Source organism: Flavobacterium chuncheonense (assembly GCF_042686145.1).
Classification (GTDB): domain Bacteria; phylum Bacteroidota; class Bacteroidia; order Flavobacteriales; family Flavobacteriaceae; genus Flavobacterium; species Flavobacterium chuncheonense.
The window spans coordinates 403700-795648 of the sequence record NZ_JBHUPC010000013.1 but is presented as its reverse complement, the minus strand read 5'-3'; the positions used below and the strand labels follow the sequence as shown (position 1 = coordinate 795648).

The window sequence follows — 391949 nt, the reverse complement described above, 5'->3', positions numbered from 1 at the left end:
TATGTAATAGTTGCTGTTCCAGCAGAAACTCCTGTAACAATTCCTGTTGCTGTATCAACTGTTGCAATAGCTGTATTACTTGAACTCCAAGTTCCTCCAGCATCTCCATCTGAAGTTATTCCCGTAACATCTCCAACACATATTGCTTGAACACCTGATAATGTTCCTGCATTTAAAGCCGCTGTAACCACTATTGTTCCTTGCTGAGATATATCAGCCGTACAACCTGAAGTTGTAACTGTATAATTAAAAGTACCTGCTTCTGTAGGTATACCACTAATTGTTAAAGTAAAATCTGTAGGATTAAAAACGCTTGTTAAACCTAAAGGCAACCCTGTAACTGTTACTCCTGTAGCTTCTCCTCCTGCTGTATATACAATATCTACGATAGCATCAGTCAAACAAATAATTTGATTGTCTGTACCAACAGCAGATGTCAAATCTAATTCACAAGGCGGTGGACAATCTTCAATTAAATTAAGAAAATCAAAATTACTACAAACCGTACCTGACAACGAAACATCTACTGCTACCATAGTATCACCCGACCAAACAAAACTAGTTGGATCTGCTATAGTAAATCCATTTGCATCTGTATACACGAAATCATACAACGTTGGATCATTTGGCGCAACGATAGCTGCTTCATATTGCGTTAAATCAAAAGGATTTGTTGTTGTACCACAATATGTTATATCGGGTTGTGGATTCCAAGGAACAGAAGCTCCAAAATTTACCTCGACAGTATCTTCAGTAGATGGATTTGTACACCCTGGAAAAAATACCTTTACTACCCATATTCCACTTTGACAAACATTCAACAAAGGAACTGTAGTAGTGGTTTGATAAACACCATCTAAAAACCATTCATAAATAAGTCCAAGTGAAGGATCAATTGGAGTATCAAATGATGGAATTAAATCTACACAGTTCGCATTATAACAAAAAAATCGATCATCACCTAAATCAACTTCAGGCACACCAAAACTACCTCCTTTTAAAAACACTCCAGAATCCAAAGCATTATCACTAACGTTTGCAATTGCAAGTTTAATATGATACGTTTGACCACACTGCACATTAGATTCTGCAATAAATGTAGTGGTCATACCATCATACTGAATGGTATTTGGATTTAACAATCCTGTATTGGGATCAATAAAAGTATCGTTACTCACGTAATATTGAGGATGTAGCGAACACGCTCCAGGGTTAACATTTCTAATTGACACTGGCAATGTTGTTCCAGGAATTAATGCAATATTTTTCGCATTATTCGTATAAGGGCCGGTTATACCAGGACCCGATAAGAAAAATCCAAAAACATCATTAAATGAAGAGCAGCTAAACTCAGGATATTCCTCCGAAGCAAAAACATACTCAAACTTAACAATACTACTGTTTGGCACAAAGTCAAACTCCAAAACCGCACAATTCCTTACGGTTTGTGTAACAAGAATATCCAAATCTGGATCATTCTGATATGGTGTCGTAGGAGTTGAAGACCTACTTCCTCCTTGAGTAAAAGGCGGTGTCCCAGAAGCATTAGTACCAATTTCCGCAACAAGACTTTTTCCTGTTGTTAACAAAACTCCTGTTTCAATACCCATTGGCGTAGATGCACCATTTGTGAATTTAGCTGCTTGCTCATTAGGAACTAAAGCAGCTACTGCGTTGTTATTAAACTTAACGTTCGAAATAACAACACCAGAACCCACAAGTTCATTAACAACCAATTGTTGAGGCGAAATTGACTGATTTGTCATTAATTGCGAAAATGCAATTACTGGCACAATCAAAAAAAGAAAATGAAGTATCTTTTTCATCATTTATGTAAATTTATAGTTGTTTTTATGATAATTTTAACTCCAAATATAATAAACGAAAACAAACTTTGTTTCGTATATTTGCACAAAACATAATAAAATGCTTAAAATTACAATAAAAAACACAAATAACCCTTCAATTGTTAAATTTGAGTTAAATGAATTCTTTTCGAAAAACCAAAATTTTGAATTCAAAAATATTGATGAAACCAAGAATTCTCCGTTAGCTAAAAAGCTTTTTTACCTCCCATTTGTTAAGACGGTCTATATGTCTGGGAATTTTGTTGCTATCGAGAAATTTTCAATTGTAGAATGGGAAGACGTACAAGAAGAGGTTGCAAAACAAATAGAAGATTTTATTAATTCAGGTCAAGAAATAGTAATCTTGGAAGAACAAAATAAAAAACAACCAATAACGGTTTATGCAGAAACCACTCCAAATCCTGCTGTATTAAAATTTGTATGCAATAAACTTTTAACCAAAACATTAATTGAATGTAAAAATATTGACCAAACACAAGCTTCACCTTTAGCCAAAGAGTTATTTAAATTCCCTTTTATAAAAGAAGTTTTCATTGATGAAAATTACATTTCGATTACCAAATTTGATATTGCTGAATGGGATGAAGTAACATTAGAAACTAGAACTTTCATTAAAGAATTCATTGAAAACGGTAACACTGTTGTAGATGAATCTTTAATTGTAAAAACAGAAACTCACCAAAAGCAACAAGACGAATATTTTGACAAACTTGATGTTACTTCACAACAAATCATCAACATCCTTGAAGAATATGTAAAACCAGCTGTACAAAGTGATGGAGGAAACATTATGTTTGATTCTTATAACGAAAACGAAAAACGCGTTAAAGTAATACTACAAGGTGCTTGTAGCGGATGCCCTTCTTCTACATTCACTCTTAAAAATGGCATCGAAAACATGTTAAAAGACATGTTAAAAGACAACGAAATAAAAGTCGAAGCTATCAACGCTTAATCTTTAAAAAATACAACAAAAAAAAGAGTGTCAATTATTTTGACACTCTTTTTTGTTTTAAACAATAGTATTATTTCTTACTTTCAACGTGTTTATTAAACTCTTGAAACATTTCTAACAAATTCATTGTAGCTTTAATCAAATCATTTGTTTCTAATAAGATCCCAAAATACAACTTACTATTTTTTGGACTGTTCTCTGTCGTTCTAATGCGAGTAATTTGCGCTTGAACTAAATCTGAAATGGTATGTAAAACTTTAGTTTTCTCAATCAACGCCTTGTTGATATTCTCGAATTTCTTACTATTAAAAATATCTTCAATATCTTTAAACAAAATTGAAATTTCTAACTCAATCGTTTTTAACTCACGCAATTGGTTAAACTTTAATTGCTTGTGATTGTTATTAATATGAGAATAACTGTTTTGTGCAATATAACTTGTCGATTGTACAATATCCTGAATATAACCTAAGATCAAAATATAGAATTTACTTGCCTCAACTGAAGTTTCATCTAAATTCTTGATAAAGTAATACACATTACTCTTCAACTCATCAACTTGTTTCTCCAGTTTCTTTACAGATTTTCTGTTCTCTTTTAAAGAAGGTAAATCTTGCAAGCTTAATCCAGCAACAATCTCGCTGTAAATTTTGTTTGTTTTACCAACAATTTTCGCAACTTGATCCGAACTCTCGTTAATTACCTCGTGAATTGTAACAATATCCTCACGGTTAAGCGTTTTCATCTCTTCTTTCTCTTGCATTTTTACTTTATGATGTTGGTTACTTCTGTAAAACAACACCGCAACTAAAATCATCAAACCAAAGAATGCATAAACTTCACCTATATATAAGGTATACGCTACCAAAGCTGATGCAATAAACGCAGCAATAGCTGTAAAGAACCACCCTCCAATTACATTTAAAACTCCTGCAATACGATATACTGCACTTTCTCTGTCCCAAGCTCTATCTGCAAAAGAAGACCCCATCGCTACCATGAAAGTAACATAAGTAGTTGAAAGAGGCAATTTCATAGAAGTCGCAATCGAAATTAAAACAGCAGCTACAACAAGGTTAACTGAAGCACGAACCATATCAAACATTGGCTGCTCACTTCTTTTTCCTTTGTATTCTATCGCCTCAAAACGTTTATCAATTTTCTCTTGTAATTGTTTTGGCATTAAAAAGCTAACACCATGTCCTAAATACATTGCACCTCTAACAATCAAACGAGAAAAAACATTTGAAGAATATTTCTCAGAACCTTCTGATTGACGTGATAAGTTTTGTTCTGTTTCCAAAACATTCATTGACTTCTTAGAAAACCAAAGTGTCGCCACCATAATTCCTCCTGCAATAATCAACAATAATGTTGGTGTAGAGACTTTTTCTGCTAACACGGACATTGCAAATCCAGATGCTGGAGCCCCAGAAGCAACCCATGCTTCGTATGATTGCCATGCCGCAATAGGCACACCAATAAAGTTAACTAAGTCATTACCCGCAAAAGCTAAAGCTAAAGCAAAAGTACCAACAATAATAATAATTTTATAAATGTCTTTCTTTAATCCTTTAACAATAACAAAAGAAACCATTGACCAAAAAACAAAACTGATTAATAAAATCAACGCTGTTTGATCTTTAAAAGATTTAACTGCCTTTTCTAAAGCGGTACCTTTTAATCCTTTGATAATAATGAAATACGTAATAGCAGCTAATGCAAATCCCCCAAATAACGCTCCTACCCACTTCGCTTTTTTCTCAAAGTTAAAGGTTAACAACATTCTTGAGAAATATTGTACAATTGCTCCTACAGTAAATGAAATTACTACCGAAAGTAGAATTCCAACTATAATTTCAGTTGCCTTTTCTGTATTGATATAATTAACAACTGTTGACAATGCATCTCCTTTAGACACAACTTTAACAACAGCCATTACCACAGCAGCACCTAATAATTCAAAAACTACCGAAACAGTTGTAGATGTAGGCATCCCTAGCGTGTTAAAGAAATCTAATAATAAAATATCGGTTATCATTACCGCCATGAATATTATCATGATTTCATCGAAATAAAACTCACTCGGTACAAATATACCTTTCCTCGCCACTTCCATCATCCCACTCGAAAACACTGCTCCAACAGCAACACCTAAACTAGCCACTATCAATATAGTACGCAAAGAAACTGCCTTAGAACCTATTGCAGAGTTCAAAAAATTTACTGCATCGTTACTTACTCCAACCATTAAGTCGATGGCTGCTAAAACAGCCAAAGCAACAAGCATAATGATATAAATCTGTTCCATTCTTTTTATTTATTTAAAACGGCGCAAAATTGTTACTTTTAAACAAGTCCTGCGTTAAGTTAATGTTATGATTTTAAAAATGTACATCTAATTGTAAACGCCACGTTACTTTGTCTGATCTATAAGTATCAGCCAAATAACTCACGTCTGTTTGAACTTTTAATTTGTGCCCAACGATAAACTTAGACAACCCTAAAGTATATTGTTCTTGTATTCCTTTATTTATAATATTTTTATCGAGCTCTAAATTAGTATATCTAAAAGCAACTTCATAATTATTTTTAAACAAATACCCTCCTTGTAGATTAAGTGCGTCCCCTATCTGAACAATATCACCTGTTAAAGTACCATCTGAGTTCTTTGCGATTGGATCATCAGCATCTCTATTTGCATATTCGCCCATAAATGAAAACCCTTTATACTTAAATACCGCATCAACAAATAAAGTAGTAATATCTGTTTCGTGATACCCAATATCATTCACCATATAAGTCCCTTGATTTGAACGTGTTCTTACAGCTTTATTATTGAAATCATAGGTAGAAGCAAGAGACAATTTCGGTTTTGGTTCTCTTACTAAATCCGAACCTGAATAATCTCCATCTTTAGTAAAAGATCCAAAAGGCAATACTTCAATTCGAGCAGTATACATATTCCCTCCTAAGTTCCCCGTAACAACGTTACGCCCTTCTCCTTGAGAGAAAGCTACTTTTTCTCGAATTAAAAAATTAGTTCCTAATGTAAAATGGTGACGCAATTGCACTCCCATATCGCGATCGATATTAAACACCCCATTTAATAACGAACGATCTACCAACTGAAGGTTAGCCGAAGAAATTACACGTTCCACATTTCCAGGCAATTTGGTTTGACCTGCCCATAATGTAAGATTTTTATAAAAATTCCACATTACAACAGCATCCATTATATAACGTGGAGTATTTGCCGTATAAACCGAAGTTCCAGACATGTCAGAGTTTGAAAGACCAAGTTCAACCTTATACTCAAACTGAGGATCATAAACAAATCCATCCAATTTGATACGAGAACGACGAACCATAAAACCGTGTGTACCGTTCTGTATATGATTGATTTGATCATTAGAAGCATCCCAATTCGCTGCAGAAAGTAATTGCATACGAAACGCCATCTTCATACTCCAAGTACTGTCTTTACCAACAATATTGAAGATTCCTTTTCCAAATTTAGGTGCTTTCACCTCTCCTTCTTGAGAAAAGATCATAGTGGTAAACAACAAGAATAACCCTGCTGCTTTTAACTTAATGTTCATGTATTATTCTTTTAGTTTTTTGTCGGTGCAAAGAAATAAACACTATGTTAAGCTAATGTTAACCAAACATAAAGATACAATTAAAAAAAACTGCCTGGCCAAGGCAGTTTAAATTCAGGAATCCATTGACAAAAAACTAAATACAGATTACATGAATGTTCATTTTAAAATGTTTTACAAAAAAACAATTCTATTTTTAAGTTATCGTAAACCCGGTGTTACTAAAAGTTTATATAAAAGAAACCGCAATATTATCAATATTATCAAACTGTAACACATAAAAACATAACGCACAGATTTGAAACTCGTTAATAAATTTTTAACACTTATACACTTTATAAAAAATTCAGCTAATTTTTATTTTTATAGATTAATAGTAGCTTTGTAATGAATTAAAAAAACAAAAATATGGATATTGAAAAATGGACCTCTAAAGGAATTGAACTAGCAACAGATTATGGTTTACGTGTAATAGGCGCAATTGCAATTTACTTAATTGGTAGCTGGTTCTTTAAAAAGTTAATAATCGCCGCGAAAAAAATAATGGTAAAAAGAGAAGTTGAAGAGAGTCTTCAAAAATTTCTTCTTAACCTATTAAATTGGTCGCTTAAAATATTATTAATCATTGCTATTTTAGCAAAACTTGGAGTTGAAACAACTTCTTTTGCAGCTATATTAGCCGCGGCTGGTTTGGCGGTTGGTATGGCATTACAAGGTTCGTTAGGTAATTTCGCTGGCGGAGTATTAATTATGCTTTTTAAACCATTCAAAATAGGCGACTTGATTGAAGCACAAGGCGAAACTGGAGTTGTTAAAGAGATTGAAATTTTCACAACCAAACTTATCGGTCTTTCAAATAAAGAAATTATTCTTCCAAACGGTTCTTTATCAAATGGGACTATCATTAACTATTCAACACAAGGAACACGCCGCGTTGACTTAGTTTTTGGCGTTAGTTATGACACCGACATCAAACATGCAAAAGAAGTATTGACACAGGTATTAACTTTGAATCCTAAAGTTTTAAAAGATCCAGCACCATCTGTGAATGTTTTAGAACTAGCTGATAGCTCTGTTAATTTCGCTGTTAGGCCATGGGTTAAATCAGAGGACTATTGGGAAGTATATTTTGGAATAACTGAAAATGTAAAACAAGCGCTTGATGCAGCAGGTATTGAAATTCCTTATCCACATCAAGTTGAAATTCAAAAATAAAATTATTTATTCAAGACAAAATCTTTCAAATAATAAGGTTCAAAATAAGCGACATCTACAAAGTCGCTTTTTTTGTACTTATTAAAAGACAAAACGCCCATTTCTTGCGCAGAAGGGAAAACCGCTTCGTCATGATATACAAAGTTATCTGCGGTCAAAATTGTTTTAAATTTTGATGCCCCATCACCTAATAAATGAATCGTTTCATTAAGATCATTGTACGATTCTTCATTTATAATTTCTGCTTGAATAGCCCTTATCTTATTAAAATCTTTATCAAAAATAGCTGTATAGACTTCCATACGTCTGGCATCAATCATAGGAATGACAACTCCATTTTCTATTGAAATTTTACGTGCTAATACTTCTAATGTATCGACTGCAATTAATGGTATATTTAAGGCATAACATAATCCTTTTGCCGAAGAAACTCCAATTCTTAAACCAGTATATGATCCAGGTCCTTGACTAACAGCTACAGCATCTACATCTTGAAATGTTATTTTATTTTCCTCTAAAAGAGCAACTATAAACACGTGAAGCTTTTCAGCATGTGAAAAATTTTCTTCTGCAATTTCTTTTATTGCAATCACTTCTCCTTCTCTTGCCAAAGCAACAGAACAGTTCTTAGTTGCTGTCTCAATATTTAAAATAAAACCCATTTCCTATAAATTAATACGCAAAAATACAAAGTTTAAAGATAGGGTTATAACAAAAAAGCACGAATAAAATCCGTGCCCTTTCTTCCCAAAACTAAATAAATCTCTATTTTTTATTCTTAGAATCACCTTCTACTTTCACTTTATCATTTGACGACAACTCTTTTGAAACCATTGTATAAGGCCCTGTAATAATCTCCTCTCCTTTCTTCAAGCCAGAAACAATTTCAATATTTGTATCGTCTTGAATACCAGTTTTAACAACACGAAGTTTTGCCATACCACCTTCTTTTACAAAAACACATTCAAATTTTTGATCCAATGCGTAAGTTCCTTTACTTTTCTTTTCTTCATCTTCCAATTCTACCAAAATGTCTTTTTTAGCCGAAACAGTATCTTCTTTAATGACTACTGCACTAATAGGCACACCTATAATATTCTCTTTACGCTTAGTAATTATATCAACAGTTGCAGTCATACCTGGACGGAATGGAGAATAGTTTACTGGTTTCCCTTCTAATAAATCCATGTAAGATTCTTTTAAAATTCGAACCTTAACTTTAAAATTAGTCACCTGATCCGCTGTTAAAGCTGTACTAGCCGAATTTGATATACTGGTTACAATACCTTTGAATTCTTTTTTCAAATATGCATCAACCTCAATAGTTGCAGAGTCTCCAATACTTACTTTCACTATATCATTTTCGTTAACATCTACTTCAACTTCCATGTTATTTAAGTTGGCTACGCGTAAAATTTCAGTACCTGCCATTTGTTGCGTCCCCAAAACACGTTCTCCTAACTCAACAGAAAGCAAAGAAATTGTTCCATCAGCAGGCGCATAAATAGTTGTACGACCTAAATTGTCTTTTGCTTCTGTTAAAGTAGCTGATGCACTTTGTACGTTGTAATATGCCGATTGTTTACTCGCAATTGCAACTTCATAACTTGAAACTACTTTATCCCACTCCGATTTTGAAATAATACCTTTATCAAAAAGTACTTTATTTCTATCGTAATTAGCTTTTGCTTCTTTCACTTGAGCTTCTGCCTGATTTAAGCCCGCTTTAGTAGTTGACAAAGTTGCTGCCGTTCTATTTACTCCCGAAACATAGATGTCGGGATTGATGCGTACCAATAAATCGCCCTTTTTAACTTGCTGCCCTTCTTTTATAGGCAAATCAATAATTTCTCCCGAAACTTCCGAAGAAATTTTAACTTCTATTTCGGGTTGAATTTTACCAGTTGCAGAAACCGTTTCTACAATTTTCATAGTTTCAGCTTTTTTAACTTCAACTATTTTCTGATTCTCATTATTACCAATAACACCAGCCTTTTTAAGCCCTATAAGTGCTACAATCAAAATAATTACAGCTCCTGAAATTATATAAATATTTTTTTTAGACATAGTATATTAATTGTTTTGTATTAATGGTATTCCGAAATAGAATTCTAAAATTTTAGTCTTAAAAATGTACTCGTATTTATTACGCAAAGCATCAATCTGAGCGTTTTGCAAAGCTAATGTTGATTGAGAAAAATCGAAAGCATTCATCAATCCAACATCATAACGCTCTTTGGAAAAATTGTACGCTTGTTGACGAGCTTCAACGGTTTTTTGAGCCGCTTCAAAAGTTTTGCGTGCATTAATAACATCATTGTATGCTTGATATACATTACGTTCTAAATCCAGTTCTGCTTGCGATAATTGTATTTCAGCTTTCTCCTGATTGATCTTTGCTCTTTGAACGCGCCCACGAGTTGAGAAACCATTTAAAATAGGCACATTTAGCTGCAATCCAATTGCAGTACCATCAAAAAGTGATAACTGATCCGCAAAATTAAAAGGTGTACTTTCCGACCATCTGGTATTATAACCCAAAAATCCGGATAGGGTAGGCAAATATGACGAACGCGAGATAGAAACATCTTTTTTAGCAACTTCTACATTGGAAAGCGCTACTTTTAAATCATATACTGACTCTTTAGCTTTTACCAAAATACTCTCCGGCGTCTCACTTTCCAAACCAAAAGTCTCTGGCACATCCATTTCCTCGTCAACAATATCAAAAGTGCTATAATTTTCAAGCATCAAGGTTTGACAAAGTGAAATTTTAGAAATTAATAAAGTATTCTGTGTTGCGATAATTTGCTGTTCTTCACCAGCATTAGTGGCTTCTAATTCATAAATATCACCTGCTGGTAGAACTCCTGCTGCAATTAACTCTTTGGTACGCTGAATGTTTTCTTTAGTAATGCTATTTTGATTTTCCAATACTTTCAATTGCTGCTTGTTGAATACTATTTGCAAATACGAATTAGCAACTGAAAGCGCAATATCATCTTTCATTTTATCCAAACGATAAGTATTCGCAATTTTATTCATTTTAGAACGTTGCAAGTTTTTCCAATTTGCAAGACCTCTAAAAATTGCAATACTAGAATTGGCAGATGCTGAAAACGATTTAAACGTTTGATTTTCGAACTGATTGGTTGCAGGGTTAATATTTGCTCCAGTATTGATACTGTAATTTGCATTCGCATTTAAGGTTGGTAAAAAACCACCTATTGCTTCCAGTTTCTCAACTTCAGAGACACTTAAATCCAGTTCAGATGACTGAATTGAAATATTATGTTGCACTGCATAATCAACACATTCTTGAAGGGTCCATTTTTTATCTTGAGCCGAAAGTTGAAGGCTCAAAAAAAATAGCAAAAAGAATACTTTTCTGATTATCATTTGTGACAATTTACTTATGTTTTTACTATAAGACCAAAAACGCAAGATTTTGTTACAACTAATGTTTAAAATTTTATTTTTACTTAAATTTTAAACTTATGAAGTGGATTTTAATCATTTTAATAATTTTTGGGATTGTTCTATTCTTCACTAGTTGTAGTACAACACAAAAAATAGCAACCCTAAAACCTGAAGCGACTAGTAACAGTCCTATTCTATATAAAACCAAAACTTCCTTTGTTGCACTCCCCGTTGAAATCACGTTAAAGGATATCGAAAAGCAACTAAACCAAAGCATAAAGGGACTTATCTACAACGATTCGATATTGAAAGATGACAATTCCGAAATGAAAATCTGGAAAACTGAAAACATTACACTTACAGAAAAAGAAGGCAATATAATTTCTAAAATTCCGCTAAAAATTTGGTTAAAAGTCAAATATGGAACTGATTTTTTAGGCTTAAATGACACCAAGGAACTTTATCTGGATGGAGTCGTATCACTTAAAAGTAAGGCACATTTAACCAATTGGAAACTTACCACCACATCTTCCATTACAGAATTAAAATGGAATGAAAGTCCAAGCGTTGTAATTGCTGGAAAAACCGTACCTATAACCTATTTGGTAAACCCAACTATTTCATTATTTAAAACACGTCTAGCAAAAGAAATAGATACTATCATTGACAAAAATTGCGACTTTAAACCTCATGTTATGGATGCTATCGAAAAGATAAGCACTCCTTTCCAGGCAAACAAAGAATACAGCGTTTGGTTCAAGATAATTCCGAAAGAACTATATGTTACCGAAGCTGTGCTAGAACAACAAAAAATAGCACTACAAATGGGCCTCAAATGCAACATTCAAACCGTTGTGGGGCAAGAACCCAAAAACATTTTTCAAAGAGATGATCTTGTCTTAAAACCAGTAAGCAAAATGCCTGACAACAGCAACATTGCAATAGCTGCGATTTCAACATTTAAAAGTGCATCCAAAATTATTACCACAAACTTTAAAGGTATGGAATTTGGTTCAGGTGGTAAAAAAATAAAAATCGAAAAAGTAAACATTTGGCAAAAAGACAATAAAGTAATTGTTGCACTTGATGTCTCTGGTTCAATAACAGGAGCCATTTACTTATCCGGCTACCCAAGTTACAACACAATAACCAAAGAGATTTTCTTCGATCAATTAGACTATGTATTAGACACCAAAAATGTACTAATTAAATCAGCTAGTTGGTTTGCTCAAGGAACCATTTTAAAGAAAATTCAAGAATCTTGTCGCTATTCAATAGCAGAAAATTTAGAAAATGCTAAGAAAAACATGGAATACTATTTAAACAATTATTCCCCTGTAAAAGGAGTATATATAAAGGGTAATATGAATCAGTTTGAGTTTGAAAAAATTGAATTAAACGATAATGCCATCATTGCATTTTTAAGCACTTCCGGAAAAATCAAAATAGCGATAGATGGTATGGATTAAACCTCCAAAGTTTCTTTCTTAGCGTATTTTATACGATAAATTGCATAACCTGCAGCTCCAACTAAAATATATGGTATTACCATCAAGTAAACAATCCCATCGTTTATAGCTTCTGCCTTCACTCCTCCCTCTTCACTTTCAAGTGCTGCACGACACATCGCGCACTGTGCTTGCGAAAAGAATGTAGACAAGAAAAAAACCACAGCTAAAAAAGCTTTAGTTTTCAACTTGTCCAACAAAATATAGATTGTATTAGTAACCATAATAAGGAGAAATCATCAAATAAACTATTACTCCTGTAACCGCCACGTATAACCAAATTGGAAACGTTATTTTTCCAATCCTTTTGTGTTTGTCAAAACGAGTAGCAAGTGCCTTTACATACGTAATTAAAACCAAAGGAATAATAGCAATTGACAAAACTATGTGAGTAATTAAAATAAAGTAGTATAACAATTTATAGTCACCTAAATAAGCTGTAGCATCAGCCGACATATGATAGGCCACATACATCAATAAAAAAGCAACGGAACAACCAATTGCCGACTTCATTAATATTTCATGCAAATTACGATTCCCTCTTTTTATTGCAATAATTGCAACAACTAGAAAAACAGCTGTCATTCCATTCATTGTTGCATAAATTGGCGGTAAAAAATAAAAAGGGGCAACATCTATACCCAAACGCTTGAAACTAACTCCAAATAAAGCTGCAACCGCCAAGGGAATTACAACAGATAATACCGTTATTAATTTATTATACTTGGTTTCAATATTATTCTCCATCTTATTCTTGTAATAATTTTTTAATATCTTCTTTTAATGCTAAAATACCCGATTCTTCAAGTCCGTCATAATACAAAATTGGGTTACCAAAATCGTCTTTACGACAACGAATATTCCCTTTTTTATCAACTAAAGCAAACAAACCAGAATGCTCGAAGCCTCCATTGACTTGTCCATTTTCTCCGGCATACATATTAAATCCTTTATTGGCTAGTGAAAATATATATGATTTATCCCCTGTCAAAAAACTCCAGTTTTTATGCGTAACACCTAAAAATTCCGCATGTTGTTTAAGCACTTTAGGAGAATCAAACTCCGGATTAATTGTTATAGATACAATACCAAAATCATCATGTGATTGGAATTCTTTCTCTAAAATCAACATATTCTGATTCATTTTAGGACATATCGTAGGACAAGTCGAAAAGAAAAATTCTATTACATGTACTTTCCCTAAATAGTCTTTATCTGTAACCTTTACACTATCTTGATTTATTAACTCAAAACTTGGTGCTGAACCTATTTCAAATAAATCAGATTCTTTACCCGAAATTTTATTCAAACGATTTCCATCCAAAACTCCTCCATGCGATAAACGATCAATAATTTTAGGAATTACCAAAATTCCAAAAATAAGTACTATGAATGATACCCCTATAAATGATTTACTCTTCATCTAATTATTACTTTAGTCTGTAACAGTTTGTTCTACTTCATTTGTAATTTTATCTCTAAACTCGTCTTTACGCTTATTGTTCTTTTTTAAAGCCAAACGATATTCTCTTAAAATGATTTTCACATCATCAGACATATCATTGTGTAAAGCAGCTGCAGAAATTGTATTATAGCTTTCCATATACTCTTCAATACCTGCTTTATTTTTACCCTTACGACCTCTATGATTGATTTCTTTATCTAAAATAATAACGGAAGGTGTAGCAGTTTGCTTATCCAAATTACCTACCAAGTGAAAGGTTTTGTAATAGTCCTGAATAGCTTCAGGAGATGCGAAAACAAACTTCCAACCACTTAAATCTTTAGAAAGAGGTTCCATTTTTTTCATCACTTCAGCAATTGCATCTTGCTGTCCATCACAAACCACCATAACCATTTGGAAATCTTTAAACCCGAAGTATTTATTATAAATCTTCTGATTCAAGTTAAACATTCCTCCTTTTGCCTTTTCTACATCTGAACCTAAAAATCCAAGAATAGTAATTTTGTCTTGTAATTTAACTGTATCACCCGACAATGACTTCCAATCTTGAGGCAACTCTTGATTCGCTTTGGAAATATAAGGCAAAAACATTGCATTATGTTTCGCCGATGCAAATATGAGATAGGTTACAATCGGAAAAACCAATAACAAGATCAAAACAACTTTATTTTTCATCAGATAAAAATTAATGGTGCAAAAATAAAAAAAATCCCGCTAAAAGCGGGATTAATTATATATAAGCTGATGTTAAAATATCCATTTTAAATGTCCTGTTTTGAAAACTTCAAAAACATAATCTCCTTCAACAAGAACTATAAAACATAAATACAAAATCAAAAATACTAATGGACCTACAATTGACCATCTAAAACCTCCTTTTTCACCTTCTAAGTGCATAAAAGCCCACATAATGTAATAAGCCTTAACTAATGTAAGAATAATGAAAATCCAGTTCAATAAACTAGTACTTAAAAAATGAACTCTGAATAAAGAGTCTGGTTTCACAATACCTAAAGCTACTTCAACTGTTGTGATTACAGATAGGATTCCAAAAACAACCCAAATTCTTTTTGTATTTGATTCGTGTGCGTGTGCCATGATACTATACTTTTATTAATTATACTAAGTAGAAGAATGTAAATACAAACACCCATACTAAATCTACAAAGTGCCAATACAATCCTACTTTTTCAACCATTTCATAACTCTTTCTCTTCTCATAAGTACCTAACAATACATTAAAGAAAATGATTATGTTAATTAATACTCCTGAAAATACGTGGAATCCGTGGAAACCTGTAATAAAGAAGAAGAAATTTCCAAACAATTTATGACCGTATTCATTTCGAACTAAGTTTGCCCCTTCTACTACATATTTAGCTTCTTCAATACGTTTTAAAGATTCTTCTCTAGACAAAACAACTTTTTGCTTATCTTTAATAAATTCAGAACGGATTAAAATATCTGGATTCGCTTTAAACCCTTCAACCACTTCATTCACAGAAAACGATGGTAAAGAAGATTCCGACATAAACCAAACTCCTTTGTCTCTTGACAAATGTTCTCTTTCTTCAGGTAAAACTTTTGCAAAATCTGCTAATGCAACTCTCTTACCTTCTTTATCCACAAACTGAAGCATTGAACCTCCTGTTGTTTCTAAAGCACCAAATTCACCTTTAATAAAGTTTTTCCACTCCCAAGCTTGTGAACCAAGGAAAATAAAACCACCAATAATGGTTAAAAACATATAAAAAGCTACTGCACTTTTCTTCATTTGATGACCAGCATCAACAGCCAAAACCATAGTTACAGAAGAAAAAATCAGAATAAAAGTCATTAACGCTACATAATACATAGGCGCATCAACACCATGTAAAAAAGGAAAGTGTGTAAAAACTTCGTCTGCAATAGGCCAAGTTTCGATAAATTTAAATCTTGAAAAACCGTATGCCGCAAGAAACCCAGAAAATGTCAAGGCATCTGATAAAATGAAATACCACATCATCATTTTACCATAAGTTGCACCTAATGGTCCTGGTCCTCCATCTAATAAAGCGTGATCGTCATGTGTAGTAACTGTCGCTCCCATAAAAATTTAATTGTTAAAAAGTTCCCAAATTTATTACTTTTTTTCTATTTGAAAAAATAGAAAAATAAAAACAAATATACCCAAATAAAATCCATAAAGTGCCAATACATTGCACTTAGTTCAATACCAAGGGTTTGAACTGAATTGTATTTTTGTTTATAATGATTATAAATTACAACCAAAAGCGAAATAAACCCTCCTAACAAGTGTAATAAATGTACCAAAACGACAATATATAAAAACGAAGTCGTCACATTACTCTCACTACCTGTAAAGAAATATCCATTTGCAATTACTTGTCCAAATCCTTTAAACTGCAAAACAACAAATAAAGCACCCAACACCAAAGTCACCCACAACATAACTGTTGCCATACTTCTATTATTGTTTCTTACTGAACGTAATGCCATATAAAATGTTGCACTACTCATAATCATCGCTAAGGTACTAAATAAAAAAGCACTTGGCAATACAAAATCACTCAACCAATCTGGTCTTGATTTACTTACAACATAAGCACTTGTCAATCCAGCAAAGATCATAAGTATACTGATCATTCCAAATACCAACATCATCTTATAAGCACGCCCTTTACGGCTTTCGTGCTCTTCAATCGTCATTTTTTGTTCCATAGTCTTATCTTAAAAATTTATCTAAAATAAATATAATTTGTAAAAGAGAAATATAAGAAACACTTACTATCATTAGCTTCCTAGCAGCTTTAGCATCCATTTCTTTATATAATTTCACTGCGTAAAACAACATCCAACACCCTAACAATACAACTAATGCTGCTGAAATCTTTGTCAAATACAATTTACCCGTCATACCTAAAGCTGGAATCAGAGAAGCTAACATCATCCAAACGGTATATAATATGGTTTGCAACGCTGTTTTCTTATCACGCTGACCTGTTGGCAACATAAAAAAACCAGCTTTCTTATAATCATCATACAAAAACCATCCAATAGCCCAAAAATGAGGAAATTGCCAAAAAAACTGAATAATAAACAATGTTCCTGCTTCAATTCCGAAATTCCCAGTAGCCGCTACCCAACCTAACATATATGGTATTGCCCCGGGAAATGCTCCAACAAAAACCGATAATGGTGTAACTGTTTTTAAAGGCGTATACAAACACACATACATAAAAATAGAAATAGCACCAAACATGGCCGTCTTAGGATTTACAGCATATAAAATCACCAATCCTAATATCGTAAGTATAAAACCTAAAATTAAAGCATTATTTTTTGAGATAAGACCCGCAGGAAGGGGACGTGATTTGGTACGATCCATCAAAGCATCCAAATCTTTTTCTAAAACTTGATTAAAAACATTAGAAGCACCCACCATGCAATAACCTCCAATTGCTAAAAGAAGCAAAACAACAAGGTTATCACTCCCCCATGAATCAACACCCAAAACATAACCTGCAATGGTTGAAAATACAACACTAATTGCCAAGCGTGCCTTTGTAATAGCCGCAAAACTTGAAAATAATGTTGGAGCTGATATGGGTTGATTTTGTGAATCCAAAATTGACTAAATCCTTGTTTTTATTGGGCGCAAAGATACAAAGAAGATTTTTGATTTTCGCCGCTATTTTTAAAGAAAAAAACGAAAAACTATTAATAATCGAAATACCAATTAAACAAATCACTTCTTATCCCAACAGAAAGCCAAGTAGTATTATTCTTAAAAGCAGATACCGTTTCCGCTTGTGGATCAAAATTACGGTAGAAGAAACTACCGAAAACTTTTAAATTTGAAGCTGGATTTACCAAATAACCCAGTTGTAAATCAGTCATAAATACTGACGTCTTATTACCTTGCCCCACAACAACTCCTGTATCATATGGACGATTATCATCGTAACTCAAAAAGATGTTACCTCCGTAATTAAAATTATCAATGCCATTATTAAAATCAAAACCACGCTGTCCATAAGTCAACTTAACTTCCCCAAAGTAGCGTCCTTTAAAATATCGAGCAATCCCAACAAGTTCTTTAAAATTTCCTCCCCATGCGTGCCCCATACTAATATTATTATGCGCATAGTTGGTCAATGGTTGGCTATGCGAATACACATAAGGCCTTACATGATTGTATTCCAATTGCAGTGTTAAATTTTTAAGCTTAAAAGCATCATAATACTTAGCCCCTATTTGATAACCAAACTTATTTCGCCAACTTTTGTTACCCGCTTTAACATCACCAACAGCAAACTCATCCAACAAAAATTGCGAATAAAAATTCAATTGATTGTTCAACTTGTATTTCGCCGTAGCTCCCAATACCGCATTACCACTCTTAGAAGAAGAAGAAAATTCAACAGCTCGGTAAAAAATTATCGGATTAACAAAATTCACATCAAAGCCTCTATCGTTTGTATTAGCCCAAACTACATTTTCAAATAATCCTATATTCAAACGTTTCGAAACATTATAACTTAAATAATGACTTGCCATATATTTCGTCGCATAAGTACCGTCAACAGTCACTTCAGGACGTACATCTTTTAACCACATATAAGTGTTGGTATACTTTATTTTCCAAAAAGTAGTATTGATTTTGAAATATGGATATGGACTTACCGCATCACTTTGCAATAACGAACGATAACCATCTCCAATAAAGTTTCTCCCATACCCTAAATTTAAATCAAAAAATTTACTCGGCGTAAACTTTAAATTCGCCTCAGCCATAGGAAAATCATACGCATCCTCTTTGAATCGCTTTGCAATACCAACTCCTGGAATAATGGCAGGATTTCCTCCTGATGGTGCCAATGTTTCCGCATAAGCATTATAATAATCTGCAAAACGCCCTTGACTTTCATAAACAGAAGTTGAAAATGTAATTTGATTACCTAATCCTCCCTGAAATTGAATCCCTCTTGTATTCACAAACGTATTAGAAATTTGACTGTCAAAATCCTTACCCAATCTCAAATCCAAAATAGGATCCAACGTAAACCAATAATCTTCTCCTTGAATGGCTACAAAATTCTCATTCCAAAATTTCCTACCCAACCAAGTTTCCTTATTTTTCATCAATGATTGGCTTACCGCTTCAAAATCGTAATATTTTTGAACATCAGCATAAGAGTATGGTTTAGCCGCTGTATGATTATTTGTACCCACTTGATTCATCAAAGCATCAAAATACGCATAATTAGCATGTGAAAAAGCCAAATTCAAATCACTTTTAAATTGAGGATTGTCAAACTTTTTATAAGATTTAGCAACGTCATCAAACTCCGAAAGTTCTCTTGAATTATCAATTAAAACACTATTAGTTCTATCTTGCTCATTTAATACTTCATCTTCAACTAAAGCATCAGGTTGAACTAATGGAATAGCAATCTTGACGGTATACTTGGAATATGTTTTCCTGCCAGAATAAGTTGCAGGTTTAACTTTAGGCAACTTACCAAAAACCAATTTTGTTTCTGTTTTTAAATTTTCTGAAACAGCGTCAACATGCAACACTTTAAAAACACCCAAAGTATCCACCTCAAACAACGCAATTACACTACCTCTATACTTACTTTCCGAAACTTCACTAGGCACTTTAAAATTATCATAAATATAATTTTGAAGTGTATTATAAAAACACTCTTCTTGTTTTGTACTTACAAGCGAATCACATTCCGGAAAAACAGGCATTTGTTCAAAAGACGGATTTTGGCCATGAACTAAAAAAAAGTGAAATGTAAAAAGTAATCCGAGTAGTATTTTTTTCATATTCTAAATTCAATAATCTGTATTTGTTGGCGCTGCATCTGCAATAGCTTTAGCAACCGAAGTTCCGATTCTTTTTACACCTAACACCAAAAGAGTTACAACGTCTTCATAAGAACGAACTCCTCCCGCAGCCTTAACAGGCAATGGAAAAGCATTTTCCAATATTAATTTGATATCATCTATAGTCGCCACTCCTATAGAACCGTCATTTTTAGTAAAAAAACCTGTAGAGGATTTTACAAAAACACTATCGTAAACATCTTCTTTAAAATTAGCGATTATCACATTCTTGATAAGTGTAGTAATTTGAATTATTTGAGTTGCATTTAACGCAGCCACCTCAATAATCCATTTTATAGTTCTATTATTTTGCAACACCAAACGACTACATTCTAAAACTTGTTGCTTAACTATATTCAAATCGCCTTTCAAAAAAGATTTGTAGTCTATTACAAAATCCAATTCATCAGCACCAGCTGCAATCGCAGATTGTGCTTCTTGCAATTTAAAATTTAAAGAATGATCACCACTTGGAAAATCTATTACCGTTCCTACTAAAACCCTCGAATTGGATTGCATTATTATTTCTTTTGCAATTGCAACAAATTCAGGTCGTATCATAACCAACTTAAATTGTTCCTCAATTGCCTCACGAACACAATACTCTACTATGTTTATATTGTCCATATCAGAAATACCAGCCTGCAAAGCGGTCTTCAAATAAGTGGAATCTAAATAGCATCTAACATTCATACTAAAAAAATTAATGCAGGGTAAAAATAAAAAAATCCCATCGATATGGGATTTTTTTATTGACTTATTTCTTTTTATTGCAATTTAAAACGAATTGGTAAAGAGTATTTAATTTTCACATTATTACCACCTTGTTTAGCAGGGATTAACTGTGGAATCCTCTTAATTGCTTTTTCCGCAGCCTTTTGCATTTCCGGAGTAGCTCTTTTATTATCAAGAGACTTCACATTAACAACTTTCCCATTTTCATCAATAGTGAATTCCACTAAAGCTATGCCTTGCTTCCCATTTTCATAATCAGATTCTGGATAAACCAAATGACGTGAAACTACTTTTGCCAACTCAGCATCAAAACAAGCCTTTTGCTCTGCACGACTTAAACCTTTGCAAGCTTTAAACATCGGCAATTGTTCTACAGAAATAATAGTAGGCTCCTCAATTTTACCAGAAATCCCAGTCTCAGAAGGAACTTCAGTCGTTGTTTCTTCAACTGCATTATTTACTTCAGAAGGATTTTCATTAGCTAATTTCTCTTCCTCTGCAATTATTTCATCATTCTCCTTAACCTCAATCCTATCAACAATTTTAGGCAATTTAACCGACGGTTTAGCAACCACAGGTTTTGCCACGTCAGGTCTAAGCACTACAGGATTATAAACAAACACATCCTCAGTATGCAAAGACACATCATAAACAGCCTTTGCTCTATTAACATTTAAAAATTGAAATTCTAATACAAACAACACTACAACCATAGTCGCAATAAGTCCCAACTGAAAATAGATTAAACTATTTTTTGTACGCTTTTTAAAATTCACTTTAGCTCTCATAGAATCCTGATTTAATTATTAATACTTTTTTAACAATTAAACCAATACAATACACATGCCAAAAACAAAATTTTAAAAATCTATTCGTTTCGAAAAGTAATTGGTAAAACATATTTTACCTTAACATTTCTGTTACCTTGACGGGCAGGAATTAATTTAGGAATTCGACTTACCGCTTTCTCAGCAGCCATTTGCATTTCAGGCGTAGCCTTTCTATTCCCAACAGTCCTCACATTAACAACATCTCCATTTTCATCAATAACAAACTCAACCATAACCGCTCCTTCTCTTCCATTTTCAAAATCATCTTCTGGATAAACGAGATAACGCGAAATCGCACGCTTTAATTCTTTATCAAAACATGCTTTTTGTGCCGACTTAACCAGACCTTTACAGGCCTTAAACATAGGCAATTGCTCTACAGCAAAAATATTATGCACATCAGAATTACCCGAAACAACACCGTTATTGGCAACACCATTTTGAACTCCACCAGGTAAACCTTGAGAATCTTTATCACCTACACCTACTTCTTGACCTACATTATCTTGAGTCGGAATATCCGTTTTAGGCAATTCTATTTCATTTTGCTCAATTTTAATTTCTACAACATCTGAAGAAGCTTTAACAGCAGGAGCTGCAACTGAAGTTACAGCAGAAACATCAATTTTAACCTCTTCAGGTATCTCAATTATTGGATTATAAATATAAGGTTCATCGATAAAAACAGGACCTTTATATAATGGCAATACTATTGGCACTACTTTTGACTTATACTCTAAAGCCAAATAGCAAAACAACATTGTAAAGACAAGACCAAGCTGAAAATAAATAAAACTATTTTTTGCTTTCTTATCAAAATCCATTCCGGTTTTCATAATGCTCTAATATAGTGAAAACCAATCAACTAAACTAAAACATTAACTTAATATAAAAGCAAAAAAAATCCCAATCAAATGATTGGGATTTTTTATATTATTTTTATTGTAATCTAAATGTAATTGGCAAACCATATTTAACCTTTACTGGTTTTCCTCTTTGCTTACCTGGTGTAAATTGTGGCAACTTAGAAACGATTCTTTCTGCTTCTGCCTCTAATAGCTCACCACCTTTAGGACCTCTCATCTGAATGTTAGTTACATTACCTTGTTTATCGATAACGAACTGAACAGAAACTCTACCCTGAATGTTATCTTCAGCAGCTCGCTCTGGATATCTAAAATGTTTCTTGATGTGAGCTGCCATCTTTTCGTTAAAACAATCTAAACGTTTTGTTTTAGCCACTCCTTCACATCCTGGAAACACAGGAATATCTTCGATAACTGCGAATGGCAATTCATCTGGAATATCATCTAAATCCCCACTACCTCCTACTTCGGAAGCTTTAACAACCACAACAGGTTTGTTTTCTTCTACTTCAGTAGTTTCGATTTTTTTCTCTTCTAATTTTATTTCATCCTTCACCACTTCAATAACTTCTGGAGCTGGTGGTGGTGGTGGTGGTAATTGCTGAACTGGTGGCATTGTAATAATTGCCTCTTCATCATCAGCCAACAAATTATCCGTTACAAATTCAGTAGAAATTTCTTCTCTTGGATCTTCCGATTTTAACTCTATACCCAAATATGACAATAACAAAATTGCCACTAAACCAATCTGAAAATAAAGTGCACTATTTCGCTTTGGATCTACATTAGGATTTTTCTTTAGTTCCATAATTTTAATTTTGAGGTGCTAATATAGTTATTAATAGATTTTTTTAAAAGTTTTTAAAGATTTTTATTTATCACCTTTAAAACCAACATTGCTAAAAAAGCCCCTAAAGAATTTGCCAATACATCATAAAAATCAGCTTCTCTAGTTGCTGTAATCGTCGTCTGTAAAACCTCAATAACTATGCCATAAAGAACTGCTAAAAGCATAATTAAGATTACTTTTTTGTTTTTACAAGCTCTTGACCAAAAAAAAGTAAAGAAAAAATAGAACAATGCATGTACTACTTTATCGGTATTCTTAAAAGCCAACGAAGGTGTTCTACCCTCTAAACTTATCAAACTTAAAGCTGTTATGGACAACGTCCAAATAATTGCTATTAAAAAATACTTACGCTCCAATAAGTGCTGCGTAGTCTTCACTTGACAACAACTCTTCAACTTCAGCCGGATTTGAGATCTTAACTTTAATCATCCATCCACTTCCATAAGCATCAGAATTTACACTCTCAGGTGTTGTTTCTAACTCCTCATTGAATTCGATAATTTCTCCAGATAAAGGCAAAAACAAATCAGAAACTGTTTTTACTGCCTCTACTGTTCCAAAAACTTCATCTTTATCTAAAGTTTGATCTAAAGTTTCAACCTCTACATAAACAATATCACCTAATTCTTTTTGAGCAAAATCAGTAATACCTACTGTTGCAACATCACCTTCAATTGAAACCCACTCGTGGTCTTTTGTATACTTTAAATTAGTTGGAATATTCATAATATTTCTTATATTAATTTGATGCAACAAATGTAGTTGTATTAATTTAAATCCAAAAATTCTTTTTTGTTATTTTTTAAAAATAACAAAGTCTGCATGCATGCAGACTTTGTTATTTTAATTTCCAAAATTATAACGCAGTGTAAATCCTGCTCTAATATTAGTTATCGGGAACGAAGTTGAAATTACAGCTTGCGAGAACTGGTGATCATAATATAAAATAGCCGTTAAGTTTTTACTAAACGAATAATCAGCAGTAAATTTAACCGACCACATATCTTGACCGCCTGCCAATTCATTATTATTATAATCCAAATAACGTACAATTGTATTGTTTTTACGCAATGTAAAATCGGCTTTTAAATTGACATCACTCTTAATTACACCAGAAGGATTATCTGCTAATGATGAATTGATAATCACATCTTTTATGCGGTATCCCAATCCTAAAGTATACTCATTACCACTCACCTCCGTCAATAAATTGTTATCAAAACTCATGTTCAATGTTCGATCTTTTTTCATTTCTGCTAATAAGCGAATTGAATTTTTCATCTCAAAGTCAACACGCATCAACGGATTAAACTGTTCAGCTAAATTGATGTTTGAAATAATCGTATTGGCATAGAAATTACCATTAGCATCGATTGGTTCTGTATTCAAATTAGTTCTAAAAGCATTGATATTATAATTAGATCTATAACCATGTTGCAAAGAAAAACGCTTAAAACGATCTTTGAACCATTTGTAACGCATTAATCCCGTATACTTGACATTCCAGTTTGGAAGTGGAGTATTTCTGAAAACTCCAGTAGAAACTTTTGATGCATCTTGACCAGAATATGCCGCTATAAATGATGGCAATAAAACCTGCTGGCTGTTTTTACCAAAACCAACCGGATACCCTTCCGCATCACGAAGATAAGTTGAATTTCCATAATAAGCTGCTGCCAAACGATCTGCAATCACTAATCTATTAGTTCTAAATTCATCAAAAGCAGCTGATACATTTTCATCACTCTGGCTAAAAGCTGTTTTAATTAAAATTGTTGAAATATTAAAGTTACCAAACTCATATGGTGAACGAGAATTATATTGTCCATCAAAAACATCATACTGTTCTGAGTAATTGGTTGTCAACATACGTTCTGCAGTCAAGTCGATTTTAAAATCTGGAAAAACTTCCATCTGAGCCGTAAAATTCAATTGCTTGGTTTCAATCTCCGTATAATTCTGGTTGAATTCTGGATAATTTGTCAACCAGCCGTTTTTAGCCGCTTCATAACGCACATCTGATTGACTACCAAAAACGAATCCTAAAGTTGGTTTTGAAGACCCAAAGAAACCTAAACCTGGTAAGTAACCTGGTAAAACTGTACCGTTTCGCTCATCGTATTTAACCTGAATATTTTTCACACTTGTCAAGACTCCAATTAAACCATCTACAAAAACATCCCCATCTTTTCCAGAAACATCTTTAGTAGCTGTAATTTTTTGACCTGGCACAGGCGCAACTGGTTTAGGTGTATTTTTATTACTTGCTTTCTTTTTCTTCTTACCAGTAAGCCCAATATATTTATAAAACAAATCCATATTCATATTGGTAACCAACACATGCGAATTTGCATTTTGAACCGTATTTCCTAATTGATATGGAATCCCATTATCAATTATAGTTGAAAAAGCATCTGATGAACGTTGCCAATTATAATCACCTGTATAACTATAGGTTGATTTCAAGAAACTTAATACTGGAATTTTATTCAAAGGCAGGTCATAGTTAACAACCAACTGTTGGTTATGTTGATTCGCTTCACCAGTATCCCAGTATCCATCCCAAATATTCAAACCATCAATTGGAACATTTTGATCATCAAGATAATTTCTAACTATATTGTTGCTCGATGCAGTATAATTTACTCGCAATGCCTTGGTAAGGTTATAATTGAAACCGTATTGATAATTAAAAAAATAATTTCTTCTGTAAAAAGGATCAATCCCAACACCCTGAACATCAACTAAACGAAATTCCTGACGGTTAAATTGTCTTATAATATTAGAACTAAAAGACACATTTGTTGGTAAGAAATTAAAATTGAAATCGGTTAGCATTTTATAGTAACCACTCTTTTTAAGCGATTTTGAGTTTTTAAAAGGCTCAACACTTTTCGGTTTAAAACTATAAGCATAATCTACCGAAGAACGTTGTTGTTGATCTACTAAATCTTTTATCTCATAATCATGATGCTCCATCTCGTTGAAAGAATATGCCAACGTTAAATTTTCTACATCATAGAAATGTTGCTTTTGCTCTGGAGCCCTATCCTTTTTAACACCAATAAAATTCAAACTAGTTCGCTTGGTATAATCAATCGCTCTATTTTTTATATTGTCCTTCTCAGCTGCATCTTCTGTAATATCAAGCAATTGATTCAATTCAATGTCTTGATAGAATGGATCAAACTTAGGTGTAATTGTAGCTTCACCTACACCGTAATTAAATGGCACTTTAATCCCCCATTTTTTTGGTAATAATTGTCCTAAATTAACATTCGTCACAAAATCATATTGGAATACATCCTCTCTACTTCTTTCATTAGGCCCTTCTTCTATTCCTCCAAAACCAATTGTACTCACTCTAGTTGTCGCACTCACATTTGCAAAATCGGCAACATTTGCATCTAAATTACCCACTGCAGCATATCCGCCTTTGTTGTCCATCTCAGACATACGCAACTCATTGAACCAAACTTCTCCACGAACAATTTGTCCCGAACGGTTTTTCAATCCAATCATTAACGTACGAACCAAACCAAAGTTTGGATTACCCTTAATCCCCAAAGTTAACCTATCCGAAGAAGAACCAATTAATGCATTCTCTTCTTCAATATAGCGAATACCATTTGCATCCTGAATAAGATCAGGGTTGTTATTTAACGCTAATATTTTTAAAGCTGTTAAATGTGACAATTGTAATTCAATCTCATTTTCAGACGGCCAAATTTCCTCAGGCGTAGTTGCTGTTTGAGGAGTAATCTTTAATGGCATTTCAACTTGATAGAAGTTCTCTGAAAAGTCGTTACCAAATCGAATAAAAGCCACCAACTGATCATCTCCTAATGGCTGCGATTCTGGCATTGGCAATGCTTCAGCATGTAAAAACATTCTCAGCTTTTTAAACTGACGCATATCCACATTCACATTTTTGAAAACTGCTCTAGAATCATTAGGCTCCAAACCATTAACATAACCACCTAACTTATCGTATACACGAAGTGACAACGATTGCTCATTTTGATTAATAACTGTATTGTTGTTATACAATTGCTCTCTCTCAACCCCTGGAGGTGTCACATAACGAATTGGCGTTCTATTATTATTTTCTTGAATGTTAACTGCTACAACATCAAAACCAGTATTATCATCTTCAACATTTGGATCGTTGAAATCAAGTGAATTTACATAACGTCTCCATTCTCCACGAACTAAATCTAAAGCTCCAAAACGCAACGTAACTTGTTCTTTAAAGCCAGTCATATACATTCTGATGAAACGAATGGAACGTAAATCTTCAATGTTTCCAATTTTCTCTGCATTGGCAATGTCTTGAATTGGAATTTTATATAAAATCCAACGTACTTTACCCGTTTGACCATTTGGAAGCTGAACGTTATCATCAATTCTCGTATCGGCCACAAAGTTTTGACCAATTGTTACTCCATCCTGTGTATTTGGATAAGCTAAAATTGGCACATCAAACTTAAAGTAAGCATTAATCGTGTTCATGGTATTGTCACGATTGATATCTTCGACATCAGGAAAAGTAGTATTACCTCTATTAGTATCTGTTACATTTACAGGCGAATTGCCTTCGAAACCATTATAATTTCGATATCTATTGATAACATCACCTGTACTGTTTAAATAAAATTCATAATCATCACCCGAAGGATCGGCATAACTCGCATAAGCAGGAAACTTTATTGCTTCTTGATCATTCGTAAGCCCATCAAAACCTGCATCTTGAACCGCTCTGTTTCCTTCATTAGTATCAAACGCATAAATCAATGACTGCGTTGTAGGGGTTTGCCCCCATTGTGTTTGAATAGTCGACTGTGTCGAACCTGGTTCTGGCAGACCATTCTCATACATTTTTCTACCATCTTTAAGAATATCTTCTGAAATTTCCCCAAGATTGAATACTAATTTTCCAACGTTAGTAGGATCTACAAAATCATCTGGATTACCACTATCATAATAAGGGTCCATCATCCAAAATTGAATATATTCTACGTTTGCTTGCTCAAAGTTGGTAGAATTAATTGCTCGCATAATACCTGCCCAATTATCTGGTGCTTCAATATCAGGGAACTGACCTGTAGAAACAATATTAGGGTTAAAATTATAAGGTCCTCTATCTTTCGGGAAATACGTTAAATCTAAAGTATTAACTACAGTCGATTGACCTTGTGCAATATCCGTATTCGGATAAAGTTCTCGACTGAATACACGACGCGTTCTATTTAAAGACAAGTCATTATCACTAACCCCTGTAGGCGTTTGCGTATAAAATACTGGATCGATAGCATACCAAGACAATTTTGCTCGTTTGTTCCCAATTGAAAGATCATCCGAAGGCGGATCTGTATCTGTTGGAATACCATCAAAATTATCTTCCAATGGTACACTTGCCAGTGTCCATGATGAAGGTGCTCGTAAATCGATAGTAGATTGCGAACCTTCAAAGTCATCCACATAAGTAGTTGCTTCACCATTAAACTGATCCGCTTTTGAAGCACCTGGCATCAAATAAGCCACTTCTCCTCTAAAGGAAACATTAGATGGAACATCGGTATCAATATTTGGCAACTTGTTCACCAATCGCGTTAAGAAAGGAACTTCGGTAGAATAATTCGTATTAACACCAAAAATCGTATTATTAACGGATTCTTGTCCATAATTTGATTTATTGGTAAATGGACGTTCTGTTAAACGCAACAAAGTTGCACCTAACATAAAATTCTTATTGAATTGATGCTCTACATTAACCCCCCAAAAACGTCTTGTTTGCTGACCAAAAACCGCATTGTTTTCAACCGACACTTCAATTGGCGTATTCGAAGCCTGTAAAGAAGGATCTACAATATACACTTTACCCAATTGATAGTTTACGGTATAATCAATTCCTTCAATTAAAACACGTCCACCAGCAGTTACTACCACCGAACCTTGAGGCACGTTAAAAGCTCCTATCGAAATACCATCGCCCCCTGAAGACTTAAAACGTCCTTTTAATTGAAATTTATTCTTCTCACTTTCTTGAAGTGCTGCAGCCTGAGTAGATTTATATAAATTCCTAAAAACGTATTTGCTTTGATTTTCGTTGTATGTATTGACATCGTTATAATTTTCACCAACACCATTTGTCAATTTACTAAACAAAAGCTCCCCAAAAGGTTCTTTGTTTGTAAAAACAATTCGTCCGTATTTTTGATCAACCGTAATTCCAGGATAAAAGTCAAAAAAACCATCTCCCCCTTCTTGTGGGTCATTGGTATAATTCAATCGGTCTACATTTAACACTCTTAAAAGCGCAGTATCTTCCACATCAGCAGGTAAGTCTGGTGCTGTAGGCGATGCCTTAGTAATATAATTTAATGGAGACGGATCGGTATATAAAATATTGAATCTGAAATCTTCTTGCTCTAATTGGTATCCTCCAGGAATTTGATAAATATTTTTCATCATCAAGTTCCAAATCGGCATAGTATACTGAACCCCTGCAATAGAATTATTGACCAATGTCAAATTACTCTTCAACATTTTCACAATCAAGGCTTGAGTTGTAGGTACTCCAGAAGGATCAACGTTTGTAGCATCAACACCATCAGTTCCGAATTCCCCTACTTGGTACACTTCGTCTCCTATTGTATATTGAAACGCTACTGCTAATACTTCGTCATTAGAAAGCTTTTGGTTCAATGAAATATATCCTAATTGCGAATTGTAACTATACTCCGAAGCCGATAACTTTCTGGCATTTTCCAATTTAGAATAATCAATCCCCTCATCCATTCCTGGTATATTGAATCCATTATTGGCAGTCGCAACTTCACGAATATTATTATTCAAATAGTTACTTCCAATATTGTTCGGGTTGAATTGGTTATTTTTATTGTCGGTAGGTGTATTTGGTTGTGTATTCCCAAAGAAACCAGCATTTGCTCCTAGATCAATTGCGACAACTTCTTGCGGTTGAAGATTCAACAGAGGACCTTCCCCTAAATCTTGAATCGCAATAATATTTCTAAGGTTATTTTCGTTAGAATTAATTCTGTTTTGTTTGTTTGTCACCCAAACTTCCAATCGTGTAATTTGCACACGACTATTTATAACCGGATAATTAACCAATGAATTATCATATTGGTTACGGAAATATTGCGATAAGAAGAAGTGACGATCTGCATCATATTCTAAAGCAAACAATTCAAAATCTTGAAGTGTTCCACCTCCTTGTGCTGTAACTTTTTTGGTTTGTGATTTTTGTTCAGAAAAAACCCCAGTTACTGTTGTTTTACCAAATTGCAATTGTGCTTTAACCCCAAATAAACTTTGTGCTCCGCGAATCAAGGAATTAGACAGCGGAAAACTCACATTACCTACCTCTAATTTTTGTAGAATATCATCTTCATTAGAACCGTATTCTAGTTTAATTAAGTTTTGAAAAGCAAAGGTAGATTCGGTATCGTAGTTTACATTAACACTTAAACGTGTTCCAACTTTTCCTTGTAAACCAACACTTATACGTTGATCAAAATCAAAAGTGGTGGTCTTACGATTTCGCGGTGAAAACGAAGGATTATCTTGCTTGGTAAAACGCACCCCTAAATCAAGCTCTACAGAACCTGTTGGTTTTATATCAATAGTATTACTACCAAAAATCGTTTCAAAAAAACGTGAGTTTACATAGTAACGGGGCAATAAATCTTTTTTAGCTTCTTCAGAACCCGCTTTATTACCATCAATTGCTGCCGATTTTTGCTGGTAATATTTACGCATTTCCTCACGTAGTACCAACTCCTGATATTGTTCTGGCGTTAAAACAATCGGGTAATTGATGTTAAACCCATCAAATGTACTGGTATAAATATAGCGATCCGTTGCCGGATCATAAGTATAAGCTTCAACAATACTTTGAGGTTTAGGCGCTTTAAGCGTACCTAAATCCACCCCGTTTTTAATAGAATCTTGCTGTTGTTCATTCTCCACTTGTGAAAACACAAAAAAAGGAGAAAATAAAAAAACAACCTTTAGCGTTTTTAAAATTGAATTAAAAGTAATTATGGTTGAATCTTTCAAATTATAAATTTTTTAATGCTTGCTTTATTAAATCTTCTACCGTTGCATTTGGCACTTCTCTTACAATTTTATCAATAACCTTTTCCGCTGCCTTTTTAGCAAAACCTAAAACTTCTAAAGCAGATAACGCTTCATCTTTATTTGTATTGCGTGGCATTTCCGAAACATTTTCAATACTGTATACTTTTAACACTTTGTCTTTTAAATCCAAGATTACACGCTGTGCTGTTTTGGCTCCAATCCCTTTTATCCCTTGAATTGTAGCCACATCATTTGAAGCTATTGCTTGAATAATTTCGGTAGGTGCTAAAGACGATAACATGGTTCGTGCTGTATTAGCTCCTATTCCAGAAACCGTCAACAATAACTTAAACAACTCACGCTCTTGCTTTTCAACAAACCCGTATAAAGTATGTGAATCTTCTTTAACTTGTAAAAAAGTATACAGTTTTAAATGCTCACCATCAGGTATTAGCGAAAAAGTATGAAGCGAAATATTAACTTGATATCCTACCCCATTACAATCAATCACAACTTCTGTTGGATTCTTTTCTACCAATCTCCCCTGTAAATGCGCTATCATACTAGATTTATTTGTTAAAAATAATAAATTACTTATTTCCTTGCTTCTTTTTTTCTTTTTCTTGAGCATCCACCACAGCAACTGCAGCCATATTCACCATTTCTTCAACACTTGCTCCTAACTGAAAAATATGAACCGGCTTATCCAAACCTAACATAATAGGCCCGATAGAATCTGATTTATTCAATTCTTTCATCATTTTGTAAGTAATATTTGCCGAATCAAGATTTGGAAAAATTAAAGTATTTACTTTTTTATTTACCAATTTAGAGAATGGGAATTTACTTTTCAAAAGATCGGGATTCAAAGCAAAATCCGTTTGCACTTCACCATCCACAATTAAATCGGGATAATATTTATGCAGATAAGCAACTGCTTGTCTTATTTTCTTCGGACTTACATTTTCTGAAGAACCAAAGTTAGAAAAAGACACCATAGCCATTACAGGTTCCATACCGAACATACGAACTGTTTTAGCTGTCATAAGTGCAATTTTTGCCAAATCTTCTGCTGAAGGATCAGGATTAATTGCAGTATCTGATAAGAAAATAGGACCTCTGCTTGTCATCATCATATTGGTAGTTGCTATACGACTAACACCAGGTGCCTTATCAATCATTTCCATTACTGGTTTTACAACCGTAGGATAACTTCTTGAATATCCAGTAACCAAAGCATCTGCCTCGCCCAAGTTCACCATCATTAACGCAAAATAATTACGTTCACGCATCCATTTTTGAGCGTCTAACAAAGTCGTTCCTCTACGTTGTCTTGACTTCCAAAAAACCTCCCCATAATAGTTTCTTCTCTCGGTTTCCTTTTTCGATTTTGGATCAATAATAACTACGTCATCATCAAAACCAATCTCTTTCATCAACTCGTGGATAATTTCTTTATTTCCTAATAAAATTGGCTCTCCAATACCTTCTTCTAATACTATTTGTGCCGCTTTTAAAACATCTAAATGATCTGCTTCAGCAAACACAACTTTCTTTGGATCCGTTTTAGCACGGTTAACCAACATACGAATCATTTTATTATCAGAACCTAATCGTTCTAATAATTCCATTTCGTATTTATCCCAATCGGTGATTTCATTTTTTGCCACACCCGATTCCATAGCTGCTTTAGCAACTGCAGGGGCAACAACAGCAATCAAACGTGGATCAAAAGGTTTGGGAATAATATAATCGCGACCAAAGTTTAATTTGGTTTCACCATAAGCAATATTTACTTGTTCAGGCACTGGTGTTTTAGCTAATTGCGCCAAAGCACGTACAGCAGCCATCTTCATTTCTTCATTAATTTTAGTTGCGCGAACATCTAACGCACCTCTAAAAATATATGGAAAACCAAGAACATTATTTACTTGATTAGGATGATCTGAACGACCCGTAGCCATGATAATATCTTTACGCGTATCAATCGCTACGTTATAATCTATTTCCGGTACCGGATTTGCCATTGCAAAAACGATAGGATTATCATTCATAGTCAATAGCATTTCTGACGTAAGTACATTCCCAACAGATAATCCTAAAAACACGTCTGCATCAACAATTGCCTCTTTCAGCGTTAATGGACTAATAGCTTTAGCATATTTTAATTGAAGTTCTGATAAATCTTCACGGCAATTTGTTAACATCCCATCTTTATCAAACATGAAGATATTCTCTACTCTAACACCTAACAACAAATACAAATTAGCACAAGCTAATGCCGCAGAACCTGCTCCAGAAACCACTATTTTTACATCTTCAGCTTTTTTACCTGCAAGTTCCAATGCATTTAAAAGTGCTGCAGAAGAAATAATGGCCGTACCGTGTTGATCATCATGCATGACAGGGATATCAAGCTCCTCTACTAAACGTCTTTCAATTTCAAAAGATTCAGGCGCTTTAATATCTTCAAGGTTAATCCCTCCAAAAGTTGGAGCTATATTTTTAACCGTTGCAATAAATTCTTCAACATTTTTGGTTCCCACCTCAATATCAAAAACATCTATATCGGAAAAAATTTTGAACAACAACCCCTTCCCTTCCATAACTGGCTTTGAAGCTTCTGCTCCAATATCACCAAGTCCTAAAACGGCAGTTCCATTTGAAATTACTGCAACAAGGTTTCCTTTTGCTGTATATTTATAAACATTATTTACATCTTTGGCTATTTCCAAACATGGCTCTGCAACTCCTGGTGAGTATGCAAGCGACAAATCACGCTGTGTCGCATATTTTTTTGTAGGTACTACCTGAATCTTTCCAGGTGTAGGTTTTGCATGATATAATAAGGCTTCTCTTCTCTTCGTATCTTTATGCATATAATCATTTTTATATGAACTTACAAAGTTAAAATAAGCTAGGAAAGAAAAAAATTTTAAGACTACTCTTTTAAAAAATCTATATTACGCTTCAAACCATTGAATTTAGTGCGCTTAACCGCAGATTTATTGAACATTTTGGCAAAAACATCTTCAGTCAATTCTTCCCAATCTCGTTTTGAAAAGGACAATAATTCAGGAGAAGGATTGAATGCAGGTTCATTATGTGATTTTGAAAAACGATTCCAAGGGCAAACGTCTTGACAAACATCACATCCAAAAAACCAATCCTCAAATTTACCTTTCATTTCAGAAGGTAAATTCTCCTTCAGTTCAATGGTAAAATAAGAAATACATTTACTGCCATCCACAACATATGGTGCTACTATAGCTTGCGTAGGACAAGCATCAATACATGCAGTACAACTTCCACAATGATCGGTTGTAGGAGCGTCATAATCGAGTTCAAGATCAATAATTAACTCTGCAATGAAATAAAAAGAGCCAACTTTTTGAGTCAGTAGATTACTATTCTTTCCAATCCATCCTAAACCACTTTTAGCAGCCCATGCTTTATCCAAAACAGGTGCAGAATCAACAAACACACGTCCTGAAACTTCACCAATCTCATCCTGAATATAATGAAGCAAATCTTTTAGTTTGTCTTTAATTACAAAGTGATAATCTTGCCCATATGCATATTTTGAGATCTTATACGTTGAATCTTGCTGAAGATCACTTGGATAATAATTTAATAAAAGGGAAATCACACTTTTAGCACCATCGACTAAAAGCGTTGGATCTAATCGTTTGTCAAAATGATTCTCCATATAAGACATCTGACCATGACGATTCTGATTAAGCCAGTTTTCCAATCGTGGTGCTTCAGCTTCTAAAAATCCTGCTTCCGAAATACCACAAGCTAAAAAACCGAGGCGCTTAGCTTCGGTCTTTATCATTTGCGTATATTTTGTTTTATTTTGAATCATTATTCAAATAATCCTCCTTGAATATTGTGTTTTACCTTACCAAGGTGTTTATAAGCTTTCTCCGTAACTTCTCTACCTCTAGGCGTACGAATTAAAAATCCCTCTTGTATCAAAAAAGGTTCGTATACTTCTTCAATCGTTTCACTACTCTCAGAAACTGCAGTTGCAATAGTACTTAAACCTACAGGACCTCCTTTAAATTTATCAATAATAGTAAGCAATATTTTATTGTCCATTTCATCCAATCCATTCGTATCAACATGTAAGGCTTTCAGGGCAAACTTAGCAATTTCAATATCAATACTTCCATTCCCTTTAATTTGAGCAAAATCACGAACACGACGCAGTAAAGCATTAGCAATACGAGGTGTTCCTCGACTTCTACCGGCAATTTCAATAGCCGCTTCCATAGAAATAGGTGTATTTAAAATAGAAGCACTACGTTGAACAATAGTAGTAAGTAATTCGGTTTTATAATACTGTAATCTACTTTGGATACCAAAACGTGCACGCATAGGTGCTGTCAATAAACCCGATCGTGTAGTAGCTCCAACTAAAGTAAAAGGATTCAGATTGATTTGTACCGTACGAGCATTAGGGCCCGATTCAATCATAATATCAATTTTGAAATCCTCCATAGCTGAATACAGATACTCTTCTACAATAGGGCTCAAACGATGGATTTCATCAATAAAAAGAATGTCTCTGTCGTCCAAATTCGTCAACAAACCTGCTAGGTCTCCAGGTTTATCCAAAACAGGACCAGAAGTAATTTTTATACCCACACCCAATTCATTCGCTAAAATATTAGCCAAAGTCGTTTTACCTAAACCAGGAGGTCCATGAAACAGCGTATGATCTAAAGCTTCTCCGCGAAGATTCGCCGCTTGCACAAAAACTTCCAAATTTTCTAAAACTTGATCTTGACCAGTAAAATCTTCAAATGAAAGTGGACGCAACGCCTTTTCAACATCAATTTCTTGAGGCGTGAAACGCTCTTTATTAGGATTTAAATTCTCATTCATAAAGCAAAGATAAACAAAGTTAAAACAAAAATACCTTTCACATATGGAAAGGTATTTTGTATTATCTTAAAGAAAGAATCTTAATGGTGTAATTGCTCTTCACCTTCTTTCATTGGAACCGTTTGTGGCACGAAATCATCATCATGACCTGGCTTGCTGTAATCGTAAGCCCATCTGTGTACTTCAGGGATTTCACCTGGCCAGTTACCGTGAATGTGCTCAACTGGAGTAGTCCACTCTAATGTGTTAGATTTCCATGGGTTTTGAGTAGCTTTTTTACCGTAGAAAATGCTGTAGAAGAAGTTCCAGAAGAATACTACTTGGAAAGCAGCTCCTATAATAGCAAATACAGTAATTAAAACGTTTACATCTGTTAACTCATCAAATAATGGGAAAGCTGAGTTTGTATAGTAACGTCTTGGTAAACCAGCCATACCTACAAAGTGCATTGGGAAGAAAACCCCATAAGCACATACTGCAGTTACCCAGAAGTGAACATAACCTAAAGTTTTATTCATCATTCTTCCGAACATTTTAGGAAACCAGTGGTATACACCAGCGAAGAATCCGTATAAAGCAGAGATACCCATTACTAAGTGGAAGTGCGCTACAACGAAATACGTATCGTGAACGTTAATATCCAAAGTACTGTCTCCAAGGATGATTCCTGTAAGACCTCCAGAGATGAAAGTTGATACTAATCCGATAGAGAACAACATCGCAGGGTTCAATTGTAAATTACCTTTCCATAAAGTTGTAATGTAGTTAAACGCTTTTACAGCTGATGGAATAGCAATTAATAAAGTTGTGAACGTAAATACAGAACCTAAGAAAGGATTCATACCAGATACGAACATATGGTGACCCCATACAATTGTAGATAAGAAAGCAATTGCAAGAATCGAAGCAACCATGGCTCTGTAACCAAATATTGGTTTTCTAGAGTTTGTTGCAATAATTTCAGATGTAATACCTAATGCAGGTAATAATACGATATATACTTCAGGGTGACCTAAGAACCAGAATAAGTGCTCAAACAATACTGGAGAACCACCTTGGTAATGTAAAACTTCACCTGAAATAAAGATATCAGAAAGATAAAATGACGTTCCGAAACTTCTATCGAAAATTAATAAAAGGGCAGCAGAAAATAATACTGGGAAAGAAACAATACCAATAATAGCTGTAACAAAAAACGCCCAAATAGTTAATGGTAATCTTGTCATTGTCATCCCCTTAGTTCTCATGTTAATAACAGTAACAACATAGTTCAAAGACCCCATTAAAGAAGATGCAATGAAAATTGCCATAGACACTAACCATAAAGTCATACCTAAACCTGAACCAGGTATTGCTTGTGGCAAAGCACTCAATGGAGGGTAAATTGTCCATCCTGCAGAAGCTGGTCCCGACTCAATAAACAATGATGAAACCATTATTACAGATGACAAGAAGAACAACCAGTATGAAAGCATGTTCATAAATCCAGAAGCCATATCTCTTGCACCAATTTGTAATGGAATTAACAAATTACTAAACGTTCCACTTAATCCTGCAGTCAATACAAAGAATACCATGATTGTACCGTGTATTGTAACTAATGCTAAATAAATATCATTACGCATTACACCATCTGGAGCAAATTTTTCACCTAATAAAAATTTAAAAATTCCAAATGATTCTCCTGGCCAAGCAATTTGCATACGGAAAAGTATTGACATCATTACTCCGATAACTCCCATTATCAAACCAGTAATTAAATATTGCTTAGCAATCATCTTATGGTCAAGACTAAATATATATTTAGTAATGAACGTTTCTTTGTGATGACCGTGTTCGTGTGCTGACATAATCTTACTCTATTATTTTATATCTATCTTATAAACTATTTTACTACTTGAGCTAAAACTTGTGTTGAATCAACTACTACAGTTTCGATAACCTCTTCAGTCATAACTGGAGCCGCTGGTGCTTCTACAGGATTAGCATCTGCCCATTGCTTAGCAAGTGTAGGTTGTTCGCTTAACCATTTTTTGTAATCTTCAGGTGTATCGACAACTATCTTCATTTGCATGTTGTAATGAGAAGCTCCACAAATTTTGTTACATAATAATAAGTAATCAAAGGTATATGGATCTAAAGCTTCTTCACCTTTAGCTACTAACTCTTTACTTTTTTCAGCTCTGATTTTGTTAATTTTAGCCACTTTAGCTACAATTCCTTCATCTTCTCTCATTTGAGCAGTTGTCATAGTAGGAACAAAAGCAAACTGAGTAATCATACCTGGAACACAGTTCATTTGCGCTCTAAAGTGAGGCATGTAAGCAGAGTGCAGTACATCTTGTGAACGCATTTTGAACACTACTTTTTTACCCACTGGAATGTGTAATTCAGTAACAACTTTATCATCTTGTGCAGCAGCATCAGATAAATCAACTCCTAAAGTATTAATACCTTCGATGAAACGAACGTTAGCTTTACCTAAAGTGTTATCTTCACCAGCATAACGTGCTTCCCAACTAAATTGTTTAGCATATAATTCTACATACATTACATCTTCGTCTTCATCATAGTACATGATTTCATTCCAAGTGTACAATCCGTATAAAATTAAACCAGCTAATACAATTACTGGAATAATTGTCCAAATAGCTTCTAATTTGTTGTTATCTGCAAAGTATAAAGCTTTTTGACCAGCTCTACCTCTGTATTTAAATGCAAAATAGTGTAATAAAAACTGTGTTAAACCTTGAACGATGAAAATGATAGCAAACGAAATATACATTAAGTTATCATAATCTGGTCCATGTTCTGATGCAGGGGTTCCTAAAACTAAATCACCCCACGCAAACAATCCGTAGATTGTAAAGATATAAATGAAGGCTACAAAAGCAAACATTAAATATCCATTAGTACTATTATCTTTATCATTAGCAACTTCAGAATTTTCATCTGCAGAGCCAATTTGAGTCAAATCGAAAATTTTAGTTAATTGCCAAACAGCAATTCCAATTAAAACTAAAACTAAGAATATCAATAAACTTGTCATTTGTTTATTTCTTTTTAAATATTAATAATGAAAATGTTTGCTTTCCTCAATTAATGGATTTCCTTTTGGCTCTAGTGGCGCTTTAGTTAATGTTGTGAACACAACAAAAATAAACAATCCTAAGAAAAATGCAATTGAACTTATTTCTGGCAAACCTATGAACCATTGGTCACCAACTGTTGCAGGCATAATCATGTTGAAGAAATCAATATAATGACCACATAAGATTACGATACCAGCCATAACAATAATCCATGATAAACGTTTGAAATCTGTGTTAACTAAAATTAGTAATGGGAAAACAAAGTTCATAACTAACATACCAAAGAATGGTAATTTATAGTGCTCAATTCTAGTTACAAAGTAAGTAACCTCTTCTGGTATATCAGAATACCAAATTAACATGAATTGAGAGAACCATAAATACGTCCAGAAAATACTGATACCAAACATGAATTTAGCTAAATCATGCAAGTGGCTTGTATTTACATTTGGTAAATATCCTTTTGATTTAAGGTAAATAGTAATCAATGCAATTGTAGTAATACCACATACAAAGAAACTTGCAAATACATACCATGCAAATAATGTACTGTACCAGTGAGGGTCAACAGACATAATCCAATCCCAAGACATTAACGATTCTGTAACAATAAAGATTACTAAGAATGTAGCTGCTAACTTGAAATTTTTCTTGTAAGGAATGAAACTTGTAGCTGTATCTTGATCAATAGAATATTTACGCATTTTCATACGGAAGAAGTTCCATAATAACAAGAATACAACCGCTCTACCTAAGAAAAATGGTACGTTTAAGTATCCTGATTTACCTTGAATTAAGTGATCGTGTGCAACTACTTCCGGATCCATCCATACAAATAAATGGTTCATGTGCATACCTGCAGCAACTAAAACTAAGATAAAAATAATCGATCCTGGCAACAAATAACCTGTTATACCTTCCATCACTCTGAAAAGTATAGGAGACCATCCTGCTTGTGCTGCATACTGAATAGCGTAGAATGCTAAAACTCCAACACTAAGCAACATGAAGAAAATACAAGCAACGTAGAATGCCGCCCAAGGTTTATTTTGCTGTTGGTGTAAAACGTGCTCTAAGTGTGCTTTGTGTTCAGCATCAGCATGTTTAACATCTGTATTATGAGCTCCATGTGCATCTGCAACAGCATGAGTTGCATGAGCGTCATGAGAAGTAGCTTCTGCATGATGTCCATGGCTTTCTGATAACATTTGTTCAACTTCTTCTGTACTACTTGGAGCCGACATAAACCCAATAGCAATACCAACTACTCCTAAAAGCATTAAGGCAATTGAAAAAGTTTTTAATTTACTTGAAAACGTATACATATCAATTATTTTCAAAAAAGTTTTTAAATTATAATTCTGATCTTAGTTTTAAAACGTAATCCGCTACTTGCCAACGCTCTTCTTGCGTCAATTGATTAGCGTGAGAACCCATAGAGTTTAATCCATAAGTTTCTACGTGATAAATACTACCTGCGGTAATTTCTCTGTCTTTATAGCTAGGAACTCCCAAAAATTTCTCTCTCTTTACTAAATTCCCTTTTCCATCACCTTTTTCACCGTGGCAAATTGCACAATAAACATCGAACAATTGCTTTCCTCTCTCGTGATCAATTTGATCAGCCGCTAATGGCGATACTAAACTAGCTTTTGCCAATTCATATCCTTCGGTAGTATTTGGAATTTCATAAGGAACAAACCCTCTCTTGATAGAACCTTCTGCAGGTAACTGACCTTCTTTTCCATTTGCAAATACTCCATGTTCTGAATACGTTTCGTAAGGAACAGCTTCGTACATGTTTGGAAAAAACTGATAGTTAGGTTTTGATTCATTGAAACAAGATGTCGCCATGAAAGATAAACCAACTACTGTTACTATTTTATATAAGCTTTTCATATCTCGGTATTAATGCTTTTCAATTACTTTAACTTCAACAGCTCCTGTATTTTTGAAGAAAGAAATCATTTCTTCTTCGTTACCATGAACTCCTACTTCCATTAAGAAATGGTCATCAGTTGTTCTTACATCAGGATTTTCAGCTTGTTTGAATGGCCATAATTTACTTCTCATATAGAAAGTAATTACCATTAAGTGAGCTGCAAAGAAAACAGTTCCTTCAAACATTACTGGCACAAACGCTGGTAAGTTTTGATAAAATGCGAAACTTGGCTTTCCTCCAATATCTTGTGGCCAATCATTAATCATAATATAATTCAACAATGTTGTATATAATGAAAGACCTACTAATCCGTAAAGAAAAGCACAAATTGCTAATCTTGTTGGTGCTAATCCCATAGCTTTATCTAGACCATGGACTGGAAAAGGTGTGTAAACCTCTTCAATATGATGATGTGCTGCTCTTGTTTGCTTAACAGCATCCATTAATATATCATCATCATTATATATAGCGTGTATAACTTTATTACTCATGATATTAATGATTATCTGAATGATTATGACCGTTTAACTCTCTTTCTCTTTTATAATTATCTCCAGATGATTTTAAGATAGTCTTAACCTCTGCTTGAGCAATTACTGGGAAACTTCTAGAGTATAATAAGAATAATACGAAGAAGAATCCAATTGTTCCGATGAAAATACCAGCATCTACAAATGTAGGTTGGAACATTGTCCATGAAGATGGTAAGTAATCACGGTGTAATGAGGTAACGATAATTACGAAACGCTCAAACCACATACCTACGTTTACCACGATAGAAATAAGGAACGACCAGAAAATACTTGTTCTAATCTTTTTTAACCACATTACTTGAGGAGAGATTACGTTACAAGTCATCATCAACCAATATGACCACCAGTAAGGTCCTGTAGCTCTATTTAAGAAAGCATACTGCTCATACTCCACTCCAGAATACCATGCAATGAACAACTCCGTAATATATGCTGTACCTACAATAGATCCAGTAATCATGATTACAATGTTCATCAACTCAATGTGCTGGATTGTAATATAATCTTCTAAGTTTGATACTTTTCTCATGATGATCAACAATGTGTTTACCATCGCAAATCCAGAGAAGATTGCACCCGCAACGAAATACGGAGGTAAGATTGTTGTATGCCATCCTGGAATAACAGAAGTAGCGAAGTCAAAAGATACAATCGTGTGTACCGAAAGTACAAGAGGTGTAGCTAAACCAGCTAATACTAAAGATACCTCTTCAAAACGTTGCCAGTCTTTTGCTCTACCACTCCATCCGAAAGATAAAGTAGAATAGATTCTTTTTGTAAATGGTGTAATTGCTCTATCTCTTAACATTGCGAAGTCAGGCAATAAACCAGTCCACCAGAAAACTAATGATACCGATAAATAAGTTGAAATCGCGAATACGTCCCATAATAATGGCGAGTTAAAGTTAACCCATAAAGATCCAAATTGATTTGGAATTGGAAGTACCCAGTATCCTAACCATGGTCGACCCATGTGGATGATTGGGAACAATCCTGCTTGCATTACCGAGAAAATCGTCATCGCTTCTGCAGAACGGTTAATAGCCATTCTCCACTTCTGACGGAATAATAATAATACAGCTGAAATTAAGGTTCCTGCGTGACCGATACCTACCCACCAAACAAAGTTTGTGATATCCCACGCCCAACCTACAGTTTTATTTAATCCCCATGTACCAATACCTGTAGATATCGTGTAAATCATACAACCTAATCCGTAAAGGAAAGCTGTTAAGGCAATTGAAAATACAATCCACCATTGTTTATTTGCTCTTCCTTCAACAGGCTTAGCAACATCTACAGTAACATCGTGGTAGGATTTATTTCCTACTACTAAAGGTTTTCTAATGGGTGCTTCGTAATGAGACGACATAATCCTTTATATTGTTTCTATTAATTAATACTTATTTATCGTTTCTAACTTTAACGTGATAGAATACATTTGGTTTAGTACCAATATGCTCTAATAAATGATACATTCTTTCGTCTTTCGCTAAAGCAGCTACTTTACTTTCTGTATCATTCACGTCTCCAAATACCATCGCTCCACTAGAACAAGCTGCAGAACATGCTGTTTGGAATTCTCCATCTTTTACTAATCTACCCTCACGTTTTGCTTGTAACTTAGTAGCTTGAGTTTTTTGGATACACATTGAACATTTCTCCATAACCCCACGTGAACGTACATTAACATCTGGGTTCAACACCATACGACCTAAATCATCATTCATATGATAATCAAACTCGCTGTTTTTGTTATATAAGAACCAGTTGAAACGTCTTACTTTATAAGGACAGTTATTCGCACAGTAACGAGTACCCACACAACGGTTGTAAGCCATATGGTTTTGCCCTTCACGACCATGAGAAGTTGCCGCTACCGGACATACTGTTTCACAAGGTGCATGGTTACAGTGCTGACACATTACTGGTTGGAAAGCAACCTGAGGATTTTCAGATGGATCTTCCATACTTGTTAAAGTGTCAATAGAATTAAACAATCCAGAAGTACTTCCTTTTAATTCAACATCACCTTCAAAAGTATCTTGAGATGAGTAGTATCTATCAATACGCAACCAGTGCATATCCCTACTTCTTCTAATTTCAGATTTACCAACTACCGGTACGTTGTTTTCAGCGTGACATGCAATTACACAAGCTCCACAACCAGTACAAGCATTCAAGTCGATTGATAAATTAAAATGATGTGCAACACTTCTATCAAAAGAATTCCATAAATCAACTTCTGTAGCAGGAGTTTCTTTGTGGTCTAATGATACCATTGGAACTGGATTCCAAATTGCAGCATCTTTAGTATTGAATATTTCAAGAGTCGTCTCTTTTATGATATCACCACGACCCATTAATGTTTTTTGTAACTGAACACAAGCAAATTCATGAACTCCTTCAGCCTTTTCAATAGTTACATTTTGAACACTATTAAAATCTTTGTATAAAGTATAGGCGTTAACACCTGTTTGCATTTCTTGTTTCAATGCTGCAGTTTTACCATAACCAAATGCTAAACCTACAGTACCTACAGCTTGACCTGGCTGAATAATAACAGGAACTGTAAGACTACTTCCATTTACATTTACTTTAGCATAATAACCATTTAATCCTCCATTCGCATCGTGCAAAGTTCTTTCTGTTAAAGAACTCATCGGCATAGCCAAACCTAAAGTCTCAGCATCTTTCTTAGAAACAGTTAAATAATTGTCCCAAGATATTCTCGTAATTGGATCTGGGAACTCTTGTAACCATGGGTTGTTCGCTTGTTGACCATCACCCATTCCCGTTTTAGTATACAAAACCAAATCTAGACCTGCAGACTTAGCTTGTCCTAATTTAGAAGCTGAAGACGTTACATCAATAGTATTTGCAGTTAAAGCCGAAGTTTCAACAGTTGCAAAACCATCGTGTACTACTTGATTCCATGATTTTCCAACAATTTTAGTTGAAGCAAAACCTTTTAAATAATCGTAGTAAGCAACATTATTTCCTGTCCAAGACAATAAAGCTTCTTGGAATTGTTTTGTATCGAATAACGGACGGATTGTTGGTTGCATTACACTGTAATGACCTCTAGACATTGTAACATCAGCCCAAGACTCTAAGTAGTGAGGAGCAGCAGCAGCAATTGTAGCTAAACTAGCCGTCTCATCTTCTTTCATAGAGAAAGCAACTGATAATTTCACTTTCTTCAATCCATCAACAAAATCTTTTGAATTTGGCAATGTATAAACTGGATTAACACCACTCATAATAAGCGTATGAACATTACCAGCTTTCATATCTGCTACTAATTGCGCAACAGCTTTTGCATTACCTTGTCTTGTTAATTTAGCAGCATTCGGATTGAATGCATTTGACATCAACGCATTGTTAATCGCAAGAACTAATAATTGCGCATCAACATCATCTAAACCAGAAACTAAAACTCCGTTAGCTCCAGCAGCTTTTAATTGTTGTGCCGCTTTCATTACTTCTGCATCTTTAGCTAACTTTCCAGTAGCAACAGAAGCACCTGTGATAACATTGTATATTTTTACTAACGCTTGCTTTTGATCCGCAATCGTTAATGGAATTCTTTTGTCTGCATTAGCTCCAGCTAAAGACATGTTAGCCTCAATTTGGATATGCTTAGACATTTTTCCATTTTTAGGAATACGTCCTTGTGCATAACCAGCATCATATCCTCCACCTTGCCAATCTCCTAAAATATCAGCACCAACAGAAACAATAACATCAGCTTTTGAAAAATCGTATCCTGCTAAAGCTCTTACTCCGTAAACAGCCTCAAACGCATCTAAAGCATTTGACTCTGAAACAGCATCATAAACCACATGCTTAACAGTTGGATATTTAACTTGCAAATCAGCAATTAAAGCATCAGTTGATGGACTAGCTGTAGTATTCGTTAAAAGTACTACATTACCACCATTAGAAGCCGTATCATTCAAGCTCGCTTGAACCTTAGCATTCACCTCATTCCAAGTCGCATCTTTACCAGCAATTTTTGGTTGCTTTAAACGCATACTATCATAAAGTGACAATACCGATGCATGCACTCTTGCATTAGCTCCAGTAATTGATCCTTCTAAATTATTGTTCTCAACTTTAATTGGACGACCTTCACGTGTCTTGATTAGAATGTTTGCAAAGTCAAAACCATCTGCGATTGTTGTAGCATAAAAATCTGCAACACCTGGAATGATTTCCTCAGGTTGAACAACATAAGGAATTGATTTTACAACTGGACCTTCACACGCAGCCAATGATGCAGCTGCAGTACTAAATCCTACATATTTCAAAAAGTCACGACGAGATGTTGACGAAGATGATAAAGTTTCTTTATCCCCTAAAAACTCATCCACAGGGATTTGCTCAACAAACTCATTGTTTCTTAGCGTCTCAACAATAGAGCTATTTTCGTTTAGCTCTTCAACACTTTTCCAGTATTTTTTGTTTGATGCCATATTGTATATTGATATTAGCTTCTAAAATTATTTATTAATAGTGGCACTTACCACATTCTAAACCTCCCATTTGCGCAGCAGTCAATTGCTCAACTCCATATTTCTTAGAAAGTTCTTCGTGTATTTTCTTGTAATACTCATTATCCTCAACTTTCACATTTGTCTCTCTGTGACAGTTTATACACCATCCCATTGTCAAAGATGAATGTTGCTCCATAATTTCCATTTCCTCAACCGGACCGTGACAAGTTTGACATTCAACACCAGCAACAGTTACGTGTTGAGAGTGGTTAAAATAAACAAAGTCTGGTAAATTATGAATTCTAACCCATTTTACAGGCTCAGTTTTTCCAGTATAAGCTTGTTTCGATGCATCCCATCCCACAGCTTTATACAACTTTTGAATTTCATCGTTATAGTTAACCCCGAATCCTTCACCTTCAGCTAAAGTTTCTGGAGCAACCTCAGAAATATTTTTATGACAGTTCATACAAACATTCAACGAAGGAATATTTGAATGCTTACCAACTCTTGCAGCAGAGTGACAGTATTTACAATCAATACCATTATCCCCAGCGTGGATTCTGTGCGAGTAATGAATTGGCTGAACCGGCTTATACCCCTGATCCACACCTACTTGCATTAAAAACCCATAAGCAAAATAAGCAGCAAACAACAAGAAGAAAATTGTTGAAACCAAAACTAAAAATTGATTTTTAGCAAAAGCTTTCCATAATGGCAACGATTTTTCTCTTTGAGAAACATCTATTCCGTTTGCTTTAGTAAATTTCGTTAAAGCAGTATTCACCATGAACAACATCACAATCAACACCCCTAAAACCATCACTAAGAATCCTAAAATAACATTATTAGAGATTCCAGATTCACTTGAAGCAACCTCAGTTCCAGGACCCCCAGTAGGAATCTTAACTTCAGCCTTAGGCTCCATGGCATACGCCAAAATATTATCGATATCAGCATTTGACAATTGAGGGAAGATTGTCATTGCCTTTTTATCATTCTCATTGAAGATTTTTACCGCCGTAGCGTCACCTGACTTAATAAGTTCAGTATTGTTTCTGATCCATTTATAAAGAAATTCCTTATCATATTTATCAGCCACACCTCTTAACGCTGGCCCTGTCATCGTCTTATCCAAATGGTGACAAGCAGCACAATTAGCATTAAACAACTCTTTACCTTTTGCCGTGTCACCACCCGCAGTTTCTGGAGCAGCATCTTGAGCAAATACAGACAAAGAAAAAGATAGCGATAGCGCTAAACTGAAGAAAATCTTTGAAAACGATTTATGGTTACCCACCTTTTTCATATTTATTAAATGATTATCGTGTCAATTTTGGTATGATTTTAGTAGTACAAATACATACTAATAGCACACTTTATTTTAAACTCCGACAAAAATACGATATTCGGCCAATTATAAAAACCTTAATATTATCTTAAAACGCAATTTATACTTATTCTAAATAACCACATCTGTTTTGTATAACCCCAGAAATTGTATTTTTGTATATATAAATATTCATAATGAGAAATTTAGCATTCAAATCAACCTTAATTATTAGCTTAACCACTTTATTTTTTTCAACCAAAAGTATTGCTCAAGAGGAGAAAACCAAAGTAATTCAAGACCCTAAATTTGAACAATTACTTAAGGAGAAACAAAAAATCAATGCAAGCATTGCAATAAACAATAGTTATAAAATTCAAATCTTTTACGGAAACGGTTCAGAAGCTGAAAAAAAGCGAGCAGAATTTGTAAAAACCTACAAAGATATTGAAGCAACAATTGTTTATGCAAACCCCACCTTTAAAGTTTATGTAGGTAGTTATAAATCTAGGCTACATGCTGAAAAAGCCTTAACTCGCATAAAAGAAAAATATCCGACTGCTTTATTAATTAAACCCGGAAAATAAAACTTTATCAGTAGTAAGACTACTATAAAACAATAAGAATGAGAGTACCACTCCTTATAATAATAGGCGCTATTTATAGCGCCTCTTTTTGTCAAACACCTAAAGACAGCCTATCATCCACTCCACTAGATGAAGTAATCGTAAGCTCTAAAAAAACTCTAAATACTGCAACAAATAACCCCGTTCAAATTACCACAATTTCAACAGTGGAGATAGAATTCCAAAACTTTCAAAACACAGCAGATGCATTACAAAATTCTGGAAGTTTACACGTTCAAAAATCACAACAAGGTGGCGGCAGTCCAGTAATTAGAGGATTTGAAGCGAACAGAATACTATTACTTGTCGATGGAGTTAGAATGAACAATTTAATCTTTCGCGCAGGTCATTTACAAAATGTAATTACAGTCGATGAAAACTTACTCGATAACATCGAAATATTTTACGGACCATCCTCTACGCTTTTTGGGAGTGATGCACTAGGTGGTGCAGTAAACATGAATACCAAAAACACCCCATTTTCAGATACAAAAAATGGCGCTATTAACAGCAATATTGCATCGCGATATAGCTCTGCCAACCAAGAAAAATCAACCTACTTTGACTTGAGTTTTTCTAGAAAAAAAATTAGCACATTAACCGCATTCTCGTATAACAACTTTGGAGATTTACGAATGGGAAAACAAAAAAATCATAATGGTGATTACTTTGGTGAACGTCCTTTTTACGTTAGTACTAACAATGACGGTATAGATTACATAGTTGCTAACGATAAACCTCTCATACAAAAACAATCAGGTTACGAACAATATAATTTGATGCAAAAAATAAATTACAAAACATCAAAAAACTATATTCATGGTTTAAACTTTCAATATTCCACAACTTCAGATGTACCACGTTACGACCGACTAACCGATCCTTCTTCAACAACAGTATTGAAAAATGCAGAGTGGTATTACGGACCACAAAAAAGACTATTAGCCATTTACAGTTTAAATAAATCAAATAGCATATTAAATAGTGATTTGCACTTCAACACCGCCTACCAAAAGGTAAAAGAAAGTAGAAATACTAGAAAATTTGGCAATTTAAATTTAGAACACAACTTAGAAGATGTCAACATGTTTTCACAAGCATTGAACTTACATAGGAAATTCGAAGCAGGTGAAATTTTTTACGGTATTGAATCATACTATGAAACTTTGAACTCAACAGCGTATTCAGAAAACATAATAACAGGAGTACGATCTTCCATCGCTACACGCTACCCTAATGGAAACAACTATATGTCACGAAATGAAATCTACATTTCCTATAATGGATGGAATACTACCAAATTGTTTTGGAATGCAGGAACAAGAATTGGATATACCACATTAAAAAGCTCAATTGACGATAATAGTATATTTACTTTACCTTTCAACACTGTCAATCAAAATAATTTCACCTATAGCGGAACCGTAAGCCTCACCCATAAAACCACCAAAAACATCACACTCAAAACCAATTTAAGTTCCGGTTTTAGGGCACCTAATATTGATGATTTAGCAAAAGTATTTGACTCAGGAAATGGTATTTTAATAGTTCCAAATACAGATTTAAAACCTGAAAAAACAATTACAGCAGATTTAGGAATTATTCTAAAATCAACAAACCGTCGTTTTGAAACTAACAATACATTTTATTACACTAGAATGTTTGATGCAATAATAACCGATACTTTCACTTTTAACAACCAAAACACAATATTATTCAATGATGAAGAAAGTACAATATATGCCAATCAAAATAAAGGTAAGGCTTTTGTAACAGGATTTTCGACACAGCTACGATTTGACATTACTAAGACATTTCGAGTAACAAACAACTTCAATTATACTTTTGGACGAATCATAGATTCCGATGATTCAAAAGCGCCATTGGATCACATCCCTCCTTATTATGGAAAAGTTGGATTGATGTATCATAAAAATTTGGCAACATTAGAAGCATACGTGTTATATAATGGTAAAAAGGATATTAAAGATTACTATCTAAATGGAGAAGACAACGAGCGTTATGCTCCAGAAGGGGGGATGCCCGCTTGGGAAACCTACAACTTGAAAACAAGTTTCATTGTATATAAAGCGATAACACTATTTGCAGGTATAGAAAACATTCTAGATACTCAATATCGAGTTTTTGCTTCTGGTATAAATGCTCCAGGAAGAAACATCTTCGGAGGATTAAAATGTAGTTTTTAAAAGCTCCTCAAAAAACAACTTCAATAAAACAAAAAATCCCAAGCTGACACTTGGGATTTTTCTATTAATAAACTGATTTATTATTTCAATTTTTTCTTTACTTCAACCTCTTGGAAACATTCAATTACATCATACTCTTTCAAGTCATTGTAATTCTTAATCTGCATACCACAGTCGTAACCTTTTGAAACTTCTTTTACGTCGTCTTTGAAACGTTTTAATGCAACCAATTCTCCAGTGTAAATAACAACACCTTCTCTGATTAAACGAATTTGACCGTTACGTAATATCTTACCATCAGTAACCATACATCCAGCAATTGTTCCAACTTTAGAAATTTTAAATAACTCTCTAACTTCAGCAGTACCTGTAATCTCCTCTTTTAATTCTGGAGACAACATTCCTTCCATTGCATCTTTAACATCATCGATCGCAGCATAAATAATAGAATAGTTACGGATATCAATTTCTTCTTTTTCAGCTAAAGTTTTTGCATTTCCTTGCGGACGTACATTAAATCCAATAATAATTGCATCTGAAGCAGAGGCTAACAATACATCAGATTCGGTAATTGCTCCAACCCCCTTATGGATAATATTGATTTGAATTTCTTCCGTTGATAATTTTGAGAACGAGTCTGATAATGCTTCTACAGAACCGTCAACATCCCCTTTAAGGATAATGTTTAATTCTTTAAACTGTCCTAATGCAATACGACGACCAATCTCTGCAAGAGTAATGTGTTTTTGCGTACGAACCGATTGCTCACGTTGTAATTGTGTACGTTTAGCCGCAATTTGTTTTGCTTCTCTTTCGTCTTCGTATACATTAAATTTATCCCCTGCTGTTGGAGCGCCATCTAATCCTAATACCGATACTGGAGTTGATGGCCCTGCTTCTTTCACATTGTTACCACGCTCATCAAACATGGCTCTAATTTTACCGTGATTTTTACCTGCTAATACATAGTCTCCCACTCTTAAAGTACCAGCTTGTACTAAAATTGTAGAAACATATCCACGTCCTTTATCCAACTGTGCTTCAACCACAGTACCTAAAGCTGGTCTATCTGGGTTTGCTGTAAGCTCTAAAATTTCAGCTTCAAGCAATACTTTTTCTAATAATTCCTTAACACCTAAACCTGTTTTAGCCGAGATGTCATGCGATTGGTATTTACCACCCCACTCTTCAACTAACAAGTTCATAGCTGCTAACCTTTCTTTAATCTTTTCTGGATTGGCTGTAGGTTTATCCACTTTATTGATAGCGAAAATCATTGGCACACCCGCTGCTTGAGCATGACTGATAGCCTCTTTTGTTTGTGGCATGATATCATCATCAGCTGCAATCACAATAATAGCAATGTCCGTAACTTGAGCTCCACGAGCACGCATCGCTGTAAAGGCCTCGTGACCTGGCGTATCCAAGAAAGCGATTTTTTGACCATCTTCCAATTCTACACCGTATGCACCGATGTGTTGTGTAATACCTCCTGACTCACCTGCAATAACATTTTCTTTACGGATATAATCCAATAAAGATGTTTTACCGTGATCCACGTGACCCATTACTGTAACAATAGGCGCTCTATGTTTTAAATCTTCTGGTTTGTCTTCAATAACTTCAGCAGCCTCTTCAATATCAGTTGTTATAAATTCAACTTCATAACCAAACTCATCAGCAACGATTGATAATGTTTCTGCATCTAAACGTTGGTTCATGGTAACCATGATTCCTAATGACATACAAGTTCCGATTACTTTTGTAATTGGCACATCCATCATAGTAGCGATTTCACCTACCGTAACAAACTCAGTAACTTTTAAAATTTTATTTTCAAGTTCTGCTTGTTGTTGTTCGTCATCTAAACGTTGACGGTGTGTATCTCTTTTATCTTTACGATATTTAGCTGCTTTTGAACCTTTCTTACCTTTACCTTGAAGTCTCTCAAGTGTTTCTTTAATCTGGTTTTTAACCTCTTCCTCAGTAGGCTCAGTTTTTTGAACGACTACTTTTTTGCCTTTATTAAAACGGTCTTTTGAGAAGTCTTTTTTAGCACCCGGTGCACCACCTCCTTGTTGATTTGGAGTTGATCCTCCTGGAGTAGGCTTCGTAATACGCTTACGTTTATTTTTGTTTGCAGCATTACCAGCACCTGGAGCTCCAGGTTTTGCATCACCAGGCTTTTTAACATCCTTGCGAGGCTCAATTTTCTTTTTCGGCTTATCAAACTGCGTTAAGTCAATTTTTTGACCTGTAAAAGTTGCTCCAGAAAGTTTTTGATAATTCGTTTTAATAATATCTTCTTCTGTTGAAGTTTCTGGCTGTTTCTCTTCCTTCACCACCTCTTTAACCTCTGGTTTCTCTACCTTAGGTGTTTCTACTTTAGGAGCTTCCTTTTTAGGTTGCTCTTCTGTAACAACTTTTTCTTCTTTTACAATTGCTGGCTCAACCTTTTCAATTTTCTCTGCTTTAGGAGTTTCAGGCTCAACAACAGGTTGCGTTTCCTTAACAGGTTCAACTGTTTTTTCAACTACAACCGGAGGAGTCACAGGCGCCTCTTGTTTTGGCTCTGGAGCTTTAGTAGGATTTAAATCAATCTTACCAACTGCTTTAGGTCCAGACAAAACAGCTCTTGCCTTTATAACTTCTTGTCTTTGCTTTTCTTCCTGCTGACGCTTAAGCTCTTGCTCTCTTTCAAGTTCACGCTTAAGTGCTTCTTTTTCCTTCTTCTTTTCTTCACTTACCTCTAAAGAAGCTTCTTTTTTCCCTTTATCTGCAGAAAACTGATTGCATAAGACATCATACTCCTCTTGTGAGATTTTTGCATTAGGACTTGATTCAATTTCATGATTCTTTTCCTTTAAAAAGTCCACAGCTCTCTCAAGAGAAATGTTTAACTCCCTTAAAACTTTGTTGATTCTTATTACTCTTTTATCAGACATATAATCTTTTTAATAATTCTTGTTTTTTTTGTGTTGCTAGTAGTTTAGTAAAAATTAGTCTTCTAATTCTTCTTTTAAAATGCGTACTACATCTAAAATAGTTTCTTCCTCTAAGTCTGTTCTTCTTACTAAATCTTCAACATCTTGATTTAAAATACTACGCGCTGTATCCAAACCAATTTTTTCAAATTCTTCGATAATCCAACTTTCAATTTCGTCTGAGAACTCTCTCAACTCAACGTCATCGATTTCTTGAACTCCTTCACGTATAACATCTAATTCATAACCTGTTAACAAGCTTGCCAATTTAATGTTATGTCCTCCTCTACCGATTGCTTTCGACACTTCTTCAATTTTCAAGAAAACTTCTGCTTTTTTGTTTTCTTCGTCGATTTTAACCGTAGACACCTTTGCTGGACTCAACGCTCTGGTAATATACAATTGAACGTTATTAGTATAGTTAATAACATCAATATTCTCATTCCCTAATTCACGAACAATACCATGAATACGAGAACCTTTCATACCAACACATGCTCCAACAGGATCAATTCTATCATCATAAGAATCAACGGCTACTTTTGCCTTTTCACCAGGAATTCTTACAACTTTTTTAACCGTAATTAAACCATCAAATACTTCCGGAATTTCTTGTTCGAATAACTTCTCTAAGAATTCAGGAGCAGTTCTTGACATTATAATTTGAGGCTTATTACCTTTTAATTCAACATTTTCAATGATACCTCTTACGTTATCACCTTTTTTGAAGTAATCATTAGGAATTTGTTTTTCTTTTGGCAAAACAATTTCATTTCCTTCATCATCCATCAAAATTACAGCTTTTGGACGAACATGATGCACCTCTGCTGTATAAATATCACCAATTAAATCTTTAAATTGTTTATAAAGATTTGTATTGTCATGCTCATGAATTTTAGAAATCAAGTTTTGACGCAATGCTAAGATAGCTCTTCTTCCAAGTTGAAACAACTTCACCTCTTCTGACACTTCTTCTCCTACTTCGAAATCTGGTTCAATTTTTCTAGCATCAGACAATGAGATCTCAGAGTTTTCATCTTCTACTTCACCATCTTCAACCACTGTACGATTTCTCCAAATTTCCATATCTCCTTTATCAGGATTTATAATAATATCGAAATTATCGTCTGAACCATATTTCTTTTTCAATGCATTACGAAATACATCTTCTAAAATTGCCATTAAGGTAACTCTATCAATGAGTTTATCGTCTTTAAACTCTGAAAACGATTCAATTAACGCAATATTCTCCATGTCAACTCTTTATTTAAAATGATATTATAACTGTTGCTTCTTTTATATCCGTATACGGTAAAACCAATTTTTTTTCTACCGTTTCTTTTCCTTTACCTACTTTCTTCGGTTCTCTAGCTTTCCACTCTAATGTAACCGCTTCTTCTGTAGCAGCAGTAATTTCAGCCTCTATAACATCAGCTGTTGTTGTAACAACTTTCAATTTTCGACCTATGTTCTTTTTATACTGACGCACCATCTGCAAAGGTCTTGAAACACCTGCAGAAGCAACTTCAAGAGAAAAATCAAATTCTTCTCTATCCATATTATTCTCAATCGCTCTACTTATATCGATACAATCTTGCAAATTAACCCCATTATCACCATCTATAATGACATTTACTTTACTATCTTCACTTATCTTCAAATCGATCAAAAACAAGGACGGACGCTCTAATAAAGCATCTTGCAACAACTGATTAATTTTCTCTTTAAACATCATATGGTATAAAAAGAGGCACGCAGTGCGTGCCTCATTATCTAACTGCTAATAAATAATTGATGCAAATATACATATATTTTTTAAACTAAAAAAAAATTGTCAATATGATATTATTTTAGTAATTTTATAATGTAAAAAATTTACTACCAAAACTTTTTTAATACTGACTTATGAAAAAAATTCTTGTACCAACAGATTTCTCAAAACACGCGGAATACGCCCTAAAAGTTGCTGCTCAAATTGCCAAACAAAATGACGGAGAAATATTTTTAATCCACATGCTAGAGCTACCGACTTCTGGAAATGATGCATTGTCTAGCGCACATGAAATTCCAGAATTAATGCTTTTCAAAAATGCAGCCATTGCAAAACTTGACGAGATAATGGAAGCTGACTACTTAAAAGGAATCAATGTATCTAAAATCATTCAGTTCGAAATGGCTTTTGAAGGCATCATCAAAAATGGCGAAGCTCACAATATTGACTTGATTGTTATGGGGTCTCATGGCGCAAAAGGCTTCCAAGAAATGTTCATCGGATCCAATACAGAAAAAGTAGTTCGTAATTCAAACGTTCCTGTTTTAGTAATCAAAAACGAGCACGAAAGCTTTAGCGCCAATAAATTTGTTTTCGCATCAGATTTTTCAAGTGAAATTGCTAAACCATTTGAAAAAGCAATTGAATTTGCTAAAAAATTCAATTCACATATTCACCTAGTAAACATCAACACTCCGAATAATTTCAAATCAACTCGAGTTGCACAAAAAGCAATGGATGAATTTATCGAGCAATTTGATTTCAAAAACGTAAGCACACACATCTACAATGATATCAACGTTGAAAAAGGAATTTTACATTTCGCCAAAAGCATTGAAGCCGACATTATTGGCATGAGTACACACGGCAGAAAAGGAATTTCACACTTCTTCAATGGTAGCATCAGCGAAGATTTAGTAAACCACGCAAAACGACCTGTAATTACTTTCAAAATATAATCACTAAAAAACCAGTTTTAAAACTGGTTTTTTAAATTCACCTACACTTTTAAACAAAGCATAAATCAACCAACTATAAAACTAAAAAACTCCGACATTTCTATCGGAGTTTTTTTGTTGGCCCACAAGGACTCGAACCTTGAATGACGGTACCAAAAACCGGAGTGTTACCATTACACCATGGGCCAATTATCAATCAACAATTTCTTTACTTATATAGCAACTTTGTCAATTCGAGTGCAAATGTAATACATATTTTTAAACTTGCAAATTTTCACCAACTCTATCACCATTTTTTTTTAATCAAAAAACAACCATTAAAAAAGCCAGTTGATTTAACTGGCTTTTTTATTTTCCGCCCAATGTAACATTGAACAAATCAAACAACTATAAAACTAAAAAACTCCGACATTTCTATCGGAGTTTTTTGTTGGCCCACAAGGACTCGAACCTTGAATGACGGTACCAAAAACCGGAGTGTTACCATTACACCATGGGCCAATTATTGACAATGATTTTGTTACAAGTGAAGTAATTTCGTCATTGCGAGTGCAAATGTAGTACATATTTTTAAACCCGCAAACTTTTTATAAAAAAATATTAAAATTATTTTTTTACACCTTCAATGTCCAAAAAAATAGTTTCTTTGTAATACTAAAAGTTATCAATAAATCATACAATTATATGACGCCAATAAACTTTAAAAAGTGGAACACCATTTTAGGTTGGATAGTTTTTGCTTTTGCTCTGATTACTTACTCTTTAACTGTAGAACCAACAATTAGTTTTTGGGATTGTAGCGAATATATTGCAACATCAGCCAAATTAGAAATCGGACACCCTCCTGGAGCACCTCTATTTCAAATGCTAGGGGCCTTTTTTGCTATGTTTGCTACTAGCGCCGATAAAATTGCACTAATGGTAAACATGATGTCGGTATTCTCAAGCGCCTTTACTATACTATTTATGTTTTGGTCGTTAACTTTACTCATGAAACGCCTTTTCATTAAAAACAATACAGATAATAATACTTTAAAAATGGTATTAGGCAGTTCTTTCATTGCATCCTTAGCCTTTACATTTACCGATAGCTTTTGGTTCAATGCAGTAGAAGCAGAAGTATATGCAATGGCCTCATTATTAATCGCTGTCCTTTTATGGTTAGGATTAAGATGGGAGCAAGATATGGACAAACCTAAAGGAAACAAATGGCTGCTGATAATTTCATTAGTTGTCGGATTGTCCTTCGGTGTTCACTTTATGGCCTTGTTGACAATACCTTCAATTGGCTTTTTATATTATTTTAAAAAATATAAAAACATCACTCCAAAAAGTTTTATACTAGCAAACATTGTAATTATTGCAGTATTACTTTTCATCTTTAAATTATTACTCCCGTACACTTTAGCCTTTTTTGGTAAAACAGAAATTTTTATGGTTAACAGCTTAGGCTTACCTTTTAATTCGGGAACCATCTTTGCTTTTGTAGTGATAATCGCCCTTTTTTACTTTGGATTAAACTATACTCGCAAAAAAGGACATGTTTTTTACAACACTATAATTTTATCAATTCTTTTTGTTTTAATTGGTTTCTCTACTTGGTTCATGCTACCAATTAGAGCAAATGCTAACCCTCCAATCAACGAAAACAAACCTTCGGATGCAGCAGAGGTATTGGCATATTATAATAGAGAACAATATGGAGAACAAAAATTATTTTTCGGTCCTCAATTTTCACATGCATATTCTGGTTTAGACGAAAACAATCCGTATTTAGATGAAAAACCTAACTACGAAAGGGATTATAATACAGGTAAATATATCATTACCAACAACTTTAAAAACGCTAAACAAAACACAGACGACAATCATAAAGGATTCCTTCCAAGAATGTGGAGTGACGACCACAGTGTTAATTACATGAGCTTCACTGAACCATTGGATTTTAGAATTAAATCCGAATACTCAGATGCTCAAGAATTAGTAGATATTGTTGCACAATTCAGAACTGCATTTAACAGCGGTCGTCTCGACTTAGAGGATTACGATAGCTTCTTAAAAAGCTATGGAGAGTACTTGGTGGTTGAAAAACCGTCATTTGCCAACAATATGAAATTCATGTTTGAATATCAATTTGGATACATGTATTGGCGCTATTTAATGTGGAACTTTGTTGGTAGGCAAAGTGATATCCAATGGAAAGGTGATCACTTAAATGGAAATTGGATAAGCGGAATTGAACCTCTAGACGCAATACGACTAGGCAATCAAAGTCAGTTAACATCGGACATGAAAAACAACAAAGGACGTAATACTTATTTCTTCCTTCCTTTCATCTTGGGGGTTATCGGAATGATTTTCCACGCTCGTAAAGACTTAAAAAGCTTCTATGTATTACTTGTATTATTCTTATTTACTGGTATTGCATTAAAAATATACTTAAACGAAAGACCATTTGAACCTAGAGAAAGAGATTACGCCTTAGTAGGATCATTCTATGTTTTTGCAATGTGGATCGGATTTGGAATATACGGCATTTACGAAGGTTTAAAGAAATATTTACAACCTAAAGTTGCTGTTCCGGTTGTTTTAACCATTTCTATGCTAGCAGCACCGGTGTTGATGGCTAAAGAAAACTGGGACGATCACAATCGTTCTAAAAAATATACTGCTCTTGCAATGGCAAAAGCTTATTTGGATTCATGCGAAGAAAATGCAATACTTTTCACAATTGGCGACAACGACACCTTCCCACTTTGGTATGCGCAAGAAGTAGAGCATTACAGAACAGATGTAAGAATTGTAAATACTAGTTTATTCATGACCGATTGGTATATCGATCAAATGAAGAGAAAAGCTTACGAATCTGACCCCGTTCCAATTTCGTTCACCCATGAACAATATAGAGGTAGTAATAGAGATTACAGTTTCTTAATTGAAAAGACAAAAGACTCTATTACTTTGGATAATTTAATCCAATTCATGTCTTTGGATGATGAAAGAGCAAAAATTGAATTGAGAAGTGGTCAATCGGTTAACTATTTCCCAACGGATAAAATAGTTATTCCTATTGACAAGGAGCGTATTATTAAAAACAAAGTTGTAGCACCGAAATACTACGACTCAATCGTTCCGATGATACAGTTTAAAATCAAGAAAGACGCATTATACAAAAACCGTTTAATGATGCTTGATATCATCAACCAAAACAACTGGAAACGCCCTGTGTACTTTACAGGAGGAAGTTTTGGAGAAGAAGACTACTTATGGATGAAAGACTATCTTGAACTTGACGGTTTATGCTTTAAACTAGTTCCTATCAAAACGGCTCAAAAAGGAAGACCTAACCCAATGGAAATGGGATTCATTGATTCTGATAAAAATTATGCAATTTTCAAAAATCTTGATTGGGGTAATAGTGGTAGTCCTGAAATCTATCACGATCCTGAAACGAGAAGAAACGGAATTACCTACAGAACCAATTTAGCCCGATTAATGGAAACATTAATCAATGAGGGTAAAAATGAAAAAGCCAAAGAAATTATTGAAATAGCAATGGAAAAGATGCCAATTGACTATTTTGAATATTACACTTTAGTGGAACCTTTTGCAGAAGGTTCATATGAAATAGGTAAAAAAGATGAAGCGCGAAGCATTTTATCACATTTGATACGCAAGTACCAAGAAGAGTTAACCTATTACAACTCACTTTCAAATCGTGATCAAAACGAATATGTTTACGAAATCAGTTCGAGTATTGAACGCTACCGAAGCCTTCTTGAAATTATGAAAAAACAAGGCGATCTTGATTTTTACAACCAAGAAAAAGTAAAATTCAACAATTACAACAAAATGTTCCTTCGCTTTGGAAGAGACATGGAATAAGAAAAAAAGCAAGTCAGTTATTCACTGACTTGCTTTTTTTAAACCCAAATACAATGAAATTTGTCAAAACAAGTAAATGGCTCAAACTACTCTTTCCAAATTACATTTGGTCTATTTCTAATACTTCTAAAAAAGTCTATCTCACTTTTGACGATGGACCTATTCCGCATGTAACCGAATGGGTTTTGGATATTTTAAAACAAGAAAATATAAAAGCTACTTTCTTCTGTATTGGTGAAAATATTAAAAAAAATCCCGATATCTTTAAACGTATTTTGTCAGAAGGACATAGTATTGGCAACCACACCTACAACCATTTGAATGGATGGAACACTCAAACGGGAACTTACTATAAAAACGCAATGCTTTGGGAAACCACAACAAGTGAAGTTAGTCACTCCTTACCTAAGCGAAAACTTTTCCGTCCACCTTATGGAAAAATCAAAAACAAGCAAGCAAAAATGCTGCAAAAAATGGGTTATGAAATTATAATGTGGGAAGTATTGAGCTATGATTTTGATACTAAAACCACAAAAGAAAAGTGTTTGGAAAATGTATTAAAAAACACAACACAAGGCAGTGTCATTGTTTTTCATGACAGCTTAAAGGCAAAATCAAATCTTGAATTTGCTTTACCTAAAACCATTGCAGCTTTAAAATTAAAAGGATTTCAGTTTGACCGAATCCGTTAAACTTGCTCTTGAACCAATGTTATCAAAGTGTTTGCATCTAGCTCTCCACTTTGCCTCCACACCATTTGTCCCGATTTATAAATCATCAGCGTAGGAAGCCCTTTAACCCTTAAAGCATCAGCGAGTTCTTTATTTTTATCAACATCAATTTTAATAACTTTTGCTTTATCCCCTAGTGCCGCAGCCACATCGCGAATAACTTCATTCATCATCATTGATGGCTCATTCCATTCTGTAAAAAAATCAATCAATACAGGCACTTGAGCATCGATAAGTTCTCCAAATTTTGACATAAAAGATGATTTTTGTTCTCAAATAAATTAATTCTATCAAAGAAAGCAATATACAAATGTAGCATTTTTACCGGATTACGCTAATTTTTCGCCCTTTTTTAGTTCTAATACTGTAATTTCCGGCATAATTCCTACCCTACCAGGATACGCATGAAACCCAAATCCACGGTTTACATAAATATGACGCCCATTGTTTTCATACATCCCAGCCCATTGCTTATACACATACTGAACAGGACTCCACTTTATCCATCCTGGCACTTCTATTCCAAATTGAAATCCATGTGTATGGCCAGAAAGTGTTAAATGATAATGATCTTCATGATGTTGCACTTCTGCATCCCAATGACTCGGATCATGACTCATCAAAATTTTAAAATCCTCTTTTGATAAGCCTTCAGAAGCTTTTTTCAAATCACCTGCTTTCTTAAAATGTAATCCCCAATTTTCTACTCCCACTAATTTAATACTATCATTCTCATTTTGAATGGTCACATTCTCATTTAACAATAACTTAAAATCTATCTGACGGTGTAAATCTTTTATCGCTTCAAAATTTGCTGCTTTGTCTGCTTCAGAATCCCAATCAAAATACTCACCATAATCATGATTCCCTAAAACCGAATATTTACCGTATTTTGGGTTATAAATTCCTTTAAAAGTCTCAATCCAAGGATGCATTTCACTCGCAACCGTATTCACAATATCACCAGTAAATAAAACCAAATCTGATTGCTGACCGTTTATCAAATCGATTGCATATTGAATTTTCTCGGAATCATCAAAACTTCCACTGTGAATATCTGAAATATGTGTAATAGTTAAACCGTCAAAACTATCTGGTAAATCAGGAAAAAAAACTTTTTTACGAATTACTTTAAAATTATATTTCCCAACTGTCATACCATACAATAAAGAACTAAATGGGATTGCTGCTAAACCAAGCGCAATTTGACTCACAAACCTTCTTCTGTTTGGTAAGAATGTATCCATATCGGTTGTTCCTAAGAAGTGAATTAAAACTCCAGCCAAAAAACGATAGATATCTTCTCCCAGCAAAACAATGGTAATTACTACCTTGGGTAAAATGGTAATTAAAAACAACCCAATTGTATACATCGATTGGCGATTCTGTCCACTACCTCTATCATGAGCATATACAAACAAAGCAATATAAGTTATAATTGCAAGCGATACTAAAACATAAATACCCAGAACCCATTTTGATTTAAAAACGGTTTTTACTGCTTGAAAAGAGTACAATTCGACCAACAAAACTAATATTATAGGGATAATCCAACGCATTTTATTTTTTTATACAAAAGTAACCAACTCCTTGAACAATAGCCTCCTGTATTAATTCAATTTTAACAAACATTTTTTAATTAAGAATTGTATTTTTACCTTTTGAATAAAATTCCACTTCATGTCACAAAAACGCTTATTTCTACTCGATGCCTACGCTTTAATTTTTAGAGGATATTATGCCTTTATCAAAAACCCTAGAATCAACTCAAAAGGAATGGATACTTCTGCCATAATGGGCTTTATGAATTCCCTTATGGATGTTATTAAACGTGAAAAACCAGACCATCTTGCTGTTGCATTTGATAAAGGCGGTAGTGATTATCGATTAGAAATGTATGAAGCTTACAAAGCCAATCGTGACGAAACACCGGAAGCCATAAAAATAGCCGTTCCATACATTCAGGAATTATTAAAGGCCATGCACATTCCGATTATGGAAAAAGCGGGTTATGAAGCAGATGATTTAATCGGGACTTTGGCAAAACAAGCTGAAAAAGAAGGTTTCCAAGTGTTCATGGTAACTCCGGATAAGGATTTTGCGCAATTGGTTTCAGAAAACATTTTCATGTACCGACCAGCTCGTATGGGTAACGGTATTGAAATTTGGGGAATCCCTGAAGTTCAAGAAAAATTTGAAGTAGAACGCCCTGATCAAGTTATCGACTTTTTAGGAATGATGGGTGATGCAGTCGACAACATTCCGGGATTACCAGGTGTAGGCGAAAAAACAGCTAAGAAATTCTTAGCTCAATACGGTACCATGGAAAATCTTTTAGCAAACACACACGAGCTAAAAGGCAAAATGAAAGAAAACATCGAAGCCAATAAAGAAAAAGGAATCTTATCCAAAAAACTAGCCACTATCCTACTCGATTGTCCGGTTCAATTTGACGAAAAAGATTTTGAACTTTCAAAACCAGATGTTGAAAAAACAGATGAAATTTTTCAAGAGCTTGAATTCCGTCAAATGAAAGCATTGTTTGACAAATTATTCTCTTCAGGTAAGGATTATGATGAAATAGAAACAAACGGAACAACTGAAGGAACTCTTAAAAAAGCAACAACTAAAAAATCAGCGGAAAACCAAATGGATTTATTTGGTTTTAGTGATGAAGAAAAAAGTCCAACTTCACATTCGTTTTATGCTACTTTGGATACAACAGAACATTTTTACCAAATCATTCAAGGTGATTTGGGCTTAAAATTATTCCTTCAAAACTTAGAACAACAAACTTCGGTTTGTTTTGATACCGAAACTACAGGAATCGATGCATTAAATGCCGAACTTGTAGGAATTGCCTTTTCATGGGAAAAAGGAAAGGGTTTTTACATCCCGTTTCCAGAAAATCAAGAAGACGCTAAAGCTTTAGCCGAGAAATTAGTTCCGTTCTTTTCAAATGAAAATATTGAAAAAATTGGCCAAAATTTAAAATACGACATCAAAGTATTAGCCAACTACGGAATTGAAGTAAAAGGTCATTTATTTGATACCATGATTGCACATTATCTGATTAATCCAGATATGCGTCATAACATGGATGTACTATCTGAAACGTATTTGAAATATTCTCCAAAACCAATCGAAAGTTTAATTGGGAAAAAAGGGAAAAATCAAAAATCCATGCGTGATGTGGCTTTTGAAGACATCAAAGAATATGCTGCTGAAGATGCCGATATTACTTATCAATTAAAAGAACACTTTCAACCGATTTTAGAAAGAGTTGGTACTAAAAAATTATTTGATGAAATCGAAATTCCACTAGTAGCCGTTTTAGCCGCAATGGAATGCGAAGGAATTCGTTTAGATGTTGATTTCTTGAAAGCAATGTCTATCGAAATGCAAAAAGAGATTGACACATTCGAAACTAAAATTTACGAAATTGCTGGTGAATCCTTCAACTTAGCATCACCAAAACAATTGGGTGATATTTTATTCGAAAAATTAAAAATTGGCGGACCAAAACAAAAGAGAACCAAAACAGGTCAGTATGCAACAGGAGAAGAAATCTTAAGTTATCTAGCCAAAGACAACGAAATCGTTCGTCACATTTTAGAATGGCGTCAATTGGTAAAATTAAAAAGCACCTATGTAGATGCTTTACCAAACCAAGTAGATCCAAAAACAAATCGCGTGCATACCGATTATATGCAAACAGTTGCCGCAACAGGCCGCTTGAGTTCCAACAATCCAAACCTTCAAAACATCCCGATACGTACCGAAAGAGGAAGACAAATCCGTAAAGCTTTTATTGCTAGAGACGAAAACTATACTTTGTTAGCTGCCGATTACTCGCAAATTGAATTGCGTATCATAGCAGCACTATCTGGTGAAGAGAACATGATAAAAGCATTCCAACACGGCGAGGACATTCATAAATCAACTGCATCAAAAGTTTTCAATGTTGCCCTTGAAGAAGTGACACGCGAACAACGTAGTAATGCTAAAACGGTAAACTTTGGTATAATTTATGGAGTATCTGCTTTTGGATTGAGCAATCAAACCGATTTGAGCCGTAGTGAAAGTGCCGCTTTAATTGAAGCGTATTACAACACCTATCCAAAATTAAAAGCTTACATTCAAGATCAAATTGAATTTGCACGCGAAAATGGCTATGTACAAACTGTTTTAGGCAGACGTCGTTATTTAAAAGACATCAATTCGGCAAATGCTGTAGTACGTGGAGCGGCTGAGCGAAATGCTGTAAATGCTCCTATACAAGGTAGCGCTGCTGACATTATTAAAATTGCTATGATTAACATTCACAAGCGATTAAAAGCAGAGAATTGGAAATCAAAAATGTTATTACAAGTGCACGATGAATTGGTTTTTGACGTTCATAATGAGGAGTTAGAAAAAATTCAACCTATGATTCAATCGGAAATGGAAAATGCTTTCAAATTAGAAGTTCCATTAGTAGTTGATTTAGGTTTAGGTAAAGATTGGCTAGAAGCACATTAATTTTAAAGTTTGATTTATTGTATGAAAAAGTATCTATTCGTTTTTTCAATTTTATTTTCAACACTCGTATTCTCTCAAGATCGTTTTGAGAAAATCGACAATTACTTAAAATTATTAAATGAAAACAACAAGTTCATGGGATCATTAACCATACGTGAAGGTGAAAATGTTGTTTTCAATAAAGCGTATGGTTTTGCAGATGTTGACCAAAATATTAAAGCAAATAGATTAACCAAATACAAAATCGGATCGATTACCAAAACATTTACCGCGGTAATGATTATGCAATTAATAGAAGAGAAAAAACTTCGAATGGAAACAAAATTGCATAAGTTTTTCCCTAAAGTAGCGAAATCAGATAGCATTTCAATATACGATTTACTGTACCAACGTTCTGGCATCCCCGATTATATCAATCACGACAGTTTAACAACTGAAGAAGAAAATGCAGCTAATATCAAATCAGCTATTTACAATAAAATAGAAAATTACAAATCACGCTTTACTCCTGGGAGTAAATTCGAGTATAGCGATTCCAATTATTATCTTCTTGGTGGAATATTGGAAAAAATTACTAAAAAAACATACCAAGAAAATTTAAACGAGCGCATCGTTCAAAAAGCGGGTCTTGGGAATTCCAATGAAAAATTGGAAATGACAGACAAAGGAGCCGTTAAAAAACAAGTTTTCGAGGCTACTACCTATTACAAAACAGAAAACACAGATCCAAACAACAAAGAAAGTTATTCTTATAGTTTTAACGGTAAAAAATGGGAACAATTCCCAGAATGGAAAAACGAAACCGCTTTTTCAGCAGGAGGAATTATTTCAACCTCTGCTGATTTAACACGATTCTATTTCAACCTTTTTGAAGGAAAATTGGTGAATAAAAAAACACTAAGCCAAATGACTGAGGTGAAAGAAGGTTATGGAGCAGCCTTAATACAGATGCCTTTCGGCGAACGCAATTTTTTCGGGCACTCTGGCGCTATAGAAAACTTCAAATCAGTAGTAGGATATTATCCAACAGAACAAACTGGTATAGCCTTAACGATGAATGGAGACAACTACAACCAAAACGACATCATGATTGGTATTTTAAGTATTTACTACAAATTACCATTCCCAATGCCAACCTTTAAAACAGTAACACCTGAATTAATTGCTCAATATTCAGGCGATTACACATCAAAGGACATTCCATTAAAATTAAAAGTTTTCGAAAAAAGTGGTGAACTCATGGCTCAAGCAACTGGCCAAGGTGCTTTCCCTTTAACAATTCAAGACGACAAAACATTTGTTTTCCCTGCAGCAGGCATTGAGATTAGTTTTAATACCGATTCACTAGTACTGAAACAAGGTGGAATGAAATTTAATTTTGTCAAAGAAAAATAGATTTTTAAAACCTTTTAAAAAAATAAATAATTCCTCATCGTGTTTGGATAATCAATAAATAATTGTACTTTTGCACTCCCTTAATTGGGAATGGAATGTTTAATTTAAATTAATTATTGTGAACACATTAAGTTACAAAACCGTGTCAGCAAATAAAGCAACCGTTCAAAAAGAATGGATTATTGTTGACGCTGAAGGACATAACTTGGGACGTTTTGCTTCTAAAGTAGCAATGCTTTTAAGAGGTAAATACAAGCCTAATTATACGCCTCACGTAGACTGTGGTGACAACGTAATCGTTATCAACGCAGAGAAAATCAACCTAACTGGAAACAAACTTGCTGATAAGACGTATATCCGTCACACAGGTTACCCAGGTGGACAAAGAAGCTTAACTGCTAAAGTAATGCAAGAGAAAAATCCTGCTTTATTAGTAGAAAAAGCTGTAAAAGGAATGTTACCTAAAAACAAATTAGGAGCTGAACTATTCAGAAATTTAAATGTATATGTAGGTGCAGAGCACAAGCAAGAAGCTCAAAAGCCTAGAACTGTAAACCTAAACGATCTTAAGTAATGGGAGTTATTCACAAAATAGGCAGAAGAAAATGCGCTGTAGCTCGTGTATATGTTACAGAAGGAACAGGAAAAATCACAGTTAACAAAAAAGACTTAGCTACTTATTTCCCAACAGCTACTTTACAATACAAAGTTATGCAACCTTTAGCAATGACTGAAAATGCAGAAAACTTTGACGTAAAAGTAAACGTTTATGGTGGTGGTACTACAGGACAAGCTGAGGCTGTACGTATGGCTTTAGCACGTGTAATGTGTGAAGTTGAAACTGAGAACAGAGCTATTTTAAAACCAGAAGGATTATTAACAAGAGATCCAAGAATGGTTGAACGTAAGAAATTTGGTCAGAAGAAAGCACGTAAGAAATTCCAATTCTCTAAACGTTAATCAATTTCTCGTTCATTTATTATTGAAATTAAAAACACAGTTGTCGTTATTTCTTTTAAAAAGGAAATTAGTTTAGCATCTAAATGTTTAAGACCAGAGAAATCGCTACTTATTCATTGCTAATCAACGGAACGTAAACTATTACAAAAATGGCAAACAATATAGAAGTCAAAGAATTATTAGAAGCAGGTGTTCACTTTGGACACATGACTCGTAAGTGGGATCCAAACATGGCTCCTTACATTTATATGGAGCGTAATGGTATTCATATCATTAACCTATATAAAACAGCAGCTAAAATCGAAGAAGCTAACGAAGCTTTAAAGAAAATCGCTGCATCTGGTAGAAAAGTACTTTTCGTAGCTACTAAAAAACAAGCTAAAGACATCGTTGCTGAGAAAGCAACTGCATGTAACATGCCATACATCACTGAAAGATGGCCAGGTGGTATGTTAACTAACTTCGTAACTATCCGTAAAGCTGTTAAGAAAATGGCTTCTATCGATAGAATGAAGAAAGATGGAACTTTCATGACATTATCTAAAAAAGAGCGTTTACAAGTAGATCGTTTACGTGCTAAATTAGAGAAAAACTTAGGTTCTATTGCAGACATGACAAGATTGCCAGCGGCTTTATTTGTTGTGGATGTTAAAGCTGAACATATTGCAATTAAAGAAGCTCAAAAATTAAACATTCCAGTTTTTGCAATGGTTGATACAAACTCGGACCCACGTCCTATTGATTTTGTTATCCCTGCAAATGATGATGCTTCTAAATCAATTGAAAAAGTTCTTAGCTTAGTTTCTGGTGCTATTGTTGATGGTCTTTCTGACAGAAAAGCTGAAAAAGACGAGCAACCAGCTAAAGAAGTAGATACAACTACTGCTGAAGCTACAACTTCAAACGAATAACAATAGAATAGTAATTCCAAAATACAAATTCCAAATTCCTGTTCTATTAGAAACCAAAAGTTGATAATAATTTAAAATAGGAATTTGGTTTTTGAATTTTGGAATTTTTACATTTAAAAAATAAAAAATAAAGTTATGGCAAATATCACTGCTGCAGACGTAAATAAATTAAGAACAGCTACCGGTGCTGGTATGATGGACTGTAAAAAAGCTTTAGTTGAAGCTGAAGGAGATTTTGACAAAGCAATTGAAATCCTACGTAAAAAAGGACAAAAAGTTGCTGCTAACCGTTCAGACAGAGAGTCTACAGAAGGTGCAGCTATCGCTGTTATCAATGCAGACAATACTGCTGGTGTAGCTATCACATTAAACTGTGAGACTGACTTCGTTGGTAAAAACGAATCTTTCGTAAAATTAGCTACAGATTTAGCAAACCAAGCTTTAAACTTTGCTACTAAAGAAGAATTATTAGCTTCAGATTTCAACGGAATTACAGTTGCTGAGAAATTAATCGAGCAAACTGGAGTTATCGGTGAGAAAATTGAAATCGGTGCTTTTGAGCGTTTAGAAGGTGCTTTTGTTGGTTCTTACGTACACGCTGGTAAAATCGCTACTTTAGTTTCTTTATCTGCTAATGTAGAAGGTGCTGAAGAGGCTGCTAAAAACGTTGCAATGCAAGCTGCAGCTATGAACCCAATTGCTTTAAACGAAGCTGGTGTTGACGCTGCAATCATTGAAAAAGAAATCGAAATTGCTAAAGAGCAATTAAGAGCTGAAGGAAAACCAGAAGCTATGTTAGACAACATTTCTAAAGGTAAAATCCAACGTTTCTACAAAGACAATACTTTAGTAAACCAAGATTATATCAAAGATGGTTCTATGAGTGTTGCTGCTTACATCAAATCTGTTGATGGAAACTTAACAATTACAGGATTCCAAAGAGTTGCTTTAGGATAATTTATTCTAAACCCAAAATAGAAAAAACCGCAATCTAACCATTGCGGTTTTTTTATTACTTTTACTTTATGCAACACAACGACCCTCTTCACGGAATTACATTAAAAGTTATGGTAGAACAATTAGTATCATTCTATGGCTTTGACACCTTAGGCGAACTCATCAACATCAAATGCTTTAATGAAAATCCATCTGTAAATTCAAGTCTAAAATTTCTTAGAAAAACGGATTGGGCACGAAATAAAGTAGAAGAATTATACATCAGAACCTTACCAAAATTCAATCAGTAATGGAAGCGAAAAACAGATGTGCTTGGTGTGAAAAAGACGATTTATATCGTAATTACCACGATTTAGAATGGGGCATTCCTATCTATGACGATGCAACCATATTTGAATTTTTAATACTTGAAACTTTCCAAGCTGGATTAAGTTGGTATACCGTTTTAGCAAAAAGAGAAAATTTTAGAAAAGCTTTTGACAATTTCGATGTAGAAAAAATTGCTACATATTCACAAGAGAAACTCGACAGCCTTGCAGAAGACACAGGTATTATACGCAACAAACTCAAAATAAAAGCTACTGTTACTAATGCTCAAGCCTTTTTAGCAACACAAAAAGAATACGGAACCTTTTCAAAATACATTTGGAATTTTGTTGATGGAAAACCAATAGACAACAAACCCAAGGACTTAACCGAAGTTCCCGCTACAACAGCAATTTCAGACAAACTAAGCAAAGACCTTAAAAAAAGAGGCTTTAAATTTGTGGGCTCTACAGTAGTTTATGCACATATGCAAGCTACAGGTATGGTAAACGACCACGTTTTGGATTGCTGGACAAGAAAAAAATAATATTCCGCTTTTATTACAATAAATACTTATATTTGTCATGCTTTAGGGGTGTCTGTATCAATTACAGGCTGAGAATTACCCTTTGAACCTGATCTAGTTAATACTAGCGTAGGGAAAAGTAAAATGCCTTCATTACTTTATACTTAAGTAATATAGCCATTCCTAAAGCCCAAAATACAATTAGGAATGGAACTAAAAATCAACAACAACATCAAACAATTCGATTGTAATCAAATTACAATCCAAGAACTATTGGATTTAGAATTACCTTCTAAACAAAATGGAATTGCTGTAGCTATAAACCAAAAAATTATAGCTAGGAATAATTGGGATTCATTTCTTCTTAATCAAAACGATGAAATACTAATCATAACTGCAACGCAAGGCGGTTAAAAAATTCCAATTATGAATAAAAACGAGCAAATTTCAAGAGAGCCCTTTCCAAATTCAAGGAAAGTTTACATTAATGGCGAAATTCACCCGATTAAAGTAGCCATGCGCGAAATTCAGTTATCCGATACAAAACTAGCCAAAGGAGGAGTTGAAAAAAATCCACCAGTAACTGTATACGATACATCAGGTCCTTACACAGATCCTAATATTGATATTAACGTCCGCAGAGGATTACCCCGTTTACGTGAAGAATGGATTTTAGAACGTAATGATGTGGAAGAGCTTACTGAAATCTCATCCGATTATGGAAAAGAACGTCTAGCTGACAAAACATTAAATAATCTGCGTTTCGAATACCTTCACAAACCAATGCGTGCCAAAAAAGGAAGCAATGTAACACAATTACATTACGCAAAAAAGGGTATTATTACCCCTGAAATGGAGTACATTGCTATTCGAGAAAACCAACGCATTGAACAACTCGAAACAGCTCAAAAAGCAATGCAATGTCAACATGCTGGGCATAGTTTTGGAGCCAATACACCCAAAAACAAAATCACTCCAGAATTTGTACGTTCAGAAGTAGCAGCGGGTCGCGCTATCATCCCAAATAACATTAACCATCCAGAAAGTGAGCCCATGATTGTTGGTCGTAACTTTTTGGTAAAAATCAATGCGAATATTGGCAATAGTGCGGTAACTTCCTCTATCGAAGAAGAAGTAGAAAAAGCAGTTTGGGCATGTCGCTGGGGAGCCGATACTATTATGGATTTATCAACGGGTAAAAACATACACGAAACCAGAGAATGGATTATCCGTAATTCTCCAGTACCAATTGGAACTGTACCCATTTATCAAGCCTTAGAAAAAGTAAAAGGAGTTGCAGAAAACCTAACGTGGGAAATATTCAGGGATACACTTATTGAACAAGCAGAACAAGGAGTTTCTTATTTTACCATCCATGCAGGTGTACTCTTACGATACATTCATTTAACAGCAAATCGTGTAACGGGTATCGTTTCACGCGGTGGCTCTATTATGGCAAAATGGTGTTTGTTCCACCATAAAGAAAATTTCTTATATACCCATTTTGAAGAGATTTGCGAAATCATGAAACAATACGACGTGGCTTTCTCATTGGGAGATGGATTACGCCCTGGCTCTATTGCCGATGCAAATGATGCTGCACAATTTGCAGAATTGGAAACTTTAGGTGAATTGACCAAAATTGCATGGAAGCACGATGTTCAAGTATTCATAGAAGGTCCAGGACATGTACCTATGCACATGATTAAAGAAAACATGGACAAACAATTAGAACATTGTTCAGAAGCTCCATTTTACACACTTGGCCCTTTAACAACTGATATCGCTCCAGGTTACGATCATATTACTTCAGCCATTGGTGCTGCAATGATTGGTTGGTATGGCTGTGCTATGTTGTGTTATGTAACTCCAAAAGAACACTTAGGACTCCCTAATAAAAAAGATGTTAAGGATGGTGTAATAACTTATAAAATTGCTGCTCATGCTGCCGACTTAGCAAAAGGACATCCGGGAGCACAATACAGAGATAATGCTTTAAGCAAAGCCCGATTTGAATTCCGATGGGAAGACCAATTTAATCTAGCTTTAGATCCGGATACTGCAAGAGAATTTCACGATGAAACACTTCCTGCAGACGGAGCAAAAGTAGCGCATTTTTGCTCGATGTGTGGACCTAAATTCTGCTCAATGAAAATATCTCAAGAAATCCGTGATGTAGCAGAAGCAGAGAAAGGTATGGTTGCCAAATCGGAAGAGTTTATTGAACAAGGAAAAGAAATCTATAGCTAACAACTTAATGATTATAATTTCAAATCCTATTAAGAAATCAGATGAAATCAACACCATCCATTCTCTTTTCGAGAATGGAATGGAGTTGTTTCATATTCGAAAACCGAATTTTAGTGAATCGGAGATGAAAGTTTATATAAACGGAATAGACCAAAAATATCGTGACAATTTAGTCTTGCATAGTCACCATTGTTTAGCTGAAAACGAAGGAATAAAAAATCTGCATTATCCTGAAAAAAAAAGATTGGAAATTAGCAAAGAAGAAATTGTAAATCATACAAAAAAAGGGATTCAACTCTCAACATCTGTACATTCAATTGAAGTCTTTAATCAACTCCCTTTTGGTTTTAATTATGCTTTTCTAAGTCCTGTTTACACTAGCATTTCAAAACCAGAATATAGTAGTAAAATTAACCTTAGTGAGAGCTTAACAAAACGAAGCAATTTCAACACTAAGCTTGTCGCTTTGGGAGGGATTACAACCGAAAATATTTTACTTACACTTGAAAATGGCTTTGATGATGTGGCTTTATTAGGAACTATTTGGAACACCGCAAAACCTACAGAAAACTTTATAGCATGTCGACAAATCGCCCTTTCACACTAAGTATTGCTGGATTTGACCCATCTGCTGGAGCGGGAGTTTTGGCAGACATCAAAACCTTTGAACAACATCAGGTTTATGGATTAGCCATCAATACCGCTAACACCATACAAACCGAAAATAATTTTCTAGCTATTGATTGGACTCGTATAGATTTTATTTTACAATCTATTGAAACCTTATTTAGAACTTATAACATAAAAGCAGTTAAAATAGGTGTTGTTTCGTCATTAGAAAACTTGACACAAATTGTTTCGCTCATCAAAAATATATCCCCTGAAACAAAAATTGTATGGGATACCGTTTTAAAATCAACGACAGAATTTGATTTTTTATCCATTAAAAATCAAAAGGTTTTGATTGCAATATTGGATAAAATAGAAGTGATAACGCCAAACTACAATGAAATTTTAAAATTAAACACTTCTGAAAATTCTGCAGAAAAAATAGCAAAAAAGCTATCGCAGCATTGTAATGTATTTTTAAAAGGCGGTCACCACCCAACTGAAAAAGGAACTGATTACTTATACTTAAAAAACGAAATTATCAATCTGACTCCGAAAAACACAACTATTTTTCCAAAACATGGCTCGGGTTGTGTGCTATCGGCTGCCATAACAGCCAATTTAAGTTTGGATCAAGACCTCTTATTAGCCTGTCAAAATGCTAAAAAATATACCGAAAATTTTTTATCCTCAACTCCATCACAATTAGGACATCACTATGTATAATCGTTTACAATATATTTCCGACGGGAATACCGTTGAAGAACAAACACAAAACATCCAAAAGGCTTTGCAGAATGGATGCAAATGGATACAGTTACGCTTTAAAAAAAGTACTCCTGAAGATTTGTTCACTTTAGCAAAATCCATAAAAGAACTTTGCGCAAATTACAATGCCACTTTCATCATCAATGACAATGTACAACTAGCCAAAGACATTGATGCTGATGGCGTCCATTTGGGTTTAACCGATATGAAAATTGATTACGCTAGAGGTATATTAGGTAATTCGAAAATAATTGGTGGAACAGCAAACACTTTAGAAGATGTTCTTCAAAGAGTTGAGGAAAAATGTGATTATATTGGATTAGGACCTTTTCAATTTACATCAACCAAAGCCAATTTAAGTCCAATTTTAGGATTAGAAGGTTATCACAACATAATAGAAAAATTAATTTCCAAGCATATCGAAATCCCAATTTATGCCATTGGCGGAATTACTCTGGAAAACATTGAACCTTTAATGCAGACAGGAATTTACGGAATTGCGCTTTCTGGATTAATCAATAAAAGCGAGAAAACAAGCGAATTAATAAACCAACTAAACGAAAAATTACATGACAACATTTAACATAGGAGACAAAACTTTTAACTCCCGCCTCTTTTTAGGTACAGGTAAATTTGGATCCAATATCCAAATGGAAGAAGCGATTTTGGCTTCTGAAAGCGAATTGGTAACTGTTGCTTTAAAACGAGTTGATCTTGAAACTGAAACCGATGCTATTTTATCACATTTAAAACATCCAAGAATTAATTTACTACCCAATACGTCGGGTGCACGAAATGCTAAAGAAGCTGTTTTTGCAGCACAACTAGCTCGTGAAGCATTGGAAACCAACTGGCTAAAATTAGAAATACACCCTGATCCAAAATACTTAATGCCTGATGCTATTGAAACTTTAAAAGCAACGGAAGAATTGGCTAAATTGGGCTTTATTGTTTTACCGTACATACATGCTGATCCTGTTTTATGCAAACGATTAGAAGATGCTGGAACTGCTGCTGTAATGCCTTTAGGTTCTCCTATTGGAAGTAACAAAGGATTAAAAACTATCGATTTCTTAGAAATCATCATCGAACAAAGTAATGTCCCTGTAATTGTCGATGCTGGAATTGGTGCCCCTTCAGATGCTGCAAAAGCCATGGAAATTGGAGCTGACGCCGTTCTAGTGAATACAGCAATTGCTGTAGCAGGAAATCCAAAACTTATGGCAGAAGCGTTTAAAGAAGCCGTGACATCGGGGCGTAAAGCTTTTGAAGCTCAATTAGGACAACAGTATAAAAATGCTGTAGCTTCAAGTCCATTAACCGCTTTTCTGTACGAATAAAAACTTCTAAGGTTAACCAATTTATGAAAACATTTAAAACCGTTTTTGAGCAATACAATTGGGACGATATTACCCAAAAAATTTATGCTACTACTGCAAAGGATGTTGAACTTGCATTGTCAAAAAAGAAAAAAAATCTAGATGATTTTATTGCTTTAATTTCTCCGGCGGCACAACCTCATTTGGAACGAATGGCACAAGAAAGTCATCAATTGACACAAAAGCGCTTTGGGAAAACCATACAAATGTACACCCCGATGTATTTAAGTAATGAGTGTCAAAACATTTGTACGTATTGTGGATTCAGCCTAAACAATAAAATAAAACGTAAAACACTAAACCCAAATGAAATCGCTATTGAAGTTGAGGCGATTAAAAAGTTAGGATTTAATCATGTGTTATTGGTTACAGGTGAAGCCAACTACACGGTAAATATTCATTACTTTTTAAAGGCAATCGACCAAATAAAAAAAGACTTCTCTATTATTTCTATTGAAGTACAACCACTTTCTCAAGATGAGTACGAAAAGTTGCATCAAGCGGGTGTGTATTCTGTTTTGGTTTATCAAGAGACGTATCATAAAGAAGTTTACAAACAGTACCATACCAAAGGAAAAAAATCAAACTTCGATTTCCGATTGGACACGCCAGACCGCATTGGAAAAGCAGGTATTCATAAAATTGGTTTAGGTGTTTTACTTGGCCTTGAAGATTGGCGAACAGACAGCTTCTTCAATGCTCTGCATTTGGACTATTTGCAAAAAACATATTGGCAAACCAAATATGCTGTTTCATTTCCAAGATTGCGTCCAGCGGAAGGTATTATTGAGCCAAATTTCATTATGGATGACAAAGATTTAACACAACTTATCTGTGCCTATCGATTGTGGAATGAAGATTTGGAAATTTCCATTTCAACGCGTGAAAATGAAAAATTCAGAGACAATATTATTCCAATAGGCACCACAAGTATGAGTGCAGGCTCAAAAACCAATCCTGGTGGCTATGTTGTTGATCCGCAATCTTTAGAACAATTTGAGATTAGCGACGAACGTTCTGTTGCAGAAATTGCCTCTATTATTACAAGTAAAGGCTACGAACCCGTTTGGAAAGATTGGGAAAAAAGTTTTAGTCCAAAAATTGAACAATTCGAAAAGTAAAATGAGTATAATCCAAGATTTTTTACGTTACAACCGTCAAGTAATGTTGCCCGAAATAGGTTTTGAAGGACAAGAAAAACTAAAAAAAGCAAAAGTTTTAGTCATTGGTGCAGGCGGTTTAGGTTGCCCTATTTTACAGTATATAGCAACAGCTGGTGTGGGCACTATAGGAATAGTTGATTTTGATAAAATTGAACTTCATAATTTACACCGCCAAATTTTGTATACCGAACCACAAATTGGAGAGTCAAAAGCTACAATTGCAAAGGCAACAATAGAAAAGCTGAATCCCTTGATTCAAGTACTCGCTTTTGAAGAGAAATTAGCCGACCACAATGTTTCAAATATTTTAAAAGATTTTGATGTTATAGTAGATGGTTCTGATAATTTTGAAACGCGTTACTTAGTCAACGATACTTGTGTCGCACTGGACAAACCTTTAGTTTATGGAAGCATTTTAGGCTTTGAAGGACAACTTGCCATTTTCAATCATAAAAATAGTAAAAACCTCAGAGATATATTCCCAGAACCACCAAACCCTGAAGACGTTCCCAATTGCAGTTTAAATGGAGTACTCGGCACTTTACCTGGAATGATTGGAACCATGATGGCACATGAAACGCTGAAGTTAATAATTGGACTACCAACGCTTCAAAACGAATTGGTCTTGTTCAGTACTTTAGAACATAACTTTGTCAAATTAAAATATTAATTCAAATAGTATCTTAAAATGATTAGGCTTGTAGGATGGTAATGAAATCTTCACGCTCAATTTCTACGCAACCTAATGTAGCCAAATGATCATTATACACTTGGCAGTCGAGTAAGCGATATTGCTTTTGTTCAAGATATTGTGCCAAATAAATAAAAGCAACCTTACTCGCATTTGAAACGTGAGAAAACATGCTTTCCCCACAAAAAATGTTTCCTAAATCGACACCATATAATCCACCGACTAATTTCCCTTCTTGCCAAACCTCAACACTTTTTGCAATTCCCATTCTGTTTAAGTTGCAATACGCTTCCACCATATCATCGGTTATCCAAGTTCCCGGTTGGTCTTTGCGTGCAATCTTTTTACAATTGGTAATTACTTCTCGAAAAGCAACATTAAAAGTTATTGTAAACTTTTTTTGATTGAGTACATTGCGCATACTCTTCGAAATCTTTAAATCTTCAAAAAACAAAACCATCCTTTCTGGAGGACTCCACCACATTATAGGCTCATCGTCTTCAAACCAAGGAAAAATTCCACTCCTGTAGGCTAATAAAAGGCGCTCTGGAGACAGATCACCTCCTATGGCAACAATGCCATCAACAGTAGCCGATTCAACTGGAGGAAAATACAATTCTTTCGATATAAAATGCATATTCAGAAAAAAGTAAAAGACTGTTTCATTAAAAAAACCATTCTTAATTATTACATTATGAATGGTTTTTGTATTTATAATTTTAACTATTTACGATTAAAATGGTAAATCGTCGTGTTCGTCTTCATTAAAGTTAGTTGCTGGTTCAAAAGCATCAGCAGCTGGCATTGGAGGCATTTGAGATGGAGCAGCCATTTCTTGTTGCATTTTCTCAATTCTCCAACCTTGAATAGTATTAAAATATTTTGTTTCTCCTTGTGGATTAACCCATTCTCTACCTCTTAAATTGATAGATACTTTAACTTGTTCTCCTGGCGCATAATTATTCAACAAATCGGTTTTATCTTGTGTAAACTCAATCATGATGTGTTGAGGATATTGCTCTTCAGTCGTTACGACAATCTCTCTTTTTTTGAAAGATGCACTAATTTGTTGTACTGGGTTAATTACTTTTACTCTTCCTGTTACTTCCATCTCTTATAAAATATTTATTATTTTGCCAATAGCACTTTCCAAGCGCTAATTGTTTCATTTTTCTCTAATAGGTCTTTTACTAATTGTAACTTCTTTTGTTCATCATCACTGCTTAAAACAGCTTTCACTTCAAAGTTGTCTTTTACAAATATAGCAATTTCTTCATCAGTTGGTACTGCTTCTATATTCCCTAATTTACCCAAATCGTTACCGTCAAAAATAGCACTTTCTTTCACTACAGCTGGGACAGCATCTACACCTATTCCTAGTGTTGTCAAAGGTTTTTCTACTTCAAACATACCAACATTTGAACGTGAATACCAGTTACCTCCCATGCGGGCTACCAAATCGATTTTATGCTGATCAATAGTACCATTTTCATCTAAAATAGCTTCATTGATATGGATTTTAACCACTTCACAAATAACCAAATTACCCGCTCCTCCTTGATCTCCTAAAGCTACAACATCGTTTACTTTACACTCAAATTGCACCGGACTCTCAGCTACTCTAAAAGGCTTTACCACATCTGATGGCACCATCGTTAATCCTGATTTTTCAAATTCATTTACTCCATCTGGATATTCCGTACTCGATAACGACATTTGTTGTACAATGTCATAATTTACAACATTAATAACAACTTCTTTTGAATATTCTGCGTTAATTAAAGTATGCTTAACCGTATTATTCCTAACTCTACGCGCTGGCGAAAAAATTAAAATTGGAGGATTTGAACTGAAAACATTGAAAAAGCTGAAAGGCGATAAATTTGGCACACCGTTTTCATCTAAAGTACTAGCAAATGCAATAGGACGAGGCGCTACAGCACTTTGTAAATACCCTTGCAATTTTGCTGGAGCAATTTCTTTTGGATCAATTGATAACATATAAATATAGATTTTTACAAAGATACTTTTTTGAACCCTTTTATTCAAAGAGTAAGTTCATACATTTTTATTATTTTTACTAACAAATACAACTTATGAAATTTTCAAAAAAACGTGATATTATACGTTGGCTCATTATAACTGCATCTTTTTTTATCGTATCCCTTATACTTTGGAATACCTATAATTTTTTTCAAATCTTTAAAAATGATGAAAAGACAAAAGTAGAATTATGGATTTTAGCTCAAAAAAAACTTGCCAATGCTAATGAACATACTGATGCAGAGCTTCTCTTTGAAATTATTAAATCTAATACTTCAATACCAATGATTCTTACTAATGACAGTGGGATGATTATCAATAATAATAACATTGCAGAAGAAATAACCAAAGACAGTATCGCTTTATATGATTTATTAAATAAAATCGAGACGGAAAATGAACCCATTAAAATAGAGTTTTCGGAGAATAGTTACCAATTAGTATATTACGGAAACTCACCACTACTAAATAAATTAAAGTACTACCCGATGGCGTTGGTACTAATCATTGTCCTCTTTGGCGCTGTAGTTTATAATTTCTATAGAGCGTCAAAAATGGCTACTCAAAATAAATTATGGGCAGGTATGGCAAAAGAAACAGCCCATCAGATAGGTACCCCACTCTCCTCTTTAATAGGATGGTTGGAGTTATTAAAATTAGAAGACATTGAGGAAAGTACTATAGCAGAAATTGAAAAAGATATTAATCGATTACAAACCATTACGGAACGTTTTTCAAAAATTGGAAGTGAACCCGTCTTAGAACCTTTAGACATTATTGAAGAAACTAAAAACTCGTTTGAATATTTAAAATCAAGAGTTTCTAAACAAGTTTCTTTTTCCTTTTCCGCACCAGAGCATCCTATTTATGTAAAAAACAATCCCGCACTTCACAGTTGGACAATTGAAAATTTGGTTAAAAATGCCATTGATGCTATGAAAGGTAGAGGAGATTTAAGCATCGCAATTGAAGAAACTGCTCATGTGGTGAAAATAAAAATTTCAGATACCGGAAAAGGTATTCCAAAAAATCAATTCTCTAAAATTTTCGAACCTGGTTTTACAACCAAGAAAAGAGGATGGGGTCTTGGACTTTCATTGACTAAAAGAATTGTTGAAGATTACCATAAAGGAAGGATTAGAGTTACTCACTCTGAAATAGGAAAAGGAACAACCATTCAGATAAGCTATAAAAAACAAGCATAAAAAAATCCCGATAGTCGGGATTTTTCACTTCTATAAATTAGCCGCTACATCATGCGCTATTTTTTCAAACTCTTCTTTTTCTAAAGTAACTTTACGTTGGAAACGCATATCATCCATATCGTGTAATGGAATTAAATGCACGTGTACATGCGGTACTTCTAAGCCCACAACAGCTACTCCAATACGTTTACAAGCAATAGTCTTTTCTAGTGCTTTTGCTACTTTACGTGAAAAAGCCATTAATCCCATGTACAACTCCTCGTCCATATCAAAAATCTTATTGATTTCTTGTTTTGGAATACATAAGGTATGTCCTGCAGTATTTGGATTTACATCTAAAAAGGCTAAAAAATTTTCATCTTCAGCTATTTTATAACATGGTATTTCACCATTAACAATTTTTGTAAAAATTGATGCCATGATTAGTCTCTTGTAATTTCTAAAATCTCAAAATTCATAGTTCCATTAGGCACTTTTACCTCAGCAATTTCACCCACTTTTTTCCCTAACAAACCTTTACCAATAGGCGAGGTTACTGAAATTTTTCCAGTTTTCAAATCAGCTTCACTTTCCGCTACCAATGTATATTTCATTTCCATACCATTGGTTTGGTTTTTAATTCTTACAGTTGATAAAACCAATACTTTAGAAACATCCAATTGTGATTCATCTATTAATCTTGCATTTGCCAAAAGCTCTTCCATTTTAGAAATTTTCATTTCCAATAATCCTTGTGCTTCTTTTGCTGCATCATATTCTGCATTCTCAGACAAATCTCCTTTATCTCTAGCTTCTGCAATAGCCTGTGATGCTTTTGGACGCTCTACACTTTTTAAGTGCTCTACTTCTTCTCTTAATTTCTTTAATCCTTCTGCTGTGTAATACGATACTGCGCTCATAATTGCTCCTCCTTTATCTTTTGATAGCCTTTGATGGCTTATACTTTTTTTATTAAATAATCGTTTATATAAATAGAAAAAATCCCACAGGAACGGGGATTCTTCAAAACAAATATACTAAATATTTTTAAATATATATTTTAGTTTTTAATTTTAGAAGATAATAATTTTTAATATTGTCGCTTACAATTTATGCTATGAAAAAAATCCTATTTTTAAGTTTTTGCTTTATTTTCATCCTTGGATGTTCAAAAGATTCTGTTAACAATAACAATCCATATTTACCGACATATCGTTTTAGTTCATCTACTATCAATTTGAATTTTCCGTCATACAGCCAATTATTATATGCTGGCAATGCAATAGAATATTATGAAGTAGGTGTTGGAATAAGCAGTAAAATTTTCGTTTTAAACACCGGTTCAGGTTACTTAGCATTTGATGCTACTTGTCCCAACCAAGCCATAACCAGCTGTTCAACTATGGAACTTAATGGTATAAAAGCAGTTTGTCCTTGTGATGAAGTTGAATATAGCCTGTATTCGGGTCAAGCCCCAAACCAGCAATATCCAATGTTACAATATCGCGTTCAAATTATTGATGATACACATATAAAAGTCTACAATTAACCAAAAAGCTCCTTTGAAGGAGCTTTTTGGTTAAATATATATTGATGATTAAGCGACTAAAATTTGATAGTAGCACCCAACATAAAGTTTGAACCTGCTTGCGGATAATAATATACATATCCCCAACCATAATCTGCCGCATTTGAAGCATATTTTCTATTCAATATGTTGTTTACATTTAAAGTTAGCACAACTTCTTTAGCAAACTTATTTAAAGGTAAATTGTAAATTGCATTAAAATCATTTACAAAATAATCGGGTAACATCCCTCTATCATCTTCCACGTTATTCAGATATTGCTCTCCTACAAATTTTGACAATAAGCCCAATTGCAATTGCTCAATCGGTTTAAATACCAAACGATTTCCAACAATAATTTCAGGTGAATACGCAATTTTAGTATCTCCAATATTTTCTAAATCTCCCGAAGCATCCGAATAGAAATCAATATTCTCATTTCTACTTATGGCAATATTTGGAGCTAAAAACCATTTTTGGGTTAACGCTAAATTTGCCTCAACTTCCAAGCCCAATCGGTAACTATCACCACTATTTCTACGTATTGGTGCTCCTACATTATCCAGCTCTCCTGTTAAAACCAATTGGTCTTTATACAACATATAATAACCGTTTACACTTAAAGTACTTCTTGATGTATTCCATCTCCAACCCAATTCAAAATCGTCCAACTGCTCTGGTTTTGGCGTTCCGTTTTCATAATCGGTTCTATTAGGCTCTCTGTGTGCACGTGCATAAGACAAATAAAGATTACTATTATTTGAAAACTTATACGTTATTCCTCCTTTTGGATTAAAAAAGTTGAAATTATCATTTACTAAATACGCTTGAACACCATTCGCTTTATAATTTACGTTACGGTATTGCATATCTGCATATAAACCTAAACCATTTGAAAAAGTATAAGTTGCTTTTGCAAAAATATTTCCATCGGTTTTAATTCCGTAATCATCATAATATTTATCTCCCAGTTCACTTGTAGAAGCATATCTAGCCCAAATAACTTTTCCAAAGTGATCCCCCTCATATTTATTCCAAGCTCCACCCAGAATAAAATCAAAATTATTGCGCGTGTAATTTGCAGAGAATGTAGTCCCATAAAAATCGTTATCCAACCATTTTTGACGAATTAAATCTGTTGTAGTTTGATCAGCAACGGCTGTCATTCCATAATCTTCAAATAACTCATCCTCTTTATAATTTTCATAATACCCTTTCCCTTTGGTATAGTGAACTGCTAAATTGGTAGTCCAATTAACGCCCCATTTTTCATTCCAATGCAATTGATAATGGTCTTGTTGGTAATTATCCGTTTCATTATCATAATATTGTGTATTTCCAAACTCATCAGTATACATCCCCGCAGAGTTGAAAGTAGGATCTGAATTATAAGTATCCAAATCTACTCCGTTCCAAGATTGATACGTTTTTTCTGTTCCACCAAAAGCTAAAGCCTTAATCAAAGTTGACTTCCCAAGAAAAGCACCTTGTAAGAAATACGATTTTAAATCTGAAGAAGCGCGATCCACATAACCATCTGAATGGATATTAGAAACCCTTCCTGAAAGCTCAAAACCCTTGTCCATTTTACCGGTACTAAACTTAACAGTATGTTTTCGAGTATTAAAACTTCCAAATGAATTGGCTATTTCTCCACTTGCCTTTTCTGAAGCTAAATCGGTAAGCATATTCAAACTAGCACCAAAAGCACCCGAACCATTGGTTGAAGTACCAACGCCTCTTTGCAATTGAATACTTTCCAAAGACGAAGCAAAATCAGGCATGTTAACCCAATAGGTACCATGAGATTCTGAATCGTTATACGGAATACCATTAATGGTGATGTTAACACGAGTTGCATCACTACCTCTTACACGAATCCCTGTATATCCTACACCATTACCTGCATCAGTAGTCGTTACTACAGAAGGCAAATAATTCAACAAAATAGGAATATCTTGTCCAAGATTACGCTCTTGCAGTTCCCCTTTCGACACATTAGTAAAACTCACTGGGTCTTTTGAAGTGGCACGCACTGCAGACACTAAAACCTCATCAAGTTGGGTTGTTTTAATAGAATCTTGAGGTTGCACTACCTGTGCATTAGCCATAAACGGCAGAACTCCTAATGTAAAAAGTAATGCATACTTTGTTACTGCTTTTTTGAATAAAGTTTTCATTCGTAATGTTATACGAATAAAAGGGGTAATTATTCATTTTTAAAATTTATTGAAATATTTCAGACACAATTCCCATATAAGACTGTATCGTATTCCTTGGCAGCATTACCTGCCCAGGTTCCATGGGTATAATCTCAGCTCGTTATTTGGAGCACCCCTTTGAGACGCTGCAAAGATATGACGCTTTAATTTAATCTTCCAAGTAAAAACTAAAGTTTTGGATTTCTTCTGTTTTGTTTCAAAACACTCATCACCTTTTTGGCATGTAGTCGTTTCTCTTTAACAGCCTTTGGAATTTTGGTTTCCTTTCTAACTTTAGATTTGTGAAGACCCTTTTCTAAAATTGAAAAAAAGCGTTTCACAACAATCTTCTTGTTTTTAACTTGGCTTCGATCTTCATCGCAACTCAAAATCAACACATAGTCTTGTGTCAATTTTGAAGCTAATTTTTCTTTCAACAAACTACGCTCTGATTCGGAAAGGCCAAGTGATTTGTCAACCTCAAAATTCAAAACTACTTTTGAGGCCACTTTGTTTACATTTTGTCCCCCTGCACCACTACTTCGAACAGCTTTAAATTGCAATTCGGACAATAAAACTTCTTTATTCATCCTCAGGCTGATGTGCTGGTTTTAATAAATCGTTTACCGTTTTTACAGGATTAAATGTAATCAAATCAACTTCTACAAAAATAGTATTCCAAAAAGCCATTGCACCGTTCCATAAACCGGGTAATTCAAACGACTTTAAAGGCTTTCCATTTTTACTTTTCGAAACGATGAATCCTGAATTTTCATCTACAAATTCTTTCAAATTAAACTTCTCTCCTTTGTAGTTTTTCACTCCGCAAACAATATCAACTGGATTAAAGTGTGTTGCTTTTTGTATAATTCTTTCTTGCATTTCATTGGTCGTATCCATTTGAGATCCTTCAACAATTTGTAGAGAAATATTACCTTCTGAATCTTTAATCCAAAAAGGACCTCCACCTGGCTCTCCTTCATTTTTAACCATTCCGCAAACACGGATTGGACGGTTTAAAACCTCCATCAGAAATTCAATTTTATACTCTTTTTTAAACTTTTCAAAATCTAAAGGAAATACAACATTTATAGTTTTTGAAGCGAAAGCAATAATTTCATTCATAATATCAGCGTCCACTTTTTGTCCTTCTAAAATTTTTAAATATTCAAAAACTTTATTTTGAATTTCAAAAAGCAAACCTCCAATCATTTTTTTGTTGGCAATAATATCTTTCATATGATTCTGAGAGACATTATCAATGTTTTTTACAAAAATTAAATCTGCTTCTAATGCGTTTAAATTTTCAATTAAAGCACCATGTCCACCGGGTCTAAAGAACAATTGATTATCATCGAGTCTAAAAGGTGTATTATCAGGTTGCACTGCTATTGTATCTGTAGCTTCATGTTGGTACGAAAAAGTAACTACAAAATCATCAAACTGATTGGCTATCGTATCAAAAGACTCCTGATGTTCCTTTGAAATGGTAAAATGGACATGTGGCGCTACATTTCCAGACTTATAATAAATCGCCTCTTTAAGATGGTCCTCAATTGGCGTAACTTGCTTACCTGATTTTACGTGAAAGGGTAAAATAGCTTTAGGCTTATTGGAAAAATCAAATCCTGCTGGCGATAAAAGTGTCTCTATCAATATATAATACTTCTCATCAGGATTCAAACTATCAAATCCATCATATAATGCTTTAGTTACTTTTAATAAATCATTGTAAAATGGAAACTTCTTAATCCCTACTAAGAATACCGAAAGTTCTTTATTATTGGTTCTGTTAATATAAGCATTAATAGACTCTTCTCCCTTTTTAAAATCGTTTAAGAACTCTAACAAAAACTTAAACATTCGGGTTGCAGCGCCTGAGGCAGGAACAAATTTTATAATTGAAGTACTTGCTTTATGAGTATCAAAAACTTCTTGATATTTTTCAGACTCTTCGCTGGAGAGTTTTATAATTCCATCTCCTATTAAAGCTGGTTTAACCAATACAATCTTTTCAATTCCATTTGCATAATAATGAAATTGTTTTTCCAATTGTTGTATTGATATACCTTTATTTTGAATTAAAGCGAGATCGCTTTTTGTAAATTTCTCTTCCATTCTATATAACCTAAAACGGCAATAAATGTAAATATTATAAACTGAAAGCTAGAAAAAGTAAATCCTTTATAGAAGTACAATGGCACCGAAATAGCATCACCCACAATCCAAAACAACCAGTTTTCAATTTTTCGTTTTGCCATAAGCCACATCCCTACGAAAAATATTCCTGTGGTAAATGTGTCTACATAAGCTGTCCAGTCATTAAATTTTTCAAACCAATGATAAACCAATATTACAAAAAGAATTGTTATGGAAAAAATTACAGCTGCAATTCTTCCTTCTTTTTTTGTAGTCCACGAAATAGGATATTCAACCGCACCTTCCTTTTTTCTGGTCCACATGTACCATCCGTATACGCTCATTATAGTATAATACCCATTAATAAGCATGTCTCCTATCAACCCCCATTTTAGCAACAAATAGACATATATGATGGTACTAATCAAGCCTGTAGGATATACCCAAATATTATTTTTCTTAGCACACAAAACGCTTATTAAGCCAAAAACTACAGCTATTATTTCTAATACAATGTCAATTGTTTCATACCCTTTATATTGCGCAAATAAAAATTCTAACATGATTCAAAAAAAGTATTGTCATTCTCAAAAGCTGTTCCTATAACTACCATATCGGCTCCCGCATTAAACGCATCATCAATACCTTTTTTAGATCGAATTCCTCCTCCTACAATTAAAGGAATTGTCAATTTTTGCGATACGGCTTGAATCATTTCATAAGGTACTGCTTGTTGCGCACCACTTCCTGCTTCTAAATAAACCAATTGTTGTCCTAAATATTCGCCCGCTTTAGCTGTTTGACATACCAATTCAACATCAGTACGTGCTATTGGACGGGTTTTGCTTACTCGTTCTACTGTGGTTTCAGCACCGCTTTCTATTAACAAATAAGCCGTAGGCATGATTTCTAATCTTGATTTTTCCAAAAATGGAACAGCCTTAATTTGGTGTTCAACTAAATAATCGGGATTACGTCCTGACATTAAACTTAAAAAAAGAATTCCATCCGCTTCATTTGAAATTTGCTTATAATTTCCTGGAAATAAAAACACTGGTAAATTTGTATTGGCTTTTAAATTCAAAACAAATACATCTAGCGAATTACCACAATACGTACTTCCACCAACCAAAATATGTGTTGCGGGTGACGTATTAATCTTTTCAATTATTTTATCTAATGAAGTCTCATCCAATTTATCTGGATCTAACAAAACTGCTAATAATCTCTTATTTTCAATTTTAGCTTGTAAAATTGCTCCGTAAAAATTCATTTTAAAGCTTATAATTTTGGTAAAAATAGAGTTTTATTACTGAAACAGACTTGATTGAAACAAAATTCATATTGAAATTGTTGTACTTCTAAGAGCAGCTTTTAAATCAGCTCTTAATTTTCTAATGCATACACCAAAGTGAAATTTTCAAACTCTTCAAAAGAAAACATAAAACTTTTCTCAAAGTCATTTTGTTTTATGAATGCAGTCCCTTTAGAATCATTTAATTGAAAAGCTATTACTTTCATGTTATCCTTAAAACTCAAACTTTTCGAATTACACATCTTGTATTTAGCTTCTTTTATTGCCCAAATCACAGTAAGTTTTCGAATATACTCTGCAGCTTCTTTATCCAAGTATTCAAATTCGTAATCGATAAATTTATCAGCAATGCGAACAATTTTATCTCGTTGCAATTCCAAGTCAATACCAACGTTTTCTTTTGAAACGATAATAGCTGAAAAATTATGAGAATGGGTTATGGAAATATGACAACCATCTTTCAAATTGGGTTTCCCATTCTCGTCATAAAACAAATCAAAATCGGTATATCCTGCTTCATGCAACAAATGCCGCACACTCAAAAAACCTCTTTGGTGACTTTCCGACTTCATTTTTTCCAATCGCGCTAGTGAAACATCTCTTAATTCCACATGGCGGAATAGCCAATTAAAATCTTCTTCAATTTTCCACACAAAAACGGTAGTCGAATTGTTTACTTGTATTTTTTTATATAGAGGCATTAATTATGATACTGAATTTCAAAGCATTATACTATTAAACATTTCACAAAATAAGTGAATTAATTTACGAATTAAAAAGGAATTACCTAACTTTGCACTCTTTAAATTAAAAAACACAAATATATACTATAGATGAGTACAAACACTATTCCTTATGTACCTTACAAAGTTAAAGATATCACTTTAGCTGACTGGGGAAGAAAAGAAATTGAATTAGCAGAAGCTGAAATGCCAGGTTTAATGGCTTTAAGAGCTGAATTTGGTGCTAGCCAACCTTTAAAAGGTGCTCGTATTGCAGGATGTTTACACATGACCATTCAAACTGCAGTTTTAATTGAAACTTTAGTAGCTCTTGGTGCAGATGTAACTTGGAGTTCTTGTAATATTTTCTCTACCCAAGATCACGCTGCTGCTGCTATTGCTGCTGCAGGTATTCCAGTTTATGCTTGGAAAGGTATGAACGAAGAAGAATTTGACTGGTGTATTGAACAAACTTTATTCTTTGGAGAAGATCGTCAACCGTTAAACATGATTTTGGATGATGGTGGTGATTTAACCAATATGGTTTTTGACCGTTACCCAGAATTAATCAAAGGAATTAAAGGTTTATCGGAAGAAACTACAACTGGAGTTCACCGTTTATATGAAAGAATGGAAAACGGAACGTTACACATTCCTGCTATCAACGTGAATGATTCGGTTACAAAATCAAAATTTGACAACAAATACGGATGTAAAGAATCAGCTGTTGACGCTATTCGTCGTGCTACTGACGTTATGTTAGCTGGTAAAAGAGTGGTTGTTTGTGGATACGGTGACGTAGGTAAAGGTACTGCTGCATCTTTCCGTGGAGCTGGTTCAATTGTAACAGTTACCGAAATTGATCCTATCTGTGCTTTACAAGCAGCAATGGACGGATTTGAAGTTAAAAAATTAGACACTGTTGTTGGTAACGCTGATATCGTAATTACAACTACAGGAAATAAAGATATCGTGGTAGGTCGCCATTTTGAAAAAATGAAAGACAAAACTATCGTTTGTAATATCGGACACTTTGATAACGAAATTGATATGGCGTGGTTAAACAAAAACCATGGTGCTTCAAAAGTAGAAATCAAACCTCAAGTTGATAAATACAATGTAAACGGTAATGACATCATTATTTTAGCTGAAGGACGTTTGGTAAACTTAGGTTGTGCAACAGGACACCCTAGTTTTGTAATGAGTAATTCCTTTACTAACCAAACATTGGCACAGTTAGAATTATGGACTAACACTGAAGCTTACGAAAACAAAGTATATATGTTACCAAAACACTTAGATGAAAAAGTAGCAGCATTACACTTGGCTAAAATTGGGGTTGAATTAGAAACTTTATCAGAAGACCAAGCAAAATATATTGGGGTTACTGTTGAAGGTCCTTACAAACCGGAATATTACAGATATTAATCTGATAAAATTTAGATTTAAAGCCTCACGATATGTGAGGCTTTTTTATTTTCAATAAACTTATTTTCAATATTTTAGCAACAATTTTAAACAATTAGCGTTAAATTTGTACTTAATCAATCATCACCCGAGGCGGAGCCAAATTGTTTGGAGCGCAGTTGGGAAAATCAAAAATCAATCATCATGTTAAAAAATTTTTTCATCCTATGTTCTGGAGCCGATAAGAACCTCATCAACTCTTGCTCCAACGCCGAGCAAAACAAATATGCGGGTATTGGCGCAACCGTTTTCTTCACTGCTATCATGGCATTCATTGCAGCTAGTTATGCCCTATTTTCAGTTTTTGATAATGTTTATATGGCGATAGGCTTCGGATTCGTTTGGGGGCTATTGATTTTCAACTTGGATCGTTACATTGTATCTACCATTAAAAAAAGGGATCAATTTAAGATGGAACTACTTCAAGCTTTCCCTAGAATAATGCTTGCGATAATTATTGCGATTGTCATTTCAAAACCTTTAGAAATCAAAATCTTTGAGAAAGAAATCAATACCGTTTTATTAAAAGAAAAAAATGATTTGGCAATTCAAAACAAAAGTCAAGTAACCGATTTTTTCAAAAAAGATCTAGAACAAAATCAAGCAAAAATTGATAGTTTAAAATCGGATATTCTGAAAAAAGAAAGTGAAGTCAATAGTTTGTATAACACTTACATTACTGAAGCAGAAGGAACTTCTGGCACTAAGAAACTTGGCAAAGGACCTGTTTACAAGGAAAAAAGAGAAAAGCACGATATGGCTTTAAAGGAGTTGGACACGTTGAAAGCCATCAATATGCAAAAAATTAAAAGCTTAGAAGCTGAAGCTAAAACCATTCAATCCAATTTGGATAAAAAAATTCAAGATACCCAACCTATTATTGACAACTTTGGAGGGCTAATGGCACGAATAAACGCTCTTAATAAATTACCGCTTATACCCTCTTTGTTTATCATGTTATTATTTTTTGCCATCGAAACTGCTCCAATTATAGCTAAATTATTGGCTCCAAAAGGGGAATACGATTTCAAAATTGAAGATTATGAACTTGTTGCTGTAAATGTATTGGCACAAAACAAATATCAAAGTGAGTTACAACGTAAAACAGATGCTGAAATTTATGACACAATTTACGCTGATATCAAAAATAATCAAGAGTTGTACCATTATAAAAAGCAAAAAGCCACTGAATTATTAAAATTGCAAGCCGATGGTTTTGTGGCAAAACAGAAAAAGCAATTATAAAAAAAGAAGCCATTTAGGCTTCTTTTTTTATGACTTCTTGTGTTTTTTGGGTTAAACTATCAAAAACCAAATCGTAAGAATGATTAATGAGTTCTATTAAGAGTTTAGAAGATACATCTGAGTGAACTGAAACGGTGTTCCAATGCACTTTGCTCATATGATAACCCGGCTTTACAGCTTCATATTGTTCTCGTAGTGCAATAGCACGCTCGGGATTACACTTTAAATTCAACGATGGTGTACCATTTTCCCATTCGCGCAAAGACGTTAAACAAAACATTTTACCCCCAACTTTAAAAACTAAAGTGTCTTCATCAAACGGAAAATGTTCGGTTACCCCCTTTTTACTCAAGCAAAATTCATACAACTGTTGAATATCCATAGTTTAGTTCATGATTTTATACAAAACAGGCTTACTTGGTGATGCATCGTTTTCAAAAGAAGCAATTTGCAGATTTAGCATATAACTACCATCTGTAATGTCATCTGCTACATAAATCATTTCTGTAATCGTACAATCCAATCTTGCATCATCGTTTAATTGGTTTACGTCTTTTACATTCCAGAATGCTTTATGTGCCAATAGCTTTCCTTCATCATGTTCTTTATCTACACTTGGCAAATCAATCAGCAAATGTTTGATTCCTTTTTCACGAATTAAAACAGCCGCTTCTTCCGCTAAATAAGGTGGATTGGTATTCGAATAATTCAAATGCTTTTTACTCTCTGAATTAGGCATTGTACGAATCACAATAGCCTCTAAATTTTTCCCTTCAAGTGCCTTTTCAATTTGTGTTTTGGAAATAACTAAATCCTCATCAATACGCTCTGGAACAATTGAAATTACTTCTGCTTTAAAAAAGAATTGCTTTAAACATTGATTAACACTATAAAATTCACGCGTAATATGACCCAAACATTCTGTATGCGTTCCATGTGCGTGAGGATTGAAAAATATATTATTGAAATTGGTTGAAGACTTCCCTTCCGAAACTTTACCAATCCAGTCGCCCATGGTTACAGGTTTAATCTCCGGAGCATTTTGATACCATGCTATAGGGTTATCTGCATTGTTAGTTAAAGGTAACGAAATATCAAGTGGTTTCGACAAATCTAATTCGTACGAATTATGCTGATGTAAGATTGTAGTTTTCAAAAAAATAATTAAATTTACTGTAACATTAAGGTTCTAAAGATACTACAAATGAAGAAATTATTGATTGCATCGTTACTTATTTCAAATGTTTGCTTGTTTGCACAACATACGCAGGAGGATGTTGTTACATTTCAGCCTCAACAATATACTTCTACAATTATGAAATCTTTTAATTTCAACAAGCCAACTTATACATTCACTCAGTTGCAATTTTACAACAAAAATGATTTCTCTATCTACAACAGAACCACTATGATGAATGATAATTTTACGGTTTACAACAATAAAATAGAATATAAAAATTCTTCTATAATTCCAGAAAATTTAATCGCTACTGTAAAAATGGATTCGTTCAACCCAAATGCAACTGATTCCTTCGAAGGTGCATTGTTAACTGGCGCAATAAATTTATTAGCAGGGCTTTTTAATAGTAAGTAAAGTTTTCTTAACCCACTTTAAACAAATCACTCGCAATACCATCGCACAGGAACTTGCCTTTTGAAGTGGTTTTCAAAATTCCTTGTTCCACAATAAGCAACTCGTCCTTGATAAATTTCTTGCTAGTTGTATTGAGATAGTCTAAAAAATCTTTCCCGAATTCCTGTTCAATACGAATCATAGAAACACCCCAAATGGTGCGCAATCCGGTCATAATATATTCGTTATAACGATCTATTTTAGTCAACTTTTCTATTTCAATCGGCAGAATATTACTTTGAATTGATTTTAAATACAGCGTATTATTTGAAACGTTCCATCCTCGATTGGTCCCATCATAACTATGAGCCGATGGTCCTATCCCAATATACTTTTTACCCAACCAATACGCCGAATTGTTTTTGGAAAAATAATCGGGTTTACCAAAATTTGATAATTCATAATGTACAAATCCGTTCTTGTGTAAGGTATCTACCAAAATATAAAACTGTTCAGAAGCCAATTCATCACTAGGTGCTTTTATAATTCCCTTTTGAATAAATTTATCCAAAGCCGTTTTGGGTTCAACCGTTAAGGCATAACTGGAAATATGAGGTATCCCAAACGATAAAGCAGTCTCAATATTTTGTTGCCACTTTTCATTACTTGCATCCGGTATACCGTAAATTAAATCCAATGAAATATTATCAAAATATTGCGTTGCAATTTCCAAACATTTTTTAGCTTCATCTGCATTATGCGCCCGATTCATCATTTTTAAATCGTCTTCAAAAAACGACTGAATTCCAATTGACAATCGGTTTATTGGTGTTTTAGAAAATGCTATTATACGTTCTGCTGACAAATCATCAGGATTGGCTTCTAGCGTAATTTCAGGATGATCAACAACTTTGTAATTCTTATAAACGGAATCAATTAATAGCTGAATTTCTTCAACCGATAGCAAGCTTGGAGTACCGCCACCAAAATAAATCGTTGCAACAGCCTCGTTCTGAAACTCACTTTTTCGCAGTTCCAATTCTTTTACCAAAGTTAAAACCATTTCGTCTTTCTTCTTCAAATTAGTCGAAAAATGAAAATCACAATAATGACAGGCTTGCTTGCAAAATGGAATATGGATATAGATACCGCTCATTTCTTATTCAATTGAAATATAATGGACTTTAAATTTATTTTTTTATACGTGATTCATTCTGTTTCACAAAAGCATCCCACCCAGAATAACTTTTCCCTAGTTCTACCCTACCAGAATTAAAAAAATGACAAACCGCTGCGGCTAATCCATCCGTAGAATCTAGATTTTTAGGTAACGTTTTCAATCCCAATAATTGCTGGAGCATTTTGGCTACTTGCTCTTTACTGGCATTTCCATTACCTGTAATGGCCATTTTTATTTTTTTAGGCTCATATTCGGTGATGGGTATCTGACGTGATAAACCAGCTGCCATAGCGACCCCTTGGGCTCTCCCTAACTTTAACATTGATTGCACGTTTTTACCAAAGAAAGGAGCCTCAATAGCAATTTCATCGGGATGATGCGTTTCAATCAACTCTATGGTACGCTCAAAAATCACTTTCAGCTTGGTGTAATGATCATCATATTTATTCAAAATCAATTCATTCAACTGAAGAAATTCCATCTTCTTATTCACCACCTTTATAAGTCCAAAACCCATAATAGTGGTTCCTGGGTCAATTCCTAATATGATACGTTCGTTTGCCAAAATTATAGTATTAAAAATATACGGGTATAGGCTAAAGTTTGTTTCTTTGCCTTATGCTTGCAATTCCTCACAAAGCTAAACAATTCCTGATACTTACCGTCAAACTTTTGATTGTAAGTGCTGCTTTGTACTATTGCTTCAACCATTTTCAAAACAACAGTAATTTGGTTTGGAAAAGTACCATGTCATTTTTAACAGTAAAAACTGTTGTAATTCTATTGGGTTTTTCTGCTCTAAATTGGATTTTAGAAATTCTAAAATGGCAAAATTTAGTTTCTTATTTTAAAACTATAACTTTTTACGAAGCAGCTCAACAAAGTTTAGGTTCGTTAACCGCTTCCATATTTACACCCAATCGCATTGGGGAATATGGCGCAAAAATGCTCTACTTTCCGAAACAAAACGCCAAAATCATAGTTTTACTCAATTTTATCAGCAATACTACTCAATTGATAGTAACTAGCCTTTTTGGAATTATAGGACTGTTAAACATTACTACAGTATTTCATTCTGAGATTTATCTATCGCTATTTATTGCTTTTGCTATTATAATGCTACTTATATCTTTAAAAAACATAGAACTTTTTGGCTTTTCCATTCAAAGACTCTTATTAAAAATCAAACAAATACCCCAGACGATTCTAAAAAAAAATGGAATCTATTCTGTAGTAAGGTATCTTGTTTTCTCACATCAGTTTTATTTTCTGCTTTTCATTTTTGATTGTAATTTAGAGTACTCTACCGCATTGTTTTACATTTTTTCAATGTATTTACTTGCCTCTATTATTCCAACCATTCATTTTATGGACGTTGCCATCAAAGGGAGTGTTGCGCTTTTTTTATTTTCAAAATTAGGCATTGAAAATTGGAAAATTGTAACCATAACTTCCGTAATGTGGTTGTTCAATTTGGTGATTCCCGTTAGTATTGGAAGTTATTTCGTATTACGTTTTAAACCCGTTAAAGCATGATTGCTGTTGTATTTATCATTCTGACCATTTATTGTATTTGCATTGGAAGTCTAATTTTTGGCTTTACCAAAATGAAACGATTTTCTCATGATGACAATACAGAAAATAAAACAAGCTTTTCAATAGTAGTTCCGTTTCGTAATGAAGTCGAAAACTTACCCAAAATACTTCATACCATTTCATTACTCAATTATCCAAAAGAATTGTTTGAAGTAATTCTAGTTGATGATGCATCAGATGACAATTATAAAATTACTCATTACGATTTTTCCATTACCCTCCTCAACAATCAAAGAAAGTCAGGTTCCCCAAAAAAAGATGCCATTGAAGCTGCCATACAAATTGCAAAACACAACTGGATTATTACCACTGATGCCGATTGCTTGGTGCAAAAAAATTGGTTGAGCGCAATTGACCAATACATACAGCAAGGAAACAAAAAAATGGTAGCCGCAGGTGTATGCTATTTACCACAGAGAGGATTGCTACACGCCTTTCAAAATCTCGACTTCATGAGTTTACAAGGCACAACCATTGGAAGCTTTGGTATCGATAAACCGTTTATGTGTAATGGCGCAAACTTTGCCTATGAAAAGTCTTTTTTTGAGCAACTAAATGGTTTTGAAGGCAACGAAACTATTGCGAGTGGTGATGATGTTTTTTTACTGCAAAAAGCAATACTACAAAATAAAAAATCTGTTGGTTATTGCATGAATCCGGAAAGTATTGTTGCTACCAAATCGGAAGATTCATGGGTTAAGTTGTTTCAACAAAGAATCCGTTGGGCCGCAAAAAGCACTAGCTATTCCTCTACTTTTGGCAAAATACTCGCGTTGATAGTTTTTACTAGTAATTTAGCATGGATTTGCGTTTTTCTGTTCTGGTTAATAGGGCAATTCGACCAAAACTATTTTATGTTATTCACAGGGAGTAAATTTTTAATCGATTATATTTTACTCCATCAAACCGCTAGTTATTTTAAAACCAAATTGCATTGGGTGTTTATCAGTTCACTATTGTATCCCTTTTTCAATACATTAGTCGCTTTGAATGCACTTTTAGGAAATTACACTTGGAAAGGCAGAAAATTCAAACGATAATTACTGTACCGATAGGGAATCTACTTTAATGATTACTGGTAAAACAAATTGTGATTTTACCTTTATCCCTCTTTTAATTGCAGGCTCAACTCTTGGGAAATCAGCGAGTCGATTTTGTAAAATACTATCAATTACTTTGATGTCATAGGTAATACTGTCGGTAGGGATTTGCGTTTCAAATTGCAACGAAGCATCTGGGTTCACCGTAACTTTTACACTAATTGTATCTACTTCAGGATACATAATTTGTATCGTGTCGATTCCCAATCGCTCTTGAATAACTTGAATTAAATAATCAAAAAAACATTGCTTTTGCGCTTCTTTATCCGAAAGTGTTTCACAATCAGTTACCGTAGGAAATTGGTCCACTTGTGTCCAATCTATTTTTTTAAGTTCTTCTTGCAAAAGCTGCTCTTCGTCAGGCACTTTTTTATCAAAAAGTTGACAAGAAAACATTAAAACAACAGAGAATAAAACAATTACTTTTTTCAAATCGGTGTATTTGATGTAAAAATAATAAGATTTTTTATTCCATGTGCAGTTTTCGTTTCAATTGTTTGATTCGATTTTCAATGTAAAAGCGTTTTTCTTCTGGTAAATTTTTAAATTGAGCCAAATAATTCTCGTAATCCTTGATTATTTTTTCCGGATTATCGCCTTTGTAATCACTTATTGCAATTACTTGATAATTGGCCTCAATATGATTCTTATCTTGCTTTATTGCCTTTTTATAATAATACAAAGCACGATCTAAATTGTGTTCCTTTTGATAAAAGTATCCCAAATAAAAATACTCATTTTCAAAAGTAAAGGTTTTCAATTCAATTGCCTTTTTAATGTCTGCCTCTGCCGCTTTTGTTTTTTCTAAAAAGCCATATGCCTTCCCTCTATTATAAAAATAATTTGCATTTTCTTCCGTTGCATTTTCAATTAAAGAATTATAAATGGTAATAGCTTCTTTATACTCTTTGTTTCCATAATAGGAATTCGCAAGCTTTTCCAAAATAAACGTATCCGTTTGATTTAAGGATAATAGCTTATTAAAATCTATAATTGCATTTTGAAAATCACTTTGAAAATAATATACTTGAGCACGTAATTTCAACATCTCAATATTACTTGCATTCTTTACTAAAAAGCGATTGGTTATCTTTAAAGCTTCTTTGTAATTCTTACCATTAGTATGATAAACCGCTAGTTTATAATTACTCTTAAAATACAAGGAATCTATTTTAGCGGAATGCAAGAAATTAACAACAGAATTCATTACATCGTTTTCTTTTTCAAAAGCCAATCCTAAATAGTAATAATACAATTCATTAGGATTTGATTGAACTAATTTTTGAAATACGCGTTGCGCTTCTTTATTTTTGGATAACTCTAGAAGAAGTAGTCCATAATTATAATTTACTTGTAAGTTTAAAGTATCGTTTTTTAGATAGTTATTATAATTTTTAAGTGCTTCGGCACTATTCCCTTTAGCTTCGTAAGCTTTAGCAATATTGAAATACTTTGAATAATGCCCCTCCTTTTCATAAACTACAATAGCTTTTGAAAACTGACCAATACTCATAAGACTATCGGCCAATTTCATATTTTGTGCTTTGATACAAATACTATATAAAAATATTAATAGTAATATTTTTCGCATGATATTTTTATATAAAAACGCATATCTTTAAATTTATTGTTGTTTAAAATAAACTTGAAATGGAATACTTATTACTCATTTTAGGATTTTTATGCCTTATAATAGGCTTTATTGGTAGTTTTTTACCAGCATTACCCGGCACACCTATAAGTTGGTTGGGATTATTACTCTTATATTTAATTCCTGAAATTGAAACCAACTATTGGGTTTTAAGCATCACCTTTGTGATAATGGCGGTAATATTTGTGTTGGATTACATTATTCCTGCGAAAGGCACGAAAAAGTTTGGCGGAAGTAAATATGGGGTATGGGGAACCAATATCGGATTAGTTACCGGATTATTCTTCCCTCCATTTGGATTTATTATAGGCCCTTTTGTTGGCGCGTTTATCGGCGAACTAATCTACAACTACAGAGACGGTAAAAGAGCCTTAAAAGCAGCTTTCGGATCATTCCTAGGCTTCTTAGCCTCTACATTCATACAAGTGATATATTGTATTATACTATTAGGGGTATTTCTGGGAATATTCTTTAGGAATTTAGAAGTATGGTTTTAAAAACTTCATTAAAATAAAAAAGCACTTCAATTGAAGTGCTTTTTTATTTGGCGGTCTGGACGGGACTCGAACCCGCGACCCCATGCGTGACAGGCATGTATTCTAACCAACTGAACTACCAAACCATTGCTGTATTGCGGTGCAAATGTACTGCTTTTTTTTATATATCAAAATAAAATTTCACTTTTTATTAAAAAAGCCATCCAAATTCTGTTTATCAGAATATATGGAAAGCTTTTCATTGGTCTAACTACTAAACCAACCCGATTCTAACGGGCTTAAACAACACAACTTTCTTAAATACTTTTGAGGGAAAAAAAAGCACTCCATTTCTGAAGTGCTTTCCCAATCTAGCGGTCTGGACGGGACTCGAACCCGCGACCCCATGCGTGACAGGCATGTATTCTAACCAACTGAACTACCAAACCATTGCTGTATTGCGGTGCAAATATACAACGCTTTTCGAGTTCTCCAAATCTTTTTTGAAAAAAAATAAAGATTTTTTAACCCGAATTACCCAAACTTTTGTTTCTCAATTAAATAGGTAATTAAAATTTTTTCAAAATTTTTCCCTACTGCAACAGGCACATATTGAATTTTATACTGCATACACGTATTTGCAATTTTTTTGAAATACTCCGACACTTGTTTTTCGTATAATTCTTTTACATTTTCAGCAAATAAATTGATCACTTCACCCGTTTCAAGGTCAATAAATTTCTTAGGAGCGTTGTCAAAATCAAATTGTAACTCCGTTTTTTCATCGTAAACATGAAAAACAACCACCTTGTGTTTGTTGTGTTTTAAATGTTGCAATGCCTTGAAAATTTTTTCCTCATTTTCATTTTGAAACATATCCGTAAACAAAACCACCATGGAACGTCTGTGAATATTTTCGGCTATTTGATGCAAATACGTAACAGTATCTGTTGTTTTTGTAGCACTATCTTCTTGTAAAACATGTTCCAACTTATCCAAAAGCATACGATGATGACGTTCACTTCCCTTTTCTGGAGCATAATATTCATAGCTATCGGAATACACACTCATTCCCACTGCATCGCGTTGCTTTTTTAGCAAATTCATTAAAACAGCCGAAGCTAGTACCGAAAAACCTATTTTAGTTTCATAAAAATGTCCTACAGTTTTAACACTTGGATAATGCATTGAAGAAGAATTGTCCAAAATAATATGACAACGCATATTGGTTTCTTCTTCATACCGCTTGGTATACAAACGATCTGTTTTGGCAAATAACTTCCAATCGATGTGTTTCGTACTTTCTCCTGGGTTGTAAATCTTATGTTCTGCAAATTCTGCAGAAAAACCATGAAATGGTGATTTGTGCATGCCCGAAATAAAACCTTCCACAACTTGGTTTGCTAAAAGCTCCAAATGCTTAAAACTGGATATTTTTTCTAATTGATTTTCTAGCTTCATCTCTCAAAGATAATCTGAAAATTGAAATAAAAAAAGCCTAACTCACGTTAGGCTTCAGTTTTCTTTTTCATAAGATTATATTACAATAATGCATCAATTGCATCCGTGTAAGTCTTTTTAGGTGCAACACCAACTTGACGTCCTACTACTTCTCCATTTTGGAAAACTAATACTGTTGGGATGTTACGAACACCATATTTTGCAGCAAATTCTTGGTTTGCATCTACATCAACTTTTCCTACAACTGCTTTACCTTCATATTCTGATGCAACCTCATCGATAACTGGCCCAACCATTCTACATGGTCCACACCAAGCTGCCCAAAAATCTACTACTACTGGTTTATCTGATTTTAATACTACTTCTTCAAAAGTAGCATCTGTAATTGCTAATGCCATATCTTAATTCTTTTAATTGTATTAATTTGAGGTAACAAAAATAGTTATTTATTTTTAAGTCAGACAAAATATTATATTGCTTTTACTTATACCTGTATTTCTAAAAATGATACTTAAAGCGACTTTAAAACCGCAAGCAATACTTTACCATCCAATCGTTTAGTATAATTAGGATTGATATATAAGAACTGAATTTCACTATTTGAATCCAATATATATACTGTAGGCACCGGTAAAAATCCAGGATTTTGTCCTTCAGAATATTTATCCAACTTACCCTTTGATTTTGCAAATGCTATCCCAACTGCTTGTGAAAAATCGCCCTTACTGTCGGAATACAAAGTATAATTCAACTTTTCATCTTCTACCGTTTGTTGTAAAAAACGAGGCGCATCAGGACTAATAGCTACAATTTGATATCCTAAAGCCAAGATATCACTTTCCAATTCCTGTAAATCTGCTAATTGCGCATTACAATATGGACACCATCCACCGCGGTACACTACTAAAACCGTTTTCTTATCGAAAATTGTTTTCGTTTGAATCGGTTTACCCAAAACATCGTAAACTACAATATTTGGAATTTGCTCTCCTATTAATAGAGGACTAATATTTTCTGCTTTATCTGCAATTTGACTATAAGTCAATAACGATAATACTAAAAATAATGCTGTTAATATTTTTTTCATAATTTCGATTGCTTTTGAACAAAGTTCTGCAATTCAGAGAAAACGATTTGTTAGCCAACTTACATTAATTCAATTTAAAGCTTATTTGTCGCATTTCAAGTTCTTGTAACAGCTCGTTTGAAATTTTAATTTTCATCTTACGACTAGGCATACTTAACTTCGTCACTACTTTTATCTCTTCAACTTCCGTAACGGTTGGCTCTATTACTACATTTTCAATTTCAGCATCCGCATCGGCTTCATCACTAACATCTATGGCTTCTTCTTCAATATTTTCGACTATCTGACGCTTTACTTTTTCCAATTCCATCACTTCAATCGTCAACGGGTTATCACCTTTTTCTCTTGTAAACAATTCGTAAAGACCATTAATCATATTTTCACTCAAATCAGCAATACTAAATTGTAAAATCAATTTTTTTGCATACGTTGTCAAAACATCTTGCAGCATTTTCACATCTACAAATTGCATTCTTGGGTCTCCCTTTTTACCTTCTGCATTGGTCCAGCCTTCTTTTACAATCAGTTTAATAAACGTAAAATTGTTTTGAATCAAGAAATGTCTAAACTTCAGGTATTCTTCACCAAAAATTCTGAACTCATAACTTTCATCATAGCCCTCAAGCGTAAACATCGCCCAACCTTTTCCATTCTTAGCCGTTCGGTGCTCCACTTTGGTAATGATTCCTCCGATACTAATATTTTTACCCACAAAAGCATTCAAATCTTTCAAAGGTTCCAATTTGGTATTACAGAAATATTTCATTTCGTATTTGTAATCATCAAGTGGGTGACCTGAAATGTAAATCCCTACTACTTCTTTTTCTTTGGCCAATTTCTCCATAGTACTCCACTCTTCACAAGGCGGAACCACTGGTTCTGGAATTTGAACATCTGAAGCATCACCAAACAAACTTACTTGCGAAGAATTTTCGTTTTCTTGAAATTTAGCCCCATATTTCATTGCTTTTTCCAAAAAGGTAATTCCATCCCCTTCTTCGTGAAAATATTGAGCACGATGCGTATCACCAAAACCATCAAAACCACCTGCCAATGCTAAATTCTCAAATGCTTTTTTGTTGGCAGCTCTTAAATCAATTCGTTTGGCTAAATCAAAAATCGACTTGTATTTTCCATCTTTTCTGTTTTCAACAATTGTATTTACAGCACCTTCCCCAACACCTTTAATTGCTCCCATACCGAAGCGGATGGCGTAATTTTCATTTACCGTAAATTTATAGTACGATTCATTCACATCCGGCCCCAATACATCCAATCCCATTCGTTTACATTCCTCCATAAAGAACGAAACTTGTTTGATATCGTTCATATTATTCGAAAGTACCGCCGCCATATATTCTGCAGGGTAATGCGCTTTCAAATAAGCTGTTTGATACGCTATCCAAGCATAACAGGTAGAGTGTGACTTGTTGAATGCGTAACTCGCAAAAGCTTCCCAGTCTTTCCAGATTTTCTCCAAAACTGTTGCATCATGGCCTTTTGCAGAAGCCTGTTCCACGAACTTAGGCTTCATTTTGTCCAGGACATCCTTTTGCTTTTTACCCATCGCCTTACGCAAAACGTCGGCTTCACCTTTTGTAAAATCAGCTAAAGACTGCGACAAAAGCATCACCTGCTCTTGGTAAACTGTAATTCCATATGTTTCCGCTAAATACTCTGCACAAGCTTCTAAATCGTATTTGATTTCTTCTTCACCGTTTTTTCTACGAACGAAAGAAGGAATGTACTCCAATGGTCCTGGACGATACAATGCGTTCATCGCAATTAAATCTCCAAAAACTGTTGGTTTTAAATCCTTCATGTATTTCTGCATTCCAGGTGACTCGTATTGGAAAATCCCAACTGTTTCACCTCTTTGAAACAACTCATACGTTTCCTTATCGTCAATTGGAAAAGTATCGGGATCAAGTTGAATTCCCGTTCTATACTTAACTAATTTAACAGTATCTTTAATAAGGGTTAAAGTCTTTAACCCCAAGAAGTCCATTTTTAATAATCCCGCACTTTCTGCAACCGAGTTATCAAACTGTGTTACATATAAATCGGAATCCTTTGCAGTGGTTACCGGAACGTAATTGGTAATATCTGATGGCGTAATGATAACTCCACAAGCATGAATACCCGTATTACGCATAGAACCTTCCAAAACTTTAGCTTGCTGGATGGTCTCCCCCGCTAAATCTTCAGAATTGGCAATTTCAATCAGCTCTTTTACTTTATCAAACTCTTCCGAACGCAATGCTTTTTTAACTTCACTCTCATCTTCTGCTAAGAAACGTGCTAAATTCCATTTAGAGGGCATCATTCCTGGTATCAACTTCGCAATTCTATCGGCCTCAAAAAGTGGCAAATCCAATACACGAGCCGTATCACGTATCGCCGATTTGGTAGCCATTTTACCATAAGTAATAATCTGCGCTACCTGATTAGCACCATATTTCTTAATTACATAATCCATTACACGACCACGACCTTCATCATCGAAGTCGATATCGATATCGGGCATGGATACACGATCTGGATTTAAGAAACGCTCAAAAAGTAAGTCGTATTTAATAGGGTCAATATTGGTTATTCCCAAACAATACGCAACCGCAGATCCCGCAGCGGAACCACGACCAGGCCCTACCGAAACGTCCATTTTTCTAGCTTCAGCAATGAAATCTTGTACAATTAAGAAATAACCTGGGTAACCTGAATTGGAAATTGTCAATAACTCAAAATCCAAACGTTCTTGAATATCGGGAGTAATTTCTCCATAACGTCTTTTAGCCCCTTCCATGGTCAAATGACGCAAATAAGCATTTTCGCCACGTACTCCACCATCTACTTCATCTTCTGGTACAATAAATTCTTGTGGAATATCATACTTTGGAAGTAATACATCACGATATAATGAATAGGTCTCAACCTTATCCACTATTTCTTGAATATTAATTATCGCTTCAGGCAAATCTGAAAAAAGCTTTTTCATTTCTTCTTCCGATTTGAAATAGTATTCCTGATTTGGCAATCCGTAACGATAACCACGTCCGCGACCTATAGGCGTTGCCTGCTTTTCACCATCCTTAACACACAATAAAATATCGTGCGCATTGGCATCTTCTTTATTTACGTAAAAAGTATTGTTAGTCGCAATTAATTTAACCTTATGTTTCTGTGCAAAAGCAATTAAGGTTTGGTTGACACGATTTTCATCTTCTTGATTATGACGCATCACTTCAAGATAAAAATCATCGCCAAACTGATCTTTCCACCAAATTAATGCTTCTTCGGCTTGGTTTTCACCAATATTTAAGATTTTACTCGGAATTTCTCCGTATAAATTCCCAGATAAAACCATTATATCTTCTTTGTACTTCTCAACAATCGTTTTATCGATACGTGGCACATAATAAAAACCATCGGTATACGCTATAGAAGCCATTTTGGCTAAATTGTGATACCCTTTTTTATTCTTTGCCAACAAAACCACTTGATAACCATTATCTTTTTTGGTCTTATCCAAATGATTGTCACAAATGTTAAACTCACAACCTACAATCGGCTTGATTTCTAAATCTGTTGGTTCTTCACCAGCCTCAATAGCCGCTTCGATTTTTGCTTTTGCTCCTTTGTTGTGATTCATTACAGCACTTACAAAATGGAAGGCTCCCATCATGTTTCCTGTATCGGTCATTGCCACAGCTGGCATTTTATTCTTAGCTGTAGCCGCAACTAAAGCATTAATTGCAATAGTTGATTGAAGAACTGAAAATTGCGTATGATTGTGCAGGTGTGCAAACTTTGCTTCTCTTAAATCGTTTTTATCCGATTCCGAAATGGTAGTTTGCGTATTTTCTTGTTCAATTTTTTGCAGCTGTTTCCTGATTTCATCGGAAGCCGCTTTTAAATTGATATGTTTTAACCCAATGAGTTGGATTTGTTGAGGATTATTCTCTTTAAAACGCGTAAAATAATCTGGCGTTACATCAAGCTCTTCTTTGGTAAAAACTTCACGCTTGATTAATTCTAGAAAACATCGCGTTGTCGCTTCAACGTCGGCTGTTGCATTATGAGCTTCAGCAAAAGGCTTATCAAACAAATATTGATGCAACTCTGTTAAAGTAGGCAACTTAAACTTCCCTCCTCTACCTCCAGGTAATTTTAACAAATTAGCTGTTACCTCGGTACAGGTATCTAAAATAGGCATCGAACTCATATCTGAACCAACATTCATTCTATGAAATTCACACCCCATAATATTGACGTCGAAACCAACATTTTGCCCGACAATGAATTTTGCTTTTGATAATGCGATGTTGAATTTCTCCAATACTTCAATCAAAGGCACACCTTGGGCTTGTGCTAGTTCGGTTGAAATTCCGTGAATTCTTTCAGCATCATAGGGAATGTTAAACCCTTCTGGATTTACTAAATAATCTTGATGCTCGACAAGGTTTCCCATTTCATCGTGCAATTGCCATGCAATTTGAATACATCTTGGCCAGTTATCGGTATCGGTTATCGGCGCCGACCAACTTCTTGGCAAACCTGTTGTTTCGGTATCAAAGATTAAATACATTTATCTAGAAATTAAATACATAGGCACAAACCTACAAGTTAAAGAGAATAAAGACAAAAGTACATTTTATGAAGTGTAAATTCAACATTAGTTATCAACAAGACATAAAAAAACCACTTCATACTGAAGTGGTTTTTTTGTTTATTCTTAAAAAATACTTTACTAATACTATTGTAATGGTGCTTTATAGAAAACGCCTTGAGAAAAAGTAACAACTTCTCCTAACTCATCAACAGCAGAAAATTTAAATGTTCCTGTATAAGTTCCGTTTTCAATTTTTTCGATTACAATTTCACCATTACTTTGTTGAACGTTTAATACTCTGATTGTAGCATTATTATCACCTCCTACAATTGTAACAATATCACCTGCTTTGTAACCATCACCTCTAGTAATAACATTTACATCTGTAATTGTACCAGCAGTACCTGTAACAGTAGCTACTTTTAAACCAGATCCTGAACCACCTGTTGTTAAAGCATTATTAGATTGAATATAGTTTGAACCTGGATTTACAACACCAGCAATTTTATAAACTGGACCTTCATAAATTGAAGTTTCATAATCGCCAGAATCACTATCCGTTCCAAACGAATAAGTTGCAAAGTCATCTGCATTAGTACTACCAAAGTAATAAGTTCCAGCATTTGCAGAAGATGTATTCAAGGTAATTTGCTCATAATTGGTTAAAGCCGTAATGGTAATCCCTCCGTTTTCATTAGGAGTTACTCTTACCGTTTTAGCACGCCAAACCTCTTCCCCGAATTGCGCTTGAAAAGCAGGCGTATTGGTTTTAATCTCTTCAGTACATGAAGACATCATAAGTACTACTGATAATAATGCAACTATTTTTTTCATTTTTTGTCTTTAATTTTTTCTTGTATGGAAACAAAAATAATTTTTTTAATCTAAAAAGCGATTAAAAATAAAAAAAATATTTCGCAACCCATATTTTATTGTAAGACAAACTTTTGTATATTTGCACCCTTAATTAACAGAGGTCGGGTACCTCAAAATTTAATCATTACAGATTATGCCAGTAAAAATTAGATTACAAAGACATGGTAAAAAAGGGAAACCTTTTTACTGGATCGTAGCAGCTGATGCTCGTTCAAAAAGAGATGGTAAATTCCTAGAAAAAATCGGAACTTACAATCCAAACACTAACCCTGCAACAATCGATCTTAACTTAGATGGAGCTGTTCAATGGTTACACAATGGTGCACAACCAACTGATACTGCAAGAGCTATCTTATCGTACAAAGGTGCTTTATTAAAACACCACTTAGATGGAGGTGTCCGTAAAGGTGCTTTAACTCAAGAGCAAGCTGACGCTAAATTAGCTACTTGGTTAGAAGAGAAAACTGGAAAAGTTGATGCTAAAAAAGATGGTTTAAGCAAAGCGCAAGCTTATGCTAGAGCTAAAGCTTTACAAGCTGAAAAAGAAGCAAACGAAAAACGTATTGCTGCACAAGCTGAAGCTGCTAAAGCGGCAGAAGCTACTGAAGAAGCTGCTACTGAAGAGGCACCAGCTACTGAAGAAAACAACGAAGAAACAGAAGCTTAATTATAAATTTTCGAAAGACATGCATAAAAAAGACTGTTTCTATTTAGGCAAAGTTTCGAAAAAATTTAGTTTCAAGGGTGAAGTGTTGATTTATCTTGACACAGATGAACCCGAATTGTATGAAAATATGGAATCAGTTTTTGTTGAACTTAACAAAAGTCTGGTTCCATTTTTTATTGAAAAAAGTCAACTTCATAAAGGTGACTTCTTAAGAGTTCGTTTTGAAGATTTTACATCAGAAGAAGATGCCGATCAAGTAGTGGGATGTGACGTTTACCTACCACTATCCATGTTGCCAAAGCTTGAAGGTAACAAATTTTACTATCACGAAATCATTGGTTTTGAAGTTGAAGACTTGCGTCTTGGCTCTATTGGAACCGTTGAAGGCGTAAACGATAGTAACGCACAACCGCTATTCGAAATCACAAACAACGGCACTCAAATTTTAGTACCCATGATTGATGATTTCATTGTAAAAGTAGACCGTGCAAACAAAAAACTTATCCTTGATACTCCTGAAGGATTGGTAGATTTATACTTAAGTTAATCACATTGTTTCAATTCAAACAATTTACCATAGCACAAGACCGCTGCGCCATGAAGGTAGGTACCGATGGTGTTTTATTAGGTGCCTGGACTCCATTAATCAATAACCCTTATTCTATTTTAGATATAGGAGCTGGAACTGGATTAATTGCTTTAATGTTAGCACAACGCAGTCATGCGGAGCAAATTGACGCATTGGAAATTGACGAAGATGCTTACGAGCAAGCTACCGATAATTTTGAAAATTCACCTTGGAACGATAGGCTCTTCTGTTTTCACGCTGGTTTAGACGAATTCATGGATGAACCTGAAGACGAATACGATCTTATTGTATCCAATCCTCCTTTTTATACTGACACTTACAAATCTGATAACACGCAACGCGACATGGCACGTTTTGAAGACGCACTGCCTTTTGAAGATTTGGTAGAAGCTGCTGATTTATTACTTTCAGAAAATGGTGTTTTTGCAGTTATCATCCCTTTTAAAGAAGAAGAAAGATTTGTGCAATTAGCAAATGATTTTGAATTATATCCTTTAAAAATTACTCGTGTAAAAGGAACCCCTACCAGTGAAATAAAAAGAAGTTTATTGGCTTTTACCAGAATTCAACAATCTCCTTTGGTTGACGAAATCGTTATTGAAACTGCTCGTCATCAATACACCCCAGAATATACAGCACTTACAAAAGACTTTTTCTTAAAGCTATAAAAAAACCAGGCAAGCCTGGTTTAAAACTATCTGATATCTAAAATTTTTTTTAACTCATCGTCTGTATCCCTAAGAAGTGATTTTGCTCTTCTCACTTTATATTCAGCTTCATCTATTTTTCTTTCCGCTCTTAAAATTCGCTCTAAACCTTCATTATCCAAATCGCCTCTTTTTCTCTCTTTATCAAGCTGCTTACGCAAATCTCTTAATCGCAACTCATTATCATCTAGTTCTTTCATTTTCCCTTTAAGTTTTTCTCTCGATTCTTCAGCTCGTCTTTGACCAAACTCTTTACCTGATAAATTCCCCTTATCTTTTCCATATGCATTTCCCTTTCCTTCATTGTCATTCTTTTTCATTTCATGCTTAAAATCATCGTGCTTTTTATCTGCTTTATCATGATGATCATTCACATCCTTATCAATCTTTTTTATTTCTTTCTCAACATTATCAATCTGCTTTCCAGCACTTTTCCCCTTCTGAGCAAAAACACCATTTGAAAAAACTAACACTCCAAATAGCAGCAACACACTTAAAAATTTATTACTTTTCATAACCTAATAAGTTTAATTTATCCTAAATATAATAATTTCTTTGTGACAAAACAAAAAAACGAATCATTCTTAAATCAATTTATCACACCTGGTAATTGATTTGTTAAAAATCTTTACTTACTTTTGTGTACCAAAATTATACAAAATGAAACCTGATTTATTTCAAGCTCCAGATTATTATCAACTTGATGACTTATTGTCAGAAGAACATAAACTAGTACGTGATGCTGCCCGTGCATGGGTAAAAAAAGAAGTATCCCCTATTATAGAAGAATATGCACAACGTGCGGAATTCCCAAAACAAATTGTAAAAGGCTTAGGCGAAATCGGTGGATTTGGACCATATATTCCTGTTGAATATGGCGGTGCTGGATTGGACCAAATTTCGTATGGTTTAATCATGCAAGAAATTGAACGCGGTGATTCAGGTGTACGTTCCACATCATCTGTTCAATCCTCTTTGGTAATGTATCCAATTTGGAAATACGGTAACGAAGAACAACGTATGAAATATCTGCCAAAATTAGCTACTGGTGAGTTCATTGGTTGTTTTGGGTTAACTGAACCAGACTTTGGATCAAATCCTGGCGGAATGGTTACCAATTTCAAAGACATGGGCGACCACTACCTATTAAATGGTGCTAAAATGTGGATTTCGAATGCTCCATTTGCAGATATTGCAGTAGTATGGGCAAAAAACGAAGAAGGCCGCATACACGGTTTAATTGTAGAACGTGGAATGAAAGGCTTTTCGACTCCTGAAACACACAATAAATGGTCATTGCGTGCTTCTGCAACTGGTGAACTTATTTTTGATAACGTAAAAGTTCCCAAAGAAAATTTATTACCTAATAAATCTGGATTAGGCGCACCACTAGGCTGTTTGGATTCTGCTCGTTATGGAATCGCTTGGGGAGCAATTGGAGCAGCAATGGATTGCTATGATACTGCATTACGTTATGCTAAAGAAAGAATCCAATTTGACAAACCAATTGGTGCGACTCAGTTACAACAAAAGAAATTGGCCGAAATGATTACCGAGATCACTAAAGCACAATTATTGACTTGGAGACTGGGTGTACTTCGAAATGAAGGAAGAGCAACTACTGCACAAATTTCTATGGCAAAACGTAATAACGTAGAAATGGCTATTAATATCGCACGTGAAGCACGTCAAATTTTAGGCGGAATGGGTATTACAGGAGAATATTCAATCATGAGACATATGATGAACTTAGAATCAGTGATCACTTATGAAGGAACACATGACATTCATCTTTTAATCACAGGAATGGATGTAACTGGTTTTCCTGCTTTTAAATAATTCAACTATAGATAAAATTGATACAAAATGCTTCGTATATTCGCGAAGCATTTTTACTTTTGGAATAGTATTTGCAAAACCACTATTATAAGTATTTCGTAAGTACTAAAAAACAAATTGCCATGAATACTACTGTAATTAATCAAAAAATACAACCTTACAAGGATCAATTATTACAACATCCTTTATACAATGACATTAAAAACATTGAAGATTTACATTGTTTTCTAGAAAACCATGTCTTTGCTGTATGGGATTTTATGTCATTGCTTAAAGCTTTACAAAATAAACTTACGTGTACTACTACACCGTGGATACCTATTGGCAATCCCGAAATAAGATATCTAATTAATGAGATTGTTCTAGCAGAAGAAACAGATATTGATCAAGAAGGACATCGTAAAAGCCACTATGAATTATACCTAGATGCCATGCAAGCTTGCGGCGCAGATACAAGCTATGTAACTACTTTTCTAACCGATGTAGAAGCTACAAAGAACATTTTTGTTTCCATCAAAAAAAGTGAATTACATCCAAAAGTAAAAGCCTTCCTTGACTTTACCTTTAGAGTTGTTGAAGAGGGACAACCACATCAAATTGCTGCTGCATTCACTTTTGGTAGAGAAGATTTAATTCCAGATATGTTTACTTCAATACTTAAAGAATTTCAAAACAATTTCCCAAATAATGATTTGTCAAAATTGATTTATTATTTTGAAAGACACATAGAATTAGATGCGGACGAGCATGGTCCGATGGCAATGAAAATGATTGAAGAACTTTGCGGAAACGATGATAAAAAATGGCAGGAAACTGAAGACATCTCAATTCTGGCTCTTGAAAAAAGAATAGAACTTTGGGACGCAATTCAAGAGCAAATTGCTCATAAAAAGGAGTTCGTTTAATGAGTTTAGTGATTATTTTTCCAAATAAAGCCATCTAACAAATAATGAGTAAATTGCGGAACTGTTAACAGAGGAACTACCAAAAACTGCCATTCTATTGTAATCAATTTAGAATTAAAGTTTTCTTTCCAAATTAATATTTCCCATAAAAACTCCTCAAAAAAAGCAATTACTGTAACTATAAAAAGGAAAAAGAAAATCCCTTTTAAATTCTTAAAATGGAACAAAATTCCTAATTCTTGATTAGACTTCATATTAATTTCTTTTAAGTAGATTAAGGCAATATAAGGTATACCATGAGATACAACATTCAAAAGTGTAAAAACTAAGTCATTATTATAATAAACAATACCCAAAAACCATGACAACAAAGTACCAATTATAATTAAGTTTTTGGGTATATTAAAATAGTCCGTTTTAAAATAGCAGTATAAAGTCCTAAAAACATAATAAAGAACTATTAAGACATACACTAATGTTATAATTTGTATTAAAAACCCACTTTCATATCTATAGAATTCATTTTCTACAAACCAGTTGTATTCTCTAGGTGAAGAAAAAAACCAGTATAGCATCGGGTAAATTGTAGCAGCGTAAATTATTAAAGCATCTGAATACCTATTTATTTTTGTTTTATCTTCTCTTCGGGCATATAATCTCAGAAATCCATATTGCTGTCTAATAAAATGAAAAACGGCAATATAAGCCAATACTGACCAGAAAACATTGCTACCTAATCCATATAAAATTAATCCAACTAGGAAACAAAATACAGGTAATCCAACATATAGCTTTTTATTGTTTAAAAACTCAGATTTTACAAAATATGTTTTAAATAACGTAGAATAAACGTGGGCAACATCAATAAAAACAATCAGAAAAAGCCAAGTATAAAAAGAATATTTATCTTGAATTTGTAACAACCATTCATGAAAAAAAATAACTATCCCCAAAACAAAAAATGTAGGAAAAAGTATAAACCAAAAATCCGTTTTGCCTTTATGAATCCAAGGTTGTCTCATTTACAATTTCATTAACTATATTAATTCCTTGATGAAAAGCTTCTTCAAATATTGAAATACCTGCTAAGTCACTATGAGCAAAGAAAACTTTGTTTTCAATATTCTTCGAAACTTCTTTAATAACGTTCCCTTTTATAAAATTTGGAACTGGACTAATCATCCCGTGACCAATTCTATGAATTTCGATATCAAGAATATATTTCTCTATTCCAGGATGAGCTATTTCTAAATCTGATAAGACCAACATTTTCCAATAATCTACAGGTCTTTTCAACAACTCACTCCTTTTAGTACTTATATCATTAGAACTGAAACTATAATAATAAGTAATTACCTTTTTTTCTATTATTTGTTCTAAATTTTGATGTTGATTGTACACATATCCTAATCCTTTTCCTTTATATATTACATTATCCCACGACAGTGGGAAGCTTCCATTATCAGGGATTTCAGACAATGTTAATGAAGCAGTGAACCAAGGAGCGTATTGAAATGAATACACTAATTCTTTTCTATTTGGAATCAAGTATTTGGTTATATATTGAGGTGTAGCAACAATTACTTTTTCCGCTGAAATAGTAATAGATTCATTTGATTTAGTATCAAAAACCAAGACTTCCACCCCTTCTGAATCCGTTTTCACTTCATAAACCAAATGTCCGCTTAAAACATTGCCCTCTACATATGACTTTAAATGTTTCACTAATCTACCATTCCCTTCCGGCCAAGTTAAAACAGTATTTCCATAGTTTATATTTTCATGTTTCCTAGATGCAAAATAATGTATTCCTGCCCAAGCAGAAACAAATTCCACTCCTAAACCAAAATCATCTCTACAACAATAATTAACGTATTCAAAAACTTCCTCGGAATCAAACTTGTTTTCTAACATCCATATTTTCATAGTTTTTGAATCGAGATAGTCTAAAGTAGAATCCTTTGAACAAAAAGACATTGGTATATCAAAAAAATATTTGCCATCTCCTCCTTTTTTTTCTCTAAACTCTGACATCTTCTTTAGAAATGTGTCTATCTGATCATCTACTTCTTTCAAATTTCCGTATCTCGGTATCAAATCGGTTTGCCATGAATTACGAATAAACAATCGTTCATTCGGATCAAAACATAATTGTGCTTCATCAAAAACAGGTAAATTATTTTTGTAACCTACAATAATTTTAGATTCTTCTAAAAAGCTTAAAAGTTCTTTATCTCTAATGTTTGGCAATGGAAGATAATGAGCAGCTAATGGAAATTTAGAATATCTATTTTCTCCATTTGCTGAGTTTCCTCCTAATTTGTTTTCTAACTCTAGAACTAAAAATTCATCTATATTACTCTTCTTAAATTGTCTTGCTGCCGAAAGACCAGAAATACCAGCCCCAATTATTAAATATGGTATTTTGATTTCTTTAGTTGGCTTTGGAAAATTCTTTAACCATAATCGATGTCCCAGAATATGATTTGTCCCTGTTAATTTTAAACCTAATTCTAATACTTTGTTTCTACAAGAATTTAGTAAATTTGGAACTACTGCTGCTATTGCAAAAGCAGTTATTTTTTTTACAAAACTTCTTCTTGAATTATAATTTTCCCCACTCTTCATCAAAATATCGCACTAAAATTTGATTGTCTAATCTATTCACTTCAATATCTTTTGCTATCATATCCTTAGTAAATTGATTTAAACTCTGAAAATCGTAATTATAAAACCTAAGGTTATCTACCTTCCTATTTACCGAATTAAAATTAAAATTTGGGTTATTTGAAGCAATTGTATATCCCCACTCTCCAAAAGAAGGTACATAAACGTGGTAAGCATCGGTATTATTAAACGAAGTTTTTACTGTTTTGTTTATACACCAGAAAGATTTTGGAGCAAAATATGGAGAAGTGGTTTGAATAACCACAACAGCATTAGGAGCCAAAATTTTTGAAAGCGATTGATAAAAATTTATTGAATATAATTTTCCTAAACTATAATTTGATGGATCTGGAAAATCTATAATAACAACGTTATATTTCTTTTGTGATTGTTTTACCCAAAGAAAAGCATCATAATTAATAACAGCAACTTTTTCTGCTTCAAATGAATTGTTATTTAAAGCTTTCAAAACAGGGTTAGTTTGAAACAACTTGGTCATCCCTTCATCTAAATCAACTAAAGTAATATTTTTAACCTCATCATACTTCAAAATTTCTCTTACTGCTAATCCATCCCCTCCACCTAAAACTAAAACTTCATCAACATAATTTGCACTGGACATAGCCGGATGTACTAAGGCTTCATGATAACGATATTCGTCTGCAGAACTAAATTGTAAATTATTATTTAAATATAATTTATAATCATTTTTGAAATGGGTTAAAACAATACGTTGGTATGAAGTTGTTTTTGTAAATACAATATTTTCACCGTATAACTTTTCCTCAGAAAAAGAGAGTATTTTATCTGAAAAAACAAAAAAACCTAATAAAACTAAAAACGAAATTATTGCCTTAACTTTTAAAAAGTATACTCTTTTTATCTCATTTGCAAGAATAAAGCATAATGCAATAGCAACACTAAGATTTATCATCCCAAAAAACAATGAAGTTCTAATAATTCCTAATTGCGGGATAAAAACTAAAGGAAAAAGTACTGACGCAAGTAAAGCTCCTATGTAATCGAAAGTAAAAACATTAGAAACCAAATCACTAAACTTAACTTTATCTTTTAAAATATTCATCAACAGAGGAATTTCCAAACCAACTAAGCATCCAGTAATAAAAATTAAAAAATAAAGAATAAACTGAAAATAGGCTACTTTTTCGAAAAGCATAAATAGAATAACAGAGCTTAGCCCTCCAATAATACCGACTATTATTTCAATTTCAATAAAAGTATTAAGCTTATTCTTTTTTATAAATTTCGCTAAGTAAGAGCCAATTCCCATAGAGAATAAATATACTCCTATGATGAACGAAAATTGTTTTACAGAGTCACCTAAAAGATAACTAGCTAATGTACCGGCAATTAATTCATAAATTAAACCACAGGTTGCAATAATAAAAACTGCAAATAGTAATAGGTATTCAAACCTAAAAAATTTACCCATGAATTGCTGCACTTATAATAAGAGAAATTCCAATAATCAATGCAGCAAAAACAATAGCTAATGCTATATTTTTATTTTGTACAATCTCCTTCCAAGTGTTTTCAGGAGTTAACTTCTCTATTACGTAGTAACTTACAATTAAAACGACAACTCCAATAACCGAAAAAATTAACGCATTTGCAATTCCTTTTAATGCTATATATTCCATATGTATATTATTTATGATAAAATCTATTTACTGTTCTGATTCCTGAGCTCCTTGTATTGTACTTTTCTGTAGTTTCACAATCACAAAATCTACTCCCTGTGAAAGAATAAACTATGAAAAGCACATAAACAAAAAGTCCAAATACTAAAGCCCATTTATTATCTTTTATAAATTGTTTTGCACTATTACTATTCATAAGGTATAAAATTACTATTCTCCCATCTTCTTTGCTCAAAGTTTTTCTTTAAAAAAAATACTATTGCAAAAATTGATGCAAGAATTATTAAACTCCACATAAAATTCCAAGCAGAAGACTCATTCCAAACGACTCTAATTTTCATCTCTTTGTTACTAAAATCAGTATCTTGTTTCATTGGAGTTATCACTAAATGATATTTTCCTTGTGCAATACCGCAAAAATTAAATGTTTTACTTGTACTACCTTCAGACCAACTTTCACCATCCGTATAACCATGATAATACTCAATATCCTTTTGAGTAAACTCTTCATCATTAGTAGCTTCATTCACCAAAGAAACTTGAACATTGGCCCATGAATTATCAACATTTGAGTTTGCTAAAATTTTTAATGGGGCTGGACTACCATTTAATTCAAATGAAGGAGAAATGTAATCTTTGTTTTTAAATTCATCGAAATTTAATGACGTGTATAACACATTTTGTACGGTTCTATTCTGATTTTGAAAAATATATGTACCTAAAATTAAAAGTCCCGCTGTTAGGAATATAATAAGTGTATAATAAATATTAAATAAAAATGGCTGTATTAAACCTACTCCTGATTTAGTGGGAGTTATATTTAAATTGAAAGCTTTCTTAATTTCTTTTGATGATACGTGACGACCGAAATAAGTTGTTTCTTCATTATTAATTTTTTCAATTGAAACAATAAAAGGTGGGTTAATATACTCTATTACTTTAACTGGTTTATTTGGTACTTCAAACTCATAGAAACCATAAACCAAGTCAATGAAAGAATCTGTATATTCATAAAGATAATATGACATATCTCTATGTGATATTTTTCTATATTTTCGAGTCGTATTATAGGATTCATTAACTTCTTCTAACAAAATCCAATGACCATCAGATTCTGATAAATACTTAATTTTACCCGTTTTAGACATCAATGTATACTCTCTCCAATAATAAATAGCATGAGCCTTTTTTACTATTAAGCCAACAATTTCATAAGTTTCACCTTCAATTACTCCTTTTGTACCTATTTTTAAAAGTATATCTTTGGGAACATAGTTATTCTTTTTTAAGAATGTGAATTCTGAATTACAATACCTAAACAAATTATTACAATTTGAGCATCCGAAACTTTTGACTTCAAAATCCGACTCAATAGTAGTTTTATGTTTACATTTTGGGCAAGTTAGCTCCATATTATCTTTCTACTTCAATTTGCTTAATAATCTTCGCGTCAAAATATGATATAAAATCATTTGCAAGCATCCTTACTTTTTTAGAATTGTCTTGAGAATAATTACACAGGTATATATCCATCGTTAATGTCAATATCTCAGGCCAAGTATGAATACAAATATGAGATTCTTTTAAACAATATGCAATCGTAAAGCTACCATTATCGAAAACATGAGAAGTATTCCCAACCTTGTCTAATTCATTTTTTAAAAGCAATTGATCTGTAAAAGCAATAAAATTCGCTAAATCAGTTAGCTTATCACTTTTCAAAACTTGTAATGTCAATAATTGATGTATTCCTAAAAGATTATTTGGTTTTTCCATTATAAAAAGTAAACATAATCCTTATACGTTACATTTCTTCAAATGTTACAATAAAAGACAAAAAAGGCGAGAAAAATTTCTCGCCTTTTTTGTCTTTTATTGTTCTGGTGCAATTTCAATTTCCAAACCATCTAAATCTTCTGTGAGATGGATTTGACAACCTAATCGACTATTATCTTTTACGTGATACGCTTCTGAAAGCATCGCTTCCTCATCATCATTTCGCTCGGTTTTTAATACGTCATTCAATACGTAACACTGACATGATGCACACATGGCCATTCCTCCACAAATACCTATTGTTCCTTCTTCTGCTAATTCATAGGAACGTATAAGCTCCATAACATTCATGTTCATATCAGTTGGCGCTTGAACTTCATGCACTATACCGTTTCTATCTGTAATTTTAATCGTTATATCTGTCATTAGTCAATCGATTTAACTACAGCTTTTTCGGCTTCTTTACGTGTACCATCAAATCCATCAACACCTGATACTGTTGTATATTTTAATACATAACGTTTACCAGGATTCAAACGATTATAAACACTTTGACACATTAATGTCGCCTCGTGGAAACCACATAAAATAAGTTTCAATTTTCCTGGATAAATATTAACGTCACCAATTGCATAAATACCCTCAATGTTAGTTTGATAGTCCAATGCATTGTTCACTTTGATTGCGTTTTTCTCGATCTCTAATCCCCAATTTGCGATAGGACCCAGCTTTGGCGTCAATCCAAATAATGGGATAAAGTAATCACACTCTACATTCATACGAGCACCGTTAATTTCAATATCCAATGATTCAATTCTTTCACTTCCTTTGAAACCAACAACCTCAGCAGGGGTAATCAATTTAATTTTACCCGCCGATTTTAATTCTTGTACTTTTTCAACAGAATCTAAAGCACCTCTAAATTCGTTTCTTCTGTGTACCAAAGTAACAGAATTAGCTACATTTGATAAGAAAATACTCCAATCTAATGCTGAATCACCTCCACCTGCAATCACAATATTTTTACCGCGATATTTTTCTGGATCTTTCACGAAATAATCAACACCACGGTCTTCTTTTTCGTAAAATTCAATATCCTTTAAAAGTGGTTTTCGAGGTTCAAAAGTACCTAATCCGCCCGCAATAGCAATAGCTTTTGCTTTATGTTGTGTCCCTTCTTTTGTTGTTACAATGAAAGTTCCATCTTCTAATTTATCAATTGTTTGAGCAGTCTCTCCTAAAGTAAACCCTGGTTCAAATTGTTTAATTTGCTCCATTAAATTGTTTACCAAATCACCAGCCAGAACTTCTGGATAACCTGGAATATCAAATATTGGTTTTTTAGGATATAACTCTGCCAACTGACCTCCTGGTTGTGGCAAAGCGTCAATAATATGACATTTTAGTTTTAATAATCCGGCTTCAAAAACAGCAAAAAGACCTGTAGGACCGGCTCCTATAATTAAGATATCAGTTTCTATCATTTTTTAAAATTCAGCTGTACAAAGTAATAATGAATAAATAGCTTATTCTATGACATTTATCAACTTTGTAGTTACGCAATATTTTCTACCGTTTCAATTTGAGGTACATACTTCTTAATTGTCGTTTCTACACCTGCTTTCATTGTACTAATACTTAAACTACAACTTGTACAAGCTCCCTCTAAGCGTACTTTTACATGCTTATCATCGACAATTTCTACCAAAGTAATATCGCCCCCATCTGAATTTAAAAAAGGACGAATTTCGTCTAAAGCTTTTTCAACATTTAATACAATTTCTTCTTTGTTCATCTTATTTTCCTTTAACGGCAGAACAGCCAGCCATTGTTGTTATTTTTATTGCTTCTGTTTCCGGTAAATTTTCATTTCTATTTACCGTTTCTTGTACAACATTGCGTGCTAAATCTTCAAAAGCTTTTTCTAATGGAGAAGCTGTTTGTAAAGCTGCTGGACGACCATAATCTCCAGCCTCACGAATACTTTGTACCAATGGAACTTCTCCTAAAAATGGAACTTCTAAATCAGCTGCCAAATTTTTAGCACCTTCCTGACCGAAAATATAATATTTATTGTTTGGCAATTCTTCTGGTGTAAAATAAGCCATGTTTTCAATAATTCCTAAAACTGGAACATTGATACTTTCATTATTAAACATAGCAACACCTTTTTTAGCATCTGCCAAAGCAACTGCTTGAGGTGTACTCACTACTACAGCTCCTGTTATAGGTAACGACTGCATAATTGACAAGTGAATATCCCCTGTCCCTGGTGGCAAATCGATTAACATAAAATCTATTTCTCCCCAATTTGCATCAAAAATCATTTGATTCAAAGCTTTTGCAGCCATTGGACCTCTCCAAATTACAGCTTGATCTGGTTTTGTAAAAAAGCCTATCGAAAGAATTTCTACACCATAACTTTGCACTGGTTGCATTTTTGATTTTCCTTCAATTTCTACAGATGTTGGTTTCGCATTTTCAACATCAAACATAATTGGCATTGACGGTCCGTAAATATCTGCATCTAGGACTCCTACTTTAAACCCCATCTTTGCCAAAGAAACAGCCAAGTTTGCAGTAATAGTAGACTTACCTACCCCACCTTTACCCGATGATACTGCAATAATATTGCTAATTCCTGGTATTGCTTTTCCTTTTATTTGATTAGGATTCTCAGGTTTTTCAGGAGCTTCAACTTTAATATTAACTTTCACTTTTGCTTTTTCATACACTTTATCATGTATTACTTTTATAATATCAACTTCTGCTCTTTTTTTAATGTGTAACGCTGGTGTTGCCAAAACTACATCCACCACTACCTCATCACCAAAAGTAAGTACATTTTGAACTGCACCACTTTCTACCATGTTTTTTCCTTCTCCAGCAACTGTTATCGTTTCTAATGCCTTTAGGATTTCTTTTCTATCTAACTTCATATTTTATAATTACTGTAAATATCAAAGGCTTACAGCTTTATTTTTTATTAAGACTGATTTTGAATTGCAAAGATAATCAGAAGTTTAGTAGTTTAAAAATTAAATTCAATAAACCTATTGCGTACAAATTTGACATTAAAAAGCTCTAAAATTGATTTCACAATTTATTATAATACAAATTGCAAAATATTTTAATAGTCATAAGCAATACAAATACAATAAAAACAATACTTTATAAAAACAAATATCTACTACAACATAAAAGTCACAATTAAAATTTATTGTTTAAAATCAATTTTTTGAAAAGATTTTTTTTCATTTGTTTAGCACAATAAAAAAGAATTGATTCACATGGAAAATTCAAAATTACTCATTTGGATAATCATCCTATTATACGCGGCCGTAATCTTATACTTTGTAATAAAAGGAGCTTTAAAAGCAAAAAGCATATCCGATTATGCCATCGGTAATATTGGTTTTCCGTCTTGGGTTGTAGGACTTTCGTTAGCCGCCTCTATGACGAGTGCAGCAACATTTGTCATAAATCCAGGATTCATTGCGCTTTACGGAGTTTCAGGAATCATATCATTTGGAATCGTCTTACCTATAGCTGCTTTTGTATCACTAATCGTTTTCACTAAAGGTTTTACTAAATATGGAACCAAGGTAAAAGCAACAACCATGGCGCAGTGGATAGGAAATCGTTATCAAAACAAAACGTACAAATTCTTTTTTGGCTGTATTGCCTTACTCCTCATCACTTTTATTGTATTAATTAATGTCGGTCTTACACAAGTACTTTCAAAAGCTTTAAACATCCAACCACTTTATGCACTACTTGCTATTTGTGTGTTTGTTTTTGGTTACATGATGTTTGGAGGTGCTAATTCCATGGTGTACACTAATACTATTCAAGCGATTATAATGTTTGTAGTAGCGATAATTATGATTACTTCTGGTAGCGAATATTTTAGTAATGGAATCAGTGGATTTTTGGAATCATTAAACAAAATTGCCCCAGAACTTACAAAACCTACCAATCCTAAAAGCTTTTTATTCCGAGATTATTTTGAGATTATTTTTGCTCAAATCGTTATTGGTATAGCTATAGTTTGCCAACCACATATTATAACGAAATCACTGATGTTAAAAGACCAAAGCAAAATCAACAAATACCTATTTAGCGGAATATTTTTCATGATCTTCTTCTTTTTAGTAGTTATTACTGGATTATATGCTCGTTTAACATTTCCTGATTTAACTTTTGAAGGTAAAGCTTTAAAAATGGACGAACTTATCCCTACTTATGTAATGGTTAAATTCTCAACAGGAATAGGAATTATTGTTATTATCGGACTTATATCCGCTGGACTTTCAACATTGGAAAGTTTAATTCAGTCGCTTTCCATTACCATAACAACTGACATTTTAGAGCCTCTTGCTCCAAATTGGATTGCAAAAAAATCCTTTTTCACAAATAAACTAGTTATCATAGCATTAGCTGTTATAAGCTTCTTCCTTAGTTGGGATCAAATTCAAAATCCAAAACTAAGTGTAGCCATTTTTGCCCAAAACGGTGTATATGCCTATTTTGCAGCAGCATTTGTACCTGTTCTATTTGGAACTTTTATACGTAATATTTCCACAGTTGCTGTCTTTAGCGCAAGTATTACCGCATTATTAGTACATTTTGGCATTTATTATTTACAACTAACACCTTACATGAAAGGAGCTGTAAACAATCCAGGAATTTCAGCAGCCATAGCTATAATAATTTCACTTGTTGTTGGATTTAGTTTAAATTTAGCAATAAAACCACAAAAAAGTAGCGAATGGATTCTTTAGATTGGATAAGCAAATGGGCTGATTATACCCCTTCAAAAACAGCTGTTGTTTCACACGAAAGCAATGAAATGTTTAGCTATAAAGACTTAGACGAATATGCCAATAATCTAAGCATACATTTTGAAAAGTTAAAACTCACAGAAGGTGATCGAATTGCCATACTTGCTGAACACGGTCCTTTGTATATTATTCTTTTGGCGTGTTGCCAAAGAATGGGACTTATTTTAACTCCACTCAACTATCGATTGGCTCCATTTGAAATAACACATTTATTGGAAGATTGCAATCCGAAACTTTTAATTTATAACGAAACCTTTAGTGAAAAATTAGATTATAATAGCTGTAAAAACATTCCGAATCAATTAACCTTAAATGACGTTAAAAACCTTTACCAAGAAAAGACATTACAACAACATAGTCCACTTACAATAAAAGAAAACAACCCAATTTTTCTGTTTTATACTTCCGGAACAACTGGAAAACCAAAAGGTGTATTGTATACCAATAAGATGATGTTTTGGAATAGTTTAAACACATCTATGCAATTGGGAATTACTTTTAAAGATTCGACACTTAATGTACTTCCTCCATATCATACATCAGGATGGAATATTTTTATAACTCCAATATTACATAAAGGCGGTAGTATTACAATTATTGAAAAATTTGATCCCGAAAAAACACTACAACTTTTAGAAGACACGAAGACCACTTTGTTTCTAGCCTTACCTACAATGTTACTAATGATGCAAAAAACCTCTCAATTTCAAAAGGTTGATTTGTCGGCATTACGTTATATCATTTCTGGAGGCGAAATTGTTGGATTTGACATGGTTTCCCATTGGAAGAAACATAAGAATATAGACATTCGCCCGGGTTACGGACTCACAGAAGCTGGCCCAAGCATCACGTCATTACACCACGATAAAACCTTAGAAAAACCAAATTCTATCGGGAAACCCAATTTCTATTTAGATTTAAAAATAGTTAATGAAAATAACGAAGAAGTAAAAAACAATGAGGTAGGTGAGATATGTATCAGTGGTAATATAATTACACCCGCATATTGGAACAATTCCGTAGAAACTAAAAACAAAATTAAAGATGGTTGGTTATACACTGGAGATTTAGCCTACCGCGATGAGGAAGGTTATCTTTTCCTAAAAGGCAGAAAGGATGATATGTATATTTCGGGCGGAGAAAATATTTACCCGCAAGAAATTGAATCATTTATAGAGCAAATACCTTCAGTAACAAAAGCTATTGTACTCCCTATTGACGACAACAAGTGGGGAAAAAGCAGTGTTGCCTTTGTAACTTCAACAGATTCATCTATGAATGAATTTGATATCCGTAAATATTTAAAAGGAAATTTAGCTGACTATAAACACCCCAAAGCAATTTTTCTTTTAAGTGAAATTCCTCTAACCAGTTTGGGAAAAGTATCACGCAAACAATTGTTTCAATATTTCCATTCGTTAATTTCCGAATCATGAAAAAAATTCTTTTAGTCGCATTATTTTTTGGATTACAAGTTATTGTAGGACAACAACCAACTGAAATGAAAAACATACTTTCTACATATCATTTTAAAACCCATTTCGTAAAAATTAACGAAACAGAAACCGCATACATAAAAGAAGGTAATGGACCGCAAACCTTATTATTCATTCACGGATTGAGCAGTAATATTGACGCGTGGTATCGCAACATAGATGAACTAAAAAAACACTACACTTGTATTGCAATAGATTTGCCAGGCCATGGAAAATCATCAAAAAAAACAGAAGCATATACGCCAACTTTCTATGCAACATTTATCCACGATTTCATTAAAAAAATGAAGTTAAAAAATATTACACTAGTTGGACATTCAATGGGAGGGCAAGCTGCGATAAAAACGACAACTTTATATCCTCATCAGATTAATGCTTTAATTTTAGTAGCGCCTGCAGGAATTGAAACTTTTACAGAAAAAGAAGCCAATCTGTTGAAACAATTTGTGACAACACAAAATGTTCAAATTACTACTGATGCTCAAATTGAGAAAAACTATCAACTGAATTTCCATCAGTTTCCAACAGAAGCACAATCGATGATTACCGATAGAATTAACATCAAAAAAGCTTCTGATTTTACAGACTATTGTTATGCAATAGAAAAAAGTGTTGAAGGCATGCTTATTGATCCTACTTTTGATGATTTGGAAAAAATCACACAGAAAACGCTAATTCTTTTCGGTAAAAATGATAACTTAATACCGAATAATTTCCTACATCCCAAATTAACTGTAACAGAAATAGGAACACTAGCAAACGAAAAAATTAAACAGAGTACTTTACATTTTGTAGCTGAAAGTGGCCATTTTTTACAATTTGAAAAACCGGATGAAGTAAACTTACTAATTTTAAATTGGCTCAGTAAAAATAACAATGAAGATCAAACTGAAAAAGTTTACCGCAATAAGTAAATCTATTTTACCAAATGAGGCGCATTACTTAACTAAAATTGCAAACTTTCAAGATGCAGAAAAAAACGAAATCTTCAATCGGGTAATTGAAAATGCTACGTCGCAAAATACTTTCAAAACTTTTGATGAAAGCATCGACAAACGCAAATACAATTACATAAAAACTTGGATAACAAAAAAGCTAGAGCTTATTGACGTTGATCGCACCACGGAATGGGTAATGCGCTACAAAATGAATATTCTTACCGATACTATTACTTCACAAGAAGAACATCATCTTTTGAACTACCTAGCTAGTTTTAAAGACTTAGAATACAATTTTCAAAACTTGTTTGAATTAGCACTTGAATACCGCTCATATTTACTCATTCGTATGCGTTACAAAGACCATAATATAGTCAATCAATTTATTGATAACTTTGCTATCGCCTATGAAAAATCAAAAAAAATCACCCACAAACTTTACATTGCAACTACAGAGATAACAAAACAATATTCGAATTACACAAACGAAACAAAATATTGGGAAAAGTGGCTATCTAAAGTTTTCAACACCCAATCAATTGATGGTAAAAATAGGTACCAAGCGTTTATACTAATGGCGTTTATGTATACCAACTATAACGATCATGCGCGTTTAAAAAAGATTTTTGACGAAATCGATCATTATTTTTCAAATGGTGAAATGTATTCCAGACGTTTATTATGCAACTACTATGCGAGTCGTCTTTTGCTTCACAGTAAAATTAACGAACTAGACCGCGCAGAATATTTTGGTTTGCTTTCTATCCGACAAGATAATGATGATACATTATTGTATGTTAACAACCTCATCGGGATTTTAATTAAAAATCATAAGCACAAACAAGCTTTTGAACTATTGGAACGCTTCCGAAAATTATACGAAAGCACTCATAATTACCATCAAAAAACTTCATACATATCATATAATATAAGGCTTTTAGCACATAACAACCAACTTTTACAAGCGGAGAATATTGGTCGTCATTTTCTAAAAAAACACGATGTTGAAATATTAAAACATCGCTGGCATCATTTTTTTACATCATATTTCAATGTCTTATTGGCAAAGGAAAAATATTACGACATTATTACACTATTTTCAAAATACAACCTTGAAGAAAAAGAGCTAGAACGTTCTAAAAAAAGGAATTACATACCTAATCTTAGTTGGTCTCATGCCTTGGCAAAATACATGGAAGGCAAAATAAATGATGCTAAATTATATACGGAATTAAAAGCCACTTTAAGCAAAGTCACACTAAGTAAAGAACAACAAAAACTTATTTTGGAAACCATTGAAAAATACACTGAAATAGCGCCAGAAATATTTACAAAACTCAAAAGTGAATTTTAAAAAAAATATTTTTAAACTTATAAATCAAAGCAAAATCCATCAATAGTCATACCTAAAAAAATACTTTTACGTTCATCAAACTTTTAGGTTTCAATTTAGCTTGCACCCACTAATCAAACCTAAATCCTTATGAGAAAAATTTTATTCTTTTTCATTGTACTTTTAACTCAGTTGAGCTTTGCACAAGACAATGGTGCAATACAAGGTACGATTACAGATGAAAATCAAGTTCCAATTTCTGGAGCAAATGCACAAATTTTAAGTTTAAAAAAAGGTACTATAACTGATTTTGACGGAAAGTTCAAACTAATAGACATTCCTGCTGGTAACTACAGTCTTGAAATTTCATATGTTGGATATGAAAAACAATCACAAAACATAACCGTCTTTGCGGGGCAAACTGCTACTGTTAATGTTTCACTAAAAGAAACTACAGGTCAATTAAACGAAGTAATTGTATCCTTAAACAAACAACCACAGAAAATTACAGATGTGCCTGCTACCGTTGACATCATTAAAGCAGCCGAAATTAACGAATATGCTAGTTTCAATGTAGGGGAATTAGCAGCAAGACAAAAAGGTGTTGATTTTGTAAGAAGTGGTGTTTTGGGTACGGGTATTAATATCCGCGGATTTAACTCAGCATTCAATTCAAAAAACTTACAAGTAACGGATGATCGTGTAGCGACATTAGTAGCTACAGGGCTTCCATTGGGCTCATTTGAAACAGTAATCAAGGAAGATATTGAACAAGTTGAGATTTTATTAGGACCAAATGGAACGCTTTACGGACCAAATGCTCATAATGGATTAGTAAGTACAATTACTAAAAATCCAAGAAACTCTGAAGGAACAACTTTTGCTGCTGGTGGTGGTAGCCAAAATGTATTTACTACAAGATTACGCCACGCACAAGCTCTTAATGATAAATTTGCTTTCAAAATTAACTTTGAAAGTACACAAGGAACAGAATTCAAATACACCGATACCGTTTACGTGGGTAATCAAGGTTATGCGGAAAAAAATCTTGATAGAGATTTTACATCATTAAAATATGGAACCGGATTATACTACAAAACATCTGAAAAATCAGAATTAATTGGGTATTATGGTCACAGCAACAGTAACAACATTGGAAACACAAATGCGGGTAGAAATCAAATTAAAGATTGGTCGATTGATCAAGCACAGTTAAAATTTGTATCTCCTCGTTTATTCTTCAATACTTACTATACATGGAGTAGAACAGATGACACCTATGCAATGAACCAAAGAACACAAAACTATGTTTCGTTCATTAACAATGGCTTTAGTGAAGAAGAAGCGTGGAACAGGTCATTAATGGAGCAATGGTTTCCAACAGGACCTGATACTGGAATTGCACTTCAACGCGGAGCATTATTTGTTGACCATTCAGACCGTTTTAATGCAGAAGGACAATACAACAACAATTGGGGAAGATTCCACTTTATTGGAGGTGCACAATACCAACGTGATATGGCTGATTCAAAAGGCACTTATTTATTAGATCAAGACGGGCCAATCGAATTGAATCAAATCGGTGTGTATTCTCAAATTGAATACCGTATTCCAGAGTCAAGATGGGCATTTCTTGCTGCAGCTAGATTAGATAATCATGAATTATATGGCTCAAACTTTTTACCTAAACTTTCGGTTACCAAAAGTCTTAATACGGGTACTTTCCGTTTAACATACGGTAGAGGTATGGCTGTACCGTCTATCTTAAACCTTAAAGCAAACATGTTTGGTGGTTTAATCTTAGGAAACGGAGAAGGATTTACATTGTCAAATGGAACTAAAATTGACAAATTAGAAGTAGAGACAATCAATTCTTATGAAATAGGTTATAAAGGAAGAATAACGAAAAACTTCTATACCGATATCAATGCTTACTATAATCAATCAGACAATTTTATAAGTCCTTTACGAAACATTGCAGATCCTGCAAACGGAGTTACCGTTACGCATATGGGAGACAAACCAATTGGCGAAGTTGTTCCTGGATCTACTGGAAGTACTATTTTAACATATGCAAACTTTGGACATGTCGATACTTATGGTATTGATGTTGGTTTGAACTACTATTTCACAGACAATTTTAGAACATCATTTAACTATTCCTATTTTGGTAGAGACTTAGACAAAAATGACTTAAGCAATGATGGTAACTTAGATGGTAAAGTTTTAGAAACAGAATTACCAATAAACACACCTACTAACAAATTTACTTTAGGTTTCCATTACAACAACAAGAAGTTTTATGGAGCTATCTTCGGACGCTACGTTGAAAAATATGATTTCTTTTCAGGTATTAACATAGCCGCAAAAACTCAGGATTTAGACGGTGATGGAGTTAACGACATTTTTGAAAACCAACAAAACGGAAGAACATGGAACTATGGCCAATTAGGTGGTTTTACAATTGATTCAAACATTGGTTACAATTTCACCGAAAAACTATCGGCCGGTTTAAATGTTACCAATTTATTTGATGTAGATATTCGTGAATTTGTGGGTTCACCAATTATCAAACGTTTGATCTCAGTTGAGCTAAAATATACGGTAGATTTCTTCCGCAAAAAAGAAACCACTAAATAACCAATGAATGACTAAGATTACAGTAAACACCATAACCCTAGATTATCTAGATATTGGTGAAGGAGAAGTTTTGGTTTTACTTCACGGTTTAGGCTCAACAAAAAAGGACTGGGATTTTCAAATCCCAGCTTTTTCAAAAAAATACAGATTAATAGTCCCCGATTTAAGAGGGCATGGGAATTCAGCTAGCAATACCGATTTTGGTGTACCTGTTTTAACAGAAGATGTTTTTCAACTTTTAACTCAGTTAAATATTTCAAAAGCAAGTTTTATAGGATTTTCTATGGGAGGTGCCATAGCATTTGAAATGGCGTATGTACACCCACAAATCGTCAACAAATTAATAATTGTTAACAGCGGACCCGATTTCAACAATATGGGCGAAATAGGTAAGGAAATGATTACTATTCGAACGGAGTTTATTAACACAAAGGGAATTAAACCGCTAGCTGAAGAAATCGCAACAAAAATGTTTCCGGAAACACATCAAGTGGACTTGAGAAACGAATTTGCCAACCGTTGTGCAAGTAATAACCCAGAAGTGTATTTGAAAACATTTCTATCGCTAATGGAATGGGGACTAGCCGAAAAAATAACAACACTTACTGCTCCAACTTTGGTCGTAAGTTCGGATATGGATTACACACCCGTAGCACATAAAGAATCATATACTAGCAAAATGCAAAATGCGAGATTGTGTATTATTAAAAATTCGCGTCACGGGGTATTAATGGATCAACCAAAAGCTTTTAACGAGGCAGTTTTAAATTTCTTACAACATGACTAAAACAGCACTTATAACAGGTAGTACAAGCGGAATAGGCTTTGGAATTGCAGAAAGTTTTGCGCAAAAAGGCTATCAAATTATGTTACATGGTCTTGAAGCAAATGGAAAAGAAATTGCTCAAAAATTAGCTCAAAGATTCAATATCAAAACACATTTCTCCAATCACAATTTGACAAATGCAGAAGATATTGACAGATTAATTGAACTAACCGTAAATACATTTGGTAGAATTGATGTATTAATTAACAATGCCGGAATTCAACACGTGTCACCTATTGATGAATTTCCAAATGCTACTTATGAAAAAATCATTGCTATCAATATGAATGCAGTTTTCTATGCTTCGAAAGCGGCTTGGAAACATATGAAAAACAATAAATTTGGACGAATTATAAATATTTCATCTGTTCATGGTATTCGTGCATCAGAATTTAAATCGGCCTATGTAACAGCTAAACATGGAGTGATAGGATTAACAAAAGTATTAGCGCTCGAAGGTGCTCCTTTCAACATTACCTGTAATGCAATTTGCCCTGGATATGTAAAAACCCCATTGGTAGATAATCAAATAAAAGATCAAGCAAAAAGTCATCACTTGTCAGAAACAGAAGTGATTGAAAAGATAATGCTAAAAAAACAAGCCGTTAAAGATTTCATTCCAATTCAAAAAATTGGAGAAATGGCACTATTATTAGCTGCAGATGATGCGCAAACGATAACTGGCACAAATTTCACACTAGACGGAGGATGGAGTGCACAGTAATTTTTCTCATTTAATTAAAAAATCCGCTTAATAAGCGGATTTTTGTTTTTGTAGTTATTAAATTTCTGGAATCCATAAATACTTTTCAAAATCAATAATTTGATTATCTTTTACGAGTACTCCTTCTGATTCCAATAATTGTTGCATCAAATTAGTTCCTTCAAAATGATGTTTACCCGTTAACATACCCTTTCTGTTAACCACCCTATGCGCAGGGACATCATCCATAGTATGACTTGCATTCATGGCCCAACCCACCATTCTTGCAGAACGAGCGGCTCCTAAACATTTTGCAATTGCCCCATAGGTTGTTACTTTTCCATAAGGAATTTTACGGGCTACTTCGTATACACGTTCAAAAAAATTATCATTATTTTTTTCAATGGCATTCAACCTAAGCTTGCATTAACTTATAAATTGACATAATTGATATAATTCCAGTAAATGCTGCCAAAATGAAATAGATATTATTAATAAGGAGATCAACTCTGTTTTCTATTTTCTTAAAAAAAACAGCATAACTATAAAAAATAGTAAATGTTCCCAATACAGCTCCAATTGAAAAAATAAAAATGGAAAGTAATGAAAAATCGAAAAGTTCTTTTGAAGCTAAAGTTAAACTTGAAATAGCAAAAAAAGGTATCGCAAACATGTTAAAACTAGCCATTATTAATCCATACACATAACGATTTCGTTTCGACTTAATTTCTACTTCTTGCTTTGGCTTTTTCACTCGAAAACCATTGTATAAAAAAGCTAAGGTAAGCATTACAAAAATTACCGTTCCAAATTTTTTCAGTGTATTACTTACCGAAGGATGACTGTCTAAAAACTTAGCAAAATAAACCCCTGTAAACACTTGAACAAATACGATTGTCAACGTCCCAAAAATAAACAACAAAGCGGCTTTTTTTGTTTCGGTTATACTGATTTTTGCGGCTAAAACGTTTAACATTCCAGGCGCAATAAATCCGACAAAAGCAACCAAATACCCTAGAAAAAAGTCCAAAATGTAGCCCATTATTCTTTTATTTTAAATTGAATATAGGTGATGGCTTTATTTTGTTCTAAATATTGACTTTCATAAAACGTTTGAATACTCGTAACTTCTTTAGGAGCTCCTTCGTTTCGGTAAACGTTATGATTGGCATAAATCACTTCGTGTCCTTCACCGTGAAGAAGCCCTAATGTATAACCGTGCATAAACTCACTATCCGTTTTCAAATGCATTAATCCATCTGGTTTTAGAATTTTTTTGTAATTCTTCAAAAACTCTGAATTTGTCATTCTATGCTTTGTACGCTTATACTTTATTTGCGGATCTGGGAAAGTAATCCAAATTTCATCCACTTCATTCTCTTCAAAACAGTGATTAATCAATTCAATTTGTGTTCGTAAAAAACAAACATTTTCAATCCCATTTTCAACAGCGGTTTTGGCACCTCTCCAGAAACGTGCTCCTTTGATATCAATCCCTATAAAGTTTTTATTTGGGTTTAATTGAGCCAAACCAACCGAATACTCCCCTTTTCCACATCCTAATTCAAGGACTATAGGATTATCGTTCTTGAAAAAATCACTTCTCCACTTCCCCTTTAATGGTAACTGGTCGCTTACGACCTCTTCGCGTGTTGGTTGAAAAACATTAGAAAACGTTTCGTTTTCCTTGAATCTTTTTAATTTATTCTTACTTCCCACAATAAATTTAATTTTTTGGTAAAATTAAGGAAATATAAAAGAACTTAATTAATTTTTATTTTGTTGTACGGAAAAGTTATATTTTAATTAAGAAAAAAAAGTTTTGCTTTTATTACTTTTGATAAGCCTATCTACTATTAAAAGTTTACAATAAAGTGCTTACGACCTACAAAAAAGATGGTAAAGAAAAAAATATTAGTTTCACCTTTAAACTGGGGACTTGGTCATGCTACACGTTGTATTCCAATTATTAAAGCTCTTGAAGGAGCTAATTTTGAGCCTATTTTAGCATCTGATGGAGATGCCTTAGGTCTATTAAAAAAAGAATTTCCGCATTTACTTGCCTTGGAATTACCTTCTTATGACATCGAATATGCTAAGAAAGGTATAAATTTCAAGTGGAAGCTTATGACGCAACTTCCTAAAATAGTTAATAGCATCAGTAAGGAACGTAAAACAGTAGACGCTTGGATAGACCAATATTCCATATCTGGCATCATTTCAGACAATCGTTTAGGCGTACATTCAAAAAAAGTACCATCGGTATTTATAACACACCAGCTTAGAGTACTGACTGGGAACACATCTTGGTTAACGACAAAATTACACCACATTTACATTAATAAATATAACGAATGCTGGGTACCTGACACTGATGGTTCACCAAACTTATCGGGAAAACTAGGGCACTTAGATATTCCTTTCAAACACATTCGCTACATTGGTCCATTAAGCCGATTGCATAAAAAAGTGACTCCTATTAAATATCAACTTATGGTGATATTGTCAGGACCCGAACCGCAACGTACACTCTTGGAAGAAAAACTAATTTTGGAATTACAGAAATACGACAAGCCTGTACTTTTTATCAAAGGAAAAATAGAGGTTAAACAACATGTAGAGATTGTTGACAACATTACCTTTTATAATTATATGGATAGCGAGCAACTAGAACTTGCTTTCAATGAAAGTGAAAAAATACTGTGTCGCTCGGGCTATACTACCATTATGGATTTAGCACATTTAGGCAAAAAAGCCTTTTTTATTCCTACTCCAGGACAATACGAACAAGAATATCTAGCCCGTAAATTAAAAACAGAACGTATAGCGCCAAGCTGCCATCAAGATAGTTTTAAAATTGAAAGACTGGATAGTATTGATTTGTACAAAGGACTAAATACTGTACCAACAAACATTAGTTGGAAAACTCTATTTCGCCTTTTCTAAAGTAAAAGAAAATTCCGAGCCCACACCAAATTCACTTTCAACGTAAATTTTTTCGTTATGGCTTTCAATAATATGCTTTACAATGGCCAATCCCAATCCCGAGCCGCCTTCGCTACGGGCACCACTTTTATCAACGCGATAAAAGCGTTCAAATAATCTTGGAATATTTGATTTCGCAATTCCTTCTCCATTATCTGTTACTCTGACAATCGCTTTATTATTGACTAAATCTTCAATACTTACTTCCGTAGTACCTCCTTGTTTGCCATATTTAATAGAATTCACAACCAAGTTGGTGACCACTTGTTGTATCTTTTCTTGATCGGCAATGACTTTAATAGGATACTTGTATTTGGTATCAAAAACCAAAGAAATATTTTTCTTTGCAGCTCGCATTTCAAGTAAATCGAAAACATTTTGAACAACATCAATAATATTAAATTCAGACAATTCAATATTAATATCACCCATTTCCAATTTGGTAATCATGTCCAAATCTTTAACGATATAAATAAGGCGCTCTACTCCTTTTTCAGCTCGTTGGAGATATTTCTTACGAATCTGCTTATCCTCCATAGCACCATCTAATAACGTAAGCAAATACCCCTGAACGGTAAACAAAGGTGTTTTCAATTCATGTGAAACGTTTCCAAGAAATTCTCTTCTATACTCTTCTCGAATTTTTAAAGTTTCTATTTCTATTTTTTTATCGCGTGCAAACTTTTGTACTTCACGGGTTAATGTAGCCATATCTGTGGTTACAGGCTGATTGCGAAATGATGCATTCTCCAAAAGGGACACATCATCATATATACGTTTTACACGTCGGTATATGAAACGCTCCACACGGTACTGTAAAACAAAAAAGGAAAAAACGAATAAGCCAATTGCAAAACACAATAATGGCCAAAAATCAGTTTGTATATAAAACTTATTCAATAAAAATAATCCTCCTATAGCAAAAAGGAATATGTATAGTGAGGATTTTAAAGCAAACTTATATGATTTTTTAAAACTTATGGTCATTAAAATTCAATTTTATAACCTACACCTTTGATAGTTTTAAAAAACTCATCGCCAATTTTTTCACGTAGTTTTCTGATGTGAACATCAATCGTCCTCCCACCAACAACTACTTCGTTACCCCAAACCTTATCCAAAATTTCTTCACGTGTAAAAACTTTTCCTGGCTTAGTAGCTAACAAATAAAACAATTCAAATTCTTTACGTGGCAATACAATTTCTTCATCTTGACGAATAATTTTATATTCTTCACGGTTAATTTCAATATCCCCTACTTTTAAAGTATCCGTTGTTTCTTCTTGATCTTTTAAACGACGTAAAAGCGCTTTTACTTTACTTACCAATACTTTTGGTTTAATCGGCTTCGGAATATAATCATCTGCTCCAGCATCAAAACCGGCAACTTGAGAATAATCTTCTGATCTAGCCGTTAAAAATGTAATAATTGTATTCTCTAGCTCTGGTAATTTTCTAAGATTTTCACAAGCTTCAATACCATCCATTTCTGGCATCATTACATCTAAGATAATTAAATTAGGCAACTCCTTTTTTGCTTTTACAATTGCCTCTTTCCCATTAGATGCCGTAACAATTTGATACCCTTCTTGTGAAAGATTATACCCTACAATCTCCAAGATATCTTGCTCATCATCAACTAATAAGATCTTAATTTCTTTGTTTTTCATTATGCTTCTTTTGTTGTTTTTCGATGGTAAAGGTAAAGATAATATAAAAAGTATAAAGGTGTTAACAATTATTTAATCAGTTAACGATTTACTAACACTTGCGGAACTTTTTTATAACCTGCAAGTAACATTGCAATAACTTGGACAGGGTTTCTTTGCAAAAAATTAAATACACAACATGAAACTTAAATTTTTATTCGTATTACTATTTATCTGTAGCTTTTCTTTTGCTCAAAATGGAACGGTTACAGGAACAATTTTAGACAAAGAATTTAACGAAGAACCATTACCTTTTGCAAACGTGACGATTAAAGGCACCTCTTTTGGTTCTTCTACAGATGATATGGGGAAATACTCTATATCATTAAAACCAGGAAGCTATACACTTGTTATTGCTTATTTAGGTTACGAAACTAAAGAAATTCCATTTTCGATTAAAGCAAAAGAAAATAAAGTTATCAACTATACTTTAGCAGCCGATGGCGTTCAACTTGCCGATGTTGTTATTGTACATACTGTTACAAAAGAAAGCGAGCAAGCACTGTTACAAGAACAACAAAAAGCGGTAGAAATCAAGCAAGCTATTGGAGCTGAAGAAATTTCTAAAAAAGGTATCAGCGATGTTGCCGCTGCAGTTGCCAAAACAACTGGTATTTCTAAGCAAGAAGGTTCTGGTAGTATTTATGTAAGAGGTTTAGGAGATCGATATAACTCAACAACTCTAAATGGATTACCATTACCCTCAAACAATCCTTCTAACAAAAACATAAGTCTTGATATCTTTTCAACTGACATTGTAGAATATATAGGTATTGACAAAACATACAATTATAAAAATTACGGTGATTTTGCTGGAGCAAATGTTGATATTGTTTCTAAAAATTATAAAGGTTCTGGACTACTAGAAATCGGAACAGGATTCTCAGGTAATTCTAATGCCTTGAACCAAAATAAATTTTACCTACAAGATGGTCCTAACTTTCATGGATTTAGCAACGAGCGAATACCTAACGACCCACTAGGCGGATATAATTTTAGTACAAGTTGGGATAAAAATGGAGCTACACCTATTGGAAGTTCTTTGTACATATTAGGTGGAGATTCATTTGATGTAGGAGCAAACGGAAAATTAAGCTTCTTCTTAAACACATCATTCGATAACAATTACAACTTTACAGAAGGGGTAAGAAGAGGAAGTGTTGAAGCTAGTCAAGGAATTGCTAAAAAAGACCTTTACAGAATGTCTTACAATTATTCAACAAGTTCAAATGCAATGGCTAATATTAATTACAAAATTAATAATAACCATAACTTGAGAATTAACTCAATGTTTATTAATTCAACCTCTCAAAAGCACGAAGAATACACAGGGGTTTTAGACATATTTGATAACGCTACAGAAGGAGGTGGTTTTGTAAGAAGATCCACTTTTGACAGAACTTCATTGTTAGTAAATCAATTATTAGGGGAGCATAAATTTGGCGAGAGAACTGTTTTCGACTGGGGATTATCATACAACATGTTAACAAATGTTATTCCAGATCGTATGCAAAATACTTTTACTCCTAGTGTTCAAAGTGACCCTTCATCTCCTTTAGTACCATCAAACCTAAACCAAGCTGACAACCACAGATTTTTCCAAGAAATGACAGATGATGAATTAGCCGGTAACTTTGCTTTATCTTATAAATTTGGTAAAAAAGATGATGATACTTACAAAGGAAAATTCACAGCAGGATATAGTGCTAGATACAAAGAAATTAATTTTGACGCTACACAATTTAACTTTGCAATAAGTAGAACCATAGCACAACCTACAATTGATTTAAACAATATTGACGGTTATTTCAACCAAAACAACTTAGACGCTGGATTATTCTCCATCAGAACCTTTAGAGGAGATTATTCAAACCCGATTGCTCTGAAACCACAAAATTTCAACGGTCAACAAATTATATCTGCAGGTTTTGGTGCTATTGAATACCAATTCACTCCTAAATTATTTGTAATTGGAGGTTTCCGTTCAGAATACATTATTCAAGATATTTTTTATGACACTTCTTTAAAACAAGGCAAAAACAAGTCTGACACGATGGAGTATCTTCCTAGTTTAACTGCAAAATATGAATTATCAGAAAAACAGAATTTAAAATTTGCAGCTAGTAAAACGTATACTTTACCACAATTTAAAGAGAGAGCGCCATTCTTATTTGAGGAAGTAGGACAAAGCTATTTCGGTAACCCATTTTTATACAACTCTACCGACTATAACTTCGATTTAAAATGGGAATATTTCCCTAAAAACGGTGAAGTTGTTTCTGTAACAGGTTTTGGTAAATACATTCAGAATCCAATTAATGAAATTATTGTAGCTTCTGCAACAAACGACATTTCATGGGCAAACTCAGGAGAAAAAGCTACCGGTATTGGTGCAGAAGTTGAAGTACGTAAAAATCTTTTTACTAGGGAAAATACTAACACAAATAAAAAAACAAATTTAAATCTTGGGGTAAATGTATCTTATCTTAACACTGATCAAGATCTTGATGCCGCTAAAGTAAATAGAGAAACTAATGGTACTATTACTGCTTTCTTTACTGAAAAGAATTCAAGATTAACAGGTGCTTCAGATTTATTAGCCAATATGGACTTAGGATTCAGCAAAGACTTTTCAGAAGAAAAATCGCTTTCTGCTACTCTTGCTGCAGCATATTTTTCAGACAGAGTATATTCACTTGGTTCATCTAAAAAAGGAAACTTAGTAGACAGTGAAGTTATTACTTTAGACTTTGTTTTTAAATTTAAATTTAACAAAAATCTGGGTCTTGGTTTCAATGCTAAAAACTTACTAGATCCTACAATTGAAAGAAAACAAGAAATACAAAATGTAATTGTTGATTCATACAAAAAAGGCAGAAACTTCAGTCTATCAATGAAATACACATTCTAAAACATTTAATTAACAATTAATAAAGATTAGAGAGGTTTTGTTTAAAACCTCTCTAATTATTTTTAATAAACTCATAACATTAGCGTAAAACTCTAATAGCATAGACATTATACATTTGTCTTATCAAAATTAAATAACACAAAAAATGAAAAAATTACTTTTATCTACATTAGCTATTGCAGCTTTAACTTTTGTTTCTTGTTCAAGAGACGAAGATGAAACAATTGTTCCAGACAACACTGTTACTATTAATCCGGAAGATTTCAAAGGAGAATTAACAGCTGGTCAAGCAGTAACATTAGATGCAAACCAAGTGTACAAATTAACTGGTTCATTTGTAGTAAAAGCCGGTGCAACATTAACGATTCCTGCTGGAACAAGAATTGAGGCTACTGGAGGAACTGCTTCTTATATAGCAATTGCACAAGATGGTTTATTATATGTTAACGGAACAGCAACAAACCCAGTTGTTATGACTAGTGGAAGTGCTAACCCTGAAACAGGTAACTGGGGAGGATTAGTGATTTGTGGTAAAGCCAAAACAAATAAAGGAGGATCAAACGGAGAGAGCGCAACTGCAGAGGTTTCTGATTTAACTTACGGTGGAAATGACGACACAGATAGTTCTGGTGTTATCCGTTATTTAAGAGTGGAATATACAGGTGCTGCTTTTAACGCAGATAAAGAGTTTAATGGAGTGTCTTTATTTGCTGTAGGATCTGGTACAGTTTTCGAATATGTACAAGCTTATAAAAGTGGTGATGATGGTATAGAATTCTTCGGAGGTTCGGTAAATGCAAGAAACCTTGTTGCTTTACACAGTGAGGATGATGCTATTGACTTTGCTGATGGCTTCTCAGGAACTTTAGAAAACGTTTATATTAAAGATGTTGCTAAAGCAGGTGTTGAAGGTTCGAACAACGGTGATAACGGTGCAGCATTACCTACTACAAATGCAACTTTGAAAAACTTTTCAATTGTTAAAGGAGCTTTAGCTGGAGAAGAACACGGAATGTATTTAAAAGAAGGTGCTGGTCACTGGACAGCTTCAAACATCTATATTGATGGTTTTGCTAAGGGGTTAAAAATTAAAAATGTTACAGGCGATCCAGTTGCAAATGCTAATATTGATAATGGGTTCATCACTTTTAATCCAATTCAATTCAACATCACTGGAACAGCAGAATCAGATAAATCAGAATATGTTGGAGTAAATACAACTTACATTGTAGAAGCAAACAACACTGGTGCTGGTAATGGTGCTGATGCTCCTTCTTGGACTCAAGGTTGGACGGTAGGTTTGTAATAAACATACAAATTAAAGTTAAAATCCCTCATTATGAGGGATTTTTCTTTTGGCATTGATTTTGCTTTTAAAAAATTATTATCTTTACACATTATTTGTAACCAAATGGCAAAAAACTACTTTTATATTATTTTACTGTTTTTCTCATTACTTTCTTTCGATGTTCTATCACAAGAAAGTAAAGGTGTTGCTACGAATAAATCACAAGAACCTACTATTGCAGGCTTAAACATTTATCCAAATCCTACAAGTTCTGGTAAAATTTATGTTACGACTAAAAGTTCCTTGGATAAAAAAATTGAAATTTTTGATGTTTTAGGAAAAAAAGTCCTTGAAACTATCACCTCTTCAAAAGAAATAAATATCAGTGCACTTACACCTGGTGTTTACTTTATAAAGGTTAAAGAAGGAGAAGCTTCTGCCACCAGAAAATTAATTATCAACTAATTACATTTCTATTCTTCCATTTTTTAACGGTAATTTCACGTTAATTTTATGCATGCATATAACTAATATTGTTATATTTGTGTGTCTAATACGTAAATTTTGTTAAAAATGAAAAAACTTTACTTTTTTACTTTTTTATTTATTTCTACACTTTCTTTCAGTCAAGCTACAGATCTTTATTTTAGTATGTATGGCGAAGGATCATCGAATAATAAATTCTTAGAAATATACAATGGAACTAATGCTAGTGTTGACTTAGCGGATTATTCAGTTGAATTATATGCTAACGGAGCTACAACTGCAACAAACACTCAAACTTTTACCGCTGGCACAATGCTAGCAGCTGGTGATGTTTATGTACTGTATAACAGTTCATCTAACGCCTCTATTGTAAGCGCAGGTGATAGTAGTTCATCGACCTGTAATTTTAATGGAGATGACGCAATTGCTTTATTAAAATTAGGAAGTATAATTGATGTAATAGGACAAATTGGTTTTGATCCCGGAACTACCTGGGCTGTTGGTAGTACATCTGACGGAACTTTAAATCATACATTAGTTAGAAAATCTTCTGTATGTAGTCCAAATCCAGTCGCATTAAGTTCATTTGGAACAGATGATGCCACTTCAGAATGGGATGTATACGCAATTGATACAGAATGGGGACAAATAGGTTCACATAATGGTTGTTCTACAGCACCTTCATTAGTAATTTCTTCTCCTATAAACAATACAACATTTAACCCGCTCGTTTCGAATGTTGACATTACACTTTCAATTTCAAATTTTATAGTTGGCAACCCAGGATCTGGAATAGACGGTCACATTCACTACACAGTAGCTGTAAATGGAGGCACTCCTGCCATGACTATGAAATATGATACAGCACCTATAGCTTTAGCAGTAACTCCGGGTAACACTTATACCGTATATGTAGAATTAGTAGATAATAGTCATGTCGCCATTACACCGGCAGTTAATGCCACAGTAGATTTCGAAATTGCTACTTTAAATACTGTAGCTGATCTTGCCGCTTTAAGAGCAGATGTTATTACAAACGGCACTGGAAGATACTATCAAATATCAACGAATCCAGTAATTACTTATTCAAGAAACATACGAAATCAAAAATACATTCAAGATTCAAGTGCTGCAATATTAATTGACGACAACGATGGCATTATGCCTTTTGCATCTGGACCTATTCAAGGTGATGCTCTTTCGTCATTGGTTGGTTCTACTTCAGAATTCAACGGCGTATTGCAATTAATACCTTTACAGGCAGCAACTGTAGTTTCTTCTGGAAATACGGTAACACCTCAAATTGTAACCGCAAGTGCTATCAGTGCCAATATTGAAGCATATGAAAGCGAATTGGTGCAAATAAATACTGCAAGCTTTACAGAAGCAGATGGATCTACTGTTTTTGCTTCTGGAACAAATTATACCCTTAATGATGGTTCCGACATTGTGTTCCGAACTTTATTCAATGAATCAAATTACATCGGACAAGTAATCCCTTCAGGAGCTGCAAATAGAATAGTTTTAGTTACAGAATTTAACGGAACCGCACAAGTAGTTGCGCGTTCAATTGCTGACGTAACACTGTCAACAAAATCATTTGACAAAATTAATGGTTTACAAATGTATCCAAATCCAATTTCTGGAAATATTTTAAACATCATATCTGACAAAAATTCAGCAAAGCAAATTCAAGTTTTTGACATCTTAGGCAAGCAAGTTTTAGATGCAATTGTTGCAAACAACACCGTTAACATCGGAAACTTAGAAAGCGGAATTTACCTTGTTAAAATTAACGAAGAAGGCACTACTGCAACTAGAAAATTAGTTGTGAAATAATCACATTAAATTATTACAAAAAAGGATCAACAAATTGTTGGTCCTTTTTTATTTTATAGCTTTGTAAAAAAAACTTGATACCACAAACTGACATATTTACGATTTCTGGAAAAAAGGATTTTGAAAAAATAGCACTTAAAGTGTTCCGTTATCAATTTGACAATAACTTGGTATACCAGCAATTCTGTCAGTATTTAAAAAAGGATAAATCAAATGTTAAATCACTAATTGATATTCCTTTTCTACCCATTCAATTTTTTAAAACACACGAAATCGTAAGTACAACTGCTGCAATTCAACAGACTTTTACTAGTAGCGGTACTACTGGAATGACAACTAGTAAACACCCAGTAACAGATATTTCAATTTACGAACAAAGTTACCGAAATGGATTTTCGGAATTTTACGGTAATATTGAAGACTACTGTGTTTTAGCATTACTCCCTTCTTATTTGGAGCGTGAGGGCTCATCTTTGATCTATATGGTGGAAGATTTAATCACTTCAAGTAATCATCCTGATTCTGGTTTTTACCTCAACAATTTTGACGATTTAACTAGCAAATTGATTCAACTAGACAATGAAGGACAAAATGTATTGTTAATTGGTGTTACCTATGCTTTATTGGATTTAATTGAAATACAACAATTTCAATTAAAAAACACCATAATTATGGAAACGGGAGGCATGAAAGGCAAACGCAAAGAGATGATTCGTGAAGAATTACATCAACTACTTTGTGAGGGATTTGGTGTGCCGGTAATACATTCTGAATACGGCATGACAGAGCTTTTATCACAAGCCTATTCTCTCGGAAATGGTGTTTTTGAATGCCCGCCTTGGATGCAAATTTTAATCCGTGACACTGAAGATGCTTTAACCTATGTTTCGGAAGGAAAAACAGGAGGCATAAACGTAATTGATTTAGCCAATATCAATTCTTGCTCCTTTATTGCTACTCAAGATTTGGGAAAAAAATATCCCAACCATTCTTTCGAAGTGTTGGGACGTTTTGATAATTCTGATATTCGTGGTTGTAACCTTATGGTTATTTAATGCGAATTACATAGTAATTTTTCTTTCCTTTTTGCAATAACAAGAACTGGTTGTTAATCAAATCTTCTTTTGTTATTATTCTATCTTCTTTCACTTTTTCTTTGTTTAAAGAAATAGCATTTTGTTTCAATTCACGACGTGCTTCTCCATTTGAAGCTAAGAAATTCGTTTTGGCAGCCATTGCAGCAATCATATCCAATCCTTCTTCTAAATCAACCATTGAAAGCTCAGCCATAGGCACACCATCAAATACTTCTAAAAAAGTCTTTTCATCCAATTTCTTCAACTCATCCATATTCGGACTAAAGAAAGCTCCAGAAGCAGCAATAGCATTATCTAAATCCTCTTTAGAATGCACAAACAATGTAACTTCGGCTGCTAAACGCTTTTGCAATACTCGTAAATGTGGCGCTTCATGATGTTCAGCAATTAACGCTTCAATGGTTTCTTTATCTAAGAAAGTAAAAATCTTGATGTATTTCTCAGCATCAATATCTGAAGTGTTCAACCAAAATTGGTAAAATTTGTAAGGAGACGTTTTATCGGCAGTCAACCAAACATTTCCACCTTCCGATTTTCCAAACTTTGAACCATCAGCTTTTGTTATTAACGGACATGTCATTGCATATGCTTTGGAACGTTCTTCGCTATCGACATTCATTCTACGTACCAATTCTGTTCCTGTAGTAATATTACCCCACTGATCACTTCCTCCCATTTGCAACAAACAGTTGTATTCTTTATTCAAATGGTAAAAATCATACCCTTGAATTAACTGGTACGTAAACTCTGTAAAACTCATTCCAGCCCCATCGCTTTCAAATCTCTTTTTTACAGAATCTTTTGCCATCATGTAATTAACTGTAATACGTTTTCCAACATCACGAGCAAAAGCAATAAATGAAAATTCTTTCATCCAATCGTAGTTATTTACCAAAATTGGAGCATTCTCATCAGTCGCATCAAAATCTAAGAAACGTGAAAGTAAATTTCTAATTCCGTTTACGTTTTTAGTAAGCGTAGCTTCGTCCAACAAATTACGTTCATCCGACTTTCCTGAAGGATCTCCAATCATACCTGTAGCCCCACCCACTAAAGCGATAGGTCTGTGTCCAAAATTACGCAAGTGACGCAATAAAATGATAGGTACTAAACTACCAATATGTAGGGAGTCAGAAGTTGGGTCGAAACCTATATATGCAGTAGTAGACTCTTTTAGCAATTGCTCTTCAGTTCCAGGCATCATATCATGAACCAGACCTCTCCAACGTAGTTCTTCTACTAAATTTTTCATTTCTTTATTACTATTTATTAGGCAAAGATAGCTTTTACATTAAAAGTTTAAAAGTATATATTTAAAAGTTTGTTATTTTTACAGCATGATTTTAGTTACAGGCGCAACAGGATTAGTTGGTTCTCACTTATTGATAACTTTACTGCAAGAAAACAACGCAGTAAAAGCATTATACCGTGATAAAAAAAGTATTGATCAGGTACGCCATGTTTTTCAATACAAAAACCACTTATCGCTTTTTGATAAAATTATTTGGACAAAAGGAGATATTACCGATATACCTTCTTTAACTATAGCATTTCAAAATGTATCCAAAGTATACCATTGTGCTGCTTTAATTTCCTTTGACCCAAAAGACGAAGAGTTACTACGAAAAACCAATATCGAAGGCACCGCAAACATTGTAAACTGCTGCATCGACTTCAACGTTGACAAATTATGTTATGTAAGTTCCATTGCCGCTCTTGGTGATGCAAAAGAAAACGAAACAACTGTTACTGAAGAAACAGAATGGAACCCTGAAAAACTTCACGGCGACTATGCCATTTCTAAATTTGGAGCTGAAATGGAAGTTTGGCGGGGATTTCAAGAAGGTTTAAATGTTGTTATTGTAAATCCTGGTGTTATTTTCGGATATGGATTTCCAGAAAAAGGAAGTGGTGTAATTGTGAATTCAGTAAAAAAGGGCAATCCTTTTTACACTAATGGATTAATTGGAATTATAGCAGTAGAAGATGTAGTTAACTGTATGACGAGCCTTATGAATAGTTCAATTTCAGGAGAACGATATACATTAGTTAGTGAAAACCTCAGCTATTTAGATTTATTCAAACGAATTGCTGACAATCTTAATATAAAACACCCTTATTTACATGCAAACCGAACCTTAACTTCGTTTGCATGGCGCGCCGATTGGTTTTTAGCAAAGATTACTGGAAAAAAAAGAGCCTTTACAAAAGCAACTGCAAAGGCCTCTCATTCAAAAATATTCTATAACAACGAGAAAATACAAACAACTCTCGATTTTACTTTCACAGACATGGAGAAATATTTTACTCTATACGCATCTTTTTAGGCTTAAACGAAGTATCTAATTTTTTAAAAGTTGTTTTTTTCTCAATAACTTCCTTTTTTGCAAGCGTATCGGCAATTGCTTTTTGAGCATCTACCTTTTTTATAATAGCATCGTATATTTTCTTATACTCTTTAGGATTTGAGGTATAATACCTTTGATTTTGAACAAAAGTTAAACTATCAATCCCATACTTTTCAAAAATATAAGTAGTCGTATTTACATTTCCATCAATCAACTTTTCAGCGTTATAGACTTCCGCAGCCTGTAAAACTGCAATATCATGTAATATCTCTACCATCTTTGCTTCCCCTAAATCATTTTTAGGCTTCGATATAGGATTATTATTGCAACTAATGCCTATTAAAACAACGCATATGAAAATATATTTTTTCATTGTATTACTCTCTTTCAAAAAGCAAACGTTGACCTGCTTTTACATCTTTAACTTTACCATTAGTATAAACCAATTTACCATTTACAAAAGTATGGGTTATTCTTGATTTAAAATTTGTCCCCTCGAACGGAGACCATCCACAGTGGTATAAAATATTTTCTTTTTTAACAACCCAAGGCAGATGTGAATTTACAATTGCTAAATCCGCATAATACCCTTCTTTTATAAATCCACGTTTTTCAATTTTGAAAATTTTTGCAGGATTGTGACACATTTTCTCCACAATCTTCTCTACAGAAATTTTTCCTTTTAAATGTGCTTCAAACATAGCAACTACTGCATGTTGTACTAAAGGCCCTCCTGAAGGACACGATGTATATGGATTCATTTTTTCCTCTAAAGTATGTGGAGCATGATCAGTTGCAATAACATCTATTCTATCATCTAATAATGCCTCCCAAAGCGCATCTTTATCCACTTGTGTTTTAACCGCAGGATTCCATTTAATCAAACTACCCTTTGTTTCATAATCTGCATCGGTAAACCAAAGATGGTGCACACAAGCCTCAGCTGTAATTTGTTTCTCTTCTAATGGAATTTTATTGGTAAACAATTCCATCTCTTTTGCAGTAGACAAATGGAAAATATGCAAACGAGCTCCCGTTTTCTTTGCCAATTCAATTGCTTTTGACGAAGAAAGATAACAAGCTTCTGCACTTCTAATTAAATGATGAAACTTCATTGGAATATCATCACCATATTCTTCTTTATATTTTTCAAAATTCGCTTTTATTGTCGCTTCGTCTTCACAATGAACCGCAATAAGCATTTTTGTTGATGAAAATATCTTTTCTAATACTTCTTGATTATCCACCAACATATTACCAGTAGAAGAACCTAAAAACAACTTAATTCCTGCTACATTTCTAGGATTAGTTTTTAAGACTTCTTCAAGATTATCATTTGTACCCCCCATCATAAAAGAATAGTTGGCAAAAGAAGTTTCTGCAGCAATCTGGTATTTTTGTTCCAACAATTCTTGAGTAACTGCATTAGGGACAGTATTCGGCTGCTCTATAAAAGAGGTAATACCCCCAGCAACAGCTGCTCTAGATTCTGAAGCTATATTTCCTTTATGCGTTAACCCTGGCTCTCTAAAATGCACTTGATCATCAATAGCACCAGGAATCAAATAACTTCCTTCCGCATCAATGATTATACATTCTGAGGATTTCGGACTAATTTTATCGGCTATTTCTTTAATAAACTCGTTTTCTACTAAAACGTCACCTTCAAAAATATCACCTTCATTAACGATTTTCGCGTTTTTAATTAAAAAAGTGCTCATTATAATGTTTTAAATAAATTCTTAATTCTTAATAACACAACCCCTACAACAGCTTCTCTAATAATAGAACCACTCATTTTAGACTGTCCTTTTGTTCTATCGGTAAAAATAATGGGAACTTCTACCAATTTAAGCTTTTTCACAAAGGCCCTATATTTCATTTCAATCTGAAACGCATAACCTACAAACTTTATTTTATCAAGGTCAATAGTTTCTAATACATTTCTTTTATAACATACAAAACCTGCCGTTGCATCGTGAATACGCATACCTGTAATAATACGAACATAAATAGACGCAAAATACGACAATAACACCCTCGATAACGGCCAGTTAACAACATTTACCCCAGTAGAATATCGTGACCCTATCGCTACATCTGCTCCATCATTACACGCTGCAAACAATTTGATTAAATCTTCTGGATTATGTGAAAAATCAGCATCCATTTCAAAAATATAATCATAACCTTGTTGTAATGCCCATTTAAAACCGTGCACATAAGCAGTTCCTAATCCTGATTTTTTACTTCTAACTTCTAAAAACAAGGTTTCAGGATACACGTGTTGCATTTCCATAACCTTACGAAAAGTACCATCGGGAGAATTATCATCGACAATTAAAACATGGAAAGCATCTGAAACTTTAAATACCGCCTGAATAATACTTTCAATATTTTCAATTTCGTTAAAAGTTGGAATTACAACTATATTTTTTGACATTATAAATGTAAATTTTCAGATTACAAAAATAAACTTTTTATCGGCTCTATATCTTAATTAATTTATAATAATACAAATCATTGCTTTTTTGTAAATTTACCGCACTATGATAAACGTAAATTTTCAAGAGCGTATACTCAATTCAGGTGACTGGGCAACAGTACTTTTTATAATAAGTTTTATTATAATTGCAATCAACCGAAACGTGTTCAATCCGCGTTTTGTTGAATTTTCACGTCTAGCCGTTTCCAATAAATATACTAAAATCTACAAAGACAGTAGTAATATGTTGAGTGGTTTTACCATTTCATTATTTCTCGTTCAATTAATCTCATTTTCGTTTTTCATTCTTTTAACCCTAAGCCATTTTAATATTTTCAAAAAAACTGATGGTATTGCCTACATACAAGTTTTTACTTTTTTAGGGGTTTTTATCTTATCTAAATACTTAATTGAAAAAATTATTGCTACTACTTTTAACATGGAAGAGTTTAACGAACAATTTAATCTGTTAAAAGTTAGTTATCGTACATATTTAGGATTTGTTTTGCTTCCAGTTAATTTGGTACTTTTTTATAATGATTTGAATTACACTTGGTTTTATATAGGACTCATTTTTATTTTGTTAATCCTTAATGGACTCGCTTATTTTTTTACATTAAAAACTTATCAAAACTATGTAGCTCGTAAAATGTTTTATTTTATTTTATATCTTTGCACACTTGAAATAGCGCCTTACTATTTTATATATTATTGGATTACTAAAAAATAGAATAAAGTATATGTCAAATTTGAAAGTGAAAACAATTTTGGTTTCACAACCAGAGCCTAAAGTAGAAAATTCTCCTTATTTTGAGCTTCAAAATAAGCTGAAAGTAAAAGTTGACTTTAGACCTTTTATACACGTTGAAGGCGTTTCTGCGAAAGAAGTAAGAGCTCAGAAAATTGACTTAAGTAAATTTACAGCAATTATCTTGACCAGTAGAAATTCTGTAGATCACTTCTTCAGAGTAGCCGAAGAAATGCGTTACAAAATCCCAGAAGATTTGAAGTATTTTTGCCAATCTGAAGCAGTTGCTTTTTACTTACAACGATATGTTGTTTACAGAAAGCGTAAAATCTATGTTGGTCAAAAGGAATTTGCTGATTTAGCACCTTTGATTAAAAAATACAAAGACGAGAAGTTTTTATTACCAAACACCGATCAATTAAACGCTGATGTTCCACAAACATTAAATAGTTTAAAAGTAGATTGGACACAAGGTATTTTTTACAGAACTGTCGTAAGTGATTTATCTGACTTAAAAGATGTATACTATGACATTTTAGCGTTTTTTAGTCCAACAGGAATCCGTTCTTTATTTCAAAATTTCCCAGACTTCAAACAAAACAACACTAGAATTGCTGTTTTCGGAACTACAACTCAAAAAGAAGCACTAGACAACGGTTTACGCGTTGACATTATGGCTCCAGCTCCTGGAACACCTTCAATGACTGGCGCACTAGAAAAATACATTGCTGAAGTAAACAAATCGAAATAATTTTTTTATTTCTTCCCCATAAAAAAAGGGTTTCCAATTGGAAACCCTTTTATATTTCAAGCTTTACCTCAATTATAATTTCGGTCCAGCATTTACTAAATTCATTCCTTCTTCGTTATCTGTATATTGAACAAAGTTTGTGATAAATTTAGACGCTAAATCTTCAGCTTTTTTATTCCACGCAGCAGCATCTGCATAAGTATCTCTTGGATCTAAAATATTAGAATCAACATCATGTAAAGCTGTTGGCACTTCAAAGTTAAATACTGGAATTACTTTTGTTTCAGCTTTCTCAATAGAACCATCTAAAATCGCATCAATAATAGCACGCGTATCTTTAATAGAAATACGTTTTCCAGTTCCATTCCAACCTGTATTTACCATATAGGCTGTAGCATTGTGCTCTTCCATCTTTTTAACTAATTCTTCACCGTATTTTGTTGGATGAAGCGATAAGAATGCCTTTCCAAAACATGCCGAGAATGTTGGTTGTGGTTCCGTAACTCCTCTTTCAGTTCCAGCTAATTTAGCTGTAAAACCAGACAAGAAGTAATATTTAGTTTGCTCTGGTGTCAATTTCGACACTGGAGGCATTACTCCAAAAGCATCCGCTGTTAAGAAAATAACCTTAGTTGCATGTCCCGCTTTAGAAACTGGCTTAACAATATTTTGAATATGATTAATAGGATAAGAAACACGAGTGTTTTGCGTTACTGATCCGTCAGAAAAATCAATTTTACCATTTGCATCAAGCGTAACGTTTTCAAGTAAAGCATCTTTTTTAATTGCACCAAAAATATCTGGTTCATTTTCTTTACTCAAATCGATAGTTTTAGCATAACAACCTCCTTCAAAGTTGAATACACCGTCATTATCCCATCCGTGCTCATCGTCTCCGATTAATTCACGTTTAGGATCTGTAGATAAAGTAGTTTTTCCTGTACCTGAAAGACCAAAGAAAACAGCAACATCTCCATTTTCTCCTTTATTTGCAGAACAGTGCATAGAAGCAATTCCTTGAAGCGGTAAGTAGTAGTTCATCATAGAGAATAAACCTTTCTTCATTTCACCACCATACCAAGTTCCACCAATTAGCTGAATTTTTTCAGTTAAGTTAAACGCTACAAAAACTTCTGAATTTAAACCGTACTTCGCATAGTCTTTAAACGATGTTTTAGAAGCATTCATCACGATAAAATCTGGCTCCCCAAAGTTATCCAATTCTTCTTCCGTAGGACGGATAAACATGTTTTTAACAAAATGCGCTTGCCATGCTACTTCCATAATAAAACGCACTTTTAAACGTGTGTTTTCATTTGCACCACAAAACGCATCTACTACATATAATTTTTTCCCTGATAATTGGTTTACTGAAACTTCTTTAAGCGCATTCCAAGTATCTGTAGAAATTGGTTTATTATCATTTACTGCTTTCTCAGAAGTCCACCAAATAGTGTTCTCTGTTGTAGCATCCTTTACAATGTATTTGTCTTTAGGCGAACGACCCGTGAATTCTCCTGTCATTACATTTACAGCTCCTAACTCAGAAAGTTGACCTTTTTCAAAACCTTGTAAATGGTCACTTAATTCTTCTGAATATAAATCATCGTATGATGGATTGTAAATAATTTCAGAAACATCTTTAATTCCATATTTCTCTAACGAAATCGTTTTCGCTCTTTGAGTGTAATTATCCATACAATTGTTAGTTATGTTGTTGTTTGAATTTAAAACGCAAAATTATAAATTAAATTTTAGAATGTATTGTTAATTAGTGTTTTTTAGTATGAGCGCATACAAAAAGTACCCCCATGAAGCAATTAAAAACATTCCTCCTATAGGCGTAATAGGCCCCAATATTTTAGTTTTTAACCCTGTAATTACACTAGTAGACAATAAATAAATAGAACCTGAAAATAGAAGTACTCCAATTGTTACCAAATAAAAAACAATTACTTTCTCCTTTAAACCTAGCAATGAAGAGTTAGCTATAAACAAAAGGAATAGAGCGTGATACATTTGATAACGCACTCCTGTTTCAAATGAAGTTAATGCCTCAACAGCAAGCACTTTTTTGAGAGCATGAGCACCAAATGCCCCTAAAATAATTGCAACCATTCCAAGAATAGCGGCTACAATAAGAATTTTTCGTTCCATTTTTTCTAATTTGACACAAATATAAACAATTCTAATTATGTTAAATAATCACTTTAGCACTAATTTGTTTTAAAAAAATATAACATTTTACTATCTTCGTGTTACATTTATATTGCCAAACCTATGAGAAAAATCTTAGTGATTGGAGCGGGACGTTCCGCTTCTTCCTTAATCAAATACCTACTAGACAAATCAGAAACAGAAAACCTACATATCACTATTGCCGACTTATCGTTAGCATTAGCCCAACAAAAAGCACAAAACCATATCAATGCAAGAGCCATAGCTTTTGACATTCACAATATAGAGCAACGTCACCAAGAAATCAAAAATTCAGATATTGTAGTTTCCATGCTACCTGCTTTTATGCATATGGAAGTTGCTAAAGATTGCATCCGCTTCAAAAAGAGTATGGTGACCGCTTCTTATATAAGTCCTGAAATGCAAGCTCTCGATACAGAAGCAAAAGAAAACAACTTAATCTTCATGAACGAAATAGGCCTTGATCCTGGAATTGACCACATGAGTGCTATGAAAGTCATTGATCAGATTAGAGACAAAGGCGGTAAAATAATTTTATTTGAATCATTTTGCGGCGGTTTAGTAGCTCCAGAAAGCGACACTAATTTATGGAACTATAAATTTACATGGAACCCAAGAAATGTGGTATTAGCAGGACAAGGAGGAGTTGCTAAATTTATACAAGAAGGCACTTACAAATACATTCCTTACAATAAATTATTCCGTCGTACAGAATTCCTGAATGTTGAAGGTTATGGAAAATTTGAAGCGTATGCCAATAGAGACTCATTAAAGTACCGTTGCATTTATGGATTAGAAGACGCTTTGACAGTTTTCCGTGGTACTATTAGAAGAGTAGGATATTCGAGAGCATGGGACATCTTAGTTCAATTAGGAATGACGGATGACTCATACACTTTAGACAATTCAGAAGAAATGACTTATCGTGAGTTTACCAATTTATTCCTACCATATCACCCAAGTGACACTGTAGAAATCAAGTTACGTCATGCACAAAAAATTGATCAAGATGATATCATTTGGGATAAACTAGTAGAAATTGGCTTATTTGACAAAACTCAAAAAATAGGGTTAAAAGATGCTACCCCTGCACAAGCCCTTGAAAAAATTCTTTCCGAAAAATGGGCACTCCAACCTAATGATAAAGACATGATTGTAATGTATCATAAATTTGGTTACGAATTAAACGGAGAACAAAAACAAATTGATGCCACTATGGTGTGCTTAGGGGACGATCAAACCTATACCGCCATGGCCAAAACAGTGGGACTACCTGTCGCAATTGCAACTTTAAAAATTCTTAATGGAGAAATTACTACTCCCGGTGTTCAACTTCCCATAAAGAAAGAAATATACGACCCTATTTTAGAAGAACTCGAGAAGTTTGGAGTAGTATTTCACGAACACCAAACACCTTATTTAGGTTACAACACAGAAAACTATAGCTATTAAAAAAACAAGCCCCAAACTTTTAAAAATTTGGGGCTTGTACTACTATCAACTATGAAACTTCTTTTAACTTTCTATGTTTGTTAATTTCATCCTGCAATTGTCTGCGTAACTTTTGTTCTCTTTCAATTGAATTTTGTTTGAACATTTGATACTCATCTTCTACATCCGCTAAAACACCTTTTGAATATTTTGTAATTTCATTGGCTCTTTTAAAACGATACACAAAGAAAGTTGTTACTAATGCAAGTGTAAACAATAACGACCACATGAATAAATTATAATTTCCCTTCTCTAACTGAATTCCTAGAAGACTTATACTGTCAACAGCAGTATTCAATTCAGAATTTTGCAACTTAACCGTTGACAACTCTTTGTTTAAATCCTTAATTACAGTCTCCTTCTTTTCCAATGCAGAATTCAAATTGGAAACTTTATCATTGGAGTTATTCAAAAAAGAAACAAAAGAACGCTGGAATTCCGTTAGCAAATCCTTTTTTATAACTTTATACTCTTTAAAACTAGAGGATTTATCCAATAAAGAATTAAACTTAACTTCAATATTTTTTGCAGGTGACGATTTTTCTGAAAAAACCTCATTGTTTTGCGCTTGCATTACGGATGATGCAGATACCAGAACAACCGTTAATAAAAACGATTTTAATTTGTTTTTTTTCATTTTACTAGATTTTGGGGTTTAGTAAATTTGATTTTCAGCAGTAGCTTCTCTAATTACTGTTTTTATTAAATCGAAAAATAGTCATTTTATTTTACACTTTAACACTTTTTAACACTTTTTAACACTTTTTGGCGTTTAAATTATGCATTTCGTCGATTTTATACAAGCTGAAGCATAAAAAAATCCGACATAAGCGGATTTTAAAAAGTACTATATTTAAGTTTTTTAATCTCGAGAACCCAAAATTCTAAATGCCCAAAATAACAAAGAAGCAAGCGCTCCTATAGCTGCAACCAAATACGTACGTGCAGCCCACTTTAAAGAATCCTCTGCTCCAGCATATTCTTGCTGACTCAACATATTTTTATTTTTCAACCAAGCTAACGCTCTGTTACTAGCGTCATATTCTACTGGCAATGTAATAAAACTAAAAAGTGTTGCAATACCCATTAATATCAAACCGGCTATCGCCACGTAAAAACCTATTCCTGTTTTAGAAGCAACTCCTAATACTAACCCACCCAAAATTAACCATTGTGATAAAGATGATGAAATATTAACCAAAGGCACTAGGTTAGAACGCATGGTCAACCAATTGTAAGCCTGTGCATGTTGTACCGCATGCCCACATTCATGAGCTGCTACTGCTGCTGCAGCCGCATTACGTTGGTTATAAACAGCCTCACTTAAATTCACCGTTTTATCAACCGGATTATAATGATCTGTCAAACGTCCTGGTGTAGAAATCACTTTTACATCATATATTCCATTATCATGTAGCATTTTTTCTGCAATTTCAGCACCACTCATGCCATTGCGTAAATGGACTTTAGAATATTCTTCAAACTTACTTTTCAAACGTGCACTTACTAGCCAACTAAATAATGCAATTGCTCCTATCAATAAATAATACTCGATCATAGTTTATTGTATTTTCAATATTTTATAAAGTTACAGCAAATTATATTCCAAAACTACAAAATGACAGTTTGACACTTTTAAAGCAAGATGCTACATAATGGTAATCCCAAAAACAAGTCGGTTGTTTCCAATTTCTTTAACGGTATTATTAATACTTGCATAGTCTGACTTCCATTTTCCATTAGTAAACGGAATTTCATAACCAACATTGGCACGTAAAGCCACTTTACTTTTGTTAAACAAATAAAAAGAAACTGAAGGCCCTGCATAAAATATTTCGTTTCGTAATTCGATAAGACCGCTATTGTTGGCTGGATTCAAATCATCTAAATCAACACTATTCCCACGAGATGAAATCGCAACAGTATTGGCAAAAGCCCCAATACTTAAACCCGTCGTTAAAGCAATTTTCTCTTTAACCAACACATTGTAATGCACTCTAAACTTTGCATCGAAACCTATATTTTTAGTCTCAGTTGTTGCATTGTCATCCTTTGAAAAGAAAAATCCCATTTCTCCATCTCCTGAAAACTTTTCTCCAAAAATATTCATACCAATATTTAACTGCGGATAGGTCGTTTTCAATTGGGCAACATTTGACTCTCGCAACTTTGTATTAAGGTCATACTTTTGTGTTGCAAGTCCAATACCAAAATAGTAATCAACCGAAACAGCTTTGTCCTTTTCCTGTGTTTCTTCTTGCGCAAACCCCATAAATGCTAATCCTAAAAAAAGGGCTGAAAAAAATGATTTCATAATTTGTTATACTTGATTATTAAACCCCACTAAAATAAAAATATTCTAAACATGTTGTAAAATAAAAACTACAATTACTGCACCTTATTTCTTAATCAACTTTGAAATGGTTTTATTCATATCTTTAATCATATCTTTCATAAAAAACTCATTCACATAAGCTACAGTACCTTGTTTATCCAAAATCAAATTTGTCGGAAAATATTTTACCCCGAATTGATCAATCGTTTTTTGATCTTTAGGTATAATTGTTAAATCCAAATCATGTTTCGTTAAAAAAGTTTCAATCAATTCTTTTTCATTAAAAGTAATAGCAAAAAAGACCACATCATCATTTTTAAAGTCAGCCTTCATTTTATTCAAATCGGGAATTTCCTTAATACAAGGAGCACATTTAGTAAACCAAAAATTCAACACTACCACTTTCCCTTTCAAATCTTCCAATGTATACACATTACCTTGCATGTCAGTTAAATGCAAATGTTCAACTATATTACCTTTTAGTGATTTACGGTGCTGCTTATCTGTATCAAACATCTCTTTAAATTGCTTTTGCTCTTCTTTTACATCGTCCTTAGTCTTTTTATGCAAAACAATAGCCGTATTTGCTTTTAAAGAGTCCTTGAAAATAATATTTTTATACTTACCTATTTCACGATGTTTCACCAAAGAATCGATATACGAAATTTCAAATCGTTGCCCGTTCTCCAGAAAATAATTCACTTTTAAAGTGGAATCTTTTGCCTTTAAATCCATAAACTCTTTACCCGAAATCTTGACATAAGTACTTTCTAAAAAGGAATATTCTTGAGCCCAACCGTTAACAACAAAAAGCACCATTAAAAAAGCAATTTTTTTCATCATAGTATTAAATAAAAAGTCCAAATATTAAAGTATAAAACTCAATATTTGGACTTTTATTGTGTGTTTTGTAAGAAATTACCCTACCATGTTAATAATCTTTCCTGGAACAATAATAACTTTATTAGGCGTTCTACCTTGTAATTGTGCTTGCGTTCTTTCATCAGCCATTACAATTTCTTCAATTTGAGCTGCAGTCAAATCCAATGGTAATTCAATTTTAAAACGCATTTTTCCATTGAACGAAACTGGATATTCTTTACTGCTTTCTACTAAATAAGATGCTTCAAATTTAGGGAAGTCAACTGTAGCTATAGAACCTTCGTTTCCTAATGCATTCCATAACTCTTCCGCAATGTGTGGCGCATAGGGTGAAATGATAACCCCTAACGGTTCTAAAATGGCACGATGGTGACATTTTTGTTGTGCCAATTCGTTAACACAAATCATAAATTGTGAAACTGAAGTATTAAACGAGAAGTTTTCAATATCTTCAGTCACCTTTTTAATCGTCTTGTGTAACGATTTGTACATCTCTTTTGTTGGCTCTTCATTGGTAACAATCAAACCATTGTCGTCAAAATACAAACGCCATAATTTCTTTAGGAATCCAAAAACACCAGTAATACCTGCAGTATTCCAAGGTTTTGCTTGCTCTAGTGGCCCTAAGAACATCTCATACAAACGTAAGGTATCAGCACCATATTCATTACAAATATCATCTGGATTAACTACATTATATTTTGATTTTGACATTTTTTCAACCTCACGACCTACAATGTATTTCCCGTCTTCTAATATGAATTCAGCATTTGCATAATCTTTATACAAAGGATTTGCTTTGAATTTTTCGATGTCTAATTCAGAAGTAATATCATTAATACATGATAAATCAACATGAATTGGATTTATGATAGTAGAAATAAAATTCTGAGTTAAACTTTTACAATTTAGTTTCTCATTAGTAAATTCCGTTTTATAAACCTCATCTTTGATGATATCAGTAATTTCATAATATTTATCATCATCTAATCCCAGTGTACCTTGACTGTTATTTTTCACAAAACATTTGGGTACAACAAAAGTCTTAGAATATATAATTTTATCTAATTTAGAATTATCCTCTAGAGTTATAAATAACTCTGTCTTATAAACAAGCCTATAAACAAAAGCAGAATTCCCCAAAATCATTCCCTGATTGATCAGTTTTTTGAATGGTTCTTCTGTTGGTGCAACACCTCTATCTTTTAAGAATTTGTTCCAAAAACGAGAATACAATAAGTGTCCGGTTGCGTGCTCACTTCCTCCAATATATAAATCTACATTTTCCCAATATTTCAATGCATCAGCACTAGCAAATTCGTTCTCGTTGTGAGCATCCATATAACGCATCCAATACCAAGAACTTCCAGCCCAACCCGGCATTGTGTTCAACTCTAATGGAAACACGCTCGTGTGATTTATATTATCATTTGATACCACTTCGTTCTTTTCAACATCCCAAGCCCAAACGGAAGCATTACCTAAAGGTGGTTGCCCGTCTTCCGTTGGTAAATACTTCTCCACTTCTGGTAAAGCAATTGGCAAATGTTTCACATCTATCATTTGTGGTAAACCATTCACATAATATACTGGAAACGGTTCTCCCCAATAACGTTGACGTGAAAATACAGCATCGCGCAAACGGTAATTGGTTTTACCAAAACCTTGTTTTATATTTTCTAAAGCTTCAATCGCTTTTTTCGTTCCTTCTTTATATCCTAATCCGTTTAAGAAATCAGAATTCACCAATTCAAAACCTTCTTTTGCACCAAAAGCGGCTTCCGAAATATCTTGATTGAAAATGTTCTTAATCTCCGGCATACCATTAGTTCCTTTGAAGAAATTTGCGAAAGCATAATCGCGCTCATCGCCACATGGAACCGCCATTACAGCACCTGTACCGTATCCTGCCAATACATAATCCCCTATCCAAACCGGAATTGGTTCTTTTGTAAATGGATGCTCGGCATAAGCACCGGTGAAAACACCCGAAATGGTTTTAACATCAGCCATACGTTCTCTTTCCGAACGCTTTGCTGTTGCTTCAATATACGCTTCAACCGTTTCTTTTTGTTCTGGTGTAGTAATTTTAGCCACCAAATCATGCTCTGGTGCCAAAGTCATGAATGTAACTCCAAAAATAGTATCAGGACGCGTTGTAAATACATCAATAGCGGCATCATGATTGTTCACTTTGAAAGTAACCATTGCTCCTACTGATTTACCAATCCAGTTACGTTGCGATTCTTTCAACGATTCAGTCCAATCAATAGTTTCCAAACCTTGAAGTAAACGCTCCGCGTAAGCCGAAATACGCATCGACCATTGTGTCATTTTTTTTCGAATAACTGGATGACCTCCACGCTCTGAAACCCCATTTACAATTTCATCATTGGCTAAAACGGTTCCCAAAGCAGGACACCAGTTTACTTCTGTTTCTGCTAAATAGGTTAATCTGTATTGTAATAGTATTTTTTGTTGCTCTTCTGAAGAAAATGATTTCCATTCTTCAGCTGTAAAAGAAACAATAGCATCATCACATACTGCATTCACATTGGCATTCCCTTCTTTTTCAAAAACAGTCACTAAAGTTGCAATATCTTCCGCTTTGTTTGTATCGTTATTGTACCACGAATTGAACAATTGGATAAAAATCCATTGTGTCCATTTGTAATAATCCGCATTTGAAGTGCGAACTTCTCTGCTCCAATCGAATGAAAATCCTATTTTGTCCAACTGCTCACGGTAGCGTGCAATATTTTCCTTTGTAGTTTTATCAGGATGTTGCCCCGTTTGAATCGCATATTGCTCTGCAGGTAACCCAAAAGAGTCATACCCTTGCGGGTGCAAAACATTAAACCCTTGATGACGCTTGTAGCGTGCCACAATATCAGAAGCAATATAACCTAGTGGATGCCCAACGTGCAATCCTGCTCCCGAAGGATAAGGAAACATGTCTAAAACATAATATTTTGGCTTTTCAGAATTATTTGACGCTGCAAAAGTTTGATTTTCCGACCAATACTGTTGCCACTTCGCTTCGATTTCGTTTGGATTGTATTTCATTCCGATTTACTATGGTTTTATTCGAGTTTTACTTTCGCTTACTCTAATCATTCTTTATTTATTCTAATTGCGATTTTTAATTTACCTAAAACGCAATTCAAACATTCACGCTGAATCGCGCTGAATCTTTAAAAATCAGCTGCAAATTTACGTTTATTGTACGAAAGTCAAAACTTTAGCCGTTATATTCTATATATCCCAAATTTCTTTTTTATTTTTACCGCATAATTTACAGCTATCTATGACTTCAAAGTTTGAAACCTATCAAAAAAGACGTTTAATATCTTCTTATTTTTCAGTGGTTATCAGTATTTTTCTCGTATTATTCTTATTGGGGACATTGGGGTTATTTGTGATCAATTCTAAAAAAATCACCAACGATTTCAAGGAAAATATTCCGATGACTGTTTTCTTCAAAAACGAAGCTAAGGATAGTGTTTTGAGCAACTTTGACACGAAGTTGAAGAATTCACTTTTCATAAAAGAGTATGCCTTTGTTCATAAAGACAGTGCCGCTAAAAACAATGTTGATATTGTAGGTAAAGATTTCATGGAATTTTTAGGATTTAACCCCCTTCAAAACTCATTTGACATTAATTTGAAAGGAGATTATGTGGTAGCGGACAGTATCAAAATTATTGAAGCTGACATTAAGAAAAATGAATTTGTTTCTGAAATTATATACGACAAACAATTGGTTGACCTAGTAAATAACAACATCAAAAAAATTAGTTTTTGGATGTTAGTTATCAGTGGTTTCTTAGCTGTTGTAGCCATGTTATTAATAAACAGTTCGTTGCGTTTATCCATCTACTCACATCGTTTTACCATTAAAACCATGCAAATGGTAGGTGCTACCAAATCGTTTATCCGAAAACCATTTATCTGGAGAAGTATCAAGTTAGGTTTAGCGGGTTCTATTTTAGCAATTATTGCTTTATTCGGATTAGTATATTACGTAGATGGCTTATTCCCGAGTTTACAAATTGCGAAAGACTACATCTCACTTGGAATTGTATCGGCAGGAATTTTATTTGTAGGTATCATAATTACAACCATCAGTACTTTTTTTGCTACACAACGCTTCTTAAATTTAAGAACCGACGATTTATATTAATATTGATTCGTATTCGATAACACAATTGAACGTAAAAAATACAATTATGGAAAATAACAAACCAGAATTTTTATTTGACAAGGTAAATTACAAATTCCTTTTAATTGGATTGGCTGTGATTGCTTTAGGATTCATTTTAATGAGCGGCGGTGGTAGTGATGACCCAAATGAATGGAGCGATGCTATCTTTGATTTCAGAAGAATACGTTTGGCTCCAACTACAGTTTTAATTGGTTTTGGAATTGTAATTTTTGCAATTTTTAAAAAGGAGAAATAATAATTCATGGACATTTTACAAGCTATTATTCTTGCTATTATTGAAGGAATAACAGAATTTTTACCAGTTTCTTCAACTGGACATATGATTATCGCTTCTTCCTTTTTTGGTATCGCTAGTGATGATTTTACGAAACTTTTCACGATTGTTATTCAATTGGGAACTATTTTATCGGTTGTCATTTTGTATTTCAAACGTTTTTTTCAAAGTTTAGATTTTTACTACAAACTTTTTGTAGCCTTTATACCAGCTGTAATTTTTGGACTTTTATTAAGTGATTTTATTGACAGTTTATTGGAAAACCCAATAACGGTTGCAATTTCATTAATCATTGGTGGAGTACTACTTTTAAAAGTTGATGAATGGTTTGGCAATTCCGATAATACTGAAATCTCATATCCTACTGCTTTTAAAATAGGATTATTTCAGTGTTTGGCCATGATACCGGGTGTATCGCGAAGTGGTGCCAGTATTGTAGGTGGTATGAGTCAAAAATTATCGAGAACAACAGCTGCAGAATTTTCGTTTTTCTTAGCTATTCCTACCATGTTAGGTGCTACGGTAAAAAAATCATACGATTATTACAAAGCAGGATTCGAATTATCACAAGACCAAGTAAACCTGCTGATTATCGGAAACGTTGTCGGTTTTATAGTTGCCATGATTGCTATTAAATCGTTCATTGGTTATTTGAGCAAACACGGTTTTAAAATTTTTGGTTATTACCGAATTGTTGCAGGTGTTGCCATATTGTTAATCCACTTTTTCATTCAAAAACTAACCGTGATTTAATGCAGGCAGAAGAATATTTAGCAGGACAAGTACTTTTAATTGACAAACCTTTGCATTGGTCATCTTTTCAAGCGGTTAACAAATTAAAATATTTACTTAAAAGACAATACAACTTACCAAAAAAGTTCAAAATTGGTCATGCAGGAACTTTAGATCCATTGGCTTCAGGTCTATTAATAATCTGCACCGGAAAAGCTACCAAAACCATTTCTGACATACAAGGTCAAGTTAAGGAATATACTGGAACCATCACAGTAGGTGCCACTACCCCTTCATATGATTTGGAAACTGAAGTTGATGCGACTTTCCCAACAGAACACATCACTCCGGAATTAATTTTGGAAACCACTAAACAATTTCTAGGAGAAATCGACCAAAAACCACCTGTTTTTTCAGCCATCAAAAAAGACGGAAAACGTTTGTACGAGCATGCGAGAGCGGGTGAAGAAGTTGAAATAAAAGCACGTAAAACTACAATTCACGAGTTTGAAGTTACTCGAATTGCGCTTCCCGAAATTGATTTTAGAATTCAATGCAGCAAAGGAACTTACATTCGCTCTATAGCTTACGATTTTGGTTTAGCTTTACAATCAGGCGGGCATTTAACAGCACTTCGCCGAACTAAAATCGGGAACTACTCTGTAGAAAATGCAGTTACTCCAAAAGCTTTTGAAAAATCCATTTTAAATGAAGACTAAGATTTTTACAATTGTCTTTTTAATCTCGCTTTTTAGCTTTTCCCAGAATAACAGTACCCTAAAAACTGGCGACATTATTTTTCAATCCATGGATTGTGGACCATTATGCGACGCCATTAATCAAGTTACCAAAGGTTACAAAGGAAATGATTTCAGTCATTTGGGAATGGTTTACATTAAAAACGATAGCGTCTATGTATTGGAAGCAGCTGGTGAAGCTGTAAAAATTACCCCCTTAAACGTTTTTAGAAAATATACGGATAAACCGATGTTCGTGGGCCGCCTTAAGACAAAATACCAAAAATTTATTCCTGATGCTATCCAATTCACATTGGAACAAGTTGGGATGCCTTACGACAAAGCTTATCTGTATGACAATGGCGCTTATTATTGTTCCGAATTGATTTACGATGCTTTTTTACATGCTGTTGGAAAACCATTTTTCAAGCTAGAGCCAATGACTTTTAAAGCACCGCATTCCAAAGAATATTTTGACGTTTGGGAAGACTACTATACTCAGCTAAATATGGAAATACCTGAAGGACAATTGGGTTGTAATCCTGGAGGCATTTCCACATCTAACAAACTTAAAATTATTGGAAAACTATACTAACACTTTTTCCGAAATTAAAGTCGCAATTTCATTTTGCGTTGTAATTCCTTTATCGTGTAAATACCATTTTTGTAATTCTATTTTAGCAGGTTCGTCCACTACACCATGTGTAGCTTTATAATCCGCAATTAATTTACGAGCTGGTTCTGGACGAGGTCCCCAATCCCCTATTACTTCATTGGTTACAGAATCTATCATGATTAACTTTGGAATTGCTCTTGCTCCATTTGTCAAAAATTCATTCATTAAAGCATCATTTTCATCGCGCAAAACAATTTTCAAATCAATTTTATCCGATACTTCAGCCATTTTGTGAATTATAGGAACCAATTGTGCTGCATCGCCACACCAACCTTCTGAAAGCAACAACCAAGTTACATTTCTTTGTAAAGATTGCAATTGACTTTTAACTTCGTCAGTAATTTGAATGGTTTTTTCCAAACGATTCATTCGAGTTTCATTCAATTCGGAATAATTTAATAATGCTTCCGATTGTGTATTTCCTGTTGATTTACCTTCAGAAATTAAAGTTGAAACCAAATCACGATATTGTGAATAGGATAGACTATTTTTAAATGCTTGTGCTAATATTTTTTCCATTTTAAAACCTTTTACATTGCAAATTTAAGTTTAAATTTGAAAAACAAGTGTAAGCTATGTTACAAAACCCAAAAAATGGATCTAAACTCTAAAAGTATTGGTTTGGTATTATCAGGTGGTGGTTCTAAGGGAATTGCACATGCGGGAGCTATAAAATTTCTAGAAGAACAAGGAATAAAACCCAAGATGCTTGCAGGAAGTAGTGCTGGCTCAATAATCGCTGGCCTCTATGCTTTTGGTAAAACACCTGAAGAAATTTTAAACTTTTTTCAATCAGTTGTTTTCTTTCATTGGCGCCATTTCACCCTTAAAAAACCAGGCATTGTAGACCCCGAATCCTTTCGTTATTATTTTGAAAAATTAGTAGGCACAACAAAAATTGGCGATTTATCCATACCTGTAAAAATAACCGCTACCGATTTAATCTCGGGAAAACTGAAAGTTTTTCCAGAGGAAACAAAACTTTCCGATGCTATTTTAGCCTCATCTTCTTTTCCAGGCATGTTTTCTCCCTACAAAATAAACGGACATTTATATAGTGATGGGGGAATCTTAAATCATTTTCCAAGTGATTTATTACAAGGACAATGCGAGAAAATAATCGGAATTTATGTTAGTCCCATTCAAAATGTGGAGGCTAAAGATTTAAATTCAATTCGCGCGGTTTCAACTAGAGCTTTTGAATTACTTTCGGCTCATGGAAATTATCAAAAATTTGATTTATGCGATTGGGTTATTGAACCTAAAGAACTTTCCAATTATAGCACTTTTGAAACTAATAAGTCGAAAATGAAAGTAATTTTTGATATTGGCTATAATGAAGCTAAAAAAACATTTGAAGAATTGACTTCTTAAATACCTCTCTCTTTGAGTATATTGTAAATTTATGTAAGTTTGCAGCATATTTATAACTACGCAATGAAATACAAGAGAATTCTTCTAAAATTAAGTGGCGAGGCTTTAATGGGCGAGCGTCAATATGGAATAGATCCAAAACGTTTGGCTGAATATGCAGCAGAAATTAAGCAAATTCACGACAAAGGCATTGAAATTGCCATCGTTATTGGAGGAGGAAATATTTTTAGAGGAATTGCAGGAGCTAGTAATGGAATGGACAGAGTACAAGGAGACTATATGGGGATGCTTGCTACTGTTATCAATGGAATGGCTTTGCAAGGTGCTCTTGAAGAAGCAGGGATGCAAACACGTTTGCAAACTGCTTTGAAAATTGAAGCAATTGCAGAACCTTATATCAAAAGACGTGCAACACGTCACTTGGAAAAAGGAAGAATCGTAATTTTTGGTGCAGGAACAGGAAATCCATATTTCACGACTGATACAGCAGCTGTTTTAAGAGGTATTGAAGTAGGTGCTGATGTTATTTTGAAAGGTACCCGTGTAGATGGCGTTTACAATGCTGATCCTGAAAAAGATGCAAATGCCGTTAAATTTGACTACATTACCTTTGAAGATGTGTTAGCAAAAGGATTAAATGTAATGGATACTACAGCATTTACATTAAGTCAAGAAAACAAATTACCTATTATTGTTTTTGACATGAACAAAGATGGTAACCTGTTAAAAGTGTGTGAAGGAAAAACTGTAGGCACAACAGTAACGATATAATTATTACTAAGTTTGAAGTAAAAATCTATACCAATGACAGAAGAAATTAATTTTATAATAGACAATGCAAAAGAATCAATGGAAGGTTCTATTGCGCATTTAGAAAAAGAATTTTTAAACATTAGAGCAGGTAAAGCTTCTCCACAAATGTTAGGTGGTGTTTTTGTGGATTATTATGGCTCTCAAACACCTTTATCGCAGGTAGCAAATATCAATGCTGCTGATGCAAGAACACTTACTGTTACACCTTGGGAAAAAAATATGATTCAACCAATTGAAAAAGCAATCATGATTGCTAATCTTGGTTTAAATCCAATGAACAACGGTGAAAGTATCATCATCAATATTCCTGCTTTAACTGAAGAGCGTAGGAAAGATTTAGTTAAGCAGGCTAAAGCTGAGGCTGAAGATGCTAAAATCGGAATTCGTAACGCTCGTAAAGATGCGAATACGGACATTAAGAAAGAAGAGAAAAACGGAACTTCGGAAGACATTTGTAAAAAAGCGGAAGAAGACGTTCAAAAACTAACAGATGCTTATATCAAGAAAATTGAAGAACACTTGGTAATCAAAGAAGCTGAAATCATGAAAGTTTAATACAAAATCCCGATTTAATCGGGATTTTTTTATTAAAAAAACCTTACAACAAACTAATTTTAAACACGTTTTTAAAGTGTACTGTTATTTTGTGTAAGTTTGCAATCATCAATTACTACCAATGCGCAACCTGCTACTCTTAACCTTTTTTTCAATCACTTCATTTTTGTTTTCCCAAACAAAAATAAAGGGACAAGTTATTGATTTTGACACTACTATACCTATTTCATTTGCAACAATTGTACATGAAGGTAAAACAACAACTACTGATTGGGAAGGAAGATTCAGCATTACCGTTTCTGATTTTAAAAAACCTATTGTTTTCAAATACAAAGGGTATTACGATAAATTTGCTTATGCCAATTCAAAAACTACATTCTTATTAATAAAAGCAGTTACTGACATCAATCAGAAAAAACAGGAACTGTATACCGATAACGATGTTAATAAAATTATTAAAAAGGTAATTGAAAATCGTGACACGAATGACCCAGATGAAAAACTAGGGAGTTACGAATATAAAAACTACGAATACATTCAAGTATCTGCTAATCCTGATAGTATTTCATCAAAAATTGACACTATTTACAAAAGAAACATTTTTGGTAAACGCAGAATAAAGTTGGATTCAACCAATTACAAATTCAAAAAAATTATTGAAAACCAACATTTGTACCAAACGGAAAAGGTCAATTTAATTCAACACAACCAACAAGGCGACAAAGAAACCGTATTAGCTACCCGTATGGCAGGTTTCAAACAACCTATATATGAGTTTTTGGGGTTAAAACTGATTTCATATTCGGTATATGAAAATCCTTTTGAAATTTTAGAAACACCTGTTCAAAATCCCATCTCAAATTATGGTCGTATTCTTTACAATTATACTTTGATTGACACTGTAAAAGTTGATGGTCGTAGTGCATATCGTATTTATTTCCAACCTAAAAAATTACGTTCGAATAGATTAAGAGGATTGCTCTATATTGACACCAAGACTTTTGCGATTTCAAAAGCATATTATCGCATTTATGGAATTGTCAACATAAATGCTACTTACACTTTTGACTACTTAAAAGATCAAAATTTATGGTTCCCAAAAAAGAGAGAATTTAAGGTACACAAAGGGAGTAACAAAGAAGATTTAAAAATTTTAGGCGGAACTATAAAATTCAAAGCCTCTCTTGAACAGAATAATGAAAACAACACGAGTGACCAAGCTTATTTACAAATAGAATCCACTCCTTTTGACATTAAAATCAACAAACCAGTTCAAATTAGTAAACCGCAAATTAAAATTAATGTTCCAGCTAGTAGTTTGAACAAACCAAAATCATATTGGAGCGAGTTTACAAAAGATACTATTGACAAAAGAAAAATTAAAACTTATACTTCAATTGACAGCCTTTCTGTTTCAGAAAGAATTGAAGACCGTATTTTTCTTGGACGAAAAATTATTAACGGTTACTTCCCTGTATCACTATTTGATATTGATTTGAGAAGTATCATCAAATACAACAATTTTGAAGGTTTCCGCTTTGGAATTGGAGCGATTACAAATGACAAACTTGCCGAAAATTATAGTATCGCGTTTTATGGTGCTTATGGCTTAAAAGATGATGTTTTTAAATTTGGTATTACACCGTCATACCGCATCGACAAAACATCTGAAACTTGGGTGAGTGCAAGCTATACAGACGATTTAAATGAGATTGCACAGACTAGTTTTGCTACCGATTCTAGACGTTTCAAAATTTACGACCCTCGACCTATTAATATCTCGACATTTTACAATGCCAAAACAAGTAGTCTATCCATAGAAAGCAAAATATTAGCTAAGACAAGCTCTTATTTTAGTATCGCACATAATTCTATCACGCCACTTTTTGACTACACGTATAGTGTTAATGATGTTTCCTATACAAAATATAATCTTTCAACAGCCCAATTATCATTTCAATGGAACCCGTTTAGTAATTATATGCAAACCCCGCTAGGTTTAATTGAATACGAAAAGCGTCACCCAAAATTTTCATTACAATTCACCCAAACTTTACCAGGTATCACAGAAAAAGAAATTAATTTTTCAAAAATAGATTTTAAAACCTATTACGAAATTCCATATTTATCGGGTCAAAAAAGTACTGTTTTATTTCAAGGAGGAATCGTTTTTGGCAATGCTCCATTAACACATTTATACAGTATTGCACCTAACAACATCAATAGAGATGCCATTCTAAAACGTATCACGTTTGCGGGTAAAAATAGCTTTGAAACCATGTATTACAATGAATTTTTCTCAGACCGTTTTTTATCTTTACAACTCAAGCATACTTTTAACCGTGTAAACATTGGCTATAAAATAAATCCTGAGTTTTCAGTTGCTACACGATTTGCTTGGGGAACAATTGACCACCCCGAAAACCATATTGGCTTACCTTTCAAATCTCTTGAAAAAGGGTTTATAGAAAGTGGTGTTGAAGCCAATAAAATTTTTAAAGGACTTGGCTTAACAACTTATTACCGCTATGGACCAAATCAATTGTCAAATTTTGACGATAATATATCCATAAAAATTACCTATTTTCTAGATTTAGGCTTGTAAATTTATCTTAATTCTCAATTTGGAAACCAACTATTTAAGCAATAATACTTACCTTTGCAGCTAATTTTTTGCAAAAATGTTAAAGTGGTTGAGTACCAGTTTCTGGGATTATATAGCGGGTAGAATTTTAAGAAACCGTATCGGTTTACTTATAACCCTAGTAATATTTACAATTTTCATGTCGCTTCAGTGGAAAAACATGCGTTTTTCATTTACAGAGGCCAATCTCCTGCCTGATAACCATGAAGTAAATGTTCAATACAACGCTTTCTTGGATAAATTTGGAGAAGAAGGTAACTTAATCGTTATTGGATTTAAAAACGAACCCTTCTTTACGCCAAAAAACTTAGCCCTATGGGAGAACTTCATTGCTGAAATTAAAAAAGACAAAGCGGTTGATTTTTCTATTTCAATTGAAGATTTACAAGTTTTAAAAAAAGATACTGCAAATCAGAAGTTTGTTACAGAACCTTTTATCAATAATGCCAAAATTTCTGAAACTTATTTAAAAGAAAAGGAAAAGGAATTTTTTAACGACCTTCCTTTTTACGAAGGCATATTATTCAACAAAGAAAGTGGCGCAGTACGTTTTGCCATTTACATGAACAAAAGCATTGTAAACACACCTGCCCGCAAAGATTTTATTTTAAAATATTTAAGTAAAGAAAAAATTGATGCCTTTGAAAAAGCATCCGGTATTGACTTGAAAATTTCAGGAATGCCTTATATCAGAACCTTAAATTCTGTGAGTATTATTGATGAAATAGGATTGTTTGTAGGAGCTGCACTAGCCATTACATCTTTACTATTCTTTTTCTTTTTCAGAAGCTTCAGAGCCACCCTACTTTCGATGTCAATTGTAATCATCGGTGTAATGTGGTCTTTTGGTACACTTGGTTTATTCAATTATGAAATCACGGTACTAACTGCAATCATTCCACCACTTATAATTGTGATTGGAATCCCAAACTGTATTTTCTTAATCAACAAATACCAACAAGAAATCAGATTACACGGAAACAAAGCCAAATCGCTTCAACGTGTTATTTCGAAAGTGGGTAACGCAACTTTAATGACCAATTTAACAACTGCTGCCGGTTTTGCGACCTTTATTGCTACTGATAGTGTTTTGCTTAAAGAATTTGGTATAGTTGCTTCGCTTAACATCTTTTTCTTGTTTTTATTATGTCTAATTATTATCCCAATTGCATATAGTTTTATGCCGTTACCAAAAGAAAAACATTTGGAACACTTGCGCAAAAACTACATGAAATCGTTTATCAATTGGATAGAAAACACCATTAAAAGGCATAACGTTGCCATTTTTGGAGTAGCTATCGGACTATTAGTTTTTGGAATCATTGGTATTTTTCGTATCAATGTTTCAGGAAGTATTATTGAAGACATGCCCAAAAGCACAGGCTTTTTTGATGACATTTTATTCTACGAAGAAGAGTTTGATGGGGTAATGCCATTGGAGATTATGATTGATACTAAGCGTCCAAAAGGCGTTATGAAGTCGACAACTTTAAAGAAAATCAATCAACTTCAAGAAACAATCGAAGAAATTCCAGAATTGTCAAAACCGGTATCTATCGTTAATTTGGTAAAATATGCCAAACAAACGTATTACAACGGAAATCCCGAATATTACGAATTACCAACCAAGCAAGAAGAAGCTTTTATCTTATCGTATGTAAAAAATTCGACCAAAAAGGGTGATGACAATATGATGAAAAGTTATGTAGATAGTACAGGGCAATTTGCACGTATTACCACTTTCATGCGCGATATTGGTACGGATAAAATGGCTAAAATTGAAGAACGTTTACAAGAAAAAATCGACAAAATTTTCCCAGAAGAACGCTATGTCGTTACTATGACTGGAAAAGCGTATGTTTTTGAAAAAGGAACACATTATTTGGTACACAACTTAGTATTATCGCTACTCTTTGCTATTTTATTAATTTCTTTATTAATGGCCTATTTGTTCCGTTCGTTCAAAATGATTATTGTATCGTTGTTACCGAATATTTTACCATTAATCATAACTGCTGGATTAATGGGCTTTTTAGGAGTTCCTATTAAACCTTCTACTATTTTAGTATTTAGTATTGCCTTTGGTATTTCGGTGGATGATACAATTCATTTCTTGGCAAAATACCGTCAAGAACTTAAAGCGAACAAGTGGAAAATTAAAAAATCGGTTTACAATACGGTTAAAGAAGCTGGTGTAAGTATGTTCTATACTTCAGTAGTTTTATTCTTTGGTTTTTCGGTATTTACATTATCGAGTTTTGGAGGAACTGTAGCATTGGGAAGTTTAGTAGCCGCCACTCTATTATTTGCAATGCTTTCTAATTTAATTTTGCTTCCTGCATTATTATTATCATTAGAAAAATCAATTGCAAACGAACAAGAATTCATCGAACCAACGATAGACATTTTAGCAGAAGATAAAGAAGAAGACAAGAGAAAAGACGAATAATTTTATATTTGCATTATAATTTTACACAAAATGAAACACACGAAAATAATTGACCTTTTAAATAACACGAAAACGTTACAAGAAGTGACGGCAAAAGGTTGGGTACGTACATTTAGAAACAACCAATTCATCGCTTTAAACGATGGTTCAACTATAAATAATATTCAGTGCGTTGTAGATTTTGAAAACACTGCTGAAGAAGTTTTAAAAAGAATTACCACAGGTGCTGCTGTATCTGTTACAGGAACATTATTGGAAAGTCAAGGAAAAGGACAATCGGTAGAGATTCAAGTTTCAAAGATTGAAATTTTAGGAGATTCAAATCCTGAAGAATATCCTATTCAACCAAAAAGACACTCTTTAGAATTTTTACGTGAAAATGCACACTTGAGAGTAAGAACAAATGCTTTCAGTGCAATTATGCGTGTACGTTCTACTTTATCTTTTGCAGTACACCAATATTTCCAAGAAAGAGGGTTCTTCTACGTAAACACACCTATCATTACAGGTTCTGATGCTGAAGGAGCTGGAGAAATGTTTAAAGTAACAGCATTACCTTTTGACGGTACACCTAGAACAGAAGAAGGTAAAGTAAACTATAAAGAAGATTTTTTTGGTAAAGAAACTAACCTTACAGTATCGGGTCAATTAGAAGCAGAAACCTATGCTATGGCTTTGGGACAAGTTTATACTTTCGGACCTACTTTTAGAGCTGAAAACTCAAATACTTCACGTCACTTAGCCGAATTCTGGATGATTGAGCCTGAAGTAGCATTTAATGACTTAGATGCTAATATGGATTTGGCTGAAGATTTCATCAAATATGTTATCAAATATACACTTGACAAATGTGCTGATGACTTGAAATTTTTAGAAGAAAGATTACTTCAAGAAGAGAAGTCAAAACCACAAGCTGAAAGAAGCGAGATGAGTTTACTTGAAAAATTAAACTTCGTATTGGATAACAACTTCAAACGTGTTTCGTATACTGAAGCTATCGACATTTTAAAGAACTCTACTCCTAATAAAAAGAAAAAATTCAACTATATCATTGAAGAATGGGGTGCTGACTTACAAAGTGAGCACGAGCGTTTCTTAGTTGAAAAACACTTCAAATGCCCAGTAATTTTATTTGATTACCCGGCAAACATTAAAGCATTCTACATGCGCTTGAACGAAAACACGGAACCTGGTAAAGAAACTGTTCGTGCAATGGACATTTTATTCCCTGGAATTGGTGAAATCGTTGGTGGTTCTCAAAGAGAAGAGCGTTTAGATGTTCTAATTGAAAAAATGAAAGCTTTAGGAATTGAAGAAGAAGAATTATGGTGGTATCTTGATACCCGTAGATTTGGTTCTGCAGTTCACTCAGGTTTTGGATTAGGCTTTGAGCGTTTAGTATTATTTGTAACAGGTATGACAAATATTCGCGACGTAATTCCTTTCCCTAGAACTCCGCAAAACGCAGAATTTTAATTTACTTTTTAATCGTTTAGTCGTATATTTGTTTGATTGATGAATGATCATGTTATACGACTAAACGATTACAATGTTAAAGCAAAGTTTACAATTTAAATTATCTCAGAAATTATCGCCTCAACAAATTCAATTGATGAAGTTGATACAGTTGCCTACCCAGGCATTTGAGCAACGTCTTCAAGAAGAACTAGTTGAAAATCCTGCATTAGAAAACGGAAAAGAAGAAGTTGAAGATTACGACGACTTTAATGACACTAATGATGACTACGATGATTATGAAGACAATGAGCGAATTGAAACTGACGATATCAACATCGATGAGTATTTAAGTAATGACGAAACGCCAGACTATAAATACCAAACTAACAACTACAGTGATGACGATGAAGAAAAAAGCATGCCTTTTGTGGCAGGCGTTACATTTCATCAGGATTTACTCAATCAATTACACACTTTCATACTAGAAGATAGCGAACGAGAAATCGCTGAATTTCTTGTAGGCAGTATTGACGATACTGGATATATAAGAAGAAGCATTCAAGATATCGTTGATGACCTAGCCTTTACACAAGGTATTTATACCGATGAGACAACCGTTGAACGCATATTAACTATAGTTCAAGAGCTTGAACCAGCTGGTGTGGGTGCGCGTGATTTACAAGAATGTCTTTTATTACAACTAAAACATAAGACTCCAACAGAAAGTATTGATTTAGCAATTGACATTATTCAAAATCAATTTGATGCCTTCACAAAAAAGCATTACGACAAATTACTTCAAAAATATGAAGTAACGAAAGAGCAACTCAAAAAAGGAATTGATGAAATTGAAAAATTGAATCCAAAGCCTGGAGGAGCCTATGATGGGAACCAAAAACCTATAGAACATGTCGTTCCAGACTTTACCATTAAAATTGTAGACGGCGAATTGGAGCTGCTTTTAAACGGAAGAAACGCTCCTGAATTACACATTTCTAAAGATTACCAAGAAATGTTGCAAAGTTATAAGGACACTAGTGAAAAAAGTGCTTCTCAAAAAGATGCTGTTCAATTTATCAAACAAAAATTGGACTCTGCAAAATGGTTTATAGACGCCATTAAACAACGCCAAGAAACACTTTTTGTTACTATGAATGCCATTATGCATTATCAACAAGAATATTTCCTTGAAGGCGATGAAACCAAATTGAGACCGATGATTCTTAAAGATATTGCTGACATGGTAGGCCTAGATATCTCGACTGTTTCACGTGTAGCCAACAGTAAATATGTAGACACACCTTATGGTACAAAATTGATTAAAGATTTCTTTAGTGAAGCGATGAAAAATGATCAAGGTGAAGATGTATCGACTATAGAAATTAAGAAAATTTTGCAGAATGTCATTGATGCTGAAGACAAAATGAAACCACTCCCTGATGATAAATTAGCAGAATTATTAAAAGAAAAAGGTTATCCAATTGCAAGAAGAACAATAGCAAAATACCGTGAACAATTAGACATCCCAGTAGCACGTTTACGTAAGAAAATATAAACAATCAAGATCTTAGAACAAAACATGAAATTAAGTAAAATATTACCTGCTTTCTCTTATATATTTCACCCTATTTTCATATCCCTATATGGCACATTGTTTTATTTTTTATTTTCGCAAAACAATCCATACGAAGTTCAAATCTATTTAACCTTAATACAAGTAGGAATATTAACACTCTTACTTCCGCTTGCATTATATTTTTTACTGGTTTCTTTAGGAATAATTACCTCTTTTACAGAAGCAAGTATACAAGAACGTCGTATACCGCTAATCATACAAATTGTATTATTTACAGTACTTATTTTATTTAGCAGCTCGTTACATTTTTTACCCGAACTACAATATTTTTTTATAGGTGGTTTAATTAGCTCAACAATTGCCTTTTTAAGCCTTTTAATGAACTATAAGGCAAGTTTACACATGATTGGTATAACATCACTGGCAACGTTTTCCTATGCGCTTGGAATATACAATAAAACAGACTTCACCAACAGCATCGCATTTATAGTAATATGTACAGGATTGGTAGCTTCATCTAGACTTTATATGAAATCACACACTCTACATGAACTTTACATTGGCACGTTAATAGGAATTATACCACAAATATGTCTTTGGTATTTTTGGCTATAAAATATAGAAAATAAATCCGAAATTTAAATTACTTAATTTTGAGCCATCCTTAAATAGTGGATTTAACCCATAATACACATAAGGGTTCCAAGTATTATAACCCATTCCCAAATACATCCCGTACTGCCACTCATTGAGATTATCTCTAATATTTCGCTTTTCATTTCCTTGAGATGATTCTAATTTAATTTGAGCATTAAAAACATAACTTGCTTTTACTCCTAAATAAATCCTCCAAAACTTATGACTTTCTGGTGTCGCATTTCGCCAACGTAACTCTAATGGAAAATCAACAAGATGACTTACAATAGTTGTTCTTACATTCTCAGAGACAGCTACAGCTTCACTTCCTTCAATCATAATATCAGATGAATTAATGAACTGTTTGATATTATTATAATTGTAACCAAAACCCGGAGCTATAGCCCAATGTCTATTTTTAGTCAATGGAAAATCACGTAGGAAGCCGAAAGTAAAACCTTGAGAAAAAGAAAATTGTTTAAATCCAGCAGGCCTATTTTGAACCAAATTATAACTTACACTTACATAAAACTGATCTTCTCTGAATAAAGAATCTATTGCAACAACCTTCTTTGAATCTTGCGCAAAAGATGAAATTACATAGATTAAAAAGAAAAAAACAAATTTATATTTCGTTTTTAGCATTAGAAAGAGTTTGAATTTAAAAACAAAGATAAAAGTAATAAAAAAAGGTACGCATTGCGTACCTTTTTTTATTATTATAGTAATTGCACTATTCACCAACAGGGTTCCCTTGAGTTGTAGTATAATTTACTTTTAATTGATCTACTTTACGTAATTCTTGCTTAATATCTTGAACAAGTCCCATCTTAACCCCACGGTCAATTTTCAAAGACGCTGTTAGATATTTTTCTGCATCAGCCTTACGACCAGCTCTTTCAGTAATCACAAAGTTTCTAATATCAGCTACGCTCGATATTTTATCACCTAATTGTATACGATCAGTAGCTCCTAAAGTAGCTCTGTAACGCTCACTAGGCTTTCCTGCATAAATATACATCAAGTAATCTTTTTTATGCAATTTTGCAGTCTGATTTGCTTTAGGCAATGTGTTCTCAATCTTTAAATCACTATCTTTCATTGTTGTAGCAGTCATAAAGAAGAACAAAAGCATAAATACAATATCTGGTAACGATGCTGTAGATATCCCAGGTGTACCACCTGATTTTTTCTTTTTAAATCTAGACATAGTTTCTAAAATTTAAAGGGTTAAAAGTTCTTTTTAGGTTCTGCTTCTGAAAGACGCATTGGAAATAAGTCTTGAATTCTTTTAACTTTTGGTTCTAAGCCTTCAACTAATCCTTCAGTTGCTTTTGAAGCTGGATCATTGTAAACATATTCCATTTCACGATAAGAAACTCCATAACGTTTCATTGATTCACGATCTCTCAAGAAATAATAAGCTGCGACCAACTCATTTTGAACCGCGATGTACGTTTCATAAGTAGTTTGTCCATCATTCATTAAAGAAATAACTGCGTCATCAGGCCCATCAGAAGAATTAGGATCTTTCTTACCTTGACAATAAGAACACTTTTGTGCACCATTATTTTCTAAAAATGCAATCGCAGCTTCACGCAAATCTTTAATCTCCATTACTTGCTCATTTACTAATAATTGATTGTCTTTGTTTACTAAGACTCTCATAATATTACGTTCATTCAAAGTCGATGGAGGAGGATCTTGTTCATAACGAGGCAAAAGTCTGTTAATCCCTTGATCAACGCCTATGGTAGTTGTAACCAAGAAAAAGATCAAAAGCAGGAAAGCAATATCTGCCATCGATCCGGCATTTACCTCTGGTGCTTCTCTTTTTGCCATAATTATCTTTTAATTTTAGTAAATCCAGTCCAAAGCATAGCACCAATTGACACTAAACCAAGAACATAAAATGTGTTAAGACCAGCTCCTACCCATTTAGTAGTTGCACCAGTATACACTTCTCCATTAGCTTCAACATCTGAACCGTCAGCTAAGATATACGAGATTAATACTACACCGGCAAATAAACCGATAGAGATTAATGTACGTTTTAAATTCTCTTTGTTTGAAAATAAATTTTTCAAAACAAATACTAATACCACAGCTACACACGCAAACAAAATTGCATATGAAATATAAATAAGCGGTGATATCCAAGTGTTATCAGCACTATCAGTATTTGCCATAAGCAATGCCAAAAACACAATGCTTAAAACAGATAATATGATAGCCGCTATTTTTGTTAATTTATGCATAACAAGATTTTCTTATTAATTATTATTTTTTACTGTAATCTGATAAGATGTCAATTAAGCTAATTGAAGCATCTTCCATATCGTTAACGATAGAATCGATTTTAGCGATAATATAGTTATAGAAAATCTGTAAAATAATAGCAACAATAAGACCGAATACAGTTGTTAATAAGGCAACTTTAATACCTCCAGCAACTAAAGATGGCTCCATAGATCCAGCAGATTGAATTTGGTCAAACGCCTCAATCATACCGATTACAGTTCCCATGAACCCTAACATCGGCGCTAACGCGATAAATAAAGATATCCAAGAAACATTTTTCTCTAATTGTCCCATTTGTACTCCACCGTAAGCCACAACAGATTTTTCTGCAGATTCCATACCGTGAGAATATCTATCTAATCCTTGATAGAAAATAGAAGCAACAGGTCCAGCAGTATTTCTACATACTTCTTTAGCAGCATCAACACCTTCGTTATTTAATGCTTCTTCTACTTCTCCGATTAATTTTTTTGTATTTGTTGTAGAAAGATTCAAATAAATAATTCTTTCAATAGCAATTGCTAATCCTAAAATCAAACAGATTAATACAATCCCCATAAAAGCAGGCCCACCTTCAATAAAACGTTGTTTCATTTTTTGTGTAAAGGTAGCTTCAACTTCTGTAGCGTCATCAGTTGCTACTGCATCATCACTTGCAACTACTTCTTCTTGTACTTGTTCTGTTGCAGGAGCTTCCGCTTCTGTAGAATCTTGAGCTTGAACACTACCAAAAGTCATAAGCCCTGTGATTGCCAAAATAGAAAATAATCTTTTCATCGCTTTTGTCTTAAAATTTAATTAGTTAATTGGGTTTAAAGGTATAAAATAATTTATGAAAATTAAAAATTAATTAATGCGGAGAGGAAGGGATTCGAACCCTCGATACCCTTTTGAGGTATACATACTTTCCAGGCATGCTCCTTCGACCACTCGGACACCTCTCCATCAAAAAAACTTTTGATTTCAAGGTTGCTAAATAACGTAAAAATTCCCATGTATAAAAATTTATCTTATTATTAGTGCATTTCACCTCTTATAGCTGTCTCAAAAATTGTCTTAAAAACATTGGAATTTACTTTTTGCCCTAATAAATACATTAACTTGGTAATAGCAGCCTCTGTAGTAATATTAAAACCCGAAATAACACCAATCTTTTTTAAATCTGTACTGGTTTCATATTGCCCCATAGCAACTGACCCACCACTACACTGTGTCACATTAATAACGTGAATATTTTGTTTTATTGCCTTTTCAAGCTCTTCAATGAACCACTTCACAGTGGGAGCATTACCTGAACCATAAGTTTCCAACACGACCCCTTTTAATCCAGGAGTATTTAAAACCGAAGCAACAACATTTTTATTAATACCCGGAAACAACTTCAATATTACAACATTGTCATCAAATCCAGTATTTACTTTTAACTTTTTCTTCCCCGAACCTTTAATTAGTAATTCATGATTTACTCTTAAATGCACACCAGATTCCGATAATTCAGGAAAATTTGGCGAGGTAAACGCATTAAAGTGTTCCGCACTAATCTTAGTTGTTCTATTTCCACGGTATAGTTTATATTCAAAATACAAACCTACCTCTTGAATAACCGACTTTCCTTTTTGTTGCAAAGCAGCAATCTGTATAGCCGTAATCAAATTTTCTTTAGCATCAGTACGCAAATCACCTATTGGCAATTGTGAACCTGTAAATATCACAGGTTTACTCAAGTTTTCTAACATAAAACTTAAAGCCGATGCGCTATAAGACATTGTATCAGAACCGTGTAAAACAACAAAACCATCAAAGGCTTCATAATTTGTTTCAATTATCTCAGCAATACTCTCCCATTCTGCTATATTCATATTTGAAGAATCAATAGGTTCTTCAAATGAAACCGTTGCAATTTCGCAATCAAGCAACTTCAATTCTGGAATATTATTCAGAAGTTCTTTGAAATCAAAAGCTTTGAGAGCTCCTGTTCCAAAATCCTTCACCATTCCAATGGTTCCTCCTGTATAAATCAGCAGTATTTTGGGTTTAGTAATTTGCATCCTCCAACTTCATTTTATTCACTACAGGATTAGCATACATTGCCAAGAAACCTTCTCTTAATGTTTCATTCCCCGCATTAATCCTCAACTCCAAGCGTCTTTCAAAAAGTTGCTTTTCTTTTTCAGTATACATCGCTGCAAATTGCGTAGTATCATTTAAAATATCGTACGCAATATAATTTGTCGGCCAAAGTTTATATGATGATAATATTGAAAAATCTATAGCTTGAGCCAATGCTTGAATCTTCTTATTAAGATTTTCATTCTCCTGCGCAATTACATCCAATTCCTTTTCTAAAACATCACCAATATGGATATGAATACGTTTCTTCTGACCTATTATCCCACTTAAAAGTGTAATAAAATCTTCATTCTTTTCTTTAATATAGATCTGATCATTTGCTTGAGCCAATAATTGAGGCATTTTCAAAGCATCTGTTGGATCATATTCGTATGAAATAGAAACAGGCACCACTCTAACTTTCTTAAAAAAAGCAATTACATCTTCTTCATCAGATGCCATTGCCAACATTTTCAAAACCCCCTGATGCGTTGCATCATTACCATCTTTTGTTCTGCCTTCACGTTGCGCAATCCAAACAGATCGATTCTCTTTCGATAAAAGATGATAGATATATTCCGACATTAATTTTGAACTTTGCAACAATTCTCTTGGTGACAACCCGCGTTGCACTAGAAAATTTCGATTCAACTTGGAAAGCTTTAATACAAAATCTTTTTTAACCAAGTTATCTCCTATTGCCGAAGCCGTCATAACCAAACCGTGGTCATACAACGAAACATTCAACAATGAAGTATCTAAAATTATATCGCGGTGATTTGAAATAAACAGATAAGAAGTGTTGGGTTCTAACTTTTCAAATCCAGAAGTTGTTAACCCTTCTGAACTATTTTCTAATACTCTTTGAATGGATTGGTAAACAAAGTTTACTTGAAAATCACGAATTGAATGTGTTTTTTTCAATTGCGTTTTCCAAACCTCTTCATCCACGTCAGGAAATGTAAAATTCATCATAGCCTTCATCATGGGATGATTTAACGAAGCACACAATGCTTCATTTACTTCTGAATCATAATAAGGACGAATACTATCGAATTTTGACATGTAATATAAAAAAATTATTGCACAAAAGAACAAAAAAATTGTCAAACCATGATTAATTCTACGTTAAATTCCAAAAATAGTCTTTGAATTTGCCGTAGTAACATTTGCAATTTCTTCAACAGAGCAGCCATAAATTTCAGCCAATTTATTAGCTACCAACAAGGTATAAGCACTTTCATTACGCTTTCCTCTTTTTGGAACAGGCGCCAAATAAGGAGAATCTGTCTCCAAAACAATGTTTTCTAAATCAATTTCTCTTAAAAACTGATCAATTTTTCCGTTTTTGAAGGTCGCAACACCTCCTATTCCGAGTTTCATATTTAAATTTATTGCGCGTTGGGCTTGAGCAAAATCACCAGTAAAACAATGAAAAATTCCGTATAATTTATCATCATACTCACTTTCCAAAACCTCAAAAACTTCATCAAAAGCATCTCTACAGTGTATATTAATTCCTAAACCTAATTGTTTAGCCCATTGTATTTGTTGCTTGAAAGCTTTCTTTTGGAATTCCAAAGTAGACTTATCCCAATACAAATCAATACCAATCTCCCCTACTGCATAATACTTTCTCGAAAACAACTCTTTTTCTACATGAGCCATTTCAACTTCAAAAGTCTCTGGTTTTACATAACAAGGATGCAATCCCATCATCAAAAAAACATTTTCTGGGTATTGTGCTTCTAAAGCAACCATCTTCGAAGTATAGGTAGAATCAATTGCGGGCACAAAAAAGCGTTTCACTCCTGCATGAAGGGCACGTTGCATCATTTCATCTCTGTCCCCTTCAAATTCTTCACTGTACAAATGCGTATGCGTATCGGTTAAATTTAAATTCAAAACTTATTTCTTTACATTTTTAAGTGCACAAATTTACAAAGTTTAAATTACATTTGATTTATGAAAGATTTGCAAGACTTTTTAAAAAACAACCGCTACAAAAAAATAAAGTTTAGTGTTCTAAAAACACAACACCTTTTAATCAAAGGTAAAATTAATGGTGTTCTTGGAAACTTTATACTCGATACAGGCGCAAGTAATAGCTGCGTAGGACATGAGGCCGTTCAAAAATTTCAACTTAAAACTGAAAATTCCAACACAAAAGCTGCAGGCGCTGGCGCTACAGGAATGGACACTCAACTATCGAAAAATAATATTTTACAATTGAGTTATTGGAAAAACGCCCAATTCAATCTAATAGTTTTTGATATGAGCCATGTGAACTTAGCCTTAAAAGAATACAAAACAAAACCCGTAGATGGCATTATAGGTGCCGATATACTATTAAAAGGAAAAGCTATTATAGATTACTACAATCACTATTTATACTTAAAATAAAAAAGCCCAATTTTTGACTGGGCTTTTTTTATATAATTGTTTCGAAATACTATAATTCTAAAGCTTTCTTAGGATTGTTATCCATTAACAATTCTACTGGGTTTTCTAATGCTTCTTTAACAGCAACTAAGAACCCTACAGACTCACGACCATCAATAATTCTATGATCATATGACAACGCTAAATACATCATTGGGTGAATTTCAACTTTACCATTAACAGCAATTGGGCGCTCAATAATATTGTGCATACCTAAAATTCCTGATTGTGGAGGGTTGATAATTGGTGTAGACAACATACTTCCGAAAACACCACCATTAGTAATAGTAAATGTTCCACCAGTCATATCGTCAACCGTAATTTGACCATCACGAGCACGTAAAGCTAAACGTTTGATTTCAGCTTCAACGCCTCTAAAAGTTAAGTTTTCAGCATTACGAACAACAGGAACCATTAATCCTTTAGGACCTGAAACTGCAATAGATATATCACAGAAATCGTAAGCTACTTTGTGATCACCATCCATCATCGAGTTAACATCTGGATACAATTGTAGCGCTCTTGTAACTGCTTTTGTAAAGAATGACATATATCCTAAACTTACACCATTGTGTTTCGCTTTGAATTCGTCTTTATATTGATTACGGATATTGTTGATAGGCGTCATGTTCACTTCATTAAAAGTAGTCAACATTGCCGTTTCATTTTTAGCCGCAACTAAACGCTCTGCAACTTTTCTACGTAACATCGAAAGTTTTACACGCTCAGCATTACGACTTCCTCCAGTTGGAGTTCCCATAGATGGCACTGCATTTACAGCATCATCTTTAGTAATTCTTCCACCTTTACCAGTTCCAACGATATCACTTGGGTTGATGTTTTTCTCATCTAAAATTTTGCGTGCAGCAGGAGACGGCGCACTTGCAGCATATGTTTCAACTACTGGAGCTGCTTTTGGAGCTTCAGCCTTTTTCTCTTCTACTTTTGGAGCTTCTTCTTTAGCCGCAGGTGCTGAACCTTCTGGTTTAGCAGCGCTAGTATCAATTAAACAAACAACTTGCCCAACTGCAACTGCATCACCTTCTTCTGCTTTAAGTGTAATAATTCCACTTGCTTCAGCCGGTAACTCTAATGTTGCTTTATCTGAATCTACTTCAGCGATAGCTTGATCCTTTTCTACATAATCTCCATCTTGTACTAACCAAGTTGCAATTTCTACTTCCGTAATTGATTCCCCTGGAGAAGGAACTTTCATTTCTAAAATCATATCTTCTATGTTGTTTAAAGTTTTGTTTCAAGTTTCAAGTTCAAACCTGTAACCTGAAACCCTAAACTAGTATTGTATTAATTAAATAAATTTTTATCAAAAACCATTGCAATAGCATTTGCTTGACGTTTTTTAGAACGCTCATAACTTCCAGCTGCTGGTGCACTATATGCTTTTGGCGAAGCTAAACGTAATTTCACCAAGTCAAAGTTCATCAACATATAACCGTAAGCTCCCATGTTTTTAGGCTCTTCTTGTGCCCAAACATAATCGTCAACATTTGGATAACTATCGATAATCGCTTGTATCTGATCTGTTGCTAATGGAAATAATTGCTCTAAACGCACAACTGCCACATCATTCCTTCCTAATTCTTCACGTTTTGCAATAATATCGTAGTATACTTTTCCTGTACAGAATACTAGCGATTTAATTGCAGCTTTATCCGTTACATTTGGATCGTCAAGAATTTCTTGGAACTGTCCGTTTGCCAATTCATCAGCTTTTGAAACTGCTAATGGGTGACGCAACAAACTCTTCGGTGTAAACACGATTAACGGCTTACGGAAGTTTGTTTTCATTTGTCTTCTTAACAAATGGAAGAAGTTTGCAGGTGTAGTACAATCAGCAATATACATGTTGTGTTTTGCACACATTTGTAAATAACGTTCCATACGAGCTGATGAATGCTCTGCTCCTTGGTTTTCATAACCATGCGGCAACAACATTACCAATCCGTTTTGATTGTTCCACTTATCTTCCCCTGCAGAAATATATTGGTCAATCATAATTTGAGCTCCGTTTGAGAAATCTCCAAATTGTGCTTCCCATATAGTCAAGGTTTTTGGTGATGCTAAAGCATATCCATATTCAAAACCAACAACACCATACTCTGAAAGGTGTGAGTTATATACGTAAAACTCACCTTTTCTATCTTTAATATCATTAAGTAAAACTACTTCTTCTTCAGAATCTTCTACTTTAACAACAGCGTGACGATGCGAGAAAGTACCACGTTCAACATCTTGACCAGATATACGAACATCATACCCTTCTTTAATAAGTGAACCATATGCTAATAATTCACCCATTGCCCAATCTAAACTATCTTTCTCGAAATACATATCATTTCGATCGTTGATAATTTTCTTGATTTTACTAATAAACTTCTTATCAGAAGGCAACTCGCAAATTGTTTTAGCAATTGTAGTTAACTCATTTTTATCAAAAGAAGTATCATATTTCTGCAACATACCATCATCAGAAACTTGCTCAAAACCATCCCATTCATTTTGCATAAACGGTGTAATTACAGTCAAATCCTTAGTTCTGGAAATTTCTAAATTCTCATCTAATTTTGCTTTGTAATCAGATTCTAAACCTTTCACATATCCTGCATCAATCACACCTTCGCCTTGAAGCTTTTCCGCATAAATATCACGAGGATTTTTGTGTTTTGAAATCGCTTTATATAAAATTGGTTGTGTAAACTTTGGTTCATCACCTTCGTTGTGTCCGTATTTTCTGTATCCTAACAAATCAATAAAGACGTCAGTACCAAACTCCATTCTATAATCTAAAGCGAATAACATTGCGTGTACAACCGCCTCTGCATCATCAGCATTTACGTGTAATACAGGCGATAAAGTTACTTTAGCAATATCAGTACAATATGTTGAAGAACGTGCATCTAGATAATTAGTTGTAAAACCAACTTGGTTATTAATTACCAAGTGAATTGTACCTCCAGTTTTATAACCGTCCAATTTCGCCATTTGGATAATTTCATAAACGATACCCTGTCCAGCAATTGCAGCATCACCATGAACAGCAATAGGTAAAACTTTTGAAACATCATCTTTATAGAAACGATCTTGTTTTGCGCGTGCAATCCCTTCGATAACCGCACCAACTGTTTCTAAGTGCGATGGATTTGGCGCTAAGTTTAAATTGATTTTCTTACCTGATTCTGTTTCTCTGTCTGATGTTAGTCCTAAGTGGTATTTAACATCACCATCAAAATGCATATCATCATCATAATCTTTACCATCAAACTCAGAGAAGATATTTTGCGTGTTCTTACCAAAAATATTAGCCAAAACATTCAAACGACCACGGTGTGCCATTCCCATTACAAACTGCTCAACTCCTTTATCAGCCGCAGCTTCAATTAATGCATCTAATGCAGGGATTGCAGACTCACATCCTTCCAAAGAGAAACGTTTTTGTCCTACATACTTTGCATGTAAAAACGTTTCAAAAGAAACTGCTTCATTCAGCTTGCGTAAAATATGCTTTTTCTTTTCTGGAGAGAAACTTGGTTGATTATCATTAATATCCAAACGGTTTTTAATCCAGTTTTGAATTTTTGGATCACGAATATACATGAATTCCACTCCGATAGACTGACAATAAACACGATCAAGATGTTTAACAATATCCGCTAATGTACTTGGCGGCATGTTAATCATTTTAGCAGCATCAAAAACGGTATTTAAATCCGCTTGTGACAAATCAAAGTTTTCAAGCGCTAACGTAGGAGAATATGTTCTTCTATCACGAACAGGGTTTGTTTTTGTAAACAAATGCCCACGTGTTCTATAGCCTTCAATTAACTTTAAAACATTAAATTCTTTTTGTAATTTTTCTGAAACATGATCACACGAAAAATCACCAGAGGTGATCTGTGTAGCAACATCTTGAGAATTATAATTTGCGGTAGCAAAATCAAATCCTTGAAAAAAGCTCCTCCAACTTGGCTCTACACTATCAGGATTCGCTAAATATTGTTCGTATAAATCTGCAAAAAATGCTGTATGAGCAGCATTTAAAAAGGAAAACCTATCCATATTAGTGTCTAAATAGACGTTTTGATTAAACAATTAGGCAAAAGTAAAACATTTGTGATAATCTTTTAAAGAATTTTGTATTTTTATAACATTAATTTTTTAGAAACCTTTTTATGAAAAAGAATACTACAAAAACTTTAACAAGTTTTCTGTTATTTGTCTTTTTATTTTGCACAAGTTTTAGCGTTCAAGCACAAGTTTCTTCAGAAAACAATACAAAATCTTTTTTTTGGGATAAAGTACAATTTGGTGGTGCTTTTGGTTTAGGCATTGGAAACAACTACACAAACATTACCGTAGCCCCAAGTGCAATCTATAATTTCAATCGTTATTTTGCTGCTGGATTAGGCATTCAATACAGCTACGTAAAGCAAAAAAATTTTTACGAATCCAATCTGTATGGTGGTAGTGCTTTAGCCTTATTTCACCCAATAGAACAAATTCAAATTTCAGCTGAACTGGAACAACTTCGCGTTAACACAGAATACAATTCTTTTTACGGAGGCTATCGTCATGATTTTTGGAATACCGCTTTATTTTTAGGCGCTGGTTTCCGAACCAATAACGTAACTATAGGAGTACGCTACAATGTCCTACACAAAGACGATGATGGGGTTTATGCAGATGCTTTTATGCCCTTTATTAGAGTTTATTTCTAAACCAAACTTTTTGCCATTCGCGTTTTAAAATCAGAAAGGTAACTTGCTCTGCTAGTTCCACCAAATCAGAACCGTCAAGCTTTTTTATCTCAGCTTCAGACACGTCAATAATGTAAAGCAAATTCAAGTATTCAGCAAATTTGAATTGAATGAGTTTCAGCACCTTTTCGTGAACCAAATTTTTAAATTCAAAAGGGAAAATATCCAAAGGAATATCAATACTTTCATTTGCCAAAGCAAAATCTTTATTGGTTTGCTCAATTAGCTTAAAATACAAAAGCTCCTCTTCTGCCTGAGAAATTAAAACATCAATATTTGCTGGTGGATTATACATTTTTAAAAAAGATTAGTAAACCACCACATAAATTTTAAATAATACTCATGAAAGAATCCGAAAATTGATGCAATGATTATATATGAAACAATATATTCTATTTCTTTTTTTCTAAAAAAAGACCATATACCTGAATAAATAAAATGCAAAAACAAAGTAATAATCATTATGGACAAAAAAGCTATATCAGCTCCTCCTTTATGATTAAATAATAAAATTGAAGAAATGAATAAATAAATTATAAATATTAGTATTTGCCTGCCAAATATCCTGCTATTCATAATTACACCTTACGCTTCATTAATTTTTCACCAAACGCCCTTAAAACCATTTTTTTATCGTCCGAAATATTCATTTTTGACAACGTTTCAAAAGCTAAATTGGTGTACACTTCTATTGCCTCCTGTGTTGCTGATGCTGCTTTTGTATCAACAAATATTCGTTTGATAGATGCTATTTTATCAGTATTATCGGTTGGTTGAATCGAAAACAAATGCAACAATTGCTCACGCTCTTCCGCTGTACCAAATTCTAATGCTTTTAAATACAAATAGGTTTTTTTATTTTCGATAATATCCCCACCTACTTGCTTGCCGAAAGTTGCAGGATCACCAAAAGCATCTAAAAAATCATCTTGTAACTGAAAAGCTATTCCTAAATTTAATCCAAAATCATAAATCAAATCAGCATTTTCAGTTGAAGTTTCTGCGACTATCGCTCCCATTTTCATGGCTGCAGCAACCAAAACAGCAGTTTTGTATTCAATCATTTTCAAATATTCTGGAATTGTCACATCGTCCCGAGTTTCAAAATCCACATCGTATTGCTGTCCTTCACAAACTTCTAACGCTGTTTTACTAAAAATTTTGGCCAACTGTTGGAACACTTGAGGCTCATAATTTTCAAAATATTGATAAGCTAAGATCAACATGGCATCTCCTGAAAGTATCCCGGTATTTAAATCCCATTTTTCATGAACCGTTTCTTTACCTCTTCGTAACGGTGCATCATCCATAATGTCGTCGTGAATCAAGGAAAAATTATGAAAAACCTCAACAGCAGTAGCTGCATGCAGTGCTTTTTCGTAAGGTGTGTCAAAAACTTCTGCCGCCATTAAAGTAAGTACAGGACGCATCCTTTTTCCGCCTAATGCTAAAATGTACTGAATGGGTTCGTAAAGATTTTTAGGCTCTTTAAGAGTATTAATTGCACTAAAATGAGATGCTATAATTTGCTGATATTCCGCTACTGAATGCATAAAACGCAATAATTTTTTTAAAAAGGCAAATTACGTTAAAAAATCACGAACTAAAAAAGGGTTTCCCTAATGATTTTATATAATGTTAAAAAAACGTAAAAACTTTGGAAACTTTATTTGTTTTAAAAGTTTCCGTATTACATTTGCAGTCAAATTAGAATAACTGGGTTGTATCTAACCTAATAAATATGAAAGAACAAATTTTAGAAAAAGCAACCGAAATGTTTCTTACACTTGGCTTTAAGAGTGTAACGATGGATGATATTGCAAATGAACTGGGGATTTCTAAAAAAACAATCTACCAACATTTTGCTACAAAACCCGATTTAGTCAAACATGCAACAACCCGATTATTTGAAGAAATTTCATGTGGTATTGACCTCATTTACAGTCAAAATAAAAATCCAATTGAAGAATTATTCGAAATTAAACAATTTGTTTTACACCATTTAAAAAATGAAAGCTCCTCTCCTTTTTACCAACTACAAAAGTATTATCCCAAAATTCACGCTGGATTAAAAATAAAACAGTTTGAAAAAATGGGGACTTGCGTAACTGAAAACTTAAGGAAAGGCATTGAATTACAACTTTACAGAGCTGAAATTGACATACATGCAGTAAGTCGTTTTTATTTTGCTGGAATGACAAGCATAAAAGATCATGAATTGTTTCCACAGAACGAATTTAACCTAATTGATCTACAGAATCAATATTTAGAATACCATTTAAGAGGAATCTGTACCTCAAAAGGAATTGAAATATTAGAAAGTTTAAAGTAATTAATCAATCATAACCATGAAAAAGACCCTAATAATAACACTCTTATTTATAACGAGTTTCATTAAGGCACAGGAAGAAAAAAAATCCTATTCATTTACTCTTGATCAAGCAATTGCACATGCTTTGGAAAACAACTATACTGCAATAAACGCTACACGCGACATTGATGCAGCTAAGAAAAGAAAATGGGAAACTACAACTATTGGACTTCCACAACTTAATGCAAACGTAAACTATCAAAACAATTTTGTTCTGCAAAAATCAGTTGTACCAGCTGAATTTTTTGGTGGTAATCCAGGAGAATTTCAAGAAATTGAATTTGGAACCAAACACAATATGACAGCTAATGCAACCTTAAGTCAATTAATTTTTGATGGTTCTTATTTAGTAGGATTACAATCTGCTAAGGTTTACCTGCAAATTTCGCAGAATGCTAAAGAAAAAACAGATTTAGAAATACGTTCCATTGTAATTAATGCATACGGAAATGTATTGTTAGCCAAAGAAAGCATCACGATTTTAGAAGAAAATAAAGCTTCATTAGAAAAAACATTATTTGAAACCAATGAAACCTTTAAAAATGGTTTGGTGGAAGAAGAAAATGTTGAGCAATTACAAATTACATTGAGCCACATCACAAGTACACTATCTAATGCGAAAAGAAAATCTGAGATTGCCTTAAACATGTTAAAACTTGTTATGGGAATCGATATTGCAGATAATGTAACACTTACCGATAACTTGGACAGCTTAACGACTCAAAATATAGATTTGGCTACTTTAGGAACTGAATTCAATGTAAACAATACTATTGACTACAGAATCAGCCAAAACAACGAAGAGTCGTCTCGTTTGCTTTTAAAATATGAGAAAAGCAAAGCTTTACCATCACTTTCGGCAAATCTTAACTTTGGATACAATGCTTTTGCAAATGAATTTACATTTTTAAATAGCGATCAACAGTGGTTCAACTATTCAAACTTAGGCGTTGGGTTAAACATTCCAATTTTTAGTAGTTTAGGTAGAACTGCCAGAACGCAGCAAGCCAAAATTGCTTACGAACAAGCTAAAACACAGTTAAAAGAAACCGAACAAAACTTACTTTTAGAATACCAAAATGCTAAAAACGATTACGAGTTTAGTATTGAACAATATACTGTTTCTAAAAGCAACTTACGTTTAGCCGAAAGAATTGAGAAAAAACAAGAAACAAAATTCAAAGAAGGTATTTCTAGCAGTTTTGAGTTTACGGAGGCACAACGCCAATTGTATACTGCTCAACAAGACTATCTACAAGCCATGATAGATGTTATCAACAGAAAATCAGAACTAGACAAAATAACTAACAACAAATAATAAAACTTAAAATGAAATCGACGATTCACGAATTCAATTATAAAAACACCCTTATCATGAGTAAAAAGTTTTATATAAGTATCATCACTGTTCTAATGCTAGCATCATGTGGTGGTGACAAAAAAAATTCTACAACTGCCGTGATTGAAAATGGCAACTTAGAACAATTACGCGCAAAACGCTCGGAGATTGTTGCACAAGCAGACGCTTTAAACAAAGAGCTAGAGCTAATCGACAATGCTATTGGTAAACTTGACGCCAATCATAAACTAGCTCTGATTACAACAATCACTGCTAAAGATACGATTTTCAACCACTACTTGGAATTACAAGCAGCTGTTCAAACTAAGGAAAACTTAGTTTTAAATGCTGAATACGGCGGAACACTTTTGCAAGTTTATGTAACAGAAGGACAAAAAGTAAGCAAAGGTCAAATTTTGGCTAAAATTGATGATGGTGGGTTAAGCCAACAATTAGCACAAATGGAAATTCAAGCAAACTTGGCTAAAACCACATTCGAAAGACAACAAAATCTTTGGAATCAAAAAATCGGCTCTGAAATCCAATATTTACAAGCAAAATCTTCATATGAAGCACAATCCAAAGCTGTTGCTCAAATGAGAGATCAATTGGCTAAAACCACTCTTAGAGCGCCTTTCAACGGAACAATTGACGATGTTATTACAGACAAAGGTTCAGTAGTGGCACCAGGAGCGCCTATTGTACGTATTGTTAATTTAGGCAACATGTATTTAGAAGCAGAAGTTCCAGAAAAATATGTGGGAACAATTCAAAAAGGGTCAAATGTTATTGTGGATTTTCCAATTTTAGGCGAATCACTTAATACGAAAATTTCACAAGCAAGTAGTTACATTAACCCAGGTAACCGTTCGTTTATAATTCAAATCAATGTTCCAAATAAAGAAGGGAAAATCAAACCAAACTTATCTGGAAAAATCAGAATTAACGACTATACAAATGCAAATGCAATCAGTGTACCATTAAGTATTATCTCTGAAAATGCAGAAGGCGAACAATACTTATATGTAGTAGAAAATGTAACTAAAGACGGATTAGCAACAGCTAAAAAGAGAATTATCACTACAGGTAAAACACAAGGAAATGTAATTGAAATCTTAGACGGAATTGAAGATGGTGACCAAATCATTAAAGAAGGTGCCAGAAGTGTTAAAGATGGTCAAAAAGTAACGATTCTAAAATAATCTCATTATGAGTACAAGCAATACAGAAAAAGAATTCAAATTATCATCATGGGCCATTGAAAACAAAATGACCATTTATGTGATGATGGGGCTTTTCTTCTTCTTAGGTATATCTGCCTATTATAGCATGCCTAGAGAAGATTTTCCTGAAATCAAAGAAACTAAAATATACATCAGTACCATTTATCCTGGAAATACAGCGGAGGATATTGAACGCTTGGTTATTGATCCTGTTGAGGAAGAACTTAAAAATGTTAGTAATGTTGTCAAAATAACTTCAACATCTCAAGAAGATTACGGAATGATTATCGTTGAATTTGACGAAAAGATTTCGGTCGAAGATGCAAAACAAAAAGTAAAAGATAAAGTTGATTCAAAAAAAGCTGGTGAAGATTGGCCAACTTTCAATGGTGCCAAAGTAGAACCAAATGTTTTCGACTTAAACCTATCGGAAGAAATCGCGATTCTTAACATCAATTTGTCGGGTGATTATCCAATTAACAAGTTAAAAGAATATGGAGAATATTTAGAAGATGAAATCGAAAGTTTAGAAGAAATCAAACAAGTTGACATTCGCGGTGCTCAAGAGCAAGAAGTTGAAGTAGCGGTTGACATTTATAAAATGATGGCTTCAAAAGTTAGCTTTGACGATGTTATCAATGCTATCCGCAATGGAAACGTAACCATGTCTGCCGGTAACCTTATTGCAAGTGGACAAAGACGTACCATTCGTATTGAAGGAGAAATCCAAAAACCTATCGACTTAGAAAACTTTGTTGTTAAAACTAATGGAGGAGCTGTTTACTTAAAAGACATTGCTGAAGTTACCTTTAAAGATGTTGATAAAACTACATACGCTAGAGAATTTGGAAGTAGTGTAGTAATGTTAGACGTTAAAAAACGTGCTGGTAAAAACATGATTGAAGCTGCCGATAAAATAAAAGTATTGGTTGCAGAAGCGCAAGAAAATTATTTGCCATCAGATTTAAAAATTACATACGCAAACGACCAATCATCAAGAACCTTAAACCAAGTTGACGACTTAGTAAACAACATTATCTTTGGTATTATCCTTGTTGTTGGAGTACTTATGTTCTTCCTAGGGTTCCGTAATGCTTTGTTCGTTGGTTTTGCTATCCCAATGTCGATGTTTATGTCGTTTATGATATTAAACTTATTGGGATACACAATGAATACCATGATTCTTTTCGGACTTATCATGGGGCTAGGAATGCTTGTAGACAACGGAATTGTAGTTGTTGAAAACGTATACCGTTTAATGGACGAAGAAGGCATGAGCCGAATTGAAGCTGCTAAAAAAGGAATCGGGGAAATTGCATTACCTATTATTATTTCTACTGCAACTACAGTAGGAGCTTTCGTTCCTCTAGGATTATGGCCTGGAACCATGGGTAAATTCATGATGTACTTCCCAATTACGCTTTCGGTAGTATTAGGTTCTTCACTATTTGTGGCAATCTTCTTCAACTCAGTAATGGTGTCACAATTCATGGACATTAATGAAAAAGTATTAAGCAGAAAACAACTTATTCGATTAAGTATTGTATTAGGTGGTTTTGGAACATTCATACTTATCGTTGGTGATACTATGCGTGCACTAGGCTCTGTAATGATTGTAACAGCAATATTATTTTGGTTGTATAAATACTTTATTAAAGGTTTAACCACTAAATTCCAAAATGCCATATTAACACGTTGGGAAAATGGTTATGAAAAGGCTTTACGTTATTTCTTAAGTGGCAGAAAACCATATGCTGTAGTTGTGGGGATGTTCTTCATGTTCATAATTGTAATTATGCTTTATTTCGGATGGAGTGTAGGAAGTGGAAGAACCAAAGTAGAATTTTTCCCAGACAATAAACCCAACCAAGTAATTACTTATATTGAATACCCACAAGGTACCGATATTGAAAAAACAAATGCTATTACAAAAGCCATTGAAAAGCGTGTATATGCCGTAATGAACTCTCCTGAGTTTATAGATCCGGAAAACAAAGATTTCAATTACTTAGTAGAATCTGCAGTTTCTCAGGTAGGTGAAGGTGCCGGTAACCCACAAACTGATGGTGGTTCTACAGCGGAAATGCCACACAAAGGAAAAATTACCATGACTATGCGTGAATTTAAATTCCGTGATGGTAGAAGTTCTGAAGACTTACGTTTAAAAGTACAAGAGGCCTTAAAAGATATATATCCTGGTGTTACCATTTCAGTTGAAAAAGATGCCGTTGGTCCACCCGCTGGTTACCCAATTAACATTGAAATTAAAGGAAATGATTATACTGAACTTATTGTTACTGCAGAACGCATGAAAGATTTCCTTAACGGGAAAAACATTCCAGGTATCGATGAGTTAAAAGTTGACGTAAACAAAGACAAACCTGCCATGAAAGTTGTTGTAGACAGAGAGAAAGCCGGTGAAATGGGCGTTTCTGCAGGTCAAGTTGGTAATCAATTGCGTCGTTCTATCTTTGGAGAAAAAGCAGGAATTTATAAAAAAGATGGAGATGATTACGATATCTACGTTCGTTTTAACGAAGAGAATCGCTATAACCAAAGTGCTATTTTCAACCAAAATATCATTTTCAGAGATATGGCTTCTGGTCAATTGAAAGAAATCCCAGTTTCAACAGTTGCCAGTCAAAAAAATTCTTCATCTTTTAGTGCTATTAAACATAAAAACTTGGATCGTGTAGTAGTATTGTACTCTGCACTTTCACCTGGATTTACAGATGCTGGAGCAGTAGTAAAACAAATTCAAGCTGAAATGGCAACTTTTGATGCGCCAAAATCAGTTGAGTTTGATTACACAGGTCAAATTGAAGAACAGAACAAACAAATGGGCTTCTTAATGGGAGCATTAATCTCAGGTCTTGGTTTAATTATGTTAATCTTAGTATTCCAGTTTAACTCTATTTCAAAACCATCTATTATTATGGTGGCTGTATTCTTGAGTTTTATTGGGGTTTTCTTAGGATTAATAATCACCGGATGGCCATTCGTAATCATGATGACCATGATGGGTATTATTTCATTAGCTGGTATTGTTGTAAACAACGGAGTAGTTTTACTTGATTATACGCAATTATTACTAGATCGTAAAACGGAAGAATTACAATTGGGTGAAAATGAAATTTTAAATAAAAACCAAATTTTAGATGCCATTGTTAAGGGTGGAAAAGCACGTTTACGTCCCGTACTGTTAACGGCAATTACAACTGTTTTAGGTCTAATTCCATTAGCAATTGGTTTCAACATTGACTTCTTCTCATTATTCAGTGAGTTTGACCCAAAAATTTATATGGGTGGAGATAATGTTATTTTCTGGGGACCTTTAGCATGGACTGTTATCTTCGGATTAATTTTCGCCACTTTCCTAACTTTGATTGTAGTGCCTGTATTGTTTTACTTGGTGAGCCTGTTAAAAATATGGTTACACAACAGAAAGCATACGCAATTAGAAAATATCTAAGGATAATATATACAATAAAAAAAGCCTCGCATTAACGAGGCTTTTTTTTATTGTTGTGTAAGAATATTAATTTTTAACTAAAACATCTTTCGACCATTTTTTTACTTCAGCAATTCTGCTATCTCTAAAATCAACTTCATTTAATGAATTCTCATTCCAAAAGAACCATTTCCCTACTTTGTTTCCGTGATTATATTCTCCAATTGCTTGCTTTGTCCCATTTTCTGTATACGAAACCCATTTTCCATGCAATTTTCCATCCAAATAGAATCCTTCTTGGCTTACTTGCCCATTATCATAATAATAAGTTGCTTTAACCATATTATCAACAACCTCATATTTTGGTTTAACTTCTTGAGCAAACATCATACTTGATACCAATAAAACTCCTGCAATCACTATATTTTTCATATTATTTTATTTAAATGGTTAAACAATTATATTTCAAATATACAAATTGATTTACATTAATAAAACTATTTCTTAACAATTTGGTAACATTGGCTAAAAACTTAACATTGGAAATACATCTACACAATGAATTGGCCTACAAATCACTTATTACTTCAGTAGTCCATCTAATGTTTTTACTAATTGTGGAGTTGACGGTTTTAGTGTATCTACACTTATTTTTTAAACTGTGAATTTAATTAAACAAAAAAAAGCCAATTTGAAAATTGGCTTTTTGAAAATTATTTTAAAAATCTTATTTCAACAATTCATCCAATGTTTTAACTAACTCTGGAGAAGATGGTCTTGGTGCATCTGCATTTACGATTTCACCTTTAGGACCAATCAAAATAAAACGTGGAATTCCTGTAATTTTATAATCTTTTACAAATTCTGAATTCCAATCGTTATCAGCAAACAATTGTATTCCACCTAATTCTTTATCAGTAACAAACTTTTGCCACTTTTCATGGTCTTTCACTTTATCAATAGAAATACTTACAAACTCAATTTTCTTTCCGTGGTAAGCTTCTTCTACTTTTTTCAAATGAGGGATTTCAGCTCTACAAGGTCCACACCAAGTTGCCCAAACATCTACATAAACGTATTTACCTTTTAACTCCTCTAGTTTCGTTTTACCGCCTTTATGGTTTTCATAATCAAAAGATGGTGAAGGTTTTCCACTTAATGCAGCCATGGCCTTTTTTTCCATCATATACTGCATCATCATCATTTGCTCTTTATTCATTCTGTTTTTGAATGTCTCAACAAATTTTGTATCTAAACCACTATTTTCTAGTTGCTTAATGTCATTTTGATACTTTTCTGTAAGGGTTGCAGAAAGTGCTTCTCCATCTAAATTTGCCAAATCATCCATAGTCATTTGGAACTTCTCGTCTGCAAGTGCTTTTTGCGCTAAATAATTATTTTCTTTTGAGCCCTTTCCTTTATAAACAATTGATTCGTCAAATTCTTTAGCATCCATAGCTAATTGGATATCATCTCCATCTTTGAAATACATCATTGATGATTCTTTACCATCCGTAAATTGATGCACCCCATCAGTTGTTTCAAAACTCGCTTCAAAAACGCCATTCTTAATTGGAATAACTTCTAAAAAACGACTAGGTCCATATACTTTCAAAGTATCGCTGTTTCTATTTTCAATTTTAGCAAAGAATTTCACTTTACTCTTCTTTCCAGCTTGCCCAAAAGAAACAAAAGCGGAAAACAATAACAAATAGGTTATTTTCTTCATAGTAATTATAATTTTCGTAAATATAGTTTTTTTGTTAAATCAAGGTCAGAAAATTAGGGAAATAATCTGAATAATAAGTCCTTTAATATCCATTTTTGTTACTATTTTTGCAAAAAATTATTTAGAATGTACAGAAGTCATAACTGTGGCGAATTAAATGCCTCACATATAAATTCAGAAGTAACCTTAGCGGGTTGGGTACAAAAAACCAGAGATAAAGGGTTCATGATTTGGGTTGACTTGCGTGACCGTTATGGTATTACGCAATTGATTTTGGATGAAGAAAGAACTCCAAAAGATGTTTTTGAAAAAGCAAAATCTTTAGGTAGAGAATTTGTCATTCAAGTAAAAGGAAACGTAATTGAACGCGAATCGAAAAACAAAAACATCGCTACAGGTGAAATTGAAATTTTAGTTACTGAACTAAACATTTTAAACCAAGCTGTAATTCCTCCATTTACCATTGAAGACGAAACAGATGGTGGAGAGGACATTCGTATGAAGTATCGTTATTTGGATATCAGAAGAAATCCAGTAAAAAACAACTTATTGTTCCGCCATAAAGTAAGTATGGAAGTTCGTAAATTCCTTTCGGAAGAAGGTTTTTGCGAAGTAGAAACACCTTATTTAATCAAATCAACTCCGGAAGGAGCTCGTGACTTCGTTGTACCGAGTCGTATGAATGAAGGACAATTTTATGCATTACCACAATCGCCTCAAACATTCAAACAATTGTTAATGGTAGGAGGTATGGATAAATATTTCCAAATTGTGAAATGTTTCCGCGATGAAGATTTACGTGCTGACCGTCAGCCTGAATTTACACAAATCGACTGTGAAATGGCTTTCGTGGAGCAAGAAGATATTTTAAACATTTTTGAAAATTTAACGCGTCATTTATTAAAAGAAATTAAAGGTGTAGAAGTAGAGAAATTCCCAAGAATTACTTACGACTACGCTATGAAAACTTACGGAAATGACAAACCAGATATTCGTTTTGATATGAAATTTGGTGAGTTAAATGCTGTAGCGCAACATAAAGACTTTGGCGTTTTCAACTCAGCGGAATTAGTAGTAGGTATTGCTGCACCAGGTTGCGCATCTTATTCTAGAAAAGAAATCGACGCTTTAATTGATTGGGTGAAACGTCCACAAGTAGGTGCTTCTGGAATGGTTTATGTAAAATGCGAAATGGACGGAACTTTCAAATCGTCTGTAGATAAATTTTACGATCAAGAGGATCTAAAAAAATGGGCAGAAGCAACAAACGCTAAAGCCGGAGATTTAATTTTAGTACTTTCAGGACCTGCTCACAAAACGCGTACACAGCTTTCAGCTTTACGTATGGAATTAGCCACTCGTTTAGGTTTACGTAAATCTGATGAGTTTGCTCCGTTATGGGTTGTAGATTTCCCACTTTTAGAATGGGATGAAGAAAGCGGTCGTTACCATGCAATGCATCACCCGTTTACTTCTCCAAAACCAGAAGATATTGCTTTAATTGAAACGGAACCTGGAAAAGTAAGAGCAAATGCTTACGACATGGTTTTAAACGGTAACGAAATTGGTGGTGGTTCTATTCGTATTCACGATAGAAACTTACAATCAAGAATGTTTGACTTGTTAGGTTTCAGTAAAGAAGAAGCAGAAGCGCAATTCGGATTCTTAATGAGTGCTTTTGAATTTGGCGCACCTCCACACGGTGGATTAGCATTTGGTTTAGACCGATTGGTATCTATCTTAGGAGGTCAAGAAACCATTCGTGATTTTATTGCATTTCCTAAAAACAATTCAGGACGAGATGTAATGATTGATGCTCCTGCAAAAATTGATGACAAACAATTAGACGAATTACACATCAAATTAAATTTACAATAATATTTTAGGGTTCTCAAAGAGAACCCTTTTTTTACCATAATTACAATGAAATACCTACTTCGATTACTTCTTTTTAGTTTTTTTGCGCTAGTTGCTTATGGTTATTATCTTAAAAACAACGGGATAGCAGGTGGTGATAAATGGGTTGGATTTGGAGTATTACTACTTACATTTGTTTTGATGCCACTATTTATTTTTCATAGATATCGTAAAAAAAATGTAAAAGATTACATCCTAAAAAACCAACAAAAGAAAGAGGAAAATACTGGTAATCAATAATTTTTTGACAAAAAAACTTTGTTGTGTTGTAAATAAGTTTATCTTTGGACATTATTAATTATTTTTTATTACAACATGCGAACAGGCACAGTTAAATTCTTCAATGAAGAAAAAGGTTACGGTTTCATCACTGATGAAGAAACTGGAAAAGACATTTTCGTACACGCAAGCGGGATGAGAGTTGAATCATTAACTCAAGGAGATAGAGTAAATTACGAAGAAGAAGAAGGAAGAAAAGGTAAAGTAGCTGCTCAAGTAGTAGTTATCGAAGACTAATACATATTATTTTTTGATTACCTAGAATGATTAAAGTCCTGCATTTGCAGGACTTTTTTTATTTTGACAATATTATACTTACTGCATTTCCACCAAAGCCTACTGCATTAATCATAACCCTTCGAATTGCCTTTGGTTGTTCTTGCTTAAAAAAAGGAATTGGAATAGCTTTTTGGTTTTGCAACATTAAAACGGCCAACTCCAAACTTAACAATCCTGAAGCTCCAAAAGTATGTCCTAATTTCCATTTGTTTGTGGTTAAAAAAGGCACTTCATCTCCAAATACTTTATGTATTGCATTAAGCTCCGATAAATCGCCTTTAATCGTTCCTGGCGCGTGCATAACGATAACATCAACTGAATCAAGATTTGCATTACGCAAAGCCATTGTCATCGATTTTTGAAAACATTCTGCATCAGATGATATCGAAATATTGTGTGTTAATACTTCTGTAGCATACCCTATTCCTAAAACATCTGCTAATGCCTTCCTCCCCTCGTCAATAATTTCTAATGCAACTACACTTGCTCCTTCTCCAAGTACCATTGTATTTTGATTTTTATCTAAATCGAAGGCCTTACAAGGGTATCTGTCTTTTTGTTTGGAATAGATATTAAGGGCTTGCATCTGGGCAATGGTAAATGGTGTCAAAGGCGCTTCTGAACCTCCAACTAAAAAACGATCAACCATTCCGGCTTGAATCCATGCTACACCATTTAAAAGCGCGTGTAATGCTGTCGAGCATGTAATAGAGTGCGAAATTTCAGGACCTGAGCTTTGTAAATCATTGGCGACCCATGTAGCAATATTCCCTAAAGTTGTCGTAGGTGAAGCTAGTGTACTTACTTTATTGGTCTCTAAAAATTCGGCATGGTATTTTTCAAATAGTTCCGTTGCGCCCCGAGAAGATCCAAAATTAATTCCAAATACCTCTCCTTTTTTCCATCCCGCTTGTTTAGCTGCTTGACGTGAAACGTATAATGCATATAAGACCGTCTTATCTAGATTCTTATATTTATTATCTGAGTTTTGAAGCATCTCAATCTCTTGAACAATACTTTCTGGCAACTTAGCTGTCCAAACTTTCTTATCTCCAATTTGGTTTTTAGTTATATACGAATTATTGTCGAGGTAAGCACCCCAAATGGCATCGTTTCCATTCCCTAATGCAGAGATAGACGATAATGCGGTTATGGAAATTCTTTTATTCAAAAGTCTTTTTTCTTAGTGTTACAAATATAGCTTTAGATTGACACTCACAAAATTAAACCATCTCTAATGCCTGCTCAATTGTACTATACACTTTTTCAAGTTGTACATCAGAAACAATATAGGGTGGCAAAATATAAATAATATTTCCTACAGGACGCATAATAATCCCATTCGCAATAAAAAAGGCATATAGCGTATTGCGTAGCTCCCCATAATAATCGTGTTTGCCTTCAACTTTTATTTCTAATGCAAAAATCACGCCGAGCACTCTGGTACAAGCTACTTTAGGATGACTTTTAATACGCTCTGAAAAGGCTAAATGTTGTTGATGCACCTGTTGAATATTTTGTTGTATTTCTTCGGTTTCTAAAAGCGAGATAGATGCCAATGCTGCAGCGCAACCCGTAGGATTTGCCGTAAAGGTATGTCCGTGAAATAAAGCTTTATTGGTATCCGAATCGTAAAAACCATCAAAAATAGTTTGAGTAAAAGAAGTAACTGCCATAGGAATTGTTCCCCCAGTTAAGGCTTTGGATAAACACATCATATCCGGCTGTTCGTTTAAGTAATCGCAAGCGAAATTTTTACCCGTTTTCCCAAAACCAGTCATCACTTCATCCGCTATAGTAAAAACCTGATTTACTTTTGCAATTTCAAGTAATTCATTTAAAACTTCAGGCTCATACATAATCATACCCGCAGCTCCTTGTACCAAGGGTTCAAAAATAAAGGCAGCATATTCATTGGTTGCAACCAAATCCCTAAACAATTGTTTTGATTTTTCTTCATTCCCTTTAGTGGGAACAGGTATTCGCACTACTTCTAATAAAGATCCTTTAAAAGCATCCGTAAAAAAGGAAATTCCACTAGCAGCCATAGCACCAAAAGTATCGCCGTGAAAAGCATTTTCAAAAGCTATAATTTTAATTCGTTTCTCTCCCTTATTATAAAAAAACTGTAATGCTGCTTTAATCGCTACTTCCACTGCTGTCGAACCATTATCAGAATAAAAAAACTTATTTTGATTGGAAGGTAAAATTTGCGATAGCTTTTCAGAAAGTTGAATCACAGGTTCATGTGTGAAACCTCCAAAAAGCACATGTTCTAAAGTAGTCAATTGCTTGTAAATAGCATTAGCAATAAATGCGTTACTATGACCAAATGGATTTACCCACCATGAAGCAATGGCATCAATATATTCTTTACCATTTTCATCCCATAATAAAGCACCTTCACCTTTTACTATTACGGGGTGTGGAAAACTATTTTTATGCTGTGTATAAGGATGCCAATTGTATAAAGTATCTTTTTCGGATAATGTCATTCTTTTGATTTTATAGTTTTGAAAGTGCCGTTTGAAACAATTCAGCATAGTAACGGATTACATTCTGATCAAAATAAGGTTCGTTATCAATACGACCAATCATTTGCAAACCTGTTTTGGAAAGAATTATCTCCTCCGTAGCTTTATTTTCATCTCCATTAAAAATTATTCCAGCTATTTTGATTCCTCTATTTTGAAGCACATCAATAGTCAACAAAGTATGATTAATACTTCCTAAATAATGACGCGATACTACAATAACCTTATAATCAGGTTGGATTAAATCCATAATTGTATCGGTATTATTCAACGGAACAAAAATTCCACCAGCACCTTCTATCACCAAATGATTTTCTGTTTCGGGTGTTATAATTTTATCCAATTCAATAGTTACATTATCTAATTCAGCAGCCAAATGAGGACTAGCAGGTGTCTGCAAAGCATAACTGTTTGAATGAAAAACTGTCTTTGAATTAGAAATGTATTTTTTGATTTTATGTGCATCGGAATTATCCAAATCTCCAGCTTGTACTGGCTTCCAATAATCTGCTTCTAAAGCCTCAGTAACAATGGCAGATGCAATCGTTTTTCCAACATCGGTACCGATACCTGTAATAAAAAGTTTCATTTATTTTTCATTTTCGAATTGATGCCCACAAGCATCACATTTGTATTTTCTTTTAATATAAAAAGGGAGCACTACTAACATTAAGGCAAATAACATAGAGAAAAACGATTTAGCATCATCAACTATAGTTAATAATTGTACTTCATTGGCTTTACAGTTTGGACAAGCGATTAAACTCCCATTATCACTCATTGCAAATTTTGGAATTTCTCCTAAAATACTTAATGCCTTTTCGTAATCATCATATTCAACATACAACTTTACACCTCCAATTGCATTACTAACTAATGGATCAGTATCTATTGTCAGATTATCACGCATATAGACAGAAATGCCTTCTGACTCTAATTTCCCTTTGAAAATTATTGCTTCAGATGAATACTGATATGTTGCTACTTTCTTAAACTTTTCTAATGTCATATAATTTACTTATTTACAAATGTCGCGAACTCTAAATAAATCTGTGTTATTTTAAAGTCAACTAGTAATCTTTTGAAGTAATTCAAGTACACTCATTATTTCACTCTTTGTATTGTAACTGTGCAAACAAAAGCGCAATCGTTCTTCCCCTTCTGGAACTGTTGGCGACAAAATGGGTTTTACATTAAACCCATTTTCATTAAGAAAATGAGCTGTTTGTTTTACCTTATCATTACTCGGAATGACTACCGATTTAATGGACGATTCAAAAAGAAAATTTGGCATTAGTGTATTGAAATAAACAGTGTTTTCATGTAATTCCTTAATAGCATCTTGACTAATATTCAACTGCTGATAGGCAACTAGAATAGTTGCAACCGCATGAGGTGAAAGCGCTGTTGTATAAATTAAACTTCTCGAAAAATTTACCAAATACGACTTTAATTCATGACTTCCCAAAATGGCTGCACCATGACAACCTAACCCCTTACCAAAAGTCATTATACGAGCAAAGACCTTATCTTGTAACTGATGTTTTTGCACTAATCCTTCTCCATTTTCTCCAAAAACACCTAAGGCATGTGCTTCATCTATTACTAAAAGTGCACTGAATTTTTCAGCTAGGACAACTAACATTTCCATATGAGGTGAATCGCCATCCATGGAAAAAACACTTTCGGTTACTATATAGATTTGAGCATTACTAGTCGCAAACTTCAATAGTAACTGCTCTAGATCGATTAAATCATTATGTTTAAACTTATAGCCTTTTGCCAAACTCATATGAATACCATCTCGTATAGAAGCGTGACTTAATTCATCGTACAATATAATATCGTTTCGCTGCGGCACTGCACTGAAAAAGCCAACATTCGCATCATACCCCGAATTAAAAATTAAAGCACTTTCCGTTTTATGAAAATTGGATATATAATTTTCCGTTTCGGCATACAACTCGTGATTACCTGATAGCAAACGCGAGCCGGTAGCACCATTCTGAGTCAACTTACGCGACACCAATTCTTCGTGAACCCTATTAAAAATAACTTCGTTTTTGGAAAAGCCCAAGTAATCATTTGTCGCAAAATCTATCAATTGACTTTGAGGTTGAAGTACTCGCAAAGCATTGTTCAATTGCCGTGTTTGGAGTTTATCGTATAATGCCTTTGGAAATTTCATAAATCTGAATTATCTATCCATTTAGAAGAGCCCGATGTTTTATCTAATAAGTCTACTTTAACTTGTTTACAAAGTAATGTAGCATATAATAATGCTTTCTCTTTTTTATAAAAACTTAAAATATTAAGATGTCTATTTCCTTGGTACCAAATTGTCACAGTGTACGAAAAATTAGATTTATTTAATGCTACATATTCAAATTCTATCGCATCTACAACTTTAACTTTTTTATAAAAAACAATCTTTTGCGTTGTAAAAATCTGATTCTTTTTCAAATCCAATTCAACAACATTAACTTCTGAAATATTTATTGCTGGCACTAGAAACATAAATAAAGCCGTGACAAAAGCAGGAGTCATTCCAAAAGTCTTTTCATTAATACCTAAGCTGTAAAAAATAAATAGCATTAATAAAACTACCATAACCACTAAAGTATACATTATGGCTGCCATAATAGATTCTAAGATACTCAAAGTATCATCATATAAAACTATTCTTTCCCTATTAATATCCTTATTCATACTTCAAAAATAAAAAAGTCCTGCAATTGCAGGACTTTTTTATTGAAACTGATACTGTAATCCAAAAAGAATATTTCCTTTAGGCATTGGTATCATACTAGTTTCCGAATATTCTGCATTAAAAATATTATTAGCATATACCGATAATGCAAAATTATTGATAGTGTAAGTCGCGCTAACATCATAAATATTATAGCTAATACCTGAAGTACGTTCCACATAACGATATGCAAAAGTATTTGTCAAATTCTTAAACAATTGCATTGAATAAGTCCCAACCACTTGATGTTTCATTGAATTAATAGAATATCTTGATTCTACAACTGGAGATTTTTTAATTTCATCATCTAAAAACGTATAGCCAATATGGATATTTTGTGGCAAACTTAACATGGTAAACTTGTAATCCAACTGCGATTCAAAACCTTTTGTACTCACATCTTGAACGTTTAATGGCACAAAAACTGTATCCGATGGATTCACTCGCACATAATCGATTAAGTTTTTTGAATCACGATTAAAACCAACCAATGAAAAATCAAAACGGTTTGAATGGTATTTAATTCCTACTTCTTCCGAAACTGCTTCTTCAGCCTGTAGGTTTTCATTACCAATTGCTTGTGGTCCTATGTAGTATAAATCCGTATAAGTTGGCACACGATACGTATAACCGATATTACCATAAACTCTTATTTTATCGTTTACTTTTACTCCAATATCCATTCCAGGAAAAAACTTATTATCGAAATCTGAAAAATAAGAAGCCGCAATTCCAGGAGTAACATCTACTACTTGATTGAAAAATTGAAAACGCTGTTCTAAAAACAATGAACCTATCTCTCTTTGGTTATCTCCTAAACGATTACTGCCGATATAATATTTTGAAAACTCTACACCAAATCCAGTAATACCAAGACTTGAAGTATACGATCCATTTAATTCAGCAGCAATTTTATTGGTAATATGAACATTTCTATAAATTGAAGGATTACTTCTGATGTAGATGTATTCATCTTCATTACGTCTCCAGTACAATCTAGGTTTCCAAGTAAATTTACCATTCTTAATTGTTGTTGAAAAACCTACCAAACTCGCCTGTGTTTCTTCATACTGTTGTGTTGCAGTTGGTATACCATAAAAACCATTCGCGCCAAATTTACGGTCATTATACACTGCAATAAAGTTGATTGGTAAAGCCTTTTTATTAAACTGACTTTTTACAAAAAATGCATTGTTATCAAAATCGGTGTTTTCACGATATCCATTCGAAAAATTTTTACCAATATGCACAATATGACTACTTGACTCCATAGTAACAGACGCAGTAGCTTCTGCTTTAAACTGATGAAAAGAACCACCTTGAACTTTCATCACAACAGAATTTTCTGGAGTATCTTTGGTTACAATATTAACAGCTCCCGTAAAAGCATTTTGTCCAAAAATACGAGAAGCCGGTCCTTTAATAATTTCAATACGTTTGATTACAGAAATCGGCAAAGAAAGATTCATTGTATGATGACCCGTTTGTACATCTTCCACCTTAATACCATCAATTAACAATAATGTTTGATCAAAACTCCCTCCACGAATGTATAAGTCGGATTGCATACCCTCAATTCCTTGTCTTCGCACATCAATACCCGCTACTTTCTGAAGTGCATCCGCGACATTGGTAACCCCTAACTTTTTAATATCCTCCGCAGTTACAATTTTAATGGTACGCGAATTTTCTTTAAACGGAATATCAATACGACTTGATGATATTACTACTTCATTTAAAGTATCCATTTTCACAGGCTCCTGAGCATTTACTTTTAAAGCTGATAAGCCTAACAGTAATAAAACTCCAATCTTTTTCATTTATATAAATTTAATTCATTTTAGAATTGCAAAAATCGTAACTTTCCGGCCTATTAAAATAGTCCGCTTTGAAAGATGTAGATAGTCCGGTTGTTTTGGTTTTAAAAAACATCATTCAGTATCAAAAAAATACTGAAAATGCCGTATATATTCAAATTTCACAACAAATTATAAATGCTATTCAACGAGGAATTATTGACAAAGGAGCCGTGTTGCCCGGAACACGTATTTTAAGCCAATCATTAAAAATTCATCGCAATACAGCGGTTGCGGTATATGAAGAGTTGGCATCACAAGGTTGGGTTGAAATTATTCCTAATAAAGGTACCTATGTACTATTTCCAAAACCTAAAACAGCAAACATTAAGGCTATTCATGGAAATATCGATTTAGTAAACGAATATGCTAAAACAACAGGGTTCACTTTTCAAACTTCTTTTCACTTGGCTCCAATTGACGAACCCAATACTGCTAGTTTAAGTATCAACGACGGACAACCCGATCTGAGATTACATCCTGTACATCAATTTTCAAAATGGTATAGTGCTTCGATGAAAAAGAAAAATCTAATTGCCAAATGGAACAAAACAAACTCATACTCTAATTTTGAAGTACAGTTAGCTAATTATCTGAATGCTACACGTGGTTTTAAGATAAACCCCAATAATATAATGAACACACGAAGCACAGAGATGAGTTTATATATTATATCGCAATTGTTATTAAAAAGAGATGATATCGTTTTAGTTGGTGATTTGAGTAATTATGCAGCCAACATGATTTTTCAGCAAGTTGGTTCGAAAATTAAAACCATAAAATCAGATGAGTTTGGTTTAAATGTGGAACAAATTGAAAAATTTTGTAAAAAAGAAAAAATAAGATGTGTTTATGTGAGTCCCAACAGAGACTACCCTACAACATATGCCTTAAGCCCTAAAAGGAGACTACATTTACTAAAATTAGCAAAGCAATACAAATTTGCTATAATTGAAGATGATTTTGATTATGATTTCCAATTTGAAGGAACTTCAAAACTACCTTTAGCTTGTTCCGATACAAATGGTCAAGTAATCTATCTAGGAAAATTAGGCCAGTCACTCTTTCCAAGCTTTCAGACTGGTTTTGTGGTTGCTCCAGAGAATTTGATTGTTGAAGCTAAAAATTACTTGCAAATTCTCGATAAACAAGGCGACTTAATTCAGGAACAAATGCTCTCGGAATTAATTTACGAAGGTGAAATTCATCGCTTAATTAAAAAAAACATCCTGATTTACCAAAAACGTCTTGACTATTTATGCCATCTGTTAGACCAATATTTTAAAGGAATAATAACCTATAGAAAACCTAACGGAGGTCTTGCTATTTGGCTAGAGTTTGCTCACAAAATTTCATTAATAAAATTAGCTAAAGAAGCTGCAAATTTAAACCTACATTTACCCCAAAAGATCTTGTATCAAAATAAAAATATTTGCGCTATTAGATTTGGGTATGGACAATTAAATGAAAACGATTTAGAAATTGCCCTTCAAAAATTAAAGGAAGCTTACACAAAAATTTTACAATAAAAAAAGCCCTACAAATTGTAGGACTTTTTGATATTATTTCTTTGTATTAATCTGCTAATACAATTACTTTATTATCTTTCATTTCGATAGTACCTGAATTAATCGGTAACCAAAATGTTTGCTCATTAACTTTATTGAATTTAGAAACAAATTCTTTCTGAATTTTAATGTTTTGAGCATTTATTTTAACGTTCCCTTTTACCAACAACGACACAATAGGCGCGTGATTGTTTAACATTTGGAACTCACCATTCACTCCTGGAACTGCTACTGATGTAACTTCTCCTTTAAACAATGTTGCTTCTGGTGATACTATTTCTAAAATCATAATTTTAATTAATTGATAATTGATAATTAATAATTACCAATTGAATTATGCTTCTGCTAACATTTTTTCTCCAGCTTCGATAGCCTCTTCAATAGAACCTTTAAGGTTAAACGCTGCTTCTGGTAAGTGGTCTAATTCACCATCCATAATCATGTTAAATCCTTTGATAGTTTCTTTAATATCTACTAATACCCCAGGGATACCTGTAAACTGCTCTGCTACGTGGAATGGCTGAGATAAGAAACGTTGAACACGACGCGCTCTTGATACAACTAATTTGTCATCTTCAGACAACTCTTCCATACCAAGAATCGCGATAATATCTTGTAATTCTTTATAACGTTGTAAAATTTCTTTTACTCTTTGAGCACAACCATAGTGATCTTTACCTAAAATTTCTGGAGTTAAGATACGAGAAGTAGAATCCAATGGATCTACCGCTGGATAAATACCTAACTCAGCAATTTTACGAGACAATACAGTTGTTGCATCTAAGTGAGCAAACGTAGTTGCTGGTGCAGGGTCAGTTAAGTCATCCGCAGGTACGTAAACCGCTTGTACAGATGTAATAGATCCTGTTTTTGTAGAAGTAATACGCTCTTGCATCGCACCCATCTCTGTTGCTAATGTAGGTTGGTAACCTACCGCAGATGGCATACGCCCTAATAACGCAGATACCTCAGATCCAGCTTGTGTAAAACGGAAGATGTTATCAACGAAGAAAAGTACATCTTTCCCCTGTCCGTCTCCTGCTCCATCACGGAAATACTCAGCAATTGTCAAACCAGATAAAGCTACACGAGCACGTGCTCCAGGTGGCTCATTCATCTGTCCGAATACGAAAGTTGCTTTAGAATCTTTCATTCCTTCTTTATCAACTTTTGATAAATCCCATCCTCCATTTTCCATAGAGTGCATGAAATCGTCACCATATTTGATAATTCCAGATTCTAACATCTCTCTTAAAAGGTCATTTCCTTCACGTGTTCTTTCACCTACTCCTGCGAATACAGAAAGTCCACCGTGACCTTTTGCGATATTGTTAATCAACTCCTGAATCAATACTGTTTTACCTACTCCGGCACCACCAAACAATCCAATTTTACCTCCTTTTGCGTAAGGCTCAATTAAGTCGATTACTTTAATTCCTGTAAATAAAACTTCAGTAGAAGTTGATAAATCTTCAAATTTTGGAGCTGGTCTGTGGATTGGTAAACCATTTGATCCGTCTTTAGGTAAATCACCTAAACCATCAATTGCATCACCAATTACATTAAATAAACGGCCAAATACTTCTTGACCAATTGGCATTTGAATCGCACTTCCAGAAGCAATTACTTCTTGTCCTCTAGATAAACCGTCTGTAGAATCCATAGAGATTGTACGAACAGTATCTTCACCAATGTGAGATTGTACTTCTAATACTAATTTAGTTCCGTCTGCTTTAACGATCTCTAATGAGTCATAAATTTTTGGAAGCTCAGCATTTTCAGTGTTAAATACCACGTCAACAACTGGTCCGATAATTTTTGCAACTTTTCCTGTAACTTTAGACATTGCTTATGTATTTATTTAGTAGCTATTTAAGTATTGAAAAACACTTCTATTTTTCAGAGTGCAAAGATAGTTTTTTTGAAAACACTTTTGCAATTAAATTTCTGATTTTTTTAAAATAAAAAAGCGAAAGATTAAATTTTCGCTTTTTTTGATACTATTCTACGGTAACAGATTTAGCCAAATTACGAGGCTGATCTACATTACATCCACGCATAACCGCTATGTGATACGACAATAACTGCAAAGGTATCGTCGTTAATAATGGTGTCAACGCCTCATTTGCTTCTGGAATTTCAATCACATGATCTGCTAATTCCTTTACTTGTACATCACCTTTTGTTACTATGGCAATAATTTTTCCGCTACGCGATTTAATTTCTTGTATATTACTTACCACTTTATCATAATGTCCTTTGTTTGGAGCAATTACAACAACAGGCATTGACTCATCAATCAATGCGATTGGACCGTGTTTCATTTCAGCAGCTGGATAACCTTCTGCATGTATATATGAAATTTCTTTTAATTTCAATGCTCCTTCTAATGCAACAGGAAAATTATAACCTCTTCCTAAATACAAACAATTCGTAGCATCTTTATAAATTGCCGCTACTTGCTCCGCTACTACATTACACTCTAAAGCTTCCTGAACCTTTGATGGAATCAATTCTAATTCATGAAGGTAACGTTGATAATCTGAAACAGACATTGTTCCATTAGCCTTAGCTAAACGCAAAGCAATAAGCGTCAAAATAGTAATTTGTGTTGTAAAAGCTTTTGTAGAAGCAACACCAATTTCTGGCCCTGCATGCGTATAAGCCCCCGCGTGTGTCTCTCTAGAAATAGATGAACCTACCACATTACAAACCCCAAAAACAAAAGCTCCATTTTCTTTAGCTAATTTAATAGCCGCCAAAGTATCAGCTGTTTCGCCAGATTGTGATATCGCAATGACAACATCATTTTTATTAATAATTGGATTTCTATAACGGAATTCTGAAGCGTATTCCACTTCAACTGGAATACGAGCAAACTCCTCAATTACATATTCCGCTACTAAACCAGCATGCCAAGATGTTCCACATGCCACTATAATAATACGATCGGCATTTAAGAATTTTTCCAAATTATCTTCGACACCCGCCATTTGAATAATTCCCTTATCAGCTAACAAACGCCCTCTGTAAGTGTCTTTTATTGCATTTGGCTGTTCGTATATCTCTTTCAACATAAAATGCTCATACCCTCCTTTTTCAATTTGCTCAAGGTTCATTTGCAATTCTTGAACATAAGGAATCACTTCAGCATCATCTTTGATTTTATGCACTTTCATTGGTTTATGAAGACGCACAATTGCCATTTCTTCATCTTCCAAATAAACAGCATTTGAAGTATACTCAATAAAAGGAGAAGCATCAGAAGCAATAAAGAACTCATCCTCCCCAATACCAATTGCCAAAGGAGAACCCAAACGCGCCACCACTATTTCATTTGGCTTCGATTTATCAAAAACCGCAATAGCATATGCACCTACAACTTGATTCAAAGCAATTTGTACCGCCTTACCCAACTTGCATTTTTCAACCTTTTTTACGTCCTCAATCAAGTTTACCAAAACTTCTGTATCTGTATCAGAAGTAAATGTATACCCTCTTTTGATTAACTCTTTCTTAATCGGCTCATAATTCTCAATAATTCCATTATGAATAATTACAAGCTCTCCAGAATTTGAATAATGTGGATGAGAATTTACATCATTTGGCACACCATGTGTAGCCCAACGTGTATGTCCTAATCCTATATTTCCTGATTTTGTACTTTCTATTTCCGCAATAACTTCTAAATCCGAAACTTTACCTTTAGTTTTAGAAAGCTTTAAATCTTTACCATCATACAAAACGATACCCGCACTATCATACCCACGGTACTCTAATCTTTTAAGTCCTTTTATTAGGACTGGATACGCTTCCCTATGACCTATATAACCTACAATTCCACACATATAAACGATTAATTAGGTTTTGTATAATAAATTTCTAATTTCATTTTTTTATCATCAGCTATCGCTGAAGTATTACCATATAACACTGTACCTAATGGATTCATAACAGACGCAGCAGGTAATTTTTCCAAGCCATTCAAAGGGTCAACCTCGAAAACATTTGCCAATGCTGAAATATTAATATTTTCAGTAACCGAAACCCCCAATCTCACATTTTTATTTGACAAAACATCATCATTATTAACAATCTTATCGATGTGGTTTTTAATTCGCACTACAAATTGCAATGCTTCCCCATTACTATTTACTTTAAGAAATCCATCATGGATATATTTATTGTTCTTTGAATCAGTAGCAGTTGTACCATCATAAATATAATCCAACAAAACAGCATTATTATCTGCATCATAAACAAATATTCGTTTAGGATTCTTTTGGCCATTATTCTTAATTGAAAAGATCAATAAAGCCTCATTTATCAACCAATTATTAGACCTTAATTCTTCCAACTCAAAAGGCACATTTGTCTCAGGATTAACCGGTCCAAACAAATCTATTAATGCCACAGAACCATTACCTCCTTTTACGTGTAAAAAATCTTGATTAACCCCAAAAGGCAAATCCAAAACAGATTGATAATCTTGTGAAAAAGAATTTTCAAAAAAATTAACCGTATTTCCTTTTAAGTTCAATTTAATAATATTTTTACGAGACTCTCCCCCAATTTCATTTTTTGAATGATATTGAATAGCAACATAACCTTTTGAAAAATCCAACTGAGCCAAAGGACTAGAACCACCATTCGAAGCAACATCAAAAAATAACCCTTTAAAATACTCTTTAAAAACATTATTATTAATCAAATTAGAACTTGATGCTTGGATAATCTTCGTCTGAAAAGTAGCTTTATCTAAATTAATCCACATACCAGGCGCAAGTCGCTCTTTAATCACTCGTTGTGTATTATCCAACACTACATTCCCTTCTGCATCAACATAATTTCCTTCCCCATCAGTCTCATAAATAATAATTTCTTCCTTACTAAACTTAAACTGGGTGTTTTCAGCTGTATTAGAAGAATTATTCAACAAACCACCTTGAATACTAGATGAAATCAAGCCTTTCTGATTTGAATAATACCTCTGCCTTACAGTTGGATCTTGAGAATCAAAATCACTTAGATAATAACCATTTTCGTAGATTTTTAAATCAAAACTCCCATTTAAATCTCCATATATAGAATCCAACTCATAAGTATTAGCTTCGATACCTAAACCCGTAGCTGTCTGTCTCGAAAAATAAGGAACATATAGATATACAGAATCATTCACACTATCAAAAGTGACATCTATACCAAAATCAGGATTAGATATTGGCAGCTCTAATTGCGTAACAAAACTTGAAATCGTTTCCCCAAAAGCTGGATCACTATAAACTCCTAATGAATTAATTACCAGATTGTTAGATTGAACCGCACCTGTCTTAACAGTGTAGGCACTTAAATTCTGAACTTCATAACGATCAAATTCATAATGACCATCTCCAACTATATCAGAACCTAAAGTATTAAAATCTCTATCACATGAAACTGTAAAAACAGCAGCAATAACGACTAAACTTAGAAAGATTTTTTTCATATTAAATTTAAAAATTACAACAGATGCTCTTTGATAAAGTCTGCATAAACTTCTTTAATCGCATCTTTAGCAGCGAAAGGTAAAAAAGGTTTCCCTGATGTTTCTATATATTTTGTTAAATTTGAAGGCATATCCTCAGAACCGATAATTACAGCATCTGAATGATCAATTGTCAACTTCATCAAACTTTCATAATCCGGTTTCGAAACAATATTTGAAACCGACTCATCGATATTATCAAACATCATTTTTGAACTCAGTTTCTCATCCAACAACCCTTCGTATCCAGAGCTATAAACAGAAGTAACAATTTTTGTATCAGCAAAAATACCTTCATTTTTATAATAATGCTTCAAATAAACCGGCAATAACGCAGCCATCCATCCATGCACATGAATTGCATCTGGAACCCAATTTAATTTCTTAACAGTCTCTACAACACCTTTTGCAAAGAAAATTGCACGCTCATCGTTATCAGGATACAAAGCACCATCCTCATCACTAAAAGTTGCTTTGCGTTTAAAATACTCGTCGTTATCTATAAAGTATACTTGAATTCTTTCTTTAGGAATCGATGCCACTTTTATAATTAACGGCATATCCATGTCATTGACCACCAAATTCATCCCTGATAATCGAATAACCTCATGCAATTGGTGTCTACGTTCATTTATATTTCCATATCGTGGCATAAAAATACGTATTTGACCCCCTATATCATTAATCATTTTTGGGAATTCATACGACTGCAACGACACTTCGTTCTCTGCTAAATAGGGCACCACTTCAGATGATACATACAATATCCTCTTATCTTTCATAATATTTTAAGTTTATCTTTTGGGTTCAAAAAACACGCAAAAGTACAAAAATTTATGGATTTATCCAGTAAAATAGTAAGTTTGCACCCAAATCAATCTTTAATCTAATGCTTGTTTTCAACAATAAAGCTGAACTACAGAAACACTTAGCACCTTTAAAAAGGCAAAAAAAAACCATTGGATTTGTACCAACTATGGGCGCTTTACATAAAGGTCACCTTTCGCTTATTAATAGATCTTTAAGCGAAAACGACGTTACTGTAATGAGTATTTTTGTCAATCCCACACAATTCAACAACCTAGAAGATTTAGAAAAATATCCCAGAACTTTAGAAAGTGACGTTGATAAAATTCAAACTTTAAGCAATGAAGTTATAGTATATGCTCCTAGCGTTAATGATATTTATGGCAAAAATACTGAATCCGATCATTTTTCTTTTGACGGGCTAGAAGATCAGATGGAGGGCCAACACCGTCCTGGACATTTTGATGGCGTAGGTACTATTGTAAAAAAGTTGTTCCAAATCACAACGGCCGATAAAGCCTATTTTGGCGAAAAAGATTTTCAACAATTACAAATTGTAAAAAAATTAGTTGAAAAAGAACAACTCCCAACTCAAATTATAGGTTGCCCCATATTTAGAGAAGAAAGTGGTCTCGCCATGAGTTCTCGAAATGAAAGACTATCTACTGTTTCTAGAGAAAAAGCAGCAATTATTTACCAAACGCTGAAAGAAGCAAAACAACAATTTTCTAAATCATCAGCACCTGAAGTAATCGCATTTGTAAAAACAACATTTGAAAAACATCCTGAATTTACGCTAGAATATTTTGAAATTGCTGATGAAGCAACCCTATTACCAATAGAAACTAAAGATCCACAAAAAGACTACAGAGGATTTATTGCAATTTTTATTGATAACATCAGATTAATAGATAATATTTCAATGAAATAATTACCTTTGCACCATGCGTATTGAAGTAGTTAAATCGAAAATTCATAGAGTTACCGTTACTGGTGCCGACTTGAATTACATTGGAAGCATTACCATTGATGAAGCATTGATGGAAGCTTCAAACATTATTGAAGGTGAAAAAGTTCAAATCGTTAACATTAACAATGGCGAACGATTGGAAACTTATGCTATCAAAGGACCACGCGATACAGGCGAAATTACACTTAATGGTCCAGCTGCCCGTAAAGTTCACCGTGGCGATATTATTATCATTATTTCTTATGCTTCTATGGATTTTGAAGAAGCAAAACAATTTAAACCAACTTTAGTTTTTCCAAACGAAAAAGACAACTCTTTAACGTAATTTGAAAAAACGAATTAATAACATACTTAGCATAATACTCCCACTTATAATGGGAGTTTTTTTAGTTATATATACCTATAATTCTTTTACAGAAGATCAAATTCTGAAAATGAAAAGTTATTTTATAAACGCTAATTATTATTTCGTTTTCGCTTCAGGAATTTTAGCTTTATTTGGTTATATACTTAGAGCTTATCGATGGAAATACACACTAGAATACATTGGGCATCAATCAGATTTTAAGTTCAACTTTGTAGCTGTAAGTATTGGATATTTTCTAAACTTAACCATTCCCCGATCAGGAGAAGTTTCAAGGGCAGCCTTATTAACCAAATATAAAAATGTGCCTTTTGACAAAAGTTTTGGAACTATTATAGCCGAACGAATTGTTGATTTTATTATTCTTTTACTTTTTATCCTTACTGCTGTTGTATTAGAATTCTCGACTCTTAAAAATTTCCTTTTGGAATATATCCCTGTTGAAAAACTAATAACACTCTGTATTACAGGAATATTTTTAGGTATTACCGGACTTTCGCTTTTAGTCTATTCAAAATGGCCAATAATTGTTAAGATACGAACTAAAATTTCAGGCTTTACCGAAGGAATACTTAGCGTATTCAAAATGCCAAAAAAATGGATTTTTTTATCCTACACTTTATTAATTTGGCTTACGTACATATTAATGTTTTATTCGGTAATTTTTGCATTAGAAGAAACACGGATTATTACCTTTAGTGCTGTTATTGTTGCATTTGTAATTGGCAGTTTAACGATAGCTTTCACCAATGGTGGATTTGGATTTTTCCCAGTTTTAATAGCTAAAATTTTATTCCTTTACAACATTCCAATCGAAGCTGGAAACGCCTTTGGATGGATTGTTTGGACCTCACAATTGCTGATAACAATCTTACTTGGGGGACTCGCTTTTTTAATTTTACCAGCCTTCAACAAAAAAGAAATTAATTAGTATATTGCTGTTCCAAAATCAAAGCATAAACTTTATGAGAACTGCATTATTTCTATTTTTTGCACTTTTAGCCAAATTTGGCTTTTCCCAAACTTTAAACGAATCAATAGAATCAAAAAAACTAAGAGGTATACGCGAATTTTCTGTCACGCTACCAAAAAGTTACGAACGTAATATTGACAAAAAATATCCTATTCTACTTGTACTAGATGGCGAATATTTAGCAAGTCCCTTCACAGGAAATTTAACTTATGGCGCTTATTGGGATGACCTTCCAGAAATGATAGTAGTTTCATTGTACCAAAACTATGCAGAGCAACGCTTTCATGATAGTGAATTTGATGAAGCGGGATTACCAACTGGTTCTGGTGCTGATTTCTTCGAGTTCATCGGAATAGAATTATTACCTTATATTGAAGGAAAATACAGAACCCAACCATTTCGAATCATTGCAGGACACGATACAACGGCTGGCTTTTTAAATTTCTATTTGTACAAAGACAACCCTATTTTTAACGGATATATTTCACTTGCCCCAGAAATGGCTCCTGGAATGGAAAAGCGTGTTGCAGAACGACTTGCAGCTATTAGTAAACCTATTTTCTACTATTGCGCATCCGGAGAAGGAGACTTAGCTGAATTAAAAGAAAAAGCAGAAGAACTACGTTTAAACATTCAGGCTATACCTAACAAAAATTTCAACTATCGTTTCGATGCGATTCCAGGTGCGTCACACTATTCTTTAGTACCGCAAGCCATTCCGCAAGCTTTGTATTTTATTTTCAATGGTTACCAACCTATTTCTATGGTTGAATTCCAAGAAAAAATCCTTACACTAGACGCTGGCTATACGCAATATTTAATTGATAAATACACTACACTAGAAACCAAATTAGGTTTAAAAGTACAGCCTCGATTAACCGATTTTAAAGCAATTGAAGCAGCAATCATAAAAAACAAAGCCTATGCTGAATTGCAAGAACTTTCAAAATACGCCGAAAAACATTACCCAAAAACCACTTTAAGTGTATATCATCAAGCACTTTACTATGAAAAAATGGGGGAATACCGCAAAGCAGAAAAAGAATACAAAAAAGCCTTTACTAAAGAAGATATCCGAGAGTTAACAAAAGATTTTATGCTAAAAAGAGCTGAAAATTTGAAAAACAAAGAAGACGATTCTAAAGTTGAGGAATATGCAGAGCCTTTACCAGAAGATGGTGGTGAAGTAAATAGCGAAGAAACACAAGAAGGAGAAGAATAAAAGAATGAGTAAAATAAAAACCTCTTTTTTCTGTCAAAACTGTGGCACTTCCTTTTCCAAATGGCAAGGGCAATGTCATGCTTGTAAAGAATGGAATACCATTGTTGAAGAAATTATTCAGAAAGAAGAAAAAGTAGCTTGGAAAACAACGACAAAGGAAACTACAAAAGCTGCAAAACCTTTATTAATAAAAGAAATTGATTCCGCACAAGAAATCCGATTAAACACAACTGATAGTGAGTTAAATCGGGTTTTGGGAGGCGGATTAGTACCTGGTTCTTTAACTCTTCTAGGAGGTGAACCCGGTATTGGTAAGAGTACACTTCTACTTCAAATTTCTTTAAAATTACCATACAAAACGCTTTACGTTTCTGGAGAAGAAAGTCAAAAGCAAATAAAAATGCGTGCCGAGCGTATTTTGCCAAGCAGTGAGAATTGCTACATTTTAACAGAAACCAAAACACAAAACATCTTCCGTCAGATTGCAGAAATGCAACCGGAAATTGTTATAATTGATTCGATTCAAACTCTACACACCGATTTTATTGAATCGTCTGCAGGTAGTATTTCTCAAATCAGAGAATGTACCGCAGAGCTAATAAAATTTGCAAAAGAGAGTAATACACCAGTCATCTTAATTGGACATATTACTAAAGATGGAACCATTGCCGGCCCAAAAATATTGGAACATATGGTCGATACTGTCTTGCAATTTGAAGGCGACAGAAATCATGTGTATCGCATTTTGCGTTCCTTAAAAAACCGCTTTGGTTCTACCGCAGAATTAGGAATTTATGAAATGTTAGGTAGTGGTTTACGAGAGGTAGACAATCCTTCCGAAATTTTAATCTCTCACAAAGAAGAAGAACTATCCGGCACTGCTATTGCCTGTACATTAGAAGGTATGCGTCCTTTAATGATTGAAATCCAAGCCTTGGTCAGTACAGCGGTTTACGGAACACCACAAAGAAGCACAACCGGTTACAACGCCAAACGCCTGAATATGATTTTAGCTGTATTAGAAAAACGCGCTGGTTTCCGATTGGGCATGAAAGACGTTTTTTTAAACGTAACAGGTGGTATTTCTGTTGATGATACTGCAATCGATTTAGCTGTAGTAGCAGCCATATTATCATCCAACGAAGACATTGCCATAGCCGAAGGCTTTTGTTTTGCTGGAGAAGTTGGATTATCGGGAGAAATTCGTCCTGTGAACCGAATTGAACAACGCATACAAGAAGCAGAAAAACTTGGTTTTACCACCATTTTAGTTTCCAAACACAATAAAATTGCGCTTAAAAACACAAAAATCAACGTTATTTTAGTTTCTAAAATCGAAGATGTTGTAAGCGAATTATTTGGTTAATAACATTTCAATTAATTAATAATCAAATTATTACTATCTTTAAGAGAATCTTAAAGATAGTAATATGAAAAAAATACTTCTTTTAATTTTATCATTTGCAAACCTAGTTCCTGTTGCACAAACAATCGCTATTGAAGCATTTGCATCTGGATTTTCAAATGCAGTCGAGATTACACATGCAGGTGATAGTCGGTTATTTGTAGTTCAAAAAGCAGGATTGATACGTATTTTAAATTCTGATGGAACCATCAACCCAACACCATTCTTAGATGTTTCCAGTTTGACAGTTTCAAGTGGAGAAAGGGGCTTGTTAGGCCTAGTCTTTCATCCAAATTATGCTAGTAACGGGTATTTCTTTATCAATTATACCAATACTTCCGGCAATACTGTTATTGCTAGATATACTGTAAATCCTGCCGATTCTAATTTAGCAAATCCTACAGGTGTAATCTTAATGACCATTACCCAACCCTATTCCAATCATAATGGTGGTAGTTTGAAGTTTGGCCCGGATGGTTATTTGTATATCGGAATGGGTGATGGCGGAAGTGCTGGAGATCCTGAAAATAGAGCGCAAAACATCACTACTAATCTTGGTAAAATGTTGCGAATTGATGTGGATGTTACTACAGCTCCCTATTATGCTTCTCCCCCTTCAAATCCGTATGTAGGCATAACGGGAAATGATGAAATTTGGGCTATTGGCTTAAGAAATCCGTGGAAATTTTCTTTTAACCGACTTACTGGTGACTTGTGGATAGCTGATGTAGGCCAAAACAATATTGAGGAAATTAATAAAATAACCACACCACTAACTGCTGGTTTAAATTTTGGCTGGAGATGCTATGAAGGAAATGTGGCATATAATACTTCGGGTTGTGCTGCTGTCAGTACAATGACAATGCCAATAGCACAATATAATCACTCCAATGGTTGCTCAATTACGGGAGGGTATGAATATACCGGCTCATTATATCCCGCCTTTCAAAACAAATACTTTTTTGCCGACTATTGCGTAAACCGATTGGGTTACGTTGACACCACAAACAACACCATCTCCTACACGCCAAATTTTAGCGGCTCCAATAACTTTACTTCTCTAGGAGAAGATATGAATGGTGAATTATACATAACCAATTCCACCACAATTTATAAAATAATTGACAACACCGTTGCCAGTAGTTCAAGCTTTGAAAAAAATGGATTTATCTTGTCACCAAATCCCGTAAAAGATAGTTTTACGATTACCAATGACAATCATTGGAATATCTCCAGAATAGAAGTCTATGACCTGACTGGAAAACAATATAAAGCAACAACAATCACAAATTCTGAAGTCCTAAAAATGGATATTTCAGGGCTTCAAAACGGTGTTTATCTTGTGAAAATATTGACTGAAGACGGTAATAACTTCAATACTAAATTAATAAAACAATAATTGAAATTAAGGTGCCGGATTTGGAATAAGTTCTTGAATCTTTTCAATTTCAGCAACAATTTCAGCACTAAGTTTTACATCAAAAGCATCTATATTTTCATTTAACTGCTCCATTGATGTTGCACCAATAATTGTTGATGTTACAAATTGTTGCTGGTACACATAAGCCATCGCCATTTGTACCAATGTCAACCCATTAGCTTCTGCTAATTCTTTATAAAGTTTTGTTGCTTTGGTACAGTTATCATTTGTATAACGAACGAAATTTCGAAACAAATCTAAACGGGAATTTTTCACAAACCCATTCAAATGCTTTCCTGTAAGCACACCAAAAGCTAAAGGAGAATATGCCAATAACGCAACATTTTCACGCATTGTTATTTCGGAAAGACCAACTTCATACAATCGGTTTAACAATGAATATGGATTTTGAATACTTGCAATGCGTGGTAAACCATGTTTTTCACTTTCCATCAAAAACCGCATAACACCCCAAGGATTTTCATTTGAAACTCCAATATGCTTGATTTTACCTTCTTTGATTAAGCCATCAAAAACAGTTAAAACATCAAAAATATTATCTTGCCATTTCGTATCCAATTCTTGCACACCTCTCTTTTGAAACATGTTCATGATACGTTCTGGCCAGTGCATTTGATACAAATCGATATAATCGGTTTGTAAATTTTTCAAACTTAACTCAACCGCTTCCGTTATGCTTTTCTTTGAAAAATCTAGCGGTTGACGAATGTATCCCATACCACGATTAGGTCCAGCAATTTTTGTAGCCAAAACAATTTCATCACGCTTACCTGACTTTTTAATCCAACTACCAATATGACGTTCGGTACTACCAAAAATATGCTCGTTACCACCTATTGGATACATTTCTGCAGTATCGATAAAATTAATCCCACGCTCCATAGCATAATCCAATTGAGAATGTGCTTCAACTTCAGTATTCTGATTGCCGAAGGTCATCGTTCCCAAGCAAATTTTACTTATTTTGATATCAGTATTGGGTAAAGTAGTAAAGTCCATTGTGCTTTTTATATTAAGAATTCCAAATTTACAAAGTTTTACAAAAAGAAAAAGGCTCGAAATACAATTCGAACCTTTTAATATTCTTATTTCTAAATTAGAAACTATAATTCATTCATTAAATCTGAAATTTCATCCAATTTTGGCGCAAGGATAATTTCAATTCTTCTGTTTTTTGCTTTTCCTTCTGCAGTATCATTAGACATCAATGGCGCATATTCACCTCTACCTGCTGCTGTAAGATTTTTTCTATCAATACCTTTATTTTCACCTAAAATATTAACAATAGCCGTAGCACGTTTTGTTGACAAATCCCAGTTGCTTTCAACTCCACCACCAATCGAACCTACAATTTTATCATTATCAGTATGCCCTTCAATTAATACAGCGATATCTGGATTTTGAGCCAATACATCACCCAAAGCCTTTACTGCTTTTTTACCTTCTGTACCTACTGTCCAACTTCCCGATTCAAACAACAACTTGTTCTCCATAGAAACGTACACTTTACCATTACGTTTTTCTACTGTCAATCCTTTTCCTTCGAATGCATTTAATGCTTTCGATAAAGTCTCTTTCAATCTGTTCATTGTCGCTTCTTTCTCAGCAATTTTTTGCTCTAACTCAGACAAACGACTTGAAGAAGCTTCTAAATCAGCTTTTAATTTATTCAAACGTTCTTGCTCAGCAGTCAAAGCTTTTTGCTTCGCCTCTAATTCCGCCAACAATTCTCTGTTTTTTCTCATGTTGCTTTCCAAAGCATCACTACTATTTTTCTCTAAAGCAGCATAAGAAGACTTTAAATTACTTAAATTTTTGCTTGACGCAGCATAATCAGAAGCTAGTTTATCACGCTCTGCTTTTACCTTATCTAATTCAGACTGTAAATTGTCGTGATCCAATTCTAATTGGTTTTTAGATTTTGACAACTCTTCATTTTCATCTGCCAAATTATTGCGTTCTTTCTTTAAATCGGCATATTTACTCTCCAAGTCTTGATAAATTTTCTTAGAAACACATGAAGTGGTTAAACCTAATACTACAGCGGCTAAAGCAACTTTTTTAATCATAATTTATATTATTCTTTTGGGGTTTACTTAATTTCTACTAAAACGGGACAATGATCGGAATGTTTTGCTTCGGGTAAAATCAATGCTCGGTTAATTTTATCTTTTAATCCTTCTGCAGCTAGACAATAATCAATTCTCCATCCTTTATTATTATTTCGTGCATTTGCTCTATAACTCCACCAACTGTAATTGTGAGGTTCTTTATTCAGCATACGAAAAGTATCGATAAATCCACTTTTCATAAATGCATCCAACCACGCACGCTCTTCAGGTAAAAAACCAGAAACTTTTGCGTTTCGAATTGGATCATGAATATCTATAGCTTCATGACAGATGTTATAATCACCACAAATGACTAAGTTAGGAACCTCCTTTTTCAATTCATCAATGTAATTTTGAAAGTCATCCATATATTTGAACTTGTGCTCCAATCGATCAATATTCGTACCGGAAGGCAAGTACAAACTCATAATAGAAACTCCGTCGTAATCTACTCTTAAGTTTCTACCTTCGGCATCCATATGATTGATTCCAGTTCCAAAAACAACATTCTTTGGCTCAGTTTTGGCCAAAATGGCTACACCACTATATCCCTTTTTCTCAGCTGAAAAATAATACTGATAAGGATAACCTGCTTCAGTAATGGCCTCTGTTGGTATTTGACTTTCAACTGCTTTGATTTCTTGCAAACAAATCACATCAGGATTTGCTTGTTGCAACCACTCTAGAAAACCTTTTGTAATTGCAGCTCTAATTCCATTTACATTGTACGAAATAATCTTCATTTTCCTCTATTCTTAGTCACCCAAACCTACACAAAAAAAAAGACTTATAAAAAATTTTAACTCCTTTTTTAAAATCGAAAAAAATCAAAAATTTAACTTACGGTAAACATCTTAACTACAACAGAATAGCATAAAAACCATTTGAAATTGAAGCTCCAAAATTCAAAAAGAATTAATTATTGGTTATTATTGTTATCTTTGTTTAGTTCAAACAAAATGTAAATGGGATTAGTCACAGCCAAAGAAGTAGCACAGGCTATTAATACTAATAAGTATGGTTTTTTAGGAACTTTTTCAGGTTGGTTACTGATGAAGGTGCTTAAGATTTCTACTCTCAACAAAATATACAATAGAAATAAGCATTTAACCGATGTTGATTTTTTAAATGCGATATTAGACGAGTTTCAAATTAAGTTTGAAATTCCTGAAGAAGACTTAAAGCGATTACCTAAAGAAGGTCCATACATTACGATTTCCAATCATCCACTTGGCGGTATTGATGGTATTTTACTTTTAAAATTAATGCTAGAACGTGAGCCTAATTTTAAAATTATTGCCAATTTTTTATTGCACCGCATTGAACCAATGAAACCTTACATAATGCCTGTTAATCCTTTTGAAAACCATAAGGATGCCAAGTCGAGTGTAATAGGAATCAAAGATACTTTACGCCATTTAATTGACGGTAAACCATTAGGTATATTTCCTGCGGGAGAAGTTTCCACTTATAAAGATGGTAAATTAGTTGTAGACAAACCGTGGGAAGAAGGGGCTTTAAAAATTATTAAAAAGGCAAACGTACCGGTTGTTCCTATTTATTTCCATGCCAAGAACAGTACACTTTTCTACTTTTTATCCAATTTAAACGATACTTTACGTACCGCTAAATTGCCAAGTGAATTGCTTACACAGAAAAACAGAGTCATAAAAGTTCGTATAGGTAAACCTATAACTGTTTCGGAACAGAATGAATATGATAACATAAAAGATTTCGGCGACTTTTTAAGACGCAAAACATATATGTTGTCAAACGCCTTTGAAAAAGAAAGCAAATTGATTTCGACATCAGCTTTAAAACTTCCAAAAAGTGCTCCTAAACAGATTGCAAAACCTGCAAATCATGAGCAAATTTTAGAAGAAATCGCTTATTTAAAAAAGGGTGATTATCGTTTACTTCAGAGCAAGAATTACCAGGTTTTTCTAGTAACTGCAGATAAAATTCCCAATATTCTCCACGAAATTGGTCGCTTACGAGAAATCACTTTCCGTGAAGTGGGTGAAGGCACAAACGAGTCTATTGATTTAGACAAATACGACAATTATTATCACCATATGTTTTTATGGGATGATGATACGCAGCAAATTGCAGGAGCTTACAGAATGGGACTGGGAAACCAGATTTATGCGGCACATGGCATTAACGGCTTCTACCTACACGAATTGTTCCGTTTTGAACCCGAATTGTATGATATGATGAGTAAGTCCATTGAAATGGGCCGTGCATTCATTATTAGTGAATATCAGCAAAAGCCAATGCCTTTATTCTTACTTTGGAAAGGTATTGTACACACAACGCTTCGTTATCCAGAACATAAGTTTTTAATCGGTGGTGTAAGTATCAGTAATCAGTTTTCTGAATTCTCAAAATCTCTGATGATTGAATTCATGAAATCACATTATTACGATCCGTATATCGCACAATACGTGCATCCGAAAAAAGAATACAAAGTTAAACTTAAAGATGCCGATAAAGATTTTGTCTTTAACGAAACCGAAGCAGACTTAAACAAGTTTGACAAAATAATTGATGAAGTAGAACCAGGAAGTTTACGATTACCGGTTTTAATTAAAAAATACATCAAGCAAAATGCTAGAGTTATAGCATTTAATGTTGACCCATTATTTAACAATGCAGTAGACGGTTTAATGTATATTAAAATTGCAGATTTACCTGAAAGCACTGTTAAACCCGTAATGGAAGAATTTCAAGCCGAATTAGAACGAAAAGAAAAAGGATAATCTTAGTGATTATCCTTTATTTTTTGTTTGAAATCTTCCCAACTCTCTTGAGATAAAATCGCTTTCGATTTAATTTTCTTCCCTTTCAAAGAATTTAAAATATATTTTGCACGATCTTCAGATTCAGGATGAGTAGAAACCCAATAAGTGTATTTATGCAAATCATTATCCAAAGATAGTTCATACATAAAATCAGCAAATGGGCGCGGATCGATTTCAGCATTAAGCATGTAATTTACGCTTTGCATATCTGCCTCTTTTTCCAAACTTCTATCATATGCCGAAGACGACAAAGAATGCAAGACTTCTTTTATAATTTGTGCATTAGCACCTGTCATTGACAAAAGCACTGAAAAACCTATCTCCTTTGATAGTTTCTTCATTACATGATTATTCTCGATATGCGCAATTTCGTGACCTAAAACTCCTAAAAGCGCTTGTTCATTTTTACAATCTAAAATTAAACCTGTATACACTACAAGGTGTCCATCTGGTAACGCAAATGCATTTACCTCGTCCTTTTCAACCACATGCACTTTCAAACTATCTCTTGTAATGTAATTTTCTTTACATAAAGGCAAAAGCAAAGAATCCAATTTATCTATAATTTCTTCGTCGTAAATTACATCTTCTGCTTTTTCAATTTGCTCCCAAATCAAATCACCTATCTTATTCTCCGTATTCGTCTTAATCGATTCTACACCAAAAAAACTAACGAAATTAACTTGGGCTAATAATAGCCACATTCCGAAAAAAGCGCCAAAAACAATTAGTCCTCTACTTAATAGTTTCATTTCTTTTAAAAATTAAATGGGTTAAATCTGCAAAGAAAAACAGTTCCGAATGGATACCTTTACGCGTTTGAGAAGCTAAAATTAATGTTGTGATAAATTCAATTAAATTAAACGTTACCAATGTTATCATATAGGCAATATAATAGTTGGTTACTTTATCATCCATGAAGAGAACACCTACAGTCCACCAAAATCCTGCACTATTAAAAAAGAACAATCCCAATTGTGATAACAAAGCTTGTGTACAATGCCACTTTACAAAATCGGTACTTTTACGATTTGCTAGATAAAAGAAAAAAGTTGCCAATAAATTTAAAATTGGCAAAGGCAACCCTCCAATAACAGCAACTAATGACATCAAATAACTATTTGAAGCCCTTTCCATTTCGGAGTCTACTGGTTTGTAATAAAATTGTTTTGTTGTAATCATAATCCTTTTTTTATGTTCCAATACCAATTTAAAAGCACTAGAAGAATTAAAAAAACGGCAACAGCTCTTTTGTTAATTACAAGTTCTATTTGCTTATATGCTCGATAAAAAGAATCTTTATTAAATAGTAAATCTACAATTATCCATGTTGGAGCCACCATCATGATTAAGGCTACAATTATCCCAAATGGATTTATCAATAGAGAAGAAAACAAATGCCCTTTTGCAATTTGAGCTACTGCTCTGGTAGTTCCGCAAGAAGGACAAGGAATGTTGGTTACATTTTTAAACAAACAAGCTGAGAAATCAGCTTCGTCAACTTTATTCATTGTATAAAGCAACCAACAATACCCTACAAAACAAGCAACTAATACAAAAAGATATAGCTTGTTTTTAGTCATTTATTACATGAAAGCTTGGTTAAATTTTTCCATGTTTTTTTCCTTAGTTGCCCCTTGAATCAAGAACCAATCTACGATTGCCCAAATACCAAGTCCACCACAAGTAAGTAGTTTCCCTACACCCATTCCTGTATCACCTATATAAAAACGGTCAATACCGTAAGCACCAGCAAAAATAGAAATTAACAATGCTGTTGTTGGGTCTTTAAATTGAAGCATTTGTACCATAGGCCATTTTTCATCATCCAATCGCAATAATTGTTCTCTTATTGCGTTCAAATGATGACCTTCAAAATACTTACCGTTTGCCATCATGAACATGTCTACCTTTTGTGATTCCATTTTATATATAATTTTTAGTTGGTTCTTCTTAAATAATCAGATTGCTAATATATAAATTTATTGAAAAGCAGCATCAATTGGCTCCCAAAGTTCTATCTTATTTTTCTCACAATCTAAGATCCATGCAAACTTTCCATACTCATAAGTCTCCATCTCCCCTACAATTGTTACACCTTCTGCCTCTAATTTTAACAAAAGCCCTTCCAAATTATTGACTCTAAAGTTTTGCATAAACTCTTTTTCCGAAGGACTAAAATACTTGGTATCAGCTTTAAACGGACTCCATTGCGTAGAACAATCATTGCCTTTTGCATCTTTCCACCAAAAAGTACTACCATAATTATCCGTCACAAAACCTAAATGTTTGGCGTACCATTCACGTACTTTTTCTGGGTTTTCAGTCTTAAAAAAGAAACCTCCAATTCCTGTTACACGCTTATCAATAGTAGCAGTTTCGGCTGTTTTAAAATATTTTGCTTTAACTTTATCTACAATGGTTTGCGCTAACTTCTCGTGACTTTCAAAAGTCCATCCTCCAATATGTGGAGTGAGTAGTACATTATCAGCCTGACGCAAATATTCAAAATCTGGATTTTTAGATTCTTCATCGAATAGGTTTTCAAAAGACAGCTTCTCGTATTCTAAGACATCAAGCCCAGCTCCTAAGACTTTTTTACTTTTCAAAGCATCAACCAAATCTGACGTTACTACACATTTCCCTCTTGATAAATTTAACAACCAAATTGGTTTACTAAAAGCGGAAAGAAAACTTGCATCTACCAACTTATCGGTTTCAGGAGTCCAAGGCACATGCAAACTCAAAACATCTGCTTTTCCTTGAAGTTCTTTCAAACCAACTTGCCTTGCATTTGCATCTCCTACTCCTTCCAATATATCATAACACAAAACCTCAACATCAAAACCACGAAGTTTCTTTGCAAAAGCTTTCCCCATGTTACCGTAACCAATTATACCAACTGTTTTTCCATCCAATTCATAACCGCGATTGGCTTCACGATTCCACTGACCGCTTTTTACTTCTTTATCTGCTTTATTCAAATTATTAAAAAGCGACAATATCATCCCTAAGGCATGCTCACCAACAGCGTTTCTATTGCCTTCTGGAGCTGCAATAAGTGCAATATCCTTTGAAATAGCATAATCACAATCAATACTTTCCAATCCAGCTCCTACACGAGCTATAAATTGCAGATTAATCGCTTTATCAATAAATGTCTTATCAATCTTAAATCGACTGCGAATTACAACTCCATGATAATCTTGAATTTTATTCTCGATTTCCTCCTTAGACGATTTAAAATCGGCCTCATTCTGAAAGCCTAATGCATCCAATTGATCCCAAAGCAAAGGATTATTGGAGTCTATGTGTAATATTTTTATATTTTTCAAATTGTATCGTTTTTCTCATATATTTGATAAAATTAACTAATTGAAATGAAAAAAATATTGTTTTTATTAATGTTCAGTCAAATTATCATGGCGCAAAAAATTTACGAACTTGATTATCAAATGGAATACAAGGAAGAAATAGCAAACGATTCTACTAAGTCTAATTATCCTACTTATTTTATTAATTCTAAAAACAACAATCATTTATTAGTACAATTTCACCAAAATAATACAATTTCAAAATTTTCATTTGTCGACAAAGAAGTATTAATGTTTGATACAGAGGCAAATGAATTACAATTCACAAACAATGATATAATTAACATTACATGTGACAATATTTTCAAACATACTCAAGGTAACAAAGAATATGATTATAACATAAAAATATACAATGACACCATAATGGATGGTACTTCATACTATCACTACGCTATTGAAGACACTAAAAAAGTAAAAAGAAAAAAAATAAAAGCTATACATTACATTATCACAAAAGAAAATCCTGATTTTCAACTATTCATGTTATATCCATTAAAATTAAAAAACTCCAAAAAAAAAGAAATCCCTAATGGGATTATAAAAATGAAATATTTCATCAACGGAGAAAACAAAATTACTTCAAAAGTAATTTTAGAAAAAATGACTCCTATTCATAAAAAAATAATTATTCCGGAGGATTGTACACTTAAAACTAAAGGCGGTTTGATAATTATGCTTAAATAGAGACTTTTAAAACCCTAAAATAGTTTTTGCAATTGAGAAGAAAATTATAATCCCCAAAATATCATTACTTGTAGTTATAAAAGGTCCTGTCGCCAAGGCAGGATCTACACCATATTTATCAAGGACAATAGGGATAAAAGTACCAATTAAAGAAGCTGTAATAATTACCGACAACAAAGCTAAAGAAACGGTTAATCCAGTCATAATATTAATATCTAACAAAAAATGACTTCCCGCAATCAAAATAGAAGCTAATATTAATCCGTTTAATAAACTCAAGGATAATTCTTTCAACAAACGATTCAACAATGAACCCGAAAGTGCATTATTCGCCAAACCTTGCACAATAATTGCTGAAGATTGTACTCCTACATTCCCTGCCATCGCAGCAATTAAAGGAGTAAAGAAAAACAATTCTTTATGCAATTCCATAGCAGGTTCATATAAGCCCAAAACGCGAACCGAAATAAAACCTCCAAACAACGCCAACACCAACCACGGTAAACGCGCCTTCGTTAATTCTAAAATACTATCATCTGCCTCAACATCTTGCGAGATACCGGCTGCTAATTGGTAATCTTTGTCTGCCTCTTCTTTGATGACATCTACGATATCATCGATGGTAATTCTACCCACCAAGCGCCCTAATTCATCCACAACTGGAATGGCTTCCAAGTCGTATTTTTGCATGATACGGGCTACCTCAACATTTTCAGTATTTACCTTAACATAATCCACTTTTGGTATGTAAACTTCGCTAATTGGTGTTTTGGTTGAAGTGGTCAATAAATCTTTTAATGACAAACGCCCTTTTAGTCGATTTTCATCATCAACTACATAAATCGAATGCACACGCGTTACATTTTCAGCTTGTGCACGCATTTCTTTTACGCACGTTAGTACATTCCAATTTTCATTAACTTTTACCAACTCCTTCCCCATTAATCCCCCAGCAGTATCTTCATCGTAACGTAAAAGTTCAACGATATCTTTTGCGTGTTCTACATCCTCTAATTCAGAGATTACTTCCTCTTTACGTGATTGGGGTAACTCGGCAATAATATCCGCAGCATCATCGGTACTTAACTCGTCAATCTCTTCTGCAATCTCTTTAGCCGATAAGCTTCGTAAAATTTTCTCACGAACTTCTTCGTCTAATTCCAAAAGGATTTCTGCCGTTTTTTCAGAGTCTAAAGCATTAAAAATATAAATAGCCTCATGGGTTTCCATTTCCTCCATGATTTCGGCTATATCAGCAAAGTGAACTTCTTGAAGTAATTCTAAAACCTCGCGCTCCTTATTCTCCTGAATAAGAAGTTCTAATTGGTTTAAAAGTTCTTTACTGATTTTAAACTCCATCGGCTGCTATTTTTTGAGTGAGTTCGATAAATTGTTCCACCGAAAGTTGCTCGGGACGGAGGTCAAAGATACTATCTTCTTTTAAATTATCAGAATTAATGAAACTTTTTAAACTGTTTCGCATGGTCTTTCTACGTTGCCCAAAGGCTTGTTTTACCACAGCAAATAACAATTTTTCATCGCATGGTAATTGGTAATTTTCTTTACGAATCATACGCATTACACCCGACTTCACCTTTGGTGGTGGATTGAAAACATGCTCAGGAACTGTGAACAAATACTCTACATCATAAAATGCTTGTGCTAAAACTGAAAGAATTCCATAGGTTTTACTTCCTTTTTTCTCACAAATACGCTCAGCTACTTCCTTTTGGAACATCCCAGCAAATTCTGGAATTTGATCGCGCATTTCTAATGTTTTAAAAACAATTTGAGTAGAAATATTGTATGGAAAATTTCCAATTATAGCAAAAGGTTCATTCTGAAACACTTCGTTTAAATTGTACTTTAAAAAGTCTCTTGAAATAATATGACCGTGTAATTTTTGATAATGCTCATCAAGATAAGCTACCGATTCGGTATCAATTTCGATTACAAAAGTCTCAATTGGTTTATCCAATAAGTATTTCGTTAAAACACCCATACCCGGACCAATTTCCAATACTTTCTCATAGCGATTCAAAGTTAACGAATCAGCTATATCCCTTGCAATACTCTCATCGGTTAAGAAATGTTGCCCTAAGTGTTTTTTTGCTTTTACTGACATTTTATTTTAATTTTCAGCGTGGAAGTGCTCGCTCATTATCTCCAATTCGGTACGGAATGCCAACATTTTATCTCCAAAAAGTTGCAAACCTTCTTCACGCAAACGTGGCGCATGATTTTTATAATAGTTCTCAAGATTCTCCCTTGAAGGTACAAAATATTGGATAGAATACGTTACACCTCCCATATCTTCATCTACCAAAACTTTCACCATACGTGCACTCGTAAATAAACCAGTTGCTAAAACATCTTTAATGTGTTTTTGCTGCATCCATGCTATCCATTTATCATGAACGCTTTCGTCGATATTAATCGTTACGTTATATATAATCATTATCCTTAAAATTCTATTAGTTTACAAATTTGAGTCGCCTCGTAATAGTCGGTATTGTTTTCGAGCTTCTGTAAAATAAATACTATCGGGATGCTCAAAAATCATTTTTTCATACAAAGGCTTTGCCTTGTCAGTATCTTCCAAAAACTTGCGATAAATTTCTGCAGAATAATACAAAGCTTCATCGGTATATACACTTTCTTTGTGGTCGGTTAAAATCTTATCATAATAATACAACGCCTTATCGTAATCTGTTTTTTGCTGATAAATTGTCCCTATCTTCATTATTGCCTCATCTTCAATATCATCTCCTTTATTTTTCTCTAGTAGCTCTAAAAATTCTTTCAAAGCCTCATCCTTTTTATTTTGAAATAACTTAAAATCGGCATTTGAAAAAGCCGTTAATGCTACTTTGGTACTATCCTGAACAGAGTTATCCGAAATAAGCAAAAATAATTCCAACGCATCATTAGCAATTAAAAGACTTGATGATTGTTTTAAAACTTTTACCTGTTGTAATGCCCAATCAAAATCTTTTTTATAATAATTGGCTTTCGCCATTTTCATGCTTGCCTCATGTGCCATAACATCATTTTTCAAATTCTCTTCTATTTGAGCATAATACAAAATAGCTTGATTGAATTTTTCATCATACAACATAATATCAGCCAATTCCATTTTTACTTTTGACTGATCGCGAATATTTAAAGGCAATGCTAAAGTAGTATTGAGTCCTGCAATAGCCTCTGATGGATTATTCAAATTAAAAGCTTCAAAATGTGCTAAAAGCAATTGCAAATCTATAGTATAAGGACTCACCCCATACTTTTTAATCATTAATTGAAGCTCTTCTTTTATTGTTTTGTATTCCGCCTTATCTGCTTTTGCAATACGCATTTTAAACAAATAATGATGAGCATTTATTTGCAAACCAGTATCTGAAGTGTTATCCAAAACAAACTGCAATATATTTGTAGCCGTTTCTTCTTGATTGTCCGCAACTGCTAATTGTGCTAAAGCGACAATATTTTGAAAACTATCTGGGTCTCGTTTGTAAATCGCTTTTTCCTGTATAAAAGCTTTCCCGTAATCTTTGTGCTGTACATAATACCAACTTAAAAATTGATTCCAATAACTATCTGGATTTTTTTGGGTACGAATTAACAACGCTTTTTTCAAATCGTTATTGAAAGACTCACTCGCTTCATCTTCTATAAAGCGTGTTAAATAATTTTGAACAACCCCTGTACTTTCGGGTTTAAAATAGGCATAATCAAGTAGTTTATCAATCATCCCTGGTAAATTGCCCATTTGTCCTTGCAACAAGGCTACTTGATAATCAAAATTTAAGTTTGGATTCTCTTTTTGTCCTAAATCATATGCTTTTAATGCCCAATCCAATAATACTTTTTTTTCAAAAGCGCTTCCTAAACTGTAAGCATAATTGGGATTATCATGAATAGCCTCAAGGGATTCTTCGTATTTTTTATCTGCTTCTACTTGTTTTTTCTGCAACTGATAAATATACCCTTCCTCAACTAACATTGTCGGTACATTCATTTTCTTTTTACGATCGGCAATAAACTGAAGCGCCTTATCATATTGTTCCAATTGTTGATAACATACAAGTAACTCGCTAAAATATAATTGCTTTTTCGTTTTATAGACCTCTTCAAAAATATTAGCCGCTTTTTCGTATTCGCCATTATCCATATAATCAAAAGCCAAGCGTTCATTTTGTGCAAATGAAAAGGCAGTGATTAACAGTGCAGTATACAAAAAAGTCTTTAACATAGAATAAAACAAATATTGCACTAAAATAACACATTTTGCGTCAATTTAGTGCAATACTACTGAAAGTTTAATATTAGTTTATGATGTCAAAACCAGTATAAGGGCGTAAAACTTCTGGTACAACAATTCCCTCTGGTGTTTGGTAGTTTTCTAAAATACCTGCCAAAACACGAGGCAAAGCCAATGAACTTCCGTTCAATGTATGTGCCAATTGATTTTTACCTTCTTTGTCTTTGAAACGCAATTTCAAACGGTTCGCCTGGAAAGTTTCAAAGTTTGAAACTGATGAAATTTCCAACCAACGATCTTGTGCCGTTGAAAACACTTCAAAATCATAAGTAAGCGCCGATGTGAAGCCCATATCACCACCACAAAGTCTTAAAATACGGTATGGTAATTTCAATTCTTGAAGTAATGTTTTCACGTGCTCTACCATTCCATCCAAAGCTTGATATGAATTATCAGGATGCTCTACACGAACAATTTCTACTTTATCAAATTGGTGTAAACGATTCAAGCCACGTACGTGAGCGCCGTAAGAACCCGCCTCTCTTCTAAAACACGGTGTATACCCTGTGTAAAGAATTGGCAAATCACTTTCGTTTAACAATACATCTCTAAAAATATTAGTAACAGGCACCTCAGCTGTAGGAATCAAATATAAATTATCTTCACCTACATGGTACATCTGACCTTCTTTATCTGGCAACTGACCTGTTCCGTAACCTGAAGCTTCATTTACCAAGTGCGGCACTTGCATCTCTTGATAACCTGCATCAGTATTTTTATCTAAAAAATATGAAATTAAAGCACGTTGTAAACGCGCACCTTTTCCTTTATATACGGGGAAACCAGCACCTGTGATTTTAGCTCCTAAATCAAAATCAATGATATCGTATTTTTTTGCTAATTCCCAGTGTGGTAAAGCACCTTCATGTAAAACTGGAATTTTACCTTCCTCAAAAACATTCAAATTATCATCTGCCGATTTTCCTGCTGGGACAATATCCGCTGGGGTATTGGGCAATTTGTATAATTCTTCTTGTAGTGAATTGGCTAACTCGTTTAACTTCTCTGTAAGTTCTTTTGTTTCGTCTTTAAACTGTGCCGTTTTGGCTTTTAAAATTTCCGCTTTGGCTTTTTCACCATTACGCATTAAAATACCAATTTCTTTGGATAACTTATTGGATTCTGCAAGAATGTTGTCCAATTCAACTTGTGTAGCTCTTCTTTTTTCATCCAAATCTACAACTAAATTCACCAAGTCATTTGCATCGATATTTCGCTTTGCCAAACGCTTGATAACTTCCTCCTTGTTTTCTCTAATGTAAGTTATCTGTAACATAGTATAAAAATTTAAGAGGCAAATTTAAGTAATTTGATTTTACTTACCGCAAGTTCCCTTTGTTTTTATAAGGCAGGATTTTAAACATTTTAACCTCACATTCACACAATAAAATATTGATATTTATTATTTTAGCCAAAATTTAACCTAAAGATGAAAAAAATCACTTTACTATTCCTCCTAACAGTATCTCTTTTTGGCTATACCCAAAATGATGAAAGTCATTTTGAAAAAATGGTTGAAGCAGAAATGAAATCGGCGGCATCTATTCAAAATTTTCAAGTCAATCCGAATACTCAAAACTACGATATTACTTACCATGAACTGCGCTTTACCGTAGACCCTGCAGTGCATTACATCACCGGTCAAGTAGCTACAACTTTTACCGCTTTAAGCAACATGAATACCGTAGTATTTGACCTAGCCAATCAACTTACCGTAAACAGCGTAAGTATGAATGGAAACGCCCTTAGTTTTTCACAAAACACCACAGACGAACTAACCATAAACCTTCCTTCAACATTGACAACTGGAAGTGTCGCTACGGTTGTCATCAATTATCAAGGTGCCCCTCCTACATCCGAAAACGCTTTTACAATATCTACACACAGTGGAGTTCCTGTTTTATGGACCTTATCCGAACCATTTGGCGCAAGAGATTGGTGGCCTTGCAAGCAAGACTTAAACGACAAAGTAAACAGTATTGATGTTTACATCAAAGCCCCTATAACTTACACTAGTGTTTCCAACGGTTTAGAACAATCGGCTATTGACAATGGGGATGGAACTAAAACTACACATTTCCACCACAATTATCCGATACCCGCTTATTTAATTGCTATTGCCGTTACCAACTACACCATCTTTAACCAACAAGGCGGTTTAGGAACAGCCCCTAGCCCTTATTTTCCAATAGTAAATTACATCTATCCTGAAACTGCAACAAGCACACAAAATAGCTTATCCGTAACTCCTGGCATTATTAATTTCTTCGAATCTATCTTGGGCCCCTACCCATTTCGAAATGAAAAATACGGCCATGCACAATTTGGCTGGGGAGGCGGTATGGAACACACAACCGTTTCATTTATGGGTTCTTGGTCAAGAGGTTTAATTGCTCATGAAATGGCACACCAATGGTTTGGTAATAAGGTAACTTGCGGTACTTGGAAAGACATTTGGCTGAATGAAGGAATCACAGAATACATGTCGGGGATGGTTGTAGAAAATTTTGATGGTGCAACAGGATTCGTAAACTGGAAAATTGGAAAAACAAACAGCATCACTTCTTTACCTGGTGGGAATTTATACCTTACCAATACACAAGCACTAGATGTAAACCGAATTTTCAGCAGTCGTTTAACCTACAACAAAGGTTCCATGGTTACCAATATGATTCGTTACGTAATGGGCGATACTGCTTTTCTGCAGGCACTACAAAACTATTTGAACGATGTCAACTTATCGTATAACTATGCTATTACTACTGATTTCAAATCACATATTGAAACCTCATCTAATTTGGATTTCACAGAATTCTTTAACGACTGGGTTTATAATGAAGGGTATCCAACATACAATATCACGGCGCAGAACTGGGGCAATGGACAAGCTAAAATAACCGTAAACCAAACGCAGTCACACCCAAGTGTAACCTATTTTGAAATGCCATTGTTAATTCGCTTAAACGATGGAAATGGCAACACGCATGATGTAACAGTAAACAACACAGTAAATGGAGAAGAATTTATCGTTCCTGTACCTTTTACTGTTGCTGGAATAGAATTTGACCCAAACAAGGATATCATTTCAAAGAACAATACCGCTACATTGTCAAATGAAGATTTCAATTTTGACGACACCGTTGTACTATATCCAAACCCAAGTTCTGCAAACGTACACATGATGTTACCGGACAACATAACACTTGAAGAAATTGTCTTTTTCAACAACCTTGGACAAAAAGTATCGAGTTTCAACGAAAAAGATTTTTCAGTTGAAAACCTTCCTATAGGAGTCTACACTGTAACAATTAAAACCACTGAAGGACTAATTCATAAAAATTTTATAAAAAAATAAGTCACCCCTAAAATAATAACAAAAAGTAAGGTGAAAACCTTACTTTTGTCGTTCACATTAAAAAGCATACATCAAAAATGATTCAATTAGCACAAATACTATTCATCTTATCTGTTTTAGTAATTCTACACGAATTCGGTCACTACATTGCAGCCAAAATATTTAAAGTAAGAGTAGAAAAATTCTACCTATTCATGGATGCTGGATTTTCATTGGTGAAGAAAAAAATTGGAGAAACCGAATGGGGAATTGGGTGGTTACCACTAGGAGGCTACGTAAAACTTTCCGGTATGATTGACGAAAGTATGGATACTGAACAAATGAAACAAGAAGCTCAACCTTGGGAATTTCGTTCAAAACCAGCTTGGCAACGTTTAATTATCATGCTAGGTGGTATTATTGTGAACATTGTATTGGCATGGCTTATTTATGCGTCTATGTATTCGACAGTAGGTAAAAAATACATCGATACAGCAGTGCTTCAAGAAAAAGGGTTACAATTTGGAGAAGTAGGCCAATTGGTAGGTTTCAAAAATGGCGATAAAATCGTATCGGTTGATGGTAAGTTTCAAGAAAACTTTAACCGTATGACCATGGACATTTTATTCAGCGAAGAAATAAAAGTAGACCGTAACGGCGAAATGGTAACGTTAAACCTTACCGATGAGCAAATTGGTGAAATTTTAGACAAAGAAGGAAGAAACTTTATCTTACCAAGAACTACAGGTGCTACAATTGACTCTGTTGCTCCAAAATCGGGTGCAGCATTGGCTGGACTTCAAAAAGGTGATTCTATCGTTTCTATCAACGGTAAAAAAATGACATTCTTTGACGAGTTCACTAGCGAAGTAGGACAACACAAAGGAAGCAATGTTGCTTTGGTTATTGCGCGTAATTCAAAATTAGATACGCTTACAACGGCTGTATCAGCAGAAGGCACTTTAGGCATCACTGTACCTCAAAGCATCAAAGATGATTACTTAATCACAAAGAAAATGAGCTTTGGTGAGGCAATACCGGCTGCTATTAAAGAATCATGGGCGTTATTGGTATACAATGTAAAAAGTTTCAAACTGATTTTAAGACCTGCTACAGGTGCTTACAAGCAAGTAAAAAGCCCGGTAGGTATTGCACGTCAATTACCAGACACTTGGAATTGGGAATTTATTTGGAATTTCACGGCTTTATTTTCAATTGGATTGGCGTTTATGAATTTATTACCTATTCCAGGCTTAGATGGTGGACACGCCTTATTTACCATAGTGGAAATGATAACAGGAAAAACTTTAAGCGATAAAGCTGCAGGTTACGTACAAACGGCTGGAATGGTTATCTTGTTGACACTGATGGCTTTCACCTTCGGAAAGGACATTTTCCAATTAGTGACCGATAAATTTTTATAATTTTTTTTGCTTTTTTATTTGTAAAACTAAAAAATCAATCTATATTTGCACTCGCAAAAAAGGTACAACACCTTCCTCCTTAGCTCAGTTGGTTAGAGCATCTGACTGTTAATCAGAGGGTCCTTGGTTCGAGCCCAAGAGGGGGAGCTACTTTTTTGCAAACATATTTAACCTATAAGGTTATTCCTCCTTAGCTCAGTTGGTTAGAGCATCTGACTGTTAATCAGAGGGTCCTTGGTTCGAGCCCAAGAGGGGGAGCTGAAAAAGACTTTACAATTTGTAAAGTCTTTTTTTTTGCACTTAATTCAAGGCATAGCCACTGTTTACACTGTAATGGCTAATCATAGTACTTTTTTGACCTTGATGTAAAAAATTGATTTTTATCAAAAAAAGCCAACCAAAAAGGCAACATCTAAAATTCAGAAGCATTTTAGACCAATTCATACATCAATCACATAGAATAGAATTTCAGGACTAATCCACGAGGAAGAAAAAGAGGAATCAACAAAGAGTAATTTTAGTATATTTGAATCACAGTTAACACAAGAAAAAAGTTGTTTTTAATGAAAAATGGAGGTGGCCATTTTTAAAACGAAAATAGTTAATCAATATCACTGGAATTTCCACCCAAGAAATACTTCACTATTAAAAACGAAAAGTTTACTATATTTTAAAAAAAAACATGAAAAAAATCCTTTTAACCTTTACTATACTTTGTTCAATATTGTGCTTTTCGCAAGATAAAGCAACCCAAAACACAAATGCCATCAATCTAGTATTAGACAATTGGCATCAAGCTGCCTCAAATGCGCAATTTGAAGCCTATTTTAACGCACTAGACAAAGAATCGGTATTCATAGGTACCGATGCTGCCGAAAACTGGAATAAAGCTGAATTCATGTCGTATGCGAAACCTTATTTTGACAAAGGAAAAGCATGGAGCTTTACTCCGCTACAACGCAATATCTATTTTTCAAGCGATTTTAAAACGGCTTGGTTTGATGAATTACTGGACACGCAAATGAAAATCTGTAGAGGCAGTGGTGTATTAGTTAACGTAAAAGGAAATTGGAAAATCAAACAATATGTTCTTTCTGCAACGATTCCTAATGAAAATATGGGAAGTGTAATAAAAATTAAAGCGCCTATAGAAGACGCTTTAATGGAAACTATGAAAAAACAATAAACTAGTTATTGTAAACCGTTTCTTTTAAGTTCTTGAACATGTCTGCTGTCATGTTTTCAATTGTAAAGTCGTTTGACCAACCCCAATCTTCTCTTGCTGAAGTATCGTCGATACTTGCTGGCCAGCTATCCGCGATTTTCTGTCTGAAATCTGGATTGTAGTCAATTGTAAAGTCTGGGAAATGCTTTTTAATTTCTTCTGCAATTTCAGCTGGCGTAAAGCTCATAGCCGATAAATTGTATGAAGAACGTATTTTAATTTGTTCTGCTGGTGCTTGCATGATTCCAATAGTTGCTTTAATAGCATCATCCATGTACATCATTGGTAAAGCGGTATTAGCCGATAGGAAACTTGTAAATGTACCCTCAGTAATTGCTTTGTGGTAAATATCAACAGCATAATCTGTAGTTCCTCCTCCTGGTTCCGTACTCCAGCTGATTAAACCAGGGTAACGGATACTTCTCACGTCAACACCATATTGCTTGTTGTAATATTCACACCAACGCTCTCCCGCCTGTTTTGAAATACCATAAACCGTAGAAGGTTCCATAACGGTATATTGTGGCGTATTGTTTCTAGGCGTTGTAGGTCCAAATACGGCGATACTTGAAGGCCAGAATATTTTTTGAATCTTTCCGTCTTTTGCCAAGTTTAACACGTGAAATAAAGAGTTCATATTCAAATCCCAAGCAAAAGCTGGATTTTTTTCTGCTGTTGCCGAAAGCAAAGCTGCCATCAAATACACATCCGTAATCTCGTATTTTTCAATCAAATTTTCAATTTGGTTGTAATCCAATGCGTTCACTACTTCAAAAATACCATTATTCACAACGTCATTCTCAAGTTTTCTAATATCTGAAGCAATTACATTTTCAACACCATAAGTTGCTCTTAGCTTAGCAGTCAATTCTGTACCTATCTGTCCGCAAGCTCCAATAATTAATATTTTTGTTTTCATAATGTAACGTAAATTTTAAAGCGCAAAGATACAAGTTTTGAAAACTATTTATTAAATGTAAAAACGAGAAACGGAATAATTTTTGTGATTTTTCATTGAAAATTATATCCGTTAAAAACCGTTAATTCGCTTAAACTTCTTCAAACATTTGTATTTTTGCACTTATTCGTTAATAATGAAACAGTTTATCACCTTTTTATCCCTAGCTATTCTGCTAGTTTCGTGTAATGATTTTGAAAATCAAAAAGCCGATTCTACTAAAGAAATAGAACGCAATGAAGTTGTTTTCAAAAACATTTCAAAAGAATGGCAATTTACTTTTCCCAAAGCCAAGCCAGAAGCCGAAAAGGAATTATTAGAATGGAACAATTGGCAACAATTCAAATCGGAACTGGAACAAAAACCGAAAACGTCCATTTTAGCTTTTCAAATGAAAATTAAAAATGTAACGATAAAATCGGATAGCCTTTCATTAACTGTACCTGAACCCTTCAATACACCTCAGGTAAGAAGTCGATTGGTTACTTTGAGTACCAAAATCAATTCACTTAATACGTATATGCATTTACAATTGATACCCCAAAAACAGGTGTCGCAATTGATTAAAGAAGTAAATGGGGAAATTAAAGGGTTTTACATACAGCTGGATGAAATCCTTATAAAAAAGGCCATTCCTAGAGAAATAGGTGAAGAAGAAATGATACGCGCATTTGACACTACTCGTTTTGCTACTCAAAAATTTTCGGAAAGCAATTTGAAAAATGAACAAAAAGAGCCGTAATAAAATACTAGAATACTAAACATTAACCACTGCTTACAATTTAAGTCTAGTGGTTTTTTTAATTTTGCATTATCTATAAAAAGTACATTTTGAGTAAAGCAGACATTTTAAACAAATACGAAAAACAACCCAAATTAAAGGCGCTGTTAGATTCCTTCGCTTCACGTAAAAAATCGAATGTTAAAGGATTGACCGGTTCGTCACTTTCGTTTGTAGCCACAGCATTATTTAAAAATGCCGATTTACCTTTCTTGTTTTTATTTAACGACAAAGAAGAGGCTGCCTACTATTTGAATGATTTGGAACAATTGATTAACGATCAAGATGTTTTATTTTACCCTGGTTCCTACAGAAGACCTTACCAGATAGAAGAAACCGACAATGCTAATGTTTTACTCCGTGCAGAGGTTTTAAATCGTATCAATTCGCGTAAAAAACCTGCTATCATAGTTTCTTATGTAGATGCCATCTTTGAAAAAGTGGTTACACGAAGAGAATTGGAAAAAAACACCTTAAAAATTGCTTTAAACGACAACCTTTCCATTGACTTTATCAATGAAACCCTTTTCGAATATAATTTCAAAAGAGTCGATTTTGTTACGGAACCTGGCGAGTTTTCTGTACGTGGTGGTATTATTGATGTTTTTTCATTTTCAAATGACCATCCGTATCGTATTGAATTTTTTGGTGATGAAGTAGACAGTATCCGTAGTTTTGATGTTGAAACCCAACTGTCAGTTGAAAAACTGAAAAAAATCAGCATTATACCAAATGTTGAAAACAAACTTTTGGAAGAAAACCGAGAAAGTTTCCTAGAATATATCAATGAGAAAACGGTACTTTTCATTCAAAACACCGAGTATCTTTCTCAGAAATTAGACAAGTTATTCTCAAAAGCCGAAGAAGCATTTGAAAAGCTTTCCAAAGACATCAAACACGCAACTCCAGAAGAATTGTTTGTAAACCAACGCCAATTTATTGTAAAAGCCAATGATTTTACAATTGTGGAATTGGATAAAAAGCCGGTTTTCAGAATTGACCAAACTATTGAATTTCACACCCAACCGCAACCGGCATTTAACAAGCAGTTTGATTTGCTGTTGAACAATTTGGGTGAAAATCATTTTCACGGCATTACCAATTATCTGTTCTGTTCTAATGAAGGTCAAGCCACTCGTTTTCATGATATTTTTGAAAGTCTGGATGAGGACAATCACGAAAGCATTCGCAAGCAATATAAAACTGTAGTATTACCGCTTTATCAAGGTTTTATTGATGAAGAATTGCAAATTGCTTGTTATACCGACCATCAAATTTTTGAACGTTATCATAAATTCAATATAAAAAACAGTCAGTCTAAAAAGCAAACCATCACTTTAAAAGAGCTGACTTCTTTATCCGTGGGTGATTATGTAACGCATATTGATCACGGAATTGGAAAATTTGGAGGTTTACAGAAAATTGAGGTTGAAGGAAAAAAACAAGAGGCTATCAAACTGGTTTATGCCGATAATGATATTGTATATGTGAGTATTCACTCGCTTCATAAAATTTCAAAATTCAACGGTAAAGACGGGACATCACCAAAAATATACAAACTTGGTAGTAATGCTTGGAAAACCTTAAAACAAAAAACAAAAGCACGTGTTAAAAACATTGCGTTTAACCTTATTCAATTATATGCTAAACGTAGATTGGAAAAAGGATTTGCGTGTGCTCCGGATAGCTATTTGCAAAAAGAATTAGAAAGTTCATTCATCTATGAAGATACACCGGACCAAATAACCGCAACAGCAGATGTAAAAATGGACATGGAAAACGAACGTCCTATGGATCGTTTGGTTTGTGGAGATGTTGGTTTTGGTAAAACAGAGGTTGCCATTCGTGCTGCATTTAAAGCGGTGGACAATGGCAAACAAGTTGCAGTATTAGTACCAACTACTATTTTGGCCTATCAACACCACCGTTCGTTCTCAGAACGTCTGAAAGATATGCCGGTTACTGTTCATTACTTAAACCGTTTTAGAACGGCAAAGCAAAAAGCCCATACCTTAGAATTATTAAAAGAAGGCAAAGTGGATATCCTCATTGGAACGCATCAATTGGTTAATAAAAATGTACAGTTTAAAGATTTAGGTTTATTAATTATTGATGAAGAGCAAAAGTTTGGCGTAAATGTAAAAGATAAACTAAAAACTATATCTGAAACGGTTGACACCTTAACTTTAACAGCAACTCCAATTCCGAGAACGTTGCAATTCTCATTAATGGCAGCCCGTGATTTATCCGTTATCACAACGCCTCCACCAAACCGCTACCCAATCGAAACCCATGTGGTTGGTTTTAACGAGGAAACCATTAGGGATGCAATAGCATACGAAATTGAGCGTGGTGGTCAGGTTTATTTCATCAACAACCGTATTGAAAACATCAAAGAAGTAGCAGGTATGATTCAACGACTTGTGCCTGGTGCTAAGGTAGGTATTGGTCACGGTCAAATGGATGGTAAAAAATTGGAAGAATTGATGCTTTCTTTTATGGAAGGCGAATTTGATGTTTTGGTAGCTACTACTATCATTGAAAGTGGTTTGGATGTACCAAATGCCAATACAATCTTTATCAACAACGCCAATAATTTTGGTTTGTCTGATTTACACCAAATGCGTGGGCGTGTAGGACGTAGTAATAAAAAGGCATTCTGTTATTTTATAGCTCCACCCTATTCTGTTATGACAGAAGAAGCGCGTAAACGAATTCAAGCTTTGGAGCAATTCAGTGAATTGGGAAGCGGTTTTAATATTGCTATGAAGGATTTGGAAATCCGTGGTGCAGGAGATTTATTAGGAGGCGAACAAAGTGGTTTCATCAATGAAATTGGATTTGACACCTATCAGAAAATCATGAATGAAGCCATAGAAGAGCTTAAAGAAAATGAATTCAAAGATTTATATGAAAGCGAAAACAATGAAGAAACCAAAGAGTATGTAAAAGACATACAAATAGATGCCGATTTTGAATTGTTATTCCCTGATGACTATATCAACAACATTACAGAACGTTTGAACTTGTACAACGAATTGAGTAAGATTAAAACTGAAGAAGAATTACAAGTCTACGAACAAAAATTAATGGATCGTTTTGGACCTTTACCAAAACCTGCTATTGCGTTGATGAACTCTGTTCGTATCAAATGGAAAGCAGCTTCGATAGGTTTGGAAAAATTAGTTATCAAACAAGGTAAAATGGTAGGTTACTTTATAAGCGACCAACAAAGTAATTTTTACCAAAGTGCAAAATTCATGAGAGTTGTACAAAAAGTACAGCAAAATGGAAACCTTTGCAAAATGAAAGAAAAACAAACGAAGGCCGGTTTACGCCTCTTGTTAACCTTTGACAATGTAAAGAGTATTAACAAAGCCTTGGATCTCATCAATATTCTATAAATGCAAAAAAGCGATACTTACGTATCGCTTTTTTATTTTTTGTCTTAAATGAATAAGAAAAAAATTACTGCTATTAACCGAGACAAATATAAATCCATTTTAGTGTAGTGTGGTTACAGATTTTCTGCCGTTTTTGTTAAATAAATGTTAAAATGGAAAACTTGGATACAAAAAATCCCGCACGTGGCGGGACCTAAGCTTTCTTGTAATAAGAAAAAATTACTGCTATTAACCGAGACAAATATAAATCCATTTTGGTGTAGTGTGGTTACAGATTTTCTGCCGTTTTTGTTAAAATTTAAATCTGAATTTACTCCATAAAAAAATCCCGCAACGTGGCGGGATTGAATTTTTTCTTAAATAAGAAATAAAATTACTGCTATTAACCGAAACAAATATAAGCCAGTTTCACCTTACTGTGGTTACAGATTTTCTGCCGTTTTTGTTAAAGTTTACATATTATACAACCAATCCTCAGGATTTAAAGTGGTCACATTCTGCATAACCAAGAACTTTAATACTGCCTTTCCGGATGCATCGGTTTGAATGCGTCCTAAATTCTGTTTCGTAGTAACCTTATCCCCTTCACGTACAATAACCGATTCTAAATTTTGATAAATGGTAATAAAATCTCCATGCTGTATGTATAAAATTTTTCTATTAGTCCCTTTCATCACTTGAATCTGAAAAACTTCACCTTCAAAAACCGCTCTTGCCACAGAACCGGGTTCCGTAGCGATTTCAACACCGCTATTTTCAATTTTCAAATTACTATACACAGGATGCGGGTGTACTCCAAAACGAGAATACACATACCCTTTTTCAACAGGCCATGGCAACTTTCCTTTATTGGCTTTAAAATTAGCTGCTACTATTTTACCTTCCGGTGTTAAATCAAACTTCGCGGATCCTGAAGATTTAGTTCCTGTTTTGGCCGCATTTTTCTTATTGGCTGCAGCAATAGCTTCAGCAATAATCTTTTTGATTTCTTTATCTATGGCGTTAGATTCTTTTTGTTTTTTTGAAATATCCGCCATGTATTTCTTTTTGTCCTTTTGAATTGACTTGACTAGCTTCTCTTGTTCTGCTTTTTGATTAACCAATAAAGCTTTTTCTTCCTCGCTTTCTTTAAGCACTTTTTCCTTTTGGGCCTTACTTGATTCTAACTTTGTTTTAGCTACCGACAAAGTTTCTTGCTTCTCCTGAATTTCATCACCTTGCATTTTACGAAATCCTGCATATTGTTTCATATACTGGATGCGTTTGTACGCTTGTAAAAAATTTTGAGAGGATAACACAAACATGATACGACTTTGATCGTTGCGACTCTTATACGATTTTACAATCATTTTTGCATAGTCATCTTTTAGAACTTTCAATTCGCGGTTAAGCTTGTTAATTTGCAATTGCGTCAAATAAATATCGTCTTCTAACAAACGCTTTTGTTTTGCAGTAGTGCTAATCAAACGCTCACTCAAACGAATACGCGCTTTTTGTTCGGCTATTTCAGCTAAGACCGATTTTTCCTTTTTCTTTTCTGTATTCAACAAAGCGCGAAATGACGCAATTTCTTTTTGAATTTGTGCCTTTTGCTCTTCTAATTGTTTTTGTTTATCAGAAGGTTGTGCAAAACTTAAAATTGTACACAAACTAAAAAATAAAACGTATAAAAATCGATTCATGCGTTAGTTAACTATTTATCTATGGTTACTTGTTCGTATCCGTCAGGAATAGAAAAGCTGTAATTTAAATTTTCGTCAAAGGTAATACTCTTATAGACTAAATCAATCAAGGTTTGATGTTCTTGAGTAGCTATTATTTTAATGCTATTCGGCATAAAAGAATCCCCATATTTTCCGTGAGATGGGTATTCAATTTCCAAACTTCTATTTTCCGAAGCCTGCGCTATCCATTCTTTTTTAATTAAAAAATTAGCCGCCTCAAAATAAAAAGCTTTTTCAGTTGCACTTTTTCTTTTCTCTGTTAACTTATACAAATCATTTTCTATGGCTGCTGTATACGTTGTTTTGGTCAAATCATCGATAGCATTACCTATGAATAAATTTTGGACTTTATGAAAATCCAAATCGGTGCCCAACCAATTACTCAATAAATCAAAATTCCCTTCAAAATAAGTCCCATTGATTTTTTCATAATAACTTACTTTTTCAGGCGTAATTAATGCCTTAGCTACTGGAATACCAAATAACTTTACATTAATCCAAATAATCTCATCTTTTTTGATTCGAATATCAGCGGCAACATTGTGAGTTTGCTTTCCATCTTGGTATTTTGCATTCGCACGGATATAAAGCGAAGCAAAATCATGCGCATTTGCATAATGATTTTGAATCACTTTCATTGCTGCTAATTCTTCATTTGCGGAAGCTTCTGTTACGGATTGTTTTGATTTACACGATACGAGTACAAAAAGTGTAAGTAACCCGACTATTATCTTTTGCATTATTTCTTCTTGTTTACTAATTCTTCTGCCTTGCCGTAATAAAGTTTACTTTTCTTGTCGTCTTTTAACAAACGATAAGCTTCTCCCAATTGCAGATAAAAATGAACTTCTAATTCGGTATCTTCCACAACAAATTCCAGACCATTTTCTAAAAACTCAACAGCCTTTTTATATTTTCCTAAGTGATTATTAGCTAAACCCGCATAGTAATACAATTTTGGTTGAGACGGATACAAATCAATTAAAATTTCCGAACGATTGGCTAATGCTTCATAATTTTGAGCATTTACATAATTATCAAGTAGAAGCATAACACTTTCATAATCGTTTGGATTATTGGTCAATGCTTTTTCTAAATAAAAAGTAGCCTTATCGTAATTGGCTTTACTGTAGAAAAACTTCGAAATTTCTTTGGCTACATTTATTGTTTTATCGTTTTCAAAATAGTCTACCGCTTGATTCAATTCATCATAATGCGAATTGGTTTTAACCACATATACTAAGAACTCATTTAATACACGATGTTTAATTTTAATATCAATTTTATTGTTCTCAAAAATTGAAAACATTGATTTTATCGCTTCATCGGCTCTGTTTTCTTGTAGGTAGAACTTAAACAAGTTAATATTTGCCCATTCTGAATTTGGAATTTCCTCTGCTAATTTTTGCGCTACTTCAAAAGCTTTGTTCTCATCATTATTCGCTGAATGAAACATCATTAAGTTGATGTACAACTGTTCGTTTTTGGGATCCTTCTTTATAGCAGCTTCTAAGTCTTCTACTTTTAAATTGGCATTACGCTCAGAATTCTCAATTTTAAGGCGATAATATTCCATCATTTCACTCAAAACCATTGTCTTTTGCATTTCATTAAGCAATGCTAAAGCCTTATCGTGTTGATTGGTATACATGTACAAAGACACTAAATCTTCGTTCATGTTCAAATCAAATGTGATCAGTTTCTTGACAACCTCAATGGATTTCTCAAAATTCTTAGTTTGGTAATACACATCGTATAATCCATTCCAATACCATCGCTCGTTAGGTTTTAAATCAACCGATTTTTGAAATGCTTGTTCAGCGGCGGTATAATTTTTTAAATCCAATTGGTTCTTCCCCAATTCATAATAAAAAGCCGCTTCGTCCGATTTCAATTCGATACATTGCTCAATAGCCATCACCGCCTTATCATAATTTTCAATAGCTCTTTGTTTTAACGCTTCGTAGAAATTATTTTCTATAGCGTCATTTTGCAAAGCAATATCCTCAGGATTATCTTGTGCAAACACAAAACCCTGACTACTAATTGCCATTGCCAATACCGAAACTATTTTACGAAAATCATGTGCCATAATTTATTGCTTTATTCTAAAACGGAATAATCTCCAATACTGATACTAGTAAAATCGCCATCAAATGAAGCGTGATTACCGATCATAGCGTTATCCAATTTTGCGTTTTTAATATGTGCGTGTGTTTGAACCAAGCTGTTTTTAATCTTAGTATTTGTCAAATGTGTCCCGTTTCCTAAAGAAACATTTGGCCCAACTATAGAGTTAATTAAGACTACATTCTCACCGATATAACAAGGTGGAATTATTTCAGAATTTTCAATGCGTACGGTTTCAGCAATCATAGTCTCTTCGGCATCGTTATGTATAAAATGCAACATGCGATTGTTGGTGTCAACCGTTACATTTTTGTTACCACAATCCATCCATTCGTCAACTTTACCAGGAACAAACTTCATTCCTTTTTGCTTCATGTTTTCTAAAGCATCGGTTAATTGGAATTCACCTCCTTTAACAACGTTATTATCCAATAGGTATTGCAATTCTGCACGTAAAGTTTCTCCCGATTTAAAATAATAAATCCCAATAATGGCTAAATCGGAAACAAATTCTTTAGGTTTTTCAACAAAATCAACAATCTCATTTTTATCGTTAAGTTGTACTACTCCAAATGCACTTGGATCATCCACTTGCTTCACCCAAATTACAGAATCCGCTGTTGTATCCAACGAGAAATCGGCTCTAAATAGTGTATCAGCATACGCTACCACAATAGGCCCTTGCATAGATTCTTTAGCACACATAATAGCATGTGCAGTTCCCAAAGCCTCATTTTGATAATAGATTGTACCTTTTGCACCTAATTTTTCTGCAATTTCTACCAAGTCCTTTTCCACTTGCTTTCCAAAACTTTCATGGATAATAAAAGCAATTTCATCAATTTCTTGATTAATTACACCAGCAATATCCTCTACCAAACGGTGTACTATTGGTTTACCAGCAATTGGTATTAAAGGTTTCGGTACAGTTAATGTATGCGGGCGAAGACGTGAACCACGACCTGCCATTGGAACTATAATTCTCATTTTTTAATATCGTAAATTAGTATAATTATACATTTTATTTAACACCAGTGCTACCAAATCCTCCTTCACCCCTAGAAGTTTCCGATAATGCTTCAGCTTCTATCCATTGTGCACGTTCGTGTTTTGCAATAACCAATTGTGCCACGCGCTCACCATTTTCAATGGTAAAATCATTTTGTGATAAATTCACTAAAATCACGCCGATTTCACCACGGTAATCGGCATCAACCGTTCCTGGAGAATTTAAAACCGTAATCCCGTGTTTTGCAGCCAAACCACTTCTCGGACGCACTTGTGCTTCATACCCTATCGGTAATTCTATAAACAAACCTGTTTTAACGATGGTTCTTTCTAGTGGTTTTAATGTAATTGGTTCTATTAAATTAGCACGCAAATCCATGCCTGCAGAAGCATTGGTTTCGTAATTCGGTAAAGCGTGTTGTGATTTATTGATAATTTTAATTTGCATTAATTTCGTTTTAAAAGTCTAGCAAAAAGTTGTTTTTCATTTCGATATACAAAGTAAGCAAAAATTAGTAAACTTAGTATCCCAAAAACATAGGTTTCTCGTAAAGGAGTAATGTAAAACGACATAAAACTTAATACCGTAGACAACCCTAAATATGCGGCGATTTTTGGTTTATCGTAAGGTATTGGATATTTTTTTTGCCCTAAAACATACGAAATCAACATCATAGTACCATAGGCAAAAATAGTTGCAATAGCCGAACCTACAAAGCCAATGATTGGTATCAACAGAAAATTTAAAACCAAAGTAACACTAGCACCAATGATTGAAATATAAGCCCCAATTTTTGTTTTATCAATTAACTTGTACCATACAGATAAGTTTGTATAGATTCCCAGAAAGAAGTTTGCTAATACAATTAGTGGCACAATATTCATTGCACTCCAATATGCTTCATTTGGCACCAAAATGTGCTTTAGAAGATCTGCAAAGACAATTACACCTAGCGACATCATCGATCCGAAAATGACAAAATACTTGGTAATATCGGCATACGTCTGTTGTGCATTGGCATTTTTAGCATGACTAAAAAAGAATGGCTCAATTCCAAGAGTATAAGCGGTACGAAATAACACCATAAACATCCCAATTTTATAACAGGCCGAATAGGCTCCAATAGCTTCCAATGGAATACCCAACCACTCCAACAGAATTTTATCAAAATGTTCATTAATAGCAAAAGCAATTCCTGCTATCAAAATAGGAAATCCATAACGCAACATCCTCTTCCATAAGTTAGCGTCAAATTGCCAACTTTGTTTGAAATAATCAGGTAGCAAAACTAATAACGTAAACAAACTAGCAACAAGGTTGGAAATAAAAATATATCCGATTTGGAAATTTGGAATATACAGTGTTTCTAAAAAGCTATTTCCTTCTTGCCATTTTGGTAAAAAAATAATAAAGAAAATATTTAATCCTAAGTTAATGGCAACGTTACTAATTTTAATAATGGCATACTTTAAAGAATGTCCTAATGCTCTTAATTTTGAGAAGGGAATAACCACTAAAGCATCTAAAGCAAGTATTAAAATCGTATATAAAATATAATCTACTTTTATGTCTGACCATTCGGCAATTGAATTACGAGAAGACAATGCAATTCCAACAAATGCCAATGTAGTAAACAACAAAGATATACTCGCGGTAGCAACAACACTTCTTTTATTCTCTTCTGCGTTGTAAAATCTAAAAAAAGAGGTTTCCATCCCGTAAGAAAGTATCACATTAAAGAATACCAAATAAGAAAAAATGACAGACACCTCTCCATATTCTTCTGCCGGCATATAATCGGTATAAAGCCTTACCAACAGAAAACTTAGCATTCGTGGCAACACAGTTGCTATACCGTAGATTGCAGTTTGATTTAACAGCTTTTTATAAAGGCTCAAAATGATAGTTGTTTAAGTACCAACAAAAGTAATTAATTTCTCGATTTATTCTTTGAAGGGTAAGCAATCATTTGCATTTCTTTAATATTATCAAGGATAAAAGAATATTTACGATTATTTTTAATGACGAATATTTTGGCTTGATTTTTATCTAATTTTAAATCGAGAGCAGGCACTGTATTCCCAAACTCTTTTTCAGGAGATTCATGCATGATAATGTCCGTTTCTTTTTCTTTTAAAACAGCAATATAATGTAATGCATCAACAGCCTTAAATTGTGCTTCTTTATTCAAAAAACAAACCTTTTCCAACTTTGAATTATTAGCCATTGGCTTATGTAATTCAACATGAAAATTAATTCCTGAACCTCCCATTTCTTGACCTGACACCCAACGTTCGTAATATACTTTTTGAAAATTATTTTGAAAATCCTGCACTTGATACTCTTTCGTAGAAGAGCACATGGTCAATACAAACGCAAAAGGCATTATTAAAAATCTATTCCCCATAACAATTTTATAAAGATACAAATCCATTAACAAAAAAAGAGCCAAACATCTACTATAACTTTATTTTTAGAAAATATAACTTATGCGAAATAAAAAAGGCGAAGATTACTCTTCGCCTTTTTTATAATTTGAACTGATAAGAAATTATCCGTTTAACGCTTCAGCACCACCTACAATTTCTAAGATCTCCCCAGTAATTGCAGCTTGACGTGCTTTGTTATACGTTAATTTCAACTGATCACGTAACTCTTTTGCATTATCTGTTGCTTTATGCATCGCAGTCATACGCGCTCCATGCTCAGAAGCATAAGAATCGCGGATTCCTTTGTACAATTGTGTTTTTAACGACTTAGGAATTAAAGTCAACACAATTTCCTCTTTTGAAGGTTCGAAGATATAGTCAGAAGCAATAGCTTCCCCTCCAGAAATAGGAGCTAATGGTAAGAATTGCTCAACTTTAACAACTTGCGTAGCTGCATTCTTGAAGTGGTTGTATACCAACTCAATTCTATCATACTCACCAGCAACAAACTTATCCATCAAAATTTCAGCAATTTCAGAAACATTGTCAAATGTTAAATCGTCAAAAATTGAACTTTTGTTATCAATTACTTTATTAAGTTTTGACAACACATCATTACCTTTTTTACCAATTGCAAAAACGTCAACTTGCTTACCAGCATACTGTTTGGTAACGTTTTTAACTTCCTTAATAACGTTTGTATTGAAAGCTCCACACAAACCTCTATTTGAAGTAATTGCAACTACTAAAATTTTATTTACTTCTCTTTGATCAGCATAAACACCTCCAGTATCTCCTTCAAGAGTAGCACTTAAATTTTGTAATAATTCCGTCAATTTTTCGGCATAAGGGCGCATTGCTGTAATTGCATCTTGTGCTTTTTTCAGCTTTGCAGCAGAAACCATTTTCATTGCCGATGTAATCTGCATCGTAGATGAAACGGATCCGATTCTATTTCTAATTTCCTTTAAATTTGCCATTTTCTATGAGTAATTAGCAATTTAGCAATTGGCGTTTTAGCACCAATTGCTAATTACTTATATGATTAATATTTTGCAGAAAGTTCTTTTGCTACTTTTTCTAAAACGTCAGTAATTTCATCTGTGAATTTACCCGCTTTTAAAGCATCTAAAGTATCTCTATGTTTCGCATTTAAGAAAGATAAGAAGTCTTTTTCAAACTCTTTTACTTTTTCAACTGGAACATTTCTCAATAAGTTTTTAGAACCTGCATAAATAATTGCAACTTGATCTTCAACTGTATACGGATCGTTAACCGCTTGTTTCAAGATTTCAACGTTACGCTTACCTTTTTCAATTACGTTTAAAGTAACTGCATCAAGATCAGAACCAAACTTAGCAAATGCTTCTAATTCACGGTATTGCGCTTGGTCAAGTTTTAAAGTTCCTGATACTTTTTTCATTGATTTAATCTGAGCGTTACCTCCTACACGAGATACTGAAATACCTACGTTGATTGCTGGACGTACACCTGAGTTAAATAAATCACCATCAAGGAAAATCTGACCGTCAGTAATCGAAATTACGTTAGTTGGAATATAAGCAGAAACGTCACCCGCTTGCGTTTCGATAATTGGTAAAGCTGTTAATGAACCACCCCCTTTAACGATTGGACGTAAAGACTCTGGTAAGTCATTCATATCTTTTGCAATTTCGTCATCAGCGATAACTTTTGCCGCTCTTTCTAATAATCTTGAGTGTAAGTAGAAAACGTCTCCAGGGTAAGCCTCACGTCCTGGTGGTCTTCTTAATAATAAAGACACCTCACGGTAAGCAACTGCTTGCTTAGACAAATCATCATAGATAATTAAAGCTGGACGACCTGTATCACGGAAGTACTCTCCGATAGATGCACCTGCGAAAGGAGCATAAACTTGCATTGCAGCAGGGTCAGAAGCGTTTGCAGCAACAATAACAGTATAAGCCATTGCACCTTTTTCTTCTAATGTTTTTGCGATAGCAGCAACAGTAGATGCTTTTTGACCTACAGCAACATATATACAATATACTGGTTTACCAGCATCGTAAAATTCTTTTTGATTTAAAATGGTATCAATACAAACAGTTGTTTTACCTGTTTGACGGTCACCAATTACCAACTCACGTTGTCCTCTACCCACTGGGATCATTGCATCGATAGCTTTGATACCTGTTTGTAATGGCTCCGTTACTGGCTGACGAAAAATTACTCCAGGAGCTTTACGCTCTAATGGCATCTCGTATAAATCTCCTCCGATAGGTCCTTTACCATCAATTGGGTTACCTAAAGTATCAACTACACGACCTACAATTTGCTCACCAACATTTAAAGAAGCAATACGTTGCGTTCTTTTCACATTTGAACCTTCTCTCACTCCAGTAGATGGACCTAAAAGTACAACACCAACATTGTCTTCCTCTAAGTTCAAAACGATACCTTCTAGTCCGTTATCAAACTGAACTAACTCACCGTATTGAGCATTAGATAATCCGTATACACGAGCAATACCATCACCAACTTGAAGTACTGTTCCAACTTCTTCTAACGAAGTACCAGATTGAAAACCTGATAATTGCTTTTTTAATATTGCTGATATCTCAGCAGGTTTAATTTCAGCCATTTTAATTTATAATTTTAACACTTTTAAAGTGTGTTCACTATTATTAATTACTAAATTCTCTTTTTAATTGTTGCAATCTGTTTTTAACAGAAGCATTATATTGTTTGTCACCCATACGTAATACAAAACCACCGATAATTGATGGATCTACTGTATTTTTCAAAGTAACTTTTTTATTTGAAAATGTCGCTATTTTAGCCAACACTTGACTCTCTAATTCTGATGTAATAGGGAAAGCAGTCGTTACAGTTGCAGTACCTACATTGTTTAACTCATCAAATAACACAGAGAATTGTGTTGCTACTTCAGCTAAAATTTCAAATCTACTGTTTACATGTAGCAATTGAAACAATCCCTTTGTTTCTGCTTGCGCCGCTGTGAAAATTTCAGAAATTGCAGCAAACTTAACCGATCCTTTTACAATAGGATTACTCAAGAATACTTTCAACTCTTTACTTTCTACAACTGCTTCAGCAATATTAATCATATCTTGATTAACATTTGCCGTGTTATTGCTTGCTTGTGCAATATCAAGAATAGCCTTAGCGTATCGAATAGCTGCTCTAGTATTTGCCATAATTAATTTAATTTAGCTTCAACTAACATTCTCTCAACCAATTTTGATTGTGCTTCTTTGTTAGCTAATTCTTCTTTCAATATTTTCTCTGCAATTTCTAAAGACAATGAAGATACTTGAGATTTCAATTCTGCCATAGCAGCATTTTTCTCTCCTTCGATTGTTGCTTTAGCTTGAGCAATCATTTTTTCTCCTTGAACTTGAGCTTCATTTTTAGCATCTGCAATCATTTTTTCTTTGATTTCACGCGCTTCTTTAATCATAGTATCTCTTTCCGCACGAGCTTCAGCTAAAAGTTTTTCATTGTCCGCTTTTAAGTTAGCTAAATCTTTCTTAGCATTTTCAGCAGCCATTAAAGCATTTGAAATCCCTTCTTCACGAGCTGATAAAGCAGCCAAAATAGGTTTCCATGCAAATTTAGCTAATAATACAATTAAAATAACTAAAATAATAGCTTGCCAGAAAAACAAACCGTATGAAAAATCATTAATTAATTTATCCATTATATAAACTTTAAAAAAATTCGTTTTAAAAAAATTGTCTAATAAAGTAAGACCTGCAACCAACCGTTGCAGGTAACTTACTTATTCTAATTACTTTCCTAAGATTAAAGCACCGAATGCTAAACCTTCCAATAATGCACCGATGATAATCATCGCAGTTTGGATTTTACCAGCAGCTTCTGGTTGACGAGCAATAGCGTCCATTGCTGAACCACCGATTTTACCTAAACCTAAACCAGCTCCAATTACGATTAAACCTGCACCTACTAAACCTGGAATTTCCATAATAATTGATATATATAATTAAACAAAATTTATTCTTAAACTATAGAGTTGTCATGATCACCTAAAACATCAGCACTGTGGTGTTCATCATGGTGATGATCTTGAACCGCCATTCCAATGAATAACGAAGACAACATTGTAAATATATACGCTTGCAAAAATGCAACTAAAATTTCAATAACAGAAATAAACAATGTCAAAGCTAAAGACACAACAGTTGCCCCACCTGTAGTCAACTCCTCCTTCATAACAAAAACAATTGCAATTAACCCCATTACTACTGTGTGACCTGCAGTAATATTTGCAAATAGACGTATCATTAACGAGAAAGGCTTTGTAAACATACCCAACACCTCAATCGGCGCTAAGATAATTTTCATTGGAACGGGCACACCTGGCATCCAGAAAATGTGACCCCAGTAATCTTTATTACCACTAAAATTTGTAATAATAAAAGTAAACAATGCCAAACACAATGTAATTGCAATATTACCTGTAACGTTAATTCCTAATGGAGTTAAACCAAGCAAGTTCAACAACCAAATCAAGAAAAATACCGTCAATAAATATGGCATGAATTTTTTATATTTTTTCTCACCAATATTTGGACGCGCAATTTCATCTCTAACATAGATTACTAATGGCTCTAAAACTCTACTAAATCCTTTTGGTAAATTATTGTGACCCGTCTTGTATGTTTTAGCCAAACCTACAAACAAGAAAAACAACAAAGCAGAAGTAAACAACAAAGACACTACATTTTTAGTCAATGAAAAATCCAATGGTCTTTCATTAGTAGGATGATGATGCTCATCATAACTTATTGTACCAGCAGCATCAGTTTTATAAATTTTACCGTGATACAATACATAGTTTTGCCCATCAACTTCTACCACTTCCTCACCATGGTGAAATTTAGAAGCAGAAAACACTTTTAATCCATTATCGATAAGAATAACCGGTAATGCAAATCCGTAATGTTTTGCTTCAGCCTCATCAGAAAAGAAAGTAAAATAATAATCATCTTTCAAGTGATGCTCAATATGAGCACTTACCTTGTCCTTAGGACTTAACACTTCAACTTGATGATGATCTTCAACTTCGTGATTATCAGAATCAGAAGTCACATGAACAGGATCATTACTGTTTACAGCCGACGCATATGATGAATTCACCATCATGAACAATGCCGCTATAATAAAAAGTGGTTTACTTAAAATCGCCATATCGATATAAATGTATTTTTTATGGTCGTTAAAATTTTTGCAAAAGTACAACTTTAATTAATATAGCAAGTTTGAATGGTACTTTTTTTTTCGAAATTATTCTTTTTTATCTTTTTTACCAGAGGAAGTTAAAATTTGAGATGTTAAATAAACATCTATTCCTAAAAAGAGAATAAAATTCAAAAAAAACAGCTTTTTTTCTAAATTATACGCTTCTGAATGCGAATCTAACAAAGGCAAAACAAAAACATAAGCTAAAATAAATTTAACAGTCATTACCCCCAAAAAAACAAAACCAAGCTGTTCAAATGATTTTTTAGCTACCATTTTATTCAAGCCATATACCGCTAGTGAAGTGCCTATTAAAAAAAGGTATTCCTGAAATGGTGTATAATAAAATTCCCCTACTGCTGCGCTTGAAACCGACAACATTAAAAAATGGAGACCACACACAAATATTGACATTACCGCCAATTGAAATAATAAAGATAATTTTGAAAAATTCATTTTTTCCTATTCAACAAACTAACTTGTTTGATTACATAATAAATAGCCACAAAAACACCCAAAAGTGTTATCCACTTTTCATAATACTCAACTTGGTACTTTTCGTTTAACCAAGAACCCAAAACGTTAAATATATAAATAACAAATCCCATTTGAAATGGGATTGATATCAAAGACAACCAAGGATTTGGACCGTTAGGCTGTTTTTTCTTTTTTGGATTCTCCATTGTTGATTGCTTTTAGTTGCGACTTCATTTCGCAAGTAGCTTCAAAAATAGCTCCAGGCTCAATCGCCAATTTACCAACAGAAACCTCTCCTTTAATTACAGCTTTTGACTTCACACTTAAAAGCTCAGCCACCTGTAATTTACCAGAAAAACGTCCTTCTATATCAACATTCTTACACACAATCTCTCCCTGAACTTCTCCAGATGGACCTATTACCAGTTTTCCTTCTGAAATATACTTTCCAATTAAAATCCCATCCAATCTGAAATCTGCTTTGGAATTAATGTCACCCGTAATTGTAGTTCCTTCTACAATTCTGTTTGTTTTCCCCAAAAGGGGTTCATTTTCTTTCTTTTTGTTTAACATGGTTAAGTAATTTGGGGGGGTTACTAAAATATTAATTATTCAACTTCAACCACTCTTCAAATTGTTTTTTAATTTGAACAACCTTATAGTCTTCCGTCGATATAATGTATGCCTTATCTTTAACCTTATAATCTTTGTACTCATTCAACAAACTTACTGTAGCCGCTGCAACTTCTTTTGTAGCAAAACCATGCAACACAATAAAATCTTCCTGCATTGTATAAATATCAAATGACATTTTCAAATCATCACTGTGTCGATCTTTCAAATACAACTCAAGCTTTTTAACCAACTCGTCTTTATTCTCGTTTGCCGTAACATTTTTAGTAAATACTATTTTATAACTAGAACCTTCATTCGGATTAAAGTTAAGCACCTCTAATTTAGGTACATCACGCTGTAAAATCTGCTCTGCCGTTTTACCTTCCTCATTATTTGGATAAGATAACGAAACATAGGTCAATGCTTTTTTATACGCCTCAACACCTTCCAAACGACCCGTTATACTCGCTTTCAACATTTCAAACTTAGGCAAAGCTTCATCACCAAGATATTGGTCAATTCTAGCATTTACTTCTTCATAAGCTTCACGCAAGTGATTTTCTTCATATAGCCTGTACAATGCTTTATAAACAACCTCTGGATTATCATTATCACTCAATCCACTAGAAGGATTTAATAAAATTTGTGCATACCTACTTTCTGGATAATTGCTTATTATGTCATTTTTGTAATACTGTGCTTTAGCAGGATCAATCATCTCATAAATTTTATACAAGTTGTATTTCGCTGGTAAAACTAAGCGCTCTTCTGGATTATTTTTCAGAAGAGTTTCCAAACGAGAAGCTGCCAATTCATATTCTTTGAATTTTTCTTTATAGATAAGTCCCAACTGATAATAAGCAAAGTTTCTATCAATAGCCAAAGTATCAATTACTTTTTCATCTGTAGGAATTTGCGATAAGTAAAAATCAACACTGTAGCGTGGATCCAAATCAGGCGTAGCTACTGAATCATTTTCAACAACGACATCTGTGTTCAAATCAATGTTATCAGTATTTGAACTTTTTGCCATTCTCCAGTTTTCTTCTAACTGTTTTTTACCCCAACGCTTTTGAAATTCATTTTTCCCATAACTTACCGTAACAGGATTGTAGAAATAAAACGTACTTTGTGAAGGATCCAAACTAGAAGGCGGCAGCATCCCTTTTCCTGCAATAGCATTTGAAGTTGGCATACCTGGATTACTAGATGCATTCAATAATTTATTGGCCTCTTTTTCTGCTAATTCAGCAGCCGCTTTAGCTTTACGCTCATCTTCCACTTTTAAATCGGCAATGTATCGCTCATAAAAAGCAACCCTATCAGGCTGACTCATCGCAACTACAGCAAGAATACTGTCATTTTGTTGCGCTATATCTTCGTATCGGATAACATCTTCTAGATTATCTCTTTTCTTCTTGATTCTTCTGAATTCACGTGATCGATCATCCATCCGCATCATAGTACTATCGTAATACATTCCTGCTGTTTTGTACTCAGCACTTTTGAAATGTATTTCGGCGGTGTTTCTATAATCCGATGCAATTAGATAATTATCTTCAGAAAAAGAACGAATGGATTTATTGTAGTTCTGTTTTGCTAACTCTTGCTTTCCAAGCTTATCGTAGAATAAACCTTTTTGAAAATACAACACATCCAAATAAGGTCTATTTTCCCTATCTTTTATAAGTTTATCAAACTTTTCTAAAAACACAAGGGTATCACCATTTGCATAATCAAATTGTGAAGCTTGCTTTGCATGCGCTTGAATCGTGTAACGTCTTGGCGCTTTTCGCTTCATATCAATTATTTCTTGATAAGCTACAAATGCACTATCAGAATACTCAAATGACTCGTACAATTGTCCTAAGATGAAAGCATAACGCGCTTTCTCTTCATTCTTCTTAGTATTTTCTTTAGCAATTTTTAAAGTAGAAATTGCAGAATCATTGGCACCAACATTCATATAAGCTTGAGACAGCATAGCATTTGCATCTGCTAAATCCTGTCCTTCAATTAAATTGTTGGTTAATAATTTTTTTAGATTCTGAATTGCGATTTCATTATTCTCAATGCGAATATTCACTTTTTCACGCCACACTTTAGCATGATAAATTTTATCACTTTGAGGGTATTTATATAAAATATAATTTAAAGCCTCAAGTGAAGGAATAAAACGATTGTCATAATAACGCGCTTTTGCCAATAGTAGATAAGCTTCATCCATTTGAGGGTTACGTTCTGTACCACCAATATTCATGGAGTGCTTTTGAATGGCTTTTACCGCCTTTTCTTCAGCGCGTTCAAAATCTGCATTTTTTTGTTTACCTGGCAACATACCTTTTTCAACACTCGACATGCGTTCTACTGGTAAAACTTCCCAAAAATTATCTTGATAAGTTTTAACCAATTCAGCAACACCATTTTCAAGTGCTAAATTACCGTTATACAACACGTTATATTCGGTTGTTACGGCATGAAAATTTCTGTTTACAAACTTGTCCTTTTTAGCAGAACAAGCTATCAAAAACAAGAAAAAACCAGAAATGGAAATATATTTTAAAGTCTTATTATTCAAATTAAAAACGCTTTTATTCTTTAACTGCAATTGTTTGATTTTAGTATAAAGAATGGTAAAAATACGTTTCTTTTTGTGATGAGAAAAAAAATACTACTTTTTTTATTACTCCTCTATATTTTTTAAATCTTTTATGACTTTAAATGCAATATCAATTTGATTATCATGGACAATTACAGTAAACTCATTGGTTGTAGAAATAACCTCATGTATAATTACACCTTCCCAAGCCAAACGCTGGAAAATATAATAAAAAACTCCAGGAGTTGAAACATTTACTTGAGGTAATTTAACCGTAATTGACGATAAATTATCCACACGATGTGTCTTCTTTTCGTCTTTAAACAATTCATCAACAATTTCAGAAACCGAAGAACTCACAATAATATTTGACTCATTTACTCCTCTTGATGAAGTGTAAAACAAATCGTGGTTTTTATTAATCTCAGCAATTAATTTTGCTTGATTTTCCAATAACGTTTCCGACACACTGAACGCGTAATCCACTAAAGAAGAGCGAACTGTTATCTCACCAATATTTTTAAGGACACGTGTGATTTTATGATTTATTCTAAAATCTAACTCTTCAGAAAGTCTTTTTAAAGACATTACAACAGCTCCTTGCTTAATATCTTTTCCTAACTCTCTTTCCAAATCTGGCATCATAACTCTAGCCAAAGAAGTCAAATTAATGATTCCTTGAGAAATAGAACTTAACAAAAAAGGCTTTGACTTAATGTAGTTCTCAACAAGTGAAGAAATTGTTTTCATGGTAGTTTTTTGGCAAAGTTAATCAAAAAAACAATTTGTTACAAATCTAACTCAAAAATAATAAAAGGCCCCTTCTAGGTGCTCAATGTGTAATTTTGTTGTTTCTTTAGTAATTGCAACAATATCAAACCGTACTTCGACGTCAAAATCGTATTTTTCCACAAATTCATTGATAGCTTTAACAAGAAGTTTTATTTTTTGAGGTTTTACAAATTCTTGTGGCAAACCAAATTCTAAACTAGAACGAGTTTTTACTTCAACTACAGCTAAAATATTCTCTCTTTGAGCAATAATATCAATCTCTGCTTTACCGAAACGCCAATTGGTTTCTAAAATGCTATAGCCTTTTTCTAAAAGGTACGCTACTGCAATCGCTTCTCCTTCTTTACCAAGCTCGTTGTGTGCCGCCATTAAATTTTATAAAAATTTCAATTTTACCTCTAAATCATTAACCTCAAATTCTACTTGACTACCCAAAATTAGTGTTCGATTATCTTTTTGATGACCGGCAGGAAAATCAAAAGCAACCGGTATTTCATATTCTGACGCTATAGCCGTAATGATTTGTACTGCATTTTGACCAAAAGGAATTTCATTATCGTGCATATCCGTCATCCCCCCCACAATCAAACCTTTTAAACCATCGAAATAACCATTGCGTTTCAGATTTTGCATCATACGATCTATATGATATAAGTATTCATCTAAATCTTCAATGTATAAAATTTTACCATCAGTATCCAAAGAAGATTTTGAACCCAGCAAACTGTACAAAATAGAAAGATTTCCTCCAACTAATTCTCCCGTTGCCTTCCCATTTATATTATACGAAACAGCAGGGATCACATACTCAATACTCTCACCAAAAAGCGCCTTTCGCAATGTTTCTTTTACGGCTTCAGGAGCACGCGGTACAGTAAACGGCATAATAGCATGCAATGAAGCCACTCGTTCCACATTCACTTGACTGTGCAAAACCGTAACATCCGAAAACCCCATTATCCACTTTGGGTGTTTTTTGAAATTGGAAAAATCGAGCATATCAATAATGCGAACGGTACCATAACCGCCACGGGCACACCAAATCGCTTTTACATCATCATCATCAAGCATGGCTTGAAAATCAGCAGCACGCTCCACATCTGTGCCACCAAGTTGACAACTATCCAATCCTATTGTTCTCCCTAATTTGGTTTTCAAACCCCAACTTTCTAATAGTTCTTGGGCAGGAATAGCGTCTTCAGGAAAAAATTTACGAGCGGTACAAACAATAGCAACTGTGTCGCCTTTTTTTAAATAAGAAGGGATTTTCATTTTTTTTTGGGAGTGAGAAATATTTGAAATCAATAAAAGCAAAAAAATAAATCTAAACATAGCAGATTTCTTTATCTCAAAAATAAACAAAATCAAACAAAAATTCGGCATTTCAGGCGTAATGAATTATTTTTGCGTCAAATTTTAATGTATTATGATTCAAAATCCGAAACGCTATACGATTACTGCAGCTTTACCTTATACAAATGGCCCTATCCACATTGGCCATTTAGCCGGTGTTTATGTCCCTTCAGATATTTATGCCAGATACTTACGCTTACAAGGTAAAGATGTGGCTTTTATGTGCGGAAGTGACGAACATGGAGTTGCCATTTCGATGAAAGCAAAAAAAGAAGGCATTACACCGCAACAAGTAATTGACAAGTACGATGGAATCATCCGTCAATCGTTTCATGATTTTGGTATTTCTTTTGACAACTATTCAAGAACCTCGGCTAAGATCCACCATGATACTGCTTCAGAATTTTTTAGAAAATTATACGATGCCGGTAAATTCATCGAAGAAACTACCGAACAATTATACGATGCAAAAGCAGATCAGTTTTTAGCGGATCGTTTTGTAACAGGGACTTGTCCAAAATGTGACAATCCAGAAGCTTATGGTGACCAATGTGAAAAATGTGGTTCATCATTAAACGCAACTGATTTGATTAATCCAAAATCAACTATTACGGGAGAGACTCCTGTTTTAAAATCAACTAAGCACTGGTTTTTACCTTTGAATGAATACGATACGTTTTTGCGCGAATGGATTTTAGAAGGACATAAAAATGATTGGAAACCGAATGTTTACGGACAAGTAAAATCTTGGGTTGACGGTGGTTTAGAACCAAGGGCTGTTACACGTGATTTGGATTGGGGAATTGATGTTCCCGTTGAAGGTGCCGAGGGTAAAAAACTATACGTTTGGTTTGATGCACCTATCGGGTATATTTCGGCTACTAAAGAATGGGCAGCAAAAGAAGGAAAAAATTGGGAACCGTATTGGAAAGACCAAGATACTAAATTGGTACATTTCATCGGAAAAGATAATATCGTATTCCACTGTATTATTTTCCCTGCAATGTTGAAAGCAGAAGGTAGTTATATATTACCGGATAATGTTCCGGCAAATGAGTTCTTGAATTTAGAAGGCAACAAATTGTCTACTTCAAAAAATTGGGCCGTTTGGTTACACGAATATTTACAAGATTTCCCAGATAAACAAGATGCCTTACGTTACGCTTTAACAGCAAATGCTCCAGAGACAAAAGACAACGATTTTACGTGGAAAGATTTCCAAGCACGTAACAACAATGAATTAGCCGCTATTTATGGTAACTTCATCAATAGAGTTGTAGTATTAACGAATAAATATTACAATGGTGTTGTTCCTACTCCAAATGCATTTACAGAAGTTGACGAACAAGTTTTAACAGAATTAAAAGCGTATCCAGCAGTTATTGCCTCTTCAATAGAGCGCTACCGTTTTAGAGAAGCTTTAGGAGAAGTAATGAATGTAGCACGTCTTGGAAACAAATACTTAGCAGATGAAGAGCCATGGAAAATGGTAAAAGAAAATCCAGAACGTGTACAAACTCAAATGTATGTTGCACTTCAAATCGCTTCTGCTTTAAGTGTATTGTGTGAACCATTCTTACCATTCACAGCTACAAAATTGAAAAACATCTTAAAGCAATCTGAAACCAATGTAAGTTGGAATGATATTGCTAAAAAGAATGATTTATTACCAGCAGGACACCAAATAGGACAAGCTGAAATCTTGTTTGCACAAATTGATGATGCTGAAATTCAAAAACAAATAGACAAACTAGAAGCGACTAAAACAGCCAACAAAATGGAAAACACAAAAGCAGAACCACAAAAAGAAACCGCTACTTTTGATGATTTCACAAAATTAGACTTACGTGTAGGAACTATCCTTGAAGCAGAAAAAATGCCTAAAGCCAATAAACTTTTAGTTTTAAAAGTAGATACGGGTATTGATGTTCGTACTATTGTTTCGGGTATTGCAGAACATTTTTCTCCAGAAGAAGTAATTGGTAAAAGGGTTACGGTTTTAGTAAACTTAGCACCAAGAGCTTTACGTGGCGTAGAAAGCGCTGGTATGATTTTAATGACCAACAATGCAGAAGGAAAATTGGTTTTTGTAAATCCTGATGCAGAAGGTGTTTTAAATGGCGCATTAATTAGCTAATATGAAACATATCAAAACAATTGCATTTGATGCAGATGATACTTTGTGGCACAACGAACCTTATTTCGATGAAGCCCAAGAGCGCTTTTGCGAATTGTTTCAAGATTATGCTTCAAGTCAAGAAATATTAGGGCTTATTTTAAACCATCAGGTTAAAAATTTGCCCTTATATGGTTTTGGCATCAAAGCCTTTACCTTATCCATGATTGAAACGGCTTTACAGTTAACAAACAACACTATTTCAGGAAAAGGCATTGAAAAAATCTTAACCATTGGAAAAGATTTATTGCAGAAACCTGTTGAGTTAATGCCAAATGTAGAAGTTGTTTTACAAGAACTTAAAGGGAAATACAAACTTATTGTTGCTACAAAAGGTGATTTAAAAGACCAACATCGTAAACTACACGATTCAGGTATTGGGCATTACTTTCACCACATAGAAGTTCTGAGCGACAAAACCGAATTGGATTACACCAAAATGTTAGGTCGTCTCGACATTCAAGCTACCGACTTTTTGATGATAGGCAATTCTTTAAAATCAGACGTGTTGCCCATTTTAAACATTGGTGGTTATGGTATACACGTACCGTACCACACTACATGGGAGTACGAAAAAATTGATTTTAAAATTGAACACGAAAACTTTTTAGCTTTATCTGATATTGCTGAAATTTTAAAGGTTTTGGATATCAAATGATGTTTCCCATAGCCTATCACCCAATCTACAAACATCCACTTCCGGAAGGTCATCGCTTTCCGATGCTCAAATACGAATTACTTCCGCAACAATTATTACACGAAGGAACCGCTTTATCTACCGATTTCTTTGAGCCGGAAATCTGCGATTTAGCTCCGGTTTTAGCAGTACATTGCGAAGAGTATGTTTCGCATTTAAATAATCTAACCTTAGACCCGAGATCCGTTCGAAAAATCGGATTCTCATTATCTGCAGAACTCATAGAGCGTGAATTACGAATTGCGAAAGGCACAATTGATGGTGCTTTAAAAGCTTTTGACACTAAATTAGCATTTAACATAGCAGGTGGCACTCATCATGCCTATAGCAACCGAGGAGAAGCTTTTTGTCTGTTAAACGATCAAGCCATTGCTGCCCAATATTTATTAGATCATAAACTGATTAAAAAAGTTTTGATTGTAGATTTAGATGTACACCAAGGTAACGGCACAGCAGAAATATTTCAAAAAAACGAAAAAGTCTTTACATTTTCTACTCACGGTAAAACCAACTATCCTTTTAAAAAAGAAAAATCCGATTTGGATATTGAATTTCATGATAATACAACAGATGCTGAGTTTCTAAAAACCATTGAAAAAGTATTACCTGAAATCATTGAAAAAGAAAAACCTGATTTTATTTTCTATTTAGCGGGTGTCGATATTTTAGAAAGTGACAAATTGGGGAAATTAGGTTGCAGTATTGAGGGTTGTAAAGAACGTGATGCTATTGTATTTAACCTATGCTATAAATATCAAATACCGGTTCAGGTAAGTATGGGCGGTGGCTATTCACCCGAAATCAAAACCATAATTGAAGCACATGCTAATACTTATAGAGTTGCCAAAAGCATTTTATAAATAAAAAAACCACCGACAATGCCGGTGGCTTCTACCTCAACTACTTACTATTTACCCAATAACAAAATTTCATTAGCAACTACTTCTGTTACGTAGCGTTTGTTTCCGTCTTTATCATCGTAACTTCTATGCGTAAGCTTACCTTCTATCCCAATTTCTTTACCTTTTGAAACGTATTTCTCAATTATTTCAGCGGTTTTTCCCCAAGCAGTTATACGGTGCCACTCCGTTTTTTCCACTTTGTCTCCATTGTCTCTATAATACACTTCGTTAGTTGCTAAAGAAAGATTGGCTAACTTTTTACCTCCTTCTAAACTCTTAATTTCTGGTTCTTGACCTACGTGTCCGATTAATTGTACTTTGTTTTGCATGGCGTATAAAATTTAAATGTTACTAATTAATATTGTTTTGAAATTGCAACCCATTATTGGTATTTCAATCCAACGGTACAAAGGTTTTACAATTTTCAAAAAAGAGCCGGTAAATAGTTACTTACTTTCGATTGTAACTATTTGTAAGCATTTGTAATCGGAAATTAAATTCGTTATATTTGTTGAAAACCAATATGATATGGCTATCACAATAAACAAAGTAGAACTACGAAATTTACAAATTGAAGACTACAAAGAATTAAAAAAATCTATGATTGAAGCCTATCCTGAAATGGTAGATTCGTACTGGAAGGAACAAGATATTGAAAAATTACTCTCTATTTTTCCTGAAGGACAGTTGGTCATTGTAGCAGATGATGTAGTGGTGGGGTCTGCACTTTCTTTACTTGTAACAGAAGATTTTGCGTTTAAATCAAGAACCTATAAACAAATTACAGGGAATTATACTTTTTCTACCCATCAAGACGACGGGGAAGTGCTTTATGGTATCGATGTATTTATAAATCCTAAATACAGAGGTCTACGTTTAGGTCGTCGCTTGTATGATGCTCGAAAAGAACTATGTGAACAATTGAATTTAAAATCCATAATTTTTGCGGGGCGAATACCCAATTATGGAAAATATGCCAATGAAATTAGTCCGAAAGAGTACTTAGAGAAAGTAAAACGCAAAGAAATTTACGACCCTGTATTATCCTTTCAGTTGAGCAATGACTTTCACGAAGTACGTGTTTTAAAAAATTATCTTGAAGGTGATAAAGCTTCACAAGAATATGCAGTGCTATTAGAATGGAACAACATTTACTATGATGATAGTCCAAAACTTATCAATACCTACAAAAGTGTAGTGCGTTTGGGATTAATTCAATGGCAAATGCGTTCTCTTGGTAATTTGGAATCATTATTTGAACAAGCGGAATTTTTTATTGATGCAGTCTCTGGCTATGGAAGCGACTTTGCGTTATTTCCCGAATTTTTCACAGCTCCTTTAATGGCCGACTACAATCATTTATCCGAAGCTGAAGCCATAAAAGAATTGGCACGGTATACCGAAGCTGTAAAAATGAAATTTCAGGAATTTGCCATATCATACAATATTAATATCATAACAGGCAGCATGCCCTACATAGAGAATGGCCATGTTTACAATGTTGGTTTTTTGTGCAAACGAGATGGTACTAACGAAATGTATCGTAAAATTCACATCACACCAAACGAGGTATTTCATTGGGGCATAACAGGTGGTGACATTATACAAACATTTGACACGGATTGTGGTAAAATTGGCGTGGTTATTTGTTACGATGTTGAATTTCCAGAATTGGCCCGCCTAATGGCCGATGAGGGTATGAATATTTTATTTGTTCCCTTTTTAACTGACACACAAAACGGCTATACACGGGTACGCCATTGTGCCCAGGCAAGAGCTATTGAAAACGAATGCTACGTGGCCATAGCTGGTTGTGTCGGTAATTTACCAAAAGTAAACAATATGGATATTCAGTTTGCTCAAGCTGCCGTATTCACCCCCTCCGACTTTGCATTTCCAAGTAACGGTATCAAAGCAGAAGCAACACCCAATACCGAAATGACACTTATTGTAGATGTAGATATGGATTTGTTGAAGGAACTACACGAACACGGAAGTGTAAATACTATGAAAGACCGTAGACATGATTTGTACCAACTTAAAAAAATGAAATAGATGAAAATGATAATCGTATTCATTTTACTCTTTGTGTCAAATTGTTTTGCTCAAAACACATTGCATTATAATGACGAAAAAGGTTCTCCAAAAGCAACGCTACAGGATGTAGCATGGATAGCTGGAAACTGGAAAGGAGAAGCATTAGGGGGAGTCTGCCAAGAAACATGGAGCGAACCTTTGGGAAACAGTATGATGTTTAACTTCAAACTGGTCAAAAACAATAAAGTTGTATTTTATGAACTGGGGCATATCATTGAAACCGAGAAAACACTATTGTTGCAACTCAAACATTTTGATGCCGAACTCAAAGGTTGGGAGAAACCCGAAATAAGTGAAACATTCCGACTTGTAAAAATAGAAGACAATAAAGTGTACTTTGACCAATTCACCTTTGAACGTGTCAATAAAAATGAAATCAACGTATATGTGGTTTTTGAAGAAAGTGGAGAAGAAGTGAAATTTAACTTTAAGAAATAATTCAAGCAATGAGCAAAACTTGTTTAGAATGCGGTGAAAAAATCATCGGAAGAGAAGATAAAAAATTCTGCTCCGATGGTTGTCGCAATGCCTATAATAACAAAATGAACAAAGATCAAAATAATTTAATGCGCAACATTAACAACAAATTGCGTAAAAATTATCGCATTCTTTGTGAATTGAACCCTGAAGAAAAATCAAAAACTACACGTACCAAATTGCTCAGTAAAGGCTTTGATTTTGATTTTTTTACCAGTATGTTGCATACCAAAACAGGCAACACCTATTTCTTTTTGTACGATCAAGGCTATCGTGCTCTAGAAGATGATTTTTATATGTTAGTTAAAAAAGTAAGTTAAATAAAATGACAAAAATTGCAATACTAGGTTGTGGTTGGCTAGGTTTACCATTAGCGAGCCAACTAATCAATAACGGTTTCTACGTAAAAGGTTCTACCACTACAGCAACCAAACTTCCACTTTTAGCGGAAAAAGGAATCGTACCATTTCAAATTGCATTATCTGAAAGCGAAATTGCAGGTCCAATACATGATTTTTTAAACGATACTGAAATTTTAATTGTTGACATTCCTCCCAAATTGAGATCGGAAAATGGCGAAAGTTTTATTGGTAAAATGCAGCTTTTAATTTCAGAAATTGAAAACCATCCCGTAAAAAAAATACTCTTCATTAGTTCAACTAGTGTATATGCCGATACTTTTCCAATTGAGGAAATTACCGAAACCTCAAAACGAAGACCTGACACAGAAAGTGGTAAACAACTAACAAAAGTTGAAGATTTGTTGCTTTCGAACCAAAATTTTCAAACTACTATTCTTCGCTTTGGTGGTCTTATTGGTGAGAAAAGACATCCCGTCCATTTTTTAGCGGGAAAAGAAAATGTTGCCAATCCAGATGCGCCAATTAATTTAATCCATCAGGAAGATTGCATTACTATTATTCAAAGTATTCTTAAAAAAGACATTTGGAATACCACTTTTAATGCTGTGGCACCTCAACACCCAACACGAAAAGCATATTACACCTTCCAAGCTGAAAAACTCAATTTAGAAGCTCCGAAATTTAATGCTGAAGGAAATAGTATTGGCAAGCTTATTTTAAGTGATAAAGTTACCCAAGAACTAGACTATCAATTTTCAACAAACCTATTATAAACAGAAAATCCCACTAAAAGTGGGATATCTGTTACTTGTGATAAGTAAAAATTACTGCTATTAACCGAGGTAAAGATAAGACCAAACTCAAATAAGTTGGTTACAGATTTTCTGCCGTTTTTGTTAAAATTTAAAAATAAAAAAACCCAACCTTATCGGTTGGGTTCATATTTTAGTCTTGGTAAACTACCAAATTTTGACTCTATTTTCAGGAGCAATATACATACCATCTCCTTCTTTAATTCCGAAAGCTTGGTAAAATGCATCCACATTTTGTAACGGAACATATGCTCTAAACATTGCTGGTGAATGCGGATCTGTTTTCACTTGATTTTTGATTGCCTCATCACGCATTTTACTTCTCCAGATTGTCCCCCAAGAAATGAAGAATCGCTGCTCTGGAGTATATCCATCAATTAAACCTGGGTTCCCATTTTCTTTCAAATAAATTTGCAAACCATCGTAAGCCGCATTTACTCCACCTAAATCTCCAATGTTTTCTCCTAATGTAAATTTACCATCTACAAAAATTCCTGGTAAAGGTTGTAAGTTTGAATATTGCGATGCTAAAGCACCTCCAAGTTCTGTAAATTGCGATAAATCTTCATCACTCCACCAGTTTACCAAATTACCATTTGAATCATAACGAGAGCCTGAATCATCGAAACCGTGCGAAATTTCATGTCCAATAACCGCTCCAATTCCTCCATAATTTACCGCTTCATCCGCTTTGTAATCATAGAAAGGTGGTTGTAAAATAGCTGCAGGAAACACAATTTCATTATTTGATGGGTTGAAATACGCATTCACCGTTTGTGGTGACATTCCCCACTCTGTTTTATCAACTGGTTTTCCTAATTTTTCTAAACTCTTTTGGTGCGACCATAAAGCATATTGTCTTGAGTTTTCAAAATACGTTCCTCCGTTTTGAGGACCAACAACAACTAATTTTGAATAATCTTTCCATTTATCTGGATATCCAATTTTAACTGTAAGTTTGTTCAATTTTAGTTTTGCGTTTTCTTTGGTTGCTTTTGTCATCCATGGCAAACGATCAATTCTATTTTCAAAAGCTTTCATCACGTTAGCAATCATAGCTTGAGCTTTAGCCTTAGCCTCTGGCGGGAACTTTTTCGCTACATATAATTTCCCTAAAGCTTCACCTAATCTACCATTTACAGTAGCCAATGCACGCTCGTCAGCAGGACGTTGTTTAACAGCTCCTGTTAATGTTTTACCATAAAACTCCCAATTTGCATTTTCAATATCCGTTGATAACAATCCAGCAGCGCCACGTAAAAGTGTCCAACGCATATAGGCTTTCCAAGACGCAACATCATTAGCTTTAAAAATAGTTTCTAAAGTCTCCATGTATTTTGGTTGTGAAACCACCAAAGTATCAACTTTTCCGATTCCTACTCCTTGAAGGTATGCATCCCACTTAACGGTAGGTGTTAATTTACTTAAATCAGCAACCGTCATTGGGTTGTACGTTTTTCTACGATCACGACGCTCAACACGATCTAAAGTTGCCGCAGACATTTTAGTTTCTAAAGCTAAAATATCTTCCGCTTGCTTTTGGGCATCCGTTGCCGATGTTCCTAAAAATTGAAGCATTCTAGTAACATGCGCAACATATTTAGCTCTCTTTTCTTTATTATCCGCATCATCAGAAACGTAATAATCACGATCTGGCAATCCTACACTTCCTGTACCGATGTACGCAATGTTGCGGTTACTGTCTTTAGCATCTGTATAGACATAACTTCCAAAAAATCCTAAACCTATTTCTGGATCCATTTCTGTAAGTAAAGCTACAACTTGCTGCGCATTTTGAACTTTATCAATCTTATCCAAATACGGTTTTAATGGAGCAACACCTTGTTTGTTACGTGTTACCGTATCCAAAATTGTTTTGTATAAACTCAACGCTTTACCTTGATCAGAATTTGGATCAATAGAAGTATCCGCTAAAGCTTCTTTCAGAATTGCCATTACATCATCATCCGTATTTTTACGCAATTCATCAAAACTTCCCCAACGTGTTCTATCAGCTGGAATTTCCGTTTCGTCTACCCATTTACCATTTACAAATCGAAAGAAATCGTCCGATGGTTTTACACTAGTATCCATAAAACTAGTATTTATCCCAACACCTGTTTTCGGTTTTGCTACTTCTGCTTCTTGTGAAGATTTACAAGAATATAAAACAGAAGCCAAAAAAAGGAAGCTTAAGCTTCCTTTAATCATATACTTTTTCATATTAATTAGTTAAAAGAAAGTTTGTTTTGATTCACAAAGATAATTTTTTTGCAACGAAACCTTTTAAAAACGTTTATTCTTTAACAATTCTTTTTACAATGTTTCCTCCAGTAAGTTTCACATCTACAAAATATACTCCTTGAGCTGCATCACTTAAGTCAACTGTAAATATTTCATTCTCCACAACAATGTTTTCACTAGTATAAATGATTTTTCCGGTTAAATCATATACCGTAACTTCTTTAGGTTGTTCCCCATTGCTATTAAAATTAAAAGAACCTCGTGAAGGGTTGGGATAAACTTTCACTTTATTACTCGTAAAAGTTTCCGATGAAAGTACTCCATTTATGAGAAAATCATCTACTGTAACACCCAATTCTGTTACCGACTGATCGGAATGAAAAACCAATCTAAAAATCACATTTGATTGTCCAGCTAAAGCATTAAGTGGATGGGTATAAGTTGTATTGGTTGTATTGGTTCCTGTCCATTGTGCTCCAGGGCAATTGAAACAATCATTAGATGTTCCGGAACTAACATTCGTTCTATCGCTATTGTACCATGTTGGTCCTTTTACTCCTAACACATCCCAATTTGCGCCAAAATCTGTAGAATACTCTACATACAAAACATCCCAATTTAATTCCAAATCGTACTTTAATTTAAAAGAAATCTCAGGATTTGAAACATTAGTCAAGTTATAACATTGTGAAACTAAAAACGACTTAATATTATTTGGATACTCACCTGTTAAATTTGATGCATAAACCATATTTGTACCAGAACCTATAACCGTTCCACTTCTTAATCCTCTAATCCACTGCGACCCACTCGAACCTTCATTATAGCTAATCAATTCATCTGTTGCGTCAGAAAAAGTGTTAACAGTACCTATAGTGCCATTATCATTAACATAAAAGGTCTTTAAAATAGAATTGTTGTCTGGAAAAGCATCATTAACCATAGTTACAACAACATCTATAGTATAAATACCCCTTGACAAAGTAAGACTCGGCAATGCAATGCTCGTAACATTTCCAGAAGCCAAGGTTCCATTCCAGTTGTTCGTGTACACTACTCCATCAATTACATAATCAACTTGAACAGTATTAATACTATTTTGACCGTTATTCTTAATTGTAACACTTGGAACAATGTTTCCACAGCTGATATCTAATGTTGGATTATCAATTGACACTAACTTCACATCATCTGCAGGAACTTGTACAGGTATTGCAGATTGCCATATTCCTCTACCGTAAGTTGCCGCAGTGATTTTTGAATCTTCTAAATTTATTTCCAAATCGGTAACGGCTACATTTGGTAAATTTATATCAAAAGGCTGCCATGTACTCATAGTATCATCACGATAATATACACCTAGACTAGTACCTACATACAATGGATTATCTGTATTTTGACCTTGGTGTACTATGACATTTTTTCCAATATTTGGAATTCCAGAAGTGATATCGGCAAATGTACTTCCACCATCAACAGACTTCATAACTTTTCCTGAAGAACCCGAAGTCGTTAAATAAACAATATTACTATTATAGGAATGCACTTCTATCGATCTAATTTTACTTGAAGCCGTATACATCAAACTGAAATTAACTCCATTATTAGTACTTTTATACAAATCTGTTTCGTTTGAGACATATATAATATCATCATTTGAAGGATCAATCGCTATCAACTCAAGTTTTCCTGTTCCTAAACTTCCTATATTTTGTTGTACCCAAGCTCCATTTTGCAAACGATACAAATTGTCATACCCTGCAAAAACTTCCCCTACACTATTCACTACTAAAGGTGTTACCCAATTACCGTTAACTCCACTAGGTGCACTTACATTGCTCGTAATTCCATTCCCGCCTGTACCACTTATATACAGAGTACTTCCATTTTGAATAAAACCATAATACAAATTAGGATTGTTAGGATCAATTGCAGTGTCCATCCCATCTGCACCATAATAATTTTTCCATGCACCTCCACTGTAAGCATGACCTCCATTATCCTGTAATCCTCCCACCATATTATTTGAAGATTGTTTAGACACTGCAATCTTATAAAATTGACTTATCTGGGCTGTCGCCGTCAAATCAGTAAATAAGGTTCCTCCATTTTGCGATACGTAAACCCCTCCGTCTGTTCCGGCAAACAATTTCCCCGAATAAAAACCAAGATAGTGTATATCGGCATGGGTATACGATAATGATGCAGGTGAACTCCAATTGTTCATTTTGGAAAAACTAGTCCCTCCGTTTGTTGATTTCCATATATTCAAACAACCTGTATATACTTCATCTGCATTAGTATCGGAAACAGCTAATGCCAAATCATACCATGCTTGATCTGATTCCAAAACATTTGTAGTACCATTCATTTGAACAAAAGAAATTCCACCATTTATTGATCGATAGACCCCTTGAAAATCTCCATTAGAAGCGGCACTTAATACATAAATATAGTTTTCATTTGCTGGCGTTACATCCAACAACAACCTACCAGAAGTAGCTGGCAAACCTGAAGAAACTTGACTAAAAGACAACCCCGTATCTACCGATTTATAAAAGCTAGTATTCGTTACACCGTAAACAACTGTTGGATCATTGGGCTTAAAACGAATAGCCCCTTGGGAAAAATCACCTGTTTGTACAATTGCCCAAGTAGCTCCTGCATCAGTTGTTTTATAAACCCCATTATTTGTTGCACAAAATAAAATTTGATTGTTTGTTGGGTGCATTATAATGTCTCCAGCGTATTTGTTTGTTCCTGAAAAAGTCAAACCAGTTGCACTCCAACTAGCTCCTCCATCTATTGATTTCATTACTCCAATCGAATAGGTGTCACTTGCATCCTTATCGCCTGTTGCAATATAAATCACACTTGAATTTGAGTGATCGACCACGATACCAGAAACACCTATTTGTGGTAGATAATCCGATAATGGCAACCAGTTTACACCCGCATCTACCGATTTCCAAATTCCCCCAGCAGGAGCACCTAAATATATCGTATTGACATTGTTCGGATCTTGATAAACAAAATTTACACGTCCTTGCCCCGATGACCAAGAACCTGTATTCGTATGGGTAAAAGGACCAACAGGTTGCCAATTACTCAAGGGTAAAGAAGAATTGCTTTTATTTGCAATAATACTTCGCTTTAAATTCCATGCATCCCACATTTCTTGTGGAGTAACCAAATAACCTTGTTCATTAGTATTATTTTCCCAATGATATTCCCAACGTTTGTATGGTTTATACCCCGAACCTTTCTTGTTTTTATCATGACTTTTCCAATAAGCATCAAACGCCTGTGTGATTTCTTCAATAGATACTTTGTCTTCTTTAGCTTTTATAACTGAAGTCATCCATGGTGCTGATGTATTGAATTGTGCAAATCCAATAAAAGTGAGTAAAAAGGAAAAAGTCAGGTAGTATTTTTTCATTGTTTTTAGTTAAGTTATTTTTCAAAAGTAACAAATGTAACAGATTTTAGTTAAAATTTAACAGTTAAAGCACATACTATTAAAGCTATAAGGCTACTTTTTTATATTTTTGCAAATAAAATGCTTAACAAATTAAAGCCTTACAGAACATTCATTATTCTTTTCGGATGTCTGTCATTGGTTATTTATATCGCCATATATTCATTATTAAAACCTAGAAAATCGCTACCCATATATACACCTCGAGATGTCAATCCAGAATTGGTTGACACTACCGTGCAACACATTGGCTACAATCATATAATTGAAGACTTCTCTTTCACCAATCAAAATGGTAAAACTATTACCCAAAAAGATTATGAAGGTAAAATATATGTTGCCGATTTCTTTTTTACAACCTGTCCTTCTATTTGTCCAAAAATGACCAAAAACATGGTTTGGTTACAAGAACAAATTAAAGACAACCCTAACGTGATGTTACTTTCGCATTCTGTTACACCAGATATCGACAGTGTTCCTGTTTTAAAAAAATACGCTCTAGAAAAAGGCGTTATTGATACCAAATGGAATTTGGTGACAGGTGACAAAAAAGACATTTATTACATTGCTAGAAAATCATATTTAGCTGTAAAAACAGGTAACCTTGACGAATTATACGATATGGTGCATACTGAAAATTTTATTTTGGTTGATCCAAAAAGAAGAATTAGAGGTTTCTATGATGGTACAAACCCAGAAGAAGTTCAAAAACTATTAGAAGACATTAACTTTCTTTTAGAAGACAACAATCTTAATTAAATGACAATTATGATTTCCATTTTCTAAATAATACCTACATTTGTATTTTAATTCAATCTAAATAAGGATGTCGGTTCTACTTTCAGAATTAAACATAGGCGATAAAGCCATAATTCTTGATGTTAACATAGAGGAAATACCATTAAAATTACTGGAAATGGGTTGTTTACCTGGCAATACCATTGAATTGCTTCAAGTAGCCCCTTTCGGTGATCCTTACTATTTTAACATTAACGATTCTCACGTTGCCATTCGCAAAGAAACTGCCAACGAGGTAACCGTAATTCTAGAAAATCAGATTTAACATACATGCAGAATACCACTATAAAAGTTGCTCTAATAGGAAACCCAAATGTTGGAAAAACTTCTGTTTTTAACCATTTGACGGGCTTAAACCAACAAGTAGGTAACTACCCTGGAATAACAGTAGAAAAAAAGCAAGGTATTGCAAAATTAAACAATGAGGTTAAGGCAAAAATCATTGACCTACCGGGCACTTATAGTTTAAATGCGAGCTCTATTGATGAAAATGTTGTTATTGAACTGCTTTTAAACAAAAAAGACGAGGATTTTCCAGATGTTGCAGTAGTGGTTACCGAAGTTGAGAATTTAAAAAGAAACTTACTCTTATTTACTCAAATAAAAGATTTAGAGATTCCAACGATACTTGTCATCAACATGGCCGATCGTATGGCTCTTAAAGGAATTGAGCTTGACATCCCTGTACTGGAAGCTGCATTAAAAACCAAAATTGCGCTGATCAGTTCTAGAAAAAAAACAGGTATTGAAGATCTAAAGAATTTAATATTAAATTATCAAGAACTGTCTACAGAACCGTGTTTACATGCCTCTAGTATCGATCCTGAGTATTTTAATAATTTAAGACGTGCCTTTCCCAACCAACTTTTATACAAACTTTGGTTGGTAATTACGCAAGACGTGAACTTTTTAAACTTAGAGCGTAACGAAATTAAAAGTTCGTTTACAAAATCACATTCCGATTTAAAACGTTTACAACAAAAAGAAACCATAAAACGCTACCAATTTATAAATGATACTTTAAAAATTGGTCAAAAAATAGATCATACTAAAGCAACAGACATCCGTGCAAAAATTGATCGTATTTTAACACATAAGATATTTGGCTATGTGATTTTCTTTAGTATCCTGATGTTAATTTTCCAATTTTTATTTGATTGGAGTAGCATTCCAATGGATTTCATTGATGAATCGTTTGCTAACCTAAGTTCGTTTGCTAAAGCCAAATTACCAGCAGGAGAATTTACCAATTTGATAAGTGAAGGTTTGATTCCTGGTATAGGCGGAATTGTAATTTTCATTCCGCAAATTGCATTCTTATTTCTGTTCATTTCGGTTTTGGAGGAGAGTGGCTATATGAGCCGTGTGGTATTCCTAATGGACAAAATCATGCGCCGTTTCGGATTATCAGGAAAGAGTGTTGTACCATTAATATCGGGAACTGCCTGCGCTATCCCAGCCATAATGGGAGCTCGAAATATTGAAAACTGGAAAGAACGCTTGATAACCATTTTGGTTACACCATTTACCACTTGTTCTGCTAGACTACCGGTCTATGCCATATTAATTTCCTTAATTATTCCTGAAAAAAGAGTTTTGGGCTTTCTTAGTTTACAAGGTTTAACTTTAATGACTTTGTACCTTATTGGTTTCGGAATGGCTGTATTTTCAGCCTATCTGCTGAATAAAATATTAAAATTGAACTGTAAATCGTATTTTGTGGTAGAGATGCCTTCTTACAAAATACCAATGTTTAAAAATGTTTCACTAAACGTATTGGAGAAAACAAAATCCTTTGTTTTTGGTGCTGGTAAAATCATATTGGCCTTATCCGTAATTTTATGGTTTTTGGGTTCTCATGGCCCTTCTGATAGTTTTGATAAAGCCGATACGATTGTAAATCAAGAAAATCCCTCTTATGGAAAGGAAGAACTTGAAGATGCTATTAACGCATACAAACTGGAAAACTCTTATATCGGAATTGCTGGAAAATTAATTGAACCTACAATACGACCTCTTGGCTACGATTGGAAAATCGGTATTGCTGTGGTTAGTTCATTTGCTGCACGTGAAGTTTTTGTTGGCACTTTAGCAACAATATATAGTGTTGGAAGCCATAGTGAGGAAGAAGATACTATCAAAAATAAAATGGCAGCTGAAGTACATCCTATTACAGGTGAGAAAATCTTCAATTTTGCAACTGGTATTTCGTTACTCCTATTTTATGCTTTTGCAATGCAATGTATCTCTACTTTGGCAATTGTTAAGAAAGAAACGAACTCTTGGAAATGGCCAATTATTCAATTGGTTTTCATGAGTGGATTAGCCTACACTATTTCATTAATTGCTTATCAAGTTTTAAAATAATGATACAAGAAATTCTAGTTTACATAACACTTGCAGTTGCCATTGGTTTCCTTGTAAAGAAATTTTTCTGGAAGAAAAAACCGAAAAAGGGCAACAAATCCTGTGGAGACGACTGCGGTTGCCACTAAAATCATTTCCTTACAATAAATAGTGGAATCGATATCTTGTGTCGTAATTTATCAACGGTAGTGCCAAATAATATATCTTTCAATCCTGTATGTCCGTGTGTTCCCATAACCAAAATATCAAAATTACCTTCGTTGATAATTGTCGGAATTACTGAATTAGGTTTACCAAAGCCTAATTTCGTTTCAATTTTAAACCCTTTAGCTTCTAAGATTTCCAAATATTGTGCTAATAATTGTTGATCTATAGTAGTTTCATGATCGCTCACAGTATTTCCGTACATCAATGCTCCAATAGTTTCTACAACATGGATAAGGGTATAATTGGCCTCTGTACCGCCTAATTCTAAAGCACTATTAATAGCCTTCTCATCCGCATCTGAAAAATCTACTGCTATGGCTATATTCTTTTTCCTGTAGGCACGAATTCGAGAGAAATTCAAATTTAGATTATGAGGTGAATGATTTATTACCTTATCTTTTTGTCGTGCTATAAAAGGTTTGAAAACAATGTACAATAGTAAAACCAAAAAACCGAAAGCTAAAGGCACAACGGTAAACCAAAGCACAGTAGGATGATTTGAAATTGCAAGCCAACCTTGAATTTCATCATACACAAGCTTCCCATTAAGTGAGACAATAATTAAAGCAATGATCCAAGAAAAGATTTGAGTTACTTTACCTATTTCAAAACCTTTCATTTTTGATTTATCACTTACAAAATGGATTAACGGAATAATTGCAAATCCTAATTGTAAACTTAAAATTACCTGACTTAATATTAACAATTTCCCCGTAACACCTTCTCCAAAAACGGTTATCACAACAACTGCTGGCACAATGGCAATCAAACGTGTAATAATACGTCGGACCCATGGTTGAATTCGCAAATTCAAATAACCCTCCATGATAATTTGTCCGGCCAGAGTTCCTGTAATTGTAGAACTTTGTCCAGCCGCTATTAAGGCCACTGCGAATAAAATTGGCGCCCATTTAGTTCCCAACAAAGGTTGCAGCAACTGATGTGCATCTTGGATTTCTGCTACTTCAAACAATCCATTTTTATAAAAAGTAGCTGCAGCCAAAATCAAAATGGCAGCATTGACAAAAAATGCCAAATTCAATGCAATCGCACTATCTAGAAAATTATACTTCAATGCTTGTTTGATACCTTTACTTGAGCGATCAAATTTTCGCGTTTGTACTAATGAAGAATGCAAATACAAATTATGTGGCATTACGGTTGCACCAATAATTCCAATTGCAATGTACAAAGCAGCATCCGTAGGCATAGACGGCACTAAACCAGCCACTACCTGAGAAACATCAGGTTGCGCAAAAAACATTTCAAAAACAAACGAAAAACCAATAATGGCAACTAAAGCCAAAATAAAAGCTTCCATTTTTCGAATCCCCTTATTGATTAAAAATAAGAGCAAAAAAGTATCCAAAACCGTTATCACTACACCTTCAATAAGAGGTATTCCAAAAAGTAGATTGATACCTATTGCCATACCTAAAACTTCCGCTAAATCACAAGCTGCAATAGCGACCTCAGCCAAAAAATAAAGGATATAATTGATAAAAGGCGAATACGTTTCACGAGATGCCTGAGCTAAATCACGTTGTGTCACGATTCCTAAACGAGCACTTAAACTTTGCAAAAGCAAAGCCATAATGTTACTCATTAATAAAACCCAAATAAGCGAATAACCAAACTGACTTCCTCCCGCAATATCGGTTGCCCAATTTCCAGGATCCATGTACCCAACGCTAATCAAGTATGCCGGTCCAAAAAAGGCTAATATTTTTCTAAAAATCGAGGTTTTATTTTGAGTTGAAACCGATTCGTTAACTTCTTCTAATGATTTGCTCATATTTAACTATTTTACAAATAAGTTTTTGGCAATTTTATTGGATATTGTAATTGTTTTATTGTTGACCTCAATCTTCAGTGTTTCATCAAAAGCTTCCTTTTCCAAAACTGTGATAGTTGTACCCAATGCAATGTTTTTCTTATCTAAAAATTGTAAAAAATCTGCTGAAGTATCTTTTACCCCGACGCATTGATACGATACTTTCAACTCGACTTCTGATAGTAAAACTTTTTGCAATTTTTTAATTTCTCCATTTGCATTTGGAATTGGATCTCCATGTGGATCGAACTCTGGACAGCCTAAATATTCATCTAATTTATTGATCAATTTTTCCGACTTAATATGTTCTAATTCCTCAGCTATTTCATGCACTTCATCCCAAGAAAATTTCAATTTCTCAACTAAAAAAACTTCCCATAAACGATGCTTCCTCACAATCATCTTTGCAGAATACAGTCCGTTTTCAGTTAAAGTAACACCTTGGTATTTCACATAACTAACCAAATCCTTTTCAGCTAATTTCTTTATCATATCCGTTACAGACGATGCCTTGGCTTCCAACATACCTGCTATAGCATTTGTATTAATTCCTTTTGGAGAAACCAATGACAAATGGTAAATCACTTTTAAATAATTCTCTTCAGAAATGGTCATTTCAAAAATTTTCAACAAATATAAACAATTTAATTTTGTTTCATTAAAATCTATTTTTAGATTTGCCTAAATTTTAAATTAAACAAAATTGAAAAAATATTTCACCATACTATTAATCACATCATTAACTTCTTTTGCTCAAACAAAACTCATAGGAAAAGTAACCGCAGAAAACGAACCTTTATCTTTTGCTTCTGTATTAATTGTAGAATTAAATGAAGGAGCAGAAACTGATGGTAACGGAAAATACAGTATTGAAAACATCCCTACTGGAGTGTATACTATACAATTTTCATTTACTGGATTCAAAACACAACGTAAGAAAGTTAACATCCAAAACGAAGCCGAAATTCAATTGAATATAAAACTTGAAGAAAACATTACTCTTGATGACGTTGTGGTAACTGGTACATTAAAAGCAGTATCTCGACTTGAAACTGCTGTACCCGTTGAAGTATACAGCGCTACTTTTTTAAAGAAAAACCCTACGCCAAATATATTTGAGGCGTTGCAAAATGTAAATGGTGTGCGACCACAATTGAATTGCAACATTTGTAATACTGGAGACATTCATATTAATGGATTGGAAGGTCCCTATACCATGGTCACAATAGATGGAATGCCCATTGTGAGCGGACTTTCGACTGTTTACGGATTATCGGGTATACCAAACTCATTGATTGAGCGAATTGAAATTGTGAAAGGTCCGGCTTCTTCATTATACGGTAGTGAAGCTGTTGGCGGATTAATCAACATCATCACAAAAAATGCCACAACAGCACCTCGAATATACGCTGATTATTTTACTACTTCTTGGTTTGAAAACAACCTTGATTTGGGTACAAAATTTAAAATTGGAAAACACACACATTCCCTTTTAGGAATCAATTACTTCAACTATAACAATCCCATAGACAACAATAACGATAATTTTACCGACGTAACGCTACAAGATAGAATTTCTATTTTCAACAAAATAGACTTTGAGCGGAAAAGTAAAAAGAAACTTAGTTTGGCGGGTCGTTTCTTTTATGAAGACCGTTGGGGAGGAGAAATGCAATGGAACAAAAGTTACAGAGGTGGTTCGGAAGTATACGGAGAAAGCATCTATACCAAGCGTTATGAACTTCTAAGCAAATACCAATTGCCTTTTACTGAAAATATTTCTGCTTCATTTTCATATACCAATCATGATCAAAATTCAGTTTACGGAAATACCATTTTTTTAGCAAAACAAGAAATCGCCTTTGGACAATTAACTTGGGATAAAAAAATTACAAATCATGATTTACTATTCGGAACTGCATTTCGCTATCAATATTATAACGATAACACTACCGCTACTCAAAACTCAGAAAAGACAAAAATTAGTAGTTTTTTTATTCAAGATGAAATAAAAATTGCGTCAAAGCACAGTGTCCTTTTGGGAACCCGCTACGATTATAACAACATACACGGCAGCATCTTTACACCCCGAATCGCTTATAAATGGAAACCATCAGAAAACGATGTTTTTCGGATAAACGCCGGTACAGGTTTCCGAGTAGTCAATCTTTTTACAGAAGAACACGCAGCTTTAACAGGATCTAGAGATGTAGTGATTACCGAAGATTTAAAGCCGGAAAAATCGTATAACATAAATCTCAACTATTTAGTTAAAAAACAGTTTGAAAAAGGTGTACATGCGATTTTGGATTTCTCGACTTGGTATACCTATTTTAATAATCAGATACTTCCTGATTATGATAGCAATCCGAACCAAATTATCTATTCAAATCTAAATGGATATGCACAAACATTAGGACTAACAGCAAATGCTGATATTATTTTTCCTAATGGACTTAAAACAACACTAGGCTTCACTGTATTAGACTCTAAAAACAAAAGAGATGAAATTACGAGCCGACCTATACTGACGGAAAATTACAGTGCTACATGGGGCATTAGTTACGAAATCACAAAATGGCAAACAAGCATTGATTATACCGGAAATCTTTATGGGCCAATGCGTTTACCGCTTCTGGGTGAATTAGACCCCAGAGATGAATATTCTCCAGTATGGAGTATTCAAAACATCCAATTCACTTATAAAAAGTGGAAAAACATTCAAATGTATGGAGGAGTGAAAAATCTACTCAATTGGACACCTAACAAAGGAAATCCATTCATAATAGCACGTGCCAACGATCCATTTGACAAAGAAGTCAACTTTGATGCAAATGGAAATGCACAACCTAGTGCGAATAATCCTTATGCACTAACCTTTGATCCAGGATATGTATACGGACCTAATCAGGGGATTAGAGCCTTTCTAGGATTGCGTTACAACCTTTTATAACAAATCTTTATGACTTGATAAAGTTTGAAAAATAAAAAACTTTGTAACTTTGCAAAACGAAATTTTAAAATAAAAAATATGTATCCAGAAGAAATGGTAAAACCAATGAAAGCTGAATTGACTGACGCTGGTTTCCAAGAATTATATACCGCTGCTGATGTTGATGCAATTCTTGCAAAAGAAGGAACAACTTTAGTTGTGATTAACTCAGTTTGTGGTTGCGCTGCTCGTAATGCAAGACCAGGTGCAAAAATGAGTTTAGAAGGTGGTAAAAAACCAACAAACTTAGTAACCGCATTTGCTGGAGTTGATAAAGAAGCTGTTGATAAAGCGCGTGAACATATGTTTCCATTCCCTCCATCATCGCCAAGTATGGCTTTATTTAAAAATGGTGAACTAGTACACATGTTAGAGCGCCATCATATTGAAGGTCGTCCAGCAGAATTAATTGCTGAAAACCTACGTGATGCCTACAACGAGCACTGCTAAAATACTATGCAAGCATATTATAAAAACCATCAAAATTGATGGTTTTTTTATTTTAAGACGTACCTTTGTAAAAACTTAAGTTTTATATGCAGAAACTGATTTCTTACCCAATTTCTATAGTATATTACGTACTATTTTTATTATGGTTAGTCATTTTTCATCCTATACAGTGGATTTGTTATAATGTTTTTGGCTATAATGCACATCGATGGAGTGTTGCTATACTAAATGGTTTTTTGGTTCGAAACACCCATTTATTAGGAACAACATACAAAATTATCGGGAGAGAAAAACTTCCTAAAGACATTCCATTAATCATTGTGGCCAACCATCAAAGTTTATATGACATCCCTGCAATAATTTGGTTTATGAGGGATTGGCATCCAAAATTTATAAGTAAAAAAGAATTAGGAAAAGGGATTCCGAGTGTGTCCTACAATTTACGAGTAGGAGGTTCTGCTTTAATTGATCGCAAGGATCCAAAACAAGCCTTACCAGAAATAAAAAAAGTGGGCGAATTGGTTAATAAAAATAATTATTCGGTTGTTATCTTTCCGGAAGGCACAAGAAGTAAAACAGGCGTACCGAAACCATTTGCGGTAAACGGACTTAAGATGCTTTACAAATTTGCTCCAGATGCTTATTTTGCTCCAGTAAGTATAAGTAATTCATGGAAAATGCAACGCTACGGACAATTCCCAATGGGGCTTGGTAACCGTTTAACATTTGAAATTCATGAGCCTTTAAAAATTTCAGATTATTCATTTGATGAAATTTTTGAAAAAACAGAAAAAGTTATTATAAACAATATAAAAACAAAATAATGTCAATAAAAAATGTACGATTAGAAGTAATGCAGTTTTTGGAAAAAAAGATTGACAACTTCGTAGAAGAATATTTAATACCAACAGAAAAAATTTGGCAACCTACCGACTTACTTCCTGACTCAACAAAAGATAATTTCTTTGAGGAGCTAAGAGATCTAAGAGAAATTGCAAAAGATTTGCCTTATGATTTTTGGGTAACATTGGTTGGTGATACTATTACCGAAGAAGCTCTACCAACTTATGAAACTTGGTTAATGGATGTAGAAGGGGTTTCACAAAAAGGAGAAAATGGTGATAACGGCTGGGCTAAATGGTTACGCCAATGGACAGGTGAAGAAAATCGCCATGGTGACGTTTTGAATAAATACTTGTATTTGTCAGGACGTGTCAATATGCGTGAAGTAGAAATCACTACACACCATTTAATTAACGATGGTTTTGATCCAGGTACCGGAAGAGATCCTTATAAAAACTTTGTATTTACTAGTTTTCAGGAATTGGCAACTTATGTTTCGCACAATAGAGTAGCTCAAATGGCTAAAAAATATGGTGACAACAAATTATCAAAAATGTGTCGTTTAATTGCTGGAGATGAAATGCGTCATCATATGGCTTATAGCCAATTTGTGAAAAACATTTTTGAAGTAGATCCAAGTGAAATGATGTTATCTTTCCAGTATATGATGAAAAACAAAATCAATATGCCAGCACAGTTAATACGTGAATCTGGAAATAAAATAGGTACAGCTTTTGAAGAGTTTTCGAATGCAGCACAACGCATTGGAGTTTACACAGCACTTGACTACGTAGACATCATGCAAAAATTAATTGAGAAGTGGGAAATTGAGAAAATCTCTAATTTAAATGATGAAGCAGAAAAAGCAAGAGATTACTTAATGAAACTACCTGCGAGAATGACCAAACTTTCAGAGCGTATCAAAACACCTGAGAAAGAACACATCTTCAAATGGGTGGAACCCGCATTAGTACGATAAAATAATATTTTTATATCTTTAAACTTCCAAATCCCTTAAAAGGATTTGGATTTTTTTTAAATACAATTTTCGAACCATGACCATTATAGATCAGACCATCTTATTCGTTAAAGACAAGTTACAAAATGCTGAAGGAGGACACGATTGGTTTCACACTGAACGTGTTTACAAAAATGCACTTTTAATTGCTCAAGAAGAAAATTGTGACTTGGAAATCGTAAAATTAGCAGCTCTACTACATGATATTGCGGATAGTAAATTTCACAATGGCGATGAAACTATAGGTCCAAAAATGGCCAGCGAATTTTTACAAAATAAAGGTATTGATAGCGAAACTATCGCACATGTTGTTGCTATAATCGAGAACATTTCCTTTAAAGGAGGTAATATTAAAAAAGAGTTTGATTCAATAGAACTGCAGATAGTTCAAGACGCTGACCGACTAGATGCATTAGGAGCTATTGGTATTGCCCGAACATTTAACTATGGTGGTTTCAAAAACAGACCGCTTTACGATCCGAATATTGCTCCAAAACTCAACATGACAAAAGAAGAATACAAAAAAAGTGAAGCTCCTACACTGAATCACTTTTATGAAAAATTATTGCTTTTAAAAGACAAAATGAATACCCGAACAGGAAAAAGAATTGCTGAAAAGCGCCACCTTTTTATGGAAAGTTTCTTAGCACAGTTTTACGCCGAGTGGGAAGGTGAATTATAGGCGATATTCTTTAACAACTCGAAAACCAAGTATTCCATCTGCTAACACATACGTTATCGTACCTTGATTTTGAATTCTTTGATCCAAAAAAAACATCCTCATCCCTTTATACTCTTTATAATTTTCGTTTTCTAAATATATAACCGCATCACTTTCATTATAAAAATAGCGGTACTTTTCTTCCTTTATATTATCTATAAAACAAAAATTAAAAAGTAATAAAACACTCATTAGTAAACTAGCAATAACAACTGAAGAATACGGCACTAATCGTTTTCTATAATACAAAAAAGCCGGTGCATAACATAACAAGTACAAGAACAACAAATTCTTTGTTTGAATAAGGGTATTAAAACCTATTGTAATAAAAACAACTAAATTCAAAAGAATAGTTAGCCCTATTTGAATTTTCTTATCTAAGAATGCATTTTTAAGTTCGTCCTTTCTGAAATAAATAAATTTCTTATAGGTAAAAGCAATGGATGGAGACAACATAATTACCATTACCATATACATAATTAGCCCCATTCCTCCATATCGACTATAAAGGAAAAAGGGTAAAATGAAAACCATTGTTGAGATTGCTAAAACAATAAAAAACTTAACAATGGTTTCAAAGTGATTTGGGGTCTCTTGCTTAAACATAAAAAAACAGCCTTTAAGTTTAATGTTTAAAGGCTGAATATACTAAATTATTATTTCCCAGGAAAATTAGCTTTGCGCTTTTCTAAGAAAGCAGTGGTACCTTCTTTGAAATCTTCGGTTCCAAATGACAATCCAAAGTTCTTAATTTCTACTTTGTAACCGTTTACACCATCCACATAATTTGCATTTACCGATTCAATTGCTTTTGCAATAGCAACACTAGAATTTTTAGCAATTTTAGCAGCAATCCCTTTTGCAAACTCTACCAATTCTTCTTGTGCAACAACATGATTTACCAATCCGTAGTTTAATGCCGTTTGCGCATCAATCATTCCTGCTGTCATAATCATTTCCATAGCACGTCCTTTTCCAACCAATTGTGCCAAACGCTGTGTTCCACCGTACCCTGGAATTACTCCTAAAGTGACTTCTGGCAAGCCCATTTTAGCATTATCAGATGCAATTCTAAAATGACAAGACATTGCCAATTCTAAACCACCTCCTAATGCAAAACCATTTACTGCTGCAATTACAGGTGTACTTAAATTTTCAACGAAATCAAATAATAGCTCTTGTCCTTTTGCTGCTAATTGACCTCCTTCTTCAACAGAAAAATGAGCAAACTCTGAAATATCTGCACCAGCAACAAAAGCTTTCTCCCCACTTCCTGTTACAATAATAGCTTTTACCGAAGCATCTGCATTTAACGTTTTAAATCCTTCGTGTAACTCTTCAATTGTTGCTTTGTTCAAAGCATTTAATTTTGTAGGTCTGTTAATCGTTACAACTGCAATGTTGTCGTGTTTTTCAATAAGAATATTTTCCATTTTTCTAATTTTTAATCAATAATGGGAAAAGAAACCAAAAATCGTGTTCCCTTTCCTAGTTCGCTTTCAAAAGTAATAGTTCCGTTATAATTTTCAATGATATTTTTAATAATTGCCAAACCTAACCCCATTCCACTCGTTTTGGTGGTAAACTTCGGTTCAAAAATACGCGCTTTATTTTCGTCAGAAATCCCTTTTCCGTTGTCCTGAACTTCAATTTTAACATTACCTAATTCTCGGAATACCGTCACAAAAACCAATTTATCCTCCTGCTCATCAGGTATTGCTTGAATAGCATTTTTAACCAAATTGGTAATTACCCGTATGAGTTGGGTACGATCAAATTCTGCAATGATTTCATCCTCCAATGCTGAAAACTGTAGAAAATCCTCATTGAAAATATCCAAAGCCAGTTGCACAATTTTTACAACATTTAAAGTTTCATTTTGTTGCGCAGGCATAGAAGCGAAATTGGAAAAAGCTGTTGCCACGGAAGTCATGGTATCAATCTGCTGAATCAATGTTTTTGAATAATCATCCAATTTCAATTTTACATTAGGGTCATTGGGATCAAATCTTCTTTGAAAACTTTGCACTGTTAAACGCATTGGTGTCAATGGATTTTTAATTTCATGCGCCACTTGTTTTGCCATTTCCCGCCAAGCTTGTTCCCTCTCACTTTGCGCCAATTTACTCGCACTTTCTTCAAGTTGGTCCACCATGTTATTGTAAGAATCAACCAGTAAATTAATTTCTTTACTTCCTTCTTGCAATACAATTCTTTGATTCTCTTTGCTAAAATTAGTTTCCCGTATTTTATCACTAATCACCTTTAATGATTTGGTAATGTAGCTTGATAAAAAATAAGACAGTATAATCGCAATCAAAAACATTATCAAATACACCTGTCCAAAGCGAAGTAAAAAGTTTTTCACCTCATTGTCGTAAAAACTTGTGTCTTCTTCGTAAGGCAAATTCAGAATAGCCAAAGATTTAAACTTATTGTCTTTAACATAAGAATAGGAAGAACGAAAAGACTGCTCGTTAATTTGCACAAACTCAACATAGCGTTTTTCAATAGTACCTTGTAATATACGTAAAGTAGCTGGGTTAATTTTAGGGCGTAAACTATCCAACTTAAAAACAGCTTTCGAAGAAATTAACAAATTTCCTTGTAAATCATAGAAGTTAATTTCCATGCTATGAATATCGGAAAGTTCGTGTATGCGCTCTTTAAAAATTTTAGGAATGTTTTCGGTGGTTAACGGATATGTTGTGTTTTGCAATACATAATTAATATGTTCCACAATAGCATTTTCTTTTCGCTCAAGCCGATCTTGATGGTAAATTTTAGCTTCACGACGAAACTGATAAATGGATACCACTGCAATTAAAACCGAAGCAATTAGCGTTAAAAATATCATGGCAAGAAAGATTCTTACCCGAAGTGATAACTGCTTTAAGTTTAAAAGTCTTGGCATTTTATTGTTTCTTTTCGCGGATTTTTTTATAAAATTTATAACCCAACATTAAAAGTACTGAAAAAAGAATAATTCCTACTACTCCGAAAATCCAATTGATAGCGCTTTTTAATATTACCAAAAACACTACAGCAAATAGAATTATGGTTGCCCCCTCATTCCATAGCCTAAAGAAACCAGAAGAATGGCTTACTTCATTACGCTGTAGACTTTTAAAAATAGCATGGCATTTTAAATGATATAAATACAATAAAAAAACGAATCCCAACTTTACATGCATCCACGGTTGACTTAACCACACCTTCCCTGCTGCTGTAAAAAACAACATCCAGAATGCAAAAATACTAGCTAGTACAGCGCTTGGCCATGTTATAATATACCAAAGACGATACTGCATCAGTTGATACTGCCTAATTAAAATATCTTGTTCTGGTTGCGGCTTTTGTTTGGCCTCAGCATGATATACAAACAATCGAACGATATAAAAAAGTCCCGCAAACCAAGTTATAACAAAAATTAAATGCAACGATTTTATATAATTATATTCCATCTTCTGTTGTTACTAATTTCAAATTCATCTCACGCTTTAAAAAAAATCCTGTAACCGTAGTGGCTAGTAAATCAGCAATAGGAAAAGAAATCCATACGCCAAAAATCCCTAAATAATTAGGCAAAATCAAAACCAAAGGAATCAAAAAGAATCCTTGTTTGGTAAGTGTCAACAATAGAGCTGGTCCTGCTTTACCAGCCGCTTGAAAATACGCCGCTCCAATCAACTGAATGGCAATAATAGGCGAAGCAGCAAACACCCATCGCAATGCCGAAGGTGTTTCAGCAATAATTCTAGGATCATTGGTAAAAACCGTAACTATCGGCTCTGCAAAAATTAAAATGACAATAAAAATTAATGTTGCTAAAAAAGCAGCCCATTTAATTGATGTTGAAATAGATTCACTTACTCTGCCGTATTGTCTAGCACCATAATTATATCCAGCAACTGGTAGAAATCCTTGTGTTACTCCCAAAATTGGAAACAAGGCAAACATTAGCATTCGACTTATGATCCCATAAACCGCTACAGAATGTTCCCCTCCATGAATAAAAAGAATGTGATTTAAGATAATTGATAAAATTGCAACTACTCCTTGTCGTGCAAAAGTCACAAAACCTAATGAAGTAATTTCACTGACAATTTTAGCATCTAAAAGTAAATGCTTTAAATGAATACGTAATTCACTTTTAAATAGAAAGAACCAAAAAATGAAAGCAAAGCACATGAAATAGGAAAAAGATGTTGCCAATGCTGCTCCAAACATTCCCAGATTTAAAACTTTAATAAAAATAATATCCAAAATAATATTTCCTAAAGCCGGAATTATCATGGCTATCATAGCAAATCTCGGTTTTCCTTCTGCTCGTATTACGGTATTACCCGCCATACAAAGTGCCAAAAAAGGGACACCGTACAAAACGGGAATAAAGAACTCTTGTGCTGGTGCTTTAATCGCGCCATTTGCACCAAATAGTAATAAAACTTCATCTGAAAAAAACAATCCTAATACTACTGCGATGATTGCCAAGCCTAAGGTCATCATAATTTGATTACCAAAAGTATGCAAGGCTTTCTCTTTATCTTTTGCTCCTAAAGCTCTTGAAATTATGGAACTTCCCCCTATCCCCAAGGCCATTCCCAAAGAGGAAATTAAAAAAGTAATAGGCAATACAACTGAAACAGCAGCAATAGCGAGTGAACCAATCCATTGCCCTACAAAAATAGTGTCGACTAAAATATTAATTGACATGAATAAAATTCCTATAGACGCAGGCACTGACTGTTTAATCAATAACTTCTTAATAGGTAAATTTCCTAATTCTGCTGAAGAAACTGCCATTATGCGTTTGATTCTTGATTTTGAAAAGCCCATTGATCAATCCAACGACTCAACGTTTTACACCAATCATCTCCATCGTTTAAACAAGGTACCGATAAAAACTCCTCTCCTCCATTTTCTTTAAAACTATGTGCCGCTTCCATACCAATTTCTTCCAAAGTCTCCAAACAGTCCGACACGAATGCAGGAGTAACAACTGCTAAGTTTTTAATTCCTTTTTGTGCTAATCCATCTATCGTAGCATCTGTATAAGGTTGTAACCAAGGGTCTCTACCCAATCGCGATTGGAAAGAAGTACTGAACTTCCCTTCTTCAAGTCCTAAAAATTCAGCCACTTGCTTCGTAGTTTCAAAACATTGGTGACGGTAACAAAACTCATGTGCTTTTGACGGGGTATTACAACAACTTCCATCAATTTTACAATGTGACTTGGTTACATCACTTTTCTTAATATGACGTTCTGGAACTCCGTGATAGGAAAACAACACATAATCCACATTGAAATTTGTTAAAGAGTCTTTTATTGAATTGGATAAATCACGGATATAATCTGGTTGATTATAAAATGCAGGCAGGATTGTGAATTCCATATTTGGGAATTTTTCTCTTCTGATTTTTTCCGCCAATACCAAAATTGTTTCTGTTGTTGCCATGGCAAACTGAGGATACAATGGCATCAGTAAAACCTCTGTTACCCCCTTATCATATAATGCTTGTAATCCCGATTCAATACTTGGATTACCATAACGCATGGCCAACTCAACCGGGACACTAACTTGTTTCTGTACTTTATCTTGTAATCGCTTTGACAAAACAATCAAAGGAGAACCTTCTGGCCACCAAATCTTCTTATACGCTGCAGCAGATTTTTTTGGTCTCGTATTTAGAATAATTCCTTTAACAATAAAAGCTCTTAGTAAATATGGTGTGTCAATTACCCTTTCATCCATCAAAAATTCATCCAAATAATTTCTTACATCCTTAACACTTGTACTATCTGGTGAACCAAGATTAACCAATAAAACTCCCTTACTCATTTTTTAGCAATTTTTTAAATGTTCGTATTTAAATTCATTAAATATTTCTTCGGTGTAATACCATATTTCTTTTTAAAGGCCGCGATAAAATGACTAGCTGTACTGTAACCGATTTGCAAACCGACTTCATTTACATTATACGAGCCGCTGTCAAGAAGCTTTCTTGCATATTCCATTTTATAGTCAAATAAAAAACCATACACGCTATCGCCATATATCTCTTTAAAACCTACTTTCAATTTTTTTAGTGTAATTTCCACGCGATCGGCCAATTCTTGTAGACCTGGAGGTTCCGCCATATTGGCAATAACAATCTCCTTCGCCTTTTTTATTTTCAACACATTTTCTTCATCTACCAAAAAAGGACAGTGTTCGGCATTTGGATCTTCGTTTTGGTTGAAAAACAAACTCAACAACTCATATCCCTTCCCTTTCAAATATAAATTTTTAATCGAGGAATTTTGGTTGTAATGAAAAATTTGATTCAAGACTATCGCCATTGAAGGACTTATATCTTCCTCACCGTAATATTTTTTTTCTAGATTTTCTTTACTTAAAAAAGGAATATATTCGGCTTCAGAAGAAAAAAGCGTGTGTAATTTTTTTATTGAAATGAGTGCAGAAATTATCCATGATTTAGGTAAAACTTCCAAATTCAACGGTAACTCCTTTTGAGGATTGTAAAGCAACAATGATTTTTCTTCGTTTAAGTCTAAAGCATAGCTCCCGTTATTAAAAATAAATTTACCTTTCCCTTTAACATTAAAATGAAATTGAATTAAACCTGTTTTCACCTGTCTTTCATAGCGTTGTATTTCATCGGTATCATTTTGAAAACGAAGCAATACAAAGTCTGGTTCAACTTTTATTTCTTCCATAGCACCCATAGCGATATTTTTCTTTAAGTTTGAAAAAAATTTGAGAACAACTTATTTAGAATCTCTCTAAATTAAATTCTTACAACATCCTTGTATTAAAGCAAAATTAAGTGATTTTTGATTGACAAACACATTTTTAATTAAAAAATCGGCTAGCGATACAAAAAGGACTTCTATCGTTACTTTTATAAAAAGGATAAATTTACTTTTGTAATACTTTTTAGGAAAAGTGATTTATGGATACAAACTCAATAGGAAAACACCCTTCATTTTATGCTATTGGCCTCAGTTACAAGAAAGCTGATGCTGAAATGAGAGGAAAGTTTAGTTTAGACGAACAAGCCAAAACCAATTTACTTTTACAAGCAAAAGCTGAAGGTATTGAAAGTTTAATCGTAACATCAACTTGTAACAGAACAGAAATTTACGGTTTTTCTCAGCACCCTTTTCAACTTATCAAATTACTTTGTGAAAATAGTCAAGGTACTGTTGAGGATTTTCAAAAGGTAGCTTATGTCTATAAAAACAGAGAAGCTTTACAACATATATTCCGAGTAGGAACTGGTTTAGACAGTCAAATTTTAGGCGATTTCGAAATCATTTCGCAAATCAAGCAAAGTTTTATTGAAAGTAAAAACTTGGGGATTGCCAATTCGTATATGGAGCGTTTGGTAAATGCCGTTATTCAAGCCAGCAAAAAAGTAAAAAATGAGACCGAAATAAGTTCAGGTGCTACTTCTGTTTCGTTTGCTTCTGTACAATACATCATGAACACTATCCCTGACATTGGGAACAAAAATATTTTACTTTTCGGAACTGGAAAAATTGGACGCAATACTTGTGAAAATTTAGTAAAACACACTAAAAACGACCACATTGTATTGATTAACAGAACCAAAGAAAAGGCTGAAAAAATTGCAGGAAAGTTTAATTTGGTCGTAAAAGAATATGCCGATTTGCAATTGGAAATTCAAAAAGCGGATATTTTGGTAGTAGCTACCGGTGCTCAAAACCCAACTGTTGATGCCGCTATCTTAAAATTGAAAAAACCGCTTTTAATCTTAGATCTTTCTATACCTAAAAACGTGAATGAAAACGTTAAAGAAGTAGAGGGTGTTTCACTAGTTCACTTGGATTATCTATCACAAGTTACCGATGAAACTATAGAAAAAAGAAAAGAACATATTCCGGCTGCTGAAAAAATAATCAGCATTATTCTAGAAGAATTTTTAACCTGGTCAAAAGCCCGCAAATTCGCACCTACGATCCATTCGCTTAAAGCAAAATTGGCTACAATTAAAGATTCTGAGTTGAATTACCAACGCAAGAAACTAGAAAATTTCAATGAAGAACAAGCTGAAATCATCAGCAATAGAATCATTCAAAAAATTACTACTCACTTTGCCAATCACTTAAAAGATGAGGAAACTATGGTAGATGAAAGTATCGAATGGATTGAAAAAGTTTTTCAATTAAACCACTAAAACCTACAATCTTGAGCAAAACAATACGAATAGGAACTCGTGATAGCGAATTAGCACTTTGGCAAGCGAATACCGTAGCCGAAAAACTAAACGATTTAGGTTATACTACAGAAATTGTACCCGTAAAATCTACTGGTGATATTATATTGGACAAACCATTATACGAACTGGGAATAACAGGTATTTTTACCAAAACCCTTGATGTTGCCATGTTATCAGGGCAAGTAGACATTGCTGTGCATTCTATGAAAGATGTTCCTACCGCTTTGCCCCAAGGAATTGTTCAGGCTGCAGTTTTGGAACGTGCCAATGTTTTAGATATTCTAGTTCATAAAGGCAAGCTTAACTTTTTAGAAACCGAAGGCACTATAGCTACGGGGAGTTTAAGACGAAAAGCGCAATGGTTAAATAAATACCCTACTCACAAAGTTGAAGATTTAAGAGGAAATGTCAACAGCAGAATGCAAAAACTTAAAGACAACAACTGGGACGGAGCAATATTTGCCGCAGCGGGACTTGAACGCATCAATTTAAAACCAAGCGAGTATATTAACTTGGATTGGATGATTCCTGCACCAGCACAAGGTGCTATGCTTGTTGTTGCCATGGAAAACGACAGTTTTTCTAGAGAAGCTTTGGCACAATTAAATCATACAGAAACTGAAATTTGTACACTTATTGAACGTCAGTTTTTAAGAACATTAGAGGGAGGTTGCACTGCCCCTATTGGTGCTTTAGCTACTGTAAAAGAAAACACTATTTCGTTTGAAGGTGTATTATTTTCTTTGGATGGAAAAGAAAGCTATACAATTAAAAAAAGTTGTAATTTTGATTCTTATAAGAACTTTGGGACAGATTGTGCCGAAGAACTATTACAAAACGGAGCAAAGCCGTTGATGGAAAAACTTCGTAGTGAACTCAAAGTGAAATAAATCACTCTAAAATGGAAAGAGAATCCTTACTCAACTATATTTATCGTTTTTTTGACCTTATTGTTCTTTTAACCATTGTCTTTGACTTTGGATACGATTTTGAAGAAAACTATAATACTCCTCATGTTGTTGGGCTTATTTCTCTTACCGTTGCCTTATTGGGATTTAATATTTTTAAATCATTTAAATACAAATTAAGGAGCAATAAAAAAGTAATACTTGTTAATACTGTCTTACTTTCTGCTTTATTACTTATTTCTGGCTTTATTGCACTACATAATGCTGATTTTAGTTATCATTATATTTTGCAACGTATAAAACCCGTACTAGAAGGGGGGCTTATTTTTTACTTTCTTTTACGTTTATTTGTACTTGTCCGGTTAATTTATGACATCTACTTTAATCCTGCCATCATTTTTGTAGGCAGTTTTTTCATTTTAGCCATAGCAGGTGCCTTCCTATTGATGCTCCCAAGTGCCACAACAAACGGAATTTCGTTCACCAATGCTTTGTTTACCTCAACAAGTGCCGTATGTGTAACTGGTCTAACAGTAGTGGACACTGCAAAGGATTTCACAACAGTAGGACAATCTATTATCTTGGTTTTAATTCAGTTGGGAGGGATTGGAATCTTAACTTTTACTTCTTTCTTTGCCTTTTTCTTTCGAGGTGGATCTTCGTTCAAGGAGGGCTTAAGTACTAAAGATTTTATTGCGCATGAGGGTCTTAAAGATGTTTTCAGAGCGGCATTAAATGTTGTTATTTTTACGGTAAGTGTGGAAATTGTGGGTGCATTTTTTATCTACACTTCCATTTCGCAAACCAATGGTATTGATAACAAATTCTTCTTTTCCATCTTCCACTCAATATCTGCATTTTGTAATGCTGGTTTTTCAATTTTTTCATCTGGGCTGTATGATGAAAATATTCGCTTTCATTACTATTTCCAGTGGATTATAATGGTATTAGTTGTTTTTGGTGGATTGGGGCACAATATTGTATTCAACTTTTACCAATACATCAAAACTTATATTGTTGAGTTTTTCGATAAGACATTAATTCACAAACAAATTAGAATTATTACACTAAACACAAAGATTGTTGTTTATACTACAATTGCATTGTTAATAGGAGGTTGGATCTTTTTATTCATCTCCGAATACAACAATACTTTGTTGATGCACGATACTTTATTTGGAAAAATTACCAATGCTGCATTTAATTCCGTGACACCAAGAACCGCTGGTTTTAACGTGATTAATTTTACCGACATGACATTACCTTCATTGTTGTTCGTAATCTTTTTAATGTGGATTGGTGCTTCACCTGCCTCTACAGGAGGTGGTGTAAAAACTAGTACCTTTGCATTAGCAACTTTAAATATTTTATCAGTTGCCAGAGGTAAAAGTAGAATCCAAATTTTTGGAAGAAGGATTTCAAGTGAATCAACATCTAGAGCTTTTGCAATTTTATGTATTTCATTAATCGTAATTGGTATTGCTATCATGGCACTACTTATTTTTGAACCAAATGGAACACCATTAATAACAGTAGCTTTTGAATGTTTTTCAGCATATAGTACTGTTGGGCTTAGTTTAAACTTTACACCTACCCTTTCAGAACCAAGTAAGTATGTACTTATCATGGTGATGTTTATTGGTAGAATAGGTATGCTCAACTTAATGATAGGTTTATTAAGACATATGAACCATCAGTTTTATGAATATCCAAAAGAAAATATCTTAATTAACTAAATAAGATTGAAATGAAAATAATTGTTTTTGGTTTAGGAAATTTCGGAATGTCATTATCCTTAAGTCTTACAGAAACAGGAAATGAAGTCATCGGAATTGACAAACAAATGGATAAGGTAAATCTTGTAAAAGATAAAATTTCTCATGCCATTTGTATGGACTCTACAAACGAATTGGCATATGACGCTGTGCCGTTAAAAGATGCTGACAAAGTTGTTGTAGCCATAGGTGAAAATGAAGGTGCTGCTATTATAACCACAGCAATTATTAAAAAATTATCCGACGTAAAAATCATTAGTCGCGCCCTTTCTCCTATTCACGATACGGTTTTAGAAGCGATGGGAATTTACAGCATTATTCACCCAGAGCAAGATTCGGCCGATCGTTTGACCAAGCAAATTAACTTTAAGTCAACCTTGGAAAATTACCAATTGGATAATAACTATACCATTTCTGAAGTAAAGGCTAAGAAAGAATTCTTTGGTAAAACGTTGGAGGAACTTGATTCTGTAGACAAATACCACCTGACTTTGATTACCATTATCCGCAATAAAGAAAAACGCAATTTAATTGGTAAAAAAACAATGGTTAAAGAAACCATAGGGCGTCCGTCTCCAGACACAAAAATTGAAAGTGATGACATACTTGTAGTTTACGGTTACAATAAAGATATAGAAATGTACTGTATGGGTGAAGAAGAGTATGATTTAAGAAACAAAAACATTTAATTCATGCTTTCTCTTTTATGCACTAAAGAAATTTCATCCTCTCAAAAACAACCGTTTGTTGAGCAAGGTTTTCATGTAGTGTATAAAGATTTTATCAAGGTTAAAACGATTGCATTTGAACTCGGTAGTATAAATGCCAATATTATTTTCACTAGTAAAAATGCTGTACAAAGCGTTTTAGAATCTGAAAAATTAACAACGCTAAAATTAAAAAACTGTTTCTGCGTTGGGCAAAAGACAAAGGAGTTATTAGAAGAAAATCATTTCAAGGTATTAGCATGTGAAAATTACGCTGATGATCTTGGACAGCTAATCGCTACTCAATATCCCGAAGCAACTTTTACCTTTTTCTCAGGAAATTTACGTCAGGATGTTTTGCCAAACATTTTAAAAGAAAACAATGTAGTATTTGATGAATTTAAAACCTATGAAACAATTCTAACTCCTCAAAAACTAAACACAAAATTCGATGCGATTCTTTTTTTCAGTCCTTCGGCTGTAAACAGCTACTTGCAAGAAAACGAAATTGAAAATCAAAACTGTTTTTGCATTGGTAACACTACCGCAAAAGCATTAGAACATAAGACAAAAAACATCACAATTGCACCTCTACAAACCATTGAAAGTGTAATTGAAACTGCTGTAAGCACGTTGCTTACGGCATAAATACTTAGCAAAATGATAAAAAACGATTTATTTTTAAAAGCCTTAAATAACGAAACCGTAGAAAGACCGCCAGTGTGGATGATGCGTCAAGCGGGAAGATACTTACCAGAATTCTTAGCTATTAAAGAAAAATACGATTTCTTTACCCGTTGTAAAACTCCAGAATTAGCATCTGAAATTACAGTGCAACCTATCCGTATCATTAAACCAGATGCTGCTATTTTATTTTCCGATATTTTAGTAATCCCACAAGCAATGGGTATTGATGTAGAATTACAAGATAACATTGGACCTATTTTACCAAATCCTATCCGCTCTGCTGCTGATGTGGATAAAGTCTTCATTCCAGATATTAATGACACATTAGGATACGTTATGGATGCTATTGACATGACAAAGGAAATGTTGAACAATGAGGTTCCGTTAATTGGTTTTGCAGGTTCGCCATGGACAATATTTTGTTATGCTGTAGAAGGAAAAGGCTCTAAAAGTTTTGATAAAGCTAAAGGATTTTGTTTTTCAAATCCAATAGCTGCACACCAATTACTTCAAAAAATTACCGATACTACTATCCTTTACTTAAAAGAAAAGGTAAAACATGGTGTGAACGCTGTTCAAATTTTCGATTCATGGGGTGGTATGCTTTCTCCAGCGGATTACACTGAATTTTCATGGCAATACATCAACCAAATTGTTGAAGCATTAGCGGAAGAAACGAAAGTTATTGTTTTCGGAAAAGGATGTTGGTTTGCTCTTAATGATATGGCGAAATCTAAAGCTTCAGCTCTTGGTGTAGATTGGACATGTTCACCTCGAAATGCACGTTATTTAACTGGTGGAAAAATTACACTACAAGGTAATTTTGACCCTTCACGTTTATTATCACCAATTCCTGTAATTAAGAAAATGGTTCATGAAATGATTGATGAATTCGGAAAAGATAATTACATCGTAAACCTTGGTCACGGAATTTTACCAAATATTCCTGTAGATCACGCAAAAGCTTTTGTTGAAGCGGTTAAAGAATACAAATAATAATTAAGTCTTAAATGAAAAACTTAACACTATCAATTGTTTTCTTACTTTCACTTACTGCATTTAGTCAAACCAAAGCAAAAATTAATGCTACAACATTAATTGGAATTCCAGGTATAGGAATGGAAACGGGTTTAGGAAAAAAAACAACTTTTCAACTTGATTTCACAGCTTCCTTGTGGAAGTCTATAAATGGAGGTCCGCAAGAATTTTATATGTTATTCCCAGAATTTCGGTACTATCCAAAACAAAAATTTGATGGATTCTTTTTTGGAGTTCATGCGGGTGGGTCAAAATATAACATGCAAAAATGGAACTACATCAACACCGATTATTACCAAATAGGTTACTCCATGATGTATGGTGCAACTATAGGTTACCAATTAAAAATAAATGAAAAATTCAGTTTTGAAGTATTTTTAGGCGGTGGTTCGCAACAAGGGTATTATAAAGGATATCGCTTAAGTACCGGAGAACGATATGATACGAATAAAACAGACTATAATAAAAGTGGAGAGTGGTTACCATATCGAGGTGGAGTAATGATAAATTATAAACTGAATTAATGAAAGATCAATTTTACGCCTACATACAACAACTACAAGATCAAATTTGTAAAGGTCTTGAAACTATGGATGGAAAAGCCGTATTTAAGGAAGATTTATGGGAACGCCCAGAAGGTGGTGGCGGAAGAACACGTGTAATTGAAAATGGTGCTGTTTTTGAAAAAGGAGGCGTAAATATTTCTGCTGTTCATGGCAAATTACCCGATACCATGCAAAAAATGTTTGGTGTAGGTGAAGCCGATTTCTTTGCATGCGGATTAAGTTTGGTGATACATCCTAAAAATCCATTTGTACCTACAGTACATGCGAATTGGCGATATTTTGAAATGTATGATGAAAAAGGAAACATTATCAATCAATGGTTTGGTGGTGGACAAGATTTAACACCTTATTATCTTTTTGAAGAAGATGCACAACATTTTCATCAAACCTGTAAAACAGCCTGTGACAAGCATAATCCGGCATTTTATCCTTTGTATAAAAAGAAATGTGATGAATATTTCTGGAATGCACATCGCAATGAAGCGCGTGGCTTAGGAGGTTTATTCTTCGATTATTTAAAAGAAACCGAAGACATGAAAATGCAAGATTGGTATAACTTTGTCACTGAGGTTGGAAACAGTTTCTTAGCCGCTTATTTACCAATTGTTGAAAAAAGAAAAGAATTATCCTATACTGAAGCGAACCGCACTTGGCAAGAAATTCGTCGAGGTCGATATGTCGAATTTAATCTGGTTCATGATAAAGGCACCTTATTTGGTTTGAAAACCAATGGCCGCATCGAGAGTATCTTGATGAGTTTACCTCCTCATGTACAATGGGTATACGACCATCAGCCAGAAGTTGGCAGTGATGAAGAGAGGTTATTAATCGTATTAGCAAATCCAATTGAATGGGTGTGAAAATTGTAATAGCATTTCTCTTTTTAGCAAATCTACTTGGTTATACCCAAACAGATAGTATTACAAACTCTTATCACAAAGAGTATAAAGAGAAAATGTCTTTACAATTATTTGGTTTGAATACTTCAAACAAATTCAACTTTATTTATAATGAAAATAATCTCGAAATTGAACTAATTCCAAACCAAAAAACAACAATCGGATTAGCCTTTAAATACGATTTTTTAGCATTCAGTTTTGGTTTTGCACCTCACTTTTTGGCAGAAAACCGAGATAATGAAAATTCGAAAATGTTTTCATTTGGAACTGACTTTGTACTTAAAAAAGTTGTTCAACATATCAATTTCTTTTACCAAAAAGGAATACAAGCAGAAGCCAGTAATGGTAATACTGTTTATTTTGAAAAATTGAAAACAATAAAATTAGGCGGTACAACCACCTACCTTTTTAATCCAAATTTTTCATACAATGCTCTTAATTTTCAAAATGCAAGGCAGATAAAAAGTGTAGGTACTTTTGGCGCTTCATTAGATTACTATTTTACAACTTTAGATGGAAGAAAGCAACAACAGTTAAATAGTAAATACGATGCATTTGATGTTACAATCGGACCTTCGTATCTTTACAATTGGGTAATTGCTAACTATATTTTAGTTGCACCTGAAGTTTCCTTCGGTATGGGTTTTACAAAATATAAAGATGATAATCTAAAAAACATTAGTGTGTTATACAAAGCTGGATTAAACTTAACATTAGGTTATAATAGCGATAATTTATATGGTGGTATTAAAACCAGAAGTATTGCACTTAATCACAAATCCGAAGGCAATGTTGATATGAGTGATAATATTAACTTTACATCGATTTTTTTAGGGTATCGATTTGATGCCTCAAATAGTATCAAAAAACAAATCAATAAATTAAAATTTTAAAATATGTTTCCATTACACAGAGGCAGACGATTAAGAGTTAACGAAAGCATTAGAAGTTTAGTTCGTGAAACAGCATTAAGTCCAGGTGATTTTATGTTCCCCATGTTTATTGCTGAAGGAGAGAGCGTAAAAGTTGAAATTCCTTCAATGCCTGGGATTTACAGGCGTTCTATCGATCTGACGGTTGCTGAAGTAAGAGAATTATTTGACTTAGGCATACGTGCTGTAAACATCTATGTGAAGGTTGATGATTCCTTAAAAGACAATACTGGTAAAGAAGCATGGAATGATAACGGTTTGATGCAACGTGCTATTCGTGCTATAAAAACAGCTTGTCCTGAAATGATAGTAATGCCCGATGTAGCACTTGACCCCTATTCAATTTACGGCCATGATGGTATTATTGAAAATGGAGATGTTGCCAATGATGCTACCAATGATGCATTGGTAAAAATGGCGGTATCACATGCTAAAGCTGGTGCCGACTTTGTTGCACCGAGTGACATGATGGATGGTCGTATTTTACGTTTACGCCAAGGTCTTGATGCCGCAGGTTTTCATAATGTAGGTATCATGAGTTATGCCGCAAAATATGCTTCTGCATTTTATGGCCCGTTCCGAGATGCGCTTGACAGTGCACCTAAAGAAGCTGATGTTGTAGTGCCAAAAGATAAAAAAACCTATCAAATGGATTTTGCAAATCGCATTGAAGCAGTTAAAGAAGCCGTTTGGGACGTTGAAGAAGGAGCAGATATGGTAATGGTTAAGCCCGGTTTAGCTTATTTAGATATTGTTCGTGAAGTAAAAAATGCCGTAAACATTCCGGTAACGGTATTCCACGTTTCTGGAGAATATGCCATGGTAAAAGCTGCTGCTGAAAAAGGTTGGTTGGATCATGATGCTATTATGATGGAACAATTGATGTGTTTTAAAAGAGCTGGAGCCAGTTTAATTTCTACCTATTTTGCTAAAGAAGCAGCCATTTATCTTAAAAACAATACAAAATAATGCGATTTCTAATATTACTAATTTCCCTTTTCTCTTTGACTGCAGTTTCTCAAAATGAACCAATAAATGCTTTTTTGGAGAAATGGGAAAATTCAAAAAATTACCTTTTGCAGATAGCAGAAGCTATGCCAGAGGAAGCCTACTCGTTCAAACCAACAGAACGTGAAATGACTTTTGCACAACAGCTGACACATATTAAAGATAATATGGAATGGTTGAGCAGAACTTACTTTACCAATGAAAATTATACTAAATCAAAAGATAACCAAAACTATACTAAAGCTGAAATCTTAGCTATACTACAAAACTCTTTCGATTCAGTTTCCGTTATAATTAAAAAAACTCCTGTAAAAGAACTAAAACAGAAAGTAGACTTTTTTGCTGGCGAGAAAACAAAATTACAAATTCTCAACTTACTCCAAGATCATGTTACCCACCATCGTGGACAAATAATAGTTTATTTGAATTTGAATAATATACAACCGCCAAAATATGTAGGCTGGTAAAAGTCGAATCTTGCAAACTCAGGAATAAATAAGTAATTTAGATTTTTAAACCAAAACTCTGAAATGACTTTACTCTTAATTTATGCATTAGTCTCTATATTCTTTTCTTTTTTATGTTCCATTTTAGAGGCTGTTTTACTTAGTGTGACGCCTACTTTCCTTTCTGTTGAAAAGCAAGAAGGTAAAAATTATGCTACACAATTAGAAAATTTAAAAAGTGATATTGACAAGCCTTTAATCACTATACTCACACTAAATACCGTTGCACATACCGTAGGTGCAATATTGGTAGGTGTACAAGCTGAAAAAACATTTGGCAATGGTAATAATGCTGTTGCCATTGTATCGTCAATAATGACCTTTTTAATACTTATTGTTTCTGAAATAATCCCAAAAACAATTGGAGCAAAATATTGGAGACAATTGGCTTCTTTTACAACAAAAGCCCTTCAAATTTTAATTTTCCCTTTAAAAATTACAGGGATTTTATGGTTATTACAACTAACCACAAAACTTATTGGAGGTAATGGTCATGCAATAATGGTCAGCCGTGAAGATTTCAATGCCATGGCCGATATGGCAACTAAAGAAGGTGTTTTCAAAGAGTCAGAGTCCAAAGTTTTAAAAAATTTATTGTCTTTTAATCAAGTTTTTGCAAAAGACATTATGACGCCACGTACTGTACTGACAATTGCAAATAAAGCAACAACCATTAACGATTTTTACAACAACAATAAAATATTACAATTCTCAAGAATCCCTATATATTCAGGAACACCAGATAATATCATTGGCTTAGTTTTAAAAACCGATATTTTAGAAGCCATTATTAATAGCAGGGGTGATGAAACCTTATACAGTATCAAACGCCCAATTTTAGTTTCTAAAAGAACTCAACCCATTCCAGTGCTATTTGAAGACCTTATTCAAAGTAAAAACCATATGGCAATAATAATCGATGAATATGGTTCACTAAATGGATTAGTAACTCAAGAAGATGTAATTGAAACTTTACTCGGTTTAGAGATTATGGACGAAAGTGATAACGTAGCCGATTTACAACTTTTAGCTAGAAAAAGGTGGGAAAAAAGATCGCAAGAATTGGGATTAAATAAAAAAGAGGAATAAACAGAAATAGAATCTTTTTAAAACCTTATATTTGTGTAATAAACTATACGCCAACATTTTATTACACGCCATGTTACAACAAGAAGCATTTTACACACTTGCTTTATTGCAAGTTGAGGGCATTGGAGACATCCTAGCCAAAAGACTCATTCAAAATTGCGGTTCTGCTGAAACCGTATTTCAATCAAAAGCAACTTCACTTGCAAAAATAGATGGAATTACTAAAAGGGTTCTTAAAAACCTACAAGACACATCTATATTTCAAAAAGCAGAAAGGGAATTAAATTTCATAGCGAAAGAAAAAATAAAAATCTTACAATCTCAAGATGAAAATTATCCAGAGAAATTAAAACACTGTTCTGATGCACCCCTAGTTTTATTTCAGTCGGGGAATATTGATATATCCAATAAAAAAATAATCAGTATCGTTGGTACTCGGCAAATAACGAGTTATGGCACCAGTGCTACACAAAAATTAATTGAAGATATAGCCCCATTAAACCCAATCATTGTTAGTGGATTTGCCTATGGTGTTGATATAGTCGCTCATCAAACGGCCATGCAAAACAACTTGCAAACTATAGGTGTATTGGCCCATGGTTTGAATCAAATCTATCCTAAAACACACAAAAGATACATTCCCAAAATGGAAGAAAATGGCGGTTTCCTCACGGAGTTTTGGAGTTCCTCACAGCCCGACAGAGAGAACTTTGTCAAACGAAATCGAATCGTTGCTGGGATGAGCGAAGCCACAATCGTCATTGAAAGTGCAGAGAAAGGAGGCTCACTGATAACTGCGCAAATTGCAAATGATTACAACAGAGATGTATTTGCAGTGCCTGGTAGAACGACCGATAAATATAGCCAAGGCTGTAACAACCTTATCAAAACACAACGTGCGCATCTGCTCCACTCTGCTGCGGATTTAATATACATTTTGAATTGGAATCTTAAAATGAAAACAGAAAAACCAATCCAAAAACAACTCTTTATTGAACTCAATAATGAAGAACAAAAAGTATACGATTATCTCCATAAAAAAGACAAAGACATGATAGACAATATTGCTTTAGAATGTGAATTACCTGTATTCAAATTATCTTCTATACTGCTAAACATGGAACTAAAAGGTATTGTTCAACCTTTACCAGGAAAAGTATATAAGTTGATTTAAAAATAATACACTATTCGTTATAAAAAAGTATATTTGCACGAAAATTTTTATAATTAAAGATGAAAAATCTTCTTTATTTCTTACTACTCACAAGCTCACTTGGGTTTTCACAAATTACTTTTGAAAAAGGATATTTTATAAACTCAAATAATGAAAAAATAATTTGTTTCATTAAAAACTTAGATTGGGTAAATAGTCCGACTCATATTTATTATAAAGTAACTGAAGATGGAGAAGCCCTCAAAATAGAAGCAGCTTCGCTTCTTGAATTTGGTATAGGAACAAAAATAAAATTTATAAAAAGACAAATAGAAATTGACGATATTGAAAATAAAACCAATGAATTTTATCAACATAAAACCTACAAAGAAAGAAACCAAACTTCTTTCCTTAAAGTTTTAATCGAAGGGGAAGCAAACTTATATAAATATGAAAGTAGTACACAATTCAAATATTATTTTTCTAAATCTAATGATAGTATTATACCACTAATTTACTATCAATATATAGATGAATATGTAAAAGATGGCATAATACTAGAGGTTGGAAAAAGAATTAGAACTGTAGAACTGTTTAAAAAAATGCTGTATGAAAACCTATCCTGCAATAATTTAGAGATAACGGATTTTTTAAAATTAAAATACCAAGAAAAATCACTTAAAGATATATTTCTAAAGTTTAATATGTGTCATAATTCACCATTTACAGAATACAGAACATTTGACAACAAAGCTAAGTGGGTTTTTACACCAAGAATAGGCTTAATGAATAATACTATTGATATAGCATTTCAAAATAATAAGTCAATAAATTATCCAAAAACAGATTATACTGAAAATATAACAAACCCATCTTTAAGCTTAGAAATTGAATATTTGATGCCTTTTAATAAAAATAAATTTTCTTTAGTCTTAGAACCTACTTATGATTATTATGCCTTTAATTACACCCAACAAGATGCTTTTTCAAGTATTGTGATAACAGATAAGATGAAATATTCAAGTATTAAATTACCCCTAACCATACGCTATAATTTCTTTCTTTCTTCTAATAATAGAATTTATATCAATGCTGGTTATAATTATGATCTTACGCTTAAGGCTGAGTTTACTAAAATCATTGAAACACAAAATTCAACTACTAATTTTGAATCAACTTTTCAAAACTATGGTTGTTTCACTATAGGAACCGGAATTAAGATTAAAGACTTAAGTCTAAATTTTAACCTATTTGCAAAAAGTGAAAAAATTTTTAAAAGTAATCACATTTCAACTTTTATCCCTGATAACGATAAAACAGTAGTAGTCAACGCATTAAGGATTAGCTTAGGCTATTCATTGTAAACTTGTAAAAACCTATAAAACCATAATTATATATCTAAAAATGAAAATTTTACTTTATTTCTTGCTAATCTCGAGTTCACTCGGTTTTGCTCAAGCTACTTTTGAAAAAGGTTATTTTGTCGACTCCAGAAATCAAAAAACGGAATGTCTTATTAAAAATGAAGATTGGGTAAAAACACCTAACATTTTATATTACAAACAAAATGAGTCTGATTATGCAAAAGAAATTCCAACCCAACAAATAAAAGAATTTGCAGTTGGAACCAAAATAAAATTCATTAAACGTGAAATCACAATAGACAATGTTAAAAATAAAACAATTGAATTTTACGATTTCAAAGATTACACAACAAGAGTTGAAACTATATTTTTAAAAGTACTTGTTGAGGGGGAAGCCAATTTGTATAAATATGAGAATGAAACTCAATTTAAGTATTTTTATTCAAAAAATCCAGATAGTATTAAACCTTTAATATACTATCAATACAAAGACGGAGAGCGATTAAGAGCAAATGACTCTTTTAAAAAAGAACTATTTGACAATCTGACGTGTGAGTCTCTAACAATTCATGACTTTTTAAAATTAAAATACCAGGTAAATCCTTTATTAAATATTTTTGAACAATACAATAATTGCAAAAACACAACTTTTATTGAATACAAAGCAAATGATACCAAAGGAAAATTAAATTTAACTCCTAAAATAGGTTATCAATTTAACTCTATAAAATCAACCTACTCTGACATACCTAGTTCAGACAACAACCCTGTATTTGGTTTCGAAGTTGAATACCTTCTACCTTTAAATAAAAACAAATATTCTATTTTTATTGAGCCTCAATATACTCATATAAAATTTTTAAATGAAAAAGTATATACTGAAGGATTCAATAATGAATTTACAATTTACTCAACTCAAAAATTAGACTACTCCTATATCGCTTTACCTATTGGTGGAAGATATAATTTATTTACCAAACCAAATACAAGGATAACATTCAGTTTTGCATTTGTGATAAATTTAATGCTAAATGACACATTTGAATCAAAATCTACAAGAAAAGGTCCTTATAATGACTACGACAGAATATATGAAAGAATTCTAGACCCAACTTCTAGTTTTATGTTAAGTATTGGTACAAGAATTAATAAAATAAGTGCTGAATTGAAATATTTACCTAACACTGAAATAGTTGACTACACGACCAACTCTTTAAAATATTCATCTTTTGGAATATCTTTAGGTTATACTCTATAATAAAAAAGCAACTCTTAGAGTTGCTTTTTCTTAATATCCTAATTTTGTTCTTACACGTTCCAAAACTCCCTTTGCAATTGCACTTGCTTTTGCAGCTCCTTCTAATAACAACTTATCCACTTCTTCCAAGTTGTCCATATAGTAATTGTACTTTTCACGCTCAGTAGCAAACTTCTCCACAATTAGATCAAATAGGGCTTGCTTAGCATGACCGTAACCATAACCACCTGCTAAATAATTAGCACGCATTACTTCTGTTTGCTCAGGTGTCGCTAATAATTTATACAATGTAAAACAGTTACAAGTATCTGGATTTTTCGGATCCTCCAAAGGAGTACTATCCGTTTGAATACTCATAATTTGTTTGCGCAACTTTTTATCGTCTAAAAAGATATTGATAAAATTATTACGTGACTTACTCATTTTTTGACCATCCGTACCGGGAATAATCATAGTTCCTTCATCAATTTTAGCCTCTGGTAAAACAAATGTTTCGCCCATTTGGTGGTTAAAACGTGAAGCCACATCACGTGTGATTTCAAGATGCTGCAATTGATCCTTACCTACTGGTACCACTTCCGCATCATACAATAGGATATCCGCAGCCATCAACATTGGATACGTAAATAATCCTGCATTTACATCTTCTAAACGATCGGCTTTATCTTTAAAAGAATGTGCTAATGTCAAACGTTGAAAAGGAAAGAAACAACTCAGGTACCACGTTAACTCTGTAGTTTGTGGCACATCTGACTGGCGGTAGAAAATTACCTTATTAATATCTAACCCACACGCAAGCCAAGCCGCAGCAGTGCTAAACGTGTTTTCTCTTAGTGTTCTTCCGTCTTTAATTTGTGTTATTGAATGCAGATCTGCAATAAATAAAAACGGTTGATTATTAGGGTCATTCGCCATCTGTATTGCTGGAATAATTGCTCCTAATAAATTTCCTAAATGAGGCGTTCCTGTACTTTGAACACCGGTTAAGATTTTTGCCATTGTTAAATTTCTTTTGCACAAAAGTAGCACATTTAGCCAAAAGGTAAAAGGTAAAAGATAATGGCTTGATAAATATTACTATTTTTGAATTCTTTGGTTTTCCATAGCAGGAGAACTAAAACATTTGTAAAAATAAAAACCTCTTATTGAGACTTAAATTTGAAATGAAAATAACACAATATCTCTTTTGGACTGTTTGGCGCATTTGGTTTGCTATACTTGTCATGGTTCCCATACTTATACTTTTTCCTATCCTATTAGTATTGGTAATTTCAGAAAAAACCTATCCTCAATTTTACCGTGTCGCACGATTTTGGGCAAAAATTGTACTCTTCGGAATGGGATTTTATCATAGAGTCAAAAAAGAGCAAAAACTAGAGAAAGGCAAAAGTTACATGCTAGTGTCCAATCATACATCGATGACGGATATAATGCTAATGCTTGTAATAGTAAAAGACAATCCTTTTGTATTTGTGGGTAAAAAAGAGTTGTCTAAAATTCCAATTTTTGGTTTTTTCTACAAACGAGTAACCATTATGGTTGACCGGAACAATAGTAAAAGTCGATTTAAAGTGTTTGAATTGGCACAAAAACGTTTACACCAAGGCCTGAGTATTTGTATTTTTCCAGAAGGTGGTGTTCCTGATGATGAAAGCATTATACTTGACACCTTTAAAGACGGTGCCTTCCGATTGGCTATTGAACATCAAATCCCGATTGTACCGATGAGTTTTATTGACAATAAAAAACGTTTTCCATTTCGCTTTTTTAGCGGGACGCCGGGAAGAATGCGTGTAAAAATACATCCGTTTATAGAAACGGAAGGGCTTTCCGTTGATAGTAAACAAAAAGTAAAAGAAGAAACAAGACAGCTTATCTTAAAAGAACTGAAATTTTAAAAACAAAATGCCTCATTTTATGAGGCATTTTGTTTTATAGTAAACACTTCTTTTCCATTTACAGATTCCCCATTCTCAAAATAAAAAAATCACGCTTCAAGCGTGATTTAAATTTAAGCATTATTTGCTTTAATTGTCTCTTTTATTTTCTGTTCCAGTTCATCCATTAACTCAGGATTATCCTTAATCAAACTTTTCACAGCATCTCTACCTTGGCCTAATTTTGTTTCTCCATAGCTAAACCATGATCCGCTCTTTTTAATGATTTCAAAGTCAACCGCTAAATCCAATACCTCTCCAACTTTCGAAACACCTTCCCCATACATTACATCAAACTCTGCAGTTTTAAAAGGAGGTGCTACTTTGTTCTTAACAATTTTTACTTTGGTTCTATTTCCTAATACATTATCACCATCTTTAATTTGAGTTGACTTACGAATGTCTACACGCACAGAAGCGTAAAATTTCAAAGCATTACCTCCAGTTGTAGTTTCAGGATTTCCGAACATCACACCAATTTTATCACGCAACTGGTTAATGAAGAATACTGTACAGTTTGTTTTATGAATGGTACCCGTTAATTTACGTAATGCTTGAGACATCAAACGAGCATGTAATCCCATTTTACTATCTCCCATATCACCTTCAATTTCACTTTTTGGGGTTAAAGCCGCAACAGAGTCAATTACAACGATATCAACAGCTCCAGATCGTATTAAACTTTCAGCAATTTCCAATGCTTGTTCTCCATTATCTGGCTGTGAAATAATCAAATTGTTAATATCAACTCCAAGTTTTTCTGCATAAAAACGATCGAAAGCATGTTCTGCATCAATAAATGCAGCAATTCCTCCCGCTTTTTGTGCTTCTGCAATGGCGTGTAATGTTAACGTGGTTTTACCTGAAGACTCTGGTCCATAAATTTCAATTATTCTTCCTCTAGGGTAACCATTCACTCCAAGTGCTAAGTCTAAACCTAACGATCCTGAAGGAATCGCTTCTACTTCTTCAACAGCAGAATCTCCCATTTTCATTACGGTTCCTTTACCGTAGGTCTTATCAAGCTTATCTAACGTTAATTGTAAGGCTTTTAATTTGGCTTCTTTATCTGAACTCATAAATCAATTATTTTGTGTAAAAATACCTAATTTTTCCATTTTAACAACGAAATCTTATCAACAAAAAAATTGTAGTTAATTTCTAAAAAAAACATCAAACAACTGATTTAAAATCATTTAAACAACACAAAACAGGCTATTTTTTGCATTTTACAAATAATTACTATATTTGCCGCTAAATTCTTCCATTTAGAATTTGATAAAACATATTTTCTCACTTAATCGTTTATAGCATGCAACTGTATAACACCTTAAGCGCAGAAGAAAGAGCCGAGCTTATTGACCAAGCAGGCAAACAACGTCTTACGTTGTCTTTCTACGCGTATGCCAAAATTGAAGACCCAAAAAAATTTCGCGATGATTTATTCTTAGCTTGGAATGCACTTGATGCACTAGGCCGAATCTACGTTGCTCATGAAGGAATTAACGCTCAAATGAGTGTTCCTGCTGATAATTTTGAAGCTTTCAGAACAACATTAGAAGCATATGAATTCATGCAAGGGATTCGATTGAATGTGGCAGTAGAACAAGACGACCACTCATTTCTTAAACTAACAATCAAAGTACGTCATAAAATTGTTGCTGACGGTCTTAACGACGACACTTTCGATGTAACCAATAAAGGAATTCACCTAAAAGCAAAAGAATTTAATGCTATTTTAGATGATCCAAACACTATTGTTGTTGACTTCAGAAATCACTACGAAAGTGAAGTAGGACATTTCAAAGGCGCTATAACACCAGATGTTGAAACCTTCCGCGAATCATTACCTATCATCAACGAACAACTTAAAGATTTTAAAGAAGATAAAAATCTTGTAATGTATTGTACCGGTGGTATTCGTTGCGAAAAAGCTAGTGCTTATTTTAAACACCAAGGTTTTAAAAACGTATTCCAATTAGAAGGTGGAATTATCAACTATGCCAAGGAAATTGAAGCAGAAGGCTTAGAAAGTAAATTCATTGGTAAAAATTTTGTTTTTGACAATCGTTTAGGTGAGCGTATCACAGATGATATTATTTCTCAATGTCACCAATGTGGAAAACCGTGTGACAATCATACAAACTGTGCAAACGATGGTTGCCACTTACTTTTCATTCAATGTGACGAATGTAAAGAAGCAATGGAAAATTGCTGTTCAACTGAATGTTTAGAAGTTACGCATTTACCTTTAGCAGAACAAGTAAAATTACGCCGTGGTAAACAAGTAGGAAACAAAGTTTTCCGTAAAGGAAAATCAGAAAATTTAAAATTCAAACATTCTGGTGATTTACCCGATGTTGTTTTAGATACTGCTGCAAAACCTAAAAAAATACGTGAGCGTATCAAAATTAAGAAGGTTTTAGTTGGTAAAGCAGAACATTATTTTGTTAAAGCTCAAGTAGCACAATTTTTAATTGAGACTCAAAAAGTAACTTTAGGAGATAAAGTTTTGATTTCAGGACCAACAACAGGAAATCAAGAACTTACTCTTAATGAAATGCTAGTAAATGGAAAACCTGCCAAAGAAGCATTTGTTGGTGACAAAATCACTTTCAAAGTCCCTTTTAGAACACGACTTTCTGATAAATTATACTTAATAAAAGCATAAACTTAGCTTCATAAAGTTGACATATGATACTTTTAAAGACCTATTTGCGTTAAAATGTAAATAGGTTTTTTGTTTGTATATGCACAATTTACCCATGAGTAGGTAAGTAAATTTATACTATCTTTACACTCAAAATACACTTTTGACAAGTAGTTCAATTAAGAACGACCTATATATATAATATAATTATGGCATGTAACAACTGTTCTACTGGAACACAAGACGGAGTTCCAAAAGGATGTAACAATAATGGTTCGTGTGGCACCGGAAGCTGCAATAAATTAACGGTTTTTGATTGGTTATCCAATATGAGTTTGCCGCAAGGGCAAGAACCTTTCGATTGCGTTGAAGTTCGTTTTAAAAACGGAAGAAAAGATTTTTACAGAAATACTGAAAAACTTACACTTTCTATTGGAGATATTGTAGCAACAGAAGCTTCTCCAGGGCACGATGTGGGTATTGTTTCTTTAGCAGGAGAATTGGTTAAAATTCAAATGAAAAAGAAAAATGTAGACAAAGACGGTGAGCTTCCAAAAATCTACCGAAAGGCTTCTCAAAAAGATATTGACATTTGGAGTGATGCACGAAACAGAGAAGAACCTGTACGTATGCGTGCGCGTGAAATCGCGATTAGTTTAAACTTGGAAATGAAAATTTCTGATGTTGAATTTCAAGGTGATGCATCAAAAGCCACCTTTTATTATACCGCAAACGACCGTGTTGACTTCCGTCAATTAATCAAAGATTTTGCTAGAGAATTTAGTATTCGTATCGAAATGAAACAAGTAGGTTTCCGTCAGGAAGCTGCTCGTTTAGGTGGAATTGGTTCTTGTGGCCGTGAATTGTGTTGTTCTACTTGGCTGACCGATTTTAGAAGCGTTAACACTTCTGCGGCTCGTTACCAACAATTATCTTTAAACCCACAGAAGTTAGCTGGACAATGTGGTAAATTAAAGTGTTGCTTAAATTATGAATTGGACACCTATTTGGATGCTTTAAAAGAATTTCCTGATTTGGACACCAAATTATATACGGAAAAAGGAAATGCTAACTGCCAAAAAGTAGACATTTTTAAAGAATTAATGTGGTTTTCATACGAAAATCAACCTGCGCATTGGCATGTATTATCAGTAGCCAAAGTAAAAGAGATTTTAGCACTGAACAAGCAACATAAAAAGATAGCAGCAATAGAAGATTTTGCCATTGAAGACACGAAAGAAATTGAGAAGAATTTCCAAAATGCAGTAGGACAAGATAGTCTTACTCGTTTTGACCGTCCAAAAAGCAAATCTAAAAGTCGTTCAAAAAACAGTAGAAATCAGAATTCTGGAAAAGGTCAAAGTCAAGGGAAGAACACCCCAACCTTGGAGAAAAATCCGAATCAGGTGAAAAACCAAAATCAGGATAAACCTAAGAATACCGATAAAAATCAAAATACAAAAAGCAACAAACCGAAGAAAAAACGTAAACCAACTAACCCAAAAAATGCGCCTAAAAAAGACTAACATCCTTATCGTATTTATTGTCAGTTTATTTTTCATCTCTTGCGATAAAAAGAGAGTGTTTGATGAGTACAAAAAGTTAAACGGAAAATGGGCTAAGAAAGATACCGTTCAGTTTGATTTTGAACAAACCGACACCATAAACCCTTATAATTTGTTTTTAAACATTAGAAACAATAGTGATTATCCGTATAACAATTTGTTTCTGATTGTTGCACTAAAACAACCCGATGATTTAGTGAAAATTGACACCTTGGAATATGAAATGGCCTATCCAGATGGAAAATTAATGGGTGATGGTTTTACAGACATAAAAGAAAGTAAGTTGTGGTATCAGGAAAATTTTACCTTTAAAAAACAAGGTAAATATTCCATAAAAATTACACAGGCTTTACGCGAGACAGGAAATATTGAAGGTGTAGAAGACCTCGATGGCGTAACAGAAGTTGGATTTAGAATTGAAAAAACAAATTAATGTATGGCAACAAAAAAAACAGAAAAACAAAATTTTTCTAAATACATAAAATGGTTTTGGAAGGCATTTATAATAGGAATACTATTCATAGTAATGTTATTTCTTTTTGCCTCTTGGGGCTTCTTTGGAGAAATGCCAAGTTTCGAAAAATTAGAAAATCCCGATTCAAATATTGCAACAGAGATTATCGCTTCTGACGGAGAGGTTATTGGTAAATTTTATGCAGAAAACCGTGTTCCTGTTAAATTTGAAGACCTACCGCCGCACTTGGTTAATGCATTAGTTGCTACAGAAGACGAACGTTTTTACGAACACTCTGGTATTGATGCCCGTGGTACTTTTAGAGCTGTGGTGAAATTAGGGCAAGATGGTGGTGCTAGTACGATTACCCAACAATTGGCGAAAAACTTATTTCATGGTAGTGATGGTTCTCGCAATATCGTAATTCGTATTCTTCAAAAAGTTAAAGAATGGGTTATTGCCGTGCGTTTGGAACGTCAATATACAAAGAACGAAATTTTAGCGATGTATTTAAATCAAGTTGATTTTGTCAACCATGCTATTGGAATTCGTTCGGCCTCAAAAATATATTTCAATAAAGAACCTAAAGATTTAAAAATTGAAGAAGCTGCTGTTTTCGTAGGAATGCTAACCAATCCTTCTCGTTTTAATCCAAACCGTTTTCCAGAAAGAGCTACAACCAGAAGAAATGTAGTTTTAGCACAAATGGTAAGAAGTGGTTTCTTAACAGAAGAACAAAAAACAGAACTTCAAAAAACGCCAATTGTTTTAGATTTTAAACCAGAAAGTCACGACCAAGGAAGTGCAACTTATTTCCGTGAGTACTTGCGTGATTTTATGAAAAAATGGGTAAAAGAACATAAAAAACCAGATGGAAGTGAATACGACATTTACCGAGATGGATTGAAAATTTACACAACCATTGATTCTAAAATGCAAAAATATGCCGAGGAAGCGGTTAAAGAACATTTGACTATTCTTCAAGCCAAGTTTTTCGAATTAGCCAAAGGCAAGAAAAATGCTCCTTTTGTAAACATTACACAGGATCAAACTGATAAAATCATCAAAAGTGCAATGAAAACTTCGGAAAGATGGCGTCTTTTAAAAGAAGATGGTAAATCGGAGGAAGAAATCATCAAATCGTTTGATGTCAAAAGAAAAATGAGAGTCTTCACTTGGCAAGGGGAACGTGATACCATCATGACTCCAAGAGATTCTATAATTTACTACAAACACTTTTTACAAACCGGTATGATGGCCATGGAACCGCAAACCGGACATATTAAAGTTTGGGTTGGTGGTGTTGATTACAAATATTTCCAATATGATCACGTAGGACAAGGAGCGCGTCAAGTAGGTTCCACTTTTAAACCATTCGTATATTCTACTGCTATCGAGCAATTGGGTATGTCACCTTGTGATTCAATTATTGATGGTCCTTTCACAATGCCAAAAGGAAAATGGGGTATCGACGAAGCTTGGTCGCCAAGAAATTCAGATGGTAAGTTCCGCGATATGATTACTTTAAAACAAGCACTTGCAAACTCTATCAATACGGTTTCTGCAAAGTTAATGGATCGTGTAGGACCAAAAGCGGTTGTAGACATGGCACACGATTTAGGGGTAACTTCTGAAATTCCGGAACAACCTGCTATTGCTTTAGGTGCTGTTGATATTACCGTAAGCGAAATGGTAGGCGCTTTTGGAACATTTGCAAACCAAGGAGTTTACATCAAACCAAATTTTATTACTAAGATTGTAGATAAAAATGGGGTTACGCTTCAACAATTCATCCCAGAATCAAAAGATGTCATGAACAAAGATGTAGCTTATGCTATTGTGAAACTTCTTGAAGGTGTAACGGAATCTGGAACGGGTCAACGTTTACGTTGGGGAGGGGTAAGTGGCCTTACGCAATATAAATATGCTTTTACCAATAAAATTGCTGGTAAAACGGGTACTTCTCAAAACAATTCAGATGGTTGGTTTATTGGTATGGTGCCAAACTTAGTTACTGGAATCTGGGTTGGAAATGATGACCGCGCCGCTCACTTCAGACAAACGTTGTATGGCCAAGGGGCTTGTACATCATTACCTATTTGGGGCTTGTTCATGGATAAATGTTATAAAGACAAAGATCTAAGTGTTTCTAAAGGCGAGTTTGAACGTCCTAAAGATTTATCCATTAGAGTAGATTGCTGGAAAAAAGTTGAAGCTGACACTACTGCTACTATTGAAGAGCAAACGGAGATGGATGAATTCGATTTTTAATTTATAAAAAACAAACTAAACTATATTATGATTACTAGAAAAGTAAATTCTGTTCAAGAAGCTTTGCAAGGAATCGAAAATGGCATGACTATTATGCTAGGAGGTTTCGGTCTTTGTGGTATTCCTGAAAATAGTATTGCCGAATTGGTAAATAAAAACGTAACCGATTTAACTTGTATTTCAAATAATGCAGGTGTTGATGATTTCGGATTAGGATTATTGCTTCAAAAAAAGCAAATTAAAAAAATGATTTCTTCTTATGTAGGAGAAAATGCAGAATTTGAGCGTCAAATGCTTTCAGGTGAATTGGAAGTAGAATTAACACCTCAAGGTACATTGGCCGAAAAATGTCGTGCAGCACAAGCTGGTATTCCTGCTTTCTTTACGCCTGCTGGATACGGTACAGAAGTAGCAGAAGGAAAAGAAGTTCGTGAATTCAATGGCAAAATGCACATTTTAGAAATGGCATACAAAGCTGATTTTTCTATTGTAAAAGCATGGAAAGGTGACGAAGCGGGTAACCTTATTTTCAAAGGTACTGCACGTAACTTTAATGCTCCTATGGCTGGTGCTGGTAAAATTACTATTGCCGAAGTAGAAGAATTAGTACCTGCTGGAACTTTAGATCCAAATGAAATTCACATTCCTGGAATTATGGTTAACCGTATTTTCCAAGGTGAGAAATTTGAAAAACGAATCGAACAACGTACAACCCGCAAAAGAGCGTAATCATGGCATTAGATAAAAATCAAATTGCAAAACGAATTGCAAAGGAAGTTAAAGACGGTTATTACGTAAACTTAGGTATTGGAATTCCAACATTGGTTGCCAACTTTGTACGTGAAGATATTTCCGTAGAATTTCAATCTGAAAATGGTGTTTTGGGTATGGGGCCTTTCCCTTTCGAAGGAGAAGAGGATGCTGACATCATTAACGCTGGAAAGCAAACTATCACAACTTTACCAGGAGCAAGTTTCTTTGATTCTGCTTTTAGTTTCGGAATGATTCGTTCTCAAAAGGTGGATTTAACCATTTTAGGAGCTATGGAAGTTTCTGAAAACGGTGACATTGCCAACTGGAAAATTCCTGGAAAAATGGTAAAAGGTATGGGTGGTGCTATGGATTTAGTGGCTTCAGCTGAAAACATTATTGTAGCAATGATGCACGTGAACAAAGCTGGTGAATCAAAACTTTTAAAACGTTGTTCATTACCGCTTACGGGTGTTGGTTGCGTTAAAAAAGTAGTTACTGAGTTGGCGGTGTTAGAGATTACACCTCAAGGTTTCAAACTTTTAGAACGTGCACCAGGGGTTTCTGTAGAAGATATTCAAAAAGCAACAGAAGGTACTTTAATTATTGACGGAGATATTCCTGAAATGATTCTTGACTAAAAAAAAAATCAAAAACAATCAAGCCTGACCCCTCCAAAACGGTCAGGTTTTTTTAAAGTTATAAAATATGTTTCCAAAAGTAATTTTAAAACAAGGCAAAGAAAAATCAATACTTCGTAGACACCCATGGGTTTTTAGTGGTGCGGTTTATGGTGTAAGCGAAGAGTTAACAGACGGCCAAATGGTAGATGTTGTAGATAGTAAAAACAATCATTTGGGAACAGGATGTTTTAGTGATAGAGGAAGTATTGTGGTACGTCTTTTAACTTTTGGAGCTGACAAGTTCACGGAAAACTTTTGGGCTGAAAAACTACAGTCGGCTTGGAATTTACGCCTAAAATTATTGGATTTTGAAGCCACAACTGCTTTTCGTGTTATTCATGGTGAAGGAGATGGTATCCCAGGACTGATCATCGATTACTACAATAAAAACTGGGTTATTCAAGCGCACTCATCTGGTATTAACATCCAAATGGAGAAAATAGCCGATGCTATAAAAAATAATTTCCCAGCATATTGTGAAACCATTTACTGTAAAAGTAGTGGCACACTTCCGCATACTGGAAAGGATTATTTCTTGTTTGGTGACAATGCAGAAACGATTGCCAAAGAAAACAACATAAAATTTCACGTAAATTGGGTAGAAGGACAAAAAACAGGTTTCTTTTTGGACCAACGTGACAATCGTAAATTGTTGGCCGAATTCTCAAAAGACAAAAAAGTATTGAATACATTTTGTTACACTGGTGGTTTCTCTATTTACGCCATGAGTGCAGGAGCCGAATTGGTTACTTCAGTAGATATCTCTCAAAAAGCAGTTGACTTGGCGGCTAAAAACATGGAATTAAACTTCCCAGGTGCCCATCATAAAGCTGTAGCAGATGATGTGTTTAACTTTATGAAGGAAAACCATCAGATATATGATGTTATCGTTTTAGACCCTCCTGCTTTTGCAAAAAACATCAAAAGCAAGCATACGGCTACCCAAGCGTACAAACGTTTAAATATCGCCGGTTTAAAAGCTTTAGCGCCAAACGGAATTCTCTTTACGTTTTCTTGTTCGCAAGTTATCGACGATGTATTGTTTTACAATACCGTTGCGGCAGCGGCTATTGAAACCGGAAGAAATATTCGTGTGTTGCACAAATTAGAACAAGGACCAGATCATCCCACAAATATATACCACCCAGAAGGCCACTATTTAAAGGGATTGGTATTATTTGTAGAATAGTTTATACTCAATCTATTCATTAAAATGAGATATATATTATTACTTACTACAATAATTATTTTTTGGGGATGTAAAAATCCTAAAAAATTAATTTTGGAAGCTGAAATTAATGGATTTCATAATAATGAAACGATTCGTCTATATAGTGATAGTACTTATATTTTAAAAAGAAAATATGAATTTGACTCAATCAATAATAAAATATTAGAAGGAAAATACAGATTAGTAGATGATAAACTATTTTGCTTTGGAGATTTTGATTTTAATGGAACAATAAAAAATAATTTTATAGAGTCCAATAAGGAATTTATGAAATATGAAATCATAAACTCACAGATTAGTTTAAAACCAAAAATTGATTTCAAAAAGTTTCCTACCTATACAGCATTTACCTTTAATAAAATAAAAGGGGCTTATCATTTTGAAGAAAATTCTATCCCTTATGATTTGACCGAAAATGATTTACTTAAAATTGATTCAATACTCCCTCACTGTTTGAATAAAACAAAATATTTTGAAGGAATGAAGCACGCTAATAACTATTCCAAACAATGTATTGCAACACTTAACGAAAAAGGAGAAGTTCAAGTTTGGGTAAACTGTGCATGTTCGGGAATTGCAAAAAACCTTTTTAAATATTACACATCAAACACTAATGATGGAGGTCATTGCTACTTTAAATTAAAAGTTAATTTAAATACACTCGAGTGCTTTGATGTCTTTGTAAATGGATATTAAAAAAAGCCTGCTACAATTAGCAGGCTTTTTTTATAATCTTCTGTATTACTTCAAATCTGCGAAGAAATCATTTCCTTTATCGTCAGTGATAATAAACGCTGGGAAATCTTTCACTTCGATTTTACGAACCGCTTCCATTCCTAATTCTGGGAAATCTACTACCTCAACAGAAAGAATGTTCTCTTTTGCTAAAATAGCCGCTGGTCCACCAATCGAACCTAAATAGAATCCGCCATACTTTGCACAAGCATCTGAAACTTGTTTTGAACGGTTTCCTTTTGCCAACATTACCATACTTCCGCCTGCTGCTTGGAATTCATCCACATACACATCCATACGCCCTGCAGTTGTAGGTCCGAAACTTCCCGATGGCATTCCTTCCGGTGTTTTAGCTGGTCCAGCATAATATACTGGGTGATTTTTGAAATATTCTGGCATTGGTTGTCCAGCATCCAACATTTCTTTAATCTTAGCATGCGCTATATCACGTGCTACGATTACAGTACCGTTTAATTTCAAACGCGTCTTTACGGGATATTTTGATAACTCTACTAAAATATCGGCCATTGGACGGTTTAAATCTACAATTACTGGCTCTTCTAAATGCGGAGCTACTTCGGGTAAAAATTGCGCTGGATTCGTTTCCAATTGCTCTAAGAAAATTCCATCTTTACTAATTTTTCCTTTGATATTTCTATCCGCCGAACACGAAACTCCTAATCCAACCGGACAAGATGCAGCGTGACGTGGCAAACGAATTACACGTACATCATGCACGAAATATTTTCCACCAAACTGTGCCCCTATTCCACTCTCGTGACAAATTTGTTGCACTTTTGCTTCCCATTCTAAGTCCCGGAAAGCCTGACCTGCCATATTTCCAGATGTAGGCAAATTATCATAATATCCTGCCGATGCTTTTTTCACAGTAGCTAAATTTGCTTCCGCAGACGTTCCTCCTATTACCAAAGCCAAGTGGTACGGTGGACAAGCCGACGTTCCTAAATCTTTAATTTTTGTTTTGATGAATTCCGTCATTGATTTTTCATTCAACAACGATTTTGTTTGCTGGTATAAAAACGTTTTATTTGCAGAACCTCCCCCTTTTGCTAAAAATAAAAATTCATATGAACTTCCTTTTTTCGCATAGATATCAATTTGAGCTGGTAGGTTAGAACCTGAGTTTTTTTCCTCAAACATACTAATGGGTACAATTTGAGAATAACGCAAATTTCTTTTTTGGTACGTATTGAACACACCTCGCGATAAAAACTCCGCGTCATCCACACCTGTGTAAACACCTTCACCTTTTTTAGCCATTACAATAGCCGTTCCTGTATCTTGACAAGATGGTAATTGCTTATCAATAGCTACAACTGCATTTTGCAATAAATTGTAAGCTACAAAACGATCGTTGTCTGTTGCTTCAGGATCATTTAAAATATTGTGCAAACTTTGCAAATGTTTAGTACGAAGCATAAAAGAAACATCAAACATGGCTTCTTCCGCTAATAATTCTAAACCTTTTGGGTCTACTACTAAAATCTCACGATCTCCTATTTTCTCAACTGTAACGTAATCAGCAGTCAGTTTTTTGTATTGTGTATCGTCTTTTAAAATCGGATACGGGTCTTGGTATATAAAATCCATGTTTTTCATTTTTAGAGTCGTAAAGGTAACGAATCTTGATTTTTTCTGGAAAATTTTATGTGGTAAATTAATATCTATAATCAGTCTAATTTACTAGAAATACGATTCCAAGTAAAAGAAATAAAAAAGTCAAAAAACCAATTCTTGTATTCCAATTCTCCTTCTTAATTTCACTTATTGGTTTTTTACCTAAATAAAATATCCATTTTAAAACAATTCCAATCCCTTTGAAGCTGTCATATAAAATTTCTTGACCTAAACCAATTAAGAATTCTTCAAAAAAACTCACGAATTAAAAAAACCAAGAGGCAATGAATATTGCAGTTATCACACAAATTAAATCCACCAATAACATCATCCAAAGTGTGTAACGCGTGTCTTTAATGTTTACCGAACCAAAGTAAACCGCAATTACATAAAAGGTTGTTTCGGCACTACACTGAAAAATACAACTCAAGCGACCTGCAAAAGAATCTGGTCCGTAAGTACGCATTGCATCAATCATAAAACCTCTGGAACCTCCAGAAGAAAATGGACGTAATAATGCAACCGGTAACGAATCAATTATTTGCTTACTTACCCCTAAATGCGAAAAAATAAACGCAATCCCTTGTCCGATAAGTTCAAACAAGCCACTGTTTCGAAACAACGAAATGGCTACTAACATTCCCATTACATAAGGAAAAATCATTACACCTGTTTTCAAACCATTATTGGCTCCCACAACAAAAGTGTCGAACATATTGGTGCCTTTAGCCGTAAATTTCTTTTCGTTGATAAATGAAAAAATTAGAGTAAACCCAATAATAGCCAACAATAGAACTCCAGACAAATTTGCCGTGAAATAATTTTTACCAATTAAATCGAGTGTATTTACATAAAATAACAAACCAATAATTGCTCCTATTAATCCCATTAATCCGGCAATTAATGAAGCACTCTTAAAATTGATACGTTGGCGAATTCCTACCAAAATAAATGCAGCAATAGTACCTACAAAGGAAGTAATAATACACGGCAACATAACATCTGCAGGGTTGGCAGCATTTTCGGCAGCACGATATCCAATAATGGATGTTGGAATAAGTGTCAAACCTGCAGCGTGTAAACACATGAACATGATTTGTGCATCACTTGCTTTGTCTTTATCAGGGTTGATTTCTTGTAACTTTTCCATGGCTTTCAAACCAAAAGGAGTTGCGGCAGAATCGAGACCTAAAAAGTTGGCTGCAAAATTCAAGGTCATGTACGAAATCGATTCGTGATTTTTAGGAATCGAAGGGAAAATCTTAGCGAAAGCAGGACTCAAATAACCCGCTAATTTTTCGGAAGCTCCTGAAATAATTAGCAATTCCATAATTCCGCAGAAAAATGCCAAATAAGCAATCAACGGAATAATTAAATCAAGTAAACTGCTTTTGGCCATCGGTAATAAACCATCGGCTTGCTGTTTACCGCTATACATTTTTACGGTTTGATTATTATAAACATAAGTTGTGTCTGGATCTGTTTCTATTATATCAACATAAAATGTTTTAATATCAGATTTTAAAATATTTTCTTGTACAACTTTTGGAATTTCGTTTAAATATTTTTCCCCTATTAAAAGTGGTTCCCCTTGTTTGCCATTCAACACATAGTCGATAGAATAATATTGATTGGTAAACAATCCTGCAATAATAAATGTAATAGAACAAACGAATATAACGAGCCAAAATCTACTTAAAACCATAATTATGAATTACAAAAGGCAAATGCCAAAATTTTTATTGATTCCAAAGATAACAAAAAGCCAGACAGCTTTTAAACATGTGTAATCTCCTCTTCAATCAACAAATCTTCTCTACGGAAACGTAAGAAAATTTGAGCAACGGCAATAACATCTTTTTCACAATAGGTAATAATTCGGTCAATATCATTTTCTATATAAAACACACGTGCCACTTCACTACCATCAATATCATCTTTTGGTGAAGGAACACCCAAAACTTTTGTCAATAATTTTAGAGAAGTAAAATGTTTATAATCACCAAATTTCCACAATTCTAAAGTATCCAAATGCGGTACTTCCCAAGGTTTCTTTCCAAACAAATTCAATTTATCCGGTAATGCAACGCCATTGATAATCATGCGGCGTGCAATAAATGGAATATCAAATTCTTTGGCATTATGACCACATAATAAGTGTACGGAATCGTTGAAGTGCGTATTCAGCAAATTGGAAAAATCACGAAGAATTTGGGCTTCATCACCCCAAAAACTCGTAACTCTAAAATTTCTTATATCCGATTTATTGGTAAAATACCCCACTGAAATACAGATAATCTTCCCGAACTCGGCCCAAATTCCTGCACGTTCATAAAAATCTTCCGCAGTAACCTCATCTCTACGTTGGTATTGTGTTTTTTGTTCCCACAATTTTTGTGTTTCATGATCCATTCCCATAAACGAATCGTATTGTGGAACGGTTTCGATATCCAAAAAAAGGATATTATTAAGGTTAATTTTTTGAATCATATTTATAGACTTTTTCTATTGATTTCTTTGTTCCAACAATTTATATGCTTCGCGTACGTAAACGTATAAGTCATTACTATGAGGATCAGTTTCGGTTTGCAATCCTTTAATATGCCCCAAACGTGTAATAATTAATTGATCTTCAGGAATCACAATCACAAATTGACCTAAGTGCCCGCGCATGTAAAACAATTGCTTACCATCAATATTGTGCATCCACCACCCATAACCATACTCAGGACTTTCGGGAAAACGCGGCGTAACACAACGTTTTACAAAAGCAGCATCCAATAATTGTTGTCCGTTCCAATTTCCATTGTTCAAATACAATTTCCCAAATCGAGAAAAATCGCGTGCATTACTTGCTATACAACAATACGCTTTTTCAATACCGTCGTTAGCATGATCCAACTGCCACAACGCTTCATTTTCAGCTCCCATAGGTTGCCAAAAATGTTTCGACACATAATCTGAAATGTATTCTCCAGTAGCTTTCTCAATACACATTGCTAATAATTCTGTCGCGCCACTTAAATATTTAAAAGACTGTCCTGGCTTTTCATTAATCTCTAAACCTAAAATTACCTTCTTTAAATCGTTATCAAAATATGCACGCGTAACAATTGAAAAAGGACTATAATAGCGTTCGTCCCAACTTAAACCTGAAGCCATTGACGACAAATCACCAATAGTAACTTCTTGTGCGTATTCTCCTTTTAATTCGGGGAAAAAATCCACTACTTTTTGATCTAGACTTTTAATCTTCCCTTCCATTATGGCTTTCCCCATCGCCATTGTAATTACACTTTTGGCCATAGAAAAGGAATTGGACTTTGAATCTTTGCCATAACCGTCGTAATAACTTTCATGAAAAATACTATCATTTTGCACAATCATAAACGCAACCGTTTCTAATTCTTTATGCGTTTTTTCTAAAGTTTCAGTCGCTTCAATTGTATTGTAATCTTTAGCCAAAGTCCAAGGTTGTGCAACTCCTTTTTTGATTTCGCGATTTGGAAAATATTTATAATCTTCTAAAAAAGCCGTACTATGACCATTAAAGTAAACTGTTCTTACAGCACGAAGCAAATAGTCAACATCAAAAATGTACATTAAAACGATTATGGATACCAAGACAATGGCAAACCATTTGAAAAAGTTTTTTAGAAATTTCATAGTTTCTTTGTTGTATGTGATATAAATGTAAGAAAAAAGAAGAATGCTGTTCTTGCTTTTTAAAACAAACTTTGTTGCTTAACCGGATTTTCATGTTCCAAAAGCCATTTTTTACGCCATAAACCTCCTGCATATCCCGTTAAAGAACCATCTGACCCAATAACTCTGTGACAAGGAACGGCAATCCAAAGTGGATTTTTACCGTTTGCAGTCGCCACAGCACGAATTGCTTTTACATCTCCAAGTTTGAGTGCTAATTCTTGATACGAAATTGTCTTTCCATATGGAATATCTAATAATGCTTTCCATACTTTTTTTTGAAAATCGGTTCCTTTCGGATTCATTCCAAAAGTAAAAGAAACACGCTCTCCTTTAAAATATTCATTTAACTGTTTAACCGCTTCTTTTAACTCTAATGGAATGGTTTTAGAAATTTCACCTTCCTGCAAAATAGAAATTAAAGTAATACCCTCTTCATTACCTTTTATTTTTGCTGTACCCAATGGTGTATTGATAAAAACTGTTTCCATACAGTAAAAATAAAAAAAGCCGACTGAATACAGTCGGCTTTTCCTAAGAATTAATAACCTTATTATTATTTAAGCATAATCGATTTTTCTTCTTCCGGTTTGTTTACTTTACCTTTGATAACTAATACTTTTGGTGCTGCACCTTCTTCATTAGTTGTAACAGTAATCGTTTTGTGGAAGCTTCCTGGGTTAGCTGCATTATAGGTAGCAGTAACAAAACCTTTATCTCCTGGTTTGATAGGCGTTTTTGTATAGTTTGCCGCTGTACATCCACAAGAAGGCTTTACATTTGTAATTAAAATAGTTTCCTTTGAGGTATTTGTAAATGTAAAATCGTACGAAGCTGGTTTCCCTTTTTCTAATTCACCAAACTCATGGTTTTCAGCATCCCATTTCAAAACAGACGCTTTTGATGGCGCTTGTGCATTTGCTTGCTGTGGAACTCCCGCTTTTTTAAGCTCAGCTTTTTGAGCAAAAGACAATGAAGAAACAAATAAAGCAACTAGAGTTAATTTTAAAATTTTCATATCTATAATTTTTTAGTTTTATATTTTACTGATAACAAATTTAAAAACAAATAGTAAATTTGTTGTTAAGCAACATGTAATGCTTGTTAACGACTTGTTAACGACTGTAAATTTTTTCAAAAAAATGAAATTTAACAAATTAAACATCCTTATCGTTATTGGTTTTTTTGCAATTGTAGGGGTTATCATCATGCAATTATTTTTATTGAACCAAGCCTTCATTTTTGAAAAAAAGGAAATTGATGATAAAATTCATTTTGCGCTTCAGGATGTCGTTGAAAAAATATACCTCGATAACCAATCGGATTTACCGCTAACCAATAAAATTCAAAAGGTTACCGATGGCTATTATATCGTAAACGTTGATGACGTTTTTGAAAACAATATACTCGAACATTATTTAAAAACAGAGTTTGAAAAAGTTAAGCTTGATTTGGACTTTGAATATGCCATCTACAATTGTGGAACTGATCACATGGTATATGGAAACTACATTTCGGCAGATGGCAAACCCGATAAAAAATGTGAAGATTGCTTTACCAAAGACATTGATCTCATTTATTATTTTGCAATTCGCTTTCCGAATATCAAACAAAACTATTTCACCAGTTTACAACAATATTGGGTATTTACCTTTGTCTTGTTTTTAGTTTTAATCATATATGTTTATTCGGTGTTTTTAATGCTAAAACAAAAACACTATACCGCTTTACAAAATGATTTCATTAACAATATGACACACGAGTTTAAAACCCCGTTGGCTTCTATACTTATCGCGTCAAATTATGCTAATAAACAAAAAGAAATTACAGACAACCCCAAACTATCGAAATACCTTCAAATTATTATTGACCAAAGTAACAAGCTCAACCATCACATTGAACAAATACTCTCACTAGGTAAAGCTGACAGCAATCAAATCCGATTACAAAAAACCAAAATCGAATTTAACAAAACCTTGTCTTTGGTAAAAGAAAACTGTACTTTAAAACACCAGCGTGAAATTACCATAACCAATCAGATCTCAAAAAATTACACTATAGTTGCTGATGCATTCCATTTTTACAATATTATCTTTAACATTATTGATAATGCTGTAAAATACACAACTCAAGATCCTGAAATAACAATTTCAGCAGCAGAAAATGAAAAATACACCACCTTGACTTTTCAAGACAATGGACCAGGAATACCAACAAAAGATCTTCCCTTTATATTCGATAAATTTTACAGAGTTGAGCGCAAAGACAGTAACGAAATAGAAGGATTTGGCATCGGCCTATCTTATGTGAAAAAAATTTGCGAACTTCACGGTTGGAAAGTATCCGTAAAAAATACAGCCAACGGTCTGGCTTTTTCAATACAAATTTCAAATAATGATATTCATGGATAAAAAACGAATTCTGTATGTTGAAGATGATGAAACACTTGCCTTTCTAACATCCGACAATCTTGAACAACACTTCCATGTAACCCATTGCAATAACGGTAAAAAAGCATTCGAAACCTTTTGTAATGAAAGTTTTGATTTGTGTGTACTTGACATTATGCTTCCCGATATGGATGGATTTGAAATAGCAACCGAAATCAGAAAACGTAACGAAGAGATTCCAATTATTTTTCTTTCGGCAAAAACCTTAAAAGAGGATCGAATTAAAGGACTTAAATTAGGCGCTGATGATTATTTGGTTAAACCCTACTCTATAGAAGAACTTATTTTAAAGATTGAAATTTTCTTAAACCGAAGTCAAAAATCGACAGAAAAAGCTTCTAAAAAATACACCATCGGTTCGTTCACCTTTGAACCACAAAACTATATTTTAATTCAAAACAACGAAACAACAACTCTAACGGAGCGCGAATCAGCTTTGTTAAAATTGTTTTTAGACAATACGAATACGGTATTGAAACGTGAAAAAATACTTACATCATTATGGGGCAATGATGACTATTTTACTGGGAGAAGTTTGGATGTATTTATTTCAAGATTACGTAAAATATTCAAAGACGAAGCAGGTGTCAAAATTGAGAATATCCCTCGCGTAGGATTCAAACTAGTAATTGAATCTTTATAAAAAACTATAGATATAGGCCTCTAATGCTTGTAATTCTTCATCCGACATGGTTTTAGTAATGGCAAAATTGGCTTTCATAACCTCAAATTGAGCAGGATCAACAATTGCTTCACCTTCACCTTTCAAGAACGTTACAATACTAGCGTTTTTTTCTTTGTAAATAGTGGCAATATTATGCAAACTCGGACCTACCACTTTTATATTTGGTTTATGACAAGCAACACAGGTACCTTTGCCTTCAAATATTTCTTCTCCTAATTCAATTTTAGAATTATCAACTATTGGCTGCTCAACAGTTTCAGTTGCTTTTGGAATCTCATCTAGCTTCTGCTCTTCCTTACCACCACAACTAACCAAAAATGAAAAAACAAACAAACACAATAGTAACGTTACTTTTTTCATAACTAATAAATTATTAATTTTAATCAAAGTTACTAAACTTTTAATTTTCAGTAGCTGACAAATATCAGTTATTTAAAAAAGTGAATTGTTAATAAAATTTGTTAATAAAATTTTGACATATCTATTGTTTCCCTAACTTTGCTAATATGATGATTCAAAAACACATTTCCGATTTATTGTATCGTTACCAATGCGTTACGGTTCCAGGATTTGGCGCATTTATCGCTGAAACAGAGTCTGCGAAGGTAAACGAAAGCACTGCTACATTCATTGCACCTCGTAAAGTAATTTCATTCAATGTAAACATTAAAAACAATGATGGTCTTTTGGCAAATCATATTAGTTTACAAGAAAGTATTTCTTTTGAAGCCGCATTAGAAAAAATCAACACTCAAGTTGCTTTTTGGATTGCTACCTTAAACCAAGGTAACCTAGTAGATTTCCCAAATATTGGTGAAATCAAAGTTAGTGGCGCAGAATCAAACTGGGTATTTGTACCTTCAAATAACTTAAACTACCTTACTGCTTCATTTGGATTATCAAATTTTACGAGTAACAAAATAACGCGTGAAGTTTTAAAACAGCAAGTTGAGGAATTAGAAGAAAAAGCACCAATTATTTTCACACCAGAGCGTAAAAAGAATTACAGTTTCCTTAAATATGCTGCAGTTATTGCAATATTCATCGGAGCAGGAACTGCTGGTACTAAAATCGTTTACGACAGAAAAATAGAAGCAGAAACACTTTTGGTTCAGAAACATGTACAGGAACAAGTACAAAATTCTATCCAAGAAGCTACTTTTTTCATCAACACTCCGGTTCAAGCTGTTGAATTAAATGTTGCTGAAGAGAAAATGCCTTACCATATCGTTGCAGGTGCTTTCAGAAGTACAGAAAATGCTGAAAAAGCATTGAGTATGTTGATTGAGCAAAATTTTAAAGCACACATTTTACCCGAAAACAAACATGGTTTAATACCTGTAGTTTACGGAAGTTATAAAACTGTTGAAGAAGCAGAAGTTGCAAAACAAAAAATTCAATTAGAATACGATAAAGAAGCTTGGTTGCTTATTGAATAATAGTCAAAAAATAAAGTAAGAAAATCCCAAATTTGGGATTTTTTTATGCTTTGTTTTTACCTTGCTTATTATCTTTGCAAAAAACAACAACTATGGAACCAAAATATCCTGCTGACTCATTAACAACACTTACCGATTTAGTTTTACCTGGTGAAACAAACCCCTTGAACAATTTATTTGGTGGTGAATTATTAGCCCGTATGGACCGTGCTGCAAGTATAACTGCTCGTCGCCATTCTCGTAGAATTTGTGTTACCGCTTCTGTAAATCACGTAGCGTTTAATCGTGCTATTCCTCTTGGAAGTGTAGTAACTGTAGAATCAAAAGTATCACGTACTTTTAACTCTTCTATGGAAATTTACATTGATGTATGGATTGAAGACCGTGAATCTGGGATTAAAAACAAAGCTAACGAAGGTATTTATACATTTGTAGCCGTTGATGAAACTGGACGTCCTGTTTCAGTTCCACCTATTATTCCACAAACGGAATTGGAAAAACAACGTTTTGATGCGGCATTACGCAGAAAACAATTGAGTTTAGTTTTGGCAGGAAAAATGCCTGCAAGTGAAGCAACAGAGTTAAAAGCTATATTTTCTTAAATACATAAATAAAAAAGGTCTAATTTAATTAGACCTTTTTCTTTTTAAACAGAAAAGAATTGCTCTAATTCTTTTAAAGTTTGTTCATTTGGAACAATATCATTTACCACTTCTCCTTTATTCAATACAACTATACGGTGTGATACTTCTACGGTATGCTGTAAATCGTGACTTGAAACTAAAATTGTGGTATTATTATCATCTGCCAATTCTTTAATGATTCGTTTTAATCGAATTTGCGTTGTTGGATCTAAATTTGCAAACGGCTCATCAAGAACAACTATTTCAGGATTACCAATCAATGCAGCAATTATCCCTACTTTTTTAGCATTCCCTTTTGATAAATCGCGCAGATATTTCTTTTTATTCAAAATTTCATCGTTGAAGAAATCTTCATACCTTGTTATAAAAGTATCAACATCTGCTTTATTCCATCCTCTTAATTCGCCAACAAAGTAGAAATATTCTTCAGGGGTTAAATAACCTATTAAAAAGGTTTCATCAATAAATGCAGCAGTAAAAGGTTTCCATCCCTCCGATTCTGAAATCACAATTCCATTCGATGTAATCTTACCCGTTGAAGGTTGGATTAAATCCAACAATAAACTGAAGAACGTGGTTTTACCCGCTCCATTATTTCCAACTAAACCAAAACTTTGTCCTTTTGGAATTTCCAATGACTCTATATTTAAAACTGGAACTCCGTTATATATCTTTTGTAAATTTTGTACTTGTATCATATCAAAAATTATTTTTGCTTGTATGCTTCTATCGTTTTATATTTTTCCTTTTGGTACACTTTTTCAATTATTTGAAATACTTTGTTTTTAAACAAAAACCCCATTATTCCAGTTAATGCAACAAATAAATAGCCAAATTGCCAGCCTAACGTATAATGCCCTATTGCATAAATTAACATCGGCAATAATAATTTTGGCATTGAAATTAAAAAGGTTTTTAAATTGAACGCTTTTTTATCGCCAAAAGCATTCTTAGATGTCCCTAAATCAATCGGTGTCTTTACAAAAGCACCACCTAACATGACTAAAGAAGCATTTACTCCGATGTTAAAGATTCCTGAAACTACAATAGCTAAATACACTTCCCACCCAAAATACAGATAGAATGAAGCCAATAATGTTGAAATGACTGTAGCAATAACCATTAACCACCATTTTGACGCTAAGTAATCTTTATATTGAACATTTTGCGTCATCATTAAAGGATAATAAGCACTGTCCCAACTTGGCACAAACTGTCCAAAATTGAGCAAAAACCCTCCCGAAACAAACAGCCCTGCAAATATTTTCCAAACCGGTGCGCTGTATGCCTCTATAGAATTGGTAAAAAACAATAACCCGTAAAGAATAAAAAGAACACTCATTAAAACTGTTGTTCTAGAGCGCTTATTTCTTTTTAACAAACGAATATCATTTTTTAGAAATATTCCTAATGTACCCCATTTGTCCAACCAACTCAAATTTTCAGTAGAGGCTTCCGTTTCCTTTCCTGCAAGGCCAGCATCTAAGTATAAATTCTTTTTAAAGAAATCAAAATTTACTTTGTAAAGTCCAACCAATAATACTATCGGAATTATTACGAAATACCATTGATTAGCAAATTGTTGAAATGCAATTGAAAAATATGAAACTATATCAAAGAAACCATAATATTGTAAAGCTCCTAATGCGGCAAATACTCCCACAATGACATAAAAAACAGTATCTTTTTTATCCATTAAAATGGCAATAAAGTTGTTGCAATAAATAAACAGCAACATACTAACTCCCCAAAATAAACTATTGATAATATTTGGTTCATTAATCATTAGTACAATAGTAAATGGAATGAAGAATAACCAATGAATAAAATTGAAAAAAGATAGAACTGTTTTTCCCAAAGTGAAATTAACAATTGCCTTTTTCTTTATGTTTTGAGTTAATAACGGCTTAATTTGCAGGGTTGGCATGTTTTGGAAAAAGAAACGCACCACTAAGTCTGCTACAAAATAAAAAACCACATAACCACTTAGAAAAGGAATGGGGTTGATATTTTGATCTTCAAGTATGAAATATAAACCGACACCTAATCCTATAAAAACTATGGAAAAATACAAGGCACTAAATGCCATTAAAATTTTTAAAATAAGATTAGTTTTAAAGCTAGCTGAACGGAAAAAAGATTTCCATTGCAATTGAAGAAACTGTTTTACCATAAATACCTATTTGTGAAATAAGTCTTAATTTTAAGAAAATTGTTACAAACTAAACATAATCGTATTCTGGATAAGTCTCTTTTAAATATTCTTCTGCTTTCTTTGGTATTTCATAAAGCACAATGTAATCTAACAAACACATCGATACGATTAAAATGCTAAAAAATAAAGCTTTGAATATACCCATTTCTGATTTAATATCGAAATGAACTATTAGCTGAATAGGCAAATAACTTAAACCTGCAAAATTTCCATATCCAAAAATGATTTCTTTAAAGAGCCATTTCTTACCTGAGGTTTTAGCCGCTTTATTGTATCTAACTCTTTTAAAGGTGATTAAAATCCAAAAAAGTAAAATAGCTGCTAACAGAAGAATGTATACAAGTAAATTTGCTCCCTTACCTAAATTTCTAAAAGTAACGAAGAGCACACCTATAGTAGAAACAGTAGCCACCACTTTAGGGATTGTAAAAAATGCTTTAAAATGCTTCCAAACTATTTTATTGTAACGCTTATTTAAAGCAACTTGACGTTTCTCAACAACGTCCATAAATCCAAAAACACCAAACTTCTTAAACTCATTATTCAAAGCTGCTTCAAAATCAAGTTTTGGATTTTCTTGCCATTGTGCTTCTATAGCATTGGCCAAATGGTCTACTAATTCCGTTTGCAAATCATACCACTCCACATAATGTTGGCGTGTGAATTCGTACAACCTGTCGATTTGTGCAGTTGTTAATTTCATCTCATTCATTTACTAAGCTGTATTCGGGATAAGTCTCATTTAAATATTCTTTTGCTTTAGCTGGTATAATTTTAATTACAATATAAACCGCTAAATAATACATCACTATACCTAAACTTAATATATAAAGCACAATTGGTTTTTCTAATACCGTTTCACGAAAACGAAAAAAAGTATTTAATACATAAAACGGGAGAGACATGAAAGCGGACATCGATCCATAACTATTAAGTATCTCTTCAAACAACCATCTTTTTTTATTTTCCTTTTTCTTTCTATTTATTTGATACGTTGATTTTATAGCATATACAGAAGAAAAAGTCATTCCTATTAGAAGTAGAGCAGAAAATATCCCATCAAAATAGATGAATCTTAGTGTTTGCGCAAAAAGTAAAGTTGATAATATGACGCCAAATACTTGAGGTATTTTAAAAAACGTTTTAAAATGCATCCAAATTAAATTATTGTAACGCTTGTTTAAAGCAAATTGACGCTTCTCAACAACGTCCATAAAACCAAAAACACCAAACTTCTTAAACTCATTTTTCAAAGCTGCTTCAAAATCAAGTTTTGGGTTTTCTTGCCATTGTGCTTCTATAGCATTAGCCAAATGGTCCACCAATTCCGTTTGCAAATCATACCACTCCACATAATGTTGGCGTGTGAATTCGTATAATCGATCGATTTGTGCTGCTGTCAATTTCATTGAAACAAAATTTTATTTTTCTTACGAAATTTCGAAACCTCTCGTATAAAGAAAACAACATACGCTACAATTAAGTAACTAAAAAAGGTCACAAAAACTACACTCGGATTTTCGGTGCTTCCTAAAGGCATTAAAAAAATTAGTAAATAATAGATTAATGCGAGAACACCTCCTATACGTTCCAAACTATAAAATCGTTTTTTCAATATCACATGGAAATACAGAAATTGTATTACAGCCAAACCAATAAAACAACAATAAAAAAATCTACGGAAACTAAAATGCTCGGAAAACAAACTAAAAATTGAAGATTGTCCTAAAACCCAAAAGAAACCTAAACCGAATAGAAGTTGTAAAGGATGAACTAAAAACTTAAAAAAACTCAATACGGTTTCTTTAGAATAAACCGACCAAAACTTTGCTCTCTTTAACAATTCCTTTTTATTCAACCTCATATATTCCTTAAAGGCGTCATAAAACTCTACGTTTTCTGCATCCATCTTTTGCTCTACAGCAGCTGCCACATGATCTAGCATTTCTATACGTACATCATAATAAGCAACCTCACTATTTATCAAATAGTTATCTATAAATTTTATATTTTCTTTACTTAATTTCATACTAAATGATACTTTTTAATGAACTGTTGGTGTTTGTAAAAAGTAAAAAACAAAAAGGGAGAAATTCCAATAATTGTGAAAAATGCCATACAATTTGTAATACTAACATTTAACCCAAATACCATAAATCCTTCCATCAAAATTAAAACAGCAATTTGCTTAAACTGATATGAATAACTTGTCTTTATATTTTGCCTGTGAAGATAACCCCATAAGACAATATATAAAGCCTCTATTAAACCATAAAAAATCAAAAAGGTCTCATTTTCAAAAACTCTTTCTATAAAATTCTTATCTAATGACATAAAAATAAAAACACTCAAACCAATCATTGAAAACAACGCAAGGTTGTATAACAAAAATCTTTTTGTTACTTTCTTTGTAACCATTTTTGGGAATGTTCTCCCATTACTCATTAACCATCCCTGAGTTGGTATTAACTTTTCTTCCCAATCTCTCAAAACTTCAAGTGTTGCTTCTTCAAAAGTTATCGTTTTACTTTCCATAATACTTTCAACTTGACAAGCAATGTGATCTTTAACTTCCAGTTTAAAATCCAAAAAATCCAAACCTAACTTATCTAAAATAACATCTATTTTATGTAATTGATCTTGTGTAAGTAGCATCTTAATAACTCAATTTAGGATTAACTATTGTTTGCATGTTTTTGATAAACTCTTCTAGTTCAGCGAGTCTGTTTACTGTTTCGGTAGTACCCTTCTCCGTCAGTTTATAATACTTTCGTAAACGATTGTCTACCTTCTCCACTTCAACATCTAACAACCCTTCTGCCTCTAGCTTGTGCAAAGCCGGATACAATGCCCCTTCAGTAATCGTCAATTCTCCTTTGGTAATTTCTTTTACTTTTTGAGTAATTTCATAACCATACATACGTCCTTTCTCCTCCAAAAGCTTCATAATAATGGTATTGAGACTCCCTTTATACAATTGCGAATTTTTCATACTCTTCTTAATTTATAATTCAAATATATACATAATTTTCTTATGTATAAAATTCTTAGGTATAGTTTTCTGACAATTATCATATTTTAAAAAAATTGTTTCCGTAATTTTGTTGCTTTAATACACCTATAATATGTCGACATTTTATAAACTTAGCATAAAAGAAATTAAAAGGGAAACTGCCGCTGCGGTTTCAATTGTTTTCAATATCCCTGAAGAACTAAAGAGTTTTTACCAATTTATAGCAGGACAGTATGTTAACTTAAAACTTACTTTAGACGGACAAGAACTAAGAAGAGCCTATTCCATTTGTTCATCTCCGGAAAGTGGCGAATTACGCATTGCGGTAAAAGCCGTTAAAAATGGTTTTTTCTCTACGTTTGCCAATGAAAAATTAGCAGTAGGCAATGTTATTGAAGTGGGTACACCAGAAGGAAAATTCACTTTTGAACCACATGCTGATAAGCAAAAAAATTACGCTGCATTTGCTGCTGGTAGTGGAATAACGCCTATTCTTTCTATTGTAAAATCGGTTTTAGAAAGCGAACCAAAAAGTACTTTTGTATTGGTTTACGGTAACAAAACTGCTCAAGACACCATATTCCATGATGAATTAAGTCAAATGCATCTTGATTATGTAGGACGCTTTTTTGTTCATTATGTGTACAGTCAAGCTAATGTGGATGGTGAATTATTTGGTCGTATCGACAAATCAAATGTAAACTTCATTTTAAACAACAAACACAAGGAAAAATCTTTTGACAAATTCTATTTGTGTGGACCTGAAGCGATGATCAATACTGTTTCAGATGTTTTAAAAGAGCACAATATAAGCGAAAAAGATATTAAATTTGAACTTTTCTCAACTCCTACAACTGGTGAAGAAAAAAATATCGAAGCAAGTGGACACACTCAAATTACGGTAATTGTTGATGATGAAGAAGCTACTTTTGAAATGAGTCAAAAACAAACCATTTTAGAAGCGGCTTTAAAACAAGGATTAGACGCTCCGTATTCTTGCCAAGGCGGTATTTGCAGCAGTTGTATTGCTCGTGTAACAGAAGGGAAAGCAGAAATGAAAAAGAACCAAATTTTAACCGATGGTGAAATTGAAGAAGGTTTAATTTTAACTTGTCAAGCACATCCTGTTACAGCAGAAATCAAAGTTGATTTTGATGATGTATAACAATAAAAAAAGGAGCTAGTTTAGCTCCTTTTTTATGATATCTACTACCGTTTGTGGTAAAATGCTTCGCAATGCATCTTCATAACCTTCAACGTGTTTATTTCCATAAACAGAAGTTGGTAAAAATGGATATTGCGTTCTATCAGCCGTTATACAAAATGAATCCGGTTGTTGAAATGGTTTAAAGCCTGCATACGGATGCGTTGCTCCCCAAAGTGTTATCACCTTCACACCAAACATTGCAGCAATGTGTGCATTACCACTATCCATGGAAAGCATGACATCCAGATTGGAAATCAAATCCAACTCACTTTGGAATTTTATTTTACCAGCCACAACAATTACATTTGGATGGTTTTGTTTCAATTCGTTCAACTTTATAATTTCAGCCTCTCCACCTCCAAAAAGGAAGATTTTAGAATTCTTATCCGCTGCTAGGCCATCAATAACTTCTTGCATTAAATCAAGTGGATAAACCTTACTTTCGTATTGAGCAAAAGGCGCTATACCAATCCAATTTTGATTTTTAACTCCAACCAAATTGCCAACTTCTTCATTCAAAATTGCCTTCGTAGGAAAAACACTTTTTGACAAATCAACCGAGAAACCCAATTGCGCGAAGGTATCCACATGACGGTCAACCATTGCTTTTACAGGTTTGAAAATTTTATTCTCAGCACGGGTTAAAGCCTTTTTATCGGCTCTTCCTTTATCAGTAGCGGCTATTTTTTTTCCACTCAAAAAAAAGAGTGAACGAACCACTTTTGAACGTAAAACGTTGTGCAAATCAGCAACCGCGTCAATCTCTAGTTGTTTCAAATCAGAATACAATCGAAGTAACCCTAAAAAGCCTTTATGGCGTTGTTTAACATCTACTGCAAAAAAGGAAACATTTGGAATGCCTTCAAAAAAAGGTTTAAAAAAAGGTCGGGATACTACTGTTACCCTAACCTCAGGATTTTGCATAACTAAGGCTCTAAGCACTGGAACTGTCATTGCGACATCTCCCATTGCTGAGAGCCTTATTACAACAATATGTTTTGGTTGTGCCATCGTAAAAATAAGATGACTATTTTTTGTTTTGGTACAATACTGGGTTCAATTCTTCGTCGTTGTACATTTTCATTTGTTTGTACACTTTCATGAATTTATCGCCATTCTCAATATCTTGAATCAATTGACTGATTGATGTAAACATATCGCTTTTTTGCTCTAAAAGTACATTCAATTTTTCTTGACATTTAGCACGGTGTTCTGCTGTAGCTTCTGCACGATTTGCTTCTTCACTCATGTGGTAAATTTTCAAAGCTAAAATTGACAAACGATCAATTGCCCAAGCTGGACTTTCTGTATTGATTTTTGCATCTGCTTTAACCGTTACATCGGCATATTTTTGTAAAAAATAGCTATCAATATACTCCACCATATCCGTACGAACTTGGTTTGAAGCATCAATTTTTCTTTTTAAATCCAATGCTGCTACTGGATCAATTTGCGGATCACGAATAATATCTTCATAATGCCATTGAACAGTATCTACCCAATTTTTCGCATATAACAAATGTTCAATAGAGCCTTTTTCAAAAGGATTTTGTACCGGTTGATATACATCGTCAATAACGTGATAGTCTTTTATACTTTGTTCGAAAATAGGAAAAGCAAATTCTGCAAACATGATTCTTATTGTTTTTGTTTCTACAAAAATAAGGTTTTTTTGTACTTTTAACTGTAATAAAAATTAATTTTCCCATGCACATCCATCACCTTTCGGAAGAAAACAGTATTTTAAATCACTTTCTAGCTCAAATACGAGATGTCAATATTCAAAAGGACAGCATGCGCTTTCGACGCAATATTGAACGTATTGGGGAAATTATGGCGTATGAAATCAGTAAAAAATTAACTTATAAAGATATTGCCGTTCAAACACCTTTGGGTATAAAAAACACTTCAGCTATTGCAACACCTATTGTACTATGTTCTATTCTTAGAGCAGGACTTACGTTGCACCAAGGCTTTTTAAATTTCTTTGATGCTGCAGAAAATGGTTTCATTTCGGCATACCGCCATCATTACGATAATGATGACAAATTTGACATTTTAGTGGAATATAAAGCAGCTCCTTCATTCACTGATAAAACAATATTATTGGTAGATCCTATGCTTGCAACCGGTCAATCCATAGTTGCCGTTTTAAAGAAACTCCTAATACACGAAAAACCAACTGCAATACATATTGCCGTTACGATAGCAACACCTGAAGGGATTGTATATTTAAAGAAACATTTACCCGAAAATTGTCATTTATGGATTGCTGCCATCGATGAAAAATTAAACCAGCACAATTACATTGTTCCGGGCTTGGGAGATGCTGGAGATTTAGCGTATGGTGAAAAACTATAACGAAACGATAAAAAAGAAACTTCCAATTACCAATAATGAATACAAAAGCGTTTCCTTTAGTTTATTATTTTCTAAACTTTCTACAAAGTTAGCGCCCATAATAGCTAATGGTGCCAAACAAAAAGCCAAACAACTATTATTTTTATTGGCAGAAAGCACATAAATAACAATACCTAACAAAAAGGAAAAAAGAACCTTTTTATAGGACGATTGCATATTCATAGTCTTATTTCCCATACTCACCATAGATTGGCTAAAAAAGAGTATCGCAATAGAAGAAAAAACAGCTAATGCTATGTTTTGATATATCGTTTCAAAATAAGTAAAATCAAAACTTATATACGATTGATGTTTTAAATGTAGGTACAATTCATTATCCAAAAGCAAATTCGCCATTAAAAAAAGGACTGTTACACTAAACAAAGCAATGAAAGGAACAATCCAATTTTTAAAATCCCTAGAAACGTGTTGTATAATAGATATGAAAACCAAAACAATATACATGATACTCCAAAAATGAAATAAAGCAGAAAGAAAAATCCAGAAAGAAGCATCGAAAATTTTTTCCTTTGGAGCAATCATCGATCGTAATGAAACCAATCGGCGCAGTGTTAAAAGCAGAAATAAATTTGAAAAAAGGATTTCAATATTTTGGAAAATCGTTGGAAAAAACAACAAGAAAATAAAAAACAGTAAAATTGCATAGGTGTTATCCTTTGTCAAATTGTTCTTTAATGTGATAAAATTTACCAGAAAACAAGACCCTAAAACAACTGCAAATTTTAAAACAGTAAGTCCAATGCTTTCCCATCCTGCTGCCGCATCATAATTTGAAAATGTGTAGGCAAAAAAACTAAAAAACACCAATATGCCTATAATTAAATAGTTTAATGGTCGAGTTTTACTAAAAACGCTTGCTATCATCAGGATATTTTATATTTTTGTGATGTAAATATAATACTTTATCAAAATGAAATCACTTTTTGAAGGCATACAATGGTTATTTGTTGATGTTTTATTAAAACCAATGGATTGGTTAAGAGAAATGGAATTAACAAATTGGTGGGCTGCGAATACTTTGAATTGGATCTTTATTATCATTTGTTCTGTTGCCATGTTATATTGGTTCAAACAATTGAGCATTTTCAAATCAAACAATGAAGACGAGCAAGATACTACAGCACATTCATTCTTAAAATAAATAAAAAATCCTCTTTTAAAGAGGATTTTTTATTACTATAAATCGAAACCGATATCTTTTCTGAAGTTCATTTTCTCAAAGCTAATCTTATCGATATTCTCATATGATTTTTTGATAGCCTCTTTAAAATCATTACCATAAGATGTTACCGCTAAAACACGACCTCCACTCGTTACAACCGTATCTTTTTCTAATTTCGTTCCTGCATGAAAAACAATAGAACCTTCTACATTCTCTAAACCTGAAATTACTTTTCCTTTTTCATAATCTTCTGGATAACCTCCTGAAACAATCATAATTGTAGTAGCACTTCTTTCGTCTATTTCAAAAGCGACTTTGTCTAATTCTTCATTTGCCATTGCTTGGAAAATAGCAACCAAATCTGATTTTAAACGAGGCATTACAACTTCTGTTTCTGGATCTCCCATACGAACATTGTATTCGATAACAAATGGATCGTTACCTACTTTTATTAAACCGATAAATACAAATCCTTTATATTCAATTTCGTCTTTTTTGAAACCTTCTATCGTAGGAATCACAATACGATCTTCAATTTTCTTTAAGAAATCAGCATCAGCAAAAGGTACTGGAGAAACAGCTCCCATACCACCTGTATTCAATCCTGTATCACCTTCACCAATTCTCTTATAATCTTTAGCAGTTGGTAAAATTTTATAATTTTTACCGTCAGTTAAAACAAAACAGCTTAACTCAATTCCGTCTAAAAACTCTTCAATAACCACTTTTGCACTCGCTGATCCAAATTTTGCATCAACCAACATGTTTTTAAGTTCCGTTTTAGCTTCCTCTAAATCAGATAAAATCAAAACTCCTTTTCCTGCTGCTAATCCATCTGCTTTTAATACATATGGTGCTTGTAACGTTTCTAAGAAAGCATATCCTCTTTCAACTGTTTCAGCTGTAAAACTCTCGTAACGAGCGGTTGGAATATTATGTTTTACTAAAAACTCTTTTGCAAACTCTTTACTTCCTTCTAATTGTGCACCATATTTTGATGGTCCAATTACAGGAATCGCCTTTAATTCAGCATCTTGTTTAAAAAAGTCATATACTCCATTTACTAGTGGGTCTTCCGGACCTACAACAACCATTTCAATATTTTCAGATAAAACTAATGCCTTAACTGCTTGAAAATCGTTTGGATTAAGGTTTACATTTTGTGCAATTGCTGCAGTACCAGCATTTCCAGGTGCAACAAATAATTTTGAACATAAAGGACTTTGAAGCATTTTCCATGCAAGTGCATGTTCTCTTCCACCTGAACCAAGTAGTAAAATATTCATAATATGCGTTGTTTAATCTGAAAATCTTTCAGATTGCGTTGTTTTACGTTGCAAAAATACTTTGTTTTATTTTTAAAAAAAAGTTTCCACTAAATAGTTTAAAGAATCTCCTTTTCATATTTTTGATTGAACTAAATTTTGGGCATGTTTAATCTTTTTGACTTCGCATTAAAAATAAAGGGTTTCCCTATTACGGAGGCTAAAAAGAGATTTGAAAACATCTGCAATATTCCCGAAAAGGACTACCAAAAATTTATAATTGAGCAAAGGAAAAGAATTGTTTACCATCATTTAAAAAACAATCTTTTCTATCAGAAGCATATTGGAAATCAGAACATATCAAAATGGGAAGATCTTCCTGTTTTAACGAAAAAAGAATTGCAACAACCGCTTTTGGAAAGACTTTCAACTGGGTATAATCGTAAAAATGTATTTGTAAACAAAACGTCTGGTTCTGGTGGTCACCCCTTTATTTTTGCAAAAGACAAAGAAGAACACGCCTTAATATGGGCCTCTACAATTCATCGTTTTGGTTGGTATAATATTAACTTTAATACTTCATTTCAAGCGCGTTTTTACGGAATACCATTAGACTTTATTAACAACCGAAAAGAACGCCTTAAAGATTTTTTAAGCAATCGCTATCGCTTTCCTATTTTTGATTTATCAGACTCACAGCTCGAAGAAATACTTGCTCATTTTAAAACTAAAAAATTCGAGTATATCAATGGCTATACAAGTGCTATTGTACTTTTTGCAAAATATTTACAAAGCCAGAATGTAGTATTAACCGATTTTTGTCCTACTTTAAAAGTCTGTATGGTAACCTCGGAAATGCTATTTGAGGAAGACAAAAAGTTACTTGAGAAATATTTAGGTATTCCAATTGTAAACGAATATGGTGCCTCTGAATTGGGCATAATTGCTTTTCAAAATCCAAATGGTGAATGGCTTGTTAATCATGAAACGTTATTTGTTGAAATTTTGGATTACGATAACAACCCGGTTCCGTATGGCACAGAAGGTAAAATAGTAATAACTTCTTTATTTAACAAGGCACATCCTTTCATTCGATATGAAATTGGTGATTTAGGAATACTCTCCGAAAACAGCACCTGGAAAAAACCAATTTTAAAACAATTAACCGGTCGGACTAGTGATATAGCCGTTTTACCAAGCGGTAAAAAAGCTCCTGGTTTGACGTTTTATTACATTACCAAAAGTATAATTGAAGAAAATGGCCTTGTTAAGGAATTTATCATTCGTCAACTGACTTTAGATACTTTTGAAATTGAATATGTAAGTGAATGTGAATTAACTTCTAACCAAATTACAGCTATTGAAAATGCTATTGCAAAATATTTAGAATCAGGATTACATTTTAGTTATAAACGAAATGACATTTTGAAAAGGACTGCAAGAGGAAAACTAAAGCAATTTCAATCGATGCTTTAATTGCGGTATTTCATAAAACCTCTCCACATCCAGTGGAACATATAATAACTCGCTTGGAGAAAATTCAGCTTTTCAACTTCTCTATAAAACTGCCATTGGTATTTTAATAAATCTGATTTTTTTCTTGAAAGGGAATTTTCTCGTATACGATAAATAGCTTGCGGTTCTTGAATTCCATAAGCAAAAGGTATTACTTTCAAATACTGTAACCATAATCCCATATCTTGACGTTTACGGATGATAGGCATGTGTTTTTTACCTAATCTTTTAATATCTATAAAAGCGGTAAGACAACTAATAGAATTGGTTTTTAAAATATCGTCATAGGAAACCTGCTTTGGCACAATAAAATCAGAATACACAAATTCCAAAGCTTCATTACTTCTCCTATAAGATGAAAAAACGAAAGGTACTCCTGTTCGTATAATTGATTTAATACTGTTTTCTATGAAGTTTGGAAACCATATGTCATCTGCGTCTAAAAAAGTCATATAATCACCCTTAACTTTATCTATACCAACATTACGCGCTATAGCTGCTCCAGCATTTTCATCTAATCGATACAATTGTATTCGAGAATCTTTTGCAATTAATTCTTTAATAATGGCAACAGTGCTATCGGTTGAAGCATCGTCAACAATAAGCAGCTCCCAATTGGTATAGGTTTGATTTTGTACCGATTGAATAGTTGCTGCAATATATTCAGCAGAATTAAAAGTAGGCGTTATTATGGATACTAAGGCTTGCATTAATAGGCTTTATCTTCACCTTTTACAGCATTATAAACCGTCATAAAAACAATTTTGATATCTAACAAAATCGACCAATTTTCTAAATAGAAAATATCATATTTCACTCGATTTATAATATCACTTTCTGTTTCTACTTCACCTCTATATCCGCTCGTTTGTGCCAATCCGGTAATGCCTGGTTTTATAAAATGGCGTACCATAAATTTATCGACGCTTTTAGCATACATTTCGGTATGACTTACCATATGTGGTCGAGGTCCTACTACAGACATATCGCCTAATAATACATTAAAAAATTGCGGCAATTCGTCAATACTTGTCTTGCGCATAAATGCTCCTACTTTAGTTACTCGAGGATCATTCTTCTGAACTTGTTCAATATCTGCAATGGGATTTAAACGCATTGAACGGAATTTAAAACAAGAAAACTCTTCATAGTTCAATCCATTTCGTTTTTGCTTGAAAAAAATAGGCCCTTTTGATTCTAACTTTATTAAAATACCCATTATAGGTGTCAACCATGAAAGTATAAAAACAATAATAAGTAAGGATAATAAAATATCAAATGCTCTTTTAATTATTTGATTACTGCGCTTATCCAAAGGCATATTACGGAGTGAAACAATTGGAATTATTCCATAATAATCTAAAATTAAATTTCGCGATAATACATTTTTATTATCTGGAATAAGCTTTAACTTCTTCAAATTATTGTCAGAAAAATCAACAAAATAATTCAAATCCGCATTTGAAACACTAGTTAGTGAACAATAAATTTCATCTATTTTATTAGTCAAAACATAGTCAAAACATGAAGCAAAGTTATTATTCTTTTCCTTTTTGATATCAAACACTCTTTCTAATTGATAACCATAGTCCGGATTATCATTAAAAAAATTAATCAATTGTTGGACTTGTTTACCAGAACCCACAACTACTACTCTTCTAAAATTACCTCCGAAAGTAACTCTGAATTTTCTTAATAAATAGTATATTGAAAACTTCTCAACACTCACTAACACTATAGATATTGTGATATATTGAATCATTTGAGATGGCTCTGAAAACTTATAAAAATATCCTAAATATGCAAAAATGAATATTAAAAAAAGCAGGTATTGCTTTATAACTTTTCCTATAATTTGAATTTCTTTTGTAAAACGATATACCTCATAAAAAGCTACATTCCAAGCGATTCCAACCCAGATAAAGGATATAAAAAAATGAAAGCCAACCGTTTTAAACTCTTGATTGAGAAATAAGTTGGCCACCAAATTGATAATAATCAAATCGGTTAAATATGAAAAAGGCCTTATATAGCCAGAATATCTTCCAATTTTAGGTGACAAACTTTAGTAAATATAATTAGTGAAATTTTTATGTTCTTCTTTATCCAAATCCTCTTTTGAAAGCGACTTAAAATATTCATAGGTTAAATGCATCCCCTCTGCTCTATCTACTTTAGGTTCCCAACCTAAAATTTCTTTTGCTTTAGTAATATCTGGCTGACGCTGTAAAGGATCATTTACTGGTAAATCTCTATAACATATCTTTTGATTTGTTCCGGTTAGTTTGATAATTTCTTCCGCAAAATCTTTAATGGTAATTTCATCGGGATTTCCGATATTTATCGGCAGATGATAATCAGAATGCAAAAGCCTGAAAATTCCTTCTACTTGATCATCAACATAACAAAACGAACGGGTTTGACTTCCATCACCAAAAACTGTTAAATCTTCACCTCTCAACGCTTGCCCTATGAATGCAGGAATAACACGTCCATCATTCAATCGCATTCTAGGACCGTAAGTATTGAAAATTCTAACAATACGCGTTTCAACTCCATGAAACGTATGATACGCCATCGTTATAGACTCTTGAAAGCGTTTTGCTTCATCATAAACTCCGCGTGGTCCAATGGTATTCACATTACCATAATATTCTTCTGTTTGAGGATGTACTAATGGATCACCATATACTTCTGAAGTAGAAGCAATAAGAATTCTTGCTTTTTTTACACGTGCTAATCCTAATAAATTATGAGTACCTAATGAACCTACTTTTAAAGTTTGAATCGGTATCTTTAAATAATCAATTGGACTTGCTGGGGAAGCAAAATGAAGAATATAATCTAGTTTACCAGGTACGTGCACAAACTTTGTAATATCATGATGGTAAAATTCAAAATCTTTATGTTTGAATAAATGCTCTAAATTTTTTAAATCACCAGTAATGAGATTATCCATCCCAATCACATAATATCCCTCTGCAATAAAACGATCACACAAATGTGAACCTAAGAATCCCGCCGCCCCGGTAATTAAAATTCTTTTCATGATTCTTTACGATTTTTTAAAACGATAATCCCTGACAAACTGTAAAATCTGTCCTATCTAGCGTTTTAAAATGATTCTTTCAAAAATAAGCTTATCAATAGAAATACAAAAACAATGTTCTTAATTTTTTATAACAATCTATTTTTATAACAAAAAAAATAATTATTTATAATAAACTTCGAGTTTTGGCTTAACTTCATCAATATCTACATTAGTAGAATAAAAACTTGCAAAAGTCGTCTCTGTCAAGTTATCATTATATAAATCAAAAATTAGAGGTAAATTAAATTTATAATTTTTAGATTGATACTTTACTAAATTTGACACATCTATCCTAACCTTGTTCTCTTCTGTAGAAGGTACTGACTTAGAAACTGCATAAAATTCTGAATTAACAATTGGTTTATTGTTCCAGTTATTAACCGTACTGAACTTTTCCTTTAATAAAAAAACTGACATCCTATTGTCACCTATGTTTTCTTCACTGTAAGGCTTTAAAACCACAAAAGCAGAGTCAATTTCATGCTTCATTAAAAAATTTTCTGTAGAAAAATTCATAACAAATGAAGACTCAGCAATGTTGTCTCCATTCTTATTTAAACAAGCTATAACCCTATCCCATCGTACAGATTCGTTGGGATAGACTGAGTTTAACATATAACATTCATTCTTTTCTGCATAAAAAACCTTAATTTTTGATGCTGAAGTCTCTTTACTAGCATTTTTATTACAAGATAATAATGTTAAAAAGAATAACAAATAAAAGGAAAATCTTACTACCATTTTAATATAAATTTATAACAAATGTATGTAAATATTTCATTATAGCTTATATTTACATCGATTTGTAATTAACCATAATAAATTTTGATTGTAATACATATTATAGAGGCGCTTGGTGGTGGTGTTTATAGTTATTTTAAAGATTTAACCTTACACTTTTCTAAAGAAAATGATATAAAAACTATTATTTTTTACAGCAAGAATAGAAAAGAAATTGATCCTAAAAATTTAGAGTTGATTACCTGTCATAATGTTGAACTTGTAGAAGTGGATATGTGTCGAAAATTAAATCCACTTCAAGACTATAAATCCATTTTAAAGCTCCGCAAACTATTAAAAAAATACAACCCGGACATAGTACACCTTCATTCTTCAAAAGCGAGTGTTTTGGGAAGAATAGCAGCTTCAAATGTTGTTCCAAAATATAGCGTTTTCTATACCCCTCATGGTTATTCGTTTTTAAGCAAAGAATTTTCCAATTCTAAAAAGAAAGTGTTTTACTTTATTGAAAAATACATTCAAAAAATATTTGGCGGAACAACCCTTGCTTGTGGTGATACCGAATATGAAATTGCACAAAAAATCGGAAAAAGTATGCTTGTACGAAATGGAATTTTCGTTGACAAAATAAGTTCATTTAAGAAGTCAGTATCGAATTCAAAATTAACCATAGGAATTTTAGCTAGAATAACAACAGCACGAAATCCAGAGTTATTTAATGCAATTGCTTTACGATTTCCAAAATACAATTTTATTTGGATTGGAGATGGAGACTTAAAAAGTCAACTAACTGCGCCAAACATCACTGTTACAGGATGGTCATTAGATCAAGTAGAAGTAATGAGTCGTCTTAATTCTATCGACGTATATTTACAGACCTCATTGTGGGAAGGTTTACCAATCGCTCTTTTAGAAGCTATGGCTCTTGAAAAACCCTTGGTAGCAACGAATATTATCGGAAACAAAGATATTATTGTCCATAACGAAAATGGTTATTTATTCAATTCTATTGATGAACTTGACATCCAATTCAAAAAATTAGAAGATGAGAGAACAAGAAATGAAATGGGAAAAAATGGACTTAAGCGTTGTAAAACCCTTTTCAATACTACAACCAATTTTAATCAGATGAAATCAATTTATCTGAATGCCATTTCAAATGCAAAACAATAAAGATTGAATAGAAAAATCCACTAAAGCCTATTCCATCGAAACGATTTAAAAAATCATCAGTTAAATTTGAAATTGTGAATAAGAGCGCAAAAGCTATTATCAATCCATTTTTTAAAGTAACGCCTAAGTAAAACTGACCAAAAACATAACAAAATGTTAGGATAAGCCCCATAAAACCGAACTTTAAATAATAGTTTAGGTATTGATTATGGGTAGCAAATTCATATTTGGCTAGGAAGTTCTGATTTGTGTCTTTAAAATATTGGATTAAATCTTTATTTGCGTCAGAAGCACCAACCCCTGTCAACCAATTTTCATTGGCCAATTCCAAAGCAGATTTCCAAATTGATAATCGATTTACCAATCCATTAAAGGCATATATTTCAGGATGCTCCATTTCGTCTAGTTTCCCTACTTTATCTAAATTTGAAAAAGTAAAGGTTGTATACTTTTCGATCATAAAAGGATTACTATAGACCGTAATAGTAGTTATAACTGAAAGCAACAACAAAATCCCAAAAGTACCCAACAAAGCCTTCTTTAAGTTGATTTGCTTTTTAACTTCATAAAAAATCATAAAAATAAAACATAGTATAAGGCATACCAATGAGACTCTAGTATTTACAACCATTACATGTATAGTTGCAATAAAAACTAGACCAAGATTTATTAATTTAATTTGCAGTGCGCTTTTTTGAATAAACGATTGAATTAAGAAATATAGATTTACACAAGCTACAAAAACCAATTGCAAATTTATTGCAGGAGCATGAACTTTAAACGATTGTGTAAACACATAACCTACTTCCCACAAGTCGATACCATTCAAATACTTTTGTATGTATTGTTGAAAGAAAATAACGAATCTAATTTCAAGAGACAATAGAATTAATGTCATGCTTATTGCATAACGCCTTAATAGCTGATTTACTTTTACGCGTTTATAATGCCCGATTATAAAAAAAGTAAACGCTAATAACGAGATGTATTTTAACAATGATTTTATGCCTTTTGCGAACGCATCGTTATTCCAAAAAAACAGTGTTTCTAATAGTAACGGAATGAGCATTAGTAAAGCTATTTTCCAGATTTTCTTATTCAATACCGGTTGTTTGAAAAACAAAAGATTAAACAAAACAAATAGAATAATTGCCAAATTGCTTAACTTTCCAAATGGCAATGCTAATGAAACAACTAGTAATAAAAAATTATATATTTTATTGAACTTCCCTTCTGAAATCTTCATAGTAAAGTAAATAATAAATTAAAGGAAAAACACCTATTTTATGTCTCACAGCAGATCCTAAATCGGGTTCAAATACACCTTGGATTATGAAGTATGCAAAAAGGAAAAGCATCAACCAATATTCTGCAGATAATTCTTTTTTATGCTTTATTAAACTGTAAAAACGAACCAAAAGAATATAGAAAAGAAAAAACTGCCAAACTATAAATACTAAAATTTGAGGTTTCAAAAAGTGCTTTAACCCGTTGACAGGTAAATTTACCGAAAAGAAACCATAAACAATACTTACTGTTTCCCCGTACCAAGTATTTGGTTCGATAGGTGATGTTAGCATAGAATTGGCATCCACCATTCCTCTTTCCTCGTTTAACTCCTCTCTTGTTTGCTGTGAAAAATGTTTCCCTTTTACAATGCCATAACTAATAGACATAAAAACCATAATAGTCAATCCAGTAAAAACACTCGATACAACTTTATCCTTAATATTAACTTTGCTCAATAAATTCATACCAATAGCTATAACTGGTATGAAAATAAAATATGGTCTGAAAATGAAGCTGAAAATTAAAAACAAAAGAATTCCTATTCTTATTTTTTTGGAAATACTCTTCTTATGATTAAGAAAAATAAAAACAAAATACCAAATGAAAATAAATGTTATAAACTCTTTTGATGGCATCCCTATAAAAATGGCAATCATCAAAAGAGCAAGATAAACCAATAGGTTTTTAACCGTTACCATATGAAAGTCTTTGGGTATCCCAATTTTTCGCAACAAGTAATACAATATTGGCAACTGAATAAGCGCTATTATACTGAACGGTAAATATTTTAACCCAGTATACTTATAAAAAGACATGGTAAAAGGATAACTCCCAATTAAACCTATTTCATTAAACCTATCTTCTACAATAACATAGGCATCATTAAAAAAATTTTGGGGCAACACAAAAGGAAATATGACACCCAATACCAGAATTATCCCAATAAATGCGTAGAAGTAAAATATGTTTTTATTTATTTTCATAAGTGCCTTCAAAAGCCTCTTTGATTAAACACACATTAATCTCATCATTATAATATTTATCAAAAATAATTTTACAAACCTCATAAAACTTTTCATAATCAATCTCAATATCTATTATCTTTTGAATTAAAAAATCAAAATTTTCTAATTTATCTAAACTCATATTAAATTCCCCTAGATCAATATTTGATTTAAATGCATGTATGACATCAGAATATATCGGAATAATCCCTGATGAAAGATATGAATTCATTTTTGTTGGAGTAGAAACGTTATTAATATTAATATTTTCTCTTAATAAAAATCCAAATTGAAATTTACTTAACTCTTTATCTAAATCATTTAACGGGACATAATAAATTTTGCAATCCTTTAATTTATACTTTTTTACCATTTCCTCAGCTTCCACTATATCTTTAGTTAGAATGGTTAAAGAGGGTTCTTCAATTTTTTTCTCTATCTCTGAATATAGTTTTATTGTTTGCTCGTAACATTGCCATCCAAAAAGTGAACCTGCATATACAAAACTATTTTTAATTTTAACATTTTCACAAAAATAGATTTCATTTAATTTTTTATTATAACAAGGAATTATTCCATAGTTTTTTTTTCTTTTTTTATATTTCTTCTCTAAAAAATTCTTCATGCTTTCAGATACATAGAAATTTAAAAAAGCAATTCTAAAAATAAAAAACTCTAATATTGTAAATAAAAAACTAATAAATCTGGCTTTTAAACAACCTTTATTGATAAGAAGATATTCTTCAGGACCTATCCCTTGGTACCAATGAATAATATTTAATGAAAAAGTTTTAAAAAAAATCTTTACAAAATCCCTACTTCTTATCGTAAAAAAATAATCATTTTTATTAAACTCAAAATTAGTATTTGTAAATTCTTCAACAACAAAATTTAATTTTTCAAAAGCCTTTTTTACTAACTCTACATAATATAAAGTTGCATCATTCTTTGCATTGTCTGGAATATAGAAAATTATTTTCATTTATTTTTTAATTAAAAAATCTACAATCTTAGTACATGCATCACCATCGCCATAAGGGTTATGTGCATTTGACATTTTATCAAATTTATTGCTGTCTTGTAACAACTGTGCTGCTTCATTAAAAATTTTATCCGCATTTGAACCAACCAATTTAACGGTTCCTGCTTGTAATGCCTCTGGTCTTTCTGTAGTATCCCGCGTTACTAAAACAGGTTTTCCTAATGATGGTGCTTCTTCTTGAATTCCACCTGAATCTGTTATTATTAAATAAGCCTTTTTCATAAGCCAAATAAAAGACTCATAATCCAAAGGTTCAATAAGTTTTATATTCTTTTTATGCGAAAGAATATCAAGCACTGGTTCTTTTATATTTGGGTTTAAATGAACTGGAAAAACAATTTCTGTATTATCTATATTTGAAATTTTAAGTAACGATTGACAAATGTTTTGAATTCCGTCACCAAAATTCTCTCTTCTATGACCTGTTACTAAAACTATTCTCTTATCAAAGTCAATAAGGTCTTTTAGTTCTACTATTTTCTTATTTTTTGTTTCATCAATATTTTCTAAAGTCCAAAATAATGAATCTATAACGGTATTTCCAGTTACTACAATTGAAGAATCATGTATTCCTTCTTTTAGTAAATTCTCTTTAGAAGTTATTGTTGGTGAAAAATGAAAATCAGCAATTCTACCAATAATTTGTCTATTTAATTCTTCGGGAAACGGAGAGTATTTATTATAAGTTCTTAAACCTGCTTCGACATGTCCAATTTTTATTTGTTTATTAAACGCTGACCAAGCACATATTGATGCAGTTGTAGTATCCCCATGGACAAGAACAAGATCTGGTTTAAAATCATCTAATACCTTATCCATTTCTGAAAAAATTTTGCTACTAATGGTATTTAAGGTTTGATTAGGACTCATTAAATTTAAGTCATAATCTGGCTTTATATCAAACAATTGTAATACTTGATCTAACATTTCTCTGTGTTGAGCAGTCACACATACCGAAACAACGAAATTGTATTCTTGCATTTTTTTTACTAAAACTGCCATTTTTATAGCCTCTGGTCTTGTCCCAAAACAAACTAAAACTCTTTCCATCTTTTTAAAATACACTTACCTTAATTTTATCTCTATTATAAACATATATTACACATAATAATACCCAAAAAACATTAGAAATTGAATAACTAAATGCAGCACCAAGCATTTCATATCTTGGAATCAAAAATATGTTTAAAATAATATTTATAAATAACGCTAAAAACATTATTCTTTTAAAAACCACTTGTTTATTGGTCATATTCATATACAATGGTATCACTCCAAAAAAAGATGCTATAATTTGAGATAAAACTAGCAATCTTAGAGCTGAATCTGCTAAAATATAATCCGCTCCAAATATTTTTAAAATGGTTTCACTAAATAAAATCAATATCACTCCACCTATAAAATTAATTATAAAAATAAGTTTATTACTTCTCTTTATAACCACGGTTAATTCTTCTACTTTTTTTAACTCATAAAGCTCGGCTATCTTGGTTGAAGCATTAATACCGAAAGAAATAATAACCATACTCATAAACGTCATTAATTTAATTGCTAACGAATAATAAGCCACAACAGCGTCTCCAAAGTACCTTTTCAATAAAAAAACATCTACACTGAGTAACAAGAAAAAAATCAAACTACTTATACCCATAGAATATGAAGACTTAATGATTTTTACTTGATTTACTTCATTACAAAAATCTAAATGTTCACCTTCTATTTTAACTAACTTAATTAAAATTATAATCAAGGTTATAATTGCTAAAAAGAAAAAACCATATATGAAAAAATCTATTAAACATTCTGGATTTCCTTGAAAAGTGAGTAAAATTGACCCTATAAAAACAGGAAAATATTTAAATGTATTTCTAAAAAGTTCAGACAAATAAACATCTCCTAAAGCTCTTATGAATTCAGTATTATAAAGTGTTAACACATTAAAAAATAAAAGAAAAACACACTTATAAATGATGTTGTATGTAGATGAATCATTAAAAAAACTATCTACAAAATTTTTATCTACTAGTAGAAATAATAATAATAAACATAAAGAAGTCATAAATAATATTTTCAAATTATTTATATATAGCTTCTTTAAAACAGAAAATGAATTTAGTGCTCTTAACTTTCCAGCAAAAAATAAAACAGATTGATCTGTTCCTAATAAAGCAATACTCCCAACTAATAATAAAAAAGTTCGTGTAAAATCGTATTGCCCTACTATTTTAGGACTATAATTATGTGTTAAAAATAGAGTAAAGCCAAAAAGCGTTATGACACCAAAAACACGCAAAATCAAAGTTATAATACTTTGCTTTATTAATGTATTCGAATTTACTTTAGCTATAAGTTTTTTTATTTTTTCCAAAATTAATTATAAATAAGACTACCTGTAAATAATTGATTTACATCAATTGATACTGGGTTATTCTTCAAAACTACATTTCCAGTACCATAAATTGCTCCAGTTAAACTTTCTACCGGATATACTATCATTTCATTACTACCTCTATGAAAAACGTCTATAGTTTGTACTTGCAAATTGCTACCATAAAAAATGCCATCACCCCATGAAAAGAAAACCACCATTTTGTTAGCTTCCCCATTACAATAAAAGTTGGACACACTGTTGCTTTCAATGTACAGATATTCATTATTTACATCTAAATAAAAGTCACCCGTACCAGCCCCTTCTTCATCATCTATTGATAAAACACGTAATTCAGGATAACGTAATACGCCATCGCTTTTAATATTTTGTTCTGTTTTACTGTATATTTCCTTAATATTTGGAGCTGTAACATAAACTGTTGTTACTCCATAATCTCTCGCAATATTACAGGTAGAAATATCTTTTACTTTTAATAAATCCCCCTCAAGTACTACTTCAATTTCATCTCTAATATTATCGCGTGTTTCTACCTTCACTTCATATGTATCACCTTGTTTAACAACCAACGCAATTTTTGAGTATACTTTCACTTTACTAAACCCTTCAAATGGAAACGTTATAGTTACTGGATTACCATTACCTTTTAAACAATCCTCTGATATACCACAACTTGCAGTAAACACTATTAACAATATATAAAGTGTGTGTTTCATTACAATCGGATACCTAAGGTTGCTTCAATCGCTTCTGCTCTTCCTCCGTGAGTTTTTAACCCCAAGCCTATGAATAAATTTTTATAAAGATAGTATTTTGCCCCTAACCGCTGGTAAATATCGGTTTCATAATTAAAGGGTTTATAAACATAATACCCCAATTGTGTTTCTATCGACAATTTATTGATAAACAATTCATGACCTATAAAAAGCCCTACTCGTTTATAATCAACATCTGGCTCCGTATAATCTTTATGCTCTTTTGGAAAAACAACTGATGAAAACTGAATATAATCTTTTAAATAACGTGAAAAGAAAACATCTGTACCCAATTGTAAAGCGCTCTTTCTTCCTATGCGCTTATCGGCATACAATCCGAGATGATAAAACTGTCGTTGTCCCAATCCCGGAACAGGTCCCTCAGAAATTCCAGTTCGAAAAGCAAAATTATATTTTATACGCTCTCGATACGTTTTAGGATAAGGTAAACTGCCCTGTTTTACTAGAATTGCATCATCAAAATTGTAATTCAATCCAAGATTAAAAGCAATCGTATTAATACCACTATTAGGCGCTTTGAACCTGCCGTTTGAAAAATGATCGAGCATAAGTCCTGCTTGCAAGCCTAATCGTCCTAAAATATTCTCCCGCTTGTATTGTAACATAAAGTAAGTATTATCCATTACTCTTGTTCCAAAGGCGTTGTTTTTATTATTTGTTTCTTTATCATAAGGATTAGAGGTTATACCAATTCCCTGTGAAATTCGAAACATCAAGTTTCGTTTTAAAAAATAAAAATTGTAATGTACCCCAATAGCATGATTTACTCCCAAATATTGATTTTTAAAATCAATATAGTGATAGGATATCCCATAATCGGGGTAATCATAAACTAGTTCCCATTCTTTAAGTCCGGAAGTTTTCCAGTTGTAACTTACCATAAAACCATCTGGATGCCCTGTAATAAGATGCCCCACATAATCGGCGTGTTTTATGATATTACCTCTGAAAATTTGAGCATCTAAATACGTTGCCTTTTTATTCTTTTCTTGTGCAAAAGAAAATAAAGTAAGCAATAGCAAAGCCCAATTCCAAATCTTATTCATTCTTATAATTTCGCTAAACAATTGGCTAAACTTTGCTTCCAATCTTGAACTTCTACACCAAAATTGTCCTTTATTTTCGTTTTATCTAAAACACTATATGCTGGTCTTTTGGCAGGTGTTGGATATGCTGAAGAAGGTATCGGTTGTAAATCAATTTTAATATTGCTTAGCTCAAAAATTGCTGCGGCAAATTCATACCACGAACACTGTCCTTCATTACTAAAATTATAAATACCATACTTGGTATCATTATTCATATCGGTACTTTGTGCCATTACAATTGTCATCAATACTTTTGCTAATTCAATGGCATAAGTAGGTGTACCTATTTGATCTGCAACTACTGACAATGAATCGCGATCTGCAGCCAAACGTAACATTGTTTTCATGAAATTATTAGCAAATTCTGAATAAACCCAAGAAGTGCGAACAATAAAATGCTTATTCCATGTGCTTTGGATAGCTTGCTCACCTTGTAGTTTGGTTAAACCATAAACGCCGCTTGGGAAAGGGACATCTGTTTCTAAAAGCCCAAACGTACTTTTCAATGGTAAACGCTTTTCCCTATCGTAATAAGCAATTCCGTTTGCATAATAAGCATCAAATACAAAATCTGTTGAAACGTGTATTAAAACTGTTTGATGTGCTTTACATACTTCTGCTAAATTTTGAGCTCCATTCGTATTAATATCAAACGCTTTATCGGGCTCACTTTCTGCTTTATCTACAGCCGTATAAGCGGCTGCATTTATACAAAAATTAGGCTTATAAGTATTAAAAACTGCCTCACATTGTTCAAAATTGGTAATATCCAATTGGGAAGAATCACAAAAAACAAAATTCACTTCAGGATAATTACCTGAAATGAATTGTAAAGCTTGTCCTAATTGTCCTCTTGCTCCTGAAACTAAAACTACCATATCTTCTTTGCGTTTTCCAGAGTTGGCAATATTTGATCTTTCTCGGATATAATAAGGTCAGTGGAAGGCAAATTCCAATCAATTGCGAGAGCTGGGTCGTTATAAATTAATCCACCTTCACTCTCTTTATTGTAGAAATTATCGCATTTGTAAAAGAAAGTTGCCGTTTCACTCAATACTAAAAAACCATGTGCAAATCCTCTTGGTACAAAAAATTGCTTCTGATTTTCCGCTGATAATAATACCGATTCATACTGACCATAGGTTTCCGATTCGGGACGGATGTCTACTGCTACGTCTAAAACCTCTCCTTGTAATACACGAACCAACTTCGCTTGTGCATGTTCACCACACTGATAATGAAGTCCCCTTAAAACTCCTTTAGTAGAAAAAGATTGATTATCTTGAACAAAATGAACGTCATGATTAACCCCTTGTTGAAAAGTTCTTTCATTGAAACTCTCCATGAAATAACCGCGCTCATCCTTAAAAATGGTAGGTTCTAAAATAAAACAGCCTTTTAATTTTGTCTCTGTAAATTTCATCTTAGTTCAATAAACCCATTAAGTGTTTACCATATCCGCTTTTTAACAATGGTTCTGCTAAATTCTTCAATTGTTCCGCATCAATATAACCCATTTTATAAGCCGCCTCTTCAATAGCTCCGATTTTCAATCCTTGACGTTCTTCAATTACTTCAACAAACTGTCCAGCTTGCATTAACGATTGAAATGTTCCGGTATCTAACCAAGCAGTACCTCTATCCAAAATACTCACTTTAAGATTGCCGCGTTTTAAATATTCTTTATTTACATCGGTAATTTCCAGTTCACCTCTTGGACTTGGTTGGATATTAGCCGCAATTTCCACTACAGAATTATCATAAAAATAAATACCTGGAACAGCAAAATTGGATTTCGGTTCTAATGGTTTCTCTTCAATAGAAAGGACATTACCTTGCTTGTCAAAATCAACTACACCATAGCGCTCTGGATCGTGTACATGATAAGCATAAATAATACCGCCTTTAGGATCATTATTAGCCTGTAATAATTCTGCTAAACCAGTTCCATAAAAAATGTTATCGCCTAAAATCAAAGCAACTTTATCATTCCCTATGAATTCTTTTCCTATGATAAATGCTTCTGCTAGTCCATTAGGATGCTCTTGAACCGCATACTCAAATCGACAACCTAATTTTGTTCCATCTCCTAAAAGTTGTTGGAATAAGGGTAAATCATGCGGTGTTGAAATAATTAATATTTCTTTGATTCCTGCCCACATCAACGTTGACAATGGGTAGTAAATCATTGGTTTATCATATATCGGCATCAATTGCTTACTGACTGCTAATGTTAACGGATGTAAACGTGTTCCTGATCCTCCTGCTAAGATTATTCCTTTCATTATATTTAAAATAGTGGTTGTTTTGCTAAAAAATTACAACCTATTCTTATTTATTCCATTTTTTTAAATACCAATCTACTGTTTTTTGAATCCCTGTTTCAAAATTTTCATCGGCTTTCCATCCCAATTCATTTTCTATTTTTGTTGCATCGATTGCATAACGTAAGTCATGTCCTGGTCTGTCTTTTACAAACGTAATTAAATCTTGATATCTACCAGAAGTTAATGGAATTCTTTGATTTAAAATTTCACAAATAGTATCCACTATATACAAATTATTACGTTCGTTTCTGCCACCTATATTATAAGTTTCACCAGCAATACCCGACTTGAATGCCAATTCAATTCCTTTGCAATGGTCTAATACGTACAACCAATCTCTTACGTTTTTACCATCCCCATAGATAGGAATATTTTCACCCGATATTGCTTTACGAATAATCGTTGGTATTAACTTTTCATCATGTTGCTTAGGTCCATAATTATTCGAACAATTAGTTGTTACAACATTCATCCCGTAAGTATGAAAATAACTACGTACAATCATGTCAGAACCCGCTTTTGATGCTGAATAAGGACTATTAGGCGCATATGGCGTAGTTTCTTCAAATAAACCTGTTTCTCCTAATGTTCCATATACCTCATCTGTAGATACATGGTGAAATCTAGCAGCTTTAAAGTCCTCTTTATAATCATTAGGTCCATTCATCCACAATTTACGTGCGGCATCTAAAAGGTTAAAAGTACCCAAAACATTCGTTTTAATAAAAGCCTCCGGACCAGATATGGAGTTATCAACATGGCTTTCTGCTGCAAAATGTATTACATCATGAAATTGATATTGATCAAATAAATCTTTAACAAAGGAACCATCGCAAATATCTCCCTTTACAAAAGTATAACGCTCGTGACCTTGAACCTCTTTTACGTTATCCAAATTTCCTGCATAAGTCAATAAATCTAAATTGACCAAATGATAATCTGGGTTGTTTTCTATAAAATAAGGTACAAAGTTAGAACCTATAAAACCTGCTCCTCCTGTTACTAAAACTGTCTTCATATTATGCTAACTCTCTTTTTTGTATTTGTTTTTTATAAAATAATCGTAAACCAGAAAAAATGAAAAACAAAACAATTAAAATAAATGGTACGATTAACTTCATTTTATTATGTAATCCCTTCGAGTCCTTTATATTAATTGTAGTACTAATATCTTTTATAATTGAATCTACTTCTATTAAAGACGATTTTAATTGTCCCTGATTAGTAATCAACTTTTCTTTGGTTTGAATTAATTCATTCAATTGATTATTTTCATTATTGTAGATTAAATTAGTGCTCTTTTGATTATTATTCCCAACAGATTTAATAAACTCATTCAATAAACTATCAATTTGAGAAATGGTAACCTCATTGGTAAAAATTTTATTTTGAATGTTTTCAATTTGCTGTTGTTTTACCTGTTCAAAGTAATCAGAAGAGTTTAAAAATTTTAAAATTGGAACAATTGTATTTTCTGATTTAGTTTCTTTTGACGTAATTAATTTAACAGCGTGAAAGGGATAATTTTTACCCGTTACTTCATTTTCAATTATAGTATTTATACTTCCTTCCTCTGCCATTAATTTTAACAATTCAAACTTCTCGGGACTATTTTGAATGAAACTATAAATATCAATTATTGGCTCAACTTCAATCTCTCTAAAATTTTTAATATTCTTTAGCCCAATTGCTTTAAAAAACAACGTATCATTCTGCTTTCTTTTTGCATTCAGTAAGTTTACTTGGTTGTATAAGTAATCCGTACTTCCAAAATTAGGTCTTACAATAATTGTATGTTCATAAACAGAGTCTTTTCTGTCCATATAAAAACCAACTCCTCCTCCAATAATGAATAGGATTGCAATAACAATTATATTGCGTTTTATAAATAAAAATAAATCGAAGATTCCATCAAAAAATGAATTGAAAAAATCTTTTATTTTGCTCAAAACTTTACCTAAATCGATTTCTTGATCTTGAGTGTTTGTACTCATACGTTATTTGTTATATTAAAAATTTGTTCTAGTATTTTTATTGTTATCAAATAGGTTGGCTTTACGCCTGTTGTTCCTAATCCTCCCGAAGCTAATGTACTTCCTGTTTCCAATGGATTATCAGATGCATAATAAGCATAGCGTACCTTTACGTTAGGGTTAATACTCTTACGTATTTTTGATGCCGACTGAATTGCTTTTTGATAATAAGCACCTTCCATTTCTAATCCTATAGCCTGCCAAGTTGATTCGTGGAAAAATTTCAATAAGTCCCTATTTTGCAAAGATGTCCCAAGCACCGTAATCATGGGACCCGAATAAACAGCAATACCATTACCTTCAAACATTTCTTTTGAAAGTTCATTTTCAAATGGATAATTGTCGGCTGTCCCTTCATTAACATGTGCACATGGAATCATAATATCTCCCTTTCCCCCTTCCAGAATTCCAGCTTTCCCCATAATGGAAACCGACTCTACATTTAAGAAAATACTACTCTTTTTCTCAAGTTTGTACGGCTTTAATAATTCATCAATAGTTTCATAGGCTTGCTCTCCAAAAGCATAATCCATAACGATTATTACAGGCTTTTCTTTTGTAAAATTAGCCTTTGAAAACAATGTTTTATCAAAATCTAATTTTGCTGTATCAAAAATTTGTACATCAATATTGGTACCTGATGTATCAGGTATAAAAAGCATCCCTTGTTTTGAAGCATAATCTTGAACTTTATTTCGAATATCATTACTGTTCGACTTACTCAAATCTTCAAACACTTGAAAAAAAGACGATGTTTTGTATTTACTTCCTAAAACTGGCTCAGCAAAAAGAGAATTCATCACACTGTGCATATTTGCACTTATAATGTGAATTGGTCGCTCAATCAATCCGTTTTTATATAAAACTTCTTTGATATTAGTCGCCCAGATATCTCCATAAATATGATGCCCTAATCGCTCTCTTAAAATTGGACTAAAAGTAATGGTTCGCTTATGATTGACAACCACTTCTTCGATAGCTAATTTTCCTAACCAATATATAATATGTAAAAATCGATCAGGTTGTTCCGTTGTGCCAAAATCATCATAAATGTTTTGAATCTCAGCAAAAGATCTTCCTAAAACATTCGCTACATGTGAAATAGCTTTCTCGCGTTCAACTAAAGGAAGTTTCTTTTTTAGTTGCACCACCAATTCCAGCTTTTCCCAATCTCTAGAAACAGCACCATCTTCATCCATTAAAACGCGGTCTTTTATTTTATGTGATTCAATAAAAATAAAAGTAAGATGGGTTAAAATATCATAAATATCCGAACGCCCTCTAGTAATTTCAACATTCATTTGTTCTTCATCAATCCGATAGCAATTACGCCTACGCTTTGGCGGGACAATTGCTTTAAAATGCGAATTGGAATAGCCTTCATCTGAAGTTAGGTTAATATACCTACACTCTTCAATGCCTATTGGTAAACGTTCTATTACATATAATAAACCGTTCAACTCTACTTTTTCTTCATTGATTGAACCGTAAATTTCTGGTTGCAACTGTAATAAGGCTTCTCGAAGAGTTTCCCCAGAAACTCCCATGGGTTTATAAAAACCACGATTAAACAAATGCCGCATGGTTATATACAAACGCTCGATAGCCGCAGATGAAATCTGGGCTCTGGATCGAGATATAGGCTTAGTTTGTTTCATGTTCTTATAAGGTCTATGACCCACAAATGTAGTGTTTTTATTGTATTTTCAATAAATCAGCAATTTTTCTATCGTTGCTTAATCGAGGTAATTTGTTTTGTCCGCCAAGTTTACCTATTGATTTCATATACTCTTGAAAACCGTTTTTGGCAACTTTTGTTATCACTACCGTTCGCAATACTTTACCTACAATCAAATCATCGTAATACACATTTTGCTTACGCATGGCTGCATCTATTTTAAGCGCAAATTCCGCTATATCTGATGGTTCGTTTTCAAATTCTATACACCATTCATGATATGGCAATCCCGCTTGTGGTGCAATTTGTGGTGCAACTGTAAACTCGTTAACCCTAACATTTGTTCCTTCCATTGCTTCTTGTAAAGCGGCCTCCACTTCTTTTCCAATTACATGTTCCCCAAATGCCGATATATAATGTTTGATTCTTCCTGAAACGATAATTCGGTATGGTTTTAAACTCGTAAACTGAACAGTATCGCCAATATTATAAGCCCAAAGTCCTGCATTTGTAGAGATTATTAAAACATAATTTATACCCAACTCTACTTCGCCTATAGTATAACGTTTTGGATTTTCGGTAAAAAATTCATCTGCTTTTATAAATTCATAAAAGATTCCCGAATTCAATAACAAAAGCATTCCTTTCTCCTTTTGTGAATCCTGATATGCAAAGAAACCTTCGGAGGCAGGAAATAATTCGATTGCATCAACTTTACGGCCTATTAAATTTTCAAATTTGGCACGATACGGTTCGTAATTCACCCCACCGTATATAAACAAATTGAAATTTTTAAAAATTTCACCTACTGGTTTATGGGTACGCTCTTTTAATTTTTCAAAATACATTTGTACCCAAGAAGGAATTCCAGAAATTACAGCCATATTTTCGTTTATGGTTTCATCTACAATTCGATCTACTTTGGTTTCCCAATCTTCAATACAGTTGGTTTCCCAGCTTGGCATCCTATTAGTCTGTAAATATTTAGGCACATAGTGCGCAACAATACCTGAAAGACGACCCAATTGTATGCCGTTTTTCTCTTCCAAAATAGGACTACCTTGTAAAAAAATCATTTTCCCATCAACAAAGTCGGCTTTACCTGTTTCATGAACATAACTCAAAATAGCATTTCGAGCTGCTTCAATGTGATAAGGCATTGATTCTTTTGTTAATGGTATGTATTTTGCTCCAGAAGTTGTACCCGAAGTTTTAGCAAAATAAATAGGCTTACCTTTCCAAAGAATATTTTCTTTTCCTTTTACCACCTCATCAACATAACTTTTTAAAGCTTCATAATCTCTTACTGGAACTTTATTAGCAAAATCTTCAAAGTTTTTAATATTACCAAAATCATGATCTTTTCCAAACTGAGTACTTTTGGCAACTTGAATTAAATCTTCAAAAACACGTTGTTGGGATTCAATAGGGTTATTAGCCCATTTTTGAGTTTCATTATGGATGTATTTAGCGAAAAGTTTTGCTGCAATAGCTTTTATTGATGTCATTATTCGAAATTGATAAATTGGGTTGGGTCAATTGGGAAACCATCTTTCCACAATTCAAAATGAAGTGTAACCCCCGAAGTACTACCTGATTCATTTCCTGCAATTGCAATTACTTCACCCGACTTAACGGTATCTCCTTGTTTTTTAGTTATAGAGCCAGCATTTTTATAAACCGATAAAACGGCATCTTGATGGCGAACAATAACTACATATCCTTGTGAAGGTGTCCAATCTGCAAAAACAATAGTTCCAGCGGCAATAGCTTTAATTGGTGTGTTATTCATCAGCGATAATTTTACCGCCAAATGCTTGTCTTTTACACTATATCCTTTGATAATTTTTCCTTGTGCAGGAGAAAAAGGAACGAAATTAACTTTTGGTTTCGCCGATTCAAATACATTAAACTTGTCATCTTGTGCTACCTTATCACGCAGAGCCTTTTCTGCATTAGAAGCTTCAAGACTTGAATCATCAACTACTTGCTTTTCTGCAACCAAAAGCGAATCCTTATTCAATTTGGCGTATTCTAAATCCCCAGTTAGTACTTTTTTAATAGAAGTAATATATGCATTATTCAAACGAACTGCATTTTCTAGTGAATCTGATTTAATAGCCAAATCCATGGCTTGTTGCTTCAGTTTTGTAGACGCATAACCCGGAATATATTCCCGTAATGGAGTAAAAGCAATGATATAAGTTGTTACACCAATTAAGAAAATAGCAGATACGGTCACTAAAACAAAAACGTTCATTAGTCTTAGCTTTAATGAAAAAGTCTCTTCAAAAGTTTCTTCGTTAAGAATTACTAACCTTCTTTTACTAAAAAGTTTACGGATTAATAGTTTTCTTTTTTGCTTTTTACTCGCCATTTTACTGTAATTATTACCACAAATATAATAATTACCCCAAGAGCTTGCCTTGATTCATTATAATAATTCGTTAAAAAAGTATCGTTTGTAAATTTCTTTTTATCTTTGCAGTATTAATTTGATATATCATGAATGCATTAGCAATATTTTTAGGCGCAATTGGACCAGGTTCATGGGTAATTATTGGTTTAGCCGTTTTATTACTTTTTGGTGGTAAAAAAATTCCAGAATTGATGAAAGGTCTTGGTGGTGGCGTTAAAGAATTTAAAAACGCTATGAAAGACGAAGAAGAAAATAAAAATTCTAAAAAAGAAAATAACGAAACTAAAGAGTAGTTTATTCTTTCACTTATAAAAAAAAGCCCAAATTTACTATTAAATTTGGGCTTTTTCTTTTACTTACAAAATCATTGAAAGTTGAATGCGTTTTCGAGCTTCATCTACCTCAACAACTTTTACCTGAACATGTTGGTGTAATTTTACTACTTCATTTACATCAGAAACAAAACCTTCTTTTAGTTGGGAAATATGAACCAAACCACTCTCTTTGATTCCCACATCCACAAAACAACCAAATGCTGTAATGTTGTTAACAATTCCTGGCAAAATCATACCTGTTTTCAAATCTTTAATTGAACGAACATTTGGATCAAACTCAAATACTTTGGCTGATTTTCTCGGATCCAATCCTGGTTTTTCCAGTTCTTTTAAAATGTCTTTCAAACCTAAAATTCCTATTTCGTCTGAAATGTATTTTTCCGGTTGAATTTGATTGATTTTTTCTTTATTGGCTATCAATTCGTTGGTTTTAATACCCAAATCTTTCGCCATTTTTTCCACTACTTTATAAGCTTCAGGATGTACTGCAGAATTATCCAATGGATTTTTCCCATCGCGAATACGAATAAAAGCTGCTGCTTGTTGAAAAGCCTTTTCGCCCAAACGTGGTACTTTTTTCAACTCTTTTCGGTCTTCAAAAGGTCCATTTTCCGAACGATAAGTTACTATATTTTCGGCCATTTTTTCTCCAATTCCCGATACATAACTCAGTAACGATTTACTTGCTGTATTAATATTCACACCGACAGAGTTAACACAACGCACAACGGTATTATCCAATTCATCTTTCAGTTTAGTTTGATCGACATCGTGTTGGTATTGCCCTACTCCAATAGATTTAGCATCAATCTTTACCAATTCAGCTAAAGGATCTGAAAGGCGTCTTCCAATAGAAACAGCACCACGAACCGTTACATCGTAATTTGGAAATTCTTCTCGTGCAATTTTACTTGCTGAATATACCGATGCTCCTGCTTCAGAAACCACAAATACTTGAACGGGTTTGTCAAAAGCTATTTTTTTTATAAAAAATTCCGTTTCGCGAGATGCCGTACCATTACCAATTGAAATCGCTTCAATACCATATGCATTTACCATAGAACGGATTTTTTTCATAGCCATGGCCGTTTCATTTTGTGGGGCATGTGGATAAATAGTTTCATTGTTCAGTAAATCTCCTTTTTCGTCCAAACATACCACTTTACAACCGGTTCTAAAACCTGGGTCGATGGCTAAAATTCGCTTTTCTCCCAATGGTGGAGCTAACAATAATTGACGTAAATTTTCAGAAAAAACATCAATAGCTTTTATATCGGCTTTGTCTTTTGCTTCTTGTAATGTTTCATTTGAAATTGCAGGTTCTAACAAACGTTTGTAACTGTCTTTTATAGCCAATTCAAGTTGTTGAGCAGTACTGTTTTTATTTTTTATAATATTCTCTTCAATAAACGACAATGCTTCCTCCTTTTCAATTGCAACGTTGAGTTTAACATAACCTTCTGCTTCTGCACGTAACATGGCTAATAATCGATGCGATGGTGTTTTGTATAAGGGTTCAGCCCAATCAAAATATTGTGAAAATTTTTGCGCTCCTTCTTCATCCTTTTTAGCTTTAACTACTTTTGTAGTAATCTCGCCTTGACGTTGAAACATGCGTCTTATATTTTTTCGAATGTAAATGTTTTCGTTGATCCATTCGGCTATAATATCGCGAGCTCCTTGTAAAGCTTCATCTTCATTCACAACTTTATCATTCAAATATTTTGTAGCTATATAGTCTACATCATCTGCATTTTGAGCCATAATGATTTTTGCCAAAGGTTCCAATCCGTTTTCTCGTGCTGTATCCGCCTTTGTTTTACGTTTCTTTTTATATGGCAAGTACAAATCTTCCAATTCTTGTAAATCGTAACTTGCTGCTAATTTTGATTGTAATTCTGGTGTAAGTGCATTTTGTTCTTCAATACTTTTTAAAATGCTTTCTTTACGTTTTATAATTTCATCGTATACTTTTTTAGCTTTTGCTATGGCTTCAATTTGAACCTCATCAAGGTTTCCTGTTTTATCTTTTCGATAACGGGCAATAAACGGAATGGTACAATCTTCATCTAATAATTGTAGTGTAGCTTCTATATTTTTTGCAGCGGTATCAACCTGCTTTTGAATAAATGCAATTGTGGTCATATGGGTATTTTAATAGTCTGCTAAAATACTATCTTTGAATAAAATTTGATAGCAATTGAATAGCTTATTTGTTTATTTGGTTTTGGTAAACTGTATAACTTTTTTGGTTTTCGGATATGATAAAAATGCTGCTAGAAAAAGTAAAAATCGTATTCCAGAACGTAATTTATTTATCCTTACACTTTTGGGAGGTACAATTGGAGGTTTAGTTGCTATGAAAACGTTTAACCATAAAACCCGAAAAACTTCTTTCATCTTTACTTTTTATGGTATTGTGTTGTTGCAACTTTTTGTACTCTACTTGCTTTTTAAAAATCGATATTTCTAAAATTACGTTTCATAAAGTTTAATGCTACTTCAACTATCTCACCCATAGAATCGGCTTTTTTAAAGTCTTTATCTAATGTAAATTGATATACTTCTTCACGTAACTGTTCGATATGTTCTGGAGGGGCCAAATTGGTTGATTTCATTGCCAATAAAAGGCGTTTTAAACGCGATTCGGAATCCAAAAGGCGTTTCACCAAAATGGAACGTTCTTCATTTTGATATTGCTCAATGGCGTTTTTATTCAGTTTTTCTTTAACCAATAAATTAAACGGTAAATTTTCTTTGAAAAGATGCGGCTTGTACAATCTAAATCGCCCTTCGTAGGATTGCTGGTCAAAATCAATAGCTCTTATTTTAAAGACTCTTTGGTCAAAATCATAAATGGGTACAATTACAAAATTATACGCACGCATATCGCCCAAAAGACCAATCATACAACGCTCGTTAAATTTTACAAATTCCTTTGCAATTTGCGCTTTTTCATGTTCTTCACAGTCTTTTAAATTGTTTTCAATAAAGACATCACCCGGAATCCCTACAATATGTTCCTCAATTAAAGTATCTTCAAAAACTAAAAAGTTGATTCTATTCGGTGATAAAATATGTTCCAATTCCAATCCGAAAATACGCGAAGCGTCCGCTTTTTTAATGTAAAAGTGTGTGTAATTGTCGTTAAGAATATTCCTGATTTTTACCCTAAAAGGTTGCGAATTACCGAAAGTACAGAAATCTATATAATCGACATTTAAAAACTGAATATTACGTTCATCTCCATCGGCATGTAAAAGCGTGTATATTTTCTTTAAACTATTGTCAATTTCTACTTTCTCAAATTCATTATAATACACCCTTACCCAAAGTGTATCATTATCATCTTTATCAAACACCGCTATTGAACCTTGAAAACGCAATAAATCATCATAAAAAACATTTGTCCTTGTAACCCTTTTATAGTGTTCCAAGTAACTTCTTAAATCTTGATTAATCGGATAAAACTTCTTTTTATATTGTGGTTTATTGTTGTCCATTTTTAATTGATAATGTATCTGTAAATTTAACAAATAAAGCCGTCTCCCTTAAGAAACAGCTTCATAAAAAATATTTAAAAATTAAACTATTCGATTTGAATTACACAATCATCTTGCTCAATCATTGATTTTTCTTTTAAAAGTATGGCTGTTACTTTTCCACTTTTTGGAGCGCAAATTGTAGTTTCCATTTTCATAGCTTCTATAATAAACAAAGGGGTATCTTTTACAATTTCTTCCCCTTCTTGAACCAATATCTTAAGTAAACTTCCTTGTAATGGTGCCCCAATATCATTTGGTCCTTTACATTTTATGTGTTCTGCTTTTGAAGTTTTGATGGCATTATCTTTTACCAAAACATTTCGGGTTTGTCCATTTATTTGGAAAAATACTTCCCTGAAACCATCTTCATTTGGAGCACCCATATATCGGAATTTGATAATAATATTTTTACCTTTATCCAAATTCACAATTATCTCTTCATTGGGTTGTAAAGGATAATAAAAACTTGGCGTTGGTAACTTTTCAACACCTCCAAAATATTTTCGGAAAGTATAAAAATCTTCAAAAACCTTCGGAAACATTATATACGATAACAAGTCTTCCATGGTAAGACTAGTATCAAATTTTTGCTGTAAAGAAAGGAGTTCCGTATTTAAATCAACTGGTTTCAAATGTGCATTGGCTCTATCCGTATAAGGTTGTTCATTTTTAAGCACCAACTTTTGTAATCTTTCAGGAAAACCACCATACGGCTGTCCTAAATCACCTCGAAATAATTGCTTAACTGATTCTGGAAAAGCTAAACTTTCGCCTTTTTCCAGAACATCTTCTGCTGTTAAATTATTGGAAGTCATGAATAAGGCCATATCCCCTACAACTTTTGAAGAAGGAGTAACTTTTACAATGTCTCCAAAAAGTTGATTCACCACTTTATAATTGTATTTAATGGTTTCAAATTTATCTTCTAAGCCTAAACCACGCGCTTGCGGTAACAGATTGGAATATTGACCTCCAGGTATCTCATGATCGTAAACTTCGGCAGTTCCTGCTTTTAATTCACTTTCAAACGGGTAATAATAATCACGAACGGCTTCAAAATAATTGGAATACTCATTTAACTTGTTCAAATTAATAGGGTTTTCACGCTGTTGTCCTTTTAAAACTGCAACTAAAGAATTGAAATTGGGTTGGGAAGTCAATCCACTCATGGAAGCCAAAGCAACATCAACCACATCAACACCTGCTTCGATAGCTTTCAAATAAGTTGTAGACTGTATTGAAGAGGTATCATGCGTATGCAAGTGAATTGGAATATTAATATATTTTTTAAGTTCCGTGATTAATACTTGGGCTGTATAAGGTTTTAACAAACCAGCCATGTCTTTAATGGCTAGCATATGTGCTCCAGCTTGCTCTAGCTCTTTAGCAAGGTTAATATAATAGTCTAAACTATATTTCGGTTTTTCAGGATCTAAAAAATCGCCTGTAAAACAAATACAAGCTTCTGCAATAGCATTGGTTTTCTCATTGACAATTTTTATACTTTGCTTCATCCCTTCAATCCAGTTTAAGGAATCGAAAATTCGGAAAACATCTATACCATTCTCGGCACTTTTTATAATAAATTCTTCAATAACATTATCAGGATAAGCTGAATATCCAACAGCATTACTTCCTCGGAACAACATTTGCAACAGCACATTCGGAATGGCTTTTCTTATTTTTCGCAAACGCTCCCAAGGATCTTCGTGAAGAAAACGCATGGTTACATCAAAAGTAGCACCTCCCCATACTTCGAATGAGAACAATTCTGGGAAGTTTTTAGCCATCCCTTCTGCTACTTTTAAAATATCGTAATTACGTAAACGCGTAGCAAATAACGATTGATGCGCATCGCGAAAAGTTGTATCAGTATACAATATTTTTTTTTCGTTTTTGATAAAATCGATAAACTTATCGCGTCCAAGCTCTGTTAGTAAGTCTTTCGTTCCTTTTGGAAAAGGAATATTTGGTGATATAGGAACTATCGGTTTTCGAAACTCTTTTTCGCTATCAAATTTTTTAATGTCAGGATGTCCGTTTACTTTAACTTCAGCTAAATACTTGATTAATTTAGTAGCCCTATCTTTAGAATATTCATAACGCGGTACAAGTAAGTGTGGATTTTCTTGAATAAAATTTACTGTTGCAGCGCCACTTCTAAACGTTTCATTCGACATTACATTAGTAAGAAAAGGAATGTTGGTTTTTACACCTCTAATTCTAAACTCTTCCAAAGTCCTGCGTAAACGATCGGATGCCCCTTTTAGTGTACGACCACTTGAAGATACTTTTACCAACATGGAATCAAAAAATGGTGAAATGGTAACTCCAGAATAACAACTTCCTTCATCCAATCGAATTCCATATCCGGCAGCATTTCGATAAGCTATAATTGTACCGTAATCGGGTTTAAAATCATTTTCAGAATCTTCGGTAGTAATCCTACATTGAATGGCCCAACCGTTACAAGAAATATCTTGTTGATTGTGAATAAATATTTGACTGTGTGACAATGGATGCCCAGCTGCTATGATAATTTGCGAACGTACAATGTCAATACCGGTAATTTCTTCTGTTATAGTATGCTCAACTTGTATACGCGGATTAACTTCAATAAAATAAATGTTTTCTTCTTGATCTACCAAAAATTCAACCGTTCCTGCATTGTTATACTTTACATATTTCGCAATGTCAATTGCATACTGATAAAGCTTTTCACGCGTTTCATTTTTTAAAATCGAAGGTGCTATTTCAATAACTTTTTGAAACCTACGCTGTACCGAACAATCTCTTTCGTATAAATGCACAATGTTACCGTGATTGTCACCTAATATTTGTACTTCAATGTGTTTCGGATTGTCAATAAACTTTTCAATGAATAAAGTATCATCACCAAAAGCTTTTAAAGCTTCACTTTTTGCATTTACAAAAGCCGTTTTAATTTCATCTGAATTGCGAACAACACGCATACCTCTACCACCACCTCCGGCTGCCGCTTTTAACATTACAGGAAATCCTATTCGGCTTGCTTCTTTTTGTGCATCTTCAACAGTTTCTAAATTAATTTCTGAGTCTTGAATTAAAGGAACTCCAACAGCTTTCGCTACTTTTTTAGCTTCTACTTTATCACCCAATTGCAGCATTGCTTCCACTCTAGGACCGACAAATACAATTCCTTCCTCCAAACATCGTTTGGCAAATGCAACATTCTCAGATAAAAAACCGTATCCAGGGTGTATCGCATCAACATTATTGTCTTTTGCAACTTGAATAATGGCATCAATGTCCAAATAAGGTTTTAAGGCTTCACTATCATCTCCTATTTGAAAACTTTGATCGGCTTTATAACGATGCAATGAATAACGATCTTCAAATGTATAAACTGCTACAGTGTCAATTTTTAATTCTGTTGCAGCTCTAAAAACACGAATAGCAATTTCACCTCTATTGGCTACGAGTAACTTTTTAATGATTAAATTTCCTGACATTTTTTTTAAACTAGATTGTTGATATTTGTAAAAGAATCAGTTTAAAATTAATAAAGAATTAAATATTTAAGAATTTATATACAAGGTTTTAACACAAACTATACAATAATTACGATATTCTTATTTTAAGAAGCTGAAATTATTATATTGATAAAATTCTAATCCTGAACAATATAATCTTTCGGGTCTTCTTTTTTAAATTCAGGCTGAATATTGATGTGGTTGATTCCAAATTTTTTAAATAAAACTACTTCAACCTCATGAAGTAAAGTGTTAAATTCACTCATTGTAATATCATTTGAGCAATCTAAATGAGCCTCGAGATGTAACTCCTCTTCATTCAAATGCCACAGGTGAATATGATGTAATTTGTTAACACCTTTAATTTTATGAACTTCTTTTATGATCTGATTAATATCTATATCATCTGGAGTAAACAACATTAACATTTTTGTGGATTTTAGTAATAAGTCAAATCCTACTATTATTAAATAAACAGCAATCAAAATTGTCATGACACTATCTACCCAGAACCAACCATAAAATTGCATTAACAAACCACCTATCAAAACAGCAACAGATGCTAACATATCGGTAAGTAAATGCAAGTAAGCCGATTTCATATTCAAATTATGATCGGCATCTCTCTTTAATAAAAGTACAGATAAACCATTTACAATAATTCCTAATAAAGCCAACCAAATAACTAAAGTTGAGGCTATCTCTCTAGGAAAAAAAAGACGCTCAATGGCACCATAAATAAGTATAAATGCAACTATAATAAGTGTTGCAGCGTTAACAAAAGCCGCCAATAATTCTGCTCTTTTATAACCAAAAGTGTGGTTTAAGGTTGCTTTACGTTTTGAAAGTTTGTGTGCTACAAAACTAAAAACTAGTGAAAGTACATCGGAGAAATTATGTAAAGCATCTGAAATTAAAGCTAGACTTCCAGAAATAATTCCACCTACTACTTGTGCAAAAGTTATAACCACATTCAGTACAATGGAAAAAAGTAAACTCTTCCCTTTTACTTCATGTTTATGAATGTGGTTATGACTCATGAATTATTTACATGCTATTTTCTGTACTCTTCTATCGTGACGACCTCCTTCAAACTCAGTTGTTAAAAAAGTATGTACCATTTCAACAGCTTGCTCAATAGACGTGTAACGGGCCGGAATACTAATAATGTTTGCATTATTGTGCTCGCGTGCTAATGATGCAATTTCTTTTGTCCAACAAAGTGCCGCACGAACTCCTTGATGTTTATTTGCTGTCATTGCAATTCCATTACCAGAACCACAAATAACAATACCAAATTCAGCCTTATTAGTTTCGACATCATAAGCTACTGGATGACCAAAATCTGGATAATCAACACTATCAAAAGTATCTGTACCATGATTGATAACAGTATGGTCATTTAACTCTAAATATTTAACTATTGCTTTTTTGTAATCAGGACCTGCATGGTCATTACCTATAGATATTATCATACTAAAATGTGTTGTTGATTATTTTTTACAAATTTAATCAGAATCTGCTAGAACTTCAGCTAACTTTGAAATTAAATTTTTGTACGTATGAAATTCACTGGTAACATTTTAACATTTGGAAACAACAGTTTAAGTCATGGTCCTTATATAATAATTCCAGATGATATTGTTCAAGAAATGCTAAAAATAACTACTGATAAAAGAGTGAAATGCACCTTAAATAATACTATTACAGTCAGTAGAGCCATGACGCTAAAAGATAATTTTTATTATTTGCTTCTTAATAAAGAAGTTTTGAAGAAAAGTAATTCTACTATAGGAGGCAATGTAATTGTTGAACTACAACCCGATACTTCTAAATACGGAATTGACATTACTGAAGAAATGGAAGAGGTATTATTTTCTGATCCTGAAGGTGATAATTTATTCCAAAAACTTACTCCTGGAATGCAACGTTCTCTTATCTATATGATTAACAAAATTAAAACGTCGCAACTGCGTATAGAGCGTAGTTTCGTGATTTTAGAGCACTTGAAAAAGAATAAAGGAAAGGTAAATAGTGAATTATTACAGCAAGATTTTAAAGATTACCGCAACAGAATGAAATTTTAATAACTATTCCATTAAAAATCAACACTTTATTCAACACTAACACTAAAAAAATACATAATGTTAATTGAAATACCTAATGTATTGAAAATCAGTTAATTTTAAATTAACAATTATTGTTGATAAATAAAGATAGAAAAAGACAAGTTTTTTGTGAACCAATGAAAAAAAATTGTAATCAAAAATACAAACGAATAAAACAAGATAAGTTTCTGCTTTTTACAAAAAAGTTATTAGTCTATATTATTATGTTATTAACACTAATTAACAAGTAAACTTATTTACAATTTAGTAGTAAAACTTATTTTTAACAGTTGTTAATAACTAAAAATTAAGTATAAAAAACAGCTTTAAAATCAAAGATTTATAGCATAAATCAATTGTTAATAGAATTGTATAACATTGTAAAACTTAAAAATAATACGTTTGTCAAAAAAGTTGTCGCTATTATTAACAAGCTATAATAACCATCATTTTTTTTAAATTTAATTAAATCTTTTTTTGTTGTTTTTAATATATGTTGAAAACTCTAATTTTTGAAAACGTTATAATTTCATTAAAACTGTTTAGTAAACCTTATTTACTAATTTGTATTTTGTAACTTTCAACTTTAATTAGAAATGATACATGAGTAAGAAACCTAAAAAGTTTGGTAAAAAAAGTAAAGATTTTACCGCACAAATTTTTAAAATCCTTTCCCGAGAACCTTCTAAATCGTTTAACTACAAACAAATTTCAGCAGCTTTAGATTTAAGTGATACTAAAAGTAGAAATGAAATTATACGCGATTTAAAGATTCTTAAAGCCCAAGATAAAATACACGAAACCGAAATAGGAAAATACCAAATAATTTCAAAAGCTGAATATTATGAAGGTACTATTGATATGACCTCACGTAAAACTGGTTATTTTGTTTGCGATGAACTTGAAGATGACGTATTTGTCCCTTTTATTAATTTAAATCATGCTTTAGATGGCGATAAGGTAAAAGCCTATATTTATAACAGAAGAAGTTCTAGAAGACCAGAAGCAGAAGTTTTAGAAATTCTAGAACGTGCTAAAACAGAGTTCGTTGGAGTAATTGATATTCAAAAAAACTTCGCTTTTGTGACTACTGCGCATGCAAAAATGTACACCGATATTTTTATTCCTAAGAATAAAATTAACGATGCAGAACACGGCGATGTAGTTTTGGTTAAAATGGAAGATTGGCCTAAAAAGGCGGATTCCCCTTTTGGTTCAGTCATCAAAGTGTTAGGTAAACCAGGTGAACACAATACGGAAATTCATGCAATTTTGGCTGAATACGGTTTACCGTATGATTTTCCTATTGAAGTAGAAGCTTTTGCAAATAAAATAGATACGTCAATTACAGCAGAAGAAATTGCAAAACGTCTTGATATTCGTGATATTTTGACATTTACTATTGACCCTAAAGATGCTAAAGATTTTGATGATGCTTTATCGTTTCAAGTTTTAGAAAATGGTAATTATGAAATAGGTGTCCATATAGCCGATGTATCACATTACGTTCAAGAAGGTACTATTTTAGATGAAGAAGCTTATAATAGAGCTACTTCAGTATATCTTGTTGATCGAGTGGTTCCAATGCTTCCTGAAGTACTTTCAAACTTTGCCTGTTCGTTACGTCCGCATGAAGAAAAATATACTTTTTCTGCTATTTTTCAATTGAATACAAAAGCTGAAGTTGTAGATTCATGGTTTGGAAGAACGGTAATTTATAGTGATCAACGTTTTGCTTATGAAGAAGCACAAGCTATTATTGAAACGAAAACAGATGTTATTCCAGCTGAAGTCTCCTTAACAGGTGAAGCATATAAGGCACCACAACCTATTGTTGATGCTATTTTAAAAATGGATGAATTGGCAAAAACGTTACGTAGAAAGCGTATGGCAGCCGGTGCAATTTCATTTGATAAAGTAGAAGTTAAATTCAATTTAAATGAAGAATCAGAACCAATTGGTGTTTACTTCAAACAAAGTAAAGATGCCAATCATTTGATTGAAGAATTTATGTTATTGGCAAACAGAAAAGTAGCTGAATTTATTGGTAAACAAAAGAAAACTTTTATATATCGTATCCACGATGAACCGAATGAAGATAAGTTAATGGGGTTACAAAGTTTAATTACCAAGTTTGGTTATTCATTGAACTTTAAATCTAAAAAGACCATTTCACAATCGTTAAATACTTTACTAGAAGATGTTGTAGGTAAAAAGGAGCAAAACATGGTGGATACATTAGCTATTCGTACCATGAGTAAAGCAGCTTATTCTACAGATAATATTGGTCATTATGGTTTAGCGTTTGATTATTACAGTCATTTTACGTCTCCTATTCGTCGTTATCCCGATGTTATGGCACACCGATTGCTTCAGTATTATCTGGATGGTGGACAAAGTGTAGATGAAGAACTTTATGAAGTAAAATGCCGACATTCTTCAGACATGGAAGGGCTTGCAGCACAAGCAGAACGTGATTCTATCAAGTACATGCAAGTGAAGTTTATGCAAGATCATAAAGATGAAGAATTTTTGGGTGTTATATCAGGTGTTACAGAATGGGGTATTTATGTGGAAATCATTGAAAATAAGTGCGAAGGTATGTGCCGCATTAGAGAATTAAAAGATGATTATTACACCTTTGATGAAAAGCAATATGCTATGGTTGGAGAGATTTCACACAATATTTTACAATTAGGTGATGAAGTTTACGTTAAAGTAAAAAATGCCGATTTAGTTAAGAAACAATTGGATTTTTGGTACCTAAGAAAGAATGATTAACAGAATTTAAATAATGAAGAAATTAGTTTTAAGCCTTTTATTGATAAGCACAGTAGGATTTTCACAAGTTGAAAAAGCAGTAGGAGAATTTTCAAAAGTTACCGCTTTTGATAAAATTGATGTTTATTTAATTAAAGCCGATGCCAACAAAGTTGTTTTAAAAGGAAAAGGAACCGAAAATATTGAATTGGTTAACAACAATGGTGAATTAAAAATAAGAATGTCTTTTGGAAGTATGTTTCAAGGCGATGATGTTTCAGCTACAGTATATTACAATGACATAGAAGCAGTTGAAGCCAATGAAGGTTCGCGTATTACTTCAAATGAAGTTTTCAAAACCTTAAATTTTGATATCATTGCAAAAGAAGGATCAGAAATTCAATTGCAATTGGACGTAGAACGTTTAAAAGTAAAGCTTTTGCAAGGAAGTATTTTAAAATTAGCGGGTACTGCTAGTAATACTGATATTTTAATCAATTCAGGAGGTAAAATGCACGCTAAAGAATTGTTTACAGAACAAACAATAATTACTGCAAATACAGCAGGAGAAGCTACTATTAATGCTTCGCAATTTGTAGATGCCAAGGTAAGAGCAGGTGGTTATATTCAAATATTTGGCGAACCAAAGCAAATCAATCAAAAAGTTATTGCAGGTGGAACTATTGAACAAGGCAAGTAGTTTTTTCGTAACTTTGTAATAGTATTTTTAAGACATAATTTTGTATTTACACGATATCATAACAGCAATTCCATGGGGATTGCTTTTAGCTTTTTCTATAGGCCCTGGTTTTTTTGTATTGCTTGAAACAAGTATTACCAAAGGATTTAGGGCTGCTTTTACATTAGATTTGGGAATTGTTTTTGGCGATGTTTTATTTATTCTCATCGCTTATTTGAGTACCAATCAACTATTGGAACAATTGAAAGACAATCCAACTTTGTTCATTATTGGTGGTATCATCATGTTGACTTACGGATTAGTTTCTTTCGTCCTTTTAAAACGTAATTATAAAAAGCAAACTGAAGTAGAAAAAGATGATTTCAACATTAAAAAGAACAATTACTTTGCGCTTTTCTTTAAAGGCTTTTTATTGAACTTTATCAATATTGGAGTGTTAGGATTTTGGTTGATGATTATCATTACCTATGGTCCTCAAATGGAAATGGATACCCAACGTATCTCTTTGTTTTTTGCAGCGATTTTAGTATTTTATTTAATCTTCGATATAGCTAAAATTCTATTAGCGAAACAATTGAAAAACAAGCTTACGCCACAGAATATTTATAAAATAAAAAGAGTCATCAGTATGGTTATTTTTATTTTTGGTTTGTTTTTTATCCTTCAAGGTTTTTTCCCAAAAATGAAAGAGGATTTTACTAACAAAATTGATTCTGAATTAACACAATAGATGAGTGACTACAAATAGTCACTTTTTTTATGCTTTGAATATGCATAAATAAAAAAAACCTCCCAATTTCTTGGAAGGTTTTTGAGGCATCGCCCGGATTCGAACCGGGGTAGACGGTTTTGCAGACCGCTGCCTAGCCGCTCGGCCACGACGCCATTGTTGAACGGATTGCAAATGTACATATATTTTTTTCTTATCCAAAAAAATATTAAGCAAATATTAATCCTTATAATTCCTCATTTTATACCCTTCAACTGTATATGCTCTTACACAATGGATTAGTAAAATGGGTATATTGATTTTAAATGTTTATGCTTTACATTTTTATATTATATGAAGTGCAATTTATATGTTTAATGGTTGTAATAAGTTACAATTTCTTTTTTGATACACTTATTTTGAAACCTAATAATTGTATCATTATTGTCATTAAAAAGAGTATTTTGAATTAAAAAAAGCCCTTGAAAAAGGACTTTTTTAATTTCTGAATTCTTCCATTTCTATGGTCACAGCTGCCACATCACCACCTATAGGTGGATTGATTTTAGACACCCCAACTTTTATTCTAGAAACCTGTGGTAATTCGTTAAAAATGCGAACTATTATGCGATGTGCAACATGTTCCAGTAGTTTTGCTCTTATCGCCATTTCTTCTACCACAATTCGGTTTAAAATCACATAATCAACCGTATCTTCTAATTCGTCTGTTAAAGCTGATTTTCTCAAATCAGTTTTAATTTCCAAATCTACGAGGTAATCACTACCTATTTTTCCTTCTTCAATCAAACAACCGTGATAGGAATAAGTGCGGATATTTTTCAGCTTAATGATGCCCATTTTTCTATATTTCAACCAACTTTATAATTTTCAAATTGATTAATTAAACTTATCTTTGTCAAAATTAATAATTCTTATGTCAACTGAAGAGAAATCATTGAATTTTATAGAGCAAATCATTGAAGAAGATTTAAAAAATGGTTTGTCACAAGATAAATTACGATTCCGTTTTCCACCAGAACCAAACGGTTATTTGCACGTAGGTCATGCTAGTGCAATATGTTTGAATTTTGGACTAGGAATCGATTATAATGCACCGGTAAACCTTCGTTTTGACGACACCAATCCTTCTAAAGAAGAGCAAGAGTTTGTGGATGCTATTAAGCGTGATGTGGAATGGCTTGGTTATAAATGGGATAAAGAGTGTTATGCTTCCGATTATTTCCAACAATTATACGATTGGGCTGTTGAATTAATAAAAAAAGGTAAAGCCTATGTTGATAGTCAATCTTCAGAAGATATGGCTATTCAAAAAGGTACGCCTACTACTCCTGGTACAGATTCTCCTTATCGTAATCGCTCTATAGAAGAAAATTTAGATTTATTTGAACGTATGAAAAATGGTGAGTTTGAAAAAGGAACTCATGTTTTACGTGCTAAAATATCAATGAATGCGAATAACATGTTAATGCGTGATCCTATTATGTATCGTATTATGCATGCACATCACCACCGTACTGGTAATGATTGGTGTATTTATCCAATGTACGACTGGGCGCATGGAGAAAGTGATTATTTAGAACAAATTTCGCACTCTTTCTGTACACTTGAATTTTTACCACACCGTGAATTATACGATTGGTTTTTAAACCAAATTTACGATGAAACTAAAGTACGTCCAAAACAACGTGAGTTTGCACGTAGAAACTTATCGCATACAGTAGTTTCTAAACGAAAGTTATTGCAATTAGTTGAAGAAAAGCATGTTACAGGATGGGATGATCCTCGTATGAGTACTATTTCTGGTATGAGAAGACGTGGAATTACCGCTACGGCTATTCGTAATTTTGCTAAGACAATAGGTATTGCTAAACGTACCAATTTGATTGATGTTTCTTTATTGGATTTCTGTGTTCGTGAAGATTTAAATAAAGTAGCACCACGTGTTATGGCTGTTTTAAACCCTGTGAAATTAGTTATTACTAATTATCCAGAAGGTCAAGAAGAGTGGTTAGAAGCAGAAAATAATCCTGAGGAAGAAGTAATGACTTACCGTCAATTACCTTTTTCTAAAGAATTATTTATTGAAAGAGAAGATTTCCAAGAAGAAGCACATAAGAAATTCTTCCGTTTGTCTTTAGGTACTGAAGTTCGTTTGAAAAATGCGTATATCATTAAAGGTGAATCAGTTGTAAAAGATGCTGAAGGTAATATTACAGAAATTCACTGTACTTATGATGTTGATTCTAAATCAGGAAGTGGTACTGAAGCTAGTAAGCGTAAAGTAAAAGGTACTATTCACTGGGTATCTACAGCGCATGCAGTTGAAGCTGAAGTTCGTGTTTATGATAGATTGTTTACACACGAAAACCCAGATGGAAATAAAGATGTAGATTTTAAAGAATATATTAATCCAAATTCACTTGAGGTAATTACAGGTTATGTAGAACCAAGTTTACAATCTTCAAAAGAATTGGATCATTTCCAATTTCAACGTTTGGGATATTTTTGTGTCGACAGAGATTCATCAACCGATAAATTAGTTTTCAACAAAACTGTAGGTTTGAGAGATACTTGGGCAAAAGTTGAATCCAAATAAAAGAATAGATATTTTATATTAAAGCTCTGAATTTTCAGAGCTTTTTTTATTATTAAAAATTACTATTAAAAATATTTTTAATATAATTTATATTTATTAAAATTGGATTTAATATTTTGATTTTCCTACATTTTTAAAAATAGCTAATATGATTTTATAGCTGTTTAAGTAAAAGTCTTTTTAATCGCTTTATTTTAAGTTTCGACTCTAAAATCAGTTTTTGAAAAAAAAAAACCACCAATTTTAAATTGATGGTTTCGTTTTTTAATTTTTAGACTAAATTTTATTCTTCAGAATCGTTATCTTCTTCTGTACCTCCAAAAATGTCTTTTTTGTTTGTTCCTTTTCTTTTTGTGCTGTTCGCTTTTTTCATAGCTTCACCTACTTGGTTACTTGCTGTGAAACTTGCTACCATGTTATTTAACATTTCACTACCTGCTTGAGGAGAATTCGGTAACAAAATTAAATTACTGTTAGTATCAGCACCAATAGCTTGAAGTGTATCATAATGTTGGGTTACAACAATTAAAGCAGAAGCTTCTTGTGAATTTATCCCTACTCTATTCAGTACATCTACTGATTCTACCAATCCACGAGCAATCTCTCTACGTTGATCTGCAATACCTTGACCTTGTAGACGTTTACTTTCAGCTTCTGCTTTTGCTTTTGCAACAATTCTAATTCTTCCAGCTTCTGCTTCGTATTCTGCTGCAGTTTTTTCACGATCTGCTGCATTAATACGGTTCATAGCATTTTTAACTTGGATATCTGGATCAATGTCAGTGATTAATGTATTGATGATATCATATCCATAAGTAGACATCGCTTCGTTTAATTCACGTTTTACCGCGATAGCAATATCATCTTTTCGTTCAAAAACGTCGTCTAATTTTAATTTTGGTACTTCAGCACGTACCACGTCAAACACATACGATGTAATTTGATCATGTGGATATTCCAATTTATAAAAAGCTTCGTATACTTTTTCTTGTAACACTTTAAACTGTACCGAAACTTTTAGTTTAACGAATACGTTGTCTTTTGTTTTGGTTTCAATAATGACATCTAATTGTTGGATTCTTAAATTTACTTTTCCAGCAATTCTGTCAATTAATGGAATTTTAAACTGCAATCCTGAATTTTTTATACTTTGAAATCGTCCAAAACGTTCTACGATTGCAGAGGATTGTTGTTTAACCGTAAAGAAGGATGCAAGTACTAGAAATATGACAATAACTAGTGCAATAGGTGTAAAAAACATAGTTTTAGTTTTTAATGGTTATGTTGATTATACGCTTAAAGTTGTGAAAAGTTACAAAAAAGATTTTGATAACAGTTTTTTCTTATATTTAATGACTAACCTTAATTTATTTTTATGAAAAAACTTTTAGTATTATCAAGTATCTTTTTGTTTTTATGTTCATGTAATAATGACGATGACTCTCAATCTAATCCTACAACTGGTCTAAACATTAATGGAAATTCTTATACAATTGTAAATGCAAAAGCTGTAGATAATTTCAATTTTTATAGCGATACACACGCTGAGTATAATTTTATTTTATCAGATGGCATTATAGATGTAACTGCTATTCCAAGTTCAGTGTTTGGTTTTACAACAGATAATGCTTCTTTTGCAATGAATTTAAGCATTAGCGCTTTAGGGATGAATTTTGTTCCAGGAACTTATGTTTACGATTTAAACCAACAATTAGATGATCCAAATTTTAATTTTTTTGATGCTTTTACTATTTATATTGATGGAAATAATGACAAAGATTTTATAGATGTACAAGACACAGTTTTATATGCTACAGCAGGTACAGTAACTGTTTCTGGGACTGGTCCAAATTTTACTTTAGCTTTTGACGTAACACTATCAAATGGAAATAATTTCCAATATACTTATGGAAATGGTTTTGATTATATTGATAACAGAAATGATTAAATAAAAAATAAAAAACCCTGCTATTGCAGGGTTTTTTTATTTTTATAAAGTAGCTATTGCTTTTTCTATTCTTGCTATACTTTCTTCTTTACCAATCATTTCGATGATATCGAACAAATGAGGTCCTTTTAAGGCTCCTACAAGGCTCAATCGTAAAGGTTGCATAATTTTACCCATTCCTATTTCATTTGTACTCATCCAGTCTTTTAAATGTGTTTCAATGGCAGCTGAAGTAAAATCATCAATTTTATGGAACTCTTGAATTACATTTTGCATATAACCTGGAGTTTCTTCTTTCCAGTTTTTAGCAGCTTTAGCATCATATTCTGTTGGACCAACAAAGAAATAATCGGCTAAGTCGTATAATTCTGTTACAAAATTTGCGCGTTCTTTTACCAATCCTACAATTCTAGTGATGTCCAAATTTGTAGCAATTCCTTTTTTATTCAATTCAATTTTGAATAAATCAGCTAAAGTAGCATCATCTTTAGCAACTAAGTATTGGTGATTGAACCATTTGTTTTTCTCTGGATCAAACTTCGCTCCTGCTTTGTTTACTCTATTTAAATCAAACTTCGCTACTAATTCTTCCAAAGAGAAAATTTCTTGTTCAGTACCATCATTCCAACCTAACAGCGCTAAAAAGTTAACAACTGCTTCTGGGAAAAATCCATTTTCACGATAGCCCATTGAAGTAGATTCTGTTGTTTTCCATTCTAGCGGAAATACTGGGAATCCCATTTTATCACCATCTCTTTTTGATAATTTACCATTTCCAACAGGCTTTAAGATTAATGGTAAATGTGCAAATTCTGGTGCTTGCCATTCAAAAGCTTTGTATAATAAATAATGTAATGGTAAACTTGGTAACCATTCTTCACCACGTATTACGTGAGAAGTTTCCATTAAATGATCGTCAACTATATTAGCCAAGTGATATGTCGGCATACCATCACTTTTAAAAAGAACTTTATCATCTAACAAATTCGTATCAAACTTAACAGTTCCACGAATGATATCATTTAATTCAAGAATTTCATTTACAGGAGTTTTAAAGCGAATCACATAATGTTCACCATTTGCAATACGATTTTCAACTTCTTCTTTTGTTTGTGTAAGAGAAGTATCCAATGACTCTCTTACGGTATGATTGTAAATGAAAGTTTGTTTATTTTCTTCAGCTTCTTTACGAAGTGCATCTAGTTTTTCATTGGTATCAAATGCATAATACGCCCATCCTGAGTTAATCAATTGATCTGCATATTCTTTGTAAATAGCTTTACGTTCACTTTGACGGTAAGGACCAAATTTTTCGTTTTTACCAATGGTTTCATCAGGAGCAATTCCTAACCATTCCAAAGCTTCAAAAATATAAGCTTCCGCTTCAGGTACAAAACGAGTTTGATCAGTATCTTCTATTCTTATGTAGAATGTACCACCATGTTTTTTGGCAAATAAATAATTGAATAAAGCAGTTCTAACGCCTCCAATGTGTAAAGGTCCAGTTGGACTTGGAGCAAATCGTACTCTAACAGGTCTAGACATTTGTTTTTAATTTTTTTGCAAAGATACAATTCATGCTTAGAAGTTTGTAATCCATTGTTTTAAATAATCTTTGTTTTTAACAGATTTTGAAAATTTATTAACAATTTGAGTAGTAAAAATTTGTAATTTTATCAGTTATAAACAAATGTCACGACTATTTTGGAAGCGAAACATATTATTTACAGTAAATTAGAAGCTTTTATTAAAAAGTTTTATACCAATGAAATTATAAAGGGCTCTTTACTCTTTATAGGTATTGGCTTGTTGTATTTTATTTTTACGCTACTCGTGGAACATTTTTTATGGTTGTCCACAGCAGGAAGAACCATTTTATTTTGGTTATTCATTATTTTTGAAATATTTCTTTTATTTCGTTTTATTTTATTTCCGTTATTCAAATTGTTTAAATTTAAGGAGGGAATAAATTTCAACGTCGCTTCTTCTATTATTGGAAATCATTTTCCTGAAGTAAGTGATAAACTTTTAAATTTTTTACAATTATCATCGCAAACAGATCAATCAGAATTATTGATCGCATCTATCGAACAAAAAGGAAATGCTCTACAACCGATTCCCTTTTCTAATGCTGTTGATTTTTCAAAGAATAAAAAGTATCTACCATTTGCCATCATTCCTGTTGTATTATTAATTCTGTTTTTTATTTCTGGAAATTCTGGAATTATATCCAATAGTTTTAATCGCGTTGTACATTATCAAACGGAGTACTTACCTCCTGCTCCTTTTCAATTTAAAGTTTTGAATGTTTTGGAAGTTGAACAAGGAAGCGATTATGTTTTGCAAGTGGCTATTACTGGTGAAGTATTTCCCGAAAATGTAAAGATTGTAATAGATAATGAAGAGTATTTTCTGGAAGCTGTTCAACCTAATTTATTTCAGTATCGTTTTTCAAACGTGATTAGTGATACGGAATTTAATCTTTTTTCAAATGAAGTAGTATCGCATAATTATATTTTGAAAGTAATTGATGTGCCTACCATTTCAAATTTTATAATGACACTTCAGTTTCCAAACTATTTAAATCGTAATAACGAAATTGTAGAAGGAAACGGAAATGCAATTGTTCCTGAAGGGACTGTTGTAAAGTGGAATGTTGCTGCTCAAGCTACTGATGCAATTACTTTTGTAACCGATAATCAAAAAGTAGATTTTGATAAAATGGATAATGCTTTTAACTTTTCAAAAGCTATTCGTTCCGATTTAAAATATGAAATTATTACTTCAAATGCTCTCATTAAGGAGCACGAACGTTTGGGTTATTCTATTACCACTATCAAAGATCAGTTTCCAACAATTACCGCTCAGTTTGTTCCAGATTCTTTACAATCAAACAAGAATGTAATAGTTGGTCAAGTAGCCGATGATTATGGATTATCAAAATTACGTGTAGTATATTATGCTAAAGAAACTCCGGAAAATCTTTTTTTCTATAATTTATCCGTAAAGAAAAGTACAGTTGATCAGTTCATTTACACATTTCCTAATGGTATTCGTTTAAAAGATGGTGTTTTATACGAGTATTATTTTGAAGTATTTGATAATGATGTAGTTAATAGCTATAAAAGTTCAAAATCTTCCATATTTAAGCATTATGTTCTAACGGATGCAGAGGTTAAAGAAAAAAATCTTACCCAACAGCATGAGAATATTAATTCTCTTGAAAAATCAATTCAATCTCAAGACAAGCAGTTGGAAGAACTTGATAAATTACAAAAAGTGAATAAAGAGAAATCGTCTTTGGATTTTAAAGATCAGAAGAAAATTGATTCTTTCTTAAAACAGCAAAAGCAACAAGATGAAATGATGAAAGAGTTTTCAAAAAAACTTTCTGAAAATCTTGAAGAATTCAATCCTAATATAGAGAATAAAGATAAGGAAGAACTCCAACGCCGTTTAGAAGAATTACAAAAGGATACTGAAAAAAATGAAAAGCTTTTAAAGGAATTAGAAGAGTTAAGTAAAAAATTAGAAAAAGACCAATTATTTGAAAAAGCAGATAAGCTGAAGCAAAGTGCTAAATCACAAAAAATGAATTTGGAGCAATTGGTAGAATTGACCAAACGTTTTTATTTAGAACAAAAAGCCGAGCAGTTGGCTGATAAAATGGAAGATTTAGGAAAGCGTCAAGAAGACTTACCAGATAATTCAGAGAAGAATACTAGCGAAAATCAAGAAAAACTGAATAAGGAATTTGATGCTTTGCAGGACGAATTAAAAGAGTTAGATAAAGAAAATGACGCCTTAAAAGCTCCACTTGATATTCCTAATGATGAGTTAGAGCAAAAAGATATCGATAAAGAAATGGATAAAGCGAAAGAAGAGCTTGATAAAAAGAATCAGAAAAATGCCACACCAAAGCAAAAGTCTGCTGGAAAGAAAATGCAAGAGATGAGTAAGAAAATGGATGCTTCTTTAGCTGCTGGATCTATGGAACAAATGGAAGAAGACGCAAAAGCTTTACGTCAAATTTTAGATAATCTATTAACGTTTTCGTTCAATGAAGAACGTTTAATGCTTACAACTAAAGATGCTAAAACGCGAAGTTTACAAATGAATAAAGTACTGAAAGATCAACAAAATTTAAAAGTACAATTCAAACACGTAGATGATAGTTTGTTTGCAGTGGCACTTCGTAACCCTATGATTTCTGAAATTGTGTTGAATGAAGTTGGTGAAATTCATTATAACTTAGACAAGTCTTTAGAGACTTTAGCCGATAACAACATTTTCAAAGGGACCTCTCATCAACAATACACGCTTTCATCGGCTAATAAATTAGCTGATTTTTTAAGTAATGTTGCCAATCAAATGCAGATGCAGATGCAGGGTGCTGGTAGTGGTAAATCAGGTAAAGGTAGTGGTAAAGGAATGCAATTGCCAGATATAATCAAAAAGCAAGAAGCATTAAATGATAAAATGAAAAATGGTATGAAGCCTGGTGAACAACCTGGAATGAAACCAGGATCAAAACCTGGAGAGAGCCAACAACAAGGAAGTGCTGGAAAGCCGGGTTCGAGTGATGAAGACGGTTCTGGTGGTGATGGTGAAGCAGGAAAAGTTCTGGACATTTTAAAGGAACAAAAAAAATTAAGAGAAGCACTAGAAAAGGAATTGCAAAAGCAAGGTATGAATGGTTTGGGACAGAATGCTATGAATCAAATGAAGGCTATTGAGAAACAATTAATCAACAAAGGTTTTAAAAATGAAACCCTGAGTAAGATGCTCAATCTAAAGCATGAACTTTTAAAATTAGACAAAGCTATCCAACAACAAGGACAAGATTCGAAGCGTAAATCAAATAGCAACACAAAGGATTTCGAAGGTAACAGCACTACTCTATCTCCTGCTTTAAAAGAATATTTACAGAGTATAGAAATTTTAAATAGACAAAGCTTACCTTTGCAGCCAAATTACAACCATAAGGTTCAACAATATTTTAAAACCAATGATTAGTTTTAATTACGAATTAGATTTTAATCTTCCTGATGAAGATGCATATGAAGTTTGGGTTTCAAACATAGTGTCTTCTGAAAACAAGGATTTAGGGGAGATTAATTATATCTTTTGCAATGATGATTATCTGCACAAAATCAACGTTGAATATCTAGATCACGATACACTAACAGATATAATCAGTTTTGATTATACTGAAGGTGATTTGATTCAAGGTGATATTTTTATATCTATTGAAAGAGTTCGTGACAACGCTAATGACTTCAATGTTGCATTTGAAGAAGAATTAAAAAGAGTAATGGCCCACGGTGTTTTACATTACTGTGGATACAAAGATAAATCAGAAGCTGACGCTGATTTAATGAGAAAAAAAGAAGATGAAAAAATCAAGATGTTCCACGTGGAACTATAAACTTGATTCTATAATTTATAAATGTTTCACGTGGAACAATGAGTTTATTTCAAGAAAAATATGATGTTGTTGTAGTAGGTGGTGGGCATGCCGGATGTGAGGCTGCTGCAGCTGCTGCGAATATGGGTTGTTCAACTTTGTTGGTAACCATGAGTCTTCAAAACATCGCACAGATGTCGTGTAATCCTGCTATGGGTGGAATTGCTAAAGGGCAAATTGTGCGTGAAATTGATGCGCTTGGTGGTTACTCGGGAATCGTTTCCGACAGGACGGCGATACAGTTTAAGATGTTGAACAAGTCAAAAGGTCCAGCTATGTGGTCGCCACGTGTGCAAAGTGACCGAATGCGTTTTGCAGAAGAATGGCGTTTGTTGTTAGAGCAAACTCCAAATTTGGATTTTTACCAAGAAATGGTTTCGGGTATTCTTACTGAGAATGGTAAGTTATTTGGAGTCAAAACTTCACTTGGAATTGAGATTAAAGCTAAGACGGTGATTTTGACAAATGGAACGTTCTTGAATGGATTGATTCATATTGGTGATAAACAATTTGGAGGTGGTCGTGCAGGAGAAGGTGCTTCTTACGGAATTACTGAAGATTTGTTGAAGTTAGGTTTTGAATCGGGACGTATGAAAACAGGTACGCCACCGCGTGTTGATGGTCGTTCATTAGATTATTCTAAAATGATTGAACAACCTGGTGATGCCGTTCCAGATAAATTTTCATATTCTAATTTGACAAAGCCGTTAAGTGTACAGCGTTCGTGTTGGATGACGTATACTTCAAATGAAGTGCACGATTTATTGCGTGAAGGTTTTGATCGCAGTCCAATGTTTAACGGAAGAATAAAAAGTATTGGCCCTCGTTATTGTCCATCGATTGAAGATAAAATCAATCGTTTTGCTGATAAAGAACGCCACCAATTATTTGTAGAACCTGAAGGTTGGAATACGGTTGAAGTTTATGTAAACGGTTTCTCTACTTCCTTACCAGAGGATGTTCAGTTTAAAGCGATGCGTTCGGTTGCTGGTTTTGAAAATGTGAAATTTTTCAGAGCGGGTTATGCTATTGAATACGATTACTTCCCTCCTACACAATTGAAACATACGCTTGAAACTAAATTGGTAGACGGATTGTATTTTGCTGGTCAAATTAATGGAACAACGGGTTACGAAGAAGCTGCTTCTCAAGGTTTGATGGCGGGAATTAATGCAGCGTTGCAAGTTCAAGAAAGAGCCCCTTTTGTTTTAAAACGAAACGAAGCTTATATTGGAGTTTTAATCGATGATTTAATTACAAAAGGTACAGAAGAACCTTATCGTATGTTTACTTCTCGTGCAGAATATAGAACGTTGTTACGTCAAGATAATGCAGACATTCGATTAACACCTAAAGGATTTGAAATTGGTTTAGCCAAAGAAGAACGATTAATTCGTATGGAAGAAAAATTTACTAAATCGGAAGCGATGGTGAATTTTTTCCGTGAGACCAGTTTAAAGCCTGCTGAAGCTAATCCTATTTTGGAAGAAAAGGGTTCGAGTCCAATGAGCCAACCGGATAAAATGTTTAAAGTTTTTTCACGTCCACAAATCGATTTAGAAGATATTGTGAAATTTGATAAAGTTCAAGAATATATCGCGCAAAATGATTTGGACAATGAGATTATTGAACAAGCCGAAATTCAAGTAAAATATTCTGGATATATTGAAAAAGAAAAAAATCACGCCGATAAATTAAATCGTTTAGAGGATGCGATTATTCCAGATAATTTTGATTTTAATAAAATAAAGTCGATTTCTATTGAAGCGAAACAAAAATTAAATAAAATACGTCCAAAAACAATTGCACAAGCATCTCGTATCAGTGGTGTATCACCAAGTGATATTTCGGTATTGTTAATTTATATGGGACGATAAAAATTATGTTTCACGTGAAACAATCTTGTTAAACCTTATTAAACCTAGATTTTCTAGGTTTTGTTTTGAAATGAATTTTACAAAAGACAATACTTATATCAATGTAAAAGATTTTTCCGTATCGGGAGAATCTTTTACATTGTTATTAAATGGAGAGTATCAGCTGTTAAAAACACATCCTACTCCTACTCTGGATAAATTACCCGCATATTATGAAAGCGAGGATTATATTTCCCATACCGATGGCACTCGTACTTTTTTTGAAAAAGTATACCAAATTGTAAAAAGAAATGCCATTCGAAAAAAAGTAGCATTACTTTCAAAATTTAATCAAAAAGGGAAAGTTTTAGACATTGGTGCTGGCACGGGCGATTTTTTAGTAGAAGCAAAAAATCAAGGTTGGAATGTTACAGGAATTGAGCCAAGTTCTAAAGCAAAAGAAATTGCCATTTCAAAAGGAGTTCCTTTTTCGGATTCTTTAGAAATTTTAGAAGATCACAGTTTTGATGTTATTACAATGTGGCACGTTTTGGAACATGTACCCGATTTGGATTTTCAAATACAACAATTGAAACGGTTACTTAAACCAAATGGAACTTTAATTATTGCCGTACCCAATTTTAAATCATACGATGCAAAA

Annotated in this window: 358 protein-coding genes, 8 tRNA genes, 1 pseudogene and 1 riboswitch (1 of these 368 cut by a window edge); of the genes and pseudogenes, 153 read left to right on the top strand and 214 right to left on the bottom strand. The window is 33.5% G+C overall.

Annotated elements, in window-relative coordinates:
• Nucleotides 1-1829 (bottom strand): choice-of-anchor L domain-containing protein (locus ACFS5J_RS11145; protein WP_379812249.1); only part of this gene is annotated, 1829 nt, incomplete at its 3' end.
• A 97-nt stretch (nt 1830-1926) separates the two neighbouring features.
• Between ACFS5J_RS11145 and ACFS5J_RS11140 the strand changes: the two genes are divergently transcribed.
• Nucleotides 1927-2823, top strand: a complete 897-nt coding sequence (locus ACFS5J_RS11140) for a NifU family protein (RefSeq protein ID WP_379812247.1) — start codon at nt 1927-1929, stop codon at nt 2821-2823.
• Between the two features lie 70 nt (nt 2824-2893).
• Here the strand turns inward: ACFS5J_RS11140 and ACFS5J_RS11135 are convergent, their stop codons facing one another.
• Nucleotides 2894-5134, bottom strand: a complete 2241-nt coding sequence (locus tag ACFS5J_RS11135; protein WP_379812245.1) for an inorganic phosphate transporter — start codon at nt 5132-5134, stop codon at nt 2894-2896.
• 73 nt (nt 5135-5207) lie between these two features.
• Nucleotides 5208-6425 (bottom strand): porin, encoded by a 1218-nt coding sequence (locus tag ACFS5J_RS11130; protein WP_379812244.1) that lies wholly within the window; start codon nt 6423-6425, stop codon nt 5208-5210.
• A gap of 408 nt (nt 6426-6833) precedes the next feature.
• Between ACFS5J_RS11130 and ACFS5J_RS11125 the strand changes: the two genes are divergently transcribed.
• Nucleotides 6834-7640, top strand: a complete 807-nt coding sequence (locus ACFS5J_RS11125; RefSeq protein WP_379812242.1) for a mechanosensitive ion channel family protein — start codon at nt 6834-6836, stop codon at nt 7638-7640.
• A gap of 2 nt (nt 7641-7642) precedes the next feature.
• Here ACFS5J_RS11125 and tsaB read toward each other — a convergent pair whose 3' ends face one another.
• The 3 genes from tsaB to ACFS5J_RS11110 all read right to left on the bottom strand — a co-directional run bounded on the left by tsaB (nt 7643) and on the right by ACFS5J_RS11110 (nt 11039).
• The gene (gene tsaB / locus ACFS5J_RS11120; protein ID WP_379812241.1) at nt 7643-8302 is read right to left on the bottom strand and encodes a tRNA (adenosine(37)-N6)-threonylcarbamoyltransferase complex dimerization subunit type 1 TsaB; all 660 of its coding nucleotides are present in this window, start codon (nt 8300-8302) and stop codon (nt 7643-7645) included.
• Nucleotides 8303-8405: 103 nt separating this feature from the next.
• On the bottom strand, nt 8406-9707 hold the full coding sequence (locus ACFS5J_RS11115; RefSeq protein ID WP_379812240.1) for an efflux RND transporter periplasmic adaptor subunit: 1302 nt from the start codon (nt 9705-9707) through the stop codon (nt 8406-8408).
• A gap of 6 nt (nt 9708-9713) precedes the next feature.
• Nucleotides 9714-11039, bottom strand: a complete 1326-nt coding sequence (locus ACFS5J_RS11110) for a TolC family protein (RefSeq protein ID WP_379812239.1) — start codon at nt 11037-11039, stop codon at nt 9714-9716.
• 98 nt (nt 11040-11137) lie between these two features.
• Between ACFS5J_RS11110 and ACFS5J_RS11105 the strand changes: the two genes are divergently transcribed.
• On the top strand, nt 11138-12529 hold the full coding sequence (locus ACFS5J_RS11105; RefSeq protein ID WP_379812238.1) for a DUF4403 family protein: 1392 nt from the start codon (nt 11138-11140) through the stop codon (nt 12527-12529).
• Here the strand turns inward: ACFS5J_RS11105 and ACFS5J_RS11100 are convergent.
• The 28 genes from ACFS5J_RS11100 to ACFS5J_RS10965 all read right to left on the bottom strand — a co-directional run bounded on the left by ACFS5J_RS11100 (nt 12526) and on the right by ACFS5J_RS10965 (nt 47586).
• On the bottom strand, nt 12526-12792 hold the full coding sequence (locus tag ACFS5J_RS11100; RefSeq protein ID WP_379812237.1) for a hypothetical protein: 267 nt from the start codon (nt 12790-12792) through the stop codon (nt 12526-12528). The two genes, ACFS5J_RS11105 and ACFS5J_RS11100, sit on opposite strands and share 4 nt — an antisense overlap.
• On the bottom strand, nt 12782-13315 hold the full coding sequence (locus ACFS5J_RS11095; protein WP_379812236.1) for a DUF420 domain-containing protein: 534 nt from the start codon (nt 13313-13315) through the stop codon (nt 12782-12784). The genes ACFS5J_RS11100 and ACFS5J_RS11095 overlap by 11 nt, the downstream gene beginning before the upstream one ends.
• A gap of 1 nt (nt 13316) precedes the next feature.
• Complete coding sequence (locus tag ACFS5J_RS11090; RefSeq protein ID WP_379812235.1) at nt 13317-13991, bottom strand: SCO family protein; 675 nt, start codon at nt 13989-13991, stop codon at nt 13317-13319.
• Between the two features lie 12 nt (nt 13992-14003).
• On the bottom strand, nt 14004-14708 hold the full coding sequence (locus tag ACFS5J_RS11085) for a hypothetical protein (protein ID WP_379812233.1): 705 nt from the start codon (nt 14706-14708) through the stop codon (nt 14004-14006).
• 72 nt (nt 14709-14780) lie between these two features.
• Nucleotides 14781-15131, bottom strand: coding sequence for a cytochrome C oxidase subunit IV family protein (locus tag ACFS5J_RS11080; RefSeq protein WP_379812232.1), 351 nt, complete (start codon nt 15129-15131; stop codon nt 14781-14783).
• A gap of 19 nt (nt 15132-15150) precedes the next feature.
• Nucleotides 15151-16122 (bottom strand): cytochrome c oxidase subunit 3, encoded by a 972-nt coding sequence (locus tag ACFS5J_RS11075; RefSeq protein WP_379812231.1) that lies wholly within the window; start codon nt 16120-16122, stop codon nt 15151-15153.
• Nucleotides 16123-16166: 44 nt separating this feature from the next.
• Complete coding sequence (locus tag ACFS5J_RS11070) at nt 16167-16754, bottom strand: cytochrome c oxidase subunit 3 (RefSeq protein ID WP_379812230.1); 588 nt, start codon at nt 16752-16754, stop codon at nt 16167-16169.
• Nucleotides 16755-16758: 4 nt separating this feature from the next.
• On the bottom strand, nt 16759-17661 hold the full coding sequence (gene cyoE, locus ACFS5J_RS11065) for a heme o synthase (protein WP_379812229.1): 903 nt from the start codon (nt 17659-17661) through the stop codon (nt 16759-16761).
• Nucleotides 17662-17753: 92 nt separating this feature from the next.
• Entirely contained in the window at nt 17754-19871 is a 2118-nt protein-coding gene (locus ACFS5J_RS11060; protein WP_379812228.1) for a gliding motility protein RemB, read from the bottom strand.
• Between the two features lie 9 nt (nt 19872-19880).
• Nucleotides 19881-20624: a deoxyribose-phosphate aldolase gene (gene deoC, locus ACFS5J_RS11055; RefSeq protein ID WP_379812227.1), complete on the bottom strand. Its 744-nt coding sequence runs from the start codon at nt 20622-20624 to the stop codon at nt 19881-19883.
• 74 nt (nt 20625-20698) lie between these two features.
• Nucleotides 20699-21454, bottom strand: coding sequence for an energy transducer TonB (locus ACFS5J_RS11050; RefSeq protein ID WP_379812226.1), 756 nt, complete (start codon nt 21452-21454; stop codon nt 20699-20701).
• Nucleotides 21455-21534: 80 nt separating this feature from the next.
• Nucleotides 21535-22332, bottom strand: coding sequence for an energy transducer TonB (locus ACFS5J_RS11045; protein ID WP_379812225.1), 798 nt, complete (start codon nt 22330-22332; stop codon nt 21535-21537).
• A 103-nt stretch (nt 22333-22435) separates the two neighbouring features.
• Nucleotides 22436-23170: an energy transducer TonB gene (locus ACFS5J_RS11040; protein ID WP_379812224.1), complete on the bottom strand. Its 735-nt coding sequence runs from the start codon at nt 23168-23170 to the stop codon at nt 22436-22438.
• Between the two features lie 53 nt (nt 23171-23223).
• Nucleotides 23224-23589: a VanZ family protein gene (locus ACFS5J_RS11035; protein WP_379812223.1), complete on the bottom strand. Its 366-nt coding sequence runs from the start codon at nt 23587-23589 to the stop codon at nt 23224-23226.
• Entirely contained in the window at nt 23558-23938 is a 381-nt protein-coding gene (gcvH, locus tag ACFS5J_RS11030) for a glycine cleavage system protein GcvH (protein ID WP_379812221.1), read from the bottom strand. The genes ACFS5J_RS11035 and gcvH overlap by 32 nt, the downstream gene beginning before the upstream one ends.
• 117 nt (nt 23939-24055) lie before the next feature.
• On the bottom strand, nt 24056-31297 hold the full coding sequence (gene sov / locus ACFS5J_RS11025; RefSeq protein ID WP_379812220.1) for a T9SS outer membrane translocon Sov/SprA: 7242 nt from the start codon (nt 31295-31297) through the stop codon (nt 24056-24058).
• A 1-nt stretch (nt 31298) separates the two neighbouring features.
• Nucleotides 31299-31880, bottom strand: coding sequence for a Holliday junction branch migration protein RuvA (gene ruvA / locus ACFS5J_RS11020; protein ID WP_379812219.1), 582 nt, complete (start codon nt 31878-31880; stop codon nt 31299-31301).
• 28 nt (nt 31881-31908) lie between these two features.
• Nucleotides 31909-34197: an NADP-dependent malic enzyme gene (locus tag ACFS5J_RS11015; protein WP_379812218.1), complete on the bottom strand. Its 2289-nt coding sequence runs from the start codon at nt 34195-34197 to the stop codon at nt 31909-31911.
• Between the two features lie 62 nt (nt 34198-34259).
• Entirely contained in the window at nt 34260-35186 is a 927-nt protein-coding gene (queG, locus tag ACFS5J_RS11010) for a tRNA epoxyqueuosine(34) reductase QueG (protein WP_379812217.1), read from the bottom strand.
• Nucleotides 35186-36211, bottom strand: a complete 1026-nt coding sequence (gene ruvB / locus ACFS5J_RS11005) for a Holliday junction branch migration DNA helicase RuvB (protein WP_379812215.1) — start codon at nt 36209-36211, stop codon at nt 35186-35188. The genes queG and ruvB overlap by 1 nt, the downstream gene beginning before the upstream one ends.
• An 80-nt stretch (nt 36212-36291) precedes the next feature.
• Nucleotides 36292-38061: a cytochrome c oxidase subunit I gene (locus ACFS5J_RS11000; protein WP_379812214.1), complete on the bottom strand. Its 1770-nt coding sequence runs from the start codon at nt 38059-38061 to the stop codon at nt 36292-36294.
• A 35-nt stretch (nt 38062-38096) separates the two neighbouring features.
• Entirely contained in the window at nt 38097-39260 is a 1164-nt protein-coding gene (locus ACFS5J_RS10995) for a cytochrome c oxidase subunit II (RefSeq protein WP_379812213.1), read from the bottom strand.
• A 21-nt stretch (nt 39261-39281) separates the two neighbouring features.
• The gene (locus tag ACFS5J_RS10990) at nt 39282-40628 is read right to left on the bottom strand and encodes a quinol:cytochrome C oxidoreductase (RefSeq protein WP_379812211.1); all 1347 of its coding nucleotides are present in this window, start codon (nt 40626-40628) and stop codon (nt 39282-39284) included.
• A 28-nt stretch (nt 40629-40656) separates the two neighbouring features.
• A complete protein-coding gene (locus ACFS5J_RS10985; RefSeq protein ID WP_379812209.1) occupies nt 40657-41202 on the bottom strand; it encodes a c-type cytochrome in 546 nt (181 codons plus the stop codon).
• Nucleotides 41203-41211: 9 nt separating this feature from the next.
• Complete coding sequence (locus ACFS5J_RS10980) at nt 41212-41736, bottom strand: DUF3341 domain-containing protein (protein ID WP_379812208.1); 525 nt, start codon at nt 41734-41736, stop codon at nt 41212-41214.
• 4 nt (nt 41737-41740) lie between these two features.
• On the bottom strand, nt 41741-43150 hold the full coding sequence (nrfD, locus tag ACFS5J_RS10975; RefSeq protein WP_379812207.1) for an NrfD/PsrC family molybdoenzyme membrane anchor subunit: 1410 nt from the start codon (nt 43148-43150) through the stop codon (nt 41741-41743).
• Nucleotides 43151-43181: 31 nt separating this feature from the next.
• Complete coding sequence (locus tag ACFS5J_RS10970) at nt 43182-46256, bottom strand: TAT-variant-translocated molybdopterin oxidoreductase (protein ID WP_379812206.1); 3075 nt, start codon at nt 46254-46256, stop codon at nt 43182-43184.
• Between the two features lie 34 nt (nt 46257-46290).
• The gene (locus ACFS5J_RS10965) at nt 46291-47586 is read right to left on the bottom strand and encodes a c-type cytochrome (RefSeq protein WP_379812205.1); all 1296 of its coding nucleotides are present in this window, start codon (nt 47584-47586) and stop codon (nt 46291-46293) included.
• A 218-nt stretch (nt 47587-47804) separates the two neighbouring features.
• Here ACFS5J_RS10965 and ACFS5J_RS10960 point away from each other — a divergent pair, with 218 nt between their 5' ends.
• On the top strand, nt 47805-48194 hold the full coding sequence (locus tag ACFS5J_RS10960; RefSeq protein ID WP_379812204.1) for an SPOR domain-containing protein: 390 nt from the start codon (nt 47805-47807) through the stop codon (nt 48192-48194).
• Between the two features lie 38 nt (nt 48195-48232).
• The gene (locus tag ACFS5J_RS10955) at nt 48233-50440 is read left to right on the top strand and encodes a TonB-dependent receptor plug domain-containing protein (RefSeq protein WP_379812203.1); all 2208 of its coding nucleotides are present in this window, start codon (nt 48233-48235) and stop codon (nt 50438-50440) included.
• A gap of 80 nt (nt 50441-50520) precedes the next feature.
• Here ACFS5J_RS10955 and infB read toward each other — a convergent pair whose 3' ends face one another.
• The 3 genes from infB to rimP are packed head-to-tail and all read right to left on the bottom strand — an operon-like array spanning nt 50521 to nt 55159.
• On the bottom strand, nt 50521-53385 hold the full coding sequence (gene infB / locus ACFS5J_RS10950; protein WP_379812202.1) for a translation initiation factor IF-2: 2865 nt from the start codon (nt 53383-53385) through the stop codon (nt 50521-50523).
• Nucleotides 53386-53439: 54 nt separating this feature from the next.
• Entirely contained in the window at nt 53440-54678 is a 1239-nt protein-coding gene (gene nusA / locus ACFS5J_RS10945) for a transcription termination factor NusA (protein WP_379812201.1), read from the bottom strand.
• Between the two features lie 13 nt (nt 54679-54691).
• Nucleotides 54692-55159, bottom strand: coding sequence for a ribosome assembly cofactor RimP (gene rimP, locus ACFS5J_RS10940; RefSeq protein ID WP_379812200.1), 468 nt, complete (start codon nt 55157-55159; stop codon nt 54692-54694).
• Between the two features lie 170 nt (nt 55160-55329).
• On the opposite strand from rimP, the gene ACFS5J_RS10935 reads away from it, so the two are divergent.
• Complete coding sequence (locus ACFS5J_RS10935; protein ID WP_379812199.1) at nt 55330-56154, top strand: universal stress protein; 825 nt, start codon at nt 55330-55332, stop codon at nt 56152-56154.
• Between the two features lie 117 nt (nt 56155-56271).
• On the opposite strand, the gene ACFS5J_RS10930 is transcribed toward ACFS5J_RS10935, so the two are convergent.
• Nucleotides 56272-56342 (bottom strand) — tRNA-Gln (locus ACFS5J_RS10930).
• A 242-nt stretch (nt 56343-56584) separates the two neighbouring features.
• Nucleotides 56585-56655 (bottom strand) — tRNA-Gln (locus ACFS5J_RS10925).
• Nucleotides 56656-56838: 183 nt separating this feature from the next.
• Here ACFS5J_RS10925 and ACFS5J_RS10920 point away from each other — a divergent pair.
• The gene (locus ACFS5J_RS10920; protein WP_379812198.1) at nt 56839-60039 is read left to right on the top strand and encodes a protein O-mannosyl-transferase family; all 3201 of its coding nucleotides are present in this window, start codon (nt 56839-56841) and stop codon (nt 60037-60039) included.
• A gap of 53 nt (nt 60040-60092) precedes the next feature.
• Nucleotides 60093-60731 (top strand): polysaccharide deacetylase family protein, encoded by a 639-nt coding sequence (locus ACFS5J_RS10915; RefSeq protein WP_379812197.1) that lies wholly within the window; start codon nt 60093-60095, stop codon nt 60729-60731.
• On the opposite strand, the gene ACFS5J_RS10910 is transcribed toward ACFS5J_RS10915, so the two are convergent.
• Both ACFS5J_RS10910 and ACFS5J_RS10905 read right to left on the bottom strand, forming a co-directional pair.
• Entirely contained in the window at nt 60728-61024 is a 297-nt protein-coding gene (locus tag ACFS5J_RS10910) for a thioredoxin family protein (protein ID WP_379812196.1), read from the bottom strand. The two genes, ACFS5J_RS10915 and ACFS5J_RS10910, sit on opposite strands and share 4 nt — an antisense overlap.
• Before the next feature lie 75 nt (nt 61025-61099).
• Nucleotides 61100-62329, bottom strand: a complete 1230-nt coding sequence (locus ACFS5J_RS10905; protein ID WP_379812195.1) for a metallophosphoesterase — start codon at nt 62327-62329, stop codon at nt 61100-61102.
• A 121-nt stretch (nt 62330-62450) separates the two neighbouring features.
• On the opposite strand from ACFS5J_RS10905, the gene polA reads away from it, so the two are divergent.
• The 16 genes from polA to ACFS5J_RS10825 all read left to right on the top strand — a co-directional run bounded on the left by polA (nt 62451) and on the right by ACFS5J_RS10825 (nt 77185).
• A complete protein-coding gene (gene polA / locus ACFS5J_RS10900; protein WP_379812194.1) occupies nt 62451-65291 on the top strand; it encodes a DNA polymerase I in 2841 nt (946 codons plus the stop codon).
• 21 nt (nt 65292-65312) lie between these two features.
• The gene (locus ACFS5J_RS10895; protein ID WP_379812193.1) at nt 65313-66686 is read left to right on the top strand and encodes a serine hydrolase domain-containing protein; all 1374 of its coding nucleotides are present in this window, start codon (nt 65313-65315) and stop codon (nt 66684-66686) included.
• A 118-nt stretch (nt 66687-66804) separates the two neighbouring features.
• Nucleotides 66805-67260 (top strand): 50S ribosomal protein L13, encoded by a 456-nt coding sequence (rplM, locus tag ACFS5J_RS10890; protein ID WP_379812192.1) that lies wholly within the window; start codon nt 66805-66807, stop codon nt 67258-67260.
• On the top strand, nt 67260-67646 hold the full coding sequence (rpsI, locus tag ACFS5J_RS10885) for a 30S ribosomal protein S9 (RefSeq protein WP_379812191.1): 387 nt from the start codon (nt 67260-67262) through the stop codon (nt 67644-67646). The genes rplM and rpsI overlap by 1 nt, the downstream gene beginning before the upstream one ends.
• 149 nt (nt 67647-67795) lie before the next feature.
• Nucleotides 67796-68557: a 30S ribosomal protein S2 gene (rpsB, locus tag ACFS5J_RS10880; RefSeq protein WP_379812190.1), complete on the top strand. Its 762-nt coding sequence runs from the start codon at nt 67796-67798 to the stop codon at nt 68555-68557.
• Nucleotides 68558-68692: 135 nt separating this feature from the next.
• A complete protein-coding gene (gene tsf / locus ACFS5J_RS10875) occupies nt 68693-69514 on the top strand; it encodes a translation elongation factor Ts (protein WP_379812189.1) in 822 nt (273 codons plus the stop codon).
• A gap of 68 nt (nt 69515-69582) precedes the next feature.
• Nucleotides 69583-69804 carry a VF530 family protein gene (locus ACFS5J_RS10870; RefSeq protein WP_379812188.1) on the top strand — a complete coding sequence of 74 codons (222 nt, stop codon included), beginning with the start codon at nt 69583-69585 and terminating at the stop codon, nt 69802-69804.
• The gene (locus ACFS5J_RS10865) at nt 69804-70367 is read left to right on the top strand and encodes a DNA-3-methyladenine glycosylase I (protein WP_379812187.1); all 564 of its coding nucleotides are present in this window, start codon (nt 69804-69806) and stop codon (nt 70365-70367) included. The genes ACFS5J_RS10870 and ACFS5J_RS10865 overlap by 1 nt, the downstream gene beginning before the upstream one ends.
• A 34-nt stretch (nt 70368-70401) precedes the next feature.
• Nucleotides 70402-70499, top strand: a riboswitch (TPP riboswitch).
• Between the two features lie 54 nt (nt 70500-70553).
• Nucleotides 70554-70760 (top strand): sulfur carrier protein ThiS, encoded by a 207-nt coding sequence (gene thiS / locus ACFS5J_RS10860; RefSeq protein WP_379812186.1) that lies wholly within the window; start codon nt 70554-70556, stop codon nt 70758-70760.
• Nucleotides 70761-70772: 12 nt separating this feature from the next.
• On the top strand, nt 70773-72596 hold the full coding sequence (gene thiC, locus ACFS5J_RS10855; protein ID WP_379812185.1) for a phosphomethylpyrimidine synthase ThiC: 1824 nt from the start codon (nt 70773-70775) through the stop codon (nt 72594-72596).
• A 7-nt stretch (nt 72597-72603) separates the two neighbouring features.
• Nucleotides 72604-73203: a thiamine phosphate synthase gene (locus ACFS5J_RS10850; RefSeq protein ID WP_379812184.1), complete on the top strand. Its 600-nt coding sequence runs from the start codon at nt 72604-72606 to the stop codon at nt 73201-73203.
• The gene (locus ACFS5J_RS10845) at nt 73176-73931 is read left to right on the top strand and encodes a hydroxymethylpyrimidine/phosphomethylpyrimidine kinase (protein WP_379812183.1); all 756 of its coding nucleotides are present in this window, start codon (nt 73176-73178) and stop codon (nt 73929-73931) included. Before ACFS5J_RS10850 ends, ACFS5J_RS10845 begins: the two co-directional genes overlap by 28 nt.
• Nucleotides 73924-74556, top strand: coding sequence for a thiamine phosphate synthase (locus ACFS5J_RS10840; RefSeq protein WP_379812182.1), 633 nt, complete (start codon nt 73924-73926; stop codon nt 74554-74556). The genes ACFS5J_RS10845 and ACFS5J_RS10840 overlap by 8 nt, the downstream gene beginning before the upstream one ends.
• The gene (locus tag ACFS5J_RS10835; protein ID WP_379812181.1) at nt 74543-75313 is read left to right on the top strand and encodes a thiazole synthase; all 771 of its coding nucleotides are present in this window, start codon (nt 74543-74545) and stop codon (nt 75311-75313) included. The genes ACFS5J_RS10840 and ACFS5J_RS10835 overlap by 14 nt, the downstream gene beginning before the upstream one ends.
• A 23-nt stretch (nt 75314-75336) precedes the next feature.
• Nucleotides 75337-76473 (top strand): 2-iminoacetate synthase ThiH, encoded by a 1137-nt coding sequence (gene thiH, locus ACFS5J_RS10830; protein WP_379812180.1) that lies wholly within the window; start codon nt 75337-75339, stop codon nt 76471-76473.
• A gap of 1 nt (nt 76474) precedes the next feature.
• Nucleotides 76475-77185: a HesA/MoeB/ThiF family protein gene (locus ACFS5J_RS10825; RefSeq protein ID WP_379812179.1), complete on the top strand. Its 711-nt coding sequence runs from the start codon at nt 76475-76477 to the stop codon at nt 77183-77185.
• Nucleotides 77186-77207: 22 nt separating this feature from the next.
• Here ACFS5J_RS10825 and aat read toward each other — a convergent pair whose 3' ends face one another.
• The 3 genes from aat to ACFS5J_RS10810 form a co-directional block, all read right to left on the bottom strand.
• A complete protein-coding gene (aat, locus tag ACFS5J_RS10820; RefSeq protein WP_379812178.1) occupies nt 77208-77843 on the bottom strand; it encodes a leucyl/phenylalanyl-tRNA--protein transferase in 636 nt (211 codons plus the stop codon).
• Between the two features lie 96 nt (nt 77844-77939).
• On the bottom strand, nt 77940-78317 hold the full coding sequence (locus ACFS5J_RS10815; protein WP_379812177.1) for a DUF3127 domain-containing protein: 378 nt from the start codon (nt 78315-78317) through the stop codon (nt 77940-77942).
• A gap of 17 nt (nt 78318-78334) precedes the next feature.
• Nucleotides 78335-79207 (bottom strand): flavin reductase family protein, encoded by an 873-nt coding sequence (locus tag ACFS5J_RS10810; RefSeq protein ID WP_379812176.1) that lies wholly within the window; start codon nt 79205-79207, stop codon nt 78335-78337.
• A 95-nt stretch (nt 79208-79302) separates the two neighbouring features.
• Between ACFS5J_RS10810 and ACFS5J_RS10805 the strand changes: the two genes are divergently transcribed.
• Nucleotides 79303-80454, top strand: coding sequence for a sensor histidine kinase (locus tag ACFS5J_RS10805; protein WP_379812175.1), 1152 nt, complete (start codon nt 79303-79305; stop codon nt 80452-80454).
• A gap of 30 nt (nt 80455-80484) precedes the next feature.
• On the opposite strand, the gene ACFS5J_RS10800 is transcribed toward ACFS5J_RS10805, so the two are convergent.
• A complete protein-coding gene (locus ACFS5J_RS10800; RefSeq protein ID WP_379812174.1) occupies nt 80485-80874 on the bottom strand; it encodes an HIT family protein in 390 nt (129 codons plus the stop codon).
• A 2-nt stretch (nt 80875-80876) separates the two neighbouring features.
• On the bottom strand, nt 80877-81353 hold the full coding sequence (gene greA, locus ACFS5J_RS10795; protein WP_379812173.1) for a transcription elongation factor GreA: 477 nt from the start codon (nt 81351-81353) through the stop codon (nt 80877-80879).
• A 197-nt stretch (nt 81354-81550) separates the two neighbouring features.
• On the opposite strand from greA, the gene ACFS5J_RS10790 reads away from it, so the two are divergent.
• Nucleotides 81551-81982 (top strand): hypothetical protein, encoded by a 432-nt coding sequence (locus ACFS5J_RS10790; protein WP_379812171.1) that lies wholly within the window; start codon nt 81551-81553, stop codon nt 81980-81982.
• A 56-nt stretch (nt 81983-82038) separates the two neighbouring features.
• On the opposite strand, the gene ACFS5J_RS10785 is transcribed toward ACFS5J_RS10790, so the two are convergent.
• From ACFS5J_RS10785 to ACFS5J_RS10760, 6 genes are all read right to left on the bottom strand, one after another.
• Nucleotides 82039-84180, bottom strand: coding sequence for a TonB-dependent receptor (locus ACFS5J_RS10785; RefSeq protein WP_379812170.1), 2142 nt, complete (start codon nt 84178-84180; stop codon nt 82039-82041).
• A gap of 209 nt (nt 84181-84389) precedes the next feature.
• Nucleotides 84390-84791 (bottom strand): alternative ribosome rescue aminoacyl-tRNA hydrolase ArfB, encoded by a 402-nt coding sequence (gene arfB / locus ACFS5J_RS10780; protein WP_379812169.1) that lies wholly within the window; start codon nt 84789-84791, stop codon nt 84390-84392.
• Nucleotides 84784-86319, bottom strand: a complete 1536-nt coding sequence (locus tag ACFS5J_RS10775; RefSeq protein WP_379812168.1) for a DUF4301 family protein — start codon at nt 86317-86319, stop codon at nt 84784-84786. Before ACFS5J_RS10775 ends, arfB begins: the two co-directional genes overlap by 8 nt.
• The gene (gene pnuC / locus ACFS5J_RS10770; RefSeq protein WP_379812166.1) at nt 86283-86903 is read right to left on the bottom strand and encodes a nicotinamide riboside transporter PnuC; all 621 of its coding nucleotides are present in this window, start codon (nt 86901-86903) and stop codon (nt 86283-86285) included. Before pnuC ends, ACFS5J_RS10775 begins: the two co-directional genes overlap by 37 nt.
• The gene (locus ACFS5J_RS10765; RefSeq protein ID WP_379812165.1) at nt 86897-87613 is read right to left on the bottom strand and encodes a geranylgeranylglyceryl/heptaprenylglyceryl phosphate synthase; all 717 of its coding nucleotides are present in this window, start codon (nt 87611-87613) and stop codon (nt 86897-86899) included. The genes pnuC and ACFS5J_RS10765 overlap by 7 nt, the downstream gene beginning before the upstream one ends.
• 113 nt (nt 87614-87726) lie before the next feature.
• A complete protein-coding gene (locus ACFS5J_RS10760) occupies nt 87727-88356 on the bottom strand; it encodes a 4'-phosphopantetheinyl transferase family protein (protein ID WP_379812164.1) in 630 nt (209 codons plus the stop codon).
• Between the two features lie 132 nt (nt 88357-88488).
• Here ACFS5J_RS10760 and ahcY point away from each other — a divergent pair, with 132 nt between their 5' ends.
• Nucleotides 88489-89805 (top strand): adenosylhomocysteinase, encoded by a 1317-nt coding sequence (gene ahcY / locus ACFS5J_RS10755; RefSeq protein ID WP_379812163.1) that lies wholly within the window; start codon nt 88489-88491, stop codon nt 89803-89805.
• 183 nt (nt 89806-89988) lie between these two features.
• A complete protein-coding gene (locus tag ACFS5J_RS10750) occupies nt 89989-91089 on the top strand; it encodes a DUF4407 domain-containing protein (protein WP_379812162.1) in 1101 nt (366 codons plus the stop codon).
• Between the two features lie 13 nt (nt 91090-91102).
• On the opposite strand, the gene ACFS5J_RS10745 is transcribed toward ACFS5J_RS10750, so the two are convergent.
• Nucleotides 91103-91471 carry an MmcQ/YjbR family DNA-binding protein gene (locus ACFS5J_RS10745; protein WP_379812161.1) on the bottom strand — a complete coding sequence of 123 codons (369 nt, stop codon included), beginning with the start codon at nt 91469-91471 and terminating at the stop codon, nt 91103-91105.
• A gap of 3 nt (nt 91472-91474) precedes the next feature.
• Nucleotides 91475-92245 (bottom strand): cyclase family protein, encoded by a 771-nt coding sequence (locus tag ACFS5J_RS10740; RefSeq protein ID WP_379812160.1) that lies wholly within the window; start codon nt 92243-92245, stop codon nt 91475-91477.
• Nucleotides 92246-92293: 48 nt separating this feature from the next.
• Between ACFS5J_RS10740 and ACFS5J_RS10735 the strand changes: the two genes are divergently transcribed.
• Nucleotides 92294-92683, top strand: coding sequence for a hypothetical protein (locus tag ACFS5J_RS10735; protein ID WP_379812159.1), 390 nt, complete (start codon nt 92294-92296; stop codon nt 92681-92683).
• Between the two features lie 7 nt (nt 92684-92690).
• On the opposite strand, the gene hemW is transcribed toward ACFS5J_RS10735, so the two are convergent.
• Together hemW and ruvC are read right to left on the bottom strand one after the other, a co-directional pair.
• Nucleotides 92691-93818, bottom strand: coding sequence for a radical SAM family heme chaperone HemW (hemW, locus tag ACFS5J_RS10730; protein WP_379812158.1), 1128 nt, complete (start codon nt 93816-93818; stop codon nt 92691-92693).
• A gap of 34 nt (nt 93819-93852) precedes the next feature.
• Nucleotides 93853-94407 (bottom strand): crossover junction endodeoxyribonuclease RuvC, encoded by a 555-nt coding sequence (gene ruvC, locus ACFS5J_RS10725; RefSeq protein ID WP_379812156.1) that lies wholly within the window; start codon nt 94405-94407, stop codon nt 93853-93855.
• A gap of 182 nt (nt 94408-94589) precedes the next feature.
• On the opposite strand from ruvC, the gene ACFS5J_RS10720 reads away from it, so the two are divergent.
• Together ACFS5J_RS10720 and ACFS5J_RS10715 are read left to right on the top strand one after the other, a co-directional pair.
• Complete coding sequence (locus tag ACFS5J_RS10720; protein ID WP_379812155.1) at nt 94590-95378, top strand: hypothetical protein; 789 nt, start codon at nt 94590-94592, stop codon at nt 95376-95378.
• A gap of 71 nt (nt 95379-95449) precedes the next feature.
• Nucleotides 95450-96478 (top strand): glycosyltransferase family 2 protein, encoded by a 1029-nt coding sequence (locus ACFS5J_RS10715; protein WP_379812154.1) that lies wholly within the window; start codon nt 95450-95452, stop codon nt 96476-96478.
• Here ACFS5J_RS10715 and ACFS5J_RS10710 read toward each other — a convergent pair whose 3' ends face one another.
• On the bottom strand, nt 96479-96970 hold the full coding sequence (locus ACFS5J_RS10710; protein WP_379812153.1) for a hypothetical protein: 492 nt from the start codon (nt 96968-96970) through the stop codon (nt 96479-96481). It abuts the gene before it with no gap.
• A 34-nt stretch (nt 96971-97004) separates the two neighbouring features.
• Entirely contained in the window at nt 97005-98129 is a 1125-nt protein-coding gene (locus ACFS5J_RS10705) for a tetratricopeptide repeat protein (protein ID WP_379812151.1), read from the bottom strand.
• 59 nt (nt 98130-98188) lie between these two features.
• Here ACFS5J_RS10705 and ACFS5J_RS10700 point away from each other — a divergent pair, with 59 nt between their 5' ends.
• Nucleotides 98189-98686, top strand: a complete 498-nt coding sequence (locus ACFS5J_RS10700; RefSeq protein WP_379812150.1) for a DUF456 domain-containing protein — start codon at nt 98189-98191, stop codon at nt 98684-98686.
• 48 nt (nt 98687-98734) lie between these two features.
• Here ACFS5J_RS10700 and ACFS5J_RS10695 read toward each other — a convergent pair.
• From ACFS5J_RS10695 to ACFS5J_RS10665, 7 genes are all read right to left on the bottom strand, one after another.
• Nucleotides 98735-98811 (bottom strand) — tRNA-Asp (locus ACFS5J_RS10695).
• 229 nt (nt 98812-99040) lie between these two features.
• A tRNA-Asp gene (locus tag ACFS5J_RS10690) sits at nt 99041-99114 on the bottom strand.
• A gap of 85 nt (nt 99115-99199) precedes the next feature.
• Complete coding sequence (locus tag ACFS5J_RS10685) at nt 99200-100126, bottom strand: DUF58 domain-containing protein (protein WP_379812148.1); 927 nt, start codon at nt 100124-100126, stop codon at nt 99200-99202.
• Between the two features lie 80 nt (nt 100127-100206).
• Complete coding sequence (gene trxA, locus ACFS5J_RS10680) at nt 100207-100524, bottom strand: thioredoxin (protein WP_379812146.1); 318 nt, start codon at nt 100522-100524, stop codon at nt 100207-100209.
• Between the two features lie 113 nt (nt 100525-100637).
• Complete coding sequence (locus tag ACFS5J_RS10675) at nt 100638-101213, bottom strand: peroxiredoxin-like family protein (protein ID WP_379812145.1); 576 nt, start codon at nt 101211-101213, stop codon at nt 100638-100640.
• A 64-nt stretch (nt 101214-101277) separates the two neighbouring features.
• Nucleotides 101278-105798, bottom strand: coding sequence for a DNA polymerase III subunit alpha (gene dnaE, locus ACFS5J_RS10670; RefSeq protein ID WP_379812144.1), 4521 nt, complete (start codon nt 105796-105798; stop codon nt 101278-101280).
• 168 nt (nt 105799-105966) lie between these two features.
• Nucleotides 105967-106656, bottom strand: coding sequence for a DUF6252 family protein (locus tag ACFS5J_RS10665; RefSeq protein ID WP_379812143.1), 690 nt, complete (start codon nt 106654-106656; stop codon nt 105967-105969).
• A gap of 175 nt (nt 106657-106831) precedes the next feature.
• Between ACFS5J_RS10665 and ACFS5J_RS10660 the strand changes: the two genes are divergently transcribed.
• The 3 genes from ACFS5J_RS10660 to ACFS5J_RS10650 are packed head-to-tail and all read left to right on the top strand — an operon-like array spanning nt 106832 to nt 108622.
• The gene (locus ACFS5J_RS10660; RefSeq protein ID WP_379812142.1) at nt 106832-107365 is read left to right on the top strand and encodes a 30S ribosomal protein S16; all 534 of its coding nucleotides are present in this window, start codon (nt 106832-106834) and stop codon (nt 107363-107365) included.
• A 19-nt stretch (nt 107366-107384) separates the two neighbouring features.
• Entirely contained in the window at nt 107385-107912 is a 528-nt protein-coding gene (rimM, locus tag ACFS5J_RS10655) for a ribosome maturation factor RimM (protein WP_379812141.1), read from the top strand.
• Between the two features lie 5 nt (nt 107913-107917).
• Nucleotides 107918-108622, top strand: coding sequence for a tRNA1(Val) (adenine(37)-N6)-methyltransferase (locus ACFS5J_RS10650; protein ID WP_379812140.1), 705 nt, complete (start codon nt 107918-107920; stop codon nt 108620-108622).
• A 26-nt stretch (nt 108623-108648) separates the two neighbouring features.
• Here ACFS5J_RS10650 and ACFS5J_RS10645 read toward each other — a convergent pair whose 3' ends face one another.
• On the bottom strand, nt 108649-109176 hold the full coding sequence (locus tag ACFS5J_RS10645) for a hypothetical protein (RefSeq protein WP_379812139.1): 528 nt from the start codon (nt 109174-109176) through the stop codon (nt 108649-108651).
• Between the two features lie 145 nt (nt 109177-109321).
• Here ACFS5J_RS10645 and ACFS5J_RS10640 point away from each other — a divergent pair, with 145 nt between their 5' ends.
• Both ACFS5J_RS10640 and ACFS5J_RS10635 read left to right on the top strand, forming a co-directional pair.
• Complete coding sequence (locus ACFS5J_RS10640; RefSeq protein ID WP_379812138.1) at nt 109322-110500, top strand: acyl-CoA dehydrogenase family protein; 1179 nt, start codon at nt 109322-109324, stop codon at nt 110498-110500.
• A gap of 122 nt (nt 110501-110622) precedes the next feature.
• Complete coding sequence (locus ACFS5J_RS10635) at nt 110623-111405, top strand: DUF3050 domain-containing protein (protein ID WP_379812137.1); 783 nt, start codon at nt 110623-110625, stop codon at nt 111403-111405.
• A gap of 5 nt (nt 111406-111410) precedes the next feature.
• Here ACFS5J_RS10635 and ACFS5J_RS10630 read toward each other — a convergent pair whose 3' ends face one another.
• The 10 genes from ACFS5J_RS10630 to ACFS5J_RS10585 form a co-directional block, all read right to left on the bottom strand.
• Nucleotides 111411-112427 carry a hypothetical protein gene (locus ACFS5J_RS10630; protein WP_379812136.1) on the bottom strand — a complete coding sequence of 339 codons (1017 nt, stop codon included), beginning with the start codon at nt 112425-112427 and terminating at the stop codon, nt 111411-111413.
• The gene (locus ACFS5J_RS10625; RefSeq protein WP_379812271.1) at nt 112405-114033 is read right to left on the bottom strand and encodes a flavin monoamine oxidase family protein; all 1629 of its coding nucleotides are present in this window, start codon (nt 114031-114033) and stop codon (nt 112405-112407) included. The genes ACFS5J_RS10630 and ACFS5J_RS10625 overlap by 23 nt, the downstream gene beginning before the upstream one ends.
• Nucleotides 114011-115525 (bottom strand): polyamine aminopropyltransferase, encoded by a 1515-nt coding sequence (locus ACFS5J_RS10620; protein ID WP_379812135.1) that lies wholly within the window; start codon nt 115523-115525, stop codon nt 114011-114013. The genes ACFS5J_RS10625 and ACFS5J_RS10620 overlap by 23 nt, the downstream gene beginning before the upstream one ends.
• A complete protein-coding gene (locus ACFS5J_RS10615) occupies nt 115518-115733 on the bottom strand; it encodes a DUF350 domain-containing protein (RefSeq protein ID WP_379812133.1) in 216 nt (71 codons plus the stop codon). The genes ACFS5J_RS10620 and ACFS5J_RS10615 overlap by 8 nt, the downstream gene beginning before the upstream one ends.
• A 188-nt stretch (nt 115734-115921) precedes the next feature.
• Nucleotides 115922-117055: a DUF4178 domain-containing protein gene (locus ACFS5J_RS10610; RefSeq protein ID WP_379812132.1), complete on the bottom strand. Its 1134-nt coding sequence runs from the start codon at nt 117053-117055 to the stop codon at nt 115922-115924.
• A 91-nt stretch (nt 117056-117146) separates the two neighbouring features.
• Nucleotides 117147-117509 (bottom strand): S-adenosylmethionine decarboxylase family protein, encoded by a 363-nt coding sequence (locus tag ACFS5J_RS10605; RefSeq protein WP_379812130.1) that lies wholly within the window; start codon nt 117507-117509, stop codon nt 117147-117149.
• 96 nt (nt 117510-117605) lie between these two features.
• Nucleotides 117606-117935, bottom strand: a complete 330-nt coding sequence (locus ACFS5J_RS10600; RefSeq protein ID WP_379812129.1) for a ferredoxin — start codon at nt 117933-117935, stop codon at nt 117606-117608.
• The gene (locus ACFS5J_RS10595) at nt 117935-118993 is read right to left on the bottom strand and encodes an NAD(P)/FAD-dependent oxidoreductase (RefSeq protein ID WP_379812128.1); all 1059 of its coding nucleotides are present in this window, start codon (nt 118991-118993) and stop codon (nt 117935-117937) included. Before ACFS5J_RS10595 ends, ACFS5J_RS10600 begins: the two co-directional genes overlap by 1 nt.
• Nucleotides 118994-119064: 71 nt before the next feature.
• The gene (locus ACFS5J_RS10590; RefSeq protein ID WP_379812127.1) at nt 119065-119304 is read right to left on the bottom strand and encodes a NifU family protein; all 240 of its coding nucleotides are present in this window, start codon (nt 119302-119304) and stop codon (nt 119065-119067) included.
• A gap of 1 nt (nt 119305) precedes the next feature.
• On the bottom strand, nt 119306-120448 hold the full coding sequence (locus ACFS5J_RS10585) for an Mrp/NBP35 family ATP-binding protein (RefSeq protein ID WP_379812126.1): 1143 nt from the start codon (nt 120446-120448) through the stop codon (nt 119306-119308).
• 351 nt (nt 120449-120799) lie between these two features.
• On the opposite strand from ACFS5J_RS10585, the gene ACFS5J_RS10580 reads away from it, so the two are divergent.
• The 7 genes from ACFS5J_RS10580 (at nt 120800) to ACFS5J_RS10550 (ending at nt 130310) form a co-directional block, all read left to right on the top strand.
• Nucleotides 120800-122293: a sodium:solute symporter family transporter gene (locus tag ACFS5J_RS10580; protein WP_379812125.1), complete on the top strand. Its 1494-nt coding sequence runs from the start codon at nt 120800-120802 to the stop codon at nt 122291-122293.
• Nucleotides 122281-123789 carry a class I adenylate-forming enzyme family protein gene (locus ACFS5J_RS10575; RefSeq protein ID WP_379812124.1) on the top strand — a complete coding sequence of 503 codons (1509 nt, stop codon included), beginning with the start codon at nt 122281-122283 and terminating at the stop codon, nt 123787-123789. The genes ACFS5J_RS10580 and ACFS5J_RS10575 overlap by 13 nt, the downstream gene beginning before the upstream one ends.
• Entirely contained in the window at nt 123786-124763 is a 978-nt protein-coding gene (locus tag ACFS5J_RS10570) for an alpha/beta fold hydrolase (RefSeq protein WP_379812123.1), read from the top strand. The genes ACFS5J_RS10575 and ACFS5J_RS10570 overlap by 4 nt, the downstream gene beginning before the upstream one ends.
• A complete protein-coding gene (locus ACFS5J_RS10565) occupies nt 124726-126141 on the top strand; it encodes a hypothetical protein (protein ID WP_379812122.1) in 1416 nt (471 codons plus the stop codon). Before ACFS5J_RS10570 ends, ACFS5J_RS10565 begins: the two co-directional genes overlap by 38 nt.
• A gap of 129 nt (nt 126142-126270) precedes the next feature.
• The gene (locus tag ACFS5J_RS10560) at nt 126271-128760 is read left to right on the top strand and encodes a TonB-dependent receptor (protein WP_379812121.1); all 2490 of its coding nucleotides are present in this window, start codon (nt 126271-126273) and stop codon (nt 128758-128760) included.
• Nucleotides 128761-128767: 7 nt separating this feature from the next.
• Nucleotides 128768-129547, top strand: coding sequence for an alpha/beta fold hydrolase (locus ACFS5J_RS10555; protein WP_379812120.1), 780 nt, complete (start codon nt 128768-128770; stop codon nt 129545-129547).
• Nucleotides 129540-130310 carry a 3-hydroxybutyrate dehydrogenase gene (locus ACFS5J_RS10550; protein ID WP_379812118.1) on the top strand — a complete coding sequence of 257 codons (771 nt, stop codon included), beginning with the start codon at nt 129540-129542 and terminating at the stop codon, nt 130308-130310. Before ACFS5J_RS10555 ends, ACFS5J_RS10550 begins: the two co-directional genes overlap by 8 nt.
• Nucleotides 130311-130367: 57 nt before the next feature.
• On the opposite strand, the gene ACFS5J_RS10545 is transcribed toward ACFS5J_RS10550, so the two are convergent.
• The 3 genes from ACFS5J_RS10545 to trmB are packed head-to-tail and all read right to left on the bottom strand — an operon-like array spanning nt 130368 to nt 132008.
• A complete protein-coding gene (locus tag ACFS5J_RS10545; protein ID WP_379812117.1) occupies nt 130368-130703 on the bottom strand; it encodes an MGMT family protein in 336 nt (111 codons plus the stop codon).
• Between the two features lies 1 nt (nt 130704).
• Nucleotides 130705-131331 carry a LysE family transporter gene (locus ACFS5J_RS10540; protein ID WP_379812116.1) on the bottom strand — a complete coding sequence of 209 codons (627 nt, stop codon included), beginning with the start codon at nt 131329-131331 and terminating at the stop codon, nt 130705-130707.
• A complete protein-coding gene (gene trmB, locus ACFS5J_RS10535) occupies nt 131331-132008 on the bottom strand; it encodes a tRNA (guanosine(46)-N7)-methyltransferase TrmB (protein ID WP_379812115.1) in 678 nt (225 codons plus the stop codon). The genes ACFS5J_RS10540 and trmB overlap by 1 nt, the downstream gene beginning before the upstream one ends.
• 177 nt (nt 132009-132185) lie before the next feature.
• On the opposite strand from trmB, the gene ACFS5J_RS10530 reads away from it, so the two are divergent.
• Nucleotides 132186-133235, top strand: a complete 1050-nt coding sequence (locus ACFS5J_RS10530; protein WP_379812113.1) for a glycosyltransferase — start codon at nt 132186-132188, stop codon at nt 133233-133235.
• Here the strand turns inward: ACFS5J_RS10530 and ACFS5J_RS10525 are convergent.
• Nucleotides 133218-134261 (bottom strand): sensor histidine kinase, encoded by a 1044-nt coding sequence (locus ACFS5J_RS10525; protein ID WP_379812111.1) that lies wholly within the window; start codon nt 134259-134261, stop codon nt 133218-133220. The genes ACFS5J_RS10530 and ACFS5J_RS10525 overlap by 18 nt on opposite strands.
• Complete coding sequence (locus ACFS5J_RS10520) at nt 134261-134944, bottom strand: response regulator transcription factor (RefSeq protein ID WP_379812110.1); 684 nt, start codon at nt 134942-134944, stop codon at nt 134261-134263. The genes ACFS5J_RS10525 and ACFS5J_RS10520 overlap by 1 nt, the downstream gene beginning before the upstream one ends.
• Nucleotides 134945-135122: 178 nt before the next feature.
• On the opposite strand from ACFS5J_RS10520, the gene ACFS5J_RS10515 reads away from it, so the two are divergent.
• The 5 genes from ACFS5J_RS10515 to ACFS5J_RS10495 all read left to right on the top strand — a co-directional run bounded on the left by ACFS5J_RS10515 (nt 135123) and on the right by ACFS5J_RS10495 (nt 142562).
• Entirely contained in the window at nt 135123-137894 is a 2772-nt protein-coding gene (locus tag ACFS5J_RS10515; protein WP_379812109.1) for a TonB-dependent receptor, read from the top strand.
• 145 nt (nt 137895-138039) lie between these two features.
• On the top strand, nt 138040-139200 hold the full coding sequence (locus tag ACFS5J_RS10510) for a hypothetical protein (RefSeq protein WP_379812107.1): 1161 nt from the start codon (nt 138040-138042) through the stop codon (nt 139198-139200).
• A gap of 33 nt (nt 139201-139233) precedes the next feature.
• Nucleotides 139234-139647 (top strand): T9SS type A sorting domain-containing protein, encoded by a 414-nt coding sequence (locus ACFS5J_RS10505; protein WP_379812106.1) that lies wholly within the window; start codon nt 139234-139236, stop codon nt 139645-139647.
• 108 nt (nt 139648-139755) lie between these two features.
• A complete protein-coding gene (locus ACFS5J_RS10500; RefSeq protein WP_379812105.1) occupies nt 139756-141507 on the top strand; it encodes a lamin tail domain-containing protein in 1752 nt (583 codons plus the stop codon).
• A 74-nt stretch (nt 141508-141581) separates the two neighbouring features.
• Nucleotides 141582-142562 carry a LuxE/PaaK family acyltransferase gene (locus ACFS5J_RS10495; RefSeq protein ID WP_379812104.1) on the top strand — a complete coding sequence of 327 codons (981 nt, stop codon included), beginning with the start codon at nt 141582-141584 and terminating at the stop codon, nt 142560-142562.
• On the opposite strand, the gene tyrS is transcribed toward ACFS5J_RS10495, so the two are convergent.
• Nucleotides 142555-143856, bottom strand: coding sequence for a tyrosine--tRNA ligase (gene tyrS, locus ACFS5J_RS10490; RefSeq protein ID WP_379812103.1), 1302 nt, complete (start codon nt 143854-143856; stop codon nt 142555-142557). The two genes, ACFS5J_RS10495 and tyrS, sit on opposite strands and share 8 nt — an antisense overlap.
• Nucleotides 143857-143941: 85 nt before the next feature.
• On the opposite strand from tyrS, the gene ACFS5J_RS10485 reads away from it, so the two are divergent.
• Nucleotides 143942-144931 carry an NAD-dependent epimerase/dehydratase family protein gene (locus tag ACFS5J_RS10485; protein ID WP_379812102.1) on the top strand — a complete coding sequence of 330 codons (990 nt, stop codon included), beginning with the start codon at nt 143942-143944 and terminating at the stop codon, nt 144929-144931.
• On the opposite strand, the gene ACFS5J_RS10480 is transcribed toward ACFS5J_RS10485, so the two are convergent.
• From ACFS5J_RS10480 to ACFS5J_RS10470, 3 genes are read right to left on the bottom strand one after another with little or no spacing between them, the layout of a single operon-like run.
• Nucleotides 144909-145325: a DUF4296 domain-containing protein gene (locus ACFS5J_RS10480; protein ID WP_379812101.1), complete on the bottom strand. Its 417-nt coding sequence runs from the start codon at nt 145323-145325 to the stop codon at nt 144909-144911. The genes ACFS5J_RS10485 and ACFS5J_RS10480 overlap by 23 nt on opposite strands.
• A gap of 4 nt (nt 145326-145329) precedes the next feature.
• Complete coding sequence (locus ACFS5J_RS10475; protein WP_379812100.1) at nt 145330-146673, bottom strand: dihydroorotase; 1344 nt, start codon at nt 146671-146673, stop codon at nt 145330-145332.
• Complete coding sequence (locus ACFS5J_RS10470; RefSeq protein ID WP_379812098.1) at nt 146673-147395, bottom strand: polyprenol monophosphomannose synthase; 723 nt, start codon at nt 147393-147395, stop codon at nt 146673-146675. Before ACFS5J_RS10470 ends, ACFS5J_RS10475 begins: the two co-directional genes overlap by 1 nt.
• Before the next feature lie 106 nt (nt 147396-147501).
• On the opposite strand from ACFS5J_RS10470, the gene ACFS5J_RS10465 reads away from it, so the two are divergent.
• Nucleotides 147502-148167, top strand: a complete 666-nt coding sequence (locus tag ACFS5J_RS10465; protein WP_379812096.1) for a DUF4271 domain-containing protein — start codon at nt 147502-147504, stop codon at nt 148165-148167.
• A 19-nt stretch (nt 148168-148186) separates the two neighbouring features.
• Nucleotides 148187-148936 carry a uroporphyrinogen-III synthase gene (locus ACFS5J_RS10460; RefSeq protein ID WP_379812270.1) on the top strand — a complete coding sequence of 250 codons (750 nt, stop codon included), beginning with the start codon at nt 148187-148189 and terminating at the stop codon, nt 148934-148936.
• Between the two features lie 72 nt (nt 148937-149008).
• Here the strand turns inward: ACFS5J_RS10460 and pckA are convergent, their stop codons facing one another.
• Together pckA and ACFS5J_RS10450 are read right to left on the bottom strand one after the other, a co-directional pair.
• Entirely contained in the window at nt 149009-150634 is a 1626-nt protein-coding gene (pckA, locus tag ACFS5J_RS10455) for a phosphoenolpyruvate carboxykinase (ATP) (RefSeq protein ID WP_379812095.1), read from the bottom strand.
• Between the two features lie 69 nt (nt 150635-150703).
• A complete protein-coding gene (locus ACFS5J_RS10450) occupies nt 150704-151093 on the bottom strand; it encodes a DUF423 domain-containing protein (protein ID WP_379812094.1) in 390 nt (129 codons plus the stop codon).
• A gap of 123 nt (nt 151094-151216) precedes the next feature.
• On the opposite strand from ACFS5J_RS10450, the gene ACFS5J_RS10445 reads away from it, so the two are divergent.
• Nucleotides 151217-152587, top strand: coding sequence for a saccharopine dehydrogenase family protein (locus ACFS5J_RS10445; protein WP_379812093.1), 1371 nt, complete (start codon nt 151217-151219; stop codon nt 152585-152587).
• A gap of 49 nt (nt 152588-152636) precedes the next feature.
• Here ACFS5J_RS10445 and ACFS5J_RS10440 read toward each other — a convergent pair whose 3' ends face one another.
• The 5 genes from ACFS5J_RS10440 to ACFS5J_RS10420 form a co-directional block, all read right to left on the bottom strand.
• The gene (locus tag ACFS5J_RS10440) at nt 152637-153263 is read right to left on the bottom strand and encodes a hypothetical protein (protein ID WP_379812092.1); all 627 of its coding nucleotides are present in this window, start codon (nt 153261-153263) and stop codon (nt 152637-152639) included.
• Nucleotides 153264-153488: 225 nt separating this feature from the next.
• On the bottom strand, nt 153489-154184 hold the full coding sequence (locus ACFS5J_RS10435) for a zinc metallopeptidase (RefSeq protein ID WP_379812091.1): 696 nt from the start codon (nt 154182-154184) through the stop codon (nt 153489-153491).
• Nucleotides 154185-154274: 90 nt separating this feature from the next.
• Nucleotides 154275-154940: a hypothetical protein gene (locus ACFS5J_RS10430; RefSeq protein ID WP_379812090.1), complete on the bottom strand. Its 666-nt coding sequence runs from the start codon at nt 154938-154940 to the stop codon at nt 154275-154277.
• An 84-nt stretch (nt 154941-155024) separates the two neighbouring features.
• Complete coding sequence (locus ACFS5J_RS10425; RefSeq protein WP_379812089.1) at nt 155025-155804, bottom strand: peroxiredoxin family protein; 780 nt, start codon at nt 155802-155804, stop codon at nt 155025-155027.
• 75 nt (nt 155805-155879) lie between these two features.
• On the bottom strand, nt 155880-158909 hold the full coding sequence (locus ACFS5J_RS10420) for a leucine--tRNA ligase (RefSeq protein ID WP_379812087.1): 3030 nt from the start codon (nt 158907-158909) through the stop codon (nt 155880-155882).
• A gap of 241 nt (nt 158910-159150) precedes the next feature.
• Here ACFS5J_RS10420 and ACFS5J_RS10415 point away from each other — a divergent pair, with 241 nt between their 5' ends.
• Genes ACFS5J_RS10415 through ACFS5J_RS10395 form a run of 5 tightly spaced genes read left to right on the top strand, consistent with a single transcriptional unit; the run spans nt 159151 to nt 162406 of the window.
• A complete protein-coding gene (locus ACFS5J_RS10415; protein WP_379812086.1) occupies nt 159151-160026 on the top strand; it encodes a cell division protein FtsX in 876 nt (291 codons plus the stop codon).
• A 46-nt stretch (nt 160027-160072) separates the two neighbouring features.
• Complete coding sequence (locus ACFS5J_RS10410) at nt 160073-160303, top strand: DUF3098 domain-containing protein (RefSeq protein WP_379812084.1); 231 nt, start codon at nt 160073-160075, stop codon at nt 160301-160303.
• Nucleotides 160304-160309: 6 nt separating this feature from the next.
• Nucleotides 160310-161095, top strand: a complete 786-nt coding sequence (locus ACFS5J_RS10405; protein WP_379812082.1) for an undecaprenyl-diphosphate phosphatase — start codon at nt 160310-160312, stop codon at nt 161093-161095.
• Complete coding sequence (gene truB, locus ACFS5J_RS10400; RefSeq protein ID WP_379812080.1) at nt 161095-161793, top strand: tRNA pseudouridine(55) synthase TruB; 699 nt, start codon at nt 161095-161097, stop codon at nt 161791-161793. The genes ACFS5J_RS10405 and truB overlap by 1 nt, the downstream gene beginning before the upstream one ends.
• Nucleotides 161783-162406 carry a YiiX/YebB-like N1pC/P60 family cysteine hydrolase gene (locus ACFS5J_RS10395; RefSeq protein ID WP_379812078.1) on the top strand — a complete coding sequence of 208 codons (624 nt, stop codon included), beginning with the start codon at nt 161783-161785 and terminating at the stop codon, nt 162404-162406. Before truB ends, ACFS5J_RS10395 begins: the two co-directional genes overlap by 11 nt.
• Here the strand turns inward: ACFS5J_RS10395 and ACFS5J_RS10390 are convergent.
• Nucleotides 162398-163006 (bottom strand): thioredoxin family protein, encoded by a 609-nt coding sequence (locus ACFS5J_RS10390; RefSeq protein ID WP_379812077.1) that lies wholly within the window; start codon nt 163004-163006, stop codon nt 162398-162400. The genes ACFS5J_RS10395 and ACFS5J_RS10390 overlap by 9 nt on opposite strands.
• Before the next feature lie 75 nt (nt 163007-163081).
• On the opposite strand from ACFS5J_RS10390, the gene ACFS5J_RS10385 reads away from it, so the two are divergent.
• The 8 genes from ACFS5J_RS10385 (at nt 163082) to ACFS5J_RS10350 (ending at nt 173971) form a co-directional block, all read left to right on the top strand.
• Nucleotides 163082-163861, top strand: a complete 780-nt coding sequence (locus tag ACFS5J_RS10385) for a patatin-like phospholipase family protein (protein WP_379812076.1) — start codon at nt 163082-163084, stop codon at nt 163859-163861.
• Between the two features lie 63 nt (nt 163862-163924).
• Nucleotides 163925-164632: a UMP kinase gene (gene pyrH, locus ACFS5J_RS10380; protein ID WP_379812075.1), complete on the top strand. Its 708-nt coding sequence runs from the start codon at nt 163925-163927 to the stop codon at nt 164630-164632.
• A 33-nt stretch (nt 164633-164665) separates the two neighbouring features.
• Nucleotides 164666-165229 carry a ribosome recycling factor gene (gene frr, locus ACFS5J_RS10375; RefSeq protein ID WP_379812074.1) on the top strand — a complete coding sequence of 188 codons (564 nt, stop codon included), beginning with the start codon at nt 164666-164668 and terminating at the stop codon, nt 165227-165229.
• Between the two features lie 166 nt (nt 165230-165395).
• Entirely contained in the window at nt 165396-167834 is a 2439-nt protein-coding gene (locus ACFS5J_RS10370) for a DUF5686 family protein (protein ID WP_379812073.1), read from the top strand.
• Nucleotides 167835-167910: 76 nt separating this feature from the next.
• Nucleotides 167911-170322: an efflux RND transporter permease subunit gene (locus ACFS5J_RS10365; protein WP_379812072.1), complete on the top strand. Its 2412-nt coding sequence runs from the start codon at nt 167911-167913 to the stop codon at nt 170320-170322.
• Nucleotides 170323-170352: 30 nt separating this feature from the next.
• Entirely contained in the window at nt 170353-171798 is a 1446-nt protein-coding gene (asnS, locus tag ACFS5J_RS10360) for an asparagine--tRNA ligase (protein WP_379812071.1), read from the top strand.
• Nucleotides 171799-171871: 73 nt separating this feature from the next.
• Nucleotides 171872-173335 (top strand): RNA polymerase factor sigma-54, encoded by a 1464-nt coding sequence (rpoN, locus tag ACFS5J_RS10355; protein ID WP_379812069.1) that lies wholly within the window; start codon nt 171872-171874, stop codon nt 173333-173335.
• A 24-nt stretch (nt 173336-173359) separates the two neighbouring features.
• Nucleotides 173360-173971: a hypothetical protein gene (locus ACFS5J_RS10350; protein ID WP_379812067.1), complete on the top strand. Its 612-nt coding sequence runs from the start codon at nt 173360-173362 to the stop codon at nt 173969-173971.
• Here ACFS5J_RS10350 and ACFS5J_RS10345 read toward each other — a convergent pair.
• The 9 genes from ACFS5J_RS10345 to ACFS5J_RS10305 form a co-directional block, all read right to left on the bottom strand.
• Entirely contained in the window at nt 173966-174637 is a 672-nt protein-coding gene (locus ACFS5J_RS10345) for a porin family protein (protein ID WP_379812066.1), read from the bottom strand. The genes ACFS5J_RS10350 and ACFS5J_RS10345 overlap by 6 nt on opposite strands.
• An 88-nt stretch (nt 174638-174725) precedes the next feature.
• A complete protein-coding gene (locus ACFS5J_RS10340) occupies nt 174726-175202 on the bottom strand; it encodes an ExbD/TolR family protein (protein WP_379812065.1) in 477 nt (158 codons plus the stop codon).
• A 20-nt stretch (nt 175203-175222) separates the two neighbouring features.
• Entirely contained in the window at nt 175223-175834 is a 612-nt protein-coding gene (locus ACFS5J_RS10335) for an ExbD/TolR family protein (protein ID WP_379812064.1), read from the bottom strand.
• A 2-nt stretch (nt 175835-175836) separates the two neighbouring features.
• Entirely contained in the window at nt 175837-176250 is a 414-nt protein-coding gene (locus ACFS5J_RS10330; RefSeq protein WP_379812063.1) for a hypothetical protein, read from the bottom strand.
• A gap of 22 nt (nt 176251-176272) precedes the next feature.
• Nucleotides 176273-177070, bottom strand: a complete 798-nt coding sequence (locus ACFS5J_RS10325) for a MotA/TolQ/ExbB proton channel family protein (protein WP_379812062.1) — start codon at nt 177068-177070, stop codon at nt 176273-176275.
• 79 nt (nt 177071-177149) lie between these two features.
• A tRNA-Ser gene (locus tag ACFS5J_RS10320) sits at nt 177150-177237 on the bottom strand.
• A gap of 72 nt (nt 177238-177309) precedes the next feature.
• A complete protein-coding gene (locus ACFS5J_RS10315; RefSeq protein WP_379812061.1) occupies nt 177310-178341 on the bottom strand; it encodes an asparaginase in 1032 nt (343 codons plus the stop codon).
• Nucleotides 178328-179467, bottom strand: coding sequence for a 1-acyl-sn-glycerol-3-phosphate acyltransferase (locus ACFS5J_RS10310; protein ID WP_379812060.1), 1140 nt, complete (start codon nt 179465-179467; stop codon nt 178328-178330). The genes ACFS5J_RS10315 and ACFS5J_RS10310 overlap by 14 nt, the downstream gene beginning before the upstream one ends.
• 63 nt (nt 179468-179530) lie before the next feature.
• Nucleotides 179531-180307 (bottom strand): TatD family hydrolase, encoded by a 777-nt coding sequence (locus ACFS5J_RS10305; protein ID WP_379812059.1) that lies wholly within the window; start codon nt 180305-180307, stop codon nt 179531-179533.
• A gap of 60 nt (nt 180308-180367) precedes the next feature.
• Between ACFS5J_RS10305 and ACFS5J_RS10300 the strand changes: the two genes are divergently transcribed.
• The gene (locus ACFS5J_RS10300) at nt 180368-180805 is read left to right on the top strand and encodes a retropepsin-like aspartic protease (RefSeq protein ID WP_379812058.1); all 438 of its coding nucleotides are present in this window, start codon (nt 180368-180370) and stop codon (nt 180803-180805) included.
• A gap of 49 nt (nt 180806-180854) precedes the next feature.
• Here ACFS5J_RS10300 and odhB read toward each other — a convergent pair whose 3' ends face one another.
• On the bottom strand, nt 180855-182072 hold the full coding sequence (gene odhB, locus ACFS5J_RS10295; RefSeq protein WP_379812057.1) for a 2-oxoglutarate dehydrogenase complex dihydrolipoyllysine-residue succinyltransferase: 1218 nt from the start codon (nt 182070-182072) through the stop codon (nt 180855-180857).
• Nucleotides 182073-182149: 77 nt separating this feature from the next.
• Nucleotides 182150-184921 (bottom strand): 2-oxoglutarate dehydrogenase E1 component, encoded by a 2772-nt coding sequence (locus ACFS5J_RS10290; protein ID WP_379812056.1) that lies wholly within the window; start codon nt 184919-184921, stop codon nt 182150-182152.
• Nucleotides 184922-185034: 113 nt separating this feature from the next.
• On the opposite strand from ACFS5J_RS10290, the gene ACFS5J_RS10285 reads away from it, so the two are divergent.
• Nucleotides 185035-185580, top strand: a complete 546-nt coding sequence (locus tag ACFS5J_RS10285) for a hypothetical protein (protein WP_379812055.1) — start codon at nt 185035-185037, stop codon at nt 185578-185580.
• On the opposite strand, the gene ACFS5J_RS10280 is transcribed toward ACFS5J_RS10285, so the two are convergent.
• Together ACFS5J_RS10280 and ACFS5J_RS10275 are read right to left on the bottom strand one after the other, a co-directional pair.
• A complete protein-coding gene (locus ACFS5J_RS10280; protein ID WP_379812054.1) occupies nt 185564-185914 on the bottom strand; it encodes a hypothetical protein in 351 nt (116 codons plus the stop codon). The two genes, ACFS5J_RS10285 and ACFS5J_RS10280, sit on opposite strands and share 17 nt — an antisense overlap.
• A 283-nt stretch (nt 185915-186197) precedes the next feature.
• The gene (locus ACFS5J_RS10275) at nt 186198-187172 is read right to left on the bottom strand and encodes a polyprenyl synthetase family protein (RefSeq protein WP_379812053.1); all 975 of its coding nucleotides are present in this window, start codon (nt 187170-187172) and stop codon (nt 186198-186200) included.
• Nucleotides 187173-187360: 188 nt separating this feature from the next.
• On the opposite strand from ACFS5J_RS10275, the gene ACFS5J_RS10270 reads away from it, so the two are divergent.
• The 4 genes from ACFS5J_RS10270 to ACFS5J_RS10255 are packed head-to-tail and all read left to right on the top strand — an operon-like array spanning nt 187361 to nt 194024.
• Nucleotides 187361-187951 (top strand): TetR/AcrR family transcriptional regulator, encoded by a 591-nt coding sequence (locus tag ACFS5J_RS10270; RefSeq protein WP_379812052.1) that lies wholly within the window; start codon nt 187361-187363, stop codon nt 187949-187951.
• A gap of 16 nt (nt 187952-187967) precedes the next feature.
• Entirely contained in the window at nt 187968-189308 is a 1341-nt protein-coding gene (locus tag ACFS5J_RS10265) for a TolC family protein (protein ID WP_379812051.1), read from the top strand.
• Between the two features lie 11 nt (nt 189309-189319).
• The gene (locus ACFS5J_RS10260) at nt 189320-190531 is read left to right on the top strand and encodes an efflux RND transporter periplasmic adaptor subunit (RefSeq protein ID WP_379812050.1); all 1212 of its coding nucleotides are present in this window, start codon (nt 189320-189322) and stop codon (nt 190529-190531) included.
• Between the two features lie 7 nt (nt 190532-190538).
• Nucleotides 190539-194024: an efflux RND transporter permease subunit gene (locus ACFS5J_RS10255; protein ID WP_379812049.1), complete on the top strand. Its 3486-nt coding sequence runs from the start codon at nt 190539-190541 to the stop codon at nt 194022-194024.
• Between the two features lie 66 nt (nt 194025-194090).
• Here ACFS5J_RS10255 and ACFS5J_RS10250 read toward each other — a convergent pair whose 3' ends face one another.
• Nucleotides 194091-194435, bottom strand: a complete 345-nt coding sequence (locus tag ACFS5J_RS10250) for a toxin-antitoxin system YwqK family antitoxin (RefSeq protein ID WP_379812048.1) — start codon at nt 194433-194435, stop codon at nt 194091-194093.
• A 295-nt stretch (nt 194436-194730) separates the two neighbouring features.
• On the bottom strand, nt 194731-195732 hold the full coding sequence (locus ACFS5J_RS10245) for a TlpA family protein disulfide reductase (protein ID WP_379812047.1): 1002 nt from the start codon (nt 195730-195732) through the stop codon (nt 194731-194733).
• Between the two features lie 126 nt (nt 195733-195858).
• Between ACFS5J_RS10245 and aspS the strand changes: the two genes are divergently transcribed.
• The 3 genes from aspS to ACFS5J_RS10230 all read left to right on the top strand — a co-directional run bounded on the left by aspS (nt 195859) and on the right by ACFS5J_RS10230 (nt 198165).
• The gene (gene aspS / locus ACFS5J_RS10240; RefSeq protein ID WP_379812046.1) at nt 195859-197610 is read left to right on the top strand and encodes an aspartate--tRNA ligase; all 1752 of its coding nucleotides are present in this window, start codon (nt 195859-195861) and stop codon (nt 197608-197610) included.
• Between the two features lie 45 nt (nt 197611-197655).
• Nucleotides 197656-197889, top strand: a complete 234-nt coding sequence (locus ACFS5J_RS10235; RefSeq protein ID WP_379812045.1) for a hypothetical protein — start codon at nt 197656-197658, stop codon at nt 197887-197889.
• 75 nt (nt 197890-197964) lie between these two features.
• Nucleotides 197965-198165, top strand: a complete 201-nt coding sequence (locus ACFS5J_RS10230; protein ID WP_379812044.1) for a cold-shock protein — start codon at nt 197965-197967, stop codon at nt 198163-198165.
• Between the two features lie 58 nt (nt 198166-198223).
• On the opposite strand, the gene ACFS5J_RS10225 is transcribed toward ACFS5J_RS10230, so the two are convergent.
• From ACFS5J_RS10225 to ACFS5J_RS10195, 7 genes are read right to left on the bottom strand one after another with little or no spacing between them, the layout of a single operon-like run.
• Nucleotides 198224-199378, bottom strand: coding sequence for a beta-ketoacyl synthase N-terminal-like domain-containing protein (locus ACFS5J_RS10225; protein WP_379812043.1), 1155 nt, complete (start codon nt 199376-199378; stop codon nt 198224-198226).
• A 52-nt stretch (nt 199379-199430) separates the two neighbouring features.
• Nucleotides 199431-200702, bottom strand: a complete 1272-nt coding sequence (gene bioA, locus ACFS5J_RS10220) for an adenosylmethionine--8-amino-7-oxononanoate transaminase (RefSeq protein ID WP_379812042.1) — start codon at nt 200700-200702, stop codon at nt 199431-199433.
• A 10-nt stretch (nt 200703-200712) separates the two neighbouring features.
• Nucleotides 200713-201330 (bottom strand): dethiobiotin synthase, encoded by a 618-nt coding sequence (bioD, locus tag ACFS5J_RS10215; RefSeq protein WP_379812041.1) that lies wholly within the window; start codon nt 201328-201330, stop codon nt 200713-200715.
• A complete protein-coding gene (locus ACFS5J_RS10210) occupies nt 201331-201750 on the bottom strand; it encodes a DUF2007 domain-containing protein (RefSeq protein ID WP_379812040.1) in 420 nt (139 codons plus the stop codon).
• 57 nt (nt 201751-201807) lie between these two features.
• Nucleotides 201808-202929: an aminotransferase class I/II-fold pyridoxal phosphate-dependent enzyme gene (locus tag ACFS5J_RS10205; protein WP_379812039.1), complete on the bottom strand. Its 1122-nt coding sequence runs from the start codon at nt 202927-202929 to the stop codon at nt 201808-201810.
• Nucleotides 202926-203450: a hypothetical protein gene (locus tag ACFS5J_RS10200; RefSeq protein ID WP_379812037.1), complete on the bottom strand. Its 525-nt coding sequence runs from the start codon at nt 203448-203450 to the stop codon at nt 202926-202928. The genes ACFS5J_RS10205 and ACFS5J_RS10200 overlap by 4 nt, the downstream gene beginning before the upstream one ends.
• Nucleotides 203451-203489: 39 nt before the next feature.
• Nucleotides 203490-205310 (bottom strand): TonB-dependent receptor plug domain-containing protein, encoded by a 1821-nt coding sequence (locus tag ACFS5J_RS10195; protein WP_379812036.1) that lies wholly within the window; start codon nt 205308-205310, stop codon nt 203490-203492.
• 68 nt (nt 205311-205378) lie between these two features.
• On the opposite strand from ACFS5J_RS10195, the gene ACFS5J_RS10190 reads away from it, so the two are divergent.
• A complete protein-coding gene (locus ACFS5J_RS10190; RefSeq protein ID WP_379812034.1) occupies nt 205379-206875 on the top strand; it encodes an aminotransferase-like domain-containing protein in 1497 nt (498 codons plus the stop codon).
• A gap of 46 nt (nt 206876-206921) precedes the next feature.
• On the opposite strand, the gene ACFS5J_RS10185 is transcribed toward ACFS5J_RS10190, so the two are convergent.
• From ACFS5J_RS10185 to ACFS5J_RS10165, 5 genes are all read right to left on the bottom strand, one after another.
• Complete coding sequence (locus ACFS5J_RS10185) at nt 206922-207203, bottom strand: F0F1 ATP synthase subunit epsilon (protein ID WP_379812032.1); 282 nt, start codon at nt 207201-207203, stop codon at nt 206922-206924.
• Between the two features lie 45 nt (nt 207204-207248).
• Complete coding sequence (gene atpD, locus ACFS5J_RS10180) at nt 207249-208760, bottom strand: F0F1 ATP synthase subunit beta (RefSeq protein ID WP_379812031.1); 1512 nt, start codon at nt 208758-208760, stop codon at nt 207249-207251.
• A 154-nt stretch (nt 208761-208914) separates the two neighbouring features.
• Nucleotides 208915-210762 (bottom strand): glutamine--fructose-6-phosphate transaminase (isomerizing), encoded by a 1848-nt coding sequence (gene glmS / locus ACFS5J_RS10175; protein ID WP_379812030.1) that lies wholly within the window; start codon nt 210760-210762, stop codon nt 208915-208917.
• An 8-nt stretch (nt 210763-210770) separates the two neighbouring features.
• Nucleotides 210771-212399, bottom strand: a complete 1629-nt coding sequence (locus ACFS5J_RS10170) for a DUF4270 domain-containing protein (RefSeq protein ID WP_379812029.1) — start codon at nt 212397-212399, stop codon at nt 210771-210773.
• Nucleotides 212400-212413: 14 nt separating this feature from the next.
• On the bottom strand, nt 212414-213220 hold the full coding sequence (locus ACFS5J_RS10165; protein WP_379812028.1) for a glycogen/starch synthase: 807 nt from the start codon (nt 213218-213220) through the stop codon (nt 212414-212416).
• Between the two features lie 107 nt (nt 213221-213327).
• On the opposite strand from ACFS5J_RS10165, the gene panC reads away from it, so the two are divergent.
• The 6 genes from panC (at nt 213328) to ACFS5J_RS10135 (ending at nt 219578) form a co-directional block, all read left to right on the top strand.
• Nucleotides 213328-214176: a pantoate--beta-alanine ligase gene (panC, locus tag ACFS5J_RS10160; RefSeq protein WP_379812027.1), complete on the top strand. Its 849-nt coding sequence runs from the start codon at nt 213328-213330 to the stop codon at nt 214174-214176.
• A gap of 13 nt (nt 214177-214189) precedes the next feature.
• Entirely contained in the window at nt 214190-214540 is a 351-nt protein-coding gene (gene panD, locus ACFS5J_RS10155; protein WP_379812026.1) for an aspartate 1-decarboxylase, read from the top strand.
• A gap of 49 nt (nt 214541-214589) precedes the next feature.
• Nucleotides 214590-215510: a lysylphosphatidylglycerol synthase transmembrane domain-containing protein gene (locus ACFS5J_RS10150; protein WP_379812025.1), complete on the top strand. Its 921-nt coding sequence runs from the start codon at nt 214590-214592 to the stop codon at nt 215508-215510.
• 34 nt (nt 215511-215544) lie between these two features.
• Nucleotides 215545-216774, top strand: a complete 1230-nt coding sequence (locus ACFS5J_RS10145) for an alpha/beta hydrolase (RefSeq protein WP_379812024.1) — start codon at nt 215545-215547, stop codon at nt 216772-216774.
• A 4-nt stretch (nt 216775-216778) separates the two neighbouring features.
• Nucleotides 216779-218140, top strand: coding sequence for a DNA repair protein RadA (gene radA / locus ACFS5J_RS10140; RefSeq protein WP_379812022.1), 1362 nt, complete (start codon nt 216779-216781; stop codon nt 218138-218140).
• 64 nt (nt 218141-218204) lie between these two features.
• The gene (locus ACFS5J_RS10135; RefSeq protein ID WP_379812021.1) at nt 218205-219578 is read left to right on the top strand and encodes a PQQ-dependent sugar dehydrogenase; all 1374 of its coding nucleotides are present in this window, start codon (nt 218205-218207) and stop codon (nt 219576-219578) included.
• Nucleotides 219579-219584: 6 nt separating this feature from the next.
• Here the strand turns inward: ACFS5J_RS10135 and ACFS5J_RS10130 are convergent, their stop codons facing one another.
• The 3 genes from ACFS5J_RS10130 to ACFS5J_RS10120 all read right to left on the bottom strand — a co-directional run bounded on the left by ACFS5J_RS10130 (nt 219585) and on the right by ACFS5J_RS10120 (nt 222474).
• The gene (locus ACFS5J_RS10130; protein WP_379812020.1) at nt 219585-220619 is read right to left on the bottom strand and encodes an aldo/keto reductase; all 1035 of its coding nucleotides are present in this window, start codon (nt 220617-220619) and stop codon (nt 219585-219587) included.
• A gap of 104 nt (nt 220620-220723) precedes the next feature.
• Nucleotides 220724-221689: an OmpA family protein gene (locus tag ACFS5J_RS10125; protein WP_379812019.1), complete on the bottom strand. Its 966-nt coding sequence runs from the start codon at nt 221687-221689 to the stop codon at nt 220724-220726.
• A gap of 23 nt (nt 221690-221712) precedes the next feature.
• Nucleotides 221713-222474: an exodeoxyribonuclease III gene (locus ACFS5J_RS10120; RefSeq protein ID WP_379812017.1), complete on the bottom strand. Its 762-nt coding sequence runs from the start codon at nt 222472-222474 to the stop codon at nt 221713-221715.
• A gap of 222 nt (nt 222475-222696) precedes the next feature.
• Between ACFS5J_RS10120 and ACFS5J_RS10115 the strand changes: the two genes are divergently transcribed.
• Entirely contained in the window at nt 222697-224493 is a 1797-nt protein-coding gene (locus ACFS5J_RS10115; protein ID WP_379812016.1) for a GNAT family N-acyltransferase, read from the top strand.
• A 2-nt stretch (nt 224494-224495) separates the two neighbouring features.
• On the opposite strand, the gene ACFS5J_RS10110 is transcribed toward ACFS5J_RS10115, so the two are convergent.
• The 5 genes and pseudogenes from ACFS5J_RS10110 to ACFS5J_RS10090 form a co-directional block, all read right to left on the bottom strand.
• Nucleotides 224496-225287: a M48 family metallopeptidase gene (locus tag ACFS5J_RS10110; protein WP_379812015.1), complete on the bottom strand. Its 792-nt coding sequence runs from the start codon at nt 225285-225287 to the stop codon at nt 224496-224498.
• Nucleotides 225271-225717 (bottom strand): hypothetical protein, encoded by a 447-nt coding sequence (locus tag ACFS5J_RS10105; protein ID WP_379812014.1) that lies wholly within the window; start codon nt 225715-225717, stop codon nt 225271-225273. The genes ACFS5J_RS10110 and ACFS5J_RS10105 overlap by 17 nt, the downstream gene beginning before the upstream one ends.
• On the bottom strand, nt 225714-226118 hold the full coding sequence (locus tag ACFS5J_RS10100) for a DUF2752 domain-containing protein (RefSeq protein ID WP_379812012.1): 405 nt from the start codon (nt 226116-226118) through the stop codon (nt 225714-225716). The genes ACFS5J_RS10105 and ACFS5J_RS10100 overlap by 4 nt, the downstream gene beginning before the upstream one ends.
• 3 nt (nt 226119-226121) lie before the next feature.
• Nucleotides 226122-226460, bottom strand: a complete 339-nt coding sequence (locus tag ACFS5J_RS10095; protein WP_379812011.1) for a TM2 domain-containing protein — start codon at nt 226458-226460, stop codon at nt 226122-226124.
• Nucleotides 226461-226928: 468 nt separating this feature from the next.
• Nucleotides 226929-227870: pseudogene (locus ACFS5J_RS10090) on the bottom strand (2-hydroxyacid dehydrogenase); the annotation flags it as partial.
• 45 nt (nt 227871-227915) lie between these two features.
• Between ACFS5J_RS10090 and ACFS5J_RS10085 the strand changes: the two are divergent.
• Nucleotides 227916-228596, top strand: a complete 681-nt coding sequence (locus ACFS5J_RS10085; RefSeq protein WP_379812009.1) for a hypothetical protein — start codon at nt 227916-227918, stop codon at nt 228594-228596.
• 6 nt (nt 228597-228602) lie between these two features.
• Here ACFS5J_RS10085 and mgtE read toward each other — a convergent pair whose 3' ends face one another.
• The 5 genes from mgtE to serS form a co-directional block, all read right to left on the bottom strand.
• A complete protein-coding gene (mgtE, locus tag ACFS5J_RS10080) occupies nt 228603-229955 on the bottom strand; it encodes a magnesium transporter (protein ID WP_379812008.1) in 1353 nt (450 codons plus the stop codon).
• Nucleotides 229945-230721 carry a 16S rRNA (adenine(1518)-N(6)/adenine(1519)-N(6))-dimethyltransferase RsmA gene (rsmA, locus tag ACFS5J_RS10075; protein WP_379812007.1) on the bottom strand — a complete coding sequence of 259 codons (777 nt, stop codon included), beginning with the start codon at nt 230719-230721 and terminating at the stop codon, nt 229945-229947. Before rsmA ends, mgtE begins: the two co-directional genes overlap by 11 nt.
• A gap of 6 nt (nt 230722-230727) precedes the next feature.
• Nucleotides 230728-231054: a DUF4286 family protein gene (locus tag ACFS5J_RS10070; RefSeq protein WP_379812006.1), complete on the bottom strand. Its 327-nt coding sequence runs from the start codon at nt 231052-231054 to the stop codon at nt 230728-230730.
• 21 nt (nt 231055-231075) lie between these two features.
• Complete coding sequence (locus ACFS5J_RS10065; RefSeq protein WP_379812004.1) at nt 231076-232848, bottom strand: tetratricopeptide repeat protein; 1773 nt, start codon at nt 232846-232848, stop codon at nt 231076-231078.
• 73 nt (nt 232849-232921) lie between these two features.
• Nucleotides 232922-234193 carry a serine--tRNA ligase gene (gene serS / locus ACFS5J_RS10060; RefSeq protein WP_379812003.1) on the bottom strand — a complete coding sequence of 424 codons (1272 nt, stop codon included), beginning with the start codon at nt 234191-234193 and terminating at the stop codon, nt 232922-232924.
• A 153-nt stretch (nt 234194-234346) separates the two neighbouring features.
• On the opposite strand from serS, the gene ACFS5J_RS10055 reads away from it, so the two are divergent.
• From ACFS5J_RS10055 to ACFS5J_RS10035, 5 genes are all read left to right on the top strand, one after another.
• Entirely contained in the window at nt 234347-236272 is a 1926-nt protein-coding gene (locus ACFS5J_RS10055) for a M1 family aminopeptidase (RefSeq protein ID WP_379812002.1), read from the top strand.
• Between the two features lie 77 nt (nt 236273-236349).
• Nucleotides 236350-237675, top strand: a complete 1326-nt coding sequence (gene rseP / locus ACFS5J_RS10050) for an RIP metalloprotease RseP (protein ID WP_379812000.1) — start codon at nt 236350-236352, stop codon at nt 237673-237675.
• 73 nt (nt 237676-237748) lie between these two features.
• Nucleotides 237749-237822: transfer RNA gene (locus tag ACFS5J_RS10045), tRNA-Asn, on the top strand.
• A 37-nt stretch (nt 237823-237859) separates the two neighbouring features.
• Nucleotides 237860-237933, top strand: a tRNA-Asn gene (locus tag ACFS5J_RS10040).
• Between the two features lie 424 nt (nt 237934-238357).
• On the top strand, nt 238358-238861 hold the full coding sequence (locus tag ACFS5J_RS10035; RefSeq protein ID WP_379811998.1) for a nuclear transport factor 2 family protein: 504 nt from the start codon (nt 238358-238360) through the stop codon (nt 238859-238861).
• A 1-nt stretch (nt 238862) separates the two neighbouring features.
• On the opposite strand, the gene ACFS5J_RS10030 is transcribed toward ACFS5J_RS10035, so the two are convergent.
• On the bottom strand, nt 238863-239819 hold the full coding sequence (locus ACFS5J_RS10030) for an L-threonine 3-dehydrogenase (RefSeq protein ID WP_379811997.1): 957 nt from the start codon (nt 239817-239819) through the stop codon (nt 238863-238865).
• Between the two features lie 175 nt (nt 239820-239994).
• Here ACFS5J_RS10030 and ACFS5J_RS10025 point away from each other — a divergent pair, with 175 nt between their 5' ends.
• Nucleotides 239995-240600: a hypothetical protein gene (locus tag ACFS5J_RS10025; RefSeq protein ID WP_379811996.1), complete on the top strand. Its 606-nt coding sequence runs from the start codon at nt 239995-239997 to the stop codon at nt 240598-240600.
• Between the two features lie 143 nt (nt 240601-240743).
• The gene (gene mfd / locus ACFS5J_RS10020) at nt 240744-244043 is read left to right on the top strand and encodes a transcription-repair coupling factor (protein ID WP_379812269.1); all 3300 of its coding nucleotides are present in this window, start codon (nt 240744-240746) and stop codon (nt 244041-244043) included.
• Nucleotides 244044-244495: 452 nt separating this feature from the next.
• On the opposite strand, the gene ACFS5J_RS10015 is transcribed toward mfd, so the two are convergent.
• The 20 genes from ACFS5J_RS10015 to ACFS5J_RS09920 all read right to left on the bottom strand — a co-directional run bounded on the left by ACFS5J_RS10015 (nt 244496) and on the right by ACFS5J_RS09920 (nt 262352).
• Nucleotides 244496-245725 (bottom strand): murein hydrolase activator EnvC family protein, encoded by a 1230-nt coding sequence (locus tag ACFS5J_RS10015; protein ID WP_379811995.1) that lies wholly within the window; start codon nt 245723-245725, stop codon nt 244496-244498.
• A gap of 11 nt (nt 245726-245736) precedes the next feature.
• A complete protein-coding gene (locus ACFS5J_RS10010; protein WP_379811994.1) occupies nt 245737-246507 on the bottom strand; it encodes a DUF4292 domain-containing protein in 771 nt (256 codons plus the stop codon).
• On the bottom strand, nt 246507-247859 hold the full coding sequence (locus ACFS5J_RS10005) for a tetratricopeptide repeat protein (RefSeq protein ID WP_379811993.1): 1353 nt from the start codon (nt 247857-247859) through the stop codon (nt 246507-246509). The genes ACFS5J_RS10010 and ACFS5J_RS10005 overlap by 1 nt, the downstream gene beginning before the upstream one ends.
• An 11-nt stretch (nt 247860-247870) precedes the next feature.
• A complete protein-coding gene (locus ACFS5J_RS10000) occupies nt 247871-248884 on the bottom strand; it encodes a sugar phosphate nucleotidyltransferase (RefSeq protein ID WP_379811992.1) in 1014 nt (337 codons plus the stop codon).
• A 34-nt stretch (nt 248885-248918) separates the two neighbouring features.
• Nucleotides 248919-249353 (bottom strand): dUTP diphosphatase, encoded by a 435-nt coding sequence (gene dut / locus ACFS5J_RS09995; RefSeq protein WP_379811991.1) that lies wholly within the window; start codon nt 249351-249353, stop codon nt 248919-248921.
• Complete coding sequence (locus ACFS5J_RS09990; protein ID WP_379811990.1) at nt 249353-250804, bottom strand: lipopolysaccharide biosynthesis protein; 1452 nt, start codon at nt 250802-250804, stop codon at nt 249353-249355. The genes dut and ACFS5J_RS09990 overlap by 1 nt, the downstream gene beginning before the upstream one ends.
• A 32-nt stretch (nt 250805-250836) precedes the next feature.
• Complete coding sequence (locus ACFS5J_RS09985; protein WP_379811989.1) at nt 250837-251313, bottom strand: hypothetical protein; 477 nt, start codon at nt 251311-251313, stop codon at nt 250837-250839.
• 144 nt (nt 251314-251457) lie between these two features.
• Entirely contained in the window at nt 251458-252315 is an 858-nt protein-coding gene (gene atpG / locus ACFS5J_RS09980) for an ATP synthase F1 subunit gamma (protein WP_379811988.1), read from the bottom strand.
• A gap of 65 nt (nt 252316-252380) precedes the next feature.
• Complete coding sequence (atpA, locus tag ACFS5J_RS09975) at nt 252381-253955, bottom strand: F0F1 ATP synthase subunit alpha (protein WP_379811987.1); 1575 nt, start codon at nt 253953-253955, stop codon at nt 252381-252383.
• Nucleotides 253956-253998: 43 nt separating this feature from the next.
• Nucleotides 253999-254532 carry an ATP synthase F1 subunit delta gene (gene atpH, locus ACFS5J_RS09970; RefSeq protein ID WP_379811986.1) on the bottom strand — a complete coding sequence of 178 codons (534 nt, stop codon included), beginning with the start codon at nt 254530-254532 and terminating at the stop codon, nt 253999-254001.
• Between the two features lie 2 nt (nt 254533-254534).
• Complete coding sequence (locus ACFS5J_RS09965) at nt 254535-255035, bottom strand: F0F1 ATP synthase subunit B (RefSeq protein ID WP_379811985.1); 501 nt, start codon at nt 255033-255035, stop codon at nt 254535-254537.
• 90 nt (nt 255036-255125) lie between these two features.
• A complete protein-coding gene (locus tag ACFS5J_RS09960; RefSeq protein WP_045970061.1) occupies nt 255126-255320 on the bottom strand; it encodes an ATP synthase F0 subunit C in 195 nt (64 codons plus the stop codon).
• 35 nt (nt 255321-255355) lie between these two features.
• Complete coding sequence (gene atpB / locus ACFS5J_RS09955) at nt 255356-256546, bottom strand: F0F1 ATP synthase subunit A (RefSeq protein ID WP_379811983.1); 1191 nt, start codon at nt 256544-256546, stop codon at nt 255356-255358.
• A 96-nt stretch (nt 256547-256642) separates the two neighbouring features.
• Nucleotides 256643-257053, bottom strand: coding sequence for a hypothetical protein (locus ACFS5J_RS09950; protein WP_379811982.1), 411 nt, complete (start codon nt 257051-257053; stop codon nt 256643-256645).
• Nucleotides 257050-257280 carry an AtpZ/AtpI family protein gene (locus ACFS5J_RS09945; RefSeq protein ID WP_379811981.1) on the bottom strand — a complete coding sequence of 77 codons (231 nt, stop codon included), beginning with the start codon at nt 257278-257280 and terminating at the stop codon, nt 257050-257052. Before ACFS5J_RS09945 ends, ACFS5J_RS09950 begins: the two co-directional genes overlap by 4 nt.
• Nucleotides 257249-257647, bottom strand: coding sequence for a bactofilin family protein (locus ACFS5J_RS09940; protein ID WP_379811980.1), 399 nt, complete (start codon nt 257645-257647; stop codon nt 257249-257251). The genes ACFS5J_RS09945 and ACFS5J_RS09940 overlap by 32 nt, the downstream gene beginning before the upstream one ends.
• A 31-nt stretch (nt 257648-257678) precedes the next feature.
• Nucleotides 257679-260267 (bottom strand): type IX secretion system periplasmic lipoprotein PorW/SprE, encoded by a 2589-nt coding sequence (gene porW, locus ACFS5J_RS09935; RefSeq protein ID WP_379811979.1) that lies wholly within the window; start codon nt 260265-260267, stop codon nt 257679-257681.
• A gap of 105 nt (nt 260268-260372) precedes the next feature.
• Entirely contained in the window at nt 260373-261038 is a 666-nt protein-coding gene (locus tag ACFS5J_RS09930; RefSeq protein ID WP_379811978.1) for an aspartate kinase, read from the bottom strand.
• 51 nt (nt 261039-261089) lie between these two features.
• Entirely contained in the window at nt 261090-261449 is a 360-nt protein-coding gene (locus ACFS5J_RS09925) for a YraN family protein (RefSeq protein ID WP_379811977.1), read from the bottom strand.
• Nucleotides 261450-261455: 6 nt separating this feature from the next.
• The gene (locus ACFS5J_RS09920) at nt 261456-262352 is read right to left on the bottom strand and encodes a S66 peptidase family protein (RefSeq protein WP_379811976.1); all 897 of its coding nucleotides are present in this window, start codon (nt 262350-262352) and stop codon (nt 261456-261458) included.
• Nucleotides 262353-262506: 154 nt separating this feature from the next.
• On the opposite strand from ACFS5J_RS09920, the gene metG reads away from it, so the two are divergent.
• The 3 genes from metG to ACFS5J_RS09905 are packed head-to-tail and all read left to right on the top strand — an operon-like array spanning nt 262507 to nt 266166.
• Complete coding sequence (gene metG / locus ACFS5J_RS09915) at nt 262507-264570, top strand: methionine--tRNA ligase (RefSeq protein WP_379811975.1); 2064 nt, start codon at nt 262507-262509, stop codon at nt 264568-264570.
• A gap of 1 nt (nt 264571) precedes the next feature.
• Entirely contained in the window at nt 264572-265267 is a 696-nt protein-coding gene (locus ACFS5J_RS09910) for an HAD family hydrolase (protein WP_379811974.1), read from the top strand.
• Nucleotides 265267-266166: a histone deacetylase family protein gene (locus ACFS5J_RS09905; RefSeq protein ID WP_379812267.1), complete on the top strand. Its 900-nt coding sequence runs from the start codon at nt 265267-265269 to the stop codon at nt 266164-266166. The genes ACFS5J_RS09910 and ACFS5J_RS09905 overlap by 1 nt, the downstream gene beginning before the upstream one ends.
• 47 nt (nt 266167-266213) lie before the next feature.
• On the opposite strand, the gene ACFS5J_RS09900 is transcribed toward ACFS5J_RS09905, so the two are convergent.
• Complete coding sequence (locus ACFS5J_RS09900; RefSeq protein WP_379811973.1) at nt 266214-266537, bottom strand: single-stranded DNA-binding protein; 324 nt, start codon at nt 266535-266537, stop codon at nt 266214-266216.
• 199 nt (nt 266538-266736) lie between these two features.
• Between ACFS5J_RS09900 and ACFS5J_RS09895 the strand changes: the two genes are divergently transcribed.
• From ACFS5J_RS09895 to ACFS5J_RS09880, 4 genes are read left to right on the top strand one after another with little or no spacing between them, the layout of a single operon-like run.
• Complete coding sequence (locus ACFS5J_RS09895; RefSeq protein WP_379811972.1) at nt 266737-268263, top strand: GNAT family N-acetyltransferase; 1527 nt, start codon at nt 266737-266739, stop codon at nt 268261-268263.
• Nucleotides 268264-268743, top strand: a complete 480-nt coding sequence (locus ACFS5J_RS09890; protein WP_379811971.1) for a DUF6265 family protein — start codon at nt 268264-268266, stop codon at nt 268741-268743.
• Between the two features lie 8 nt (nt 268744-268751).
• Nucleotides 268752-269102 carry a hypothetical protein gene (locus ACFS5J_RS09885; protein ID WP_379811970.1) on the top strand — a complete coding sequence of 117 codons (351 nt, stop codon included), beginning with the start codon at nt 268752-268754 and terminating at the stop codon, nt 269100-269102.
• A 5-nt stretch (nt 269103-269107) separates the two neighbouring features.
• The gene (locus ACFS5J_RS09880; RefSeq protein ID WP_379811969.1) at nt 269108-269917 is read left to right on the top strand and encodes an SDR family NAD(P)-dependent oxidoreductase; all 810 of its coding nucleotides are present in this window, start codon (nt 269108-269110) and stop codon (nt 269915-269917) included.
• Between the two features lie 186 nt (nt 269918-270103).
• On the opposite strand, the gene ACFS5J_RS09875 is transcribed toward ACFS5J_RS09880, so the two are convergent.
• Together ACFS5J_RS09875 and ACFS5J_RS09870 are read right to left on the bottom strand one after the other, a co-directional pair.
• Nucleotides 270104-272179, bottom strand: coding sequence for a M13 family metallopeptidase (locus ACFS5J_RS09875; RefSeq protein WP_379811968.1), 2076 nt, complete (start codon nt 272177-272179; stop codon nt 270104-270106).
• Between the two features lie 73 nt (nt 272180-272252).
• On the bottom strand, nt 272253-275639 hold the full coding sequence (locus tag ACFS5J_RS09870; protein WP_379811967.1) for a T9SS type A sorting domain-containing protein: 3387 nt from the start codon (nt 275637-275639) through the stop codon (nt 272253-272255).
• Nucleotides 275640-275759: 120 nt separating this feature from the next.
• Here ACFS5J_RS09870 and ACFS5J_RS09865 point away from each other — a divergent pair, with 120 nt between their 5' ends.
• The 4 genes from ACFS5J_RS09865 to ACFS5J_RS09850 all read left to right on the top strand — a co-directional run bounded on the left by ACFS5J_RS09865 (nt 275760) and on the right by ACFS5J_RS09850 (nt 278971).
• Complete coding sequence (locus tag ACFS5J_RS09865) at nt 275760-276437, top strand: SCO family protein (protein WP_379811966.1); 678 nt, start codon at nt 275760-275762, stop codon at nt 276435-276437.
• A gap of 67 nt (nt 276438-276504) precedes the next feature.
• A complete protein-coding gene (locus ACFS5J_RS09860; protein ID WP_379811965.1) occupies nt 276505-276741 on the top strand; it encodes a FeoA family protein in 237 nt (78 codons plus the stop codon).
• 5 nt (nt 276742-276746) lie between these two features.
• Nucleotides 276747-278843, top strand: coding sequence for a ferrous iron transport protein B (feoB, locus tag ACFS5J_RS09855; protein WP_379811964.1), 2097 nt, complete (start codon nt 276747-276749; stop codon nt 278841-278843).
• A complete protein-coding gene (locus tag ACFS5J_RS09850; RefSeq protein WP_379811963.1) occupies nt 278765-278971 on the top strand; it encodes a FeoB-associated Cys-rich membrane protein in 207 nt (68 codons plus the stop codon). Before feoB ends, ACFS5J_RS09850 begins: the two co-directional genes overlap by 79 nt.
• Before the next feature lie 2 nt (nt 278972-278973).
• Here ACFS5J_RS09850 and ACFS5J_RS09845 read toward each other — a convergent pair whose 3' ends face one another.
• Complete coding sequence (locus ACFS5J_RS09845) at nt 278974-280845, bottom strand: Nramp family divalent metal transporter (protein ID WP_379811962.1); 1872 nt, start codon at nt 280843-280845, stop codon at nt 278974-278976.
• A gap of 6 nt (nt 280846-280851) precedes the next feature.
• Nucleotides 280852-281499 carry a metal-dependent transcriptional regulator gene (locus ACFS5J_RS09840; RefSeq protein ID WP_379812266.1) on the bottom strand — a complete coding sequence of 216 codons (648 nt, stop codon included), beginning with the start codon at nt 281497-281499 and terminating at the stop codon, nt 280852-280854.
• Nucleotides 281500-281587: 88 nt separating this feature from the next.
• Here ACFS5J_RS09840 and ACFS5J_RS09835 point away from each other — a divergent pair, with 88 nt between their 5' ends.
• The 5 genes from ACFS5J_RS09835 (at nt 281588) to ACFS5J_RS09815 (ending at nt 286869) form a co-directional block, all read left to right on the top strand.
• Nucleotides 281588-283837 (top strand): TonB-dependent receptor, encoded by a 2250-nt coding sequence (locus ACFS5J_RS09835; RefSeq protein ID WP_379811961.1) that lies wholly within the window; start codon nt 281588-281590, stop codon nt 283835-283837.
• A gap of 78 nt (nt 283838-283915) precedes the next feature.
• Nucleotides 283916-284326, top strand: a complete 411-nt coding sequence (locus ACFS5J_RS09830) for a BrxA/BrxB family bacilliredoxin (RefSeq protein ID WP_379811960.1) — start codon at nt 283916-283918, stop codon at nt 284324-284326.
• An 86-nt stretch (nt 284327-284412) separates the two neighbouring features.
• Nucleotides 284413-285150 carry a lysophospholipid acyltransferase family protein gene (locus ACFS5J_RS09825; protein WP_379811959.1) on the top strand — a complete coding sequence of 246 codons (738 nt, stop codon included), beginning with the start codon at nt 284413-284415 and terminating at the stop codon, nt 285148-285150.
• Nucleotides 285150-286148: an acyl-ACP desaturase gene (locus ACFS5J_RS09820; protein WP_379811958.1), complete on the top strand. Its 999-nt coding sequence runs from the start codon at nt 285150-285152 to the stop codon at nt 286146-286148. The genes ACFS5J_RS09825 and ACFS5J_RS09820 overlap by 1 nt, the downstream gene beginning before the upstream one ends.
• A 76-nt stretch (nt 286149-286224) precedes the next feature.
• Nucleotides 286225-286869, top strand: a complete 645-nt coding sequence (locus tag ACFS5J_RS09815) for an HD domain-containing protein (protein WP_379811957.1) — start codon at nt 286225-286227, stop codon at nt 286867-286869.
• Here the strand turns inward: ACFS5J_RS09815 and ACFS5J_RS09810 are convergent.
• Genes ACFS5J_RS09810 through ACFS5J_RS09780 form a run of 7 tightly spaced genes read right to left on the bottom strand, consistent with a single transcriptional unit; the run spans nt 286864 to nt 293638 of the window.
• A complete protein-coding gene (locus ACFS5J_RS09810) occupies nt 286864-287514 on the bottom strand; it encodes a hypothetical protein (protein WP_379811956.1) in 651 nt (216 codons plus the stop codon). The two genes, ACFS5J_RS09815 and ACFS5J_RS09810, sit on opposite strands and share 6 nt — an antisense overlap.
• Before the next feature lie 50 nt (nt 287515-287564).
• On the bottom strand, nt 287565-288341 hold the full coding sequence (locus ACFS5J_RS09805) for an enoyl-CoA hydratase/isomerase family protein (RefSeq protein WP_379811954.1): 777 nt from the start codon (nt 288339-288341) through the stop codon (nt 287565-287567).
• A gap of 11 nt (nt 288342-288352) precedes the next feature.
• Nucleotides 288353-289765 (bottom strand): sensor histidine kinase, encoded by a 1413-nt coding sequence (locus ACFS5J_RS09800; protein ID WP_379812264.1) that lies wholly within the window; start codon nt 289763-289765, stop codon nt 288353-288355.
• Nucleotides 289766-289823: 58 nt separating this feature from the next.
• Complete coding sequence (locus ACFS5J_RS09795; protein WP_379811953.1) at nt 289824-290372, bottom strand: CopD family protein; 549 nt, start codon at nt 290370-290372, stop codon at nt 289824-289826.
• A complete protein-coding gene (locus ACFS5J_RS09790; protein ID WP_379811952.1) occupies nt 290362-291714 on the bottom strand; it encodes an MATE family efflux transporter in 1353 nt (450 codons plus the stop codon). Before ACFS5J_RS09790 ends, ACFS5J_RS09795 begins: the two co-directional genes overlap by 11 nt.
• On the bottom strand, nt 291714-292751 hold the full coding sequence (hemH, locus tag ACFS5J_RS09785; RefSeq protein WP_379811951.1) for a ferrochelatase: 1038 nt from the start codon (nt 292749-292751) through the stop codon (nt 291714-291716). Before hemH ends, ACFS5J_RS09790 begins: the two co-directional genes overlap by 1 nt.
• Nucleotides 292752-292765: 14 nt before the next feature.
• Entirely contained in the window at nt 292766-293638 is an 873-nt protein-coding gene (locus ACFS5J_RS09780) for an AraC family transcriptional regulator (protein WP_379811950.1), read from the bottom strand.
• Between the two features lie 227 nt (nt 293639-293865).
• On the opposite strand from ACFS5J_RS09780, the gene hemA reads away from it, so the two are divergent.
• The 15 genes from hemA to ACFS5J_RS09705 all read left to right on the top strand — a co-directional run bounded on the left by hemA (nt 293866) and on the right by ACFS5J_RS09705 (nt 309045).
• Nucleotides 293866-295113 carry a glutamyl-tRNA reductase gene (gene hemA, locus ACFS5J_RS09775; protein WP_379811948.1) on the top strand — a complete coding sequence of 416 codons (1248 nt, stop codon included), beginning with the start codon at nt 293866-293868 and terminating at the stop codon, nt 295111-295113.
• 8 nt (nt 295114-295121) lie between these two features.
• Nucleotides 295122-296045, top strand: coding sequence for a hydroxymethylbilane synthase (gene hemC / locus ACFS5J_RS09770; RefSeq protein WP_379812262.1), 924 nt, complete (start codon nt 295122-295124; stop codon nt 296043-296045).
• A gap of 11 nt (nt 296046-296056) precedes the next feature.
• A complete protein-coding gene (locus ACFS5J_RS09765) occupies nt 296057-297799 on the top strand; it encodes a TrkH family potassium uptake protein (protein WP_379811947.1) in 1743 nt (580 codons plus the stop codon).
• A gap of 11 nt (nt 297800-297810) precedes the next feature.
• Nucleotides 297811-298527 carry a potassium channel family protein gene (locus ACFS5J_RS09760; protein ID WP_379811946.1) on the top strand — a complete coding sequence of 239 codons (717 nt, stop codon included), beginning with the start codon at nt 297811-297813 and terminating at the stop codon, nt 298525-298527.
• A gap of 3 nt (nt 298528-298530) precedes the next feature.
• Nucleotides 298531-299193 (top strand): uroporphyrinogen-III synthase, encoded by a 663-nt coding sequence (locus ACFS5J_RS09755; RefSeq protein WP_379811944.1) that lies wholly within the window; start codon nt 298531-298533, stop codon nt 299191-299193.
• 12 nt (nt 299194-299205) lie between these two features.
• The gene (gene hemE / locus ACFS5J_RS09750; RefSeq protein WP_379811943.1) at nt 299206-300228 is read left to right on the top strand and encodes a uroporphyrinogen decarboxylase; all 1023 of its coding nucleotides are present in this window, start codon (nt 299206-299208) and stop codon (nt 300226-300228) included.
• Nucleotides 300229-300242: 14 nt separating this feature from the next.
• Nucleotides 300243-300794, top strand: coding sequence for a DUF3575 domain-containing protein (locus ACFS5J_RS09745; protein ID WP_379811942.1), 552 nt, complete (start codon nt 300243-300245; stop codon nt 300792-300794).
• A complete protein-coding gene (gene hemF, locus ACFS5J_RS09740) occupies nt 300794-301696 on the top strand; it encodes an oxygen-dependent coproporphyrinogen oxidase (RefSeq protein ID WP_379811940.1) in 903 nt (300 codons plus the stop codon). Before ACFS5J_RS09745 ends, hemF begins: the two co-directional genes overlap by 1 nt.
• Entirely contained in the window at nt 301687-302628 is a 942-nt protein-coding gene (locus ACFS5J_RS09735; protein ID WP_379811939.1) for a DUF4421 family protein, read from the top strand. The genes hemF and ACFS5J_RS09735 overlap by 10 nt, the downstream gene beginning before the upstream one ends.
• 3 nt (nt 302629-302631) lie before the next feature.
• Complete coding sequence (gene hemB, locus ACFS5J_RS09730) at nt 302632-303636, top strand: porphobilinogen synthase (RefSeq protein WP_379811938.1); 1005 nt, start codon at nt 302632-302634, stop codon at nt 303634-303636.
• On the top strand, nt 303636-304142 hold the full coding sequence (locus ACFS5J_RS09725) for a DinB family protein (protein WP_379811937.1): 507 nt from the start codon (nt 303636-303638) through the stop codon (nt 304140-304142). The genes hemB and ACFS5J_RS09725 overlap by 1 nt, the downstream gene beginning before the upstream one ends.
• Nucleotides 304143-304205: 63 nt before the next feature.
• Entirely contained in the window at nt 304206-305270 is a 1065-nt protein-coding gene (locus tag ACFS5J_RS09720; RefSeq protein ID WP_379811936.1) for a CNNM domain-containing protein, read from the top strand.
• Between the two features lie 70 nt (nt 305271-305340).
• A complete protein-coding gene (gene dprA, locus ACFS5J_RS09715; RefSeq protein WP_379811935.1) occupies nt 305341-306444 on the top strand; it encodes a DNA-processing protein DprA in 1104 nt (367 codons plus the stop codon).
• 59 nt (nt 306445-306503) lie between these two features.
• Complete coding sequence (locus tag ACFS5J_RS09710; protein ID WP_379811934.1) at nt 306504-307787, top strand: hypothetical protein; 1284 nt, start codon at nt 306504-306506, stop codon at nt 307785-307787.
• A 40-nt stretch (nt 307788-307827) separates the two neighbouring features.
• On the top strand, nt 307828-309045 hold the full coding sequence (locus ACFS5J_RS09705; RefSeq protein ID WP_379811933.1) for a hypothetical protein: 1218 nt from the start codon (nt 307828-307830) through the stop codon (nt 309043-309045).
• 30 nt (nt 309046-309075) lie between these two features.
• On the opposite strand, the gene trpS is transcribed toward ACFS5J_RS09705, so the two are convergent.
• Entirely contained in the window at nt 309076-310044 is a 969-nt protein-coding gene (trpS, locus tag ACFS5J_RS09700; RefSeq protein ID WP_379811932.1) for a tryptophan--tRNA ligase, read from the bottom strand.
• Nucleotides 310045-310208: 164 nt separating this feature from the next.
• On the opposite strand from trpS, the gene ACFS5J_RS09695 reads away from it, so the two are divergent.
• On the top strand, nt 310209-310943 hold the full coding sequence (locus ACFS5J_RS09695; protein ID WP_379812261.1) for a lysophospholipid acyltransferase family protein: 735 nt from the start codon (nt 310209-310211) through the stop codon (nt 310941-310943).
• Nucleotides 310944-311056: 113 nt separating this feature from the next.
• Here the strand turns inward: ACFS5J_RS09695 and recA are convergent, their stop codons facing one another.
• Nucleotides 311057-312061 carry a recombinase RecA gene (gene recA, locus ACFS5J_RS09690; protein ID WP_379811930.1) on the bottom strand — a complete coding sequence of 335 codons (1005 nt, stop codon included), beginning with the start codon at nt 312059-312061 and terminating at the stop codon, nt 311057-311059.
• A 233-nt stretch (nt 312062-312294) separates the two neighbouring features.
• Between recA and trhO the strand changes: the two genes are divergently transcribed.
• The 8 genes from trhO to ACFS5J_RS09650 all read left to right on the top strand — a co-directional run bounded on the left by trhO (nt 312295) and on the right by ACFS5J_RS09650 (nt 321282).
• A complete protein-coding gene (trhO, locus tag ACFS5J_RS09685) occupies nt 312295-313653 on the top strand; it encodes an oxygen-dependent tRNA uridine(34) hydroxylase TrhO (protein WP_379811929.1) in 1359 nt (452 codons plus the stop codon).
• Between the two features lie 188 nt (nt 313654-313841).
• Nucleotides 313842-315158, top strand: a complete 1317-nt coding sequence (locus tag ACFS5J_RS09680) for a PSP1 domain-containing protein (protein ID WP_379811927.1) — start codon at nt 313842-313844, stop codon at nt 315156-315158.
• Nucleotides 315139-315630: a gliding motility lipoprotein GldH gene (locus tag ACFS5J_RS09675; protein ID WP_379811926.1), complete on the top strand. Its 492-nt coding sequence runs from the start codon at nt 315139-315141 to the stop codon at nt 315628-315630. Before ACFS5J_RS09680 ends, ACFS5J_RS09675 begins: the two co-directional genes overlap by 20 nt.
• A gap of 3 nt (nt 315631-315633) precedes the next feature.
• Nucleotides 315634-317922: a penicillin-binding protein 1A gene (locus ACFS5J_RS09670; protein WP_379811925.1), complete on the top strand. Its 2289-nt coding sequence runs from the start codon at nt 315634-315636 to the stop codon at nt 317920-317922.
• Nucleotides 317923-317949: 27 nt separating this feature from the next.
• The gene (locus ACFS5J_RS09665) at nt 317950-318651 is read left to right on the top strand and encodes a CoA transferase subunit A (RefSeq protein ID WP_379811923.1); all 702 of its coding nucleotides are present in this window, start codon (nt 317950-317952) and stop codon (nt 318649-318651) included.
• A 2-nt stretch (nt 318652-318653) separates the two neighbouring features.
• The gene (locus ACFS5J_RS09660) at nt 318654-319313 is read left to right on the top strand and encodes a CoA transferase subunit B (protein WP_379811922.1); all 660 of its coding nucleotides are present in this window, start codon (nt 318654-318656) and stop codon (nt 319311-319313) included.
• Between the two features lie 67 nt (nt 319314-319380).
• On the top strand, nt 319381-320544 hold the full coding sequence (locus ACFS5J_RS09655) for a class I SAM-dependent rRNA methyltransferase (protein WP_379811921.1): 1164 nt from the start codon (nt 319381-319383) through the stop codon (nt 320542-320544).
• Between the two features lie 24 nt (nt 320545-320568).
• A complete protein-coding gene (locus ACFS5J_RS09650; RefSeq protein ID WP_379811920.1) occupies nt 320569-321282 on the top strand; it encodes a hypothetical protein in 714 nt (237 codons plus the stop codon).
• A gap of 45 nt (nt 321283-321327) precedes the next feature.
• Here the strand turns inward: ACFS5J_RS09650 and ACFS5J_RS09645 are convergent, their stop codons facing one another.
• The 6 genes from ACFS5J_RS09645 to ACFS5J_RS09620 all read right to left on the bottom strand — a co-directional run bounded on the left by ACFS5J_RS09645 (nt 321328) and on the right by ACFS5J_RS09620 (nt 327682).
• Nucleotides 321328-322932 (bottom strand): fumarate hydratase, encoded by a 1605-nt coding sequence (locus ACFS5J_RS09645; protein WP_379811919.1) that lies wholly within the window; start codon nt 322930-322932, stop codon nt 321328-321330.
• 292 nt (nt 322933-323224) lie between these two features.
• Nucleotides 323225-324664, bottom strand: coding sequence for a nucleoside recognition domain-containing protein (locus tag ACFS5J_RS09640; protein ID WP_379811918.1), 1440 nt, complete (start codon nt 324662-324664; stop codon nt 323225-323227).
• Between the two features lie 71 nt (nt 324665-324735).
• Entirely contained in the window at nt 324736-325449 is a 714-nt protein-coding gene (locus tag ACFS5J_RS09635) for a 3'-5' exonuclease (protein WP_379811917.1), read from the bottom strand.
• Nucleotides 325450-325464: 15 nt separating this feature from the next.
• Nucleotides 325465-326625 carry a serine hydrolase domain-containing protein gene (locus ACFS5J_RS09630; RefSeq protein ID WP_379811916.1) on the bottom strand — a complete coding sequence of 387 codons (1161 nt, stop codon included), beginning with the start codon at nt 326623-326625 and terminating at the stop codon, nt 325465-325467.
• Nucleotides 326626-326684: 59 nt separating this feature from the next.
• Nucleotides 326685-327155, bottom strand: a complete 471-nt coding sequence (locus tag ACFS5J_RS09625) for a methylated-DNA--[protein]-cysteine S-methyltransferase (protein WP_379811915.1) — start codon at nt 327153-327155, stop codon at nt 326685-326687.
• A 65-nt stretch (nt 327156-327220) separates the two neighbouring features.
• Nucleotides 327221-327682 (bottom strand): DUF1573 domain-containing protein, encoded by a 462-nt coding sequence (locus ACFS5J_RS09620; RefSeq protein WP_379811914.1) that lies wholly within the window; start codon nt 327680-327682, stop codon nt 327221-327223.
• A gap of 124 nt (nt 327683-327806) precedes the next feature.
• Between ACFS5J_RS09620 and ACFS5J_RS09615 the strand changes: the two genes are divergently transcribed.
• The gene (locus tag ACFS5J_RS09615; RefSeq protein ID WP_379811913.1) at nt 327807-329075 is read left to right on the top strand and encodes a sensor histidine kinase; all 1269 of its coding nucleotides are present in this window, start codon (nt 327807-327809) and stop codon (nt 329073-329075) included.
• Entirely contained in the window at nt 329068-329757 is a 690-nt protein-coding gene (locus ACFS5J_RS09610; protein ID WP_379811912.1) for a response regulator transcription factor, read from the top strand. Before ACFS5J_RS09615 ends, ACFS5J_RS09610 begins: the two co-directional genes overlap by 8 nt.
• Here the strand turns inward: ACFS5J_RS09610 and ACFS5J_RS09605 are convergent.
• Nucleotides 329752-330159 (bottom strand): c-type cytochrome, encoded by a 408-nt coding sequence (locus tag ACFS5J_RS09605; protein WP_379811911.1) that lies wholly within the window; start codon nt 330157-330159, stop codon nt 329752-329754. The genes ACFS5J_RS09610 and ACFS5J_RS09605 overlap by 6 nt on opposite strands.
• A gap of 146 nt (nt 330160-330305) precedes the next feature.
• Between ACFS5J_RS09605 and ACFS5J_RS09600 the strand changes: the two genes are divergently transcribed.
• Both ACFS5J_RS09600 and ACFS5J_RS09595 read left to right on the top strand, forming a co-directional pair.
• Nucleotides 330306-331238, top strand: a complete 933-nt coding sequence (locus tag ACFS5J_RS09600) for an HU domain-containing protein (RefSeq protein WP_379811910.1) — start codon at nt 330306-330308, stop codon at nt 331236-331238.
• A 92-nt stretch (nt 331239-331330) separates the two neighbouring features.
• Nucleotides 331331-331840, top strand: a complete 510-nt coding sequence (locus ACFS5J_RS09595) for an acyl-CoA thioesterase (protein WP_379811909.1) — start codon at nt 331331-331333, stop codon at nt 331838-331840.
• Between the two features lie 44 nt (nt 331841-331884).
• Here ACFS5J_RS09595 and ACFS5J_RS09590 read toward each other — a convergent pair whose 3' ends face one another.
• Genes ACFS5J_RS09590 through ACFS5J_RS09560 form a run of 7 tightly spaced genes read right to left on the bottom strand, consistent with a single transcriptional unit; the run spans nt 331885 to nt 337089 of the window.
• Complete coding sequence (locus tag ACFS5J_RS09590; protein ID WP_379811908.1) at nt 331885-332580, bottom strand: ABC transporter ATP-binding protein; 696 nt, start codon at nt 332578-332580, stop codon at nt 331885-331887.
• Between the two features lie 8 nt (nt 332581-332588).
• Nucleotides 332589-334055, bottom strand: a complete 1467-nt coding sequence (locus ACFS5J_RS09585; RefSeq protein ID WP_379811907.1) for a DUF5687 family protein — start codon at nt 334053-334055, stop codon at nt 332589-332591.
• A 49-nt stretch (nt 334056-334104) separates the two neighbouring features.
• Complete coding sequence (locus tag ACFS5J_RS09580; RefSeq protein ID WP_379811906.1) at nt 334105-334800, bottom strand: hypothetical protein; 696 nt, start codon at nt 334798-334800, stop codon at nt 334105-334107.
• A 1-nt stretch (nt 334801) separates the two neighbouring features.
• A complete protein-coding gene (locus tag ACFS5J_RS09575) occupies nt 334802-335506 on the bottom strand; it encodes a hypothetical protein (RefSeq protein WP_379811905.1) in 705 nt (234 codons plus the stop codon).
• Nucleotides 335503-336126 carry a hypothetical protein gene (locus ACFS5J_RS09570; protein ID WP_379811904.1) on the bottom strand — a complete coding sequence of 208 codons (624 nt, stop codon included), beginning with the start codon at nt 336124-336126 and terminating at the stop codon, nt 335503-335505. Before ACFS5J_RS09570 ends, ACFS5J_RS09575 begins: the two co-directional genes overlap by 4 nt.
• Entirely contained in the window at nt 336123-336752 is a 630-nt protein-coding gene (locus tag ACFS5J_RS09565) for a hypothetical protein (protein WP_379811903.1), read from the bottom strand. Before ACFS5J_RS09565 ends, ACFS5J_RS09570 begins: the two co-directional genes overlap by 4 nt.
• A 1-nt stretch (nt 336753) precedes the next feature.
• Nucleotides 336754-337089 carry a PadR family transcriptional regulator gene (locus ACFS5J_RS09560; RefSeq protein WP_371269405.1) on the bottom strand — a complete coding sequence of 112 codons (336 nt, stop codon included), beginning with the start codon at nt 337087-337089 and terminating at the stop codon, nt 336754-336756.
• A 133-nt stretch (nt 337090-337222) separates the two neighbouring features.
• On the opposite strand from ACFS5J_RS09560, the gene ACFS5J_RS09555 reads away from it, so the two are divergent.
• Nucleotides 337223-338275: a 2Fe-2S iron-sulfur cluster-binding protein gene (locus tag ACFS5J_RS09555; RefSeq protein WP_379811902.1), complete on the top strand. Its 1053-nt coding sequence runs from the start codon at nt 337223-337225 to the stop codon at nt 338273-338275.
• 15 nt (nt 338276-338290) lie between these two features.
• On the opposite strand, the gene ACFS5J_RS09550 is transcribed toward ACFS5J_RS09555, so the two are convergent.
• Nucleotides 338291-339328: a glycosyltransferase family 9 protein gene (locus ACFS5J_RS09550; RefSeq protein ID WP_379811901.1), complete on the bottom strand. Its 1038-nt coding sequence runs from the start codon at nt 339326-339328 to the stop codon at nt 338291-338293.
• A gap of 16 nt (nt 339329-339344) precedes the next feature.
• The gene (locus tag ACFS5J_RS09545) at nt 339345-339950 is read right to left on the bottom strand and encodes a DUF4254 domain-containing protein (protein WP_379811900.1); all 606 of its coding nucleotides are present in this window, start codon (nt 339948-339950) and stop codon (nt 339345-339347) included.
• A gap of 74 nt (nt 339951-340024) precedes the next feature.
• On the opposite strand from ACFS5J_RS09545, the gene upp reads away from it, so the two are divergent.
• A complete protein-coding gene (upp, locus tag ACFS5J_RS09540) occupies nt 340025-340678 on the top strand; it encodes a uracil phosphoribosyltransferase (RefSeq protein WP_379811899.1) in 654 nt (217 codons plus the stop codon).
• Here upp and ACFS5J_RS09535 read toward each other — a convergent pair.
• Nucleotides 340673-341602, bottom strand: coding sequence for a DUF6427 family protein (locus tag ACFS5J_RS09535; protein ID WP_379811898.1), 930 nt, complete (start codon nt 341600-341602; stop codon nt 340673-340675). The two genes, upp and ACFS5J_RS09535, sit on opposite strands and share 6 nt — an antisense overlap.
• Before the next feature lie 46 nt (nt 341603-341648).
• On the opposite strand from ACFS5J_RS09535, the gene ACFS5J_RS09530 reads away from it, so the two are divergent.
• Entirely contained in the window at nt 341649-341879 is a 231-nt protein-coding gene (locus tag ACFS5J_RS09530) for a DUF6341 family protein (protein ID WP_379811897.1), read from the top strand.
• A 35-nt stretch (nt 341880-341914) separates the two neighbouring features.
• Here ACFS5J_RS09530 and purD read toward each other — a convergent pair whose 3' ends face one another.
• Nucleotides 341915-343186 carry a phosphoribosylamine--glycine ligase gene (gene purD, locus ACFS5J_RS09525; RefSeq protein WP_379811896.1) on the bottom strand — a complete coding sequence of 424 codons (1272 nt, stop codon included), beginning with the start codon at nt 343184-343186 and terminating at the stop codon, nt 341915-341917.
• 144 nt (nt 343187-343330) lie between these two features.
• Between purD and ACFS5J_RS09520 the strand changes: the two genes are divergently transcribed.
• Complete coding sequence (locus ACFS5J_RS09520; RefSeq protein WP_379811894.1) at nt 343331-344641, top strand: phenylacetate--CoA ligase family protein; 1311 nt, start codon at nt 343331-343333, stop codon at nt 344639-344641.
• Here the strand turns inward: ACFS5J_RS09520 and ACFS5J_RS09515 are convergent.
• The 4 genes from ACFS5J_RS09515 to ACFS5J_RS09500 all read right to left on the bottom strand — a co-directional run bounded on the left by ACFS5J_RS09515 (nt 344638) and on the right by ACFS5J_RS09500 (nt 348386).
• Nucleotides 344638-345390 (bottom strand): glycosyltransferase family 2 protein, encoded by a 753-nt coding sequence (locus ACFS5J_RS09515; RefSeq protein WP_379811893.1) that lies wholly within the window; start codon nt 345388-345390, stop codon nt 344638-344640. The genes ACFS5J_RS09520 and ACFS5J_RS09515 overlap by 4 nt on opposite strands.
• Nucleotides 345390-346742 (bottom strand): undecaprenyl-phosphate glucose phosphotransferase, encoded by a 1353-nt coding sequence (locus tag ACFS5J_RS09510; RefSeq protein WP_379811891.1) that lies wholly within the window; start codon nt 346740-346742, stop codon nt 345390-345392. The genes ACFS5J_RS09515 and ACFS5J_RS09510 overlap by 1 nt, the downstream gene beginning before the upstream one ends.
• 3 nt (nt 346743-346745) lie before the next feature.
• Nucleotides 346746-347729, bottom strand: coding sequence for a UDP-glucuronic acid decarboxylase family protein (locus tag ACFS5J_RS09505; RefSeq protein WP_379811890.1), 984 nt, complete (start codon nt 347727-347729; stop codon nt 346746-346748).
• A 162-nt stretch (nt 347730-347891) separates the two neighbouring features.
• Nucleotides 347892-348386 carry a DNRLRE domain-containing protein gene (locus tag ACFS5J_RS09500; protein ID WP_379811889.1) on the bottom strand — a complete coding sequence of 165 codons (495 nt, stop codon included), beginning with the start codon at nt 348384-348386 and terminating at the stop codon, nt 347892-347894.
• Nucleotides 348387-348596: 210 nt separating this feature from the next.
• Here ACFS5J_RS09500 and ACFS5J_RS09495 point away from each other — a divergent pair, with 210 nt between their 5' ends.
• Nucleotides 348597-349685: a glycosyltransferase gene (locus tag ACFS5J_RS09495; protein WP_379811888.1), complete on the top strand. Its 1089-nt coding sequence runs from the start codon at nt 348597-348599 to the stop codon at nt 349683-349685.
• Here ACFS5J_RS09495 and ACFS5J_RS09490 read toward each other — a convergent pair.
• Genes ACFS5J_RS09490 through ACFS5J_RS09420 form a run of 15 tightly spaced genes read right to left on the bottom strand, consistent with a single transcriptional unit; the run spans nt 349633 to nt 365689 of the window.
• The gene (locus ACFS5J_RS09490; RefSeq protein WP_379811887.1) at nt 349633-350931 is read right to left on the bottom strand and encodes an O-antigen ligase family protein; all 1299 of its coding nucleotides are present in this window, start codon (nt 350929-350931) and stop codon (nt 349633-349635) included. The genes ACFS5J_RS09495 and ACFS5J_RS09490 overlap by 53 nt on opposite strands.
• Nucleotides 350903-351958: a hypothetical protein gene (locus tag ACFS5J_RS09485; protein ID WP_379811886.1), complete on the bottom strand. Its 1056-nt coding sequence runs from the start codon at nt 351956-351958 to the stop codon at nt 350903-350905. Before ACFS5J_RS09485 ends, ACFS5J_RS09490 begins: the two co-directional genes overlap by 29 nt.
• Nucleotides 351945-352961, bottom strand: a complete 1017-nt coding sequence (locus ACFS5J_RS09480; RefSeq protein ID WP_379811885.1) for a hypothetical protein — start codon at nt 352959-352961, stop codon at nt 351945-351947. The genes ACFS5J_RS09485 and ACFS5J_RS09480 overlap by 14 nt, the downstream gene beginning before the upstream one ends.
• Nucleotides 352962-354071, bottom strand: a complete 1110-nt coding sequence (wecB, locus tag ACFS5J_RS09475) for a non-hydrolyzing UDP-N-acetylglucosamine 2-epimerase (RefSeq protein WP_379811884.1) — start codon at nt 354069-354071, stop codon at nt 352962-352964.
• 4 nt (nt 354072-354075) lie between these two features.
• On the bottom strand, nt 354076-355389 hold the full coding sequence (locus ACFS5J_RS09470) for a lipopolysaccharide biosynthesis protein (RefSeq protein WP_379811883.1): 1314 nt from the start codon (nt 355387-355389) through the stop codon (nt 354076-354078).
• Between the two features lie 2 nt (nt 355390-355391).
• A complete protein-coding gene (locus tag ACFS5J_RS09465; protein ID WP_379811882.1) occupies nt 355392-356126 on the bottom strand; it encodes a head GIN domain-containing protein in 735 nt (244 codons plus the stop codon).
• Nucleotides 356126-357232, bottom strand: coding sequence for an acyloxyacyl hydrolase (locus tag ACFS5J_RS09460; protein ID WP_379811881.1), 1107 nt, complete (start codon nt 357230-357232; stop codon nt 356126-356128). The genes ACFS5J_RS09465 and ACFS5J_RS09460 overlap by 1 nt, the downstream gene beginning before the upstream one ends.
• 2 nt (nt 357233-357234) lie before the next feature.
• Nucleotides 357235-358152, bottom strand: coding sequence for a dTDP-4-dehydrorhamnose reductase (rfbD, locus tag ACFS5J_RS09455; protein ID WP_379811879.1), 918 nt, complete (start codon nt 358150-358152; stop codon nt 357235-357237).
• Complete coding sequence (rfbC, locus tag ACFS5J_RS09450; RefSeq protein ID WP_379811878.1) at nt 358146-358697, bottom strand: dTDP-4-dehydrorhamnose 3,5-epimerase; 552 nt, start codon at nt 358695-358697, stop codon at nt 358146-358148. Before rfbC ends, rfbD begins: the two co-directional genes overlap by 7 nt.
• A gap of 1 nt (nt 358698) precedes the next feature.
• Complete coding sequence (gene rfbA, locus ACFS5J_RS09445) at nt 358699-359559, bottom strand: glucose-1-phosphate thymidylyltransferase RfbA (protein ID WP_379811876.1); 861 nt, start codon at nt 359557-359559, stop codon at nt 358699-358701.
• 46 nt (nt 359560-359605) lie between these two features.
• The gene (rfbB, locus tag ACFS5J_RS09440; RefSeq protein WP_379811875.1) at nt 359606-360619 is read right to left on the bottom strand and encodes a dTDP-glucose 4,6-dehydratase; all 1014 of its coding nucleotides are present in this window, start codon (nt 360617-360619) and stop codon (nt 359606-359608) included.
• Between the two features lies 1 nt (nt 360620).
• A complete protein-coding gene (locus tag ACFS5J_RS09435; protein ID WP_379811873.1) occupies nt 360621-361595 on the bottom strand; it encodes a hypothetical protein in 975 nt (324 codons plus the stop codon).
• Complete coding sequence (locus ACFS5J_RS09430; protein ID WP_379811872.1) at nt 361592-363292, bottom strand: DUF6909 family protein; 1701 nt, start codon at nt 363290-363292, stop codon at nt 361592-361594. Before ACFS5J_RS09430 ends, ACFS5J_RS09435 begins: the two co-directional genes overlap by 4 nt.
• A 37-nt stretch (nt 363293-363329) precedes the next feature.
• A complete protein-coding gene (locus ACFS5J_RS09425) occupies nt 363330-364820 on the bottom strand; it encodes a GH3 family domain-containing protein (protein ID WP_379811871.1) in 1491 nt (496 codons plus the stop codon).
• A complete protein-coding gene (locus tag ACFS5J_RS09420) occupies nt 364820-365689 on the bottom strand; it encodes a murein hydrolase activator EnvC family protein (RefSeq protein ID WP_379811870.1) in 870 nt (289 codons plus the stop codon). Before ACFS5J_RS09420 ends, ACFS5J_RS09425 begins: the two co-directional genes overlap by 1 nt.
• 128 nt (nt 365690-365817) lie before the next feature.
• Between ACFS5J_RS09420 and ACFS5J_RS09415 the strand changes: the two genes are divergently transcribed.
• Complete coding sequence (locus tag ACFS5J_RS09415; RefSeq protein WP_379811869.1) at nt 365818-366024, top strand: Sec-independent protein translocase subunit TatA/TatB; 207 nt, start codon at nt 365818-365820, stop codon at nt 366022-366024.
• Nucleotides 366025-366087: 63 nt separating this feature from the next.
• Here the strand turns inward: ACFS5J_RS09415 and ACFS5J_RS09410 are convergent, their stop codons facing one another.
• Nucleotides 366088-368211: a Tex family protein gene (locus ACFS5J_RS09410; RefSeq protein WP_379811868.1), complete on the bottom strand. Its 2124-nt coding sequence runs from the start codon at nt 368209-368211 to the stop codon at nt 366088-366090.
• Between the two features lie 55 nt (nt 368212-368266).
• Between ACFS5J_RS09410 and ACFS5J_RS09405 the strand changes: the two genes are divergently transcribed.
• Nucleotides 368267-368539: a DUF1294 domain-containing protein gene (locus ACFS5J_RS09405; protein ID WP_379811867.1), complete on the top strand. Its 273-nt coding sequence runs from the start codon at nt 368267-368269 to the stop codon at nt 368537-368539.
• On the opposite strand, the gene ACFS5J_RS09400 is transcribed toward ACFS5J_RS09405, so the two are convergent.
• The 4 genes from ACFS5J_RS09400 to rpiB form a co-directional block, all read right to left on the bottom strand.
• The gene (locus ACFS5J_RS09400) at nt 368520-369569 is read right to left on the bottom strand and encodes a hypothetical protein (protein WP_379811866.1); all 1050 of its coding nucleotides are present in this window, start codon (nt 369567-369569) and stop codon (nt 368520-368522) included. The genes ACFS5J_RS09405 and ACFS5J_RS09400 overlap by 20 nt on opposite strands.
• An 86-nt stretch (nt 369570-369655) precedes the next feature.
• Nucleotides 369656-373102, bottom strand: a complete 3447-nt coding sequence (locus tag ACFS5J_RS09395) for a pyruvate carboxylase (protein ID WP_379811865.1) — start codon at nt 373100-373102, stop codon at nt 369656-369658.
• Nucleotides 373103-373260: 158 nt separating this feature from the next.
• Nucleotides 373261-374163, bottom strand: coding sequence for a cation diffusion facilitator family transporter (locus ACFS5J_RS09390; protein ID WP_379811864.1), 903 nt, complete (start codon nt 374161-374163; stop codon nt 373261-373263).
• 3 nt (nt 374164-374166) lie between these two features.
• Nucleotides 374167-374598 carry a ribose 5-phosphate isomerase B gene (gene rpiB, locus ACFS5J_RS09385; RefSeq protein WP_379811863.1) on the bottom strand — a complete coding sequence of 144 codons (432 nt, stop codon included), beginning with the start codon at nt 374596-374598 and terminating at the stop codon, nt 374167-374169.
• 87 nt (nt 374599-374685) lie between these two features.
• Here rpiB and ACFS5J_RS09380 point away from each other — a divergent pair, with 87 nt between their 5' ends.
• The 4 genes from ACFS5J_RS09380 (at nt 374686) to ACFS5J_RS09365 (ending at nt 379421) form a co-directional block, all read left to right on the top strand.
• Nucleotides 374686-375210, top strand: a complete 525-nt coding sequence (locus ACFS5J_RS09380; RefSeq protein ID WP_379811862.1) for a YdeI/OmpD-associated family protein — start codon at nt 374686-374688, stop codon at nt 375208-375210.
• Between the two features lie 624 nt (nt 375211-375834).
• Nucleotides 375835-378012: a ribonuclease R gene (rnr, locus tag ACFS5J_RS09375; protein ID WP_379811861.1), complete on the top strand. Its 2178-nt coding sequence runs from the start codon at nt 375835-375837 to the stop codon at nt 378010-378012.
• A 13-nt stretch (nt 378013-378025) separates the two neighbouring features.
• Nucleotides 378026-378691, top strand: a complete 666-nt coding sequence (locus ACFS5J_RS09370; protein WP_379811860.1) for a head GIN domain-containing protein — start codon at nt 378026-378028, stop codon at nt 378689-378691.
• Between the two features lie 40 nt (nt 378692-378731).
• Entirely contained in the window at nt 378732-379421 is a 690-nt protein-coding gene (locus tag ACFS5J_RS09365) for a LysE family translocator (protein ID WP_379811858.1), read from the top strand.
• An 84-nt stretch (nt 379422-379505) separates the two neighbouring features.
• On the opposite strand, the gene ACFS5J_RS09360 is transcribed toward ACFS5J_RS09365, so the two are convergent.
• Both ACFS5J_RS09360 and folB read right to left on the bottom strand, forming a co-directional pair.
• Nucleotides 379506-379576: transfer RNA gene (locus ACFS5J_RS09360), tRNA-Cys, on the bottom strand.
• A 322-nt stretch (nt 379577-379898) separates the two neighbouring features.
• Nucleotides 379899-380258: a dihydroneopterin aldolase gene (gene folB, locus ACFS5J_RS09355; RefSeq protein WP_379811857.1), complete on the bottom strand. Its 360-nt coding sequence runs from the start codon at nt 380256-380258 to the stop codon at nt 379899-379901.
• A 76-nt stretch (nt 380259-380334) separates the two neighbouring features.
• Here folB and ACFS5J_RS09350 point away from each other — a divergent pair, with 76 nt between their 5' ends.
• A complete protein-coding gene (locus ACFS5J_RS09350) occupies nt 380335-382017 on the top strand; it encodes a glutamine--tRNA ligase/YqeY domain fusion protein (protein WP_379811856.1) in 1683 nt (560 codons plus the stop codon).
• 283 nt (nt 382018-382300) lie between these two features.
• On the opposite strand, the gene ACFS5J_RS09345 is transcribed toward ACFS5J_RS09350, so the two are convergent.
• Nucleotides 382301-383278: an SPFH domain-containing protein gene (locus ACFS5J_RS09345; protein WP_379811855.1), complete on the bottom strand. Its 978-nt coding sequence runs from the start codon at nt 383276-383278 to the stop codon at nt 382301-382303.
• Nucleotides 383279-383392: 114 nt separating this feature from the next.
• Between ACFS5J_RS09345 and ACFS5J_RS09340 the strand changes: the two genes are divergently transcribed.
• Nucleotides 383393-383965: a hypothetical protein gene (locus ACFS5J_RS09340; protein ID WP_379811854.1), complete on the top strand. Its 573-nt coding sequence runs from the start codon at nt 383393-383395 to the stop codon at nt 383963-383965.
• A 42-nt stretch (nt 383966-384007) separates the two neighbouring features.
• On the opposite strand, the gene gltX is transcribed toward ACFS5J_RS09340, so the two are convergent.
• Nucleotides 384008-385510 carry a glutamate--tRNA ligase gene (gene gltX / locus ACFS5J_RS09335; RefSeq protein ID WP_379811853.1) on the bottom strand — a complete coding sequence of 501 codons (1503 nt, stop codon included), beginning with the start codon at nt 385508-385510 and terminating at the stop codon, nt 384008-384010.
• Between the two features lie 399 nt (nt 385511-385909).
• Between gltX and ACFS5J_RS09330 the strand changes: the two genes are divergently transcribed.
• From ACFS5J_RS09330 to ACFS5J_RS09315, 4 genes are all read left to right on the top strand, one after another.
• Complete coding sequence (locus tag ACFS5J_RS09330) at nt 385910-388981, top strand: hypothetical protein (RefSeq protein WP_379811852.1); 3072 nt, start codon at nt 385910-385912, stop codon at nt 388979-388981.
• Nucleotides 388974-389393, top strand: a complete 420-nt coding sequence (gene ybeY / locus ACFS5J_RS09325; RefSeq protein ID WP_379811851.1) for an rRNA maturation RNase YbeY — start codon at nt 388974-388976, stop codon at nt 389391-389393. Before ACFS5J_RS09330 ends, ybeY begins: the two co-directional genes overlap by 8 nt.
• A gap of 38 nt (nt 389394-389431) precedes the next feature.
• On the top strand, nt 389432-391309 hold the full coding sequence (gene mnmG / locus ACFS5J_RS09320; protein WP_379811850.1) for a tRNA uridine-5-carboxymethylaminomethyl(34) synthesis enzyme MnmG: 1878 nt from the start codon (nt 389432-389434) through the stop codon (nt 391307-391309).
• A 70-nt stretch (nt 391310-391379) separates the two neighbouring features.
• A protein-coding gene (locus ACFS5J_RS09315; protein WP_379811849.1) for a class I SAM-dependent methyltransferase crosses the window boundary here: on the top strand, nt 391380-391949 show its 5' portion. Its footprint extends 276 nt past the window's final position; 570 of the gene's 846 nt are visible here — the first part of the coding sequence; it begins with the start codon at nt 391380-391382; its stop codon lies beyond the right edge, outside the window.

What these genes read in the sequence shown, in the direction of transcription:
- ACFS5J_RS11140 (WP_379812247.1), top strand. Translation starts at nt 1,927, where the DNA reads ATGCTTAAAATTACAATAAAAAACACAAATAACCCTTCAATTGTTAAA.
- ACFS5J_RS11135 (WP_379812245.1), bottom strand. Translation starts at nt 5,134, where the DNA reads ATGGAACAGATTTATATCATTATGCTTGTTGCTTTGGCTGTTTTAGCA.
- ACFS5J_RS11130 (WP_379812244.1), bottom strand. Translation starts at nt 6,425, where the DNA reads ATGAACATTAAGTTAAAAGCAGCAGGGTTATTCTTGTTGTTTACCACT.
- ACFS5J_RS11125 (WP_379812242.1), top strand. Translation starts at nt 6,834, where the DNA reads ATGGATATTGAAAAATGGACCTCTAAAGGAATTGAACTAGCAACAGAT.
- tsaB (WP_379812241.1), bottom strand. Translation starts at nt 8,302, where the DNA reads ATGGGTTTTATTTTAAATATTGAGACAGCAACTAAGAACTGTTCTGTT.
- ACFS5J_RS11115 (WP_379812240.1), bottom strand. Translation starts at nt 9,707, where the DNA reads ATGTCTAAAAAAAATATTTATATAATTTCAGGAGCTGTAATTATTTTG.
- ACFS5J_RS11110 (WP_379812239.1), bottom strand. Translation starts at nt 11,039, where the DNA reads ATGATAATCAGAAAAGTATTCTTTTTGCTATTTTTTTTGAGCCTTCAA.
- ACFS5J_RS11105 (WP_379812238.1), top strand. Translation starts at nt 11,138, where the DNA reads ATGAAGTGGATTTTAATCATTTTAATAATTTTTGGGATTGTTCTATTC.
- ACFS5J_RS11100 (WP_379812237.1), bottom strand. Translation starts at nt 12,792, where the DNA reads ATGGTTACTAATACAATCTATATTTTGTTGGACAAGTTGAAAACTAAA.
- ACFS5J_RS11095 (WP_379812236.1), bottom strand. Translation starts at nt 13,315, where the DNA reads ATGGAGAATAATATTGAAACCAAGTATAATAAATTAATAACGGTATTA.
- ACFS5J_RS11090 (WP_379812235.1), bottom strand. Translation starts at nt 13,991, where the DNA reads ATGAAGAGTAAATCATTTATAGGGGTATCATTCATAGTACTTATTTTT.
- ACFS5J_RS11085 (WP_379812233.1), bottom strand. Translation starts at nt 14,708, where the DNA reads ATGAAAAATAAAGTTGTTTTGATCTTGTTATTGGTTTTTCCGATTGTA.
- ACFS5J_RS11080 (WP_379812232.1), bottom strand. Translation starts at nt 15,131, where the DNA reads ATGGCACACGCACACGAATCAAATACAAAAAGAATTTGGGTTGTTTTT.
- ACFS5J_RS11075 (WP_379812231.1), bottom strand. Translation starts at nt 16,122, where the DNA reads ATGGGAGCGACAGTTACTACACATGACGATCACGCTTTATTAGATGGA.
- ACFS5J_RS11070 (WP_379812230.1), bottom strand. Translation starts at nt 16,754, where the DNA reads ATGGAACAAAAAATGACGATTGAAGAGCACGAAAGCCGTAAAGGGCGT.
- ACFS5J_RS11060 (WP_379812228.1), bottom strand. Translation starts at nt 19,871, where the DNA reads ATGAAAAAAATACTACTCGGATTACTTTTTACATTTCACTTTTTTTTA.
- deoC (WP_379812227.1), bottom strand. Translation starts at nt 20,624, where the DNA reads ATGAATGTTAGATGCTATTTAGATTCCACTTATTTGAAGACCGCTTTG.
- ACFS5J_RS11050 (WP_379812226.1), bottom strand. Translation starts at nt 21,454, where the DNA reads ATGAGAGCTAAAGTGAATTTTAAAAAGCGTACAAAAAATAGTTTAATC.
- ACFS5J_RS11045 (WP_379812225.1), bottom strand. Translation starts at nt 22,332, where the DNA reads ATGAAAACCGGAATGGATTTTGATAAGAAAGCAAAAAATAGTTTTATT.
- ACFS5J_RS11040 (WP_379812224.1), bottom strand. Translation starts at nt 23,170, where the DNA reads ATGGAACTAAAGAAAAATCCTAATGTAGATCCAAAGCGAAATAGTGCA.
- gcvH (WP_379812221.1), bottom strand. Translation starts at nt 23,938, where the DNA reads ATGAATATTCCAACTAATTTAAAGTATACAAAAGACCACGAGTGGGTT.
- ruvA (WP_379812219.1), bottom strand. Translation starts at nt 31,880, where the DNA reads ATGATAGCGCATTTACAGGGGAGATTGGTAGAAAAGAATCCAACAGAA.
- ACFS5J_RS11015 (WP_379812218.1), bottom strand. Translation starts at nt 34,197, where the DNA reads ATGCATAAAGATACGAAGAGAAGAGAAGCCTTATTATATCATGCAAAA.
- queG (WP_379812217.1), bottom strand. Translation starts at nt 35,186, where the DNA reads ATGATTCAAAATAAAACAAAATATACGCAAATGATAAAGACCGAAGCT.
- ruvB (WP_379812215.1), bottom strand. Translation starts at nt 36,211, where the DNA reads ATGAATGAGAATTTAAATCCTAATAAAGAGCGTTTCACGCCTCAAGAA.
- ACFS5J_RS11000 (WP_379812214.1), bottom strand. Translation starts at nt 38,061, where the DNA reads ATGTCAGCACACGAACACGGTCATCACAAAGAAACGTTCATTACTAAA.
- ACFS5J_RS10995 (WP_379812213.1), bottom strand. Translation starts at nt 39,260, where the DNA reads ATGACAAGTTTATTGATATTCTTAGTTTTAGTTTTAATTGGAATTGCT.
- ACFS5J_RS10990 (WP_379812211.1), bottom strand. Translation starts at nt 40,628, where the DNA reads ATGTATACGTTTTCAAGTAAATTAAAAACTTTTTCAATTGCCTTAATG.
- ACFS5J_RS10985 (WP_379812209.1), bottom strand. Translation starts at nt 41,202, where the DNA reads ATGAAAAGCTTATATAAAATAGTAACAGTAGTTGGTTTATCTTTCATG.
- ACFS5J_RS10980 (WP_379812208.1), bottom strand. Translation starts at nt 41,736, where the DNA reads ATGAGTAATAAAGTTATACACGCTATATATAATGATGATGATATATTA.
- nrfD (WP_379812207.1), bottom strand. Translation starts at nt 43,150, where the DNA reads ATGTCGTCTCATTACGAAGCACCCATTAGAAAACCTTTAGTAGTAGGA.
- ACFS5J_RS10970 (WP_379812206.1), bottom strand. Translation starts at nt 46,256, where the DNA reads ATGGCATCAAACAAAAAATACTGGAAAAGTGTTGAAGAGCTAAACGAA.
- ACFS5J_RS10965 (WP_379812205.1), bottom strand. Translation starts at nt 47,586, where the DNA reads ATGAAAAAGGTGGGTAACCATAAATCGTTTTCAAAGATTTTCTTCAGT.
- ACFS5J_RS10960 (WP_379812204.1), top strand. Translation starts at nt 47,805, where the DNA reads ATGAGAAATTTAGCATTCAAATCAACCTTAATTATTAGCTTAACCACT.
- ACFS5J_RS10955 (WP_379812203.1), top strand. Translation starts at nt 48,233, where the DNA reads ATGAGAGTACCACTCCTTATAATAATAGGCGCTATTTATAGCGCCTCT.
- infB (WP_379812202.1), bottom strand. Translation starts at nt 53,385, where the DNA reads ATGTCTGATAAAAGAGTAATAAGAATCAACAAAGTTTTAAGGGAGTTA.
- nusA (WP_379812201.1), bottom strand. Translation starts at nt 54,678, where the DNA reads ATGGAGAATATTGCGTTAATTGAATCGTTTTCAGAGTTTAAAGACGAT.
- rimP (WP_379812200.1), bottom strand. Translation starts at nt 55,159, where the DNA reads ATGATGTTTAAAGAGAAAATTAATCAGTTGTTGCAAGATGCTTTATTA.
- ACFS5J_RS10935 (WP_379812199.1), top strand. Translation starts at nt 55,330, where the DNA reads ATGAAAAAAATTCTTGTACCAACAGATTTCTCAAAACACGCGGAATAC.
- ACFS5J_RS10920 (WP_379812198.1), top strand. Translation starts at nt 56,839, where the DNA reads ATGACGCCAATAAACTTTAAAAAGTGGAACACCATTTTAGGTTGGATA.
- ACFS5J_RS10915 (WP_379812197.1), top strand. Translation starts at nt 60,093, where the DNA reads ATGAAATTTGTCAAAACAAGTAAATGGCTCAAACTACTCTTTCCAAAT.
- ACFS5J_RS10910 (WP_379812196.1), bottom strand. Translation starts at nt 61,024, where the DNA reads ATGTCAAAATTTGGAGAACTTATCGATGCTCAAGTGCCTGTATTGATT.
- ACFS5J_RS10905 (WP_379812195.1), bottom strand. Translation starts at nt 62,329, where the DNA reads ATGCGTTGGATTATCCCTATAATATTAGTTTTGTTGGTCGAATTGTAC.
- polA (WP_379812194.1), top strand. Translation starts at nt 62,451, where the DNA reads ATGTCACAAAAACGCTTATTTCTACTCGATGCCTACGCTTTAATTTTT.
- ACFS5J_RS10895 (WP_379812193.1), top strand. Translation starts at nt 65,313, where the DNA reads ATGAAAAAGTATCTATTCGTTTTTTCAATTTTATTTTCAACACTCGTA.
- rpsI (WP_379812191.1), top strand. Translation starts at nt 67,260, where the DNA reads ATGGGAGTTATTCACAAAATAGGCAGAAGAAAATGCGCTGTAGCTCGT.
- rpsB (WP_379812190.1), top strand. Translation starts at nt 67,796, where the DNA reads ATGGCAAACAATATAGAAGTCAAAGAATTATTAGAAGCAGGTGTTCAC.
- tsf (WP_379812189.1), top strand. Translation starts at nt 68,693, where the DNA reads ATGGCAAATATCACTGCTGCAGACGTAAATAAATTAAGAACAGCTACC.
- ACFS5J_RS10870 (WP_379812188.1), top strand. Translation starts at nt 69,583, where the DNA reads ATGCAACACAACGACCCTCTTCACGGAATTACATTAAAAGTTATGGTA.
- ACFS5J_RS10865 (WP_379812187.1), top strand. Translation starts at nt 69,804, where the DNA reads ATGGAAGCGAAAAACAGATGTGCTTGGTGTGAAAAAGACGATTTATAT.
- thiS (WP_379812186.1), top strand. Translation starts at nt 70,554, where the DNA reads ATGGAACTAAAAATCAACAACAACATCAAACAATTCGATTGTAATCAA.
- thiC (WP_379812185.1), top strand. Translation starts at nt 70,773, where the DNA reads ATGAATAAAAACGAGCAAATTTCAAGAGAGCCCTTTCCAAATTCAAGG.
- ACFS5J_RS10850 (WP_379812184.1), top strand. Translation starts at nt 72,604, where the DNA reads ATGATTATAATTTCAAATCCTATTAAGAAATCAGATGAAATCAACACC.
- ACFS5J_RS10845 (WP_379812183.1), top strand. Translation starts at nt 73,176, where the DNA reads ATGTCGACAAATCGCCCTTTCACACTAAGTATTGCTGGATTTGACCCA.
- ACFS5J_RS10840 (WP_379812182.1), top strand. Translation starts at nt 73,924, where the DNA reads ATGTATAATCGTTTACAATATATTTCCGACGGGAATACCGTTGAAGAA.
- ACFS5J_RS10835 (WP_379812181.1), top strand. Translation starts at nt 74,543, where the DNA reads ATGACAACATTTAACATAGGAGACAAAACTTTTAACTCCCGCCTCTTT.
- thiH (WP_379812180.1), top strand. Translation starts at nt 75,337, where the DNA reads ATGAAAACATTTAAAACCGTTTTTGAGCAATACAATTGGGACGATATT.
- ACFS5J_RS10825 (WP_379812179.1), top strand. Translation starts at nt 76,475, where the DNA reads ATGAGTATAATCCAAGATTTTTTACGTTACAACCGTCAAGTAATGTTG.
- aat (WP_379812178.1), bottom strand. Translation starts at nt 77,843, where the DNA reads ATGCATTTTATATCGAAAGAATTGTATTTTCCTCCAGTTGAATCGGCT.
- ACFS5J_RS10815 (WP_379812177.1), bottom strand. Translation starts at nt 78,317, where the DNA reads ATGGAAGTAACAGGAAGAGTAAAAGTAATTAACCCAGTACAACAAATT.
- ACFS5J_RS10810 (WP_379812176.1), bottom strand. Translation starts at nt 79,207, where the DNA reads ATGTTATCAATTGATCCAAAAGAAATTGCTCCAGCAAAATTGCAAGGG.
- ACFS5J_RS10805 (WP_379812175.1), top strand. Translation starts at nt 79,303, where the DNA reads ATGAAATTTTCAAAAAAACGTGATATTATACGTTGGCTCATTATAACT.
- ACFS5J_RS10800 (WP_379812174.1), bottom strand. Translation starts at nt 80,874, where the DNA reads ATGGCATCAATTTTTACAAAAATTGTTAATGGTGAAATACCATGTTAT.
- greA (WP_379812173.1), bottom strand. Translation starts at nt 81,353, where the DNA reads ATGAGCGCAGTATCGTATTACACAGCAGAAGGATTAAAGAAATTAAGA.
- ACFS5J_RS10790 (WP_379812171.1), top strand. Translation starts at nt 81,551, where the DNA reads ATGAAAAAAATCCTATTTTTAAGTTTTTGCTTTATTTTCATCCTTGGA.
- ACFS5J_RS10785 (WP_379812170.1), bottom strand. Translation starts at nt 84,180, where the DNA reads ATGAAAACTTTATTCAAAAAAGCAGTAACAAAGTATGCATTACTTTTT.
- arfB (WP_379812169.1), bottom strand. Translation starts at nt 84,791, where the DNA reads ATGAATAAAGAAGTTTTATTGTCCGAATTGCAATTTAAAGCTGTTCGA.
- ACFS5J_RS10775 (WP_379812168.1), bottom strand. Translation starts at nt 86,319, where the DNA reads ATGGAAGAGAAATTTACAAAAAGCGATCTCGCTTTAATTCAAAATAAA.
- pnuC (WP_379812166.1), bottom strand. Translation starts at nt 86,903, where the DNA reads ATGTTAGAATTTTTATTTGCGCAATATAAAGGGTATGAAACAATTGAC.
- ACFS5J_RS10765 (WP_379812165.1), bottom strand. Translation starts at nt 87,613, where the DNA reads ATGAATTTTTACGGAGCAATTTTACAAGCTAAAATTGAAAATAAGAGA.
- ACFS5J_RS10760 (WP_379812164.1), bottom strand. Translation starts at nt 88,356, where the DNA reads ATGCCTCTATATAAAAAAATACAAGTAAACAATTCGACTACCGTTTTT.
- ahcY (WP_379812163.1), top strand. Translation starts at nt 88,489, where the DNA reads ATGAGTACAAACACTATTCCTTATGTACCTTACAAAGTTAAAGATATC.
- ACFS5J_RS10750 (WP_379812162.1), top strand. Translation starts at nt 89,989, where the DNA reads ATGTTAAAAAATTTTTTCATCCTATGTTCTGGAGCCGATAAGAACCTC.
- ACFS5J_RS10745 (WP_379812161.1), bottom strand. Translation starts at nt 91,471, where the DNA reads ATGGATATTCAACAGTTGTATGAATTTTGCTTGAGTAAAAAGGGGGTA.
- ACFS5J_RS10735 (WP_379812159.1), top strand. Translation starts at nt 92,294, where the DNA reads ATGAAGAAATTATTGATTGCATCGTTACTTATTTCAAATGTTTGCTTG.
- hemW (WP_379812158.1), bottom strand. Translation starts at nt 93,818, where the DNA reads ATGAGCGGTATCTATATCCATATTCCATTTTGCAAGCAAGCCTGTCAT.
- ACFS5J_RS10720 (WP_379812155.1), top strand. Translation starts at nt 94,590, where the DNA reads ATGTCATTTTTAACAGTAAAAACTGTTGTAATTCTATTGGGTTTTTCT.
- ACFS5J_RS10715 (WP_379812154.1), top strand. Translation starts at nt 95,450, where the DNA reads ATGAAACGATTTTCTCATGATGACAATACAGAAAATAAAACAAGCTTT.
- ACFS5J_RS10705 (WP_379812151.1), bottom strand. Translation starts at nt 98,129, where the DNA reads ATGCGAAAAATATTACTATTAATATTTTTATATAGTATTTGTATCAAA.
- ACFS5J_RS10700 (WP_379812150.1), top strand. Translation starts at nt 98,189, where the DNA reads ATGGAATACTTATTACTCATTTTAGGATTTTTATGCCTTATAATAGGC.
- ACFS5J_RS10685 (WP_379812148.1), bottom strand. Translation starts at nt 100,126, where the DNA reads ATGAAGCTAGAAAATCAATTAGAAAAAATATCCAGTTTTAAGCATTTG.
- trxA (WP_379812146.1), bottom strand. Translation starts at nt 100,524, where the DNA reads ATGGCATTAGCAATTACAGATGCTACTTTTGAAGAAGTAGTATTAAAA.
- ACFS5J_RS10675 (WP_379812145.1), bottom strand. Translation starts at nt 101,213, where the DNA reads ATGAAAAAAATATTAACAGCATTATTTTTAGTATTATCGTTATTGACT.
- dnaE (WP_379812144.1), bottom strand. Translation starts at nt 105,798, where the DNA reads ATGTATTTAATCTTTGATACCGAAACAACAGGTTTGCCAAGAAGTTGG.
- ACFS5J_RS10665 (WP_379812143.1), bottom strand. Translation starts at nt 106,656, where the DNA reads ATGAAAAAAATAGTTGCATTATTATCAGTAGTACTTATGATGTCTTCA.
- ACFS5J_RS10660 (WP_379812142.1), top strand. Translation starts at nt 106,832, where the DNA reads ATGCCAGTAAAAATTAGATTACAAAGACATGGTAAAAAAGGGAAACCT.
- rimM (WP_379812141.1), top strand. Translation starts at nt 107,385, where the DNA reads ATGCATAAAAAAGACTGTTTCTATTTAGGCAAAGTTTCGAAAAAATTT.
- ACFS5J_RS10645 (WP_379812139.1), bottom strand. Translation starts at nt 109,176, where the DNA reads ATGAAAAGTAATAAATTTTTAAGTGTGTTGCTGCTATTTGGAGTGTTA.
- ACFS5J_RS10640 (WP_379812138.1), top strand. Translation starts at nt 109,322, where the DNA reads ATGAAACCTGATTTATTTCAAGCTCCAGATTATTATCAACTTGATGAC.
- ACFS5J_RS10635 (WP_379812137.1), top strand. Translation starts at nt 110,623, where the DNA reads ATGAATACTACTGTAATTAATCAAAAAATACAACCTTACAAGGATCAA.
- ACFS5J_RS10630 (WP_379812136.1), bottom strand. Translation starts at nt 112,427, where the DNA reads ATGAGACAACCTTGGATTCATAAAGGCAAAACGGATTTTTGGTTTATA.
- ACFS5J_RS10625 (WP_379812271.1), bottom strand. Translation starts at nt 114,033, where the DNA reads ATGAAGAGTGGGGAAAATTATAATTCAAGAAGAAGTTTTGTAAAAAAA.
- ACFS5J_RS10620 (WP_379812135.1), bottom strand. Translation starts at nt 115,525, where the DNA reads ATGGGTAAATTTTTTAGGTTTGAATACCTATTACTATTTGCAGTTTTT.
- ACFS5J_RS10615 (WP_379812133.1), bottom strand. Translation starts at nt 115,733, where the DNA reads ATGGAATATATAGCATTAAAAGGAATTGCAAATGCGTTAATTTTTTCG.
- ACFS5J_RS10605 (WP_379812130.1), bottom strand. Translation starts at nt 117,509, where the DNA reads ATGGAAAAACCAAATAATCTTTTAGGAATACATCAATTATTGACATTA.
- ACFS5J_RS10600 (WP_379812129.1), bottom strand. Translation starts at nt 117,935, where the DNA reads ATGACAGATATAACGATTAAAATTACAGATAGAAACGGTATAGTGCAT.
- ACFS5J_RS10595 (WP_379812128.1), bottom strand. Translation starts at nt 118,993, where the DNA reads ATGATAGAAACTGATATCTTAATTATAGGAGCCGGTCCTACAGGTCTT.
- ACFS5J_RS10590 (WP_379812127.1), bottom strand. Translation starts at nt 119,304, where the DNA reads ATGAACAAAGAAGAAATTGTATTAAATGTTGAAAAAGCTTTAGACGAA.
- ACFS5J_RS10585 (WP_379812126.1), bottom strand. Translation starts at nt 120,448, where the DNA reads ATGAAGTTAGATAGAAAAGAAATCCTAAAGGCATTAGAAACGATAACA.
- ACFS5J_RS10580 (WP_379812125.1), top strand. Translation starts at nt 120,800, where the DNA reads ATGGAAAATTCAAAATTACTCATTTGGATAATCATCCTATTATACGCG.
- ACFS5J_RS10575 (WP_379812124.1), top strand. Translation starts at nt 122,281, where the DNA reads ATGGATTCTTTAGATTGGATAAGCAAATGGGCTGATTATACCCCTTCA.
- ACFS5J_RS10570 (WP_379812123.1), top strand. Translation starts at nt 123,786, where the DNA reads ATGAAAAAAATTCTTTTAGTCGCATTATTTTTTGGATTACAAGTTATT.
- ACFS5J_RS10565 (WP_379812122.1), top strand. Translation starts at nt 124,726, where the DNA reads ATGAAGATCAAACTGAAAAAGTTTACCGCAATAAGTAAATCTATTTTA.
- ACFS5J_RS10560 (WP_379812121.1), top strand. Translation starts at nt 126,271, where the DNA reads ATGAGAAAAATTTTATTCTTTTTCATTGTACTTTTAACTCAGTTGAGC.
- ACFS5J_RS10555 (WP_379812120.1), top strand. Translation starts at nt 128,768, where the DNA reads ATGACTAAGATTACAGTAAACACCATAACCCTAGATTATCTAGATATT.
- ACFS5J_RS10550 (WP_379812118.1), top strand. Translation starts at nt 129,540, where the DNA reads ATGACTAAAACAGCACTTATAACAGGTAGTACAAGCGGAATAGGCTTT.
- ACFS5J_RS10540 (WP_379812116.1), bottom strand. Translation starts at nt 131,331, where the DNA reads ATGGGCTACATTTTGGACTTTTTTCTAGGGTATTTGGTTGCTTTTGTC.
- ACFS5J_RS10530 (WP_379812113.1), top strand. Translation starts at nt 132,186, where the DNA reads ATGGTAAAGAAAAAAATATTAGTTTCACCTTTAAACTGGGGACTTGGT.
- ACFS5J_RS10525 (WP_379812111.1), bottom strand. Translation starts at nt 134,261, where the DNA reads ATGACCATAAGTTTTAAAAAATCATATAAGTTTGCTTTAAAATCCTCA.
- ACFS5J_RS10520 (WP_379812110.1), bottom strand. Translation starts at nt 134,944, where the DNA reads ATGAAAAACAAAGAAATTAAGATCTTATTAGTTGATGATGAGCAAGAT.
- ACFS5J_RS10515 (WP_379812109.1), top strand. Translation starts at nt 135,123, where the DNA reads ATGAAACTTAAATTTTTATTCGTATTACTATTTATCTGTAGCTTTTCT.
- ACFS5J_RS10510 (WP_379812107.1), top strand. Translation starts at nt 138,040, where the DNA reads ATGAAAAAATTACTTTTATCTACATTAGCTATTGCAGCTTTAACTTTT.
- ACFS5J_RS10505 (WP_379812106.1), top strand. Translation starts at nt 139,234, where the DNA reads ATGAGGGATTTTTCTTTTGGCATTGATTTTGCTTTTAAAAAATTATTA.
- ACFS5J_RS10500 (WP_379812105.1), top strand. Translation starts at nt 139,756, where the DNA reads ATGAAAAAACTTTACTTTTTTACTTTTTTATTTATTTCTACACTTTCT.
- tyrS (WP_379812103.1), bottom strand. Translation starts at nt 143,856, where the DNA reads ATGAAAAATTTAGTAGAAGAACTACGTTGGAGAGGTCTGGTTCATGAT.
- ACFS5J_RS10485 (WP_379812102.1), top strand. Translation starts at nt 143,942, where the DNA reads ATGATTTTAGTTACAGGCGCAACAGGATTAGTTGGTTCTCACTTATTG.
- ACFS5J_RS10480 (WP_379812101.1), bottom strand. Translation starts at nt 145,325, where the DNA reads ATGAAAAAATATATTTTCATATGCGTTGTTTTAATAGGCATTAGTTGC.
- ACFS5J_RS10475 (WP_379812100.1), bottom strand. Translation starts at nt 146,673, where the DNA reads ATGAGCACTTTTTTAATTAAAAACGCGAAAATCGTTAATGAAGGTGAT.
- ACFS5J_RS10470 (WP_379812098.1), bottom strand. Translation starts at nt 147,395, where the DNA reads ATGTCAAAAAATATAGTTGTAATTCCAACTTTTAACGAAATTGAAAAT.
- ACFS5J_RS10465 (WP_379812096.1), top strand. Translation starts at nt 147,502, where the DNA reads ATGATAAACGTAAATTTTCAAGAGCGTATACTCAATTCAGGTGACTGG.
- pckA (WP_379812095.1), bottom strand. Translation starts at nt 150,634, where the DNA reads ATGGATAATTACACTCAAAGAGCGAAAACGATTTCGTTAGAGAAATAT.
- ACFS5J_RS10450 (WP_379812094.1), bottom strand. Translation starts at nt 151,093, where the DNA reads ATGGAACGAAAAATTCTTATTGTAGCCGCTATTCTTGGAATGGTTGCA.
- ACFS5J_RS10445 (WP_379812093.1), top strand. Translation starts at nt 151,217, where the DNA reads ATGAGAAAAATCTTAGTGATTGGAGCGGGACGTTCCGCTTCTTCCTTA.
- ACFS5J_RS10440 (WP_379812092.1), bottom strand. Translation starts at nt 153,263, where the DNA reads ATGAAAAAAAACAAATTAAAATCGTTTTTATTAACGGTTGTTCTGGTA.
- ACFS5J_RS10435 (WP_379812091.1), bottom strand. Translation starts at nt 154,184, where the DNA reads ATGATCGAGTATTATTTATTGATAGGAGCAATTGCATTATTTAGTTGG.
- ACFS5J_RS10430 (WP_379812090.1), bottom strand. Translation starts at nt 154,940, where the DNA reads ATGAAATCATTTTTTTCAGCCCTTTTTTTAGGATTAGCATTTATGGGG.
- ACFS5J_RS10425 (WP_379812089.1), bottom strand. Translation starts at nt 155,804, where the DNA reads ATGATGAAAAAAATTGCTTTTTTAATGGTGCTTTTTGTTGTTAACGGT.
- ACFS5J_RS10420 (WP_379812087.1), bottom strand. Translation starts at nt 158,909, where the DNA reads ATGAAATACAATCCAAACGAAATCGAAGCGAAGTGGCAACAGTATTGG.
- ACFS5J_RS10415 (WP_379812086.1), top strand. Translation starts at nt 159,151, where the DNA reads ATGACTTCAAAGTTTGAAACCTATCAAAAAAGACGTTTAATATCTTCT.
- ACFS5J_RS10410 (WP_379812084.1), top strand. Translation starts at nt 160,073, where the DNA reads ATGGAAAATAACAAACCAGAATTTTTATTTGACAAGGTAAATTACAAA.
- ACFS5J_RS10405 (WP_379812082.1), top strand. Translation starts at nt 160,310, where the DNA reads ATGGACATTTTACAAGCTATTATTCTTGCTATTATTGAAGGAATAACA.
- truB (WP_379812080.1), top strand. Translation starts at nt 161,095, where the DNA reads ATGCAGGCAGAAGAATATTTAGCAGGACAAGTACTTTTAATTGACAAA.
- ACFS5J_RS10395 (WP_379812078.1), top strand. Translation starts at nt 161,783, where the DNA reads ATGAAGACTAAGATTTTTACAATTGTCTTTTTAATCTCGCTTTTTAGC.
- ACFS5J_RS10390 (WP_379812077.1), bottom strand. Translation starts at nt 163,006, where the DNA reads ATGGAAAAAATATTAGCACAAGCATTTAAAAATAGTCTATCCTATTCA.
- ACFS5J_RS10385 (WP_379812076.1), top strand. Translation starts at nt 163,082, where the DNA reads ATGGATCTAAACTCTAAAAGTATTGGTTTGGTATTATCAGGTGGTGGT.
- pyrH (WP_379812075.1), top strand. Translation starts at nt 163,925, where the DNA reads ATGAAATACAAGAGAATTCTTCTAAAATTAAGTGGCGAGGCTTTAATG.
- frr (WP_379812074.1), top strand. Translation starts at nt 164,666, where the DNA reads ATGACAGAAGAAATTAATTTTATAATAGACAATGCAAAAGAATCAATG.
- ACFS5J_RS10365 (WP_379812072.1), top strand. Translation starts at nt 167,911, where the DNA reads ATGTTAAAGTGGTTGAGTACCAGTTTCTGGGATTATATAGCGGGTAGA.
- asnS (WP_379812071.1), top strand. Translation starts at nt 170,353, where the DNA reads ATGAAACACACGAAAATAATTGACCTTTTAAATAACACGAAAACGTTA.
- rpoN (WP_379812069.1), top strand. Translation starts at nt 171,872, where the DNA reads ATGTTAAAGCAAAGTTTACAATTTAAATTATCTCAGAAATTATCGCCT.
- ACFS5J_RS10350 (WP_379812067.1), top strand. Translation starts at nt 173,360, where the DNA reads ATGAAATTAAGTAAAATATTACCTGCTTTCTCTTATATATTTCACCCT.
- ACFS5J_RS10345 (WP_379812066.1), bottom strand. Translation starts at nt 174,637, where the DNA reads ATGCTAAAAACGAAATATAAATTTGTTTTTTTCTTTTTAATCTATGTA.
- ACFS5J_RS10340 (WP_379812065.1), bottom strand. Translation starts at nt 175,202, where the DNA reads ATGTCTAGATTTAAAAAGAAAAAATCAGGTGGTACACCTGGGATATCT.
- ACFS5J_RS10335 (WP_379812064.1), bottom strand. Translation starts at nt 175,834, where the DNA reads ATGGCAAAAAGAGAAGCACCAGAGGTAAATGCCGGATCGATGGCAGAT.
- ACFS5J_RS10330 (WP_379812063.1), bottom strand. Translation starts at nt 176,250, where the DNA reads ATGCATAAATTAACAAAAATAGCGGCTATCATATTATCTGTTTTAAGC.
- ACFS5J_RS10325 (WP_379812062.1), bottom strand. Translation starts at nt 177,070, where the DNA reads ATGAAAAGATTATTTTCTATTTTGGCAATCACAGGGCTTATGACTTTT.
- ACFS5J_RS10315 (WP_379812061.1), bottom strand. Translation starts at nt 178,341, where the DNA reads ATGCAAATTACTAAACCCAAAATACTGCTGATTTATACAGGAGGAACC.
- ACFS5J_RS10310 (WP_379812060.1), bottom strand. Translation starts at nt 179,467, where the DNA reads ATGTCAAAATTCGATAGTATTCGTCCTTATTATGATTCAGAAGTAAAT.
- ACFS5J_RS10300 (WP_379812058.1), top strand. Translation starts at nt 180,368, where the DNA reads ATGAAAGATTTGCAAGACTTTTTAAAAAACAACCGCTACAAAAAAATA.
- odhB (WP_379812057.1), bottom strand. Translation starts at nt 182,072, where the DNA reads ATGATTTTAGAAATGAAAGTTCCTTCTCCAGGGGAATCAATTACGGAA.
- ACFS5J_RS10290 (WP_379812056.1), bottom strand. Translation starts at nt 184,921, where the DNA reads ATGGATAGGTTTTCCTTTTTAAATGCTGCTCATACAGCATTTTTTGCA.
- ACFS5J_RS10285 (WP_379812055.1), top strand. Translation starts at nt 185,035, where the DNA reads ATGAAAAAGAATACTACAAAAACTTTAACAAGTTTTCTGTTATTTGTC.
- ACFS5J_RS10280 (WP_379812054.1), bottom strand. Translation starts at nt 185,914, where the DNA reads ATGTATAATCCACCAGCAAATATTGATGTTTTAATTTCTCAGGCAGAA.
- ACFS5J_RS10275 (WP_379812053.1), bottom strand. Translation starts at nt 187,172, where the DNA reads ATGCATTCAGTAGCGGAATATCAGCAAATTATAGCATCTCATTTTAGT.
- ACFS5J_RS10270 (WP_379812052.1), top strand. Translation starts at nt 187,361, where the DNA reads ATGAAAGAACAAATTTTAGAAAAAGCAACCGAAATGTTTCTTACACTT.
- ACFS5J_RS10265 (WP_379812051.1), top strand. Translation starts at nt 187,968, where the DNA reads ATGAAAAAGACCCTAATAATAACACTCTTATTTATAACGAGTTTCATT.
- ACFS5J_RS10260 (WP_379812050.1), top strand. Translation starts at nt 189,320, where the DNA reads ATGAAATCGACGATTCACGAATTCAATTATAAAAACACCCTTATCATG.
- ACFS5J_RS10255 (WP_379812049.1), top strand. Translation starts at nt 190,539, where the DNA reads ATGAGTACAAGCAATACAGAAAAAGAATTCAAATTATCATCATGGGCC.
- ACFS5J_RS10250 (WP_379812048.1), bottom strand. Translation starts at nt 194,435, where the DNA reads ATGAAAAATATAGTGATTGCAGGAGTTTTATTGGTATCAAGTATGATG.
- ACFS5J_RS10245 (WP_379812047.1), bottom strand. Translation starts at nt 195,732, where the DNA reads ATGAAGAAAATAACCTATTTGTTATTGTTTTCCGCTTTTGTTTCTTTT.
- aspS (WP_379812046.1), top strand. Translation starts at nt 195,859, where the DNA reads ATGTACAGAAGTCATAACTGTGGCGAATTAAATGCCTCACATATAAAT.
- ACFS5J_RS10235 (WP_379812045.1), top strand. Translation starts at nt 197,656, where the DNA reads ATGAAATACCTACTTCGATTACTTCTTTTTAGTTTTTTTGCGCTAGTT.
- ACFS5J_RS10230 (WP_379812044.1), top strand. Translation starts at nt 197,965, where the DNA reads ATGCGAACAGGCACAGTTAAATTCTTCAATGAAGAAAAAGGTTACGGT.
- bioA (WP_379812042.1), bottom strand. Translation starts at nt 200,702, where the DNA reads ATGACATTATCCGAAAAAGATACTTTATACAATTGGCATCCTTATACA.
- bioD (WP_379812041.1), bottom strand. Translation starts at nt 201,330, where the DNA reads ATGAAACTTTTTATTACAGGTATCGGTACCGATGTTGGAAAAACGATT.
- ACFS5J_RS10210 (WP_379812040.1), bottom strand. Translation starts at nt 201,750, where the DNA reads ATGACATTAGAAAAGTTTAAGAAAGTAGCAACATATCAGTATTCATCT.
- ACFS5J_RS10205 (WP_379812039.1), bottom strand. Translation starts at nt 202,929, where the DNA reads ATGAAATTTCCAAAGGCATTATACGATAAACTCCAAACACGGCAATTG.
- ACFS5J_RS10200 (WP_379812037.1), bottom strand. Translation starts at nt 203,450, where the DNA reads ATGAATAAGGATATTAATAGGGAAAGAATAGTTTTATATGATGATACT.
- ACFS5J_RS10195 (WP_379812036.1), bottom strand. Translation starts at nt 205,310, where the DNA reads ATGAAAAAGATTGGAGTTTTATTACTGTTAGGCTTATCAGCTTTAAAA.
- ACFS5J_RS10185 (WP_379812032.1), bottom strand. Translation starts at nt 207,203, where the DNA reads ATGATTTTAGAAATAGTATCACCAGAAGCAACATTGTTTAAAGGAGAA.
- atpD (WP_379812031.1), bottom strand. Translation starts at nt 208,760, where the DNA reads ATGTCTAAAGTTACAGGAAAAGTTGCAAAAATTATCGGACCAGTTGTT.
- glmS (WP_379812030.1), bottom strand. Translation starts at nt 210,762, where the DNA reads ATGTGTGGAATTGTAGGTTATATAGGTCATAGGGAAGCGTATCCAGTC.
- ACFS5J_RS10170 (WP_379812029.1), bottom strand. Translation starts at nt 212,399, where the DNA reads ATGAAAAAAATCTTTCTAAGTTTAGTCGTTATTGCTGCTGTTTTTACA.
- ACFS5J_RS10165 (WP_379812028.1), bottom strand. Translation starts at nt 213,220, where the DNA reads ATGAAAGATAAGAGGATATTGTATGTATCATCTGAAGTGGTGCCCTAT.
- panC (WP_379812027.1), top strand. Translation starts at nt 213,328, where the DNA reads ATGCTTGTTTTCAACAATAAAGCTGAACTACAGAAACACTTAGCACCT.
- panD (WP_379812026.1), top strand. Translation starts at nt 214,190, where the DNA reads ATGCGTATTGAAGTAGTTAAATCGAAAATTCATAGAGTTACCGTTACT.
- ACFS5J_RS10150 (WP_379812025.1), top strand. Translation starts at nt 214,590, where the DNA reads ATGGGAGTTTTTTTAGTTATATATACCTATAATTCTTTTACAGAAGAT.
- ACFS5J_RS10145 (WP_379812024.1), top strand. Translation starts at nt 215,545, where the DNA reads ATGAGAACTGCATTATTTCTATTTTTTGCACTTTTAGCCAAATTTGGC.
- radA (WP_379812022.1), top strand. Translation starts at nt 216,779, where the DNA reads ATGAGTAAAATAAAAACCTCTTTTTTCTGTCAAAACTGTGGCACTTCC.
- ACFS5J_RS10135 (WP_379812021.1), top strand. Translation starts at nt 218,205, where the DNA reads ATGAAAAAAATACTTCTTTTAATTTTATCATTTGCAAACCTAGTTCCT.
- ACFS5J_RS10130 (WP_379812020.1), bottom strand. Translation starts at nt 220,619, where the DNA reads ATGGACTTTACTACTTTACCCAATACTGATATCAAAATAAGTAAAATT.
- ACFS5J_RS10125 (WP_379812019.1), bottom strand. Translation starts at nt 221,689, where the DNA reads ATGATTAAAAAAGTTGCTTTAGCCGCTGTAGTATTAGGTTTAACCACT.
- ACFS5J_RS10120 (WP_379812017.1), bottom strand. Translation starts at nt 222,474, where the DNA reads ATGAAGATTATTTCGTACAATGTAAATGGAATTAGAGCTGCAATTACA.
- ACFS5J_RS10115 (WP_379812016.1), top strand. Translation starts at nt 222,697, where the DNA reads ATGGGATTAGTCACAGCCAAAGAAGTAGCACAGGCTATTAATACTAAT.
- ACFS5J_RS10110 (WP_379812015.1), bottom strand. Translation starts at nt 225,287, where the DNA reads ATGAAACTATTAAGTAGAGGACTAATTGTTTTTGGCGCTTTTTTCGGA.
- ACFS5J_RS10105 (WP_379812014.1), bottom strand. Translation starts at nt 225,717, where the DNA reads ATGATTACAACAAAACAATTTTATTACAAACCAGTAGACTCCGAAATG.
- ACFS5J_RS10100 (WP_379812012.1), bottom strand. Translation starts at nt 226,118, where the DNA reads ATGACTAAAAACAAGCTATATCTTTTTGTATTAGTTGCTTGTTTTGTA.
- ACFS5J_RS10095 (WP_379812011.1), bottom strand. Translation starts at nt 226,460, where the DNA reads ATGGAATCACAAAAGGTAGACATGTTCATGATGGCAAACGGTAAGTAT.
- ACFS5J_RS10085 (WP_379812009.1), top strand. Translation starts at nt 227,916, where the DNA reads ATGAAAAAAATATTGTTTTTATTAATGTTCAGTCAAATTATCATGGCG.
- mgtE (WP_379812008.1), bottom strand. Translation starts at nt 229,955, where the DNA reads ATGGAGTTTAAAATCAGTAAAGAACTTTTAAACCAATTAGAACTTCTT.
- rsmA (WP_379812007.1), bottom strand. Translation starts at nt 230,721, where the DNA reads ATGTCAGTAAAAGCAAAAAAACACTTAGGGCAACATTTCTTAACCGAT.
- ACFS5J_RS10070 (WP_379812006.1), bottom strand. Translation starts at nt 231,054, where the DNA reads ATGATTATATATAACGTAACGATTAATATCGACGAAAGCGTTCATGAT.
- ACFS5J_RS10065 (WP_379812004.1), bottom strand. Translation starts at nt 232,848, where the DNA reads ATGTTAAAGACTTTTTTGTATACTGCACTGTTAATCACTGCCTTTTCA.
- serS (WP_379812003.1), bottom strand. Translation starts at nt 234,193, where the DNA reads ATGTTACAGATAACTTACATTAGAGAAAACAAGGAGGAAGTTATCAAG.
- ACFS5J_RS10055 (WP_379812002.1), top strand. Translation starts at nt 234,347, where the DNA reads ATGAAAAAAATCACTTTACTATTCCTCCTAACAGTATCTCTTTTTGGC.
- rseP (WP_379812000.1), top strand. Translation starts at nt 236,350, where the DNA reads ATGATTCAATTAGCACAAATACTATTCATCTTATCTGTTTTAGTAATT.
- ACFS5J_RS10035 (WP_379811998.1), top strand. Translation starts at nt 238,358, where the DNA reads ATGAAAAAAATCCTTTTAACCTTTACTATACTTTGTTCAATATTGTGC.
- ACFS5J_RS10030 (WP_379811997.1), bottom strand. Translation starts at nt 239,819, where the DNA reads ATGAAAACAAAAATATTAATTATTGGAGCTTGCGGACAGATAGGTACA.
- ACFS5J_RS10025 (WP_379811996.1), top strand. Translation starts at nt 239,995, where the DNA reads ATGAAACAGTTTATCACCTTTTTATCCCTAGCTATTCTGCTAGTTTCG.
- ACFS5J_RS10015 (WP_379811995.1), bottom strand. Translation starts at nt 245,725, where the DNA reads ATGAATCGATTTTTATACGTTTTATTTTTTAGTTTGTGTACAATTTTA.
- ACFS5J_RS10010 (WP_379811994.1), bottom strand. Translation starts at nt 246,507, where the DNA reads ATGCAAAAGATAATAGTCGGGTTACTTACACTTTTTGTACTCGTATCG.
- ACFS5J_RS10005 (WP_379811993.1), bottom strand. Translation starts at nt 247,859, where the DNA reads ATGGCACATGATTTTCGTAAAATAGTTTCGGTATTGGCAATGGCAATT.
- ACFS5J_RS10000 (WP_379811992.1), bottom strand. Translation starts at nt 248,884, where the DNA reads ATGAGAATTATAGTTCCAATGGCAGGTCGTGGTTCACGTCTTCGCCCG.
- dut (WP_379811991.1), bottom strand. Translation starts at nt 249,353, where the DNA reads ATGCAAATTAAAATTATCAATAAATCACAACACGCTTTACCGAATTAC.
- ACFS5J_RS09985 (WP_379811989.1), bottom strand. Translation starts at nt 251,313, where the DNA reads ATGGGGAATAGATTTTTAATAATGCCTTTTGCGTTTGTATTGACCATG.
- atpG (WP_379811988.1), bottom strand. Translation starts at nt 252,315, where the DNA reads ATGGCAAATTTAAAGGAAATTAGAAATAGAATCGGATCCGTTTCATCT.
- atpA (WP_379811987.1), bottom strand. Translation starts at nt 253,955, where the DNA reads ATGGCTGAAATTAAACCTGCTGAGATATCAGCAATATTAAAAAAGCAA.
- atpH (WP_379811986.1), bottom strand. Translation starts at nt 254,532, where the DNA reads ATGGCAAATACTAGAGCAGCTATTCGATACGCTAAGGCTATTCTTGAT.
- ACFS5J_RS09965 (WP_379811985.1), bottom strand. Translation starts at nt 255,035, where the DNA reads ATGGATAAATTAATTAATGATTTTTCATACGGTTTGTTTTTCTGGCAA.
- ACFS5J_RS09960 (WP_045970061.1), bottom strand. Translation starts at nt 255,320, where the DNA reads ATGGAAATTCCAGGTTTAGTAGGTGCAGGTTTAATCGTAATTGGAGCT.
- atpB (WP_379811983.1), bottom strand. Translation starts at nt 256,546, where the DNA reads ATGGCGATTTTAAGTAAACCACTTTTTATTATAGCGGCATTGTTCATG.
- ACFS5J_RS09950 (WP_379811982.1), bottom strand. Translation starts at nt 257,053, where the DNA reads ATGAATTTTTCAAAATTATCTTTATTATTTCAATTGGCGGTAATGTCA.
- ACFS5J_RS09945 (WP_379811981.1), bottom strand. Translation starts at nt 257,280, where the DNA reads ATGGAGAATCCAAAAAAGAAAAAACAGCCTAACGGTCCAAATCCTTGG.
- ACFS5J_RS09940 (WP_379811980.1), bottom strand. Translation starts at nt 257,647, where the DNA reads ATGTTAAACAAAAAGAAAGAAAATGAACCCCTTTTGGGGAAAACAAAC.
- ACFS5J_RS09930 (WP_379811978.1), bottom strand. Translation starts at nt 261,038, where the DNA reads ATGAAAACAATTTCTTCACTTGTTGAGAACTACATTAAGTCAAAGCCT.
- ACFS5J_RS09925 (WP_379811977.1), bottom strand. Translation starts at nt 261,449, where the DNA reads ATGGCGGCACACAACGAGCTTGGTAAAGAAGGAGAAGCGATTGCAGTA.
- ACFS5J_RS09920 (WP_379811976.1), bottom strand. Translation starts at nt 262,352, where the DNA reads ATGAAAATCCCTTCTTATTTAAAAAAAGGCGACACAGTTGCTATTGTT.
- metG (WP_379811975.1), top strand. Translation starts at nt 262,507, where the DNA reads ATGATTCAAAATCCGAAACGCTATACGATTACTGCAGCTTTACCTTAT.
- ACFS5J_RS09910 (WP_379811974.1), top strand. Translation starts at nt 264,572, where the DNA reads ATGAAACATATCAAAACAATTGCATTTGATGCAGATGATACTTTGTGG.
- ACFS5J_RS09905 (WP_379812267.1), top strand. Translation starts at nt 265,267, where the DNA reads ATGTTTCCCATAGCCTATCACCCAATCTACAAACATCCACTTCCGGAA.
- ACFS5J_RS09900 (WP_379811973.1), bottom strand. Translation starts at nt 266,537, where the DNA reads ATGCAAAACAAAGTACAATTAATCGGACACGTAGGTCAAGAACCAGAA.
- ACFS5J_RS09895 (WP_379811972.1), top strand. Translation starts at nt 266,737, where the DNA reads ATGGCTATCACAATAAACAAAGTAGAACTACGAAATTTACAAATTGAA.
- ACFS5J_RS09890 (WP_379811971.1), top strand. Translation starts at nt 268,264, where the DNA reads ATGAAAATGATAATCGTATTCATTTTACTCTTTGTGTCAAATTGTTTT.
- ACFS5J_RS09885 (WP_379811970.1), top strand. Translation starts at nt 268,752, where the DNA reads ATGAGCAAAACTTGTTTAGAATGCGGTGAAAAAATCATCGGAAGAGAA.
- ACFS5J_RS09880 (WP_379811969.1), top strand. Translation starts at nt 269,108, where the DNA reads ATGACAAAAATTGCAATACTAGGTTGTGGTTGGCTAGGTTTACCATTA.
- ACFS5J_RS09875 (WP_379811968.1), bottom strand. Translation starts at nt 272,179, where the DNA reads ATGAAAAAGTATATGATTAAAGGAAGCTTAAGCTTCCTTTTTTTGGCT.
- ACFS5J_RS09870 (WP_379811967.1), bottom strand. Translation starts at nt 275,639, where the DNA reads ATGAAAAAATACTACCTGACTTTTTCCTTTTTACTCACTTTTATTGGA.
- ACFS5J_RS09865 (WP_379811966.1), top strand. Translation starts at nt 275,760, where the DNA reads ATGCTTAACAAATTAAAGCCTTACAGAACATTCATTATTCTTTTCGGA.
- ACFS5J_RS09860 (WP_379811965.1), top strand. Translation starts at nt 276,505, where the DNA reads ATGTCGGTTCTACTTTCAGAATTAAACATAGGCGATAAAGCCATAATT.
- feoB (WP_379811964.1), top strand. Translation starts at nt 276,747, where the DNA reads ATGCAGAATACCACTATAAAAGTTGCTCTAATAGGAAACCCAAATGTT.
- ACFS5J_RS09850 (WP_379811963.1), top strand. Translation starts at nt 278,765, where the DNA reads ATGGCCAATTATTCAATTGGTTTTCATGAGTGGATTAGCCTACACTAT.
- ACFS5J_RS09845 (WP_379811962.1), bottom strand. Translation starts at nt 280,845, where the DNA reads ATGAGCAAATCATTAGAAGAAGTTAACGAATCGGTTTCAACTCAAAAT.
- ACFS5J_RS09840 (WP_379812266.1), bottom strand. Translation starts at nt 281,499, where the DNA reads ATGACCATTTCTGAAGAGAATTATTTAAAAGTGATTTACCATTTGTCA.
- ACFS5J_RS09830 (WP_379811960.1), top strand. Translation starts at nt 283,916, where the DNA reads ATGTATCCAGAAGAAATGGTAAAACCAATGAAAGCTGAATTGACTGAC.
- ACFS5J_RS09825 (WP_379811959.1), top strand. Translation starts at nt 284,413, where the DNA reads ATGCAGAAACTGATTTCTTACCCAATTTCTATAGTATATTACGTACTA.
- ACFS5J_RS09820 (WP_379811958.1), top strand. Translation starts at nt 285,150, where the DNA reads ATGTCAATAAAAAATGTACGATTAGAAGTAATGCAGTTTTTGGAAAAA.
- ACFS5J_RS09815 (WP_379811957.1), top strand. Translation starts at nt 286,225, where the DNA reads ATGACCATTATAGATCAGACCATCTTATTCGTTAAAGACAAGTTACAA.
- ACFS5J_RS09810 (WP_379811956.1), bottom strand. Translation starts at nt 287,514, where the DNA reads ATGTTTAAGCAAGAGACCCCAAATCACTTTGAAACCATTGTTAAGTTT.
- ACFS5J_RS09805 (WP_379811954.1), bottom strand. Translation starts at nt 288,341, where the DNA reads ATGGAAAATATTCTTATTGAAAAACACGACAACATTGCAGTTGTAACG.
- ACFS5J_RS09800 (WP_379812264.1), bottom strand. Translation starts at nt 289,765, where the DNA reads ATGATATTTTTAACGCTAATTGCTTCGGTTTTAATTGCAGTGGTATCC.
- ACFS5J_RS09795 (WP_379811953.1), bottom strand. Translation starts at nt 290,372, where the DNA reads ATGGAATATAATTATATAAAATCGTTGCATTTAATTTTTGTTATAACT.
- ACFS5J_RS09790 (WP_379811952.1), bottom strand. Translation starts at nt 291,714, where the DNA reads ATGGCAGTTTCTTCAGCAGAATTAGGAAATTTACCTATTAAGAAGTTA.
- hemH (WP_379811951.1), bottom strand. Translation starts at nt 292,751, where the DNA reads ATGAGTAAGGGAGTTTTATTGGTTAATCTTGGTTCACCAGATAGTACA.
- ACFS5J_RS09780 (WP_379811950.1), bottom strand. Translation starts at nt 293,638, where the DNA reads ATGGGTGCTATGGAAGAAATAAAAGTTGAACCAGACTTTGTATTGCTT.
- hemA (WP_379811948.1), top strand. Translation starts at nt 293,866, where the DNA reads ATGGATACAAACTCAATAGGAAAACACCCTTCATTTTATGCTATTGGC.
- ACFS5J_RS09765 (WP_379811947.1), top strand. Translation starts at nt 296,057, where the DNA reads ATGGAAAGAGAATCCTTACTCAACTATATTTATCGTTTTTTTGACCTT.
- ACFS5J_RS09760 (WP_379811946.1), top strand. Translation starts at nt 297,811, where the DNA reads ATGAAAATAATTGTTTTTGGTTTAGGAAATTTCGGAATGTCATTATCC.
- ACFS5J_RS09755 (WP_379811944.1), top strand. Translation starts at nt 298,531, where the DNA reads ATGCTTTCTCTTTTATGCACTAAAGAAATTTCATCCTCTCAAAAACAA.
- hemE (WP_379811943.1), top strand. Translation starts at nt 299,206, where the DNA reads ATGATAAAAAACGATTTATTTTTAAAAGCCTTAAATAACGAAACCGTA.
- ACFS5J_RS09745 (WP_379811942.1), top strand. Translation starts at nt 300,243, where the DNA reads ATGAAAAACTTAACACTATCAATTGTTTTCTTACTTTCACTTACTGCA.
- hemF (WP_379811940.1), top strand. Translation starts at nt 300,794, where the DNA reads ATGAAAGATCAATTTTACGCCTACATACAACAACTACAAGATCAAATT.
- ACFS5J_RS09735 (WP_379811939.1), top strand. Translation starts at nt 301,687, where the DNA reads ATGGGTGTGAAAATTGTAATAGCATTTCTCTTTTTAGCAAATCTACTT.
- hemB (WP_379811938.1), top strand. Translation starts at nt 302,632, where the DNA reads ATGTTTCCATTACACAGAGGCAGACGATTAAGAGTTAACGAAAGCATT.
- ACFS5J_RS09725 (WP_379811937.1), top strand. Translation starts at nt 303,636, where the DNA reads ATGCGATTTCTAATATTACTAATTTCCCTTTTCTCTTTGACTGCAGTT.
- ACFS5J_RS09720 (WP_379811936.1), top strand. Translation starts at nt 304,206, where the DNA reads ATGACTTTACTCTTAATTTATGCATTAGTCTCTATATTCTTTTCTTTT.
- dprA (WP_379811935.1), top strand. Translation starts at nt 305,341, where the DNA reads ATGTTACAACAAGAAGCATTTTACACACTTGCTTTATTGCAAGTTGAG.
- ACFS5J_RS09710 (WP_379811934.1), top strand. Translation starts at nt 306,504, where the DNA reads ATGAAAAATCTTCTTTATTTCTTACTACTCACAAGCTCACTTGGGTTT.
- ACFS5J_RS09705 (WP_379811933.1), top strand. Translation starts at nt 307,828, where the DNA reads ATGAAAATTTTACTTTATTTCTTGCTAATCTCGAGTTCACTCGGTTTT.
- trpS (WP_379811932.1), bottom strand. Translation starts at nt 310,044, where the DNA reads ATGGCAAAAATCTTAACCGGTGTTCAAAGTACAGGAACGCCTCATTTA.
- ACFS5J_RS09695 (WP_379812261.1), top strand. Translation starts at nt 310,209, where the DNA reads ATGAAAATAACACAATATCTCTTTTGGACTGTTTGGCGCATTTGGTTT.
- recA (WP_379811930.1), bottom strand. Translation starts at nt 312,061, where the DNA reads ATGAGTTCAGATAAAGAAGCCAAATTAAAAGCCTTACAATTAACGTTA.
- trhO (WP_379811929.1), top strand. Translation starts at nt 312,295, where the DNA reads ATGCAACTGTATAACACCTTAAGCGCAGAAGAAAGAGCCGAGCTTATT.
- ACFS5J_RS09680 (WP_379811927.1), top strand. Translation starts at nt 313,842, where the DNA reads ATGGCATGTAACAACTGTTCTACTGGAACACAAGACGGAGTTCCAAAA.
- ACFS5J_RS09675 (WP_379811926.1), top strand. Translation starts at nt 315,139, where the DNA reads ATGCGCCTAAAAAAGACTAACATCCTTATCGTATTTATTGTCAGTTTA.
- ACFS5J_RS09670 (WP_379811925.1), top strand. Translation starts at nt 315,634, where the DNA reads ATGGCAACAAAAAAAACAGAAAAACAAAATTTTTCTAAATACATAAAA.
- ACFS5J_RS09665 (WP_379811923.1), top strand. Translation starts at nt 317,950, where the DNA reads ATGATTACTAGAAAAGTAAATTCTGTTCAAGAAGCTTTGCAAGGAATC.
- ACFS5J_RS09660 (WP_379811922.1), top strand. Translation starts at nt 318,654, where the DNA reads ATGGCATTAGATAAAAATCAAATTGCAAAACGAATTGCAAAGGAAGTT.
- ACFS5J_RS09655 (WP_379811921.1), top strand. Translation starts at nt 319,381, where the DNA reads ATGTTTCCAAAAGTAATTTTAAAACAAGGCAAAGAAAAATCAATACTT.
- ACFS5J_RS09650 (WP_379811920.1), top strand. Translation starts at nt 320,569, where the DNA reads ATGAGATATATATTATTACTTACTACAATAATTATTTTTTGGGGATGT.
- ACFS5J_RS09645 (WP_379811919.1), bottom strand. Translation starts at nt 322,932, where the DNA reads ATGGATTTTATATACCAAGACCCGTATCCGATTTTAAAAGACGATACA.
- ACFS5J_RS09640 (WP_379811918.1), bottom strand. Translation starts at nt 324,664, where the DNA reads ATGGTTTTAAGTAGATTTTGGCTCGTTATATTCGTTTGTTCTATTACA.
- ACFS5J_RS09635 (WP_379811917.1), bottom strand. Translation starts at nt 325,449, where the DNA reads ATGATTCAAAAAATTAACCTTAATAATATCCTTTTTTTGGATATCGAA.
- ACFS5J_RS09630 (WP_379811916.1), bottom strand. Translation starts at nt 326,625, where the DNA reads ATGAAATTTCTAAAAAACTTTTTCAAATGGTTTGCCATTGTCTTGGTA.
- ACFS5J_RS09625 (WP_379811915.1), bottom strand. Translation starts at nt 327,155, where the DNA reads ATGGAAACAGTTTTTATCAATACACCATTGGGTACAGCAAAAATAAAA.
- ACFS5J_RS09620 (WP_379811914.1), bottom strand. Translation starts at nt 327,682, where the DNA reads ATGAAAATTTTAAAATTAACTCTAGTTGCTTTATTTGTTTCTTCATTG.
- ACFS5J_RS09615 (WP_379811913.1), top strand. Translation starts at nt 327,807, where the DNA reads ATGAAATTTAACAAATTAAACATCCTTATCGTTATTGGTTTTTTTGCA.
- ACFS5J_RS09610 (WP_379811912.1), top strand. Translation starts at nt 329,068, where the DNA reads ATGGATAAAAAACGAATTCTGTATGTTGAAGATGATGAAACACTTGCC.
- ACFS5J_RS09605 (WP_379811911.1), bottom strand. Translation starts at nt 330,159, where the DNA reads ATGAAAAAAGTAACGTTACTATTGTGTTTGTTTGTTTTTTCATTTTTG.
- ACFS5J_RS09600 (WP_379811910.1), top strand. Translation starts at nt 330,306, where the DNA reads ATGATGATTCAAAAACACATTTCCGATTTATTGTATCGTTACCAATGC.
- ACFS5J_RS09595 (WP_379811909.1), top strand. Translation starts at nt 331,331, where the DNA reads ATGGAACCAAAATATCCTGCTGACTCATTAACAACACTTACCGATTTA.
- ACFS5J_RS09590 (WP_379811908.1), bottom strand. Translation starts at nt 332,580, where the DNA reads ATGATACAAGTACAAAATTTACAAAAGATATATAACGGAGTTCCAGTT.
- ACFS5J_RS09585 (WP_379811907.1), bottom strand. Translation starts at nt 334,055, where the DNA reads ATGGTAAAACAGTTTCTTCAATTGCAATGGAAATCTTTTTTCCGTTCA.
- ACFS5J_RS09580 (WP_379811906.1), bottom strand. Translation starts at nt 334,800, where the DNA reads ATGAAATTAACAACTGCACAAATCGACAGGTTGTACGAATTCACACGC.
- ACFS5J_RS09575 (WP_379811905.1), bottom strand. Translation starts at nt 335,506, where the DNA reads ATGAAATTGACAGCAGCACAAATCGATCGATTATACGAATTCACACGC.
- ACFS5J_RS09570 (WP_379811904.1), bottom strand. Translation starts at nt 336,126, where the DNA reads ATGAAATTAAGTAAAGAAAATATAAAATTTATAGATAACTATTTGATA.
- ACFS5J_RS09565 (WP_379811903.1), bottom strand. Translation starts at nt 336,752, where the DNA reads ATGCTACTTACACAAGATCAATTACATAAAATAGATGTTATTTTAGAT.
- ACFS5J_RS09560 (WP_371269405.1), bottom strand. Translation starts at nt 337,089, where the DNA reads ATGAAAAATTCGCAATTGTATAAAGGGAGTCTCAATACCATTATTATG.
- ACFS5J_RS09555 (WP_379811902.1), top strand. Translation starts at nt 337,223, where the DNA reads ATGTCGACATTTTATAAACTTAGCATAAAAGAAATTAAAAGGGAAACT.
- ACFS5J_RS09550 (WP_379811901.1), bottom strand. Translation starts at nt 339,328, where the DNA reads ATGGCACAACCAAAACATATTGTTGTAATAAGGCTCTCAGCAATGGGA.
- ACFS5J_RS09545 (WP_379811900.1), bottom strand. Translation starts at nt 339,950, where the DNA reads ATGTTTGCAGAATTTGCTTTTCCTATTTTCGAACAAAGTATAAAAGAC.
- upp (WP_379811899.1), top strand. Translation starts at nt 340,025, where the DNA reads ATGCACATCCATCACCTTTCGGAAGAAAACAGTATTTTAAATCACTTT.
- ACFS5J_RS09535 (WP_379811898.1), bottom strand. Translation starts at nt 341,602, where the DNA reads ATGATAGCAAGCGTTTTTAGTAAAACTCGACCATTAAACTATTTAATT.
- ACFS5J_RS09530 (WP_379811897.1), top strand. Translation starts at nt 341,649, where the DNA reads ATGAAATCACTTTTTGAAGGCATACAATGGTTATTTGTTGATGTTTTA.
- purD (WP_379811896.1), bottom strand. Translation starts at nt 343,186, where the DNA reads ATGAATATTTTACTACTTGGTTCAGGTGGAAGAGAACATGCACTTGCA.
- ACFS5J_RS09520 (WP_379811894.1), top strand. Translation starts at nt 343,331, where the DNA reads ATGTTTAATCTTTTTGACTTCGCATTAAAAATAAAGGGTTTCCCTATT.
- ACFS5J_RS09515 (WP_379811893.1), bottom strand. Translation starts at nt 345,390, where the DNA reads ATGCAAGCCTTAGTATCCATAATAACGCCTACTTTTAATTCTGCTGAA.
- ACFS5J_RS09505 (WP_379811890.1), bottom strand. Translation starts at nt 347,729, where the DNA reads ATGAAAAGAATTTTAATTACCGGGGCGGCGGGATTCTTAGGTTCACAT.
- ACFS5J_RS09500 (WP_379811889.1), bottom strand. Translation starts at nt 348,386, where the DNA reads ATGTTAAACTCAGTCTATCCCAACGAATCTGTACGATGGGATAGGGTT.
- ACFS5J_RS09490 (WP_379811887.1), bottom strand. Translation starts at nt 350,931, where the DNA reads ATGAAGATTTCAGAAGGGAAGTTCAATAAAATATATAATTTTTTATTA.
- ACFS5J_RS09485 (WP_379811886.1), bottom strand. Translation starts at nt 351,958, where the DNA reads ATGAAAATAAATAAAAACATATTTTACTTCTACGCATTTATTGGGATA.
- ACFS5J_RS09480 (WP_379811885.1), bottom strand. Translation starts at nt 352,961, where the DNA reads ATGAAAATAATTTTCTATATTCCAGACAATGCAAAGAATGATGCAACT.
- wecB (WP_379811884.1), bottom strand. Translation starts at nt 354,071, where the DNA reads ATGGAAAGAGTTTTAGTTTGTTTTGGGACAAGACCAGAGGCTATAAAA.
- ACFS5J_RS09465 (WP_379811882.1), bottom strand. Translation starts at nt 356,126, where the DNA reads ATGAAACACACACTTTATATATTGTTAATAGTGTTTACTGCAAGTTGT.
- ACFS5J_RS09460 (WP_379811881.1), bottom strand. Translation starts at nt 357,232, where the DNA reads ATGAATAAGATTTGGAATTGGGCTTTGCTATTGCTTACTTTATTTTCT.
- rfbD (WP_379811879.1), bottom strand. Translation starts at nt 358,152, where the DNA reads ATGGTAGTTTTAGTTTCAGGAGCAAGAGGACAATTAGGACAAGCTTTA.
- rfbC (WP_379811878.1), bottom strand. Translation starts at nt 358,697, where the DNA reads ATGAAATTTACAGAGACAAAATTAAAAGGCTGTTTTATTTTAGAACCT.
- rfbA (WP_379811876.1), bottom strand. Translation starts at nt 359,559, where the DNA reads ATGAAAGGAATAATCTTAGCAGGAGGATCAGGAACACGTTTACATCCG.
- rfbB (WP_379811875.1), bottom strand. Translation starts at nt 360,619, where the DNA reads ATGAAGACAGTTTTAGTAACAGGAGGAGCAGGTTTTATAGGTTCTAAC.
- ACFS5J_RS09435 (WP_379811873.1), bottom strand. Translation starts at nt 361,595, where the DNA reads ATGAGTACAAACACTCAAGATCAAGAAATCGATTTAGGTAAAGTTTTG.
- ACFS5J_RS09430 (WP_379811872.1), bottom strand. Translation starts at nt 363,292, where the DNA reads ATGAAACAAACTAAGCCTATATCTCGATCCAGAGCCCAGATTTCATCT.
- ACFS5J_RS09425 (WP_379811871.1), bottom strand. Translation starts at nt 364,820, where the DNA reads ATGACATCAATAAAAGCTATTGCAGCAAAACTTTTCGCTAAATACATC.
- ACFS5J_RS09420 (WP_379811870.1), bottom strand. Translation starts at nt 365,689, where the DNA reads ATGGCGAGTAAAAAGCAAAAAAGAAAACTATTAATCCGTAAACTTTTT.
- ACFS5J_RS09415 (WP_379811869.1), top strand. Translation starts at nt 365,818, where the DNA reads ATGAATGCATTAGCAATATTTTTAGGCGCAATTGGACCAGGTTCATGG.
- ACFS5J_RS09410 (WP_379811868.1), bottom strand. Translation starts at nt 368,211, where the DNA reads ATGACCACAATTGCATTTATTCAAAAGCAGGTTGATACCGCTGCAAAA.
- ACFS5J_RS09400 (WP_379811866.1), bottom strand. Translation starts at nt 369,569, where the DNA reads ATGGACAACAATAAACCACAATATAAAAAGAAGTTTTATCCGATTAAT.
- ACFS5J_RS09395 (WP_379811865.1), bottom strand. Translation starts at nt 373,102, where the DNA reads ATGTCAGGAAATTTAATCATTAAAAAGTTACTCGTAGCCAATAGAGGT.
- ACFS5J_RS09390 (WP_379811864.1), bottom strand. Translation starts at nt 374,163, where the DNA reads ATGAGTCATAACCACATTCATAAACATGAAGTAAAAGGGAAGAGTTTA.
- rpiB (WP_379811863.1), bottom strand. Translation starts at nt 374,598, where the DNA reads ATGATAATATCTATAGGTAATGACCATGCAGGTCCTGATTACAAAAAA.
- ACFS5J_RS09380 (WP_379811862.1), top strand. Translation starts at nt 374,686, where the DNA reads ATGAAATTCACTGGTAACATTTTAACATTTGGAAACAACAGTTTAAGT.
- rnr (WP_379811861.1), top strand. Translation starts at nt 375,835, where the DNA reads ATGAGTAAGAAACCTAAAAAGTTTGGTAAAAAAAGTAAAGATTTTACC.
- ACFS5J_RS09370 (WP_379811860.1), top strand. Translation starts at nt 378,026, where the DNA reads ATGAAGAAATTAGTTTTAAGCCTTTTATTGATAAGCACAGTAGGATTT.
- folB (WP_379811857.1), bottom strand. Translation starts at nt 380,258, where the DNA reads ATGGGCATCATTAAGCTGAAAAATATCCGCACTTATTCCTATCACGGT.
- ACFS5J_RS09350 (WP_379811856.1), top strand. Translation starts at nt 380,335, where the DNA reads ATGTCAACTGAAGAGAAATCATTGAATTTTATAGAGCAAATCATTGAA.
- ACFS5J_RS09345 (WP_379811855.1), bottom strand. Translation starts at nt 383,278, where the DNA reads ATGTTTTTTACACCTATTGCACTAGTTATTGTCATATTTCTAGTACTT.
- ACFS5J_RS09340 (WP_379811854.1), top strand. Translation starts at nt 383,393, where the DNA reads ATGAAAAAACTTTTAGTATTATCAAGTATCTTTTTGTTTTTATGTTCA.
- gltX (WP_379811853.1), bottom strand. Translation starts at nt 385,510, where the DNA reads ATGTCTAGACCTGTTAGAGTACGATTTGCTCCAAGTCCAACTGGACCT.
- ybeY (WP_379811851.1), top strand. Translation starts at nt 388,974, where the DNA reads ATGATTAGTTTTAATTACGAATTAGATTTTAATCTTCCTGATGAAGAT.
- mnmG (WP_379811850.1), top strand. Translation starts at nt 389,432, where the DNA reads ATGAGTTTATTTCAAGAAAAATATGATGTTGTTGTAGTAGGTGGTGGG.